This window comes from Bartonella sp. HY406 (genome assembly GCF_025449315.1).
Lineage (GTDB): Bacteria > Pseudomonadota > Alphaproteobacteria > Rhizobiales > Rhizobiaceae > HY038.
In genome coordinates, this window is sequence record NZ_CP104893.1 from 1,960,832 (window position 1) to 2,422,204 (window position 461,373).

Below are 461,373 nucleotides of genomic sequence, written 5' to 3' on the forward strand. Positions count from 1 at the left end.
TGCGTGAGAACTGGTCAAGCAACAGTAATAAGGCAAGTGAACCCTCAGCTGTTTTTTGCCAATCATCTAACTCACCATTGGCTGCCTTTTGCCAAAGATCACAAAATTTTTGACGGATCTCCTCATCAAAAGCATCACTCTTTTTAAACCATTTTTCATGGCCGGCAGTTTTCCAAAATTCGATCACTGCATGCTCATTATCAATCATAGCAATCCTCCCTATTGGCAGCCACGAACATTTAACCAAAGTGTCAACTAATCCAATCTTACGACTTTTATAATATGTAAGCAATCTTTACCAAATCAACAAGCTGCACAAATTTTAATTTAACATAATTGCTGCTTTTGAAAATGAACGGGACCAAGTACAACCACAACAAGGCCATTTTTACGAGCACATAAAATCTTCTATTGATTTACCAAAGATTCCACTTGCTAAAGCTAAAATTATTGTGCATGGTACCGAACGGTACGGTACGTTGACACTTATCGAATAAAGCAAATTTAGTATTTTATAATTATTGAGTAAGGCATTCATGCAAACGGTAGAAGCAACAGTTGAAGCGCTGACGGAACGTCAAAAAGACGTGCTTGATGCGGCTTTGCATTTACTGGTTACCGGTGACAAAGCCCTTACCATGGGGCGGATCGCTCAAGAAGCAAGTTGCTCTAAAGAAACACTTTATAAATGGTTTGGTGACCGCGATCATTTTCTTGAAGCCATGGTGCAATGGCAAGCAGCCAAAGTGCGGATTATGCCAATAAAGAAAGAAGCGCTTGATTTAGGGTCGCTTTTTTCTAGCCTTGAACATTTTGCACGTGACTGGCTGATGGTTTTATCATCACCAACATCCATTGCTTTAAATCGCTTAGCGGTAGGCTCAGCGTCACCCGACAATGCTCGACTTGGTCAAATTGTGCTTTCTAATGGACCTTTTGCAATGGCAAAGCGAGTTAAGCCCCTTTTAGAGCTTGGCCGTGACGCTGGCTTACTAGATATTGAAACCATTGATCAAGCCTTTAGAACGTTTTTTGGTCTTGTTGTGCGGGATATGCAGATAAGGCTATTATTGGGCGATGAGATTGAAATGAATGATGACATCATCATTAAGGAGGCGCGCAATGCGACCCGTCATTTCTTCCATCTATATGTAGCTGAGGAGTTTAAAACTCTTTTGTAATGAAGTTTCACAATTATTCGCTAAATACCTGATATTTGGTGAATGGTTGAAATAAATTTGAATGGGTGAAGTGTTGCCCAATCAAAACTAGTCAAAACCAAAACAAGCATTTTGTTTAAATGCTTGCAATAAACACCAAACAGACCGCAAGAGGAGAGTTCCATGCGCGTATATTATGATCGTGATGCAGACGTTAATTTAATCAAGTCAAAAAAAGTTGCCATGGTTGGTTATGGTAGCCAAGGCCGTGCCCATGCCCTTAATCTTAAGGATTCAGGCGCTAGCGAAATTCGCGTGGCTCTTCGTGAAGGTTCACCAACAGCTAAAAAAGCTGAAGCAGATGGCTTCCAGGTGATGAGCGTTGCCGATGCTGCAAAATGGGCTGACCTAATGATGATGGCAACCCCTGATGAATTACAGGCTGAAATCTATAAAGACCATATCCATGACAATTTACGCGATGGCGCAGCAATTGCTTTTGCTCATGGTCTTAACGTCCATTTTGGCCTTATTGAAGCCAAAAAAACCGTTGATGTTGTGATGATCGCCCCTAAGGGTCCTGGCCATACAGTGCGCGGCGAATATCAAAAAGGCGGCGGCGTTCCTTGCCTCATCGCAGTTCATCAAGATGCATCTGGCAATGCCCATGACCTAGCCCTTTCTTATGCTTGTGGCGTTGGCGGCGGCCGTTCAGGCGTTATTGAAACCACATTCCGCGAAGAATGTGAAACTGATTTGTTTGGTGAACAAGCCGTTCTTTGTGGTGGTTTGGTTGAACTTATCCGCGCTGGTTTTGAAACCTTGACTGAAGCCGGCTATGCACCTGAAATGGCTTATTTTGAGTGCTTGCATGAAGTAAAGCTCATTGTTGACCTTATCTATGAAGGCGGCATTGCCAATATGAACTACTCCATCTCGAATACTGCCGAATGGGGCGAATACATGTCAGGTCCACGCGTTATCACTGCCGAAAGCAAAAAGGCAATGAAAGACATTTTGACCGAAATCCAGAACGGTAAATTCACCTCTGATTGGATGCAAGAATATAAGGCCGGCGCTGCACGCTTTAAAGCAACACGTCGTCTTAATGACGAGCACCCAATTGAGCAAGTTGGTGAAAAGCTTCGTAATATGATGCCTTGGATTAAATCAAACGCATTGGTTGACAAAGACCGTAACTAATTTGCGTTTATAGCACAAAAGAAAAGGCTGCCTTAGCAATAAGGCAGCCTTTTTTTGTACATCGAAATTCTAAGACGTGCCGTTGGTCCTCGCTCCTCTAAGCAAAGCAGCTTACTCGAAAGTTACATAGCGATCTTTCGATAAAAACTCTTTTTTTATATCTTCAATGATCAAATCACGATCTTCAGCGGTTATTTCTTGGTTAGCGTGCGGTGGTTGCCATTTTATTATTGAAGATAATTGAACAGCAAAGGCAATTTTTGTTTCTTCTGGAAAATATAGTTCGCCAGCGATTTTCGCAGTTTTATTGCCAATTTTCACCCAAAGATAGCCGGTATTAAATTTTATAATCATCCCCTACCCTTTTAAAATATCAATAAGTAATCTATTGCTTTACAAAACAAGCTGAGATATTACAAAAAGAATAAAACATATAAAATACAAGAACTTGCAAACCTTCAAACCATAACTATATCAATCAATGTTTTCTTTTGATAAAAGTTTTTTCGGCGGCTAAGCCTCATCCTTATCAACTAATTTCTCGTTAGCAACATTATAAAGATGTTGGTTAATGTATTTTTTAAACAAAGCATGCGTACAACATAATTTCTTTATAAGATAAATATCAGAGTTATTATCTTTAATGATGTTATCTATCACATAATCCTCATATGGCTCCTCATGAGGATAATCGATTAAAAAGCTCATAATATCAATGCATAAACCTGGTTCAATGGATTTACCATCAAACAAAGGGCATGGGCGATTGTCGTATAAAGCCCGCATCTTACTTTTATATTTACTGTGATTTTGATGTTTATTTTTCATGAATAGCATTAAGGCTGATAAAAAGGCGACGAGCATGAACGCCTTTGGCCGCCGCCTAAGGGTAAATAAGTATTATCGGTGCGTTTATAACTTTGATACTGATTATTGCACCATTCAATATGCTTTATATCTAGCTGCCCATTAAGCTTTTGTTGGCGTGAGGGTACTTCAATCGGGCTTGGATTATAAGGTTGACGCGGTTGCCCTGTCCGATATTGCGGACTTGGCACCACCATACGTGGCGGTAGCGGTTTTACATAAGGATTATTAATATCAACCGCCCAACTATTGCCGGTGCTGCTCGCCAATATCATTGCAAGAGAAGATAATAAAAAACAAAGCTTGGTCATTATGGCCTCCTCTTTTCAATATAGTGTTGTTTAGCAAGCAATACGAGAATTTTAAAGAAAATATCAATAATTCAAAATTTCTTTTTACATAGCCATTGTCAATAACGTATTTCTTTTATATCAACAGTTTGTAAATATTGTGCAAAATTAAGTGGTGCAATCAAAATGCATTAAGGTTAAAAGATCTTATGCAGGAAAACGATTACACAGATTATATAAAAATGTTATTTGATAAAAGTTCATTTTATTTGGGTTTGACTAAAAAATGTAGTGGGGTAAAAATATGAAAAACACGCATCGTTATGAAATATTTGATGTTTTTACCAATGCCGCTTTTACAGGCAACCCTTTAGCTATTGTTTATGATGCACAAGACTTAAATGACGAGCAAATGCTCAAAATTACTCAAGAATTTAATCTTGCAGAAACAGTTTTTGTACTACCTGCAGAAAATCCTATTCACCGAGCAAAGATTCGAATTTTTAAACCAAGCGGGGAGATGCCCTTTGCAGGTCACCCCACCATTGGAGCTGCAAGCGCATTAGCCAATCTAACAACATCACAACAAACTGAAACCCTGATGATATTGGAAGAAAAAATTGGTATTGTGCGTTGCGCTGTAAAACTTTGCGGTGACACATCGTTTGTTGAGTTTGACCTACCCAAATTGCCACAGTCACTCCCCCTAACCTTAAAAAGTGAAGTTTTTGCCGTAGCCTTTGGCGTAGAAAATCGCGAAATTGGCTTTGAAAATCATCGCCCAAGCCTCTGGTCTGCCGGTGTGCCATTTTATTTTGTACCAATTGATCATTTATCAACAATTGCTGGAATTTCTGCTGACCCTTTGTTTATTGCACAAAATTTTGCTGATGAAGAAGGCAACATACCGTCATTTTACCTTTATTGCCGCGAAACACAGCGTATCGATACAGCTTTTCATGCGCGCATGTTGCGTGCTGATGGCTCAGAAGATTCAGCAACCGGCTCGGCAGCATCAGCCTTTATTGGGCTTGCCCATCATTTTGACCAATATCAAAATGGTGACCATGAATTATGGCTAGAGCAAGGGCTTGAAATGGGGCGGCCATCACGTATCAAACTTGGCTTCCACATCCATGATGATAAAATTGCCAATGCCCGTATTGGCGGAAAATCAGTAAAAATTGCACAAGGCGAAATCTTTTTCTAAGCGCTTTGATCACATATAGCCTAAATTGCCCCATTGATATTAGTGCATAATGTGAATGCGCAAATTCTACCATTAAGCGTTAAATCGTTGCATTGTTGAAATAGCAACCGCTTAGCTATTCTGTTTGACGAATTTTCCCATTTTCAATATTTAATTTCCGTTCAAAATAAAATTTATAAATTAAAACGGCTACTTCCAAGTTATTTACTTCTTCTCCCCAATTTAGACCGTAACAGAATTTTCTTATATTTGAAAATTAAGCCCAATTTTACTCTCGCTTTGATTCTTTCCGCCTTGTTGAAACGTCGTAAATATAGTATAGGGGGGTATATTATTTTACTGAAAGAGCTATTATGGCCCATACGATCAAGCAAAAAGACCGACTCATTGCTCGCATTAGGCGGATAAAGGGTCAATTAGAAGCAATAGAGCGAGCTTTGGAAAATGAAGCACCTTGCGCTGATATTTTGCGACAAACAGCATCGGTACGCGGTGCCGTTGGTGGATTAACCGCCCAATTATTAGAAGAGCATCTTATTGCCCATGTGCTTGAAGCCGATAATGAACAAGAGCGCAAACAAGGCGGCGATGAAATGATAGAAGTTATACGCACCTATATGAAATAGTAATATTTTTAATGTGTTAGATAAATAAATCACATTAAAACATTGAGATAAAGCTGCCCCCCACAAATTGTTGATTATCATCTATTGGAGCTTAAGATGACTATACAACCAATTACTGCCAATCATGACCATATTTTTTTAGGACGTGATCATAATCGCAACGAAACCAAAGTATGGCTGGTGATTGCGCTTACCGCTTCGATGATGGTTGTTGAAATCATCGCTGGCACGATATTTGGCTCAATGGCGCTTGTTGCCGATGGTTGGCATATGTCCACCCATGCTGGCGCCATGTTGGTTACCGCCCTTTCCTATTATTATGCACGCCGTTTTGTAAAAGATCGTCGTTTCACTTTTGGCACTGGGAAATTTGGCGATTTAGCTGGTTTTGCGAGCGCGATTATTCTAGCACTCGTTGCGGTAATCATTTGCTTTGAAAGTCTTTTACGCCTATTTAATCCAATAGAGATTAGTTTTGGCCAAGCGATTTTAGTAGCAGTTGTAGGATTAATTGTTAATCTCGTTTCTGCCTATTTATTAAAAGATGATCACCATCATCACCTTGGACATAGCCATCAACACAGCCATGCTCATGAACATGATCACGGGCATAGCCACGATCATGTTCATAATGATGATTATCATCAAAGCAAAAATGCAAAGGATAATAATTTACGCGCTGCCTATTTACACGTTTTGGCCGATGCCTTGACTTCAGTCCTTGCAATTATTGCTCTTATTTTTGGTTGGATTTATGGTTGGTTATGGGCTGATCCCTTAATGGGCGTTGTCGGCGCAATTGTGATTGGCCGGTGGTCTTGGGGGCTTATACGTGATACTGGCGGCGTGCTTGTTGATGCAGATCCAGAAAATAGCCAACTAACAACAGAAATAATTACTGCACTAAAAAATGAAAATGCAACAATCACCGATTTGCATATTTGGCAGTTAGGACCGGGGCACCATGGAGCGATTATCGCTTTAAATAGTGAAGTGCCGCAAACGCCCGATTATTATAAAGGGCGACTACATGGAATTCATGAATTATCGCATATCACTATTGAAGTGAACAACCATAGCGAAAACTTATTATTGGCAAAATATGTAACAAAAACGCAATAAAATAGTCACGCGGATGAAACCTCAGCTTTTTAAAGAATGCACATTCAAAATGTGCATTCAAGAGGGAAGATAAAATGATTAATCGGCGTAATCTTTTACAAACTATTTCAGCAGCGGCGGTTCTCGCCCCTTTTACCAGTATCAAACCAGTAATTGCGGCAAACAAACAAGGTTCATTTTCTTTTGGCGTATTAACCGATCCACAATATGCAGCAATCGCCTCCAACGGCCAAACACGTTTTTATGCCAATAGCCTTTGGAAATTGGAAGAATGTATCAATCATTACAATAAGGAAGAGTTGGAATTTGTTATCACCCTTGGTGATATTATTGACCGCCATTATACCAGTTTTAACGATATTTTGCCAATTTATGACCGGTTAAAACATCCAAACTTCTTTGTCTTAGGCAATCATGATTATGATGTTGCAGGCGATTATATCAGGTCTATCTCCCGCACCCTTGGACTTACCAAAAACTATTATGATTTTAGTGGTGGTGGTTATCGTTTTATCGTCATTGATGGCAATGAAATTAGCCTATTTGCTCCACCTAAAGGTAATAAATACCTCAATATTCCTGATGACCCACGGTTGGAAATTGCTCAAAAACGTTTAGACGCATTAAAAGCCAAAGGCGCTGATAATGCACAGATTTGGAATGGCTCATTATCTGACGAGCAGTTCCAATGGTTAGAAAATACGATACAAGCTGCGGAAAAAGCCAATGAACGCGTTGTCGTCTTTGGACATTACCCAATTTTTCCAGCCAATATGCATAATATGTGGGATAGCGAACGATTGCTTGATCTTTTGACAGCCCATAAAAATGTTATCGGCTATTTTTGTGGCCATAATCATCAAGGCAATTATGGCGAAAAAGGCGGCAAATATTTTGTTAATCTAAAAGGCATGGTGGAAACACCTGATACAACTGCTTATTCGATTTTTACCGTTCATGATGACCGCTTGGAAATTAAAGGTTTTGGCCGCGAAGAAAGCCGAACTTTAAAATATTAATGATAACTGCCAAGCGCATTGGCCAAGTCACCAATTTGAAAAAGTCATCAATGCGCTTGGCTTTCAGGCCTATTAATAAATTACAGTAAACTATCCGATGGCAAACCATCATCGGGCGTTTTATTATGCTTTATTTCACCCAGTTCCAAAGCCTCAATGCGGCTACCGCGCCGCAATAGTTTTGATGAAGAAATAAGAATATCATCAACATCTTTTTCGGCCATTTGAAAATGACTTTGCAATTTGCGCACCCGTTCATCAAGGCGGTTAAGATCTTGCATCAATGCCCAAACCTCTGCCTGAATTAAATGAGCCTGCTCACGCATGCGCGCATCTTTTAAGACTTGCTGCACCACATCAATGGCAAGCAATAATAATGACGGTGATACTATAATAACGCGGGCACGATTGGCTTTTTCAACAATGCTTTCAAAATTTTCATGAATGGTTGCGAAGATTGATTCTGATGGCACAAACATAAAGGCTGTGTCTTGGGTTTCGCCACTAATGAGATATTTTTGCGAAATATCACGTATATGGACATCCATATCAGTGCGAAAACGTTGCTCAGCTCTTTGGCGAAGATCATCGGTTGTTGCTTCACGCATCGCATTCCAAGCTTCCAGCGGGAACTTTGCATCAATAACCAAATGAGGCGCAGCATTGGGCAAATAAATCACGCAATCAGGCCTTGTGCCATTAGATAAAGTTGCTTGAAATTTATAACTGGTTGGCGGTAATGCATCGGATATTATAGCTTCCATCCGCCCCTGACCAAAAGCACCGCGTGTTTGTTTATTGGATAAAATCGACTGCAATTCAACAACCTGCCCCGCAAGGCTTTGAATATTGTTTTGTGCACGATCAATAACCGCAAGCCGCTCTTGCAAACGCACCAGATTTTCATGGGTTGTGCGGGTTTGTTGACCAATAGACTGCCCTAAATGCTGACTTAAACCATCTAAACGTTCGCCAATTTCATGGTTAAGTTCGGCTTGGCGTGTTCCAAATAATTCCGCCATGGTTTGCATGCGCCCTTGGATTTCCGCTTGGGCTTGCAGCAATGCATTGATATGATAATCATTATGGCGCGCGCGCTCATCGGCCTCAATCTCAATACTTAATTTTTGTCGTAGATTAAGCCTAGAGACGATAATTGCGATAATGATGACACCAATAAGCACACTGCCAAGCCCAAACATCGCCAGTTCACTTGAGGAAAAATTGCTGATTGGCATGGAGTACCAGTCTTTCAAATTGTAAAATACGAATCAAATTGTGTAACAATATTAAATAAAACAGAAACAAAAATCGATCAAAACATGAACATAGTATTTTAATTATTGTTGACAGACTTGATAACAGCTAATATCTGCTCAATCTTTACACTTGCAACATGTTGGGGTAAATTCGCCAAACTTTATATTCTGTCCATTTTTAAATTTAAGTGGCAGACTATATGGATTGCACTTAATTATTCATCTTTTTCATTTGGTTTTACGCAAAATCAAATGCGCTCACTTTAAAACATATAAAATTGCTTATTTGCAGTTGGTTAGCTGAAGGCCATGTCTATAAAACCGATTATTATTTTGCCCGATCCAATTTTGCGGGAAATATCAAAACCAGTTGAAAACATTAATGACGCGTTACGCCAACTTGCTGATGATATGCTTGAAACCATGTATGCAGCGCCAGGCATTGGGCTTGCGGCTATACAAATTGCTGAGCCTATACGCCTTTTAGTCATGGATGTTGCTGATAAAGACCAGCCTAAAGCACCAATGGTGATGTTTAATCCTAAAGTCATTTGGTCCTCGGATGAGCGTAATACTTATGAAGAAGGTTGCCTTTCCATTCCTGATTATTATGCCGAAGTGGAACGCCCTAAAATGGTGCGCGTTACCTATATTGATCTTAATGGCAAGGCACAAGAAATTGCTGCGGATGATCTTTTAGCCACCTGTGTCCAACATGAAATAGACCATTTGGATGGTAAGCTTTTCATCGACCATTTATCACGTATCAAGCGCGAAATGGTCGTAAAGAAATTTAAAAAGCGGGCAAAAGAACAAGGCGAAAAGGTATTATAATGCGGCTATGTTTTATGGGCACACCCGATTTTTCGGTGACTATTCTTGATGCTTTGGTCAAAGCTGGTCATGAAATTGTTGCAGTTTATAGCCAACCGCCGCGCCCCGCCGGTCGCCGTGGACTTGAATTTACGCCATCACCCGTACAAAATCGCGCGGAAATTTTAGGGCTTCCGGTCTTTACGCCAAAAAGCTTGAAATCTCAGGAAGAGCAACAAAAATTTGCGGCCTTAAACTTGGATGCCGCGATAGTGGTTGCCTATGGTCTTTTATTACCCAAAGCTATTTTGGATGCACCACGTCTTGGCTGTTATAATGGCCATGCGTCCCTTTTACCCCGTTGGCGAGGTGCTGCCCCAATTCAACGTGCGATTATGGCCGGTGACAGCGAAACTGGCATGATGATTATGAAAATGGATGAGGGGTTGGATACTGGACCTGTTGCCCTAACGCAATCGATTACCATTGGCGAGGAAATGACTGCCGGACAATTGCATGATGCATTATCGCAAATAGGTGCAGACTTAATGGTGAAAGCCATGGACTTGCTAGGTAAAGGTGAACTTCCCCTCACCCAACAAAGCAATGATGGCATCACTTACGCCCAAAAAATTAGCAAGCAAGAAACCCGTATTGATTGGGCGCAGCCAGCACGCAGCGTACAAAAGCAAATTTGTGGCCTGGCGCCTTTTCCAGGTAGCTGGTGCGAAATGGATATTGGTGGCCGTGTTGAGCGCGTAAAAATTCTTGGTGCTAAACTTGGTGAAAAAGCGCTAGGTGAAATTGCAAGCTTTGATCGCCAAGATTGCTCGGTTCAATGCCAAGATGGCAAAGTTATTTTGACAAGATTGCAAAAAGCTGGTGGTAAACCATTAAATAGTGATGAGTTTTTGCGCGGCAATGTTGTAACAAGCATCATTTAGCTAATAAAAATAGGATTGTGATTTGCATCGCTATAAGCTTTTAATTGAATATGATGGCACGCCTTACGCTGGTTGGCAAAGGCAGGATAATCTTGCAAGTGTCCAAGGGGCAATTGAAAGCGCTATTTTTAAATTTACAGGCGAAAATCCCACCATTACGACAGCAGGACGTACCGATGCAGGGGTGCATGCTTTGGGACAAATTGCTCATGTTGATTTGACCAAGGAATGGCGCAGTGACACGGTGCGTGATGCTTGTAATGCCCATCTCATTCAAAATCGCGACACGGTATCAATCCTTGCTGTTGAGCTTGTTGATGAAGAGTTTAATGCACGGTTTTCAGCTTTAAAGCGCCATTATCATTATCGTATTTTAAATCGCCGCTCCCATACCGCTCTTGATGCCATGCGCGTTTGGTGGGTGCCAAAACCACTTGACAGCGATAAAATGCATGAGGCAGCGCAAAGGCTTTTAGGAAGGCATGATTTTACCACTTTTCGCTCGACCCAATGTCAAGCCAAAAGTCCTATTCGAACCCTTGATCGATTAGATGTGATCCGCAATGGCGACTATATTGATATTTATGCCAGTGCGCGTGCCTTTTTGCACAATCAGATAAGATCTTTTGCTGGCACCTTAATGGATGTTGGCACATTGCGTTTTACCGCTGATGATGTTGAGGCAGCATTACTTGCTAAGGACAGGCAACGCTGCGGTGTTGTTGCCCCACCCCATGGGCTTTATTTAACCGGTGTTGATTACTGATAATTTGTGTCACCGTTAAGCATAAAGATTAAATGCTTTTGAAAAGCCAATTGGATCAGACAAAAAATCATCAATCTTGTCATTGCTATAAAGTGAAATACTCAAAGCTAATGTTCGCGCCTGACAACTAAGTGATTTTTTAGGATTAAATTCAATATCGCTAAATGCATCATAATTTTTATTAGCAAAATTGTCTTTTAGCGCAGTATTATTTTCTTCGGTAAAGAGTATTTTTGTGTAAAGCCAATCATAAAAAAGACTGGTTGGATTTAGGGGATAATCTTTACCATCATAGCTAAATTTTATCATTTTTCCTGATGTTTTTAGTCGCGGATCTTTTTTAGCCTCTCGCGGTGTTACACTCATAAGGTCTTTAAACTGAATATCTCCTTCAAAGACTTTGCTGCTTTGAAAAAGATTTTCAACTGCAATCCCCTTATCATTGCGTAAGAAAAAAGCACTTAAATCCAATCCAATAGCTTCATCTGACTTGCTTGATGCTTCCAAAACAGACCTTATACCAGCCTGCCCTGCTTTTTCATGTAGGCTGGCAATAGAGCGCTTTCTAACCGCGCTACTCATACCCATATGCCAATCAAAAGTAATTTCCTTGGTTATAACCGCAGGACTATTTCTATTAGGAATAAAAATCGGCCGCGTTGCTGAACCAATATTTTTTTGCATGACAAATCCTACTATCAAATCTATTGGAAGTTTTAATTAATGAGAATAGTCCGTTTTTTTGCTTTTATGTAAATATTTTTGCAATGGAATGCATTTTATAGATACATGGCGTAAAGTCTATTCATTTGTAAGCAAAATACTTATTTCATTATTAACAATTTAAAAAATCAATACTCGACAACTACATGCAATATGCCTAAAAGATCATCATTATCAAATGAAAGGAACTGCCATGTACACGGTCGTGTCTGGTCAGACAAAAAAGCTGTCAGCTTATCTGACTTTTTCTAAAATCATCTCAATTCTATTTCTTCTTTTAGGTGCCGCTTTTATAGCTTTTACCTATGGTTGGCGACAAGGCCTATTATTATTGGTGGGCGGTGCACTTGGCATTACACTTTATCATGCAGCCTTTGGCTTTACCTCCGCATGGCGGGTTTTTATCCGCGATGGACGTGGGCGCGGGTTAAGAGTGCAAATGCTTATGCTTGCCATTGCTGTTTGCTTATTTTTTCCAACTCTTGCAGGTGGAAGCTTTTTTGGCAATCCCGTCGTTGGAATAAGTGCACCGTTAAGCCTTACGGTTATTATCGGCGCATTTATGTTTGGTATTGGCATGCAACTTGGCGGCGGTTGTGCCTCTGGCGTTCTCTTTACCGCGGGCAGCGGTAGCGCCCGCATGTTGATTGTATTGTTTTTCTTTGTGTTGGGGGCACTTATTTCCACTGCCCATGCGCCTTTTTGGAATGCAGTTCCCACTCTTGAAGCCGTTTCGTTACTCACAAGCTTTGGCCTTTGGGCTGGCATGACAATTTCGCTTGCTTTGTTTGCTATAATATCGCTTTTGACCCTATGGGTGGAAAAGCGTAAATATGGCACAGTTCAAAAAGAAAAGCCTTCTAACAGCCACGGATTTTTACGCGGTCCTCGGTCACTTATATGGGGGGCAATTGCCCTTGCCTTACTTAATTATGTAACGCTTATTGTTTCTGGCAGGCCATGGACGGTTGCTGGTGCTTTTCCTATATGGGGCGCAAAAATTGCTACTATGTTGGGTGTTGATGTTGGCTCATGGACTTTTTGGCAAAATCCAAGCAATGCAAAAAAACTAACTTCAAGTATTTTTACCAATGTGCAAACCGTCATGGATTTTGGCATTATTGCCGGCGCAATGTTAGCTGCAAGCCTTGCAGGTCGATTTAAACCAACCCTAAAAATGTCTTTTGGGTCTTTTTGTGCCGCTATCATTGGCGGTTTATTGCTGGGCTATGGCGCAAGAATTGCCTATGGTTGTAATATTGGCGCTTATTTTTCTGGCATTGCCTCGGGCAGCCTGCATGGTTGGCTATGGCTTATTGCAGCATTTTTTGGCAATATTGTTGGCGTTTATGCCCGCCCATTATTTGGACTTGAGGCTAAGGCTGTAGCGCAAAGCTGCTAATTTAGTTTCATCCGCAATGCAAAAAAACGAGTACTTTTCTTGATAGTTAAGTGCTCGTTTTAAAATTCATTAAATTACCGTTTTATATTAATAACGTCATTTGACCTTCTGGCAAATTAATCAGCTCGTTTGGCGTTTCAATGATACGGTCAATCATTGGACGAAAAAGATCGAGTGGTGATTTTGCATAAGGCGGATTGCCAGCAAGGTGGCGATTATTGGTTGCGTCTTTCATAATGTCTTGATCTTGTGAAATGACTTTACGCATAATCGGTATGAGAAACAGTCCTTTAAGATAGCCAAGACCATGCTGTTTGGGACCACGAAAGACGGCAAAGCCCTTATATTGGTTATCAATTTCGCGGCTAAAATAAGCGGTTAAACACAAGCTTAAACCTTGCTTGCCATAATATTCAAGGCTTACCGTGCCGGGCAATTCAAAACGATTAATGGCATGGCTGCGCTGTGGCTCCAATAAGCGGGACAAAAAGCCATTTTGCTTTTCTTCACCTTGATGGCGAATAATCAAAACACTGTTTTCAACACTTGCGGTAAATGTCACCGAATTTTTGCTTGCATTGGATCCGCGCACGATACCCTTATGGACAAAAAGTGTATGGATGGGATCAAGGACATTTTCTACCACATCCGCTAAATTTGAAATGGCATCATTTTCCATAATATATTGGGCATAGGGTTGATCGTCCCAAATAATTTCAGGCAAATTACCGGCGCTTTCTTCATCTTGGGTAATGAAGATAAGCCCATTATGCTCTTTAGCGGTGAAATTGCGTAAAAAGCGGCGTGGTAATTCACCATCATAAAGCGGCACTTCTTTGCACGCACCTTTTTTATCAAAGCGCCAACCATGATATGGGCATTCTACTGTGTTATTGACAACGCGCCCTTTTGATAGTGATGCACCGCGATGCGGACACATATCTTTTAAACAGCCAATACCATCCTTGCTGCGAAACAACACTAACGCCTCGCCCTCAAACATAATACGGACGGGCTTTTTCTTTAACTTATCGGCTATATAAACGGCATGCCAAAAATGTTTTGTCATAATAGGCTCCCAATAGTTCCAACTCGGATATCATAAATAATGGCGCGATCTTTAAGGGTTAGCTCGCATGATAATTCTTCATTTATGTGGATATTTTCAAAGGGTAGTGGCAATGGATTAAGCAAAATGCGCTCACAAAATATGGCATCTTTACTCGCGCTGCTAATTACACCTTGCCAACAAGCCTTATAGGTCTCTAATGTGCAATAAGAGCCAAAATCAGAAATTGAAAAGCCATCGATTAACCCCAAATTCATTTCCGGTAATTGATGAAGTCCACCATTTACAATTTTCATTTTTGGTAAATTATCGCGCAATGATTGATAGCTATCTTTCGCCATATGATAGGGTAAACCTTGGCTAACATCATGATACCCACGCAACATTAACGAGGCAAAATCACTATCGCGAAAGAAAAATTCGCCTGCACTATTTTGAAACTTTTGTGCAAGTTGTCTTTCTACCTCTTCACGTGATGGAATAAATGCACCACCCGGTTCACCAATAATATGGGTCCAAATAAAGCGGTGGGACAAAAATTTAACACCGCTGCGCCAAATACCTTGGTTAAATTCGCGGTCCCATATCGCTTGCTGTTCTTCAAGTGTGGATGCGGCAAATAAAGCATTAACCGCCTTACCTTTCATAACGCGCAATGTTTTTGCGGTAAAATTCAAAACTTTTTCCCAAAGCCCACAATACCAAATACCATTTTTAATGAGCTTGGTATTTTTATCCCAATAGTCGCGTGCTTCAACGGTTAATTCACCTCGCAATAAATGATAAGTATTAAGGCGGTTTTTAGCTGGTAAAAGCCCGACAAAGCTTAGATAATCATCATATTCCAAGGTTTTAATTGCTAGCATTTTAAGCATAAGCATGGCATTTTGGGCAAAACTTAAATCAAGAGCAATGACTTCTTGTGCATTGGTAAAAAGCATATCAAGCGGCCGTGTACCTGAGCCAGTCAAGCATAAAAGACTTTGAGATACATCTTGCAGCGCTTGTAGCTCGCTTTGTCCATCCTCATTTGAGGAGGAGAAATTGAGGTTGTTAAAAAAACTCATATCATCCCCACTATTTCAATAATAATGCTATATTTAGTTTTGATGTTGGTTGATAATGCGCCGCAACTTCCCCTTTGGCGGCGGCGTTAATACTTGTTGTTCGATAATAAATGTTTGTGAAATATTAAATCTGTCCAATAGACCTTCAAAAGCAAGGTTCAGATCTATCAGGCTTTGCGCATCAATATGGGGCGGCATAGTTATGACAATTGCGCCATCTTTGCGGTAAATCAGCCTAAAATCTTCGATTTGTTTTGATGCATCAAGAATAGAGTTGCGCATAATATCTGGTGTTAAAGTAACAAGCCGCCCATCACGTGCGCGCAGTTTAAAAACATCATCCATACGGCCAACAACTTCGCTAATGCGCCGCATGGGTGAACCACAAGGGCATGGTCTTTCATCAAGGCGCAAAACATCATTCATGCGATAACGGGCCAGAATTTGCGTATTACGAATAAAATCTGTAATGATTGGGGTAACCAAGCCATCATCGCTAACCGCTTCGCATTCAAAATGCATGCTGTCTTCGCAAAGATGAAGATTGCCATGCTCGCACGGCGTTGCCAATAAGCCTTCCGATGCCATATAGATTTCTTGGCACTTAACACCAAAGGCGTTGTCAATAATTTTCCGGTCACATGGATCTAACACTTCTGCACCGCTAAAGACGCGTTTTAGCGGCAACTTAAAGCCATTATCCACCAAAAAACGCAAAAGATGTGGCGGTGCAATTAATGTATCAGGGGCATAGGCCGCCAATTTGTCCGTGACACAGTCCAAGCCGTCATTTAAGTTAAAAAACTGCAATTGTAACCGCCATAAATGATTGGCTGATTGATAAATTGGCGTTGCGGTGGGTAAGGCAACTGCAATTTTTGCGCCTTGGCGTGGATATCGGGGTAACAGCTTTGCAAGAATAATGCCAAGCCAAATATATTTTTCACGCTCGCTAATAATATAAAGGCTGCGATTGCCACTCGTGCCGGTACTCATACCAATGGTGTAATTTTTCGGCTGATCATTATCATGCAATTTTTGCCGCAACTCATCGCCGCTCATTTCGAGGCGATTGAAATCGGCAAAATTATCCATCATGATTTTTTTGTCGATAATCGGTAAATCCTCTAAAGCCCTAAAATTTTTGTCCTTATAAAAACCAACCTTACCAATATCTTTGCTAATTAAACGCGCTAGATTTTTGTTTTGCCATGCCGTTAATTGCTCTTCTGTCTTAAGTGCCTTTTTTAACTTTAAAACCTGATAAAAGCTTTGCAACGCAAAACGTTTGGTAAATAAATGCTCAAACATCACGCTTCCCCTTTTTCAACATAGTGATGAGTTAATGCTAGATGAGAACTGTCATAGGAGTTGGTTGAGGGATCATGGCACAAAACAAGGCTATAACCTTGTTGAGTAAAATCCTTGACGATTGCATGACTGAGCTGAGCCTCATCGCAATTAAAACTCACCATGCGCATGGCAAAACTTTGTCTTTGATCTTGTAAATTGCAAGCCAACCAATCAACATCAACCGCATAAAGCAAAGGTTGTGATAATTTTGGCCATAAAAGCCCAAAATGGCCAATATCATGCCCGGGCAAAGGCAAGGCAAGCAACGAGCCATCACCCAAAATATCATAGGTTTGATGGTTGTTTATGGTAATGATCTCGCAGTCTTCGATAAAACAAAGTCGCTTTTCAAAATCATCCGGCAATAATTCACTAAAGTGGCCATGGCGCCATTGGCTGAAATTTGACGCTCGTTTGAATTGCTCAAATCCTATGCGGCTCGCCAAAAACCGTGAATTTGGAAAATCCTTGACGGCAGCTATATGATCGGCATGAAAATGCGTTAAAATAACAAGGCTAATATCACTTTGCAGCTGACTTAAAACTATTTCACATAGTCCTAACGCATGAAGCTTAGGGCGCAAAAGAGCATTGTAAATTTTTAATGGCAATGAGCGGCTCGCACCCCGTGTAACTCGGTGGCTATAACCGGTGTCAATAACAATATTGCCATGCTTTTCCGTTTCATATAGTCCCCAGCGCACGCAAAAATGTTGTTTTTTAAAACCACCATGGCGGGCAACCAAGCCTTTCGGGGCGCTGACCCATGCGCTATTAAAAAAACGAGGCGCCTTCATTGTAAGCCCCCATTATGATGAAATGTTTTATCCAATCCTTCCGCAAAAATAATTTGCGGTTCAAAGCCTAAAATTTGTTGTGCTCTTTTGATGGATAGGGTTTGTGAACAGGCAAAAACGCCAAGGCTGTAACTGGTCAATAAGGGCTCAATATTGGGTAAAAAACTACGGTGAAATTGCTCCATCATGTAAATTAAAGGTCTTGCAACTGCTAGCGGTGTCTTTTTCCAACGCACATTGCAATCCAGCCTTTTTGCCGCTTCATTAACGATTTTGGTGATAGGCAAAGCCTCTTTGCCTGCAATATTGAATATATTTTGTGGCAATTGCCGTGGTGCTAAAAGGCTTGCCCAAATAGCGCGAGCAACATCTTCCACATGGGTAAGATTGGTAACAGCTACACCATTGCGTAATAATGGCAATGGTCGCCTTTGTGCAGCCTTGATTAAGCGTGGTAACAATGCTGTATCACCTGCACCATAAATTGCCCTTGGTCGCAAAATAATTGGTGACAAATCGGCATAGCTAAGAGTTAAACGCTCAGCCTTTACCTTTGATGCGGCGTAATCATTGATAGGCTTTGGTAACGATTTATTTTCATCAACATCAAGCTGATCTGCCCATGTAAAATAAATGCTAGGCGATGATATGAAAATGAAACGGCTAATAGCACGGGATTGAGCTATTTTTAATAAATTCTCGGTCACCTCGACATTGGCACGATAAAAATCTTCTCGCCTCCCCCAAAGCGATGAAAGGGCAGCGGCATGGACAAGACCATCAATGGTTTCATTTTGTAACCTTTGGTGCAATTCTTGCATATCTTGCAGGTTTTCAAGATTCAATCGCCAGAAAGTACAACCTAGCTGCGTTAATAGTTCGCCGCGCTTTAAATTGCGCCCAATTGCGATCACATCGCATTTTTTGTCGCGTAATAAGCGGCAGGTTTCAAGCCCAAGAAAGCCTGTTGCTCCTGTAACAATAACACGCATGGTTTCCTCGCTCACATAATCTTAATGATAAATGAAATAGTCTAGGATTAGGACCTAAAACTTTAACAAAATACCACCGATTGATAGGCCTGCAGATGTTCCAATCAGTAAGACCTTACTACCTTGTTTAATTAATCCATTTTCAAGCCCATGGTGAAAGGCAATTGGAATGGAGGCAGAGATTTGATTGCCATGATTGGCCAAGATATTTATGAATTTGGCATTTTTAAATGGCGCCATTTTTATGATATGGGCAAGACCTAAGGGGCTTGCCTGATGAGGCACCACAACGTCAATATCATCGGCATGCCAACCGGCTTTTTCTAATAGATCAGAGATAAAGCGGTTAAAATGATCACGAACTTGGCGAAAAACAGCTTTGCCTTGCATTCGGAAAAATACATTTTCATTAAATCCGCTATTTTTATCTTGCGGATTAAAGCGCGTTCCACCTGCCCCCAATTGACAATGCTCATAACCTTCTGGCCAAGTTGCCATTGATGCGGCGCTAATGCCTTGGCCTGCATCCTCTGAACTGCTTACCACCATTGCCGCCGCACCATCGCCAAAGAGCGCTGCCGTTTCAGCATCATCATGCCAAGGTAAAGCCATTGAAGCAATTTCTGATGAAACAATAAGAATAGTTTTATAACGTTTGCTATTTAAAAAACATGCAGCCATATCGAGGGCGGTTACAAAGCTAAGGCAGGTTGAGTTGACGTCAAAGGCGGCGGCTTGGCCACTTTTAATATTTAGCCCGCGCATAATAAGCGGCGCCGTTGCAGGTATTGACTGATAGCCAACGGCAGAAGCAAAAAGAATAAGGTCTATATCTAATAAAGAAATATTACTTTGTTCAATTGCATTTTTTGCAGCTTTTACGCCAAGGCTAATTTGATCCTCACCATTAGAGCGAACGGGACGCGAGATCACCCCGACTTTTTTCTCAAGCGTCCCGCCGCCTACACCGAGCTGCTGCTCGATTTTTTGTGTGCTAATTGAAATCTGCGGTAAGCACGTTCCAACCCCTAAAATTTTTAATGGTAATGTCACCTTTTCCATATCCCCACCCATACGCTGTATAACTTCACCAACAATAATGAACAACGTTCAAATAAAAGTCAATGGTATTTTTTGGACAATGTTCATTTTTTTAATTATAATTTTTAAATTCTACTAAAAGATATAATTATCAACATCATAAATAATTGCTTTTCAATTACTCCAGCGAAATGTTAAAAGGCTAGTGTTCTTAATCAAAAACACGGAGCTATATCAATGCGGGATAATAATCCTACCCCATCATCTTTTGGTCTAACAAAAATAATCCTGCTTATTTTTATAGCCTTAGCTGTATGGAGTCTATTTAGCTTCAACACGATTCCTTCAAATGAGGAAAAAGCCAAAGCAGCTTGGAGCGAAGTATTAAATCAATATCAGCGCCGCAGTGATCTTATTCCCAATCTTGTGCAAACAGTTAAAGGCTATGCAAGCCACGAGCAATCAACCCTTAATAGCGTTATTGAAGCCCGAGCTAAGGCAACCCAAACCACCATCAATGTTGATAGTCTAAATAATCCTGAAGCTATGCAGCAATTTTTGAAAAATCAAACAAACCTTACTGGCGCACTATCACGTCTAATGGCAATTAGCGAACAATATCCAGATTTAAGGGCAAATCAAAACTTTCTTGCCTTGCAGTCACAATTAGAGGGCACCGAAAACCGAATTGCAGTCGCAAGACGCGACTATATTGAAGCGGTTAGGATTAATAATACTGCTTTAAAAACAATGCCAACAATAATATGGACATGGATTTGGTACCGCGATGCAAAACCATTGCCAAGCTTTACCATTGATCCTGTAGCTCAACAGGTACCAAAGGTTGAGTTCAATTGATAAAGGTAGGCTCATTGATAAAAAGCCTTTTCTATGCATTAGTGGCACCATCCATTATGGTGGTGCGCGCTTTTATATGGACATTACTTGTCTATTTGTCCTTTTTATCTTTGAGTGCCTATAATGCGGCATTTGCACAAACCAACTTTCCACAATTAAGTGATCGTATTGTTGATAATGCCCATCTGCTTAACCAAGATACGATTAATCAGCTTTCACGCTTACTTGTTCAGCAAGAACAAAAATCCGGCGACCAAATTGTTATAGCAACCCTGCCAAACCTTGATGGCCGCGATATTGAAAGCTATAGCAATGCATTATTTCGTTATTGGAAACTTGGGCAAAAAGATCAAAATAATGGCGTTCTCTTTTTAATTGCCCCAAATGATCGCGCCGTCCGTATCGAAGTTGGTTATGGCTTAGAAGGTGTTTTGACCGATGCCGCGGCAAGCGTCATTATCAACACTATTGTTTTGCCTAAATTTAGAGCCAATAACTACCAGCAGGGAATTATTGACGGCACTACAGCGATTATCACAGTAATAAATGGTGAAGAAAGTGAATTATTAAGCCGCATTCGCGAAAATGAAGCACGGATAAAGAATGAAAAATCTATTGAAGCTCGTAATAACTTCATCATTATAACCATTATTGCGCTGTGTTTTCTGGTTTTAATTGTGTTACCGATGCTTGCATCTATATTCGGTACACAAGTCGGCCCCAAAAGATATCGCTGGCTTGGAATTGTATTTTTCCTTTGGTATCAGGAGTTATTAGAAGGCGGAGGACCAGGCAATGGCAGCGATCCTGGCGGCTTTGGTGGTGGCGGTTTTGGCGGTGGACGCGGTGGATCTAGAGGCGGCGGCTTTAGGGGCGGTGGCGGCTCATCAGGCGGTGGCGGTGCATCTGGTCGTTGGTAGTCGCCTACTAAGTTAAGCCATTACCGCACTCCATCATTGAATATTATGTAGATCGCTTAAACGACAAGAAAGCGTCATATCGCTACCCTTTTGCGGCGGTTGCAAACCATATTGGTTGATTTTGTCATAACGCAGTTCTAAATCCTGATAGCGAATATTTACCCGCAAAAACTGGCCGATAATTTGACAATCCTCAACCTTGCCGGTAAAGCTCAAAGCTGCATCAGCAATTTCACCCTCGATAAAATTGGCAGGGTGGATAAGATAAGCCCCACTGCCCTTTTGCGCAGCTTCACCGCTAATATAATTAGGCGGAATAATATTGGCATCCCCCAAAAAGCTCGCGACAAACATATTTTGCGGCCGATAAAAAATGTCTTTAGCACTACCTGTCTGTGCAATTTTGCCCTTATCTAGCACTGAAATATAGTCACCAAGCATTAACGCCTCATCCTGATCATGGGTGACAAGAATTGCGGTGACACCAAGCTGCATTTGCAGATTTTTAAGCTCAAATTGTAATTTTCGCCGAATTTGCGCATCAAGTGCCGATAATGGTTCGTCTAGCAACAATATTTTAGGCTCCAATATAACCGCACGGGCTAAGGCAACCCGCTGCCGTTGCCCACCCGACAAATTGGCAGGTAAACGATCCGCAAATTCGGTTAATGCCACCATATCAAGCATCTTATCTACGCGGCTGCTAATATCTGCCTTGCTTAACTTTTTTTGCGCTAGGCCAAAACTTAAATTTTTACGCACACTCATATTAGGAAATAGCGCATATTGTTGAAAAACCATGGCCAATTCGCGCTCGCTTGGTGGTAATTGATCTATTTGGCGTGATGCCATCAAAATACGCCCCTTTGCCACTTGGTGCAAACCAGCGATACAGCGCAACAAGGTGGTTTTACCGCAACCAGAAGGCCCTAAAAGCACATGAAATTCGCCTTGAGCAATTGACAGTGATATGCCATCAAGAATTGTCTTATCGCCATAATTTGCCTCAAGATTTTCAATCACCAAACCGGTCATTTTATACTTTCCTAATTTTGTTCCCTAGTTTTGACTTTTTGCAAGACGCGCGTTTAAAGCCAGCGTTAAGACAGTCATCACCAATAAAAATATGAGATAAATAAAGACAATAGTGCTAGCAAAGCGCCCTGTTTCATTGCGGTGCGCATAGATATAAATTTGCACAGTTTCAAACTGGCCGCCCACCAACAAATTGGCATAAACAAACTCGCCAATTAAAATGCTAAAATTTAACAATATAGCCAGCAATAAGGCGGGCGTTAGTAGCGGTATAATAACCCGCATTAAAATAGTTTCATCCTTTACACCAATAAGGCGGCCAGCATCAAGCAAATCATCAATTGCCATGCCATTAAGGCTATTTTTTAAAGCAATATAAAGCATGGGAAAACAAATAGGCACATAAGCAAAAATCAATATCCAGATTGTGCCATTAATCTGCAATGGTGGTACTGAAAAAATCTTTAAATAGCCAACCACCAAAACCACACTTGGAATAGCATAGGGCAAGACAATTAAACGTGCCATCCATTTATCAAGACTTGGCCAATAAATATGACCTACCAAAATAGCAGGCACAATAAGCAAAACGGCTAAAGCAATAGCGCAAATGGCAACAAAAACACTGCGTAAAAATGCCATTTGAAAGCGCGTATCAGCGAGTACATCACCAATTGTTACCAGAGTAAAACCGCGTGGCAAAAAGCTATTTGACCAATCAACCGCAAAAGCATTGATAATAATTGCCAAAAACGGCAAAGCCATTAGCAATGCAAAAACTATTAACAAAATGCGGGCAATAAAGGATTGTTTCATCATTACCTCTTTTTGCCAATAAGTTGATTAACCGCAATGGGAACAAGAAGCACAACGAGCAAACAGATTGATAAGGCATTGGCAAGACCGGGATTGGCAAAAACATCGCCTGCCACCAACTCACCAATACGAACGGTGACAATGCGGGCATTGGTACCAACCAGCGCATAGGCGGTTGCATAAGTGCCCATGGCATTGGCAAAAAGCAAAATGCTTATCGCAACCAATTGCCTAAAAATAATTGGTAAACCAATAAACCACCAAAATTTGTGTCTTGTTGCACCGATTAAAAAAGCCGCTTCTTCAATATCTTGTGGCACGGCAATGACCACAGGTAAAAGCAAAACAATTGCTAAAGATATTTGAAAAAAGCAATAAGTTAAAACAAGACCGGAAAAGCTATAAATATTAAGTTCACTTATAATGCCCATATCAATTAAAATTTTAGTTAAGACACCATTTGCACCAAGCAAAATGACAAAAGCCATGACCGATGGAACGCCGGCAAAATTAGAACCCAAATTTGCAAAAGCAGTTGCAAAACGCTTGGAAAGATAAGAGCTTGCCCGTAAGCTAATACAAATCGGAATGGCAAAAACCATGCCGATAAAGCTTGTAAGCAAAGATAATTCAATGGTTGCAATAAAGGAGTTAATATAAAATTTGCTGGTTAAGATTTTTTGGTAATAAAAAAGAAAATCACCAATATAATTAAACGAGCCAATAAATACACTTACCAAGGGAGCGGCAATGATAAAGCCTAAAAAAACAAGCCAAGGCAAGGCATAGAGCCGCATATATTTTGCACTTTTCATTTAGACTAATTTTCCGCTAAAGGGTGTGAGACTTGCAACATCTACACCTAAGACAGCACAGCAAAGCGCCGCAATTTCTGTTTGGCGCAAAGCCTCCACACTCAGATCAAAACCAAACCAATAAAACGGTACTTCAGATTCACTTGGTAATGGTCCACTGTGGTTGCCATCATCGCCCATTCCATGATCGGCGGTGACAATGACTTTATAGCCTTGCTCTAGCCAATTGGGCATATATTGCGCCAAAAGATCACCGGCCTTACGAGCTGTATTGCGATAAGTAACCGAATTACCACCACTTTTATGACCTGCGTCATCAATATTCATAGGATGCAATAATAAAAAGTCCGGCGCAAAGCGATCTATCAGGTTTTGTGCATCTGCAAATAAATGACTGTCAGGATAGCTATCATCCCAATAAAACATACCGTAATTAATGTCTTTAGTTTGATCAATCAAAATGCGGTCTTTTTTATAATCAAATGGTGCATTGATATAAAGCTCACTCACCCAATAATAGGCAGCTGCGGCAGTGGTTAAATTAGATTTACGACAAAGCGCAAAAATATTATCACCATTAGACCTGCGAACAATTGCATTACTTACCACGCCATGATCAGCAGGGCTGCGACCAGTTAATAAGGTTTCATATAAGGGGCGTGACATTGCAGGTAATTCACATCGCAATTTTGTAACATTACCGCGCTTTAAGTCAATTAATCCTTCCAAATAGCCTAAACATTCGCGCGCTGTATCATAACGCAGACCATCTAGCACAACCAAAATTAACTTGGACATGACGCACCTTTTAATAGCGTAATTGAAAAAATACGCCTTTGCCAAGCTATTAATTACTCGGCAAAAGCTTAATTTAATTGAGTTAACCGCGCATTACATTTCAGAAAGCACGTTTTCTTGCCAAAGTTGAGTAATGGTTGGTGCTGTGTTTTTCCAAATTTCTGAGTTAATAACGCGTGCAGCCTTATATTGTTCGGAAGGTAAAACACGGTCTGCAACATCTTGCGGCAAAGTGATATGGTCAATGCGAATTGGACGCGCATAACCACGAGCAAGGTTAATCTGCCCCTCATCAGAGAAGATATATTCACGCGTTAATTTTGCAGCATTTGGATTTTTGGCAAATTTATTAATAACTGTGGTATAACCAGAAATAACTGATGCATCGGATGGAATGAGCACGGTATATTTTCCACCGCCCACAGCATCGCGGTAATTAAGCGCGTTAAAATCCCAAATAGCTGCGACTTCAATTTCTCCGCGTTCAAGATTGGCGGGAGAAACCGAGTTAGACCGCAAGCGCCCTTCTTTAGCAAGCTTGGCAAAAAGCTCGATACCGGGCTGCAAATTTTCTTCACTTCCCCCCATAGCAATAGCAGCAGCTAAGATTGACGCATTTTCTTGCGCGCCGCTACCTGGCTTAGCGATCGAAAATTTGAAATTACCGTTTTTTAGCTCTTCCCAGCTTTTGGGTGGGTTTGGCAAATCGCTCTTGATAATGAAAGCAATGGTACCTGTATAAGCGAGCGCCCAATTACCATCCTTATCCTTAGCCCAATCAGGAATTTGCTCCCAAGTGGTTGGCTTATAAGGCTGGACAAGATCACGAGCAACCGCAATCGGACCAAATTCTAAACCGACATCACCAATATCAGCCGATGCATTAGATTTTTCATTTTCAAACTTGGAAAGCTCTTCAGCTGAACTCATATCCGTATCAAAATGGCTAAGGCCATATTTTACTTCTAAGTCCTCCCAAGTACCTTTCCAATTGGCCCAGCTATCAGGCATACCAACAGAATTAACCGTACCTTCCTTTTTAGCCGCATCAACTAGCGCAGAAATGTCTGCGGCAAAAAGCGTGTGGCAAGAAAAAAGAAGCGCTGTTGCACCCATTGATAAATGAGCAAGAGTTTTTAAAAAACGGTTATGCATTTACAACCTCGAATAAAAGCAACTAGATTCCCCATCAAAAGGGCTTGCCTATTCGGTTTTCATAATTGGGTTGCAAAAAATTGACATTTAGATGACAGTTTTATGAAATGCTTGTAATCAAGACTTTTGCAGGCAAATAATGGTAAAGTTTAAAAAAACAAGATTGTTGCGCATGCACAATAAAAATAATTCTACTAAAATTGAGAAATTTGGTGGAGCTAAGCGGGATCGAACCGCTGACCTCCTGCATGCCATGCAGGCGCTCTCCCAGCTGAGCTATAGCCCCATAATCAATGTGCATGACTTTTATAAAGCTGCCTTTTGATTTGGTAGAAGCTGTAAATTAACTTCGTGAGCGGTTCATTAAAGATAGATTCCACAAAGATCAAGCAAAAAATTGATATTTTACCAATATTTTTTACATAAGCACAAATTGCATGAGTTTTTGGAAAAAATCCGCCTATTGGCATAAATTTTACTTTACCTTCTCATATTAACAAGCATCTTCACGAAATAAGGATAATTTTACAAAAATGCACTTTTAAATCTAGAATGTATACAAATCTACTTTTTTGACAAATTGTGCTAACATACTTTAAAAATTTAATCTTATATCGATTTAGCGCTGCCCGAACAAAAGGATAAATCATGACCGAAGAAAAAATTTCAATCCATGTTAGGGGCTTAGGTGTAGAAGACAGAGAAAAAAATTACGATTTGATGCAAAAAAACATTATCAAAAATACGTTTCAAAAAAAATTAAGCTCATTATACAACTTCTAGTTTTTATACCCGTTATTGTTATCATTGGCTTAATATTTTCAAAAGAACTTGGCGTCAGCAAAATCCCTTATACAATTGAATCTTCTATTATTTATTTTCTATTTGGCATTAATATAGGTATTTTATTATATTCAATGGCATGTAAAGCTGCAGCTAACTGCCAATACAAAAATTTCTATGCAGATAATCCAGAAGCACAAAATGGCTACCAACTTATACTTGATAAAACACAATTGCAGGTAAAATCTGACTGGAACACTACAATTAATAACTATAATCATATTAGCGAATGCATCAAGCTCACTGATGAAATTTGGTTGATAAATTTTAGAAATCAAACATTCATTTGGATATATATTAACGAACTCCGCGATGAAGAAACGACAAAACAGGTAAAACAGTGGCTTGGAATTGCATAAAACAAATATTTAATACCCCAATATAGTTAAATTCAAAACACATTTGACAATGTTTAATGAAAAGCCTTGCCACTCAGGAAACGTTTCCATATATCCTAGTACACAAATGGCTAAACAAGCCGTAAAACTTTAATACTCATTTTCAATTGGAAAAATATCATGTCCGCACTCAACCAAGACATTGTTCTTTCACATTTACGCGCCGTTAAAGGGCCCGATTTTGAAAGTGATATTGTAAGCCTTGGCTTGGTATCCGAAATTTTTATTGCTGATAAAAAAGTATTTTTCTCAATTAATGTACCGGCTAACCGTGCAGAAGAGTTGGAACCCTTACGGCTTGCCGCTGAAAAAACCGTTTTAGCGATTGACGGGGTAAAATCCGCAATTGTCACCCTTACTGCTGAAAAGCGTGCGGGCGACCATTCGGGCGAAGTAAAACGCCCAACCAAGCCAATTGTGCAAAAATCCACCCCCGCAAGTAGTCACCCCCATAAAAGTTCTGATATTCCGCCGCGCACCCCCATCCCCGGCGTTAAACACGTAATTGCCGTTGCATCTGGCAAGGGCGGCGTTGGCAAGTCAACAACGGCGATTAACTTAGCCCTTGCATTAATGGAACAAGGATTAAATGTCGGCATTATGGATGGCGACATTTATGGTCCATCATTACCGCGTTTGACCGCGATATATGACAAGCCAGAAGCGGTTGAAGGTAAAAAATTGTTACCGCTTGAAAAATATAATTTAAAATTAATGTCGATGGGATTTCTTGTTAGTGAAGATACACCAATGGTTTGGCGTGGACCAATGGTCATGTCTGCTATCACCCAAATGCTGCGCGATGTGCTATGGGCACCCCTTGATGTATTGGTTGTTGATATGCCGCCAGGCACTGGTGACGCCCAACTTACCCTTGCCCAACAAGTGCAATTATCAGGTGCGGTTATTGTATCAACTCCGCAAGACCTTGCACTAATTGATGCGCGTAAGGGTATTGAAATGTTTAGTAAAGTAGGAATTCCTATTTTAGGCATCATTGAAAATATGAGTTATTTTATAGCGCCCGACACTGGTAAGCGATATGATATTTTCGGTCATGGCGGTGCAAGACAAGAAGCTGAAAAACGCAAATTGACATTTCTTGGTGAAATTCCGTTAGATCCCGACATTCGTGTCAGCGGTGATGATGGCAAACCAATTATTTTGGCAAGCCCAAATGGTGCTCATGCAGCAGCTTATCGTAACATTGCGGAAACCATATCTGCGAAACTTCAGCTTACATAGCTTTTCATTTCAAAAAAAATGTGCTAGTGAGGCATATTGTCAATTTTTATGGGTGTCGTTTATGGCTCTGGAAGATATCAAGGCAGAGATAGCAATATTGCTTCAAGATATGGTGAATCAACCTCAAGATAAGCACCAATTAGCCGAGCAATTGCAAGAAAAGCTAAATATCATGAAGGCTGAAGGCCTACCCCTTCCTGAAGATCTAGTAGCTCTTGAAGAAGAGCTTGCAAATGGAAAAAGGAACTAGGGTTAAGCCATGAAGACTAGCATCAAAACTTTTTTACCAGTTGCTTTTATTTTATCTGCTGCAGCACTTACAGGCTGTAATTCTGTTGATAAAACACTTACAAGTTCAATTACTCCACAAGCGATTGCAGCAAATTCAGTATCTCCCAAAGCGGTTTCTCGTCTTGGCACCAGTATGACACCATTAGGCTACAGCCAATTTAACCTTGTACGGTTAGATGAGCAATATCGCCAAATTGAGCAATCAAAGCAAAAAACATCATTGCTTGGTTACAGCAAGATTGAAACATCATCAAATGCAGCAAGCGCTGTTTTGACTACGCCAAAGGTAACAAGAGTTAACACGGCAAATCTTGGTCCACGGGTTAAAACCACTTACCACCTTCCTAATGCAACTGCTGAGGTTGAGCAGCTGATTGGTCAATATGCCAGTGCCTACAATGTTCCTGAGCGCCTTGTTCGCCGGGTTGTTTTACGTGAAAGTGGCGGCAATCCACAAGCAAGAAATGGCCCTTACTGGGGCTTGATGCAGATTTCGCACCCAACGGCACAAAGCATGGGCTATAGTGGTCATGCACAGGGTCTTTTAGACGCTGAGACCAATCTGCGTTATGCAGTAAAATATCTTGCCGGTGCTTATCTTGTTGCGGACGGTGATGAGTCACGCGCTGTACGTCTTTATGCACGTGGTTTTTATTATGATGCCAAAGCAAAAGGCGTATTAGAGCATACTGGCTTACGCCCTGGCCCATTATCCATTGCAACAGCTTATAGCGCGCAATAATTTTAAAAGTTTGCATTTTAAAGCCCCCTTTATGTTTTCATAAAGGGGGCTTTTTTATGGGCTAAATTAACTTTAACTATTCACTTTGCCACTCTTTAACAAAGCCTTTATATTCGCCATTATTTTTGGTAATGTGCAGCCATTGATCGACATAGTTTTTCCAAACAATATCATTTCTTGGTAGCATATAGCCCTTTTCGGCAAAGGTGAGTTGCTGTTCAGGATTTACCGGGCAAAGGGTTGGATAAAAGCGCTTTTGATATAAGATTTCCGAAATATCAGTAATCATGACATCGGCTTTATTATCAACAAGGTTTTGGAAAATAATATTATTGTCATGGAAAAGTTCAAGCCGTGCTTTTGGCATATATTTGCGAACATATTTTTCATTTGTGCCACCGGCTGGCTCAATCGCACGTATATGCGGCTGATTTAACTGCTCAACACTTGCATATTTTTCAACGTCATCACATCGCACAAAGGGTACTTTACCATCAACACCAAGAGCATCGGAAAAAGCAACTTTTTGTTGGCGTTCTAATGAAATGGAAATGCCGCCCATAGCGATATCACATTTACCAGCTAAAAAATCAGGCATGAGCTCTTTCCAAGTGGTGGGAACAAATACCACCCTGGCATCAAGACTTGCTGCCAATGAGCGTGCCATATCAACATCGATACCCGTATAATCACCATTTTCTTTTAAAAAAGTATAGGGTTTATAATCACCTGTTGTGCACACACGCAGTGTCTTATTTTCCAATACATGATCAAGGTGAGATGGGCTTTCTGCCCATGCAGACAATGGACACAAAGCAGATGCAAGTAATATTAATAATATTTTTTTCAAGGAAACCTCCTTTTTGCCGCACTTTTTAAAATAAAAGAAGCCATAATTACCATAACAATATTTATTGGCAATGTGATTTCATTTTCTAAATATCGATTTATAATCTTCCAACTGCAAATAAAATGAAAACTACCAATAATTTTACTAATCCACTCAAAAAACTATTTACATAAATTTGGCACTTTTTTGCGATTTTGCACAAATTGACTGTTAAATTTTATAATTTTATGCGTAGTATTTATAATAATTTGATATTTTTTACTAATATTTTTTATTTTATAAAAGAAGGGAAATTGATTACGACGAATGTTTTGCTAAGGGATTTCTCGTAAAGACCAAATTGGAGATTTTGCAAAACATAAGCGCCAATACCAGTAATAACACTGGCACTAAAAGATCAATAATTGGGTTTATTAAGTATCGAGGAGCTATAATGAACAAAACAACCCCTTCTACCAAAGCACTTGTTCCTTTTGTAAGCGTTGACCATATGATGCAGTTGGTGCATCACATTGGAATCGAAACATTCCTAGTAGAGTTATGCGCGGTAATTGAAGAGGACTTTAAACGCTGGGAAATTTTCGATAAAACTCCACGCATTGCAAGCCATTCGGATGAAGGTGTCATTGAGCTTATGCCTACCTCTGATGGCAATATTTATGGTTTTAAATATGTTAATGGCCACCCTAAAAATACCAAGGAAGGCTTACAAACTGTAACTGGTTTTGGTTTGCTTGCTGATGTTGCAACTGGTTATCCAGTTCTTTTCACTGAAATGACCCTTTTAACAGCATTACGCACTGCTGCAACTTCAGCTCTTGCAACACGCTACCTTGCGCCAAAAGACGCTAAAACACTGGCAATGATTGGCAATGGTGCGCAGTCAGAGTTTCAGGCCCTTGCTCTTAAAGCAATTTGCGGCATTGAAAATATTCATCTTTATGATATTGACCCCTTGGCCACTCAAAAAGCATTTAACAACTTAAAAAATAGCGGACTAAATATCATTGCCTGTGATAGCGCCCAAAAGGCAATTGAAGGCGCGGAAGTTATCACTACCTGCACGGCTGATAAGCAATATGCTACAATTCTAACCGATAATATGGTGGGTGAAGGCATTCACATTAACGCTATTGGAGGTGATTGTCCGGGTAAAACTGAATTGCATAAGGATATATTGCTGCGCGCAGATACATTTGTCGAATATCCGCCACAAACCCGGATTGAAGGTGAAATTCAACAAATGCCGGCAGACTACCCCGTAACTGAATTATGGCAGGTCCTAACCGGCCAAGCAAAAGGCCGCACAGATAAACGCCAAATTACACTTTTTGATAGTGTTGGCTTTGCAATTGAAGATTTTTCAGCACTTCGCTACATCCATGATAAAATCAAGGATACAGAATTTTTCGAAGAACTTGATATTCTTGCAGACCCAGATGATCCACGTGACCTATTTGGCATGTTACAACGCGCCCAATAGCAACTGAATATTGAATGAATTACGGCCTTATAACCTAAAAGCATAAATAATCGTGACATGGTTATAAGGCCTTAAGCTTCCATATGCCAATTGCTATTACAAATTAAATAAATTCCTAAAAATAATACATTCATTTGGAGGATGCGACATGGCTCGCAAACAATCTTTTTCTGTTCAAGCACCTGCCGCTGTTGTTATGATCCGCCCTCATCACTTCACGGTGAATACAGAAACCGCTACCGATAATAGTTTTCAGATCAATGTGCCTTTAAGCGAACAATTAGCGCCCACCGCCTATAATGAAATTACAAAGGCGGTAGAGCAATTATCGGCCGTTGGAATTGGCGTACATCTTTATGAAGATGAAAGTAAAAAAACCCCAGATTCAGTTTTTCCAAATAACTGGTTTTCGACCCATGCGGGTGGTTATATTGCTATTTATCCAATGAAAGCACCAAACCGCAGACTTGAACGCCGTTACGATATCATCGAGGATTTAAAACGCAATTTTCGTGTACAAGAAGTAATTGATTATTCTGGACTAGAACCTGATGGGCTTTTCCTTGAAGGAACCGGCGCAATGGTTCTTGATCATATCGACCGCGTTGCATATGCGGTTAAATCAGATCGTACCGATCCAATTGCACTTGAACGCTTTTGCACCCAATTTAACTTTGAACCAATGACTTTTGATGCGGTTGATAAAAACAATACACCAATTTATCATACCAATGTACTTATGTGTATTGCAACCGAATTTGTTATGATTGGTTTAGATATGATTTCAAATAAAGCGAGAGCTCAAGAAATCATTTCGCGTTTCGAACAATCTGGCCGTAAGATTATAAATCTAACTTCAGAACAAATACACCAATTTGCAGGCAATGCCATTGAGTTAAAAGGAAAAGATGGACGTTACCTTGCATTATCTGGTACCGCTTATCGCTCCTTAACGCCTGATCAAATTGCAATTATTGAAGAAAGTGCAACGCCAATTGTGTTAGAAATCCCAACAATTGAACAAGCTGGTGGTTCAGTACGCTGTACAATTGCGGGCATACACCTATCCTCACGGTCCTAATCAGTATTGCCCCAATAGATCGGGTGATTTCATGTAAAATATCGCAGTTATATTGACTGCCGACCCTAGCTTTTTGTAAAATTTTTCAGTAGATCTGAAGTGGTAAAAAACAACTACCACTTCAGCCAACAAAGCCCAGCAAAAGAACGACTTATTCATTGAAATGAAAGGTTACGACAATAGCTATCATCAACAGTGTCGTAAAGCTCAAATCGCTGTAGCCCCTTCTCGCTTACCTCCCCTTTATAAATCAAAAGTGTATATTTTTGCGATTTAATAGCCTTGTTTCTTTAACTTAATGGATTAACATTAAGCCGGGCCAAGAATGATAAATGTCTCACTTTTAGCAACACCATCGCTAGAACGTATTGTTGAAATGACGTCATTTAGTTCAACAATGTTAGATACTTCAACAATTGCAATAATATCCCATTTACCATTAGTGTTATAAACATCAAGTAAGCCTGGTGTGCGTTTTATTCGGGCGATAATATGTTTGGTTGACGGACTATTAATTTCAATGACCATAAATGCGCGAATACGTTTTTCATCGACATCATCTTTTAACTTTATTGTAAAGCCTTTGATATCGCCATTGTCTATTAAGCGGTCAAGCCGCTTTTGCGCAGTTGCGCGAGCGACACCTAACAGCTGAGCAAGCTGTGGAATTGAAGCACGTCCATTTATTTTTAACTCGGCAATTAATTTACGATCTAACTCATCCATAATGTTACTTTTTCGCCAATTTTCTACCTAAAAAGGCAGTTTATGGCAAAAATAGGCATTTTGCACTCTATTATTTTACAGAAAAATAAACCAATATATACTTTCATACTGCCAATAAAGGGACAATAATGCATTAAAATTTCGGTACTTGTTTATAAATGGAGGAAATTATGAACATAAAAAAAATTGCCGCAATGAGCTTATCTTTACTCATCCCATTCTTTAGCTTAAATGTCAGCCATGCTGACGAACTTGATAAGATCAAGTCAAATGGTGTTATGAAAATTGCCGCATCTGGCGTTTTTCCGCCATTTAGTTTTGTGGATACGAATAATAATGTAGTTGGCTTTGATATCGATATTGCCAATGAAATTGCTAAGCGCCTTGATGTAAAATCTGAAATTGTTACAACACCGTTTGATGGTATTATAGCTGGTTTGGTTACCGGCCGCTATAATGCAGTTATTGGTTCCATGGCCATAACCGAGGAACGCAAAAAGGCAGTTGATTTTGTTGGCCCCTATTACCGTTCAGGTATTGGCATTTTTGTCAAAGAGGGATCGGCTTATAAAACACTTTCATCTCTTGAAGGAAAAAATGTTGGAGCAATTTTAGGGGAAACCTCTGAAAAATGGGCGCGCGAACAAAATAAATTCAACCTTCGTACCTATAAAGGCTTGCCTGAAATGTTGATCGACCTAAACTCAGGTCGTGTCGATGCAATAATATCTGATGATATAGTTGTTTATGTCGCAATCAAGAATAATGACGCGAAAATAGTTCAGATTGAAGATGACAACCTACCAAAGTTCGATATTGGCATGGCCATCCGCAAAAAGAACCCCGATCTTGCGGCTGCCATGAAAAAGGCACTTGATGATATGATGGCCGATGGCACCTATGAAGCTATTTCAAAAAAATGGGTTGGTACTGATATCCGTTAAGCTAAGTCGCGGCAATGGTGTTTTTTCCATATTATTTAGTCGTCCAAAAGGCTACCAGATTATAGTTGGAAGCTGATTAACAACTGGTATTGACGGCTAATTTAAGCGTTTTGTAAAGCATAGCAAAGAGCACTTTTCTGTCTGAGTTTAATCTAAAGTGCTCTTATTTAAAATCTTGTAAAATATGCAATTTTGTTGCGCTTATGCGATGATGTTACAAGCTGCGCCGCTGTTTAATTTCCAATTATTTCATGTGTTAGTGAGGTGTCATGGATTTCGATCTTATTGCACAATTATTGCCATTTACCATCCAAGCCGGTTGGATAACCATACAACTTGCGTTTGTCTCTTTAGCAATTGGCCTATGTGTTGCCTTTGTTGTGGCTGCCTTGCGGTCCTCCAAACATATTTTTATTTGGCCTTTGGCAGCATTTTATGTCAGCATCATGCGCGGTACGCCACTTTTGATCCAAATTTTTCTTGTATATTATGGTGCCTTTGCTTTTGGATTTGATACTACACCGTTTTTTGCTGCAACCTTAACAATGGGTTTTAATATTGGTGCTTATATGTCTGAAGGCATCAGAGGGGCAATACAATCGGTCGATAAAGGCCAATATGAAGCGGCACGAGCACTGGGTTTTGGCAAAATACGCACTTTATTTTATTTTATCATTCCGCAAGCAGCAACAGTTATGATCCGGACGATTGAAATAAATACTATTATATTGACAAAAAGCACGGCTCTTGCCTCTACGATCGGCGTTATTGAGCTTACCTATACAGCCCAAAGATTTGTAACTTCCAATTCTGGCAATTCATTTGAAATATTTGGTTTAGCAGCAATTGCCTATATCATAATTTTAAGCGCAATTCTCCTTTTATTTCAGTTACTTATTTCTGCATTCAATAAAACCAAAATAAGTGGAGCATCCTGATGTTACAATCATTTATTGATGGATTTTGGCAACGTATTGATGAGATTCCGCTTGATTTTTCGGCTATTCCACCTTTTGGTAGTCTTCTATTAACGGGACTTTTGTGGACTGTGATTATCACTATTCTTGCCGGTCTTATTAGTTTTTTCGGCGGTATCATTATCGCTCTGATTTTAAACTATGTGCATAAAATTTATAATTGGCCATTGCGGTTTATTTCTTGGCTTTTTATGACAACACCACTTTTGCTGCAACTTTACCTTATTTATTATGGCCTTTCGCAGTTGGAAATTCTTTTACCCGCCTTTTGGACCGGTGTCATTGTTCTTGGTTTCCATTATGCAGTCTATAATGCAAATATTTTCCGGGCGGCTTTGCAATCAATCGATAATGGACAAATGGAAGCGGCAAGATCTTTGGGGTTTAGCTACTTTCAAGCCTTACGTTATTTTATCACACCACAATCAGTATTTGTAGCCTTGCCACAGGTGGGCAACAATACCATCATTCTTTTAAAAGATACCGCCATTGTTTCCTTGATCGGCATTGCCGAATTAACCCTAAATACTCAGCAAGCAATTGCTGAAACCTATAGATCTTTCGAATTTTATTTGGTTGCTGCCCTACTCTATTACATTATCAATCTAATTATGGAGTTCGGATTATATGTCACCACTCGTAAGATAGGAGCCATGCAATGAATACAAATATTATGATTGATTTGCGCAATATCCATAAATCCTATGGCGCCCATAAGGTCTTAAAGGGAATAAATTTTAGCGTAGATCGCGGTAAAATCGTTTCAATTATTGGCCCAAGCGGGTCTGGAAAGAGTACCTTATTACGCTCAGTCAATATGCTTGAAGAAATTTCACAAGGCGAAATTTGGTTTGATGGCAATCAAGTTAATCTGCCCCTTAAAGGCCGCGCCTTTGAAAAACATTTAAATTATATGCGCCAACAAATTGGCATGGTTTTTCAGCAATTCAATTTATTTCCTCATCTTAGTGTCTTGCACAATATTACCATCGGACCTCGTATATTAAAAAATATCCCCAAACATGACGCGGAAGAAATTGCCCATTCCTTATTAAAAAAAGTCGGATTAGCAGACAAAGGCGATTCTTACCCCGCGCGTTTATCGGGGGGGCAAAAGCAACGCGTTGCTATTGCTCGTGCTCTTGCTATGCAGCCAAAAGCAATGCTGTTTGATGAGGCAACCTCTGCGCTTGATCCTGAATTGGTAGAAGAGGTCAACCAAGTAATGAAACAGCTTGCCGCTGAACATATGACCATGATGATTGTTACACATGAAATGCGCTTTGCAGCTGAAGTTTCTGATTACGTTGTTTTTATGGATGGCGGCGTCATTGTAGAACAAGGGACTCCTGATGATGTCTTAAAGAACCCTAAAGAAGAGCGAACGCGCGAATTTTTACGCAAACATTTGCAAGGACATTGATCTTTGAAAACAAAAAATAATTAACGCTCTGCCTATGGGTGTTGAGAGATATAGTTAAATTAACATAAAAGTTACTCGAGGTAAAAATGCCGCAAGTTACCGATAATAATAAACGAAATAGTCCCAATCTTTATAAAAATAAATGTTCAGATTTAGCAACAAGAATGGTTGCTTTTAACAGTGAGACAGGCAGTAGAGGCGAAGCCGAATTTGCGGACAAATATATTGGGCTTTTAAAAGAAATACCCTATTTCAACCAAAATCCGCACAATATTGTTAAATCACCAAGCCATGGCGAACCGTTAACCTCGAATGTCTTAGCGCTAGCAAGAGGGAATGGTAAAAAAACGCTGATATTAGCGGGGCATTTTGATACAGTATCAATTGATAATTATCATGAATTACAAAACCTTGCTTGCGAAAGTGAAAAACTTGCCGAAGCCTTAATCGAAACCTTGGCGAATAAAGTGCGTTCTGAACAAGAAGAATGTGCCTATCAAGACTTATTAACCGGTCAATTTTTGCCCGGCCGCGGTATGCTTGACATGAAAAGTGGACTTGCCGCTGGCATCGTATGTGTTGAAGAATTTATTGCTGATACCCAACGCAAGGGTAACATTCTTCTCGTTGCTACCCCAGATGAAGAGCGTGAAAGTCGTGGCATGCGCTCACTGCGTGCTAGCCTTGCAACTTTTGTTAAAGAAAATGACCTTGAAATTGTTGGTGCCATTAATCTTGATGTAACATCCGATCAAGGCAACGGCAGTGAGGGGCGCGCAATCTATGCCGGCACAATTGGTAAATTATTACCCTTTGCATTTGTTGTTGGTTGTAGTGCCCATGCAAGCTACCCTTATGAAGGAGTAAGTGCTTTAGCAATAGGTGCTAAAATTCTTAGCCATTTCGAAGCCAATGCAGCCTTAGCCGATAAGAATGAGGATGACATTTCACCGGCCCCCATATGTCTTGAGGCAAGAGATTTGCGTGATGCTTATGAAGTAACAACGCCAGAGCGTTTTTGGTTGGCTTTCAATTGGCTTTACCATTCTATGAGAGCTGAAACATTATTTCATCATTTTAAAGAAGCCGTAGAAAAATGCGCAAACCAAGCTATTGAGCAATTTACCGAGCAAGCTAAAAACTACAGCTATATGGTTGGCAAAAAATCTGGCGCAGTGCCAGCTAAGCCAAAGATTATCGAATATGCAGAGCTACTGCAACAAGCCAAAGCGACTATAGGCGCAAATTTCGATGCACTGTATGAGCAAAAACAAAATGAACTAAACCAAACTGATAACCCGCTAACCGTAAGTCGTTTACTAACAGATTGGCTTATAAATCAAGCAAAGATAAATGGTCCTGCTATCATTATTGGTTTTGCTGGTTTACATTATCCTGCAAGCCATCTTGACCTCAAGCTCGATAAGGATAAAGCTTTCCACGCGGCAATTGATCATGCCAAGGAATCTTATCAAGACCTTGCAGATCAAGTGCTTACTTGGAAGCCTTATTTCCAAGGCATATCGGATATGAGCTTTTTGGGGCAAAAGGCCGATAAAAATAATTTAATTGCCAATAATACGCCCATTTCTCGTTTACAAGATAATCCGCCAAGCCAAAGCCTTAGCTTTCCTGTGGTTAATATTGGACCTTGGGGACGAGAATTTCATCAAAAACTTGAGCGTGTTTACGCACCTTATGCATTTGATCAATTGCCTAAGTTATTGGGCCAAATCGCTCGAGAAATTTTATAATCCCATAATATCAACATACTAATTTAGAGCACATTTAGCTTTTATTAAGCCGTTAATGTGCTCTAAATCGTTTATACGTAAAAGTGCCAATAAAATTGATACATGCAAACATGGGGTATTTAAATTTTTTGTATTTACAATATCCTTGCCAAAGCTATTGATGCTTTTTATAAAACACGCATGATAAATTTGCCGCCTTTACCCGTAACTGAAATTTTTGGATCGCTTCACGAGTGCATGAAAATGCATAATCGTGCAGTAATAGTTGCACCGCCCGGGGCAGGTAAAACGACACTTATCCCATTATTTTTACTGGATAAACTTAAAAAAAATCCTAATGGCAAAATAATACTTCTTGAACCGCGCCGCTTGGCTGCACGCGCGGCAGCAAGGCGCATGGCCGATTTACTTGGAGAGTCTCTTGGGCAACAAGTTGGCTACATCATGCGAATGGACCAAAAAATTTCTAAGGACACACGCATAATCGTTGTGACCGAAGGCGTTTTTGTTCGTATGGTGCTTGATGACCCAGAACTAAATGGCATTAGCGCCGTTATTTTTGATGAATTTCATGAGCGTAATATTGATGCCGATTTTGGTCTTGCACTAGCTATTGATGTACAAGAAGGTTTGCGTAATGATTTAAAAATCATCGTTATGTCAGCAACTCTTGATGGCGCACGCGTTGCCAGCTTGCTAGATAATGCGCAGATTATTGAAAGCAAAGGCAGAAGCTATAATGTTGATATTCGTTATAGCCCAAAAGCTAATGATGAACGCATTGAAGACGCCATGAGCCGCGCCATTATCAAAGTCTTAAAGGAAGAAGATGGCAGTATTTTAGCTTTTTTACCCGGTCGAGGCGAAATTGAGCGAACAAAGCAAAGGCTTCAAAATAGCTTAGGCGACAATCCAACCATCAACGGCAACAGCATTATTATTACTCCGCTTTTTGGAACACTCGATATAAAAGATCAAGATAATGCTATTCTACCCGCCCAAAAAGGTTCGCGTAAAGTTGTACTTGCAACCTCCATCGCCGAAAGTTCAATAACTATTGAAGATGTGCGCATTGTCATAGATAGTGGTCTTGCAAGAGTGCCAATATTTGAACCAGCAAGTGGTTTAACACGGCTTGAAACGGTGCGTGCCTCACGTGCATCCATTGATCAACGTGCTGGGCGTGCAGGACGTACCCAGACAGGCATTGCTATTCGCCTTTGGCTACAAGGGCAAAATGCCGCGCTTCCTGCCTTTGCAACGCCTGAAATACTAAATGCTGATTTATCCAACCTTGTTTTGGATTGCTTAGCCTTTGGTGTACAAGATCCCGCCAACTTGCGTTTTTTAAATCCGCCTCCCCTGCCATCGATAAAAGAAGCACGCGACTTACTTATCAAATTAGATGCAATTGACAAAAATGGCAGACTAACCCTAATGGGGCAAGCCATGCGTGCCTTGAGTTTGCCTGTACGCTATTCGCATATGGTATTAAAAGCCGCAGAAAGAGGGAAAGCTCAAACGGCGGCAGAGCTTGCACTATTGCTTGTAGAACGGGGACTTGGTGGCAATAATATTGATATTGATGAAAGACTGCGTTTTTTCCAACGTGATCGATCAAAGCGCGCCCAAGATGTGAAGCGACTTGCAAAATCCCTTGCGGATGAAGCGGCTCAATTATCAACAAAAAAGCAAAAATTGCCAAACAATAGCGATATTATACCAGCAAGCGAGTTTTTGATGGACGCGTGGCCGGATAGGATCGCCAAAGCACGCGCTAAAAAAGGAGGTTTTTTGCTATGTAATGGGCGCGGAGCCTATATGGATGCTGTTGAACCTTTAGCCAATAGTGCATTTTTAGTTATCGCCGACTTGACTGGTAGCGCTGAGCGCACACGCATATTAGCGGCGGCAAACCTTAGTGAAGATAGCCTTTATGCCCAACAGGGCAGCTCAATAAGCCAAGAAACACTGGTTTATTTTGATGAGCAAAGCCGCACTCTTCGTGCATTAGCGCGCGAAAATCTTGGCGCTATTTCTCTAAGTGAAAAGAATCTACCCAGCCCTAAAGGCGATATTGCCAACCAAAAATGGCTTGAAATAATACAACAAAAAGGTCTTAGCCTTTTAGCTTGGAGTAAAGATGCCAAGCAAATGCGGCAAAGACTATTTTGGCTATTTAAAGGATTGGGCGAGCCGTGGCCCGATGTAAATGATGACGCATTGCTTCAGCAATTAGATGAATGGCTTTTACCATTTTTAAATGGCAAGGCAGAGCTTAGCGCAATAACCAGTAAAATGCTAAGCGACGGCTTATATTCTTTGATCCCGTATCATTTGCAACGCGATTTTAACGCCCTTGCACCCACCCATTTTACCGCGCCGACTAGCTCAAAAATTGCAATTGATTATGAGGGCGAAGAACCAACTATTTCATTGCGCGTACAAGAACTATATGGCTTAATCACCCATCCAACAATTGCGGGGAATAAGATTCCCCTTATTATTGAACTCTTATCACCAGCGCATCGCCCTATCCAAATTACGCGCGATTTACCAAGCTTTTGGACTGGATCATGGAAAGATGTACGCAGTGACATGCGTGGGCGCTACCCAAAGCATTTATGGCCTGAAAACCCAGCCGAAGCTATGCCAACAACACGGGCTAAACCACGCGGCAGTTAATGTGTTTTTGCCGGTGTGAGTAAAACCTATCTAATTAAGACTTTAAGCTTTTAGGATTATATAAAAAAGAAATAAATTTCTTAAATATTTAAATGTTGGCTAAAAAGGATTTTAATGGTGTACTCGGCCTAATACTCGTTGTTTGCAGAATATATCAATTCCTATTTTAAAAATAGAAAACCAACTTCTTGATTGGTTTGAAATCGCTTAAACTTATCTCTCCAATTACCATTCAATTTAATTTTTTATTTATTTAATTCGAATATTAGTTTATCATAATTTAACTTTATAAATTTCTCATATTCTCATGTTGTGTTTTTTCGGAACAAAATATGGCTTTTATATGAATAGTTTAGTACCTGTTACTTTTATTATTTATTGAATAGCCGTCAAAATATTGACTAATTTAAATAATAACTATGTAATTAAATATAAATATAAAAATATAATAGGTTCAAGCGATGTACAAGCTGGAATCTGCGGTTGGGTCTCCTTTAATGTCGAAACATGTCTTTAAAAATCAACCATGGTTGATTAATACGCCAATTACCAAATTACTAATTTTCGGACTAACTTCGTTTTTTTTAAGTACTACCATACTATCCTCAAGCTATGCAGAGGATGTGGCTTATGATGGCACTGACAAATCAATATTACGAACAGATCCGACAGGTGGTAATTTAGGGCGCAGCCTATTTTCAGGCAACGGCACGACCACCAATCTTATTGGCAACACAATATCTGTAAATGATTTAACCACCGATGGCAGCTATGAAACACCCGGTTATATTTATGGCGGTATTAGCTATTTAACATCGGGTACTGGCAATGATGTTACCAATAATAGTGTCACTATATTTGGTAGCGCTAAAGCAGGGTCAGTTTATGGTGGTTATAGCTATTTAAGGACTGGCAATAGCGGCAATGCAACTGGCAATATTGTTACTATAAGCGACAACGCGCAAATCAGCCGAGGCGTTTATGGTGGGTATACATTTGGAAGAAATGCTGGATTTGCCAATGAAAATAAGGTTATTATATCTCACTCCGCGATAATTGGCGGTGATGTATATGGTGGCTATAGCTCAACTTTTTATGTCTCCACTGGTGAGACCTCAAGTAATGAAGTAACAATCTCGGGTAATGCAAAAATTAGTGGTATTGTTGCAGGTGGTGGGAATATTACGCAAAATGGCATCGCTAACAATGCCCTAAACAATAAAGTAACCATTTCGGATAATGCAGTTATTACAAGCTTTGTTTATGGTGGGTATAGCCAAAATACAGCTGGCGCATCGGGCAATACAAATAATAACATCGTTACGATAACCGGCAATGCACAACTCAATAAAAGCGTTTATGGGGGATATACCGAAGCCACACGTGGATTAGGAGGCGTCTCAACCAACAACACAGTAACCCTTAATGGGACCAATGCGGTTATTTCAGCTGATGTCGTGGGTGGCCGTAGCTATGGTACTATTGCTGGACAAGTCACCAATAATGAAGTTTTGATTAGCGGGCAGAATACAATTTCAGGATCTGTTTATGGGGGTAATTCATACAGCTATGCCTATAATGGAACATCAACACAGGTTGCAAGTAACAAAGTTTCTATATCCGGTGATACGGCGATAACCGGGAGCGTTTACGGTGGCATGGGGACAACTAGCCTCAATTCTAGCACCCCTACAACGACAACGGGCAGCAATATTACCAATAATAATGTTGAATTATCTGGAAAAGTTAATATTAAAGGCGATGTTTATGGTGGTTATAGCAATGCCATGAGCGGCTTTTCAGGCAATGCAACAAATAATACAATAACACTTAATGGTGAAAATCTTAACATTACAGGCCGAATTTTCGGTGGCTTTGGTAATCGCTCAAATACAAGCTCTGATTTTTTTACGGGTAACACATTAAATCTTAATGGCTATCGTGGCAGTGTTTGGGGCATTTATAATATTGAGAATTATAACTGGATTTTACCAAAAAATGTCGTCAATAACGACACCATTATCAATATTACAAGCCGGAATAATGTTGATCTTAATGGGACCAATCACACCATTGCTATGGAAAATGATGGTAATCGCCTTAATGTTGGTGATGAAGTTACATTGATCAGCAATGCGACAGGAACGCCATCCTCGGTTCCCACTCAAATAGAACAAGGGCTCTTTCTTATTTATGATGTCGAAGTAACAGTCGATGAAAATAATAAATTTGTCTTAAGAATTAAAGATGAAAATTCAGATAGTGGCGGTACAGACACTGGCGGCACCGATACCGGAGGTACTGACACTGGTGGAACCGATACCGGAGGCACTGACACTGGTGGAACCGATACTGGTGGAACCGATACCGGAGGTACTGACACGGGCGGCACAGATACTGGTGGAACCGATACCGGAGGTACTGACACTGGCGGCACCGATGCTGGTGGGACCGATACTGGAGGCACCGATACCAGCGGAACCGATACCGGAGGTACAGACACTGGCGGCTCTAGCTCCACAGAAGAGACCACAGCGCCTGAAGCTACCTTACCCAAACCCGCAGGGCACATTAATCCGCGCACTAAGGCATTTTCAGAAGGCCGCATTGCAGCAATGGCATTTTTAAACCAAGGCAGTGATCTTATTGCTGATTATGGTATACGTGCCGCACGCTCTGCTATTCGCCAAGCAGCTGAAAGCGGGCGCCCAACCAGCCTCATACCCTTTGCAATTATCAATGGTGGTTCCAGCCGATACAAAACAGGTTCCCATGTCGATATTGACGGTGTTAATGCAGCCATAGGTCTAGCAACGGGATACGAGTTTAAAAATACTAGTCTACTCACCATTGGCGGCTTTTATGAATATGGCAAAGCAAGCTATGATAGCTATAACTATTTTAGCAATTATAATGCCGTTCATGGTGATGGAAATATCAATTATAATGGTGGTGGTGTTTTATTCCGCTTAGATTTCGCCAATACTGGTTTAAACCGCGTGGCAAAGCTTGATATCAATGCCGCTGATGGGCTTTATATGGAAGGCTCATGGCGCGCCGGCACCATAAAATACGATTTTGATACGAATGATATTTTCGATGGCGAGGGCTATCGCGGCACTTATAACAGCCGTTCTAACTATCAAAGCGTTCATATTGCAACGGGTTATGTTTTTAACTTCCATGAAAAAAATAATCTTGATATTTATGGTCGTTATAGCTGGTCAAGGCTTAAAGGCGAAGACGTAAAAATTGGCAAAGATGGTTTAAATTTTAAAACGGCAGAATCTTCTCGCTTACGCGTGGGCGGCCGCTACAATTATCACTACAGCCAACAATTCCAGCCATTTGTCGGTGCTGCCTATGAATATGAATTTAAGGGAGACATTGCAGCCACAGCCTATAAGTTACAGCTAGATAGGCCAAGCCTTAAAGGTGGCACCGGTATTTTCGAATTAGGACTTAACTGGCAGCCATTACATCATAATAGAGACTTTACTATTGAATTTGTTGGTCAGGGCTTTATTGGGGAACGACGCGGCGGTAGCGGCGGCATAAAAATTAAATATGACTTTTAAAGTGATCAAGGCGATTTTAATGAAATGCAAATCATTAAAATCGCCTTTGAAAGGTTAACCTACTGATATTCTGTCTTATTTTTCATGTTTTATCGTAGCCTTACATTGAATAATTATCACTTAGCTAGGCAAGAGCCTAAAATATTAAACAGCTTTTGATTATTTGATTTAAATAATGTCAGCATAAGCTCAATGCAATAAAATGGCGAGAGAATATCTTTGCAAGAATCCAAAAAATTGCGATTAAGAACAAATCTTAAAAAATATCAATATTTTTAAGCTCATGGACTAAGGTCCAGCAAAAAATTTGGATATTCTGCAAGGGCATCAAAAATAAAGCCAACATCGCGATAAATTGACAATTGCAACAATAAACCAGTTGCAAATATAAAAGAATTTAACTATTTTTTATGGAAAATTATTTTTAGCTTTAAGCTCAAAAATGGCTGGGGTACCTGGATTCGAACCAGGGGTGCCGGTACCAAAAACCAGTGCCTTACCGCTTGGCTATACCCCAACATCATTTTTAAAGAACACTCTATCATGTCCTTGGCGCGTCTTATAGCTGCTTGATTTCATATGTGCAATATCTATTATTAAAAAAAATGCATATTTTTTGATATTTTTTTATTTTCTTTGCTAACCTATTTTATTTATTGCATAATTTTGTGCAATCCTTACAATATTTTTATTAACAACCTAAGATCAAGCCAATGAATGTGACCAAATGAGCATCGATTTCGATAAGGAATTTTCTCCAAATTACGATAAGGCAGTAAAAATCACCAATAATATACAATTACTTACCGCAAGAAATCCGAGCTCCTACACATTTCATGGCACCAATACATATATAATCGGCCAAAAAGATTTAATGATTCTAGATCCGGGACCAAATAATGACCAACATTTCGAAAATTTAATCAAAACGGTTAATGGTCGTCATGTCAGCCATATTATACTCACCCATAGCCATGCGGATCATAGTGACCTTGCCTATCGAGTAAGCCAATATTTTTCTGCCCCCATTGGCAAAGCGCCTCTTACACCCAAAAAAGATCAGCCTAACCAAGGCAAACAAAGTGGCGAAGCAACGAACAGCGATATAGAGTTTAATATCTCTCTTAATGACGACATGCTAATCAGCAATAGTGAAATAACATTGCAAAGCATTGCCACGCCCGGCCATGCTAGCGATCATATCGCTTTTGCACTCATGGGAGACGATATGTTATTTTCTGGTGATCACGTCATGGCATGGGCAACCACCGTCATCATTCCTCCTGACGGGATTATGCAAGACTATATGGCGTCACTTGAAAAATTAATGGGGCGCAGCGATAGCTATTATCTGCCCGGCCATGGCGGCGTAGTTACAAACCCTCAACAATTGATACGTGGCTTTCGTAGCCACCGAAAATTACGAGAAAACGCAATTCTTAAGCGGCTGCAACAAGGCGATACAACGGTTACAGAAATTGTTGCAGCAATTTATCGAAAGCTGGACCCAAGATTAAAAAATGCAGCCGCTCTTTCCGTTTGGGCGCATCTTATTGATTTACATCAGCGCAATCTTATCCATTGTGATACATCGCCGCTAATTAATAGCAGTTACTCTTCTCGTTGATCGCTTGGCGTCAATAGAACTTTAACATCAAGTGCTTCCATAAAGTTTAAAATGAAACGTGCATCAATGCCAAGATCATGGCTTAAATAGCGTGATGTTGCACGCATATCAACAAAGGTTGTATCACCTTCATCATTAAGACGAATTATGATATCAGACACAAAACCCAATACTGGTGTTTTGGCGGTTGCCTCAACTAATAGCATATTATCTTTGCCAACCTCTCCCGCTTGGCTAATATGCTTCCAACCCAAATCATCTATCACACTTAACACCGCAGGTAAAATCTTATCAGGCGATCCGTCATACCGCCTACCGCTAAGCTCTGGCCACATGGCAAGCTGCTCATTAGCCTGATAATAAAGGGATTGTTGCACAGGCAAAGCATCGCTTGGTCGGTTATTAGCAATAAAATGCGGCGGTGTTTCACTGTCGGTGGCAATATCGTAAAAGGGTGGAAAGACAAAATAAGCAACAGCTGCAGCAATAATCGGCAACAAGGCTAAAAAGGCCAAAATCAATCCTTTAATCGATTTACCGCCGCCTTTATCAGCCCTTTGCCAAAGGTCTAAAAAGCCCTTCAGTGCCAAAATAAATGCAACTAACCCTAAAAATGCTACACACCCAACCATAACAAAAAAATAGTCACTGGCAAGCACACCAAAGCGATGGCATATGGCAGCCAAGATTAGCAAAACAAGTGCCAGCCAACCAAAGCGCTGTGACCATCTTGCTGCCTTAGACGGCATTCTTTGAAATTTTTTACGCATATTTATTGAGTACCCTTAAAAAACTCGGCACAAGATTGTAGTGTTGGTGCACCTTGATTAACTCCAAGTCCTTGCGAAAGCGTTACAAAATGCATGCCTTGCTTTTTTAAATCTTGCAAAGCTTCGGCAACGCCTGCCCCCGAAGCGCGCGTTGGTTGATTCATATGGGCAATAGTAACATCGCCATCCTTTGCCGTTTTTAGCCGCCTTAAAACCATACTCGCTGAAAGCGATGCGCCTTGATCACCATTGATTGAAAAACCTGCAACATGAAACCCTAGATCTTCAATTAACTTTAGCGATCTTGTTGTATAGCGTGCTGCAGCTCCCCGATAAAACGGCTTAAACTGTGACATCAAACCCGATTTTTCAATGGCTTGCGCTCCACCTTCTATTTCTTCGCAAACAGCACGTAAACTGCCTGCCGTCTTTAACCCATAAATAGTCCCTGGTTCATCAATGGCTGGAATATGATTTTGCCCATGATTGCCAACTTCAAATAATTCGGGATGAGCCTTTATTTGCGCAATAACATCTGGATTTTTAACCAGCCAGCGCGCAGTTACAAATAATGTTGCAGGAATTTTTTCAGCAATCAAAACATCAAAAATACGACGATCCGTCTTTCCCATACATAAATCAAAAGTGAGTGCAATGCGTGGTGGATCAATATCCTTTTTAATGGCAAGATATGGCTCAATTGAAGATGTTTTTTCTACTGCCCAGCTTGGCATAATAACCATAGTACTGGTCATTAAAGCCACAGCTGTACTTATAAATTTATTAAAAGCTTTTTTTATCATTTTAATCAATGCGCAATCCAAAAACGCTTCACTTGTTTTAAGCCCCCCTAAGGTCAGGGTCTAGCACAGGTGAAGCGTAATTAAGCTAAAAGTCAACTTATTTAATATATCTTATGGGTCTTACCTTTTAATGCAGCTTGTGCCGCAGCTAATCGCGCTATTGGTACACGAAAGGGCGAGCATGAAACATAATCAAGCCCTTGCTTTTCGCAAAATGCAATTGATGCGGGATCCCCCCCATGTTCGCCGCAAATTCCAAGCTTGATATTAGCACGCGTTTTGCGTCCGCGTTCTGCCGCAATAGACACCAGTTCGCCGACGCCATCAATATCAATGGTGATGAATGGATCTTGTTCTAGCAAGCCTTTTTGCAAATAGGTATTAAGGAAAGGCGCAGCATCATCGCGCGAAATACCAAAGGTTGTTTGGGTTAAATCATTGGTACCGAAGGAAAAGAACTCTGCACTTTGCGCAATATCACTAGCCCGTATTGCCGCTCGCGGTAGCTCAATCATAGTACCGACCATATAGGAAAGCTGCATTTTCTGCTCACTCATCACCGCTTTGGCGACATTGTCAATTTGCGCTTTCACAAAATCTAATTCGCTCTTCAACCCCACCAAGGGCACCATAATTTCAGGCATTACCGCACTATTGGTGTTTTTAGCCGCAATAATTGCAGCTTCAAAAATTGCTCGTGCCTGCATTTGGGCAATTTCGGGATAAGTAATTGCAAGACGGCAGCCTCTAAGCCCGAGCATGGGATTAAATTCATGTAACGCATTGGCACGCTCGCTTAAATGCTTTTCATCAACTCCCATAACACTTGCAACCTCAGCAATTTCCTCTGCCGTTTTGGGCAAAAACTCATGCAATGGCGGATCAAGTAAGCGAATAGTAACAGGAAGCCCTGCCATAATTTCAAACAATTCAACAAAATCTGAACGCTGCATTGGGAGCAATTTGGCAAGAGCTGCCTTCCTACCATTTTCATTATCTGCAAGGATCATTTCACGCACCGCAATGATCCGTTCGCCTGAAAAAAACATATGCTCGGTACGGCAAAGACCAATACCTTCCGCACCAAAAGAACGTGCAGCACGTGCATCATTAGGTGTTTCGGCATTAGAGCGCACTTTCATCCGGCGCGCTTCATCAGCCCATTGCATGATAAGCGCGAAATCACCCGATAATTCAGGTTGTAGCATGGCAACGCGGCCAAGCAAAATTTGCCCACTACCGCCATCAATAGTAATAATGTCACCTTTTTTAAGTTCAACACCACCGGCAACCATTTTATTATTATGATAATCAACTTTAATACTACCAACACCACAAACACATGGTTTACCCATACCGCGTGCAACCACCGCAGCATGGCTGGTCATACCACCGCGCGTGGTTAAAATAGCTTCAGCGGCATTCATGCCATGAATATCTTCAGGACTTGTTTCAATGCGCACTAATATAACTTTACGCCCCTCAGCAGCGGCAGCTTCTGCGTCTTCTGATGAAAAAACAATTTCACCAACTGCAGCTCCGGGGGAAGCAGGCAGACCAGAGGCTAAAATTTTACGCGCGGCTTTTGGATCAATCGCAGGATGCAATAATTGGTCAAGGGATGCCGGCTCTATCCGCAATACCGCTTCTTGGCTAGTAATCAGCCCTTCTTGCGCCATTTCAGCCGCAATTTTTAAAGCAGCATTTGCTGTACGCTTACCACTACGGGTTTGCAACATCCATAACTTACCTTTTTCAATAGTAAATTCAAGATCTTGCATGTCGTGATAATGGGCTTCAAGCTTATGGGCAATATCGGTAAAATGGGCAAAAGCCTCAGGCATTAGTTTTTCAAGAGATGGCTTATCTGACCCCGCAGCAATGCGGGCAGCTTCGGTAATATTTTGCGGCGTCCGAATACCAGCAACAACATCCTCACCTTGCGCATTCACTAAAAATTCGCCATAAAGCTCATTAGCGCCGGTTGATGGATTTCTTGTAAAAGCAACACCCGTTGCAGAATCATCCCCCATATTGCCAAATACCATGGCTTGCACATTAACCGCCGTACCCCAATCTTCTGGTATAGAATGAAGTTTACGATAAATAATCGCCCGCGCAGTCATCCAACTAGAAAACACCGCGCCAATTGCACCCCATAATTGCTTTTGCGGGTCTTGCGGAAAAGGTTCACCCAATTCTTCTTCAACGGCATCCTTGTAAAGTTCGATCAAGGCTTGCCAATCAGCTGCGGTCATCTGGGTATCAGCTTCATAATTATGGGCTGCTTTTGCATGATCCAACAATTCTTCAAAAACCGAATGGTCAATATCAAGAACGACATTAGAATACATTTGGATAAAGCGACGATAACTATCATATGCAAATCGCTCACTCGCATGCTTAGCAAGTGCTTTTACCGTTTCATCATTAAGACCAAGGTTTAAAACTGTGTCCATCATACCGGGCATGGAAGCGCGCGCACCAGAGCGCACCGATAATAATAGCGGATTTTCGCGGTCACCAAATACGCGGCCAGTTAACACAGCAATTTCTGCTAAAGCCTTATCCACATCGGCTATCAACCCAGTTGGATAGCCGCGATTATTGCTATAATACCAAGTGCAAACCTCAGTTGTAATAGTAAAGCCAGGCGGTACAGGCAAACCAAGATTGCTCATTTCAGCAAGGTTTGCACCTTTACCACCAAGAAGATCACGCTGACGAACGGAACCTTCTGCCTTGCTATTACCAAAACTGTAAACCCACTTGGTCATTTTGGAAGATCCTTAAAATCGCGATAATCTATAATTGCGTAACATTATTAAAAGGCTATCAAACATAGTGAAAACTATAATTAAATACTTTTAAAAAAACAGCACTATGTCTTGGCTTTTAATAATGAAAAGAATACTTTCTATAAATAACAATGGTCAATAGCTAACTTTTAATTTATAACCATTCTATGATAAAACAGTGGGCTAAATATTAGATCCACCCATATTTTTTGGTTTAAATTGTAACAATGCAACACCAAGTAGAATAAATACCAAGGCAAAATAGGCTAAAATACTTATTTTTTCCCCAGCCAGAAACACACCAATAAAAAGCGCAATGATAGGCGGAAAATAGGTAACACTTGCAGCCGCAACCGCGCCAAGCTTTGCAACTATATAATAATAGGAAATATAAGCAAAGCCCGTTCCCAGTAACCCCAACCCCAAAACTAGCGACAACCACACTTTAGGGTATGCCCAAACAGTACCAATATTATTCATATCGGTAATAAAATATAAAAATATTGATGCAAGCCCAATTTGATAGGTGGTTAAAGCACTAGCAGGCAAGTTAAGCGGACTTAAATATTTCTTAGCATAAACGAATGATACGCCAACACTAAGCGACCCTAAAACCATCAAAAAAACGCCTTTCAAATCAACCTCTCCTTTTAACGACCAAGGCTGGGCAATAAGAACAACGCCAATAAAGCCGAAAAATACCCCTAAACATTTTAAAGCGGTGATTTTTTCTGCCTTTAAAAACAAAAAGGCACAAATAAAGGTAAAAATGGGAATCGCTCCACTTAACAACCCTGCCATACTTGAGGGTAAAAGCGCAGTACCTGCCGCATAAGCATAATAATAAAGACTTGTTGCCAAAAAAGACATAACAATAAAATGGTGAAGATAAAAAATATGATGCAATTTTATTGAACGGGTTATAAATGCAAATATAAAAACGGGAATAAATCCAAAAACGCAGCGCATGAAAACAATTTGCTGCGGATTAAGATATTGAGCCGACCATTTAACAAAAATAAAATTCGTTCCCCAAATAATCGCTATAAACACAAAGGCTAAAAGAGCTTGCTTTCTCATTATCCTACCGCCTTTGGCAACCCAGCATCATCGAAAATAGCAAACCTGCCCAATTGGCAGTTAAAAGCAATGGCAATAAATTGCGCTTCATATCAATCTGACTAAACAATAAACGAAGTATATTTTCTATTGTCATATTATTATCCTTTTGATAAAAATCGTTTTATCTCAGTTTATTAACTCGATAAACAAAGCCCAACAAATCATATTAACTCTTATCGACTGTAGATTTTCTATTGGACAGCATGAAAATTCCCTCACTTAACGGTCTTCGTGCCTTTGAAGTATCGGCGCGTCATCTCAATTTTCGGCTCGCGGCTGAAGAATTATCGGTAACTCAAGGTGCAGTTGCCCAAAAAGTGCGTGCGCTTGAAAAAGAAATCGGTATTCATCTATTTGATCGCTTGCCGCGCGGGCTTGCACTAACAAGTGCAGGAACAATTTATGCCGAAAAAATGCATGTTATTTTTTCGCAAATTAGAGAAGCAACTGAAAATATAAAACCACAGCCTATGCAGTTAACATTAAGCGTCACCCCGACATTTGCATCTAAATGGCTATTGCCGCGCCTACCAGATTTTACAAAAGCCCATCCTGATATCGACCTTATTATTCTTGCAACCGATAGATTATCCAATCTTGCAACGGATAATGTAGATATTGCTTTACGTTATAGTGCGCCGCCTTTTAGCAAAGAATTAAATGCGGTAAAATTTCTCGATCATAGTTTGGTTGCAGCGGCGAGCCCACTTTTATTAAATAAGATTGGCGATCCCCAAGTGAAGGATAACTTTGTGCAATATCAATTATTGCATGACATTCATGACGCATGGCCACAATTTATTGATACGTTTTTTGATGCACCGCGCCCGAATATAAGGCGTAATTTGCATTTTAACCAAACATCGCTTGCGATAGACGCGGCCCTTGCTGGACAAGGAATTGTGTTAACTAGCTTTGGCTTTATAAAACAAGATTTAGATGCCGGCCGGCTGGCTCTTGCATTTAACCATCAATTACTGATGGAAAAAGCTTTTTATATTGTTTACCTTAAACATAGTACCAAAAGACGTATTATTGAAAAGGTGAAAGACTGGATAATCTCGCAATAGCCGCGATAAATTGAATTAATCATAGCTATTTTCATAGATAGGAATAGAAAGCTTTTCGTGATAAAGTCTTTTTCGTTTGTAATTCTTTTACCATCCGAAACTTGTAAAGCTTGCTAAAATTCACAAAACAGGAACTCCCAGCCCATGAATTTACTAAAAATATTTGGCATTGCACTCACTTGCTGCTTAACCACGCCTGCATTGATTTCATCCGCTCTTGCCAATGATCCGCAAGCCTGTAAGACTGTACGCTTTGCTGAACCAGGCTGGACCGATATTTCTGCGACAACGGCGGTAACATCACATATTTTACAAAAACTTGGCTATGAAACCAAAACAACATTTTTGTCTGTTCCTATAACTTATGCAGCACTCTCACGCGGTGATATCGATGTATTCTTGGGCTATTGGTCTCCATCAATGGCGGCAGATTTAAAGCCTTATGCTGATAAAGGTAGCGTGGAAACTGTAAGGGTAAACCTAACTGGTGCAAAATACACCCTTGCAGTACCACAATATGCTTATGACGCCGGCCTAAAAAGCTTTGAAGATATTGCAAGATTTGGCAAAGACGTGAATTACGCAATTTACGGTATTGAACCTGGCAATGATGGCAATCGCATTATTATTTCTATGTTGGAAAAACATGCCTATGGGCTTGATCGATTTAAAATTATTGAATCATCTGAACAAGCCATGCTATCAAAAGTGCAAGGCGACATTGCTAAAAAGAAACCTATCATTTTTTTAGCTTGGGAACCCCATCCAATGAATACTCGCTTTGACATTGCCTATTTAAATGGCGGCGACGAGTATTTTGGACCAGATTTTGGCGGCGCGACAGTTAGTACCAATGTTCGCAAGAATTATACCAATGAATGCCCTAATGTTGGCCAATTATTGAACAATCTAGAATTTTCGCTTGCCATGGAAAACGAAATTATGGGCGACATTTTGGAAAAACACATAAAGCCAGAACTCGCGGCAGCAAGTTGGTTAAAAAACAACCCCAACGTTCTCGACCAATGGCTTGAAGGAGTTACCACATTTGATGGCAAAGAAAGCCTTGCATTGGTAAAAGATGCCATTAGCAAATAAAGCATCCAATAAGTCAAAATTGGTATATTTAAGGTTATTGAGATATTCTTAACATAAAAGCATTATCAGCATGTTTTAATCGCCAATTAACTATTATGTTGGTTATGGTTTTAAAAAACAAAATTTGCGGTATATAAGCCTCGATATAATTTACGTTAAATCCCGTGGATAGTTTATGACATTCACGGGAGATTGCCTATGTGTAGAAATGGAGATACCATTGGACTATTCTAATGCGGAAAAAAACCCAATTTTTGGTTTTTTTGAAATGGTTTTCACATGGCTACAAAATATTTTTGCTATAAAAATACCGATAGGTGATTATTGCGAGTGGCTATTTACTTGGCTTAAAGATAGCTTTAGCTTTCCTCTTGATTATTTTAGCACTAGCCTTGATGCAGTATTGCAATGGACATTGGAATTTTTAATGGCTCCGCCATTGCTGCTCTTATTTATAATGCTTTTTGCGTGGGTAATGGAAAAAACTTGGCGTTATAGAATTTTGCTTTTAACTGGCTTAATAGCCCTTGCAATTATTGATAGTTTTTTTACCCCCCTTTATAATACCATTCTTATTGCTGGCTTTGGCATCACGCTCGTTTTTTACCTTATAACTAGCCGCAATTTATCAAAGCAGCTACCTCGCCTATTATTGGGCGCAGTTGTTCTTGCTCTTACAATTATTACAAGATTGGTCAATATGGATTTTTGGCCACCAGAGGCTACACTTATTTTGATTTTCGCCTTATTGGGTTGGTTTATGCAAGAACGTATTAGCGTGGTTGTTCTCGTTGTTATTGCTTTGCTGTTCATTATTAATCAAGGTTATTGGCAAGATACGATGGAAACACTTTCAATCGTTTTTTGGTCTTGTCTTATTTGCATGTTTATTGGCGTCTCAATCGGCATTTATGCGGCCCACCACCGGCATTTTTATCGGTTTATCCAGCCTATTCTTGATCTGATGCAAACTATACCTTCGTTGGTTTATCTTATACCGGCTTTAATGTTTTTTGGTATCGGCATGGTACCAGGTATGATTGCAACAATTATCTTTGTTCTACCTGCCCCCATCCGTCTTACTGAAATTGGCATTAGAACCACTCCCCATATATTGCTTGAAGCTGGCCGTGCCTTTGGTGCAAGCCCTTGGCAATTATTATGGAAAGTTGAGCTTCCATCAGCTCTTCCGCAAATACGTGCAGCAATGACCCAAACAATTATGTTGGCATTATCCATGGTGGTGATTGCGGCCTTTGTTGGCGGAGGCGGTATTGGCGTTAAAGTTGTACGTGCCCTTAGCACGGCCAATCTATCCCTTGGCTTTGAAGCAGGCCTAATGATTGTAGTTATTGCCGTTCTCCTTGACCGCATGTTCCGCCCCGGCAAAACACGCTGACCATAAAAAAGCGCATTGAAAGGTAAATTTAAATGACCCGCGTTATAATCGACAATGTGTCAGTAGTTTTTGGCAAAAATAGACAGCAAGCTTTGGCTTTAGCCGATGAGGGCGCTAATAGAGGTGAGGTTGAAACAGCAACCAAAGGCATATTAGGCGTTCACAATTGTAACCTTACCATTGAGCAAGGTGAAATTTTGGTTTTAATGGGGCTTTCAGGCTCTGGAAAATCAACACTTTTGCGAACAATAAACGGGCTTATCGCTCCGGCACGCGGCCAAGTCATTATTGAAGATGAGAATAATGCTTATGATGTTGCAAAATTAAAAAAGCGTGAACTACAGTTTTTACGCACCAAGCTTGTATCTATGGTATTTCAACAATTTGCGTTACTACCATGGCGAAGCGTTGCAGAAAATGTAGGACTTGGCTTGGAAATAGCTAAAACTCCAAGACTCACCCGCGCAGAAATTGTAAAAGAACAACTTGCTCTCGTCGGTCTTGAAGAATGGGCCGACCACCCCATTAGTGCCCTTTCAGGCGGAATGCAGCAAAGAGTTGGTCTTGCGCGAGCTTTTTCCACAGGCGCACCGATTCTTTTAATGGACGAGCCATTTTCAGCTCTTGATCCGCTTATTCGCACCCACTTGCAAGACCAGTTAAAAGAAATTCAAAAGCGCTTAAATAAAGCGATTATCTTTGTCAGCCATGACCTAAATGAAGCGATGCGCATTGGCACCCGCATTGCCATTATGCGTGATGCTCGCATTGTCCAATATGGCACTCCACAGGAAATTGTCTTATCACCAATTGATAGTCATGTTGCTGAATTTGTTCAACATATTAACCCACTGACATTTTTAACAGCACGCGATATCATGCTTCCCTTCAACCGTGAAACAGCACGTGTTCGCGTCTCGGCCATGGCTAAAGCGACAACCCCTCTTAGCGAGCTTATCAATGCTTTAGCAAGAAGCCCGGGAGAGATTGGAATCGTTGAAAAAGGTCAAATCATCGGTAGTGTTTCCAACAGGGAAATCCTCACGCATCTTTCTCGGCGTTAATGTATTTTATGACTATACTTAGAAAAAAAACCCATATTTTAAGTTTAAATTTTAGCACCTATTAAATAAGAATGCCTTTTTACGCAAAAAAAATAAAATAGATGTCGGTAATTGATAAACTTCATTTGACAATAATACACGAATTAAATATCAATAAGATTAGTTAATGTTTTTTATCGGGGCAATAGGAATAGCTTATAATAAAGGCTATTTTAAAAAACATTAATTAAAATTGGCTAGCGGTGGGGTGTGCTTTTTAGTACATAAGCCTTTATTATCAATTCACTTGTTTTAGTCATCTGAATTGGGGGCTAGTTATCTTGATGGGATGTCTATGCTTGTGCATAGCCATTCATTGAAACATTCTGCTTGATGGATAACTGAATGACAAACAAACTTGCATTTAAAAATTTGGTTTTGAACACGGATAAGGCTAGCGGCCTTTTGACGGCAATGGCCAATGAAAAACGACTACAAATATTGTGCGAATTATCAGATGCGGAGCTTTCTGTTGGAATGCTTGCCGAAAAAGTGGACTTAAGTCAGTCTGCACTTTCGCAACATCTAGCTAAATTGCGTGCACTCAAACTCGTTACAACACGACGTGATGCACAAACAATTTATTACTCAGTTGCATCACCAATGATAACACCAGTATTAACGACATTGGAAACAATGTTTGCACGCAAACCATCTGTTAAAAATTAATTTTTCAAGCAAAAATATATTTTTTTAGATGACCGTTTATCCGTGTGTAAACGATAACAATATTGCCCAGCATTTTTTTGTTGGGCAATATTATTTGCCTCCACATATACTCATTACAACAATATCTATCCTTTATTTTCCTGAAAGTTAAGACAATTCATAGCCAATATCATTTATGGACCGCAAAAATGCGGTGAGGCTTTAAATGAGCATGGTTATCAGGAACCTTGGGGTGAATAAAACGCTTTTCTAATAATTCACGCATGCCCAATTTTTGCATTAACCCAAGTGAAGGCAAATTGACAGCAGCAGTAAAAGCAATAATCTCATTGACAGCAAGACGTTGAAAGCCATCATTCATGATATGTTGGGCTGCCTCAAAAGCAAAGCCTCGGCGCTGAAATTCAGGCAAAATAGGCCATGATATTTCAATTTTTCCAGCTGGTATTATTGACATTAAGTGCACCTCTTGCAATCCATATAGGTCAATAAGTCTACCAAATGCCTTGTCTTTTAAGGCATAGATCAAAAAACTAGTTTTTCATTATTTTCGCGTATTTGGTAAAATTTTTCAAATGCTTCGTGCTCATCTAACCGCTTTGGGAAAAAAACCATGACATTTGAATCATTATTTAAGCGATAAAAGGCTAAAAAATCAGCATCCTGCTAATTACGAATAATCAAGCGAGCTGTCTCCATTTATCTTATCTTTCTATTATTCTATATCTTTATCGAAATGCAAAATATTGATGAGATTGTTTTTCTACACTCTATATGGTGAAAAAAGCAGCTAATGTTTAACTACTATAAAAGCAGTGTAAGAGCGCATTTTACTACGCTCTATTTTTCAAAAATAATTAACCTTTAAAATCCACTATTCGATAACCTTGAATATATAAAAGTGCAGTTAAGTCGCTATAGTCAATTCGCATGGAAGCAGCTTCTGCAACAACGGGTTTTGCATGTAGTGCTACGCCAGAGCCTGCGGCTTGCAACATAGCAAGATCATTAGCGCCATCACCGACTGCCATTGCTTCAAGCGGGGTAATACTCAAGCGGTTACAGATTTCTAATAATTTATCAAGTTTTGCTTGTTTGCCTAAAATCGGTTCTTGTACAATACCAGTGAGATTTTCACCATCATGCAATAATTGATTAGAATTATGCTCATTAAAGCCGATTTTTTCACCAATGACAGAAGTAAACAACGTAAAACCACCCGATACCAAAGCAGTATAAGCACCATTTGCCCGCATTGTTTGTATGAGTTCGCGACCACCTGCCATGAGGCTAATGCGCTCATTAATAACTTTGTCAATGATTGTAAGCGGTAAACCTTTTAATAAAGCTACACGCTCGCGTAATGCGGGTTCAAAAGCAATCTCACCATTCATTGCACGTTTGGTAATGTCGGAAACATGATCGCGAAGCCCTGCTTCCTCTGCAAGCTCGTCAATACATTCTTGCTCAATCATGGTAGAATCCATATCAGCAAGTAACAATTTCTTGCGGCGCTTTTCTACTTTTTGCACAACTACATCGATTGGCTCCCCATCAAGACTTTCCAGTAAAGTTTGATAGGCTTCCTCTTGCGATATGCCTTGCTTTAATGGCATATCAAGAGCAATATTATCAGCAAGCCAATAAATAGCACTTGCATTAACACTTTGTGAGGCTTTTTCAGCCAATGCAGGTGTTAAAACTGGATCAACCGGATTGGCAATGAGCGTAGCAATAAGAGGTTCACTATTAGGCATGGATCAGAACTCCGCGAACACGCAAAAAAACAATATTATTTTGATAGCCGGTCCGACAGCCAGCGGCAAGTCACAATTAGCAATTGATCTAGCTTTAGCCTATGATGGTGTCATCATTAACACAGATTCCATGCAGATTTATGATGTTTTAAATCTTTTAACCGCACGCCCCTCGCCTCGCGAACTCGCGCAAGCACCTCATCATCTTTATGGACATGTTTCCCCTAAGCTATTTTTTTCTACTGGCCACTGGTTAGAAAATGTTCAACAACTTTTATACGATAATCAAATCGCCAACAAAACGCTCATTTTTGTAGGTGGTACAGGTCTTTATTTTCGCGCGCTAATCGGCGGCGTTGCACAAATGCCAGAAATACCAAATCATATTCGTGAAAAATGGCGTAATGCTTTAATTGAAAAAGGCGCTCCAACTTTACATGAAGTTTTAAGTAGGGAGGACCCAATAACCGCAGAGCGCCTTAATCCAAATGACGGACAACGCATTGCAAGGGCTTTAGAAATCGTTGAGGCGACCCAAAAATCTATAACTTGGTGGCAGGCACAAAAGACACAGCCCTTAATCAATGCTGAAAATGCGATTAAAATTGTCTTGGCACCCGAACGCCAAAGCAATAAAAGCCGCATCAGCCTACGCCTTGATCAGATGGTAAAATTCGGCGCATTGGACGAAGTAGAGGCGCTTTTAGCACTTGACCTTGAGCCCTCAATGCCAGCAATGAAAGCTATTGGCGTGCGTGAGTTTTCTAATTTTTTAAGTGGCAAAGCCCCATTGAATGAAGCGTTAGAGCGGGCAAAAATTGAAACCCACCAATATGCCAAACGACAAATGACATGGTTTCGCAATCAATTTAAAGAGGATTGGCAGCATTTTGAAAGTAGCGACAAAGCATTTATTTCTTTAAAAAATCTGATGGGTAGTTAAAGCGCTAATTATGAATGCAATCAATCTTGGCAGTGAAACAGATACCGCATTAATATTAAAAATCAAACGATATTTGCATGATAAAAATGCTACTCTTGTAAAACATGATTGGGCGCTTGCGGGATCTCAAGCAATTGAGACATGGCTATTTTGTATTGATGATCAAGAGATTAAAATAGAGTTTGAGACTTATGAAGGAATTATGGCTTATGGTACACCCCAAACTTTGAAAGCTTTACTTACCTATTTAGCAAAAGGGTAAAAAAACTTGGTTTTTAACTTAGCTTCGTAAAAAGTCGACATGGTAAGAGTACATATTGAATGTTCACTTTTTAATTATGTCGTTTATCATCAGGCAGAAATATAAACTTATTTTATGCAGAATAGATTTATCCAAATAATAAAATTACATAAAAATAGTTATTGACGAATGGAAATTACGCGAATATGCTATTTTCATGAAAAAGTTTCTTATTATTCTTGTGGTGTGGATGCGCATGGAGCTGGTGGTGTAACCACCCGGCACAAGCCTCCCATGCGCAAAACCAGGCTCCCACAAGGGGGCCTTTTTTATTTTTAATATCAGCAAAAAACGAGTAACAGCAATGATAAACGACCAAAAACCGAAAAAGACAAGAGATGGGCAGGAAATGTCAGGGGCGGAAATCGTAGTTCAGGCGCTTATTGATCAAGGTGTCGAACATATTTTCGGTTATCCGGGCGGTGCTGTACTTCCAATTTATGACGAAATTTTCCAGCAGGAAACATTCCAACATATTTTGGTTCGCCACGAACAAGCAGCAGGACATGCTGCGGAAGGCTATGCTCGCTCAACAGGTAAAGTCGGTGTCATGCTGGTAACATCGGGTCCTGGAGCAACTAACGCCGTCACACCACTACAAGATGCTTTAATGGATTCTATTCCCCTTGTTTGTATTTCAGGACAAGTTCCAACTTCATTAATTGGCACAGACGGTTTTCAAGAAGCCGATACCGTTGGCATTACCCGTCCTTGCACCAAGCATAATTGGTTGGTGAAAAATGTAAATGATCTTGCAAAAACAATCCATGAGGCATTTCACATTGCCCGCACTGGCCGCCCCGGACCTGTGCTTATTGATGTGCCAAAAGATATTCAATTTGCAACAGGTATTTACACAGCACCAAAATCTATGCCGCGCACTAGCTATCAGCCCGTGCTTGATGGCGATGCTACTGCCATTGAATATGCGGTTCAGCTTCTTGCAGAAGCAAAGAGGCCTGTAATCTATTCAGGCGGCGGCGTTGTGAATTCTGGGCCCGATGCGATTCGCCTATTGCGCGAAATGGTGGAATTTGGTGATTTTCCTATCACGTCAACCTTGATGGGGCTTGGCTCTTATCCGGCAACCGGTAAAAATTGGCTTGGCATGCTTGGTATGCATGGCACTTACGAAGCGAATATGACCATGCATGATTGTGATGTTATGGTAGCGATTGGTGCGCGTTTTGATGACCGTATCACCGGCCGGGTTGACGCTTTTGCGCCCAATGCCCGTATTATCCATATTGATATTGATGCGTCATCTATTAATAAAAATATCCGTGTTGATGTACCAATCATTGGTGATGTTGCCCGCGTATTGGAAGATTTGATGCGCCGCTATCGCGCAGTTCAACCAAAACCCGATGCACAATCACGCGCGCAATGGTGGCAAGAAATTAACAAATGGCGCCGCCGCAATTCACTTGCCTATCGCGAAAACCGCGATGTCATCATGCCGCAATATGCGATTGAGCGCCTTTATGAGCTTACCAAGGAACGCACCCCCTATATCACCACTGAAGTTGGTCAACATCAAATGTGGGCGGCGCAATATTTTGGTTTTGACAAGCCAAAGCATTGGATGACTTCAGGTGGCCTTGGCACCATGGGCTATGGTTTTCCTGCGGCAATTGGTGTGCAAATTGCCCATCCTGATGATTTGGTTATGTGTATTGCAGGTGACGCATCTATCCAGATGAACATTCAAGAATTAAGTACCGCTATCCAATATAATGCCGCAGTAAAAGTATTTATTTTGAACAATCATTATATGGGCATGGTGCGCCAATGGCAGCAATTATTGCATGGCAACCGCCTTTCCAACTCCTATACTGAGGCTATGCCAGATTTTGTGAAACTAGCTGAAGCCTATGGCGCAAAGGGCATTGAATGCAGCAAACCAAGCGAACTTGATGATAAAATCATTGAAATGATCGAGACTGATGGTCCAGTTATCTTCAATTGTAATGTGGTTGCGCTTGAAAATTGTTTCCCGATGATACCATCAGGGCGCGCGCATAATGATATGCTCTTGCCAGATGAAGCAACCGATGAAGCTGTAGCCAACGCCATTGATAGCGAAGGACGCGCACTCGTCTAATATTGAAACACAAAAGCCTTGGCGCTGATCAATTTGGCGCCAACACTGTTTTTCAAAACCTATTTATAGCATTTGCTAGAAAGAATAAGACCATGAATACCCAAAGTCTTAAATTCGGTTCAGCTTATTTCATCGAGGCTGATAATGATCCCTTGGAAAAGCACACATTAGCGGTTTTGGTTGATAATGAGCCCGGAGTTCTTGCGCGTGTCATCGGCCTATTTTCCGGTCGTGGTTATAATATTGAGAGCCTTACCGTTTCTGAAACCGAGCAAGAGCAACACCTATCGCGCATCACGGTGGTAACACGCGCAACACCGCATGTTATTGACCAAATTCGCCATCAATTAGAACGCATCGTGCCCGTTCACCGCGTCATCGACCTTGAAGAGCGCGCTAAGGAATTGCGTCAAGATGCACCGATCGAGCGCGAGCTTGCCTTGGTTAAAGTGTCTGGCAAAGGGGTAGACCGCGTTGAGGCGCTGCGGCTTGCCGATGCATTTCATGCTAAAGTGGTTGATGCCACCGTTGACCATTTTATTTTTGAAATTACCGGAAAATCGTCAAAAATCGATCAATTTATTTCGATTATGCGCCCATTGGGTTTAATTGAAATTTGTCGCACGGGTATTGTTGCGATGAATCGCGGCGTGCAAGGCATGTAGTTTTGCTTAATCAGCCTAAGATTGACATAAATATTAAAGGAGTGTTTTTTGATAAGATCAATGAGCACTCTTTTTTTATAGTGGGCGCATTTGATTTTTTAAAAATCAAATAAACAAGACGAACGATGATAAATAATGACATACCTCTCTTTCAGGCTTTCAAATGCAAGGTGTATATAAGTGAGGTTTTCAAATTTTTATAAAGGGAATAAGTGATGCTTGATGATGAAGATAAAAGTGATTTTACTGACCCATATTTTGGAACGTTTAAATATGATGAAAGCCTTGAATGTTTTGAAACTTGTCGAGCAAACGGGAAATATGGTTATGGTTTAAGTATTCCTTCTCGTGGATTTTTGGAAAAATTGCATAGCCTTGCAGGTCCCCAATCCACAAAGATAGAAAAAGCAAAGATTTTTGCCTGTAGCAAATTATTAGAGCTTGCCAATCAATGGGCACATCAGGCAGCAGAATTGGCCAAAGAAGAAGGCGATGAAGCCAATAATATACCCTTAACTATCGATCAAAAATCTTTTGTCGAAACACTCATTATAACCCAGATTTGTATTAATGAACCTGATGAGTTTGATTTTTGGTTCAATTGTAAAAATGAAATGTTCACCGATCATGGCATATTGGTAAACGGTGATATTGAAAATGGCTTTATCGATGCCACTATCGTTTAAAATTTTTATTCGTAAGCAATATTCAAGCCGCGGTCAATGATCCATTGGCCGCTACTTGTGTTGGAAACTTAAATCATCATGATTTTATTTGGTAAATAAGGCAATAAGCCCATCTGAAATAGCCCCTTGCCAAACAATATAATCATGCCCGCCTGCATATTCATGATAAAAATTTTCAATATTTTTTGCCGTTAAAACATGACGCAAATGGCGGTTTGCATCGAGTATGGATGCGGTGCCTCCACTATGTCCCCCTTCAAATAAACCCGCAGATAAAAACACCTTGATATGAGGTTTAGGATTTTTCGAAATTTGGCTCGCTATATATTCATTATCCTTAAGCGGAGCATCCTTTGGATGCCACCAATAAGAACCTGACAGACTTATAACATTGCCAAATAATTGCGGATAACGTAGCGCTGCCGACAGAGCCGCCAATCCACCATAACTTGAGCCTGCCAAAACCGTATGAGATGGCTTTATTGTAAAGCCAGTTTTTTCATGGATAAAAGGTGATAATTCTTTAGCCATAAAGTCGGCAAAATCTGGGTTAGCAGGCAATTCAATTGCTCGCGTTTCCCGATCAGGATTTTCTATAAATACCGCAATGATCGGGCCAATTGCTTTTTGTGCAATCATATTATCTAAAATTTGCGGAAGGTCTACTTTGGTTTGATATTCACGACCATCAAAAACATATAATAATAGTGGCTTACTATTTTGATTGACATTAGGCGATTGGTAAATACTAATAATGCGTTCATTTTTTAAGATATTACTTTTAAAATTATAATTGGTAATTTTCCCTTTTTTTGCACCTTGTTCATGAATAAAGGGTTGGGGTTCGGCACTCGGCAATTCAATGATAGATTCTTGACTATAGGCATCAATCGCATGTGCAGGAAAGTGCCGCAGATTATAAGGATCAGCCTTAGCAGTTGCAATAATCGCCATGCGTTGTTCACGCGCATCACTTTCAATATAAGGAACATCAGCAGCAAGCTGGTAGGTTAGGCGCGTATCGCTTGGCACTTCAAAACTTTTATACCAAAGATCACTTTGGCCAAGGCGCAATAAATCCTCATGATCGCCTGAAGGTGCACCGAATAAGCGAACATTATTTTTGGCACCATAATAAAGAAAGGTCAAAATAAATCTATCGCCTTTCCCTTTTTCAATAAGCGGTGTTCCTTTATGCTTCTGCTGCTGCCAAAATTGCAAAACACTGTCGTTTTCATCGGCAGATTTTGCCAAATTTTTAATTAAAGGACTTAAATAGGTCTCGCTGTCACTTGGTAAAACTGCCTTTGGCTGCGGCGCTAAAAATCGTGCCGTGGCTGAAAAATCTCCCTCATCTAAAATAGATAGTTCAAGCTTAGTTGCCTTATCTAAAATAAAGCGCCGTGATATAGATCCGCTTTGCGCACTGGCAAGTTGGCGCAAAATATTATGATGATCATCAATAATATTAAGCTCAAAGCGGCCTTGTTTGCTTCCAACTTCTAAAATAACGTAATCACCATTTTGAGCTGATAAAGTTAAAATACGACTTTCGCCCTTTTTTAAATATTCATGCAAAAGTAGGTCTTGGCTATGCACTAAAACCGGTAAGGATAAGACCAAAATTGCTGATAACAAAGGTAATGTAATAGCTTTGAACACCATAGCATTTACCATGTCTTTTTAAGGCTGGCGGTAATTGTTCTGCCATCGCCATAAAAACATGCGAAATTATTGGCACATGATGCAACATATTTTTTATTGCCAAGATTTTTGCCATTTATTTGCAAAGACAGTCCTTGTAATTCCGGTTTTATTTCGCCAAAATCGAAGGAAATCATTGCATCAACCAGTAAAGTTGAATCAACCTCAAAGGTGTTTTGATTATCTCCCCAGATTTTACCAATATAGCGCAATCCACCGCCAAGTTTTAAACCCTGCAATTTTGTTTTATTGAAATCATAATTTGCCCATAGGCTTGCTTGATGCTGCGGTATGCGTGATGGTGTTTTGTCAAGCTCGCTTGCTGTAATTGTTTCTTCAATAATTGACTTAACATAGGAATATGAACCAATAAGCGCGAAATTTTGCGTAACCTCACCCCGCGCTGATAATTCAAAACCCTTATTGTGAACTTTACCAATTTGTTGATAAAGAGTTTCAGCTAATTGAGAATTCCATGAGCCTTGAACAATATTTTTTTGGGTTAAATCATAATAAGCAGCTGTCAGGGCTAGTGGTAAGCTATCTGGCACATATTTTATTCCAACCTCAATTTGTCTAGCATCGACAGGATCAAAAGCTGCCTGCCCAGCTTTAGGAGTGGTCAATGATGGTTCAAATGAGGTCGAATAACTAACATAAGGCGAAATACCATTGTCAAAGGCATAAAGTGCGCCCAAACGCCATGTGAAAGCTTTGTCTTTATAGCGATAGTTTTTGTCATTTAAGTAATCATCAATATTGGTATTAGCCCAGTCATAGCGCATACCACCCATGAGATTAAGGCGTCCAAAGGCGCTTTGGTCTTGTAAATAAATTCCTGTTTGGCGTGCTGATAGGTGCTCAAAACTGCTCAAAGGCATATCAATATTATTAAAGTCATAGTCACCATAAATTGGGTCAGTTAATGAGATGGAAGGTACATTGCGATTACGTTGCCAAACGTAACTGCGCTTACGATAGCGGCTATCAATGCCAGCTAAAATTATATGCTCAAAATCACCTGTGTTGAATTTTGCTTGAAGTTGATTATCACCCGCAAATTGCTTCCACTCGTCGCGGCCAGAGGAGGCAACCCTTGATATGAGTGTATTTAATCCTGTTTGCGGATCATTCATTAATGAACCCCAAACCAATAGGTTTTGGTCCATTTTAATTTCATGGTAGCGAATTTTTTGGCGGACAGTAAATATATCATTGAACTCATGTTCAAATTCATAACCTACCCATGCTTGCTGCCTTTTAAAACGTTCAAAACTAGGATCAGATACAAAAAAATTACGCGGCACATAACCATAGCCATTAATCGGCTTTACAGTACCGGCAGCTTCTAAAAAGTTTCGAAAGCCTGCTTTGGGTTCATATTGGTAGCCAGATAAGATTGTTAAGGTCGTTTGGGCATTTGGTTCCCAGCGAAGTGAAGGTGCTATTGCAAAGCCTTTTCTTCGGGCAAATTGCTCTTGTAGATCTGTTGTAAACCCCGTGCCAACTAAGCGATAAGAAAAATGACTATCCTTAGTAACCTTATCGCTAAGGTCAAACGACAATCCATAAGCATCTCGATTGCCAATGGATAATTCCATTTCACGTAAAGGCATATCGGTTGGTTTTTTGGATATAGCATTAACGAGACCACCGGGATTGGTTTGCCCGTATAAAACGGAACTAGGCCCCGAAATTAACTCCACTCTTTCAAGTAAATATGGATTTATTTGCGCATAGGAAGAATCCCCCGATAGTAATAGCCCATCAAGATAAATTGGCACATATGAAAAACCGCGCACAAAAACTTCATCGCGCAGATTAGAGGCGCCACGATATTCGGCAAAAACGCCTGGGGAATATCTTAATGCTTCAGCAACCGATTGCACCGCTTGATCTTGCATTTGTTGATTTGTCACAATGTTGATAGTTTGTGGCGTTTTACTAATCGGCATATCGGTCTTCATGGCCGACGTGCTTTGGCGCGCCACATAGGTTTTAACACCATCATCGCTTTCGCTATTAATAACAATTGTATCAAGTGCTTGATTATTTTCTGAATTTTCTTGTGCTTTTGATATTGCCGCAAAACTACAGCTTATTGCTAGAGCGACCACTAAGGCTGACATATGTCGAAGATTTTTGACGCGATTTATATTCTGTTTCATCTTTTACCCCGATCTATTTCCTGACTTATCAGAAACTTGATCAAACTTGATTGACTTTATCAAGTATAAGCGTAAAGTTTACACCGTCACCCAAATATTATTGTTCGCAGGCGGCAAATAATTATTCAATAACGGCATTGGCTCATGAATTTTGTAAAAAAAGTGCCACAGCATATTTTTGTAGGTAGCCTTAATGGCGTTACATCGTGCAGTTCGGACGAAAATTACCATGAAATTTGGCCGAAATTCATGATAATGGTTTTCTTTACAGGAAGCCAAAAATTTGAAATCGATGGACAATTATTTTGCATTGATGCTGGCAATATTAAAAATAATTCACCAATTACCTTTATGATAAATATTGCACAGTTTAGTCAAATTCGCTTTTTTAATGATAGCCAAATTCCGTTAAAAAAAGTTTTGATCTCTGCGCCTTTACCTTGGGTTGAAACTGTTTTTGACAAAAATGCGCCTGATATGCCTTTGATTACAGATTTTTTACAAGGCCACCTTAATCATTTTTCTTTTGCGCCTAATAATAGAATTATCGCCGCCGCCGAGCAAATTATTACGCCAACCCAATGCGTGAATAGTGAATTGATGAATTTGCGCAATAATACCCTTGGTATGGATATAATTTATGAAGCGTGCACTCATTTTGTTACCAGTAAAAATAGCCAAAATGGTATAAAACCTATCAACAAGCGCGACCAAGACTTGGCAGAAAAAACCCGTGATTTTTTGCTTACACATTTGACCGATTGCTTAACCATGAACGAAATATCAAAGGCTATGGCGGCGAATATATCAAGCCTGCAGCGCTCTTTTAAAGCCCATTATCATGTGACGATTTTTGACTTTATTCGTAAAGAGCGACTGGAAAAAGCCCGAATTCTACTAGAGACCCGCGGCATTGCAGTATCGCAGGCCGCCTATCTTACTGGCTATGATAGCCCGGCAAGTTTTACCACGGCCTTTCGTAAAGAATTTGGCGTAAGCCCTAAATATCACAAATCTTAACTATAAAATAGTTCAGCAATTTTGTGACTTGGAATTGCTATTTTTTTTAAAATAAATTGACTTTTGTTTTGCAGCAAGACAAAAAATTAAATAACTTAATGAGCATAATAGTAAATGAACATCTATCATTTTATTGTTTAGTATTAATTTCAATTGATATTGCGGGAACTCTTATGAATTTTATAAAAAAATTATTTACTAAAAAGGCTTTAACGCAGAAAAATACATTAAAAATCATTGATCAATCTGCACCCAATATTTTCATATTCGATAAAGATATCAAAACAGAAGCGTTAAATATTTTAACATTTCGAGATAATTATCCTCTACTTAAAGAGCAATCCATCATTCGTATGCAGGATTTGCTTAATCAAGCTGAACTGCAAGATTTCAACCGCCAATTGACAATTTTTTGGTTGCTGCATTTGCGCGATAGTTTGGGCATTGATTATAAGCTTTATCAAAGCGATGAAGTCTTTTTACTCTCCAGTCAAAATGAGCGTATCATAAAGCTAACTATGGATTTTTTAAAAAGTGGGCGAGAGCGTGTTTTAAAAGCTTTACCGGGTCTTACAGCAGCCTTTGGCGATCTCCTTTCAATTATGATCAATGAAGGGGAGCAGTATTATAATTATACTGGCAAATATAATAGTGGCAAAGGACAAACAATTTTAAGTGCTGGCGTCTTTATAAAATCGGTGCTACCGCATTTTGTTACCAATGAAACGCAATTAACTTTAGCTGAACCAACCATTATTCACGAAATGACCCATTACCACTTAGCGCACCTTGAATTACCGCTGTGGCTTGATGAAGGGCTTGCGGTTAATGTTGAGCGCGTGATTGCAAAAAACGCGCCACCGGCTGAATATCTTGTTGAACTTTATGAAAAGCATATAGCCTATTGGGACCACCAAACCATTCAAAATTTTTGGTCTGGTGACACCTATAGTCATTCCACTAAAGCAGAACTTGCTTACGATTTGGGGCGCATGCTCGTTTATCATCTTGCAAAGCAAAAACATGCATTTAAACAATTTGTAGAAGACAGCAATCGCTTAGACAGCGGTGCTAAAGCCGCTATGACCCATCTTGACATGACGCTTGGGCAAATTGTTTGCTCATTACTAAACAAGCCCTATAATACGCGCTGGGAACCAAAAGCCTATGATCTGACAATAAGCTATCATTAGCCTTATTTTCATATATTTGTAAAAAAATGCCCCTCACAAAATAAGGGGCATATATTTTTAATTCTTAATTTTAGATTATTTCTTTTCTTCAGCTTCTAGCGCAAAGTTAACATTAATCACTTTACCTAGCCAGGAACCATCACCATCATTTTGCGCACCAATTCCAAATAATAGGCGTTCAATCTTGGCACTTCCTGAAACTTTGGCAATGCCATTATTATTAGTGAAACTAAATGGTACTTCAATTGGCTGGCTCACACCACGAATAGTAATTGTACCTTTGCCAAGGAAATTTTCCCCATTGGCACTAAATTTATCAAGTAAAACACGAATTTCGGGATATTTCGTTGGGTCAAGCCCATCAGGATCCGCAATACTACCCGACACAAAAGAATCTTCATAACTAATTGAACTTGCAACAAGAACGATTTCGGCCTTGGCGTTTTCCAGTTGGTCGGGTGCAAAAGTCACATCAGCATGCCAGTTGCCAACCTTACCTTGTTTTGCTGCGCCGGAAAAATCAAGACTATAGCCAAGTGATGATTTATCCATATTGATAACCCAATTACCAGCATTTGATTGACTGGCAATTGGTGCTGCGCTTGAAGCAGCGCTTTGATTTTCCAATTGATTAATGGTTTGACGTTGTGCAATGATAACGCTAATTAATGCAGGCACAATAACAACCAATAACATAACAGGCCAGCTAAATGCTTTAGCTTTTAAATGCGCAAGACGCTTGGTGGGCAACATACGTGAAAACTCCGCTTGACGGTCAATAAGGGAATGCTTTACTGCACCTGCAACATGTAAAAACAACAAAAAAACAAAGGCGTAGGCAAGCAGCATATGGGCATTTAATGCAAGGTGGGAAAAAGCTTCATTCCGCATAAATGGCAGGTTGGGCCAAGGTAAAGATGGGCTTAAAAATAGGAATGTTGGAATGCGTACTGTGGTTGTAGAAACAACAACCCACCCTAAAAGCGGCACTACAAGCATTAGCCCATAGAAAAAAATACTAACTGCACTTGCTGCCAATGCTTCAATTTTTAACATTGGGCCTTTTTTAGGCGGCTTATTCATCAACCGCCATGCAATACGAGCAAGGGTTAAAAATAATACTAAAAGACCTAGAGTTTTATGCCATTGGAAAACATAAAAGCGTGTACTATCTGAAATGCCGCCAAGACGTACCATTAAGAAACCACCCGCAATATTTAGTAAAATAAGCGCAGCGATAAGCCAATGCAATATCATAGCGCCAGTGCTATAGCCTAAAAGCTTAGTTTGCGAGTGATTTGACATGGTCAAAATATCCTATAGATGCAATTTTAAAAAGCCACAGATTAATTGTGGTTATTAAAATTAGGATATACCCTATTTCAAACGAATAATAAGTGCGTTTTTTGTGAACAATATGTCAACATAGCTTATATTATTTCTAAAAAAACCGAAAATAGTCAGCAATTAAATGTACAATAAAAAGGCTTGTCTTAATAAATGGTGCCATGCCACTGTTATTCACAAGCGGCATTCTTTCATAACGCTTTTTTGTAAAATATTTGAGGTAGACAATAAAAATCTAGCCTTCACTGCGCTCTTTTTCAAATTCATAAACGCGCCGATCGGTGAAGTTTTTACGTTCATCTACAATGGGTTGAATAATATCACGCAATTGCGGCTCACGAATAAGCATGTCATCCAACTCGCCCAATTCATTCATCGCAATTAAGCGCAATACATCATCACGAATTTCGCCAGTTTCACTGCGCGGTAACGTTGTAACTGGCTGCACTGCCTCAACCTTTTGGCCTTTTAAAAGATTGCGGATTTGCTTTTCGTCAAGATTATCAGTTTCGGCAAAGACATAAAGACCAACGCCCTTTGCAGGCAATGAATAGACCGAAATTGCCACGTCTTTAATGTCAGGATTATCAGCTAAAACGGCGCGAATTTCTGGCCCTTGCGATTGCAAGCGATCGCCAGTGCCTTCACCATCAGACCAGTTGAATAGCCCCTTTGTCACAAAATTATAAACTTTTTTACCCGTTGCCAACCAAAGGGCTGAAGGCCATGACCGTTTACGCAAAATGCGCCACTCGGTAGGTGTCATCAAATCTGGTGCAAAGCTGCGCTTTTGCTTGATAAGGTGGCGAAAATCTTCATAGGCCAAATAACGGTAAAACGCACCGCGCCGCTTATGAAAGCTTGCTAATTGAAAATCAATTAAGGATGCATTGCCCTCTGGCGTCATCAACCAGTTTTGCGGTTTGGCTAGATCATTATGGGTGACGCCAATGCGGCGCAAATCGCGTAATATTTTATGGCCAGTTTTATAAAAATGCTTTGTGTCAGGGCGGGCAAGATGCAATGGTGTACCTTCACTCCAAGAACGGTAAAGCCCATGCTTATCGACTGCAATAAGCTGCGGTACACCAGTAAGACCGCGTATATTATGCAATGCCTTAATTTCACGCTTTGCTAAAATCCATGCCAAAGGTCGTGACCACCATGGCGAAGCGGTAACAATACGGCGTACAATGCGTGTTTCAGGATCACCGGTAAAATAGCCAACCCGTGTTTCGGAAAAAACATCGCGCTTTAAAACAGCAGTCACATTGAAATCATTTAGCGAACTTGCATTTTTAAGCGGATTAATTGGACGGGTACTATCTTCAAAATCTTCCATAACTACTCAACAAACAACCAAATGATTCATCATATTGCGGCACTTTTTCGCTGCCACCATTTTGTAAAACAGGACATAATGATGCCTTATAATGCAAACAATGAAAATAATATAGACCAATAAAGTTTTTATAATCATAAATTCATTAAAACAAAGCTAGATATTTATTGTATAATTGGATTTATTTTTTAAAATAGCCAAAGCTACAAGACGTAAAGCCGATGATAAGTTGATATTGGTTGGCCGTTGATCATCAATTATGCGCACCATTTGGGCAAAGGGTATCTGTCTTAACCGTGCCTCACTCTTCAAAATATCTAAAAATGGATTTTCCAATGAAAAGCTGGTTGAATGGCCAGCTAAGTTTATCGATATTTTACGTAAAGTTGCATCTTGCCAATTGATAAATTCATCAAAATTTGCATCAATTGGGTTATGGCTAGCAGATTGGGCTGCCCTCTTATTATCTGGCAACATAAGCAGTTTTCACGTAATCTACGCCTCACATAAAAATTCAATTCTTACTATCATCATGGTGCAGGCGATTATTCTCCAAGAATTGATCTACCTTTTCATGACGGCGCTTATGAAAATTCTTTTCAATTTTAGTTCGCCCATGAATTTGGCGGTTTTCATCTGCTAATTGTTCTTTATTTTTACGCTCTTTTTGTTTTTTGAAAAGACGTAAATTAACAATATCACCCATAACCAATTGTCCAACTGCGATAAAACTCAATTAAACTCTATATGACCACAAAACTAATTATTTCTTACGGAAAGAATCAAGCGAAACAACATCGGCTGAAGCTTTTTCCTTACTTTCACTGGCAATATTATTTTCAGCTTTTTCTAATGTTTCAGTCGCAGGCTTTTCAGGTGCTTTAATAGTGATAACCGGAACAGTTACGCCATCTTCTGTTTCAATCATCACCTCCTCTTCATCATTATCAAGACTAGAGATAACCAATTCAGGAAGATCAAATGAGGCTTCAAATGCAGCCGCAGGATCATAAAAGCCCTGCACAGCAATAAAAGGAATTTTTATATATTCTGGCACATCGCCGAAAGATAAAGTGACGCTAAACTCTTTATCATCGACCTTTAAATCCCAAAATTGATTTTGCAAAACAATTGTCATCTGTTCGGGATAACGCTCTTTCAAGCGCTTGGAAATTTCAACGCCGGGCATATTGGTTAAAAAGGTAATGAAAAAATGGTGTTCACCTGGCAAACCAGATTTTGCCACTTCGGTCAGTACACTGCGGATAACATTGCGTAATGCATCCTGCACAAGCACTTCATAATGGATACGATCTGTTGCCATTTGCGACTCTTCTTTCAAAACTTTTCCTGCCTAGTATATAGACAGAACATTGCATAATTAAAAATTTTTTTAAAGCGACAAATTATCTTAACGCACGTTTTTGTTAGCCGAAGAAAATCAAACTTTCAACTAAAAAGTACCGATTAAAATTTAGAGGTTAACTAACTTATAGCTCTTTTTAAGGGCTATTTATAGCAAATAATAAGGATAAATTTGCAACCATCATTAAAATGAAGATTTTTAAATCATCTATAAATAGGTTTACTTACCATCAGCATGTTTAAAGTCATTGACAATACATTTTAGACATTATCTCGCAAAAAGCAATTATATCAAATCAAGCATATTGATGGATAAACAATATCTAATATTAAAAATGAAGAATTTGAAAGTGAAGGCTTCTGTTGCCAGGTGCCTCCGAACCCCGCTTATACCTGCGACGGCATAAGACTTAATTTGAAGCTATCGCACTGCATTAAGCAGCGAGACGTGCCTCCGCGTAATTGTCATTTGCAACTACTACTTTAGCCCGATAACGGTGGTACAATGCCGAGTGAAAGATCAATCTTTACGCCCTTGTCGATCCTATTTCGCCCCCATCATAAAGCGGACAACAACTAAAATGCTAATTGTCCGATTTATGGTGGAGGCGCCGGGTACCGCCCCCGGGTCCAATAGGTTTATTACAAAGCCCATTTATCACCATAGCCCCTTATAGAGGCAATCTCTATATAAGAGAAAATTTAGGCAAAGAAAAGACCAAAGACAAAATTATTTTGAAGTCCTTAAATTTAGGTCTAAACTAGCGTAAATATTGGGTAAAAGATGCTAAATCATCGCGTATTTGCGTTAAAGCAAAACCAAGCAAATTCTCACCACGCCAAAATTTAGGGTTATCGACATTTTCATCACTTTCTTGAAGCCCTATACCCCAAACCTTATCATAAGGACTTGCCTCCACCAAAATACGACTGCTTGTTGAAAGGATAAAATCTAATAAGGGCTTATTTTGCAAAAATTTATAATAATTGCCATTGCTCACAATCGAATATTTGAACCTATCCCAAACACTCTCATCAAATCCACGGACGCCACGCCCCAAAGCCTTAATTGATTTTGGATCTTTGTTCGCCATAATCAATAGTCGCATGTCTTCATCGCCAAATAGCCGCGCTTTTGCCGCCATCATATATTGCTCCATGCAGCAAAATTTTTCACCACTAATGGTAAATTCGTCAATCCACCATTGGCTAAAACAAGACTTGGTTATAAGTGCATTGGCGGCTGGGCGATGTCCCCAAAAGAATAAGAACTTTTGTTTTTTAGCACTTTGACCAATTGTTTTAACAGTCAAATGAGATTTTCGAAATTTTTGCCAATTAAAGACCCTATAGTCATTATGAATAAGATAATCCTCATCATGATTTGGGTCCCCTTGTTGATAAATATTACGCAAGGGCAAAGGCGGATAAAAACGCTTTTCATAAGCTTGCCGCTGATCTATTGGCAAGGAATTTAACCAGCCAATAAACTCAACTAATTCTGCTTTGCTGCTCTCTTGCTCAAAAGCCATGCCTTTTTTGAGTAGCCATGGCGGTTGATTTACAAATGGCGACATAATTATTCCAATCTTTTCTTCAACCCACCAAATTTTAAAAGACAAATTTATAATAATTTATATGCGATACAACTAGTTTTTTTAAGCTGATAGCTATTCTGATGGTAGCAGAATCGTATGAGAATATATAAAGTTTTGCAATCTTATAAATTAGAGTAAATGATTTCATGCAGACTTATCTTGATCTTCTTTCCCATGTCATCGATACTGGCACGGATAAATCCGACCGCACCGGAACGGGTACACGCTCAGTCTTTGGCTATCAAATGCGTTTTGATTTGAATCAGGGCTTTCCTCTTCTTACAACCAAAAAGCTGCATTTAAGATCAATAATTTATGAGCTTTTATGGTTTTTAAAAGGCGACACTAATATTGCGTGGCTTAAAGAAAACCGCGTTTCTATTTGGGATGAATGGGCTGATGAAAATGGTGATCTTGGTCCAGTTTACGGCTACCAATGGCGTTCATGGCCAGCACCCGATGGCCGCCATATAGACCAGATTAGCAATCTTATCCATATGATCAAGACCAATCCAGATTCTCGCCGGTTAATTGTTTCGGCTTGGAACCCTGCCCTAGTTGACGAAATGGCTTTGCCGCCTTGCCATTGCTTATTTCAATTTTATGTAGCAAATGGCCGTCTTTCTTGCCAGCTTTACCAACGCTCGGCCGATATTTTTCTTGGCGTTCCCTTTAATATTGCGTCCTATGCATTGCTTACCATGATGATCGCCCAGGTGACGGGGCTTCAACTGGGTGAATTTATCCATAGTTTTGGTGATGCCCATCTTTATTCCAACCATTTTGACCAAGCCAAAGAGCAATTAAGCCGCACGCCAACCGCTTTGCCGAAAATGAATATTAATAAAAATATCCATGATCTATTTGCTTTCCAATTTGAGGATTTCACGTTGGAAGATTATATTGCCCAACCAACAATCAAGGCGCCAATTGCAGTTTAAAAAGGTCATTAAATCATGGATATTAGTATTATTGTAGCAGTTGCGCAAAATGGTGTCATTGGTTTTGATAATGATATGCCATGGCGGCTATCAACTGATTTAAAGCGTTTTAAAACCCACACCCTTGGTAAACCGATCATTATGGGGCGCAAAACTTGGGACTCGATTGGCCGGCCCTTACCGGGGCGGGAAAATATTGTTATTAGCCGTGATGCCAAGTTTAAAGCAAGTGGAGCAACTAGCGTCACCAATTTTGATGACGCTAAAACTATTGCAATTAAAGCGGCAAAAGCTAGTGATATTAATGAAATTTTTGTCATTGGCGGCGGGGAGATTTTTAAAATTGCTATGCCTTTTGTCACCCGCATTTATTTGACTGAAATATTAAGCACTATTGATGGCGACACGTTTTTTGAACTTCCAGATTTAACCAATTGGCAAACTATTGAAACATTTGATGTTGCAGCAGGCGAAAAAGACAGCCACCCTACCCGCTTTACCATTTTTGAGCGATAGCTAAGCTTTTAAAACTGCTTTGATTGAGCATGAACAAAATGGCGGATTGCGGTTGTTAAAAACACTGTAAACCCGCTAGCAATTGCTTCATAACGAGCAATAAAATCAGGATGATTTTCATAACTATCGGCCAGTGCAAGATAGGCATCACAAGGCGCTTCACAACGCCATTGTTTTAAGACCCACGCCCAATGCTGAGAAATTAACTTTTGAACATTTGCGGCATCAGGCTTTTGTTTATTTTTAAAACTATTTGCAAGCGCAGTTTCAATAAACTGCAATTCTTGCATTGTTTCTTGATTAAAAATCTCGCCGTTGTTATTTTCTGGCATAGAATTTTTTATAATTTTGCTAGCCTCTTTTCCGTAGTATTCAATCAATTGGCTTTCATATTCAGCTTGTTTGTCAGGTTCAATATAACCAGAATATAAATCTATTATTTTCAAATCTTTATCTCCTTCTAGTGCTTCAAGCGTTGCGTGAACGGATTGAAGCATTTTTTGAAAAGATGCTATTTTTTCAACCAGTAACTTCTTTTGCCCTTGCAATAGTTCAACTTGGTTATTTCCATCCAAAAGCTGTTTAATGGTTGCAAGGCTGAGATCCATTTGGCGATAAATTATAATTTGTTGCAAACGCACTAATTCATATTGGGAATAGAACCGATAACCATTAGCTCCCACATGGCAAGGCTTTAACAAGCCAAAGGCATCATAATAATGTAATGTCCGTACCGACACCCCCGATAATTGCCCAATTTTTTTAACACTATAAAGCGCACAATCCCTTTTTACTTTTTTCATAAAAAGCCCCTAGATAAATAATAAAGCTAACCAAACCGATTTGGATTATATCTTGGCATAAGCTTGCTTTAATCGCTGTTTTTCACTGCATAAGCTTTTGTAAATGATTACGTAAGGTGAGAGTCAAGCATAAAAAAACACCCTTTCATAAAATGAAAAGGTGTTTTTAAATCTATTTTTAAGCTAGAATTTTATTCTAACTATTAGCGAACAAAATTGTCTACAAGTAGATCTTTAACTTCTTTTACGCGTCCTTTTAAAACGGCTTTTACACCATAAAGCGCCATGTTTTTTACTTCACTAACGGTAACTTCTGGCGGCATAACCAATTCATAGCCACTAGTTAAAACGTCAAGAAGCGCAGGCCCATCATAGGCTAAAAATTCTTTTATGGCATTTTCAAGTTGCTCTGGCTTTTCAACTCGCCAAGCACCAAAACCAATAACTTCTGCCATTTTAGCAAAATCTGGATTTTTTAAATCCGTATATTCATTAACCAGCGATTCAGCCTTTTGCTCAAGTTCAACAAAGTTAAGGGAAGCATTATTGAGCACAACAATTTTGACATTGATCTTTTCTTGCACCGCCGTCAATAATTCACCCATAAGCATTGAAAGACCACCATCACCAGAAATGGAAATGACTTGGCGATCGGGATAGGCTTTTTTAATGCCTAGTGCCTGTGGCATAGCATTTGCCATTGAACCATGTAAAAGGCTGGATAAAGTGCGCCGTTTACCATTGGTTTTAAAATGACGAAGAACCCAAACCATAGCAGTTCCGCAATCTGCTACAGCTACCGCATCATCATCAGCATGTTCGCTAATAAGGGAAACAAGACGCTGAGGATGGATAATTGACTTTGCTTCTTGAACCTCTTTTTCCTGTTCTTTTTTATGCTCCTCATTTATTTTCAAACAATGGTCAAGGAAATTAACGTCGGATTTTTCTGCAACGATTGGCAATAATGCTTCAACGCTGGCTTTAATATCGCCTACCAAACCAAGCTCGACAGGATGACGATGACCAAGACGAGATGCATCTTCATCAATCTGGATTAATGTTGCTTTATTGGGGTAAAACTGGCTAAAAGCAAAATCTGTACCAAGCAATAAGAGCGTGTCACATTCTTCCATCATGGTAAAGCAAGGCTTGCCACCTAGCATCCCTGTCATACCAATATCATAGGGATTATCATATTCGATGAAATCCTTAGCACGGGTTGAATGGCCGATTGGACTTTTTAATTTTTTGGCAAGCGCAATCACTTCATCATGGGCGCCCTTTACACCTGCGCCAACAAAAATACCAACCTTTTTACCCTTGGCCAAAAGGCTTGCAACTTCAGAAAGTTCGCTATCACTTGGCCGAATAACTGGATGGGTACGATAGGTTTTAAATTGCGTTTCATTTTTAATAAAAGCCTCAGATATATCCGATGGTAAAATGATAACCGCCACACCTTTTTTAGCAATAGCCGCTTGGCAGGCTTGCGCAGTGATACGCTGGGCATCTTCTGGATTTAATACCTGCTCACAAAATACCGAGCAATGAGAATAAAGCGCACGAAAATCCACTTCTTGTGGATAGGCTGTACCTAAAGTTCCACTTGCCAATTGGCTGGCAATCAATACCATTGGTGCGCGATTGCGATTTGCTTCAAAAATACCGTTAATAAAATGCAATGAACCTGGCCCGCAAGAACCAGCGCAAGCAGCAATTTCACCAGTAAGATAAGCATCAGCACCAGCGGCAAAAGCTCCAGCTTCCTCATGGCGCATATGCACCCAGCTTATTTGGCTTTTAGAAATCGCGGTTGTCACATAGTTTAGGGTATCGCCAACAATACCATAGCACCGCCGCACGCCTGCATCTTCCAGTGTTTTTACAACGATATCTGCAACTCTCTTGGACATAATGCAATCTCCTTAATTAGAGCGTTTTCCGAAAAGTGTGAAGCGGTTTTCGGACAAAAAACGCGATGTAAACAATGCATTAGAGCGCCGATCTGATCCAATCAGATCGAAATGCGCTCTAAATGGTGATATGCTCCACAAGCATATCGTGGCCATAGAGTGCTACAAATTTAAAAAAAGGAAACAGTAAAAATAGATTATCACGTCACTGTGAAAACCTTGCAACAAAAATGCAATATTTCAAGCAATGTTAGAATGAAAATGTTTCTAAAATCAGAAACTAATAATTTTGTTTTATTTACGGCAAATATTTGCCAATACTATGCTTGCCATTTTGCGATAAAATCTTCAATAACCATATTTTGCATATCAGGAATTGCTTCATAAAGCTTTTCCAATGGCCAATCCCACCATTGAAGTGCAAGTAAAGCTTCAACTACGGGCTTTGAAAAACGCATTTTTATGCTTTTTGCCGGCACTCCAACCACAATTTCATAATCCCCCACATCTTTGGTTACAACAGCATTGGCACCAATCACCGCACCATGACCAATTTTGATATCTGGCATAATTACCGCGCCATGACCAATCCACACATCATTGCCAATTGACACTCTTTTATTTTGTCGCCGTGCACGAAATTCACTATCGAGCGCTAAAAAACGAAAATATTCATTGGGGCGATAGCTAAATTTGTGGGTACTTAATCGCTCCATCGGATGTTCAAGGGCATTAATCCGCACATTGGCTGCAATTGAACAAAATTTGCCAATATCAGCATAGATTGCTTCACCATTGCGTTCAAAATAGCTAAAAGCACCAAGATTTACATCGGTGAGCTGCGCACGCTCGCCAATTTCACTATAGGGACCAAGTTTTGTGCCTTTTAGCCGCGCGGTGGAGTGAATGCGCGGAGCCTTATCTTGAAACCGCAAATCAGTAGTTTCAGCCCCTATATCTTTTCCGATATCTTTCATAGTGCGACTTTTTATCTTTTAAAATTGGTTGAATAGCAATCAATGCATGCTTATAGTTACGTTAATTTACTCTAACAGGCAAACAGAGCCTTTTCATCCATAAATTGATGACGTTTTTTAAATTGATTTGTTAAAAAGCAAATTACAGTATTAAAATCAAGCATCGGTTTGCCGCAATTATAACTAGGTTATTCAATGAAAGCACTAACCAAATTTGCCATAATTACCGCCCTATTTTTTGTGGCAATATTTGCGTGGGCGCATTTTACCAAACCCAAACCCTTTGGTGATGATTTTAGCCTTACCGATTCCAATGGCAAGAGCGTTACGCAAGATGATATTCGTGCGCAACCATCAGCCGTATTTTTTGGCTATACGATGTGCCCCGATGTTTGCCCAACAACACTTTTGGATATTACCGAATGGTTAGAGGCTTTGGGCCCTGATGCGGATAAAATTAAAGTTTGGTTCTTTACCGTTGACCCAGAGCGTGATACGCCACAAGTTATGCATGATTATATTTCCAATTTTTCTGATCGTATTATTGGCATATCTGGCGATCCGCAAAAGGTACATGCAGCCATAAAGAGTTTTAATATTGTGGCTGAAAAAGTACCTGGCAATGATGGTGATTATACTTATGACCACACTGCTGCGGTTATCTTGCTTAGAAAAGGTGGGCGCGTTCGCACCACTATTCCTTACCAACAAGATAAGGAAGTTGCTGTAGAATGGTTAAAAGAATTGGCAAAAAGCGCAGGAAACTAATATTTTGTCACAGATACGCCTATTTATAACCCATACAAAATCCGATGCCGAGGCAATCTATGCCAAGCTTGAGCCAGCTTTTGAAGAAGATGGCTTACCAGTTTCTATTGCAGAAATTAATGAAGATGAAGAAATTTTCGAGGTTTCGCTTTATTGTGAAGATGATGACCTTGAGGATATGCGCACGCGCTTTGCCAATATTTTAAATATTGATAAAAATAGCATCACGGTTGAAATTTTACCTGAAATTGATTGGGTTCAACACAGCCTTGAAGGGTTAAAACCTGTACGTGCCGGCCGTTTTTTTGTGCATGGTAGCCATGACAGAGAAAAAATTGCCGCTAATGATATTTCCATTGAAATTGATGCCGGTCAAGCATTTGGTACCGGTCATCACGGCACAACTGCCGGTTGCCTTGAAATGATTGGCATGGTGATGCGCAACGAGCATCCACTAAACATTCTTGACCTTGGTACAGGCAGCGGCGTGTTAGCCATTGGCATGGCTAAGCTTTACCCGGTAAAGATTGTCGCCAGTGATATTGACCCGATTGCGACCAAGGTTGCTAAGGAAAATATTAAATTAAATGGCGTTGCATCGCGCATTGATGCGGTAACAGCAGCAGGTTTCCACCATCGTGAATTATTGATGCGTGCACCATTTGACTTGATTGTTGCCAATATTCTTGCTCGGCCGTTAATGATGCTAGCGCCGCGAATGTCACGGGCATTAAAACCCAATGGCTCCATCATATTATCGGGTATTTTAGATAGCCAACGAGACCGTGTTCTTGCAGCTTATCGTGCACAGGGACTGTATCACCAATCAACATTTCACCGTAATGGTTGGGTAACACTACATTTAAAACGATAAATCAAATAATAATTAATCCAAGCGATAAAGCCAAATCTTGCAAGGTGTAAAATGTTTCAGACCTTTGATGTTGCAACCAATCCTGACAATGGCAAGCCAAGACTGGCACTATTGCGCAAAGAAATGAGCCGCTTAGGGCTTGATGGCTTTATCATACCCCGCGCCGATGAGCATCAAGGTGAATATGTACCGCCACATGCGCAACGCCTTGCTTGGCTAACCGGTTTTACCGGATCGGCCGGAAGCGCGCTTGTCTTGCAAGATAAGGCCTATATTTTTACTGATGGGCGTTATAGTTTACAGGTTCGCCAACAAACCGATAATAATGTTTTTGACTATGAAGATTTAATATCAAATCCACCATCAAAGTGGTTGAGTGAGCATGGCAAAGGTCTAACAATTGGCTTTGACCCTTGGCTCACCACTATTGCTGGTGCGCGTCAGCTGCGTGAAGCTATGGCAAAGGCTGATGGCAATTTGCATAGTTTAGATTATAATCTTGTTGATGTCATTTGGGATGACCAGCCAGAGCCACCACTTGGCCGCGTGACCATTCAACCGCTTTCCATGGCTGGTAAAGAAGCAGATATTAAACTTGTAGAAATGCAGGAAGATATTAAGCAGAAAAATTGCACCGCCACTATTTTAACCGATCCATCATCAATTGCATGGCTGTTTAATATTCGCGGAACAGATGTATCAAATACGCCATTACCATTATCTTTTGCTTTTATATCAGCATCTAGTAAGCCCTATCTATTTATTGATCCAAGAAAACTTGGGGTTGAAGAAAAAGCCTATCTAGACCCGCTATGCCATATTGTGGCTCCAAGCCATATGATTGATAAATTGAAGGAAATTATTGCCGGCAATCAAATAATATTGCTTGATGCCAATTTATGTGCTGAAAAAATCCGCACACTTATTGAAGATGCTGGTGCAAAAATTGTTGAAGGGCAAGATCCGGCAAAATTACCAAGGGCAATTAAAAACGCAGTAGAACTAGAAGGCGCAAGACGGGCGCATTTGCGTGACGGTGTTGCCTTGGTTAGATTTTTCTCATGGCTAAGTCGGCAAAGTGCAGGTACTCAAGATGAAATTTCCGCCGCTATTAAGCTTGAAGAATTTCGCGCAAAAACCGCAATTGAGCACCATTCTAAGCTTGAAGATTTATCTTTTGACACAATTTCGGGCGTGGGGAGTGATGGCGCTATTATCCATTACCGTGTTAACACCAAAACCAACCGCAAATTAGAACCGCATGAATTATACCTCGTTGATTCAGGCGCGCAATATCGCGATGGCACCACGGATGTTACCAGAACCGTTGCCATTTGTGCTAAAGGCGGCAAGCCAGATGCCGAACAAATTCGCTGTTTTACACTGGTGTTAAAAGGCATGATTAATATGTCATTGGCACGTTTTCCTGCCCATTCACGCGGTGTTGATCTTGATATTTTGGCACGTAGCGCCTTATGGAAAGCCGGCCTTGATTATAAGCATGGTACAGGGCATGGTGTTGGCTCTTTCCTATCAGTTCATGAAGGGCCGCAAAGCTTATCACGCGCTAGCACACAAGAATTAATGGCAGGCATGATTATTTCCAATGAACCCGGTTATTACCGCGAGGGAGCCTTTGGCATACGCATTGAAAACTTGCTTATTGTGCAAGATGCAGAACCAATTGATGGCGGCGAAATTGACATGCATAGTTTTGAAACCTTGACCCTATGTCCAATTGATCAAAGCTTGATTGATAACACTATGCTTACTTTAGAAGAACGCCAATGGCTCAACGCCTATCATGCAAAGGTTTATGAAAAGCTTTCACCATTTGTAAGCGGTGACGATTTAGCCTTTTTAACCAGTGCCACAGCGGAATTATCATAACAGAGTTTTTATTTTGGTGCAGCGGCGCGGTTAAGCCGGTCATTAATTGCCTCACCGAGACTCGTCAACGGTATTGGTGCAACCGCAATGGAACTTGCGCCAACAAGATCAAGGCGCTGCATATAATCAAATAAATGCACTGCCGCTTCTTTTAAATCTCCACTTTCGCTCAAATTTAAAATGGCTTTTGCATTTGCCTGTCCCTTAATTGCTGCGTCACCAAAGTGTAAAAACGCTTCCCCGTCCATGACTTCATCAATATTTAAACGCATGGTTGCATTGGGCGCATAATGAGACTTCATCATACCCGGTGCCTCAATGGCTGCACCGTGATCCAATTGTTTCAATGGCCGCTTGATGCTCGCTTCAATCGCTTCACGCTCTAAACCACCGGGGCGCAGTAAATAAACATCATCACCATCAACTTTGATAATGGTGGATTCAACCCCTACTTCACATGGACCTGCATCAACAATTAATGGCAGACGACCTTGAAAATCATTTTCAACCGCGATGGCACTTGTTGGGCTAATTCGACCAGAACGGTTAGCACTTGGCGCAACAATAGGACGATCAAGAGCTTGCACAATATCTGCAAAAATTCCTTTGGGGTTACGCAAAGCAAGGGTTGGCAAGCCAGCAGTTGCCAAAGGATGAATATTGTTGGTTTCTAACAGAGGTAGAACGAGTGTCAAAGGCCCCGGCCAAAACTCTTCCATAAGCTTAGCTGATATATCGTCAATTTCAACATAACGTGCTGCCATATCAATGGAGGCAACATGAGCAATTAAAGGATTAAAATGGGGACGACCTTTGGTAGCAAAAATTTCTGCCACAGCCTCTCCATTAGTTGCATCTGCCGCCAAACCATAAACTGTTTCTGTAGGTAGAGCCGCCAACTTGCCCTCACGCAAATGCGCAACGACTTGACTTATAATAGTGGGCGATGCTGAAACAATCATGATATTTTAAACTTTTATAATAAAAAGATGAACGATAATAATATTTTACTTAAGTTTTATTTTTAGTTTTTTTAGATTTATAGCACAAGAACAAGAAAATTTAAAAGCCTGCTATTTAATATCCATATTTTTTATCGGCGCAAAACTATAGCGATGCAATTTTTTAACTGGCCCATGACTTTCAATAGCTTGCCGATGGGTAACTGTTGCATAACCGGCATGTTTTTCAAACCCATAATGGGGATGTTGACTGGCTGCTAAAATCATCATTTTATCACGCATTTCCTTGGCAATGATCGAGGCGGCAGCAATGGACACTGAGCGTTGATCGCCTTTTACCCAAGAATCGGCAGCACAGGGCAAGCCATCAGGTATATCGCGGCCATCAATTAAAATATAATCGGGCTGCACTGCAAGGCCTTGGCATGCACGGCGCATGGCTTCAAGCGAGGCTTTACGTATATCACTAAGATCAATGGATAAAGCACTCACGCTGCAAATACTAACGCTAAAAGCGCTATCCAAAATTTGTTGATACAATTTTTCGCGCTGCTTATGCGACAATTTTTTAGAGTCATTGAGACCAATAGGGATATTATCAGGGTTTAAAATAACCGCAGCAGCAACCACTGGTCCGGCTAAAGGTCCACGTCCTGCTTCATCAGTACCCGCAACAAATTTTGCCCCATGACGCATTAAACGCTGCTCGCCAGAAAAATCTGGTTGTTTAGGGATATCAAATAAAAGCGGTATAGAATTAGATTTTTTTGCCATAAAGCCTTGTGACATTACCGGCAAATTTGTGCAAGCATTTTGAGAATATTTGCAGCATTGCCCCAATATTTATGATTACAAGATTATTTACGAGTATATGGTTTTAAATCTCTTTATCGTATCAACTTAAAAAACTCTACTCAACACCACATTCTTGGCGCTTTTTTCTCGTTAAACTTTTAACTACAATATCATAGGGACGCGCGATATAGATTTTTAATTCATCATCAGTTAGTTCTGAATTTTTATGTACGGCTGGCCAGGTGCTTGATGTATAAGGGGCACGTTTTATACCATCTTGCTCAAGCATCATAAGATAGCTTGAAGGCGCTACCTTAAAAACCAAACAATCAACCCATAAACCACCTTTAACTCCAAGCGCAGCAAAAAATTTACCACCAATCTTGGCTACCCTTGCATGCCATTGGTCGTGCAAGGTGACGGATTTTAACGAAGTTACAAATTCATCAAAGTCTTTAACATCATAAAGAGACAAGAGCATAATTCCAATTCAAAATAATTAAGGCAATTTAAACAACACTCAATGACCATGTTAACATACTAACCTAACAATAGCCGATGAGTTATTTTACGATAATTTTTGCTTAAATAGTTTATCGTATAATATCAAAGCCCCTTATGTTTTAAAACAAAGATAATTGTATGGGTGATTTTATCGGCGGCTCGAAATTTTCAAATGAAAGAGGAATACGACGCTTGCCAATTTCTAACCTTTGACATGCCATAGCAAAGCGACGGGCAACCAATTCAGCAAAGGGGCCTGTACCGCGCATCCGACTTTGCCAATCAGCATCATAATCCTTGCCGCCGCGCATAGATCGTAAAATTGAAATAATTTTACGATAGTGATTGGGATATTCGCGCAAAAGCCAATCTTTAAATAAAGGGGCAACCTCATAAGGCAAACGCAGCATGACAAAATCTGCGTCATGAACACCAGCTTCTTTTGCAACCTCTAATATATTTTCAATCTCATGATCATTTAAACCCGGAATAACCGGCGCAACCAAAGTGGAAACTGGTATATTAGCTTGATGTAATAACCTTATTGTTTCAAGCCGGCGCTTTGGCGTTGCAGCTCTTGGCTCCATTGCCCGTGAAAGCCTACTATCCAATGTGGTAAGTGAAATACAAACCCGTACTAACCGTTTTTGCGCCATTTCGCTTAAAATATCAACATCACGTAAAATCAAAGCTGATTTTGTCACAATACTTACCGGATGATTGGCCTTATTTAAAATGGTTAAGATTTCGCGCATAATAGCCCATTTTTTTTCAATCGGCTGATAGGGATCAGTATTGGTACCAATGGCAATGATTTTCGGTTTATAGCCAGCTTTTGATAATTCCTTTTCTAGTAATTTTGCTGCATCAGGTTTTGCAAAAAGCTGTGTTTCAAAATCCACCCCTGCCGACAAGCCCATATAAGAGTGGCTAGGACGGGCAAAACAATAAATACAACCATGCTCACAACCACGATAAGGATTGATAGAGCGGTCAAACCCAAGATCAGGCGAATTGTTGCTTGTAATAATATTGCGGGCTTTTTCAATTTGAACAATTGTTTTAAGCGGTGCTATTTCTTCATCATTTTGCCAGCCATCATCAAAGGAACAAACTGATTTATCTTCAAAGCGCCCTGCAGGATTAAGCCCTGCTCCACGCCCTTTTATACGCTTTGCTTGAAGCCGCATATTGCTATCTTCAATAATATCGTTAGCGTGCGCTTGGCGACCATCGCCAAAAGCTGCCTTATCAGCCTTGGCAAGATTATCAGCAAGATTATGATTAATCCGAATTTTTAACATTGCACCACTGCCAAAAACTTGCTGAAATGCCATAAAGCAAATGAGCAACCATACTTGATTGAAATAGCTTAAAAAATAAATGGCATTTACTTACCTATAGGCATAGCTAAACATCCATTCCCTGACAGAAACACAATATCAAAGATTAAAGAACATATCAAGAACATTATTGCAAAAATTATTTTCATTATTTAATTTGAGTATTTTTATCATGTTTTATTTGTCATTGTGAAATATTGCCACTATACCAATGCTGACAACAATATTTTGGGTAGGTGCAAAATGGCAAATATGGACACAAAAGCCAGTTCTAAAAATGCAAGTGAAACCGCAAAAATGTCGGGGCACAAAATCATACGTAATAGCATGACAATTACTGAGATTACAAAACCGTTTGCTTCAGTGATACGTGTAAGCGGCATTGTCAAAAATCCAAACCTAAATCAATGGTTACAGGCAAATAATGCTGTCCGAATTGAAATGGATGCCATTGGTAGTGCAAAGCCAATTACCCGTGTTTACACCATTCGTGACTATTATGCCGCAACCAATATTGCAGAAATCGATTTTGTAGTTCATCACGGCCAAAGCTTGGCTATGGACTGGTTGAGTAAGCAAAAAATTGGTGACACGATTTATCTTATGGGGCCAAAGCAGCATTATATGCCTGATTATAAAAATGGTTATGATAATATGTTTTTTGCCGACGACACGGCAATTCCTGCGCTATTTTCGATTTTTAAAAATTGGCCACAAGGTGTAAAAGCCACAGCCTATATTGATTGCGCCCATCAATCCGCAATAGACGAATTACCGAAGATCGCAGGGGTAGATTATAAAACCTTTATTCGTCAAGATGATTGTGCCGCCGGCACTTCTGGTTTTTTAGTCAAAGAAGCTCTTTCCATCAATCCAACCACCAAAGCCAATCTTTGGATCGCCTGCGAGCGTGAAGAAGCGCGACAAATACGCGACCACTTTTTAAGTGGTGGGCAAGTGGCGAAAGCCGACATAAAAGCGATTGGCTATTGGAAGCGCGGTATGACATCAAGCATTGTTGATGAAAAGCGCATGGCCCATTACATAGACCTTACTGCTCAAGGTAAAGGTATCGAACAATTTGATGAGTTCGATGTAAAAATATAAGAGACAAATACAATTTTTTGCAGCTATAATAGCGGTAAAATCAAGCAAAATAGAACAAAAATGTTTAGGAAAAGTCATGACCCAAGAAAATGATACAGCACCGCATATTGAGCGTGTACGTCACGAAACCAAACGCCGCATATTAAAAGTTGAAAAAATTGAAGATGTAACTCCCTTGATGCGCCGGGTATTCGTTGGTGGGGATGATCTTACTGGCTTTGTTTCAGCAGCTCCCGATGATCATATCAAGCTTTTTTTTGGCGAGAATGAACTAACCCAGCAAAGCCGCGAATATACACCACGTTTTTATGACGAACAGGCCAACCTATTAGCGATTGATTTTGTGTTACATGATGCAGGACCAGCAAGCACTTTTGCATTAAATGCAAAACAAGGTGATGAACTTGTCATTGGCGGTCCACGCGGTTCAGCCGTTATTGGCGGCAATATTAATGCTTGGCTATTAATCGGCGATGAAACGGCTTTGCCAGCCATTGGCAGACGGGTTGAGGAAGCCGCTGAAGGCACGGACATCACCGTTATTGCAACGGTTGCCAATGAACAGGAAGTGCAAAAATTTAACACTAAAGCCAATGTAACCTATCATTGGGTTTACCGCTCGGTTGAACTTGCTGATGAACCCAAATTTCTACTTGAAAAGGTTAAAGAACTAAGCTTGCAAGAGCGGACATTTATCTGGATTGCCGCAGAAGGAAAGGTAACCCGCCACTTACGTATGTTCTTTAATACCGAACGTCATGTGCCACTTAACTGGATTAAGGCTGCAGGTTATTGGGTAAAAGGCTTTGCCAATTCTAAAGAAAAATTCGATTAAGCCACTTTAAATGCAAAAACAAAGCTGAAAATTGATTAGACATGTAAAAAGGGCAGGAAAAGAAAATCTCTTCCTGCCCTTTTATTATACAATTTTTTGTATCTTAGCGCACGATAACTTTAGCGCCTGTACGCACACGGGCAAAAAGGTCAATCACATCTGGATTTGCCATGCGGATGCAGCCAGCAGACACCGATTTACCAATGCTTGATGGTTGGGTTGTACCGTGGATGCGATAATAGGTATCAACATTATTTTGGTAAAGATAAAGCGCGCGCGCTCCGAGTGGATTACTTGGACCACCATCAACACCATTTTCAAACTTCTTATAGCGTTCTGGTGCACGCGCAATCATATCCTTGGTTGGAATCCAACGCGGCCATTTACGTTTTACTTTAAGATCTGCTTCGCCTTGAAAACCAAGACCAGCTGCACCAACACTCACACCATAGCGAATAGCTTTGCCATTGCCAGCAATGAAATAAAGATAGTGATTGGCTGGCTCAACGATAATTGTGCCAGGCGCTTCGCGTGATGGATAAGCAACAACCGTACGCTGGAATTTTTCAGGGATAACACCGTTAGGAATTGGTTTAATTTTAAATGGTTCATCTCTATCAGGGCCATAACGCTCATCAAGCGACTTATTTCCTTCAATAAAACTTTGTGGCTTGATGGTTGTTTTAGTCGTTGGCTGTCCGTCAACTGTCGTTGTACCAGTTGTCGTACATGCCCCCAAGCCAATTGCTAATACACCTAAAAAGAGAGTGCGAAAAATCGTCGACCTGATTGGCCGTAAACCAATGCTATTATGCATTTTTTGTTCCTTGATTATAAAGTCAATTCATACGCAAAACATTTATTCGTAAATGTGCATAAAGCAGCTTTAACAAAAGATAAAGCTCAAAAAGTCATATTTATCACTATTTGTAACAAATATTAATAAAACTCTAAAAATTAGATATATTCTAATATCGTAATTTACTGATTTTTGATGAAATTAACCTTTTTGGATAGGAAAAATATCAATCACAACATAAACAATCTTGGGTTAAGCATTCAATGGTGAAATATAAAAAAGATAATTTCAATGTGACTAATATTAAAAAAAATTATCTTAGATCTATATCTGCTCTAATAAAAACTATTACGCAAAATCGACTGCTTTGCTGACGTTTTTTTACAAAATAATAAAAGACTTTTCGATAGTGCTTTAAAAGATGCAGATTGATAACGACTTTCTAAAAAATACAAAAAAAAATCAAAAAAAATTTTTGAGTCTTTTCAGAAACATGAGTCATAAAAACCGCCTTTGGCAAGCTTTGCCAAGCTAAGGGGACTTGTTTTTACAGCGCCAGTCTGATTCTTATGTTAACCATAATTACATATTTGATTCGTATCATGAATCTTTTGGTAATTGATGATTCAAAACTGTAATTTTTACTGTGCATAATCTGTAGGGGATTTAAGGTGAACAACAAACATGTTGCTGTGCTTATGGGTGGTTTTTCATCTGAGAGACCAGTTAGCCTGTCATCAGGCAATGCTTGTGCCGATGCACTTGAAGCCCTTGGTTTTCAAGTGACACGCCTTGATGTTGATACCAATGTTGCAGATCACCTTGCACAACTTCGCCCTGATGTTGCGTTTAATGCGCTTCATGGTCCTTTTGGTGAAGATGGTACAATTCAAGGTATTTTAGAGTTTTTGAGCATTCCTTATACCCATTCTGGCGTACTTGCATCAGCTCTTGCTATGGATAAAGCGCGGGCTAAAATAATTGCTAGCGCGGCAGGCGTTAAGGTTGCCCCGTCTCGGGTAATGGATCGCCATGATATTGGTACTATTCATCCTATTACCCCTCCTTATGTGGTTAAGCCCGTTAAAGAAGGTTCGAGCTTTGGTGTTGTCATCGTTTTGGAGGGACAAAATACACCACCCGCATCACTTAGCGCCCTAGAATGGCCTTATGGTGATGAAGTGATTGTCGAGCAATATATTCCAGGTCGTGAATTTACCTGCGGCGTTTTAGGCGATCGCATACTTGATGTGTGCGAAATTGTTCCTAATGCCAGCTATAAATTCTATGATTATGATGCAAAATATGCACAAGGCGGATCAATTCACGTTTGTCCTGCTGAAATTTCACCAAATATTTACCAAAATATACAAAGAATGGCACTACTAGCCCATCAGGCAATTGGTTGTCGTGGGGTCAGTCGTTCCGATTTTCGTTTTGATGAAAAAACAGATGATCTCATCTGGCTTGAAGTCAATACCCAACCTGGTATGACGCCAACCTCCCTAGTCCCTGATATGGCTAAAGTTTCCGGTCTAACATTTGGTGATCTAGTAAAATGGATCGTGGAGGATGCATCGTGCATGCGCTAAACAGCAATTTCAAGCAGAACTTGAGAACAATACTCAAAAACCGCGTGATTAAATTTTCACGGCGGATAAAAGGTATTGTCTTACGGTTTACGTCTGGACATATTGCTATACCGCGTCATAGCGGCTCTTTTGCTGTATTGGCCTTATTAAGCTCCACAATATTTTATGGCACTTATGCAGGAAACCATAGTGATGATGCAGTAAAGCTTGCGACATCATCCCTCGGCTTTGCCGTAGAAAAGGTTGACGTAAAAGGTAACTATTTTACATCAGAGATTGATGTGCTTGGCGCAATCGGCCTTGATGGCGATACATCTATTATCGGCTATGATGTCGATAAGGTGCGCGATGAGTTAAAAGCTTTACCATGGGTAAAAGCTGTCACTGTACAAAAAATTTATCCTGATCGTCTCAATATTATGCTAAGCGAACATCAACCAATGGCGCTGTGGCAGCATAATGGTGAAGTTGATATTGTTGATAAGGATGGCAATGTCATTATTCCTTATCGCGCTGGATTTAGCCGCCACTTACCCTTGATTGTTGGTACTGGCGCCGAAAATACGGCTCAAGATTTTCTTAATGCGATGGATGAATTTCCAAACATCAAAGAGCGCGTTCGCGCTTATATTCGTATCGGTGACCGCCGCTGGGACATTGTTTTAGATAATGGCGTAAGGGTTAAATTACCAGAAGAAAATTTTGGCAAACGTCTCACCCAAATTCTTGAAATGGATCAAAAGGACGGACTTTTGTCACGTGATATTTTAAGTGTTGATTTACGCCTTGATGACCGTGTCACGGTTGCGCTAACTGATGAGGCATTAAAACGACGCACCGAAACTGTAAAAGAACTAGAAAAGCGTGAAAAAGCACGCAAAGCGGGGCGAGCATGAATTTTATAGCCCACTTAAATGGTTCTTCATCACGTAAAACCCGGCTTTTGACGGTGCTAGATGTTGGCTCAAGTAAAATTGTTTGCATTATTGCTCGTTTACGCCCATTGGAACAAACAGAATATCTCCATGGTCGCACCCATAGTATGGAAGTGCTTGGTTTTGGTATTCAGCGTTCGCAGGGTGTAAAGGCCGGCATTATAGTCGATATGTCCAAAGCTGAAGCAGCCATTCGTTTAGCTGTTGACAGCGCTGAACGTATGGCCGGCCTCATTGTTGATTCAGTGATTGTCAACTTTTCTGCAGGCAAGCTTAAAAGTACACAAGTTAATTCAAAAATTGATATTAGCGGTGATAAGGTTGATATGCGCGATGTGCGCCGTGCACTTTCTGAATGTTCGAAATCAGCATTTGATCTTGATCGTTATATTATGCATTCATTACCTGGCAATTTTAGCCTTGATGGTGAAGGCGGCATTTCTGATCCGCGCGATATGATGGGGCGTGAACTTGGTGCAGAAATGCACATAGTAACGGCCGAAAGTGCGCCGTTGCGTAATTTAGAGCATTGTATCAATCGCGCGCATTTAAGTGTCGAGACAGTTGTCGCAACACCTTATGCAAGCGGCCTTTCTGTTCTTGTTGGTGATGAACCGCGCCTTGGTACCGCCTGTATTGATATCGGTGCGGGCACTACAACTATTTCGATATTTGCTGAGGGTCGTTTTGTCTTTACCGATATGCTGCCGATTGGCGCCAATCATATTACACTCGACATTGCTCGCGGCTTCACCATTCCGCTAGATGAAGCCGAACGCATCAAAGTGATGCATGGCTCAGCTCTTTCGGTTAGTGCCGATGATCGGCATATGATTTCCATGCCACCAATGCGCGATAGTAATGGGCAAGATTCAGGGCTTGCAGGTCAATATCCACGTGCCTTACTTGCACGTATTATTCGCGCTCGCGTGGAAGAAATTCTTGAAATGACAAGAGATAAGCTTACACAATCTGGCTTTGGTAGTTTGGTTGGAAAGCGCATAATTCTAACTGGTGGTGGTTCGCAACTACCTGGTATTGCCGAAGTTGGTCGTCATATTCTTAAGGGTCAATTACGCATAGGCAGACCGCTTGGTATTTCTGGATTGCCAGATATGGCAAGGGGCGCGGCGTTCTCCTCGGCTGTAGGATTATTAATCTATCCGCAAATTAGCGGAATGGAAGAATATAAAGTGCAGGGATCATCAAGCAATGCAAGTGCCAATAGCGGACATTTTTTCCGCGTTAGTCATTGGTTGCGCGGAGGACTTCGCAAAGGTTCTTAAAAAAATTAGCTTGTAAGCTTGTCTTTTAACTTAAGCTTACCGGTTTTAGATCATGGGATGTGAAATTTGGTTTTGGAATGCCTTTTTCATATCTAGAAATAGTCAGTTTACCGCATTGGGCTTGCGGTTTAAGGTGAGAAGGAATAAAATATGTCTATTACTTTACAAAGACCAGAAATAGTCGAGTTAAAGCCAAAAATTACGGTTTTTGGTGTTGGTGGTGGCGGCGGTAACGCCGTTAACAATATGATCAATGCTGGTCTTGAAGGCGTTGAATTTGTTGTGGCCAATACCGATGCTCAGGCACTTGCAATGTCACGTGCTGAAAAAGTTGTTCAACTGGGTGCTTCAGTCACTGAAGGTCTTGGTGCGGGTGCGCGCCCTGAAGTTGGACAGTCAGCAGCGGAAGAATCTCTTGATGAAATTCTAGATCACCTTAATTCTTCTCATATGGTATTTGTTACTGCCGGTATGGGTGGTGGTACGGGTACGGGCGCGGCTCCAATTATTGCACGCGCCGCCCGTGAAAAAGGTCTTTTGACGGTTGGTGTGGTAACCAAGCCTTTTTCTTTTGAAGGCCAACGCCGCATGAAGACAGCGGAAGCTGGTATTGAAGAATTACAAAAAAGCGTTGATACGCTTATCGTTATTCCAAACCAAAATCTTTTCCGCATTGCGAATGAAAAAACAACCTTTGCTGATGCCTTCGCTATGGCAGATCAGGTTCTTTATTCAGGTGTAGCTTCGATTACTGATTTGATGATCCGCAAGGGTCTTATCAATCTAGACTTTGCCGATGTGCGCTCTGTCATGCATGATATGGGCAAAGCAATGATGGGCACTGGCGAAGCATCAGGTGAAGGACGTGCATTAAAAGCTGCTGAGGCTGCAATTGCTAATCCATTGCTTGATGAAACATCAATGCGCGGTGCACGTGGCCTACTTGTTTCTGTTTCAGGTGGTAGCGATCTTACCTTGTTTGAAGTTGATGAAGCTGTTAACCGCATTAAGGAAGAAGTGGATGCTGACGCCAACATCATCTTTGGTGCTATTAATGATGAAGCACTTGAAGGCATCATCCGCGTTTCTGTTGTTGCAACCGGCATTGACCGCGCTGCACTTGAAGCTGGCTTGACAATTGAAAACTCTACTTCGGTACATGCTGTAAAAAAGCTTGAAGCGGCAGCTCCGGTCTCGACTCGACCAGTGCAGCCGCAGCCAGAATCCTTTATTGAAGTCATTGAGGCATTAGAAGAAGAAATGGCAGCGCCTATGGAAGAGCCATTTCGTCCACAAAGCCAAATTTTTGCAAGCGCGCAGCCAGCCGCACCAAATCGTGTAGTTGGTCAGCCTAATCTTGCAAAACAACCTGCTCGCACATCAGCTCCTTTGCAACCTATGGGCCAAACAGCAGCAACGCCGCCAAGTGTTGATACTGTTGCACCAAACCGCAGTGTAGCTCCAACTAGCCAAAATTTTAGCCAATCATTAAACCCGCAGCAGGGCAACATGCAGGCACAACAGGCTAATGGTCAACAGCGTGCAGTTGCGCAACAACAGCGCGCACCACAACAATCAATGCAGCAGGCTCAACAACAGCCTATGCAACAGGCCCAACAACAAGCATCGTCGCGCATTCCTGAAATTGAAGCATTTCCGCCATCTTTGCGCATTAATGCTGATCAAAAAAGTAAAGGTAGCAGCGAAAGCAATACACCTCGCAGTTTGTGGCAGCGTTTAAAACAGGGTTTTATTCATCGCGATGACGAGGAGCCAAGCGCACGTCTCGAACCTGCGGTAGCTCCAAAGCAAAGTGCTCCACAGCGTTCTAGCGGTCAAAATGCTCAACCAAATCAAATGGGACAACGGCCAAACATGGGTGACAATCGTCAGGCTCCTAATCAGGATCAGGCAATTTATACACCGCGCCGCCCAAATGAAGCGCAAATGCGTCCACAACAACAACGCGCTGAAGCGCCAAGCGAAGATGAACAGTTGGAAATTCCTGCATTCCTGCGTCGTCAGGCTAACTAATGGCATATGTCGGCCTTTAAAACTCTTTTGAAAGCCGACATATATCATAAAACGCATACAACTGATCTTTTGATCCTTACGAGAAAATGCGGATTGATAAACTCACATGCTTTTGTCTTTCGCAAGGTTTGCGAATAAAAAAGCAGCCAGCCCAAATTCCTTCTCATTAACCCACTGGTTTTCCAGTGGGTTTTTTTATGCTTTTAAAAAGCAATTTTGTATTTACTTAATGATATACGATTTTAAAGGAAACGATCAACCCGATATCAAACAAATAAAAAGCCCGTAAAGGATAAAACTCTACGGGCTTTAAATTAATGATAATCGATTTTAAGATATTCAATTATACATATGACAACTGAACATTCTCTTGCACATAGACGGTTTCATTATACGAATTATGGAATTCGTTATAAACTAAACCTGTTTGGGCATCGGTGTACTTATCTGTAGCTTTTGTCCAAAGATTATCAAAAGCAACAGTGTCATTGGCATCACCATTGATAAATAGTTTATCATTATCATAGCCATTAAAATCCAATGATGAATGGATGTTTAACTGGTTAGCGCTACCGCCAGTAAGATTGATTTTATTAATAGCAGTTTCGTCAGCTGAAGTGAAAATGCTATTTAATTCAAAAACACTACCCCATTTATCGAGATTAAGACTCATATCTATGTGAGAATCCGAATTTTGATCATTGTGATTGTTAATTAGGTTTGTAAGCCATGAAATCTGGTTCAAACTATATTTATTATTGATATTAACATCAATATTTTCAAGACTTGCCCAGCCAAAACTTGGGCTTGATACAAAATTACTTACCCAATTTTGATATCGCCCTGCAAAATCCCAACTATAATCAGCTTTTAAGGAAAGTGTATCATAACCTTCACCACCATCAAGTACGAGGCTATTTGGGAAAATGTAACCGTAAATTTCGATAAAATCGTTTCCGGCACCACCGTAAATATAGTTATTCGCGTTGGGACCTGAGGTTAGGTTACCATTGATTGATAAACGATCATCACCGTCACCGAGATCAATAATGTTATCCGCATATTGTGCATTCATAAAACCAACACGAACAGTATCATTGCCAGCGCCAGTATTAATCATGTTGGTGCCTTTATCGGCATTAATTCCCCAGTTAATATTAATAACGTCGTTGCCATCACCAGTTTGAATAAGGTTTTTTGAGAAACTAACAAGGTCACGATCAATATTAATTGTTGTTGTACCTTCGGTTACGATGGAATTATAACCACTATAATGTGACCACATATTGCCAATATGGATGTTATGAACACCTTCACCAAGTTCAATACTGTTTTCAGAATCACTCCACATGGCATTTTTGATCCATATGTTAGTGTCGCCTGATACTGTACTTAGTCTGTTGGTGGTGCTATAATAAGCGATGTAGTTACTGCCAATGACAATGTCATGCTTACCAATACCCAAATCGATTGTATTAACGCCATACCAATCTCGGGCGAAAATGTCGTTTTGGAAATTTAGGTATTTGTCACCATCGCCTAAAGAAATGCTATTTGTACCATATTTGAATGCATGCATTGCCCAAATATTCAAATAATCTGTACCCGCACCTGTTGTTATGGTGTTCAAGCCTGAATCAGCTGATCGAACATATCCCAAATTTAAAGTACGTTTATCAGTGCTTACGCCGTCAAACACGATTTCATTTTTACTATATGCCCCAGCACAGGAATCAACCCCGCCCATGATGCTGAGTACCTTATTGCCATTACCACCCTTAATAGTGTTTTGGCCGTATCCCCACATACTTTGACCGATCCAGACAGTATCGTTACCGTGACCAAGTTCAATTGTATTCTGTGAGCGCCAACCCGCTTTAACTTCACCTTTAATATTTACATAATCATCGTTATTAGTACCAAATATATAATTCGTACCAGAATTAACCACCATTGACGGTTTTGTTATACTTACGCCTCTTGCCATTTAAACACCCCATAAAGATAAAATTTAACATTAAATAAAACTATACAAATGACGTTTATATTAAATATTTTTTAAATTTCAATTTATTTTTTAAAAACCCCAATATTTAATTTAATATAGTTTATTTTAAATTAGTTATATTAAATATATTCAATAAATAAAACTTTAAGCGCCACATATAAACTAAGGGTTGCTATCATTAGCACAAAAAATATTTTCTCAAAAAAGTTCTTTTAATGCAAAATTAATGCGAATAATTCTAAAAAATCGAACCGCTTATCTCTTAACCAAAAGCACAAATTGCCCGATACTAAGGAAAATATCAAAATACTGATTTTTATTAAATAAGTTCAGAAAACTTAATTAGCAAAGAAATCGGTTACATTTGAGGGGTTTTATGATGAGCATTGACGCACAAAAACTTGCAACCTTCCCAGCATTTTTTAAAGTTGCAGGGCAAAAGATTGTCATTATCGGCAATGGCGCTGAAGCTTATGCGAAACTGCGCCTCCTACGTGAAACTTCAGCTGCATTGGTATTAATTGCTGATGCGCCCGAAGATGATCTTTTAGATTTTATCAAGCAATATAGCCTTGAAGACAATCATTTCGTCTGGCTTGCAGAAAAATTCACCTCTGAGCATCTCTATGGTGCTGTGCTAATTTTTGCCGCTAATGGCGATGTGGGGCAAGATAAGATTATTGCAGATTATGCACATCAATTAAAAATTGCCGTCAATGTGGTGGATCGTCCAGATATGTGCGATTTTTTTACCCCTGCCCTTGTCAATCGTGCACCAATATTGGTGGCGATTGGTTCAGAAGGCGCAAGCCCAGTGCTTGCACAAATGATCCGTGCTCAGATAGAGGCTTTATTAAACCCACAAATTGGCAAAGTAGCGGCCCTTGCAGCAAAACTTAGGACACTTGTTGATAATTCCATTGCCAAAGGTTTGACACGGCGTAATTTTTGGTTTCGCTTTTTTAATGGAAAAATTGTTGAGGAATTGCAACGTAATAATCCAGCCGCTGCCGAACGCGAGGCATTTGATCTTATCCACGCCTTCAAAGCAAATAAAGGGCGTTTATATTTATTAAATGCACAAAATCTTGACGCTGACCAGATTACGCTGCACAGTCAGCGCGTATTATTAATGGCCGATGGTATCATTTATGATCATAGCATTGATGAAGATCTGCTAACCATAGGCCGGCGCGATGCACAGCGGTTTGTCGCTTCTAAAAACACCTTTGACGACCTAGAGTGCACAAAGCTTCTTATCAACTTAATTGAAAGCGGCAAGCAGATTGTGCGCCTTTATGGTGATAGAGCACAAATGCTGAGGGATATAGCTTTACTGGAAATTAACCAGCAAGATTTTGCTGTTTTACCATCGCTTTCGGATACGGCATTTCAACATAATTACGCAAATATTAGCAACCAATATGCACCAAAAGCTGCATAGCAAGCGCGATATAGGCATTATTGTTTTAAAGGGTGGAGTAAAATGGCAGCGAAAATTTTGACAGCCAATAAATTAGGTGATGGGCGTGTTGTTTGGTACAGCAAGAATGGGCAATGGAGCGAGGACGCCAATAATGCTTTGCTAGCTGTTACGCCCGAAGAGACAAGCATTCTGGAAGATGCGCAAAAATTGGGGCTTGCCACCAACATCGTTATTGATGCTAATTTGATCGATGTCGATGAAAAAGATGCCCACCTGCGCCCAATCCGGCTGCGTGAGCGTATTCGGCAAAATGGTCCAACTATTGCTTATGGCGCAGCACCGCTTAACCCATAGGATTTTCAATTCTGCCTTAAAATTCAAGCTTTATCGCAATTTAAATATCCAATTCTAAATTGCCAAGAGGATAAATCCATGTATCGTTATGATGAATTTGACCGCGCTTTTGTCAAAACTCGTGTTAGCGAATTTTCAGATCAGGTGCAACGCCGCTTAAACGGGGAAATCACCGAAGAGCAATTTAGGCCGTTGCGGTTGATGAATGGTGTTTACTTGCAATTACATGCCTATATGCTGCGTGTTGCTATTCCCTATGGTACATTATCACCTCGCCAATTGCGTAAATTAGCATCAATTGCCCGCCGCTATGACAAGGGCTATGGTCATTTTACCACAAGGCAGAATATCCAATTCAATTGGCCAAAACTATCAGATATTCCGCTTATTCTTGCGGAATTGGCAGAAGTTGAAATGCATGCCATTCAAACATCTGGCAACTGCATTAGAAATGTGACATCAGATCATTTTGCTGGTGCTGCAGGTGATGAAGTTGCCGATCCGCGACCTTATGCAGAAATTTTACGGCAATGGTCATCATTGCACCCAGAATTTAGCTATTTGCCGCGTAAATTTAAATTTGCTGTTGTTGGTGCACAAACTGACCGCGCGGCTATTCAAGTTCATGATATTGGACTTTGGCTTAAACGCAATGACAAGGGGCACCTTGGTTTTGCCTTTTATGTTGGTGGCGGCCAAGGCCGCACACCGATGGTTGCCAAACTTATCAAAGATTTTGTACCTGAAGAAGATTTGCTAACCTATGCGACAGCAGCAATTCGCGTTTATAATTTACATGGGCGACGCGATAATAAATATAAAGCCCGCATTAAAATCCTTGTTCATGAAATGGGCGTTGAACAATATGCCAAGGAAGTGGAAGCAGAATTTGAACAGATTAAAAATAGTGAATTGAAGTTGCCGCAAAGCGATATTGATGCGATTAACAGCTATTTTGCCGCACCAGACCTTGCGCCACGTCCTGAGGGACATGATCTTCTTAAAAAATTACGCCAATTGGATAATGCTTTTGATATTTGGGTAAAAAACAACGTCACCGCCCATAAGAATGAAGATTATGGCATTGTTAGCATTTCCTTAAAGCCCGTTGGCGGCATACCGGGCGATGCCACTGCCGAAGATATGGAATTGGTTGCCGATCTCGCCGAGCTTTATTCTGACAAAGAACTGCGTGTTACTTATCGGCAAAACTTAGTCTTGCCCCATGTCGCCTTAGCAGATTTGCGGGCTGTATATGAAGCACTTCACCGCCGCAATCTTGCCAATGCCAATATTGGCCTTGTAACCGATATGATTGCTTGCCCGGGGCTTGATTATTGCGCCCTTGCCAATGCCCGTTCCATACCGGTTGCGCAAGCTATTTCCACTCGTCTTGGTGATAATGCACGCCAACAAAATATTGGCGAATTAAGCCTAAATATTTCGGGTTGCATCAATGCATGCGGTCATCACCATATTGGGCATATTGGTATTTTAGGCGTTGAGAAAAAGGGCGAAGAACTCTATCAGCTTACCCTTGGTGGTTGCGATGGCAACCATACATCGCTTGGCGATATAACGGGCCGTGGCTTTGAGCCCGACCGAATTGTCGATGCTGTTGAGACGGTGGTTAATACCTATCTTGATTTGCGTGAAAATAAGGATGAACGTTTTATCGACACCTATCGCCGTCTTGGCATGGAGCCGTTTAAACAAGCCCTTTATCCACCAGTTGAAAAGGCTGCTTAATATGGAGCAAGATAATGTTAATTTATGGGATCGTGCCGGCTTTCGTGAAGATCCTTTTATTCGCGCTGAAACGCTGGACGAAGCTGGCAACCACCGCGCAATTTTGCCGCTTAGCTACTGGCTGCAATTTAGAGAAGAAAATGGTGATGCAAGTGCATTGAAAGGAACGGGTGTTTTTGTTGCGGCAAGCGATGATATTGATGCCCTAACACCATTTTTTGAAGATATTGCCGTTATTGCTCTTGATTTGCCAGCCTACACAGATGGGCGCGCTTATTCCAAGGCAGCACGCTTAAAAAATCGCGGTTTTAAAGGCGAGATAAGAGCAGTCGGCGATGTGCTTATTGACCAAGTATCCAATCTCTTACGCTCTGGCTTTGATAGCCTTGAAATCACCCATGCTTTAACAAAAGAGCGATTGGAAAAAGATGAACTGATCGAATATCCAGGTTTTTACCAACCCTCAAGCGGCGTTGAGCGATTAGAAACGCAAACATTGGGAGCAGGAACACGCCGCCTTTGGCGCAACATTTAAAAAGATTATACCTACCATTAAAACCACAAAAAAGCGAAAACGCCTAAAAAATAACTTTAACGGGCTTGGCGTTCGATGTTTAAAAGAAATTAAACTTGCATTGAATGAAATAGATGAATAAAATATTAGCCGTATAAACGAGCTATAACTACTGATTTTGAGGGTTTTTAATAATGGCGAACCTCCCCTTTATAGCAACAAGAAAAGAAGGTGGACCACTCATATCAATACGACAAGAAGTGAAAACGGATATAGAGATCATTCGGCAAATAACCCAAGAAGCATTTAAAAATAATCAACATAGCAACGGCACCGAAGGCGCGATTATTGATGCGCTACGCACCGCAAACCAGCTTACACTTTCTCTTGTTGCTTTAAGTGGTGATGAAATAGTCGGGCATATCGCATTTTCACCCATAAGAATTGATGGTCATAATTTAGGTTGGTATGGACTTGGTCCAGTCGCGGTTGAACCATCAAGACATGGCCAAGGCATAGGCACAGCCTTGATCAATGAGGGGCTAGCTCGGCTTAAAGCCATGGGTGGCAAGGGATGCGTAGTTGCAGGTGATCCACATTATTATCAACGTTTTGGCTTTCAACAATGTAAAACCTTAAGATATGAAGGGCTGCCTGCAGAATATTTTATGCAATTAACGCTTAATGGTGATACGCCGACAGGCCGCGTTGACTATCATGATAGCTTTAACGCTTCTTAAAATACAGCAATTAGTATAACCCATAAACTATGCAGAAAACCGATATGGATTTTCTGCATAATAGACAAAAATTATACTGCCCAATCTTCAAGACCTGTAAAACTTACAGTTAACCAGCGGTCAGGACCAGCATCGCCAATAGCCTCGCTAATTTCTTCACGGATTGCATCAAGCTTGGCAATTGTATCAATTCGCCAATCTTGTGGCACAATAATATGAATTTCAATCATCGTTGAACGACCCACCTTAGCAACATAGGTTTGGGCGCTAATAAAGTTATGGCGTAAAACAATTTCGTCTACACTATTTGTAATATGAGCATCAAGGCTGCGCGGGGTAATTAAGAAAACTTCCTTTAAGGCTTTGAGAACCACGCGCAACGGCATTGGCGCCATTGCCAAACAAATAAGCGCAAGGATTACAGGATCAATATAAGGAATAAGCCAGATATAGCTTGTTTCGTTAATCGCAAAAGCAAACAAAAAAGCAATTAAGATTGCAAGGCTCAAGCAGCCAGAAATAATCCAACCTTTAATATCCATTGCGATAAATTCTGACTGTATTTCTTTGTTGCGTTGCGCTTCATAAAAAGCAAGGCCAAAACAAACAATCACCGCGATTAAAGCATAAAGAATTGCATAATCGAAAGACGGCACCTGCCCACCATTCCAAATGGAATTAATAGCTTCAAACAAACCATATAATACCGCAATCGACAAAGATATACCGTTGATCGCCAATACCATTGGCTCTAAATGCCAAAAACCAAATTGAAAACGCTCTGCTAATTGGTGACTTCGCTTACTAAGGCGTAAACTATCTAAATGGATTAAGCGTACCACAAGCAAAGCAGCTAGGCTAAAAAAACAATCAACACTTGAATAGACGCCATCAAAAATAATAGATGAGGAATTGGTAATAATTCCCATAATAACGCCAAAAAGCGCAACGGCCAAAGTCACAAAAACTGAAAGCTTAAGAAGCTTTTGCTCAGCTAGTTGATTTAAGGAGGATTGCTCTAAAGGGTCGATATTATCGTTTTGCGGCACATATGGCTCGTTAGTTGACATTTTAACTTTTCACCTAGGATTGATAATAAATAAGTTAACAATACTAGCGCATTTTTACAAAACTGTGAAGCCATAGCCAAAACGACGACGAAAGCAGATGATTAAACCTCCAGATTTTGCACCGACTGCACAAAAAAATAATCAACAAAATAGCGTTCAATATCCCGATAATAAAGCGAGTTTTTCTTGGATTTTTTATGAAAATAGTCTTGCCAAGGAAAAGAGGCAATTCTGGCCGCTACATCGGCTTTTGCAATACCACCTATTGTAAAATAATTTTCCATAAAAGAGACGAGTTGATCTTGGTCAAAATAATCTTCCAATGGCACAACATGCAGCTCATCCCTGCTAATAAAATCCCAATAGCTTTCTAAAAAAAAATATTCAAAAGACTTACGCGAAATTGTAACATTAACAACAGGTGGATAGCGTTTTGCTACCAGTAAATCGAATGCGATGACAATGGCAAATACCCAAGCTATTTCGCAAAAAGCCAAGCTATAACCGCCGATTAGGCCAATATAATTCAAAATAAAGGCTAATGAAATCGATAAAAATAACGGGATAAAAATTAAAAATTTTGTTGTTTTAGCAATACTAATTTCCGGCAAATATTTATCAAGAATATCACCAAGATTGCCGTAAAGTAAAAGCATGAAAGCATAGTTGGTAATTATAAAAAATACTAAAAAACCGAAACTAAAGCCAAACAACCCCTCGCTATAAAGATAACCTTTTAAAAGCCAGTAGGACATGGTGATTAAAAGCACCCATATAACACGCTGAACCATAAATTATCCCTTTATTGCTCTTATTTTTAGTTAAAGCAAAATGGAAAAAACGCGACAAAATACCATTTGGTTAAAGACGCGATAGCATTTTTGCAACAAAATCAGGCACGGTCACACTTGCCTTACCTGCAAGGCAATGATCAAAAAAACTCGATATATCATTGCCACAATCTAGATTTATCTCATAGGTTTTTGCCCCATTTTCTAATGCCATACAAACAAAGCCAGCAGCAGGATAAACCTGCCCCGATGTTCCAATTGCGGCAAATATATCGCATTGGCTTAAGGCCTGTTCTATTTTTTCCATGTGGTAAGGCATTTCACCAAACCAAACAATGTCAGGACGCAAACTTCCAATAGTGCCGCAGCTTGGGCATTGGCTTTGTTCGTCCATATTACCTTGCCACGGATTTTGACTGTGACAGGCGGTACAAAGAGCAGAATTTAACTGCCCATGCATGTGCAGTATTTTTTTGGATCCAGCTGCCTCATGCAGTGAATCAACATTTTGCGTAACCAATAAAAATTCGCCAGGCCACTTTTCTTCCAAATCAGCAAGCGCAAAATGAGCAGCATTTGGCTTGGCAAGTTGCGCATCCTGTCGTCTTTTATTGTAAAAATCATAAACAAGTTGTGGATCATCGGCAAAACCTTGCGGTGTTGCCACCTTTTCAACGGAATAGTTATTCCATGTACCGCCACTATCGCGGAAAGTAGGTATTCCCGACTCGGCCGAGACTCCAGCACCAGTTAAAATTAAAATAGCAGGTGCACTTTGTATTTTGGACGAGCGATACATATCTATAAGTCACTTTTTTAAGCAATTGAAATGATGATTTAATGCAGATAAACATATAACGCATTAAATTTGACAGGAGTATGATTATTGGCAATGGATGCAGAAGCGCAAAGCAAATTGCAAGAACGAGTTGAAGAAGCTGATAATCTTTTGGCATTGCATAATCGTGCACGAAAAACAAAACAATGGGCGGCGGCCAATTTTGAACTTGGCTCGGCTTTAGCAGCATTAGCTGCCAGTGAAGATGATCGCTTGGCATTTAGCAATTATAAAAAAGCCATAGAAACTTTTGAGCCTTCGCTTAAATTTTATGCGGAAAATGCTGAATTTAAGAGTGAATATCAAGAAGCCGTTTTGGTTCTTGCCCGTACCATTGGCGCTTATGCGCAGCGCGAAGGTGGCGATAATAGCCGTTTAATGCTAGAGCGCGCCAAAAAGCTTTTACTTGAGCTAATTGACGAGCGCTCGCTTGAAAGCGACCTGTTTGATAAAGCATTGGTACTCGTAGAACTTGGTAAACTATACCGTATCTGTGCTGACCTCTCGCTCGGGGATAAAAAGCATGAGTTCTCAAAATTGGCAATCGGTGTTTTTAAACAGGCAGCGCAAATTTTCCAAGCAAAGGAAAAGTTTGAAAACTGGGCCGATGCAGTATTGGGCGAAGCAATTGCATGGCGAGAAATTTCAACCTTAAATATCGAAGACCCATTAAAGGCCTTATTGCATTCGGTTGAGATGCTTAAAACTGTTTTGAATTATTATACACCTTCAAGCCACCCATTAGAATGGTTTTTTGGTCATTTTGAATTTGGTCGGGCTTTTTTCCGCATTGCGCTGCTCAATGAAAATGAACAACGCCGCAATGCAGCAAGTGCGGCAGTTGATGCCATGCGTATAGCACTACAAACCGCTTCAAGTGAGATTGCCCCCCAAGTTGTTTTGCGGCTACGCATCGAACTTGCTCTTGCAATTTCAACTTATGCGCAAACATTGGATGATCAACAAGCAGTTTCTAGCACATTAGAAGCAGTAATGCTCTATAAAGAGCTGATTAGCCAATTTCAGCAAAGTGATGATATTTATGGTCTTGCCGTTATGCAAAGCAATCTTGGTAAGGAATATCTAAACCTTGCGCAAATTTTTCATAATATTGGTAATGAAGATGAATGCCACAATTATTATCAGCTTGCCACGGATATATTGCGACAAAGCGATACACCAGCTTTAGCACAAAACCAAAATAATCAATGGCTTTCAAATCAGATTGAGCTTGCAAAAGTTCTTTATAATTTTGGTAATCACTTAAACGGCAAAAAGCGCAGTGATGTTCATGTTGAAGCGGCTGAAATTTATCGCAATGTACTCAAAAGCCTTGAGAATGACCGTACACCCACAACTTGGCGCTTAAAAGTAGAGCTTTCCCTTGCTCTTTCCCACTATGTCCATAGTTATGATCCTGATAATGCTATTGCTATATTGGAAGAAACCATCGCTATTTATAAGCAAGTTATCGAAGCACACAAAGACATAAGTGATAGCTTTGGTGCATTTGTTCTTGAAGCGGCATTAGGTAAGGATTTACTTGCTTTAGCAACCTTTATTGGTGGTAAAAATGGGCAAAGCTTTAGATTTCAAGCAATTGATATTTTACGTCAATGCATTTCATCAACCCTTGAAGCTAATAATCATGAACAATGGCTATCGGTTCTTGTTGATCTTGGTATGGCATTTTATGCTGCCGCCAATAATGACGATACGGTAAAACGCTTTGCTTTATATGAAGAAGCGATAGAAATTTTTAGACAAGTATTACAAAAAATTGATGGTGACGAAGCACCAGAATTTAAAGCAAAACTTCAAAACTGCATAGCATTATCGCTTGCCAATATTGGTGAAAATGACCAAAGCGAAAGTGGCTTACAGCGGTTAAAAGAGGCTGAGCTTGCATTTAGACTGGCTTTGCAATCAGCAGAAAAGCGCGAAAGTGAAATTGAGTTGATGCGCCTTGAAAGTAATATTGCAAACTTGTTCTATACTTTAGCTCGCCGCAGTGAAGGGGAAGAAGCAAAATCCTATATTCATTATGCAGCGCAAACAATAAAGAAAGCCATATCACGCATTCGTAAAGATGTATTGCCCGGAGAGTGGCTTACCAGTCAATCCAATTACGGGTTAATCCTCAAACATATGGTTGAAAACAATTATAGCGATGATCTTAATGCCGATTATGCCCGTTCAGTAGCAGCTTTTGAAGAAGCGCTTACTGCTAGCACAATGACCGATTCAGAAGTTGAATATATTGTTCACTTACAAAATCTTGTAGCAACATTGCTCAGTTGGAGCGAGCATTGTGAAGGAAATGAACGTATTATTGCACTAGAGCGTGCTTTTGCACTTTTGGGTGAGATTGAGGAATGGGCTAGTAATCATGATCAAGTAGAAATTTTTGAAGAAGCACAGCAAAGCCGGGCTCAATTAGCGGTGGTTATAAAAGACAGTAAACCTAAAAAACTTTTGCAACGGCTTTTGTCATTTTTAAAATAAATTCTAAATTATACAATGACAATAATATGAAATAAAAAGGCGCACAATAGTCAAGCAGGTCATTTGTCATTATGCTTTAGGGCAATAGTCATAATTTGAAAAAATAGGAGAAGAAAATTTTTGTAAGAACAAGGAGAAGAGCCGCAAGAAATATTAATATTTTCAAGGTTCTTCGACAAAGTTATCGCAAAAATTTACTTTTATCCCGGAAGGACAAAAAACAACCGTAATCTACTGCATCGTAAAACTCAAAGGGGTAAACAACCTATTTTTGCGTTCCTTCACCTTTATAAGTTTTAGCCTTCATCTTTTGAAAGGATATTATTGATGATCGACATTTATCCCAATTGGTTAACCAAAGAAATTGACCAGTATAAATTTCCCAAGGAGATGATATTCGATTTTTATCCAGACTTTGATAAGGTTTTTGCCGATGATACTTTAAAGGGGTTGTTTTATCCGCTTTGTACAGTATCTTCGATGCCCACTTATCCAAATACCAAATTACATTTCGTGTCATCAAATGGCGTTTGGCTTGATGAACAATATAATAATATTGAAAACAATAACGGATATGTCCGCTTCAAACTTATTGATAATTTATATGCATTTCAAGGTGATCTTCGTCTATATAGAGGTCACGATATAGCAAAAGATCTATACAAGCAGCTTGAAGCTTATTTTACACAAAATATCGATTTAATAATGCAAACGAATTTAAAAGTAGCTGATTATATAGAGCTTATGAAACAAGAAGTATTGGATATAAACTTTCCAGAAAAATTTGACCTTAATTATTACATTGAAACATTTTACGAATTTACCATTAATCGCGAAATATTTAAAATCACAGGCAAATTTAATCAATATGAGAATTTTATAAACTCCAAAAATTTTACTTGCAATAGTAAAGTTTTAAATATTGAAAAAGCGAACCCAATAAAATCAAAACTTTATAATGATTGGATTTATAGCCAATATGCCAATATCTTTGACGGTTGCATGCCAATAGGTCGCGCTGATGCCTTAACATTTTTTTCAGACGGTAATGATAGCGAACTTTTCTTTAACCAAGACCAAGAATATACTCTTTCTGTTAACTTCTATAGTTAATGGTTAGTCCACGTTAAATTATTTCCATTTGGCTAAGATTTAAGTTAATTTAATCAAATAAAACAGAGGCATATTCTAAATTGCCATATTGCTGTAGATATTGTCTATTCAACTGTTAAAAAAACGGCCTCAATGAATTGAAGCCGTTTTTTTTATTACTGATTACGGATGCGACTATCTTTAAATATCACTGCGCGCAGCACCGTAATTATATTTTGCTTTCAAAGCCGAGCGCACTCCTTGCTCAAAATCAGTATGAACCTTGGCCAAGTGTCCAAGTTGGCGCTCGATGATATAATCAGGAACACCTTTCATCGCGTCGGCGTAATTATTAAAGAGGCGGGCCTTTTCACCTTCATCAAAAATATTAAATAATGCCGTCACCTGCACATAATCATTATTACCTTCACGATGATCATAGCGTGCAGCATCACCTGAAATTTTGAGTGGTGGCTCAAGGGCAGATTTATCCTCAAATGGGCCATTAAAAGAATTTGGCTCATAATAGGCATCAGGATTACCGCTTTGTATACCGCCTACGGTGTTCATTTGGCCATCACGGTGATAATGATGAACGGGACATACTGGCTTATTAACCGGAATATGTTCATAATTGCCGCCTAAGCGATGGCGATGGGCATCGGCATAAGAAAAAATACGCGCTTGCAACATCTTGTCGGGTGAGAAACTAATGCCCGGCACGATATTTGAAGGCGAAAATGCCGCTTGCTCAATTTGGGCAAAATAATTGTCAGCATTGCGGTTTAATTCCATAATACCAAGATCAATTGGCGGATATTCTGAATGCGGCCAGACTTTCGTCAAATCAAATGGGTTATAAGATGTTTTTTCAGCATCTTCTTCCGGCATAATTTGCACTTGCAATTTCCAACGGGGAAATTCGCCGCGTTCAATCGTGCCAAATAACTCTTCTTGGTAAGATTCACGATTTTCGCCAACAACTATTTTGGCTTCATCATTGGTATAGTGACGATGACCTTGCATGGTTTTAAAGTGGAATTTCACCCAAAAACGCTCACCTTGATCATTCCATAAGGAATAAGTGTGCGAGCCGTAACCATTCATATACATGGGGGCAACTGGCAAACCACGATCCGACATCAAAATGGTAACCTGATGCAAGGATTCAGGCGATAAAGACCAAAAGTCCCACATCGCGGTATTGGAACGCATATGCGTGCGTGGATGGCGTTTTTGTGTGTGAATAAAATCAGGGAATTTATAAGCATCACGCACAAAGAAAACCGGCGTATTATTACCAACGAGATCCCAATTGCCTTCTTCTGTGTAGAATTTTAGCGAAAAACCGCGTACATCGCGCTCGGCATCGGCCGCGCCTAGTTCGCCAGCAACGGTCGAAAAACGCGCTAACATTGGTGTTTTAGCGCCGGGCTGTAAAGCCTTTGCTTTGGTATAGCGCGAAATATCACCTGTAATCGTTAGCTCACCAAATGCACCCCAACCTTTAGCATGGACTGTACGTTCTGGAATACGTTCCCGATTTTGATGCGCTAATTTTTCAAGCAATTGATAATCTTGAATGAGCACAGGACCACGGGCACCAGCGGTAATTGAGTTTTGGTTATCTGGTACAGGTGAGCCGGCGGTGGTGGTTAATTTAGGACGTTCACTCATTCTACACTCCTTTAAAACTATTCTAAACAGGGTAGATAGGGCAGTTATTGCGCAAGGAAATAGTCTCTAATCGTCAAATTTTTAGTAAATAGCAATTTATCGTCAATTTAACTTATTGTTTTAAGGCAAATAAAATAGAAAATATTAGAAAATTATAACTTACATACATATAAATTAGCTACAATCACACTATTATTTTTGCATTCTATTTTGACGATATTAAACATTCTATTCTTTTTTAAATTTAAACTATTTCCAATCTATCATAATTTTTTCTATAATTAAATTGAATTTTCGATAAAATCAAATTATATTTTTTTAGATTTCCTATAAGAAAAAATTATTAAAATTTATATTTTCTCGCAAAAACAGCACGTTATCAAAACCTCGTTTTGGTTCCACATGGGAAAAAACAAAAAAAATAGCATGACAGTAAAAAATGCTTTAAGAGTTTTAAGACAAGAAAATTAGATTCGACAGGGAAGCGGCACCATGGCACGCGATACAACAGACAATACCGAAATCCATTCACGCCAAGATCTGATCGAGCATTTGGCAGAAGGCAGCAAAAGTGCAGACCAATGGCGTATTGGTACCGAGCATGAAAAATTTGCCTTTTATATCGATGGCAATAGGCCTGTCCCTTATGCTGGTAATAAAGGTATCCGCGCATTATTAGAAGGTATGCAAGCCATGCTTGGCTGGGAACCTATAATTGATGAAGGCAATATTATTGGCCTTGTGGAACCTACTGGGCGCGGCGCTATATCCTTGGAGCCGGGCGGCCAATTCGAGCTATCAGGTGCGCCGGTGGAAACGCTGCATCAAACCTGCCGTGAAGTCAATGCCCATTTGGCGCAAGTACATGAAATTGCTAAACCTTTTGGCATTGGCTTTTTAGGTGCTGGTGGCAGCCCTAAATGGACTTTAAGTGAAACGCCAATCATGCCAAAATCACGCTATAAAATCATGAGTGATTATATGCCAAAGGTCGGCAGCCATGGCCTTGATATGATGTATCGCACATCAACCATTCAAGTGAATTTGGACTTTTCATCAGAAGCTGATATGCGCCGCAAAATGCAAATCGGCATGAAATTGCAATCCATTGCAACTGCAATTTTTGCCACATCACCGTTTACTGAAGGCAAGCCCAATGGCTTTTTGTCATGGCGGTCAGAAATTTGGCGCGACACCGACAACCAGCGCTCGGGCGTGCTGCCTTTCGTTTTTAATAAAGATTTTAGCTTTGGCGATTATGTCGATTGGGCTCTTGATATTCCGATGTATTTCGTTTTACGTGATGGTCATTACCATCAAGCTACCGATATAACCTTCCGCCAATTCATGAATGGAGGCTTCAAGGGTCGTGTTGATGACTATGCGCCCAATATGGGTGATTGGGCTAACCATCTTTCAACCCTATTTCCTGAAGTTCGTTTAAAGCGCTTTTTAGAAATGCGCGGCGCAGATGGTGGTCCATGGCGGCGGATTTGCGCTTTACCTGCTTTTTGGGTTGGACTGCTTTATGATAGCACCGCCCTTGATGCCGCCGAAGATTTAACCCGTGACTGGAACTTTGAGGAAGTATTGGCAATGCGCAATGCAGTCCCAACACAAGGCTTAAAAACAGTATTTCGTAACAAAAGCTTGTTAGATCTTGCTCGCGAGGCATTAGCTATTTCACGGATAGGGTTAAAAAATCGTGCCCAGTTCAATGATAGAGGCAATGATGAAAGTCACTTCTTAAACTCGCTTGATGAAATCATTACCCGTGGCCATAGCGATGCAACAAAAATGCTAAATGATTATAATAGTATTTGGGGCGGTTCAGTAGACCCAATCTTTAGTGAATATGCTTATTAAATAAGCATTCTTTTAAAATAGCAATGGCTGATGATAAACCAACATCAGCCACTATAATATTGTTGCATGACAGGCGATAAACAATGAGCGATCTTTTTGAAGCTGCAGAAGCAAAAAAATCCAATGCGGTTGAATTTACTGTTTCTGAAATTTCCGGCGCATTAAAGCGCAGTGTTGAAGAAAATTTCGGCAATGTGCGGGTGCGAGGTGAAATATCTGGCTATCGCGGCCCTCACTCATCAGGACACGCCTATTTCGCCCTTAAAGATGACAAAGCCCGCCTTGAAGCAGTGATTTGGCGCGGCGTAATGAGCAAGCTAAAATTCCAGCCAGAAGAAGGCATGGAAGTGATCGTTACTGGCAAGCTTACAACATTTCCTGGCTCTTCCAAATATCAAATAATGATTGATAATTTAGAGCCAGCTGGCGCCGGTGCTTTAATGGCACTTTTGGAAGAACGCAAAAGGCGCTTTGCCGCACAAGGCCTATTTAACGATGATCGCAAACGCCCCCTCCCCTTCATGCCGATGGTTATCGGGGTAATCACCTCACCAACCGGCTCAGTAATCCGCGATATTATCCACCGCATATCCGACCGCTTTCCCGTGCATTTGCTAGTTTGGCCGGTGCGCGTGCAAGGAGAAACCAGTGGGCAAGAAGTTGCCAACGGCATTAATGGCTTTAATCGGCTTGATACTAGCGGCACAATTCCTCGACCTGATGTATTAATTGTTGCACGTGGCGGTGGCAGTTTGGAAGACCTTTGGGGGTTTAATGATGAAGCTGTGGTAATGGCCGCCGCTCAATCTACCATTCCGCTTATTTCCGCCGTTGGCCATGAAACCGATTGGACTTTGATTGATTATGTGGCTGATATGCGAGCACCAACCCCTACGGGAGCCGCAGAATTTGCAGTACCGGTAAAAAGCGATCTTGAAGCGCATATTGCCACTCTTAATGCACGTCTTGAAAGCATTATGCGGCGTAATTTTGACTATCGCCGCCAAAAATTAACTGGGCTTACCCGCGCACTACCATCGGTTGACCAATTATTTGCGTTGCCACGCCGGCGTTTTGATGAAGCAGCACAGCGCCTTAACCGCGCCTTGATGAATAATCTTGCGCAAAAGCAATATCGCTTTGAAACGAGTAAAAAACGGTTTTCAGCCAATACTATATCGCGGCTTATCGATAATAAGAAACGAGAGCTTGCACTTATTAGCAAGCGCCTAAACTCTGATATTTTACACCGCCAAAGCAAAATGGGTATTGAGCGGCTTGAACGTTATCAAAAGCAAATGACTAATGCATTTAAACGAATTATTGAGCGGAAAAAACAAAGGCTCGCTGAACTTAACCGCTTAATGTTGAACCTATCTTACACCAGCATTTTACAACGCGGCTTTGTGTTGGTTGTTGATGAACATAAAATCCCTATAAAAAGGGCAACTGACACGCATGCCAATCAAGCTGTAACCTTGCGCTTTGCTGATGATGAAAGGCAAGCAACCATTGGTGGCTCCCCATGCGACAGCCATTTTAAAAATGCGAAGCTGCAAAATAGCTCACCTTCACAAGCAGAAACAATCCAGCCAGCAAAAAAACCAAAAGCCACCAAAGCGGATAAACCTACAAAAATAACCAAACCTGATAATGACACACAAGGTTCACTTTTCTAAAAGCTTAAGTCGAGGATGAATATGAGCGATAATAATGGTCTAGTTCAAGGCTTTGACGGCAAAATGCGTTGTTTTTGGGCAGGCAGCAATGAAGATTATATTGCATATCATGATCATGAATGGGGCTATCCCATGCATGACGATATTCGCTTATTTGAAAAGATCTGCTTAGAGGGCTTCCAAGCTGGACTATCATGGTACACAATTTTAAAAAAGCGTGAAAATTTTCGCCGCGCATTTGATGGTTTCGACTTTAACATTATTGCAAATTATGATGACAAAAAGGTTGAAGCGCTGTTAAGCGATAGCGGTATTGTGCGCCATCGCGGCAAGATCAATTCGGTTATCAATAATGCCAAATGCGCCTTGAAAATAGTGGAAGAAAAAGGTTCTCTTGATAGCTATTTTTGGTCATTCAAACCGCCAAAATCTGAGTTATTTGCCACATATGATCTTGCAACATTAAAAGCTAATCCCGTCAGCGAAGCATCAAAACGCCTATCAAAGGACTTAAAAAAACGCGGATTTTCCTTTGTTGGCCCCACCACAATTTATGCATTTATGCAAGCTATGGGCTTGATTAATGACCATATCGAAGGATGTTTTTGCCGACCACTATTAGCTAAGATGCAAAGTCAATAAATTTGCCTATTTTTAATGCATCAACTTTTTAACAGCATAAATTTTAAGCAAATTTTATCAACTAAATCCATGACAAAACCATAAATCATTAAAAATATTACGTTTTTTCAAACTGGCATGAAACTTGTTATAGAAAAGACAAGGGCGCATGCGTCCATTGCTTTCAATGGAGAAGTTTTATGGTGAAATTCAAACAATACATTGCCTTTGTTGCAATTGTTCTATTTTCAGGCTTTGGGCTTTCACATATTGGCCCTGCTTTTGGGCAAGAAGTTGTTGCGCAAACGACTGGGGCTGCGGCTCCCACTCTGGATACTGGTGATACAGCATGGATGTTGGTGTCAGCTGCCTTTGTGTTGCTTATGACAATACCAGGCCTTGCACTGTTTTACGGCGGCATGGTGCGCAAAAAAAACGTGCTTGCCACCATGATGCATAGCTTTGCGGTTTGTTGTTTGGTAAGCATTTTATGGTTTATCGTTGGCTATTCGCTTGCCTTTGGTGAAGGCAATGCCTATTGGGGCGATTTTAGTTACCTCTTCCTGCATGGCGTTACGATTAATTCGCTATACAATACTATTCCTGAATATTTATGGGTCGTTTTCCAAATGGCCTTTGCCATCATTACCCCTGCCCTTATGACCGGTGCCTTTGCCGAGCGCATGAAATTTTCATCTCTATTAATTTTTATGGGTGCTTGGTTACTGCTTGTTTACACACCAATTTGCCATTGGGTTTGGGGCGGCGGCTTTTTGGGACAGGATGGCGTATTGGATTTTGCCGGTGGTACAGTTATTCACGTGAACTCTGGTGTTGCAGGACTTGTTGCAGCTATTATTATTGGTAAGCGCAGTGGCTACGGTTCAACTAATATGGCACCACATAATTTAACCCTTTCGATGATTGGTGCGTCATTATTATGGATTGGCTGGTTTGGATTTAATGCCGGCTCTGCTGGCGCAGCGAATGGACTTGCGGCGGTTGCCTTTATCAATACACAAATTGCTACGGCAGCGGCTGCCCTTGCTTGGATGTTTGTTGAATGGTCAATGTCAAAGCGTCCTAGCGTTCTTGGTATTATTTCAGGCGCGGTTGCCGGTCTTGTTGCCATTACCCCAGCAGCTGGTTTTGTCAATCCAACAGGCGCGTTAATAATCGGACTTATTGGCGGCGGCGTCTGTTATTTCAGCGCCGTTTGGCTAAAGCGCCTGCTTGGCTATGACGATTCTCTTGATGCTTTTGGCGTTCATGGAGTGGGTGGTATTGTTGGCGCATTGTTAACAGGTGTTTTTGCTGATGCTGCGATTAATGAAGCAGGCAAAGATGCTAGTGTTTGGATCCAATTTGTTGGTCTTGTTGCCGCAATTGTTTATTCAGCTATTGTCACCGCAATCATTCTTTATGCGATTAAATTTACCATCGGTTTACGCCCAACCAAGCAGCAAGAAATTGAGGGGCTCGATATCTCGCTTCACGGTGAAACAATACACTAATCAAGCTTAAACTAAAGGCCGCATATGCGGCCTTTAGTTTAAATTTTCTTTACGCTAAGTTTATATAGTCAATAGGCACAAAATCGGTTAGCCAAACACCATTTTCCGCTTGCCAAAAGGCAATGCCATTTTCATGCATTTTCGCAGCATCAATATGCAAAATAACGGGTTTACCGTGGCGCTGCGCCACTTTAAAAGCAGTTATTTCATCCAAGGATAAATGTACTTTTTGACGATTACCCGGCTTGATACCCTCGTTTAAAATAGAATCGACATTCGTTTCAGCCGTGCCATGAAATAAAATTGCAGGTGGCACGGATGCTTCCAACGCCAAATCAACCGCAATGGAATGGCCTTGGGCAGCACGGATGCGCTTTTTATCATCCGATAAGGTAAAGCGTTTTTTATCACTATCACGCACCACATCAAACAAGGTTTGGCGACTAAACACCGTGCCATAAACAGCCGCTTTTTCAAGCAGTTCATTGACATTAGCCCAACCGTTTTCATCTAAGGTCAAGCCAATCTTCTGCGGCTCATGGCGCAAAATCAAACTTAAAAATTTACTTATATGTTTACTCATAGCGTGTCGATAGATTAAAAAATTGGCGTTTTTTTGATCATTTTTTGGCAAAAAATATAAATGTAAAATAAAAGGCCGCTTAAAAGCGGCCTTCAATATAATTATATGAAACTAAAATTAGCCAATAGCCATTAGTTTAGCATTACCACCGGCGGCAGCAGTATTAACTGAAATTGACAATTCTTCCACCAACCAATCAAGGCAATAGGCGCTATCTGTTGCTTCCATCTGCGCTAACGTTGCAGCTTGGGTCAAAAGCAATGGACCAGGAAGACCAGCAATGCGCTTCAAGGTTTTGGTGACAAATTCACCTTCGCCTTCAATCAAAACTCCAGCAAATGCGCCATCAGCTGCCCAATTATCACTCCACAAAATTTGTGAGAAGATTGATTGTGGTAAATTTGGCAAGCTTTTCTGCAAATTAGAACCTGCATCAATAACCACCTGATTACCTGTTGCTAGAACTGTTGCAATTTGACGATATAGCCCTGCTTCACTTTGTGGAACAATCAAAATCTTACCACGTGGATGCAAGAGATAGCGGTTTGTTTCACCAACTGGACCTGGCAATTCAATATCAAGACCAAGGCGTGATTTAACGCTAATCAAGCGGGCAAAACCTGCTTCTGCTTTTCTGTTCTGCCCATCAAGCCAAACAGCAAAATCAGTAAGAATAGCATTTGAATAGGTAGCACCGGGCAGATTTGGCTCTGGTTGATTAGCCAATAAGCGACCTAAATATAGAGCGCCACCCGCTTTTGGACCAGTGCCCGAAAGACCACGACCACCAAAAGGCTGCGAGCCAACAACCGCACCAATAATATTACGGTTAACATAAATATTGCCAACCTTAACGCGTGAGATAACATCGGCAATGGTATCATCAAGACGTGTATGTAAACCAAAGGTTAGGCCATAACCCGTTGCATTAATATCATCAATAAGCTGATGCAAATTGTCACGCTTATAACGAATAATATGCAAGACAGGACCAAAAACTTCCCGCTTTAATTCACTCATTGCGTTTAATTCAATAATGGTTGGCGCAACATAAGTACCAAACTTGGTTGCTTCTCCCAATGGCAATTGCTCAATCTTATTGCCCATAGCGCGCATGGTTTCGATATGGCGGTTAAGATTGTCTTTCGCTTCTTGGCTAATAACTGGCCCAACATCAACATTAATTGTATCGGTACGGCCAACACGCAATTCATTTAATGCACCTTTTAGCATTTCAAGAATGCGATCTGCCACATCTTCCTGCAAGCAAAGCACACGCAATGCCGAACAACGCTGACCAGCACTATCAAAAGCCGATGCAATAACATCAAACACCACTTGCTCAGCAAGGGCCGATGAATCAACGATCATAGCATTTTGACCACCAGTTTCCGCCAAAAGCGGAATTGGTTTGCCATTTGGCAATAAACGCGTTCCAAGTTCAGCCTGAATAAGGCGGGCAACTTCGGTAGAGCCGGTAAACATTACACCAGCAATCTTGTCGCTTGCAACTAAAGCTGCACCAACATTGCCTTCACCGGGCACGAGTTGAACAATATCTTGCGGAATACCAGCTTCATGCAAGATACGCACGCTTTCAGCCGCAATCAAAGGTGTTTCCTCTGCAGGCTTTGCCAAAACTGGGTTGCCAGCAACAAGAGCTGCACATACTTGACCAGTGAAAATAGCCAATGGGAAGTTCCAAGGGCTAATACAGACTACCGGACCAAGCGGAAGGTGTTTTTCACCAATGGTGGAGCGAGCCTCAGCTGCATAATAGCGCAAGAAGTCAATAGCTTCACGCACTTCAGCAATAGCATTAGGGATCGATTTACCAGCTTCACGGGCAATTAATGCAAGCAAGGTTGGCATGCGCTCCTGCAATAAGTCAGCAGCTTTTTCAAGCATGGCTGCACGCTCACTCGTTGGCACCTTATGCCAAGTGCTAACCGCATTTGCTGCACGCTCTACACTTTGTTTAACTTCATCAAGACTAGCTTCAACAACTTCACCCACAACATCGCGCTGATCAGCAGGGTTAAGCACTGGTTTTGCTTCATTGCTATGCTTATCGCCAAAAGGTGTTGCCACCCATTTTTGCGCCGTACTTACTAAAAAATCCTTGCTTAATGCGCTCAACACATCTTCATTAGAAAGATCAAACCCTGCCGAATTTTTACGGCTTGGCGCAAACATATCCTCTGGTGAGAAAAGTGCATCATTTTGACTGCCAGGGTTTGGCATCGCGCGAACGACATCAACAGGATCAGCAATCATTTCGTCAACAGTGACAGACATATCAGCAATACGATGAACGAAAGACGAATTAGCACCATTTTCAAGCAAGCGGCGAACGAGATAAGCAAGCAAGGTTTCATGGGTGCCAACTGGCGCATAAATACGGGCTGGGCGTTTTAATTTGTCATTGCCTACCACTTCTTCATAGAGTGGCTCGCCCATGCCGTGCAAGCATTGGAACTCATACTTATCGTTGGTATAATCAGGACCAGCAATATTATAAATAGTTGCCAAAGTTTGCGCATTATGGGTTGCAAATTGTGGGAATACTGCATCTGGCGCATTTAACAATTTGGTCGCACAAGCAATATAGGAAACATCGGTATAAACTTTGCGCGTATAAACTGGATAGCTTTCAAGCCCATCCAATTGCGCGCGCTTAATTTCAGAATCCCAATAAGCACCCTTAACCAAGCGCACCATCATGCGGTGGCCAGAGCGGCGCGCAAGATCAATCACATAATCAAGCACAAATGGGCAACGGCGGCCATAGGCTTGCACCACAAAGCCAATACCATTCCAACCAGCAAGATCATTATCAAAGCAAAGGCTTTCAAGCAAATCGAGCGAAATTTCCAAGCGATCTGCTTCTTCAGCGTCAATATTAAGGCCAATATTATATTGCTTGCTTAGCAAAGCTAATTTTTTAACCCGCGGCAATAATTCACCCATAACACGATCAGCTTGTGAGCGCGAATAGCGTGGATGAAGCGCAGAAAGCTTAATCGAAATACCAGGCCCTTCATAAACACCCTTGCCATTGGCAGCTTTACCGATAGCATGAATGGCAGTTTCATAATCCTTATAATAGCGCTCGGCATCATCTTCAGTAGTTGCTGCTTCACCAAGCATATCATAAGAATAGCGAAAGCCTTTTTCTTCAACAGCTTTGGCGCGCTTTACAGCTTCATCAATGGTTTGACCACGCACAAATTGTTCACCCATCATACGCATGGCCATATCAACGCCTTTACGTACCACTGGCTCACCACAACGCTGGATAAGACGGGTAAGTGATGATGATAGGGTATTTGTATCAACAGTTGAGGTAAGCTTACCTGTTACAACTAAACCCCATGTTGCTGCATTGACAAAGAGCGAACGACCACCACCAATATGGGATTTCCAATCACCACCGGTGATCTTGTCACGAATAAGCGCATCACGGGTTGCCTTATCAGGAATACGCAACAATGCTTCAGCAAGACACATAAGGGCGATACCCTCTTGGCTTGACAAAGAATATTCATGGATCAAACCTTCAACGCCGCCGCCTTTTTTCTTAGCGCGTAAGGTTTCAATCAATTTGCGAGCCGTCGTAGCGATTTTGCCTTTTGTTTCAGCATCAAAAGTTGCAGCATCCAAAAGCGGAGCCAAGCATTCTTCTTCAGCGCGGCGATAGGCGCTTGTAATATCTTCGCGCAAGCTGGTTGGCTTGGCAATTGGTGGAGCATAATCTGCAAAAACAGGCTTAAAATTATCAGCACTCATAAAAATCACCCAAAAAAGAGGTTAAACCGGGAAAACCCGTTGATATTTGGATTGGCGGCATATTTACTAAACTTATAAATGGTGCTTAGCCAAAGAATTGCAACGGCCAATAAGTTAGCTTCTAAAGGCGTTATCAACCTTTTAAACAACCATATCGACCAAAATTTGAGCATATATTTTTCTACCTAATTATTTAAAGATGCAGAGAAAAAATACCCATTTGAAAAACACTTATAGCACGAGAAAATCATTGCATTAAACTAAAGATTAGCATAATTTTAGGTAAATTCACTAATTTTACAATTTTAATTAGGAAAAATCTTGAGCAAATTCATACATAATGGTGAAATCGACCGCATCGACAATAAAATCATAGATGCTCTAGTTGAAAATGGCCGAATTTCTATAACCGACCTTGCTGAAAAAGTTGGACTTTCAAAAACTCCCTGTCAATTACGTCTTAAAAAACTGACTGATGATGGCGTTATTACTGGCTTTCGCGCTATTTTAAACCCGGAACGCATGGGACTTGACCATATTGCTTTTGCTGAAGTAAAACTAAGCGACACACGCGAAGCGGCGCTTTTACAATTTAATGAAGCGGTTAAAAAGATTCGTGAAGTTGAAGAATGCCATATGATCGCTAGCAATTTTGACTATTTATTAAAAGTGCGTACCAGCGACATTAAACGCTACCGCATTGTTCTTGGTGAGAAAATATCAACGCTGCCTTTTGTCGCTTCAACCTCTACCTTTGTTGCTATGCAAAATATTGTTGATGCTGGCTTTAAGCGATAAGCATATGAGAAGACTGAGCGCATTTAGAGGATAACCCAAATTGACTCAGCACTTTAATAAATGTAATCGCTTGCATTTTTATATATTTTTGTGAAATGAAATGGTACGGTTGATAGGAGTTGAACCTACGACCTCTGGTGCCACAAACCAGCGCTCTAACCAACTGAGCTACAACCGCACAAGAGAATATTAAATTCTGCTTGGCTGACATACGGAAATTCGAACTCATTTGCAAGGGCTTTATGCCAATTTTTTAAAATATTCTGTTAAAATACTTAGATTGGGCCGAGCGATACGCTTGATTGAGGTAGTTTCCTCACCTCAAGCGACTTAAAAACGCTTAAATCCTGATGGGCATTCTTTAAAAGAATCGAAAATTATAGATAAAAGCATCTTTATTTTTGGGAGAGCATTTTAATATTTTGATGACAAAAAAAATCCCAAAACTTATTGGTAAGTTCTGGGATTTTAAAACTTATAAAGAATTGCGTTGAATTAGATTGTAAACACGCGCTTCGGCTGGAATTTACCCTGTGCTATAGCGCCAATAGCTAGCACTTTACCTTTAAAAGTAACACAAGCTTCATCTGTTTCAAAAATTGCTTCGCGGCCACGCAAAATAATCGGATTGCCGGTGCGGATACGCTGTGCCTGGTCTTCACCAATGGCATATTGCGGCAAACAATCCAGTGCAGCGCCAGTTTCAATTAAAAGGCCATCAATGGCGGAAAAATCACGGCGCTGGAATGGTTCACCTTCTTCCCTTGGCTCCGGCTTTGGTGGGCACGCAGCCTCAAGCTCTTCCAAGGTTACAAAATCTTCATCGGTGAAAGGCGCAACTTCAATACGGCGCAATTCAGCAATATGACCATAGCAGCCAAGTTCACGCCCCATATCGCGCGCTAATGAGCGCACATAAGTACCTTTGCCGCATTCAATTTCAAACAGAGATGAACCATCTTCATTCATTTCTAAAATTGAAATAGCATCTATTTCAACTTCACGGGCGGGTATCTCGACACTTTCACCTTCTCGCGCCAAATCATAAGCGCGATTTCCATCAATTTTAATAGCCGAAAATTGTGGTGGTTTTTGCAAAATTACGCCAGTATAATGGGGTAAGATTGCTTCAATTTCTTCTCGAGTTGGGCGTTTATCACTTGTTTTAGTGACTTCGCCCTCTAGATCGTCGGTATTACGCTCGGCACCCCAAGCAACAACAAATTGGTAAACCTTGGTACCTTCCATGACATAAGGCACAGTTTTTGTCGCTTCACCCAAAGCAATTGGCAACAGACCTGATGCCAATGGATCAAGCGTACCAGCATGGCCAGCCTTTTCGGCGCTAAACAACCATTTTATTTTTGAAACCGCTTCGGTTGACCCCATACCTTTTGGCTTGTCTAAAATTATCCAACCGGAAACCGGCCGACCTTTTCTCTTACGCTGGCGTGCCATTCAATTATAATCCTATGCCAAATTTATTATTTATTATCGTCTTCGTTATCATCTTGATGTAGATCACGCATCACTTCAGGGGAACGTAATAAAGCATCAATTTTAGAAAAATTATCAAAACTTGTATCAAGTCTAAAGCGAAATTGCGGCATATATTTCATTTGACGTAAAATACGTGATAACTCGCCACGAATGAATCGCACATGTGAATTTAATTGCTTGACCACAGCTTCGCCGTCAACATCGCCAAGAGGTGCAACATAGCATGTGGCAATTTTTAAATCTGGAGACATCCGCACTTCGCAGACAGAAAGAACCACTTTTTCCAAAAATGGATCACTTAGCTCTCCACGTTGTAAAAATTGAGCTACAGCATGACGAACCTCTTCACCAACACGAAGCTGGCGCTGTGTGGGCCCAGAATGTTTCATTGCATTACCTTTCAATCAGCTCATTAACAACTACGAGCTGTAATAGCATTTTTGATATTAAATTTGCCCAAAGACGAAAGTCAGGACCTACTAATTTAAATGTAATAAAAGCGCTTCACACCATAACAAATGCAAAGCGCTCCCTATTTTAATTGTGACTTATTGCTGTTTATAAATTGTTATATATGGCAACAGGACAATATTCCAACATGCCATATATACCTTTATATCTTACAATGTACGGGTGATATGCTCTACGCGGAACGCTTCAATTGTATCACCAGCGCGAATGTCTTCATAATTTTCAAAGGCCATACCACATTCTTGACCCATATTAACTTCACTAACTTCATCTTTGAAGCGTTTAAGGGTTTTAAGCTTGCCTTCATGAATAACAACATTATCACGAATAAGGCGTACACCCGCACCACGTTCAACTTTACCATCAGTAACAAGACAGCCTGCAACCTTACCAACCTTGGTGATATTGAAGACTTCACGAATTTCAGCATTACCAATAAAGGTTTCACGGCGTTCTGGTGAAAGCATACCAGACATTGCTGACTTAACATCATCTACGAGATCGTAAATGATATTATAGTAGCGAATTTCAATGCCTTGGCTTTCAGCAGCATCTCGTGCTTGCTTATTGGCACGCACATTGAAACCAAAAATCGCTGCATTGGAAGCAACCGCAAGAGCCACATCGCTTTCAGTAATACCACCAGCACCCGAATGGACGATGCGAGCACGTACTTCATCAGTACCAAGTTTTTCAAGCGAACTCACAATAGCTTCAATCGAGCCTTGAACATCGCCCTTGATAACCAATGGGAAGTCCTTGATGCCAGTTGTTTGCAATTGGTTCATCATCTGCTCGAGGGATCCACGAGAACCAGCCTGTTTTGCAACGGCCTTATCGCGTGACAAGCGTTGACGATATTCAGAAATTTCACGCGCTTGCGCTTCATTTTGAACTACAGCAAAACGATCACCAGCTTGAGGTGTACCTTGCATGCCAAGCACTTCAACCGGAGTTGAAGGACCTGCTTCTTTCATATGTTCGCCGCGTTCGTTTACGAGCGCGCGAACGCGTCCCCAAACATCACCGGCAACAAATATATCACCTGGGTGCAATGAACCTTTTTGTACAAGAACCGTAGCAACAGGACCGCGACCACGATCAAGCTTGGCTTCAATAACCACACCTTCAGCAGTACGTTCAGGATCAGCTTTAAGATCAAGTACTTCAGCTTGTAAAAGAATGGCATCAAGTAGCTTGTCAAGATTAGTTCCAGCTTTTGCAGAAACTTCAACTTCCAAAACTTCACCGCCCAAACTTTCAACAAAGACGTCGTGTTGAAGCAATGCCATACGCACTTTTTGTACATCTGCTTCTGGCTTATCAATCTTGTTGATAGCAACAATGATTGGCACACCAGCGGCTTTAGCATGATTGATAGATTCAATCGTTTGCGGCATGACACTATCATCGGCTGCAACAACTAGAATTGCAATATCGGTGGCTTGCGCACCGCGAGCACGCATCGCTGTAAAGGCAGCGTGACCAGGTGTATCAATAAAGGTAATCTTATGACCGTTCTTTTCAACCTGATAAGCACCAATATGCTGGGTAATACCACCAGCTTCGCCTGAAACCACATTGGCATTACGAATAGCATCAAGTAGCGACGTCTTACCGTGATCAACATGCCCCATAATCGTCACAACTGGCGGCCTTGATTCAAACTTGCTTGCGTCATCAGCCATGTTGAAGATACCTTCTTCAACATCAGATTCCGACACGCGCTTAACCGTATGACCAAATTCCGATGCGATTAACTCAGCAGTATCTGCATCAATAACATCGCCCGGCTTCATCATCTGCCCTTGTTTCATCAAGAACTTGATAACATCAACTGAACGCTCTGCCATACGCTGGGCAAGCTCTTGAAGTGTAATAGTCTCTGGCAAAACAACTTCGCGTGAGATCTTTTCACGAACTTCTTGGGTTTGCGACCGCTTGAATTTTTCTTGACGACGACGCATTGCTGCCATCGAACGACCGCGTGCTTGACCAACATCTTCAAGATTGGATGTAAGAGTAAGCTTACCACGACGACGCTCATCCGCACCTTTAACAACTTTCGGTGTACGAGCAGCATCCACCTTGCTAGGTGCTGCACCACGCTTCACGCCATTACGACGATCATCTTCATCAACTTCAACACGTTTCACTGGTTGGGTACGCGCTTTTGGTGTTAGAATTGGATCAATAACGGTCGATGCATTATCATCAACTGCGCGATTACGAGCCTGCGGCGCACCTTCTTTAATACGAGCCCCATCACGACCAATACGTGCAATACCACCTTCACGTGCCTGTGGTGGCGTATGACGATTTTGGGTATTGCTACCGCGTGCATGATCGCCGCCACGCCCTTGTGAAGCATTGCCTTGCGACGCATTGCCACCACGGCGCTGCCCAGAACGATCATTATTGCGGTCACCATTACGGTCATTACCGCGATCGTTACGATCATTATTGCGCCCTTGGGCGTTTCTTGGCTGCTCATTACGCTGTGCATCATTTTTAGGCTGCGGCTTAGCAGCTTCCGCCTTAACAATAGGAGCCTTTGCTTCTTCAGCGGCCCTACGTGCGTCTTCTTCAGCTTTTTGCTTAGCTTCTTCGGCAGCTTTCAACTTTGCTTCTTCGGCAGCCTTACGCTCAAGCTCGGCATTTTCTAATGCGCGTCTTTTAGCCTCGGCCTCTGCTTGGATACGCTCTTCTTCAGCACGGATACGTGCGCCTTCTAAAGCGCGCGTACGTGCAGACATTTCAGCTGTAGAAAGCGTATTAGCTTTTTGCTTACCACGTTGTGGGGCCGCGGTTTCAATCGCTGGCTTAGGCCGTGGTGCAATATGCGGCTTAGCTACAACCTGCGTTACGCTTTCAGGGCGTTCATCAGGGCGTGTAACCTTACGCCGTTTAGTTTCAACAACAACAGCTTTGGTCCGGCCATGGCTGAAATTTTGCTTGACCGTACTATGTTCGACACCAGTACGCTTAAGCGTAAGTGTTTTTTTGTTTGAGCCACCTTGGCCCTGATCATCATCTTTTTTATCGGTCATTCCGTTTCCGCTTCCTTCGCGACATCTGCCGTTTTATCGTCCCAGTTCATCAGGCTATCGCCGCGATAAAGCAGCAATTTTCGCACTTTTTCCATGAACCCCTTCGCTGCCATGCCTTTTAAGACTGCAGCATGCATCACATTATTACCACCAAAAGCTAAACTCATTTCATCGCCGGAGAGAATATCCACTACCGGCACGGCACCCAATCCTTGTCTTTCAGCTGCAAAAATTGCCTGAGCAATTTTCCGCTTTCCATCTTCTGCTGCATCTTGTGCATGCAATATTAATGTGGCATTTCCAGAACGAATGGCACTATCGACTTTCATCGCACCACTTACAATACAACCGCCACGTCGGCTTACTGCGAAACTACCAAGAACTGCCTTTTTTAATAATTCATCTACCAAATCAGCCAAGGTTTCTTCAACCAAAACATCTTTTTTAAATGCTCTTGAAAATGCTTTGCGTCGCATTGCTTCTTCAAGAGTAGCGCGTGAAGCTAAAACCCATGCACCACGCCCTGGCAAATTGCCCTTGATATCGGGAACAACAATACCATTTAAACCGCTTACAAAGCGAATCATATTTGCGTTGGATCCGCTTTCTCTTGTAACTATACAAGTTCGGTCATTCATAAATATTATAATTTCCCTTTTTTATCGATAGGGTTTTCACCCTATCGCTTAAAACATCATTCACTCAAGCTATTCTTTATGCGCCGACTGTAACTTTTCATCGCCTTCAGCTTCATGTTCAGCTTCTTCTGAGATGGCTTCTTCGTCACCAACTTCGGCAGCAATTTCTTCTTCCGTTAGCCAACCAACCATGACGCGAGCAGCAACAATCATTTGCTCAGCCTCAGTGCGGCTTACCTCAAAATTAGAGAAAACACCTGGATAATTGACGGTTTCATTGCCCTTACGCTCACGCCAGCCAACAAGATCGTCTGCCGCATAACCAGCAAAATCTTCAACAGTTTTTACACCATCTTCACCAACAGCAACCATCATTGCGGTTGTCATATTCGGAATTTCGCGTAAATCATCGCTAACGCCAAGCTCTTGACGTTTTGCATCAAGCTCTGCCTCAATACGCTCAAGATAATCACGTGCACGTTGTTGAATTTCAACTGCAGTATCTTCGTCAAAACCTTCAATTGAGCTTACCTCATCAGCATCAACATAAGCAATTTCTTCTATTGACTCAAAGCCTTCAGAAGCAAGAACCTGTGCAACCATCTCATCAACATCAAGCGCTTCCATAAACAGATTGGAGCGCGTGTTAAATTCTTTTTGGCGCCGTTCAGACTCTTCTTTTTCCGTTAGGATATCGATATCCCAACCGGTAAGCTGCGAGGCAAGACGTACATTTTGACCACGACGACCAATTGCAAGACTAAGCTGATCGCTTGGCACCACAACTTCAATGCGTTCAGATTCTTCATCAAGCACAACTTTTGCAACTTCTGCTGGCTGCAATGCGTTAACGATAAAAGAAGCTGGCTCTGGTGACCAAGGGATAATGTCAACTTTTTCACCTTGCAACTCAGTAACAACCGCTTGCACACGACTACCACGCATACCAACGCAAGCACCGACTGGATCAATCGAAGCATCACGAGACACAACGGCAATTTTAGCGCGCGAACCTGGATCACGAGCAACCGATTTAATCTCGATAATACCATCGTAAATTTCAGGCACTTCCATGGTGAATAATTTGGCCATGAATTGTGGATGTGTACGAGATAAAAATACCTGCGGACCACGCTGCTCGCGGCGAACATCATGCACAAATGCACGAATACGATCACCATAACGGAAAGATTCACGCGGAATAAGCTCATCACGACGCAAAATAGCTTCGCCACGACCAAGATCAACAATCACATTGCCATATTCAACGCGCTTAACCGAACCAGAAATAATCTCGCCGATTTTATCCTTATATTCTTCATATTGATGATCGCGCTCAGCTTCACGTACCTTTTGCACGATAACTTGTTTCGCAGACTGCGCTGCAATACGACCAAAATCCATGGGAGGTAAAGGATCAGATAAAAATTCGCCAAGCTTTGCATCAGCCTTAACTTTTTGCGCATCTTTCAATGAAATTTGCGTCACAAAATCATCAACCTTATCAACAACTTCAAGCAAACGCTGCAACTTGATTTCACCCGATTTCGAGTTAATCTCGGCGCGAATATTTGTTTCTTGCCCGAACCGTGAACGCGCAGCCTTTTGAATAGCATCGGCCATAGCAGCAATAACAATTTCACGATCGATAGACTTTTCACGAGCGACAGCATCCGCAATTTGCAGAAGTTCAAGTCTGTTAGCACTCACAGCCATCGGGTTCTCTCCTTATTTGGTTGTCGCAACGCCCCAACAAAGCAAGGCAATTTACGTCATTTTGCTTTTTAAGACTGCTTGGAAACATCCTTGCCGTCAGCATTTTCATTATCTTGCACATCATCGCCACCCAACTCATCTTCAGGAATAAGCGATTGACGCAAAGCCTTATCTTTACGCAAAGCATCGCGAATAAGATCATCTGTCAATATAAGCCTTGCATCACTTAAAAGATTAAAACCAATTTTAACTGACAATGCTTCACCATAGGCGGCCTTATCTGTCCTTATAGTAAAACCATCACCATCCACTGATTCGATATGACCGCGGAACTTACGGCGACCATCAACCATTTCACTGGTTTCGACCTTAGCAATATGTCCACGCCAATTAACAAAATCAGATTTACGCACGAGCGCACGATCAATACCAGGAGATGAAACCTCCAAATGGTATTTACGTTCAATAACATCTTCAACGTCAAGCACAGGAGAAACCGTACGGCTAACAATTTCGCAATCATCAATGGTCATCGTGCCATCGGCGCGCTCTGCCATAATCTGCAAGGTAAGACCATTAAGACCCGAAAGATTAATGCGAACGATACGATAGCCAAGCGGCTTCAAAACTGGTGCAATAACAGCATTAACACGTGCTTCAACCCCAATTTCTTCGAATAAACGAGGTTCATTTATATCACTGACAGGCACATTAACTTCCTGTTCGTCACTGTGATCATTTACCGTGTCACTGGTATTTTTTGTCATCAATAGGTCCTGTATCAAGATGTTTTTGTAAAAAGCTTAAAGCTTTTTAAAACAGTAATATTTCAAAAATATAAGATTTCATTCATCAAGCTTGAGATTCACAAAATTAATAATTCAAAAGCCGATTAAAATACTCTCTTACCTTGATTTAGGTAACAAAAAAGAGCGGGTCCAAGATGGCCCACCCTTGTCAACGTGATCAAGAATTTATCCTTATGTACTCTATTTCCCCTGCTATTTCAAGGGGGGATAGTTGATAAGCGTAAAACACCACATGTTTCTTCCGTATCAAAGGGATTTTTTATTTCGATTAATTGCAAAATAGCTTGATAGGTTAATTACTTTGTCTTAGAATTTTACCAATCAATTTAGTTTAGGTTTTGCTATGCGTTTATCAAATGACGACATCATACACATGATCAACAAACGCCTTGCCAAAGAGCGAGAACTTGAAAAATATGAGCCTCAAAGCCTTAAACTTACCCCAAAAGATCACCTGCGCCAGATAAACACAATAGTGAAAGGTAAGGCAGTCACATTTTCTATTGTTGAAACTAACAAAAAATAAATTTTTAATACGACCGTACTCGCTGTCGCCTACTTCAAGACAGCGACTAGTCAGTAGTTGAAGCTGCAACAATTGTAAAAACTTTCGTCAAAGGATCATAAACAGTCCAATAAAAACAACCCCACCATTCTTTACCATTACTAAAATAAAATTCTTGCCAATCATCATTCCAAGAATAGATTTCTAACCCTTCACGATTAGGAAAGAGTTCACGATTAACAGCCCGCCAATCTTCATCAGATGGATTTGTTGGACAGTGAGGCGTTAAGCAAAATGCATAAATATATTGCTCATAGTCACAATTAGGATATGACCAACATGTTGGTCGCCCATACTCATTTAAGTGTTCAAATACCAACTGGTCGGGTTGCGAAAAAAAACGTTCAACAGAATAAGGCGCACCAATAAGCTTTGTTTCATCAATTCTATCATCAAAACGAAAGTCGTGATCCATATACAAGGGATGATGTATAAATTGTTCAAAATAACGCGTTTGACGTTTGAGTATCTCCTCCATAGCATGTAAGGCAGCAGCCCGATGACTTACCTCCCCTTCATAATCGCCTTTTAAGTGCAAATGCACATAATCAACCTCGCAATAGGTGTACTTTTTATGCAGGCGTTTCGTAAAGTCGGGGTCTAATAATTCAAACAAATCATACCGTAAAAAACTCATGCTTTCTCCATCATAGAAAATTAAATTTCCAAACCGATCGGCGGACCATCCCCCCAAAAAATGGTTTCATTACGGAACACCTATAGCGAATAATTTAAATATTTAAGCCACACAAATAGCAATATTAAAATCTAATCATCAAAGACTAACGCATTTTTCTAAAATAAAGCATTATGGCGCTGCTTCAACAATAAATTGGCCGCTCTAAATCTTGCGGAACTTTCGCTCAACATATTCTTCTCAGAATTTAAACGTTAAAAATAAAAAAGCGCGGCCAATATTTCACAGCCGCGCTTCATTAATAAAAAACTACGGATATATCCTAGTTTTGTGGTTTTACAACACCAGTTGGGTTGCGCATAAGATCAAAAAATGACCAATCTGGCGTAATAACCATTGGTGTATCTTTGATACTCTGATACTTATCCATCGATAGCCAAAACTGGTAAAAATTTGGATTTGACTCTACCGCATCATTCATCAAACGTGCGGCCTCAGCTTGTCCTTCACCTTTTAAGACTTCGGCATCGCGAGCTGCGATAGCAACGCTTTCTACATAGCTTCTATCAGCCTTCGCGATAATGCTGATGCGTTCAGCATTACCAAGAGACAAAATACTTTCAGCTGCTGCTCGGCGTTCTTGATTCATACGTTCATAAATACCATTCGACAAATCTGTCGGCAGGTCAGTTTTGCGGATACGCACATCAACAATATCGATACCTAAAGGCTTTGCTTCTTCAACCATCTGCCGTTGGATATCGCGCATCATTTCAATTCGTTGATCTGATAGGGCGGCATTAAAATCACGAACACCATAAACCGCACCAAGAGCACTACGAAAACGTTGATCAAGATTGCGCTCTTCCGCAGTTTCTGGACGGCCATCACCAATTTGCTTAATGAACATTTCAGCATCAACAATGCGGTAAATTAAGAACGCATCAACTTCATAATAGCGCCCATTTTTTACCTGCACTGAATAGGTTGGCAGGTCGTAACGCAATAAGCGATTATCAACCCGAACAACATCTTCAACCAATGGCATTTTAAAATAAAGCCCAGGAGCCTTTTCTGTCCGCACAATTTGGCTAACTCGTTTTACAACAACTTGTTCATTGGGATAAACAATATAGACGGACATTGATATGCCAACAACAATAACAACTAAGGCAATTAGAATTGCAATCAGAGAACCCTGCTTCATGATTATTTCGCTCCCCCAATGCTTGGATTAGTTGTCGTCGTTGAGGTTGCGCTATTTGCTGTAGGTGCCCGCAACATATTATTTAGCGGCAAATAAGGTACAACGCCGCTATTACCCTTATCAATCACCAACTTATTAGGTGATGATAAAACCTGCTCCATCGTATCAACGTAAATACGATAACGTGTTGCGTCAGGTGCATTCTTTTCTTCTTGTGCAATAGCTCTAAAGCGTTGGGCGCGACCATCCGCTTCTGCAATTACGCGGGCTTTATATGCGCTTGCAGCTTCAACTAGGCGAGATACTTCACCCTGTGCTTCACCCTCTTTTTTATTCCGATACTGATCTGCGGTACTAACCATTTGGTTTCGCTGCTGTTCAGCCTGTTGGACAAGATTAAAGGCCTCCATCACCTTTTTAGGAGGCGCTGCATCATTAATTGCTACCTCTTTAAGGGTTACACCAACTTTATATTGATTAAGTGTATTTGCAATAATGGCCACAACTTCACGGGCGATTTCTGGACGCTTATCACGCAGAACATCATTCATCGGACGACGCCCCACTACTTCGCGCATGGCACTTTCTGCCACCTGCTTGATTGTTTCAATCGGTTGAGAAACGTTAAACAAGAATTCTTCCGGATGGGTAACATTAAAGTAAAGGGCAAATTTTACATTAACAATATTTTGATCGCTTGTTAGCATAAGGCCAGAAACTTCATCATTTCCTATGCTAATGTTGCGTTCAGCTGTGCCAGTTTTTACATAATCTTCAATCGGCCATAAGCGAAAATGCATGCCATCGGATAAAATTTGTTGTTGAGGCACACCAAAGCGTAGTTTAATGGCCTTTTCGTTTGGCTGCACAAAGAAAATAGACTTATAGGCAACGAAAATAACAGCAAGGACTATGATAATAAAAACAATCATTCCACCGCCAAATTGTTGCAATTTTTGCTGGCCCTTGCGTAATAAATCGTCCATATCTGGCGGTGTTGGTCCATTTTTGCCGCCGCCGTTATTGCCGCCGCTGCCACCGTTACTACTGCCATTATTACCATTATTGCCGCTGCCATTGGGACGACCCCAAGGGCTTTTATTGCCATCATTATTACTTCCACCGCCCCATGGGCCGCTTTTACTTTCGCTGCCTCCCAATGGGCCGCTGCCTCCGCTTTGATTACTCCAGGGCATCTCTACCTCATTTTTTGCATGAAATTCACGCTTAATTGATCGTGCATTGGTTATAGGGATCAAAATGGTGGCTTTCAACGCAAGACACCATTTTTTTCTGATTTTTTTAGTCTTTTATTAAAAAATTCGCCGATTATTAGATAAAATGTCTATTTATGATAAAATTTAAAGTTTTTTTACAAAACTATCAACAACGCGCTTTTGTCCCGCCTTGTCAAAATCAATGGTTAATTTAGTTCCCTCAATATTTGCAACATCACCATTGCCAAATTTCATATGGAAAACACGATCGCCAATCTTAAAATCCGATGCTACATCAGAAACAGATTTTGCAACTAATTCCCCATTAATTGTTTTGCCGTTAAACTTATTTGCGCCAAATCCTGCTTGCGCCTCACCATAGCCAACGCGCTCAACATTAGCACCAGAACGGTTCCCCCAATTGTCGCGCGTTGCCTTATTTTTATGCTGCTGGGCACGTTGCCAACCGGGTGTTGCATAGGTGTTTTCAAATGGATCATGGCGATCAAAGCGCGATTGACCATAGCCTCCATAGCTAGTGTCTACAGCACCAACTTCTACATGACCTTCCGGTAATTCATCCAGGAAGCGTGAGGGAATTGTTGTTTGCCAAAGGCCATGAATACGGCGGTTGGAAACAAACCAAATATGAAGATTCTTTTTAGCCCGCGTTACACCAACATAAGCAAGGCGGCGCTCTTCCTCAAGACCAGATCGCCCCCCTTCATCTAGGGAACGTTGATGGGGAAATAACCCTTCCTCCCAACCTGGTAAGAACACCGTATCAAATTCTAAGCCCTTAGCGGAATGCAAGGTCATAATATTAACCGCATCAGTCGCCTCATTTTGCTCGGCATCCATGACCAATGAGACATGTTCTAAAAAGCCGCGCAGGCTTTCAAACTCTTCCATTGAGCGGATAAGCTCTTTCAAGTTTTCAAGCCGCCCCGGAGCTTCTGCCGAGCGATCATTTTGCCACATTGCCGTATAGCCAGACTCGTCAAGTATTGCTTCAGCAAGTTCAGTATGGGGGGTATTATTGAGCCTATCTTGCCAACGGCGGAAATTCTCCACCACTTCACGCAAGGCACTGCGCGGCTTTGGCTTTAATTCATCGGTCTCAATCAGTTCTGCACTTGCGGCAAACATCGAAATATTACGCGCCCGCGCCGCATCATGGATTTGCCTAATAGTAGCATCACCAAGACCGCGCTTTGGCGTATTAACAATACGCTCAAAAGCAAGATCATCCAAAGGTTGCGCAACAACCCGAAAATAAGCCATAGCATCGCGAATTTCCATCCGCTCGTAAAAGCGCGGACCGCCAATCACCCGATAATTTAAACCAAGCGTTACAAAGCGATCTTCAAATTCGCGCATTTGAAATGACGCACGCACCAAAATAGCCATGTCATTAAGCGCGTGGCCTTGGCGTTGCAATTGTTCAATCTCTTCGCCAACGGCGCGGGCTTCTTCTTCAGAATCCCAAGCCGCATGCACTTGCACTTTTTGTGCGTCGCTGTGATCTAACTCGGTAAATAGAGTTTTACCAAGCCGCCCCTCATTATAAGAAATAAGGTGCGATGCGGTTGCCAAAATATGGGTAGTTGAGCGATAATTACGCTCAAGCCGTACAACGACAGCACCGGGAAAATCTTTTTCAAAGCGTAAAATATTATCAACTTCAGCGCCGCGCCAACCATAAATAGACTGGTCATCATCGCCCACACAGCACAAATTAACCGTTTCACCATTTGGTCGTTGCGCTAAAAGGCGTAACCACAAATATTGCGCTGTATTGGTATCTTGATATTCGTCAACTAAAATATACCGGAATTTTTTATGATACTCACGCAAAACATCGGGATTGTTTTGAAAAATACGAATTGGATGTAACAGCAAATCGCCAAAATCACAGCAATTCAAAACTTTCAGGCGATCTTGATAAGCGCGGTAAAGTTCACGGCCCTTACCATTACCAAACGAGCGTGCATCACCTTCAGAAATTTTTTCAGGCGATAGGCCACGATTTTTCCAGCCATCAATCATTTGCGCAAAAGCGCGAGCTGGCCAACGCTTATCATCAAGCCCTTCAGCCTGAATAAGCTGTTTGATTAGACGAATAACATCATCAGTATCAAGAATTGTAAAATCACTGCGTAAACCAGCAAGCTCGGCATGGCGGCGCAATAATTTAACACCAATTGAATGGAAGGTACCAAGCCAAGGCATGCCTTCAACCGCTCTGCCAACAAGATCGCCAATACGGTGTTTCATTTCACGGGCAGCTTTATTGGTAAAGGTAACGGCTAAAATTTGGCTAGGATAGGCAAGGCCTAAGGATAAAATATGGCCAATACGGGTGGTTAAAACACGGGTTTTACCCGTTCCTGCACCTGCAAGCACAAGCACCGGTCCTTCCGTGGTGACAACAGCTAAACGTTGCTCAGGGTTTAGCCCATCAAGATAGGCGGCCTCCGCTGGCTTTAATTGCCGCGCGGCCATAGCCCTTGCCGCAATGCCACCAGTTCTTACTGGTGGAACATCTTCACGTTGTGGCTTTTCATCATCGTCAAAAAACGGTATATCATCTGGAAAATCGCTCATAGTTTATATTTAGTGCATTATGAACTAAACTGCCAGTTCCGCGATTAAAAATTTAAAAGTTTTCCTAGGGAATTTAAACAAAGACATCATTTTTGTTTTAAGCCTCAAATAATATTCTGCAAAACTGCGGTACAATTTCTAACGATTTGCAAAAAACATTGGCGAGGCTTCACCTATTATATCAGAGCTCTGACTTTTAACGCCTTGACTTAATTAATGAAATATTGCTTTTATTAGCATTGATAATTTCGATGAAATTATCAATTAAAGCAAAGGAAATGAATATGTTAAAAGTCATTGCTGAATTTTTCATAAAAGAAGATGCTATTGATGTGGTTTTGCCATATTTTAAACAGCTCGTTGATGAAACTCGTAAAGAGCCACTTTGTATTTCGTATAATCTTTGCATAGACCAAGAAGATAAAAGCCATTTTATTTTCATCGAACAATGGCCAGATAAAAATGCATTGGATATTCATAGTGCAAGCGAGCATTTTCAAAAATTAGTACCGCTTATCGATATGCATAAGAAGCAAGATGCACGGATCATCTTAATGGATGAGCTTAATCTGTAACAACTTATTCCTAAAGCTAAAACATGGAGAAACTAAATAATTTTATTGCTTTTAGCTCATACCCTTCAACTTTTGGGTGGGAATGAATAAATTTAAAGAATGCGCTCTGCATTTGAGTGGATTTCAAAGCTTTGTCCACGCGCTCTTGCGATAACTGTAAGATTAGCAGCCTTGCCTATGCGCAAGGCTTCAGCCGTTGGCGCTGAAATGCCAATAACAACACCGCTACCAGCAATTGCAGCTTTTTGAATAATCTCAACAGACAAACGGCTAGTGACAACAATTGCCCCAGCGCCAATATCAACTCCCTGCAGAAGCAAAGTGCCTATAAGCTTATCAACGGCATTATGGCGGCCAATATCTTCACAAATTTCCAGTAATCCCTGCCCTGCAACATAAAAACCGGCAGCATGGGCACAGCGGGTGAGTTGATTTAATTTTTGCCCCAAATTCAAAAGTCCAACAGCGTCACAAATATCACTTGCTGTAAGCGAAATATCACCTTTATACTGAGGTACAATGCGCATTGCAGCTTGAATAGATTCAACACCGCATAGGCCACAACCAACAGGGCCTGCCATATGGCGACGACGTTTTAAAAAAGCAGTTCGCGGCCGCTCATCTAATCGCAATTGAATATCAACACCATCATCAAGTTGGATAATATTAATTTCATCAATTTCATCAATATGCGAAATAATGTTTTCAGTTAAACTAAAACCAACAGCAAATTCTGCCAAATCATCGGGGGTTGCCATCATTACTGCATGGGTCGTGCCGTCATAACTTACAGCTACGGCTATTTCTTCGGCAATGGCAACCTCAATTGGCTGTTTCACGCCATTTTCCACCCGTGTGACACAGTCCATACGGTTAACCGGCGCGCCCACCAGCTCGGAAAAAATGGGGATTTTCTTCTTCAATTTATTAAATCCAAATTATCTTTTGGCCAACATAGCAAAATAGCTATTTGAAAACAAACAGCTATTTAAATCAAATGCATATGACTAAACAGTAGCCTTTGTCAATTTACTTTTTCCGCCTTAAAGGACGGATCACAATCTGGACAACAAGCAGCATAAAAACGCGTTTTGTCTGTTTTACCAATGCCGGGATTAAAACTATTGGTTGGATCAAGCCTCATGTAATGATTGGCAAGGGCTGGCTTTGCCTTATAAAGATGGCCAACATTATGCTCTGCTGGATATTCCGCGCCGCGTTTATCAAGCACTTCCAGCATTTTTGCCTTTAATGCTTTAACATCAACACCTTTTTTGACCACATAATCTTGATGCAGCACATGGCAGAAAAAATGGCCGTAATAAGCCTTTTGCTCAATTTGCGCATCAATTTCTGGAGGCAAGCGCTCAAACCAATCATCATCATTGCGCCGCAAGGCGATATCAAGTGCTAAGACATCTTCTGATGTTTTGGGGTGAACCAGCGCATATCGAATAACAGCGCCAGCTGCAACAAAGCGATTAAGCATTGCCTTTTTACCTTCATCGGCATCGCATAAAAACCAACCAGATCCAACAGTTTCATTGAGCAAAGCTTCAGTCTGCTCCGACAATTTGCTCGAAACTTTCAAAATAAGATGATGTTCATATTGATTGCGATAATCAAGCATACGCTTTGGCATAACATCTGGCACAAGCTGCGTCGCTAATTGAATCATACGGTCTGATAGATTTACCGGCAAAAACGATAAATGCTCAAGTCTTGTATCAAGTGATTTTTTAAAGGCAAAAAAGCCCGGCAAGCGTTTAGTGCCAAGCTTATGAATCATAAGCAATGTATCTTTGCCATATTTATGCGAGATATCAAAACAATCTCGATGCATATATTCACCGCTTATCGGCAATTCATCAAATTCACTTAGCATACGGCGGCGCAAAACGGTTAAATCATTGGTATCATTGGTACCAATATAATAGATTTTACTGTTTTCCTCTTTCGCAAAACTATCAAGGCGTACAGCAAAAACCGCTATTTTACCTGCAGAGCCTGCAGCTTCAAAAAGCCCTGAGGGGTCAGCATTAAACCTTGCAGGGGTTGCCGCATCCACCTCACGCACTTTTTGGCTATATTCATGATTGGAAGCCGCGCCAACATCATAGCTAACCCATGCTGGATCGATCACCTTATTATCAAGATTGGTCAAGATTTCTTCTGCAGTTTCACCAAGATCAATGCCTAAATGATTAACAAGTTGTAACTCGCCTTTTTCATCAATTTGCGCAAATAGCGATAATTCCGTATAAGCTGGCCCTCTTTTTACCAAAGCACCGCCAGAATTATTACAAATACCACCAATGATAGATGCACCTATACAAGACGAGCCAATAACCGAATGGGGCTCACGATTAAAGCTGCTTAAAATATCCTCAAGTTTATAAAGAGTGCCACCTGGTTGACTGATAATTTGCTTGCCCTCATCCAACACATAAATATGATCAAGGCGAAGGGTGGAAATAATTGCGACATCGCGCTCATAACTGCCTTTAGGGGTTGATCCTTCCGTAAGGCCCGTATTAGATGCCTGCATAATGATAATGAAATCATTGGTAACCAATATTTTTAAACACTGCCACAATTCTGTTAATGAGCCAGGGATAATGACTAGCTTTGCATCGCCCTCGCCTGAGCGGAAGCCCTTACGATAACGCTCGGTTTGATTTGCATCGGTTAAGCAATGCTTTTCACCAACAATACCTTTAATACTAGCAATAACAGAATTATCGGTCATGTTGAGCCTCCCTAAATCAAGTAAACCATTTTCTTTCAGCTCTAATGCATTTTTCATTATAAGTAAAACATTTAAAACTAAGCCGTTATATTAAAACGATTAATATGATAAAACCCATAAGACTTGTTTGTTGGATAATGGCATGCCTTGGCTAACTTTAATAAAAACGCTATAGATGTATTTAGAACGAAGCTAAATAGCCTGTAAAGGAAAAGACAATGGCAAAATTCGTCCATAGCATGATCCGCGTCCTTGAAGAAAAGCGATCAGTTGATTTTTACCAAAAAGCATTCAATTTAAAGGTTGCAGAAAAAATAGAATTTGACGACTTTACGTTAATTTACTTGAGCAATGAAGAAAATAGTTTTGAATTGGAATTAACAGTCAATAAAGGCCGAACCGAGCCTTATAATCTTGGTGATGGCTATGGCCATGCAGCTTTTGTCGTTGATGATATTGATGTTACCCATGCCCAATTTGAACGTGATGGCTTTGCCCCACGTAAATTGGTGCAATTAGATCAACAGGGTAAAAAAGTTGCACGTTTTTTCTTCGTGGCCGACCCTGATGGCTACCAAATTGAAGTTATTGAAAAAGGTGGTCGCTTTGGTTAGTTTTTTTAATATTTTGCATTATAATTTGCCAAATCACGAACAAAGTTCTTTTAGCTATTTCAGTTGAAATCTATTTTATAATAAAACCGCAATATTGGTGACTTATAATAGTTTAACTTTCGCGATGAATTAAAGGAAAAACTATGTTTAAAGTTGGCGATATTGTAAAGCTTAAATCAGGTGGCCCTGCCATGACCGCCCAAAAGGTTGATGGCGGCAAGGCAACCTGTATCTGGTTTAAAGATGATAGACTTAAAACGGCAGTTTTTCGCAAAGATACTATTGAATTAGTCAATCCTATTGAAAAGACAGACAAAGTAAAAGCTGACCTTTTACCTGTTTTCAAAACACCACCAATTATTGCAAAGGGCGATGAAACAAACAAAAAGGCTGTAAAGTCTAAAACTGCCAAGCCCAAAACAGCCGCAGCAGGTGCTATGTCTGCTGACAGCAAAGATGAAGGTAATTAAAATAAAAGGTGCAGTTTATAAGATTGCACCTTTTATTTTTTTGCTACGCGAATGGGGCGCAATATTTCGATTTAAAGCTCAGCCTCAAAAGACATCACTTGTCTATCGGGTAAAAATTGGCCAATGCGTTTAATTTCCCAATGCAGGTCAATACCGCAATTGGCAAATACTTTTTGGCGTACTGTTTCACCCAATAATTCAAGGTCATAGGCGGTTGCATTGCCAACATTAATCATAAAGTTGCAATGCATGGGCGACATTTGTGCGCCGCCAATTTGTAAACCACGGCACCCTGCCTCATCAATAACTTTCCAAGCTGACGTGCCATCAGGATTACGAAATGTTGAGCCACCAGTTTTTTCTCGCACCGGCTGCACATTTTCGCGATGTTGAATAACCTCGTCACGCGCCGCCATAATATCAGCTTCATTGGCTTGATAACCCGAAAATACCGCAGAGGTAAAAATAAGATCATCGGCAATAGCAATATGACGATAAGAAAAGCCCATATCAGCCGCTTTAATAATATGCTTATTACCTTGCCGATCTAGTGCATGGGCTTCCACCAAACGCTCTGCCGTCTCAATACCATTGGCACCGGCATTCATCCGTAAAGCGCCGCCAATGCTGCCGGGGATACCAAAATAAAAATGAAAGCCCCCTATTTTCGCGTTAAGTGCAGCAGTAGCCAAGCTTTTATCCGACGCCGCCGACCCCGCAACCAATTGTCCAACATCATTCATGACAACATTGCCAAAACCTTTGGCGGAAAGGCGAACAACAACGCCTTTTATACCACCATCACGCACCATCAAATTAGAGCCAATACCAACGATGGTTAATGGAATATGTTCTGGCAATGATTGTAGTAAAACTGCCAAATCGTCTTCATCTGCCGGTTGAAAAAATACCTCAGCAGGGCCACCGGTGCGAAACCATGTAACTTTGCTCATATCAGCATTGGCCTGCAAACGACCCCGCAATTGGTCAATTGGCAATTGTTTTAAAAGTGCTTCACCATCAATTGCTTGATATATTGTCATTTATATAACCAATCAACAAATGTTTTAAGCCAATTTTTGCAATTCTTGCGGCACTTGATAAGCCCATTGCGTAATATTACCAGCACCCAAAAACACCACAAAATCACCGGGCTTGGCAATATCTTTGATCATAGCTGGTAAATCTTCAATACCGCTCACAAAGCGTGCATCACGGTGACCTGCGGTTTTAATTCGCTCAACAAGGCTTTGCGCCGATACACCTTCGATTGGTTCTTCGCCTGCGGCATAAACTGGTGCCACAACAACACGGTCGGCATCATTAAAACCAGTGGCAAAATCATCGAACAAATCATTCAGACGCGAAAAACGATGCGGTTGTACAATCGCAATGACATTACCTTTAGTTGCCTCACGCGCGGCTTTTAACACCGCTTTAATTTCCACTGGATGGTGACCATAATCATCAAAAAATTCAATTCCATTCCAGCTTCCGCTATGGGTAAAGCGGCGCTTTACTCCACCAAAAGCAGCCAATCCTTTAGCAATTGCTGTATCCGTCACGCCAAGCTCATGGGCAACAGCAATAGCCGCAGTCGCATTTGATACATTATGAAGCCCTGGCATTGGCAAAACAAGATCCTTCATCTCAACCGTTTCGCCCGTTTTACGGTTACGAATAATCACATCAAAATGCGAATTTGCACCTTCCATATGATGATTAAGAAAGCGCACATCTGCCTGCGGATTGTTGCCGTAAGTAATAATGCGGCGATCATCAATGCGGCTAACCATAGCTTGAACTTCAGGATGGTCAAGACACATAACACCAAAGCCATAAAATGGTACATTTTCAACAAATTGGCGGAAGGCTTCGCGCACCGCATCAAAACTGCCATAATGGTCAAGATGTTCTGGGTCAATATTGGTAACAACCGCAATATCAGCTGGCAATTTTAAAAATGTGCCATCACTTTCGTCGGCTTCCACCACCATCCAATCACCTTCACCCATGCGGGCATTAGTGCCATAGGCATTGATGATACCACCATTGATTACGGTTGGATCATAACCACCAGCGTCAAGCAATGTCGCAACCATTGACGTGGTTGTAGTTTTGCCATGGGTACCACCAATCGCGACAGCTTGGCGAAAACGCATGAGTTCGGCCAGCATTTCTGCACGGCGCACTATTGGTAATAGGCGTTCACGTGCTGCCATATATTCAGGGTTGGTCTTTTTAATCGCGGTGGAAACAACGACAACTTCCGCATCACCAAGATTTTTTCCATCATGGCCGATGAAAACCTTAATGCCTTTTTCACGCAAACGTATAACATTGGCATTATCACTTTGGTCCGAACCCTGCACTTGATAGCCGAGATTATGCAACACCTCGGCAATGCCACTCATACCTATACCGCCAATACCGATAAAATGAATAAGGCCAATATTAAGCGGCATTTTCATGCTTGTTCTCCAATTTGCTTGTCTGTTGTTCAATTTCTTTTTGTTTTATCTCAGCGATTGTCTTTTTTGCAATTAAGCCTTCAGCCAAATCAGCTAAACTTTGCGTTGCCTGTACACGTCCTGCTTGATGTGCTGCAGCTGCCATCGTTACCATTAGCTTTGGATCATCAAGTGCGCCCGTTATAATTTCAGCCATAACATCTGCATCAATATTCTTTTGCGCTAATACCTTAACGCCGCCAGATGTTGCAAGGGATGCGGCATTTTCTGCCTGATCATGATCAAGTGCATAAGGATAAGGCACCAATAAAGCTGGCCTGCCGATAGCGGCAATTTCTGCAACTGTCGATGCGCCAGAACGTGCGATTATGAACTGAGCATTAGCAATACGCTCTGCCATATTATTAAAAAAGCTAGCAATTTCAGCTTTTATGCCCAAATCAGCATATGCTTGCGTTACCGCTTCAATATCTTGTGGTCGCGCTTGTTGCGTCACTAAAATAGAATTACGCTTGGTTTCATCAATAAGCTTTAAGGCTTGCGGCAAAATTTCAGAAAAAAAGCTTGCACCTTGACTACCACCAAAAACAAGTAAATTAAAAGGCGCACCAGCTTCAACTGCTTTATAAGGTAGTTTAGCAGCATCTATCACCGCTGGCCGCACGGGATTACCAGTTACAATAATCTTTGAAGCAAATTCACCTTCTTGGGGTAAAAAACCACCGGCAATTGCCGTGACCTTGCCAGCTAAAAAGCGATTTGCTCGCCCCATGACCGCGTTTTGCTCATGAATAAGAGTTGGAATTCCCATGGAGGATGCAGCATAAAGTGGAGGAAGTGTTGGATAACCGCCAAAACCACAAACCAAAACCGGCTTTAAGCTATGTAATAATTTACGCGATTGCCGCACGCCCTTGAGCAATTGCCAAAGCGTTTTAATAATGGCAATTGGATTTTTACCCTTGATAGTAGCAGAATTAATAACATGGACATGATCTGCATCAAAAAAACTAACAAAGCGTTGTGCGCGACCATCAGTTAAAAGATGCACGTCATAGCCACGCAATTGTAGCTCTGCCCCTAAAGCTTCAGCCGGAAATAAATGGCCACCAGTGCCCCCTGCTGCTAAAACAATTTTGCCTTTTGTCATCTTATCATGTTACCGTTTTTGATAAATTCATTCGTGAGTAATATTGTGACATACGCGCTTCCGGACGCTTTCTGGTTAATGCCAATAAAAAGCCCATAGTAATACCAATCGCTACAAGAGACGAACCACCATAAGAAATAAATGGCAAGGTCATACCTTTGGGTGGCATAAGATGCAAATTCACCGCAATATTAATAATCGATTGCACGCCAAACAACATTGCTATACCAGCAATTGCAAAGCAAGTGAATTTATCTTGTTCTTTTGAAGCAATATAAAGTGAACGGATTACGATAAAGCCAAATAATGCAACAATAAGAACACACAGAATAATTCCGTATTCTTCCGCGGCAACAGAAAAAACAAAGTCCGTATGCGCATCAGGCACAATCCGCTTTACTGTACCTTCGCCAGGTCCCTGCCCAAACCAACCACCATTAATAATTGCTTCGCGCCCCACATCAACCTGAAAAGTATCACCTTCGCCATGCAAAAAAGCATCAATTCGCTCACGTACGTGATGAAGAAGCATATAAGCACCAAAACCACCGAAAATAGCAAGGGCAATAAAGAAAAGTACCACGATCCATGGAATACCGGCAAGGAAGAACAATCCTCCCCATGCGGCAGTAATAAGAATCGTTTGGCCAACATCGGGCTCACGCACTAATAATGTCGCAGTTATAATAAAAAGCGCAATTGCTGATGTATAACCAGGTATTTTATTTTTTTCACCATGCTGAGCAAAAAGCCAAGCTGAAACAACAACAAAGGCTGGCTTCATAAATTCTGATGGCTGAATGGTCACACCAAGCATTGAAATCCAACGCTTCGAACCTTTGATCTCTATACCTATAACCAACACAGCCACCAATAGCACCAATGAGACACCAAGCAAAACAATCGCTGCACGGCGTACATTATAGGGCGAGAAAAAGGATATGGTGATCATCACAACAAAAGCGGGGACGATATATTTTATATGCAATTTCACAAAATGAAAACTGTCGGCAATACCGATGCGGCTTGCAATTGCTGGACTTGCGGCAAAGGATAAGAACACGCCAAGTCCCATCAACATCAGACAGGCGGCAAGAATTGAGCGGTCAATGGTCCACCACCAATTTGCAACTGCTCCACGATCAACGCGACTGACCATGCTATTGCTTCCTTTTACTTTGCGTCTTTTGTTGCTTTATATTACAAAACAACAAAAATTAGATTGCCACTTTTTCCTGAAATTTTTAAAATTAGGAAATTTTATTGCAGCATAAACGCAAAGAAATAGAGAATAGTTAATATTTTTAAAAATTTTGGTTAAGCACAATTATTTTTAAATTAGCGCAATATTGTATTTTGCACTAAATCCCTAAAAGCATCACCCCGTGCACTATAATTGGCAAATTGGTCAAAGCTTGCACAAGCAGGTGACAATAAAACAGCTGCAATTGCATCTGAGCCACTTTGCGCCTCTATTTCAGCTTTAGCAAGTGAAGCATCAAGGGAGGCCTGCTCTATAGCTTTTTCAAGGGTTTTGCTCATTACCACATCTATGTTATCGCCAATAGTTTGCGCAAATCCTGTTGCCGCTTCGCCGATTAAATAGACTTTGCGAATTTTCGGGAAAAATTCCTTTAAGGATGAAATTCCACCTTCTTTAGCAACGCCCCCTGCAATCCAATAAATATGATCAAAGGTTGATAGGGCTGGTGCTGTCGCCTCGGCATTGGTTGCCTTGCTATCATTGATAAAGACAACATGATCTTTACGGCCCACCTCTTCCATACGATTGGCAAGCCCTTTAAAAGTTGAAATGGCAGCTGCCAATTTTTTTTCGTCAACACCGATTGCTACACATGTAGCCAAAGCAGCAAGGGCATTTTGCGCATTATGAACGCCGCGCAAAGAAACAATGCCGATCAGATTGGTAATTTTTTGTTGTTCTTTATGGCCAGCTCTAAATATATTGCCATTTTCTGCAAACCAACCATTGTCAATGTGCCGCTTGGTTGAAAATGGTATTAACTTATTTTGACGCTCCAAAACGCGAATAGCGATTTTTTCGCAAAAAATATCATCGATTGAAACAACGGCAATATTTGAACCTTTTATCAATCGTTCTTTAACTGCAGCGTAATGCTCAAAAGTACCATGACGATCAATATGATCTGGAGTGAGATTTAACAAAATACCAATGGTGGGATTAATTGAGGGCGTAAGATCTATTTGATATGATGAACACTCAATGACATAGCAACGCTTTTTTTCAAAAGGCTCAAGCGATAAAATTGCCGTACCTATATTACCACCCATTTGCACATCATAGCCAGCTTCTTGAAGCAGATGGGCAATAAGTGCCGTTGTGGTTGATTTACCATTAGTACCAGTAATGGCAATAAACGGACAATCTTGCGATGATAAATGATTGCGCAATAAAAATGCATTGCGCTCGCGCACAAATAATTCAATATCGCCAATAATTTCAATATTGTTTGCTTTAGCTATTTGCGCGGACCAATGGGGCTGAGGATGGGTTAGTGGTACACCGGGCGCGAGAATAAGTGCTTTTATCTCACTCCAATCAATGAAATGTAAGTCAGCTGTTGTAATACCCTCTTGTTTTGCCCGTTCAACACTTGCAAGATTGTCATCAAAAGCAATAACCTTGCTGCCGCCAGCAATCAAAGCTTTAGCAGTTGCAATACCAGAGCCACCAAGACCGAAAAGGGCTACTTTTTCACCTTTAAAACTAGAAACCGTAATCATGAAAACCCCATTTGATATGATTTTGATTAAACTACGCTTATCGCAATTTTAATGTAGCAAGGCCAATTAAGGCAAGAACAATAGATATTATCCAAAAACGGATAACCACTTGGCTTTCAGTCCAACCCTTTTTTTCAAAATGGTGATGGATAGGTGCCATCAAGAAAACCCGCTTGCCGGTTAGTTTAAATGAGCCAACCTGAATAATAACCGATAGAGCTTCCATAACAAACACACCACCAATAATCACCAAGACAATTTCATGCTTTGTGGCAACCGCAATGGCACCAAGCATACCGCCAAGCGCAAGCGAGCCAGTATCCCCCATAAAAATGGCAGCAGGTGGCGCATTAAACCACAAGAATCCAAGACCTGCGCCGATCACCGCCCCTAACAGCACTGCAAGTTCGCCAGTACCTGGCACATAATGAATTTGCAAATAACTAGCAAAGCCAGCATTACCAGATAAATAAGCAATCAAAGCAAAGGATGCGGCTGCAACCATCACTGGTACGGTAGCAAGCCCATCTAACCCATCAGTAAAATTGACGGCATTGCCCGTGCCCACCATGACAAGGGCTGCAAAAGGAATAAAGAACCAACCAAGATTGAGCATGTAACTAACAAAAGGAAAGGCAAGACCACTGCTACCCGCACGCATAATGACATAGGCAGCAATTGCGGCAATCAACGCTTCGAGACTCAACCGCGCTTTGCCAGAAAATCCTTTATCGGTTTGCTTGGTAACTTTTAAATAATCATCATAAAAGCCAATCAATCCAAAAGATAACATGACAAGCAATACTGTCCAGAAATAAACATTGTGTAAGTTACCCCATAATAGGGATGATACGACAACACCAGTCAATATCATCAAACCGCCCATGGTAGGGGTACCTGCTTTTTTAAAGTGAGTTTGCGGTCCATCAGCACGAATAGGCTGACCGCGCCCTTGTCGCAGACGCAAGGCTGCAATAATGCTAGGGCCAAATAAAAATACGATCATTGCCGATGTTAAGGTGGCCGCACCCGTTCTAAACGAAATATACCGGAAGACGCCAAGACCTGGAATTCTACGCAATCCTTCTGGAAGCCAATCAGGCAAATTCATCAAAAAATCAGGCAAATACATAAACATGGCGGCGGCCTTTATTAAACAACCGATTGAATGCAAACGGCAATAATATGGTTATAAATCTTGTGACGAATGAAAAAACTCATTCGTCTTTGACAATGTCATATAATAAAAGTGGTTAATTTTTATTATCAAAAGCATTTTTAATTAAGGGATAGCAATGCTTGAACGATTTTTGCAGAACCAATGCCGTTAGATGATTTTATCATAATGACATCATCTCCCTGAAGCTCGGCTAAAACAAGCGGCTGTAATTGTGCAATAGTTTCTTGCCAAATAACTTTTTGAGATGGCGCGCCACTTACCTCACCATTATTTTCATGTTCGAACTTCTCGGCTAAGGCTTTCATCTCGTTACCAACCAGAAAAACCACATCAACCTTGGCATCTTTAATCGGCACGATTAAATCTTCATGAGATTTCTGCGAAAAACGCCCTAATTCCAACATATCGCCAAGCACGGCAATGCGTCTGCCCTGATTTTTAGATTGGCAATTTTTGAGCAATAATAATGCTGCCCGCATCGAGGTAGGGTTAGCATTATAGCTTTCATCAATAAGGGTAATTAAATCACCATTGGCATTTTTTAAAATATGCCGCGCACCGCGCCCACTCTCAGCTTGTAATGAGCTAAGCGATTGACCAACCTTTATAAGATCAAGCTTCAAAAGATCACATATTGCAATCACTGCCAGTATATTTTGTACAATATGACGACCGGGTACGCCAATAGTAAGCGATAAGCTTGTCTTTGGTGTCTTTATAGTAATATCAGAATTTTGGGCGTTTAAAGTGACTTCACGCAATTGGTAATCAGCTTTTTTATTTTCGCCAAAACTTAAAATTGAGCTAATGCCAATTTGTTTCGCTTTATCAACAAGATACTCGCCAAGATCATCATCAATATTAATAAGTGCATTACCACCTTGAATAATGCCTTCAAAGATTTCCGCTTTAGCATCAGCAATTGCTTCAAGGGAAGGAAAATACCCCATATGGGCCGCACCAATTCGCGTAATTAATGCAATATGCGGCTTTACCAATTTTACCAAAGGCCTAATTTCATTTTCATGATTCATGCCAATTTCAAAAATGCCAAAATCAATATTTTGCGGCATTCTTGCTAAGGTTAGCGGCACCCCCCAATGATTATTAAAAGATGCAGGATTGGCGTGAACATTACCAAAACGACTTAACACATGACGCAAAGCTTCTTTGGTGGTGGTTTTCCCAACCGACCCAGTAATAGCAATAATTTTAGCCTTACTGCGCAAACGGGCAGCCTCGCCTAATCGCTCCAAGGCTTTTAAAACATCGTCAACAATTAAAAGCGGTTTTTGAAATTCTTTGGCCAATAATTGCATATCTTGGCTATGCGGTTCATCAACTACTAAAATCGTTGCACCATTTTCAAATGCGCCTTTGGCAAAATCATGACCATCAAACTTATCGCCCGCAATAGCGAAAAAAGCATCACCCTTTTGCAAACTGCGGCTATCAATGGAAATACCAAAAATATCATTTGAAAATTCGCCAAAAACGCTGCCGCCAATCGCTTCATAAAAAGCTTCTTTACTCCAAAGCGGTGCATTCAATTCTTGCGTGCCATTCGATTCTTGCGGTAATTTGGAATTCATCGGCTACGAGCCTCCAATGCGGCATGGACTTCGGCATGATCTGAAAAAGGCAATACCTTACTGCCAATAATTTGCCCCTCTTCATGCCCCTTACCCGCAATGATCAGTGTGTCCCCTGCCCCCATAAGAGCCACCCCTTCACGAATAGCTGCACGACGATCACCAATTTCAATGGCATTGATTGCGCCTTTCAATATTTGCCGACGAATATCATCGGGATTCTCCGAGCGCGGATTATCATCGGTAACAATGACAATATCAGCGAGATTGCTGGCAATTTCACCCATAATCGCTCTTTTACCCTTATCGCGATCACCACCACAGCCAAAAACAACAATCACTTTACCTTTGGTAAAAGGACGCACAGATTTTAAAACATTTTCCATAGCATCTGGCTTATGGGCGTAATCAACATAAACCGCGCCACCATCGCTGGTTGTACCGACAAGATCAAGCCGACCCGGTGCGCCTTTAACACGCTCCAATGCACGAAAAACTGCCGCACCCGGTACACCCGTCGCAATGGCGATACCTGCCGCAACAAGGGCATTGGCTATCTGGAAGTCACCCGCTAATGGCAATAAAATTTCATAAATTTCATTGTCATATTCAATTTCGGCATATTGGCGATAACGTTCATGTTCTACTCGCTTAATGCGGATGAATGAACCTTTGCGCCCAACGGTTAAAACCTTGCGTTTGGCGCGAACCACATGTTCAATAGCTTTTTCGGAATATTTATTGTCGGCATAGATAATGGCTGGTGCATCCATGGGGAGTAACGTATTAAACAACCGCATTTTTGCGTTAAAATACTCTTCTAAATTGGCATGATAATCCAAATGATCGCGGCCAAGATTGGTAAAAGCTGCGGCACTTAAACGAACGCCATCCAAACGCCTTTGATCAATACCGTGCGAAGATGCCTCCATCGCAAGATGCGTTACGCCTTTGTCATTAAGCTCTTGTAAAACACGGTGCAATTCAACCGGCCCCGGTGTAGTAAGAGCTGCATAGCGGCTAATTTTAGGAGAGAATACGCCAACAGTGCCAATGCTTGCACCGGCAAAACCTGTATCCCACCAAATTTGTCGCAACAGCGAAACAACGGAAGTCTTACCACTCGTACCGGTTACTGCAGTAATAACTTCCGGTTGGCGTGGATAAAAACGCGAAGCAGCCATGGCCAATGCATGGCGCACATCGTCAACTTCAAAAAAAGGAATGGGAATTTTAGCACTTTGGCTACGCTTTTCACTAATAACCGCGCTAGCACCATGCTTAATGGCATCACTAATAAATTGCTGGCCATCTCCTGCATTGCCTTTTAAAGCAAAAAACACATAACCTGGCAAAACTTCGCGAGAGTCAGCTGTAAGGCCAGTGATATTAATTGTTGGAGAAATATCTCTACTGCCTAACAAATCTGCGAGCTTCATATTCTGCCCTTTCCCAAAATGGCTTCTGCATAAAGCAGGATTTAGTTATCCTATAGTGCTTATATCTTAAAATCAAAAAACTGCACCTTATAAGCACTTTAAATCACTATTTTTACCTAGCCAATCTTTATATTATTGCTCAGAACTACCCAAAATACGCCCAAAAGGCATAATTCCATTACCATTATCTGTCAGTTTATATTATCAATATAAACATATAGCAGCATTTCATTACTATAATCTAGTGCATTTTTCACTAATGTTTAATTGTAAAAACACTCTAGATATTTGGTTTTTGTATCTTTACCATTCACCATCAGTATTACTTGAATATTGGCAATCAGCGGATCTAACCAACTGCTTTTATTATCATTTCTATAAATACATTTAATGTTTTTTGTGTCTTAGTCAGGTAAATTGCCTGAAACATCACCTGCCGCGAGGATCGGCGCGCTTTCTTCCATAAAATCTGGCGAAATTCCTAAAAACGAAGCTGATCGTGTAATAATATTTGCCGCCATTGGTCCAGCATTTAGACCAGCAGTCGCGGTAAATTTACCTTCTTCTGGTTGCGGTTCGTCAATAATTGTTAGCACCATATAGGTTGGATCATCCATTGGAAAAGCAGCAAGGAAAGAATTGAAGCGCTTATTTTTGGAATATTTACCGTTTACAACCTTTTCAGCCGTGCCCGTTTTGCCGCCAACACGATAGCCTTTTACGGCTGCTCGGCGTCCCGAACCAATGTCGGCATTCAGCTTATAAAGGTAACGCATATCACGGCTTGTTTCATCGCTAACCACTTTGGTCGAATGCTCAAGCGCCTCTGCTTGGTTGCGCCTCAAGAAGGTTGGCTCAATCAAATGGCCACCATTCATTAAAGCTGAAGCACCGACTGCAGTTTGCAGGGGCGTCGTCATCATGCCATGTCCAAAAGCAATGGTCATAGAATGAACTTTTTTCCAAGTGCGTGGTTCAACAGGACGCGCCACTTCTGGTAATTCGGTTGTCATGCGATCTAAAAGACCTAAACGCTTCAAGAATGCACGGTGCCCCTCGATACCAACCGTATCGGCTTCACGACCTGAACCAATATTGGACGAATAGATAAATACTTCCCATAAAGCGAGTGGGCGATATTTACCGTGGAAATCGCGAATGGTTTGGTGACCAAAACGCAAAGGCTTTGATGCATCAATCATCGAATTTAAACGAAACTTGCCTGAATCAAGCGCCATAGCAGTGGTGAAACTTTTAATGGTTGACCCCATTTCAAAGGTACCGGCGGTCATGCGATTAAGCCGATCTTTTTCCAAAGCATTGACTGGATTATTCGGATCAAAATCAGGCATAGAGGCTAAAGCAATAACCTCGCCCGTTTTAACGTTTAATACAACCGCACCTGCGGCAATCGCCTTATATCGTTCCATCGCCTGTACGAGTTCATCGCGCACAATTGATTGTACGCGAATATCAATTGAAAGCTTAACCGGCTCCAATGACGATGGATCAGCAAGCCCAGCCGCACGCAAATCACTAAGACCAGCATTGTCGATATATTTTTCCATACCGGCAATACCCTGATTGTCGATATTAACTAAGCCTAAAATATGCGATGCAGCAGGTCCTGATGGATAAAAGCGCCGCGTTTCCATTCTAAAGCCTACACCAGGAATGCCAAGCGCCATAATGTCTGATTTTTGCCGCGGCGTTAATCCACGTTCAATCCAAGCAAAACCAGTATCACGACGCAATTTCTTATAGGTAGTTTCCCAATTAAGATTTGGCAAAACCGTTGATAAAAGTTCAATCGTTTCATTGGCATCAATTATGCGACGTGGCTCAGCAAAAAGCGAATAGGTTTTAATGTCAGTGGCGAGCAACACCCCATTACGATCTACAATATCAGGCCGCGATGTCATATCAAGCTGGGCAGGACCACGCGCTTCTTCGATCTCACCACCTTGTTGACCATAAAGGTAAAGCTTCCCACCAATAACCGCATAGACCCCCATAAAACAGGCAGCAACAAAAAACATGCGACGACTGGTGCGCTTCGCATCAGATGCATGTTTTTCTAAAACTTCAAACTTAGTTAAAGGAGCTTTTTTCCGAAAAAAGAAATTAGTTAATTTCATGGCTTTACACTCCCGGTCTTTATCGTGTCGCTGTTTTGACCAAGTTCCCCAGCTAGTAATTCTTCACTATTCATGATGAGCTTTTCAATTTCGTCAGGCAAGCGTTCTGGAATATCATTTGGCTTAACGATCTGGCGCGGTTCGATTGTTGATAAATTTAGTCCATCCTTATATTGCTCGGCAAGACGCATCATACGAGTAGGCGTTGTCATCATTGCCCATTCTGCTTTTAACAAAGCAAGCGTATCTTTTTCAGCACTAATTTGTCGCTCGATACGACGCACTTCAGCATAGCGCTTTAACGCATCATATTTTACCTTATAAGTTATGGCTGCAGCCAAGACCATAATAGCAACCATTATAATATGAGATGTGCGAAAAACAGTCATCGCGAATGTCCTTTTAGTGGCGCAAGATCTGCAAGCTGAAAAATGGCCATATCGTTATCATAGGCAGGATTATCGGTGCGCACCCCGACCCGTAATTTTGCTGATCTCGAACGCGGATTTATATCAATTTCCGCTTCACTTGCTGCCATTGCACCTTTAAACAACGGTTCAAATGAGGGCAAAAGATCCAAACTATTAGGCATATGGCGCGACTGCGGCCGTTTACCTGAACGATCGGCAAAGAAGCGCTTTACCATACGATCTTCTAGCGAATGGAAAGTAACGACAGCCAACTTGCCACCTGGCTTTAAGATTTGCTCTGCCCCCAATAAGGCTTTTGCAAGTTCACCAAGTTCATCATTAACATAAATACGAAGGGCCTGAAAAACACGAGTAGCTGGATGAATGGCATTAGGTTTACGTCCAATTGACGCTTCAATCGCCTTTGCCAAATCACCCGTGCGCGTAAAAGGCGTTGTCTCGCGCCTTGCCTCGATCATACGCGCAATCCGGCCTGCTTGGCGTTCTTCTCCCAAAAATCCAAAAATACGCGCAAGATCACCGGCCTTTAAACGATTAACCACATCAGCAGCACTTACGCCTTTTTGTGACATACGCATATCAAGCGGCCCATCTTTTTGAAAAGAAAATCCGCGTTCGGCTTCGTCTATCTGCATCGATGAAACACCAATATCAAGAACGACCGCATCGACCTTTTTGTCAACAACTTGTGCGATATTAGAAAAAGCCGTTTCAATCAACGTAAGCCGTCCATTATATTGATCTAGCAATGTTTTTGCACCAGCAATGGCATTTGGATCACGGTCAAGCGCTATGACATTTGCGCCTTTTTCTAAAAAGCCACGCGAATAGCCTCCTGCTCCAAAGGTACCATCAACAATAGTCGTTCCTTCAAGTGGGGCTACACTATCGCAAACTTCCTTTAGCATTACAGGTATGTGACGCTCATAACCTTCAGTCATCTTTTGCCTTCATTGCTTTTTAAACCCATACAACCATGAGGAGACCTCTCCAAGCTGATTTGGTTACATTTTGCGCCATTATGCTTAACGAATTATTAGAAAGACCGTGAAAAATATTAATTTAAAAAATTAATTAGTGAATTCTTTATCATTCATGACATCATTCACGTGCATCATTAAACACTGAGATTAATGCACAAGGATTATTAAGGTCGGGACTTAAAAGTATATTATCAAGACCATTGTATAGGGCATAGCCAACCTTTTAATAAATTTCTTATAGTCGGATGGAAATTTTATATATGTTTCCATCTCATACTGCTTAATTAAATTGTCATCCGGTATAGGCGATACAATCGGTGTTTTAATATTTTTTTGTTTAATTTATCTAATTATTTATCTAAATCATATGACATATTTTTACCTCAAAAATCTTTTGCTCTATTCTTCCAGGATTAATGAGTTTTGAGTCTAGGACATTCGAGCACAAGCATTATAGAACAAGTCTATGCAAGATTTTTACCAGATTATTTAAGATCCGCTGAAAATACATTGAAAAAAAGCGGTTTGGATCTTAACAGGTTCAGTGAACCTTAAGAGAAATTCTTTTAAAAGTTAAGTAATTGATTTTATGGTGCTGTGAGGGAGGATTGAACTCCCGACCTCTCCCTTACCAAGGGAGTGCTCTACCACTGAGCTACCACAGCATTTTGTTGTGGGCGGTTCTTGCCATATCAAAACAATTTGTGCAAGCTTATATTATCATTTTTTCTAATTTTTTTAATTTTTTTAAGTTTATTGCTAAAATTATACACAAGCTAGGCATTTGCTGACAGCTTATTTGGGAACTAAAATTAAATTATTGGTTAAGTGTGGAATCACTAAACCAAAATTAAGGTTGAATTGAAAACAGAATAAACAGAAATATTGTTTTCTGCCAATATAAAGCCTAGCTGCCTTGGACTTTAGTGAAATTAGTTTGGTTTAAGTGCCAAGAATCAGCAAGGCTAGAAAAAAGGCTATTCAAAATACATGATAGGCAACATGCTTTTATTTTCCAAAATCTAAAAATCATTCTTTTAAGCCTTTCTTATCATTTTTTGAAGTGATTTATAAATTTTCAACATAGATTCAATAGGTTAACTTATGTTTTTGTTAATAAATAAAATGCTTTAACTCATTTGATAACCTTGAATTTCAAGAACAGATTTTGAGAGTGTGGCGCATAATTAAAGCAGCCATTAATTATTAAAATAACAAGTTATCAAAATGAGTGTGGATTACGAATAATATTTGCAGCAAGTTGATAACTAACGCGTCTGCCCATAGCATCAAATTGGCTGGTAATAAAATAGACTTCTATTTTAATAATGGTTTATAAGAAAAAAAATATAGAAAATAACAGCCAATTTTAATCAGAATTGATTGCTCTCAAAAACGTTGGTTCGTCTCCAACAATGACTTGAGCATCATACTCCGTATCTTCAGGAAATTGTAATATAGAATTTAAAAAATCTTCCGGTGGGTAGTATTGGTGCACATCAATATAGTGGTATATTAAACCCGGAGAAATATAAAAACAATTTTTATCAATTGTCGATGGTATCAATATTTCTACATGTGATAGGTTTATATCACCCAATATAATTGGTTTACCCCAAGGATCACTCGGTGTTCGTTTACATAGAGGACATAAATTTAAGCCTCGCGTAACAAAAGCGATTATATTAATATTATTAAATTCACCTCTTATCAATTTTTCTAATTTCCGTTTCACTTCAATGTGAACATTATCTTTTTGAAATGAATTATCATTTAGCCAACCGATATTTAATATTATATTTCCATCATCACTTTGAAATCTATATGCTGATAAGTCTTTATATTCCATTGTAGCATCCTATTTTGCCTTATCTAAAACTTCGGTACACGCTACCCATACATAACGGCCAGGGCCATTTTCTTTTATGATATCACTTAGCCACTTTGGTTGAGATGTCGTTATAAAATTATCACCACTATAAACCAGCTTGTCTCCGGGAAATAGCCTATAATCGTATATTTCTTTTCCCTGTAAATGAGTAACTAAGCCATCAACATCTTGTGCAATACGCGTGCCCAAAGATTTTCCTTCTTTTATTAATTCCAATAATCCAGCTGTATCCCCTTGTTCTAAAAATCGACCAGTAGAATTAATTATTTTAGTATTATCCTTCGCCATTGTAATAACTGTATTCGGAGGTACTGTTAATTTTTTTGGGTTAAGTTCTGACCTAGCACCATGACCAGCTATTACTTTTGCCGATAGTCCCCACGGATCTATCCACACATTAGGGTTATGAACATATGCATTGGGGCGCAGACCACCTGCCAAACCAATTGGATCGGGTGAGATATATTGTGCAGCGAGTGGATCATAATATCTGTAGCGGTTATAGTAAAGGCCATTCTCCGCATTTTCCCATTGGCCTTGGAAACGAATGGGGCAGTTTTGCGCGGCTTATGCTTCAACCGTATCATATTTAAATGCTAAGTTGCCGCGTATTGGTGGTGGATATGGGCTGCGAATATCATTGTCATTATCAGCCTGCCAGATTTTATGAACTGCGCGCCAAGGAATTAAAAAGGTGCGGTATTGTGCTGCCCAAACAAGCTTGCGGTCCTCGCTAAATATTTTACGTGGTGTGCCAAGATGGTCGTTGACAATGTACAACAATTCACCGTCTGCTGTTACTTTAGCAATTGGCCTAAATGTATCAGGCTCATAATGCTTGTTTGTCGCCTTATTCCAATCAGCCTCACCACGTGCTTTTAACGGTGCTTCCTCGGCAATGGTATCACCATCCCATAGATAGGCTGTACCGACGATTGTGTCGTTTGATAGTTCGCCACTGCCGCGTTGTTGGCTATCTTCGTGATAAGCACCACGGTTCTTCTCAATTTCAGTAATTTCGGGCGATTGTGCTAATAGCGTCTTTTGCGCAATGCTGGCATTGATTTTAAAGATACGCCGGCCAAAGGGATCATAACGATATGTCCAACGTTCCCCCGTTGGGGTTGAGCAACCAATCAGTCTATCTTTAGCATCCCATTGATATTTCCAAATTTTAGGGCGAAAGCCATTGCGTGTAACAATGCGTTTGATAATACGGTTACACTCATCATATTCAAGGGCAATATGTTCACCATTGGCGCCTTTGGCATCGGTAATGCGCCCGCCTTTCGCTTGTTGCCAATGGCTTAGAATATTATTTTCATCACTAAAGCCAGTAATATTACGTGCAGGGTCATAGTTAAATTGTTCAACCCTACCATCGCTAGAATTTACCTTGGTAATTTGGCCATTATCATCATAAGAATAATTGGTTTCACCCCAACGTTGATCTTTAATGCTTAGGGGTTCAAAACTCTTGTTCCAATTAAAATGGCGTTCAGCTTGTGAAGTCGCTTTGGATGGATCAATACCTTGTTGCTGTGCTGTCATTGCCCCTTCAAGACCACGGCTTAATGAGGCAATGGTAAAACCACCAATCTGACTTTTTAACTGGCTAGCAAAACTATGTAGTTAATTTATAGATTAAAATTTAAAACTATATTTTTGAAATATCGGCGTAATATTCTGCAACACAAGGTTCAATATATTGCCAGCTATCAGGGTTAAGTTCAGTAGCATAAGTAAAAAACTCACAAATAGTTTCATATATAGAATGGTCTGAACACTCTTCTCCTAACTTAATAGTAGCTTCTTGACTATATACTACGTATAAAACAATCCTTCCCTCATTATAAAATCTACTTTCAGAATAAGGTCCTAATTCCTTCCATAAAGCAATTCTTTTTTCTTCAAGAAACTTTTCATCACCTATATGCTTGCCGTAATAAAACTCTTTCGCAATATCAACATACTTAAAAATTTTAGGATCCAGCTGATCTTTTATTCTTTCTAAATATTTAATAAAAATTTTCATTATATCCACATAACTGATTTCGTCAGCCTTAGTATTATAATACTCAAAAATATCGAAAAATTTTTCATTATTATTGATAAAGTCATTTTCTTTGAAGTGCCTTTTCATTACATTAGTTTCCTTTCAAAAAAGCATCTAATATTGCGCTATCAAGCATCTGATTAACATTATTACATACAGGACAGAAGGGTTTTCCGAAACCATGATATTTACCACCTAGAGTAACTACAGCATGAGCGAAGCCTTGAAGTAATTTAACAAAATTTGTGATTTCATCTGCTGTATAAGTTCCTGCTGCTTTTATGGGAATACCAACGCTATTAGCAAATTGAGATAGAGTAACAGGTTCGCAACACTTCATATAAGTTTTCCCACGAATATCCTCAGGAACGCTATCATAGAGCTACTGAATTAAAGGATGAATGGTTCTATTTGAATTTACCGAAGCACTGACAGCTGTAAATACTGACCCTGTACCGGTAACCAGTGCACCGGCGGCACCTGATTTACCGCCCCGCATTGAATCTGCAAAGAGGCGTGCCAAAGTTCTTGCATTTTTTTCATCAGTCAATCCAAAGGGATCAATCCATACAATAGGATTAAATACATAACCATTAGGCCTTAATCCACCAGCTAAATCGAGAGGATCGGATGAAACGTATTGTGCCGCAAGTGGATCATAATAACGAAAGCGGTTGTAGTACAGGCCGGTTTCACTATCTTCCCATTGGCCTTGGAAGCGGATGGGGCAGTTTTGCGCGGCCTGTGCTTCAACCGTATCATATTAAATACTAAGTTGCCGCGTATTGGTGGTGGATATGGGCTGCGAATATCATTGTCATTATCTGCCTGCCAGATTTTATAAACTGCGCCCCCAAGGAATTAAAAAGGTGCGGTATTGTGCTGCCCAAACAAGCTTGCCGTCCTTGCTAAACATTTCAGGTGGTGTGCCAAGATGGTCGTTGACAATGTACAACAATTCACCGTCTGCTGTTACTTTAGCAATTGCCTAAACGTATTAAGCTCATAATGCTTGTTTGTCGCCTTATTTCAATCAGCCTCACCACGTGCTTTTAACAGTGTTTCCTAAGTAATCTAACTAGTAATGGCTAGTCTTATCAGGCATATTTTAAAAATTAAATTTAATTCAGGAATGCTAAACTCGTATATCAATATTCAAGGAAATTTTCCAACATTATTTTTATGATCTGGATTGGCTCAAAATTTTAACTTTTTTCCATAACTTTTAGTTCAATTTCATTTTACATGCAAGCTGTCCACAAAGGTCGATTTCCATTTTGAACATAAAACCCAATTTCTCGTAATGGTAAGTCACAAGACGCGCTTCGCCACCATCGACCAGCCATTTGACCGATCTACGTTGCCCAGCTTCATAATTTTCAAACTTTAATGAAAACCATCCGAATGCTGAACCTTAAGCAATAGGCCTTTGCTTATTGTTTTATATGCTTTTTAATTTTGACAATCATGTAAACTTATCAATGCTATATGGCATTATCTAAACACTATATTATCTGTCTTATCTCCAAGGTATCGCTACTCGGCGAGTTAATGGACGTAATTTATCAATATCATCCCAAAGGCCAGGAAAAACAAAAAACTTCAGGTCATCTCGGTTAATACCAGTGTCAAAATACCGAACAAGACGATCTTGTAAACTCTGACTTGACCACATATTAATCATTTCCGTTTTTTCAATAACCTCACGATCTTCTGGAAGTTTTAAATTCCAGTTAATAACTTCGCGCTTATCAAAATTGCTATCCATTTGTAATAATTTACCACCAAGCCAAAACTTATCATAAAATGTTCCATCATAGTCTGGATTATAGTAATAAATATATGGATCAATCCATCTATAATCTTCAAATGCTTTAACTGCAGCTTGGTCATAATCTAATTTAAGTCTTTCAACACCTAAATGATTGAAGATAAGTTTTGTTACAGCAAAAACCCTAAGCAAGGGTTTTACATTTTTAAGACTATCTTTGTGCCATTGACCATCTTTGCTTTTTATATCAAACACCAAAAAGCCAGCAGTTTTTAGCGTCATACCAATAGTATAAAGATCGTCACGCAATTTCATCGATATGATAACACCTTCTTTATTAATTGTTCTCATATTGTCACCCTGATTTACTCGCCTTTGCTTGGTTTAATAGGTGTTGTTCAGCTTTACTTAAATAAGCAGCCCTGTTTTTATTGTTTTTGCCAACTGGATTTTGTTTATTTGCAGTTCCTTTTAAACCACCGTTTTTTTCAAATTCTATCTGTTCTAATCCTCGGGCAATTTGTTTTCCCTCCCATCCATAGCCTTGATAAATAGCTGTTGGAGGCTCACCGCCGAAACGAGAGTAATTACCGCTATACCTATATTTTATAACCTCTTCAGCCGAATGGTGGCCTGGCATACTGGCATATCCGATATATGGCTTACCTGTAGCAATGTCTATACCTGTATAAGTAACATGGGTTGCTGTGGCTACGTTACCTGCCAACCCCCACGGATCTATCCATGTGTTTGGATTATGGACGTATCCATTGGGGCGCAACCCACCTGCCAACCCTATTGGATCAGGTGAGATATATTGTGCGGCGAGTGGATCATAATATCTGTAGCGGTTATAGTAAAGCCCATTCTCCACATCTTCCCATTGGCCTTGGAAACGGATTGGGCAGGCTTGCGCAGCTTGTGCTTCAACCGTATCGTATTTGAATGCTAAATTACCGCGCATTGGTGGCGGGTATGGGCCGCGGATATCATTGTCATTATCTGCCTGCCAGATTTTATGAACAGCACCCCATGTGCGATATTGCGCCGCCCAAACAAGCTTGCCATCTTCGCTAAACATCTCGCGCGGTGTGCCAAGGTGGTCGTTGACGATGTAGAACAGTTCACCATTTGCTGTTTCTTTAGCAATTGGTCTAAATGTATCAGGCTCATAATGCCATTTGGTTGCCTTATCCCAATCCGCTTCACCACTTGCTTTTAATGGTGCTTCCTCGGCTATTCTATTGGCATTCCATAGATAGGCTGTGCCGACGATCGTGTCATTTGATAGTTCGCCACTGCTGCGTTGATGGCTATCTTCATGATAAGCCCCGCGGGTTTTCTCAATCTCAGTGATTTGGGGCGATTGTGCTAATAATGCCTTTTGTGCAATGCTAGCATTGATTTTAAAGATACGCCGCCCGAACGGATCATAATGATAAGTCCAGCGTTCGCCCGTTGGGGTTGAGCAACCAATCAGCCTATCTTTTGCATCCCATTGATAGTGCCAAATTTTAGGGCGAAAGCCATTGCGTGTAACAATGCGTTTGATAATACGGTTACACGCATCATATTCAAGGGCAATATGTTCACCATTGGCGCCTTTGGCATCGGTAATGCGCCCGCCTTTCGCTTGTTGCCAATGGCTTAGAATATTATTTTCATCACTAAAGCCAGTAATATTACGTGCAGGGTCACAGTTAAATTGTTCAACTCTGCCATCGCTAGAACTTGCTTTGGTAATTTGGCCATTATCATCATAGGAATAATGGGTTTCACCCCAACGTTGATCTTTAATGCTTAAAGGTTCAAAAGCTTTGTTCCAGCTATAATCACGCTTGACTTGAGCGGCGGCCTTAACTGCATCAAACCCACGCAATTGTGCCGCCCTTGCTCCCTCCAGCCGACGACCAAGGGTGGAAAGGGCAAAACCTGCCTCTTGGTTGGTTAATAGCCCTAATGCATCATAGCTTTGATTTAAAGAAAAACCACTGTGAGACTGCCTTTGTGTCTCACGCCCCATAATATTATATTGGAAATCCATTGGCTTATGGTTGCCAATGACCAGTTGCGTTAAAGAGCCAAGAGGATCATGATAAAATTTAGTAAAGTTTTGACCAATTTGATAACTAACGCGCCTGCCCATAGCATCAAATTGGCTGGTAATTTTACGGCCATTACAGCCTTCTTGTATTATGCGGCCATTTTTATCACGGGTAATGCCAATAACGCTTGAGCCGTTTTCTGCCCGTTTTAATAATTGCCGGCCATCATAATCAAATGAAGTGGTCTCTTGAAGATCACCTTGCGCTGAAAAAGCCTTTTCCAATAATAAAAGGCCGGTTTTATCATAACTATATTCAATAAAACTATTATCGGCATTAATCCGTTTAATAACATTGCCAACATCGTCATAATGATAATAGAAGTTCTGACCGGCAAAATCACAGTCATGAATAATGCGCCCTGCAACATCGCGCTCTAAATGCCATTGGCGTTGCAGCGCATCTTTAACGCAGGTTAAACGCTTTAAAACATCATATTCAAAAGAAAGCTGGCCACCGCCAGGTTCTTGCATACCTAAAAGCAGATCAAATGGCCCATAGTGATAGGTCCATTGCCGCCCTTGCGCATCTTTTACATGAGATACTTGCCCCTCTGCATCGAATTTTCGTTCAATGACTGATCCATCAGGCCGCTCAATCCGCGTTGGTTGATAAAATTCTTTGCCTTTTGAGTGGTCATAAAAAACTCGTGTTAAGCTGCCATCAGGGCTCTGTTCACTAATAACGCGGCCAAAAATATCGCGTTCAAGCCTAACCTTACCGCCATTTGCTAAAATAATTTCAATAAGACGGTGATGTTGATCATAAAAACGCTGTTCTTTGCCGCCATCCGCAAAATGAATAATTGACGGCTGCCCAGCTTCTGTCCATTCTATTCGCGTTTCATGCCCTTCAGCATCAATAGCGCTAATGACATTGCCTGCACCATCATGATCATATTTCCAAGAATTCCCTTCACCATCAACCACCACATTGGGCGATCCAAAATTATTCCAAGCATAATGCGCCCAACACCCTTCAGCATCGGTAAAATTGATGATATTGCCAGCATTATCATATTGCCATTTGCTGGTATTTCCCGCTTCATCCTGTTGAGATGTTTTAAAGCCTGCCCCATCATATTCAAAAGACTTAATTGCGCCAATTGGCGTTTGTTCTTTAAGAATATTTTTATTTTCATCATACCAAAAGCGTTCGTTTTTATTTTATCTTAGTTAAGATAATTTTACTTAAATAATGGCTTATATACAATATAATTGTTATAATCTTGGCCATCATTACGTGAGCCTGAACACATTATAAAACTTTTTTCGCTATAAATTTCCGATGATTCATCAGCCCATTTTACTTCCCCGTCAAATGTCACATTTTCAGCGAAGGACCAAAAAGTCATACGATTTTTAGGAAAATAAATATCTTGTTCATTGATTAATGGATATTCTTCTAAATTTGTACAAAATAAATTGATAATATCTTGAGGGTCCTCTTTAAAAATGTAAAGATTATTGAAATTTAGATGCTCACACTCTTTGTCAGCTGCAATTTCAACTAATTTTTTATTTTCATAAATTAAACTAATACCACTTTTATAAAAATTTTGTTAAAGATAATTTTTTTATTATTTAAATAAGAATCTTTTACTTCATCTATTTCTTTAGTATCTAATGCATATTCAGAGTATGCTTTTTTAAGTGTATCAAATGCTTCAGAAGAGGCACCTAAAACTCCTTCATATGTAATATTTCCATACAAATTTTCTAAATGCTGATTATCATGTATAGATGAGTTTAATACGAATAAACCGATTTATTTTTTTAGGTATAATTTGATATTTTTCCATAAACTTTATCACTCTTTATAAATCAATTTGGAACTAAACCATGAAGTTTTAAACATATTAAATATTTTGTTGCTTGAATAACAGCACCAATATATTTTTTTGAAATACCGACCGAGATTATAGCATCTAATATAAACGCATTGGTAAATTGTCCTTTATTTAAAAATGCTATTTGACGACCATAGTATTCATCTTTTAGAGACCTTGCTCTTCCAGCGTAAGATGGAGTTTTCGCATGATCCTCGTGAGTCATTTGTATGGCTGGCCCCATATCGTGTGGAAGAGGAGCAATGTATGCTTTTACTGGCATATGATGAGACTCAACTCCCGGGCTTTGCATACACAAATGAGCACCACCTTTATATTTATCCAGGTTCAGGTGCAACTGGGCATGCCAAAGCAGCACAAACAAGGGGAATACCAGCTGCTTTAGTTTTTTTCTCTACCTGGCTAGTAATACGAACATTTGCATCTGTAATTGCATAAGCACCTGAACCTAGAGCACCTTCGATATCTTGGATTAACTTTTCAAGTTCTTCCTTTGATAAATCACCTGAACCTAGAATACCTTCCTCGGCTGTAATATATAACCGTGTGCGTCTGCTGTTTTCATGATTTCATCAAGCATGACATGTTATCACTTTCCAAGTTTGCTTTAGGCTTATATAAAAGTTTATCAAGCAGTTGTGCCGCAAGAAGCCCCCCTTAAATTTCCAGTTAATATGTGCCTACGATGCAATGTCATGTGATAACCATGTTTATTCTTGCGGTCCTAGACGACGAATGGGTGTAATTGTGCCATAACCAGCTTCACCTTCAGCAGGGGGGATATAGCTTTCATAAATTGGGCGTTCAAATTCGGTTAAAAAACTTAAATAAGATAAAATTGGCATACGTTGTATATTATTTATACTCATGCTCCCACCTAATGATAGGGCTGGAACAAAACCATAAACCTCCCCCGGCTCAAGCTCGCCATAACGTTTGATCAACTCTGGCATAAAATTTTCATATTTATGGTTATTTAAAAAATCACCAAAGTTATTTGTATTTGATAAATTTCCATAAAAACAATATATAAAATTTTCAGAAAGTGTGAAGGTTTGATGCGGTTCTTGCCCCCATTCTTTCAAGTAGTCCTTAGATCCAGAATTAAATAGAGTTTTATAATGAAATTGCTTGCCAGAACCTAAATAAATATACAGATCACCAAAACCATCATAAGCATAAGGTGTTACCGTTTCAGGATCAAATTCGGGGTCGCCATCAAAAAGTGCGTGCATGATGGGACGTAAAAATTCTGGATCGCACATCCATAAAACACCATTGCTCCAACTGCCCCAACCATAATCTTGCCAAATGCGTAAAAGTGAATCTGGTACCCGCCCGCGATAGCGTTCAATAGTGGCTAAGTCAGGCTTTACAACATGTTTAGGCGGGCCATAACGTAAGAAAGCTTCTTCATAACGCTCCTCGGCCGTAATATAACCGCGTGCTTCTGCCGTTTTCATGATTTCATCAAGGCGTGACATATTATTGCTTTCCAAGTTTGCTTTAGGCTTTGATAAAAGTTTATCACGCGGTTGTGCCGCAAGAAGGCCCCCTAAAATTCCAGTTAATACGTGCCTGCGATGCAATGTCATGTGATAACCATACTTATTCTTGCGGTCCTAGACGGCGAATGGGTGTAATTGTGCCATAACCTGCTTCACCTTCAGCAGGGGGGGTATAGCTTTCATACATTGGGCGTTCAAATTCGATTAAAAAACTTAAATAAGATAAAATTGGCATACGTTGTATATTATTAATGCTCATGCTCCCACCTAATGGTAGGGCTGGAACAAAGCCATAAACCTCCCCCGGCTCAAGCTCGCCATAACGTTTGATCAACTCTGGCATCATACTTTTACGCTTATAATTATTTAAAAAATCACCAAAGACCCTTGTCTTTGATAAAAGAGTATGAAAAAAATAAATAAAATTTTCAGAAACTGTGAAGCTTTTCTGTACTTCCTCATTCCATGATTGAAATTCATCTACCGAGCCTGAATTGAATAAAACCTTATATTCAAACTGCTTGTTATCACTAATCCAAATATGTAATCCACCAAAACCGTCATAAACATAAGGTGTTACCGTTTCAGGATTAAATTGGGGATCGCCATCAAAAAGTGCGTGCATGATTGGACGTAAAAATTCGGGATCGCACATCCATAAAACGCCATTACTCCAACTGCCCCAACCATAATCTTGCCAAATGCGTAAAAGTGAATCTGGTACTCGCCCGCGATAGCGTTCAATAGTGGCTAAATCAGGCTTTACAACATGTTTCGGCGGGCCATAAAGTAAAAAAGCTTCTTCATAACGCTCCTCTGGCGTAATATAACCACCACGGGCATTAGACGCTTTCATAATTTCATCAAGACGTGACATATATTCGAACTCCTAACAAAAGCAGAATATTTTAATTTATATTAAATTAATTGAAAGCAGACCAATAACCTTTATTACCAGCTAAACGTTGACCGGGCATATCAGGCTCGCTAGGACAATAGGCTAAAGTAACTTTTGGTCTTTTGCAATTGGCTGCTTTTAGTCGCTCCATATATTCTTTATAGCGAGTTTTTCGGCTTTTCCAATGTGAACCAATAGAAGAATTGATTGTTCCCCAACCAAAACGATCTAAAATATTAATAGTCTGATCTGCCACAGAATCCATTTTGCCTCCGGCAATCATATCAGGCGCGTGCAACGCAACATCACGGGCAAGCACTTCATCAATTAATCTATCTTTATCATTCTTTGCATTAAACCTACTACTAAGAGATTTTTCATAATCTTCACGTGCCTTTTTTTGATAAACTTCCGCTTGAGCGCGTATACCAGTTGGATTTTTTTCATAAGCATTCATATTGTCAACGATTTCTGCCGGCGACATTTTATTAATACCTCTATGCTGTATTTCTAATTGCCGGCGGTATTCTAACTCATATGCCTTACGGTTTTGCGGATCAACAGAATTCTTTGCTGCATCACCGGGCGCGAAACAAAGCTCTAATTTTTCATCGCAAGGATCTGAACTAACACGAACAATATTACCAGTTCCACCGTTATTGGGACGGTTTTTATCATCAAATCCATAGCGATTTTTTCCGCCCTGCAATTGCATGTTTTCAATTGCTTGCATTTGCCCATGCGCAGCACTACCGATATTAGCAAATGCATATTGTTGCCCAAGCTTAAAATGCAATTCTGTGTTGGCATCATTTAATATTTGCGGACTGTCAGACCAAGCACCAATTGGCGATGAAGGTTCTTTATCAATCGGATTATATGTATTTTGAAGATTAGTTGATTTGTGTAAAAATGGTGAGGTAGGATCATAAGTTCTAACATCTTTTACATAATTCATTTTACCGCTGGTATTTTTATTATTCATCCACCATTCGTCATTATGGCGAACAGCATTAGCACCTTCAAAGCGCACCGTTTTTGACCATGTTTTAGGTTGGCAAATACTACCACGTGTTCCAGATTCAACCCCTAGGCCAATACCTGCTTCATCACCATGGCTGCATGTCATAATAGATTTTGTTGTGTGACTACGTTTTGATGTTTGGCGCACCGTTGGTGTTGTATTGGCATCTTCATATTGTTTGGCATGAAGTGGAAATGGACAAGGTTTATCTGGCACTTTACACCAATCAGGATAGCTGGAAATAAGAATACCTTTATCAATATCACGGCTTCCTTCACGAGGTATACTCATTGCCTTCCCCTTCGTTCTTTACTATTAGTTCACACAGTCCTTGCTCATTTGCTCCTAGAAAATTATTCAGTTCAAGATCATTCAATGTTGTTGCAAAAAGATCAATCTTAAAGAACTCCGGGCAAATAGCTGCCCAAGCGCGCCACGTAAGGTGCACCTGCCAAGGAGCTGCTTGTGAGCGCATATCAATATGAACACCATCAAGATTTAAAACTGCGATGGCTTGGCGATCATCAATCCAATCAAACACCGCATAAGGTTGAATTGAAGGAAGATTAAACGAAAGTGTTTTTTGTCCAAGGGTTAAGCCATGGAGAGAAATTGTTTCGTCCCCTTTCATAAAACCACGCCATATCATTCCTGCGCTTGCACTTTGATAATGAAGATAATTAAAGTCAACAGGTAACTGCGGAAACCTATTTTTTCGCCAAGCATCATCGGTTGTACCAACAAATTGCATTCGCTGTTGCCAAAAGGGCGGTATTGGTCCAAAGCCTTGCGCTTGCACCATTTTACATGGATCAACAATAGGTGCAGTATCACTATCAATCATTGCAACAGGGATAATGCTATCTTCTGGCGTATAATCAGGATGGGGTAGCTTTGCTCCAATTGGATTAAACCCATTAGGATCATGATTAGGCGCATCAAAATATGAGCTGCCAGCCGCATATCTATAATCAATGGGTACCAAATCAACGGGTGTTGTATCGCTAATGCGCCAAGATGGTTTTCCGTCTTTTTGCCCGTCAGGAAGCCAATTTCGTAAACCATGAGCTTTTAAAAAGCGTTTATTGGAGCCAACCTCAATACCAAAATCCCATTCCGCCACATTTTCACCTAAAGGCGCATAGGTATTGCCGATAATTGTAATATCAGTATTAGGCTTAAACGGTGTAAGGTCAGACGCTTTAAGTAATGATGTTTTAAGTGGGTCTCCTTGATATTCGTCGGCTAAGACAAGCTCTTGCTTATCTGCTAATTCTAACGTGCCATCTTGCATGAGGTTATAGGTCGCACGACAAGTTATAACCCCCATTGGTGGTCCATCACGATGATATTGCTCAAAAGCAATAGCAGCAAAAGGCGTTTCATTTTTCGCGAGCATATCTAACCTCAGTTTAAGTCAATAACTTTACCATTAATATTGACAGCACCTGTGGCTGAAAAATTAAACCGCGTGCCTGTAATCGTTACATTGCCTTCCTTATCCATGATAAAGCGTGAATTACCGACTTTGATGATAAACTCTTCACCTATATTGAGCGTCATTGTATGGCCAACGGAAGTATTTTTATAAGAGCCAATTTGCTCTGTTCTTGCTATTCCAATCGTATCGGATTGGAATTTTTCAACCATTGTATTGGCAATACCAGATAGCGGCATGATTTGTGACAAAACACTGCTTAAACCACTGCCCTTTGTTGCCATATCAAAACCAGCTTTGACAAAATGTCCCGCTGCCGCATTAAACGCACCAGATGAAAGCAAGGATGTGGCTTCACCAGCTAAGGTTGCTGCCGCATGCCCCTTAGCAAATTCCTTCAGAAACGGATTATCAATCGCTTCAGAACCGATCTCGGTGTCTTTTGCCCCTGCGGCTAGAATTGGTCCAAGCATTGCAGTAAGGCTACCTAAACCAGAACCAATAAAACGATTAACCGAACCGCCTATTTTTTCTTGATGATTATTAGCAACCTCAACCGATTTATTAGCACCAATACTTTCTAACTCATTGGCTTCAACTCGTTTAGCACGGTTATTTAAAACCTTAATCGATTGATCCTTTTGAGCATGGACAAACATATTTTCTTGTCCACCTTCATCTTCAAACGATATTTCATTAAAACCATCTGCCTTATGAGAATTGGAACGGATAACCATTTTGGTTTTATCTTCAGGCAGATTATAAGGAGGTTGGTTACTAGCATGATACGTCCGCCCGATAATGATCGGCTGATCGGGATCACCTTCCAAAAAGTCAACAATTACCTCATGGCCTATGCGTGGTAAGGCGACATGCCCATATTTACCACCGCCCCAATTCATCGACACCCTTATCCAGCAAGATGAATCTTCTGCTTTTGGGTCTTTGTGGCGGTCCCATGGGAAATGAACCTTAACGCGGCCATATTGGTCGGTGTGGATTTCTTCACCCTCTGGCCCCACCACTGTGGCTATTTGCGGGCCATCAATCAGCGGCTTGTTGGTCTGCGGTGCGCGATAGGGCAAATGCGATGGCTGTACGGCAAAGGCATTGGCATAGACGGTGGCGTTATCGCTTGCGTTATTGTTACCTGCAACGGCTAGCCCCATGCGGCGGTTTAGGCTCTGGGTGAGCAAGTTAGGGCTATGCGATGATGTCGTACCAAAGCTTAAACCCGACAGTGTTGTACCATGCAAGCCAGGCGCAACAATGCCCGTGTCTGCCATGCCTATCCCTTGTGCATCCTCTCCCCATGCTTGCGGCTGCACGCCCTCATGACGAATGGTGAGGAGCCGCCATTTCTGGTTTAAACGATCATCTGGATGCTCAAACAAGGTAATTGCATGACCGGTAAGCAAATGCGGTGCATTGGATACACCATAGCCAAGGGATGCATCCACACGGGTTGCTTCTAGCTTATAACGAGTAAAGGCTTTACCTGCGCTATCCTTCTTATAGCGACCTGGATAATCATAAAGCTCATAGTCATGCTTTTCGCCATTAGGATTAGCGGTGCGCTCCTTATGCTCCTGATTATAGACAGGGTTCTTGAAGGTGTAATCGCGCTGCACAACCGTTGTGGCGCGCAATTTCTCACGATAAGAAAGCGATGAGCAAAATAGCCCCTTTACTGAGCCTGATGACAGAGAATTATATTCAATCTCTTTTAAGCCTGGGCAATCATGCAAGACATTGGGCTTATCGGAGATAATGAGCTTTAACAGGCCTTCCTTGTCATGCTCAAAGTAATAGAAAATACCTTCTTCAGCCAAAATACGCTCAACAAAACCAAGATGGCTTTCACGATATTGCACGCAATATTCACGTGCATCGTGGCTACCTTCATCAATATCCCATGTAACATTTTCAATGCCATGCTCTGAGAAGAGTTCCTTAACAATATCGCCAACTTTTTTGGTCTGGAACACACGGCAATCAGAACCATGATCCAAACGATAAAGGCTTGGCATTAAAACAAGACGATAGGCGGTACGGTGATGACCTCTGTCACCGCGTTCAGCTTCCACCACAACGCCGGAGAAGTGACGTAAGGTCTCCATATATTTATGATGGATGGTTAAGGTGCCCGGACTATCAAGCAAGGCTTGCAGATCAATATTATCATCACTGCTTGACAGCATGACTTCTATTCTGGTCATGCCAAAGATTGCTTCATCTACCGCAAAGGCAGTGACGACAAAAGTATCATTAGGCGCTTCCTTCATCCAATAGCTAAAGGCAATATCCTGCTCTTGGAATTGTTTTGGAAGTTGCATTATTGGATTCATCACAAAAGCCCCATTGTCTTTATTTAAAAAGTATTATTTAATTTTAATAAGCCTTAAGCACATATCCTAAGGGCTGAAAGTTCATCGGTATGACTATGCCCCGCAAAGCCATACCGATGCTTGTTCCCTCATTCATAGCTCTGATCTTATCAATGAGGGAAATGAGCAAAAGTGAAGCGTTTATTTTTTAACCCCATATAAACGCTTCATCCCTTGCCTGATGGCTTAAACCTTAGGCGCGCGCCAATCATCAGCACCTGATGTGCCAGCAACTGCATGTTCCCATTCAATCTTACGATAGCTTAATGACACTGTTACCAATTGGGTAAAGTCTGCATTTTTTGGGTCTTGGCAATGAGGCATGTTGCAATCAATATCAACAATGATTGCATCCGTAAGCTTGGTGGTGAAGAAATGCTCTTGCTTACCTGATGTGCTGGTGCGATACCATTTAACTTCACAAGTGCTGAGCATTTCGCCAGAAGTAAGCGCATTATAAAGCAAAGGTGTTGCTTTGCTCAAAGATGCGGTGAACTTGAAAGGCTTATGGACGCGCTGACCTGAAGGCTGACCTGACTGTGGGTCACGAGGAATGGTTACAACATGGTCAATGGCCTGAACGAGGATTTCGTCTTCATGGCCTTCTTGCCAGATATTGCCGATTGAATCTTCAGAAGCTGCACCTTGAGTGATTGGGCCCTGTGTTGTACCTTCGATTTTAATATAGGCTGGTGTTGGCATTTCTTTATCCTTTTATATAAACAAACAAACTTACATTTTAAAAACTGACGGCACTTAAATCCCCCTCAATTGAGAGCTTAAAATGATGGTAGCCAACAGTCCTGTGAGCAAAGAAAGTTCAAAGGAGAAATGAAAACCCTTGCCCACAGTAAATACTAAGCAAGTTTCATGCCAACTTGATGCAACAACAAAAATAAAATGACACGCAATTGAAAATAAAGGAAAAATTAAATTATAGTGGCTGAATATGTAATATTTAGCAGATACTAATAACTGCAAAAAATTGCAGTCCAAATTCACCAAAAATAGCTAAAAACGCACCTAACCATAAGAAAAAAATAGAAAAACACCTGACTGCAAAAAATTGCAGTCGGCTGCAATTTTTTGCAGTAATTAGAATATTATTAATACTCTAATATAAAAAATCCTTGATATTTATTAAATGAATTTTCAGTAGCTCAAAGATAATAAAAACGAATAAAATATTTCGTCTGTCAACAATGGATTGACACAAATATTGTCTTTAAATTGCATTATTGAAATACGAAGTTTTCTAACATAATCCTTGGCCACGCGATTTTAGGAATGACAGCTCCTAAAAAATACAAAATTCAAGCTGTAACTAAACGACAATTATTCGTCATAACGATACGCGGAATATAAAAAAGGAGCTGTACCATTTAATTTGAACGCAATGGTATGAGGAAATTTTGTAAGAACCCAAAGATTAAATGTGAGAAGAGCCGCCTCAAATATGAATATTTTCAAGGCTCTTCGACAAAGTTACCGTGTAAATTCGCCATATTCTGAAAGGACGCAAAAACATCCGCAATCTATAGCGTGGTAAAACTCAAATGTGTATACCATCCACTTTTCGCCTTCATCCGCTTAAGTCAAAATTGTATATTTTTACAGTTTATTGTACTTGTTTTTTAAATTAATGAGTCCTGCCCCTAGCTCAACGCCAATTAATATTCATAAAATAATTGGTGATCACGAATTATTATTTTGATTTTTGCTTTAAAATTATCTTTTATGAGACAAATCGAACCCCGATAATAATCAAAAATGCAAAAAATAAAACATGAACAATTTAACGACACCTAAAAATGACGACGGCGTACTGCCAACGACAAAAGCTTTTCATCGCATTAGTCTTGCCATGTTTTTTGCAGGCTTTGTTACCTTTTCACTGCTTTATTGCGTGCAACCTTTATTACCATCATTTGCCAATCATTTTAATGTGACACCTGCTGAAAGTTCACTTGCTTTATCACTTTCAACCGGTTTTTTAGCAATTTCAATTTTGCTATCAAGTGCTTTTTCCGAAGCTTTAGGGCGACGAGGCCTTATGGCATGTTCAATGCTTGGCGCAGCCTTATGTAATCTTGCTGCAGCATTTGCACCAAGCTGGCACTGGCTACTTACCGCCCGCGCTTTAGAAGGTATTATGCTAGGCGGTGTCCCTGCCGTTGCCATGGCTTATTTGGCTGAAGAAATCTCGCCCAAAGGCCTTGGTAAAATCATGGGGCTTTATGTTGGCGGCACAGCCTTTGGCGGCATGATGGGTCGGGTGGGCATGGGCATTTTGATTGAATGGTTTGATTGGCATGGCGCGCTTGCAATTATCGGTATTATTGATTTTCTTGCTGCCCTTGCCTTTTACATCTTATTGCCAGTTCCCCACCGCTTTATCCGCCATAAGGGCTTTGACGTTCGCCATCATGTCCATGCTTGGTTTGGTCATATTGGCTCCAAGCGGCTTTTATTAATTTTTTGCTATATATTTTTGATTTTTGGTGTTTTTGTTGCCATTTTGAATTATGCTAATTTTCGTCTATCAACTCCACCATTTAACCTTAGCCCTACACAAATTGGATTTATTTTTTTAAGCTTTATTGCTGGTATGATAGTATCACCTATCGCTGGTAGCCTTACTGAAAAATATCCACGTAGCAATTTACTCATTGCAGCAGTTTTTATATTATTTTTAGGGCTAATTTGTACCTTAAGCACATCGCTTAATATATTCATTTTGGGCATCACCTTGATAACGATCGGCTTTTTTATGGCACATACGGTTGCAAGTACTTGGGTTGGGCGCATAGCTATAGGTGCTAAAGGACACGCATCTGCGCTTTACCTTTTGTTTTATTATATGGGTTCAAGCTTTATCGGTGCTTTTGGCGGTTGGTTTTGGTTTAAAGGTGGCTGGACAACGGTAATAATCTTTACAAGCTGTTTGCTTTTTCTTGCTTTAATTTTGTGCTATTACTTAAAAAAGGAGGCTGAGGGAGAAAGTAAAACTTAAAATTTGCAACATGCAATAGAGCTTGCGCCTCGAACCGCTCAGCAAATAAAAAATGCTATTGATCAGCTTTAAGCACAAGAAGAGTTTCTGGACGATTAATCAATAAGGGCAATTATTTGACAATATTTTTTAAATCCAGATACTCGAAATTTATAAAGGCAGCGCATTTGCGCTACAAATACATTACCTTAAAATTTGCGATAAAATTTTTGTATAACTAAAGATATCCTTTGGTATTTTAGCTAATATACTCAGTTTCAGGCGCCATTAATTTGAACGAAATGATATGAAGAATTTTCATAATAACCCAAAGATTGAATGCGAGAATAGCCGCTGAGAAATATGAATATTTTCAAGGCTCTTCGACAAAGTTATCGTGAAAATTTACTTCTATCCTGAAAGGACATAGAAACAAATTAAATCTACTATCTCATAGAACTTCAATGCGCATATTACCTTACTTTCGCCTATCGCCAACATCGCACATATTACTGACTACAGAAATTATGAGCAGGACCAAATGTGTCACACCGCAACCATAACAATAAAAGATCGTCTGTTGGGTTGGTTAGATAAAAGCAATATAATTGTTTTAACATTAAAGCAGGGCAATTAGTTTAAAATCATGTTTGCTATAGGCGTCAAACCAAAAGCTGCACCTCACTAAAGGCATAACCTGCAATGATAAAACCTATTTGCCCTTATATTGCGTTGTATTTTACCTTTTTAAAAATTTTACTGTTAAAATTGGCAAAATTCTTGTATGGGTCTTTTCAAATTAGAAAAATTCAAAACTTATAATAATATTTCTTGAATAAAGAGTTTGGATAACAACCAAGCCATATAAACCCATCAAAGTTTTTCATTAAACCATGATGTATCCCTTTAGGAATGAAAATAAGGACTATATGATGAGTGAGCTTCCAGCATGCCCACAATGCAATTCAACCTACACTTATGAAGACGGGAGCAACTATATTTGCCCCGAATGTGGTAATGAGTGGAATGCATCCACCCAAAGTGGCGATAAAATTGTTGTTCGTGATGCCAATGGTACTGAGCTTAATGATGGCGACACTGTAAGTGTTATCAAAGATCTTAAAGTTAAAGGATCGTCTTCAGTGGTTAAAGTTGGCACCAAGGTAAAAAACATTCGCCTTGTTGATGGAGATCACGACATTGACTGTAAAATTCCTGGCATTGGTCAAATGGGACTAAAGTCTGAATTCGTCAAAAAAGTGCAAGACTAATTGCAATTTATTGGGGCATTTGATGCAATAATGTCTATGCCCCAATCTCTATATTTGCAAAACTTTGCCTGATTACGGCTGTTAGTTATGCAGCCACTAAGCGTTACAGCTTTAGATGCCAACTAACTAACACCTTCATAGGCAAAAAACATCACAAAACGTCTTGCCTTCTGCAAAAACAAAAGAAAACTTCAATCAACAGCATTGTAAAGGTCAAATGGGCAAGGTGCCAACCATACCGCATTAATAATGCGGTTAATATTCAAGTCTCGTTTAAATGCCTCTGGCGATTATATCGATGCGTTAGGACTACATCTCTACGCAACAGCTTTGCCTATGTGGAGAAGATGCATAGCTAAGTAGCGGTCTCAATTCACTTTTTCTTCATCTCAGCAATAGCAATAGTAAAGAGCTGACAATCATGCTATTATAAGCAATGAAGGCTATCGCAGTTTGAATTGAATTTGTCTTTTTATAATATTACATAATCATCAAATAAGATATTTCTACTGATTTAATTCTTATAGCTAAAGTTTGTTTTCGTCATGGAAAGCTATTAAATATAATAGTAGTAAATCATATTACATTTACGTATTATTATAGTATATTATTATATTGATTTATATTTTTTCGATATCTTGTTAAACTAGCACAACCTATCAGCATTTTAAAATATCTTTTTAAGACCCAGATACTGGCATAATTGATATATAAATTATGAGAATCATAAAAACAGCCAATTAGGAAAAAACTAATCAACAAAAAAGCTAATAAGAATAAATCAAACTATACTTGTATCATAACTGGATAAATTATGGTAAAATGAATGGAAACTGAACAAATATTCAAATTATCTTTCATTTTGTTTTTAAACTTCAATTAAAATTGGTAATTTATTAAAAATACTATTGGATTATTCTTTCGATATGGCTTATATATAAGCTATAAATAATACAAAAAGGAGTTATTATGATTAAGAAACTTATCCTTGGCTGTTCATTGCTTTTACTCGTTCCTGCTGCTGCAAGCGCTCAAAGCGCCACTGGCGAATGTGCTATAGAAAAAGCAAACATCCAAAAGCAAATTGATTATGCCCGTCAACATGGCCATACCCATAAAATTGCAGGCCTAGAAAAGGCTTTAAGTGAAGTAAACCAGCATTGCACCGATGCAGGTCGCCGTGCAAGCAATTTACAAAAGGTTGCTGAAAAAGAACACAAAGTAGCTCAGCGCAAGGCAGAACTAGAAGATGCCAAAATGGGCGGTGATGCCAAGAAAATTGCTAAGAAGACCAAAAAGCTTGACGAAGCTGTCCGCGAACTTGAAGAAGCTCGCAGCAACGTTCGATAATTTATTAAAATCATAAAACAGTTGAGACCCCTGCATAAATTTTTATGCAGGGTTTTTTATATCAATAAACTATTTGATTGAAACGTTTTCAATCACAGGTAAGCCATCAATATGAAGGCTAATTTTATTGACATTTGATGGCGGAGCTATAAATTTTCCTTTCCACTGGCCAATACGCGGTGTTTTTGTCATATCATAACTAAAGTTCAATTTAAGATCTTGAGGCGCGGCATTTTCTGCGGCATCAAGCGGCCATTTTTCGTCACCACTGCTGATAAAAACTAGATCGCGATTGAGCTTTTCATAAATAATCGCACCACTGAATGGTTCAACCAACGTATTAAAGCGCACCTCAATTTCAACAATATCACCTTTGCGCTTAGCGCGAATAACTTCAGCCTTAGCCGTATCTTTTATAATGCTAACGCTTGGCTTTTCAGCAGCCAACACTATGCTTATGTTGGTGCCCAATAATCCCATGATAGCTATCATAGACAACGTGAATTTACTTAACAATTTCATAATCTGCTTCCCACCTTAAGCTATAAAATAATATAGATCTGATGTTTCCCATTTATTGCCTTCAAACGCCATTTAATCATTTTTTAGCGATAGAGGCTTTCATACTTTTTTAAACCAATTAACCCGCCAAAGCCGGTAAAGCTTGGGCGGGCATTTCAAATATTAATGCTAGTTTAAACTATTAGGATTTACTTCCCCTGTGCTAGCGGCGTTTCTTTTAAGCCAAACGCAGCAAGAGAAGCACGAAACACATCTGTATTATCAACGTAAATCTGATTTTCTTCTGCTGCATGATAAGCAGCAAGACCAGCATCTTTTTTAGCTACATCACGGAAGAATTCTGCGCCTTTACCATGAGCATAAAGCGGAACCAATTCACGTGTGTGGGTATCTGTATGCCAACGAACAAGCGGCAAAGCACCAGCGCCTTGATTGATAAGGTCCGAATAGGCATTGCTATTGCTATCTGGTCCTTGCAACAAACCGTTACCATGATCAGTCGTTACGATGATTAGGGTTTCATCCCATGATGAATTGGCCTCAACCCACTCTGCAACCGCTTCAACCGCAAGGTTAAAATCAATTTGCTCTTCAATTAAACGCGGTAGATTATTAGCATGTGCGGCCCAATCAACCGCACCACCTTCAACCATCAAGAAAAAGCCTTTTTCATTTTTTGAAAGCACATTAAGTGCGCCTTTGGTCATGGTTGCAAGGCTTGGTTGGTTTTCAAGAGGCTGCCCCATAGCAACGCCTGGACGATTAAACTGGGTTGTTAAGTGATTTTGAACTGTACCAAGAAGCTTCGTTTTATTACCAAGATCAAACTTACCTGCAGCAAGTTTTTCGAAATCCTCTTTGGTTTCGATGAGAACATAATCTGTTTCGCCGTTTTTAAGCTTATCCCAAGTGTCCTTACCACCTACATAACGATAGGCTTTATCATCCTTGGCCTCAACGGGCTTGCCTTCCTTATCGAAGTTTGGATGTCCTGCCCCCATGACAACGCTTGCCATACCAGAGTTAACGATATCTTGCGCCATCGCGCTATATTCATTACGACTAGCATTATGCGAGAGAAAGCCAGCCGGTGTCGCATGAGTCCACTGCACAGTCGAAATCGAGCCCAATGAGCGACCACTTTCAACTGCGTATTCACCAATATGTTTTAGCTTGGTATCATTATTTGACCAATTGATGGCATTATTATAAGTCTTTTGTCCTGTTGCCAAAGCTGTTGCTGCAGCAGCACTATCGGTGTAGTCAGCACGTGTATAGTCATAGCCTTTGAAATAACCAGGATAATTACCAAGCGATCCCTTGAATACTTCATTACTTGGTGCCGCATCCCAAAGCTCAGATGCATTGAAAGTAACTGAACCATCATTAGTTTTGGTTGGCGTATTAGATGTGTTGAGTGGATAAGTTGACATAAATACCTTAACATCAAAATCATCATAGACCTCATGGCCAAGAGCACCATGGCGATAATAGCTAGCTGCACGCCATGTATTGATACCCGCACCATCAGTTATTAATAAGATAACGTTTTTTGCAGGTGCATCTTGCGCCATTGACGGAGAAACAGCACCGCCAAAGACAGTTGTAAGGCCAAGAGCCAAAAGTACAAGTTTATGAAGTTTCATGGAGTATCCCTTTTTGCCAGAATGTAGAATGCGGATACTGCACCTATATTTCAGTGATATGACACGTCGCTATTTTCGGACAAAAACGAGCTAATACATTAAGGAAAATAAAAATCCCAACTTTTTTATAAGAAGTGGGCGGTTTTCTGCCAATTCATTTTATCAAAAAGCATTCTTGAAATAAAATTCATTTTTTATTCAAAAATTGTTTTATGATAAGATACCTACAACGACGCTTTTTATATGGATATAAGCTAAGCGAAGAAAAAGGTCATCAACCCGTTATTTTTGGCCAAGCTTATAATATGCCAACAATGATGAGACGTAAAATGGTGGATCTTGTTGTTGCCGATGGAAAGCCGGTTTCAGATCACCCAAGTCTTGAAATTACCAAGCTATCTAATTTGATTTTTGTGCCAACTGGTTTACCAATTGACGACCTTGAACCGCAACTCATCTTTGCCAATGAACTTGTCGAAAAGGGCATTGATCTTGATCGCATCATATTGGTGCTCAACAAAGTTACTGAAAGCAAAGTAGCTGTGCGTGAAACAAGACAATATTTGCAAAACGGCGTTAAATTCCATGTGGCCAAACAAGACATAGTAGCCGAAACCGCTTATCAACGCGCCCCAAATTATGCCTTCGCATTATCAGAAGTAGGATCAAATGTTGGTTTATTAAAAACAGTGATTTTTTAAGCGCTATTGGTTTACCAGTCGTCCATGCAATTTTAACCATGGCAAGCTTGGTAAAAATGGATTATGCGCCAGGTATTGTGGCCTTACTGTTTCTCATTGCTTTTTTATTATAAAGTGTTTTTTTCTCTATATAATTTATCATCGACAACAGGCAATCTATTGGTTGAAGCTGTATCGCCGGTGCGTATTGTAGTTGAGCGTTTGGATAATTCCATGCGGAGTTTAACCAATACAACGCAAAATGTTGCCACCACCATTACCAAATCAAGTGAAAAGACGGCACTTTCTGCCGCAAATAGTTTAGCTGCATCGATGCATATTGCTGAGAAGAAAGTATGAGCCAACTTTCGTTGGGCACATCTTGTTGCGATACGCCGCCAACGTTTAAGTTTTGCAAACAAGTTTTCAATCTTTTGAGGTAATTCGTGAATTGTTTTGTCAAAGCATATGGTTGTGGTTCTACAAATTAGGGAAGGAAAGATCAAACAACGCTTGCCTTAACCAGTCTGTGTCAATACCTCTGTCAACAATGAGTTTCTGCACATCAAGCAGAACTGGTAACAGAAGAACCGCGCCTTTATAGTCACCCATTTGTCCTTCCCACAATAATAGACATATTGGCTTGCCGCCTTGATCGCAGACTAAATAAATTTTGAATTTGGTGAGCCTTTTGTGCCTCCGACAGTGTGCCATAAGACGATTGTTCAATTACCTAGAAAGCCATTCAATAAATCTCTTGGTATATCGCTTCTATAAAAAAGCCCCGCCCAAAAGCAGGGCTACTGATAATGCTTTTTAATAACATAAATGATTAAAAATATTTGCGACAACACTCAATTTTTTGTAAAAGGCTTGTGACCGCAAAGCATCTGTTCTTCAGCACTAATGCTTGCCATTAAGGCACCATGCTTTTCACTAAAGCATTCAGTATCTTTTCACGGCTTTTTGACGGCTCTTTATCCTTCAGATACGAAACCACAAAAAATGCAAAGTTTTTTCCTATGTTTAATTGCGAAATTTCATAACAACTAATGTTATTTTTTAGACAACCTTTCACAATCTCAATTTGTTGTCCGGCGATTGTTTGCTTTGTTTTCTTAATATCGTAAATCCTACTTAAATATTGTGCAACCATTTCATCTCTTGCTAGCTTGAGAGTTTCATTAAAAGCCATAAAAATTATTGACTCCCACATGCCGTTATTATACGAGACCGCTGTGCCTTGATCACTCTCGATCAATTCTCCAGTCTCTGGATGCTTTATTTCAATACCCTCCCAATCAGAAGGCAACGTTACAGTTTTACCTGTTAATTTATTTTTCCACTCACCATGAATGGGAAATGCGATGGCAGGGGCATCACTGACACAACTCAATAGCATCTTATCAAATAGTGGAGCCAGTTCCTTCGACTCAGCATTGTTTAAAATTTCGGTTGGCTCTTGATTAGGGCTTACTTCGAGTTGGCGATTGATCAAACAGTAACGATCTTGTTGTGCTAAGAGAAGGGTTTCTGTTATTTTGTGTTCAGAAACAAAAAAATCCTCAATGGACACCATCCGATAGGCTTCATTCCCATCAATTTTGAACCCAGTCCAATCCTCTATGATTTTGAAATTTTTTACACTGCGCGATCTATCTTCTGTAAGCTGTTTTTGAAACTCTTTAATGTTATCAATTGCAAAACGCCTTACTGTTACTGTTGCTACTTGCTGATAGGTGGTCCCTTTCAAAAGATAGTATGATTGCCCCGGTAAAATTTCTAACAAGCTCTGGCCTTCCAATAGATCTACCGTCTTACCGGTGCGCTCATTTTTCCACTGCGTGGCCGAGGCTTGCATCAGTCCTCCCCAAAAGAACAACAATACCAAAGCGATTGAATTAAAAACAAACTTCATTAGAGCCTCACTCAATTTATGATCAGATGATCTTATACGGCCTTGTCGCAAATATCATTCGTAATCTACACTCATTTTGTTAATTTGTTATTTTGATAATTACGGCAGGCTTTAATTACGCACTACATTCTCAAAATCTGTGCTTGAAATTCAATTACTATTGAAAAGGTTTCTAGATGTTTTAATAAAAAATGGAATTAAAGCCCCTTTATTTTTATTTTGTTTTGTGCATTTCTTATTTGCATCATTGCTTTGAAATATTAAAGAGGGCCAGAAATGTTTAGAATTTTATTGTTAAGTTTATTGCTAATCACCCAACCGCTAATTTTATCATCATTTGCAAATGCGCAATCCAACAATTTCAGTGCAGATAAAGCCGAAAGAACGCGTCAAATTAACAAAGCTAAGTGTGAGCAATATGTTAAAGTAGCATCCTCGTCCATGAGCCAAAGACAAATGGGCGAGCCCTTAAATAATCTGCTTGAGGGAGTGAGTAGAACCAAAGTAAGTGAAGAAGCAAGGAAAAATCTAAGAACGATTATGTCTGGTGCCTATTCACACCCAATAGCTAAAACTAAAGAAGGAAAACAAAAAGCAGTTAGAGATTATACGAAGACTATTGCTTCAAAATGTGTAAATGGAACATTAAAATAATTTAAAAAAAAGCATTAAGCCCCTTTCATCAATGTTTTACGCAACTTTGCCAAGTCCAGCATCTGTACTAAAGTTTACAAAGCTATGAGAGCAGCAATAAAAAAAACTTGCAACAATAGTTTTAGCCGTTGTGGATTATCCATTTGCTTTATTGGCATTATCAATTTTTATTTTTGATGACCCCATCCGCCAGTGTAAATTATTGGCTTATTTGTTTTGCTATCCCATCAATTGCAATATATTCCGCATTTATAAAACCTCGTAAGGCTTAACAAGTAGATGGGATTGCAACACAGCAACTTTCATAAACCAAGCAAGCAATTTTTACGGAATTAGAAGATTTTGATTTTAAAAGCTTCGCAGGCATTCTAGCTGCTAGGAACAATGATTGATTTCTATATGGCGAGAAGCTTTTAGGCTTGTAAAATAGATTAGCCGTATCGAACTATAAAGCACGGACAATCATAAAAGCCGTGGAACCTCGATTTCGATTTTTAAAGGTTTTCGTGCCCCTAGTAGCAGCGGTGCAATTGCCCCAGAAAAGAATAGTAACAGCATATGGCCGGCTAATTGTGCCAACCGCTCCACTTGCCTTTGAAGGAAATAACCAAAGCGAGGCATCAATTGGCCACCAATAGCCGATGTAGAAATATTTGAAGATGGTATCAAAATCCAAAAACGCACAGACCCCGCACGTATTTATTCCATTTTAAATTTAACCCTGCCTTTGCTGCGATGACAACAAGGTTATTGCAAAGTAATTAAAAACAGAAAGTTGATTAATGAACGACAACAAATTAAAAAAAGAAGATTATTGTGATGCGGTTTTTAAGCTTCTTATTCTAAACGGAAAGTTTATAATTTTTGCCTTGATATTTATAGCCACAGCAGGTTTTGCATTACTTTCGGGGTGGGTATGGGAGTATTTTTGCCCATTAAATCCAACAAATTTTGATATGCTACATCTAGAACGAAACACTCTTTGGTATAAATACATAGAATTTATTTTTGATGCCAAAACTCTTTATATAAATATTTGTATAGCGGGTTCAGCATACTGGTGGATAATTTTATTTAAACTATGTAACCTAAAAAAATCTATTTCATTCTTAAAAGAAAAACAAGATTTTATATCTCCTATTATGGGTTACTTTTATGCTGTGGTTTTTATCACAATAACCTTCTCATTTTTTAGCGGAGATAAAGCCAAACTCAATGCATATTTATTATTTATTCCATTCTCAGTTATTTTATTTAACCTGATAATTTATATAATTTTACTCTCGCTAACTGATCGTGATATTAGAATGTCCGCTTGCTGTAGATTTTTTGGTATTTCTATTTCTTTTATATTATTTTTATTATTAATTGGATTTACACTAAAAAGCGGTTTTCAAATCTAAACTAACTTTATCAGGCAAATAGCACTTCAACGCGCTACGTCATCTGCACTATTTGCAATAGCCTTGTTAATTTCACAATATAGCACACCACTTACCTTTATCGCCGCATCATTGGCTGCGGCCTCTGTGTCCATTGTATTATTAATGATAATGTTAGCCGCGACAACACTTACATTCACATCTTTTTTAACTTCCGATTTTTGCGCTAAATTAGCAGGGATTGTCGTTGTAACTCGTGCCTTGATTTGATTTGGACTAGTTGCCCTATGCTTGGTGCAACGGGGTTTAAGTCCGGCACAACATCATTATCAACACGCTGAACACGGTACTTTGGAAGTGAATGATCATAGGTAATTGTTTAACCTTGGTTATTGGTTGAAACTCCAATACGCCTAGTGGTTCATTCTTTAGTTGGTGCAATTCAATACTGCTGGTACTTTATTGTGCTTGGTTTATACGTTGTTGAATAACATCATTTGCCAACCATTGTTCGCGCGATTCCTCATCGCCGCCCCAATCAAGACTTTCCCTCTTCCATTGCGGGGTCATATTAGTTAGCTTTACCCTTTTTATGTAATAGTATTAATAATATCGGTCAAGCGATCAAGATTACCGTTCCAGGCGGAAACAACCGCCGCCCAAACAGATTTTAAGAGTTCCGTAACTGCTTGGCAATATTTTTAGAAATTTCTAGACATCACCAACAAGCTTCATAACCCTAGCAACTAATGGATATTTTGCCGCAAGATCACCAATTAAAATGGTTGAACGTTAAGGCAAGTTAAAACATCTTCAAGCACCAAGGCAAAAGCTGCATAGGCAACAATGATTACAGGTATAGACCAAGTTGCAGCGAATACTCCTGTCGCAGCAACAACCATAACACGTAAATAGACAGGTGTGACAATTAAGGTGACAGCTAAACAAAAACCAACGACAAGAAGCATTATGTCAGGTAAATCCAGATTGCAAGCGTTGGCCGCTTCAGTATCCACTCTGGCACTTTAAAAATTTTAACACACATTCACCATTTTTCAATTTAGATATGCCGAATTTATACGCACCTAGCCATAGCAATTTACGACAATATAAATTACTTGTTCATTACCAAATTTGAAATGAACAAGTAATAACATAAAGTCTAACCTATTTAGCTTCCGGTGTGGTGGAGTTTTCCGGTAACTCGGCAGGAATATGGCTTAAATCACCGTTAAAATTAGTAATTTGTTCCTTTCCCGGCTTTGATGTATCAACATGCACCATAACCGACATGCCGGGCGCTAAACGGTCAATACCCTTTTGGTCTGGATCAATTTCGATACGCACAGGAATGCGCTGTGCGACTTTGGTGAAATTACCCGTTGCATTATCTGGTTTTAAAACTGAAAATTCAGAACCAGCAGCCGGTGAAAAACGTGTGACAACACCTTTCATTTCCATATTATTCAAAGCATCAACGGTAAAACTTGCCGGTTGTCCCACCTTCATATTAGCAAGTTGAGTTTCCTTATAATTAGCAACCACCCAAACATCATCTGGTACAACCGCCAATAATTGCGTACCAATAGCAACATATTGGCCAAGCTTTGCCCCAACCTCGCCAACGCGGCCATTGCGTGGCGAGTAAATATTGGTGTGGTCAAGGTCGATCTGCGCTAGCGCCACTGCGGCTTCAGCGCCATTAACATCAGCTTCAAGCCCTTTGCGGGCAACAATAATGGTTTGCAAATCTTGTTTTGCAACGTCAAGCCCTGCATCTGCCTGCTCCTTGGCGGCAGTTGCTTGGTCAAGTGCTGCACGCGCGCTATCTGCATCACTTTGGGTAGAAACACCGCGCTGTGTCAAAGGCTCAATACGTTGCCAATTTAACTCTGCCTTATGAAGACCAGCTTTCGCACTTGCAATTTGCGCCTCAGCCGATAAAATTTTGGCATTAGCCGATTTTTCTTGTTGGAAAGAATTGGCAAGGGCTGCCTTTTTTGATGCTAAACTTGCCTCTGCCTGCTCTAATTTTTGTTTATAAATGCGGTCATCAATACGGATTAGCAGTTGCCCTTGAGCAACTTTTTCATAATCCTTAACTGCAACTTCAGCAATATTGCCTGTCACTTGCGGACTTAAAACGGTTACAAAACCACGCACATAAGCATTATCCGTGGTTTGCACCGCAGACGCAAAAGGCGGCAATTGCCAAGCATAAAGAATCCCGAGGCCGCCTGCGACACCGGCAACAATTGCAACGATCGATGCTTTTGATCTAAGAAAGGTAATCATATTTCAATCTCTAATTTTGCCTATCGTCTTTCGATATTTTATAAATTAAGCCTTTATTCTGCACAGATTAAAAGCCGTTTGTTAATTTGTGGGAACTTGTAGTTCACCATTTTTTTCAATCTTTTGCTGTTCTCGCTTTTCAGCCAACCGCCGTGAAACATTATTCCAGACGATCCGGCAAAGTAAAAATGCCAATAAAGCCAGTGCAATGCATGAATAAATGCGAAAAACATCATTATAAGCCAAAATATTCGCTTCTAATGTGGCTTGTTTGGCAAGGGTTGCCAAGCCTTCTGCATTTAACAATGTTGGGTCGGTTAAAACTTGCGCATAAGGCGCAGATAATTGTTGTACACGCCCAGCCACCATAGGATTACTCAAAATAATTTGCTGATTGATCATATTGGAATGATATTTTTCAAACATAATTTGCAAACTACCAAAAAATGCCGAACTCATTAAACCGCCCGTACTTTGCGTAAATAAAAATACTGCAATAAAGCTCAAAATATATTTGGGTCCACGGGCAAGAGCCGATGCCAAGCCCTTATACATTGATGGCGGCAAAAATAAGCCAGCCCCCATGCCGATCATTGCTTGGCTCCAATACATTTCCTCTGGTCGTGTTAGGTTAGTTGCATGGCTATCAAGCCATGAGCCATAGGCCAGAAGAATGAGCGCAGCGATGTGGAAAATGTCTTCACGCCCTGGCTTTAGGAAAAATGCGCATAACAAACCGCCAACAATAGTACCAGCGATGACATGCAAATAAAGCGGTACAAGCTCCCGATTCAACAAACCAAACAGATTAAAGAAATTGGCTGCTATAGTTGATTGCTCGGAAAGCAAGACACGAAAAATCAATAAAATAATCGCTAAATGCAACATATCGCGCGAAAATAACCAACGCAGATCAATAAGTGGATTTTTACGGTTAAGTTCGATAATTGCCCCAATAACGATGAATATACCTGCAAAAAACAAACACCAACCCATCCATGGTGCTTCACGCCACCAATAAAGCCGACCAACCGGCATAATTGCTGCATTAATACCAAGCCCTAAAGCGAAAAAAGAATAGCTTACGACATCTAGCTTTTCTAAAACTTTGGCGCGAGGCATTGGCGTTAAGGGTAAATAAAAGATAAGACCAACACCAATAAGTGCAAGGCTTATTTCCAGCATATAAAGCCCATGTAAACCGCCATTATCCATCAAAAATGGTGAAACAATACGCGACAACGGCATGTTCAGTGATACATTTAACAGATTGAGGCTTAGACCAATAGTTTGTTTTTTAGCAGGCGCAAAAGCTTCAATCATATACATGAACGCAATAGACGACATGGGAGCTGCAGCAACGCCGCCAAAAAAGCGAACAATCAACGCGCTATTAAAGTCTGATACAAATAATTGCATCACTGACACGAGAACTAAGCAAATAATCGATAATTCGGCAAAATTGCGCAAACCATATTGGGTCCGAATTTTAATCAATAATATCGCAAAGCTAACATTAGGTGCCATATAGGCGCCCATAAGCCAAGCGGTTTCAATCGGTGTTGTATGAAAATAGCCTTGTAATTGTGGAATATTAGCCTGAATAACATTCATGCCAAAGCCTTGCGCCCATGAAAGAATGGTTGCGGCAAAAATATAAAGCAGCGAGCGCGGCCAAGCAAAAGCAAATATCTTGCCAACCTTATAGGGAGGCATAGGCTGATCTTGGGGAACAGGTGGGACATTCACAGCTTTCGCTTCATTATTTGCTGTTTTAGCCTCACCACTCATGGCATACACCGCTTTTCGCCAATATGGGCTGCCATATGTTTTAAAATTTCAATCCCCTCATCCAGTTTGTCTGGCATGATGCCAAACAACAATTCATTGCGTAAAGCTGCACTATGGCTTTCCAACTCCTCAACAATTGCCTTACCACCAACAGTTAAATGAATAGTATTTGCACGCCGATTACCTTGCGCAACCGCTCTTGCGACCAATCCTTGCTCTTCTAACGCATCGATTAATCGCACCATACTAGCATTTTCAATGTCTAACTTTTCAGCAAGCTCCTTTTGATAAACACCATCGCTTCGACTCAAAGCAAGCAAAGTGCGGGCGCGCGCAAGAGTTAAACCACGAGTTCGGGCATAACTATCAAAAAGAACAGGGATTTTTCGGCTGACTTTCAAAAGCAAATCAATGAATTCAGCCTGTTTTTCAGGTGTAGTTGTCATATTGCTATATTCATGTAGGAGGCTAACTATTACCGTGCTTATATATTTATCCTTTGCTATTTTCAATAATCAAACATGCTCCTCACATAAGAGTGACCTTACCATAATTTAGCGATTACTAAATTTTATATTCCTTAGCGCTTAGGACGTCTGCAAATCTGCTTGGCTGCATTTATTTAACCTCTGTAATTTTATTCTATTTGAGTAAACGACCACCCTATGACAATTATGTTATTTTGAAACGGTTTTAATAGACAAGCTGTGACAATTTTGCTTAAAACAATTTTGCAATAATGCATGTTTCTCAGGGCGGGGTGTAATTCCCCACCGGCGGTATGGGGTAAAACCTGAGCCCGCGAGCGCTTTTGTTTTCAAAACAAAAGGTCAGCAGATCTGGTGAGATGCCAGAGCCGACGGTATAGTCCGGATGGAAGAGAATCGCAGTGGCCGCAGTAGTAGCTGCTGCTGTTTGCCCTGTTTCAATTGGAGTTGTCCTATGAATCAGAGTAATGAAACACAAAAAGCTTTAAAAATCGCCTTTATTGCGGCTCGTTGGCACGCTAATATTGTTGATGAAGCCTATAAGGGGTTTGCAAGCCGCATCGCTGAAAACGCGCCAGAATTAAACCAGATTGAAAAATTTGATGTACCCGGTGCTTTTGAAATACCGTTACTTGCCCAAAAGCTCGCTCGCACAGGGCAATATCATGCAATTGTAGCATCAGGTTTTGTGGTTGACGGTGGTATTTACCGACATGACTTTGTAGCAAGCGCCGTTATTGATGGCTTGATGCGCGTCCAACTTGATGAAAATGTTCCCGTCTTTAGTGTTGTTTTAACACCTCACCAGTTTCACGAAACGGCCTTTCATGAAAAAATCTTCTTTGACCATTTCACCCAAAAAGGACAAGAAGCTGCCGATGCTTTAATTACGTTACATCAAACCAATAAGAAAATTCCTGCATAATGCAAAAAAATGCTAGAGCGCGTCTGTTTTAAGTATAATATTACCGTGCTCTAGCGTAATAGACATATTGTGCCTTAAGAGGCTAAATCACAAAACAATTGCCAGCCTTTCTAAATACAACGTTATTTTAAAACAAAAATAACAAATAAACTGAAAGGCTAGCGAATTTTGGCTATAATGGTTCTATCATATAGTATTTATATAGCTATTTAAAACGCTTATTTAACCAAGGCTTCATCAATCGCCCTTGCCCGTTTATAGGCTGGGCGTTCGCTAAGGCGTAGACAATAATCCTTCAATATCTCATTTTCTAAGCCACCCTTAAAAATGGCAAAAGCGCAAAAAGCACCGACAAGACAATCTGCAGCAGTAAATTTATCACCTGCAACAAATTCACGATTTTTAAGGTGATTGGCAAGAATTGTCATCATTTCTTCAATTGTACCATAACCAAGCATGATCCGCTCTTCTGGTTTTATCTCCAATTTGCGAAAGCCATCAATAAAGGCTGCCTCAAACGGACCGGCAATAAAAAAGCTCCAACGATAATAATCGGCACGATCGCTCAAAGCTGGCGCTAAGCCCTTGTCAAAAAAGGCATCAGCAAGATAAAGACAAATTGCCGATGTTTCGGTTACAACTTTACCATTATGGACAATAGCTGGAACTTTCCCCATAGGATTAATATCAAGATAGGATTGTTCTTTCATAGTTGTGCCATAATCTAAAATATGAGCATCATAGGCAATGCCAAGCTCTTCCAAAAACCAACGTACAGTACAACCGCGTGATTGGGGATGGGTATAAAATTGGATATTTGTCATTTCAACTTTCCTCTTTTTTGGTCGTTATGAAATGTCTATATCCATCACTTGTGTCAGTTTTTGTCAGCAGTGTTGAGTGGGCAACGAAAAACGATATTAAAAATCAAATGGTGAAAAAGTTGGGGATTAATTTGGGTTGCAGTTTACCACGCGGTCAAAGAATTTTGTTTTTTTTATCTTTGCCCCTGTAAAAATGGATGAGCCACTATAGTTACATTATTATCAGTATTTTTTAAATACACTATAAACATTGGAAATAAAAATGAACAGCGAGACGGTACCTGCTGTATCTTCCCCAGCAGGTACCACATTTTTAAATAGATAGGTAGCTTCTTTTAATGTCAGAAAAGCAAGCTCTAGCCTCAAAAACTAAACTACTATTGCAATTGCTCTTTAATAATCGCGCTTGCGGCTGAAAAATCCATTTGCCCCATATATTGCTCTTTTAATTGCGCCATTACCTTACCCATATCACGCAAGCTTTCAGCGCCCGTTGCAGCAATTGCCGTTTTGATAGCTGCTTGCATTTCTGCACTGTCAAGCTGACGGGGTAAAAATTCACGGATAATGGCAATTTCATTACGCTCAATCTCTGCAAGCTCTGGACGGCTACCTTGATCATAAAGCTTTGCCGATTCGTCACGCTGTTTAATCATTTTAGCAAGCAAGGCCTGCACATCACTATCTTCGGCGGCAGGTTTACCATCGCCACGTCTTGCAATATCAAGATCTTGTATGGCAGCATTTACCAAGCGCAAGGTCGATAGACGCACTTTGTCCTTTTCGATCATTGCTTTTTTAAGTGCAACAGCAATATCTTCACGCAACATCAGCCTAATCTCCGCTTTAAATTCAATATAGCGACTTCTATAACAGTTTCACAGCAAGTTTGAAGCCATAATATAAACACATAGCATATTTGATGTGAAATTTATGCAATTCAAGGGAAAACCATTTATTATAGGCAATGACAGCAAATCATTGCTATTTAAATCTAATTAGTCCTAAAAAAGTGGGTAAAGATTAAAAGAATGGGCAAAAGACGTAATCTTCACTTTATTTTTTGAAATTAACCGATATAATACCAATCTTAGCCAGACATGATATTATATTTTAAGGTGGATGACCGCATCCGCCCTTTTGACATGCGCAAATATAAATAACTTAGCATGATAATGGCACTATTTTTAGTATCCGTGCCCTTAGTATCTTTGCCCACGGAATATAGAAAGAGACCGATAATGACCCAAAATATCAGCACTTTAGCAGCCACTCCATGGGAAAAGTCAATATCAACTGCCGTATTGGTACTTGCAGATGGAACAGTGATTGAGGGAAAAGGCCTTGGCGCAACGGGCGCAATCGAAGCTGAAGTATGTTTTAACACTGCCCTTACTGGTTATGAAGAAATCCTGACAGACCCTTCCTATACTGGACAAATTGTTACGTTCACTTTTCCCCATATCGGCAATGTTGGTACCAACCAAGAAGATATTGAAGATTTAACCCCTGCCAATCATTTTGGTGCAGTTGGTGCTGTTTTAAAAGCCGATATCACTGATCCATCTAATTATCGTGCTGCGCAAGGTCTAGACCAATGGTTAAAATCACGCGGCGTTATTGCTCTTTGCGGTATTGATACTCGCGCCCTCACCGCTCTTATCCGTGAAAAAGGCGCACCTAATGGCGTTATCGCCCATAGTCCTGATGGTAAATTTGACATTGCTGCGTTAAAGCAGCGCGCTGCAAGCTGGTCTGGTCTTGAAGGGCTTGATCTTGCAAAAGATGTCACCATCGGTCAATCAATGCCGTGGAGTGAAACGCCTTGGGTTTGGAATGAAGGCTATAGCGAAGAAACCGAACCTAAATATCATATTGTTGCTATTGATTATGGTATTAAAAGAAATATCTTACGTTTGCTTGCAGGGCGTGATGCTAAAGTGACAATCGTACCAGCTACAGCAAGCGCAGAAGATGTACTTGCTATGCAACCAGATGGTATTTTCCTTTCAAACGGCCCTGGCGACCCAGCCGCTACGGCAGCATATTCCGTGCCCGTTATTCGCACTTTGGTTGATAGTGGTATTCCAATTTTTGGTATCTGTCTTGGCCACCAAATGCTTGCGCTTGCCATGGGCGGCAAAACCATAAAAATGCATCAAGGCCACCATGGTGCCAACCATCCGGTTAAGGATTTCACCACCGATAAGGTTGAAATTGTTTCAATGAATCATGGTTTTGCGGTCGATTCAAAAAGCCTGCCTGAAGGTGTTGAAGAAACCCATATTTCACTTTTTGATGGCACAAATTGCGGCATCAGTTTGGTTGGAAAACCAGTATTTTCAGTGCAGCACCATCCTGAAGCATCACCTGGCCCACAAGATAGCCATTATCTTTTTGACCGCTTTATGGATCTTGTCAAAAAACATAAAGCTTAAATTTTGATTTTTAAACACCCATCACCATAATTAAATGCTGATGGGTGTTTTTGCACTTTTAACTAGAAATTTGCGGTTTATAAATAACGCTTTCGTCAAGATCTGTTACTTTTTGTTTGCCGCAAAGTGCCATGGTGATATCAAGCTCTTTAGCAATAATATCCAAGACTTGGCGCACGCCTTGCTTACCGTTTGCACCTAGCCCATAAAGAAATGGCCTACCAATATAGGTGCCTTTTGCACCCAAAGCTAAAGCCTTTAGAACATCTTGCCCAGAGCGGATGCCGCCATCTAAATGCACTTCAATCTTGCTGCCGACTGCATTAATAATTTCTGGCAAAATGCTAATTGTTGAGGATGCGCCGTCAAGCTGGCGGCCACCGTGGTTAGAAACAATTAAAGCGTCAGCACCGCTCTCAGCCGCTTTATGGGCGTCGTCTGCGTCAAGAATGCCTTTTAGAATGAGTGGGCCACCCCATTTATTCTTGATCCATTCCACATCTTGCCAATTTAATTTGGGGTCAAATTGTTCTGCCGTCCAAGCAGATAACGAGCTTAAATCACTGACGCCTTTAGCATGGCCATCAATATTGCGAAAAGTGCGCCTTTGAGTTTTAAGCATGTCAAAACACCATTTCGGGCGCATTGCCATTTGCATGATATGTTTTGGTGTAAAGCGCGGTGGTGCGGAAAGCCCATTGCGCAAATCCTTATGGCGTTGCCCTAATATCTGTAAATCTAATGTAAGCACCAAGGCGCTGCAATTGGCAGCTTTAGCGCGGTCAATTAAATTGGTAACAAAATCACGATCGCGCATAACATAAAGCTGAAACCAAAAGGGTTTTGTTGTGGAAGATCGCACATCCTCAATCGAACAAATACTCATAGTTGATAGGGTAAAAGGTACGCCAAATTCTTCAGCCGCTTGTGCAGCAAGAATCTCACCATCGGCATGCTGCATGCCACAAAGACCCGTTGGCGCGAGGGCAACCGGCATGGCCACCTTTTGGCCAATCATTTCACTTTGCAAACTGCGACCTGTCATATCAACGAGAACTTTTTGGCGCAGTTTAATTTGTTTAAAATCATCTTCATTGGCGCGATAGGTACTTTCTGTCCATGCACCTGAATCGGCATAATCAAAAAACATTTTTGGAACGCGGCGCTTTGCTGCCTTTTTAAAATCAGCAATATCGAGCAATTGTTTCATCATCGGCCTTCCATAAAAAACTGTCTAAGTTGTACCTAAAATCGCATAGTTTACATAAAAAATAGCCAAAATATAAAATAATTAATCCAATTGCTTAGGTGAAGCACAGCAATGGCTATTTGGGGTGCTTCCTGCCAAGGTCTCAATAATGGCGCAATCAGGATCATCATTGCCATTACATTGGTTAATCAATAGCCGCAATTTATCGCTCATTTCGCGCAAAGCAGCCATCTTTTCTTCAAGTTCTGCAAGGTGCTGAGCGGCTAGTTTTTTTACTTCAGCAGAGCTGCGCGATTGTTCACGCCAAAGTGACAAAAGCGTGTTAATTTGATCAAGCGAAAAGCCTAAATCGCGAGAGCGGCGAATAAAGCGTAAAGTATCAAGATCCTGCATTGCGTAATGGCGGTAGCCTGCATCACTACGATGGGCTGCCTTAATAAGACCAATGCTCTCGTAATGGCGGATCATCTTGGCAGAAACGCCGCTTTCCTTGGCTGCTTCTCCTATATTCATACAATTCTCCCACAAAAAATGGAGCTAAATAATAGCTCCATGTAAAGTTAGGTATTTTGCTAAAAAATGCAATCATAATTGCTAAGATAATACTATTTGGTAAAAGCTCGCCCATTGATAAATAGTGCTTCCAGTGCTGCCACATAGGGAGCAATATCAAGGTTCTTTTTGGCGAGCCAATTATCATCAAGATAGGTAGAACGGTAACGTTCGCCGCTATCACAAATCAGGGTGACAATGCTGCCGGTTTGATTGTTTTTAATCATGTCAGAAACAATTTTTCCAACCGCCCAAAGATTAGTACCCGTGGAACCACCACAACTACGACCAATAAGTTTGCTGATAACGCGCATGGCGGCAAGGCTTGCTTCATCTGGTACTGCAAACATGCGATCAATAACATCAGGTAAAAATGACGGCTCTACCCTTGCGCGGCCAATACCTTCAATGACCGAATTACAACCGTCAATTTCTCGGATAGTGCGATCCATATAATGCTTATGAAACACCGAACCTTCAGGATCTGCAACGCAAAGACGAGTAGAATAACAACCATAGCGGATATAGCGGCCAAGGGTCGCCGATGTACCACCTGTACCAGCGCTTGCAACAATCCAATCAGGAATAGGATTTTTTTCGCGGCTTAATTGCGAGAAAATCGAATTGGCAATATTATTATTGCCACGCCAATCCGTTGCGCGCTCGGCATAAGTAAACTGGTCAATATAATAGCCATTTAGTCTATCAGCTAGATCTTGAGCTGTTTTATAAACACTCTTTGGATCATCAATGAAATGAACTTCCCCGCCATAAAACTCAATTGCAGCAATCTTTTCAACCGATGTGGTGCGCGGCACAACGGTAATGAATCGCAGACCTAGCAATTTAGCAAAATAGGCTTCTGATACAGCGGTTGAACCGCTTGATGCTTCAATAATGGTGGTTTGTGGCCCTACCTTGCCATTGCATAAAGCATAGAGAAACAGCGAACGCGCTAAACGATGTTTCAAGCTACCGGTTGAATGGCTTGATTCATCTTTTAAATAAAGGGTAATGCCATTACAGCGTGGCAAATCTAAACGTAGCAAATGAGTATCAGCTGAGCGACTGGCTTCGGCTTCAAGACATTCAATTGCTTCCACCAACCAATGGCGTGTACAAAGACTTGGGGCATCAAGGGAGGGAAAGGTCATATGGTTGTTCATATCTATTTACCGAATAATTGTTTATGCTGACTTCGTCATAATAAAATATATTTTTTAAAATTAAAGCAATTAATATTCGTAAATTTTTAAAATTTTTTCAAAAAATAGCATAAAATTCTATTTTTATATATTTTATTAGATTACTAATTTTATCATATTTTACCTATTTAATGAAATTGACTTGCAGCGCTTAAGGCAATTTTGCCTGATTTATATCGCTTTTTTATTTCAAAGCGCCCATTGAAAGGATAAAACGACTCTTAAAACTAGAATTGACAAATTGAAATATTTTTTATAAACGAATGGTTGGAAATATATAAATCACCAATATAGAAAAAAATTTATGTAAGCTTATAGGTCGAAAAGAATGGGTCGTAAACGCAGTATAGATCAAAACCAGATCTTAGATGCTGTTGAAGCGGTTGTGATAGAAAGCGGCGTTGCTAAGCTAACGGTTGAAGCCGTTGCCAATAAGGCTGGGGTTAGTAAGGCGACTGTGCTTTATGATTATAAATCCAAAGAGGCTTTGATTAGCGCGCTCATCAAACGGCATTTTTCATGCTATGATCAAATCGTCGCCGATGAACAATCCAAAGGCATGTCGCTGATGTCGGCTAACATTGAAGTGATTAGGCGACATTGTGGCGATAATGAACGCGCCGTTAGTCTTGCTATTTGTGCAAGCATGGCAAACAATCAAGCTATCCGCGAACAAATTATCCAATATATTTGGAAAGACATAAAAGATCTCAATATAGAAAACTTAGATAAACCCAATGCTTCCCTAGCTTATTTAGCTATGCATGGTTTATGCAGTCTTGAAATGCTTGGTGTTTTTCCTTGGAATGAAGACCAGCGTCAAAGAATACTGGATCATATTGATAATTTAGCAAAAAATAATGGTCAAGATGCAGAAATTTGATTTTATTCCATTATATTCGATTAAGTTATAAAATACTAATTAACTTAAATTTTAATTTCACTTTTACCATATATTTACTTGAGTAAAAGTATCATCTTTACTAATCTCCCAAAAGTAATAGGTATATCCTCATGCGTCCCCCAGCTTTTTTAACCAAAATCATCCTACCATTTTTGCTTTTAAGCGCATCATCTTATGGGCTTTACGCGCAAGAACAAGGTGGTGAAGCTCCCCCTCCCCCTGCCGTTAACATTGTCGTTGCCACCCCGCAATCGGTTCCTGTTGTCACTGAATTACCCGGCCGGGTTGCACCAACACGAGTTGCCGAAGTGCGGCCGCGCATTTCTGGTATTGTTGTTGAGCGTGTTTTTACCCAAGGTAGCACAGTAAAAGAAGGCGAAGTGCTTTATCGTATTGATCCCATGCCATTTCGCGTACGCGTTGCTAGCGCCGAGGCTTCCCTTGCCCGCGCTAAGGCTGTTGAATTAAATGCTAAGCAACTTGCCGAGCGCCAATCGCAATTGCGCGAGCGTGAGGTTACCTCGACAACCAATTACGATAATGCGGTTGCAGCTTTAGCACAAGCTGAGGCGGATGTAGCCCTAGCACAAGCATCACTTGATGCAGCAAAATTGGATCTTGGCTATACTGAAGTGCGTGCACCAATATCCGGCCGCATTGGTCGCGCGCTGGTAACGGAAGGCGCTTTGGTTAGCCCAAGCGATGCTAATCACCTTGCTTTGGTTCAACAGCTAGACCCTGTTTATGTCGATTTTACCCAGTCTTCCAATGCCGTGCGTGAACTTCGGCGCAGCTTAGATGCTGGTGATCTTGAAAGCCCAGCCCCAGGGGAAGCAAGTGTACAACTGGTTTTTGATGATGGCACACCTTACAGTGAAAAAGGCCGCCTGTTGTTTTCGGAAGCGTCAGTCGATTCAACCACCGGTCAAATCACCTTACGTGCTGAGTTTCCAAACCCAAAGGACGAGCTTTTAGCTGGCCTTTATGTGCGGGTGCGTATTGAACAGGCAGTTGATAGTTCTGCAATTCTTGTGCCGCAACGAGCCATTATTCGTGATAATAGCGGTGGTGCGCAGGTCTATGTTGTTGATGAAATGAATATCGCGCATTTGCGTAATATTACCCTTGGGCAAGCTATTGATAATAATTGGATTGTGCGCACTGGTATCAAAAGTGGCGATAAGGTCATTATCGATGGCGGTGCCAAAGTTCAAGACGGCACTAGTGTCGCGATTAGCCAATAACAATGTCGATGAGCAGTTTAAACCTATTTAAATCTGCAGCATTATAAAATGCTGATAATAGATCGCATTTATAATGTTTGTGAAATATTTAAAATAAGCCCCCGATGAAACGAGACCATTATGGCCCAGTTTTTTATTAAAAGACCTATTTTTGCCTTTGTTATAGCGATATTCATAACATTGGCTGGTATTATTGCATTGCCTTATCTACCTATAATGCAATATCCAAAAATTGCTCCGCCGCAATTAACAATCCGGACGTCTTACCCTGGTGCGTCACCGCAGGAAGTTTATGCCAGTGTTACCCGCCAGATTGAAGAAGAATTAAATGGCGTAGAAAATATTGCCTATTTTGAATCAAGCACGGATTCAAATGGTGGCCTTGAAATTACGGCAACATTTAATACAGGTTCAGATATCGCCAAGGCACAGGTTGATGTGCAAAACAAAATTCGCGGTGTTGAGTCACGTTTGCCGCGATCAGTTGTTGATCAAGGTATTCAGGTTGAAGAAGCTGGCAACGGCTTTATGATGTTTATCAGCCTTATTTCACCAGATGGTTCGTATGATAGTGTGGCCCTTGGCGATTATATGAGCCGTAATATCCTTGGTGAGTTGCGCCGTATTGACGGGGTTGGACGCGTACAACTATTTGCATCAGAGCGCGCATTGCGCGTTTGGCTGGATCCAGACCGTATGGTGGGACTAAATCTATCGGTTGACGATGTAACCGCTGCTATTCGTGCGCAAAATGCGCAGGTAGCTGCAGGCCGTGTTGGTGCAGATCCCAATCCGTTAACCCAAGAACTCACGGCAACAGTGTTGGTTAAGGGGCAGCTTGCAACACCTGAAGAATTCTCATCTATTATTTTACGTGCAAATCCTGATGGCTCAACCGTACGGCTATCGGATGTTGCCCGTGTAGAGCTTGGCGCAGAAGACTATAATTTTTCTACCACACTTGATGGCAAGCAATCTGCTGCTGCAGCCATTCAATTATCCAATTCCGGTAATGCCCTTGCTACATCAAAGCTTATTCATGCCAAAATGGCAGAGCTAGGAGCATTTCTTCCCAAAGGCGTAAGCTATCTTATCCCTTACGATACGACACCCTTTGTGTCCGCATCGATTGAAAAAGTTTTTCATACCTTAATTGAAGCCGTCATTTTGGTTTTCTTGGTGATGTTTCTCTTTTTACAAAATTTCCGCTATACGCTTATTCCCATCATTGTCGTTCCGGTGGCCTTGCTTGGTACTTGTGCCATTATGTTAGCGGCAGGATTTTCCATCAATGTGCTAACAATGTTTGCTATGGTGCTTGCCATTGGTATTCTGGTTGATGATGCGATTGTGGTGGTTGAAAATGTTGAGCGCATCATGGCAGAGGAAGGGTTGCCACCCAAACAGGCAACCCAAAAGGCGATGCATCAAATAACCGGCGCGATTATTGGTATTACACTTGTTCTCTCAGCCGTGTTTGTACCTATGGCATTTTTCCCAGGTGCAACGGGTGTAATCTACCGCCAATTCTCGCTTACCATGGTAGTGTCTATTTTATTCTCGGCTCTTTTGGCGCTTACTTTAACACCCGCTCTTTGTTCAACATTCTTGAAGCCTGTTCCCAAAGGGCATCACGATAAGCGCGGTTTCTTTGGTTGGTTTAACCGCAACTTTAATAGTTTGACCAATCATTATCAAGGTGGTGTGCGTTTCGCATTAGCTAAAAGCCGTCGTGTTATGGTCATTTATGTGGCTATCCTTTTAGGGCTCGGCTATACTTATATGAAATTGCCAACAGGCTTTGCCCCAAATGAAGATCAGGGATATCTTATTGTCAGTGCATTATTACCACCAGAAGCTAGCTCCAATCGAACCAATGAAGTTCTATCACAAATTGATAAAATTTTTGCCGGAAATGATGCCGTTGATCATGTTATTGGCGTACGTGGTTTTAGCTTCTCAGGATCAGGTGCCAATGCAGCAATCGTCTTTGTAACCTTAAAAGACTGGAGCGAACGCGGCAAAGGGCAATCAGCCCAAGATATTGTTAACTGGACGAATGGACAATTGGCATCAATTAAGGATGTTAGTCAAATATTTGCAGTTCTACCCCCAGCAATTGACGGCTTTGGTTCAACTGATGGCTTTAGTTTCCGCCTGCAAGATCGTGGCGGTTCAGAGAACATGTCGCTTAATGCAGCTACGGGACAATTGCTTGCCATGGCAAGTCAAAGTCCAATTCTAGCCGGTGTGCGCCCCGAAGGATTGCCTGAATCGGCACAGGTCAATCTTGAAATTGATCGTGAAAAGGCAAATGCTTTTGGTGTGACATTTGCTGATATTAATACAGCTATTTCAGCCAATCTTGGTTCGGCCTATGTTAACGACTTTCCAAATGTAGGTAGGCTGCAACGTGTTGTTGTTCAAGCATTGGATACCAAGCGGCTTGATGCGGTCCAGTTATTAAGCATTCACGTCAAAAATACCCATGGCGGAATGGTGCCTTTATCAGCCTTTGCTCATGTTAATTGGCAAAAAGGACCTGCGCAGGTTATTGGTTATAATGCCTATCCATCAATGCGTATCACTGGTTCACCAGCCCCGGGTTATTCAACCGGTGATGCAATTGCTGAAATGGAGCGTATTGCTAAAGCACTCCCAGAAGGCTATGGTTTTGAATGGTCAGGACAAACGGCAGAAGAGATTAAATCTGGTTCGCAATCTACCCTTTTATTTGCGCTATCTATTCTCTTTGTATTCCTATTGTTAGCAGCACTTTATGAAAGTTGGTCAATTCCGGTATCGGTGATGTTGGTGGTGCCACTTGGTATTATTGGCTGTGTTCTTGCGGTGATGATGCGTGATATGGCAAATGACCTTTATTTTAAAATTGGTCTTATTACCATTATTGGGCTATCGGCGAAAAATGCTATTTTGATTGTGGAATTTGCGCGTGAGCTTTATGGTCAGGGTATGTCTCTTTCTAGTGCAGCACTGGAAGCGGCAAAATTACGCTTTAGACCAATTTTGATGACATCATTGGCATTTTCGCTTGGCGTATTACCCCTTGCAATTGCTAATGGTCCTGGCGCGGGCAGTCAAAATGCAATTGGTACAGGCGTACTTGGCGGCATGATAACCGCGACAGTTCTTGCTGTTATGTTTGTGCCAGTTTTCTTCCTCATTATCCTGCGCTTCTTTAAAGTAAAGCCACAAGTTCAGGAAAAAGACGAAGTCGCTTAATATTTTATACCTTAAATAATAAAAGGCCATCAGTTGAACTGATGGCCTTTTATATTAAGCATATCCTACTTACTCTTATCTACCACCATGACAGCAGGCGAATAAACACAATCCTTATATCATACGTTGTTTCCAACTACTCCTCGATATCAACACCGTCAAAAGCGTGCGACCCCATAGGATCCATGATATAGTTTTTAACCTTGTTGGACATTGGCATAAATACGGTTGAATTGGCAATAACTAGCCATGGAGCCTCTTTATTAAAGAGTTCTTGCGCTTCTTCATAAATTTTAACACGCTCATCATGATCCGTAGTCGTGCGACCACGTTGTATCAGATCATCAAAATCCTTATTACACCAACGCGCATAATTATTAGTGCCAACACCAGCACAGGAGTTTAATACTCCCATAAAATTATCAGGGTCACCATTATCACCGATCCAACCCATCATAAAAGCACCATCGCGCCCCTTATCATTGCCCGCCTTTAGGTATTCCCCCCATTCCATCGAAACAATTTCACTTTTGATACCAACCTTAGCATAATCTGCCTGAATAAGCTCAGCAGTTCTACGACCATTTGGCATATAAGGACGCGATATTGGCATTGCCCAAATCTTCATTGAAAGATCCTTGACGCCGGCTTTATCAAGCATCTTTTTTGCTTCTTCGGGATTATATTCATCCGGCCTAATATTTTTGTTAAAACCCCACATTGTTGGTGGAATTGGATTTTGTGCAACTTGACCTGCACCACCAAACACAGCATCAACAATAGCTTGCTTATTGACTGCTTTATTCAAAGCTTGGCGCACCTCTATTTTATTAAAAGGTGCTTCTTCAGTATTATAGGCAAGATAGGCAATATTAAGCCCAGCTTGTTCTTGTACAATTAGATTTTTATCAGCCTTTAAATCAGGCAAATCATTAGGATTGGGATAAGAGGCAATTTGGCATTCATTTGCCTTAAGCTTTTGCATACGAACAGATGGATCAAGAGTGATTGCAAATACCAAATTATCAATAGGTTGTTTGCCTTGGAAATAGTCAGGATTTGCTTTAAAGCGGATAACAGCATCCTTTTGATAGCCAACAAAGATAAATGGCCCTGTACCAACCGGTTGTTGATTCATCAATTCCATTTTACCTTCTTTTTCAAGCTTATCACCATATTCCTTGGAATAAATAACTGCGAAGGGCATGGCCATATTAGCAAGAAATGGGGCTTCAGGCCTGTTTAAAGTAAAACGCACCGTATAATCATCAATTTTGTCGATGGATTTGAACAATGTGTTCATTTCCATACTTTCAAAATATTGCCACGATACGCCAGGGGTATAATTATGCCATGGATTATCCTTCTTCCATTGCCTCTCAAAAGAGAAAATAACATCATCGGCATTAAAGTTACGGCTTGGGGTAAAATAGCTGGTTGTATGAAACTTAACACCCTTAGTTAGATGAAATGTATAGGTTAATCCGTCATCAGAAATGTCCCATCTTTCCGCAAGGCCAGATTTGATATTGCTAGTGCCTTTAACAAAATCAACTAATTTATTAAAAACTGGTCGACTACTTGCATCAAAAGTTGTACCAGATGTATAAAGCGCTGGATCAAAACCTTCAGGCGAAGCTTCAGAGCAATAAACCAAGGTTTTAGCTGACACAGTGGTGGCTAACCCACAAAAAGCTGTGGCAATAATAGCGGTGCGAATAAGTTTATTTATCATCATTGCGCATTCCTTCCCAAAAACTGCGGTCTCAACGATTATCACGCTGCAAAATTACAAAAACAGCAAGCAAATTTTTTGCGTTTAAACATCAAATAGCGAATATTTTTATGAATGATAGAAGTATCTAAATTAAAAAAAGCGGGTGAAAATCACCCGCTTTAACAATTTTAAATTACCAATATCATTCTTCAATATCAACATTTTCAAAACGATGAAGCCCTAGCGGGTCCATAACATAGTTTTTAACATTTTTGGACATTGGCATAAAGACAGTAGAATTAGCAATGACGAGCCATGGTGCCTCTCTATTAAACACCTCTTGTGCTTCTTCATAAAGCTTTATCCGCTCATCATGATTATTACTGATGCGAGCTTTTAAAATGATATCTTCAAACTCCTTATTGCACCAACGCGCATAATTATTGGTACCAATACCGACACAAGAATTAAGCACCCCCATGAAATTATCAGGATCGCCATTGTCGCCTGTCCAGCCCATAATCATGGCACCATCGCGCCCCTTATCATTGCCCGCTTTTAGATATTCCCCCCATTCCATCGACACAATATCAGCTTTTACACCAATATGAGCAAAATCTGACTGAATGAGTTCGGCGGCGCGCCGAGCATTAGGCATATAAGGGCGCGAAACTGGCATCGCCCAGATTTTCATTGAAAGATCTTTTACCCCGGCTTCTGCAAGCACTTTTTTGGCTTCATCAGGATTATATTGGTCTGGTTTAATAGCTTTATTATACCCCCACATTGTTGGCGGGATTGGATTTTGTGCAACCTGCCCTGCACCACCAAAAACTGCATTAACAATACTTTGCTTATTAACTGCCATGTTTAAAGCGCGGCGCACTTCCGCTTTATCAAAAGGCGCTTCTTCAGTATTATAGGCAAGATAAGCAACGTTAAGACCCGCTTGCTCTTGTACATTGAGATTTTTATCTGCTTTTAATTCAGCAACATCATTGGGGTTGGGATATGATGCAATATGACATTCACCAGCTTTTAATTTTTGCATACGAACTGATGGATCAAGAGTGATCGCAAAAACTAAATTATCAACGGCTGGTTTACCACGATAATAATCAGGGTTTGCCTTATAGCGAATAACCGCATCTTTTTGATAGCCAACAAAAATAAATGGCCCTGTGCCAACCGGTTGCTGGTTCATCAGCTCCATCTTACCATCTTTTTGCAATTTATCGGCATATTCTTTTGAAACAATCGACGCAAAATCCATAGCCATATTAGCAAGGAATGGTGCTTCAGGTCGCGTTAAAGTAATTTTTACAGTATAATCATCAACCTTTTCAACTGATTTTAAAAGTTTGCCCATATCCATACTATCAAAATATTGCCAAAGGATACCCGGCGTATAACTAAACCAAGGGTTATCTGTTTTCCATTGCCTTTCAAAAGAAAACACCACATCGTCAGCATTCATATCGCGACTAGGGGTAAAATATTTGGTCGTTTGGAACTTTACACCTTTACGCAGATGAAATGTATAAGTTAAGCCGTCATCCGAAATATCCCAGCTTTCAGCCAAACCAGCCTCAGTATTGCTAGTGCCAACCACAAATTCAAGCAAACGACTATAGGATGCACGTCCTGCAGCATCAAATGTTGTACCAGATGTATAGGCGGAAGGATCAAAGCCTTCAGGCGATGCCTCTGAGCAATAAACAAGAGTTTTAGCTGAAGCACCGACAATGCCAGCTAATACCGATGCAGCTAAAGCCGTTGCCATTAAAGTAGATTTCAAAATTTTCATAATATACCTCCCTGCGCGGTCAGTTGGGAATAACATGGCTTATTAACGTTATTTTATATGGTTCCAAAACTTGGAACCCAATGTAAATATATAGGTATCTTAAGGTAAATGAATTTTAGGTAACTTGTAAAGCGTTCATTTTATATATTAAGGGGGCGCTTTTGCTCAGCATTTTCGTTAAAGTTTTCTGCCATGAGCCATTTTAAATATTTTTGTCGCAAATCAGACCAATCCCGATCTATAATGGAAAACCAAGCGGTATCGCGATTTTGTCCCTTAACGACCATATGTTGGCGAAACAAGCCTTCATATTGAAAACCAAAGCGGAGGGCTGCCTTTTTAGAAGGCTCGTTATTATTGTTACACTTCCATTCTAAACGTCTAAAATTTAATGCAAAAACATAATCAGCAACTAGAAAAAATGCCTCGGTAGCTATGCGGCTGCGTTTTATAGCATCGCCCCAAAGGATATGGCCGATTTCAATAATGCCATTATCCAAATCCATGCGCATAAGGGCAAAGCGCCCTTCTGCACGATTGGTTCTTTTATCAATCACCGCAAAAAATTGGAGATTAACATTATTTATGGCATTTGCCATCCAGCACTTAAATTCTTCAATATCAATAGGTGGAAGTTCTGCTAAATATAAGAAACGCTCTTCAGCCAACCCATTTTTTGAAGCCGCAAATAAATCACTCAAGTGCGCAGCTATTGAAAGCGGGACCAAGCGGACATATTGCCCTTCGATTATCTTTTGCTCAGGAGCTGTACAGCCATTCCACGCCAATTTTTCAACCATCACACCCCCGCTTAGCAGCCAATAGTAAAAAAGCTATTTTCCGTTGATATATTGATCTATTTAAATCGATATTAAGATTTAGCGCACCAAAATAGGCGTACCAACAGGAACACGAGCATAAAGATCAATAATATCTTGATTAATTAAGCGAATACAACCTGATGACATAGATTTACCAATAGACCACCATTCTGGCGAACCATGAATACGATAGCCAGTATCGTTGCCATTTTGGTAAATATATAATGCGCGCGCTCCCAATGGGTTAGTTGGCCCCGGCTGCATACCATTTCTATATTGCACAAGCTCCGGTTGGCGTTTTATCATTTCGGCAGGTGGTGTCCAAACAGGCCATTCGCGCTTATATTGTACTTTAGCACGCCCTGACCAACTAAAGCCAGCACGCCCAACACCAACGCCATAACGGATAGCATCACCGCCATTTTGAGTAAAATAAAGAAAATAGTTTTTTGCATCAACAACAATCGTCCCGGGTCCCTCACCCGTTGTATTAGGGACAATTTGGCGACGGTATTGGCGAGGTATTTGGTCATAAGGGATGGCTTGCAACTGGAAACCACGTTCGTTAACGGCTGCATACATAGTATCAGAAGATGTTACCCTAGCATCAACGCTAATTGGTGGCCTCATGGCATTGCCACCATTAGGGCCAATGATTGCACTCGTCGTAGTTGTATCAATGGCGGGCAAAAAGCGGTCCATTGTACATCCAGCAAGACCACTCATCATAAAAAGACCGGTGCCTTTTAACATTAGTCGTCGATTTTGTAACGAACGTTCATTGGTCATGATACAACCTTCAAGTAATAAAACCTATTTGAGAAAAATAAAATGACAAGACAACCCATCCTACCAATGTATTTTCTCCCAAAACTTAAGACCTTATTTAACGCTAGCAATATTGAAAAAACGTTAACCCCAAAAACTCATTTACAAAGCGCAATATTGTAAAGATAGAAATAACAATATTAAAACATAAGCCAAACACATCAATGTGGCATCATCATTTTTGTAGTTTTCAAAAAAAATACAAAAAGGCGCTGTAAATCACCTAGATTTACAGCGCCTTTAAAAAACAGCAAAGTAGCGGTATTTATCCCCTGATTGCCCGACCAAAAGCAATAAGGACACATGCACCAACAAAACCAGCGATAAGATAGCCAAGCCAGCCATAAAAGCTAACACCAAACCAACCAAGTACAAGGCTTGCAAGTGCGGCACCGACTATACCTAAAATGATATTGAGAATAATACCGCCGCCACTATTCATGAACATTTGCGCGAACCAGCCCGCAAGACCACCAACAATTATGCTTGCAAAAAAACCTAAGCCCATGAGTTCATCTCCTTTATGAATGACGATTAAAAAAATTCTTTGTAATATTGCAGTCAGAAACTTTGAAAACAAATCTCTCTTATTATAAATGGCGAGAACTCAAAAAAGTTCCTCCAATAATTATTATATAAGATTCAAAACATGAAAAACAAATTTTTAAAATAATTTTCAAAGCATTTCGTGTAAATTTTTGTAAACTACCAACCTAATAATGTTATTATAAGATAGCATCACCATCAGTTAAAATAAACAATAAACACCTAGCAATATTAATACGAATTTAATTCAGATACAAATACTAGAAGGATAAAATAGCACTTTCAAACGTATCAATGTTAAATGGCTTTTTAAATTTTTGTTATAACAAAATTAGCTTATTTCTAAACATAACAAGAACCCAAACGGTTCATCAATTACATTAATAAGGAATTGCCGGCATTTGATTATATATACTTTAAACATAAAATTCACTTTACACATTATTGTAAAAATGCCTTAAATTATAAGAATGCCTTAAATTTCATTTAAAAGGATAGTGCAATGGTAGTCGACCTTACCCCTTCCCCAATCAGAAAAATCAAAACAGATAATCCTATAACCTTAGCACTTGCTATCAAAGGTTCACTTAACGATGCTGATATTGAAAATCTCTATGGCCTCATGGAAGCTAAAGCGACATTGCATGAAAAATTCAATATAATCGTTATTTTTTATGGAACTGATGAGGTTGAATGGTCGGCTTTATTTAAACCCGATGCACTTTCCATGAACAAGGAATTGCATGATAAAATCGATCGATACGCTGTAGTTGGTGGACCAAGCTATATGTCTTTTACAACCAAATTTTTAAGTCCATTTTTGGCTCCCAATTTTCGTTGGTTTGCGGCAGATGATGTTAACGCTGCATGGGATTTTGTTAAAAGCAAACCGGTAGAGAATGAAGAATAAAATGTAAAATCCACCTTAAACCAATGCAAGCAATTGTGCATAAAGAAAATCTTTCGCACTGCCAATTGCTTGCGAAAGACTGTCTCCTGATGCCATATAACAGGCAATAGCTGTTGACAAAGTGCAGCCGGTACCACGCCTTAGCACCGCTAAACGTGGTTGTGAAAACGTGATAACATCTTCGTTTGTAACAAGGTAATCTCTTGCTTCCAAACCATCAAGGTGGCCACCCTTTACTAAAATTGCTTTAACGCCTTTATGCAAAAGTTGTTTTGCTTGCTTAATAGCATAGTCATCACTTGGTGCCGGCTTGTCACCTAACAAAGTTGCGAGTTCACTTATATTTGGAGTTAAAATATCGATGTAAGGCAAAAGCCTTGCGGTTATCGCCTCAACAAGGTTTTCTCTGCTTAAGGGGCCACCAGAGCTTGCAACCAAAACAGGGTCAAAAATAATTGGCGTTTTAGCTATACAAGCAAGCTGATTTTGTAAAACAACACTGTTTTCAACTGTCGCTACCATGCCAATTTTTACTGCAGCTATTGGATTCGCAATCTTTGCAGCTTCAATCTGCTGCTCCAATAGTAAAGATTGCATTGGTTCAAAAGCAATAACACCTTGATTGGTTTGAGCTGTAACTGCGGTTATTGCCACCGATGATTTACACAATAAATGGTTTGCTGTCTCTATATCACGAACAACCCCTGCACCGCCCGATGAATCGCTACCAGCGATAATAAGTACATTAGGCAAAGTCATGCACGCCACTTGGCTGTATGGCTTAACCACTCCTGTACCCGCGTTTCAGGTGAAGGGTTTAAAGTGATATCAGTTACCACTGCTGCACTGTCACAGCCTGCTGCAAAAACACCACTAAGCCGATCAACATTTAAACCACCAATAGCAACAAGTGGCAATTGACCTATTATTTGCCGCCATTTACCCAATTTTTCAAGACCTTGCGGTGCCCATTTCATTTTTTTCAATATAGTTGGATAAATTGGCCCCAAAGCAATATAATCGGGCTTTTGCGCAAGTGCAGTGGCAAGTTCATCCTCATCATGGGTCGATAAACCTAATTTTAAACCATGGCTGCGAATAGCATCGACATTAGCAACGCTTAAATCTTCTTGCCCTAAATGCACAAAATCGCATTGTTCTTCAATTGCTAATTGCCAATAATCATTAATAATAAGTTGGCAATCATGCTTTTGGCAAATCACCTTTGACCTTTGAATATGTCGGCGAATAACATCATCGGGTTGATTTTTCATGCGCAATTGAACCACTTTAATACCAAGCGGAACAACGCGCTCTAACCAATCGGCACTGTCAAAAATGGGATAAAAAGGATCTAATCTCATGAAAATACCGCCTGTCCGATAACTGGTGTTGAGGGGGCTGCGAAATCACGCGGCTCTAAAAATTGTGCTTCAAAGGCTTGTTTTCCAGCTTCAATAGCAAGCTTAAACGCATAAGCCATTTTAACTGGATCACCGGCTTTAGCGACAGCCGTATTGAGCAATACCGCATCAAAGCCAAGTTCCATAACAATGGCCGCATGAGATGGCCTGCCAATGCCTGCATCAACAATCAACGGAACATCATTAAAATGTGCCCGCATAGCGCGTAAACCATCACAATCGCGCGGTCCTTTTGCCGAACCAATGGGTGCGCACCAAGGCATAAGCACCTTACAGCCAGCTTCAAGCAGCTTTTCACCAACAATGAGATCATCGGTTGTATAAGGAAAGACCTTAAAACCATCATCACTTAAAATTTGTGCTGCTTCTACAAGAGCGAAAACATTAGGCTGCAAAGTGTCTTGATTGCCGATAACTTCAAGCTTCACCCAATCTGTTTTAAACAAATCTCGTGCCATTTTTGCTGTAGTTACAGCCTCTTTTACCGAATAACAACCCGCAGTATTTGGTAAAACCTTAACACCAAGATCGCGAATTAACTGCCAAAACTGACCGCCTTGACTACCACCAGCTGTTTCTCGGCGAAGCGAAACAGTGACAATATCTGTTTGTGACTGGCGCACTGCTTCAGCCAAGATAGTAGGTGATGGATATTGTGCGCTACCCAAAAGCAAATGCGACGTTACATCTTCTCCATAAAGCGTTAACATATCAACCTCCCTGCATAGGACTTAAGACTTCAATACGGTCGTTTTCGTTAATGAGACATAAAGCACGTTCATTTGCGCTTACAAACTCACTATTTTGGGCAGTCGCTAACCACTCGCCCTCGAAACCTTGTTCATTCAAAAGCTCTGCTAGATATTGCACTTTTGTTTCAACTCTATTGCCATTGATAAAAACTTGCATGAACTACTCCAATTAAATCAGCGACGCGTTAAAATATTTGTGATAAATGTCTACCAAGCCCTATAGAGGACTTTAAATATAAAATAATCAATCAGGGCAAAGCTTATCGGTAACGCGGCGCGCCATTTCAGGTGATAATAAAAATCCGTGACGATAAAAGCCATTTATATAAAAATGGCGATTACCCTCTTGTGTCATTCGTGGAAAATTATCGGCATAGGCTGGCCGCACGCCAACTCCGGTTTCAATTATTTCCGCTTCTGCAAAGGCAGGATGCAATGTGTAGGCAGCATTCAAAAGCTCCATCATTGAGCGAGCGCTGATTGGACCATCATAATCGCTTTCAATCATTGTTGCACCAATCATGAAAGTATGGTCACTACGTGGTACAATATACAGCGGAATGCGCGGATGTAATAGTCTAACGGGTCTTGTTATATGGACATCTGGGCAGCGCACTAAAAGCATCTCACCACGAACACCGCGTAAATCCTTATCGACACCTAAGCGCGCAATGCCAGTTGCATCGATAATGACATCATAATCCTCAGTTTCTTCTTCATTTTGCAAAGGAGCAATAAAGGAAGCCCCTCCTTGAATTAGTTTATCTTGCAAACCTTGCAACGCTTTACGTGGGTCTATGTCTGCTTCTTCAGCAAAAAATAAAGCTTTTTTAAACCGTCCTGCAAGATCTGGTTCAAGCTCAGCGATCATAGCTTCATCAACCAAAACATGACGGGTGGTGCGCTGTGCAAAACGATTAAGTTCGCCTTGATCGCGTTGTGGTGCCAAGACAAGTGTACCATTATGTTGCACTAAATCAGGAAGGCTTTCAGCCCACCAACCCATTGCTTGCCGCCCTAAATCCTCAACTATTTGCTCCGCACTTTCGCGCTCGCAATAAGGTGCCAACATGCCGCCGGCATACCAACTTGCCGAATGGGAGAAACTATCAAGAGGCGCAGAAACTGTGATATCAGCGCCTTTTAAGAAGAGTTGATAAGCTGCAACCAATCCGCCAACGCCAGCACCTTTAATAAGCACTTTCATACTGGTTCCTTTCTATTTCTAAACCGCTTTATGCTGATATAAACACCCAACGCACAAAACACAGAGCCAGTGTTTTGATGACAAAACGAAAGATAGAAAAATAGAATTGGAAACACAAAGTTTAAAGGAGCTACTGCTCATTCTACCATCCCTCCGCCAGCATAATCTGGATCAGGTTCTATGGGTCATTGCGCCGCTTTAAATAAACCAGCAATATCTCAGCTCCTTGACAGAGCTCCCCAGGTGAAATTATTCAATATTTAAAAGATATATCAATTAACCCAACATAAAACAAGTTTTATGTTGAGCTTTCTTTTGCTGGACCAGGCAAGAATGCCATAAGGCAAAAAAACAACCAACCAAAAATCATCGTCATACCGCCAATAGGCGCTGCATAGGAAAACAAACGAATACCCCATGTTTGACGAAATAATAAATCCCCCACAAAAAGCGTGACACCAAGCACAATAAGTGCGCCACTAAGACGCGTAAACATTGATCTTTTATCAGCTAAAGCCAAAGCCACTAATAAAATACCGTGACCAAGCAAAATAGGCGCGACAGTCCCATAATTGCTTTGCGAAACATGGGAGGCCGCCGCGTAAGAAGCCATACCAGCTGCCCCAAAAACACCACCGGCAAAACAAAATATCCGGTTTGAGATACGTACCATCATAGGCATTCACCTTTTTCACAAGCTTTTATTGCTGGCCTTAAAGCCTCTACGAAAATATCGATAATATGATCGGGAGCCGTACTTACTCTAATCAAATGATCAAGCCCAGGCACTGCAGGCTTGCGAATAAACACGCCACGATTTTGCAACTCAATCAAAAGATTATTCGCAAACACATTTCCCCTTTGGCAATCCATTGTAACGAAATTAGTCGCTGAAGCCAAAGGAATAAAGCCAACCTCCAAAGCAATAGCATGCAAACGGCGACGTGAAGCAATGATATTACTTATAGCGCTATGTAAATAGACTTGATCTTCTAATGCAGCAACAGCGGCTTTTTGGGTTAAAATAGATAATGAAAAATGATCACGGATTTTGTCAAAACCACTCAATAAATGTTTATCACCGATGACATAGCCGCAACGCATTCCCGCGAGGCCATAAGCTTTTGAAAAAGTTCGGACCCGCAAAACATTAGGCCGTAATGGAAGCATAGGAGGTAACGTACCGTGAGGCACAGTTTCCCCATATGCTTCATCAAGCACTAAAAGAATGTTTTCAGGTATTGCTGCCATAAACTGCTCTAACTCACAACTCTCATGCCATGAGCCAAGAGGATTATCGGGATTAGCAAGATAGATTATTTTTGCGTTATTTGCTTTGGCAGCCTCTAGTAGCGCATGCAAGTCAGAATGATAGTCGCGGTATGGTACACTAATAACTAAACCGCCATAAGCAGTCACATGGTAATTAAAAGTTGGGTAACCACCAAGACAGTTAATTACTTTATCACCCTTGCCGACAAATTGACGAACAATAAGTCCCAACAGGGTATCCGCACCCGCATCAATTGCAATATTTTCAAGTTCAACATCATAGAAATTAGCTAATTTTTGCCGAATTTCATAATTAGTAGGATCACTATAATGCCAAATATCAGCAATCCCATTGGCAATGGCATTTAAAACAGATGGAGCCGGCCCGAATCCATTTTCATTTGCGCCAATGCGTGCCAAAAAATTATGACCACTCTGGCGTTCTAGTGTTTCAGGCCCAACAAAAGGCACAGCAAGGGGAATATTATCAATCTGCGGCAATATTTTGGGATAAGACATATTGGTAAAAACCCGTTTAAAAGAATATTGGATCAATATCATGAAAACCAATTTTTCAAAATATTATTGACTTCACGTCTCGTTGATCAAGAACAAAAGATATTTATAAATGAAAGTTTATTTGAAGCATATCGACAAAACAACAAAAACCTTCAAAACTGCGAGTGTTCTAGGCACCCAACTTAACCAACCGAACAAAATTGTATGTGCAATTAGTCCAGTGCAATAACTAACAATAAAACCAAGCCAATACCAATAGACATGAAAAAACCCGGCAGCGAAGCTACCGGGTTAATTCTAACCAATCCTAAATTAGGATTAGAATGAACGCTGAAGGCGAACCATACCTTGGAATGCACTCTGGCCTTTCATGCTGTCACGAACGCCGAGAGAAGTTACATTGTTATTAATGTCATACATTGTTGCATAACCGTAGTTATTGTCCCACTTGATGTATGTAATTTCAGGAGTAATTGTTAAACCTGGAACGATCTGATGAGAAATATTTGCAGTCGCAGAGAATGTACGTGCTGCTTCATAAGCAACCTGGAAGTTGAAGCTAGTTGCAGGGGTGAACTTGTATGAACCACCGCCCCAAACAGCCCAATCGCCACCCCAATCACCATAGATTGAGTTAACTTGACGATAAACACCAAGATGATCAAGCTGAGCAATACCAGCGTTGTTCAAAGAAGCGCGGTAACCAGTACCAACGAGACCATAAGTATTGTCATCGTAGTAATAGTCATCCATTGACTTGTAGCCGCCCATTACCCACAATGAGAACTGATCGGTTACATTGATATCGGCGCGGATTTTACCTGCCCACTCTTCGTTGCGTGCGTCATATGCAGCAACAGCTGAAAGAGAACCCCAACCCTGAGCGAATTTCAAGCCACCTACAACGTGTGGTGCGTAATCATCAATCTGCTGACCAAGCACGCGCTCACGATACCAAATATCATAATCAGCTACGCCAGCTGTATTGTAATGACGACGGTAACGTTCGCCATAATTATCGCCATCAGAATTACCTTGCTCAACACCCAAAATAGCTGAGAAGCCATTGCCTGCATTGAAAGTATAGCTGATTACGTTAGTACGGCTATATGCAAGTGGATTCAATACGTCATCATTGATAACCTTACCGAAGTAACCTGTCCAATGATTGAAAATTGATTCATCCATACCTACGCGGAGACCACCAAGTTCGATATAAGCGAAACGAAGTTGTGTTTGATCTTTTGCATTGGCATATTCAGCGCCACCCTGCCATTGTGAGCGAAGCTCAACAAATGTGCGAAGTGTACCAAGTTCAGTTTCTGAAGCTGTGTGGAAACGAAGAGTTGCACGTGTACGCCATGCATAAGTATCACGATCGATACCACCGCGTTGACGAGCATAAACGTTGTCACCGCCCTTGATGTCAGCGCGAACATAACCTGAAATACGCATGCAAGTTTCTGTACCAGGAATGTAATAGTAGCCTGCGCCATAAGTGTCGCAAACGCGTACATATTCTACTGGCTCTGGATCTGCAACAACGGCTACAACTGCGTCAGCTGCTTTTGCACCAGATACTGCAACAAGTGCTGCAGCGGAGCCGAGAAGAAGGCTCTTAATGTTCATAGTATGACCTCCAGTCAAAGTTTCACATAGGTCGGGGCAATTTAAAAATTGTGAGAGTAGGCTCCCGATCCCCTTAACCGAAAAAGTCGCCCCGAAGCGCTCCTTCTTCTTAGCTTGAACATACAGCCTAGATTTTTTGTTACAACCAATAATTGCTATTTGGAACGGTTGTTAAAACAGTAAAGGTCAGCTTGTTGCAAAAAAGTCACGAAATTGTCATGAAAGCGGAAATTTGCTCTTATTTTGTTAGGAAAGGATTAATATTTAGCCGAACTTATTGGGGATAGCACTTTTCATAAGGACTAATTGCCCAGTAAGCGACTCGAATTTGATAAAGACTTTTTGAAAGCCTGCAGCCAATACGCCTTGATTATAGATCAATTAAATTTAAAATGATTCTAGATAAAACTAGCGTCAAATATACTTAAATTAAAAAAAATGTGATTTTTGTTAAATAGTGCTTGCACTCATATAAAATAATGTTTATTGCAACCACATCTCACGGAGAGATGGCCGAGTGGTCGAAGGCGCTCCCCTGCTAAGGGAGTAGGGCTCAAAAGGCTCTCATGGGTTCGAATCCCATTCTCTCCGCCAGATACTTTCCAATTTTAATAAAAAACATTCCCCTTTATTTTATGACATGAATTTTCTAGCTAAAAATCATTTTGGGCAATTTATTTGCTGTCATGTTGATATTTTTCAAGATAAATCCTGCTAAATCTGACTATTAAAATGCCAATCTCAGATTTGGCCTTGCACATTATTTCTAATGCAAGGGATAGCGAGACCAAACAGAATTGGGATCATGAAGCATATTATCGCAGTTTTTGATATATTCTTCAATTCCCCATAGATTTCGGGCATAGTTTCATCATCAAAATCAAACCAAAAAGCCCGACCAAATAAAAAAGCATCGGCAAACTCTTTCCAATTGCTATAATGATAGCGTGTCATAGATAATGCTGTACTACAACTTTCCCAAGCTTTATCCTCATCCACATATTCTAATGCTAAAGCATTGCGGGTAATACCAAAAAGGCGAGCCATATCCCATGCCATAATTGATTTAACCGGCGGCAACTGCAACCGTCTTAAAAGATCACTTTCTAAAAGTGTAATTAGCTTTTCATAATATGCCACAAGCCTTCACTATTTTCGAGCTTTGAAAAATATTCCACATCCTCGTTCATTCTTTCTATGGTAGGATTTTTATTCATCGCAATGGCGCGCTCAGTTACCATATCAAAATAATATCGATGACCGTCATGTAACAACCAACCAGAAATATCCTCAAAGCTTTCGCCATCAACTATGCCCCAAGCTGATTTCAAAGCGCTTTTTAGTCTTCTTTTTAATTCTATTGCGGCCAGTTACTGGCGCTCCTCAACACGACCTTCACTATAAGGCGCATTAACCGCCATGGTTGTTATTTGGTCCTTTGTTAAAGGAGGTTTATCTCGCCTAGCATGTGAAAAGAATATTTTTTAAAAAAAGACGATAATATTCTCTAGCCTTCAAAGACGGAACTAAACCAAAATGTTAAATACCAGATAATATACTCCGTTCATTTTAAACCTAAAACTCACGGAGTATATTACGACGACTATCGTTCGCCTTTTTACGAATGCAAAAGGCAAATGAAATTATAAAATTAAGGATTAATCACGTAAAAGATCGTTGATTGATGTTTTAGAACGGGTTTTTTCATCAACACGTTTAACAATGACCGCACAATAAAGGCTTGGCACTGGTTTACCATCGCCAAGATCTTTACCTGGTAAGCTACCCGAAACAACAACCGAATAAGGTGGCACTTCACCATAGAAAATTTCACCTGTTGCGCGATCAACAATTTTAGTGGATTTGCCGATATAAACGCCCATACCAAGAACGGCACCTTCGCGGATGATACAGCCTTCAACCACTTCAGAGCGCGCGCCAATAAAGCAATTATCTTCAATAATTGTTGGACCTGCCTGCAATGGCTCCAATACACCGCCAATACCAACACCGCCAGAAAGGTGGACATTTTTACCAATTTGCGCGCATGAACCAACGGTTGCCCAAGTATCAACCATGGTACCTTCACCAACATGAGCGCCAAGATTGACAAAGGATGGCATTAAAATAACATTAGGTGCAATATAAGCAGAATGACGCACGATCGCATTAGGAACAGCGCGGAAGGCTGCTTGTTTAAACTGTTCTTCGCCCCAACCATGAAATTTTGATGGCACCTTATCCCACCATGATGAACCATCAGGGCCACCTTTAATAAGTGCCATAGGGTTTAACCGGAAAGAAAGTAAAACAGCCTTTTTAGCCCATTGATTAACATGCCATTTGCCATTATCACGGCGTTCTGCCACCCGTAACTCACCCTTGTCCAAAAGGCTAAGCACATGCTCGACGCTATCACGCACTTCACCTTTTGTATCGGTTGAAATAGAATCGCGTGTATCAAAGGCTTGCTCAATAAGTACTTCCAACGCATGATAATTTGCTTGCGTCATAAAAATCTCCATTACTGATGTTAAAAAACTTTAAACCCATTAAGCATATTATTTGCAAAACGTATAGGCAGCAACTACGGGCAATACGTATTGATACGATAAAATGTTACTTGAACCTAAAAATAAGAATGAAAGACAAGCAATGCTTCCTGAAGAAAAAGAAGGTTGGACCCCGTTTCCCCATTCGAATGATGATGCCGCAGTTATCCATAAAGTTCCGATCACACCGCAAACACAATCACCCGCTTATCGCCTTGCCTATACGGATGAAGACTTTTTAATGCGCCGCGAAATGCGATCCGTGCGCTTAGGCCTTGAAATGATGAAGCCGGAAATCACTTTAAGTGAGCGCGGCATTCGCTCAACGGTTGTGCTTTTTGGAGGTGCGCGTATTCCAGCACCCGGCCAAGATGCATGGGCGGCTAAAAACGACATTCAGCGGAAAAATCTTGAACTTGCCTCCCGCTATTATGACGAAGCCCGGCATTTCGCCCGCCTTTGCTCGCAATATTCGGCCACGACTTACCACCGCGAATTTGTCATTGTGACCGGTGGCGGACCGGGTGTGATGGAAGCGGGCAACCGCGGTGCAGATGATGTAGGTGCACCAAGTATTGGCCTAAATATTGTTTTACCTCATGAGCAAGCACCAAATCCTTATGTAACGCCCGATCTTTGTTTTAATTTCCATTATTTTGCCATTCGCAAAATGCATTTTTTGATTCGTGCCAAGGCTTTGACAATTTTTCCAGGCGGCTTTGGAACTCTCGACGAATTATTCGAAACCCTAACTCTTATTCAAACTGGGCGAATGGAACGCGTGCCTGTGATCTTATTTGGCAAAGAGTTTTGGCAAAAATCCATCAATGTTGAATTTTTAGCCGAACAAGGTACGATTTCACCGGATGATTTAAATCTCTTAACCTATGTTGACACCGCGCAAGAAGGCTGGGATAAAATCCGCAGTTTTTATGATTTAAAAAGCCCTGTTTAAACAATGATAAGAATTCTAATTCAAATCATAATATTAAAAAGGCTTTGCTAGAAAAACGAGCAAAGCCTTTATTTTTAAATTTTTGTTTGCAAGGCAAAATATTAAACATTGACTGCGGTTGTTACGCTACTCTTAATGGGTCTCATAAACAAACCGAGACACATAATAGATACAGCGCTCCCACCTATTAAAGCAGCAAAATAACCAAAATAATTTGTAACTACATTGGGAATAAGCACAAGTAGAATACCGCCATGAGGGGCACTCAAACTTGTACCCAAGCCATAAGCAAGTGCACCAGCGAATGCAGAACCTAACATAAGGGATGGTATAACCCGAAACGGATCGCGAGCAGCAGTCGGTATTGCGGCCTCACTGATAAAGACCAACCCTAAAATAAACGTTGCAACTCGTGAATTTTGCTCTTCATCGGTAAAGCGATTTGGAAAAATAATTGATGCACAAGCTAATGCTATCGGCGGTGTCATACCTGCAATCATTGCCGCAGCAATAGGCCCACCAATCCCTTGAGCTATTAAAGCGACCGACGACGCATAAGCCGCTTTATTAACTGGACCACCAAAGTCAAACGCCATCATAGCACCAATAATAAGTCCTACCAATGCAGCATTTGCTCCACCTAAACTTTTTAGCCAAGCTTCAAGCCCATGATTAATTTGTGCAACTGGATCACCTGCTACATAAATCATGATTAGGGCGACAAAGGCGGTTGCTATCGGCGGGATAATTAAAACTGGCATTAATCCAGATAGACTAAGCGGCAATTTAATAAATTTGATCATTGCCAATACAAAATAGCCAGCTAAAAATCCTGCAATAATTCCTCCTAAAAAGCCCGCGCCAATTTCTTGAGCGAAAAGACCGCCGATTAATCCAGGTGCAAGACCTGGTCTATCAGCGATAGAAAAGGCTATATAGCCGGCAAGAATAGGAACCATGAGAGCAAAGGCTTTTTGCGCACCAATAATAAAAATTGTATGCGCAAAACCACTACTTTCTTTATCAACACCAATACCGCCAATAGCAAAGGCGAATGCTATAAGTAACCCACCTGCCACCACAAAAGGCAACATGAAAGAAACACCTGTCATCAAATGCTTATAAACACCTGCACCTTTAGCATTTTGTTGCGTATTATCTTCTTCTGCAGCTTGATTGGATTGAAGCTTAGCTTTGTTAGCTGCTTCCTTGATATAATCAGTTCCTTTATTAATGGCTACTTTTGTACCGCTTGCATAGACAGGTTTGCCAGCAAAGCGCGAACGATCAACCTCTCGATCAGCTGCAATAATAACAAGATCAGCATCTTTAATTTCGTCTGCCGTTAAGGGAGTACCAGCACCAACAGAACCTTGTGTTTCAACTCGGATGTTAATACCAAGTTCTTTACCACTATCAAGCAAAGCATCGGCTGCCATAAAAGTATGGGCAATACCAGTTGGACATGACGTGATGGCTACAATATTTTTTATTCCACCAAGATTGTCTTTGCCTGCGTCATCACTCTCTTTTTTATCTGACTTCTCTATTTTTGAAGCGCCTTTGCCATTAGCAAACCGCGCTAATATTGCAGATGCATCATTTAAGACATCATCAAGCTCAATATTATAAACATCCCCACCATTAAAACGTGCGGCATAGTCACTATTATCAAGCGGTTCAGCGGTATCGCTCACAACCAACAAAATATCATCTTTGTCACGAGCAACGGGGATACGCAAAGCCTGTCCTTTAGGACTGATTGATATCTCGACCTCCAATTTTGCTGCAAGTGCGGCAGCAGATAAGGCTTCCCGCGCCAAGACATCAAGGACCTGATTGCCCTGTTCTTCAATTACTATAAAGAGTTTCATCTTATCCCTCCCGCCATTTTAACGGCAGTTAATATTCTTTATGACGGAGCGTGGTCAGATTAAAGATACAAATAATATTGCAACACGGCACCAATATTCTTGCTTCTTCATATTAAATCCCACACTTTTACAAAATCCGACAAGTAACCTCACGAGAAAACTGCGAAATCACCGAGCGTTCAGGTAAATCAGCACCAGTAAGCATTAATTTGCCTGCTGCGAAAGCTGTAGCAAGGCGTGCAGTTGCCTCTAAATCAGCATGGTCGACTAAACTTGCAACAATACCCGCCACCATAGCGTCACCTGCACCTACGGTGCTTGCTATATTTTCTATTTTGATTGATGCGTGAATTGCACCATGGCGCGAAATAAATAACGCACCTTCACTGCCCATGGATATCACAACCAAACTAACACCACTTTGCTGTAATTTAAATCCTTCAGCCAGAATTTCATCCATGCTACTTAATTTATATCCAGCCCATTCACTCAACTCAGCAATATTGGGCTTTACAACCATTGGTAAATATGGAGCAGACAAAACAGCATTGAGAGCCGCGCCTGAACAATCAACAATACTAAAATGATGACGAGCATGCTGTGCCGCGACAAGGTCTGCATAAATATCTTGCGGGCAACTTGGCGGCAAACTACCGGCTAGCACAAGATAACCAGTATTTTCTTCGTGAAGTTTTGTATTAAGCTGATTTAACTCGAGCTTACCGGGAGCAAGTCCTGGTAAATTAATATCGGTTGTTTCATTTGGCGTTAAAATTTTGACATTTGTGCGTGTTGCACCTTTAAGCCGAATAAACCGATCATCAACATGACGTGCTGCGAAAAAATTTTCAAAAATGGTAAGGTTTTCATCGCCTAAAAATCCTGTCGCAGCAACGGGAATGCTATAAGCACCAAGGCATGCAGCAACATTAATACCTTTGCCACCTGCATCATAACGCACTGAAGTTGCACGATGAACATTACCAATTGTCAGATCATCAAGATAGACAGTTTCATCGATTGCTGGATTTAAAGTAAGGGTCATTATGGAACTGGTCATTATTTATTATCCTGCACAGTTTTTTTATCTAATGCGCGCACTTCTTTTGCGGTTTTAAGTTGAAGAGCATTTTGGGCGCGTTGGCGCATTTGTGTTAGGCTTTCTGTTCGAAAGCGTGCTTTAACCGCGGGAATATCACGCGGTGTCATCGAAAGTTCGGTAACGCCAAGTCCTGCGAGCAATGTTGCCCCATAAGCATCGCCTGCAATACCGCCACATACTCCCACCCAACGATCATATTTTTTCGCGCCCTTAACTGTTAGATCAATCATGCGTAAAACCGATGGATGCAAACTATCTGCCGAGGCTGCAAGATCAGGATTTTGCCGATCCACCGCCAATGTATATTGGGTAAGATCATTTGTTCCAATGGAAAAGAAATCTACATGCTCGGCAAGAACATCTGCCATAATAGCTGCAGCTGGAACTTCAATCATAATCCCAAGAGGCACACTAGGTGCGCCAATAGATTGACGAATTTCTTCTGCCCGTTCTTTTAAAGCCAAAACTTCATCAAGCGACATAATCATTGGAAACATTATGGATAAATTGCCACCATCTTTAGCTGCCCGATATAATGCTCGCAGTTGCGGATAAAGAAGATCTGGCCGTCGCAATAATAAACGTGCGCCGCGCACGCCTAAAAACGGATTTTCTTCATGGGGTAAATCGAGATGCGCCACCTGTTTATCGCCGCCAATATCTAGCGCACGGACAATAAGTGGCTTATCGCCTAAAGCATCAAGCATAGCCCGATAGGTTGCATATTGCTCATCCTCATCAGGAGTATCACCGCGCTCTAAAAATAAAAATTCTGTTCGCATAAGTCCAACGCCTTCGGCGCCTTGCGAAAGAGCAAGCGGTACTTGCTCAGGCTGATTAATATTAGCAGCAATATCAATTGTATAATCATCAAGCGTTGTCGCTGGAAGTCCCCGCTCGGCCTTTTGCTTTTCCTGCTCTTTTGCAATTTTTTCAATTTCAGCTTTTGCGGCATTTTGATCAACACTATCAGGATCGAACCAAACACCGCCGCCATTGCCATCAATAATTGCAAATTGCCCATCTCGTGCATCAAGCAGCGAGGGACCAGCTGCAACAACAGCAGGCAAGCCAAGCGTACGTGCAAGAATTGCAGTGTGAGACGTTGGACCACCTAAAGCTGTTGCTATTGCAATGACACGGCCGGGGACAAGCCCTGCAGTGTCTGACGGCGACAAATCATCAGCAATGATAATCACGCCACCTTCTGGAAGATCACTTAATGAGCCGGTGGCAAGAGCTGGATCGATTTGCCCAAGCACACGGCGACCAACATCTAACAAATCAGCTGAACGCGCGGCAAGCAATGGATTGCTAGAGGACTTCAGGCGTTCGGCCGTTTCATGGATAGCCTTTGACCAAGACCAAGCAACGCCATGCCCTTCAACCATATGACGGCACGTTGCAGCAATTAGGCTTTCATCATCAAGCAATTCACTTTGTGCTGAAAAAATTGCAGCATCATTGGCACCCAAACGCCTCGTTACATCATCAACCAGCGCTTTCATTTGAGCGCGCGTTGTTTCAATTGCATGTTGAAGGATTGGACCGCCTTGCGCTATACTTACTGGAATATCTGCAACCTCAACATTTTGGCTACTTACTTTATAAACCGCACCTATTGCCAAGCCCGGACTAGCGCTAACACCAATTATCGGAGTTTTTCCTGATGGCGGCACCCAGTTGGTCATTGCCTGTTCAGCTTTTTTAAGTGCTGCTTTTTCTGCGGCTTGCTTTTCTGAGGCAGTTAAACCTTTTACCGCCTTGATAAAGGTTTGCAAATCTTGGCGTGCATTATCTGCTCCATCATCATCGGCTGCTGAAAAAACAACTATATCACCAGCTTTGGCATTGAGTTCAAGTAAGGACACCAAGCTTTTAATATCTGAAATGACATTGCCATTGCGTGCCTGCAATTTTGTTTTAGATGCTCGTGCCGCATCAATCCAAACTGATGCTGGCCGCGCATGAAGACCGTTTGGATAATCAACCGACCATTCTTCACAAATGGCATAATCTTTAACTGGGGCAAGATTTGCAGCAGCTTCATCTTGTGCGCCATCATTACCGTTAAAAACTGCCTCAACAACATCATGCTTATCATTGGTTTTGATAAGCTTTTCTAAAACGATCGGCTTTCGCAACAATTTTGTCAATTGGCGTAATGTATTGAGGTGGCCTTCCCCTTTAGCCGCGATGCCAAAAATAAGATAGGCCACCTCACCATTTCCCCAATCAACCCCCTTGGGAACTTGTAAAACAGCAACCGCGTCCTCTTTAACCAGATCCTTATCCTCAACCATGCCATGAGGAATTGCAACGCCGGAACCTAGCCAGGTATTAGCAACGTTTTCACGTCCCAACATAGAGTTGACATATCCCTCATCCACTGCGCCAGCATCAATCAATAATTTGCCGACCGCTTCAATTGCCGAATTTTTGTCAATGACATCGCTACCAAGTTGAATGAGTTTTTCTTTTGAGGAAGTGCTGTTTAAAGCCATTGCATAATCCTAAATTAAAATTTAAGGTGCATTGAGTGAAAACGTTTTCTTACCTAATGTCAAGTCGATTATATTTCAGGTAATAAAAAACGAATAAATTGCAAATTAATAAACATATTATTCCAAAATCCTTAGAATAGCCTTATATAGACGATCCTACTAAAGTTCTTTCTGCTTTAACTAGAAATTTGAATATAAAATATGATGGAATATCAGTGGTAAAATCTTGCTCTAAAACAATTAGCATCAAAGATGTAGCTAAAGCTGCTGGCGTTTCAACGGCAACCGTTTCGCGCACCCTTGCCAATGGCAAGGTCAGTGATGATATGCGCGAAAAGGTTGAAACTGCCATTTTGAAAACTGGCTATCGGCCTAATTTGGCGGCACGGCGATTACGCTCGCGGCAAAACAAAACAATAGGATTGATTGTTGCCGATATTCGCAACCCTTTTTTTACCAATATTGCTCGCTTTATTGAAAAGGCAGTAGAAAAAGAGGGCTTTCGTATTATTTTATGTAATACGGATGAAAATACTGAGCGTGAAAAAGAACATTTATCGCAAATGATTGAAGAACGGGTTGCAGGTGTTATCCTTGCTTCAACACCTGAAGGCCTTAGCAATCTTGATAATTGGCCAACCTCTATTCCCTTAGTCTTGATTGACCGAACCCTCCCACATGCTAAATTTGACCAAGTAAAAATCGACAATGAAAATGCAAGCCATGAAATGATTCGACATATGGTTAAAAATGGCAGAAAAAAAATTCTTTGTCTTTATAGCGAAAATAGCATTACTGGTCTTGCCCGCAAAAACGGCTATGAAATAGCGATTCAAGAGATGGGGTTGGCTGCCAGTAGCCAAGCCATTGCCCATGGCTCATCCCTTTCCCAGATTGCAGCTATTTTTGAAAAGTTCACTGATATTGACGGCGTGTTTATCAGCAATGGTGTTTTAGCCTTGCGCGTTTGCACAGCCTTGTTGCAAGCAAAAATTTCTATTCCACAACAATTATCCGTTGCAACATTTGATGATGAGCCATGGGCAGCTCTCATCGCTGGCGGACTTAGCGTTATCGACCAACCCAAAGAAGCTATTGCTCAACAAGCGGTACGGCTATTATTTCAGCGCATGGAAAAACCTGAAATAGATCCTGAATTGGTAGTATTAGCTGGTCAGCCAATTTTTAGGAACTCTACTCAAAATTATTAAAGATTAATGAGGTTCCCATATAAGCGCCAAATGGAGATTTATCATGCCTTCACGTCGTAATTTTATTGCGCTTGCACCGGCTATTCTTGGTGCGATGACTATCTTACCCAAAATTTCAAAGGCTCAATCAAGCGCCACACCAAGCGGCGCTCAAGCAATCAATGCATCCGTATTTTATAGCGACCATATTAAATCTGTCACTGCTGTTACGGAAGTATTTGGGCGCAGCCAACGCACAACTGCGGCAATCATTGAATATGACCAAGCAATCCAGCATGAAAATATATCAAATACTCAATGGAGTGTTGCTGGTCGCACCATATTGAAAGCCTATGCAAGCAATAACGCTAAAAAAACGCCAAATGCGAGCAATGGTGTCTTTATTATCCTTGAGCTTGATCCAAATGACGAGGGGGCAGAAACATATTCGCCTAAAATTGAAACGCCTGCAACGGTTATGGTCTCACAAGTTAAACCATTACAAACAGTATCGGGAAACATCTACGCACCAACGAACAAAGCCATTATCAATACAAGACAAGTAAACCTTATTGTTGATGATTTTTTGCAATTTAGATATGTCGATCCTTTAACTGGTCTACTGCTCAATTATAATTTATATATTCCTAAAAATTACGATAAAGCCAAGTCTTATCCATTAGTCTTATTTATGCATGATGCTGGTGTTACTGGAACCAATCCACTTAGGACCTTACAACAAGGATTGGGAGCCGTTTCCTTTGCAAGTCCGCTAGATCAAGAAGTCAATCCCGCTTTTGTCCTTGCCCCTCAATATCCAACCGCCATTGCAAATGATGCTTCGCAAATTAGCGATTACGCAGATGTTACCATTCGTCTTATCAAAAGCCTATTAGGCGATTATAACATTGATAGCAAACGCCTTTACACAACAGGCCAGTCGGGTGGTTGCATGACGTCCATTGCGTTGAATATTAAATATCCTGATTTCTTTGCAGCCTCATTTTTAGTTGCCGGTCAATGGGATCCCACACAGGTTGCGCCATTAGCCAAGCATAAAATTTGGATTATCGTCTCACAAGATGATGATAAGGCATATCCTGGCATGAATGCGATCACCGATAAACTGGAACAAAATGGTGCTAAAATAACCCGTGCTATATGGGATGGCAAGTCAAGTCCATCTGAGTTTCAAGCAGCACAGGAAAAAATGATCAATGAAGGGCCAGATAGCAACATATATTATGTTGCCTTTCGTGCAGGCACGGTCATTCCAGTTGGTGAAAGTGGGCGCGGCGGCGGTCATGTCTGGACGTGGCCAATAGCTTATGCAATCCCTAGTGTACGCCGCTGGCTGCTAAGTCAGCAGAAAACATAAATTAAACAACGGATAAAACGGTTTTAATATTTAAAACCGCTTTATTGTATCGCATACAACTGTTTATTCAAAATATCGCTGAGACCAGATGATTGCTACACAATCAGAGCAGCACCAACAGGTGCTATTGCTGCCGCTTCCTCATAGCATGTTTCAAGGCGTTTAAAGGTTAATGGTTTGCAATGAACAATGCCGTCAGCAACAAATTGGCTAGGCTTTTGATCATAAATACCACAAACTGGCAACTCATTTTGCAACCGCGCTTTGGTCACGCCCAAAATAGTGCGTTCACCTTTCAAGAATGCGGTGGTGCGTAAATCACGAGCTTCTTCAAAACGCAATTCAAGACTACCATCAATCAAAGTTTCTAAAATACCGCCCGCACGTTCAAAGCGCTGATATTCTTCCCATGCAGCATCAACAAGCATATCCGCAGGCGCGCTATTTTCGCTATTTTCACTTGCATCGAAAGCAGATGTTGCGGCATTTTCTTCGGCCAATATAAGCTGGCTTAACAAGGCTTGCCGGCGTGCAAATGAATCCGCAAGCCCAAGTGGCATTGAAAAAGGTAAGACATTGAGTGACACAACACCCGATGAAATAGCCGCATAGCTTGCAAGATTGCAGCGGGAAATATTCAATAATGGGTCATGGGCGCTCATCATCCGCATTGATGTTTCGACATGAATGATGGCAGGAAATGGATTTTCGACACCAAGACCCTTTTGAATTCTATGCCATAAAAGTCTCAATGCGCGCAATTTTGCCTTGCCAAGAACGGGATCTTGATCAAGGGATGTTGCAAAACCAATATGAGGCAGCGCATATAGGATATGATGTCTACCATCTTCAATCATCTTCAAGTGACTAACCGCAACCGACAACATTGCGCCAATTTCCTGCGCCTCAGTTGCTCCTGCATTGTGATAAGGACGACCATCCGCTTCAAGCACGACACCTGGAAGCCCAGATGAGAAAAAAGCCGACATAGACTGGGGTAAAGACGCTTTTAATGCTGCAATAGACATTTTAAGACGACCTGTCGTTGCAAGACTTGCTGTTGGGTCAGTGCCAAAAGTAATTTGCGTGCGATTGAGGTCAATACGGCTTTTTTGCAAATAGGTAATAAATGTATCCGTAATCGAACGACCATGGGAATGGTTTTCTAACCGCAGATGCAAACCATCAAGAGCAACGCCGTCAAACAATTTTTCAATTGTATCAGGCTCCGGCGGCAATCCAAATCCATAAGCGTTATGGGCGCCAGCAAAAACAATAGCAACACCATTGGCGCCATTGGCAATATCTTGCTTCAACTGTTTATTTGCACGATTAACGTCAGGATCATCAGCCCGTTGCATTGCCGACCAACCAAATTGACGTTGATTAGACATACCACCAGCGTTTTGTTGAGTTTTTACGCTTTCAACAGATAATTTGTTATCCATAACTTGCAGCGTCTCCATTATATTTACACACATTAAAGCATCACGTCTTATAAACATAAAGCATTTTTCTGCACCGACGAAAACACCTAAAAGCTCAAGATCGCATTTTTTTTACCAATATAACCCAATCCGGCAAAAAACATTGATTTTTCTTTCTAAAAACTAACGCATTTTTACAAAGGCCAATCTTTCATAACAGCGCACAATTACTACCTTTGGACCACATATTTTATTTGAATAAAAATTGTGCTTAACCCAACTGTTCTTAAACCATGAAAAGCTAGCACTTTTTTTAAAATTAAATCTATTCTAGTTCTATTGCGCTTATGATTGATAGCAAGTTTATAACGCTTTCACGATCTCTTCATAAAAAATTGAACGTTTTACCAGAGCAAACTTCTCGCAATGGCTTGATTTTTTAAACCGCTTACCCAACCAAGGTATCTCACAAAGAACTGAAATTTCAAATAAGCATCTGATTCGCGTCTAAATGCTCGGTTGAAAATATTGAAAGGAATGAAATGTCTGGTTATTCAAATGCCCAACGCAGCAAAGCGTGGAGCATATATTTGGGGGTGTCCTTAATTCTTGTTGCCTTAAATCTAAGACCGGTTTTTTCAAGCCTTTCGATTTTACTTTCTCCCGACATTTCCAATTCAACCGGCATAAGTGGCTTTCAGGCAGGGTTATTAACAACATTGCCAGTTGTTTGCCTTGGCATTTTTGCCCCACTAGCACCGTGGGGTGCATCTAAAATTGGCGCAGAACGCACCATGTTCTTAGCATTAATCGTACTGGCTATTGGAACTGCTTTACGCGGGTTTGGACCATTATCAACGCTTTATATAGGTTCCATTTTGGCTGGCGCTGCCATTGCTCTTGGTAATGTATTGATGCCGTCTTTGGTTAAACGAGATTTCCCCCATCATATTCCGTTAATGACGGGACTATTTTCCATGGCGCTTTGCGGCGGCGCTGCCATTGCTGTTGGCTTTACCGTTCCTTTAAAACACATTTTAAATGGCTCATGGCAGCTCACTCTCGCGGCTTGGGCGATCCCAGTATTGTTAGCCATTATTTTATGGCTACCACAATTAAAAAGCCATTCAGGACAAGGCGCGCAAGGTCGCTACCAAGTTAAAGGTCTATTGAGGCAGCCAATTGCTTGGCAAGTAACTTTATTTATGGGATTACAATCAGCCCTTGCCTATTCAGTTTTTGGTTGGCTTGCCCAAATAATAGTCGAACGGGGTATTAAACCTGAACAGGCAGGAATTATCACCTCGGTTTCAATTCTTATTCAAGTGGTTGCAAGTCTTATTATGCCACTTATTGCTGGCCGTCGAAGCAGCCAAAGCGGCATATGCGTCTTTTTAACATCTATTGCGGGCATTGGACTTGTTGGCTTTATTTTGGCACCTATCTCAACAATCTGGATTTGGGTGGTTTTACAAGGTCTTGGACAAGGCGGCCTAATCGCAGTTGCAATGGTGATTATTGCTTTGCGCTCCCACGATGCGCCAGTTGCATCCCACCTTTCTGGCATGGCGCAAGGCATTGGCTATTGCATTGCTGCCATTGGTCCATTTCTTGTCGGCATTATTCATGAAGCAAGTGGTGGTTTTGATGCCACAGCTGGTCTATTTGTTGCCCTTTGCCTTGGTGCGGCATTTACTGGCTATCTTGCAGGCCGCCCCAAAACAATTCCGATAAAAGCAGAACGGATTGATTAAGCCTAATCACCAAACATTGCCCCTTTGCATGCAAAGGGGCAAATAAAAACAAGCAAATATTTTGCTAAGTTTTACTGCAAAAACTTTGCCATTACTTTGTTGGCTTGGACATTGCCGAAAGACTATCGCTGTTACCATTACCGAGCCAAGCGGTAATTTGCTTTTTATCAAGCTCTCCAATCATATGATCAGCAGCAATCATATGGCTCTCAACCTTCGCACCATTATTTTTCAGCAAGGACGACAATACCGGCGCAAAAGGAGAGTAAAGCCGATCCTTTTGTCCTGATAGGGTCAAGATACTTGTCTTATGAAGATTCGCACGCGGCATTGTATCAAGCACTGGCATAGAACGCATCAACACCGCACGGCGCACAAGATCAGGTTGTTGTAAAAGTACAACGGCGAGCAAATTTGCACCATTGGAATAACCAATAAAGGTGGAGCGACTAATATCCAACTCATTTTCATCAGCAAGTTTGGTTAAAAAGCTTACAAAAGCTTCAGCTTCGCGGCTTACATCTTTTTGATCAAAACGCGTTGCAGTTATTTTGGTGTACCAACGTCTTTGACCCTTTTGCACAACACGACCACGAATACCCACCAAAGTTGCTCGTGGCCAGATCGAGCGAGCAAAAGGCATAAGGCTTTTTTCATTACCACCAGAACCATGCATTAATACAACAACATCGCCAGATGCGTTTTGGGGCCGATCAATCTGATAAATAAATTCACTATTGCGGCTTATAGCTTGCACATCATTGTTATGCGACTTAGCTTTGATAGCATTGGCGTCAACAGCCACTGCGCGACTATCGGTCGCAACAGTATTTTGCCTATCGGTCTTATCTGTTGTTTGCAAATTATCCAAACAAGATGCCGAAGCTTGTGAGAGACAATCATTGTCGTTAGCCCAAACGGGGCTGCAAACTGCAGATAGAATGAAGAGTGTCAAGTAAAAACGTTTCATCATATCTTTGCTATGCCATATATTGGTTTAGGAAATATGAATTTGAACTGGTAAAATAATTTTTCATATTTAAAATAGCAAGCACCTTGTTCGCTCATATCTTTCCTAAGTGAATTTCTTAAACCAAATTTTTTAAAATATAAACAACGGCACTTACACATGTTTCACGAGAAAATTAGCCGTCTATCAAATCACATAATTACATATTCATATTTCAGATAGATGACTAATAGCGCAATTTACAGACAACAAATAATATACAGATAAAAATTGGCTAAATTAAAACGATCCCATACTCCACCGCCGACTTGTAGAAAAGTGACTAAAAAGTGTTTAATTAGGCTAATAATTTCAAATTATCGTCGACTCAATAAAAAGCGAAAAACCTAGCATGCGAAAATTTTTAAAGATTTTGTTTCATCTCATATGGACCTTAGTTTTACTGCTTGGCTTTTTGTGGTGTGGGCTTGGTTTTTTCTATCAGCTCAATAGCATTGCTTTTTCAATCATTGGCTTGATTTGGCTTATTCTTGCAGGTTTTGTACTTTATAGCGAATGGCAATGGAAACCACGCGCCGCGCGAATAATAGCAATTATCGCCTTTATTGTCTTTGGAATTTGGTGGTCAACGATTAAGCCATCCTTGAATGGAGATTGGGATCCAGCTTTACAATATGGTGTCACCGCTAATTTAACCGGCAGCACTGTCCATGTTTCTCATATTCGCGATTTTGATTGGCAAACACCTGAGCAAGGCATCCCCCGTTGGTTTGATGCAAGTTTTGATCTTACTCATTTAAAAAGCATGAATATTTATCTGTCTTATTGGATGGGGCCTTACATTGCCCATACTTTGGTTGGATTTGAATTTGACAATGGACAGGAGCTAATTTTTTCTTCGGAAATTCGCCGTAAAAAAGGCCAAGAATTTTCAGCAATTGGTGGTTTTTTCAAGGAATTTGAACTCATCACCATTGCCGCAACCAAAGAAGATATTATTCGTTTACGCACCGATATCCGCAAAGAACAAGTTTATCGTTATCCGCTTAATACATCTTCTGGTCAAACACAGGCGCTGTTTTTAACCTATATTGAAAAGGCAAATGCTTTATCTAAAACACCGCGTTTTTATAATACGGCAACGGCCAATTGCACGACGGTCGTTTTTGATATGGCTCGTATATTAGAGCCCTCTATCCCCAAAGATTGGCGAATTTTGTTTTCAGGGCAATTACCATCCTATCTTTATGATCATGGTTTTATTGATACATCGGTAAGTTTGGAACAAGTGATAAAAAACGCACATTTGCCCCCAGAAACTCCATAAGCAAAGAAATTCTACTTACTAAAATATAAAAATACCCCCAATAACCGCTTAAGATACCCCTTCATCAACATCTGTTCACAGAATATATATTTATGACATTTTTTGAGAATAATTTTGCCATTATTCTTGTGTTACTTAACTGAACACAGTTCAGGTCTATAGGGGAAATAGATAGTGAAACAAGTAACTAAGATTATATTTAAAATTATCTTATCCTTGCTATTAATCCTTTTCTTTATATGGACAGGGCTTGCCTTTTATTATCAAGCGCCCTTTGGTAAAGCTATCGGCTATATTTTTCTTGCGCTTTGGCTGTTATTTTCCTTTTGGGTTATATGGACGCAATGGAGCAAAAGGCCTTGGCGAGGACGCATTGCGGTTTTACTAAGTTTTATATGCGTATTTGCTTGGTGGCACACGATTATTCCTTCCAATGACCGCCTTTGGTACCCAACCCTTACCCATGGTGTTACCGCCGATTTTGATGGTCAAACAGCTCATATCCATAATATCCGCAATTTTGATTGGAGCGATCCTACATATACCTATACCTCATGGATTGATGGCGAATATGACATGAATAGCGTTGTTGGTGTTGATCTTTACCTATCCTATTGGATGGGACCATATCTTGCGCATTCCTTAGTTGGCTTTAACTTTGCTGATGGTAGACAAATTATATTTTCGTCAGAATTGCGCATTGAACGAGATGAAGAATATTCCAATATCGCCGGATTTTTTAAAAAATATGAGTTGATCATGCTAGCCGGTACTGCAGAAGATATTATTTATCAACGTGCAAACAGCCCATATGAAAGTGTTTTTCGCTATCCCCTTAAAGTCAGCAAGGAAGACGCAAAAAATCTTTTATTAATTTATCTAACTGCAGCCAATGACCTTGCACATAATGCCCGTTTTTATAATACATTTTCTACCAATTGCACCACTGTCATATTTGAATTGGCTAAAAAGCACTTTCCTGACTTACCAAGCGATTACCGTGTGATACTTTCTGGGCTCCTTCCCTATTATCTTTATGAAAATGGTTTCATCGACACCACATTACCGCTCCATGACACTATGACTAAGGCTTATATAAGCACTGCCCAACCAGTGCCACCCGATCTTGTTGCTGCCAAACAATGATCGCTTAGGCTAAGCAGTGGCTGAAAATGCCATCTTTCTTTTAAGTAAAAAAATAATATTCTATTGTTGGTAACCAAGCGATAAGCCTTTTAAAGCCACTTGTTGATTGACTTTCCCCCCTCTAATCCGTATAAGCGCGACAACTGTCTGGTTAAAAGCCGGGCAGTTTAACAATTGTTCCAAGTCAAACTGCACCTTATAAAAAAGCAGTTTTAGAACCAAGAAGGGCCGCACACCGCGGTATTAAAATAAATGAAACGTACATACCAACCATCTAAACTTGTTCGCAAGCGCCGCCACGGTTTCCGTGCGCGTATGGCTACTGCTGGTGGCCGCAAGGTTATTGCTGCTCGCCGTGCACGCGGTCGTAAGCGTCTTTCAGCTTAATATTGGGTGTGATAGCCGGTCGTGCTTTCCCCTGATAAGAAAAAGCCACTCCGCCTTCGTAAGAGGGCAGAGTTTTTGGCTTTAAGAAATGGTGAAAAGCGGCGTGGTCCGCTTTTTCTACTGGAAATGAAAGAACAAAATGCGGACGCCCAAGATAAGAATCACGGCGCAGCTCGCATTGGTTTTACGGTTAGCAAAAAAAACGGCAATGCCGTAAAGCGAAACCGCATTAAAAGACGCCTAAGGGAAGCTGTACGCATCAGCATCGAGCAGGACTTGGCGCAAGCAACCGATTACGTTTTTGTTGCCCGACCTGATATTTTACACGTCCCCTTTGAACAATTAGTCAATGAGCTTAAGCGTCGTATTAGGCGTAAGGCACAAAACATAAAGCCGCAACTGGATTCAGCTGATGGAATATAATCGCAATTTTTTTATCGCTATCGCCCTATCAATGGCTATCATGCTAGGTTGGAGCTATTTTTTTGTTAACCCACAAAATGAAGTGGAGCAAAATGTCGCCAACCAAGCCCAAAAGATTGAACAGGAAATAGCGCAAAATCCAGTAGGAACGCTTCCTACTGACAATAATGCTGATAGCACGACCACAACAGCTCCAGCCGGCACCAACCAGGCGCCTGGTAGTGTTGAAATGACCCCGCAAGCACGCGAAGCTGTTATTGCTAGCCAAAAGCGCGTAGCAATTGACACGCCTAATCTTAAAGGTTCGATCAATCTTTATGGCGCTAAGCTTGATGATCTTTTATTAAAAAAATATCAAATGACGGTTGATAAAGATTCGCCGCTAATTGCTTTGCTCAACCCAAGCAATTTTAAGCAAGGATATATGGCTGAATTTGGCTTCGTCACCCCAGACTCTTCAAATAAGATCGTCACAAACACCAGCCTATGGAAGGTTGAGGGGGAAAACCAATCTTTGACCCCACAAACACCTGTTACCTTGAGCTATGACAATGGTGAAGGACTTATATTCTATCGCACGATTTCAGTTGACGATGAATTCATGTTTACATTTGAAGACAAAGTTACAAATAATAGCGATAAAGCCGTTACTCTTGGCTCTTATGGTCGCGTTGTACGCGTATCGCCGCCAAGTGAATCCAACGCAAATTATCTCCTCCACGAAGGGTTAATCGGCGTATTGGGCCAGCTCAATAGCCAACACCAAACTTATGCTGATTTGGCCAAAGCGCAAGGCGATGATCGCATTGTTAAATTTGGCGCACAGACTGGTGGTTGGATTGGTATTACTGACAAATATTGGGCAGTCACCGTTATTCCTGACCAAACCACACCTTTTACCGCCAGTTTTTCTTATCGCGATGACAATAGTACCCGCTATCAGTCGGACTTTAATCGTAGCGGCGTAAGCATTGCGCCTGGTACAACGCAATCCTTTAAAAACCATGCCTTTGCAGGTGCAAAGCAAGTTGCAATTCTTGATCGCTATGAATCACAATTGCATATTGACCGCTTTGGTTTGCTGATTGACTGGGGTATGCTTGGTCTTATCGTTAAGCCAATGTTTACACTTATTGACTGGCTTTATAAAATGGTTGGTAATTTTGGTATTGCTATTTTGCTTGCCACCGTTATCTTAAAAACCATTCTCTTCCCGCTTGCGAATAAATCCTATAAATCTATGGCTCGCATGAAAGCTGTACAACCTGCAATGGTTGAAATCCGCGAAAAATATGCCGAAGATAAAACCAAACAACAGCAAGCAATTATGGAGCTTTATCGCAAGGAAAAGATTAATCCGCTTGCAGGTTGTTGGCCAATTCTTATCCAAATCCCTATTTTCTTCGCTCTTTATAAGGTTCTTTATATCACCATTGAAATGCGTCACGCGCCATTCTTCGGTTGGATTCAAGATTTGGCCGCAAGAGACCCAACATCGCTCTTCAATTTATTTGGACTATTGCCTTATCATGTGCCTGATTTCATGCTTATTGGTGTTTGGCCAATTATTATGGGTATTACCATGTTCATTCAAATGCGCATGAACCCGACCCCACCAGATCCAACTCAAGCGATGATCTTCACTTGGATGCCTTTAGTATTTACCTATATGTTGGCAGCATTCCCAGCCGGTTTGGTTATTTACTGGGCATGGAACAACACGCTTTCAGTTATCCAACAGGGTATCATTATGAAGCGTCAAGGCGTGAAAATTGAGCTCTTTGATAATTTGAAAAGTGTGTTTAAAAAGAAGCCGGCAACGGCGTCTGTGACCAACCAAAATAAAAGTGGCAATCAAAACAAAAATGCCAGTCAAAATAATAAAACCAACAAGACAAAGAAGTAGGGACAATACCTGTGAACGATAAACCAAATAGAGCCCCACTTTTTGCTGGTAACTGGGTTTTCATTCGAAGCGTGCCTTCAATGAAATTCCTCCCACCTGAAGGACCACCAGAGGTTGCCTTTGCTGGTCGCTCCAATGTTGGTAAGTCATCACTCATCAATGCCCTTGTTGGCCGCAAAGGCTTGGCGCGTACATCTAACACGCCAGGCCGCACACAAGAACTAAATTATTTCGTTCCAGATGGCTATAGCGGGGTGGACGGTGATTTGCCGCCCATGGCTTTGGTCGATATGCCGGGCTACGGCTTTGCAGAAGCACCAAAAGCGCAAGTCGAACAATGGACACGCTTGGTGTTTGATTATTTACGTGGCCGCACAACCTTAAAGCGTGTCTATGTGTTGATCGATTCACGCCATGGCATCAAAAAGAATGATGCAGATGTTTTGGACTTGTTGGACAAAGCTGCGGTTTCTTACCAAATCGTTCTTACCAAAACTGATAAAATTAAAAAGTCAGACTTTGACAAACTCTTTACAGCGACACAAGCCGCCATTGCCAAGCGCCCTGCCGCCTTCCCTATCCTACTTGCTACATCTTCAGAAAAAGGTGAAGGCATTGACGATGTACAGGCTGCCATTATGGAGGCCATTTCGTAAGGTTCTTATCAATGATGAGTAATCAAGCTCCAATCATCATTATTACCTACTGCTCGCAATGTAATTGGATGTTGCGAGCATCTTGGCTGGCTCAAGAAATTTTACAAACCTTCGGGACTGATATTGGCGAAATTATTCTGCGACCACGCACCGGCGGTATTTTTACCATTCACGTCTATGATAATCTTATTTGGGATCGCAAGCGTGATAATGGCTTTCCAGAAGCTAAAATATTAAAGCAATTACTACGGGATGTTGTTTGGCCAGACCGCAACCTTGGTCATATTGATAGACATACCGCAACAAAAGGCGATTAAAAATCTATCGACTTTACTGGTGATTTTATGTGGATCATAGCTTAAATGACATAGCCAAAAAAGCATTTACGTTTAAGCTTTCAACACCTTGTTACTATTTTCTTTAGGCTTATAATATAGAACAACAAGCCTTTGCCCCCTAAAGTTGATTACACAATAAATTTTAACAAAAACGCTTGGCCCCGGGCAAAGCCACCCCAATATTCACTCTTTTGAAGATTGCATTTATATTTGTTTGATAATGCTTTGTTCCTTTTAGATGGCAATGTGATCCTGCCCCAATACCCCAATATTTTTCAATTATGCATTCAGCATTTTAAATTGGCTTTATTTGCGAAAAAACTCTAAGCAGTTCGCTCGCCTTAACTTCACTTCACTCAATATAACACCTATAAAACACAAAAAACCTATGAACCAATTAGGTTCATAGGTTTTTCTCAATTGTTAAAATTTGCAATACAATAAATATTTAAAGAACTACTACAATAAATTTTTACTGGAGTTCATCAATATTATTTACTAAGCTAAAACTACTGGCGTTGAATAGGACGCACACGCACAATCAAATCAACATTGACGACTTCCATACCCTCAGGTGGAATTGGCAAATTGGTAATAACGGGCTGCCCTTGTGGGCCTTCAGGAATATCAATAACCCGTGCTTCATTTTCTAGATAAAAATGATGGTGGTCCGAAATATTTGTATCAAACCAAGTCTTTGAGCCTTCAACAGCGATAATTCGTAAAAGACCAGCTTCGGTAAATTGATGCAAAGTATTATAAACGGTGGCAAGTGAAATTGGCACGGCAGCAGTTACTGCTTCTTCATGCAATTCCTCAGCGGCAATATGACGATGACCTTTAGCAAAAATCATTTTTGCAAGTGCTAGGCGTTGTTTGGTCGGCCGTAAGCCACTTGCCCGCAATCTGTCTTCAAGTCCATAAATAGGTTCAATATACATCGGCTTATCTCAAAATCCCAAGTTTAACCCAAATTCATAACTTTTGCAAAACTTATCAAATATTTATAGAAACTACGTAGTTTCAAACAAATTTATAAGCCTGCCCTAAAATTCAGATTAGACGCTTCCATCAGGTTTCCCTGTCCGTAATATAAACAATAAGCCTAAAAACATGCGCAATCAACCGCTTTTGTAAACTTTGCCAATAAAACTTGTCAAAAAAGGTATAGTTTTAATTCAGCTTGTGGATAAACTCTTCCTCAAAATAGATATAGCCAGCAAAAAAAGCTAATAAACCATTGTGACTTGTCAAAAATACGCCCTTTTTAGCTCTATTTTGATTTTACTTGCAGTGGTTGTCTGTGTTAGGAGAGTGCAAATGTTAAAAAGGCAGCAACCTAAATATCATATATATCTGCCTTGATAAATGGAGATAACATGGCTGAGCAAAAGTCTAGCTATACATTCGAAGAATTGCTTTCCTGCGCCCGTGGGGAAATGTTTGGTGAAGGAAACGCACAGCTTCCTGCCCCGCCAATGTTGATGTTTGACAGAATCACCGCGATCTCGGATCAAGGCGGCGATTTCGGTAAAGGCATGATTCGCGCTGAATTAGATATTAAGCCAGATTTATGGTTTTTCCCTTGCCATTTCATTGGCGATCCAGTTATGCCAGGCTGTCTTGGTCTTGATGCGTTGTGGCAACTTACCGGATTTTTCCTCGGTTGGCTTGGCGAACCTGGCAAGGGCCGCGCCATTTCAACTGGAGAGGTCAAGTTTACTGGCATGGTAACACCGCAAACCAAACTCGTTGAATATGGCATAGATTTCAAGCGCGTATTACGCGGTCGTCTAGTACTTGGCATTGCTGATGGCTGGGTCAAGGCTGATGGTGAAATTATCTATCGTGCTAGCGATTTGCGCGTTGGGCTATTTAAATCAAAAGAATAGCATTATCAACAATCAGCTATGGTTAGTTGCACTTTAGATTATGCCATTATCAATCACGGCTTCATGGTCGTGGTTGATTGGATTATTGTAATTTAGCCAAAATTTGATTTATTTACAAATATGTCTTAATTTTCATGTTGGCATGAATGCAGATTAAAATTTGCATAAATTGCAAAGACTTTGTCTGCTTTTGATGTATAAACACCAGCATGTCTTTAATAGGACATATTGCACCCTATTTAATGGGTGCAAACAGAATTACAGGGATAACTACGTGAGTATTATCCCGTTCTACCCAAGGAGAAATTGATGCGTCGAGTTGTTGTAACCGGCATGGGGATTGTTTCGTCAATCGGAAATAACCCTGACGAAGTGCTTGCTTCCTTAAAAGAAGCAAAATCGGGCATCTCATTTTCGCAAGAATATGCGGATCTAGGATTTAGGGCGCAAGCCTTTGGTATGCCCACTGTTGATATTGAAGCATTGGTTGATAGGCGCGCCATGCGTTTTCATGGCCGCGGCACCGCATGGAACCACATCGCTATGGATCAGGCCATTGCTGATGCGGGCTTAAGCCCTCTTGAAGTATCTAACGAACGCACTGGCATTATTATGGGCTCAGGTGGTCCATCCACTCGTGCAATTGTGGATTCAGCTGATATTGCGCGCGAAAAAGGTCCTAAACGCGTAGGCCCTTTTGCCGTTCCCAAAGCCATGAGCTCAACCGCTTCAGCAACACTCGCCACATTTTTCAAAATTAAAGGCGTTAATTATAGTATTTCATCTGCTTGTGCGACATCAAACCATTGTATCGGCAATGCTTTTGAAACCATTCAATACGGCAAGCAAGACCGCGTTTTTGCCGGTGGTTGTGAAGATTTGGATTGGACGCTGTCGGTATTATTTGACGCCATGGGTGCCATGTCCTCAAAATATAATGATACACCATCACGTGCTTCGCGCTCTTATGATGCTAATCGTGACGGTTTTGTCATTGCTGGTGGTGCTGGCGTCTTGGTTCTTGAAGAACTTGAAATTGCTAAGGCTCGCGGCGCAAAAATTTATGGCGAAATCATCGGCTATGGTGCAACCTCTGATGGTCATGACATGGTTGCCCCTTCAGGTGAGGGAGCCGAGCGTTGTATGCGTATGGCTCTTGCCAATGTCAATAATCCAATTGACTATATCAACCCACATGCAACGTCAACACCGGTTGGTGATCCACCAGAAATAGAAGCTATTCGCCGCGTTTTTGGCGGTGCTGATAAGAGCCCACCAATTTCAGCAACCAAATCCTTAACCGGTCACTCACTTGGTGCAGCTGGTGTACAAGAAGCGATTTATACGTTGCTGATGATGCAAAATAACTTTATCTGCGAAAGCGCCCATATTGATGAGCTTGACCCACAATTTGCTGATATGCCAATTGTGCGCCAACGTCGCGATAATGTTGAACTTAATACAGTGCTATCCAACACCTTTGGCTTTGGCGGCACCAATGCATCGCTGGTTTTTCAAAAATACCGCTAAGTGCTCTTAGCGCATAATAAAGAATTTAAATTGAACAAAACGGTAAATACTAACGAGATCACTATTCAGGTACATGCGACCGGGATAAGATCCATGGTCGATGGAGAATAAAATGCAGGGATTGATGAAGGGTAAGCGCGGCCTGATTATGGGTGTTGCTAACGACCATTCCATCGCCTGGGGGATTGCTTGCGCACTTGCTGATGCGGGTGCTGAATTGGCCTTTACCTATCAAGGTGATGCTTTTGGTAAACGAGTAAAACCGCTTGCTGAAAAGCTAGAATCAAAACTTTTACTGCCCTGTGATGTGGAAGATATTGCATCGGTTGATGCAGTATTTGAAACTTTAGAAAAGGAATGGGGAACCATTGACTTTATCGTTCATGCCATTGGCTTTTCCGATAAATCACAGCTAAAGGGGCGCTATGTCGATGTGACAACGCGTGAAAACTTTAGCCGTACTATGGTTATTTCGGCATTTTCCTTTACAGAAGTTGTACAACGCGCGCAAAAATTAATGCCTAATGGTGGCTCTATCATAACACTTACCTATGGGGCGTCACAACGCGTTGTGCCAAATTATAATGTGATGGGTGTTGCTAAAGCAGCGCTTGAAACAATGGTACGCTATTGTGCTGCTGATTGCGGCCCACAAAATATTCGCGTTAATGCAATTTCAGCCGGTCCCGTACGCACATTGGCAGGTAATGGAATTGGCGCAGCACGCGCCATTTTCTCCTATCAACGCCGTAATGCGCCACTGCGCAGAACCGTATCAATTGATGAAATTGGTCAATCTGCCCTTTATTTATTATCAGATATGTCAAGCGGTGTAACGGGTGAAATTCATTATGTCGATTCTGGTTATAATATTTTATCTACACCATCCTTGGAAGAATTGACCCAAAGTGAAGAAGCTTTGGGCGAATAGTACCACATAAATTCGCATGAATTTTTATGAAAAGGAAAGGCCATAAAACCTTTCCTTTTTTTATGCCTAAATAGCTGATACAGGATGCTAATCAATATTGTAATTTTTTTTAAATAACCTACTGCGACTTTTCGCGCGATAAATTATAATAATTCAAACTTGGCGCAGAGAAACGAGCGTGCTAAGGAAAAATAGTATAAAATAGGTCGGTTATTTTGGGCTTTTGACCTAGAAATTTACCCATATTAAAAGACCTTAAATATAATTGAAATTATGTCGATCATGACTTTAACAAAGACAATGATAATTGGATTAGCATTCGCTATAGACCCTATATGAGCAAGCAGATAAGACGCGATTTTTTGTTTTTAGCAACTGGTGTTGCAGGTAGTATCGGTATTGCCGCCGTTGGTTGGCCATTTATTGACCAGATGCGGCCTGATGAAGCAACGCTTGCAGCTGGCTCGATAGAAGTGGATATATCTGGCATTGAAGAAGGCATGTCCATTATCGTTAAATGGCGTGGTCAGCCAGTGGTTATCCGCAATCGCACTCCAAAAGAAATCAAGGAATCGCAAGAAACGCCGCTTGATGCCTTAAAGGATCAAAATGCCCGCAATAATAATATGGAAGCAAGCGCAACAGCCACTGATATAAACCGCAGTGCTGGCGAAGGGCGACAAAACTGGATAATCATGGTGGATTTATGCACCCATCTTGGCTGTGTGCCGCTTGGTCAATCTGGGCGTTATGGCGGATGGTTCTGCCCTTGCCATGGCTCAAGCTACGACACAGCAGGACGAGTGCGCAATGGTCCAGCCAACAAAAATCTTGCTATCCCGACTTATGAGTTTATTTCTGATACCATTGTGCGGATTGGTTAGGCTATGAAAAAATCAAGCTATACCCCCAAAACCAAATTAGGCCAGTTTATAGATGAGCGCTTGCCTGTAATGCGCATGATGCATGATCTAGCCGTCTCTTTTCCTGTACCACGCAATTTGAATTATTTTTACACCTTTGGCGGCATTTTAAGCCTAATGCTCGTTTCGCAAATATTAACCGGCATTGTCATGGCTATGCACTATGTGCCAGATGTGGCTATTGCCTTTGAATCGCGTGAGCGTTTCATGCGTGATGGGCAATTTGGTTGGCTATTTGGTCCTTGGCATGGGGTTGGCGCATCATTTTTCTTTATTGCCGCCTATATCCATCTTGCTCGCGGTCTTTATTATGGTTCGCATAAACGGCCGCGTGAAATTGTTTGGATTTTGGGTGTGCTGATCTATTTTGTGATGATGGCGACTGCCTTTCTCGGCTATGTGCTAGTTTGGGGCCAAATGTCGGTTTCAGCTGCAAGCGTCATAACCAATTTTTTCAAAGCAATACCTTTTATTGGGGATTGGCTTTATGAAACCATTTTGGGCGGCTATAGTCTTGGGCAACCAACATTAAACCGTTTTTACGCTTTGCATTATCTTTTTCCGTTTATTTTGCTTTTGTTAGTTGGTCTTCATGTTTGGGCTATCCATGTTGTTGGGCAAAATAACCCGACGGGTGTTGAGGTTCAAAAACCTGATGAAACCGTGCCTTTTACTCCCTTTGCAATGATAAAAGATATTTTTGCGATTAGCGTATTTTTAATATTTTTTGCATGGTTTCTTTTTTATATGCCGGATTATCTTGGCCACCCTGATAATTTTATTGAAGCCGATCCGCTTAAAAGCTCGCCACATATTCAGCCTGAATGGTATTTTTTGCCTTTTTATGCGATGCTACGCGCCATAACTTTTGATTTTGGTCCAATAAACTCAACCCTTGGCGGCGTTTTAGTGTTATTTGGCTCAGTTGGCGTATTAATATTTGTGCCATGGCTTGATCGCTCTAAAATACGCTCATGTCGCTATCGCCCTATTTTCAAATTGTTCTTTTGGCTATTTATTGCTGATGTCATTATGCTTGGCTGGCTTGGTACGCGATCTGTTGAAGATATTTATATTTTATGGGCGCAAATTGGTACTGCCTATTATTTTGTTTTCTTTTTAATTATTATGCCATTTTTACCGCGTTTTGAAAAAACTTTACCGCTTCCAGCCTCTATCACGGCTGATCTTGCTGTGCGTAAAGAACGGGGGAAAAGCCTATGGTAAAATTATCAATCAAGAAAACTATTGCCCTTGCCTTTGCTATTCTTGGCCTATCTCTCAATGCAGCCATAAGTCACAGTTCAGATAATGAGGCTGTCCCCCACTATCCGATAGAGCAACCAGTAAAACAAGAGTGGAGCTTTTCCGGCCCCTTTGGTGTTTATGACAAAAATCAGTTACAACGCGGCTTTAAGGTCTATCAAGAAGTTTGCTCGGTTTGCCATTCTTTAAAATTTGTGTCTTTCCGTCATTTAAAAGGCATTGGTCTTGATGATGAAAAAATTAAAGCATTAGCAGCAGGCTATGAAGTACCTAGCGAACCCGATGAGGAAGGCGAGATTAAAATGCGCCCTGCCCAACCGGTTGATTATTTCCCCAAACCATTCGCCAATGATAAGCTAGCCGCTTTTGCCAATAATGGAGCAGTACCGGCTGATTTATCGTTAATGGCACGGGCAAGAGCCGTACCTGCCCCCTTCCCCGGCTTTATCGGCGATGTTTTTACCAATTACACCTCTGCCGGTCCTGATTATATTTACGCGCTTCTTACTGGCTATAGCGATGCGCCTAGCGGCCATGAGATTACTGAGGGCACCTATTATAATCCCTATTTTAATGCAAGCGATGCCATCGCCATGTCGCAGCCGCTTTATGATGATAGTGTTGTTTATGAAGATGGCAGCCCACAAACCCTTGATCAATATGCCAAGGATGTTTCAGCTTTTTTGATGTGGGCATCTGACCCGCATATGGAACAACGCAAGAAAACTGGCTTTCGCGTCATTGTCTTTCTAATCATGTTTGCTGGACTTGCTTATTATAGCAAGAGACGTATTTGGGCTGAGAAAAAATAGCATTTTATTGAATTGGATTGTAACTTTGCGGCCGGTCTTGCTAAATTCGATAACTATGCTTTAACTTGATAAAATGCATAAATAATATTTACAAATTCTAGTTTTAAAGGGCGGAAAACCGTGAGCGATCATCCTTTTGATTTAAATAATGCCAATTTGACTGAAGTTTTGCGCCCTTCCATTCGCGCAATTAGAGACTATCCAAAGCCCGGCGTTGTCTTTCGTGATATTACGACCCTTTTAGGTGATGCGCGTGCCTTTCGCCTTGCCATGGATGCGATGGTTTATCCATTTGTTGGTACAAAAATTGACAAGGTTGCTGGCATTGAAGCCCGTGGCTTTATTATCGGCGGGGCTATGGCTTACCAATTATCGGCGGGTTTTGTACCTATTCGCAAAAAAGGAAAACTTCCCTTTAATAAAGTGCACATCGCCTATAGTCTTGAATATGGTGTTGATGAAATGGAAATGCACCGCGATGCGATACGCCCCGGTGAAAAAGTGGTTTTGGTTGATGATTTAATCGCCACTGGCGGCACAGCCGTTGCAGCCGTACATTTATTGCACCAATTGGAGGCGGAAGTGGTAGCAGCTTGTTTCGTTATTGATTTACCAGAACTTGGCGGCGCAGAAAAATTGCGCAATCTTGGTGTTGATGTCTGCACCTTGATGAGCTTTGATGATGCTTAAATCGAAATTGAATAGTCTATCCCTATCAACAGCACAATTCATCTTATAATTTCATTTGCAATCAAACAAAATAAAAATGGCAATAAAGGTTATAGCTTTATTGCCATTAAAATTGACGATGATGTGGTTTACTTTCAATGCAGCATAAATGATCTACATTGAAGACAACGTCACCATAGTGTTATAAGTAGTTGTAAGCATTTGCAGTGCTTGCGGTACGCCGCCTTTACGACCATCGCCTTTATTTTTTGCCAACACTTCTTGCACAGTGCGTAGGCTGCCAAGTAATTGGCTTGGGAATACTTCAAACCCCATCAATGCGCTTGGATTTTCGGCGGTGTAATCATCCATATCTTTAACTGCGGTGCCATATTTTTCCATTGCAGCATTAAATTCTTTCATATCGACAATCGGTGTCTCATTGCTTGGCAATAAATCCATAACATGATGCGCACGCAACATGACATTTTGCTTATGCCAAGCGTCTTTTTTGCCTTCTTGCTTTTCAATCTGGTCTAATAGCGCAAGGTCAAGCTTATCCTTTTCAACATTCAATGCCTTTTCAAAATCACTCAAGGTTTGTGTATAAAGAGGATCTAGCTCAGCAATTACCTTATGATATTCTTTACCGCCGGCCATTTTATCTGACTTATAATCTTGGCGCTCATAATATTTATAGGCTTTGTTAAGAACAGGCGCTAATTTTTCATAAACCTCGATATAAGCTGCAACGGCTTTATCAAGTTCAGGCATTGCAGGTTCTGCATCAATCTTAGCACGCGCAGACTCGATGAGGCTCTTCACATCATAGGTTGGATAATTACCATAAATATGACGCTCTTTCCCCGTAGGCCCAACTTTCATATCAACCCAACTTTTGTAAAAATTAAGCGATTCATTGGCGCGCAAAGTGCGGTTAAGCAACGAAACATAGGCATTTGTTTTGGCAACTGCTGCGCGGTCAACACCCTCACTTGCTTCCTCTTGCGTTTGTGCAAAAACGCTACCGACAAAGCTACAGCTTAATGCGCCAGTAAAACACAAAGCGACAAAAACTTGGCGTATAAATTTTCTCATATTTAGGTCCTATGCTCAATTGTTACTTCAAAAAAATTTAGATTGCGTCAGTTAGCATTAAATATTTTTATAATAAAATATCAATAGAAAATGGTAAGCTATAAAATTTACCCACGATTTTATACAAATTACAAATTTTTATACAACTTCAATACTATTTATATTGATCAGTAATATTATTTATAGCTAATATAAATTGATCTATCTCACGATTTGTAGTATAGAGTGCAGGTGCAACGCGGATACAATCCCCCTTAGCAACACCGCCGCGCCGCACGGTTAAAACTGAAAATTCATCCCGCAATTGCTTAACAATTGCATTATTATCTTCCTTGGATGTTTTTCCTTTGATGCGAAACGAAGTGATACCACCATAAAGGCGCGGATCATTGGGGGTTAAAATTTCTATGAACTTATTTTCCTGTAAAGCATCGACCCAGCGATTTCGCATCTTTTGCAAATGCGCTTGCTTTTTTACGACACCAATTTTTTTATGAAGATCAACAGCTGTCGGTACAGTTAATATAGTTGCAAAATTCAGCGTGCCGGTGTGAATACGAGATCTGATATTGTCACTTGGCCAATCACCATCCGCAAGATGAGTATCAATTGCATCTAATCGTGAGCGGCGTACATAGAAAAATCCTACCCCAACCGGGCTGCCAATCCATTTATGTAAATTACAGCCAACAAAATCAGCACCAAGATCATCAATATTAAAATTAAGTTGTCCCCATGAGTGAGCAGCATCAACAATGACATCAACATTTTTGGCCCTTGCCATCTCAACGATTTCCCGAACGGGCATAACAAGACCAGTACGATGAGATAAATGGGTTAATAGTAATAGCTTTGCCTTGGGGCTATTTTCCAAAATATTTCTATAGGTATCAAGAATTAACTCATAGCTTGCAGGTTCTGGAATAGCAAAGCGTTTAACACTAACGCCGCGCCTTTGTTGAAGCCAGTTAAAAGCATATTGCATAGAGTCATAATCAAGATCGCTATAAAGCACCTCGTCGCCTGGCTCTAACTTATTATAGCCCGAAATTAAAATTTGCAGCGCCTCTGTTGCGCCGCGTGTAAAAGCAATCTCATCAGCGCCAACACCTGCTAATTCTGCAACCGATTGTAATGATGCTTTCATATCCGCACCAAAGCTTGAGCGGGCATAGATTGTATTTTGAAAATTAACCCGTTTTGTTTCCTCAATGTAGCGTTCAAGCACCGGCTTTGCCATAATGCCCCAATAGGCATTTTCCAAATTGGCAAGAGAACGATCTACATCATAAAGATCAACCCAATCGGGCGCTGAAGACGAGCTACTACTTTCGGGAATATTTGGCTTATTTTGTGCAAGGCTAACCTTTGAAACAAAGTTGCTTGCTAAGGTTGAACCAAGAACTGATCCAATTAAAAATTGCCGTCTTTTTATTGTCATTGCTGCCTCTTTATCTTTCATATTTAAGCCAGCTGCAATTAAAAAATGCAAAAAGGCTTAGTGCTATTTGATAAAAGGCAGTGCCATTGTTTTATGTCATTGGCATTAAAGACTTATGACCTTTATTTGACAATACAACACGCCTTTGATTTCATCAAAGGCGTGTTGGTTGAAAGTATTTAAGTATTATGGCGGAACAGCATGACATCGCCGTCCTGTACCACATATTCCTTACCCTCATCACGCGCTTTACCAGCTTCTTTTGCTGGTACTTCACCACCAAGGGTTACATAATCATTAAAGGCAATGGTTTGCGCACGAATGAAGCCGCGTTCAAAATCACTATGGATAACACCAGCTGCTTGCGGTGCTTTAGTACCACGTTTAATTGTCCAAGCACGGGTTTCTTTTGGGCCACAAGTAAAATAGGTGATAAGATCCAGTAGTTGATAACCAGCACGGATAAGGCGATCAAGCCCTGGCTCGGTCAAACCCATAGCATCCAAATATTCACCAGCTTCTTCATCAGGCAATTGGGCAACTTCGGCTTCAATCGCCGCAGAAATAATCACCGATTCCGCCCCTTGCTCCTTAGCCATTTCATCAACGGCTTTAGAAAACTCATTACCTGTCGCAGCATCGCTTTCTGCAACATTGCAGACATAAAGCACTGGTTTTGAAGTTAAAAGATTAAGGCTATCAAGAATTGCGCGATCATCAGCAGCAATCCCCTTCAACAGCAAGCGAACAGGCTTACCCTCTTGTAAAAGCGTTAATGCTTCTTCCATCATAGGCAAAACGCTTAATGCTTCTTTATCTTTGCTTGCTGCTTTTTTGCGCATAGCCGCGACACGGCGCTCTAGGCTTTCAAGATCTGAAAGCATTAGTTCTGTTTCAACCGTTGCCGCATCAGACACAGGATCAATACGCCCTTCAACATGGGTAATATCATCATCTTCAAAGCAGCGCAGCACATGAACAATCGCATCGACTTCACGAATATTGGCAAGAAACTGGTTACCAAGACCTTCGCCCTTGGATGCACCGCGCACAAGGCCCGCAATATCTACGAAATTAATCCGAGTTGGAATGATTTCCTTTGAACCAGCAATAGCAGCAATTTGGCGCATCCGTGGATCTGGCACAGCAACTTCGCCAGTGTTTGGCTCAATGGTGCAAAAAGGATAATTGGCGGCCTGAGCCGCTGCTGTTTTGGTTAAAGCATTGAAAAGGGTTGATTTGCCAACATTTGGCAAGCCAACAATACCACATTTGAAACCCATGGTTTGCGCTAATCCTGTTTTTTTGAAAATTATTTCTTGCCTATAGCATATTTTTCAATTTTTACCACCAAGAAAAATTTTAGCTTTTAGGCTTGAAAAAACGACTACGAATTTAAAAAGTTAAAATGATAACGTAAATGATTATCCATAAAAGTTGAAATGAAGAAATATGAATGGTCATAGCCTTCACGCATGTTTAAAGTAAGTGGCATATTTGCCTTTTCACATGCTTCAACCAATAATTTCGGCTTCAAACCTTTTTCAAGAAAGCTATCATTACTGCCTTGATCGATCAGTAAATTATCGAGCCGCGCGCCATCTTCAATCAAGCATACACTATCATAGCTTCGCCATTTTGCACTATCCTCACCAAGGTATTTTTTAAAAGCGCCAATAGACCAATCAGAGGTTGACGGGTTAACAATCGGCGCAAAAGCTGAAACCGACTTAAAACGCAAAGGGTTTTTAAGTGCAATCATCATCGCGCCATGGCCACCCATTGAGTGTCCCATAATTGATTGATGATGCATATCAATAGCAAAATTTTCTGCAATCAATGCAGGCAATTCCTCGACAATATAGGAATACATATTATAGTTTTTGGTAAAAGGCGTCTCTAGTGCATCAACATAAAAACCAGCGCCCTTACCAAATTGCCAATTATCAGGTTCATCGGGCACATCATCACCACGCGGACTGGTATCAGGGCAAATTATTGCCATCCCAAGCTCGGCGGCCAAACGGCGATATTCGCCCTTATCCATAACATTTTGGTGGCTGCAGGTAAGCCCTGATAGAAACCACAACAAAGGCACCTTGACTTTAGAATTTTTAGTTTGTGGCGGCATGAATAAAGCAAAAGTCATATCGCAATGATTAACCAAAGACTTATGCCGATAGACGCCTTGAATACCACCAAAGCTAAGGGCTTGTGAAACTATTTCCATCTGGCTTACCTTTTTATATTTTGGGCAATAGAGTTTTTAATAAAGAATAACCGAGCGGATTGATTTTCCTTCATCCATCAAGTCAAAAGCAGTATTAATCTCATCAAGCGGCATGGTATGCGTGATAAGACTGTCAATATCAATCTTGCCTTCCATATACCAATCAACAATCTTTGGCACATCGGTGCGCCCTCTTGCACCACCAAAGGCTGAACCTTTCCACACGCGCCCCGTCACTAATTGGAAAGGACGGGTTGAAATTTCAGCTCCTGATGGCGCAACGCCGATAATAATAGCTTCACCCCAGCCGCGATGGCAACATTCCAACGCTTGGCGCATAGTGTGAACATTGCCGATACACTCAAAAGAAAAATCTGCGCCACCGCCGGTAATATCTTGAATAGCCTCAACCACCTTATCGCGGCCAACATCATTAGGGTTGATAAAATGGGTCATGCCAAATTTTTTAGCAAGCTCAACTTTTGATGGATTTAAATCAACACCAATAATTTTATCGGCGCCAACCATACGCGCACCTTGAATGACGTTAAGACCAATGCCGCCAAGCCCAAAGACCACAACATTGGCTCCTGGCCAAACCTTACCTGTATAAACAACCGCGCCAATACCAGTGGTAACGCCGCAACCAATATAGCAAATCTTGTCAAAAGGCGCATCTTCACGCACTTTTGCAACGGCTATTTCTGGCAAAACGGTAAAATTAGAAAAAGTTGAGCATCCCATATAATGAAAAATTTCACCGCCATCACAAGAAAAGCGCGATGTTTCATCAGGCATTAGCCCCAAACCTTGGGTAGAGCGAATTGATGTGCAAAGGTTGGAGCGTTGCGAAAGGCAAGTTTTACAACCTCGACATTCTGGCGTATAAAGTGGAATAACATGATCGCCCACTTTTACCGATGTGACACCCGCACCAATTTCGCGCACAATGCCAGCACCTTCATGACCAAGAATGGCTGGGAACCGCCCTTCAGAATCAAGCCCAGAAAGTGTATAAGCATCGGTATGGCAAACGCCTGTTGCCATAATCTCGACAAGAACCTCACCAGCCTTTGGCCCACCAATTTCAATGGTTTCAATGGTAAGGGGTTTTTTAGCTTCCCAAGCAACTGCCGCACGTGTTTTCATTGTCTACTCCAATTTGATATTTGCGCTTCAGCTTGCACTTTAGATTTGAAGCTAGTGGGTTTACGAATACCTTGTTAAAATGTACCAACCCAATAATTTATAATAATTCAAGATTATGCGATTCCTTAGCCTTATGAAATGCTCTCTTTATAATTTATTTTCCATGCCTAATTTATTCGGCGTTTTTTAGTAGAAAATTCGACCATATTTGATAGCGGCTTAGCTACTCTCTTGACAAAGGCAGATAGAATACCGTCTATGAACATATTCATGTTAGGGGTTAAGGCAGCCATGTATAGTCATTATTTTGAACGCGCATCCAATCATTCTCGCCTTTTACGCCTTGTTACTCTTGTCCGCATAAGATGGCTTGCTATCATTTGCCAAACATCTTCAGTGTTGTTTGTTGCCCTTTATTTTGGCTTTCCCCTACCCTTAAGGGCCGCAATGGTGACAATCGCTTTTTCGGCATTGGTCAATATTTTTCTCAATTTTTATTATCCACCCAATCATCGTTTATCTCCAATAGGCACGACCTTATTATTAGGACTTGATATTGCATTATTATCGATTTTATTATTTTTTACTGGCGGTTTGCAAAATCCATTTTCTGTATTGATGATCGCCCCTGCAGCTCTTGCTGCAACTTCTCTTGAAGTGCGCTTTATCGTTTTACTCAACCTTTTTGTCATAGGCTGCGCAACGCTTTTAGCTGTCAAATACTTACCCTTACCTTGGTACCAAGGAACAGCATTAGAATTACCACCATTGTTCATTGTGGGCGTTTGGGCAGCTATCATATCATCATTAACTTTTACCACTTTTTACTCCTTCCGCGTTGCCGAAGAAGCGCGCAAACTTGCCGATGCATTGACGGATACAGAGCTAATTTTATTACAAGAAAAGCACCTTTCAGCTTTAGATGGCATTGCGGCGGCGGCGGCCCATGAGCTTGGCACACCGCTTGCAACCATTCAGCTCGTCGCCAAAGAATTAAGTATTCAATTAAAAAATGATGCAACAGTGCAAGAAGATGTTGCACTACTTATTAGCCAAAGCCAAAGATGCCGTGAAATATTGCAGCGCCTTACTAGCCTCTCAACTGAAACCCCAGATCATTTTGCTGTATTAAAACTTACCTCAGCAATTGAGGAAGCTGTAGCACCGCTGCGTGACTTTGACATTGATATTATAGTAACCAATATTGGTTCTAACGATAAGGAGCCTGAAATTGCCCGCAACCCTGGTATTTTATATGGTATTGGCAACTTAGTTGAAAATGCGGTGGATTTTGCCCGCAGCAGAGTTATCATCAATTATAAATGGACTAATAAAGACGTAGAGATCATTATTACCGATGACGGCATGGGCTTTCCACCTCATATTATTGACCGTATTGGCGAGCCATATACCACCAGCCGCGAAACTGATAGCCATGGTGGAGGCCTTGGTCTTGGTTTATTTATTGCCAAAACCTTGCTTGAACGCTCGGGCGCTATGCTTGAATTTCGAAATAATCCAGACTCTGCACTTGGTGCCGAAATCAAAATTTTATGGCCACGATCAGCATTGAGTTGATCGGCTATATGATTGAACCATTTAAATCATCAATGATCGATATTATTGATGATAATATTAAAATGCACAGACTAAAAAACATTAATCAACATTTTATAACATTTAAAAGCTTTAACTAAAGCAGTTTTAATTTTAAGGTTTGACACAGAAACAAGTCTTGGCGATAAAGGGGCATAGGCAACAACTTTTTTAGCTTGTGCATAAAACGACACAAGTTTTATTGGGTAAGAGATGGATATAAATATGCAGGAAGACCAAGAAGAAGAAAACTTGGTTGCTGGAAAAACACTCCTCTTAGTAGATGATGATCGTCCTTTTTTACAAAGATTGGCACGAGCCATGGAAGCCCGTGGTTTTATCGTTACCGCAGTTGAAACTGTTCGTGACGCCATTACCATGCTTCACGCCAATGCGGCACCAGATTTTGCAGTTATCGATCTCAAGTTAACTGACGGTAACGGTATGGACGTTATCGAGGAAATGCGCAATTACAGCGCCCAAACACGGGTTATTGTTTTAACCGGCTTTGGCAATATTGCTTCTGCAGTTAATGCAGTTAAACTGGGGGCAATTGATTATTTGGCTAAGCCCGCTGATGCTGATGAAGTTTTTGAAGCCTTGACCCGATTGCCGGGACAAAAGGCAACCATTCCAGAAAATCCAATGTCAGCAGATCGTGTGCGCTGGGAACATATTCAACGGGTTTATGAAATGTGCGACCGCAATGTATCTGAAACCGCACGCCGCCTTAATATGCATCGGCGGACATTGCAGCGTATTTTAGCCAAACATGCACCCAAATAGGCAAATAAATTAAAACATAATAAAGCGGATACTACTATTCAAAAACCATTATCCGCTTTATTTGAAACTAATTGCTGAAAAAAGCGTTGCATCTTTAACATGCAGTGAAAGGCACTTTTACATTTCATTAAAACTACATAATTATGCAAGTGGTGATTGTTTTCCCAAGGAATATAATTAATTACTGGATTGATGAGTAAGTTTGGCACAGTTTCATATGTGAGATTGGCCGATGTCGGGAAACTATTTGCCCCATCATAATTTAACTGCAAATTAAAAGACCTTTTTCATCAATCTGATATGCACAGATCCTCTATATCGACCATTTGCCCCCAATCGCTATAAATTCTTTCATTAAGGCAATAAATGCCAATAAATAATTCTCCATCAATGATGCATGGTTGATAGGAATTATCAATACGATAATGATAACTTCAAATTTATAGCCAACTATTAACCAAGGGATAATTTATCACTGGCATTTAAATTGACACGGACACTACCAGCCAAATCCTTATAATATGCTTCATTGCCTACAACAGCAAATAAGCCGCGCCAACCCTACTGATATTTTTCGCCTACCAGAATGAAGGACATATAATCCTTTATCTTGCTATCAAGTGTGTAAGTCTTAAGATTGTTAATGCCATAGCCAATACCTAAAGAGGATAAAGTTGAAACCGCCATAATAAAGGGCAGAAGGCTTAAATATTTTACCTTCATATAAATTCTCCTACCTTTTAGACCAATGCTTGCGCTTTCGTCTTAATCGCCACTAGCGCGTTTAAGAAACCCCGATCTTCGTCTTCTTGATTATTAGGTGTTGTCAAAAGTTTCTCGCCATAAAAAAGCGAATTTGCACCAGCAAGAAAACACAAGATTTGTGCCTCTTTATTAAGTAACGAGCGACCTGCCGCTAGACGAATGATAGACTTTGGCATAATGATCCGCGCCGTTGCAATCATGCGAATATGCTCAAGCGGATCGACTGTCTTTTGATTTTGCAAAGGCGTGCCGATAATAGGCACTAAAGCATTTATCGGCACGCTTTCAGGGTGCGGATGAAGCCGCGCTAATACTTGCAACATCGAAGAGCGATCTTTTATAGTTTCCCCGAGACCAATAATCCCACCGCAGCAAAGTTCAATTTGTTCATCACGTAAATATTGTAAGGTTTTCAAACGGTCGTCAAATGTTCTGGTGGTAATAATATTGCTATAAAATTGCGGACTTGTATCAATATTATGATTATAAGCAGTAAGGCCAGCCTGTTTCAATTTTCTTGCTTGATGGGGCTTTAACATACCAAGCGTGACGCACGCCTCCATGCCCAAATGCCGAATGCCTCGCACCATTTCAAGCACCGCGTCAAATTCAGGACCATCTTTGACTTGCCGCCAAGCTGCCGCTAAGCAAAATCGCGATGCGCCTGCTTGTTTGGCTAACAGTGCGAGCTCTATTACTTTTTGTGGCTGCATTAGCTTATCACGAGTAAGTTCGGTTTCCTTGTGATGTGCAGATTGCGAACAATAAGCGCAATTTTCAGGACAACCGCCGGTTTTAATCGACAAAAGGCTCGCCATCTGTATTTCGGCTTTTGGATGATATTGGCGGTGTACATCATTTGCCTTACTCAAAAGCTCCAGTAAAGGCAGGCAATAAAGTGCTTCAATTTCTGCTATTGTCCAATCATAGCGCAAACTTGCAGTATAGTTGCTCATTTGCTTCGCACCTTAATATTTTTTACACCATACCAAAGCCCAATAGCCAAAGTAAGCTTTAAAAAATCACTCAAAACAAAAGGAAATACACCAACATATAGCAATTGGTTAGCCGGCACATAAAGAGAAAGCCATAAGGTGCCCAAAAAATAGATAAGCAATAATAGTGCAATTGCACCTAATATGACTTTGTATAGGGACAAGTTACGCATATAGCCGATAAGCGTACTAGCAATAACAAAACCAATAAGATAACCACCGCTTGGACCAAGAATATAGGCAAGACCTAGCCCTCGCTCTGGTGAATTGGCAAAGACTGGAAATCCAGCCGCACCAATAGTTAAAAATGCCATTAATGTCAAAAATGCATAACGCCCACCCCTTAACAAACCCAATGAAAAGACGACAGCTACCTGCATAGACATTGGAATTGGCCAAAATGGAATTTGAATTTTTGATGAAATAATAAGTGCCGCCAAACCAGCAACAAAAGCCACAACATGTTTAAAGCTAATTTGGGTGAGCGATAGTGTAGAAAGCGCTGTTTTCATATTAATCTCAATTTTATCTATAATTTTGCATGATTCTCACTTACATCTTACACTTATCAGACAAATTAAATCAATATAGTATATTTATTTTAATTTTATCTATAATTTTATTCAATATAAAAAAATGGCGGAATGAGTTTTTATTCCGCCACGTCAAGTCATTATTTATAAAGATAAAACTAATTAGTTTTCATCAACCTTACGATCATGCAAAGGTTGAATAGGACGATTATTATGATGCTTTAAGATTTTGGCTAAAGCTTCAACCTGGTCTTTTCCTATTGTTTTAGTATCTTTAAGCACGATCCAAGTTACACCTTCACTGCAAGGAGGTGTCGTTAAAGAACCATCGAAATGATAATAATGTTCCGTATTTGGGATCATATCATCCAAATCAATTTCTTCACCAACATCAACCGTTTTGTCATGCTCTTCAGGAATGCTAGCTAAAATTTTCTTGAATGACTTGCTTTCTTCACCTTCATTGAACATTACGGCAAGAACAAGCAATTTACCTTCTTTCGTAGCATGCACAAAATGTGCTTCCAATGGGAAGGAACGCTTCAAAATTGTATTTTCACTTGGTACGTGGAAATGGAACTGCTTGAGGAAGTATTTTTCACCCTTGAAAGTCAAATAATCATCAGCATTTTTTGGGGAAACTTGAATTGTATGACCATTATTTACCAATTCATCAGCAGTAATTTCATAATGGATCTTAATTGGGTTTTTTTCGCTACTTTCATGAATTTCTTGAATATCAATCGGCGACTGATTTTTACCAATCTTACATTGTGCGTATTCTGGCGCCAAATCACCCCAATATTCAGGTCCCTCGGCTCCTTCATAGCCCCAATGCACGCCAGCAGAAGCTACACAAACCAATGAGAGAGAGAAAACACTGGAAAGAATGAGAGTTTTAATTTTTTTCATAATAACGCCCTTATGCATATAAATATGAATTTGAATTTTTACATCACACCAAAATGCTAATTATTTCAGATTAGATGTTTATTATTGTTACCTAGCGCAACGCTTACAAAAAACAATTTGCCCGAATTCGCTAGCGATTAAAATGCACATCACTTTTATGTTAAACCAAACCCGTTAGACATTTTTTCAAGCAATCAGCAGCCTATATTAATTTATTTTCGCTCAACTACCATCAAGCCCAAACAAAAAACATAACTATATTTGACAAGTTTAATTTAAAATACCTATGACAAGTAAAACACTTTAATGAGTACTGGTTAATCTCAAAAAAAAATAAATTGCAAATAACAATGTTTAACAAATTGAAAGTAAAAACCTGCAAAAAATGCTTTACTAATTTTAGCCATATTTTAAGCAAATTTTAGGAATCCAAATAAAAAAAATAGCAGTAAACCTTTTTAAAATATTATTCATTAAATAAAATCAATAATATGTCTATAACTATCACAAACGAGCCCCAATTAAAATAAGAACACAATTTGAGCATATTGCTTAAAAAGCAAGACAAAGCTCTGCAATTTTAGCAGGAAATTGGTTCACATTTAATCATTCTAATATGCAAGTAATCACAAATATATTACTGAATATGCAAACAGAAATTTTTATTTTAAGCATTTAAGCGCAAAGCTATATAGTTTTTGTAAAAACATCGGCGAGATTTAAGAATCTTAAACATATCACACATTGCAAACAAATCAGTATATTTGAAAAAGTGATGGATAGTACCAGGTGATCACCCAAAACGCTCCCCCTGTCTAATCCCAGCAACTTGATCCATTAAAACTTACATATTAGGGTAGACTGGCCCTTCGCCGCCTTGCGGACATGTCCAGTTAATATTTTGATTTGGATCCTTGATATCACAAGTTTTACAATGCACACAATTTTGGGCATTAATGACATAGGTTTCCTTACCATCTTTTTCCACCCATTCATAAACACCTGCAGGACAATAGCGCGCCGATGGGCCTCCATATTCGCTCAATTCAGATGCTTCTTGCACCTCCAATGATGCCAATTTTAAATGGCAAGGCTGATCTTCCTCATGATTGGTATTGGACAAAAAGACTGAAGACAAGCGATCAAAAGTCAACACATTATCAGGCTTTGGATAGTCGATTTTTTGGTGCTTTTCGGCAGGCTCTAAACAAGCATAATCAGCCTTGCCGTGTGACAGCGTGCCAAAAATTGAAAATTTTAATAATTGCTGGCACCACAAATCAAAACCACCCAGCGCAACCCCAAGCTTGCTACCAAATTTTGACCAAAGCGGCTTAAAATTTCGCACAGGATAAAGATCCTTACCTATTGCACTTTGCCGCCATTCATTTTCAATTTCTACAACTTCGTCTTGTGCCCTACCTTCAGCTATTGCTTGTGCAATATGATTAGCAGCATAAAGCCCCGATAATACAGCATTATGCGAACCTTTAATGCGCGGCACATTTACAAATCCGGCAGAACAGCCAATAAGTGCGCCTCCCGCAAAAGTCAGCTTTGGCACGGATTGCCAGCCACCTTCGGTAATAACGCGTGCGCCATAAGCAATACGCTTAGCACCTTCAAAAAGTGGTGCAATGGCTGGGTGGGTTTTAAAACGCTGGAATTCTTCAAAGGGTGACAAATAAGGGTTTTTATAATTAAGGTGGACGACAAAGCCAACTGCCACCTGATTATCTTCCAAATGATACAGAAAAGATCCGCCACCGGTTTGATTATCCAATGGCCACCCAGCACTATGCTGCACGAGCCCTGCCTTATGCTTTTCAGGAGCAACTTCCCAAAGCTCTTTAATGCCAATGCCAAATTTTTGCGGATCACGCCCCTGCTGAAGATCAAAATGACTAATCAATTGCTTAGCTAAAGAGCCGCGCGCGCCTTCGCCAATTAATACATATTTGCCGAGCAATGCCATGCCAGGCGTATAATTAGGTCCTTGAGTACCATCGCGCTCAATTCCCATATCACCAGTAATTACACCTTTGACGGCGCCATTATCATCAAAAACAACATCAACAGCAGCAAAGCCTGGATAAATATCAACGCCTAGTGCTTCAGCCTGCTCAGCAAGCCAGCGACAAACATTACCTAGCGATACGATATAATTACCGTGATTGGAAGTTAGCTTTGGCAACATAAATGCTGGGACTGTCTTTGCCTTAGTTGCGGTTAAATCAAAAAACACATCATCAGTTACCGCAGTTTTAAAAGGGTGGCTCGCATCTTCACGCCAATTGGGCAGCAGCGCATCGATACCAATAGGATCAACTACCGCGCCAGAAAGAATATGGGCACCAACTTCAGCGCCTTTTTCAAGAACAACAATATTAAGATCAGGATTGATTTGTTTTAAACGTATTGATGCCGCAAGACCAGCTGGCCCTGCCCCAACAATGACAACATCAAATTCCATACTTTCCCGCTCTTGCGCGTCCATATTACGTCCAACCCATACCACTGAAATTTAATTTATATTTATTCTAATAACTTCCTGCCTCTCTAATATCAAGCAAAGATTATCACGCTCTTACTTAAAAAACTCCAAAGCGGTTACAAATATTAAGCCCCGAATACAGTGGCTAAAGAACCCTAGCCATTTTTTACAACATGATATTTCTATTATTTAAGCTAATAACCTAAGCATTGGCTATTTCAAAGCAGTCACTTGATAACCCATTTTTCGAAAAGCTTCCACCAATCCTGTATCTCCAATAAGATGCATAGCTCCAACAGCAATAAAGCTATTACCCTTTTTAAGCAGAGGTTCGGCGCGTTCTGCCATCACAACATTGCGCTTATCGATCAAAATAGCTTCATATTCGTGCATATTGGCAACCGTTAGCCCCTCTTCATCCAAATAGTCTGATAGAGAATTGATCATCGATATTTTCCCCTCAACATAAAGCTCACCCATCGTGGTAAAAATATCTTTTAAGAGATCTTTATTTTCAATAGCTTCTATAATTGCTGCAATAGATACGCGCTCCGGCAAGGATGACAAAGCTACCAATTGCTCTTCTATCGTTTCAAGGCCAAGTAATTCTTTACCAGCATGTTGCGCATTTAGTTCAATTTGCGCATCGAAAGCCACACCACCTGTTTGCGGACAGTCAGGCAAGATAAAAAGCATGGTAAAAAACCAAGGCCGCATATGATTGACTGTAGAATAGGCAATACCGCGTTGCCTTAAGGCGGCATCAAACTTTTGAAATTGCTCCTCTGTCATTTGCGCCTTAACACTATTATCTCCCTCATACATTAGCAACTTACTATTTGCCAGAATAGTATTAAGCAGATTACCGCCGGTTTCATCGCCTATATCAATCAACTCCAAAGCTACCCGCGATGATTTATCAAAGGCTGCCTGTTCAGCAGACGTCATCTTGACAATTCTGGCATCACCGGCATGCATTGTTCCCATTAAATAGGATGGCTCAATACCCTCTTTTTCAATTTTCCAAAAACGGCTATCGCCATTTTTAATTTTGCTAGCGGCTTCTTCTATCTGTTGCAAGGTTTGCGCATCAAACGTATCACGCAAATCTTTGCCGCACATCATATTTTGAGCGAAAGCAAAATTGCTAAATCCAAATAGGGCGAATAAAGTGACCAATGCCAATAATTTTCTAAACATTTTAGTCAAAACCTTTTACTTCTTAAGCACAATAAAAAAGCGAGGAAAGCGCAGTAAGATCTTGCCATCCTTTTGCACAGGATAGGATTTTTTTATCCGATCAAGATAAAAAATTAAAAATATTTCTTTTTCAGTATCATTCAATGGCGCTAAGAAAGGGCGCAGGGCTGCACCCTTTACCCAATCAACAATTGCTTGGTGTCCGTGCATAACATGATTGTAAATACTATGCCAAAGATCAATGTGACATGCTAAAGGCGCCAAAGCATCATAATAAACACCAGTATCTTCTAATTTGTCGCGCGCAATATTACCAATGCGACTACACCAACGCGGATCTTGCGCAACATCAATCATCGCCTGATGGATTGGTTCATTTAAGTTATCGGGCATTTGAATGGCAAGAATGGCACCATTTTTCATTTCACCAAATAGGCGTTGTAATTCAACCACATGATTAGGCAACCACTGAAATACAGCATTGGAAAAAAGCAGATCCACATCTTGCGGCACATTCCAGCTTTCAATATCGCCTATTTCAAAATGCATTTGAGGCAGCCGACTTTTGGCCTTGGCAATCATATCAGGCGAATTATCAAACCCCGATATTCTCGCCTTTGGCCAATAATACTGCAATAGCTCGGTAGAATTGCCCGGCCCGCAACCAATATCTATAATATTCTTAATTGCTATTTCGTCATATCTAGAAATCGCATTGATGAGATCGCGCGCTGGCCGGCTTCGCTCATCGTTAAACATTAAATATTGATCGGCTGACCAGTCTTTCATATTTTACCCTTTTTTAAAAAAACACACTGCCACCGCTAAATCAAAAAACTTATGGAATATAAAAGTACCTAAATATTTTGAACTGATCGGGATGACCTTTATAGGCGATTTTAATCGTCTTAGCTTTAAGACCCCCTTTATAGGTTAAATGATAAATATATTCCCCCAAAGAACCTTTAAAAGCTTCGCCATAATCGGCTGGATTTTTCAGTTTATCTGCATCTGTATCATCAAGTATTAATAGAGGATATTTTAAGCGCTGAATAGCATTCACCGTCTCATTGTGAACCACTTTCATGTCGGGATTATAAAGTCGTAAATTGCCTGCATATTTCGTATTGGGCGACACAATCGTTGCAATTGGGCCTTCTTTTTCAATTGCCTCATATAATTGATTATAGTCAAGCAAACCTAGTGGCAAATGTCGACCGCTTCCCATATGAAGAGCAAAAAACAAAACCACCGGCACTATAAGTGCTACAATGCCGCCGCAAACCCCATATGATATTAAGGCACGATTTTTCCGAGTATAATAAAAAAGCACAAGAGCGAAATAAGCCGGGCAAAGAATGAGAACTGGCTGCATCCACCGATCTTTAACCTGTGTAGCGCCACTTAAAATTATTGAAATGAAGACAATAAGCAATGCAAAAAGTAAAATTCTAGCAACAAGTTTTAATGCGAATTCTTCTGCTTTTGTATAATTAAGCCCTTTTTGTGTGGGCCTATTAAAAAGATAAACAACTAGCGCAACGATAAAAGCCAACCCGCCAAAGGCAAGAACGGCATGGATGAGCTCCTCTGCACCTAAAAAGCGCTTCACAATAAAACTATGTTGACTAACTACGCCAAATTTATTTGAACGTTCTAACGTTGCATGAAAATTGTTTAAAATCCAGCTTAAAGGCTTAAATAATAATATTGCTGCAGTCATAAAAATTAAAAACGTTTTTAGCTGAAAAAGGTATTTCCTACCCTGTTCGAAGCTTAAAAAAGCCATCAAAATTGCAACAATAAAGATAATATCATTGAATTTACCAAGGACTGATATAGCAATACAACAACCAACTAAAATTGCATTAATAATGCTTTGGCGCTGAAAATATCGCGTCATCGCCCAAAACACCCAACCACAGCTTGCGGTGCCAAGCACTGAATGAGACAAAGCACGCTGTGATTCCCAAGCAATTTGCGGCAATAAAAATATACCAAGCATTGCACTTGCAGCAACTAATGGCTGCACTTTTAAATTGCGCAACCCAAAATAGACGGATAAAAAAAGGCTAGCAAGAATAGTAAATTTAACGAATTGCAGAACAATAAAATGCGTGCCGAAAACTGATGTGAGACCAATTAAAAGCCATGTATAAAGCGGCGGCTGTGAACCACCATAACCCCAATCAAAAAAACTGATATTGGCTAATTGCTCTGCATCATCAAGACCTGCACCATTTGAAATAAAGCTTACAAATAGCGCTTCAAATAAGAAATACCCAATAATGAAAATCAGCGCCAAAAATGCGAACCTATTTCCACAAAATTCAGCCTCTTGTGGCTTTTGGTGATCATCCACAATGATGCTATCCTTACTCATCACATACGCCTTTTTCATTTTCAAAAAAATTACCTTTGCCAATACGCGATATCATATTCAACAAAAATGACACTTATAATAAACCACTTAATCAATAAATTTTAAACTATCAAATAAGTTAAGATAGTTACCAAAGAGTTGGCGATGCTAAAAAACAATATTCAAATCACTTAATATACTAAATCATTGAAAATACGCTTTATTTTTTCGCCTCCCTTACAATTAAATCTGCCTACACCTATGTCTATTATAAGGTTTTTCAGTTTTGCTGTTCAATTGTATGAATAATGCAATGAATGAGCGAATAATATGGTGTTTTCATGGGGAGTAAAGAACTTTAAAATTTTGCACCATAAGCGTCACTTAAAAATTAGATCTATTCATTTCAACAACAGTAAAGGGAAATAACATGTCAGATAAATCGAAAGTTGCATTTGTTACTGGTGCAGGTCAAGGAATTGGCCGAGCGATTGCTTTACGCTTAGCAAAAGATGGCTTTAATCTCGCCCTTGTTGATCTAAAGGCCGACAAAATTGCTGAAGTCGCTAAGGAAGTTGAAGCATTAGGTAAAAAGGCCATTGCGATAACGGTTGATGTTTCTAATCGTGATAACATTTATGCAGCAATAGACAAAGCGGAAAGCGAACTTGGTGGCTTTGATGTTATTGTCAATAATGCCGGCATCGCGCAAGTAACCCCAATTGCTGATATCACTGAACAAGAAGTTGAGCGCATCCTACGCATTAATGTCGAAGGTGTATTATGGGGCATTCAAGCTGCTGCAAAAAAATTCATTTCCCGTAAACAAAAGGGTAAAATCATTAATGCCTCCTCTATTGCTGGCCATGATGGATTTGAAATGCTTGGGGCATATTCTGCAACCAAATTTGCTGTTCGCGCGCTGACCCAATCTGCCGCCAAAGAATATGCGCGATCTGGCATTACCGTAAACTCCTATTGCCCTGGCATTGTAGGCACCGATATGTGGGTAGAGATAGACCAACGCTTTGCCGACCTTACTGGCGCACCGGTTGGCGCCACTTATAAAAAATATGTCGAAGGCATCGCCTTGGGGCGGGCTCAAACTCCTGATGATGTGGCGAATCTCGTATCATTTTTAGCAAGTAGCGATTCAGATTATATCACTGGCCAATCCATACTAACCGATGGTGGCATTGTTTATCGCTAAAGCTTAGCCAATAGTATATAATTTTTTAAAAAAACAATAAAGCATCTATATGTATATTTTTATAGGTGCTTTAATTGGGAGCTAGGAACATAAATTTAATTATTTTTACATTTTAAGCTTTTACTAATAAATACAAAAACAAAATTAAAACTATAGTAATATTTTTAAAATTATTTTTATAGATTATATAATATATTTAATTTGATATTAAATAAATATCTTGTTTGACAATGATTTGAATTTCAATTATTGTGCAACACAACGAACTTTTTATATGAGCTATAATTTCTGCGCCTAAAACTATGCCTTTAATTCTCCCTCTCAAAAACTTCGCCAAAACATGCGGTTTCCGCAATATCTTCTATTGCTATGAAAGGGTTTATTATGACCACAGGCACAGTTAAATGGTTTAATTCAACCAAGGGTTTCGGCTTCATTCAACCAGATGATGGTGGCGCAGACGTATTTGTTCACATTTCAGCTGTTGAACAATCAGGTCTTCGTAAGCTTGATGAAGGCCAGAAAATTGGCTTCGAATTACAGCGCGACAAGCGTTCAGGCAAAATGTCAGCTTGTAACCTTACAGCTGCTTAATCTTTTAAAAGATTAATTGCTTTTTTAGAAAGGTCGGATTTATCCGGCCTTTTTTATTTGTCTGTCGCGCAATGCAATAGTTCTAAGCTTGATTGCAAACACCATTTACCCATTAAACAATTACTTCCCCTCAAGCAAAAGCAGCTTTCACTATACAAGGAAGCAGTATCAAATCTGTAACCTTCCGCACTGCTTTTAACATAAGATACGTCCAACATACTCTTTATATCTTCCCCCGTTTTACCAAAAGAGCTACCCCAAGTTCATTTCAGTCATTTTAAGCTTAGATATAAGAACAAAATCATAGAACTAAATGGTTTACCTACCACATGACCTACAAAAAATTTTCGTAAAATAAATAATAATTATTGTTTATCGATAAAAATATGATATTCTACTAGATGAGGGCATCCATAGGAGAATATCATGTCTTTCCAGACCCAACCAAACAAGAATGCGATTAATACCAAACCAAGCCGACTTACGTTCGACATCATGTTAGTCTTATTTATTTTGTTCATGGTGTATTATTGGGTTTTTACGCCCTTTTCTCAAATTGCTCAAGATTGGCTTTCTACCACGAATAGCATCAATACGGGATTACCAAATTCTAGTGAAATCATCATTAGCGGCCCTGAATTTACGGTAAGATTAATGGCGCTCGTCGTAAACCTTTTATTTTCCGCCCCAATCTTTTATGGTTTTTGGTTGCTACGCAAACTTTTAAAGCTTTATGCACAAGGGTTATTATTTACCAAAGCACATGTTCAAATATTTAAACATGTTGCCTTCGCATTTATTGCCTATGGCATTTGCTTATTTTTAAGTGAGCCTATCATGGCCCTAGCTTTGACTGCTCTCAACAATAATGGCGATAGACTAATTGTCGTCGGCTTTGGCTCAAGCAATCTTTTTCCAATTCTAACAGGCATTGTTATGTTGCCACTGGTTCACGTCATGCAGCTCGCTGAAAAAATGGCCGATGAACAACAGCATACAGTTTAACCATGGCGATTATTGTTAGACTAGATGTCATGCTTGCTAAACGCAAAATGCGCTCCAATGAACTCGCGCAAGCAATAGGCATTACGGAAGCCAACTTGTCCTTGCTGAAATCTGGCAAGGTGAAAGCCATTCGTTTCTCCACGCTTGAAGCAATTTGCATGGTCTTGCAATGTCAGCCAGCAGACTTGCTTGAATATGCAAGCGAAGAACTATAAATTTATAAAAGGCGTGTTTTAAACTCGCCTTTTTTATACGCTATTTTATGTAGATATTAGTTTTGATTTCACCTATTACCTAACTGATAATAGCGCAATTTACCAAAAATGAGCCAATCATGTTAAAGACAACACCAACGCCCAATGATGATAATAGCTGCGGATGGTTTCACTTGAGCGCACCACGCGCTGCAAAGCCTAGCCATCAAGGTACATCGCTAACCCGCTTTGCTATTATTGGTGCAGGTGTTGCTGGACTTGCCATAGCCCGCCAACTTGCCATGCATTTTCCAAATGATGAAATTTTACTCCTCGACGCGCAAAGCGTTAGTTTCGGCTCATCTGGCCGCAATTCTGGCTTTATGATTGATTTACCCCATGACGTTACAGCACCTGACTATATTGGTGATTTGACCGTTGCCAAGATCAATCAAAAAATTAATCTTCTTGCCATTAATGTGTTAGAAAACATTATTAAAGACAATGACATTGCCTGCGACTTGCGCCATGCCGGCAAGTATCAAGCAGCGGTGGAGCCAAAAGGCATTAATATTCTTGAATCTTATAGCCGCGGCCTTGAAAAAATGGGCGAAGAATTTGAAATTATTGAAGGATCGCAGCTTCAAGATCATATTGGCACGGGTTTTTATAAAAAGGCAATTTACACCAAGGGCACGCGCTTGGTGCAGCCTGCTGCCCTTGTAAAAGGCTTAGCCAACTCCTTACCAAATAATATCAAGCTTTTTGAAAATACGCCAATTACTGGTTTTGAAAAAGGTGCCCAAATAACCCTTCATCATGCCAATGGCAAAATTATTACTGATAATCTTATTTTAGCCAATAATTGTTTTGTTCCGCAATTTGGTTTTTTAAAAAACCGCATTTTACCGATGTTTACCTATGCCGGCCTAACGCGCCCATTAACCACACATGAGCAAGAATTGCTTGGCGGCAAGGATTATTGGGGAATTATTCCAGCTGACCCAAGCGGTACAACGCTGCGGCGCACTGTAGATAATCGTCTATTGCTGCGCAATACGGTTACATTTAACCCAAAAGCCTTGCCACGTAATAACATGCTTGAAAAAGCAAAGATAAATATTCAACAATCCTTTAAAAATCGCTTTGCAATGCTGGGGAATGTGGAATTTGAATATTTTTGGGGTGGCGGCATTGCCATAACGCGCAATCAAAAAAGCTTCTTTGGCAATTTGGATAATAATATTTTTGCAATTTCAGGCTGTAATGGTTTAGGGCTTACCAAATCTACGGGGCTTGGCACTTTGCTCGCTGACCATATTAAAGGTGAAAAAAACGAGCTCATTGATTTCTTGTTAAATTCTGATGGGCCATCAAGCAATCCACCGGAGCCGTTTTTAAGCCTTGGCGCTGATCTTACTTTATGGTGGGCGCGAAAATCAGCCAGGCTTGAATGTTAACTTTGCCCCCTATTTTAACTTATTCACTCTAAATCTATGCGGGAAAAAGTAAATTCAACCATTTCACCGTGGCAGATATCCTTGGGAATATCTGCGTCAGATAGATCAAATATAATATCTCCCACTTTTACCATGATAGTTTTTTTGCTTATTAAAATAATTCCATCAATATCATGGAAATAGGAATGGGGATTTTGCCATACTGCTTTATACAAAAGTCTTTATCACGCGCACGCATTAAGCCTATCACATCAAGCGGTAGGAGTGGCGTTGATATGGCATCGCCCAAATTCTGGTTGAAAGGATGAGCAAAGGCACAGCAAGAAAAATTTCCATCACTGATTATTACGTCTGCTTCATCTTCACCCAAATACTCTATCGCCACTATTTTCATCTTCAATTATCGCGCTTCATTGCCAACAATGAATAAATGTCGGTTTTTATAATCAAAGCTTTCAATATCTATTTGATAAGCGTTTGAAAGATTTTCGTTGGTCATAACCTCTTGTGCAGTACCATAAAAATGGTGATCATTTGGTTGCAATAAAAGCACTTTATCAGCAACACAATAGGCATGGTCTGGTATATGGGTTGAAAAAATAAGCGCAATACCATTTTTTGACAAATGCGATACAAGGGTTAAAAATCGCGCTTGATTGGCAAAATCAAGATGGGCTGTTGGCTCATCCATGATGATAAATTGTGTTTTTTGCAACAAAGCGCGCGCTATATAGACAAGTTGCTGCTCACCGCCACTAATCTCATTAATCGGCTTATCAAGTAAGTGGCTAATTTTTAACAGCCGTGCTGCATTTTCAACCTCCTCACCGGTACTTGCATCAGGTGTTTCAAAAGTTGATAAATGCGGCGAAATACCCATTTCAATGATTGTTCGCACTAAAAATGCAAAAGATACATTGCTTTGTTGGGGTATATAAGCAATTTTTTGCGCTATATCCTTATAGCTTAAACGCCCTAAGGCATTGCCGCCAAGATAAGAGCCACCAGCGGCGGCCTTTTCATAGCCAATGAGCGTACGTAGAAAGGTTGATTTTCCAACACCATTAGGGCCAAGAACAGCTAAAACTTCTGCTGGCTTAACGGTAATAGAAATATCGGAAAAAATATTTTGTTTTTGCCCTTGATAGCAAAATGAAAGATGACGAGTTTCCAACATTTAAGAATTCCACCCCAAGCTATTACGTCGCAATAAAATAAGAAAAATTGGCGCACCAACCAGTGCTGTTAAAATGCCTAATGGAATTTCAATCGAAGTGAGCGAGCGCGATAGGCTATCAATAATTAACAAAAAGCATGCGCCAATTGCAATTGATGCGGGGATAAGCTTTCTAAAATCTGGGCCAATAATAATACGGGTAATATGAGGAATAACCAAACCAACCCAGCCAATAATACCGCTTACAGAAACAGCCGCAGCGGCAATAAGAGTCGCAGCAGCAATATAGATAAAACGATAAAGTGCCGGATTAATGCCCAATTGGCGTGCTGTTTCATCACCCATAGCTAAAATATTTAATCGCCAACGCAACAATATTAAAATAAATGCGGCTGGGATCATCATTATTGCAATAATGATTACATCGCTATTGCCAATGGAAGCAAGCGAACCAAGCAACCAATATTCAATCACTGGTAATTTTGAAAATGGGTCGGCGGTGTATTTTACTAAAGCTAATAAAGCCGTAAACACTGAACCAACAATAATGCCGCTTAAAATCAAAATCAAAATATTATATGAACGGTAAAGGCGACTTATACCAAAGCAACAAAGAACCGCAAGCGAGGCAAAGGCGAAGGCACTAAGCGGCACCATCCAATTATTGGCAAAAAGTAAAATGGCAAGAGCTGCACCAAAGCCAGCACCAGCAGATACGCCCAATGTGAAAGAAGATACCAAGGGATTGCGAAACACGCCCTGATAGCAACTACCTGAAAGAGCAAGGGCTGCACCAACTAGCATTGCGCCAAATATGCGCGGCAAGCGCGTATCAATAATAATCGATTGCACGCGGGCGGGAACATCAACCTCAAACCCAAAAATATGGGCAGCAAAGGTCTTTACAATAGCTTCAGGGGCGATAAAAAATCGCCCCATCATCAATGCTATGATAAATAATGATAGAGGTAGAATGGCGTAAATAAGCCAATTTATAAAAATTTTCACGACAATTTAAACCTTACCATTTTAACATTTTTGCATTTCTTGTAATTTAAATTCTAGTTTTCACCATCATAGGAATGGCGATAGAATTTTTGATAATATTCCTGCACAACCTCATTCATATCAATATCTGCGAATTTTTCAGGATAAAGCTTTTTTGCCATCCAAAGTTCGCCAAGCGCCAAAGCTTCTGGTAAAGGATAACCCCAAGGCTTTACATATTCCGGCGTGATGTAGATTTTATTGTTTTTCACCGCTGAAATTTCTTTCCACTGCGGATTATTGCGAATATCATCAGCGACACTTGCATAACGATCTTGAACAAAGATCACTTGCGGATCCCACAAAACCACTTGCTCAATTGATACTTGTGCCGCACCTTTGACGCCTTCAGCAACATTAGTGCCGCCCGAACGCTTCATTATAACGCCAGTATATTTTCCGCTGCCGTAGGTATGAAGATCCGGATTAGCCATATAAAGGCGCACGCGGTCTTTATCCGCAATATTAGCAACGCGATCCTCAACAATTTTACGCTTATCAAATGCATATTGAATAAGCTCATCAGCCTGTTTATCGCGATCGACAATAGCACCAATTAACTTAATACCTTCACGCAACCCTTCTGAATAAGCCGCATCATCATCGGCAAAGGTCGGGTTTAATTTGGGCGCTTCAATCCCCTCGCCTTTTGATAGGGAAATAGCAACAACTGGAATACCCACCTTGGTGATTTGATCAATCATTGCTTGTGGTGCATAATTGGTAACAAAAACCACATCAGGGTTAAGGCCAACAACTTCCTCAATATTAACACTGGTTAAATCACCCACTTTTGGAAGTTTATCCAATTCAGGGGCATATGCATTAAGACCCGGGATAAGCTTTGGCCAACGATCTAAAACACCAACAATTTTCTTATCTGCATCAAGCTCAACTAAAATATCTAGAGTTTGGTGCTGCAAAACCACCACACGCTCAACCTTGTCAGGTAGCGTTACACTACGATTAAGCTGATCTGTAAATTGTCGCTCTGCAAGAGCTGGCGTTAAAGAAAATGCAACAAGTGCAAAAGCACTTAAAGTAAGCGACTTTAAGCGCGTGCTAAAATGGAAAGTTTTGTAAATTTTATTCATAAATAGACATTCCTATCGTTATATAGTAAGACTATATAACAATTTAATTTATATACAAGGGTGCAATCATGCAAAAGCAACAACTTGAAATTTATGCAGCTGGCAGCCTCCATAGCTGCTTTAATGCAATAAAAGACAAATGGCAGCAACAGCTTGATAATGCCCAGCTTGCATTTCGCTTTGGCCCCGCTGGTCTTCTTTACCAAGAAATTATAAATGGCGAGCGACCCCATATTTTTTGTTCTGCCAACAAGGGCTGGCCGCAAAGCCTATTTGAAGCAGGCTTAACCAACGAGCCATCGCACTTTATTAACAATCGCCTATGCTGCACTGTGCTTAAGGACAGCACTATTGATAAAAATAATCTTATTGAAAGTTTTATGCAGCCAGACTTGAAAATTGGCATATCAACACCAAAGGCTGATCCCGGTGGTGATTATGCCTTAGAAGTTTTTAAAAATTTTGAAAAGCTATATAAAGGCGCATTTGAGCGGTTGTTGCAGCAAGCCCAAATGTTGGTTGGCGGCGCACTTATCAATGATGCCAATATTGGTTTAAAAAAGACCTTATTTGATAGCCTCATTCATCGTCAAAGCGATATTATTATTGGCTATTATAGCAATGCAAAACAACAATGTGAACTTAACACTGCATTTAGATTAATTGAACTGCCCGATGCGCTTGCCGTTAATGCCCACTATTATATGGCGATGATGAATCCAACTACAAAAGCTGCACAACAGTTTAGCAATTATTTATTGGCATCAGAAACGCGTAAGATTTTTAAAGATTTTGGATTTTCTATTGTATAAAGTATTATTTAGCGCAACAAAATAATTTAGGCATTATTTTAGATAGTATTAGACTTACTACTTTAGCAAAATGATGAGTCATTTGACGGGGATATTATGGCGCGTATATTAAGCTTTACTCTAGTTGCCATTTTACTATTCTTAACAGGAAATACTGCTTTTAGTGGCGCACTCTTATATCGTCATTGGGATCTTTATAAATTTTGTACAAGTTTAAACACAGAAAGCCAACTTATTGGTCTTTTAGGTAAGCCTTCAAAAACTGAATCTATAAAAGACAGCTTCTATCAAATTGACCCAACAACGAATAAGGCCAATAAAATAAAACTTCCTGCTAAAAAAATTACATGGTATCAACCGCAAATATTGGTTTTACAACCACCTAAAGTAAAAAATACAATTGCAGATTACTTATGGGATAGCCCAAGGGAAAAACAATACTATTGCCTTTTGTCTCTGACCGTTCGAGAAGACAATTTTTCAATAAATTCTCAACAAATCCGCGGCCTAAATGGGCGACTTTTAAAAAAAGCAGAAGAACATTTGAACGATTATTGTCCGCACTCAAAAGCACTTACGGAGTTCATGGAAAATAATCAAAATGGGCAACAACAAATGATAGGTTATGATTGCGAAAATAGGCGTCAATGAAAGCTTTGGACCATAAGCTGACATTGATAAATATTGTCCACGAGCAGCGCTTATTTAGCAATATGTAAATGCTTACAAAAATGGTTTTATAACCTTGAAACAATTGAGCTACAAGAAAGCTTAATATAAAAGCGAACACAACAAAAAAGGTGGGAAAACCCACCTTTATTTAATCAAAATTATGCTTAAGCTATAGAGCTACAATTATTTATGAATCCAAGAAAGAACGCAATTTGCGCGAACGGCTAGGATGCTTCAACTTACGCAATGCCTTAGCTTCAATCTGGCGGATACGTTCGCGCGTAACCGAGAATTGTTGCCCGACTTCTTCCAAGGTATGATCGGTATTCATGCCAATACCAAAACGCATGCGCAATACACGCTCTTCACGTGGGGTTAAGGATGCCAAAACGCGCGTGGTTGTATCGCGCAAATTGGCTTGAATAGCCGCATCAATTGGTAAGAGCGCATTTTTATCTTCAATGAAATCGCCAAGATGTGAATCATCTTCATCACCAACGGGGGTTTCAAGTGAAATTGGTTCCTTGGCAATTTTGAGCACTTTGCGTACTTTTTCAAGCGGCATTGCCAATTTTTCTGACAATTCTTCCGGTGTTGGCTCACGGCCAATTTCGTGTAGCATTTGCCGTGAAGTGCGTACAATTTTATTAATTGTTTCAATCATATGCACTGGAATACGGATGGTGCGGGCTTGGTCGGCGATAGAGCGAGTAATTGCCTGTCTAATCCACCAAGTCGCATAGGTCGAGAATTTGTAACCACGGCGATATTCAAACTTATCAACCGCCTTCATCAAGCCGATATTACCTTCTTGAATAAGGTCTAGGAATTGCAAACCACGATTAGTGTATTTTTTAGCAATTGAAATCACAAGGCGCAAATTGGCTTCGACCATTTCCTTTTTAGCAATGGTTGCTTCGCGCTCGCCTTTTTGTACCTGATTGACAATGCGGCGGAATTCGCCAATTGAAATACCCGTTTCTTGAGCAAGTTCTTGAATTTCACCACGAATTTCAAGAATATGACGCTCTTCTCGGCTAGCAAATTCTACCCAACCACGCGCTTTCAAAGTAAGCACATAATTTAGCCAATCTGGATCAAGCTCACGGCCCTGATAGGCTTTCAAAAATTCTTCATGCCGAACACCATGAGAATCGGCAAGACGCTTTAAACGACCTTCATTTTGCACAAGACGCTTATTGATGTCATAAAGCTGCTCGACCAGTGCCTCGATACGGTTTTGGTTAAGCGACAAGGATTTAACTGCTTTGATAAGCTGATCTTTAAGCTCTTTTAAGCGACGCTTTTGAGTTGGCGACAAAGCTTCATTTTCAGAAGTTAAGCTGTTTTCAACCTGTTGATCTTGCAATTTACGCAATTTCAAATAGGTGTCATAGATAAGATCAAGAGTTTCCATCACTTGCGGGCGCAGTTCTGCTTCCATTGCAGCAAGCGACAAGTTTACTTCATCCTCGTCCTCGTCCTCGTCATCAATACCCAATTCACCGCCAACATTAGTGATATCATCTTCATCATCACGCGATGGACGGCGCGGCGCTGGCTCGGCTTTTTCTTCCAGATCAAAACGCTGTACGATTGGCGCTTGGCGCGCTTCTGGACCGGCATAAGTCGTTTCAAGATCAATAATTTCACGCAATAAAATACGAGAGTCGTTTAATTCATCACGCCAGATAATCAAAGCTTGGAAAGTAAGCGGGCTTTCGCAAAGCCCAGCAATCATTGTTTCGCGACCAGCTTCAATACGCTTAGCGATGGCAATCTCACCTTCACGCGATAAAAGCTCAACTGCGCCCATTTCGCGCAAATACATGCGTACCGGATCATCTGTGCGGTCGGTTGGTTCTTTTTTAGTAGCAACAGCAAGCGCGGTCGATCCAGCTTCTACAAGTTCACCGCCGCCTTCAACTTCCGCAACCTCAGGGTCACCTTCTTGCTCGTCATCCTCAACAACATTGATGCCCATATCAGAAAGCATCGCCATGGTGTCTTCAATTTGTTCAGACGTTACTTCTTCAGAAGGCAACACTGCATTGAGTTCATCCATAGTGACATAACCGCGCTTCTTGGCGATTTTAATCATCTTTTTGACAGCGTCATCGGAAAGGTCGAGAAGTGGGCCATCCGCATTAACTTCGCGTTCAGCTTCATTTTCCTCGTTGTGCTTAACCTTGCTTGCCATACCGTCGTCACTCCAGACATTCACTTGCCTAAGGCCATTATCAATCGACCCATAGACTATAAACCTTATAAATACCTTTGCTGGCGCAAAAGTTCCAATAAAAGCTAAATTCTCTATAAAGCGTGTCTACACTATATAATTTACCAATATATAAATGTTACTTCCTTTGAACATCTTGCATTATAAATACTTATTGTGGCTTTTATAGTATTTCCTATAAAATAACCAAACATTAACATTCAAGCAAGACATTGTAAAAATTACAAAATTTTAGCTTTTTTAAAAATAATCTCATTTTAGATTGGTATAGCTCAATCATAAAGCCATACGAATAGACAACCAAAAGCAACGCCAACACCCAAGAGATCTGCGGTGGCGCTCATGACAATCCTAATCTAACGAGATTAATTGTCTGATTCGCAAGAAAAAAGCGAATCATTTTACAAAAAAGTGATTCTAACCTTTTTCTTTTTCCCATGCACCAAAGCCTTCAATCAGCGCTTCAGTGGCATTACTACGTTCTAACTCTGCCCTCACATCCATTAGCAAAGCCAGTTTTTCTTCAGTAGGATTTGCTAAAAGATCAACTTCTATTTCTCTTAATCGTTTATGTAGGTTGCGTGCACTAGAATACAAGTACAATGCTTGCTTTAATGCCTCACGCGCATCTTCAATCGGCGCTTCTAACGTACAAGAGCGGGTATTTAAATTGCGCATCATCATACTGATGCGATCTAATATTGCTTTTTGGCCGCGTTTTATTAACAATTCATGCATAGCAGAACCATCATCGGGGCACCACTCAGCCAAAATATTAAGCATAGCCCGGTGAAAATCTTGTAAACCATCGTGAGCAAATTCTAAAGCCGCAAGCGCTTCAAAATTTTCATGCCAAAGGGCGGGATGATTGGCAAGAGTTAGCAAAATAGCCGCATCACGCGATGCCATTGGCGTTCTTGATGACCAAGCAAGATCGGAATTATTGAGATTTTGTGATGGCCCTGCTGCAATCGTCTCGAGTGTCTTTTTACCAAAATTACCTTGCTGGCCCTTTTGCCCTTTTTGAAAAGGTTGAAATTTAGGGCGGAAAAAATCGCGAAGTCGATTACGAATATCCTGCAAATAATAATGGCGCAGGCTTTCATCCTTAATCAAAAAAGCAGCTGTCGTTAATCGCTTTTCAAGAGCCGCGCGCTGTTCAGGCGTTTCAGTTAAGCCGTCATTTACTTCACGTTGCCAAAGCATTTCAATCAACGGCTGCGCTTCACTCACTAAACCCAAAAATGCTTCGCCACCGTTATCGCGAATAATATCATCGGGGTCTTTACCATTAGGTAATGTCACAAAACGCAAAGACACACCGGCTTTCAACAAAGGTAAGGCACGATCAATGGCACGGTAAGCTGCACTAATGCCAGCGCCATCGCCATCAAAACACAAAACTGGCTCATTTGACATGCGCCATAAAAGTTGTAATTGCTCGTCGGTTAGTGCAGTACCAAGCGGTGCCACAGCATTATCAATGCCGGCTTTAGCAAGGGCAATGACATCCATATAACCTTCAACAACCAATATAGGCTTTGCTGCTTCACCGCCTTTAGCTTGTGCTGCTCGTCGTGCTTCGCCGCCATTATAAAGCAAATTGCCCTTATGGAATAATTCGGTTTCTGGCGAATTTAAATATTTCGCCCGCACTTCAGTTGATAAAGCACGACCACCAAAAGCAACAATTCGCCCCTTTAAGTCCGCAATTGGAAATATAACACGATGACGGAAACGATCATATGGACTTGGAATATCTGCTCCTGTCACGATAAGACCAGCGGCGTCCATTTGTTTGACGCTTACACCTTTGGCTAGGAGGTGATCTTTTAATGCAGTTTTACTATTCGGCGCAAAACCAAGGCGGAAACGTTTTTGTATTGCTTGCGGCAATTGACGATTTTGTAAATATTGGCGCGCTTCATTGCCTTGGCTATTTTGCAATTGCGCTTCAAAAAATTGTGTAGCCATTTCCATAACATCATAAAGCGTGGCTTTACGCGCTTCGCGCTGCTCCATCTGCGGATCAGCTTTTGGCATTGGCACACCAGCCATATCCGCTACCCGTTCCACTGCTTCCGTAAAACCTAAGCCATCAAGTGTCATTAAAAAACGAAAATGATCACCGCTTTCACCGCAGCCAAAACAATGATAGCGCCCACGGCCATCATCACAATGAAAGCTTGGCGTCTTTTCACCATGAAATGGACAACACCCCCAATAATCTCCGCGGGATGCATTGCTTTTTTTACTGTCAAATGTAACGCGCGTTGCGACCACCGTTGAAATAGGGACACGGCCTCGAATATCGTCCAGAAAATCCGGTGAAAAACGCATTAATAAAACCTGATATTGATCATAAAACGAGCAAAGGAACTTTAATGTTAAAAGCCCAACAGCACAACCATATTGCCATAACCCAAGCCATAGTTTTCAGCAAGCTTTTAAGCAATGGATAATTTTATAGACATTAAATCGCATAGACATTCAATAGCTATGTGACTTAACGCCTATATAATTATTATTTTTATGGAGTGAAAGCCCAAGCACAGATTTTTATTCTGGCAAATGCTTTTAAACACTGCTACCCATGGCAAAAGATTAAAATAACTTTGCTATTCAGCATTACCAATTTCAATAACCAACGCTGAAAGTCCATCAATACCGCCAGTTATGATATCGCCAGACTTTACCGCACCAACACCTGCTGGTGTACCTGTATAGATAAGATCACCAGCAGTTAAGTGATAATAATGCGATAAATGGCTAATAATTTCCTCAACACTCCAAATTTGGGCATTTAAATGAGAACTTTGCTTGGTTTCATTATTAAGCTTGAGCCATATATGCTGATCATTAACCGCACCAAATTCTTCAACTGGCGTTATTGGCGTTATAATCGCTGAATTTTCAAACGCCTTAGCAATATCCCACGGATAGCGTCTATCCTTAGCATATTGTTGCAAATCACGCCGTGTCATATCAAGACCGCAGGCGTAACCAAACACGCTATTAAGCGCCTCATCAACACCAACTCTAAAAGCTGGCTTATCAATTGCGACAACCAATTCCATTTCATAATGAAAATTTGTCGTACCAGGAGGATAAGGAATAGTGCCGCCAGACAAAACAACCGCCGAGGCGGGTTTGGTAAAATAAACAGGCGCTTCACGATCAACTGCTGCGCCCATTTCCTTGGCGTGATCTTCATAGTTACGACCTACACAAAAAATACGATTTACCGGAAAAAGATCCCCGCTACCTGCAACTGGAACTAAAGGTGTTGCTGGAAGGTCAAACAAAATTTTACCCATAACGATCTCCTAATCATCAATTAACAGTACTATAATCAATCACATCGCAAAGTGTAAGCATAAACTTAAAAAACATCTTCACGGTGCTTTTACGAACCAGTGAGAGCTTATAGCAATCTTATGAAATGATCTTTGAATGTGAAATTAGCAACGATCTTATAATAATTGTCTCGACTTAATATGATATAGCGCTTTATAAAATAATTATGATCTTATTGCCCTATTTTTTCGATAATATACCGCTAAACCTAACCAAATGAAAAGCTGTTTCTATGAACAGTAAAAGCAATAGGTACCATTTAAAGGAGAGTATGGTGGGCTCGAACCTAGAACAAGGAGTGCAACAAGTGGATGAAACAATGCAGCAATTATTAGGCCAGCACGCTTGGCTTCAAACTTTAATTTGGCTAGCTATTCTGATTGTCGCTTCTTTTGTTGTGCATTTTTTGGTCCGCGCTTTGCTATTGCGTGGCTCTTATCGGCTGCTTAATATGGTAAAAGGTGGCGATAATGATTTTATTCGCTCTGCCATTTCGCGCCTTGCCAATATTGCGCCGGCATTAGTATTTTCGGTTGGAGTTGGCGTTGTACCTGGACTACCAGGGGCTGCCACCAAAATTATTGAAAATGTCGCCAATGCCTTTATCATTCTTACCATCGCCCTAGCCATTTCTTCCATGCTCAGCGCATTTGAAGATATTTATCACCGCCGCCAACATTTAAAAATGCGCTCCATCAAAGGGCTAATTCAGATTGTAAAGGTTGCACTTTTTGCCGTTGCCACCATTTTGATCCTTGCCACCTTAATTGATCGCTCGCCGCTTATTCTTCTGTCAGGCCTTGGTGCCATGGCTGCGGTTTTAATGCTGGTCTTTCAAGATACATTGCTATCACTGGTTGCCAGTGTGCAAATTGCTTCTACCGATATGATACGGGTGGGCGACTGGATTACCGTATCAAATCTAGGTGCTGACGGTACGGTTATCGAGCTTGCCCTTTATACGGTTAAGGTGCAAAATTTTGATAATACTATTACCACTGTTCCCATCCGAAAATTGGTGAGCGATCCATTTATCAATTGGCGCGGCATGCAAGAATCTGGTGGTCGCCGAATTAAACGCGCGCTTTTTATCGACCAAAGCAGTATTCGCTTTTTAACTGAAGAAGATAAGCAACATTTATCGCAATATGTACTGCTGCGCGATTATCTTGACAGCAAAACCAAAGAGATAACCGAGTGGAATGGCAAGCTTGGAGACAAGGCGGCTATTGCAGCCAACACAAGACGCATGACCAATATCGGCACATTTAGAGCTTATATTACCGCCTATTTGAAAAGCCATCCCGGTATTCATCAAAAAATGACCTTGATGGTTCGCCAATTAGCACCCGATGCTAATGGGCTACCGTTAGAGATTTATTGCTTTACCAATACTGTCGTCTGGGCAGAATATGAAAATACTATGTCGAATATTTTTGACCATTTATATTCAATCATACCAGAATTTAGCTTGCAAATTTTCCAATCACCAAGCGGTAAGGATTGGATGCATATTGTCATGGAACGCAATACTAGAAACATCGATCATGTAAACACTGCTAAAGATAATAGCGATACTGCTCAATAATCATCAACTGCCCGTTATTTAATTCTATTTAGTCGCCCAAATCTTTTCAGGGTTTGGGCAATTTTTATAAGCCGCAACTTCGATATAATATTATAAAAAAAGCGGCTCAATGAGCCGCTTTTCTCTATTTTTAAAGGGGTTTGAACTATTAGAAGTCCATACCGCCCATACCACCCATGCCGCCACCTGGCATTGCAGGCATTGCAGATTCTTTCTTAGGAAGTTCTGCAATCATGGCTTCAGTGGTAACAAGAAGACCAGCAACTGATGCTGCGTTCTGCAAGGCAGAACGAACAACTTTAACTGGATCAACAATACCAAGAGCGATAAGATCGCCATATTCACCAGTTGCAGTGTTGTAGCCAAATGTATCAGCGCTGTTTTCAAGGATCTTGCCAACAACGATTGAAGCTTCATCACCAGCATTGGTTGCGATCTGACGAGCAGGAGCTTGTAGAGCGCGACGAACAAGGTTGATACCAGCGTCTTGGTCAGCATTGATACCCTTAACGGTGATGCCGTTAGCAGCGCGAAGAAGTGCGGTACCACCACCAGGAACAATACCTTCTTCAACAGCAGCGCGAGTTGCATTCAATGCATCGTCAACGCGGTCTTTCTTTTCCTTAACTTCAACTTCAGTTGCACCGCCAACGCGGATAACTGCAACGCCACCAGCAAGCTTAGCAAGACGTTCTTGAAGTTTTTCACGATCATAATCAGAAGTTGTTTCTTCGATCTGAGCCTTAATCTGGCTAACGCGTGCATTGATTTCAGCTTTTTCACCAGCACCATCAACGATTGTGGTGGTTTCTTTAGTGATAGCAACTTTCTTCGCACGGCCAAGCATGTCAAGAGTTACGTTTTCAAGCTTGATGCCGATATCTTCAGAGATAACCTGACCTGCTGTAAGAACAGCGATATCTTCAAGCATTGCCTTACGACGGTCGCCAAAGCCAGGAGCCTTAACAGCAGCGATTTTCAAACCACCGCGAAGCTTGTTAACAACGAGAGTTGCCAATGCTTCACCTTCTACATCTTCAGCGATGATGAGAAGTGGCTTACCGGTTTGAACGATAGCTTCAAGAACAGGAAGAAGAGCTTGCAAGTTTGAAAGCTTCTTTTCATGGATAAGGATGTAAGGATCATCAAGATCTGCCACCATCTTTTCAGCATTGGTGACGAAATATGGTGAAAGGTAACCGCGGTCGAACTGCATACCTTCTACAACTTCAAGCTCTGTTTCAGCAGTTTTAGCTTCTTCAACAGTGATAACGCCTTCATTGCCAACTTTTTGCATAGCTTCAGCAATCATCTTGCCGATTTCTGCTTCACCATTAGCTGAAATTGTACCAACTTGAGCAACTTCATCAGATGTGTTGATTTTCTTTGCTTTTTTAAGCAATACGCCAACAACTTCAGCAACAGCTGCATCAATACCGCGCTTTACATCCATTGGGTTCATGCCGGCAGCAACAGCTTTTGCGCCTTCTTGAACGATAGCTTGTGCAAGAACGGTTGCAGTTGTTGTACCATCACCAGCGATATCGTTGGTTTTAGAAGCAACTTCACGCACCATTTGTGCGCCCATATTTTCGAACTTATCTTCAAGTTCGATTTCTTTAGCAACTGAAACACCATCTTTAGTGATGCGTGGTGCACCAAATGACTTTTCAATAACAACGTTACGGCCTTTTGGACCAAGTGTTACCTTAACAGCATTGGCAAGGATATCAACACCGCGCAACATGCGCTCACGTGCTTCACGGCCAAATTTGACTTCTTTAGCAGCCATTTATTTAACTCCTTTTAGGGAAATTTCCCGAATTTTTAAAAATAGGCGGATAGGTACAGGCTCAAAAGCTAATAATTAGCCGAGAATACCCATAATGTCAGATTCTTTCATGATCAAAAGATCTTCGCCGCCAAGCTTGACTTCAGTGCCAGACCATTTGCCGAAAAGAACGCGATCGCCAGCCTTAACATCAAGAGCTGCAACCTTGCCGTTTTCATCACGTACGCCTGCGCCAACAGCAACAACTTCGCCTTCTTGTGGCTTTTCTTTGGCGCTATCAGGAATAATGATGCCACCAGCAGTCTTTTCTTCTGATTCAACGCGGCGAACCACAACACGGTCGTGGAGCGGGCGGAAATTTGGTGTAGCCATGGTTTTTACCCTTAGTAAAAATGTTAACCTAATAATTGAATAAGGCTTTATGCCTCTATTGTTAGCACTCGATAGTTGAGAGTGCTAACGATGCATTAGAGATAAAAATTGAAAAGGCATTTGTCAAGGAATGAGCAAAAATATTTTTTATTTTTTTATGTACCAAACGCATATTATGGTCATTTAGATAGATTCACATCTAAGCATCATGCCTATGAATAAAATATAGGCATGTAATATGTCAGTGATGTGACTAAAGAAACTTTTTTAAATGAGCTATATCACAATAAGTTTAGATAAGCTGTTGTTCTTCATCATCTTCTAAATAGCGGCTTGAACGCCATATCGTCAAAGTTTCATTGATACTATCGCGCACAAAATGCAACGCACTATCACGATCATAGCCATCATCACGCAATTGGTCATAATCTGTATAACTATGGCGGATATAGGCAATAGCAGCCAACCAAATAGCGATTGAAGGAGGAAATTTGCGCAAATGCTTAGCCGTTACGGCCTCTTTTATCGCCTCTGCATCAATAAAGGGAATCGCGGGGAAAAGCTTAGTTAAAATTTTGCTATGCGTCTCGTTTCTTTTTGTTGTCATTTGTTGATATCCACCTATCAAAATCGACACAAAGATATTGATACAATAATATATTTATTTAAACAAATTATCGCCTTGCTCATCAATAATTTGACGGGCTTTAATTGTAATCATATCAAACGCCACATCGGTACTTGCAAATTTATCAGCGCGGATAAAACGATGCTCGCACACTTCACCATTAATAGTTTTGCTAATAACACCGCAAGATTGGTACTGACCATCGGCAGCAAAAGGCGTGGCTTTGATTGTAAAACCATTATAGTCAATTGGATCCGAGGAGATTTCCTTAGGAGTTTTATCGCCGCCGCCAAAAAGTTTTTTAAAAAATGACATAGTCTGCTCCGTCTTCGCCTTGATAACCTGCTTTAGATGTTTTCACACATAATTATAAATTAGCATATTATTGGGGTATTTTCGATAGCTCACAAAGCCCTCTTTCATCCAATATCCCAATTCACAACTTAGGCATAACCATTATTGTGACAATTATAAAGCGATTTTTCACCCATCATTTAAAACCGCGTATGTTATTCGCCATGATTATTAATCATGCAAAATTATCAAAATGGCTTAATCGGCAAAATCAGCACATTAATATGCTGCATCATAAAAACATCTCGCAACATTGGTAAGAAAACACTCAACACTCAATACAATAAACCAATTGCGAACGATTTGGACTAGAACTCATTGTAAAATCCAGTATAGCTAATAATAAACATATCATGCGATTTTAAGTGGAGGATTAATCGGTGGCGCAAAAAATCAAACTATCTACCATTGCAGAAGCTCTTGACGTTTCAACGGCGACCGTATCACTTGCCCTACGCGATAGCCCTTTAGTTGCCGAGGAAACGCGCAATCGCATCAAAACCTTTGCTCGAGATATTGGCTATATTTACAACCGCCGGGCTGCAAGTTTGCGCACCTCCCGCTCTGGAATTATCGGCGTTGTTGTGCATGACATTATGAATCCGTTTTTCGCTGAAATCTTACGCTCCATCGAAACCGAGCTTGACCGCTCGGGGCAGACCTTTATTCTTTCCAACCATTATGACCAAGTAGAAAAGCAACGCAACTTTATTGAAACATTGTTACAATTAGGTGCTGATGGCGTTATAATGTCTCCGGCAATTGGTACTCCTTTAAAAGACATCCTCATTGCCCAAGAGAACGGATTGCCAATAGTTTTTGTTGCACGCCGTATTGATGGCATTGAAGCACCGGTTTTTACGGGTGATGACACATTTGGTATTGCCCTTGCAACCAACCATTTAATTTCTTTAGGGCACGAAAAAATTGCTATGATTGGTGGCACAGATTTCACCTCTACTGGGCGTGATCGCTATCAAGGTTATCTCAATGCCATGCAAAAAGCAGGGCTTGAAGCAAAGCCCGAATGGCGTATTTCTGGACCACGCACCAAACAAGCAGGCTTTGAAGCAGCCCCACAATTCTTAGCCTTAAAGGATAAACCAACTGCTGCTGTTTGTTGGAATGACCTTGTTGCCATTGGACTAATGAATGGCATTGCCCGTGCTGGATTGCAAGTTGGTGAAGATATTTCTGTTACCGGCTATGATGATTTGGAAGAAGCTGCCATTGCCACCCCTGCCCTTACCACTGTTTGGAACGGTCAACGCGAAGTTGGCAGACGTGCGGCTCTTGCGCTGCTTGATCTTCTAAATGGCAAGGAAGTACTTGACGGGCATGAGCTGATTAAGCCTGAACTCCATATAAGACAATCAACGGGTAAGGTTAAGCCGCGCTAATTATCGATATAGCTCATTGCTGTATGGGACATTTCAAAAGGGAAATTTAATGGAAGAATTTTTATTAAAATTTGATCTTTGGAATGCTGATATAGCGGTAAAAAATAAGGAATTTTTACTGAACCATTGTGCTTATTTTAAAGATGCAGTCTATTCGCGAGCTGAATTTGATAGTGATATTTTCTTTATTGATCTAACCTTTTCAAATAAGTTGCGTGAACTATCAATGTGTATAGCGCCGATGTTTGATGATGTTAGTTTATCCATTACAACAGCAAGAGGAGTTAAAGTTTCCATTTGGATGAATTATATCAAATATATTGAGATTTATAAAAACAAGGCACTATTTTTTGAAGGAATTCATCGCGCTAACGATAATGTTAAAGATGAGCAAATAAGCGTTATAGAATGCGATTTGATTAATCTTACAATCAAGTCGCGACTAGATCTTGCAAGCTATAACACCAAAAGAACTGGATTAAGTACATCATGAGCAATGATTTTGACATCTTATTTGATCTCAATCTTCCCATTGATCCGCAACTTGCCAAGCATGATATTTTCAATAGAAACGTTAGCAATCTTTTAGCTTTTGACGAATGCTTTACACCAAATGGCGCGGCACTGTTCATTCATTTTTCTAACAATGACGCAGATATTTCTATAACGATTAATCTCCATGACGATTTTTTCGCTAAAGCAATTGTTAAAGACCAGACAGAAGTTGTACTTGATGCTGAATTCATCGGCTTTACGCTGATCCGATTTTATCAAAATAAAGTCTATTTTTATATTAACAAGGATGACCTTGCCATGAATGCAGATTCAGGTTGGATTGACCATAATTCCATGGAATATCACCTTAGTTACTTCTTTTTAAAGCCTAAATTATATGCTGACTCTTTGCGGTAATTGAATTTTTTTTAAAATTTACCCAAGATTTTAAATAATTAAAAATAAAAAGGCATTTTTACAATTGCTTAAAAATGCCGTTTTAGCCAAACTATTATTGCCAGTTTTCAATGACTAATTTTCCCTTCACATTACTAGCCTCAAGCCGAGAATGCGCTTCTTTCAAATTATGCACATTGATTGGTGACAATAACTGAGTGAGCGTTGTTTTAATTTCACCCTTATCAATCCAGCAATTTTTTTTAACAATAAATGCGATGGCACCATGTCACGGGTTTTGAATAATGAGCGCGTAAACATAAATTCCCAATGAACTGCGATAGATTTTGCTTTAAAACTGCGCACATCAAGGGATTGAGGATCATCGATTAGCTCAAGATGGCTTTGCGGCGCCATTATCAATGGTAACTGCGATAAATATTGTTCTGTTGCATTGGTGGATAATACATAACCAACTTCATCTATGACCAATCTTTTAAGCTGAGACACCAAATCTTCATGATGATTAATAATGTAATCTGCCCCCATTTGGTGTGTCCAAGCGCGGCTTTCATCTCTTGAAGCGGTTGCAATCACGGTTAAATTGCTTAAAGCATGCGTCCATTCTATTGCCCTATAACCAACATCACCGGCACCGCCAATAATAAGAATATTTTTATTACCCGATATCTTGCCTTTTGAATTTGCAATCAATCAAACAGCGCTTTTCATGCAGTGATAGCAGTCAAAGGTAATGCCGCGGCTTCGGTTAAGCTTAAACTTATTGGCTTATGGCCTACGATACGTTCATCGACCAAATGAAATTGTGCGTTAGTACCATTACGATCAATCGCGCCAGCATAAAAACCTCATCATCTTCCTTAAATAAAGTTACACCGTCACCGACAGCTTTGACTCTAAGCGCTGCATCAAAGCCAAGTACGCGATAGTCTTCTTTGGAACTAGTATTTGCTAGTAGCTCAACATCAACGGGATTAACTGCAACCGCCTTCATTTCCACCCAAATATCGTGCCCTTTGCCTGCGGGGTAGTACTTTCTAAACTAAGAGACTATCATCAGCCTGAATGTCTTTTGGTTTCCTATAAGCACTCATGCTCATTTTTCTTACCCTTTCATTATTCTGATTGATTTTCCTTTCAAGATAATGAAAATTAGAAAATAAGCACAAGTATCGCCAAAGGTTGAATATAACCTATCATCACGTGGATTAACCTTGGCCCCGTTTATTTATAGCTTGAAAAATTGGGGCATAGATTAGTTTTTCTCATAAGGATAATAACACCACAATTGTCCCCTTATCAGTTTAAACATGCCGTAAAAATTTCATAAGAATGTATTTTTCATATTGGTGAAATATCACTCAATGAAACAAATAAAAATAGTAAATTATTATAATATAATAATAAAGATAATATTAATAATTCAATAATATTGAATAAAGGTAATAAATATACTTGTAATGTATTTAAATAACAATTATTATTCGATATTTATTATAGATAACGGGGATTTATAATGGATATGCACATGCTTAATTCAGAAATATCGACAAAATTAAGGCTTCTAGACGAAAAAATTGAAGTACTTCGTCAAAACTCTATTTATCAACAATGCCAAATTAATGTACACTCAGCCATCAGTAAAACACTTTTTATTATGCTTCTGGCACAGGATGCATCACCCACAGCACGTGAAACAACCGTAAAAAATATATTTGAAGCAATTCGTGCAACGGTTGGCTATATAACCTATTCAGGAATACCGCAGGATTTAGCTGATTATATTAGTGAGCAATCAAAAATAGTTTTAGAAAATGAACTATCATCGGTGTTGAGTGAATATGATGCTCTTTGCGCCGCTAAAAATGAAAGCACTGCATTAAAAAGCTGAGTTTTGATTACTTCCAATGGTGCAAGGAATACGACCTTTATTTAATCGATGGAATTTGTAAAACATTTAAAGTTGCAAAGAGAATTGCACAACATGCTAGAACAAGCACACATAAAACTTGATAAATAACCGGTTGATATTGTACATGAACCAACAGGATATCTAGCTGTTCGGGGTAACAATGCCAAATATCCTGTGCTGTTCCTGTGCTTAAGAACTAGTAGCCATTTTACCACCAAATCTAATCCACGTATTTTGAATTAAATTGGCTAAGTAAAACGAGGAGCAAGGTATCCAGCTTCAAGCGGGGGGCGATAAGCCAGACACCTTGCTATTGCAGATTTTTATCTCTGCAACACTTGAATACTTATATAAATTTTTGATATGCTGCATATCAAAATTAAATTATAAAAATATACAACTTCCACCTAATAATAGATATATATAAAATTTGCATATTAATATATACTTAATATGACATTTACACTAATTTTGTTTATTTAATGGCATAATTAAAGCAAAGGAGGGTTAGAATATCTTCAGATTCTATCTGAAATTTTAATATATTATGATATTAAAATATCATAATATTCATCCTCTCTATAAAATCAATTTTCTATATTTTATATATAACAAGTATTTCTTACAAAAAATTCAATATTTAGTTACAAAAAATTAAAATTTCTCTCAAAAAACCATTTATAAGTTGCGTTTTAAAATAATATTTAAATATTAAAGCATAAAAAATCATGTTAATTTTTTTTCAGATAAGAACACCAGCACTTTAATTTTATAAAGCGCTATGGAACCAAATAATGCTTATCCCAATCCTTACGCGGCACAAGATCTCCTATCTTATACTCAAAAGTATTAATGGTTACAAAATCATCTTGGGTCTTGCAAATATAGGATAAACGATACCAATTACCGTTCGATCTGAAGGCCGCACCCTTAGCTTTCACTGTATGTGCACTCATAACAGGATCTGAAAATGCATAAGCCAAAACCTTGTCAGGTCGCCAACGCTTTTCCTTACCAAGGCGGCTCATAGCTTCGATATCGCAACGTTGTTCAATACGTGTTTGCGGGTCAAGCTTATTAAGCTGCATTATCTCTGAAGCGGTTAATGCATGAGCATTATTTATCAAAACAAGCATTACTATAGCCACTAATGATAGAGCTATTTTTCGATAAAAATAATAGTATTTTAAAAAATGTACCGACAAACCAGATGCAGAAAATATTTGCTGCATTATGGATTTTTTATTTATTGGAAAACTATCCTCTATGATAGCATTTTTCCTATTGGCTCGCATTCTTATAAACCCTATTAAATTTTTGACTTTGAAAACCAAAGGCGATGAATCGATGCATATTTCAACACCGCATCCTTTTTAACCTTCAAATCTTAACGAAATTCTTGATGAAACTTTATATCTTAAAAACCTAAAATAAGATCACAACATGTTGCCCATCACCATAATCATAAGACAATTTCATTATTTTAGAAATTTTCGCAATTACGGGTTAACAAAAGCTTAATATCACTTTAATAAGATAGGGAATAAACCCAATAGTTGAGGATAAATTATGAAGCCGATTTTCATGCAACTGCAATGTGTACCTGGCAAAACCTACGAGGTTGCCGATATACTCTATACAAGAGAAATTGTTTCTGAACTTTATTCTACCAGTGGTGAATTTGATCTTCTTCTCAAAATTTATGTAGCAGAAGACAAGGATATTGGTAAATTCCTTAGTGAGAATGTTTTAGATATCCCAGGTATTGTACGTTCATTGACCACCATGACATTTACCGCTTTTTAAAATTCATTTTCATTGGTAAGTTAATCAATGAATATTATCGCAGATGAGACTTTGCGTCGCTTCAAACATAAAGTGTGCGAAGTTTATTGCACATCATCACAAACAGTTTTAAACATTTCTTGTCTTTTCATCTAAAAGCTTTAAAAGGGCTGATTGAAAAAAATTAAAGCTATTACGGCATTGTGCCAGATAATATGCTAATTGTGTGTGAAATTTTAATGAAAGATATATCCATGGCACCCAATAGTGGCCTTACCAAAGAACAAAAATCATCAAAAGCCGTAAGCGATCAAGAAGCCCTCAATTATCACTTTGAAGGCCGCCCTGGTAAGTTAGAAATTATTCCAACCAAGCCAATGGCAACTCAGCGTGATTTGTCATTAGCCTATTCTCCAGGCGTTGCGGTTCCAGTTGAGGTTATTGCCAAAAATCCTGCTGCCGCCTATGACTATACGGCAAAGGGCAATCTTGTTGCAGTTATTTCTAATGGTACCGCTATTTTGGGGCTTGGTAATCTTGGTGCATTAGCTTCAAAGCCGGTCATGGAAGGTAAGGCGGTATTATTTAAGCGCTTTGCTGATGTCGACTCTATTGATTTGGAAGTTGATACAACTGATATTGAGGCCTTTATTAATTCTGTACGCTATTTAGGCCCAAGCTTTGGCGGCATTAATCTTGAAGATATTAAAGCGCCAGATTGCTTTATTATTGAAAGCCGTTTGCGTGAAATGATGGACATTCCTGTTTTTCATGACGACCAGCATGGAACAGCAATTATCGCCGTTGCCGGCCTTATTAACGCGCTTTATTTAACCAAGCGTGATATGAAAACAACCAAGCTTGTTTGTAATGGCGCCGGTTCTGCTGGCATTGCCTGTATTGAACTTGCAAAGGCTGTCGGCTTTGCTTCTGAAAACATTACTCTTTGTGACACCAAAGGCGTTGTCTATGAGGGCCGCCAAGAAAATATGAACCAGTGGAAATCGGCTCATGCTGTGAAAACTGATGCTCGTAGCCTTGCTGATGCGGTAAAAGATGCCGATGTGTTCTTTGGTGTTTCTGCCAAGGGCGCCCTTACTGCCGATATGGTCAAATCAATGGCAGCCAATCCAATTATTTTTGCGATGGCCAATCCTGATCCTGAAATTACCCCAGAAGAAGTGGCGGCAATTCGCTCCGATGCTATTGTTGCAACGGGTCGCTCTGACTATCCAAATCAGGTTAACAATGTTCTTTGTTTCCCTTACATGTTCCGTGGTGCTCTTGACGTGCGTGCGTCAACTATTAACGATAAAATGAAAGAAGCAGCAGCTTACGCTTTAGCAAATCTTGCTCGTGAAGAAGTGCCAGATGATGTTGCCGCTGCCTATCAGGGCAATCGTCCACGTTTTGGCCCCAACTATATTATTCCTGTGCCTTTTGATCCACGTCTTCTTGCCGCAATTCCTGTAGCTGTTGCAAAAGCGGCGATGGAAAGCGGCGTTGCGCGTAAACCAATTGAAGATTTGGACGCTTATGCAAATGAATTAGCAGCTCGCCGTGATCCAATTGCATCCACCATGGGTGATATTTATAAGCGTGTGCGCAATGAACCTCAGCGCATGGTCTTTGCCGAGGGTGAAGAAGAACAAGTCATGCGGGCGGCGCTTTCCTACGTTAATCAAAAGCTAGGTAGTGCAGTATTGGTTGGGCGTGAAGAAAAAATTCATGAAACAGCAAAGCAGGCCGGTATTGATCTTGATCGTGAAGGCGTTACCATTGCCAATGCATCATCTAATGCCCGACGCGACGACTATGCCGATTTTATCTATCAGCGTTTACAGCGTCAAGGTTGGTTAAGACGCGATTGCCACCGCTTTATCAATAATGACCGTAATTTCTTTGCTGCAACCATGGTCGCCATGGGCGATGCCGATGCCATGGTAACTGGCGTAACCCGCAATTATGAAACTGCTTTTTCTGATGTGCGCCGGGTTATTTCGATTAAAGAAAATGCAAGATTAATGGGCGTTTCCATTGCCCTTTGTCGCGGTCGCACCGTATTTATTAGCGATACAGCAGTGCATGAACATCCAGACGCGACCGCCCTTGCCGATATTGCAGAACAGTCAGCGCATTTGGCTAGCCGCATGGGCTATACTCCACGCGTTGCATTCCTTGCTTTTTCAACCTTTGGTCACATGAAAGGCGAAGGCGCCCAGCGCATTCAAGAAGCAGTGGCGATTTTAAAAGAACGCAAGGTTGACTTTGAATTTGATGGCGAGATGAGTGCCGATGTCGCATTAAATCCCAAGCTTATGGAACAATATCCATTTATGGGTTTTAAGGCACCAGCTAACGTCCTTATTATGCCTGGCTATCACTCGGCATCAATTGCTAGCAAAATGCTCCAAGAATTAGGAGGAGCCACCATTATTGGCCCTATTCTAGTAGGTCTTGAAAAATCAGTGCAAATTGTGCCTTTAGGTGCAAAAGACAGCGAAATTTTAAATATGGCCGCACTTGCAGCCTATGGTGCAGTTCGTTAAAAATAGATATGCTGATAAACTAGCATCCAAAATTAAAACTATAAAAAAAGCCTCGTTGAAAAACGGGGCATTTTTTATGCGCCGCAAAAACCAAATATTCCACCATAGTGGATTGCAATTCAATGTTTGACACAACGCTTTTTATCAAGCAATAATTGCCTCAATCATCTTCGATGCTACAATAAATAAAGGGGCAAAAAATGCTTGTTGGCGATAATCATCGGGTAAATGGTGAAAGACTTTGGGACAGTTTAATGGAAATGGCCTTAATTGGCCCCGGTATAAAGGGCGGTAATAATCGCCAAACTCTTACCGATGAAGACCGCGAGGGGCGGTTATTATTTACCAAATGGTGTAAGGATACTGGCCTTACCATGAAAATTGATACTATGGGCAATATGTTTGCCCGCCTTGATGGCACTGAAAATCATCTCCCACCGGTTGTCATGGGTAGCCATCTTGATACACAACCAACCGGCGGCAAATATGATGGTGTTTTAGGGGTATTGGCTGGTTTGGAAGTTATCCGTACCATTCGTGATCTTGGCATAAAAACGCGCCACCCTATCGAAATTGCCAATTGGACCAATGAAGAAGGTGCACGCTTTGCACCTGCTATGGTTGCTTCAGGTGTTTTTGCCGGTGTAATTGAGGAAAGCTGGGCAAAACAACAAACCGATAGTGAAGGTAAAAAATTCGGCCTTGAGTTAGAGCGCATTGGTTTTGTTGGTGATGAGCCTTGCGGAAAACATCCAATTAAAGCCTATTATGAACTTCACATCGAGCAAGGTCCAATTTTAGAAGATGAAGCAATTGATATTGGCGTTGTTACTCACGGCCAAGGTTTAAAATGGATCGAAATTACCCTTTTGGGCAAAGAAGCTCATACGGGATCAACACCAATGGTGAAGCGCATTGATGCAGGCCTTGGCATGGCGCGCATTATCGACCGTGTCAATGATATTGCTTGGCGCTACCCTCCCCATGCAGTGGGAGCCGTGGGCATGGCCAATATCTATCCTAATTCACGCAATATTATTCCTGGTAAAGCCGTTTTTACCATCGATTTTCGCCATCCTGATAAAACAATAATTCAAGCTATGGTTGATGCTCTCATTCTTGAGGGTAAAAAAATTGCCACGGATTTGGGATTGGAGTTTAGTTGGCAAGAAGTAGGCGGTTTTGATCCAGTAACCTTTGATAAGACCTGCGTTGAAAAAGTGCGCTCCGCTGCAAAACAACTAGGTTATTCCTATTGTGATATCGTATCTGGCGCAGGCCATGATGCATGCTGGATTAGCCATGTTGCTCCAAGCGCAATGATTATGTGTCCTTGTGTTGATGGATTAAGCCATAATGAAGATGAAACGATTACGCCGCAATGGGCAAAATCCGGTAGTGATGTATTGCTAAACGCCGTATTAGCAACGGCAGAAATTATTGATTAATATAGATTAAAGCATTTCTAGCAAGATTTATTGCAAGTTTTGTATTGAGGAAATGCGATAGTATAAAGGGTTTTGAGCACGTTAAGTATAAATAAACGTGCTCAAAAGCGTAACCATTTTAAAATTAAGGGCTTTTGGGTAATGATTTAAAACCTGCAAAATGGGAGGGGAATATGCCAACAAAACTTATAAAAAACGGTATTATCGTTACAGCAGATCGTAGCTATAAGGCTAATATTTTAATCAAAGACCAAAAAATCGCGGCAATCGGTGATAATTTACAAGGCGATAGTATTATTGATGCCAAAGGTTGTTATATCATTCCCGGCGGCATTGATCCCCATACACATTTAGAATTTCCCTTCATGGGAACTCATTCTGCCGATGACTTTGACACTGGTACTAAGGCGGCAATAGCAGGTGGCACCACTATGGTGGTTGACTTTGCCCTACCCGATGAAAATGGTAGTCTACTTGGCGGCTTACAATCTTGGTTTCAAAAGGCGGGCAAAGCACGTTGTGATTATTCATTTCATATGGCAATTACCGGTTGGAATGAGCAAATATTTAATGAAATGCATGAAGTGGTTAAGCGCGGCGTTAACACATTCAAGCATTTCATGGCCTATAAGGGCTCAATCATGGTCAATGATGATGAGATGTTTGCTTCATTTTCACGCTGCGCGGAATTGGGAGCCTTGACCCTAGTTCATGCTGAAAATGGCGACATCATAGCGCAACTACAACAAAAGTTGACCAAAGAAGGTAAAGTTGGCCCTGAAGCCCATGCATGGTCAAGACCCCCTGAAGTTGAGGGAGAAGCAACTAATCGGGCGATTATGATAGCTGACCAAGTTGGCGTTCCACTTTACGTGGTACATGTATCATGCGAAGAAAGCCATGAAGCAATCCGGCGGGCAAGGCAAAAGGGCATGCGAGTTTACGGCGAACCACTAATCCAACACCTTACCTTAGATGAAAGTGAATATATGGATAAGGACTGGGATCATGCAGCAAGGCGCGTGATGTCTCCACCCTTTCGCAACAAGGAACATCAAAACAGTCTTTGGGCGGGTTTAACTTCAGGTTCGCTACAAGTGGTTGCAACAGATCATTGCGCATTTACAACAGCGCAAAAACGCCGTGGGTTAAATGATTTTACTGCCATTCCCAATGGTACTGGCGGATTGGAGGAGCGGCTTGCCTTGCTTTGGACCCATGGGGTGCGCACTGGGCGCTTAACGATGAATGAATTTGTTGCAGTTACCTCTACCAATATTGCAAAAATTTTAAATATTTATCCGCAAAAGGGTGCAATTATCGAAGGTGCTGATGCTGATCTTGTCATATGGGACCCAGAAGCCAAAAAGACCTATTCAGCTAAGCAACAAAATTCAGCCATCGATTATAGCGTATTTGAAGGAATGGAAGTTGTAGGTTTGCCAAAAACTGTGCTAACGCGCGGCAAAATTGCTTATGACAATGGCGAAGTTATAGCGCAAGCTGGGGATGGAAAGTTTATAGAACGCCAACCATGGAATGTGGCGAATGAAGCACTTTCCAAGTGGAAAGAATTGGCAACGCCTCAGCCCGTAAAACGCAACGCGCTACCAATAACGACTGGGATATAAATAGAGCCTTAACTGCACGATGCAAGAGTATTTTGTTGAAATAAAACCAATAAATACTCCTGCATTGTAGATTGGAGAAAATCATTAATCTTTAGTGCGCACCTTATAGGTAAATACAGTTTGTCCTTTAGCCTCTACGTTGACTTTCCAACGTGCATAATTTGCATTTAGTTTTTCATGGACAATATCTTCTTCCAAAATTTGCCATTCTTTTGGAAAGAAAATACGAACATCCACTACTATGGCTTCATCCTTGGCATTTTTAACTGTTATTAAGCTAGTCTTTTCATAGGATGGGCTATCACCCAAACCTACCTTTTTGGCATCTGTGACCTTACCATATACATTAATGTCAAAAGGGTTACCTGGTGTAAAGGATACCCACTCATTTTCTGCTGTATGCTTAATAGAATCTTCGCCAATAAGCTGTGGATCTCCCTGCTTGTCAGGCTTATAAGCGCGTAAAATACCTTTAGGCAATGGCACACCTAAATTAGACTGTTTATCATTGAAAAATGAAAAATAGACATTAACATTAAAAGGCTCACCTTCATTATTGGAATTCGTATTACTCGTTAAATACGAGCCAAATAGATGTGGCTCGGCTTTATAGAATTTTTGAACTGGAATATCATAAGCGGCCATTAAGGCAATCTGCTTTACCTGTTTATTTTTAAGTGTCGTTGAATAAGGTAACGTGTAAAGATGATAGTCAAATAAACTTTCGTGTCCAGAGAATGCCTTACCTGTTCCCGCGCCGTCGTGAACTACACCAGATTGTGTTACCATCCAGTCTAATTTTACAATATTGATTTTCCCAGCAACAAGTTTAACCGTCGCATCATGATAATCTGTGCCGCTATTATTGGTAAGCGTAACCCAACCTTTAAGGGAAATGCAATTTTCTTGTTGGTTAAGCTCGGCAACATAATCGGCAATCCAACTAAAGCCGCTTGAAAGATAAGAAATTTCCACTTGCCGCGTACCAGCTTTGCTACACATAATATCGGTTGCTAAGGTTGGGCGATCGCGTAAATTTTGTGGCAATGCGTCAAATTTTATTCGCGCATATTTGGGTAAACCAATTTCAATACGGTCACAATATTGTAAAACAAGACCAGAATTATTGGAAAGAATAGTTGCCTTTTCTTCATACTCATCGCCAGCACTATTGCGCATGACGATTGTCACTTCTTTGCCAACATATTTTTCGGTTAGGGCATCCGGTGTTAAGAGATCAAAATTAAAATTTTGCTCAATCACGTTCAACTCAGAACCATCTGTAGCAATCATAATTGCGGTTTCCGGTCGTATTTTTCCAGAAACATCACGCAAGGCAATGCGGTTCATACCACTATTCAAATTAAGGTCGCGCACTTCACGCACAAGAGCTAAATGTTCATTATAAATTGTAACCGCAATTTCTTTACGCGCATTGCTAAAACTCACCTGTTCATCAATAGGGCGCATTTCTATTTGGTGGTTTACGTTTTTATTTTCATCTCTTTCCATAAATTACCCTCACGCTAAAAACCTTATACCAACCGTATCAAAATACCTTACCATGGTTATGTGCAACTAAAATTTGGTGCTTACTCCAAAGTTGAAATCTCTCCTACAGATACTGCCATCTTTGATAAATTGCGAACGGAGTTTATAATTGAAAACATTTTGCTCATTTGGCTTTAGCTTTACTTTCCAAAATACTTTACAAGCATCAATTTTTTTATGAGGCAAATCTTCTTCGACGATCTCCCAATCATCTTTAAACATAAAAGAAACCCACACCTCTACAGCCTGATTTTGTGTATTTTTTATTGTAATTTTATGATTTGCTTCCGAAATGGTGCCATTTTCAATTTCGGTTTTAGACAACCCTGTTATATCTTCATAAGCCTTTATATCATCAGTAGTAACCGATTTTAAAGCTACGCGTTCGCCCTCCATCGTGTGATTTATAAATTTTTCATTTAAAAGCAGCATGTCACCTTTATTATCTGCTTTATAGCTACGCAAAGTTCCCTTTGGCATTGGTATTCCCAAATTGGAGTGCTTATCATTTAAAAAATAATAATTGGCGCTAGCACTAAGTTTTTCACGACGATCCCAATCTTTAGATTGCGTATCATATCGCCGTTGGGTTAAGTCTGAGTACGACAGCTCATAATATTTATAAACTGGTATGTTCTCAATGTTCATCAACGCGACTTGCTTTACCTGTTTATCCTTAAGGGCCGTTGGTTGTGGTAGCGTATAAAGATGATAATCAAGTATGGGGGCTTCTAATTTTACAGAAACACCAAAATTAAAATTTTGTACCCGATCTTCCTTTTCTGCTAAGTTTTTTCGTTCTTCAGGAACCAAGTTAAGCTCACCTGCGACAAGCTGAATTTTGGCGTTTTCAAAACTCGTACCACTATTATTTTTTAATGTTACCCAGCCCTTTAAAGACATTTTGTCATTGTCTTTGTTTAATTGTGCAACATAATCTGCCTCCCAATGTAAACCACTGGAAAGATAGGCTATATCTACGTGGCGTGTGCCCGCAGTATCGCTTATTATGTCGGTCACGAGCGTTGGCCGATCACGTAAATTTTGCGGCAGGCTATCAAATTTTATCCGTGCATCTTTTGGCAAACCAATTTCAATGCGGTCAGCATATTTGAAAATAAGACCATTATTGGCTGAAAGAAGAAATGCTTTTTCTTCAGTAATGCTGCCATCTTGGTTACGGCGAATAATAGTTAATTCCTTGCCAACATTTTTTTCACTCAAAGAATTAGGGGTTAAAAGATCAAAATTAAAATTTTGTTCAAGAACATGAATTATTGCATTGTCTTTAAACTTCATAATTGCTGTTTCTGGTCTGATTTTGCCTGAAACATCACGCAGTGCTATGTGATTTAACCCCTTTTTAAAATCAAGTTCGCGTACCTCACGCACCAAGGCCAGATCATCATTATAGATTGTCAGCGCAATTTCTTTGCGGGCATCGCCAAAACTTATTACTTCCATCACGTCTTCTGCTAAGACCTGTAGTGTACTGCCAAGTAAAAGACTTGCGCAGCACGCAACTAATTGAGTGGTCTTTTTCATTATTACCCCTTATGGAAAAAATGGCCTATTCAATGTTTTTATGGGCTTAAAGCGCTTGATGCGAAAATCCATCAATGGTTTTCTTTTAAAAAAACGCAATGCAATTAGCAACTTAAAGCATGTATTATCTTCCTAATAAAGCGGACATGCTTTTTGGTTAAACGCTATTTTATTCGCTTACACGAACTGTATAGGTGAGCGTGGCTTCGCTTTTTGGATCAACTTTAACCTTCCAAACAACATGTTTATCATCGCGCTTTTCATGGGCAATGTTTTCTTCCAAAACTTCCCATTCGCCATAAAAACGCCTTGGTACTTCGACAATAACCGCCTCATCTTTGGTATTTTTAAAGGTAATTTCATTGGTGTTTTCAAAGGTCGAACCAGATTTTATGCTTAAGCCAAATTTTTTGCTTTCTGTACTTTTCATTTGTGCAGAAATATCAGGTGCATTGCCAAACTTTAACCGCACCTTGGCATTGGGATCAACATGGTCAATAATATTTTGACTTAAGAATACTGGACTGCCATTTTTATCCAAAGCAAAGCTTCTAATATTGCCACTTGGCAAAGGCATACCAAGATTGGATTGTTTATCATTGGCAAAATCAAAATAAACGCCAATAGTGGCTTTTTGCTCGCCAAAAGAGCTCGACTTGCTATAGCTATAATCATTAGAATTGCTGCCTTCGCCGTCAAAAATATAATGCTTGACGACCGGTACTTCGACGCCATTTACCAAAGCTGCTTGCGTGTCAACTTCATGATTAAGGGTGACCGGCTGCGATATGGTATAGGAATTGTAATTGAAGGCAGCGCGATCTTCAAAAGATTGGTCGGCTAGCGTAATGCCGGGCTCTTCAATATCTATCCTTGTTTTACCCTTTTTTTCATAAGAACCAAAAACATCAGCTTTGCCCGCAATTAGGGTTAATTTTGCATTTTGATAACTGGTATCCGTGTTATTTTTAATTGTTACCCAACCCGTAAAAAGCATTTTGTCTTCGCTAGCATTAAGCTTTACCGCATATTCTGCAACCCAATCAAATCCTTTAGAAAGATAAGAAAGGTCAACGGTCTTTTTGCCCTCTTCACTGCTCATCACCTTGGCTAGCAAAGTTGGCTGGTCATATAGGTTTTGCGGTAAGCTGCCAAAATCAACGCGCACATCGGCAGGAAGACCGGCGGTAATTCTATCGGCATATTGCAAAATAAGGCCTGAATCATTTGATAGAATGGTTGCCTTTTCAGAGCGTTCTTCGCCATTTTTGTCGCGGCTAACAATGGTGACTTGTTGGCCAACATATTTTGCCGTTAAATTGGCTGGAGTTAACTGATCAAAATGAAAGCTTTGTTGCAACATCTGGAGTTGTGTTTGCGCAGAACTCAAAAAGGCTGTTTCCGGTCGTATCATGCGCGAAACATTACGAAAAGCAATGCTGTTGATACCTTCGCTAAGGTTAACATCGCGCTGCTCACGCACTAATGCGAGACTATCTTTATAAAGGGTAATTGCTATCTCTTTACTTGAATCAGCAGAAATTATTTGTTGATCCACCGTTTGTGCTGATGATTGGGTGATTGATGCCACCAATAATGATGCACAACTAGCAAGAAGTATTTTTGACTGTTTCATGAAATAATCCTCAACGTAAAAAGGCTTAAATTATGATTAATTACTCGTGCGTACCTTATAGGTGAGTACAGCTTCACTTTTGGGATCTACTTTTACGCGCCATATAACAGTATTGGCGCTGCGTTTTTGATGAGGAATATTTTCATTTAATATTTCCCAGTTTTTATAAAAATTAGTTGGAATTTCAACTACAACGGGCTCATCCTTAACGTTTTTAACCGTAATTTGATTTGTTGTTTCATAACCTTTTCTTGAATTTAAACTCAAGCTAACCTTTTCGTGCTCTAAGGTTTTTGCATAGACTTTAACATCAAATGCATCGCCAAATTTCACCCGCACATTTTCTTTGTCAGCAGTGTGATCAATGCTATCTTCGCCGATAAAAAGTACATTGCCTTTGCTATCAGGCTTATAGGCTCTCAATACGCCTTTGGGTAAAGGCACACCCAAATTGGATTCCTTATCATTTACAAAGTTAAAATAGACCCCAACTTTAAGTGGCACTCCTTCTTCATCCATATTATAGTGAGAATATATGCGCCTAGTCTCCTCAAGGCTATAATGTTTTTCGACTGGCACATTATCTGCGCTCATTAAAGCCACTTGTTTAATTTGATTATTATTTAATGTGGTTGGATGTGGCAAAGTATAAAGATGATAGTCAAGCAGCGCTTCCTGCTGCATAGGTGTGAACATTACCATTACCTTATCCTGACTTCTTGCTCCAGCCCACTTATCTTTGTGAGCATTAAGATCAACTTGATTAATATCACCAGCCACCAACTGTAATTTCGCGTCCTTATAAGATGTGCCACTATTATTTTGGAGTGTTACCCAACCTTTTAGGGAAATTCTATTTTCGTCATTGTTAAGCTCAGCGACATAGTCGGCTTTCCAGTTAAAGCCACCTGAAAGATAGGCAATATTAACTTCTTTATTGCCTGTTTCTTCACTCATAATATCGGTGATGAGTGTTGGGCGATCGCGAAGATTGTGCGGCAAGGTATCAAATTTTATCCGCGCATCTTTTGGTAAACCAATTTCAATTCGGTCATTATATTTTAAAACAAGGCCGGAATTATTGGAAAGAAGGACTGCTTTTTCTGAATTTTCACTGCCGTCTTGGTTGAGCCTAACAATGGTAACTTCCTTACCTACATATTTTGCAGTTAAAGCATCTGGTGTTAAGAGGTCAAAATTAAAATTTTGCTCAATTACATAAAGATTGGCATTGTCCTTAGTAGTCATAATCGTCGTTTCAGGCTTAATCATGCCGGAGACATCACGCAATGCAAAATGATTAACGCCCTTTTGCAAATCAAGATCTCGAACTTCACGCACCAATGCCAAGTCATCATTATAAATGGTAACCGCAACTTCTTTGCCAGCATCACTGATACTTACTTGCGCGTTTTGGTCTTGCGCAAAAGATTGAGTAATTGAGGTAAAGCAAAAGATTAAACTGCTCAAAAACAGCCAAGCTGCTTTTTTCATAAGCCCCCCTTTAAAATGTCTTTATCGCAGGTTTCAAACGGTTTTATAACTGTGAGTTGTTATTTCGTTTTGTTGCCCCGCATTTAGCGGGGCAACGAAAAGCTAATTGCTGGTGCGCACCCTATAGGTAAGTACACTCGAGCTCTTAGGGTCAACCTTTACTCTCCATACGGCAGAATAGGCACTGCGTTTTTCATGCGGAATATTCTCTTGCAGCACTTCCCAATTACTATAAAAATTTGCTGGAATTTCAACCACAACCGGCTCATCCTTAGCATTTTTTACCGTGAGTTCATTTGTAATTTCATAAATTGGGTTTGAATTTAAACTCAAGCCAACCTTTTTATGCTCCAAGGTTTTGCCGTAAACCTTAACATCGAAGGCATTGCCAAATTTCACCCGCACGGTTTCTTTATCAGCAGTGTGAGCAATGCTATCTTCACCGATAAAAAGCACATTGCCCTTACTATCAGGCTTATAGGCACGCAATACGCCTTCGGGTAAAGGCACGCCTAAATTGGATTCCTTATCATTTACAAAATTAAAATAGACACCAACAGTAAGTGCTTGCCCTTCTTCATCGCTGTTATAGGTAGAAAAGGAACTGCTTGTAGCCGCAGCAATATAGCGCTTTTCGACCGGCACATTGTCTGCGCCCATCAAGGCCACTTGTTTGATTTGATTATTATTGAGCGTAGTTGGTTGCGGTAAACTATAAAGATGGTAGTCAAGAAAAGGTTCTTCAGCCATTTCCTCCTTAAATGCAGAGCTACGGGCTTGAACGTCATCTCCCCCACGAATTTCCGCACGTACATAGCCACGTGCTCTATTAATTTCACCTGCAACCAGTTGTAATTTGGCATCCTTAAAAGATGTGCCACTATTATTTTGTAAGGTAACCCAACCTTTTAACGAAATTCTATTTTCATCTTTGTTAAGTTCAGCAACATAGTCGGCTTTCCAGCTAAAGCCACCTGAAAGATAGGCGATATTAACTTCCTTAGCTCCTTCGTCATCACTCATAATATCAGTGACCAGTGTTGGACGATCGCGAAGATTTTGCGGCAAGGCATCAAATTTTATTCGCGCATCCTTTGGCAAACCAATTTCAATACGGTCACTATATTTTAAAACAAGGCCAGAATTATTGGAAAGAATGGTGGCTTTTTCTGAATTTTCGCTACCATCTTGGTTGCGGCTAACAATGGTAACTTCCTTACCGACATATTTTTCGGTCAAAGCTTCTGGTGTTAAAAGGTCAAAATTGAAATTTTGCTCAATCACATAAAGCTTAGCATTATCCTTAGTGGTCATAATGGCAGTTTCTGGCTTAATCATGCCAGAAACATCACGCAACGCAAAATGATTAACGCCTTTTTGTAAATCAAGGTCGCGCACTTCACGCACCAATGCCAAATTTTCATTATAAATGGTAACTGCAACTTCTTTACGCGCATCGCCCGAACTTACTTTTTCAGCGCTTGTTTGAGCCGAAGATTGGGCAATGCCTGCAATGAGCAAAGTTGCACAGCTTGCAAGTAGCATATTAGCCTTTTTCATAAAGTCTCCTTAATAAAACAAAAATATCAATGTTTGATTTTTGTCATTAAAGGGAATGAATAAGACTTTTTTTCTACATTTTTGCAGCAAAAATAAATTAATTTTAATAATTCAATAGATTTTTTTGCCATATTTTCTTAAAAATTAGCTGATATGTGCAGAATACTTCAATATCTGACATAGTCTTCTAAAATAAAAGGTGAGATAACATTTTGCCATCTCACCTTAATAAAATAGTAATTTATCACTAACTATTTTTCACTGCCTATTTTTCACTGACTGGCACATCTTTCGGTCCGCCGGTTGTTACGCCAACTAATGCCGGGCGCAATACACGTTCACCAATCACATAACCATCTTGAATGATTTGAGCAATGGTATTTGCTGGCTGTGATGGATCTGGCACTTCAAACATTGCTTGATGAAAGTTTGGATCAAATCGATCACCAATTTCACCAGCTTTGGTAATACCATAACGCTCCATAGTGGTCTGCATCAAGCGTTCCGTCATTTCAACGCCTTCTGCAAGATTGCTCAAATTAGCATCGCCTTCGCGGGCATCAGCTGGAATAGCAGTTAATGCACGACCAAGATTATCGGACACGGCAAGCATATCACGCGCAAAATTTGCAACCGCATAGGTTTTTGCATCATTTACATCGCGCGCAGTGCGGCGGCGCAAATTTTCCATTTCAGCAGCAACACGCAATAATTGGTCTTTTAAAGATGCGTTCTCATCTTGCAGCAAATCAATATTGCGTGCAGTGATAACACCTTCTTCATCTTCAATTTCCATGCGTTCTTCAGCCTTGCGTGTCTTTAAAAAGTCATCGGCAGCTTGCCTAAGCTCATCGCGATCCTTTGGATTTCTTAAATCACGAGCGTTTTCAATGTTCTCGTCAACGTATTTTTCGTCAGACATGTCAATTCCATTGTTTACAAATTTCTCTTACCCTCGATATCGATTTTTATAGCGCGAAAATCAAGGGCAAAACTATAAATTATATGCCGTTATAACAAATTTTACAGAAAATCCTATAAATTTGGTGATAATAACGTTTTTTTATGAAAAATATTGCACCACTTGGCTAAAAAGCTTATCCATATTACCATATTATTTTGACCAATTAAAATCTACCACGCATATATTAGACGTTAATTCACAATGTAACCCTAACAAAATTTTAATAAAAAATCCGCTATATTTAAGCCAAGAATAATGCCTAATATATAGCGAAATTAATTATAGGTTAGATATGAAAAAAATCCGTATTGTTAAGACAGTTGACGGCATTGAAAAGGAAAATTACACAATACCTTTGTTTTTTGTTAATTTGTTAAGCAAAATTTTGCCCTCTAGTGGTATTGAAGGTATGCAAGAAAAAGGATTGGATATTTCAGCTTTAATAGAAGCTGCAAAAAACCAACAAGATTATAAAACAAAGCTTACTGTGATTGAAGGCAAAGACAAAACAATTATTGATCTAAGTTTAGAACCTTAGAAAGTAAAGCAAAGACATTAAAACAAATTTTAATATAAAATTGCTTATGCGCTTTATTAAATATTTATGAGTGATGCAAGTGCATGATGCCTTGCGCAAATTGCCTAAAAGGAAAACCTATGGGCCTATTGACCAGAATGCGTTCTTTCATCGCCGTTGTTGAAGCTGAAGGGTTTTCAGCCGCAGGACGCAAAAGCGGTCGCTCCAAGGCGTTATTGTCAAAGCAAGTACGCGAGCTTGAAGATATGCTTGGCGTTTTATTGCTTAACCGTACCACAAGGCAATTATCCTTAACCGAAGCTGGACAATTATATTACCTTCGCGCCCATGATATTGTCCGCGAAATAGAAGACCTTGGCAATAGCGTTGCGGAGGCCACGGCAATCGTGCAAGGTAAGATCAAATTATCGGCGCCACATCCTTTTGCCGCATCACCGATAGGGCGATCATTAATTGATTTTTGCGAAGCAAATCCTAAAATAAATCTTGATATTCACGTTGAAGATCGTTTCATTGATTTGATTGATGAAGGTTTTGATGTTGCCATCCGCATCACACGTCTTGATGATTCCTCGTTAGTTGCGCGTAAATTAATGGATGTTTCGTCGATTGTATGTGCTTCACCTGCCTTATTAGAACGTCACGGCATACCAGAAACGCCAGAAGAGCTGACCAATTTGCCCTGTCTTGTGGATAGAAATAATCGCGGATTTAACAATTGGTTCTTTACCGACCTTAATGGCCATGAATATTCAATCCCCATTCATGGGCCTATAGAGGTTAATAGCCCCTTTTTAACCCGAACAGCAGCTGTTACTGGACTTGGTCTTGCTCGCATGCCAGATTTTGTTGCGGAGGAAGAGATTAAGCGTGGTAATTTGCAAGAGGTGCTTGCTGATTATCGTTTGGGTGGTATCGGCATTTATGTCGTTTATCCCGATAGGCGTTATTTACCCACCCGCGTTCGGTTGTTTTTGGATTTTATGGCAAAATGGTTTCGCGATTATAAAAACGCTAAGGATGACGAAGTTATAGAAAGCTAGATAAGATATAAAGGGGGGCGGTTATGTCAAAAATTATTTATGGCTTATTAGTTGTACTGTTTGGCTTAACCGTGTTTTTAAGCTCTAAAAGTGCCCATGCTGATGCGCTTTATGACAAATGCCTAGATGATAAGGCAGATGGAACCAATTTTGATTGGAGAAATTGCGGTGTTGAATATTTTGAGCGTATAGATAGTGATTTGAATATTACATGGCGTGAAGTAATTGATAGCTATCAAAGTCACCCCAATGGCGAAACAATCAAAAAGCAGCTCATAGATCAACAACGCTTGTGGATTACGTTTAAAGAGCAGTCCTGCCAGCCTTTTTTTGACAGCTTTCGTGGTCGTGAAGGACAGGTAATGCATTTTTTTGGTTGCCGCGGCGCTATTGTTGAGGATCGCATAGCGCAATTAAAGCAATTTTATTGCAATGATGATGCAACGTGCCATTTTTCTGACTATGAACTTGATGACCTTCTATCCGACATTGAAATATCCGATCGCGAGCTTAATAAGGCCTATCAATTTATTAGAAAACGGCTAGAAGATATTTTTTCAGACACAGAAAATGATGAGTATTACAAGCAGTTTAATCCACCTGCCATATCATTGCGCAATGAGCAGCGCGCTTGGGTAAATTTTAAAGACAAAGCCTGTCTTTTCATGAATGAGCTTAATCCGGATGCAGCAAGTCTCAAGCCAGTTTTTCGTATCAACCAGTGTAAAGATTTGGTAACCCGTCATCGGCAAGAGGAACTGAGTTTTTATTGTGATATGGCCGATTGTTTTTTACCCAATAAGCCAGCCATTAAAGATAACCAATGGGAAATTGGCTGCGATCAAAGCTATAGTTGCACTGCAGTTGGACATGGTAGTGAAAGCTTTTCAAGCCTACCCAACTACATTGTTATAAAATGGCAATATCATAGTACAAAGCCGGCTGAAATACGCTTTATGCTTTACTTAAGTGAGGCTCAACACAATGATGAGCCTAAAAAAGATAAAATTGAAATGCAATATCAAGCCTATGCTTATTTTGATGATAAGAAAAAGGGCGATATTTCAGCTTTTTTACAAAACCAACCCACGGCGGAGGATAATCAAGGATCATTCAATATTAATGTAAAAAATGACCATATCGAAAATATAATGCATCATCTACTGCATGACAAAGTGCTTAATTTTGGTATAAATAAAGCTAAAGACAGCAAAATTACGTTAAACTTAGCAAGCTTTCAAAATTTTTATCAAGATACTAAGGATTACGTCGATTTTTTCTATCCCAATCAAGTGGTAAGCCTGCCAAAGGTAAAGGCCTATCGTCTCTTTATTGATGATATTAATGTTAAAACGCCTGAATCCTTATTGCCACCTCCTGACGAAGACGCCTGCAACCGCAATATATGGTCAGATGTTATTTTTCATGCGAGCAATGGCGATCACTTTTATGCAATGTGCGACAATACGGGTGCATATAATGGCTCTTACACAATTTTGCAGCCTAAAGATAATTATAAACCCTATCCTACGGAAAAAATAGATAATCAAGATAGGCGGAATGAATTTTATAATTCTTTTGGGTTAGAAAAACCAACCATGACCTTTACCGACTTTCCAAAAGGCAGAGCACTTGGAGATTGTGGTATAATCACTGACTATAGCTATACGCCCGATGGATTTCGCCGAACAAAAGTAACGCGTATGGACACTTGCGCAGGTATTGATTGGCAAGATTGGCCGGTTGTTTATAATCTTGATGTCGAGGAGATAAGGCCATAGGCTTTTAAACGTCAGCACCGATAACTTAAAGATTGCATCCTTAGTTAGTTAATTGATCTTACTATCAACCAAAATGATATTTAATATAGTGGTGTTTTCTTAAATTTTTACCCATAGATTTTATATGAGGAGTTAAGCAAAAAATTTGCCAACTCAAATTGCTGACCCTAGAGAACTTTCAACTAATTTGGGGGAACAAAAAGCCATAGACTTTCCCTAATGATAAAAGCCTATGTTTTTTAATGTTTGCCAACTATTTAACTAAAACGGTTTTCAATATATTCAGACACCATTTTTTCAAAGTCTGCCGCGATGTTTTCACCGCGCAAGGTCGCAACTTTTTTGCCATCTACGAAAACCGGTGCTGCCGGTGTTTCGCCAGTACCAGGCAGTGAAATACCAATATCAGCGTGCTTTGATTCACCTGGTCCATTAACGATACAGCCCATAACCGCAACATTTAAAGATTCAACACCTGGATATTGCTCGCGCCAAATTGGCATATTGCGGCGAATATCGGCTTGGATTTTTTCCGCCAATTCTTGAAAGACGGTTGAGGTTGTGCGCCCACAGCCAGGACAGGCGGCAACAATTGGAATAAATTGGCGAAAGCCCATAACTTGCAAAAGCTCTTGGCTCACTTGCACTTCACGGGTGCGATCACCGCCCGGTTTTGGCGTTAATGAAATACGGATAGTATCACCAATGCCTTGTTGCAACAAAATTCCCATTGAAGCAGATGAGGCAACAATGCCCTTAGTGTCCATGCCAGCTTCGGTCAAACCAAGGTGCAAAGCATAATCACAACGTGCTGCAAGCATCGTATAAACGGCGACCAAATCTTGCACTTGGCTTACTTTTGCCGATAAAATAATCTTGTCGCGGCTAAGTCCTACTTCTTCGGCGAGAGCACCATTTAACAGTGCCGATTGCACCACAGTTTCGCGCATCACTTGCTGGGTTGTGAGTTTTCCACCTTGAGCTGCATTTTCATCCATAAGGCGGGTTAATAATTCTTGATCTAATGAGCCCCAATTAACGCCAATGCGCACGGGCTTGTTGTGTTTAATAGCAATTTCAACAATATCAGCAAATTGCTTATCTTTTTTATCTTTAAAACCGACATTGCCGGGGTTAATACGATATTTTGCCAAGGCTTCGGCGCAAGCAGGATGATCGGTTAAAAGCTTATGGCCGATATAATGAAAATCGCCAATTAAGGGTACAAAAATATTAAGCCGCTCTAACCGTTCGCGGATGTGAGGAACTGCGGCGGCTGATTCATCACGGTCAACGGTGAGGCGCACCATTTCAGAACCGGCAAGAGCAAGCGCGGCAACCTGCGCAACGGTCTGATCAATATCAGCAGTATCAGTATTGGTCATTGATTGTACAACAACCGGCGCATCGCCGCCAACTGTTACACCACCAACCCTTACAGCAACCGATTTACGGCGAGGAAAAGGCGCAGAAAAATAGCTTTGTGAGGTCATATTCGAACTATACTCTGTTAACGTCAAAACCCAAATCTATGAGTTCTATAATATCTATCAAAATCGTCTTTTCCATTTGAATTTTGTACAACCAAATGTGTTAGCCGTTTATCACTTATAATCATTCAAGACTGCTTTGTCTTGCTTTTTTATAAGCCATAATTGTGACATATGGTTTCCATTTCGTCATCAATCAAGCATTATTTTTCAGTTCTAATGAGTTTTGCTTTCTTTTCCGCCAAAGCATGTCCTGCGTCCTTAGGTAATGTGCGGAAGATAAAGAAAGAAATTGCGCTAATTGCTACGACAATAAAGAACGCGATATGAAAATCCGTTAATCCTAAACCACCATCATGCATGGAAAGGCTCACCTCAAGAACGGTACCTGCAATAGCAACACCAAGAGCCACCGATGATTGCTGCGCAACAGATGCAATAGGTGCGGCTTGGCTAACTTTATCTTGGGCAATATCGGCATAGGATAATGAATTGACCCCTGAAAAAATCAATGATCGCAAAAAGCCACCGACAAGCAAAATTCCAAGCATCAACAAATATGGTGTTTGTGGTGTAAAAAGCCCATTAATTGCTATTGTTGCGGCTGAAAAAATAGAGCCAAACATTAAGACCTTGCGAAAGCCAAAGCGCCGATAGGTACTTGTTGCACCAAGTTTCATACCGAGCGCACCAATTGCGCCAACAAAGGTAATAAGCCCCGATTGCAAAGGCGAAAGACCAAAGGCAATTTGTAGCATCATCGGCAATAAAAATGGCGAGGCGCCAAGCCCAATGCGGAAAAAACTGCCGCCCGTGATCGATTTGCGAAAAATGGGATCTTTAAAAAGGCTCAAATCTAACAAAGGATGCTTGGCAGTTTTTGCGTGGCACAAATAAAAATAGGACGTAATAAGCCCAATCAAAATTGTCACAAAAGCCAACCACATTGGCAATGCTGGCAAACTGACCATAGAAAGACCAAAAATTATACCAGCAAGACCAATACCGGAAAGGAAAAAGCCCGGCCAATCAAGCGGAGGCAATATCGGCACTTCATCGCGTGGCAAATAAAGCGTTGCAAAAAACATGCCTAAAAGTCCAATGGGCACATTGATTAAAAAGATCCAATGCCAAGAAAAATAGGTGGTAATAAAACCGCCAAGCGGCGGGCCAACTAATGGGCCAATAAGAGCTGGCATGGTAAGCCAAGCAAGAGCATTGATAAGATCAGCTTTGGGCGTAGAGCGAATAAGGAGGACGCGGCCAACCGGTGACATCATGGCGCCGCCAATGCCTTGCAAAAAACGCGCACAAACAAAACCGGTGAGGGAATTGGATATTGCACACAAGATTGAGCCAAAAATAAAAACCGCCATAGCAATACGAAAAATATGGCGCGCGGTGAAGCGGTCTGCCATCCAGCCACTTACCGGAATAAAAATAGCAAGCGACACAAGATAAGAGGTAAGCGCCAATTTTAATGCAATTGGGCTGGTATCTAAATCACGCGCAATCGCTGGCAAGGAGGTAGATATGACATTGGCATCCATATTTTCCATGAATAAAGCAACTGCTAGTACAAGTGGCAAAATACGGATCACAATAATTTCCTTACCGAAAATAATGATGTTTTTCTGTCGATAACTTAAATTTGCATTTTTTTAAATAAACTTGTTATGAACAATCATTGTTACAAAGCCACAAACAATTCGTAGATTTTGGTCGCGCCTGTTTTAACCAACTTTAGCAATTTAATCATCAATTCCCAAGAGCTAAAAAGTAACGTATATTTCATATCACTTTTGAAGTTGATGTGATATCAAGCGTGCAACGAAATTTTGTTTTTAAATTTTAAATACGCCTTTTATTTAATTTTGCTTCATTGTAGGAAGTTATCTTATGCCAACAGCCAATGCCACCAAGTCAAGAGATTTAACCCAAGGTCCGATTTTTAAAACCTTGGCTATTTTTGCCTTGCCAACATTGCTTTCTAATATATTGCAATCACTTAATGCATCTATCAATACTGTATGGGTTGGTAAATTTTTAGGTGAAACGGCCTTGGCAGCAACGGCAAATGCCAGCATCATCATGTTTTTAGTGTTTTCGGCTGTGTTTGGTTTTGGCATGGCAGCAACGGTCATGGTAGGCCAATATTTTGGTCGCCATGACATTGATGCGGCGCGGCGTATTTTTGGTTCGGCAATTGGGTTTTGTTTAATATTATCAATCTTAGTTGGCGTTTTAGGTTGGACATTTTCCGACTGGATATTAACCCATCTTAACACCCCACAAGATGCTTTTACTCAGGCGCATGCCTATTTACGGGTAATTTTCATAGCCCTGCCATCAACCATGATGTCAGTGATTGTTATGATGGGCATGCGTGGTTCGGGCGATTCGATGACTCCTATGTGGTTTATGGGTCTAAATGTCGTACTAGATATTATACTTAATCCCTTGCTGATTTTAGGTGTTGGACCTTTTCCCCAATTAGGCATTGTTGGGTCTGCGGTCGCGACTATTATTGCTGGCTATGGTTCATTAATTGCCATGATAATTACAATGTATTGGCGTAAATTACCGCTACGCTTGGTTGGACGAGAACTCAATTATCTTATCCCGCGCATAAAATTATTAAAAATAATTATTGGCAAAGGTGTGCCTATGGGGTTGCAAATGGTGGTGATGGCAACCGCTGCTCTTGTCATGATTAGCCTCGTCAACCGTGAAGGCTTGATGACGACTGCCGCCTATAGTGCTATGCAACAACTATGGACCTATGTGCAAATGCCCTCCATGGCGGTGGGTGCCGCAGTAAGCGCAATGGTTGCACAAAATATCGGTGCTGGAAAGTGGGAGCGCGTTAACAAGGTTAATACTGCAGGACTTCTATCAACGCTTTTATTAACGGGCTCAATCATTGCCATTTTATTGATTTTTGATCGCCCCGTCCTTGGGCTTTTCTTGGGAAAAGAAAGTGGCGCAATGGCTATTGCCGACCACATGCAATACCGTGCAACATGGAGCTATATGCTGTTTGGTATGGCCATGGTGATATTTGCAACCATGCGTGCAAATGGTGTTGTTATCATACCATTGTTAATTATCTTTGTTTCTCTTTATCCTGTACGCCTTGGGTTTTATTATCTTACCTATAATATCCTTGGTGCTGATGCGATTTGGATCAGCTTCCCAGTTGGTGCCTTCACCTGCCTCATCCTCGCCTTTATCTATTATAAAACCGGCTTATGGCGTAAAAATTCCATGACTCAACCATCGGAAAAAACGCAAAAAAATGCGTAAATCCGACGCGAAAGAAACTTGGCATTATTCATCAAAAATTATTTTTGGTAATAATGTTGCGCAAAATGCATATTTTTCTTTCCAAAAATAACAACAATGTGATAAAGCGGATTTTCATTTTGTTGCAGATAAGAATCTTATCAATAATAAATGATTAATTCATTGATTTTTAAAAGATTTTTTTTAAGACTTACGCTATGCCTCCGTTTAGGCGGCTTTTGAGTGGTCTTTTATGACCGACTTTTCTTACTGGATTGACGCTTGTTGAGTAAATAAGGCTTGCGAAAATTTTTAGTCTGCGGCAAAACCATTATGAATTTAAGAATAGTTTTAAAGTAGCAATTGTGCTATAAATTGCTGCTTAATCGATAAATCAAAAAGAGGTTACAATGCCTGCCTATCGTTCGCGTACTTCCACCCATGGCCGTAATATGGCCGGCGCTCGCGGCCTGTGGCGTGCCACAGGTATGAAAGACAATGATTTTGGCAAACCAATTATTGCGGTTGTCAATTCTTTCACGCAATTTGTGCCAGGTCACGTGCATCTGAAAGATCTTGGGCAGCTTGTGGCGCGCGAAATTGAAAAAGCTGGCGGTGTTGCTAAGGAATTCAATACCATTGCGATTGATGATGGTATTGCAATGGGGCATGACGGCATGCTCTATTCACTGCCATCACGCGAAATCATTGCCGACTCTGTTGAATATATGGTCAATGGCCATTGCGCTGATGCAATGGTTTGCATTTCCAATTGTGACAAAATTACACCGGGCATGTTAATGGCTTCACTTCGCCTTAATATACCAACAATCTTTGTGTCTGGCGGTCCAATGGAAGCTGGCAAGGTTGTTTTAAACGGCAGAGAAATTGCCCTTGACCTTGTTGATGCCATGGTTGCAGCAGCAGATGACAGCCATAGCGATGAAGAAGTAAACGCCATTGAGCGTGCTGCCTGCCCAACTTGTGGCTCATGCTCTGGTATGTTTACCGCCAATTCAATGAATTGCTTGACTGAAGCGCTTGGTCTATCTTTGCCCGGCAACGGGTCAACCCTTGCTACCCACTTAGATCGCAAACGCTTATTTGAAGAAGCAGGTCACCGCATTGTCGAACTTGCCAAGCGCTATTATGAGGGCGACGATGAAACGGTTTTGCCACGCTCTATCGCGACATTGCCAGCCTTTGAAAACGCCATGACCCTAGATATTGCCATGGGCGGCTCAACCAATACGGTTCTTCACCTTTTAGCTGCAGCGCAAGAGGGCGAAGTTGATTTTACTATGGCTGATATTGATCGCTTATCACGCAAAGTTCCAGTTTTATGTAAGGTAGCACCTGCGGTTGCCCATGTTCACATGGAAGATGTTCATCGCGCTGGCGGCATTATGGGCATTTTGGGTGAGCTTGACCGTGCTGGCCTTATCAATAACACAACTTATACTGTCCATTCGCCTACTATGCGCGATGCATTACGCAATTATGACGTAAAGCAAACCAATGATCCGGCTGTGCATGATTTTTTCCGTGCAGCACCGGGCGGCGTTCCAACCCAGACGGCCTTTAGCCAGTCGCGTCGTTATGAAAGCGTTGATCTTGACCGTGAAAAGGGCGTTATCCGTACCAAAGAACATGCCTATTCACAAGATGGCGGCCTTGCCGTACTTTATGGTAATTTGGCGGAAGATGGTTGTATTGTTAAAACCGCTGGTGTTGATGATTCAATCTTGGTATTTAAAGGCCCTGCGCGTATTTTTGAAAGCCAAGATACAGCTGTTCTTGGCATTTTGAACAATAAGGTCAAGGCCGGCGACATTGTACTTATTCGCTATGAAGGCCCACGCGGTGGCCCCGGTATGCAGGAAATGCTTTATCCAACCAGTTACTTAAAGTCCAAGGGGCTTGGTAAAGCTTGTGCCTTGATTACTGATGGTCGTTTTTCAGGTGGTTCATCAGGTCTTTCTATTGGCCATGTTTCGCCAGAAGCAGCGGAAGGTGGTACAATTGGTTTGGTGGAAGAAGGTGATATCATTGAAATTGATATTCCAAACCGCAAAATCCATTTAGCCGTTGATGATGCTGTTCTTGCCCACCGCCGTGAAAAAATGCAAGAAAAAGGCACGGACGCTTGGAAGCCATTGGAAATACGCAAGCGGAAAATCACCAAGGCTTTAAAAGCCTATGCCGCAATGACCACATCAGCTGCCAAGGGTGCTGTGCGCGAAATTTAAATAGTTTTTGGGCATTAGGCAATTATATATTAAAGCCTGCGCTTTTTATGAAGCGTGGGCTTTTTGCTGAAATTAAGCCACAATTTGTTTTGGTTTAATTATGTTAATCACTAAATCAAGAGTCGCAACTTTTGTAAAGTTTGGTTATAAAAGCTAGGTTTGATTGACATATGGCGATTCTTATAAGCCTTGCAGTTTTAACTGATAATATTTGTGCGCGTGTTACCGCTTTTAAACGCTGCACCTTGGATAAAATATGTTTAAAAGCATGAGACCAAGTCATATTATTCAGATAAATTTCTATGCTTTAAAGCTTTTAGAATAGACAAAATTTAAAATTATCATCATGGACTTTCTTAAAATTTAAGAATGGCATGATACATCAGAATATATAACGCATAGAACCAAAGCGGAGTTTATAAATGGCCAATGTAGTCGTTGTCGGTGCCCAATGGGGTGATGAAGGCAAGGGTAAAATTGTTGACTGGTTATCAGAGCGTGCTGATATTGTTGTGCGCTATCAAGGTGGCCACAATGCTGGGCATACGCTGGTTATTGAGGGTGTAAGCTATAAGTTGTCACTTTTGCCGTCTGGTCTTGTACGGGGCAAATCATCCGTTATTGGCAATGGCGTTGTGGTTGACCCACATCACTTTGTTCAGGAAGTAAAAAAATTGCGCGATCAAGGCGTAAAAATTACCCCTGAAATATTGCGTATTGCTGAAAATGCACCGCTTATTCTTTCACTTCATCGCGACCTTGATGCAGCACGTGAAAACGCCACTACTGGCTTGAAAATTGGCACAACCAAGCGCGGCATTGGCCCAGCTTACGAAGATAAGGTTGGTCGTCGTTCTATCCGCCTTACCGATTTGGCTGAGCCTGAAACTTTGATGGCAAAAATCGAGCGCGTTTTAACCCATCACAATGCGCTGCGTCGTGGCATGGGTGAGCCTGAAATTCAGGCACAAGGCTTGTTTGATGAATTGATGGAAGTTGCTGGCGAAATCCTACCCTTTATGGATCGCACTTGGAAATATCTTGATGAGCAACGCCGCAGTGGTGCGCGTATTCTTTTTGAAGGCGCGCAAGGCGCATTGCTTGATAATGATTTTGGTACCTATCCATTTGTTACCTCGTCTAATACCATTGCCGGTCAAGCTGCAACAGGTTCAGGCATGGGGCCAGCATCAATCGATTATGTTTTGGGCATTGCAAAAGCCTATACAACCCGTGTTGGCGAAGGCCCATTCCCAACCGAGCAAATGAATGAAGTTGGTGAATTCCTTGGCACACGCGGCCATGAATTTGGTGTGGTTACTGGTCGTAAGCGCCGTTGTGGTTGGTTTGACGCGGTATTAGTGCGCCAAATGATCGCTGTTTGTGGCATTACCGGCATTGCCCTTACCAAGCTTGATGTGCTTGATGGCCTTGATGAAATCAAAGTATGCGTTGCTTATGAATTAGATGGTGAAGTGATTGATTATTTGCCAGCTTCAATGGGTGCGCAAGCGCGCGTTAAGCCAATTTATGAAACTCTTGAAGGTTGGAAAGAAAATACTGCTGGCGCTCGCAAATGGGCAGATCTTCCAGCACAAGCAATTAAATATGTTCGCCATTTGGAAGAATTGATTGGCGCGCCGGTTGCTCTGCTTTCAACCAGTCCAGAGCGTGAAGACACCATTCTTGTGACTGATCCTTTCGAGGATTAATAACAAGCGTTTTTAAAAGCAAAAGGTTGTCATAGAAATATGGCAACCTTTTTTGTTGGGCAATAAGCTAACAACCAATATCAAATCGTGAAAAACTGCGTACGCTTAATGATAACGCTGCCTTGTTGTTTTTCATCAATGATCGTTTCCGCTGGCACATCCAGTTCCAAAACATGGTGATCATTGGTTTTAACCACCAAACGCCGACGGCCCGGCCTATCCATAATTTTCGTGACTGTAACTGGCAAAGCATCATCCCTCTGCCCTACTTCACTACACCAACTAAGATCATCAGGACGAATAAATAATTGCGCGTCACCATTTGGCAAGCCACTTGCATCGAGATTTAAATTATCAAGCTTTGCATAACCATTATTAATTTTAACCGGTAAAATATGGGTGTCGCCTAAGAACTTCATCACAAAGGCCGATTGTGGATTATTACAAACGTCATAAGGCGTACCAAGCTGCTCAATATTACCTTGCTTCAAGATAACCACACGGTCAGCAAGATCCAGAGCTTCTTCCTGATCATGGGTTACAAATAATGTTGTTATACCAAGTTCATCATGGATTTCACGCAGCCAGCGGCGCAAATCTTTACGCACATTGGCATCTAATGCCCCAAAAGGCTCATCAAGCAATAAAACCTTAGGGTCAACCGCCAAAGCACGCGCTAGAGCCACACGCTGTTTTTGCCCGCCTGATAATTGTGCTGGAAAACGGTTCGCTAAGCCTTCCAATTGGATAAGCTGCAATAATTCCTTGGCCCGTTGTTCTATTTCAGGTTGGCTACGTTTTTTCGCGCGTTTGGTTTTCATACCAAAGGCAATATTTTCCAAAATTGTCATATGGGGAAAAAGTGCGTAGTGCTGGAAAACAAAACCAACACCGCGATCGCGCACTGGTATATTGGTGGCATCGTGTTCGCCAAAATAGATCTGGCCATTATCTGCAAATTCTAAACCAGCAACCATGCGCAATAAAGTAGTTTTCCCTGAACCTGAGGGCCCAAGCAGAGCAATCAACTCGCCACTTTTAATATCTAATGAAAGATTATGCACCGCATGAAAATTATCGAATTTTTTTTCTATATTTTTTAGGGTAATTTTCATTTTAACCTCAATGTACCGCTTTGGCTTTTTGTGATGTGATATTTTTTGGCTGGTTAAGATGTTTGCGCCCTGCACCAAGCCGCTCGACGGTAATTTTGGCAATGATGGTAATAACTGCAAGCAAAGTCAAAATCGATGCAGCCGCAAAAGCACCAACTGTTTGATAATCATGGTATAATAGCTCAACATGTAGCGGTAATGTATTGGTTTGGCCGCGAATATTGCCCGATACAATTGATACAGCACCAAATTCTCCCATGACACGGGCATTACATAAAATAACGCCATAAAGCAGTGCCCATTTAATATTAGGCAATGTCACGCTAAAAAAAGTCCGCAAACCACCCGCGCCTAGCGATGTAGCTGCCTCTTCTAGATCCCTGCCCTGCACTCGCATTAATGGAATAAGTTCACGCGCAACAAAGGGCGCAGTCACAAACATCGAGGCAAGCACGATGCCGGGCAATGCAAACATGATTTTCAAATCATGAACTTGTAACCATTCACCAAAAAAGCCTTGCAACCCATAGACAAAAAGATAAGCGGTACCCGCAACAATCGGTGAAATTGAAAACGGCACTTCAATCAAGACAATAAGGGCGCGCCGCCCCGGAAAGGTGAATTTGGTTAAAGCCCACGCTGCCATAATACCAAAGACCATATTGATAGGCACAACAATCAACGCAGTTATCAAAGTGAGAAAAATTGCATGCAAAGTATCGGCATTACTTAAAGCCGCAAGATAAGTGCTTAAGCCGGCAGAAAAAGCCTCATGCATAATAACAAATAGCGGCGCAATAAGAAAAATGGCTGTGATAATAAACACTATAGCCAGTAAGCCATAGCGAATAAGCGGTGCTTCACCAATACGTGCATGATGCTTATGTTTAGATTGTGCCATATTTAGCTCCTAACCAAATAGCGCGATGCACGACTTTGCAATATATTGGTGATGACCAACATGACTAAAGCGGTGATGAGCAAAACAGAAGCGATGGCAGCCGCCGCACCATATTCATATTCATCAAGACGAATAGTGATAAGCAGAGCTGTAATTTCGGTTTTAAACGGTTGATTGCTTGAAATGAAGATAATGGCGCCATATTCACCAAGGCCCCGCGCAAAGGAAAGTGCCATACCGGTCAATAAGGCGGGATATAGCTGCGGCAACAAAACACGAAAAAATACCTCAAAATCACTACCGCTTAAAGATTGCCCAGCCTCTTCCAAGGCTGGATCAAGTTCTTCAAGCACGGGTTGCACAGTACGCACAATGAAAGGCAAGCTGGTGAAAGCCATAGCAATAATAATACCCAATTGGGTATAGGCAATTTGCCAATTTAGCGGCTTTAAAAGCCCTTCATAAAACCAGCCCTTGGTTAGAAAAGTCGTGATGGCAATACCTGCAACGGCGGTTGGCAAAGCAAAAGGCAAATCAACAATAGCATCAAGCAAGCGGCGGCCAGGAAATTCATAACGCACCAAGACCCAAGCCAGAGCCAAACCAAAAAACACATTAAAAATTGTTGCAGCCAGTGCACAAAGCGCCGTTACCATATAGCTTGCGACCGCACGCGGCGCTGAAATAATCGCCCAATAATCCGCCAAACCTAAACCTGCTGCCTTCATAACCAGGGCAACCAAAGGCAAGGCGATAATAAATGCAACATAAATGAGCGTAATACCAAGCGAGAGTTTTAATCCGGGTAGAACCTGCTTTTTCACATTTCATTCCTTTATTTTATTTTTGTAGAAAAAGCTTACCAAAAGGCAATTCATTCGCCTTTTGGTTAAACAGAAAACCATGTGGTTTAAAGCACATGGTTTATAAGCCAATATAGGATAGATTAAACTTAGCGTTGCTCATAAAGCTGATCGAGAATTTGACCTGAAGCAAAATGCTCTTTTTGAATTTTATCCCAAGAGCCAAAAACATCACTCACGGTTAAAAGACGAATTTTTGGAAATCTATCCTCAAACTCGGCTTTGACCTTTGGGTCATTAACGCGGTTACCGTTTTCAGCAAGAATTTTTTGTCCTTCTGCTGAGTATAAAAAATTCAAATAAGCTTCTGCCGTTTTACGAGTACCACGCTTATCAGCAACACGATCAACGACCGCGACAGGAAATTCTGCCAAAAGGCTTACTTCCGGCGTTACAACTTCAGCCTTTTTTGCACCAAACTCACGCGCAATATTTATTGTTTCCGTTTCAAAGGTAATCAGCACATCACCAATATTACGTTCAATAAAGGTGGTGGTTGCGGCGCGTCCGCCCGTATCAAAAACCGGTACATTGGCAAATAGTTTTTTCACAAATTCTTTAGCTTTTTCATCACTATTATCTTCTTTGGCAAATTTTTCTTTGGCAAAAGCATAGGCTGCAAGATAGGTATAACGCGCATTGCCCGATGTCTTTGGATTTGGGAATACAACTTTCACATCATCACGCACCAAATCATCCCAATTTTTGATATTCTTTGGGTTGCCTGCACGCACTAAGAAAGAGGGAAAAGAATAATAGGGCGAAGCGTTATTGGGAAATTTATTCTGCCAATCCTTATCAACAAAACCACCCTTTGCCAAAATATCAATATCAGTTACCTGATTAAAGGTTACAACATCAGCTTCCAAGCCTTCTAATATAGATCTTGCCTGTTTTGATGACCCAGCATGAGATTGATCAATGGTGAGATCAATGCCAGTTTCTTTTTTATAAAGCGGAATAAAAGCTTCATTAACTTTGCCATAAAGCTCACGGGAAATATCATAAGAAGCATTGAGAATTTTTTGGTCTTCGGCCTTGAGCGGTGTTGCCCAAAATGCAGTTACAATAGCAGCTAATGTCAAAATCTTTCGCATAATTACCCTCACTATAAAACTTAATTTATTTGTGACGGTAATTGAAAAATTTTCAAAGAACAGACTTTGTTTTTATTAGTAGCTAATTAGAATATTTTGCTCACTAAATTATCTTTATAAAAAATAAATGCGATAATGACCTGTTTTTAGTAAAGGCTGCGTCATTTATCTTAAATTGCATCATTAAAAAGATCATCTAAATAAGTTTTAAAAAAATGTTGGATGTTGGCTTTTTCATATTCGGGAAAGTGTAGTTTTACAAAATCCACCTGCTTGCCAATTCGGCTTGCCTTATCAAAATCTATCCGCAAATCTGTATTGGTTAAACCAATGGATGCTATAGCGCCATATTGCCCCAGTTGCGTTTCAATAAGCTTTAATTGTTCCAAAATTTGACTATGGATTTCAATATAATAACCATCCATGCCAAGCTGTAGGTCTTGGCTTGTGGGGTTGGTAATAATATCAATTATCAAATATTGCTTTGGATCAAGATCATTATCACTTGCCGCGAATCTAACATTATCATTGCTATGATCAATATGAATATTTTGGCATGAAAATTCTATGTGGTTTTGCATTATCCCTCGCAATATTCTTATTATTTTAGAATTAAAACATATACAACTTCAAATGTGGCTATTTGCATGAAAATATTAAACTATATTAATCCATCCTTGGTGGAAAAGCTTGCTTTTTTGCCCTTCTGCAATAATTATTACCCTTAATGGTTCCATATTCTTTTTAAACCATATAAGACTGCGCTAGATTTTTTATAAAGTGCAAATTTTCGGTATTTTCATATGTCTGCAATTATAGCCTATTTCCCCCAATTAATGCAGGGGCTTATAGTAACCCTGCAAATCTCGATAGGTGGTTTTTTTCTTGGACTTTTATTAGCAACTTTTATCACCTTTATTTGGAATAGTGTACCTGCACCGTTACGATTTTTATTTATTATTTATATTGGTTTTATTAGGGGTATCCCTGAAATTTTAATTATTTTCTTATTTTATTATGGCGGCACATTTTTATTAACGAATATATTTAGCACTTATATTGAAGTTAATGGGTTAATTGCTGGAATTTTGGCCCTTGGAGCGGTCTCATCGGCCTATTTTGTTGAAATATTGCGCGGTGCCTTGAATACCATTCCATCCGGACAAAAGGAAGCCGCAACTAGCCTTGGCCTTAGCCGTGCAACAACCTTCATCCAAATTATTATACCACAAATTTTTATGTTTGCTTGGCCAGCAATTGGCAACCAATGGCTTATTATATTAAAGGACAGCGCGCTCGTTTCAGCTATTGGCTATGAAGAATTATTGCGCAAAGCTACTGTTGGCGGCAGTGCTGTACGTTCGCAGATGGAGTTTTATATTGCTGCTGCATTGATTTACATCGCTGTTACCACTCTCTCGACTATTCTTTTCAAGTCGGGCGATAAATATATGTCGCAAAGGAGATAGCCGCTATGTCACTTGATGTCTTTTTACAATCTTTCGCGGCAATTTTACCAAGCTTACAGTTAACAATTGTAATCACCCTTAGTGCTTTTTTCATTGGACAATTATTAGCTTTGCCTTTTGCCCTAGCGCTTTATTCTAAGTCATCGGTTTTTTATTGGCCAGTTGCCATTTACACTTTCATGACACGCGGTAGCCCCTTACTCGTACAATTATTCATCTTTTATAATCTGTTTGGCAAAATAAGCACTGGGCTTGCAATTGAGCGCGGTAGCTTATTATGGTTCATTTTAAATGATGCTAAATATTGTGCTATGTTTGTTATTGGTCTTAACTCAGCATCTTATATGGCAGAAATTTTACTAGGTGCTTTACGGCAAATTCCAACTGGCCAAGGCGAAGCAGCTATTTCTCTTGGCCTAAAAAAACGCTTTCGACTTTTCGATATTTTATTGCCGCAAGCTTATCGCAATGTACTACCAACAATTGGCAATGAAATGGTAATCGTTTTAAAAGGTAGCTCGCTAGCCAGTGTTATTACTGTTATGGACGTATTTGGCACTGCAAAAACATTTATGTCAAATAGTTCATCCGCTTTCGAAGCATTTTTATCCGCAGCAATATTATATTTGTGTATTGGCTTTGTCATTGCAATGATATTTAGAGTGTTGGAATATTATTTTTTACCAGCATCGATAACAGGTCAGAGAACGAAATAAATTTTTCATTTTTAAAACGCCTAATTTAAAACAAATTAAAAACAAGACTGATAATATAATCAGCAAGGAAATGAAGGTTTCTAAATGATTAAGGTTGAAAACCTAGTTAAATTTTTCGGCAAAACGCAAATTTTGCATGATATAAACCTAACGGTAAAATCGGGCGAGCGTATTGTTTTATGCGGGCCATCGGGCTCGGGTAAATCAACATTATTACGCTGCCTTAATGGCCTTGAACAACGCAAAAGTGGCACAGTTGAAATCGCCGGTCATCATCTAGCACCAGATTGTAAAAATGTTTTAGAGCTTGGCGGTGATGTAGGTATGGTGTTTCAACAATTTAACCTATTTCCCCATATGAGCGTATTGCATAATCTAACCCTTGCTATGCGCCGTGTGCGTAAAACCTCCAAGACTGACGCGGAAAGCTATGCACGCTCACTTTTAACCCGCATGCAGCTTGAAGATAAGGCCGATGCCTATCCAAGGCAATTAAGCGGCGGCCAGCAACAGCGTGTTGCCATCGCTCGTGCTTTATGCATGAAACCCAAAGTCATGCTTTTTGATGAGCCGACCTCCGCTCTTGATCCTGAAATGGTGAAAGAAGTGCTTGATGTAATGACAGGACTATCCAAGGAAGGTCTCACAATGATTGTGGTTACCCATGAGATGGAATTTGCCCGCAATGTTGCAGACCGGATAATTTTTATGGATAAGGGTATAATCTTGGAAGATGCAGAGCCGCCGCAGTTTTTTGATGCACCGCGCCATCAACGTATAAAAGATTTTTTGGCTGATATGCGGCCAACAAACGCTTAACCACCCAATACTCATATAAAACGCAATTAAACAATGTAATGCTAGTATTTTGCCAAAAAAACAGCGCATAAACCGCAAATGGACATGCGCAGTTAGAATCAAACTAATAACTAGATGGGCATAAATAATAACCTAAAAGAGCACTTTTTTCTGATTTTTTTGTCACAAAAAACAGTGATCATTGCTTATAAAAATTCATGCATTTTTTGCTTTTAATAGTTTTAAAAATATGCAAAAACAAACTCATGAAGAGGAGTTAATAATGACGCAGGATATGCGCGATCGCCTTATTGTAGGCCTTGATGTTGCAACCGTTAGTGAAGCCAATGCTATTATCAAGACCCTTGGCGATAATGCCACCTTCTATAAAATCGGCCATCAACTTGCTTTTACTGGTGGTTTGGATTTTGCCAAAGAACTCATCCAAGATGGCAAAAAAATCTTTCTTGATATGAAATTACTTGATATCGATAATACCATTGCTGGTGGCGTTTCAAGTATTTTAAACCTTGGCGTTTCGATGCTAACCCTTCATGCTTACCCAAAAGCTATGCAAGCAGCGGTCGAAGCGGCAAAGGGAAGTGATTTATGCCTGCTTGGCGTTACCGTCTTAACCTCGATGGATGCACAAGACTTAAAAGATGCAGGCTACAATGATACACCGCAAGATCTTGTGTTAAAACGGGCAAAACAAGCACGTGATATTGGTATGGGTGGTATTGTCGCATCAGCCAATGAGGCTATGGCTTTACGCCAAGTAATCGGTAATACTATGGCACTCGTTACTCCGGGCATTCGCCTAAGTGGCACAGACCATGGCGACCAAAAGCGGGTTATGACACCATTTGACGCCATTCGTGCCGGTGCAAGCCATTTGGTGGTAGCGCGTCCTATTATCAAAGCCGAAGATCCGGTTTTGGTGACACAGTCTATCCTTGAGGAGATGGAAAAGGCTGCTGTCTAACTCGCAAGAGTTATAATAATACAAATGGGAGGAAATTTCGCCCACTGCTTTCTTAAAAAGAGCAGTGTCCTTGTAATGCTTCGTGCTAATTTTAGAGATAATATCATGTATGACCAACGTATCCGCAGTGCAGCTTTAAGACAGAAAATTGTGTCAAGTGAAGAAGCGGCAAGCCTTATTCAAAATGGCATGACAATTGGCATGAGCGGTTTTACAAGAGCGGGCGACGCAAAATGTGTGCCGCTTGCTATGGTAAAGCGTGCTGAGCAAGATCCATTCAAAATAACGCTTTTAACTGGTGCTTCCCTTGGTCATGATATTGATGGGCTGCTTTGCAATGCTGGGATTACTGCACGCCGCATGCCTTTTCAGGTAGATTCAACCCTGCGCCATGCGATAAATCGCGGCGAAGTTATGTTTATTGACCAGCACCTTTCCGAAACGGTTGAGCAATTGCGTGCCGGCCAATTAGCACCTGTTGATATTGCCGTTGTTGAAGCCGTAGCTATTCGTGAAGATGGTGGCATCATTCCAACCACATCCGTTGGCAATTCGGCAAGCTTTGTGGAGCAAGCTAAAAAAGTTATTGTTGAAATTAATATGACCTGCAATCCAGCATTGGAAGGATTGCATGATATATATATTCCACAATTAATTCCTGGACGCACACAAATTCCGATTGTCAAACCAGAGGACCGTATTGGCACCAATTATATTAAGGTTGATCCCGCAAAAATTGCTGCGATTGTCATTAGTAATCTGCCTGATAGTCCATCAAATATATTGCCAGCTGATACCGAAACCGCAGCTATCGCAAATCACTTGATTGAATTTTTTATTCATGAGATGAAAAAGGGACGCTACACACAGTCACTGCGGCCTCTACAGGCCGGCATTGGCACTATTGCAAATGCTGTTTTAAGCGGCTTTTTACAAAGCCCGTTTGAAGACCTAAAAATGTATAGCGAAGTTTTGCAAGACTCAACCTTTGACTTAATGGATTCTGGCAAACTGGTTTTTGCATCTGCCTCATCAATTACCTTAAGCCAAGCCTGCGGTCAGCGCGTTTTTGATAATATTGAAAAATATAAAGACCGCTTGATATTGCGTCCTCAAGAAATCAGCAATATGCCCGGCGTTATTCGCCGCCTTGGTCTTATCGCTATTAACACCGCCTTGGAATTTGATATTTATGGTAATGTCAATTCAACCCATGTCAATGGCACTCATATGATGAATGGTATTGGCGGCTCTGGTGATTTTGCTCGCAATGCCTCTCTTTCTATCTTTGTCACTAAATCCTTGGCAAAGGGGGGAAAAATATCATCGGTTGTACCAATGGTAACCCACATAGACCATACTGAACATGATGTTGATATTCTTGTTACCGATCAAGGGCTTGCCGACTTACGTGGCCTTGCACCGCGCGAGCGCGCCGCCACCATCATCAAAAACTGTATTGCCCCAAGCTATCGCGATAAAATGCAGGATTATTTTGACCGTGCGGTAAAACGCGGCGGCCACACACCGCATATGCTTGAAGAAGCCTTTTCATGGCACACAAAAATGCAACAAGAAGGCAGCATGCTTTAAATTTATAAAAATTTTTAGATCATTTTTGCATTCGAAGCTGGCTATTCAAGTACTATAGCCAGCACCTTAAATTGAAATGCCCAACTTTTAATTTTTCTCAACCGCAGGGGGTTAAAAATCCTTTGCGGTTTTGTCTTTTATACAAAGATTGGCGTTATTTGTTCCCGATAATAGCTTATGGATAGTTTATATTTTTCCGATACCCTCATAATAACCATGATGGTTTACACCTAAGCAATCATTTGCATCCTTTCAAAGTTACTAAGGTTTGGAATATTTGTTCTAATCGCGTCAATATTAGGTATGTGATTCTATGCCAATTGCTTTCCCGCTCAAGGTTTAGTATTTTCTAACAAAAATATGTTGCAATAATAACACATAAAGCAATGCATCACTTATACTAAAGCACTGATCCAATGGTTTCATATTATTGTAACACTCATAACACGGCACTGTAATATTGTTTTTCTAATCCTTGCCAAGAAATAAATTTGGCAGTGGAGAAATAAATGTCAATTCTTAAAACCTTACCGCTAGTGCCGCTCGCATTACTCGCTGGATATAGCGCAGCAAATGCAGCAGATGCTGTTGTCGTTCCCGTTGAACCTGAACCGGTTGAATATGTTCGCGTTTGCGACGCATATGGTGCTGGTTACTACTATATTCCAGGCACTGAAACCTGCATGCGTATTTCAGGCTATGTTCGCGCCGAAATAAAAGGCGGCGACGACGTATATGCGACCTCGCGTGATGGCATTGAACGCGATACTTACGCATGGCGTTCGCGTGCGACACTACGCTTCCATACAGCAGCTGAAACTGAACTTGGAACACTACGCACTTATATTGACCTACGTTCAGAGTGGCAAGGTGGCGCTAACTGGGGTGCAGCCGGCGATAAGACATCATTGCGTTTTGCATATATTGAACTTGGCGGTCTTCGCGTTGGTATGGACGAGTCAATCTTTGCACATTGGACTGGCTACCTAGGTAAAGTCATGAACGATGACGTGTTATCACCTAAAGGTTCTACACGCACAAATATGATTAGCTATACTTATAATTCTGGTAACGGCTTTTCTGCAATTATTGGTGTTGAGCAAGGTTCTGGAAGTGATATTAATGGTACCCGTTATAATCGCTATTATGACAGTGTTGCTAATCAATACATCGCTGAACGGAGCTATAAACTTGTGGGTCAGCAAATTGATGATTATGCACCGCATGTTTTGGGTGGCTTGAAGTTTAAACAAGGTTGGGGTGCGGTCTCTGCCGTTGCTGCCTATGATGCCCGCAATGAGGAATGGGCTGGTAAGCTTCGCCTTGATCTTAATGTAACAGATCAGTTCTCAGTTTGGGTTATGGGTGGCTATAAATCCATGGACGACTACTACAAAGTTGATACATCTGTTAAAGCGTTCAAAAAAGACTATATCAGTGTAGTACGCATTTATAACTCAAACATCGGTGACTGGGGCGGCGATTGGGTTGTTTGGGGTGGTGGAAGCTACAAATTTACCAAAAATACAAGCTTCAATTTCCAAGCTGGCTATGATGATGAGCGTACTTTTTCAGCCGCTGCTAATATTTCACACCAAATCGTCCCTGGCTTAACAATTACCCCTGAAATTGCTTACACAAAATGGGATAGCAATTACGGTTATAAGGCAATTTACAGCGATGCTGGTGCATTGTTAAGCTCTGGCGTTCGCAATAGCATGAAAGGCGAAAATGCATTCCAAGGCATGCTTCGTTTACAACGCTCATTCTAATCTTAAATATTAGAAATTCTATTTAAAAAGCCGGCTTGGATAATTCCAAGCCGGCTTTTTTTCGACCGCTAAAACCGATTTTTGCCAACTTCTACAGCATAAGTCTTTCCTTTAAGAAATCATGCTCCAATTCTCATAAACAGGATAACCAACAGATCGCAACAGTTCTGCTGTTTCAGCCAATGGCAAGCCAACTACTGCGCTATAAGAACCAACAATGCGTAATACAAAACTACCGGCTAGACCTTGAATAGCATAGCCGCCAGCTTTACCGCGCCAATCACCCGATAAAACATATGCATCAATCACAGATTTTGGTAAACGATTAAAACGCACGCGGGTTTCGACAACCCGGTGATGCAGATGACCCTTGGCACATAATACACAAACTGCGGTAAAAACCTTATGGCTACGCCCTGATAATAGGCGCAAGCATTCGCGAGCTTCATCCTCGCTATCAGGCTTAGGCAAGATGGTTCGCCCAACTGCTACAACCGTATCGGCGCTAATAATTGGCGCTTTTTCATATTGTGGTATTAACCGTATGACTTGCGCCGCCTTTTGAGCTTTTTCTAATGCAAGGCGTCTTGCCAAATAAAATGGGTGTTCACCACGCTTTGGTGTTTCATCAATATCAGCTGCATGTAAATGATCTGGTTCAATACCTATTTGTTTCAATAATGCCATACGGCGTGGTGACGCTGACGCCAATATTAAAGGCATTTCATTTTTAATCACTTCATCATGCTGCATTTTTGTCCGCCATATAGTCAATAAACAATTTTCCTGCTGCTTTAATAGCAACCAGACTGCAAAATAGACCAACTATTTTAACATCAAGTAAAATCAAATTATAAAATGGAAAATAACTAGCGGCTATATGAAAAAGCCAAATGCTTGCTTGAAAAAAGCAACACCAAAACAAAGCCTGATTTTTATAAAAGACATAAAAATAAGAGATCTATAAATAGACCTCTATTATTCATCTTTATACCATATTAATCTAGAGTTTTTATCTTGAACCATAGTATGAATTAAAAGCTGCTATGGTAAATAAAAATAGACTATTTATAACGATAGGTAATACGACCCTTAGACAGATCATAAGGGGTCATTTCGACCATGACCTTATCGCCTGCAAGCACGCGGATACGGTTCTTACGCATTCTTCCGGCTGTATGGGCAATAATTTCGTGCTCATTATCAAGTTTTACCCGAAACATTGCATTTGGTAGAAGCTCAGTAACAATACCTGAGAACTCCAAAACTTCTTCTTTAGCCATTGAAACCCTATTCTATTGAATAAAAAAATAATAAACCCATTTACGGGCCGGCCCTCGCCACCTTGGCGCGAAACCTATATGATAATTGTCACCTTGTGAATAATAAAGCATACTTGCCACATAATTTTTACATGAAAAGCACATTTATCTGCATCAAATTCAATGAAAACAGCCATAATCAGCAACACTTAGCGGCTCTATAACAGAAAAACATCAAGATTTCAAGACCAACTTATAAAAGCCCAAAGCAATATAGAATCACTTATCAATTTGAATACTTAAAAAGCAATTTTTTGAAAATTTAAAATTCCATATATCTAAATTAGGATTAACAAAATGAAACGCTTTTTATAAATATATCTATATTTATAAAAATTTACTTTTTGTAAACTTTTTCTGGAACCTTTTGCCGGCTAAGTCGTTTTTGTTGTATGGACGCTGACAAATGGTAATTGAGCCAAGCAGCTAAGAGAATTAATCGAACAACCCAGAAGAATTTAACAACAGGAAGCCAAAAGCGCTTCCCGTTAACAGTCTAACCTTGTCAAAATTTGAAGCAAATAAGCGCGAAACGAGTTTTCGCGAATAGAGAAACTTTGCTAAAAATAACGGGTTTTGCGGTTCTTCCATAAAAATTAAAGGACTAAGATCATGAACCGTTTTGCAAAATCAATCATCGCTGCTTCAACTCTAGCAATTGCTGTAATTGGCAGCGCACTTACTGCACAAGCAACCACAATTTCAGCCCCTGCCTTATCATTGCATAATGCACCTGCAACAAGTGCGGCCGTAACCAGCAATATTGCTAAGGGTACTCAAGTTAATGTTGGTGTTTGCAATTCAGCTTGGTGCTATGTAACTGCAGGAAACCAAAAAGGTTGGGTTGAAACCAATAAGCTTTCAACACAATTGGCTGCTGCAAATAGCCGTGCTCGTTCAATGGCAGTTAGCGGTGGTGCAGGCGGCTCTGCAGCAACTGGTGGCCGTACAGCATCTGCTGGCTTAAATATTTCAATTACCATTGTTCCTGAAAAGTCAGAAGCAAAGGCTGCAAACCAAAGCCGCATTAATGTTGCTAAAATTGCACTACAAAACTTGCGTTAAGAATTTCACAAATCCCCGTTAGCTAAAATCAAGCTAACCAATTGGCCTATCTGATTTCATGATCGATCAGATAGGTCTTTTTATTTTGTCTTTTGTTATTTGATGCCGAATAAAATTCTAAGAAAAAAATCGAACAAAAAAACAATCGATTAAAGGTTGCGACCAATAGCTAAATATTTTTCACGCCGTTCATCACGTAAAGTAATACCATCCTTATCGGCCATGCTTTTAAGCGCAGCAGCAATAATATTTCCAGTTGCATCCATCACTGCTTCACGATCACGATGAGCACCGCCCAAAGGCTCTGGAATAATACCATCAATAATCTTTAACTCATAAAGATCTTGCGCTGTAATGCGCATATTGGTCGCTGCATCTTTTGCGCGGGTGGCATCGCGCCAAAGAATAGAAGCCGCACCTTCTGGTGAGATAACTGAATAAATCGAATGCTCGAGCATGTAAACGCGATTAGCAGCGGCTATAGCAATAGCACCGCCAGAACCGCCCTCGCCGATAACGATAGCAACAACAGGAACTTTAAGATTTAGCATTTCAGCCGTTGACCGAGCAATGGCTTCCGCTTGACCGCGCTCTTCAGCACTAACACCAGGATAAGCTCCGGCTGTATCAATGATTGACACCACAGGAAGATTGAAGCGTTCAGCCATTTCCATGATGCGAACGGCTTTGCGATAGCCTTCAGGACGGGCGGAGCCAAAATTATGTTTCAAGCGTGTTTGCGTATCATGACCTTTTTCAAGACCAAGATAGGCAATAGCTTCCCCTTGAAAGCGAGCAAAGCCAGCTTGCAAAGCCTCATCTTCACCAAATTTACGATCTCCAGCTAATGGAGTGATATCGCTAAATAGGTGGTTGGCATAATCTAAAAAATGCGGACGATCCGGATGACGCGCAATTTGCGTCTTTTGCCATGGGGTCAATTTTTTATAAAGATCACGCAATGCCTGCGCAGAGCGCTTTTCAAGACGGTCAATCTCATCACTCATATTGACACTGTCTTTTTCTTGGCTAAGCTTTTTAAGCTCAAAAATTTGGGCATCGAGATCTGCAACAGGTTTTTCAAAATCAAGGTAATTATACATCAACTATTTAATCCACACGAGTAATTTTGGAGCTATCTTCTATGCACTTTTCATGAAGCAAGCGTTAAAGACCAAAGTATTTGGGACAATTTTACTTTCTTTAACAATGATTGCGCTTAAAAGAAAACAAAAAAACGCCCTTTCCATGGCAAATTTTATTTTTTTACCCTTTATTAGCATTTTCAGCAAGGGGATGAAAGCTATTGACCAGCTTTTGCAGCCTTTCTTCTAACACATGGGTATAAATCTGCGTAGTCGAAATATCGGCATGACCTAATAATTGTTGTACGGCGCGTAAATCTGCACCATTTTGCAATAGATGGCTTGCAAAAGCATGGCGCAATACATGAGGCGATAATTTTTCAGCGTCAATTTGCGCGCGGCTAGCAAGTGCTTTTAACTCACGCGCCACCACTTGCCGCGCAATGTAGCCACTATCTGACTGCGCAGGAAATAGAAAAGGGCTTTTATCTGAGGCTTTATTTTTCCTTATTAAAAGCCACGTTTCGACCGCTTGGCGAGCTTTATTGGAAAGCGGCACAAGTCGTTCTTTTGCACCTTTACCTTTGACAAGAATAAATTGCGGATTTCCCTCTACTGCCCTCAAGGTAAGGCTTATGAGTTCTGATATGCGAAGTCCACTTGCATAAAGCATCTCGATTAAAACATATAACCGATAGTTACGATAACGCGCCACATCGCTCAGATCACTCAAATTTGCTTCACTCTCTGCAAAATCAAGTAACAATCCAACTTCTGCTTCACTCATGATCTTCGGCAAAGTTTTAGCTTTGCTTGGGGCATCAATTTGGGCGGTAGGATCGTCTTGCCGGACATTTTCAGCATAAAGAAATTGATAAAATTGCCGCAAAGTCGAGAGGCGACGCGCTTGCGAGCTTTGGCTAAAACCTTCCACCGCCATGCTTTGCAAGATTTTTTCAATATCGCTTTCCATAGCATTGGATAATTGTTTATTAGTTTTAGCAAGCAATTCATCAGCCCATTCAAGATCACGATTATAGGCTTCAAGCGTATTGTCGGCAGCGCCGCGCTCCGCACTCATCATTTCTAAAAAGCGATCAATCAACCGCGAAGATTGCTTAGTTGCCATAATGCTACCCAATTCTTATTGTGAAGGCTCATTAAGGCGATCTGCATCTAATGCTTGCTCATCTTGTACTGGCTCTACCGGTTGTATAGGCCATGCCCGCAAATTTAGCTTGTCATTTGGTATTGTAATCGTCAGCTCTGCAGTTTTAGGCTTTACCATATAGGCCAGTGCATAAATTGCACCGCAAAACAATGCGGCAATTGTCAAAAGAATCAAAAAAATGCGGCGTATGGTTGGCATGCTAACCTTTATTAGAACTAGAATGAATATTTGCATCTTTCCTACGGGAAAGGTTCTAAAACGCATTATTGATTTAAATTGTTGTTTATTTGCTAACGGCAGCAATTTTATTGAATAAATATCATCAATGTCACTCATTTTAACAAATATCATTAAACTCAACGAAAATCAGAAGCTTCACAGAGCAGGCGAATTGTTTTAAGGTTAGAATAATTTTGATTTGACTGTTGGAGATAAGAGATGAGCACCACCGTTAGAGTTAATTTGGATGAACGTAGCTACGATATTTTGATCGGCTCTAATCTTCTTAATTCTTGCGGTGCACTGATTGCATCTCGCTTTAAAGGCGTTAGAACAGCCATTGTAACCGATAGTAATGTGGCTCAATTCCATCTAAAAACGGTAGAAGAAAGCTTAAAGCAGGCTGGCATTGACAATACATCAATCATTGTTGATGCGGGAGAAAAATCAAAATCCTTTCCTGTCTTGGAAAGAGTCGTAAGTGATATTCTCGATGCAAGATTAGAGCGTGGTGATATGGTTTTAGCGCTTGGCGGCGGCGTTGTTGGTGATTTAACTGGTTTTGCCGCCGGCATTGTTCGCCGTGGTATGGGCTTTATCCAATTGCCAACTTCGCTTTTGGCGCAGGTTGATTCTTCAGTCGGTGGTAAAACTGGCATTAACACAGCACATGGAAAAAACTTGGTTGGCGTCTTTTATCAACCAGAACTCGTGCTTGCCGACACCGAGGCGCTTGACACATTAAGTAAGCGCGAGTTTCGTGCCGGCTATGCGGAAGTTGCTAAATATGGGCTTATTAACCAACCAGATTTTTTTGAATGGCTTGAAAAAAATTGGCAGGGCGTATTTGCAGGCGGCGGCGAAAGGGTTAGTGCAATTGCCCGTTCATGCCAATCAAAGGCCGATGTTGTTGCCCGTGACGAACGCGAGTCGGGCGAGCGTGCTTTGCTTAATTTGGGCCATACATTTGGCCATGCTTTGGAAACTGCTACCCATTATGATAGTCGCCGCCTTGTTCACGGTGAAGGTGTGGCGATTGGCATGGTGCTTGCTCATGAATTTTCAGCAAAATTAAATCTTTGTGCGCCCGAAGTGGCTTTACGCGTGCGTGCGCACTTAAAAGAGGTTGGTCTGCCAACAGATCTTGGTGATGTGCCAGGCGGCTTGCCAAATGCTGAAACCTTAATGGGCTTTATCGCACAAGATAAAAAAGTTGAACGTGGCGCCTTAACATTTATCCTCACACGAGGGCTTGGCCAGTCTTTTGTGGCAAAAAATATCGCAACTTCTGATGTTTTAGCCTTTTTACAAGAAAAACTTGCCAAAATTTAACAATCGCTAGTTGATCCTTTAATCGTTATTGGTTAAGAGAAAGGCATCAATGTCCACGTAGCTCAGTAGGATAGAGCACAGGATTCCTAAAAATTGGGCGTTGCAGCTGGGAAACCCTGCAACGGATCTGCTCAAATTCGGGGAAAGCTTTATTGTTGCGATTTATCCAACAATATGCCAATCCCGAGCCAAGCTTTCAATATTTTAGCGCAAGCTATCAATTATTGAAAGAAGGTGTAGAGACTGGACGGGCAGCACCTAAAGGTTAAATGTAATGTTTACCAATGGTGAAGGGACAGTCCAGACCACAAACATAGATGATCCATCTATGGCGATGAAAATCGTAGTGGTATGAATCCTGGGGTCGGGGGTTCGAATCCCTTCGTGGACACCATAACCTCTTTTTATTATGCAACTTATTGTTTTTACTTATTTTTTAAGTTTATGGCAAAAAAGAAAATAAAAGGTTAGGGCATAATTTAAATTTTCCTTATAGGCATTTGATGGACGCATTTTTTTATGGCCTTGCAAATGGGCTTAGCTTTTTAGTGGTGATTGGTGCGCAAAATGCCTTTATTTTGAAGCAAGGGCTAAAGCGCGAGCATGTTTTTATTTTGTGCTTAACCTGCGCCTTATCCGATGCTTTATTGATTGCCTTTGGTGTAACTGGCTTTCATATAGTTTTGCAAAGCCAACCTTGGATTGAACCTTTAATGCGGTGGGGTGGTGGTTTGTTTTTGCTGTGGTATGGCGGCAAAAGTGCGCTTGCCGCTTACCGAGCGAATGGAAATATGGAACTTGGCAGCACACAAAAAATATCCCTTACAAGTGCTGTTTTAACCTGCCTTGCTTTAACATGGCTTAATCCGCATGTTTATCTTGATACTGTGGTTTTGCTTGGCACGGTCTCTACTCAATTTACCCCTCATCAATATTTATTTGGGCTTGGTGCGGTGATGGGTTCATTTTTATTCTTTTTTTGTCTTGGGTTTGGCGCTCGTTTTTTAAGGCCAATTTTTAACAATTCTCGTTCATGGCAAATACTTGATAGCATTATTGCGCTTATCATGTGGGCTATCGCGATAAAGCTTTTATTTTTTTAAATTAAATGCTTGCCTATCGTTAAAAACATCATTTTTAAATTGATGAGATAGCGGAAAAATATGAGTTGGTTTAAAAAACTTTTTGCAAATAAAAATATTCAATCAGGTAAAAAAACGTGGCAAGTCGAGTACATACCCCATTGGGACAAACACCTGAAACAATACAGACATATTGGCAACATCGTTGGCATGAAATAATGGATCGCACCAATCCGGAGCCAAAAGATGAAGCCATGCCAATTCCTGATAATGTAAGTTCTGATAATCGTCTTAATTTTTTTACGGAATTTGCATTCACCGATCAATTGCCCCATGCTGCCATTGAAGAAATGATGTTGCTTTTGCCGCGTGGCGACGCAATATTTAAACGCTTTTTATCGTGGTGGAATGAACCTCTACATAAAATAAGCGAGCAGGAAGCCTCAAACTTTTTGCGCACACAGCTAAGTCTTGGCCAGAAGCTCGGCTTTGATGTAAGTTCTCCCGATCAACCGATTGAGATTATACGAGGGAGTGATGTCGAAATTTCCGAAGCATTTAAAAATTCCTATGATCCTTTTGATAACATAACCGATGAAACTTATCATCGAATATTACAATCTAGCGGTGAATTTGGCAGGCTAGCCCATAGTTTTTTAAGTGAACCTCTTCATATGGCTGCAGGTTGTCATTACTCCATTGGTCATTGGATATGCCAACCATTACAAGCAAACGAAAGTGATATTGATATAACCGAAGCCCCCTATCGCCTCGCACGCGGTGGTTGGATGTGCGGACAAAGCCAAGATGGTATTTTTCTATATGATACACGCCTAGGACAACAAAGCAATAATGGCTAATTTAGAGCACATTCAAAGGCTCGTATGACTTTGACTGTGCTTTAAATTATACAGACTAAATAATCTATTTACTGCAAAAATTCCTCAACCAAATGCACCCAAAAGCTTGCACCAACTTCAATTATTTCATCATTGAAGTTATAGTGATCATTGTGTAAATTAGCGGAATTCCCATTGCCAATAAAGAGATAACAGCCGGGACATTGCTCCAACATATAAGCAAAATCTTCACTAAATGAAAATGGCTCATTTTGTTGGAAAAGCTTCTCTGGACCAAAATTTTTAACGGCAACCTTTTGCGCAAGTTGCGTTAATTTTTCATCATTATAAACCGAAGGCGTAACTGCGCGATATTCAACATCAATAGTTGCACCGTAAGCTGCCCCATAACCTTGCACCAGTTCTTTTATCCGCGTTTCAAGCAAGGCGCGAATATTGGCGTCGTAACTACGAACCGTTAACCGCAATTCTGCAGTTTCTGGAATAATGTTAAAAGCATCACCTGCAATAAAGCTACCAACTGTAATAACTGCGGCATCATTGGGGGCAATATTACGAGAAATAATCGATTGGAGGCCAGAAACAATGGCGCTACCAATTAAAATTGGGTCAATGGCTTTTTGCGGTTGCGCACCATGCCCACTACGACCATGTATGGTAATTCGCACGCGATCTGAGCCAGCTGTTGCTATTGCGGGAATAAAGCAAAATTGCCCCAACGCTATACCAGGAACATTGTGATAGCCAAAAACAGCATCACAAGGAAATTTGGTAAATAGCCCCTCCTCAATCATTTTTTTAGCGCCGCCCAAACCTTCTTCGGCAGGTTGAAATATCAACCGAACAGTGCCCGAAAAATCTTTTCGTTCCGAAATACAGCGTGCGGCTGTAAGAAGTGTCGTCGTGTGCCCATCATGACCGCAAGCATGCATAACACCGTCATTCTTACTAGCATAAGCAAGGTCAGTATTTTCAACAATGGGTAAAGCATCCATATCAGCTCTAATTGCCAATATTTTTTTACCTGTCCCTTGCTGCAGCGTTGCAACGATTCCTGTGCCCGCTATACCTTCGACAACATCATAGCCCCAAGATTTTAGCTTTTCAGCAACGGTTTTTGAGGTTTGAGTTTCATAAAACCCTAATTCGGGGAGCTGATGTAGATGATGACGCAATTTTATCATTTCAGGCAAAAAATTGCTGATATGTTGGCGAATAGTATTTACAGGCGACGCCAATTTATTCTCCACTTATCTCATAATTTCAGCTACAGCCTATCAAATTGATGGCAATAAAATAACCAAAATTATCTCACTGTTAATGTAATTAATTTTATAGGTAAACTTATATTTATGATAAAAAATCTAACTAAAGATCTCATTGCATTTTATGAAAAGTCATTAGGGGGAACTTTATTGCCCCCTAATATTTATACCTTAAGCCTTAGAAGGTTTTGAGAAATTGGCGGCACAAAGTGCTATGATGCTCACCAATGCTGCAAACATAATATAATAAGCAATGGCGCGGTTATCACCGGTAAAGCCGATAAGTGCGGTAGAAATGACTGGCGAAAATCCACCAAAAATAGTAACCGCAATATTATAGGATAAAGAAATTCCTGATGATCTAAACGCTGTTGGGTATAATTCTGAAAGTGCAGCAGACGCTGGCGCTGTATAAAACACCATTAAAACTGCATAGAAAAATTGCTGCGCTATCAATACCCACACAGTTGGATAGGCTGATAATATCCAAAATGCTGGATAAGCACTTACAAAAATAGCAGCAGCCGCACCAATCATAATAGGTTTACGACCAATACGATCAGACCATGCACCGACGAATGGACAAAATAGCAATACAATACCAACAACAATCATACCAAGATAAGGCGAAGATAGCTCCATCTTTAAATTAGTAATCGCATAAGTTGGCATAAATGAGCTAGCTGTTTTACTTGTGACGGTCCAAATAATCACAATACCAATACCAATTAGTAGCGCTTTACCGTTGTTTTTTGCAAGCACTGCAAATGGGACATGTTCTTTTGGCCCTTTTGCATTCTGAGCTAAGAATTCTGGAGACTCATCAATCTGCTTTCTAATATAGAAGCCGACAGGCGCAACAAGCATACCAAATGCAAAAGCAACACGCCACCCCCAACTAGCTACCTGATCAGCATCTAAAAGAGATGTAATACTCCAACCAACAAGGCCAGCCACTAAAAAGGCGCCCGTTTGGCTAACTTGTTGCCAAGCAGCATATTGACCTCTTTTATGCTTTGGGGCAGTTTCAACGAGAATAGATAAGGCACTACCTATTTCCCCCCCCGCAGAAATCCCCTGAATAAGACGTGCAATCACAATAATGATCGGTGCAAAAATACCAATTTGTGCATAGGTTGGACAAAATGCGATAATTGCCATGCCTAGTGCCATTAGCAACATTGTTAATGAAAGGGCTGACTTACGTCCAACGCGATCAGAATAAGCACCTAATACAATAGCCCCTAAAGGACGTGTTACAAAACCAACTGCAAATGTAATAAAGGTTAAAAGCAGTGATACGACTTCATTTTCTGCTGGAAAAAACTGCTTTGAAATTACAAATGCGAATAAAGCATAAGCACCAAAATCATACCACTCCAATGCACCGCCCAAGACGGCAGCTGTAATGACTTTTCGTGATACAGCTTTATTTTCAGGTGCCTGCGAAACGTCTCCCATAACTTTACCTCCAATGATTGTTACGACAGAACTATCAAAAATCTTCAATTTTAAAGACTGTTAATTGATGATAAGAGTCATAACAAAAAAGTATGGGTAGATTTTCAAAGAATAATGTGAAATTGCATATTCTAAAATATTTTGTTGGTTCTTATATGATTGATGTGAAAAAAATTCGTTATTTTTCGGCGGTTGCCCAATATGGCAGCATTTCTGAAGCTGCGCGCCATCTTTTTATTGTGCAGCCAGCATTAAGCCGACAAATTGCCGAATTAGAATATTCTCTCGGCGTTAGCCTTTTTTTACGCCGGCAAAAAGGCATAGAATTAACTGCAGCAGGCGAGCAATTACTCAAAGACTGCACTTTTGTTCTACAAGCCCTTGACCAAGCAACAACCAATGTTAAGCGCATCGGCAATCAGCAAGAAACCCTCCATATTGGCAGTGCACCCAGCTATACATGGAACCCATTTTTTATTGAGCTCATAAAAGAATTTCAGGAAGAACACCCGGGAATTAAGCTTATTTTAGAACCGACCCTTGCTATTGGCCAAACAGAACGGTTACAACTTGGAACTCTTGATGCTGGATTTATGGCCTGGCGGCAAAAGGCCGATACTACCAAAGCAGCAATACCAGCTATGCGCTGTCACCTACTCATTGCTTGCAGCAAAGACAGTCCTTTGAACCAAATGTCAAGAACCAGTTTAAAGCAGCTAGAAAATGAACCTTGCTTATTTTTTCCACGCGAGATGTCGCCAGAATTTTATGATTTTACTTTGACCGAATGTCGCAAAGCCAAGTTTAAACCCAATATAGTTGAAGCAGCTACTGATTTTAATTCGTGCCTTGGTCTTGCTTCAAGTGGACTTGGCTATACAATTATATCAAGTGCATCACGCTATAATTGTCCTTCAAACATCAATTTGATAAAGCATAAAATGTTTAAAGGTAGTTATGATTTAGAATTTGTATACCGCATCCCTGTGGTAAAAGAGGCCTTACAACAACTCATTGATTTTTCAAGAAAAAAGTTGCAGCCCATATACCAAATAAAACTATAAAAATAGCAAATAATAACTCATTAAGAACGATTACCCTAAAGCTTTAATCTGCATTTACTTACGATGCAATAAGGTTGGCAATCCCCAAATAATCAGTGCAACAATAATCATTAATATTAAAGCTGTTGCCATGCGGATAAAATCAAAATTAACCGCATCGCTTGGGAAAAAGAAACTAGCCACAGTCCCAGCAAAATCTAATATTATTTGAGCAAGTTCACGTAACATGGCCACCTCCATCATATTTAAATTATAATACGCCTTTTAAATCATTCTAACAAGATGTTAAATTAGCATCGAATATCAAAGAAAAGTCTGCAAAGTTGATTGAATCGCAACAATTTTACCAAGCCTCATCTTATTCAATTAGCTTATTTGTAAAAGAATAGCTTACCTCTTTCGATTTTTAAAACCATTTTGTAATTATTATAATTAAGTTGGGGCAATCTGTCTTATTTACACAATTAGCCTCTAGAAATGTTTTAAAAGATATGCCATCCTCATCGTTAAGCAGGAAAAAGCATTTTTCCATCTTGCTGCGGGAGAGAATTTTTCAATAAATCGCCGAAGGGGAAAACCGCCCGTAATCTCTCAGGCAAAAGGACCGCAGCTAAGATAAAGCAACTCTGGAAAGTCGGGGGAAGCCCCGCGCCGAAGGTGTAAGTGGATTCTTCCACGAGTCTCTCAGGCTTTCGACAGAAGGGCACAATAGTAATCTGCCTATCATGAAGATAGCGCGGATATTGTGTTTTGGTATGCGGGCAAGAAGATAAAAACTCTTTCCCAAATGCTAGCCTTTTATGGGAGAGATTATGGGTGACATCGATAGCAATCTAAAAGAATTACCCCTCAAAGCCATGCATGAAGCAGCAGGTGCAAAATTTGGTGGCTTTGCCGGTTGGCATATGCCAATTACCTATCCGCTTGGGGTGATGAAAGAACATTTGCATACGCGATCAGCAGTTGGTCTTTTTGATATTTCACATATGAAGCTTATTTTGGTTGAGGGGACGGACGCAGCCCGTTTTTTAAATCATGCAGTACCACTTGATGCAGATGCGCTTAAGCTTGGCCAGTCGCGCTATAATTATCTTTTAAATGATAAGGCTGGCATTCTTGATGATCTTATCATCACACGCCTTGGTGACACGCGCTTTATAGTGGTTGCCAATGCTGGTAACGCCGATGCAGATATTGCAGAATTGCAAAAACGTCAAAGTGGTTTTAATTGCACAATTACTCCGCTTGACCGCGTATTCCTAGCATTGCAGGGACCGCAAGCAGCTAATGTTATGAATGATTTGGGCTTGCCTGGTACAGATCTTACTTTCATGCATGGTTTGTTAACCGATAATAATTGGTTCATTACCCGCTCTGGTTATACGGGTGAAGATGGTTTTGAACTTGCTATACCGCTTGACGACGCAAAAGCTATTGCTGAAAAACTGATTAATGATCCACGCGTTGAGTGGATTGGCCTTGCTGCACGCGATAGTTTACGACTTGAAGCAGGTCTTTGCTTGCATGGACAAGATATTACCCCCGAGCTAAATCCAATTGAAGCCGCTATCACTTGGGCGGTTACCAAAGCTGTGCGCGAAAAGGCTGATTTCATCGGTGCTAAGGCATTTCTTGAGCTTCTTGCCCAAGGTCCTGCCAAAAAACGCGTTGGCCTTGCACCACAAAGCCGCCAACCAGTACGCGCCGGCGCCGAACTTTTTGAGCAAGATGGGACAAAAATTGGCATTGTGACTTCTGGTGGCTTTGGCCCATCTTTTGATGCCCCCGTTGCAATGGGTTATGTACCAACGCAGTTTGCCACTATTGGCACAGAAATTTATACCGATGTTCGGGGTAAAAAAATCCCTGTCCTCGTTCATGCCCTTCCCTTTGTTCCGCAAAATTACTTTAAAGGATAAATCAATGTCTACACTTTATTATACCGAAGATCACGAATGGATGAGCGTAGAAGGCGATATCGCTACTGTGGGCATTACCATCCATGCACAAGAGCAATTGGGTGATCTTGTTTTTGTTGAATTGCCAGATGTTGGTAAAACTGTTGCCAAGGGCGATGCTATTGTGGTGGTTGAATCAGTTAAAGCTGCATCAGACGTTTATGCGCCTGTTGATGGAGAAGTGATTGAAATCAACGAAGCTCTTTCCAGTGATCCATCGCTTGTCAATCAAAGTGCTGAAGATGCAGGCTGGTTATGGCGCATGAAACTGAGTGATAAAAGCCAACTTGATAGCCTGCTTGATAAAGCTGCCTATGACGCATTGGTCGGCTAGAGGTGATGTATGAGTGAACATTTATTTAAAGATCGCCATATAGGGCCAGACGCCAATGATGTCAGCACCATGCTTGATGTGCTTGGTCTTGATAATTTAGACCAACTGGTAGAGGAGGCAGTGCCGGCCTCTATCCGTCTAAAAGGTTTGCTGGATTTGCCCAAGGCAGCAAGCGAAGCGGAAGCATTAAATGAATTGCAAGGCATTATGGAACAAAATGCCTTGCATAAAAGCTTTATTGGTCAAGGTTATCACGGCACATTTGTGCCACCTGTTATCTTGCGAAATTTATTTGAAAATCCGGCATGGTATACTGCCTACACGCCATATCAAGCTGAAATTAGTCAAGGCCGCCTTGAACTTTTGTTCAACTTTCAAACCTTGGTAGCAGAATTAACTGGCTTACCGATTGCTGCCGCATCATTGCTTGATGAAGCAACCGCACTAGCCGAAGCAAACGCTCTTGCTATCCGTTCCTTTAAAGATAATCGCGAAAAAATTGTAGTTTGTGGTGATTTACATCCGCAAACCCTTGATGTTGCCAAGACCCGCGCTATCACTCAAGGCTATAGCGTTGAAGAAAACGGCACAATTGATGAAAAAACCGCGGCAATTATTGTGCCTTGGCCTGATACTTATGGCGTTTTCAACGATTATTCCGTTGTTATTCGCCAAGCAAAGGCAGCAGGCGCACGTGTTATCACCGTTGCTGACCCACTTGCCCTTACGCTACTTGCTTCCCCTGCAAGTTGGGGCGCGGATATTGCCGTTGGCTCCATGCAGCGTTTTGGCGTTCCTATGGGCTTTGGCGGCCCACATGCTGGTTATCTTGCTGTAGCGAGTGACTTAACCCGTATTATCCCTGGGCGTATTGTTGGTCAATCAATTGATACCAAGGGGCGTGTTGGCTTCCGTCTTGCTTTGCAAACACGCGAGCAGCATATTCGCCGTGACAAAGCCACATCTAATATTTGTACGGCGCAAGCATTGCTTGCTAATATGGCAGCATCTTATGCGATTTGGCATGGCCCTAAGGGTTTACAAGCCATTGCTAAGCGTATTCATGAGCTTGCAGCCCGCTTTAAAGCTGCGCTTAACGGCGTTAATATTGAAACTTTAGGCGAATATTTCTTTGATTGCGTCACCGTAAAAGTCAAAGGTGAAGCGGAAGAAATCGCCTTTGCCGCTCGCGAAAAAGGCTATTTACTGCGCATTATTGATGGCGATCATTTGTCGATTAATTTTGATGAAGTGTCAACCGAGGATGATCTTTACGCCCTTTGCCAATTATTTGGTGCCAAGGTTGGTGAAGCCATTGAAAGTCAATTGCCGGAAGCAAAGCGTTTTGGTCCTTTCATGACGCAACCAGCCTTTCATGGTGTAAAATCTGAAACAGACATGATGCGTTATTTACGCCGCTTGGCCGATAAGGATCTTGCCCTTGACCGCGCAATGATTCCACTTGGCTCTTGTACCATGAAGCTTAATGCGGCAGCAGAAATGTTACCAGTAAGTTGGCCAAAAGTTGCCAATATTCATCCTTTCGCACCGCAAAGTGATACGGTTGGCTATCGCCAAATGATTAAGCAGCTTGAAGATTATTTAAGCGCAATTACCGGCTTTCCCGGCGTATCCGTTCAGCCAAATTCTGGTGCGCAAGGCGAATATGCTGGTCTTTTAGCCATTCGCCGTTATCATGAATCACGCGGCGATCATAATCGCAATATCTGCCTCATTCCAGCATCGGCCCATGGTACCAACCCAGCCTCTGCCCATATGGCAGGCATGGATGTGGTTGTGGTCAAGTGCCTCAATGATGGTGACGTCGATATTGATGATCTGCGCTTCAAGGCAGAACAATATAGCGAAAAGCTTGGTGCCTTGATGATTACCTATCCATCAACCCATGGCGTTTATGAAGAAGGCATTGTCGAAATTTGCGACATTATTCATAAAAATGGTGGTCAGGTTTATTTTGATGGGGCTAATCTTAATGCATTGGTTGGGCTTGCTCGCCCAGCGGATGTTGGCGCCGATGTTTGCCATATGAATTTGCATAAAACCTTTGCAATTCCTCATGGCGGCGGTGGCCCAGGTGTTGGCCCCATTGGAGTCGCAAATCACTTGAAGCCATTTTTACCCGGTCATGAAGAGTTTGGCAGTGATTATGCGGTATCTAGTGCGCCTTTTGGCAGTGCGTCGATTTTGGTGATTACTTGGATGTATATTCGCATGATGGGGCCGGATGGTTTGCGTGATGCAACCAAGGTTGCCATTTTAAACGCCAATTACATCGCAACACGAGTAAGCAGCGCCTATCCTATCCTTTATAAGGGTAAAAAGGGTCGTGTTGCCCATGAATGTATTGTTGATACACGGGTATTAAAAGATCAATATGGCATCACCGTTGATGATGTTGCCAAGCGGTTAATTGATTATGGCTTCCATGCTCCAACCATGTCATTTCCCGTTGCTGGCACATTGATGATTGAACCAACCGAGTCTGAACCAAAGGGCGAAATTGATCGTCTTTGTGATGCATTGATTGCCATTGCTGGTGAAGCGAAAAAGGTTGGTGAAGGCGTTTGGCCAAAGGATGATAATCCACTCTTCAATGCGCCGCATGCCTTAGCTGAAACTTTGGACGATAATTGGGCGCATGCCTATAGCCGCAAAATTGCTGCTTTCCCTGATGAAAACCGCGATCCAACCCAAAAATATTGGCCTCCGGTTTCACGCATTGATAATGTGGCAGGTGACCGCAATCTCATTTGCTCTTGCCCACCGCTTAGCAATTATAGCTAAAATTTAAAAGGCTGGTGTAACAACCAGCCTTTTTATTGAAACCTGCGTTAGCTTTAATGGCTCATGGTTAAGCCACTGCTATCTGCTACTCGTAACCTTTGCCGGCAACAATAAACTGATAAAATCTTTGCCAATCAATATCATCAATATTTTTAATGACATTTTGTGGAAAAACCGCATTTTCTTCCGTCAATTGAGCCATATCTTCAATATAGCGCGCTATCGCATGCAAAAAGCTTTGCACATCAAAATTAACCCAATCATTTGCCTTATCAGCCCATGCATTGGTTTTTAACTTTTCGGCTAATTGCTCTTTAGCCAAAACAAACTCATCGCCTAATTCATATAATTTTTTACAAAAATCTTGGTGCGTTTTAATTTCCAAAGTTTAACACCTTATAAGCAGTTACAATCTAATAATTAAAAAATCACGTTTGTTGCAATTCAAGATTATGCGTCTTTGCCAATTTCACAATGCATTCTTCACAACCATGCTGTAATTCATCATCAACGAGAACACGCAACCCAATCCCCCGCAACTCATCAACAAAGCTTGCAATATCTTCATCACGATAATCGCCAATCACATGGTTAGCAATTAAACCATAAAGGCTTTCCATATGCTGTTTCATTGCAATGCGAAGATGCGGTTCATAATTAATTTCAAGCAAAATCGTTAGAAAAAAACGCATCCGCTCACGATTGAAGAAAAAACTGCTTAAAATTGCAATGATGTTCTTATTCCCATCATCAGAGTTTTGCTCTTGCCGTTGATGGGATGCATCGAGAAGCGCAAGAAAAAGATCCGATTTTTTGGGAAAGTAGTAAGTTAAGTGAGATTGGCGCAGACCAGCCTTTTTGACAATATAAGGTTGGGTTAATTGCCTTACGCCTTCGCTTTCAACAATATCCAAAGCAATATCAAGAATTTTTTGCTTTAGGTCGTTTTCTGGTGTTTTAAGCTTTGGCATTATGCTCTTTCTATCCGCATTCATAAGTTTTATTAAAATAAACGAGATTAAATCCTCGTCAACCATTTGCTAAAAACTAAAACAAACTAGCGCAATGAATTCCCCCTATTTTTATGATATTGCCTTAAAAGCAAGAGATAGATGGAAACAACAGGCTTGAAAAAACACCGACGGCTTAGTAAAAGCCGTTTCATGGAATAAATCTTCCATGTCCCCTTGCGAAAGGCGTACCCATTTGGTTTGGATCCGCTCCATAATGCTATTGACTGCATTTTTATCATGATGGCAAGCCAACCACATTGCTAACAGATCATCATTATCATCAAGCCTTGCGTCAAACATGATGAAATAGCCACCTGCGGTTAATTTGTTTGATAGTTTTTGCAAAAATGCTCTTTTCTCGGCCTGTGCTATAAAATGCAACACCAAAGAAAGGCTTATGGCATCAAAATTGCATTCCTCGCAATCATCAATCAAACCATGGATTAAAGTAACACGGTGGGCAAGGTTGGCAGCTTTTATCCGTTTTTGCGCCATATCAATCATACCCTTTGATGGATCTACCCCATAAAAATGAGCGTTTGGCAGCAATGGAGCTATCGCCAAGATTTCACTTCCTGTGCCGCAACCAACACTTAAAATACGCATCTGCTTTTCACTATTTTGCGCGGCATTGGCAATCTGCAAAAATTTTAGCCCCATAAGCGATAATGCAAGACTATAGCCGGGAATGAGCGTTTGAATACGGCGATCATAATCGAGTGCCGCACTATCTGGAAAAGCTGCCATTATAAAGCCCCCTTATTTTAATCACAATGAAAACAAAAACAAATAAAGCAAAAGTAAGCGCAAGGATGTTTGGCGCGATAGCGCAGAGTTGATAAAGCACTGCCCCGCCAAAAGGCCCAAGTGCCATGCCTAAACCTTGCGCTGCACTATTAAGCCCAGCTACTTTACCTTGCGCACCAAGATTTGTTATAAGGCCTAAAAAGGCAAGATTGCCGGGCAGTATCAAGCCAAGTGCAATACCCATAAATTGTAAGGCAATAATAAGTTGATAGGCTTGGTTAGCAATTGTTACCCCCACCATAGCAAAGCATAAAAGCAAAGCGCCGATAACAAGCAAATGAAATGCCCTACCCTTTAAAAACTTAACCCCCAATGTTTGGCTAAAGATCATTAGTAAAGAGGCACCAGTCATAGTTGCACCCGCAAGGCTAAGCGCATCACCACGCATCATCGCAAAGCTGTCTTCAAACCGCAAAGCCGTAATATGCTGCATAAAGCCAAAAATGGTGATGCAAAAAAATGTAATTAAAAATGCTGGATAGGCTTTTTGAAGATTAATAGCTGCCTTAGCAACACCGATATGATTGCCTCTGCCAAGGGATGACATTTTTAGCCAAAAATATATAATACCAAGACAAAGCAAAAAGCTTAAGAAAAGCAACCCCAATAAGGGCGCTTTACCCCCCAATATAAAGAGCAAAAAGGCACCAATAATCGCCCCAGAACCAAAGGCTGCCCCTAATAGGCCCATTGCTTGCGCCCGCATAGCAACCGAGGAATTATCAACCATCCAGGCTTGGGCAGCTGGTAAAATGCCGCCGGCCAACAAGGACTGCACAAGCCGTACACTTAAAAGTGCGGTAAAAAGCAGTGATATAGGCCACTTATTCATTAAGGCCGAAGCCATAATCATCATGATAATAATTGTACCACAAGCGGCCGCTAAAAAGCCGATAAGCAAAACTTTTTCGCGACCAAAACGATCACTGAAGAAGCCCCATATCGGAGCAGTGATGACGGCTAATAATGCTGCTATACCCAAAATTGCCCCTGTTTGTATAGGTAATAACCCCATATCGCGCCCTAGTGAAGGCAGCGCCAGCAAAAAGAATACTTGAATTGCCGCATTGCACATAAGTAAAAATAAAAGTGCAGCCGCCTTGCTAATAAATTTTTGTTCTTCCTCCATTAAAACTTCACTTTCATCCCAACAGAGAAACTGCGACCAATACCGGGAATGCCAGCGAAAACCGGTTGTGCCATTCTATTTTGGCCAGCCTGATAGGCTGAACTTACATAAGTTTTGTTAAAAATATTTTCGATATCACCAAATATTTCCCATGTTTCATTTTGCCAGCCAAGATTAAGATTAATTAGGCCATAAGCATCTAATTGGCGGCTATTAGCAGGATCGATCATACGTTTGCCTGTATAGCTATATTCTAATCGGGCAAATGCCTCACCTTGCGCAAAAAGGTTAAAGTCCCTTTTATATTCACCATAAATAAGCGTGCTAAGTTTAGGAGAATAAGGCACTTCATTCCCGCGAATAAGGCTATGACCACTGGTGATTTTTGTTTGCAATAGCGCAAGATTTAAGCCAAATTTTAAATTATCGGTTGGATGTATAACGGATTCCATTTCGCCGCCATAGCTATGCGTATTGGCATTTTCGACAAAAACACGACCAAAAAACGGGTTAAATGTAAAGAGTTGTTCATCTTTAGTGTCATTATAAAAAGCTACAGTGGAAATATCAAAAAATCCCGCAATATTTTTTGCTTTAATACCTGCTTCATACGTCCATGTTGTTGAATTTTTATAGGGAGAAAGCGGAACACCAAAAGCGGCAAATTGATTGTAAAACAAATAGCCGCCCGTTTTTTCCCCTCGTGCGAGCGATGAATAAATTATCGCATTGTCACTAATGTTAAATGTTAGCCCAGTGCGGCCGGTTAAAAACGTATCATTTTCTTTGCCGTGATCATAAAATTCTGACCTTGTAGCTTTACGCCCGATAAAACGACCATCAAAATCTTTGATTTCATTGGTAAGACGTAAACCCATTATCCAGTTTAAGCGCGAAAATATTTCTATTTTCGTTTCGCCAAAAACAGCTAGATGGGTTGTATTGGTAATTCCCTTATAGCCACCATTGGGCAAGGATTGACTAACTATATCCGTGGTTGATTGAAAGCGAGACCAAAGCGCCATTGTGCCAACTTGCCATTCAATATTATTATCGGTTAGCCCTTCTAAACGCATTTCATGGCTAGCTTGTAAATTATCTTCATTAATCCGCCTTACATTAACATCGGGTGCTTGAAACAAAAAACCTGGTAAATTGGTTTGGGCATTGCCAATAAAACCATCAATGATATCGGCTTTCATTTTGGTATCGTAATAATATAGACTGCTGATTGTCGTAAGATCGGCTGAGCCAATATTTTGCTCATATTTCGCCGATATATAAGCTGTTTGGGATTCGAGTTTTGGGCGTGGATTAAATGCATTGCGCGGATATTGCGGATTGTCTAACCATAAGCCAGTGGTTGGTCTTTGGCGATCTTTTTGCCAAGCGGTGTTTATGGTCAAAATGCCGGCATTTTCAGTCTCAAAAATAAGCTTGCCATTCAAAGTGCCATAAAAACGCGACCGCAAATTTCTTTCATTTGATGAAACAACATTGGGAGCCGACCAAGAAATATTGCGTATATCACCATCATAATCATAGATTTTTGCTGCAAATAGACCTCTTATTTGCTGATTAATACTGCCCTCAACCGATAACTCCGTTTGCTTTTGTCCGTAAGAGCCTATGGTTGCGCCCCATGATCGCACCAGATTACGTGATGGATCCTTGGTGGTTATATTGATAGCACCGGCTTGCGCATTAAGCCCGCCATTATTGCCTTGCGGGCCACGCAATACCTCAATTTTTTCAATATAGCCAAAGGGCATATCAAACATGCGAGCCGGCAGCGGAACACCATCGACATAATATTTCACCGATGGTGCAATCAAGGCTGATGAGGAACCAACCCCGCGCATATTGATGGTATTGGCAAAGGAAAGCCCAGAATCAGAAAAATTTAAATTTGGTACATGCTGAACTAGCGATTTGGTATCGGATATATGCGCTTTTTGTAATTCTTGATCATTAATGATGGTGCGTGCAAGCGGTTGGGTAAAATCCGAACCTTCAGCACTATCTGCTGATATGGTGATTGTCTCAAGTTCGCTTTCATTTTGATTTTGCGAACTTTCTTGCGCCAATCCAGATAAGGTGCTGGCCAAAACACTAGCCACTATTAGGCTATTTCGTATTGATAACCTCATCAAATTACTGCCACAAAATTTAAGAAATAACATCACATCTGATCCTTTGGTTGGCAGCCTACCAAATAACTATATAACATGATGCAATTGGTCAAGTATAATTATTTTTATAGGTTGCCTATATGATGTGGCGTTTTAAATCCCCAAACCAAGCCGCATAGTTCTTACCAATGCAAAAGACATAAAGAGGTGTGCAAATAGCTATAAGCATGGCAAAGATGATTAGGGTCAGGACCTATTAATTTAAATGAAATGGCACAATAAACAGCAAAAATATACAAGGAGGAAAGCGAAAAGTGGGTGGTATACCCATTTGAGCTTTATGACGCAGTAGATTACAGCTGTTTTTGTGTCCTTTCAGGATATGAGAAATTTTCGCGATAACTTTGTCGAAGCCCCTTGAAAATATTTATATTTCCTGCGGTTCTTCTCCTTGTTCTCACAAAAATTTCTTCATACCATTTCGTTCAAATTAATAGGTCCTGACCCTAAACATAACAGCCATTTAAACATTATAAGAAAGGACTTTAATTAGGTCTAAATTTTAATCAGGGCTTTTCAAAATAGCTTTTACCTATCGGATTATCAGCACATCATTTTTCTAAGATGCAACAATTGCGAGTAATAAAAAAGTGCCCATTTATGCAATGGGCACCTCAATCAAACATTTTATATTAATTGCGCTAGGATTTTAAAAATTTAGTTTTATTGCTTTATTCTTCTGACTTATCAGGAAAAATGATGCTAGCAATAATGCCCAAAGCAAGAACGCCCAACACAACATAAAGGCTCATACTTGCCGAAAGACTATAGCCGTGATGCCAAATATGGTCACTAGCGTTTAGTCCAAGCTTGATGGCAATGAAAAATAACAAAACAATAACTGCCTTTTCCAATTGCGACAGATATTTTTTGAGGGCTTCAAGAACAAAATAAAGCGTACGAAGTCCTAAAATAGCAAACATCATCGCACTATAGACAATAAGTGGCTCGCGGCTAACGGCAATAATAGCCGGCACAGAATCAAAGGCAAACATGACATCAGATAATTCGACAACGGCAACACATAGCATAAGCGGGGTAGCATATAGCATTGCTTTGGCACCACGACCAATTGTGATATCTTTATTTTCAGGCTTTTGTAATTCCGCATCGACTTCTTTTTGTGTCAAAAGAAAAGCATGCCCTGAAAGCTTAGGCCAAATAGGGAAGAAGCGTTTAACCAAACGATAGGCAAGATGCTGAGAATAATCTTCGATTTCATCTTCATCGCCATTACTTTTAAGCATCATAACAGCGGTCCAAGCAACGACCAAAGCAAATATTAACTCAACATAAGGCCCCAAACTCAATAAGCCGGTACCAATTGCGACAAATATTGCCCTAAAAACAATGGCCCCGATAATACCCCAATATAAAACTCTGTGCCTATAGCGATCAGGGATAGAGAACCAAGAAAAAATAGCCATCATGACAAACAAATTATCGACTGATAATACTTTTTCAAGGGCATAACCAGTAACAAATAGGCTGGCAACTTCAGCACCGTGATGAACATATAGGAAAGCCGCAAATGCCATTGCGACAATCACCCAAAACACCGACCAAAGCGCAGCACTTTTTAACGAAACCGCCTCATCCTTACGGTGCATAAATAAGTCTATAAAAATAGCACCTATAGACAGAATAAGAAAAACAATAACTGTCTCAGTTGGAAAACCAATATGTGTTGAGGGCATAATTAATCCTTAAGGGATATAAATAAGAAAAAACTTAACTAAGTTAATCTTAGTCGAAATTATCATTACGTTATGCTATAGTCTTTATTATGTCCAGTTTTTTATAAATGGAATAAATTACAATAAATTGATTTACTTTATAAAAACAATAGATTGATCAACAAAAAAGCTCTTAACCTAAGTTGCAAGATACAAATACAGCGATAATTATTAAAAAAACATTGATGCACCTATCAAAGATATATCAATGTGAAGATGATCCTATTCTTAAATGATGAATATGACAAAAAGAATAAACCACCTTTATTCTATAGACGGCTTGATGTAAATTTCAAATAAATATTTTCATAATAAAGATAAAGGCACATGGGTCTTATTATAATAACCTTGAGTTTTTGATGATATTTCGTATTACCGTTTATCAAAAAATTTAATTTGATCCATGAGCTAAAAATGTAAAAAATCACATGGTCTTTCGGTTCTTGTTAGGAAAAAATATGACAATGCTGTTTGAGAAAATTGATACTACTATTAGAAGAGGTAGTTCTTTTTTACGTGTGCAAATATCAACAATAGATAATGATTTGTACCAAAAAATACATGGTCGTTTTACCGAAATAGGTTATGAAAAATATCACTATTTAATTGATGAGTATAATTGTGATAGTATAGAATTGTGTCATTTAGAGAACCCGTTTATTAAAAATTATAAATCTGATATTAATTTAAATCTTATAAGTAATAAAGAAAATATAAGAGCCTTTTATCTTACTGGAGATGGAAGTTTCTCAAAGGATTTTGATGAAAAAATATTTCATGATTTTTTTAATGTAAAGGCATTTTATCCGAGTTTTAAATTCGGTAAAAATATGACGTCTTTTTTTCCCAATTTGGAGGCTCTTCATGTTTGGCCTTGGCGGTTTAATAAAATTAAAAATTTAGGGAATGCTTGGCCAAAATTAAGATATTTAGGGTTAAATGGCTTTAATGACGACTTACATATTTTTGAAGGACGTGATTTAAAGCGTATTTTTACGCAATCTTCAACCGTTTCGAATTTTGATAATCTTCTTATTTTCCCCAATTTAGAAGCTTTATCATTGACCTTTCCTCGTGGTGAAGGGGATGTCTCCAAATTATCCAATTTAAAATCACTGGTGGCGCTTAATATTGAAGGGGGAAAAAAATTTACGGGTTGGGAGGATTTTTATAGTACATCCCTAATTCAGCTTGAGGCTAGTTATTGCCCGCTCATCGATTTAAAGGCCCATTTTCCTAATCTTGAACGCTATGTTATTAATCATCGTGAAGATAACATTAAAATTAATCCTGTTAATAAACAAGTTCGTGGTAGCAATGAAATGGCTTACAAAGGGCTTACTTGGACTGCAAATTAGATATGAGATCCTTCCCCTAATATATCTTTGCAAAAAAGCGTATAAACTGCATATTATATTGCAAATATTCTTTTGTTATATAGATTTTTAAAGAAAATCAAATGAGCAAATATATTCTATAGACGGCTTGATAAAAATATGGAATGAATGGAATTATAAATAAATATAAGGGAACATGGGTGTTTTATAATCACCTTGAGTTTTTGAAGATATATCGCATTGTTGTTTTATGACATCCTATAATTTATGCACGTACTAAAAATGCAAAAATATAGGATATAATCATTGCATTGGTAATGAAGTGCATAGGCTATTTTGCTATAAACACCTAGTGTCAATATGCTCGCTACATTATCAATTCAAGCATAGCCATCTAACGGGTTGATAATAATATTTAAAAAAATTTAAATACCCTTTTGATGGTTGCAATCATGCAACTTCAAACAGCTTTTGATTTATAAATACATCTATGGATAATGGGGTATCCAAATGAATGATATTAGTAAATCATCTCTTCATCGTGTGCTAGGTGTGCCGTCCTTGGTTTTATTCGGCCTTGCTTATATGGTGCCGCTTACAATTTTTACCACCTATGGGGTTGTTACAACTATAACAAAAGGTCACCTGCCTGTTGCTTATATTGTAACACTATTTGCCATGTTTTTTACGGCGTTAAGCTATGGTAGCATGGTAAATAAACAACCAACCGCAGGGTCAGCCTATAGTTATGCAAGTAAGGCATTTGGTTCTTCGGTAGGCTTTATGGTCGGTTGGACATTGCTGCTAGACTATATATTTCTACCACTCATCAATTTTTTACTTATCGGAATATTTCTCCATGAATATTTTCCGGCAATTTCTGCTCATATATGGATTATTGCATCTATTGCGTTAGCAACAATTTTTAATATTTTAGGCATTAAACTTGTAGCAAAAATGAACTTTATCATTGTTGGTGCTCAAGCTATTTTTCTCATTGTATTTTTTGCACTTACCTTTGCAATGGTGTTAAAAGGCGATGCCCCTTCTATCATTAGCCCCTTTATAGGTGATGATTTAAAATTAAATTCAATTGTTGCTGGCGCCGCGATTCTTTGCCTGTCCTTTTTGGGTTTTGACGCTATTTCAACCCTATCAGAAGAAGCCCATAATCCGCGACGCAGCGTGCCAATAGCGATCATTTTTTGCACACTTATTGCTGGATTACTGTTTATTATCACCGCATGGGCAGGGCATTTGGTTTTTCCAAACTGGCAAGATTTCAAAAATGAAGATACCGCCGCAACCGATGTTATGGCAAGATTGGGTGGCCATTTTTTGGTTACTTTTTTTACTGCAGCCTATATTGCAGGTGCCTTCGCATCGGCGATGGCATCACAGGTAAGCGTCGTTCGCATCCTTTATTCAATGGGGCGAGACAACATGCTGCCCAATCGGATATTTGGTGTTATTAGCAAAAAATTTGGAACCCCAATCGGCGCAACGCTTGTGGTAAGCTTAGTGTCATTATTGGCATTGGTAATGAGTGTAACATTTGCCGTTAACATGATTAGCTTTGGCGCATTAGCGGCATTTTCGTTTGTTAATCTATCGGTTATAAAAGTCTTATTTATCGATCAAAAGCAGAATAAGGGCAGCAAACTCATTATTTATGGTGTTTTACCATTCATCGGCTTTTTATTTACACTTTGGCTTTGGACATCGCTTTCTTCTATCACTTTTATAATTGGTATGATTTGGTTTGCGATAGGATTTATCTATTTACTGTACCTAACCCGCTTTTTCAAAATAAAACCTAAAGAATTTAACATGGAAGATGAGTGAATATGCTGGGACCAATTGACACAATAAATAAATCTGCCACATTGTCTTTGATAGCATCTTGGTTTTCCATGCTAACATTGCAGCATTTACATCAGAAGCTGAAACAACTTTTGCAGGAAATGCGCTAAAATATAAATTTAAAAGCACGTTACTGCTAAAGCAATAAATAGATGTGCTCTAACATGCTCGACATAAATGGTTATGTCTTTGTTTTTAACTATGGAGGAGAGTTTTATGAACTCGCATAATGATATGAAGAATACTGTTGACCCATTATTATATCCATTTACTGATCCTGAAAATTTAAAAAAATTTCCACCCATTGTTATTACCGGTGGCAAAGGTGTCTATGTCACCGATAATCACGGAAAAAGCTACATTGACGGGCAAGCTGGCCTTTGGAATGTTAATGTCGGCCATGGACGCGAGGAAATAAAAGAAGCAATTCGCCAACAATTGGATAAGTTAAGCTATTATTCGCTTTTTGCCGGTTCAAGCAATCAACCATCTTTGGATCTATCTAATCGCCTTGTTGAGATGACAGCACAAGAAGATATGGGTGCCTGTTTTTTCTCATCTGGTGGCTCGGAAGCAAATGAAGCCGCATTTAAATTGGTGCGCCAATATTGGCGCTTAAAGGGCGAGCCAAAGCGCACCCATATTATATCGCTTAAAAATGCCTATCATGGTGTTACACTTGGCGCACTTTCGGCTATTGGCAGCCGATATTATCGCGAAAATTTTGAACCACTCTTATCTTGGTTTAGTCAAGTTGAAACGCCCCATCTTTATCGCAATCCCTTTGGCATCAAAAACCACGAAGAATTAGGCACACTTTGCCTTGATTTAATGGAGCGTGAGATCCTTTATAAGGGGCCTGCCAATGTGGCGGCAATCATTGCCGAACCGGTACAAGGTGCAGGTGGTATTATTGTTCCACCTAAAAACTACTGGCCAGGCTTGCGCCAACTATGTGATAAATACGGTATTTTACTAATATCGGACGAAGTTGTCACTGGTTTTGGGCGTTTGGGTTCGATGCTAGGCTGCCGTCATTGGGGCGTGCGTCCAGATATTATGTCTTTTGCAAAAGGCATTAATAGCGGTTATGTTCCACTTGGTGTTACAATGATGAGCCGTGAAATTGCCCATACATTTGAAACAATCGACACACCCAATCCTTCAATTCATGGTTTTGTCCATGGTAACACCTATTCTGGCCATCCTTTGGCTTGCGCTTCAGCCCTTGCCAACTTAAAAATTATCGAAGATGAAAATCTTACTCAAAAAGCTGGCGATGTTGGACAATATTTTATCGACCGATTAAAAGACCTACAAACCAGACATGAAAATATTGGCGATGTCCGAGGGTGTGGCTTGATGATTGGCGTTGAAATGGTCGCGGATCGCGAGCATAAAACACCTTTCCAACCATCTGATTATTTTGGCGCAAGAATTGCCGATTATTGCCGCGATCATGGTGTTTTGATTAGAAATCTTGCTGATACCTTCATTATATCACCACCCTTTATCCTAGAAAAAGAGCATGTTGATATTATGGTCGATACATTTGATGCCGGCATTAAAAGTGTAGCCAAGTAAAGGCTGCTCATTATAATCGTTGAGGTCGCATAGAATTATCAAATTCAGTGCGGCCTTACTTTTTAGATGATGGCTTTAAAAAAAAGAAAATCTTAGCAAAATTATCCAGTATTTTCGCGATTAACAACAACAACCAAAACGATCGCAGGCTAAATTTTTATAAAATAAATCATCAAAAGCAATAACATAATTTTTATGATAGCCTTGCTTATGTCGGAGGAGAACCCATGCAAATTACCCAATTATCAGCAGAAAGCCTATCTGCACTTATTCATCGGCGCGAAATTTCATGCCGCGAGGTTATGGAAGCCTATCTTAACCGCATAGATGCACTCAATCCCTTAATAAACGCTATCATATTGCGGCGTGATAGAGAGATAGTCTTAAAAGAAGCTGATAGTGCCGATGCTGCTCTAAAAGCTGGTATATCTTATGGTTGGATGCATGGCTTTCCGCAAGCAATAAAAGATCTATCGCAAGTGGCGGGTTTAAAAACAACACGTGGCTCGCTTGCTTATCAAGATAATGTTGCAACCATAGATGACACTCATGTCGCCAGAATTAGATCAGCCGGTGCAATTATTATTGGTAAAACCAATACGCCTGAATTTGGGTTAGGATCACACACCTATAATACGTTGCATGGCCGCACCCGCAACCCCTATAATCTTGATAAAAGTGCGGGTGGTTCAAGCGGTGGTGCCGCCGCAGCCTTAGCTGCCCATATGCTACCAGTTGCAGATGGGTCTGACATGATGGGATCACTGCGCAATCCAGCAGGCTTTTGTAATATTGTTGGCTTTCGTCCAAGTTTTGGCCGTGTGCCAAGTGGCCCGCAAATATCTTATAATAATATGCTATCGGCTTATGGGCCAATGGGACGCAACGTTAATGATACGGCACGTTTGCTCGCCATACAATCAGGCTTTTCAGCCAATGATCCTAATTCTCTTGCGAATGAAGATCTTAGTCTGACGGATCAATATAATGCGAATAAAACATTGGTTGGATTTTTAGGCGACATGAATGGTCATCTTGCAATGGAAAATGGCATGATGGATATTTTACAATCTTCCCTTACTGTCATGACAAAAATGGGCTGCGACGTTGAAGCTGTTGATATGCATTTTGATCTTGAAAACCTATGGACAGGCTGGATAAATTTGCGCAGTTGGTCAGTAGCAACCGCTAATGCCGCGCTTTATGAAAATGAAGAAAAACGAAAACTGCTCAAGCCGGAAGCAATTTGGGAAATTGAACGCGGGCTCAAAATGAGCGGTAGCACAGTTGCCAATGCAATTAATACCCGCAATCAATGGCTAACTTATTTACTATCCCTATTCGAGCGTTACCACTATTTGGTATTGCCAACCGCGCAGGTTTTTCCATTTGATGTAAATATAAATTGGCCCGCTAAAATTGCAGAGCGTGATATGGATACTTATCACCGTTGGATGGAAGTGGTTATTCCAACAAGCATGGCAGGTTTACCAGCAATTTCGCTACCTGCCGGCTTCTCGGCGGATGGGCTACCTGCAGGTGTCCAAATTATTGGCTGCCCACGAGGTGACCGTGAGCTAATGCAATTTGCTAAAGCATTCGAGACCGCTAGAGGCCCCATTGACAGACCTCTTGACCAAAGGTTAGGCGCATTATAGCGTTTAAGACTTAAAAATTGAGCATTTTCAAAAAATTTATTACATTGAAAATGCTCAACTATTTTTGATAAATAATTATTGTTCTTTCTTCATATTCCAGAAAACTGGTGAAGCGGTCGGCAGCATATCTTTAATATTTGTATGGCGTGCCTGTGGAATTTGGAATTCACCCAGTGGCACATAAAGCACAAAATCAATCACATGCTGCTGAATTTTTTTTGCAACTTCCTTGCGCTCATCATCATTATCTGCTGCGATAAATTCTTGCTTTAACGCCTCTATTTTTTCATCAACCGGCCAACCAAACCAAGCCTTATCTCCACGTCCATTCAACATTTGCGAATTTAGCGGTGTGGATACTTCAGGTATGATCCATGTGGTAAAGAACATATTCCAACCACCATCCTTGGGGGCTGCCATTGACGCTCTGCGACCAACAAGCGTTTGCCAATCCATAGGTTGCAAATCAACATTAAAACCAGCCGCACGTAATTGCTGAGCTGCAACAATCGGTTGCGGCGCTAAAGTTGCAACATCAGTTGGCTGCATAATAACAATTGGCGTACCATCATAACCTGCCTCGGTTAGCAAAGCCTTTGCTTTATCAACATCACCCTTATGGGTTAATGATTGCGTACCGCTTTCATCAGCTAATAATGTACCACAACCAAAGATCGCACCACAAACCTGATAATAGTCTGGCGAAGCCATAAGATTGGCAAGACTTGGTTCTTGTGACAGTGCATATAAGGCTGCTTGGCGAATTTTTTGGTTATCAAAAGGCGGATATTTAAAATTCATGCGGGCAATTGATTGCGATCCAAGCTTATCGCGCTTTTCAACAACAATATGATCATCGCCTTCAATAAGCGGAATAAGATCGACTGAGATTTCTTCAAGGTAGTCAATTTCATCATTAGCAAGGGCATTTATCGCGGTTTGGCTATCTGGCATGCTGATCCATTGCACCTTGTCCACATAGACAACTTTACCCCCTGCCATGCCGTCGGCCGGCTCATCACGCGGAATGTAATCGGTGAATTTTTCATAAGTTACACCAATACCCGGCTTAAAATCGGCAACAACCATTTTAAATGGACCTGAGCCTACAAATTCTTTTATCGCTTGATCGGGCGGCGTATTTGCCACAGCTTCTGGCATGATAAAGGCAGGAACTGCTGACTCTTTTGACAAAACATCAAGTAAAGGGCGAAAAGGCTTCTTTAATGTCCAGACAATTGTTTTGTCATCCACGGCTTCTAATTTTTCTGTTGCATCAAAGAGTAATTGCCCACCACTATCACGCGCGCCCCAACGCTTTAATGAAGCTACAACGTCCTTACCAGTAACGGGCGAACCATCATGGAATTTTAAACCATCACGCAAAGTAAAACTATAGGTTTTGCCATCTTCTGACACAGTCCAATCCGCCATTTGCGGGCGTGGATTTGAATGGGAATCTTGCGCTATCAAAACATCATAGATCATATAACCATGATTACGCGTAATATGCGCAGTTGTTAGAATTGGATCAGTAACACGCAAGTCCGAATGCATAACCGCCTTTATAATAGTTTCGGCAAAAGCGGTTGTTGACGCTAAGGACATAGATAAAGCGATAAAGCCAATCTTCAGGACAGAGCGTATTTTAAAGAGATTTTTCTTATATAACATGTTCACCTCTATTTTATTGTTTTAAATTACTGATGGTAAAGGTTAGAGATGTTTTAGCCTTGATGAAAAACATCTCTAACCGATTGTTTACTATTGATAGCTAATCGGATTTTTTAATATTCCAAAAAACTGGTATCGAAGTGGGTAACATATCGGTGACGTTTTTATGTCGCCCTTGCGGCATTTGATATTCACCCAAAGGTATATAGATAACAAAATCCAAAACATGTTTTTGAATCTTTTCCGCAACTATTTTACGTTCATCATCATTATTGGCAGCGATAAATTCTTGCTTAAGCTGTTCAAGAGCGTCATCTACAGGCCATCCAAACCACCCCTTGTCACCACGACCATTAAGCATAGGCGAGATTAAAGGGCTGGAAATTTCAGGTACACCCCAATTGGTAAAGAATAAATTCCAACCACCATCTTTAGGTGCGACCATCGATGCACGGCGGCCAACGAGCGTTTGCCAATCCATCGGTTGCAAATCCACATTAAAGCCAACGGCTCGCAATTGCTGGGCGGCAACAATAGGCTGTGCCAAAAGGCTAGCCGTATCGGTGGGCTGCATAATTACAACTGGTGTTCCATCATAGCCAGCTTCTTTTAAAAGCGCTTTGGCCTTTTCAATATCACCATTATGAGTAAGGGTCGAAGCACCATCTTCAGAGGCAAGTAAAGTACCACACCCAAAAATAGCACCGCAAACCTTATAATATTCCGGTGATGCCATAAGATTAGCAAGTATAGGCTCTTGGGACAGTGCATATAAAGCAGCTTGGCGAATTTTTTGGTTGTCAAAGGGCGGATATTTAAAATTCATACGTCCCATAGTTTGAAAACCATATTTATCACGCTTTTCGACAATGATGTCTTCATCACCCTCAATCAATGGAATAAGATCAACCGTCACCTGCTCGAGATAATCAACTTCACCATTAGCAAGCGCATTGATTGATGTTTGGCGGTCTGGCATGCTGATCCATTGCACCTTATCCACATAGACTACTTTGCCCCCTGCTAAGCCATCTGGTGGCTCATCACGCGGGATGTAATCGGCAAATTTTTCATAAGTAACACCAAGCCCTGGTTTGAACTCGGATACAACCATTTTAAAAGGACCAGAGCCAATAAATTCACTGATCGCTTGATCTGCTGGCGTATTGGCTATTCGTTCAGGCATGATAAAGGCTGGCACGCTCGATTCCTTAGACAAAACAGATAATAATGGATTAAATGGCTTTTTTAATTTCCATAAAATTGTTTTGTCATCAGGGGCGGTAAATTCTTCCGTTGCATCAAGCAATAATTGCCCCCCGCTATCACGCACGCCCCAGCGCTTTAAAGACGCAATAACGTCTTTACTGGTGACAGGTGAACCATCGTGAAATTGTAAACCATCGCGCAAGGTGAATTGGTAAGTTTTACCATCTTCTGAAATGGTCCAATCTGCCATTTGCGGACGTGGCTGCAAATTAGAATCTTGCGCAATCAAAACATCATAGATCATATAACCATGATTGCGCGTGATATGAGCGGTTGTTAAAATAGGATCGGTTATCCGTAGGTCCGAATGCATCACCGCTTTAATCACTGTTTCGGCAAAAGCAGTTGTTGACGTGAATGACATTGGCACCGACATTGATAACGCCATAAGCCCCATTTTAACGATAGAGCCAATTTTTTTGCTATTTTTGTAAAACATGTCCACCTCTTGGCTTTTTGATTGATAATTTACTTGGGCTTGAATAAATACTGAACCTTTGCTGCCTTTTTTATAGCTTCACTTGAATATAGTAATTGTCGATATTGGCCGCTTTGCCAATCATCTTTTAAATCTTGATAATGCTCATTATCAGGATTGCCAGATTGACCAGGGGTATTGATAAAAAGGCTATTATCCCATTGCCCGACATCAATAATCATGCGCACAGAAGGGCCGGTTGTAACCTGATAATTTTGCACATTATATGCCGCCATATTGGGCGATGTTGCGGAGCCGCCAAGCTCGATATCTGCTATCGACCAATCATCATCAACAAAGTGCTGTAAAGGATGTTGCAACCGTAATTGATGTAGCTCGCCCCATTGCCACGCCTTATAATCTGCTCCAAGCCTGTTTGTTGCTTCCTCAAAGGCAGTTTTTAGCGTCTCATCAAGCACAAGCACTAGATAATGAATGTTATTTTTGGCAATTTTTGCAAGCTCTAATCGCAAGGATGCAGTGTCAAAAGGCATAGCAAGATTGATCAAACTTTGATCTGCACCCTTCGCCTTAGTAAGATATGCCCCAAGATGATTATTAAACCAAATTTCAAATAATGCCGCAGCATTTGATGATTTACTCAAATCACCATTCCACTGGCAAAGAATATCAAATGCCAAACGGCTTTCTCGCTTGGTTAACTGCTCAACCTTAATAGACTGAATGAGGCTTTGAACGGTTGTTACTGTGTAAGAAAGGGTTGAGTTTTGCAACTTAGCGCAATCATCCAAACCTATTTTGTCTTTTTCTTCTAAAAATTGATGAATGACTTTAGATCGACTAACATCTAACCATTCAAATCCGATTGCTGAATGATTTTTTAGCCATGTCTCATTAATATTCATAGCATTTGCCGTAGCTAAAAAGCCCGATGGCGGATTTTGTCTCATAGGCGTTGTTGATGGATCAGCATAGCCGCTCCACTCAAACATACCATTGCCTGATATCGGCAAAAGCCCTGCCCAATTATGCCTTATGGGAAATGCTCCTGCTGGTTTCCAAATAATATTGTCATTACAATCAGCATAAATATGATTGACGCTTGGCGTACCCCATTTTTTTAGACCATTAAGATAGTCATCTGGTGTTTTTGCATTCATAACAGCAAGGCTTGCCATATAAGGCGCCATACCGGCATCAAGCCAAACGGTTTTAATGGCATAGACTTTTTTATGCTCGCTATTTTGGAAGATTACCGGCCCATGCTTTGTAAATTGCAAAAATAGTTTTTGTGCAGGGTAATTTTTAACCTCGATCGTTTCTTCAATATTAATGAGGGCTTCTTCTTGCCCCTGATATATATAATGCGTAGATTTTGATGGAGCCATATCATAACAATAAATATCTTCTTGATCGGCATAAAATATCGTTAAGGCAAAAGACGCAAAACCATTATGCCCCATGCTAATACCAGGGACACAAGGCTCTCCTGCACCAATAATATCAAGCTGTGGCATGGTAAGATGAACAACATAGCGAACTGAGGGTAAATTATGGGTTCGGTGTGGATCAAGGGCAAGAATAGGCCGCCTTATTGCCGATTTTTTACTGGCAATTGCCCAATTATTTGATCCCTCAAGACTAGAGCCTGTACCAATCACTTCACTATCAGCCTGATTACCCGTGAGCTTAATCCCCTTATCACCGCCAATTTTCCCTGCTGATGTTATATGCCCCCAATCATCGGCTTCGTCCAATCTGGCATTCATACGCTTTCTGTCAAAGCTTACTGGTGCTAAAGCTAGAAAAAAATCATTCAGAATGTGGTTATTAGCAAAATCGTCTAAATAGACGTCACTATCTTCATTTGAAATAGAAATAGCCGGCTCAAGATTTTGCCTTAACATATCGACATATTCACCTATTTCTATATCTGTTGCGAGAGATAAAATCTTGGCGCGCAAAGTTTCTGACGATGCGTTGCGGGTAAGTGAATGGCTGCGAATACGCACAACATCTTCTGCTTGCCAAAAATCTGGAAATGTATCAAAGACCAAAAATTCTGGTGGCAATTTAAATGATCCAGCTTTAATGCCGTTAATATAGCTATTGATCCCCTTTACAAAAGCTTGGCATATTTCATGTGCGTGATCCCCATAACAGGCAAATTCTTCTGCCATATTGCCACGATAAAGGAAAAGGCGTGCGGCGCGATCCTGTTTTAAATATCCTGCGCCAAAATCACGTGCAAGCAAGCCTAACCCGCGTTTGCGCCATAAATCGATCTGCCATAAGCGATCACGGGCGGCATTCCAACCTTGTAGAAAGAATAAATCATCACGATTTTGAGCATTAATATGGGCAACCCCACTATCATCTACGGTGATTGAAGCGTCGGCATGAATGTCTTGAAGTTCTATCGGTGTAATCAATGAGGATACCCCTAATCAACAAAGAAATGAATGCTAAAATTATTCAAGTCGTGTAAATAATCCTGCCATTAGTTTTGCCCGCTCAAGCAAGGACGAAACAAATATATGCTCATTTAAAGTGTGCAGCCCGGCTCCCAGAACACCAACCCCGCATAGACTAGCTATCCGCAAAGCGCCGGTAAAATTGGCGTCAGATCCACCACCTTGGCTGCTTGAACTCATGGGAAAACCAATTTGCGCCGCTATATCCTTTGCAACATTATAAAGTGCCATTGTTTCTGGAAGCTCTGGCGACCAGACTGGCCGTGTAACGCCGCATTTCACCTCAAATTTAACGCCATTGAAATCACCTGTTAAAGCACGCATCTTGGCGTTACCCGCATCAAGATCCTCTTGGGTTTTTGCCATGCTCAAAACTTCGGCGTCACAGGTAGATGACACGCAATTAACCCATTGCCCGCCACGAATGACACCAACACTAAAAGTGCAATCTTCGCTGGTCATGGCTTCAATTTCACCAATTTTTTCAGCCATTAAGGCGATGGCCGAGCGTCCCTCTTTAAGCCGCCAACCAGCATGAGAGGGAACACCGCTTGTTCTAATATTATAACGTGCAATGGCATAGCGGCCGGTCGTTGCACCTTGATTTTCTTGCGCAGGTTCAGGGCACAAAACATATTTATTACGCAATGCCTCTTGTTCAATCAGCGTGCGTGTTGATGGAGTTCCCACTTCCTCATCGGGCGTAAATAAAAACGTAACTGGCAATGATGTTTCTAGGCCGTGTTGGCGAAGCATTCGCATTGCTTCAAGTGCAACAAAATTGCCGCCCTTCATATCCTGAATACCCGGTCCATATAATTTGCCATCCTGCAACCGAAATGGGTTTTGTTGTAATGTACCAATTGGATGAACTGTATCAAAGTGTCCAGAAACTAAAATTCCCGGTTGCCCAGCATTTTTATGTGGGAATGTAGCCCGTATGGAATCACCAAAGCCCATTCTCCCAGGAATTCGTTCAATCATCGCACCGGCAAGCACAAGGTCATAAGAAACCAAGTCCATCATTCTATTAACTGCCGCCGCATCATAGGTTGGACTTTCACATTTAACCCATGTGCCAAGTCGCTCTATCATGTCACTTTCATCAAATGGTAGATCAAGAAAACCCATTATATCTTCTCCCAAAATACTTATGCTTTTATCTATCGCTCACATTTGCCCATTCTGCGTCTATGCATGGCTTGTTTAAGCTAACCGCATTTCAATAAGGCGTGCATAAATCGATGCACCAATCGGCAGCAAATCTGGATCAAATATAAAACCCGGATTATGAACCGCTTGCGGACCAGGGTGATTAATATTGATGTAAGCACCCGGCACTTGGCGCAGCATGAAAGAAAAATCTTCACTGCCCATCATGGGCGGCGCATCTATATTGATATTTTCCATTCCTAAAATTTCGGCTGTAGCTGCTATATAAACGTTAGTGCAGCCTGCATCATTGAACAGAACATCGAAAATTTCTTTAAACTCAATTGTGATTTTTATATCATGCGCCAAGGCCAATCCTTGGCAAATTGCCGTCATGCGTGTCTGCATCAAATCACGTATTTCAAGATCAAAAAACCTTAAAGTACCGCCAATTTCTGCAGTTTCAGGAATAATATTATAGGCGCTCCCTGTATGGAATTTGGTACATGACAATACCGCCGTGCTGGTTGCAACAATATTACGCGAAACAATCGACTGTAATTGTTGCACCAAAGCGCTACCGATAAAAAGTGCATCCTTAGAGTCTTGTGGTTGCGCGCCATGACTACCCTTACCATGGATGACAATATCAAAAAAACTTGCGCCAGCCATAGCATTCCCTTTACGGATTGCTGCTGTCCCAAGCTTTGCCTGCGGTTTATTATGCATGCCATAAATTTCATCACAAGGAAAACGCTGAAATAGATCATCAGCAAGCATTGCCTTTGCACCGCCCAATCCTTCTTCTGCTGGTTGAAAAATAAAAACCGCAGTTCCTTTAAAATCTCGGCTCTGAGCCAAATATTGCGCCGCGCCTAGCAACATGGTGGTGTGGCCATCATGGCCGCAAGCATGCATTTTATTGGCAACTTTAGAGCTATAAGCAAGTTCACTTTGCTCTTCAATTGGCAAAGCATCCATATCAGCTCGAAGACCAATGGTGCGATTGCCATTAATTTTACCATGTAAAATACCAACGACCCCAGTTTTACCAACATTGGTATGAACTTCATCAAAGGCAAATTCTTGCAGTTTTTTGGCTACGATTGCCGCGGTACGGGTCTCCTCGAAGCCAATTTCGGGATGCTGATGCAAATCTTCAAATAATGCCCGCATTTCTTGTTCATGTTCAGAAATAAAAGGAATAATATTCGCCATAATAACCCCCTTAAGATGCAGAAAGCGTGATTGGTTGCCGGCGTTGGAAATCCCAAAACCGGCTTGGCGCAGCATCAATTAACGATTTCGTATAGTCATGCTGGGGCGTGCCTAAAACATCAACAGCGCGCCCTTGTTCAACCACATGCCCCTTTTGCATTACAATGACATCATCACAAATTTGGGCTGCGACACGCAAATCATGGGTGATAAAGATAATTGTAATGCCTGTTTCTTTTTGCAAATCATCTAAAAGTTGTAAAACTTGCGCCTGCACAGAAACATCAAGAGCCGAAACAGCCTCATCGGCAACCAAAATATCAGGTTTAAGGGCGACAGCACGCGCAATCGCTATGCGTTGACGCTGACCACCTGAAAACTGATGCGGATAACGATTTAAACAATCTTCGGGCAGCGACACAATATTTAACAAGCGTTGCGCTTCACTTATGGCCTGATCACGGCTAACCCCATAATTAAGCGGTCCTTCAATCAAGCTACGTTGAATTGTCCAACGCGGATTTAACGAGCGAAACGGATCTTGAAAAACCACTTGTAACTTTTTGCGATAAGGTTTCATTTGGTGACCAGATAGGCCCGCGATATCATCCTTGCCTAAATATATGCTTCCCTCTGTTGGCTTTATAAGCCGCATGATTGAGCGTGCGACCGTTGTTTTTCCCGATCCAGATTCGCCAACAATGCCCAATGTTCGCCCCGGCGAAATCGAAAAATTGACATTAGTCGCCGCTTTGACAATATTTTTTTTAACAAAAAAGCCCTTGGAAAAATATTCCATGCCCAAATCTACAACATTTATAACCGAAGATTCATCGCTATTTGGGCGCGGTTGGCGTGGAATAAGACTTGGCACAGAATTTAAAAGCTCTTTACAATAATCAGTCTGCGGATTTGTAAAGATATCTTCAACACTGCCCTGCTCAACAATAGAACCTGTACGCATAACACAAACGCGATCAGAAATTTCTGCAACAACGCCCATATCATGAGTGATAAACAAAACCGCTGTGCCATGGCTTTTTTGCATTTCATCAATAAGTGATAGGATCTGCTTTTGGGTTGTCACATCAAGCGCTGTGGTTGGTTCATCGGCAATAAGAAGCGCCGGCTCCATAATCAGAGCCATTGCAATCATAATACGTTGGCGTTGTCCACCCGACAATTGATGGGGATAAGAATTAAAAATACGTTGTACATCAGGTAAGTGGACTTGTTCCAACATATGAATAACGCGCTTGCGCTTTTCATCCTTTGGTAGTTTTGTATGTAAATCAAGAACCTCCATAACTTGATCGCCAACTCGCATCACCGGATTAAGCGCCGTCATTGGCTCTTGAAAAATCATCGATAATTTGGTGGCACGCAGCTCACGCATTTGTATCGCAGATAAATCAAGAAGCGCCCGACCTTGCAAGTTGATCGAACCCGATTTAACTGATAATGCGCCTTTGGGTAAAAGCCCCATTGTTGCAAGCGAGGTTACCGATTTGCCGGAGCCGGATTCGCCCACAAGACAAACGGTTTCCCCTTTGCGAATTTCAAAAGAAACCTGTTTTAACACGGGTGGCAAATGGTCAAGATGATCAAGCTGGACGACAAGATCTTTTACCTTGAAAACGACATCTTGGTCTGAAAAGTCACGTTTTTTAAAAAACAATTTCTAACTCTCCCGTTTTTTCTGTCTAGGGTCAAGGTTGTCACGAGCAGTATCACCCAAAAGGTTGATACTAAGAACGCAAAGAGCGAGCATAAGACCAGGCCAAAGAATTAAAGAGGGTTTAATACGAAAGAACACCCGTCCTTCAGCCATAACATTACCCCATGTTGGAATCTCGGTGCTAATACCTGCACCTAAAAATGATAAAATTGCTTCCAAAAGAATGGCTGATGCCAAGACATAAGTGCCCTGCACAATAATAGGTGGGATAGTATTGGGTAACAAATGCTGGAAAAGTATCTTTGATGTGCTACTTCCCAAAGTCGTTGCCGCCTCAATATAAGGTTCTTCACGCGCTGTTAATACGACAGATCGCACAAGTCTTACCACACGCGGCACTTCTGGAACGGTGATTGCGATAATAACCGATGCAATTGATGGACCGTTTAAAGCAACCAATGCAATGGCAATCAATATTGACGGCATGGCCATTAATGCATCCATGGCGCGCATAATAAAGCCATCCGCTACCCGAAAAAAGCCGGCAAGAAGCCCAAAAACAATGCCAACAGCCACCGAGAATAATGCCGCAAAAATTCCGATAACCAGTGAAATACGCCCACCTAAAATCATGCGTGAAAATAAGTCGCGGCCATAATTATCAGTACCAAGAAAATGTTCCTTACTTGGCGGCTGTAATCTTGCCATTGCATTAATCTGCAATGGATCATGGGTTGCAATATAGGGTGCAGCTAGTGTGATTATTATAATAATCAACAAAATAACAAGCGCGATAATTGGTCCAAAGCCTAGACGCATCCAGTTTGGAAACGAAATGATACGCAATAGCCAAAGATTTTTTGAAGGAGTTGAAGGTACATTCATCAGTAACGTATCCTTGGATCAAAAATTACATAAGAAATATCGATTAACAAGTTGATGAAAATATAAACACCACTCGTCAACAAGATCATCGCCTGAATAATTGGATAATCGCGTGCCAAAACAGCATCTACCGTCAACCGCCCAATCCCAGGAATGTTAAAGATGCTTTCAGTCACGACAACGCCCGAAATCAATAAAGCAAAGCCGGTGCCAACAATCGTTGCAATGGGTACGGCAGCATTGCGAAGAGCATGAACAAATAAAATGCGGCTTTCCCCCACGCCTTTAGCGCGAGCTGTGCGAATAAAATCCTCGTTCAAAATATCAAGCATGGCTGCGCGCGTCATTCGGGCAATCAAAGCAATATAAATGGTTGCCAAAGTGACGGCCGGCAAAAATGCTTTTTGTAAAAATGGTAAAAGCCCTTGCGAAATTGGCGTGAAGCCCTGCACAGGAAACCATTTCAATTGAACTGCAAATATTAAAATCAAGACATAACCAACTAGGAACACCGGCACTGAAAAGCCCAAAACGGAAAAGCTCATCGTAAAATGGTCAATCCATGAGCGGTGTTTCCAAGCAGCAAGAACACCCATTGGAATTGCAATAAGCACCGAAAGTATAATGGTAAAAATCGCGATTGAAATAGTAGCAGAAAGCCGATCAGCAATCATATCACTAACTGGGACGCCTGAGATAAGCGAATTTCCTAAATTACCGCGCAAAAGATCCATTGACCAATGATAAAATTGGACAATCAATGGCTCGTTAAGCCCCATGGCAGTACGGATTTTATCCAGTTGCTCTGGCGTTGCCGCATCACCTGCAATAATTGCAGCAGGATCTCCCGGGGTTAGTCGCAATAATAAAAATACAAAAATAGCCACCAAGAATAAAACCGGAATAATGGAAACTATACGTTTAAGGGTGTATTTAAGCATTAAGAACACCTTTAGAAAGAATAATAATCAAGTGGTTAGGACATATGCCTAAACATTGGATAATTGCGAAAACATGAGTCCATCGGGCTCAACTCTTAAGTCTGCCCGTAGTTTCTTCCAAGGAAGCGATGCCGGTGATAGCGGCATACTGCCTGGCGCAGTAGCAACGATAATGTCCTGCGCTATTTGGGTAAAATCAGCCCTAAAATGCACCGAACTTTTCACCACTAAAATATCTTGTTCTTCTGGGATAATTCCAGCCATTTGAAAAAATGCCCGATCCGCCATTTGCGCCGCATGGGTTGTAACAACAATACGTACATCATCAATGCGCAGGCAAACTGCTGGCCCAAGATCCATCTCAGTGCCACCGAAATAAGCTCCTGTTGCCTTCACCTTGGCGTCAAACAGCCGCTCAATAGTAAAATCTGCCTCAAAAGGTTGATCGCCTCGGATGCCAGATTTTCCACCAAGTTTACAATGGAAGCGATCGCCTTCGTGTAATTGATGGGCACTGGCTACCGCTTGCGCATCCACAATAAGACCAATAGCAGCTTTGGTGGCACCACAATTAACCAAGGCGGCAATCATGCCCGTGGTATCAGAGGAACCACCTGCACCTGGATTATCTTGAGTATCAGCAATTATGATCGGAAGATCCGACGTTAAAGCAAGCGACATTGCCTCATTCACCGCGTCGCTGGGTAACCAAGCTTTGCCTTTAAATGCGCTTTCGCGATCATTTAATTCTTCAAGTAAGCTGTCAGCATGCGCTTCAATAGTGTTTATATCATCCCCATAAACAAAAATAGTAGCGCCACATTCATCAAAATCAGCCGCAGGAAACCCCATGAAAAGTGAAATTGACGAAATATGTGGACTATCTTCGGCTTTTTCTACGAGCTTATAAAGACTGGCCGCAGGTTCTAGGCTTGTACATTGCCAAGCAATTGGCGTTAAAAAATCAGCGCGTCGCATTGCTTTATGCCAGTTTTCTTGGCTTTGCATAAGATGATCAAGAACTTTAGCAGCGCGATAACCTGTCTCTTTCATATCAATATGGGGGTAAGTTCGAAAGCCAATAAGTGCATCAGCTAATGCAAACATTCTTTTGGTAATATTGCCATGAAGATCAAGCGCGCATACGACGGGAATGTCGTATCCAACAACTTTACGTAATCGCTCAAGCAACTCACCCTCGCCATCATCCACGTGCTCGGCCATCATTGCGCCGTGAAGATCCAAAAAAATGCCATCAATAGCATCAAGAGAAGCTATGCGATCAATAATTTCAGATGTTAAGCTTTCATAAGCCTCATAGGTAAGTGGAGCTGATGGAATTGCTCCCGCCCAAAGTGTTGGTAATAAAGTCCAATTTTTCTGGATCCCATATTGTAAACCACCTGAAATCGCGAGATTAACATTTGCAGCATTGGTTAAAATCTCGTCCCCACGAGATAATGGAATATAACCGCCACCTTGCACAAAATCGTCTAAATCAGCTGAATAAGGCGCAAAAGAATTGGACTCGTGCAGAAACCCTGCATAAGCAATTTTTTTCACAACTTGTTCCCTTTATCCTTATTGGATATATCTTTTATACGCTCAGCCTATAGGGAAATGGAAAGTTGTCAATTGCCTTTTTAAAATTTCAATATAATTTTAAGTAAGCCATATTGAGGATATAAAATTAGTACCGTCAGATTTTAATCTTTAATAAGTTTGATAATTTTTTGCAAAAAATAATTAAATATTACAAATTATGAAATTTTCCTAATGATAGGAATCAGCAGCAGCAAAAATTTTCAATAAATATTGAATATAAATTGGGAACTTAATCAAAAATAAGGGCTACCATTATTTTTAAAAATAATGGTAGCGGAGGAGGGATTCGAACCCCCGACACAAGGATTATGATTCCTCTGCTCTAACCTACTGAGCTACTCCGCCAAATCAACAAATAATCAATTCTGCAAATCAATATTGTTGCCGATTTCGCTGTCGGTGGCGTGGATATAAAGGGCTAAAATTAATCTGTCAAGCATTGTTTATCGCTTTATCTCTTGTCATATGACGATAAGGCGGATATTGAAACAATATTATTAAAGGAATGGATTGAAATGTCGCCACGCGTAGCAGTTTTAGGATGCGGTTATTGGGGGAGTAACCATATTCGCACTTTAAAAGGCCTTGGAGCATTGGCCGCGGTTTCTGACGCTAATACCGACCGCGCCGAGGGCTTTGCAGCTGAACATGATGTCGAGGCAATTGCTATTGATGATTTGTTCACTCGTCCAGATATTGATGCAATTGTCATGGCTTTGCCACCCCAGTTTCATGCTCAAAATGCGATTCGCGCTGTAGAAAACGGCAAAGATGTTCTTGTGGAAAAGCCAATCGCCCTCAATGTTGAAGATGCTGAACGAGAAGTTAGAATTGCTGAAGAAAATAAACGCATTTTTATGGTTGGCCATGTTTTGCGCTTTCACCCAGCTTTTGAAAAACTCATGGAGCTCGTCAATTCTGGTGAATTGGGTGAGATAAAATATATTCATAGCCACCGTATGGGGCTTGGTAAATTCCATACTGAAAGCGATGCATTATGGGATCTTGCCCCCCACGATCTTTCAATGATTCTTGCTTTAACTGGCTGCGAACCATCAGAAATTCGCGGCGAAGGTGCGGCGATTATTGACCAATTATCTGATTTTGCCCATGTCCATATGGTATTTCCCAATGGTTTACGCAGCCATTTGGTAGCATCGCGCCTTAATCCCTATCGTGAGCGGCGTTTAACTGTCGTCGGCACGAAAGCTATGGCGGTGTTTGATGATGTTGAGCCATGGGAGCGTAAACTTGGTATTTATCGCTTTGCGGTTTGGCAGGATAATGGCCAATGGGCATTTACTGCCAATGAGCCTGAATATCTTGCCGTAAACGAAGGCATGCCTTTGACACGCGAATTGCAGCATTTCTTACATTGTATAGAAACGCGTAGCGAGCCGCGCACCAATGGCCATGAGGCGATTGCGGTCTTGAAAATTCTAACCGCTGGCAGTGTTAATCATAGTGGTGCAAGAACTATGCGTGACTTGCTTTAAAGCGTTATTGGCTTATTATAAGTCATGCGTTCAACAGCTGTTACAGTTGTTATCAATCTTGTGAACGCTTACCTGTAGCCATTCACAAAAATCAGGATTAAAACAGATTATGTTTTGATTCGGTGGTTATAGACCATCATTTTTAAGAAGCGGAGCCGCCCTTATGCAATTTATAGATCTTGGCGCCCAGCGCGCGCGCATTGAAGATAAAATCAACGCTGCAGTTTTAAAAGTTATTGCTGATGGGCGTTATATTTTAGGGCCGGAAGTAGCGCAGTTTGAAAAAGAACTTGCAGATTATATTGGTGTAAAGCATGTCATTGCCTGCGCCAATGGCACAGATGCTTTAGTTATGCCATTAATGGCGAAAGGAATTGGTCCAGGGGACGCAGTTTTTTGCCCAAGCTTTACCTTTGCGGCAACGGCTGAAGTCATTGCCCTTGTAGGTGCTGAGCCTGTATTTATCGATGTTTTACCCGATACTTATAATATCGACACAAAGCAACTTAAAGAAGCAATCCAAATGATTAAAAAGGAAGGTCGCCTTACGCCAAAGGCGATTATTCCAGTTGATATATTTGGTCTTCCAGCTGATTATAAGGCAATTAATGCCATTGCTGGCGAAGAGGGTTTATTTGTCATTGAAGATGCCGCGCAATCAATCGGCGGTAAAAGCGATAATACTATGTGTGGTGCTTATGGTGATGTTGCATCGACTAGCTTCTACCCAGCCAAACCTTTAGGTTGCTATGGTGATGGCGGCGCTATGTTTACTGATAGTGACGAACTAGCCGATATTTTACGCTCAATCCTTTTCCACGGTAAAGGCGAAACCCAATATGACAATGTTCGCATTGGTTTAAATTCACGTCTTGATACTATCCAAGCTGCTATTTTGATTGAAAAATTAGCCATCTTTGAAGACGAAATGCAAAAGCGTGAAATTATTGGTAAACGTTACAATGATGGCTTAAAAGATGTTGTCAAAACACCTGTTATCCCTGCAAATACGCGTTCTGCCTATGCGCAATATACAATTGAAGCAGAAAACCGCGATGGTTTGCGCGCCCATTTGCAAGAAAAGGCCATTCCATCAGTAATTTACTATGTGAAGCCTTTACACCTGCAAACAGCCTATAAGGACTTTGCCCGCGCGCAAGACAGCTTGCCCGTATCTGAAGGTCTTGCAGAAAGAGTGTTAAGCCTTCCAATGCATCCTTATTTAAGCGAAAGCGACCAAGATAAGATAATAGAGGAAATCAGAGCTTTTTATAAAAAATAAATAAAATTTTTGATCCTCCCAATGACAAGCCCTTGATGTTTTAGCGCATCAAGGGCTTTAAATTATCTACCATATAAAAACGATAGCCGATTTATCTTGGAGCAGAACTTATTAATCCGGCCATTTCCAGCCAACGCGATTGATAAGATTGTTATCTTTAAACGTTGTTTCGCTAAATTCTTTATAAAGATTCAATATGGTGCCATGGCCTTGTTTTTCCAATAAATCAACCAATGGCTGTGCATGCGATACAACAATGAGCTGCATGTTTTTGGAAGCAGCACAGATAAGCTTAGCCAAGGCCGGCAATAAATCTGGGTGTAGACTTGTTTCAGGCTCATTTAAAACCATCAAGCTTGGTGGCCGTGGGGTTAATAAAGCGGCGAGCAACATAATATAGCGCATGGTTCCATCGGATAATTCCGCAGCTTTTAAAGGGCGTAATATTCCATTTTGACGCATTTGCAGACCAAACCAACCTTCATGGTGGGTAATATCAATTTCAGCCTCTGGAAAAGCAAGGTCGATCATCTCAGCCAACAAATTATAATCACCAATTTGCAGAATAGTTTGAAGGGCAGCGGCAACGTCGCTACCATCATTGGCCATAATAGGTGTATAAGTGCCAATTTGTGGCTTCCTTGACGGTGCATCGCTATCGGTACGCAGATGATCATAAAACCGCCATGTAAGCAGCGTTTCGCGTAGTTCTAACAATTGTGGTGAAGCCTGCGGATCGCCAGCAATAAGGCACATGCTCTCATAATCAGAAAGTTCCAAACGCGATGGAGTAAGTTCGCCCTCTAAGTCACGCAACGACAATAAAGCGCCCTTGCGCAAGGCATGAATGCTTGATTGGCGTAAAGCACCACTCCATAAGGTTTCCCGTTTAAAAAGTGGATCATATCGAAAGGGCCCCATGCTTTCTAAAGAGCTATTTAACGCCCCACTTGTAGGAAAACCAAGTTCCACTGCATAACTCATGTTACGGCTTGAAAATCCAAGCTTTAAACGCTTTTTTTGACTTGATACAGTACCTTGTATAGCGGCGCGCCCTGATCGCATATCTCTGGTAATTTTTTCAGGACCAGCCCAAAATACTGATTGAATTCCTCCTTCTTTTGCTAAATTACCAACAAGCTCACCATTTGCTGCTGAAGCCAAAAGGCGTAATGAGCGGTAAAGATTAGATTTGCCCACGCCATTAGCGCCGGTTATAATGGTAAGATTGTCTAGTGGCACAATGAGATCGCGTATTGAGCGATAGCCAAAAATTGCTAATGTATCAATCACTTATCGCCCTTCCGATACTAACCACCATAAATCTGCTTTTGAAAAGCAATATCCTTTTGATAATTTTTATGGAAACCATAAATATTTGCGCTATCGGCATTTTTTAAAATTAAAACATTATTATCCAACACAAAAAATTCACTATCAAAATCTTTTAAATGAAGAATAATTTTATGTGAGCCAATACTGCCTCCGTTTTCATCATATTGATCTTGAAAGACCGCATCGATAGGAACAACTATTTTAATGCAATTACATATATCTTCTTCAAAAAAGACATAATAGGTCTTATTTGTCCCTTCAAATCTTCCGATTAAATGTGCATTACGGGCAAAATCCACGCAATTATTCTCTTTAATAAATTTAAGTAGATCTTTATCGCAGTGCACAAAGGGATTATTATTACCATAATCAATAAAATCTAACGCAGACCACTTTAACATATTATTTATAATATTTGCAATATTTTCCTTCAAGACAACCAACCCCAATGATCTCAATACAACTCAATGTCGCTATTTTAAAAGCATTTTTCTATTTATTAAACTCTAAAATTCAGTCCCAAATAAACTTAATTTAGCTAAAATATACTTAGCATTTTTATGATTTTTAAACCTTACTACCGCACTCGCATAGCGTATTTTTAAAAATAAAATCATTAAAACTAGGGGTGTGGGTAAGTTTATGGTTAATTGGTTTATATACATCTTATTAATAAAATTGGTTTTATGCTTTTACCTCAATTAGAGGTATTAACATGTCGCGCATTTTGTTTTTTTTAACGCTAGTGGCGTTATTGGCTGGGTGTGCAAGCGCTCCCAACCATACAACCAATGCTTGTGCTGTTCTTGACCAAAAGAACGGCTTTTTTACCAATTGGGAACGCTCTGTTAAAAAAGCCGAGCGCGAATATGGTATTCCAACACCGGTCATTTTGGCAACCATGTATGCAGAATCAAATTTCAAGCACAATGCCCGCCCACCGCGAACCAAATTATTAGGGTTCATCCCTTGGAAACGACAATCAACTGCTTATGGCTATGCGCAAGCACTTGATGGTACTTGGGATCGCTATCGCCGTGAAACGGGACGCACTGGCGCAAGGCGTAATAATTTTGAAGATGCCGCTCGCTTTATCGCATGGTACCACCGCCAAAGTGTCCAAAAAAACGGTGTCGCACCCCATGATGCTTATAATCTTTATCTCAATTATTATCTTGGCCATACAGGCTATGCACGCGGCAATGGACGCGGTGGCATTGCCGGGCGCGGTGCGCAGCGCGCGCAAACAATGAGCCGCCAATATGATATGCAATTGCGCCAATGCGGCCGCCGATAAAATTATAAACATATTAAACCAATAGAGCCTAATTGGCCCTATTGGTTGGGCATAGTCCAAAAATGTTTGTCATTTTAATTTCATCATTTCCATCAAAAATGTCTTAATAATAAAAAATTCTATTGCGCTTGACGCATGTTTGGTTAAAAAATCAAAATATTGATTTTAGGGAGATATCCATGAGCGATAATTTTGATAGCCAGCAAGAAATTTTTGAAAAGCAGGCCGCACTGCTTTCTGCCGCCCTTCCCTATATGCAACGCTATGAAAACAAAACTGTCGTTGTAAAATATGGTGGCCACGCCATGGGTGATCCTGAACTTGGACGCGCTTTTGCTCGTGACATCGCATTGTTAAAACAATCTGGCATTAATCCTATTGTTGTTCATGGTGGCGGTCCACAAATTGCCACCATGTTGCAAAAATTGGGTCTTGAATCAAAATTTGAAGGTGGCTTACGCGTCACCGATGCAAAAACCGTTGAAATAGTTGAAATGGTTCTTGCAGGCTCAATTAACAAAGAAATCGTTGCTATGATCAATGCTGAAGGTGAATGGGCGATTGGTCTTTGCGGTAAAGACGGCAATATGGTTTTTGCCGAGAAAGCACGAAAAACCGTTATTGACCCTGATTCCAATATTGAGCGTGTGCTTGATCTTGGCTTTGTTGGCGAGCCAGTGGAAGTTGATCGCACATTATTAGATTTACTCGCCCGCTCGGAAATGATTCCAGTTATTGCACCAGTTGCACCGGGGCGCGATGGTCATACCTATAATATCAATGCTGATACATTTGCTGGCGCTATTGCTGGTGCATTAACTGCAAAGCGGCTTTTATTCTTGACGGACGTTCCGGGCGTTCTTGATGAAAATGGTAAATTGCTCAAAGAATTAACGGTAAGCGAAGCGCGCCGTATGATTGAAAAAGGCACAATTAGCGGTGGCATGATTCCCAAGGTAGAGACCTGCATTGAAGCCATTCAGCGCGGGGTTGAAGGTGTGGTTATTCTTAATGGTAAAACCGCCCATTCTGTCTTGCTTGAGCTGTTTACCGAGCGCGGTGCTGGCACTTTGATTGTGCGCGGATAAGTATTTTTATGGGCGCGCAAAACTTTCCAACGGAAAAAATAGATTATTGGGTGTTTGATCTTGATAACACCCTTTATCCACCAGGTGACCATCTTTTTTCGCAAGTGGATATTAAAATGACTGACTATGTCAGCAACTTGCTAAACATGGATAGGACAAGTGCACGCCAATTACAAAAAGACCTTTATCGTGATTATGGCACCACCCTATCTGGCTTAATGCATCTTCATGACATTGATCCAGAAGATTTTTTAAATAAAGTCCATGATATCGATTATAGTTGGCTAAGCCCAGCGCCAATTCTTAGGCAAAATTTGCAAAGGCTTACGGGCAAAAAATACATCTTTACCAATGGTGATCACAATCATGCTATAAGTGTATTAACAAGGCTTGGCATTGAAAACGTGTTTGATGGCATATTTGACATTAAGGCGGCTCGATATATTCCAAAGCCCAAGCAAGAGGCCTATGATATTTTTATAAAGAAATTTGCCATAGATCCAAGCCGCGCGGTTATGTTTGAAGATCTTGTCCGCAATTTGAAAGTGCCAAAATCTTTACAAATGCAAACAGTATTAATAGAACCTATACTACAAGCAGCTCAAACCCATGATACACCACAAGGTGATGATAGCGACCAAAGTCATATTGATTTTAAAACCAATGACCTTGGTGCTTTTTTAGAAAAGATATTGATTTAACTGCATTGCAGTCTAATTCATCATTTTCAACAATCATTGACTATCAAACTAATCTAAAACCTACCCTTTAATAGCTTGATTTTTTTAACCGCTTTGCAATTATAAGAAATTGCTTCGAGAGCGCGCCAACCAAAATACCAAGCCCACCAAAACAAGTATGGACCAATGAAATCTTTTACTTTTTTACGCCCGCAAGAACTTATTCTCATTGGTGTAACCATTCTGTGGGGTGGTACATTTTTGATTATTAAACAGGCCGTGCACCAGAGCGGGCCGCTATTCTTTGTAGGGTTCCGCTTTTTTGTGGCTGCCGTAATTGTCGCAATTGTATTTCATAAAGCGTTAAAAGGCCTTAGCAAAAAAGAAATTATTGGTGGCACCGCTATCGGTCTATCTATTTATTTAGGCTATGGCTTGCAAACTATGGGGCTCGAAAGCATCAATAGCAGCCAATCAGCCTTTATTACTGCCCTTTATGTGCCATTTGTACCGCTATTGCAATGGGGCGTATTAAAACGCCGTCCTAGTCTTGGTAGTTGGATTGGCGCTGCCCTTTGCTTTATTGGCCTTATTTTAATCAAAGATCCGCAAAATATAGGTTTTAGTTTTTCTTTTGGTGAAATTATCACCATCATTGCGGCTTTCTTTATTGCGATTGAAATTATTCTTATCGGCAAATTTGCACCTGAAGTTGATAGCCGCCGCCTCACTTTAGTGCAACTAATTGTGGCATCGATCGCCGCTTTTATTACCATGCCAATCCTTGGTGAACCTATCCCTCAATTTTCACCAATCTGGTTTTGGGCAGCAGTTGCACTTGGCACAATGACAGCGCTTATCCAATTAGCAATGAACTGGGCGCAAAAATCAGTATCCCCAACCAAAGCTACCATCATTTATGCCGGTGAGCCAATATGGGCTGGTCTTTTCGGCCGGATGGCCGGGGAGCGTTTTGGTCCCTTTGCGCTACTTGGTGCAGCGTTAATTATTGCTGGTATTCTCATATCACAATTATTACCAACATCATTACGCAATAAACTATCGGCGCCAAGCAATAATAAATCAAAAGACAACTCATCCAATAGTTAAAGCCCAATGCAAAGTAACAAGAATCGTGAGTCGGCATAGGAGATTGCGATTTTTAAAATATTGGTAAATTTACATTAATTTCTTTTGAAAACATGAGTAAATCGCCGTTTTTTGCTTCTGCGCGTTGGAAAATCTCATTGACCTTTGCCCCTTAATCCAGTATAAGCGCGGAAAGTTATACGGTCGAAGTGCCGTTATTTAATTTTCGTGCCATTATTTTTGATGGTCGTTATCGAGAAAAGAGAGAGATAAATGGCTAATACAGCTTCGGCCAAAAAAGCGGTGCGCAAAATTGCAGCTCGCACAGAGGTCAATAAATCACGTCGTTCACGCGTTCGCACTTTCATCCGTAAGTTTGAAGATGCTATTGTTGCTGGCAACAAAGAAGAAGCACAAGTTGCTTTCAAAACTGTTGAGCCTGAAATCATGCGCGCTGTAACTAAGGGCGTTATCCAAAAAAATACAGCAGCTCGCAAGGTTTCTCGTCTTGCACAGCGCTTGAAAAGCCTCAACGCTTAAGTTTTAAAACTTTACTAGTTTTTAAAACCCTCGAAGATTTTCTTCGGGGGTTTTTATTTTAATGGCTGCTAAAAATTTAAATAACAACGCTTGGAAGCATTAGCAACATATGCGATAGAACCTTAAAAGAAATATGACTTATTTACTCATAATTGTTGGCTTTTGGTGTATTTTGAATTAGATTGGTGAGATCACATCAAGGAATGCTATCATGTCCTCTATCGATCAAACAACCCAAGCAATTGCTCCGTCCCTCAATCAAAATCAAGCCAATATTTTACAACAGACAATCAAAGCTGAGGTTATTGTGGTTGGTGCAGGCCCTGCCGGCCTAATGGCTGCTTATCTACTGGCGCGGCAAGGACGACAAGTCGTTTTACTTGAAAAGCATAGTGATTTTTTGCGCGATTTTCGCGGCGACACCATTCACCCCTCAACCCTTGATCTCATTGACCAGTTGGGATTTTTGGACGAGTTTTTAAAAATTTCCCACACAAGAGCAGAAAAATTAAATGCTGAAATTAATGGCAAAGATATCACCATTGCCGATTTTTCCAAACTATCCACCAAATGCAAATTTATAGCTTTCATGCCGCAATGGGAATTTTTAAATTTCCTATGCGACAAAGCCAAACAGTTTGATAATTTTTCGATTATCATGGATTGCCAAAGCCACAAACTTTTATACGAGCATGATAAGGTCGTTGGTGTTGAGGCAACAACCTCGCAAGGCGATATTCGTGTTGAAGCGCCCTTAACCATTGCCGCTGATGGACGCAATTCAATCTTAAGGCAACAATCTGGTCTTGATTTGGAAGAGTTTGGCGTGGCTAGCAATGTTTTATGGATGAAGCTATCACACCAGAAGGAAGATCCACCCTATACAATGGGGCATGGCGGCCCAAGGCAGGGCTTTATCCTTATTGATCGGGGCGATTATTGGCAATGTGGCTTTGTTATCCCTAAGGGTAGCTTTGAAGAGCTAAAAGCCAAGGGCTTAGAAAATTTTCGCGAGGAAGTTGCACGCTTTTCCCCGCTGCCCGCAAGCCGCATGGATGAAATTACCTCATGGGATGCTGTCCATCTTTTATCCATCCGCATTAACCGCCTTAAGCAGTGGTGGCAGCCGGGGCTTCTTTTCATTGGTGACGCTGCCCATGCCATGTCACCGATTGGGGGCGTTGGTGTTAATCTTGCTATACAAGATGCTGTTGCCGCAACCAATATATTAAATGCGCCATTGCGGAATAAAAATGTTAGCACAAAGGATTTGGCAAAGGTACAAAAACGCCGTTCATTCCCCACCAAAGCCACGCAAAGATTGCAACTCATGATGCAAAAAAGTAGCCAAAAGCGCAATCTTGATCCAGAAAAGAAGAAAGCGCCACCAAGCTTCATGCGCTATATTGCAAAATGGCCACCGCTTGCGCATTTTGCTGGCCGGATTGTTGGCATGGGATTTAGATCAGAGAAAATCAAATTTTAAACGCGATAAAAATATCAAAATCCTTATAAAAAAGGCCGATACAAATTTGTATCGGCCTTTTTTATTTCAGCTAAATATCTACCAACCTAAAGACGCTCAATTAAGCAGTTTCAGTGAGGCGATTTGCTACCATTTTTTTCTAAAACCAATACGGCCACTTACTCCATAACTATCGCCAAAACCGCTGAGGCTAGTCTTGACGAGAGCTTCGCCATAAATTGAATAATTATCATCATTCCAATTATATGAACCACCAGCTCCCACACTGCCCCATAAGCGTTGTTGTTGATTTGAGACATCAACTCCGGAAACATCGACACTGGTGCCGCTACGTAAAGCATAATAAAGGTTGCCAACGCCATAAATATGAGTGCGATTTAATGAGCCCTGATCATTTTTCCAGCTGGTTTCGTAATCAACAGCAAAGCCCAAACGAGCCTCTAAACTATCGCCACGCTTTAAACTTACATCTGCATTGAAGATATCGTGAAAACTATCAAAATCAATATTAGAATAAACAAGCTGTGTTTGCGGGGTAATAGACCATTTCTCATCAAGTTTAAAGCGCTTACCTGCCTCGGCTGATAAAGCATAACCAAAGCCATCATTGCTACTTACTAAGTTGCGATTGGCTAAATTGGATTTTAGATCACTGTTATATAGGGTGACCTGTGCTTGGCCATCGACATAGAAACCATCATTGCCATACCACGTGAGAGTTCCGCCCAAACCATAACCATCAGTGGTGATTTCACCATCGCCATAAAATGATTTGGTCTTGGTTTTACCAGTAGTATAAAATCCATTGATACCGCTAATTAAGCTGCCATGGTCATTTGAATACAGTTTTCCATCAATACCGATTTGCGCTTTAAAAATATTTTGATTAAAATCCACTCCTGAGGTTGATTTTTGGGATTCAAAATGGCTGTGATTGCCAACTATACGAGACCAAAGCCCAGTATTCTCGACATTTATTTCAACAGGTGAGCCATTGCTCGCACTGATCCAAATGCGATTGCCAACACGCTGTTGTAACGTTGGTAAGCTGTTTAAATTAAGCAGTGCTTGCGGATAAGCCTCATAGGTGGGGACGCCGGCTTGAAAAACGGGTGGAGCCGGTAAAATTGGAGGTTCTACTGGATCTACTGGAGGCTTTACAGGTGGCTCTTCCGGTTTTACGGGAGGCTTTACAGGTGGTTGTACTGGTGGCTCTTCCGGTTTCACGGGAGGCTTAACTGGCGGCTCGACAGGAGGCTCAACTGGCTTTAATTGCGAACGCAAGTACCAGTCATTTTGAAGTTCTGTTTCACCATATTCATCTTCTGTTACCGTAGATGATTGAGCACCTTTGAATAAACCATAGGCATAGGCACCAGCACCAACCATGGTTTGTCCTTGCAATGTATAGGCATTGGATGCCGTTGCATCCAATGCAAAAGCATCATCGGTGGTTGTACCGCCATTTATGGCACGGACAATTTTAATGCCCTGACCAGGCTCGGTATTGCCTCCTGCATTGGTTGCATCAACATTATTCACGCGAACCAGAGTATTACCATCAATTTGACCACCATCAATCACTAGGCGATCGGATAAAGCGCCACTTTCACCAAGAAAAGTATCTATTGATAAAAGCGCATTATTACGGCCGGTATAATTGCCCTTAATTGTTAAACTATCACCCGCAACGCCACTGTTTAGATTTAAAACACCAGCGTCACTTAGCACATTTCCTTGCAAGGTGAAATTTGCACTACCATCAGATGCTCCATATGCAATAATTTGAGCACCACTTGTAAGATTTAACTGGTCAAATGTTGCAGTTGTGGATGGTGTAGTACCATTTTTGGCGGCAAGTATCCATTGGGCATTATTTGAAACATTAAGATCTAGTGTTGTATTTGCGCCCTTATTAACAAGGCCGGTCATTTTACCGTCAGCAAAATTAAAAACAGTGGTGCTTGGCTGGGTTACGCTACCACCAGTCATATTTAAAATATAACCTTCATCCGCAGCTGTAAGATTACTGTTAGTGCCGCGAACACTTAGCAAATAATCAACATTAGCACCCATGACGTCAATCAAATTAGCTGTTGCGGAGCTTGTCGTTGCAACCAAATTGTTGAAACTCGTTTGACTTTGTACACTGGCAATGTCTGTACTTGCGCTAACGGTAATTGCTTGCCCGCCAGCTTTAATTGTGGTTGATGCTGTATCAGCATCCGCATTCAAAGCGCCACCTTGCCAAACAACGGCAATGGCCGAAGAATTAGGTGCATTTAATGTATCAAGAACCATATTGCCGGTGGAAGTAATAAGTCCTTCGCCAGTACCTGCCACAGTTAACTCTTTACCAATGCGTAGCGCATTGGCGCGAGTGGATGTACTCGTAATAGTAATATTACTATTATGAATACGCACTTCTGGGCGGACACCATCTTTTTCCGTACCAGACACATAAATGCCAATAGCATCATTGCCTTGGGCTGTAAGATTAATATTCAAATCATTCTTAACTTCAACATAACCTGCAGCACCGTTACCCGAACTTTGGCCAGCACCTTGAATGACACGAATGCCTGCCAATAATGGATAACGAGTGAAAAGCCAACCACCTTGCTCAGACTGCATGGTAATATTTAAATTGTCAAAAACCGCCTTTGATTGCATCCCATTAAAAGCTGCTGGCTCACCCGCATTAACTGTAGAGCCAGCCAATACACCATAATGCTCATAACGGTCACCTACTCCCCAAGTGCCACCACCAGAACCAGAGGGTAAATTAAGCATGCTAAGATTAAGAGTGCCTATGGTTGCCATTCCACCATGGGACACGCCAAGGCCAACCTTTGCAATTCGGTCCCCTGCACCAGTCTGCGGGTTTGCAGTCAGATTTTCAAGGGTTAAATTGATTGTTTTACCCGTTGCATCAAAAACCGATTGAGTTGCAGTAGTGCCACCACCACCATAAACTATGATGCCGGCGCTACCTTTAACAGTGGTAGAAAAATCATTTTCAATAGTCATAGTGTTGCTTGTGCGACCACTATAAACACCAAAACCACCTGCCCAAATACTATCATTTCCAATAGTTGAATTAACCGAACTAATTGAACAGCTGTTTTGATTGGGAGCACCATTTGTGCCAATTGCGAAAGTACCATTAGAGGCTGTTAAACATTCTGCCGCTTGCACATTTGTAGCGAACAAAAAGGCTCCAGTTAATACCGTACTAGCTAATAAAAACTTTTTCATACAAACTCACAGATATTATAATAAATATATTTATTTAATATATAATATAAAATATAAGTGAAATATATATTTAATTACACCTCACGCCTTCAAAACCATTCACCAACAAGATATAATTCACACCATCAACGTAAATAATTGTTTTATTTATATATTTTTTATAATAAATATTTTTAGAAAAAATTAACTATAAAAAAATTACCAATTGTTGCAATTATATCATAATAACATCAAAACATTATATAATGAAATTCTAAAATACATTAATCTCAAGCTTTAAATATGCATCAAGTTATTTTACAAAGATGCAATTAACGATGCTAATCGGCAAATATTAGAGTAAAAATATTTTTATACTGAAAAAATCATAATAAAATTTTCTATATTGAATAAAACGGCACTTAAATAATATCTGATTTGGATTTTGATAAAAATTTAAGACTATTATACGAATTTAGGAATGACTTTCCGCAAATTTAATACGTATATTATGACGATAAATTTTAACAATTAGCCCCAGACCAAAAGTGTTTCTTCACTTTTCATCAGGGGCTAAACTTAAAACGCGTTATACTTACAATATATTTAAAACGAGATCACAAAATCCAATTTTGGAAATTCTACTAGTGATCTGATGCTTTCGAAGCACCAAAACCCGTTTCTGAGCGAATTTCTTGAGCTCTAAAACCTGCCTTATCAATTTTCGCACGGGCGCTTTTATCAATTATAGAGAAGAACCACACACTAAAGAATGCGATTGGAATAGAAATAATTGCTGGCGACGCAAAAGGAAACAACACAGATTCTTTTGAAAGATGCAGCGTATTGACCCAAACAGCCGGCGAAACAATCGTTAGACCAACAGAAAGAGCAAGACCAATGAAGCCACCAATTACCGCACCGCGCGTTGTACACCCCTTCCACAGGATGGAAAGTAGTAATACTGGAAAGTTAGCAGATGCCGCAATAGCAAAAGCAAGCCCAACCATGAAGGCAACATTTTGCTGCTCAAAAGCAATACCAAGAAGCACTGCAACAATGCCAATGCAAATTGTAGCAATACGTGACACGCGCAATTCTTCATCATTTGTTGCCATACCTTTTCTCGATATCATGTTGAAAATATCATGAGAAATAGCGGTTGCACCAGACAATGTTAGACCTGCAACCACAGCCAAAATAGTAGCAAAAGCAACTGCTGAAATAAAGCCATAGAACATATTGCCGCCAACAGCCTTACCAACCATAACCGCCGCCATATTGGATGCACCCGCACCAGAGGTTAACGGCGCGGCAAGTTCGGGATTGGATAATACAAGAGCAATAGCACCAAAGCCAATAATGAAGATAACAATGTAGAAATAGCCACTCCAGACGGTTGCCCATAACACGGATTTACGTGCTTCACGTGCATTTGGCACGGTAAAAAAACGCATCAAAACATGTGGCAAACCGGCAGTACCAAACATAAGCGCCATGCCAAGCGAAATGGCTGAGATTGCATCATAGCCACCAGGCGCCATAATTCTTAAGCCTGCCGCCGCAGCTTCCTCTGGTGTTTTACCATCAGCAAGCGCCATTTGGGTTTTAACATCAACGGCTGCTTGGAAGAAGCTGTTGAAATTGAAATTAAAGTGCAGCAATACCATAAATGCCATAAAGGTGACACCAAACAGCAAAAGGCATGCTTTAATAATTTGCACCCATGTTGTTGCTTTCATACCACCAAATAACACATAGGTGATCATCAGCACACCAACGATAAGCACTGCCCAAATATAATTGATACCAAAAAGCAACTTAATAAGCTGCCCTGCCCCAACCATTTGCGCAATAAGATAAAATGCCACCACAATCAACGTACCACAGGCAGAAAAAATGCGGATAGGCTTGGTGTCAAAGCGAAATCCAGACACATCAGCGAAATTGAAACGACCAAGATTACGCATGCGCTCGGCAAGAAGGAACATCACAATTGGCCAACCAACGAGAAAGCCAACCGCATAAATAAGCCCATCATAGCCTTGGTTCATCACCATAGCCGAAATACCAAGGAAAGAGGCTGCAGACATATAGTCACCAGCAATAGCAAGCCCATTTTTAAAGCCTGAAATACCACCACCAGCGGTATAAAAATCGGCTCGCGACTTTGTGCGCATAGCGGCCCATGCGGTAATTCCTAAGGTGAACAGTACAAAAAGGGCAAACATGCCGATAGCTGTTAGATTTAATGGCTGTTTTGCCATTTCACCACTAATTGCATCTGCAAAAGCATTTGACTGAAAGATAAAAGCAAAAATGGCAGATAAAAACAATAAGTTATAATTTTTAATCGATTTCATTTGCCCACCTCTTTTTCAAGACGACTAATTAGATCATCATAAATCTTATTGGCACGCACGACATAAAATGCGGTTAGTGCAACCATCAATACAATCACACCAATACCTATTGGGATTGCAATGGTTGTTACACCGGCGCCAAGTTTTGTCGCGAGAAATTGGGGGTTAAATGCAATAACGAAAATCCAACCGTAATAAACAATCAATACAACAAAAGTAAGCGACCAACCAAGAATGTTGCGCTTTTTTTTCAATTCGATGTAATCGGGATTTGCCTCAATGCGGGCTACCATCTGTTCATCCATAATGGGTTCCTCCTTCCCTGTGGACTTAAGATTAGATGTAAAATGACCAAAAAGGCCTTATACATGTTGTCAAATGCTACTTAATTGAAATGATTAACAACTATCTAAGCCATCAATTATTTTAATAAGAAGCACCTGTCATTTTTTGAAAAGCTCAAATTCCTCCAAATTGGAGCTAAACTTTTTAGTTAGATAATAACTAGATGTAAATTAGTCCTCCACGACTACTTGTCTATACTAGCTCACAAATTCTTTTCAAGAATATACAGCTCCTCAACTGTTTAACGTTTTTGAAAATAGAATCTTTATAAACTAAAAAAATAATATTCCTCCAAGTTCCATTGGGGGTAATAATCATAAAAATTACCAATCACGTTTTCGTGAACAAAAAATCCATCACTCTAAGACCACCAATAATATAATGTTTTTATGCGCTAAAATTATTTAAAACCTTTTGAAGAGTTCTAAATTATTTAAAATCAGCCGATGACTGACTTTTGTAAAAGCGCCAATTATTTACCTCAATATCGTGATAGAAGTGATTTAACCTCTATCAGTTTGCTTACGTTTGTCTAGGATTCCAGCGCAACAAATGGTGGCAAATTCACCCCTTTAATGAAATTCATGATCGAAGCGAACCATGGCTGACCAAAATTTGGTTTTACTTAATCAACCATGATTTGCTTTGCTAATGGAAAGGACCTTGAAAATAGGTAAAAGTCGCTAACGATAAAGAATAGCTTGCGTCAAGATTTGCATTCCAAGTTTATTATCTGATTGACCGTCATAACATCTCCAAAAGCATCATTCAGTGTAACCAATGATGCTTTATGCAAAGTGGTATAATCGATTGTATCCTCATTATTAAAATCTATAGAGCGCGTAGCGCATGCATCTTCAGCCACGACAATATTGTATCCCAAAGGGATAGCCTCGCGTGCAGCAGCACTTACACACATATGGGTCATTAAACCGCAAATGATCAATGTATTTATACCCGATGCTTTAAGCTGCATATCAATATCGCTTGACGCAAAAACACTTGGCATGTTTTTTTGTACTATCTTATGATGGGGTGCGGGCAAAATATCGCTATGAAATGCAGACATTGCGCTATCTTGCGCAAATGTTGCACTTCCTTGTGGTGCTATATGCTGCACATGGAATACGGCGATTGCATTTTTATCGGCATATTCTATCAAATTCTTTGCATTTTTTAAGGCCGCCATAGCATCGGGAATTGGCAATAAGCCATCAAAATATTCATTTTGAAAATCAATAACAAGTAATGCAGTTTGTTCAAATTGCAGATTTTCAATAATAGCCGCACCAGCTATTGTACGAAGTGTCGGATGTTTCATAATTTTCTCCTGTTTTAAACAAGGACAATTAATGAATAAGAATATAGAACTTCGCTACTATCATAAAAGACAACATATGATGAAATTAAGCCAAGTTACAGTCTCATTAAGGTAAATGCTTTTTAAATTGACTACGATAAACTCCCGGCGGAATAGAAAAAACGCGGGAAAAATGTTGGCGAAAAGTAACGGATGACGAAAAACCACATTGCTGTGCAATATCCTCAAGTGAGGCTTTGCTTGTTTCTAAGAGGTTTTGCGCCCTATAAAGTCTCTGCATCAAAAGCCAACGATTAAAACTTATTCCGGTTTTTTTATTAAAATGTCTGGTAAAGCTTCTGACGCTCATAAAAGCATGCTCAGCAACGACTTTAAGATTAAGTGGTTGGTCAAGACAGCTAAGGGCCCACTCCAAAGCCTCACTCAATCTATCTCTTTGCGCAATGGTTGCTATGGGGCGGTCAATATATTGCGATTGGTCACCGGAGCGATGTGGCGAGACAACTAATTTTCGCGCTAATCGGTTCGCTATATCGGCACCATGGTCTTGACGGATAATATGCAAGCAACAATCTATGGCTGCCGCTGTTCCTGCTGAGGTTATAATATTATTATGGTCAATGTATAAAGCTTTTGTTTTTAATATGATGTTAGGGTAGCGATTGGTAAAATCATCGGCCCAAGCCCAATGGGTTGACACCTCACGTCCATCTAATAATCCTGCCTCTGCTAATACAAATGTACCAAGACAAAGCCCTATAAGACGTTTTCCATCTTTGAATGCTTTTTGTAAAGCAGCAATAAGACCAGGAGACGGAATTGTAGTTGCATCAATCCAAGCGGGAATGATTACCGTATCAGCCTCTTCAATCATTTCAAAATTATGCTCTACATAAATATCAAAATCAGAAAGTGTACTAAGCCTTCCTGCTTTTTCAGCACAAACCTTTACCTCATAGTTGGTATTTTCAGCCTTGAACAAGTCATCACCAAACACAGTACATGGCACAGAAAGATGAAATGCACTAATACCCTCATAGGCAATTACCGCTATTTTATGGGTCATAATAATTTTTCATGTCGTTATGGCGTAATTAGATTATTTTCTTAACCGAACATAACTAACCTTGGCACTAATATTATTTTCATGCTGTTTTAAAAAAATTGAACCCGATAATTATCAACAATCACACTTACATTGGCCTATGAGCGTTTTTTATTATCGAACTTTTCTAGAGCAAAATTTTCATTTTTTAGATTTAAAGATTAATGGCCACATTTTTTCGTCATAAGGTGTAACTTGATATGTAAGATTACCGGCAATGAAATAAACTTCTGTATCCTTGAAAATATCAATTGTCTCAATTTCATCGACCTCATCATTAACCGTAATCGTTAAACAATGAAATCCACCCATTTCTTTATATTTAATTCCATCGGTTAGCCATGAGAAATTGTTGCCATTCACTTGCGACAGCTTGCACTCTTTTATATCGCTTAAAAAAATATCGAGGACGATCCTATTACCAATTTCATCTTGTACAAATGTGGTCAATTTTATATCGCGTAAATCATTGGTAAAATGAACCTCATATAGAACTCCATCATAGCCATAATTAATTTTATCTAAAAAAGCACTCAAACTCACAGCAATTCCTGATAGTCTATTTTCATGTTTTTTATCAATCCGTTATAATTGCAATACAGCATCTATTGCCGCAAGATATCAAAATAACAATTTTATGCCTTTATAGTTGTTTATGACTATTCAATAAAAACTTGAGCTTACAAATACATAATTTATGTTATTATAGCCAATCACCAAGTGTAGCACCAATTAACGCAAGGGCAGCGACAGCTGCGGTATCAGCCCTTAAAATACGTGGTCCAAGGGGGATGGCGTGGGCAAAAGAGCAGCTACGGATTAATTTTCTCTCACTATCACTAAATCCACCTTCAGGACCAATAATAACCCCTAACGGCCCGCGCGATAATTTTTGTAATATTGGCAAGGGATTATCGCCTTCTGCAGCCTCATCACAAAAAATCAAATGTCGTTTTTCATCCCAATTGGCTAAAAGCCGATCTAAACTTATAGGTTCTAAACAAGGGGGTATAGCAAGAATGCCGCATTGCTCGGCAGCTTCGATAATATTGGCTTGCATACGCTCAATATTCAACCGATTGACCTGAGTATGCTGGGTTAAAACTGGCTGAAGGCTGCTTGCGCCCATTTCGACTGCCTTTTGCATCATATAATCAAGGCGCGCATGCTTTAACGGCGCAAAATAATAAGTAAGATCAATTGGCTTTGGCTGCTGTCTTTCAAGTGTTTGCAATTCAAGCACAAGCGCTTTTTTCGAAATATCGATAATTTTGGCTCGCCATTCACCATCACGGCCGTTAAAAACCAAAACCTCATCTCCCAAAACCATCCTTAAAACATGGACAAGATAATGGGTTTGTTCCTTGGCCAAAGCGAGCTTCACACCCGTAGCCGATAAGGAATCATTTAAAAAGGTTTGATCGACAAAAAGCCGTTGCATTTTATAATTTGCGCGCATTTTTTAGTAAATATACCTTGCTGTTTTCAAGGTCAAGCAAGCTTATATCATGTCAACAACAAGGGAAGCGTTGCAGTAAGGACACAGCAGCTTGAAAACCAATATTTCGTTAGCATTTAGGTAAGAATTTTAATGACTAATGATTGTCGCCAGCAAAACTTCACGCTAAAGAAACAACATGTAATGACCAACCGATTTTGACCATTCAAATCTTTAAATCATACCATTTTAAAACAAGGGAATTTCGCTATGACCGTTAGTAAGGCAGCTTTTGTTACAGTCGCAATGCTGTTCACAATGATTATTATTTCAACTGTCATTAGCGCAAATAGCTCAAGCTCAAATGATACAGCCTTTGATGGTTATGGCGTTTCAATTTCTGAACAGTAAATACTAATTTACTTTTTATTATAGCCGATAAAATATATCAAATTCTACATGCTCCATATAGATTAAAATTCAAAATTAAGGCATTGGATATATTGCCCAACACCTTAATTATTAGTAATTTTTCACCATCTTATGTTGCTACAGAATAGAATATATTCATTTTCTATGAGCAAATATTATCCAACAAATGTATCAGGATCTGGTCCAGTGCGACCATCAGCTCTATCAAGGCTAACAATTCTTTCATGATCGCCTTTGGTTAAACTAAAATCAAAAATATTGAAATTTTCCGCCATACGCTGCGGTGATATAGATTTTGGTATGATGACATTACCAATTTCAATATGCCAACGTAAAATAACTTGCGCAACAGTGCGGTTATGATTTTTGGCAATGTCAATAAGAATTGGATTATCTAAAAGGCTTCCACGCGCCAAAGGTGCCCAAGCTTCTGTAACAATATTGTTTTTTTCATGAAATATCCGCAATTCATTTTGCTGAAATTCAGGGTGCAATTCTATCTGATTAACCGATGGCACAACGCCGGTATCTTGGATTAACCGCTCAAGATCGCTAATTCTAAAATTACAAACACCGATGGATTTAACGCGTTTTTCCTTTTTCAATTGAATGAGCGCTTTCCACGTATCAACAAATAGATCTTTTGATGGCATCGGCCAATGGATAAGGTAAAGGTCGATATAATCCATGTTGAGGCGTTGCAAGCTTTCATCAAAGGCCCGCAGCGTAGCATCATAACCCTGTGCATCATTCCAAATTTTGGTCGCAATAAAAACATCGCCACGACTTACACCGCTATTGCTTATGCCGCGCCCAACACCTTCTTCATTATGGTATATTTTTGCTGTATCAATATGACGATAACCGGTATTTATTGCGTTTATTACAGCTTGATCGGTGTCCTTGTCATCAATCTTCCAGACACCGAACCCTAGCTGCGGGATAGAATTTTGGTCATTTAAACGAATATTGGGTACTGGCATTTTAAATCCCTTTTACAATTTTAAAAATAGATTTTATTTGGATTGCCATTAGTTAATTATAATTTATTATGTGGATTTCAACTAAACAGCCATTGTTAATGACTAGGGGCAAGACCTGTTAATTTAAAGCAATAATTGGATAGGTAGATAAGCTTGAGCCTATATCATTTAAAACACAAACTTAGAGCCATGTAGTTAGAGATTGTTATGATTTAATTTAAAACCTGCAAACCAAATTACAAAAATATTAATATAAAAACCAAAAATCAAAATTGTCAAGCAAGTATAAACTTTTAAGATATTATGATAATTATAGCTTTATTTATTAATTATAATAGACATTTGTATCATGAATTGGTCATTTAATATCAATGTATTATTCGACTACATTAGTCTATTCACTATCCATTACCAGTTTTTTAACTTGCAGTAAGTTCCATGCGCCATTAACTTCAAACCGTTGCAAAGGTTTTAAGCTCAACTGGACACATTCAACGTCAATGCAATGTCCATTAACCCGCCTTGGACGATCAACAACGCCGGTAAAATCAACATCACCATTTTGCAATGAAGCATGCCCCGAAAATTCAATCAAATGATTATCAAAAGCCAAACCGGCAATATCCGTGTTGATAGCACCATTTTCAATGCTTCCCTTGGCAATAAGTCGGAGAAAGTTTAACATCTCCTCATTGCCGTTCCAAAAGGGAAGGCTCGTTTCGCTCATTATCCCATCTAAAAACCGCGAAAAACTAAACCCAACAATTGAACCATTATTGCAATTCATATCAAATGCGCCTTTGGCATTTAAGAATGCCTTAGACCAATGGGTAAAATCAGAGGTCGCATTCATAGTTAAATTGATTGGGCATTTTAGTTTTGCTTCCGAGCCCATGGCTAATTGTAATTGTTCCAAACTAACATTAGTGGTTGAAAGACGCGTTTCCAATTGGGTGACGTTGCCAAGTAGACCAATGATAATATTGCTTTGTAGCGTCCCATCAAAAACGTTAACATTGCCAATGTCAAAGCTTAACCTACCATTACGCAATTGGGTTGATGCTGCAAAATTGGTTAGGGCAATAGATCCAATTTGCCCCTGAGGTGCTGAAACCCGTAAATCAAGTGAAAAGCGATTAAGAAATGACAAATCCGGAATAACATCACCAGCAGACATGAAGGCGGGTACAATCTGAGTAAAATCAAGTGATTGAAATGCCAACGATCCAGAAGTTGACGGCAAATCACCAATAAATACTGTTTCTAAAGCGCCGCGTGCTTTATCATTGCCAAGGGTTAGATTTATATCATTCAATTCAAGTTTTTCAGGCGTTGCATTAAGGTTTGATTCCCAAACAACCGGCGATTGAATAGCAGCACCAAAACTTTTTGCCTGCCCAAGCCAATCCATGGTAACATTTAAGGCAGGTAAACGCGCAGCAACTTTACCACTTAAAGCAAAACGTTGCGCAAATTGGGCATCCCCCGTATAAGTCACACCACCACGATTAGAATTAACCGATATTCGCACCGTGCTCTTACCACTGGCCATTAGCATTAATGCTTGATCAGCACGCAAAGTCACTTCTGTATAAGCGCCATTCCAGCGACCATTGGCTTTAACCGATGCCGCAGAGGTGGAGGTTGGCCATGTAACCGTTGCATTGATTTCTTTGATTTCGCCACGCGCGTCTTCGCTTGGCTTTTTGTCGGCACTGTGATTATCAATGGGATAGGATAATGTGCCATCTTGGATAAAAATACGGCCAAAAGGCTGGGTAAGCAAACTAGACAAATCAGCATTATTTAGATTTTGCGCAACAATTTCACGCGCTTGGCGAATAGCATTACCAAGACTACCATCGGAGCGAGCCAATGAAGCAAAAAAACCAGCAACAGTTTTTACCGGTTCGTCAACCGCAAAATGCGGACGGATAATACGGGTTTCAGAAAAACTGACCTTGCCTTGCAAAGCATCAAATAATGACAAATCAACTTCTATACATTCTGCCTCCATAAGCGGACGGCTATCATCACTGGCATCACTTAAGCTAATGCCTTGTAGGGCGGCTTGCAATTTGGGGAAAAATGAAATTTTCGGTGGCTCACGCAATTGAACATTATAGCCCGTCCAAGTACTTAAGTCCTGTGCTAGGCGTATGCGTATTGCGTCCGTTGATATGAGATAAGGAATTGCAATAATTGCCCCAATAACCAGCACCGCCAAAATAGCCACTGTAAAAAACAGATATTTTAATATCCGGCGAATGCTCATGTAAAATGGTCCTGTCACAGCATAAGCGGCATTCACTCAATTGTGCGAATCCGCTGTGCATTTCGTTATAATTTTATTCATCACAATAAAACACACAATAAAACATTTGTAATTAAAGAAGAATAAAAATCCTTAGCTGCGCAAGAATAAATTTAAATTTTAAAACATAAACCCACAATTTAAAAAAGCATTTATTTCACCAAGGAGCTTCCCAAATATTAAAAAAAAATTATCTGCTATCTCTTGCTGTCATTTAAAATCATTCCCATATCAGATTAGGAAAACAAGCTTGCCATAATGGGAGCTTTCAATTTCCACCAACCGTAATGCTGCATTGTTAAACCAGAGCATATTTGAAATCTTCTCAAATATGTTTTCAGGTTGCGGGAAAGGGAAAATAAAATGAATTTAGAAAAATATACAGAACGAGTTCGCGGTTTTATTCAAGCCGCTCAAAATGCTGCACTTTCTGCTGATAATCAGCAATTTTTGCCAGAGCATCTTCTTAAAGTGTTGATTGATGATAATGAAGGTTTTTGCGCCTCACTGATTGAAAAGGCTGGCGGCAATCTTTCTGCAATTAAAACAGCACTTGATGCGGCTCTTAGTGCCATACCCAAAATTACTGGCGGCAATGGTCAGCTTTATCTTGCCCAACCACTAGCAAAAGTTTTCACCACAGCTGAAGAGTTAGCCAATAAGGCTGGCGATAGCTTTGTAACCGTTGAGCGTTTATTGCAAGCTTTGGCTATGGAAAAAACTGCTAAAACCCATGAAATTATTGCCAAAGGCGGCGTAACGCCTAATGCTCTTAATAAGGTAATTAATGATATGAGAAAAGGGCGCACTGCCGATTCTGCCTCTGCTGAAAACCAATATGATGCTTTAAAAAAATACGCTCGTGATCTTACTGAAGATGCGCGTAATGGCAAACTTGACCCTGTTATTGGCCGCGATGAGGAAATTCGCCGTACAATTCAGGTATTGTCACGCCGCACTAAGAATAACCCTGTATTGATTGGTGAGCCGGGCGTTGGTAAAACCGCAGTTGTTGAAGGTTTGGCATTGCGTATCGTCAATGAAGATGTGCCTGAATCTTTGCGTGATAAGTCTTTGCTTGCCCTTGATCTTGGTGCGATGATTGCTGGTGCGAAATATCGCGGTGAGTTTGAAGAGCGTTTGAAAGGCGTGTTGTCAGAAGTGCAAGCTGCTGCTGGGCAAGTCATTTTATTTATTGACGAAATGCACACCCTTGTTGGCGCAGGCAAGACTGATGGTGCAATGGATGCTTCCAACCTTTTAAAACCAGCCCTTGCACGCGGTGAATTACATTGCGTTGGTGCAACAACTTTGGAAGAATATCGCAAATATGTGGAAAAAGATGCTGCGCTTGCTCGCCGCTTCCAGCCAATCTTTGTTGATGAGCCAACGGTTGAAGACACGATCTCAATTTTGCGCGGCATTAAGGAAAAATACGAACAACATCATAAGGTGCGTGTATCGGATTCGGCTCTTGTTGCTGCGGCAACCTTGTCAAACCGTTACATAACCGATCGCTTCTTGCCTGATAAAGCAATTGACCTTGTTGACGAGGCAGCATCGCGCCTAAGAATGCAGGTTGATTCCAAGCCAGAAGAACTTGATGAGATTGACCGCCGCGTTATGCAGCTCAAAATCGAACGAGAAGCGCTTAAGGTTGAAAAAGACACCGCATCACGTGATCGTTTAGAGCGGCTTGAAAATGACCTTGTTGAGCTTGAGGAATTATCCAATGAGATCACAGCAAAATGGCAGGCAGAAAAGCAAAAGCTTGGCCATGCAGCCGACCTCAAGCGTCAGCTTGATGAAGCACGCAATGCTTTGGCTATTGCCCAGCGCAATGGCGAATTTCAAAAAGCTGGTGAACTTGCTTATGGCAAGATACCAGAACTTGAAAAGCAATTGCATGATGCTGAAAGCCAAGAGGGGCGCACCTCAATGGTTGAAGAAACTGTGACATCAGAACATGTGGCACAGGTGGTTTCGCGTTGGACAGGTATTCCGGTCGATTCCATGTTAGAGGGCGAGCGCGAACGCTTGCTTCGTATGGAAGATGAAATTGGTAAACGTGTTGTTGGTCAAGGTGAGGCCGTGCAAGCTGTATCGCGTGCGGTTCGCCGCGCTCGCGCTGGCTTGCAAGATCCTAATCGGCCAATTGGTTCGTTTATTTTCTTGGGGCCAACAGGCGTTGGTAAAACTGAGCTCACCAAAGCGCTTGCTTCATTCCTCTTTCAAGATGAAACAGCAATGGTGCGTCTTGATATGTCGGAATATATGGAAAAGCATTCCGTATCACGCCTAATTGGTGCGCCTCCCGGCTATGTCGGCTATGAAGAAGGTGGTGCATTGACTGAGGCCGTGCGGCGGCGTCCCTATCAAGTTGTTCTTTTCGATGAAATTGAAAAGGCTCACCCTGACGTATTTAATGTGTTGTTGCAAGTATTGGATGATGGACGATTAACTGATGGACAAGGGCGAACAGTTGATTTTCGCAATACCTTAATCATCATGACGTCCAATCTTGGGGCAGAATATTTGACCCAGCTTGGCGATGATGAAGAAGCAGAAAAAGCTCGTGAACAGGTAATGAGTGTGGTTCGTGCAGCATTCCGTCCAGAATTTTTGAACCGTGTCGATGAAGTTATTCTTTTCCATCGCTTGCATCGTTCAGAAATGGGGGCAATTGTAAATATTCAGTTGCAAAGATTACAGTCCTTGCTTGATGATCGCAAGATCACTTTGGATATTGATGAGGATGCTCGTGAATGGCTTGCTGAAAAAGGTTATGACCCAGTTTATGGTGCGCGCCCACTTAAGCGCGTCATCCAGCGCGAAGTGCAAGATCCATTGTCTGAGCGCATCTTGATGGGCGATGTCTTGGACGGCTCTAATGTTCATATATTGCGCGGCTCAGATAGGCTTAATTTTAAGCCAAGCCCTGTTTTTGCTGAAAAAGCCGAATAAAACAAAAAACCGCCTCGAAAGAGGCGGTTTTTATTTATTCTTTAAAAATAATTAACCCTTCAATTAATGGGAAATCCATTCAGGAATAAAATATACTGTCCCATTAAAAGGTACTGTGGTTTGCCCCGTGCTAGTAGTGATGGGTACTTCTACGCAATTTTCATTTTCTAGCTTAGCAACTTTATCATTAATATCAGTATTTATTTCAAGGGCACGAAAACCATTGGAATAGCTACCAAGGCTAATTTTACGCTTTAACACCATTTGATAGCTATAGCATTGTTCATTTTGTTTAACATGGGTAACGGTTCTATCCATTACCAATTTGGTCAATTCTGAATCATCGGGGCTTGCAACATTGCCAAGGCCAGCCTTAAATTCATTGTCACGCTCTATCAACAAATAAAGATCGCGTCTTGCTTCTTTAAGGTCTGGTGTTGTTCTTTCAAAATTCATCTGTACGGCGGTTGCACGCTGATCAGGACTTAGCTGATAAAGCGTATCATCAATTGCAATGCTAGATAATTTGGCATCACCTTCAATGATTGCATCTCTTTGAATAAGCTGCTTGGTTACTTTACCGGTTTTAGTGCCAGCTAAGATAAAGGCAATGTCATATTGACAATTTTTTTCGCATTTTTCCTGCCCTTGTGAGGGACGCAGCAAAGTAATATAAGTCATGTCAATATGGTTTGGCGAGGGACGACAAGAGGCAAAGGCTAAAGTGTCAAACTTTAACGCCTTGGCAATATCTTGCACAAATGGCAAATTGCCATCTTGACCATTATTTTGGCAAACCAAGCTATCTGCCTTGGCAAGCCCGATACCACTTAAACCCATAACACTTAGAGATAGCAATGCAGCAAAGGCTGCTTTTTTCATACCATTTTTAATCATTTAAAATGCCATTTATAAAAGAAAGACTCAATCCAACGCCAGTCCAAACCAAGAAATAATACCGATATTATAAAGGGTTGAAAGAAGATAAATGCGTGTATTGGTTTATCCCTACCGTAGACTTTGCACGCATTATAACCACTAATGATTAACATTCCTATCTTTAATGAAAAATAAGCTGAAAAACCACTTCACATTTAATTCATAGCATTAACAAGCTGTTTCTTACATATATTTGGGTATTTGATAGCTAAACGCTCAAAAGGCAGTTGATTAATACAATAAAACATCGCTAAATCACCATCTCATTGGTTTAAATATTTACAAGACATTGACCTCTAAACATAAGATGAAGTGCAAAACATGCTTTATATTTTTACATTAATTAATATTCTTATATTTGCGCGCCAAGCCTTAACCTGCAGACGAGGTGACGCGATTTATAGCGTTATCGGTTTTATATTAAGCGGCACAATCATTTTTCTTTTTGCATATTTTGCAAAAATGCCTATCTGGAATGAATTTAACCAAAAGATTATCAACTTTAAACTATATTTTGCTCTTTTTTGTTTTGTATTCGGCTTCATTTGCATTGTCGGCAAAATGGCATCGCTCAACCGAATTAATGACCAACCAATGTGGGCAATAAAACCACTAAATTTTATTCTTGGTATTATACTTGGTTTCAATGTTAGCTTTCTGTTTGCGTTACATGATAGCGAAATACTACTTATTGAAAATTTGAATAGCATTCCAAATGGTCTTATTATCCATAATATGGTTGTGTTGTTTATCTGCGCGATAATTGCGCTAAGTCTTATTTTAGTTTTAACGTCAAAACCTGTTTATCGTAGCCTAAGGCGTTACCAAGATGTGATTGATCCGGTATTTGGTACTTTATTTGCAGGATTTGGCATCTGGATTGTCTTGGCTGTCGCGCCCTTACGCTTGTATGGTTAGCGTAAAATAATACTATTCTCTTCTTTATCTGACTTGACAGCTTCACCATATTCAATAGCTTCACCTTTGCAACCAGCATGTTCATAATTTTCCAACTTACCATAAACTAGCTTAACCATTTGTGTTCTCATATGGTACACTGTCCGTACCGCAAATATTAAATGAATTACTTCAGCACGTAAGAAGTGATTGCGCAAAGAATGATTTTAAAGCCAATTTTATATTTCGGCACTTTGATGCAATCATCTGCATTCAGACCAAAAAAGTTCGCTATTGTTTAAGTTGTTGGAATATTAAAAAGCGGTTTTTGGAGCGCCGCTTCAAAGGTGATTATAGTACAATCAACCGTTAGCTTATTTCACCTTGAGCAAACTACGCTCAAGCCTTTACTCCTTGGATGAATTAACTTCCCCTTCAAACACAATACGCGGATCAGTAACTGGCACAAGATCAGCTAATTCATAGACATTGGTATAACCATAGCCATATAGATTTATGTAGGTTTGCAAATTAAGGGCCAACATAATCGGCAAACTTGATCCTATAGCCTGCTGATTTATTGCAACCTTTGATGGGAAAGCGCTTGCCAACAAAAGATTATTTTCCTGCCCACTAAAATTATTGTTGCAGTAAATTAAAATAGTGGTGTTTTTATCCGGAATGATCCTTTGCAAAGCCGCTTGAGAAAAATCTGTAAAGTCAAGGTTAATTGCACCTTTTAAATGGGCAATACTAAATGCTCGCGCGGAACGGGCATCCAGCAAAATAACATTATCTTTACGCGAGAGCTCTAAAAATTCATCAAGATGTAAAAGCCGTGTGCTACGATGAGGTTGAACCTTTTTGGCAAGCACAAGAAAATTATCCAAATCAACTAAGGATGGGGGAAGTTGCTCTACACTTACTGAAAGCTTAGAGGTTGTTTCACCTGCAAAAGCTACCGAAAAGCCAAACATAAATATAAATAAACTCGCCATTATATTTTTCATATTTACATCCTAATATAAATATTTCGCTTAATCATATGTTGCCGTATGATAATTTAAAAACCACTATGTAACACAAAGGCCTATATTTATAAAGCATTTAAAAACATGCAGATATTTATTCTAATTATAGAATTTTGATCAAAAATTACTTTATCTTACTAATTATAGCGTTTTTATGACCATCACTTAGGCAAAAGCATTGGCTTAAAATAAATATTGCCAAATTTATAATTAATTGGGATATAACAAGATAAACCAATTTTTAAAGACATGGATATTTCATGCATTTTTTCATATTACAATTTTTGGGTAGTTTCGCTATTTTTATGGCTCTTACCCAGTTTGTTATGTGCGTACAACCGCTATTTTTTATCCGTCAAGCAGTGCTTGGCGGGCGTTATGCAAGCATTATTTCTGTTGCAGGCTTTTTCATAAGCGGCATGATTGCTAGCTGTTTTCTTGGCATGTTCCCTAATATCTATCTTGATTTCATTGAACCTTATCGAACTTATTTCATTCTTGCGCTTTTAGCCTTTTGTTTTTTTTATTGCTTTATCTGTCTAACTGGCCGTTTTACACGATTTGATCAAAATAGATTGCCACTATTTTTTGTTGGTGCATTTCTTGGTATAATTAATTTTGTTTTTTGTACCACATTTCTTATCATGTTTTCAATTTCATTAGGTCGTATCGGCGTTACGTCTTATATTTTTGAAAATTTTGCCATAAGCATTGGTGGTGTTTTCTTAATTCTTACCTTAGCTTATTATTATCTGATTTTACTTTTAACCCTTGCACCAATCGAAAACAAATTAAGCCAAAAGACGCAATATTTAGACCCATTTTTTGCAGTTGGTTTTGCACTTATAGGGTTTTGGTTGCTTCCTTAGATGTTTACAGTGATATGATCCCATACAATTCTTTTTCAAATTTGATAATATGTAAAAAGACATTGTCTTTAAGTATTAAAATCGGTTAAGATTTAAACAATGATTTTTCGAGTTCTATTGCCTGCACATCAGCAATAGCTTGTTAAAGCAAATATATGTTCAACCATTAACAATAAGCCAGGCCTTTTGAAATGAACAAATTCAAAGATGTAAAAAAAGTCGTTCTCGCCTATTCTGGCGGTCTTGATACTTCGATCATCCTAAAATGGTTACAAACCGAATTAGGTGCAGAAGTTGTCACCTTTACCGCTGATCTTGGCCAAGGTGAAGAGCTGGAGCCAGCACGCCGCAAAGCTGAAATGATGGGTATTAAAGAGATCTATATCGAAGATTTGCGCGAAGAATTTGTTCGTGATTTCGTTTTCCCCATGTTCCGTGCCAATGCCGTCTATGAAGGTGTTTATTTGCTTGGCACATCAATTGCCCGCCCGCTTATTTCACAACGTCTCATTGAGATTGCCCGCGATACAGGGGCTGACGCTATTGCCCATGGCGCAACAGGTAAAGGCAATGATCAGGTGCGGTTTGAACTATCGGCCTATGCACTTAATCCAGACATTAAAATCATTGCTCCTTGGCGCGATTGGGCTTTCAAAAGCCGTACAGATTTGATTGAATTTGCTGAAGCTCATCAAATTCCAGTTACCAAAGACAAGCAAGGCGAAGCGCCATTTTCGGTTGATGCTAATCTTTTGCACTCTTCATCAGAGGGCAAAGTATTGGAAGATCCGGCAAAACCAGCACCTGAATATGTGCATATGCGCACCGTTTCACCTGAATCAGCCCCTGATAAAGCCACAACCATTACTATCGGTTTTGAAAAGGGCGATGCTGTTTCCATTAATGGTACACGTCTTTCCCCTGCGACACTTTTGGCAAAGCTTAATGACTATGGTCGTGAAAATGGCATTGGTAGACTTGATCTTGTCGAAAACCGTTTTGTTGGCATGAAATCGCGCGGCATTTATGAAACGCCAGGCGGCACAATTCTTCTTACCGCCCACCGTGCAATTGAATCAATTACTCTTGATCGCGGTGCCGCCCATTTAAAAGATGAGTTAATGCCGCGCTATGCCGAACTTATCTATTATGGTTTCTGGTTCTCACCAGAGCGTAAAATGTTGCAAGCAGCGATTGATCTTAGCCAAGAACATGTTGAAGGTGAAGTAACCTTGAAGCTATATAAAGGCAATGTCATGGTTGAAGGCCGCAACAGCAATAAGTCACTTTACTCAGACAAATTGGTAACCTTTGAAGACGATCAAGGTGCTTATGACCAAAAAGACGCTGCTGGTTTTATTAAGCTTAATGCTTTGCGTTTACGCACCCTTGCGGCCCGTAACCAAAAATAAAGCTTAACCGCTTAAATTTTTATAATAATTCTTAGAGCGCCGATCTGATTGGATCAGATCGGCGCTCTAATCCATTGCTTATAGCACGTTTTTGTCCGAAAACCGCTTCACACTTTTCGGAAAACGCTTTAAAAGCAGCCTACAAAATAGGCTGCTTTTATTTTAAGCATAAAAATATCGCGTTAAATGAAAAAATATCGGTGCGGCAAAAACAAGACTATCGGCACGATCCATCATACCACCATGACCATGAATGATATTGCCCCAATCCTTAACGCCCTTATCACGCTTTATAGCAGAAGCAACAAGCCCACCTAAAAAGCCCATAAGTGCACATAAGCACGCCATAAGTGCTGCAATAAGCGGTGAAAAAGGCGTTAACCAGAATAATGCTGCACCAAGAATTGAGGTTGTGGCAACACCGCCAATAAAACCCGCCCATGTCTTGGATGGCGAAACATGAGGTGCGATGGCTTTATTGCCAAATAATTTACCAAAAACATATTGTAACACATCACTGCCTTGCACAGTGATTAGCAAAAACGCAATTAATAATAGTGGATTTTTATCGTAATCTATAATCAATAGCGTCGCTAATGCCGGTACGTAACTAAGACAATAGGTTGAAAGCATCAAACCCCATTGCAGTTCAGAAACCCGTTCCAAATATCGTTTAGTATCGCCTTTTATCGCCATCCAAGCAGCAGCGGCCAAAAAGCAATAAACGGGAATAAAAATAGTAAAAACACCATACCACTCATACCAAAGTAGAAAATATTGCAGTGGTATAACAATCAAAAATACGCCAACCAATAAACGATGATCGCTACGCGCAGTATAGACAATGGTCAAAAACTCGCGAAATGCAGCAAGCGATGCCAATAAAAACAAAATAATGACACCTTTTTTACCAAATGCAAAGGCGATACCAATAACCAGCACCATAACCCACCAAGCATTGATCCGAGCATTAAGATTGATAAGACCAGAAGAAAGCATACCCTCATGGTGCTGTTTATAAAGCGCCATTAAAATAAGTGAGATCGTACTAGCAATTGCCAAAACGATGAATAGCAAGACAAACAACCATGTCATTTCAGTCATTAATTTTTACCTCTTGCAGCACATCGACATTATTTACGTTTGCCAAAGCCAATAACTCATTTTGCGCGCGATTTAAAAAATCAAGCTTCATTTCACCGTCCTTGATATAAATAGGCGCGCCAAATTGTACACGACATAAGAGTGGAACTGGTATCAGCGCACCTTTTGGCAAAATGCGGGTCATATTGTCAATCCAGCACGGCACTAATCGAATAGTGGGATGCGCTTTTGCTAATTGATAAAGACCGGAGCGGAAGGGCAATAGGCTATTGCCCGACATATTGCGGGTACCTTCGGGGAATATTAATAAGGAACACCCCTTATCAAGCGCACCATCCAAGGCATGCAAAGGATTATTATGGCGGTTAATTTTTTGCCGTTCTATCGTCACGACATTTAAAACATATTGCGCAATATAACGCTTAAAAAATCCGCTATTCCAATAATCTGCGGCGGCTACCGCCCGCAAATTAGGACGCAAATGGCGTGGTAATGCCGCCATAACAACAATAAGATCACCATGGCTTGCATGGTTGGCATAATAAATGGTTTGATCGCCATCAGGTTCAGTTACAAAAAAGCCCTTTACACCAGTAATCACTTTCGCAAGCCCAACAAAAACGACCGCTACCATAAGATCAAAGCTATGCTTCACATAAGCCATAGGAAAGCCTTTATTAAACTGCGATAAAACATCAAACCAGCAATGCCAATAAAGCCAATAGAAACACTAACCCAAAGGCTTTTTGTCATGAGATAAATATTGTTCATTCGCTGTAATACATCATTTGATGGCGGTGCAGCGCGCAATGCTGTACGCAATAAAAAGCGATCTATATTTTGGAGACCTTTAGCAATTGTTGCAGCATGTCGTTGTTTAAAAAACAACCAAGCATCAAACACAAGACGCATAATTAGAAAAAAAGCATAGCCATAAATCATCAGTAAGAGAAAAAATTCCATGCCATAAAGCTGGTCAAAAACATAAGTATAATTAACCATATAATCATAGAGAGGCCAGATAAATAAAGCGACCAAAATAATATTAAAAAAGCAATAAAAAGCAGCTGCAGCAAAAGAAAACCCGCTATCACGCCGTTCATTTGTTTCAAAAACAACCGGGCGATGTTTTTGCAATAATATTTTTGCGCTTGCCATGTCATCGGTGTATTTTTTTGCACATAAATATTTGCCAAGTACAACGGCACTGCGCTGCATACCCAAAGCACAACAAACAAGAACAGGTTCTTGCAGATTGTCGCCAATGGCGGCAACGGCTTTACTCGCTATTTTAATATCTGGCTCAACAAGGTCTAGCATCGGAAAACTATACCAATGTTTTGCCCCCATTGGTTTTTGAAACTCGCCTGTTAGATCAATAATTTTCGAAAATCGTTTCACTTGCTTGAAACTAGGAAAGCGCCCTAAATAAATATTGCCCGCAATTTCATTATATGGAGCAATATTGCGTGTCCATAACCTACTATTTATCAAAGCGCAGAGTCGATAAGGTGCAAAGATCACTAAGGATGCAAAACTAACATTGCCGTCTTGGCTCTTTTGAAAGACTTTTACGCCGGCCCCAATATAGCCAAAACCTAAAAGCGCAAAACAAACCATTGGCCAAAGTGCCAACAAGCCCCAACCATCGGCAAACAACCAATAAGCAATATTACCACAGACGAGAGAAAGACCAAAATAAACCAACGCAATATTTTTTTGGCGAAGATTATCAATCCGCTTAAAATTGCTAAATGGCAATGCGCCCTTTTCAGGGAAAAGCCAAAGGCAAAAAACACCCAATAAAAACCCCGTTGGTATATCAATAAAATGATGTTGATAGGTTGTAAGCACGGAAATTGCGATAAGGGCGCAAAAAATATGCAATAAAACAAGCCAGATGCCGGTTAAGCGCTTACGCCACAAATCCCAAACAATGGTTAACAGTGCAATATGCAATGAGGGCGCTTGGTTATAAGGCTTATCAAAGGCCGCGAGATGATCAAAAAGCTGACCAAATAGGCCAACCGTTTCAGGCTTTATGAGACTTATTTTTAGCGGAAAGAGAATGAAGCAAGCAACAGCGATAAGCTGCGCGGTTAAATAACGCTCGGCAAGTCGGCTTACACCACCTTTATTTTTTTGAATAAACAGCGATAGACCATAAAAAATATTAAGACACCAATAAGGAATAATCGTCCAAGCTAAAAAGGGAATAGCTTTTTCCCACTGATAATAAATTTCACCGATGCCCAAATAATTATCTGCGATTAAATTGGCAAAGCCATAAGAAATATAAAAAAACGGTGCTAAAAATAACAACCACCAAAAGGCATATTTAAAAACCCGTTTTTTAAAATGAATCATATAGCTTTCCCCATCAATGTTTTACCGCCGCTTTGCAATTGAAACGGTAAAGATTCCCCACTTATCGATAAGTTGCGCTTGTTTGTCAAATCCAGCATTTGCAACCAATTGATCCATTTCCGCTTGGCTGCGCCGGCGCATGACCCAAGCTTGTCCCTCCCCATTTTTTTGGCGGTGCGAGGTTAATGCGCGTGCAATCATTTCAAGCTGCGGATGATAAGGTTGATTGGTATAGATAAGATAACCATCCTTATCCATTGCCTTTGCAAGCCCATGCAAAGATTTTGTAATAAGATCATTATCTGCAAATAATTCATAAAGACCTGATACCACCGCAATATTGGGGCGTGGTTCTATCGAGCTTAAACTTGCCTCGTCAAAAGCATCACCTTTTTCAAAACGGGCAAAGCTTTCAAAATTGCGGTCTTTGATGGCTTTACGCCCTGCTTCAATGTTAATGTCGGAATAATCGCGCAATAAAAGGGACGTCGGCTTAATCGCCAAAGTTTTAAGGCTATCCAACACATAACGTCCATGCCCCGCAGCAATATCAACCATATGGATCGGCTTATCTTCCTTGCTCAAATCACCCATTGCTTGCTTTATAAACTGCTCAATATGGATTTTGCGTTGGCGGATACCGCGCCAACCAATAGCATTTAAAAAGGTTTTATCAACCATGCGACCTAAAATACCTTTGCCGCGTGGCAAATCTTCATAAACATAATCAAGGGTCGATCCGGAGTCAAAACCGGTTTTTTGACCAATACCAATGCCTTTTGACAATACACCACCAAGAACAAGATTAGCGCGATAGGCAGCATAATAAAGCCCCTTTGGCTCAAATGAGCCAAGTGGCCGCGCTAATTGATCGGCTTCGCAGCGGGTGTGACCTGTTAAATGACTTTTGGTTAAATCTGCTTTTTGATAGGGCGCACTAAACCGCTCTTCAATAAAGCGCCGCATGTCAATTAAGGCCATATCCCTATTTTTTTCACCTAATGTATCATGATAAAAACCATCAAGAACATGGCGCTCTTTTATCGAACTGCCCAAATTTTCATAAAAAATATGTTGCGGCTTATGATGCACCACCCAATCAGCACCCGATATAAATAATTGCGTTGGTACGTGTATAGCGCCAGCATCACTAACCACGCGATCTGCAACTTCATAAAGCTCTAACAAAATATTGGAAGCAATAACCCGTGAAATGAGCGGATCTTCATCAAATGATTTGATACGAGTTGGATCATGAGAAAGAAATTTAGCTTTAACATAGGAATTAACAAAAAACTGTCCCTTTATTTTTTGCCACACCTTAATACCAGTGCGAGCAAAAGGCACATAAAGCTTTACCTTAAAAGCTGGAGACGCCAAAATCATGGCGCGAATATTGGGTGCATAATCATGAACCCAAGCCGATGCAGTAACAGCGCCTACGCTTTGTGCAATAATTGCAACATCCTCAATTGCAATGTTTTCCTTCTTTATAGTAAAGCGAATAAAATCATCCATATCACGGATCATAGTTGCAAAATCAGGAGCAAAGCCTCGCTTACCTGTAGAATTTCCATGCCCACGCGCATCCCAAGCATAAAAATTATAATCAGGAAGCTCTAACTCATCAACCAAATGGGCCATACGTCCGCTATGCTCATGACCACGATGAAAAAGAAAAATTGCACCTTTTGGTTTTTTATCTTTTACTGGCCAAGCAAGGTAATGTATTGTTTCGCCATCAAAAGTTGTAAATTCGCATTTTTCTACCGTTCTTTTTAACATATCATCTAGAGCCATGCTTGTTACCTTGCTTTTTATTGTGAATTGCATCATGAACTAAATATCTAAACTATTGTCAAACCTTTATAAACAAATAGGGCAGTTTTTGTGTCAATTTATGCTTTAAAGTCTCGTTTTCAAAATTTATTGCGCCCGAGCGTCATTTTTTTGGCAAAAAAGGGTATAACCGCAAATCAAGTGACCATAGCCGCATGCGCGCTTTCAGTTATACTTGGACTTTTTTTAAGCTGGCGCGGCCCCTCACTTTGGTTTTGCCTTTTACCGCTCTGGTTGTTCATTCGTATGGCGTTAAATGCCATTGATGGTATGCTGGCACGCGAGCATAATCAACAAAGCAAACTTGGTGGCTTTTTAAATGAATTATGCGATGTTATTGCCGATAGCGCACTCTATTTGCCCTTTTGTTTTGTTGGCGCCTTTGGACAAATTGTAATGCCACTTATTATCTTTTTAGCCATTCTATCGGAATATGCTGGTGTTATGGGTCCACTTATTGGTGGTACTCGCCGCTATGATGGGCCGATGGGCAAAAGTGACCGCGCTTTTGTTTTTGGTGCATTAGGGCTGTGGGTTGGCTTAGCTGTCAACCTGCCGAGTTGGAGCATATTTATTGCTTGGCTAATAATCGCACTACTCATTGTTACAATTATAAAGCGCGTCATCAATAATCTATAATGGCGCTATTTTCGTCCAGAAGCTTATTTTCATAAAATCTAATATATTCAGTCAATAAATATTTCTATATTTATAAAAAATCTTGAAACCTTTTTTAAGCTGCGCCGTTATGTAGGTACAAAGGCTGACAAATGGCAAATAAGCCAATCTTTACTAAAAGGCAGCTTCAACAATTAATCGAATAAACCGGAAGAATTTAACAACAGGAAGCCAATAACGCTTCCCGTTAACAGTCTAACCTTGTCAAAATTTGAAGCAAATAAGCGCGAAACGAGTTTTCGCCAATGGAGAAGCTTTGCTTAAAATTATGGGTTTGTGCGGTTCTTCCATAAAAATTAAAGGATTAAGATCATGAACCGTTTTGTAAAATCAATTATCGTTGCTTCAACTCTAGCAATTGCTGCAATCGGTAGCACTTTTACAGCACAAGCAACCACAATTTCAGCCCCTGCCTTATCATTGCATAATGCACCTGCAAATGGTGCCGCAATAACAAGCACAATTGCTAAGGGGACTGAAGTTAATGTTGGTGTTTGTAATTCAGCTTGGTGCTATGTGACTGCAGGAAACCAAAAAGGTTGGGTTGAAACCAATAAGCTTTCAACACAATTGGCTGCTGCAAATAGCCGTGCTCGCTCAATGGCAGTTAGCGGTGGTGTAGGTGGTAGTGCTGGCGCAACAGGTGGCCGTACCGCATCTGCTGGCTTAAATATTTCAATTACTATTGTTCCTGAAAAGTCAGAAGCAAAGGCCGCAAACCAAAGCCGCATTAATGTTGCTAAAATTGCACCACAGCATTTGCGTTAAAAATTTCAAAAATCCCCGTTAGCTAAAATCAAGCTAACCAATTGGCCTATCTGATTTCATGATCGATCAGATAGGTCTTTTTTGTTTCAAAATTGACTAGCCAATAGCTTTTTCGTGCAGCACTCAAAAATAATCAATCCATCAAAATTTGCTCGAAAGTAACCATAAATTCGTAAACGAAACTTAAATAACCAACTAGTCTTTTGCAATGTTCACTCAAAATAAAAGCCATATACCACTAAGAAACATATCTTTAAGGTATATGGCTCTATTTTAATCATATGGGTTTAGGGGCAAGACCTATTAATTTAAAGAAACAAGCCCAATAAACATCAAAATATACAATTTTTAATGTAAAGAGGAGATAAGCGAAAAATGAGTGGTATACCCATTTGAGCTTTACGACACAGTAGAGTGCAGCAGTTTTTGTAGCCTTTTAAGATACAAGAAAATTTTCGCGATAACTTTATCAAAGAGCCTGGAAAATACTTATATTTCTCAGCAGCTCTTCTCTTGTTCTCTCAAAAATTTCCTTATACTATTTCATTTAAATTAACGGGTCCTGCCCCTAATTTCAAGTAAGAATTATCAGCTTAGTTTTGGATGTTGATCGATCAATTCCTGACGCTTTTCTTCCAATTCTGCGATTTTATCATCAATTGCACTGATGCTCTCTTCAACTTTGTCAAAGTGCTCTTGTTTTTTATCCTCAAGACCAGATATTTTGTCATCAATAGCATTGATATTTTCCTCGGCCTTTTCAAAATGTTCTTGCTTTTTATCTTCAAGACCAGAAATCTTATTCTCAATCGCATTCACATTTTCTTCAATGCGATCAAAATGCTCGGCCAAAACTTGTTTAGCTTCAGAACGGGACGAGGCGACTGGTATCGCATCCATCAATGGTTGATTAGCTGTTTCATGCACTTTCATGCCAACCACCAAGCCGATTACGGCAACAACCATTAGATAGAATGCGGGCATATAAAGATTGCCTGTTTGAGCAACAAGATAAGCTGCTAAAGGCGGTGTAATACCAGCAACCATAACGGAAATATTAAACGATATAGCTAGCGTCCTAAACCGTACTTCGGTTGGAAATAATGCGGGCAAAACAGATGCCATGACACCAATAAAACAACAAAGAATAAGCGCGAGAATAGTAAAGCCCAATGCGATAAATAATACATTATGATGTTGGATTAGCCAAAAACTTGGCACAGCTAGCATAAGCAATGCTAAAGCACCACCAACGAGAAAAGGCTTACGTCCAATTTTATCGCTTAAGAACCCTACCAATGGCTGAATAAACAACATAAAAGCCATTACAATTATAATAATCAACATGCTATGATCGTAATTATAATGCAAACTTACCTCAAGATAATTGGGCATATAGGTAAGCAACATATAATAAGTAGTATTGGTAACAATCACAATGCCACAGCTCAAAACGATGTTGAGCCAATTATCCATAAAAATCTTTTTGACTGATGTTGAATTATCGCGGTCAGATTCTTCCAAATTTTGGAAAGTTGGGCTTTCATCAAGAGATTTACGTAAATAAAGACCGATAAAACCCAAAGGTAAAGACAATAGAAATGGAATGCGCCAACCCCAGCTTTCCAAGTTTTCAGTGCCTAGCACTGCCGACAAGAGTGAAACGGTACCAGCCCCAGCCAAAAAGCCAACAATTGAACCAAAATCCAACCAACTTGCTAAAAAACCGCGCTTTTTATCGGGAGAATATTCAGAAACGAACACAACCGCACCTGAATATTCACCGCCAACTGAAAGCCCTTGAATAATCTTTGCAAGTAGTAAAAAAAACGGCGCAAATAGGCCAATTTTTTCATAAGATGGTATGATGCCAATACAAAAAGTACTAGCCGACATCATGATAATAGTAAAAGAAAGAATAGATTTGCGGCCAATCTTATCGCCCAAAATACCGAAAATTGCGCCACCTAATGGTCGAAACAAGAAAGGCACAGAAAAGAGCATTAAAGTAAAAATTAGCTGCATGGTGGGCGATGCGTCGGCAAAGAACACCTTACCAATAATAACGGTTAAAAACCCATAAACACTAAAATCAAACCACTCAACTGCATTGCCAAGTCCTGTCGCCGAAATAACCTTTTTCAATTCACTATTACTAACAATAGGAATATCATCAACCTTTAACGGTTGTTGCTCTGCTTGAGACATATCTTACTCTCTATTTTTAATTACATTAAAGTGGAGTTAAAGGGAGACGCAAAAATGCAAAGTATAAGAATATAAATTCTTAAAAATGCCTACAAAATGACAAGTATTGTCAAATAGACAAATTCCCTAAGTTTCACAAATAAGCCATCTTTATAACACATTAATTTCAAAATTTCAAGTTTTTTAATTTTTTTATAAAATTATACGAAAACAGGGCTACAAGTCAGTTTCCAATATTAATTTTAATATAATTATTAAAACTCTAGCAAATTTTTAATCCGCCATATATTTATGCCGTTATAAAAAATAAAACGCCATATATTGCATTTTCAAAGATATTTATTTTCGATTAGTTTAATATTTTCAATTCGTTTGATATCTTCAATTAGTGTGAAAAATGCAAAAGTCTAGGGACACTGCAAATAAATCCAATAATAATGTCAGAATAACATATTTGATAAATATCAAAGCGTTGCAATAATAAATCACAATATTTACTTATTTTAATATAATACTAAACTTATTTATATTTACTTTAACTTCAATAATGCGTGCTTATTTTAATATCTCAATGAGAAAGTTAATTTTAAGTCTTAGCAACTTTACCATTAAATAGATTTTTAATAACGGATATAAATACATTTATATATTCGCGCGTGCCTTTGATATAAATTCTAGCAAACTTTGTGACTATTAATGCTTCAAAACTAAGCATAAAAGCACCAACCCAATTCCTATTTAATAATTGTGAAAAAACACAAAAGTAATGAAAAATTCCACTTACTTTTGTGTTTTACTTGGGGCATGCAAATTAATCTTCGTTGGTTAGTTGTCCGCCGTGATTATTATGCATCAAGGTAATCATATCAAACGCAATTTTCTGTAATTCGGTGTCAGACAAGGAAATTTGCGACCGAAGCTCCAATAGATGGTCTTTTTCGTCTGATGACGATGTTAGCAAACTAGAAAAATAAGCTTTTGTGTAATAGGAGTTAGCTTTTGCTTCATCAATTACCGCATCAAGATTGATAGGGCTTTCTAAATGATCTATCAGCGATTTTTTGTAATAATCACCAAGATCCGAATTATAGATCAAATCTACAATTTCTTCTTTTTGTTCACTGCTTATGTGATGAGAGCTTTTAGCTTCATGAATTTTTGAACGCAACAAAGGAATTATAAAAAAGGCGGAGTCGAAGTTATAAGTGTCTATATCTTTCGCGTAATCTATAAGACCATTATTTGTCTCATTCACGCTAACACCATCTGACGAAGCAATATGTTGCTCCCAAAAATCCTTGCTTTGCTGCGAAGTTATATTTTTGAAAATCGATATACCCATGATCTGTATCCACCCTATTAGCTAAACAGCAATAAATAATTTGCAAAATGCTAAATTAGAACGATCGACACCGATTTGAGTTCCATAAAAAAATTATTTTATTTATTATATTTGTATTAAAAAATAAAAATTCGATGCCGCGATTTACCCTGTACCTTTTCGTAAAATATGAATAAGCAGCATAGAAACTAAAATGGGCGCTGCCTACAGGTAACGCCCATTTTAAAATTCTCAACAAAGTAGTTTTTCAAACCCATAAATGAAATAGATTTGAAGATTAGCGAAAAAATTAACTCTTCAAAAAATCTGCAGGATCAAAATCATAATGGGTAGAGCAAAACTCGCAGGTGACGGATATTTTACCATCTTCGGTGCTATCGGCAATTTCTTCCGCACTCAAAGTACTTAATACATCATAAATCTTCTCGCGTGAGCATGAGCAATCATCAATAATAGTTGTTGCCTCAAATACGCGCACTCCTTGTTCATGGAACAAGCGATACAGCAAACGCTCTGAAGGAACATCAGGATCGGTCAATTCATCACTTTCAACCGTATTGACCAAAGCTTCCACTTCTTCCCAATGGGCTTCTTGATGCTTCTTTTGTTCTCCTGCATCTTCCCCCATCTGCAAAGTAGATTGCGGCAAGAACTGCACCAACAAACCACCAGCGCGCAATGACACACGTGCTTTACCATTGCTGTCACGGTCGTGCAACTCGGCAACGGCAAGGCGCACTTGCGTTGGAATTTGCTCTGATTGCCTAAAATAATTCACTGCAATTTCTTGCAAATTAGAACCATCAAGCGCAACAATACCTTGATAAAGCTGCATATTTGCACCTTGATCAACAGTTAGAGCCATGGTGCCCTGCCCCAACAGCTCTTCAGGCGAGGTTTTATTTGCGGCAATTGCATCATTTAGCGCATCTTCATCAAAGCGGGCATAGGCTCGCAAATTAGCTGGCGTTGTATAATCGCAGACCAAAAGGTTAACAGGCCCGTTAGAGCTTGTCTGCACAATTAACTTACCTTGAAATTTTAGTGAGCTACCAAGTAAAATAGTAAGCACCATAACTTCGGCCAATAGTTTTGAAACTACTGAAGGGTAGTTATGACGATCAAGAATGGAATTAAGCGAGGCGCCCAGTTGCACAGCCCGACCGCGTGCATCAAGGCGTTCAACCTCAAAAGGCACGACTGCATCATCGCCGGCAAAAACATAATCGCCTATTCTTACTTCTTCATCTCTAAATTCTGACTTTTGTGTCAACTTATGACTCCATACACCATTTTATAATGGCTTTTTGTGCGTGCAAACGGTTTTCTGCTTCGTCAAAAACAACAGAATGAGGACCGTCAATCACACCATCAACGACTTCTTCACCACGATGGGCTGGCAAACAATGCATAAATAATGCATCAGGTTTGGCAAGCGCCATCAAAGCTTCATTGACTTGATAAGGCATGAAGATTTCATTTTCACGAGCACGAAATTCTTGCCCCATGGAAACCCAAGTATCGGTTACGATGCAATCTGCATCTGTTGCCGCTTTTTGTGCATCTCTTGTCAACTCAATATCGCAGCCGCGCTCCAAGGCCCAATCCACAAATTTTTGCTGTGGTTCGCTTCCCTCTGGCGTTGCTATGCGCAGCTTGAATTTAAGAAGTGTTGCCGCTTCAATCAAGGAGTGAAGAACATTATTACCATCGCCCATCCAAGCAAAGGTCTTCCCTTCTACTGGGCCACGATGTTCTTCAAAGGTCATGATATCAGCCAGAATCTGGCAAGGATGGGTATCATCAGTCAAGCCATTAATAACCGGAACGCCTGCATATTGAGCCATTTCCAGCATACGATCATGTGTCGTTGTGCGGATCATGATGATATCAACAAAACGTGAAATAACTTGCGCTGTATCTGCAATGGTTTCACTATGGCCTAACTGCATTTCAGAACCGGTTAACATCAAAGTCTCACCGCCCAATTGCCGCATGCCAACATCAAAAGAAATTCGGGTACGCGTTGACGGCTTTTCAAAAATCATTGCCAAAACTTTTTCTGCTAAAGGTTTTGTACGGCGGCCTGCCTTTAATTCAGCCTTCATAAATTTGGCATCATCTAAAATAGCGCGTAAACCCTCCCCGGAAAAAGCGGAAAGATCGGTAAAGCTACGAGTATTATCAACCATTTTTTATTAATTTCCCTGAATTTTTGATTATTTTAGATGATTAAGGGCTGCTTCAACCCGTTGTAACGCATCGCGTATTTCTTCAGCCGTAACATTTAGTGGTGGCAAGAAACGTACAATATTACCACCAGCACCAACGGTTAATAATTTTTCTTGGCGTAATGCAGCAATAAGATCCGTATTAGGGATCACGCAATGTAAACCAGTCAATAGACCTTTACCACGCACATCATCAACAATATGAGGATAGGTATCAATTATGGCAACTAGACCTTGCTTCAATTCATTAGCCATAAGATTAACATGATCAAGAAAGCCCGGACTCAATATAATATCAAGCACTGCATTGCCGGCCGCCATAGCGAGTGGATTACCACCAAAGGTCGAGCCGTGACTACCTGCTGTCATTCCCTTTGCCGCTTCGCTAGTTGCAAGACAAGCCCCAACCGGAAAACCACCACCAATACCTTTGGCAATTGCCATAATATCAGGTGTAACACCTGTCCACTCATAAGCAAATAATTTGCCCGTTCGACCAATGCCACATTGCACTTCATCAAAGATAAGCATTAAACCGTGTTCATCACATAATGCCCGCAACATCTGCATTGTTTCATTGGGCACAGGACGCACACCGCCCTCACCCTGCACCGGCTCAATTAAAATAGCGGCGGTTTCATGATTGATAGCAGCTTTAAGTGCGTCATTATCACCAAATGGCACTTGATCAAAACCCTGCGCCTTTGGCCCAAAACCTTCAAGATATTTTTCTTGCCCGCCAGCAGCTAGGGTTGCTAGGGTGCGGCCATGAAAAGCCCCTTCAAAAGTAATAATGCGATAACGCTCTGGATTACCGTTAACGTAATGATAGCGCCGTGCAGTTTTAATCGCACATTCAATCGCTTCAGCTCCAGAATTGGCAAAAAATACCTTTTCAGCAAAGCTTGCATCGCAAAGACGCTGTGCTAATTTTTCCTGCAATGGATTTTCAAACAAATTGGAAAGATGCCAAACCTTTTCAATCTGCCGTTTCATAGTTTCAACCAAGTGGGGATGATTATGACCAAGGGCGTTAACCGCCACACCAGACGTAAAGTCTAAATATCGATCGCCTTCTTGCGTATAGAGCCATGGCCCTTCTCCTCGCTCAAAGCGCAAATTGATACGAGCAAATGTATCATAGAGCGGTGAGGCATCAGGCGTTTTCATATTTTTTAGTCTCCAACTGTTTAAAATTAATTATAATAGCGGTCTTGATCTTGACCTAGAAGAAAACTGACACATGTTAATAGATTGATAAATTGGGCAATCAATATCCATGTAATCGAGCGTTAAAATCACTATTGTGCCCGATAGATAAAATGTCAATCAGGCATTAAAAAAAGGAGGAGAGAAGTTAGAACTTTTTTGATTTTTCCATAAAATATGACCAAGATGCACCTTACAGAACACAAATTTTAGTAAACATCATAGGTTGCGTGCTAAAATATAATTGATAAATTTTCATCTAATCAGTTTTATTTTTGGGAACATATCAAAACTCAGTTAATTATAAAAAGGGCTACAGCCGCAATAATATCTAATATCGCAATATAGATATGATGATTTTATTGATGCGATACGCCTAATTTTTTATAAATCAACTTCATAATTTTACAGAGATTTTATGCTGTAGCGCTAATTTAAATCCTGTAAATGCAAATTGACGATTGCAAAATAAGGGATGAACCCCTATTTAAAGTTCACTTAGTAAACAAAAAGCACTTTTTCAATTTCAAAAACTAAAAAGTTTTGATAGTGAGGGAGCAAATATTTGTTTTAAGATGTTTTTAAACAGCTAATTTTGGGTAAAGATGCAAATGTATAATCAATTTGTTATGTTTTGCGCATTTGATATGTATCAACATGACAATAATTTGTGGCAAAATTTATCAAACTTGACCAAAACCAAATGAAAGCTGTGAGATATAAACAAGACATCTTGCCTTGAAGTCCTACAATATGTAGCTTAAGATTAATATAACCACATATAGTGGTGCATTTGGATTACTTACATAACATATGGTTAGCACGATAAATCAAACTTGGAGCAATGCCCAATTTGGGGTTTTATTTTGTTTAACATTCAATATGCGGATAAGTTTAATTGAAAATGCACGAAAGAGATAATGGAGTCCTGGTATGAACTGGACAGATGAGCGTGTCGAGCTTTTAACTAAGCTTTGGGCCGAAGGTTTGAGCGCAAGCCAAATTGCTGCGCAACTTGGTGGCGTAAGCCGTAATGCTGTTATTGGTAAGGTACACCGCCTGAAATTGTCGGGCAGAGGTAAAACGACCAAGGCGCAACCACGGGCACCTAAGGCTACAACACAAACCAGTGCACCAGCCGTTGAAGAAACAGTAAAGCAAACAGCTGCAAATTCTGCACCGCGCGTTGCTCGCCCTGTGGCTGAAAAGTCAACGCCGCGTGTTGAACCAATCTCAAGCGATACACGCCCTCGCAAAATGGAAGCTGCATCAACAATGCGTGCGGCGCCACAAGCTGAGCGCGAACCACGTCCTCAAACGACGTTCTCAACAAGTAGCGTCAAGGTTGATTTTGCTGCTAATGCTGCCGCCGATTTTGATGCGTCATTAACTGACAGCAAAGTTGTGCCCATGAAGCGCAATTTAACGCTTTTGCAATTGACTGAAAGCACATGTAAATGGCCAATTGGCGATCCGCTTAATGAAGACTTCCATTTTTGTGGTGCAGATTCTGGTGAATCTAGTCCTTATTGCAGCTTTCATTCTAAAATTGCTTTTCAACCAATTTCGGACCGCCGCCGCGTTCGCGCATAGCGTCAGACCGTAGTAATTTAGAACATAAAGAAATAATTTAAATGAAAGCGAAGGGTTGCAATGCACCTTTCGCTTTTTGCTTTTGTTCTTTTACCTAAGATTTAAAACAACATTTTATTGCCAATAACTAAATTAAAAGCGGTTTGACAGTTTATCCTTGTAGCAATTATGATAAACGCCATATTTAAGGGAATAGAGTCAAATAGGATTGCAAAACAATGATGGTGAATAAATCATGTCAAAAATAAAGGCTTTCATCATTCATTTAGAACGCGCCAAAGATCGTCAAGCCCAGGTTGAAGCATTAATCGCTTCTTTGCCTTTTACCGGTGAAACCACTGCTGCAATTGACGCCAATGCACTTAATCAAAGCGTGATTGATAGTCATTACAAGGCGAAGATCCACCAACCCTTTTATCCATTTACTTTATCACGCACTGAAATTGCATGCTTTTTATCACATCGTAAAGCATGGCAAGAAATCGTTGACCAAGATATAAACGGCGCTTTTATTTTTGAAGATGACGTCACTTTAACCAAGGACTTTGAATTAAGCTTTGCAACCGCTTTACCTTTTATGAATGACGATACTTATATCCGCTTTCCCTTTCGTGAACGCGAAACCGGCAAAATACTTGCACAAAATCAAAATCACCGTTTGATTGAACCCTGCCCTGTTGGGCTTGGTCAGGTTGCGCAATATATCGGCCGCAATTGCGCTCAAAAACTTTTAGACGCAACAATGCAATTTGATCGCCCCGTTGATACAACTATCCAAATGTTTTGGCTAACAAATGTTAGGCCATTATCAATTTTGCCAGGAGGCGTTAGCGAAATTTCTGCCTCGCTTGGTGGGTCAACAGTGCAAAAGAAACCACGGTTTCTAGATAAATTACGCCGTGAAATCTTGCGCCCTCTTTACCGCAAGCGCATAGCACGCCTATCTCGGCAAAGGAGTTTATAGATGGCCGTTCCTATTTTATTATATCATCATATAGATGAGCCTCCACCATCAGGTACACCATCGCGCAGCAATTATGTTAGCCCAAAAAACTTTGCGAAACAAATGGCTTGGCTTAATCGTCTTGGCATCAAAGGGCTATCGCTTAAGGATGCAATGCCTTATATCCTTGAGCAGAAAAAAGGCCGCATCGCCGTAATTACTTTTGATGATGGTTTTCTTTCAGTTTTTGAAAACGCTATGCCTATTCTTAATCAACATGGCTTTACTGCTACCAACTATTTTGTTGCAGATGAGATAGCCGGCCAAAATAATTGGGATAATCCAAAAGCCAAACGCGCAGCATGCATGGATATTGGTCAGGTAAAGCAATGGTTAAGCCATGGTCATGAAGTTGGCAGCCACACCTTAACCCATCCGCATTTGAGCCAATTATCAAGCGACATGGCTTTTACTGAAATTAATCAATCAAAACAAAATCTGGAAACAGCCTTGAATATTAAACTATCAAGCTTCGCCTATCCTTATGGCGATGAAAATGACGAGATTCGCCACATTGTGCAGCAAGCCGGCTATAGCAATGCCGTTACGACACGGCGCGGACGCGCAAAAAGCCAAGATAATGCTTTTGAATTACCGCGCCACAGCGTGCGGCGTAATGATAGCGCTTTTCATTTCTTACTAAAATGCTTAATCCGTTAATTAAATTTTGTAAAAAGGTTAAGAATATCGCCAGTAGAATTATCTAGCCGCAAGGCTAAAAATAATATAGCCCTATTTAAAGTTTTATAAGCCCCAAACTTACACGCTAACTATTTTACAGAAGGCACGTCATGAATCTTGAAAACCCAGTAGATATTTTGCAAAAGCTAATTCGATGCCCATCTATTACCCCAAATGAGGGCGGTGCTTTATCACTTTTGCAAAATATCGGTGAAGATCTTGGTTTTAAAGTAGAGCGACCAATTTTTAAGGCAGAAAATACACCTGATATTGAAAATCTTTATGCCCGCTTTGGAACAGGCGGACGACATTTAATGTTTGCAGGACACACCGATGTTGTGCCAACGGGCGATGAACAATCATGGAGCCACCCACCTTTTGCTGCCGACATTGCTAATGACCTTCTTTATGGCCGTGGCGCGGTAGATATGAAAGGTGGCATTGCTTGTTTTCTTGCGGCTTTCGCACGGTTTTCAAACAAACAACCAGTGGACAAGCCTTTCAATAATAGTGTCTCCTTGGTGATTACCGGTGATGAAGAAGGGCCTGCAATTAATGGCACAGTAAAACTGTTAGAATGGGCCAAAATAAAAGGAGAAACTTGGGATAGCGCGCTTGTTGGTGAACCAACAAACCCAAATTTTCTTGGTGAAATGATTAAAAATGGCCGGCGCGGTTCACTGTCTGGGGTTGTTAGCATTAATGGTCAGCAAGGCCATGTTGCCTATCCCCACCTTGCTAATAATCCACTACCTTATCTGTTACAACTTGCCCATAGCCTAATTGCAACCCCACTAGATCAAGGCACTGCGCAATTTCAGCCAAGCAATTTAGAACTAACCACTATTGATACTGGTAATAATGCAACCAATATCATACCCGGTAAAGCAAGCTTCCGCTTTAATATACGTTATAATGATTGTTGGAATGTAGATAGCTTACAGGCAGAAATAATTAAGCGTCTAGAAAAAGCTGCAAGCCAATTTGAAAAAGAAGAAAAACAAAACACTATAGCTTATAGTGTTAACTGGCTTGCTAATCCCGCCGATGTCTTTGTAACCCATGATGAAACACTAATCCATTCTTTAAACAAGGCCATTAAGGAAGTAACTGGAAGTGAAGCCAAACTTTCCACGTCTGGTGGCACATCAGATGCCCGCTTCATTAAAAATTATTGTCCAGTCGTTGAATTTGGTTTGGTTGGACAAACAATGCATAAAATTGATGAATGTGTAAGCATCCATGACCTTGAAAAGCTAACCCAAATTTATGAAAAATTTTTAGATGCATTTTTCGCATAGTAATGAGTAACGACGGCATGCTTTAGCATTCCTAAAAAATACATCATTGCTTAAAACCAAAGGATAGCCAATAAAAATGCTTGATATTGAAACTCTTAAAAAGCGCTTAATCAGCATTTTTAAAATTGGTATCGGCCAATATGAAAGACTTGACGAGCTTGACCTGACATCAGGCGGGTTTTGGTTATCCTTCAAAGCTATTCTAGTTGCAATTCCTATTTTAATTATAGATGCAGCTATGAGCGCTCATTTTGACAAAAAGGGGCATGGTCTTGCTGAGTTTATTTTTGGTCAAAGTCTGATTTTGTTAACGTCTTGGTTTTTGCCACTGCTCGTTATTTTTGCTTTAGCTAACATGTTAAACTTTAAAAGCAAGCTTATTATATTCACTATTGCGTATAATTGGTTACAGGCATTTATTAATCTTTGTTCACTGCCTGTCTCAATTCTGCTTTTACTTATTCCTGAGGGGGCAGATATTCTGCTATTCCCTATCCTTTTCTTATTGATTTTTTTAATTTATATCAGCTTTCGTGTTTTCGATGCCGTATTACAAGAAAGCTTTGGCTTTACCATTGGCTTGTTTTTACTTTATTTTCTCACATCGGTTCTTGCTGAAATGATGATTATCCAATTATTCGGCTGGAATTCTTGAATTTTAATATCTGTCTCATCAATATAGTCTAAAATTAGGGTAGAACCACAATGGGATTTTTTTGAAATTTCGCAATCGTTTTTCAAGTTTTGCAACATATTTCAATAGCCGTTTATTATCTTTGGTGCGTGCACTGATAGACCATCATGCTGGCTTTATTAAACGTTCTTCAATATCTAGGTAACTTAAACAATAGCTAAGAGCCTTGTTTGTAGCTGGCAAGATAGTCACAGCGGTAATGTATTCAACTCATACAATTGGCCTTAAAATTATTCTTTGCCCAACCGCCTTTTCTATACTGAAATAATTTGCTCTTTAATCTTGCTAGCATTTATGGCTTTATAAAATAGTTAGATCCTAAAGAGCAAAAATAGCTCAAATTAACATATTATTTTTGTTAATCCAGAATAAAAATAATATTTGCGACAAGGCCTTTTAAAGTAAAAATTGCCTAGTAATACTAGAGGTTGAATTATGGATATCTTTTAAGGCGCCGCTATAAATAATTTTGCCGCCTTTAGCGCCAGCCTCTGGGCCTAATTCAATAAGCCAGTCCGCTTGCTTGATAACACTTAAATTGTGCTCAGCAATAATCACTGAGTTACCGTCTTCGACAAGTTGATTAAACAGCTTGATCAGCTTTTTGACATCCTCCATATGCAGCCCTACGGTCGGTTCGTCAAGCACAAATAATGTGCCTTTTTTATTTAAATAGGAAGCCAATTTTAAACGCTGTAGCTCACCACCCGATAAGGTTGATAAAGCTTGATTTAAACGTATATAATCCAAACCAACTTTTTCTAATGCTTGTAACAAAACCACAAAAGGTTCATCACTAAAAAAGGCGATGCTTTCAGTCACGGACATGGCAATAACTTCGGCAATATTTTTACCTCTATATTGATATTTCAAGACCTTATCATTGTAACGGGCTCCATGACAACTTTCACAGACGGTTTTAATATCATCCATAAAAGACATATCCGTTACAATCACGCCCTTTCCCTTACAGATCGGGCAAGCACCTTTTGAATTGTAACTAAAATAGGCAAGGTCAACATCATTGGCCTGCGCAAAAAGTTTTCGAATATGGTCATTAATATCCATGTATGTAGATAAGGTCGAGCGAATGCTAATACCAATGTGTTTTTGCGAAATAGCAATAACGGGCTGTGTAATATTGCGCAATAAAACATCCATTAATGAACTTTTTCCCGAACCTGCTACCCCGCAGATAACTGTCAAAACACCAAGAGGCATATCAACAGATAGGCCTTGAATATTATGAAAATTAATGTCTTTAAGCTCAATCCATTTTGTTGGTGTACGCGCATTGGTTTTTATAGGCATGGTTTGCCGCAGCTCTTTACCCGTATAGGTATCAGCTTTCATTAAACCATCAATTGAGCCTTGATAGACAATTTGTCCGCCATTTTCCCCAGCACCTGGCCCCATATCAATAATATGTTCAGCAATTCGAATTAATGCGGGATTATGTTCGACCATCAAAATCGAATTACCACGTGATTTTAAATGAAACAACGATTTAGTAAGATTTTCAATGTCTTTTGGGTGTAAGCCAATGCTCGGTTCATCAAGGACATATAAAATATCTGATAAAGCGCTATTAATATGACGCGCAATTTTAACACGTTGTCCTTCCCCACCTGATAATGTGCCCGTCGCACGGCTAAGCGTTAAATAGCCCAAACCAATGTTGATCAATGCTGATAAACGGTTACGAATTTCAATTTTAATATCACCGGCAAGTGGGTGTTTAATTTCTTCGATGAAATCCAATAATTCAGTTAAAGGTAGCAAGCACATATCAGAAATACTAAGGCCGTTGATTTTACAACTTTGAATTTTTTCATTGACCCGCGTGCCGTGACATGCAGGGCACGTCTCTTCAACGACAAATTCATCAACACGTTTAGCGTGCCTTTTTCCTTCATCACTATTAATAATACTGCGCTCCATACGCGGTACAATCCCCTCAAATTTAGCTGTTACCGGCCATATTTCAGGAGGATTTTTTAGTTTAATTTGTGGTGAATACAAAAAAAGCTTTAACTCTTCGGGTGAATAATCACTGATCTTTTTATCTAGATCAAATAAACCACTATAGGCATAGCGTTTCCAACGCCATGCACCAGGGTGAAAGGTTGGGAAGTCTATTGCATCATCATTTAAAGATTTGTCGAAATCTACCAATTTATTAAGAATGATATTGCGATAGACGCCCAAACCATCACATTTTACGCACTTACCTTTTGGATGGTTAAAAGAAAATACATCAGAATAGCCTACAAATGGTTGCCCAATGCGAGAAAATAGCAACCGTAAAAACGTGTAAATATCAGTGTAGGTCCCTAAGGTGGAACGCGCATTATCACCCAATCTTTTTTGGTTAATAATAATAGTTACAGGTAAATTTTCAATGATATCAACATGAGGCCGTTCATATCGTGGTAAATACCGTTGCACAAAGCTTGGAAATGTCTCATTTAATTCACGCCTTGATTCAGCACCAATAGTATCAAAAACAAGCGATGATTTACCAGACCCTGACACACCAGTTATCACTGTTATCACATTTTTGGGTATTGTAACCGATACACCTTTTAGGTTGTTTTCTGTTGCGTTGACAACATTTATCAATCTTTTATCCATTTAAAATACCTTCAAGAATAACATTAACCAAAACAATGGGCCTTGCCGCAAATGTTATTCGTAATCTGTGTTAACGTAAAAAATATGAAAGCTTAAGACTATGCTTGCCTATTTTAAGGAGCCATAGTTGTTCACAAGATTAAAGATTTTTTTGATACGCCCTTACTGATAAAATTGTAAGCTGTAATTTGCAATGAAATGCTTAGTTTGTATAAAAAATCATCTCAAAAATATACATTTTTAAGAAGAACTTATTTTGATAATCAATGACTGATTTTGTTTAGTTTGATTTCATCAAAAAACATTTTTAAAATGACTATGTTTTTTCATGAATTTTATAGGTTTTGAAATTAATACAAAATTATAGCACAATAATTATTCATAATAGGGCTGCCGTTAGAAATTTCCATGGCAGCCTCTATATTTCAATGCCTAATATTCTTTAATTTGGCTTAAAGCTAAAGAACAGTGTTTCACCTGAGGCGTCTTTTAATCCATCATTATCCGTTACAGCAAAAGCATTACCATCAACATCAAAAGCGACCCCCTCAATCTTATCAAGAATATAGCCGTGATTTAACTGGGCTAGGTCATTTAAGAAATCATAGCTTAATTTTTTGCTTAAAACTGGCGGCGTTTCACCAAGCGGCACTGTTTTTAGTGATGCAATATCAGTTTTATAAAGCCTTTTGATCAGAGCATTTTCACCTATTTGATTATCACGCTCCAATATATAAAGCTGCCTTGATTGAATGGCGAGTTCTGAAACTCCAACCCAACCTTTTTCCGCCTTTTCAAGTGGATAATGAGCGACCTGCCATGTTTTTTGCGATGGCGAATAGGCTAAAATCTTACTCATATTTTCGGGGTCATCTTTCCATGGCCGCTGGATAGCAAGCCAAATCCTCCGCCTTTCCCCCTCGCCCTCTACAGCGATACCTTCAAAACCATAACGGGTTGCATGCTCGACTAATTCCTTTGGTAGAGTTACTTTTTCTAAAATTTCACCCTTTGCGTTAACATGTAATAACGCATTATCAATTTCTTTTTCAGGATTACCTTCAGAGGCAAGATAAAAGCCCCCTTCACCATCTAGCGCAATCGCTTCCAAATCAAGTTTTGCAGCAGGTTTGCCATTTTCATTAACAATAACCGCATCAATAATTGTTGCAGGCTTAGTGGTTGCGTCTATGGTATAAATTGTCGGAGCGGCATTATAAAAAGAGTCACTTACCGCATATAAAAAGCCGTTTTTTTCGCTTGAAGCCGCAAGCCCTGACAAAGCACCCCAACCGATAATATCTTTACCTTTGTCTTTGGAAACAAGCGTTGGATAGTTGGCTTTTGCTTGTTGAAGTTCATAAATCATCACATGAGAGCGCGGCCCACCATCTTCACCAAGATCAGCCTCATTTGCAGTTACCAATAATTTACGAGACGGTATTGCAACTGCCGATTCAGGTGCAATGCCCGAAGGCAAAACTTGTACAAACTCAGGTTCGGCACCTGTATCTTTATAGACACCAACTGCATTGCCACGCTCTGCCAAAACAAATATATAATTAACATCGCCAAAGCGGGCAACTTCAAGGCCTTCTGGTTCTACCCCTTTTTTATCAGCACGACTTTCTGGAAAATGCCCTGCACGGGCTAAAATATGCTCATAGGAAGAACCACTTTCAAACAAAAGCTTGCCACTTTTATCAAAAACAGTAAAACCGCGTGAACCGCCCTTATAGTCGCCCTCATTGGCGATAATGATACGATCATCGTCCAGCCATTTTACCGCATCTGGTTCACGTAAAATTCCTGTCGCATTTTGAGAATAATCAAGACGACTATCTTTTTTCATATCAATATTCTCAAGATCTGCATTACCAGCCGAGAAATGCGAAAGAATTTTTCCACTTACGCCATCAACAATCACAATATGATTATTTTCCTGCAAGGTTACTGCCACTTCATTTTTGCTATTAAAGCTAACAAATTCGGGCTCCGGATCCTCTGGAGCAATGGTGGCAAGGCCGGTTAAGTCAATTCTTTTTAAACTAGAACAATCAACCACGCCATTTTTAATGCTACCAAGAATTAGAAAACCCGCGGGCATCTGCGGCAAAGCTCCATCATTTAAATCTTCGTCACGTTCATTTTCAATAGCAATAGCGAGTAGAGTTTTATCATGATTAACCGCGATTGAATCTGGTTGCCCACCAAGATCACATTTCGCCTCTATCGACTTTTTTTCGAAATCAATTGTCAATAATTCGCCTGACGGATCTTTAAAAGATTTTGAAGTATTGATTGCCGCAAGCACATTTTTACCGGCAAAAACAACAGATGTCGGCTCACCATCGGTTTTAACCAATCCTAAGGGCTGCGGTTTGTGGGGATCGGCTATATCGATAAACCCAATCGCACCTGATGGGCTATCCGAATAGACCAATACATTACCGTCTTCACTTGCCGATATAATCTCAGCTGAAGTCTTGGTGGCTTTATCAGCCTGATTGTGATGAACCGGAAAACTTGCAATCCGATTAAACACTTCTTCACTTTGGGCATAGCTTGTAGCCAAAAGCAAGGCAATGGCAGTAAATGATAAACGAAAACAAAACATGACTAACCCTTGATAACGTGGCTTTAGGAAATAAAACAATTGAAAAATCATTATTATTTCTATCAACAATTTTACTTATTTTATGCATCAACCATTGATGTTACATGCGCATGACAATGTCGCGAAGTTTTATTCCATAGAACTCGTTGTCGATAAAAGCACTTATTGTAAGCGCCAACTGCAATTGCTTATCTAACAACCCAACAGGATAGATTTTGCCAAAATATCGCTAAAATTTAATCATTTTAACGTCACGCTTTGTGTTTACCCTTGACTTTATTAGAATAACTCCAATAAAATCGGGTATAAGGACATATGCGACAAAAAAACACCTGTTTTATTGCTGCTATTGATGCCAAAGCACTAACACAATAAGCAATGTATGTTTGCTTTTATTAATCTATAATGACAACGCTATCATTGACGACCAAATTGTAGAAGATTTTCTCGCCGATTGCCGGGAGCTTTAAAAGATGGACTATAATAAGTTTTTCCAAGACTCAATTGACCAATTACATCAGGAAAAACGCTATCGTGTGTTTGCCGATATTGAAAGAATTGTTGGCGCATTTCCACGTGCACTCTGGCGCAATGGCGGCCAAAAGCGCGAAATTACAATTTGGTGTTCTAATGATTATCTAGGTATGGGGCAACACCCTAAAGTCATTGAAGCTATGTGTGCAACCGCCAGTAATACTGGCGCCGGCGCAGGTGGCACACGCAATATTTCTGGCAATAACCACCCTTTGGTAGAACTTGAAAACGAGCTTGCCGACCTTCACAATAAAGAAGCGGGTCTTGTCTTTACCTCAGGCTTTGTATCCAATGAAGCCGCTATTTCTACTATAGGGCGCCTTCTTCCCGATTGCCTTATCCTTTCTGACGAGCTTAACCATGCCTCGATGATTGAAGGGGTGCGTCGCTCAGGTGCAGAGAAAAAGATTTTTCGCCATAATGATTTAGAACATTTGGAAAGCTTGTTAAAAGCTGCAGGCAATGAACGTGCGAAACTTATTGCCTTTGAGTCGGTTTACTCCATGGATGGCGACATTGCACCAATTGAAGCAATTGCTGATCTTGCAGACAAATATAATGCGATGACCTATATTGATGAAGTTCATGCTGTTGGCATGTATGGCAAGCGCGGCGGCGGTATTACTGACCGAGACAATCTTTGCAACCGCATAGATATTATTGAAGGCACCTTAGCAAAAGCCTTTGGTGCGCTAGGTGGTTACATTACTGGTAATAAAGCAATTATTGATGCCGTTCGCTCTTATGCTCCAGGCTTTATTTTCACGACAGCTCTACCACCAGCAATTGCGGCAGCAGCAACGGCGGCTATTCGTCATTTAAAAACATCACAAGTTGAGCGTGACATGCAACAACGCCAAGCGCAGCAAGCTAAGGATGTTTTGGGCGAAGCTGGCTTTCCTGTTATGCCATCAGAAACCCACATAGTGCCAATTTTGGTTGGCAATCCTGATCTTTGCAAAAAGGCAACTGACCGCTTGTTAGAAAAGCACAATATTTATATTCAGCCAATCAATTACCCAACAGTACCTCGCGGCACTGAGCGTTTACGCATTACGCCAACACCTTATCATAGCGATGCATTGATTGAGGACCTAAAGGAAGCTTTAATTGAGACTTGGACTGCGCTGGGCATTCCATTTAAGGCGGTAGATGCACCACAAAATAGTGACGAGCAAACAAAAAATGCCCGTATTATTCCGCTCGCTTTATCACAAGCTGGCGGTTAAAATATTTTAAATTTCTTTTATCCATAAATGCCTAGATATAAAATCTAGGCATTTTAATAGATTGGAAAAAGCATATTTTGAATACCACAAGCCTTAAAGTTAGCATTCCAAACACTGAGCTGTTGGTTTTACAACACCAAGCAATGCAGCATTCATTCAAAAATTGCTTGTCTATAAATCAATAAAAATCTTAGATAATTTGGATCAACTCATCCAAATTATTTAAGACAACAATTATCTAAGGATAATTTTTATTTAGTTTTTAACACCAAAAGCCTGCTCAAGACGGATCAACTGCGATTTTATCACATCAGCGCTTTCATTTTTCTGCTCAAAAATATCATCTTCATTGTTGAGATGACGCACACGTTCAAGCAATTGTATGGACTCAGTTACTAAATCACGAAATTTTTCTGGTAATTCGTTCCATGCTTCATGATCAAAATTCGGATATTCTAAATTTAGTTTGATTTTTTTCTTTTCTTTGGCAACGTAATCTGGCTTCATATCGCGATCACGCAAAGCACGCTCTAGCAATAGCCATGAAGCAACCTGCATCAAACGTGAACCTAAATGGATAGCTTCCGTTGAATATAGAGCTGCAGCATCATCTGGCAAACAACACATAGCCGCGCGACCATCTTCATTAATATAATGACCAACTTCTTCAATTAATTGCATGCCACGCTGATAAAGTGCTTTGAATGTTGTATTAAAAGCCTCATGCTCCATTAATACAACCATGTTGCCTGATCTATCTGCGCGGTTTGACGGATGCGATCCCACCTGTTGACTATCCTTAGGCCATGCGGCTACCATATTCATATTAAAGACCTTTATTGAAGCAAAAAAGTCAAGCATATTTAAGGCAAATTGCTTTTAAAACAATTGCATCAACTATTCTTGGTTGAAAACAGGTTATATCGCTATTGGCATTTAAAAAAACACCACATGCAGAACTATCAATCAACTGAGTAATACAAAAGTATTTGCATTATTGATGATATTCAAAACAACCCAATTATTGCATATTCAACGCAAGCTGCCCGAAATTGGTTCCTTCATTTTTGAATTTTATTTATAAAATAACACGTAAATCAAATAGTAATTATAATTTAACCACCAACAAAGCCCCAAACTCTGGATGGCAAAACAATCTTTCTAGCGATTCCATGCATCAATTATCGCCTTTTATAATAGCATTTCACCTTGAAAGGCATATTAGAAAACAATTGCACACAATTAAGCAAAATGAAGGTTAATAAAGATTAACTGGCTTTAAGGACATTGGCGATAGGTTGTGGTAGTGAAATTTCGCCATCGGTTGTTGTTGCACCAACTGGTACAACTTCCACCTGCTTTTGTTTTGCTGCAAGCTTAATCATTGCAAGCCATTCAAAATAATAAGCAATAGTAAATTGCACAACAATACCTGTTGCAATGAGCAAACTATCAAAAACCAAACCGCCTGGATTAACTTGCTTCAACACCTGTGCTGCCATAGCCAAAATAGTACCAGTAACAAATACGGCAAGACTATATTTACCCAAAATGGCTAATGGATTAGTTGGCAAACAGCGGAAAAAGTTAGAAATGCGTGGGAAAATTGCAATAACATAGGCAAGCACTAAAACATGTAAAAGACGTGGTAAAGATTCATATGTCTTATCAAAACCAGTTAAACGGTGCGGTAATCCCATTGTTGGGTCAATCCACCAAAGGCTAGCCTTTACCCAAAAAAATGAAAGAAGCAAATAACCAATTGCAGATAAGACAAGCATAGGGTGAGCTGGTAATTTGCCGCCATTTTTGATATGCATAGTTACAACAACGCCAATAACAAACAAGAATTGCCAAGAGAGCGGATTTAAAAACCAAACACCGGCATTAGGATAGTTAATTGGCGCAACACCATAAAGCGCAGAAAATAAGTAGAGGCTTCCAGAAACCACTAAAAGTAAAGCAAGGCTTTTACGTGCTAAAAACAGCATCAAAGGTGCGGCGAGCATCAACAGCAGATAAAGCGACAAAATATTATTATATCCCAATTGATGACCAAGCGTTACAATGCCAAAAATTGCTTTTGCAGGCTCTTTCATCAAAGGTGCAATATTGATTTGGGTTAACAAATTGGGATGATGCATAAATAAGGCTGCACCACAAAAAATTGCAATAGTGACAAGCGTGGTTAAAATATGTGCCGAATAAAGTGTAAAACTACGTTTCCACATTTTCAAAGTCAGCAACAAGCGATTACCAGGTACAAATTTTTTACCATAAGCAAGACCAACCGCAATACCAGACATTAAAACAAAAGCCTCTGCCGAATCAGAAAAGCCAAAATTCTTATGGGTAAATATTTCGTAAATATTGCCAGGAACATGGTTGATAAAAATGGTCAAAAGCGCCAAAGCCCGCAATACATCAATACGAGTATCGCGTTTTACAGCTGGTTTTTGAGAAAAATTAGGCGCCTTATTCAAATCAATCACTCCATACAACACATGCAATTTGTGCTCGTGTTATAATTAGAACTATGGATTGACAAAATGTAGTCCTAAAATGTGCTTTACCCATCAATTTTCATTATCATTTGAAATCTTAGTTAAAATGCACCGTTTAAACTTACCAAACACTTGAAGATGGATTGTAGATCACTTGCCCTTATTAAACTTCGCGAAATGGAATAAACTTAGTAAAATGCAATTGTCTTATATATTTAAATGGCAATTCGTTCGGTTAAAACCACTACATCGGTTAAAACAACAATTTGCTTTATAATCTTGGAAAAGGAACACTTTTAAGCGAGCTCAAACGCTAAATATGAAGCTAAATCACGCATTATCATTAAATTCTTATTATCAATAACTATCTCTTGCATATGTTTTATTTGCAAGATTAAAATAAACGACTATAAAGGCAATATTTAACATCGGCAGGAGAATAAAATATGTCCGTCAACAAGTCACATGAACGCTGCCGCATTGTTTTAGCCCTTTCAACGACACGCAATATATCACCACAACAAATGACTGATATTTTAAAGGCTGGCGATGTTGCCTCGCTTATTCTTTATAGCGAAGACGAAAATGAAACTGCGTTTCAAAAATATGCTGAAGCTTTGGTTCCAATCATACAAAATGCTGGCGTTGCGGCAATTATCGCCGGTGATAGCCGTATTGCTGGGCGTGTCAAAGCAGATGGTCTACATATTGAAACCAGTATAGAAGATCTAAAAGATGCAATTGATAAGCATCAATCATCAATGATGGTTGGCTTTGCTAATTTGCGTGACCGCCATAGCGCCATGCAAATTGGCGAATTAGAGCCCGATTATATGATGTTTGGCAAGCTTGGCGCTGATAAAAAGCCTGAAGCTCATTCACGTAACATCAATCTTGGTGAATGGTGGGCATCAATGATGGAAGTGCCTGCGCTTATTCAAGCGGGTAATAGCTTGGCAAGTATTGAAACAATTGCTAAAACAGGAGCAGAATTTATTGTTTTAGAAGAGGCTATCTTTGGAACAAGTGATATGGTGGAAAATATTATTGCAGCCAATAAGCTGCTTGATGAACATGCACCAAAATTAGGGGATAATGACGAGTGATGCGGGTATTCGGCTTTCTGGTAGTATCAACAGCTTTCCTTTTAAGCGGAACAGCATTTGGTTTTGCACAAAATACGCCCAATGTAATGGTGATGGAAACAGTTCCAGCTAGCGCCAATGATATTCATGGCCCTATTCATAGTGGCACACCAACAGGGCAGTCACGCCAACCAGCATCCAATACCCTATCAAGCAATTCATCTACAAATGAAAATCAAGGATCAGAAAATCAGGCAATAACTGATGCCCCCTTGCACATTCTTAAAGCTGGTGACTATGATGCAGCCTATAGCGCCTATGATGTAGGACAATATAAGAAAGCTTTAGAGGAAGCCAAAAAACGCGCTGAAATAGGCGACCCTGCTGCAATGACACTTATAGGCATGCTATATTTGGAAGGCAAAGTGGTTGAAAGGGATTCAGATATAGCTGCGGATTGGTTTAAACGCGCCGCTGACTTGGGCGACCCCCATGCCGCCCTATATTATGGCGTTAACTTATTTAACGACTCAAAAGATGAAGCTCAAAAAGAAATTGGCGCGCAATATATTGAAAAATCTGCAAAGGCTGGCGTGCCTCGTGCTAGCTACTATTATGCACAAATCTTGATGAGTTTAGCTCCCGAAAAAGATAAGCTTGATATTGGCCTTATCTGGTTTTTAAAAGGCGCAGTTGCCAAAGATGCGTATAGCCTTTACTCCGCAGCAGAGATTCTTGCTGTGGGAACTGAAACAGTTAAGCCCGATGAATATGCCGCCCGTGCATTGCTTGAAAGTGCCGCTAACTTAGGAAGTGTCTCAGCCCAATTGGAACTTGCAAAATGGAAGATTGACGGACGCGGTGGACCAGTTGACCAAAAGGGCGCATTTATATTGGTTAAGTTGGTTGCAGTTAATAATGTACCTGTAGCCCAAGTTCACCTTGCTCGTTTTTATTTTAACGGTGTTGGCACTGAAAAAAATCCGGTAATGGGTGCAAGTTGGTATCTCCTAGCTCAGCAAGGAAACCAAGGTGCTACCGACCTTGACGCAATCATGAAAAAGCTTTCACCACAACAATTAAATGAGGCAAAAGCTCGTATTGATACGCTTTTATTCAACCCGTAAGGGTTTTCAAATAATTATTTCAAACTATCATCTGCGACAGTCTAGTTATTAGAGGACTATGATGGCTTAGAGCATTTCCGCAAATTGATAAATTTTCTAAATATCGACCCTTAGCATCGAAAGTCATCATTATTGCAGCTCAATGAGCGAATTATCGCTATCAAGGCGAAATACCATGGTGGAGTAATTCCAGATATCAAACTTTTTCTCACCCTTAACATATATCGTACCAGTCCCTTTAGAACCTTTAATCGAAATGGCAATATCAGCGCTGCCATTTGAATTGTGAACGGTAATAGAGCCTGTAAAATAGCCGGCAGGCTCCATTGGTTCACCAATTAAATTAATAACTGTAATATTTTTCTGGGCTGCTGCCACACCTGCTTGATACGCATCGGCAGATTGCATAAAGCTCATAATGGTGAAAAAGAACCCAATAACAATAAATAAAGTGCTACCGAGAATTATTATTGGTAACAACCATTTTAACTTGAACTGCAACGAACTGTTCATTGTTTGTATATTAATATTTTCGGCCGCCATCTTGCTCTTTCAAACTTCTATTTAAAATATATAAATAATGTCAAAGTAGCCTATTGTATATTATCTAGGGTCAGGACCTATACATTTATCGTGATATACATATTTCGTCGCTCAGCAATGCCACTATATACAATAATCAAGGAAGATTTTAGGGCAATCCATTTCCGCCTCATCAATTTTATGCAAAAGGAAATTGCTCGCCTACAGATGGTAATTGAATTTTTAAATTTGGCGATGGTAAATTATTCCCAATAAGGCTTTTGCTGCAGATCAACCGCAAGAGATCATTTCAATTAATATTTTTTTCATGGAAAAAATTATTATATTGTATTATCAAAAATAATATTAAGTTACTAGAAGTAAACGGACTACCAGTTTTTAGAAAATATGGAAATTATATTTACTTTCCACTTATAATCTTAGATAAAAGTAATAATAGCATTATAAGTTATACAATTGCAATATTTAATCTGAGCAATGAAGAGCAAGATCACGCTTTTTCAAATATTTATATATTAAATTTTAGAAATAAAGAGGAAATTTATAAAGAAGTACTACAATATGAAAATATAAATTTAGCTGTTGAATAAAAATTTTCCTAAACACATATATGGAATGGATTTAAATAGCACATGTATTTTTTATTTTAGAAATACAATTTGCTATAATGGAAAAGATATTTATACAGAATTGGAATAAGTTATGAAAAGGCTTAGTTTTAGCTTTATAATAGTTTTTCTAATATTTTTATTGCCCAATTTAGCACATTCATATTGTATTAATAGGTTGGAAATGCATAAAAATGATTAAAGCCATTTCCCTATTAACAATAATTGAAATTGATGAAAAAGAAAAAAAGTTTGTGAAAATTTGGAAATAAAAGATAAATATTTATTTTTCCAATATGGCTATATGGTGTTAATACCAATATTAAATGAAAATAAAGATAAAATATATTTTTCTAAATTTAGCATAGAAAGCAATGATATTAATCAAAATATATTCTTATCATTTATCGTTTCCAAATATTCAACCTCTTTTAATGATAAAGAATTTAAAGATAGTAGTGGTAAATATTTTTATCTTTTATCAAAAATAACAGATACGTCGATAAATTACTTTTATGATAGATTTGATTTCGATATTGTAAACGGAATATGCGCTCATGCAGATATAGATGATTGAAAAGTGAATGATAGCAGCGCGTGTTCAAAAAGGCAGTATAGGTTCAAGTCATAGCTGCCATTACCCACCAACCAATGCTGAAGGCGGTATTCTATCCATATTAGTAAGTGCCGCCTACTAAAGACAATTAAACATTTACCGCATTACAATTGCGAAAGCCTGACATATTGCAAATAGTCGCGTCCTTTTTACATTGATGATTTATACCACAACAAACTCTATCCCCCTCTGACCGAAGTACATCGTCAATCCCCCCAAATGACCAATATGCAATCGATATAACCACGCAAACCATAAAAACACTCAAAACATAAAAGCGGTTTTTAAAAAGCATATAGCAAAAGGGTGTGTACTATTTTGACAAAGACAAAAAAAAAACTGATTTTACAAAACTTAACCTTAAAAATGTGGCATTTTCCTTGCTTTCATTACAATTTTATGGTTTTGGAAGATGGAATATAAATGCTATGTCGATAGTGAAACGATATTTAAAAAGTTCGCTCGCTGTCTTTGATATGGTTTTTAAAACACAGGATTTATTGGTGCTACCAAACAGTAATAATCATGAAAATGAGACTGATAGGTAAGCTTGCATTAATCAGAAGCAAGCTTATGCCAATATGAGTGGAATTTTTTATAATATGTGTTATTTAGCCTCTTAACACATGAATATAGCAAAAATTATAAGACATTTGATATAAGTGGATAGATAAATGAAAATTAACGGCAATGAAATTCGCCCAGGCAATGTGATCGAGCATGATGGCAGCCTTTGGGTTGCAGTAAAATGCAATGCAGTAAAGCCTGGCAAGGGTGGCGCATTTAATCAGGTTGAACTTAAAAACCTTCTTAATGGCACCAAGCTTAATGAACGTTTCCGCTCGGCTGAGACTGTTGAAAAAGTGCGCCTTGAGCAAAAAGATTTCACATTTCTTTATGAACAAGGCGAAGCTTTGATTTTCATGGATTCTGAAAGCTATGAACAGCTTGAATTGCAAAAAGATTTTGTTGGCGATCGCGCTGCATTTTTGCAAGATGGCATGACTGTTACTGTTGAACTTTATGAAGACAGACCAATTGGTATCTCCTTGCCTGATCAAGTAACATTGACAATTTCTGAAGCTGATCCTGTTGTTAAGGGCCAAACCGCTGCTTCTTCCTATAAGCCGGCAATCCTTGAAAATGGTATTCGCGTATTGGTACCGCCTTTCATTGCATCAGGTGAGCGCATTATCGTTGATACCAACGAAATTACTTATCTTCGCCGCGCTGACTAATGTTTTACTTGGATGGCATTTTAAAATGCCATCCATGCATTTACACGTTTTACACGAATAAAATTCACCATAGATAAAATGGTATGCGCCGAATAAATGGCAGCAAACGAAATGTTTTTTACTGTTTAGATTGTATCTGAGCAAATTAGACAGGATCTTTTTGGTTTTGGAATGACCAATATTATTGTTCATAGGCACCATCATTACACTTGCGTCAAAATACATATTTGATCGGCGAGCGCTTTAATGCTTGATAAAACGATAATAAAATCATTCCCATTGTTTTGTCTTGGCAAGCAGCTAAGATTTTCATAAAGTTGACGATATTATAGATCACCCTTAGGTGACACAGCTAAAGTGATAGGAAAAGATAATGGCCCTTTCGGCTATAATGCATGTGATGGTACAAGCGACAGTTAAAGCTGGCCGCTCGCTGGTTCGTGATTTTGGTGAAGTGCAAAATTTGCAAGTCTCCCTTAAAGGCCCTGGTGATTATGTCAGCCAAGCTGATAAAAAAGCAGAAAGTATTCTTTACAATGAATTAAGTCGTGCCCGTCCCGACTATGGTTTTTTAATGGAAGAAAGCGGCGAAGTTATCGGCAATGATGCCCAGCATCGCTTTATTATTGATCCACTTGATGGCACTACCAATTTTCTACATGGTATTCCACTCTTTGCAATTTCAGTAGCTTTAGAACGCCAAGGACAAATTGTTGCCGGTGTTATTTTCAACCCCGTATTAGATGAGCTTTACACCACGGAACGCGGTGGTGGTGCGTTTTTAAATGATCGTCGTTTGCGTGTTGCAGCACGCCGCAAACTTGAAGATGCAGTTATCGGCACAGGTATTCCACATTTAGGTCGCGGTCATCATGGTAATTATCTTGTTGAATTGCGCAACGTCATGGGTGAAGTTGCCGGTATTCGCCGCATGGGTGCAGCATCATTAGATCTTACCGCAGTTGCTGCAGGTCGTCTTGACGCCTTTTGGGAAGATGGTTTGCAACCTTGGGATATGGCAGCTGGCATGCTTATGGTACGTGAAGCTGGTGGCTATGTTTCCGACAAAGATGGCGGTCAAAATATGTTTGACACAAAAAATATTGTCGTTGGTAATGAACTAATGCATGGCGCTTTGATGAAAGTGCTTAAACGCCCAATCTAATAGTCAGCGAAATATTTTGATGTTAATTTAAGGCTATTATTATTAATAGCCTTTTTTATTGATCTTTTTAGCACTTTTGTAAAAAGAGTTTTTCTCGTATTTATTTTAAACTAAACGCGCTTTAACCATTGCTATTTTCTTCATATTTTTCATAAACTATGCAATATTTAGCTTAGATCTTAATGGTGGGAAAGCAATTTTATGAAACGATTTATCAAAGCAGTATCTGCCTATAATGCCAAAGATTTTAGCAAGGCAGAAGAATTGCTTGACCAATTCTTAAGTAAAAAACCAAAGGACATTGAAGGACTTTATCTTAGAGCTTCCTGCTATCTTAAACGTCAAGCCTACCAACAAGCCGAAGCAGATCTTATAAAGCTTTTGCAAATAAAAAAAGATGTGCGCGCTTATGACTTATTGATACGTCTTTTTTGGGAAGTGAAAAGACAAGAAGAGGCTTTAACTTTTGCCGAAGATTTTGCTAAAGCTTTCAATCAAAATGCCAATGCCCATTATTATTTAGGCATGATTGAGCAAGGGCTTGAACGCTATGAGAATGCGCGCATGCATTATGAAGATGCTCTGCAGCGTGATAATAACCATCTGGCAAGCCTCGTCAATTCTGCTTTTTTGGCGGTAAAAAAACAAGATTATGCAAATGCGGAAAGTCAATTATTAAAGGCAAAGACACTTGCCCCCAACTTACCGCAAATTTATGCAGGCCTTGCCGAAATTGCCGAAAAAACTAGCCGCTATAATGAAGCTGCACAAAATTTTAATGCCGCAAAAGATTGGGGCGGTTTGCAACGGGTCATGCGCCGTGGTGCAATTTGGAATGACTTAGGTAAGGTTGATGCACTTTACCGCCAATTATGTGAAAATAATGAGCTTAATGGTGGCAATGTTGGTGACGCATTATCCATTTTAAATATGCCAATCCTTACACCGCTAAACTTGCGTAAAGCTGCCCATGCCTATGCACTTAGCCGTTATGGTTCTATTTTTAGCCGCCCTGCTCTCATTAGTCCAATAAGCCAAAATGCGCCTTTAAAAAAGCGATTAAAAATTGGCTATCTCTCATCGGATTTTTATGACCATGCCACGATGCGGTTGATGATTGGTGTGATGGAAGCCCATAATAAATCAGACTTTGATTTTCATATCCTTGCCTATAATGAACCAAAGCAAGATAGTTATACAGCGCGCTTAGCGCAATTGGGTTGGCCGCAACATAATTTATATGACAAAGGCGATTTTAGCGCAGCGCAATGGATTGCTGACAATGGGTTTGATATTATTGTTGACCTTAAGGGTTATACGGGTGAACACCGCCTTGGTATCACCGCTTATCATCCTGCTCCAATCATTGTAAGCTGGCTTGGCTTTCCTGGCACTTTGGGGCATGAGCGCCTTGCTGATTATATTATTGGTGATGCTATTGTTACCCCATTAAATGATGCAGACGGCTTTAGTGAAAAATTGGCGTTAATGCCTCATTGCTACCAACCCAATGACCGCACGCGTCCTTTTACGACCAATGTAACAAGAGCCGACATGGGATTGCCGGATAATGCGCTTGTGCTTTGCAATTTTAATCAGATTATTAAATTCAATCCAGAAACGATTGATTTATGGCAAAAGATCCTTGCCAATATTGATAATGCCCATTTATGGCTGATTAAACCAAAAGAACAAGACGTTTACGATAATTTATTAAAAGAGTTTACAAAACGCAATATTGATATTAGCCGTATCACCTTTGCTAGCCCTTTAAGCACTGATCTGCATCTTCAGCGTCTTGGTCTTGCTGATATCGCCATTGATACATTTCCCTACACCTCTCATACCACTGCAAGCGATGCCTTATGGGCTGGGGTTCCAATAATCACCAAACGTGGTGCAAGTTTTGCCGCACGTGTGGCAAGTAGCTTGCTAACCACCCATGACTTTAGCGATCTTATTTGCGATTGCGATGATGACTATTTGACTAAAATTATCGCCTTGGCAAAAAGCCCTGAGCAACGGCAAAAATTACGCCAAACACTTGCGGAAAAACGGATGACTTCACCGCTGTTTGACACCCAGCTTTTTGCAGCCAACCTTGAAAAGCTTTATGGAAAAATGTGGCAAAACCATGCCCTAAACCAAAACAGCGCTATTACCTGCGATTAATTAAACCGGTAATAATTTTATAGTGCTTTCTATTCAAGTTAATTAGTTAATTTTAAAAGTGAAACATCTGTAAGCATAAAAAAGCCCCGCATTTTGCGGGGCTTTTTATTTTTGTAAAGCTATTTAATGACTTTCTAGTTGTGGAGCATTACCACCATTATTGGTTCCATTGTCAGTGCTGCGAGTTGCTTTACCTCTGCCGCCAATCAAACGATAGAACATTGGAATAAAGAAAGTTGCAACACATGTTGCCGCCAACATACCACCAATAACACCAGTACCAATTGCATGGCGGCTTGCAGATCCTGCACCTGTCGAAGTTGCCAATGGCAACACGCCAAGAATGAAAGCAAGAGACGTCATAACAATCGGACGGAAGCGCATTTTTGCCGCCGATAATGCTGCATCCACCGCTGACTTACCATTTTCACGCTCAAGCACCGCAAACTCTACAATCAAAATAGCGTTCTTGGCGGCAAGGCCAATAAGCGTGACAAGCCCAATTTGGAAGTACACATCATTGGCAAGCCCACGTACCAAAGTAAGCAGCAGGGCTCCTGCAACGGCAAAAGGTACGGCTGTGATAACAGCAAGTGGCAAACTCCATTTTTCAAACTGGGCAGCAAGAATAAGAAATACCATTATGATACCGTAAATAAGCGCGGTACTTCCCTGCCCTGAATTTGTTACTTCCTGATAAGAAGTCCCTGTCCAGGCGAACTGATAACCTTGCGGTAATACTTCTGCAGCAACTTCTCTCATAGCATTAATTACATCACCTGTCGTATAGCCTGGAGCTGCTGAACCCATTACTTTAGTTGCATAATAGGCATTATACCGCTCTAACTGATCGGGACCAACAACGCGAGTTGCTGTAATTAAGGCATCAAGTGGTACCATTTTCCCAGTATTTGACCTAACGAAAACTTGCTTTAAGTCCTCAGGAGTACGGCGAAATTCAGCCTCAGATTGCAATTTAACCTGATAATTGCGACCATAAAGCGTAAAATCATTGATATAGACGTTACCAAAGGTTGATGAAAGCGCATCATAAATAGTGCTAATCGGCACATCCATTGTTAAAGCTTCATCACGTTTGACCTCTAAATCATATTGAGGCACATTTGGATCAAAAGTCGTACGAACTGTTTGAGGATCTAACTCCGGACGCATCCGTGCGGCTTGCACAACCTTTTGCGTCACGTCATTAAGTTTTTTCAACGTTTCTTCAATTGTTTGCGCTGTACCGGTACTACGATCTTGAATATAAAGCTCAAAACCACTGGAGATTGAAAGCCCCATAATTGGTGGTGGATTGACTGGGTAAACCGAACCACCTTGAATTCCAAATGTTGCCCCCATAATTGGACCTGGCATTTGACGAGGATCCTGCGTTGGATCACTACCACGAACACTCCAATCTTTCAGTGTTAGGAACATAGCCCCAGCACTGGTTTTAAGACCACTTGATGGCAAATCAAAACCGGCAATAGAAACAATTGAATCAACCGCCTTATTTTGACTTAATATCGCCTCGGCCTGCGTCATAACTTTCGAGGTGCGGTCAAGCGACGCGCCTGATGGAAGCGTCACGAATACCATTAAGACGCCCTGATCTTCAGCTGGAACAAGTGAGCTTGGAACTTTTTCAAATAGGTAGAAAACAGATCCGCAAACAAAAATGAAGATCGCAATACCAATTGCGACATAACGAATGAAAAATTTGACGCCATGCATATAAAGATCAGTAATTGCATCAAATAATTTATTAAACGCTCTGAAAGGTGCAATCGGCTCCTTATGGGTTGGCTTTAAAAGCAAGCTACATAAAGCAGGTGTCAGCGTTAGAGCAACAAGCCCTGAAATTACCACCGAAATTGCAACCGTAATCGCAAATTGCTGATACATGATACCAGCAAGACCACCCATGAAGGACACTGGAATAAACACAGCACAAAGCACCAGAACAATAGCGATAATAGGCGAAGTCACCTCAGCCATAGATTTAACCGCTGCATCATGGGGCGATAGCTTTTCCTCACTCATCAAGCGTTCAACGTTTTCAAGCACAACAATAGCATCATCGACGACGATACCGATAGCCAGCACCAAACCAAAAAGCGTTAGCATATTGATCGAGAAGCCAAGAACATACATACCCGCAAATGTACCAATGATTGATATTGGCACCGCGATAAGCGGAATAAGAGTTGCTCGCCAATTTTGTAGGAAAATGAAAACAACAATAATAACCAACAAAATCGCTTCGATGAAGGTATGAATAACTTCTTCCACTGAAACAACAATGAATTTAGTAGTATCATAAGGAACATCAAAAGTTATGCCGGCAGGAAAATTCTGTGAAAGTTCCTCCATCGTTGACTTAACGCTTTCCATAGTTGCTAACGCATTAGCACCTGGTTGCAAATAAATCATAATCGGCACCATCGGCGTACCATTAAGCTTGGTATCAACGACATATTGTTGTGTGCCAAGCTCAATGCGTGCAACATCCTTTAAGCGTAAAGCCGAGCCATTTTCATCAGAGTTTAAAATGATATTGCCAAACTCTTCTACCGAAATCAAACGGCCTTGCGTCGTCGCAGAATAGGTATAAGCCCCTGATTGACTATCTGGGCTATCACCGAAACGGCCAACAGCATATTGGGCATTTTGTTGTTGAACAGCTGTTATAACATCTGATGGAATAAGCTTATATTGCGCCAATTTATCAGGACGCAACCAAATACGCATGGAATAATCGATGCTACCCAGAACTTGCGCATCGCCAACACCTGAAATACGTTTAATATCATCCACTACATTGAGCAATGCATAATTGCCAACATAAGTACGATCATAGGATGCTGTATCTGACTGCATCGACACAATACCAAGAGTGGACGATGAACGTTTCACCACCGAAACACCCAAACGCTGAACTTCTTGTGGTAGTGTCGTCAACGCACGTTGCACGCGGTTATTCACATTAATCGTTGCTTGGTCTGCATCAGTCCCTTGCTTAAAAGTCACGGTGATTTGCAAAGTACCTTGCGCATTAGATACCGTGTTCATGTAAATCATGTCTTCAACGCCATTAATTTGCTGCTCAAGAGGAACAGCAACAGTCTGCGCAAGCGTTTGCGCACTGGCTCCTGGATATTGCGCCGAAATTGTAACCTGAGGCGGCAACAAATCTGGATATTGTTCCACGGGCAAATTAGGAATAGATAAAATACCAGCAAGAACAATTACAATTGATAAAACGGCAGATAGAACTGGCCTATTGATGAAAAAACCATAATTCATTGTTTTTCACCCGTTTTAGGGGTTTTATCATCATTAGGAGCTTGGGTTTTTGCAGATGGGTCTTTTGTTGGTTGCCCTTGCTCTGTTTGCCCTTGCACTGGCTGAGGCAATGCCTTTCCATCAAGGGTTGTTAAATTGCCGATTGCATCACTACCCGGTTTTTTCCGAGCCATGGCGGATTGAACCCCAACAATACCATCGCTAATAACACGTTCGCCACCAATAAGGCCAATAGTTTCCTCTATTTTTTGTGGTGTAACCGGTTGTGTTTCACCAGCCTTAACTTGCTTATCTGCTTTGGTTTGGCTTTCTTCCTTTTGCCCCGCTGCAGCAGCTGGAGCTGCTTGAGCTGCCGGTGCGTCAACCATTACCTTGGTTGCAGGCTCTAACAACCAATTACGTCCCTCAACCTCGCGCGCGACTTTAACAACGCGTTTTTGCAATTTCATATTTTCGTCAATAATATAAACATACTGATTGGTTGCATCTTGCAATAGCGAGGCTTCAGGAATGACGATGGCATTATCCTGTTTAAGTCCAAGTACAGTAACGCGTACAAATTGTCCTGCAACCAATTGCCGTTTATCATTGTTAAAGACCGCACGTACACCCAATGTACCTGTAGTCGCATCTAGAGTTGGCGAGGTAAAATCAATTGTTCCAAGCTCTGGATATTCACTGCCATCACCAAAGGTAATTCTTACCTGTAATTTATCAATTTTTTCGCCGCGGGCATTCATGTCAGCCATTAATTTTTGAATGGCCTTGGCTTCACTATCTGTATAGGAAAAATTAACATAAATTGGATTACTTTGAGTAATACTCGTTAGCAAGCCATTAGCACTAATAAGACTACCTTCAGGAACTTGTTCCCTAGAGGTAACACCACTTATAGGCGCTGTAACCTTCGTATATTGCAGGTTTAGTTCTGCTGTTTTTAGCATCGCTTGCGCCTGCTGCAAACTTGCGGCATTGGCATCGCGCGTTGCAAAAGCTTGATCACGCTGCGCCGTACTATAAACACGTTGTTTTAATAATTCTTCCGCACGTTTTGCATCGCGCAATGATTGATCATAAGTCGCCTGAGCCTGAGCGACCGCTGCCTTTTGACGAGCAACTTCGGCATCATATGTATCAGGGTCTATTTCAAATAAAACATCGCCCTCTTTTACCTCATTGCCTTCAATAAAGTTGCGGCGCAATAAAATGCCACCAACACGCGCTCTCACTTCAGTTTCGCGATAGGCAGCTACACGACCAGCATATTCATAGGTGATAGGAACTTCACGCTTATCAATGGTCACAGCGGAAACATTAGGAGGGGGCATTTGTTGTTGGGCTTTTTGTTCCTGACCGCATGCCACTAAACTCAAACCGGTAGCACTGATTGCAATGCCCATCGTTAATTTCTTTAAAAAATTCATGTCTGATCAGACCTCTATATCATGATATGCCTAAAATATACCGACACCAATGTTTGTAAATAGGTGAAATCGAAGGTAAATTGAATATTTTGTTAAATTTACCTTGTTATACCCTACAATCAAGCGTTAAAATACTAATAATATGGCCTATACATGCTTCAAGTAAATAATTGAACTTATATTGTAATTATCCCATTGCCTAGGTAAAAGTCGATAGTTATTATCTCCTACTAATGCTCACAAAAAAATGATCTTAGAAACACAAAAGCTGTAAAAACGCTGATTCTTGATGCTACTACAAAACTGCCCCTTCATTATCGTATAAAAACATCTGATGCTTAGCACAATAATGATTCACCAACAAATCGTAATTGCCTAAACAATATAAGCAAGCATTTGATATATATTGATTAACTTGGAACATAGATGCGACGTACAAAAGCTGAGGCGGCAGCAACCCGCGATTCTATCATTACTGCAGCGCAATTTCTTTTCCTTGAACAGGGTGTTTCACAAACCACCCTTGCGCAGATAGCAAAACGTGCCAACGTCACACGCGGTGCTATTTATTTCCATTTTGCCGATAAAGCAGAAATATTTCGTGCCATGATTCAAAAAGTCCGCTTCCCGCAAGAAAGCCTCATTGAAGAAGCACAGCAAAGTGATTCTATTAATCCTCTTAACATTCTTGAAAAATCAGCAGCACGTGCATTCAAAATTTTTAGCGAGGATGAGCAACAGCAACGGATTGTCACTATTATCACCCAACGCTGCGAATATGTTGGCGCTTTTTCTGAAATGGTGGAGCGTCTGCGCCAAGCGCAAAATAGCATGCTAGACCTTTTCATACGTCTTTTACAGGTCGCACAAGATAGACAGATGCTTAACCAAGATTTTTCGCCCCAAGACGCAGCCCGCATGCTCGTGGCCATTATTGGCGGAATTATCAGTGAATGGCTCCATTCTGGAAAAGCTTTTAATTTACAAAAAATTGGGCACCAAGCCATAAAAACTCAAATATCAGCTCTGCATATTTAACCATAAGTATAAAACATCTTTGGTTAATTTGTATTTTTTATACCTTATATAAGTTTGCAGTTTATAAAAAACGTTTCTAGTATATAACGTTTAAAAACGCTAATCGTAAAATGTCATATCGCCAAAAATGTGCCGTAAAACGCCAATTAGAGCATATAACAGGAGAATGCCATGACGGGAAAAATTATCAGCTTTATTATGAGTGGCGGCATTGGGTCTCGTCTTTGGCCTTTGTCGCGTGAAGATTTCCCCAAGCAGTTTCATGATTTTTCCGGCCATGGCTCTATGCTATCACAAACGGTAAGCCGTCTTAATCATCATGGCGATACACCGATTTACCTTATTGGGTCTGAAGCCCATGCAAGCCGACTTGGTCAAGATATTGCAGGTCTCCCCTTAAATGGTGGCCGCCCAATATTTGAACCAATTGGTCGTAATACTGCCGCAGCCGTCGCGCTTGCTAGCCAAATTGCGCTTAATGAGCAAGGCGAAGATGCGCTTGTTCTTGTTGTGCCAAGTGATCATGAAATATCCACGAATGATGATTTTTGGACGACAATCGATGAAGGCAAACTTGCCGCGCAAAATGGCAAAATAGTTGTTTTTGGTATTGCGCCCGATAAGCCTGAAACTGGCTATGGTTACATTGAAACAGCCAAAGATAATAATAAAGCTCTAGGCAATCATGTATTTGATGTTGAGCGCTTTGTTGAAAAACCCGACCTTGAAACCGCACAAAACTATTTTGCATCGGGTAATTTCCTTTGGAATTCTGGTATTTTTCTATTTAGTGCCAAAACCATGCAAGAAAGTTTTTTAAAACTATCTGCTGATATATGGCATAAGACCGCAAAAGCCTTAAACGCCGCCAAAACCGATATTTCTGGCACGTGGCTTCCCTTTGATGATTATGCAGATATTCCGTCAACTTCAGTTGATTACGCTATTATGGAACATGCAGACAATATCGCTCTTGTCCGCGCTAAATTTCACTGGAATGATTTAGGCTCATGGCAATCCTTGCTCGACGCGCAAGGCGAAAACAATAATCGAGATGAATTTGGCAATGTCATCATTGGCGATGTTGTAGCGATTGATTGTGAGCGCTCATATTTACGCTCGCAAGGGGGGCTTTTATCGGCGGTTGGCCTACGCAACATGGCAGTAGTTGCCACCAGTGATGCAACCTTTGTTGCCCCCGTTAGCCAAAGCCAAAATGTACGCGAAGTTGTGGCTGCTTTAGAAAAGTCCGGTCGCTTGGAAGCCAAATTTACCCCCGCGCCGGATCGCATGCCGATTGCTGGTAGTTATAATGCTAGGGTAGAGCATTGGCTATTTGACGAAACCTTGCCACTTTGGTCAACGCGCGGCGTTGATGACAAGGGCGGGTTTTATGAAGCATTGGGGCTTGATGGCCTGCCGATTATTGGCGAGCGGCGGATGCGCACCATGGCGCGACAAATCTATGCCTTTGCTATTGCCGGTGAAATGGGATGGGATGGGCCTGCGCAGCAGCTTATCGACCATGGGCTTGATTTTATTTTAAAACACGGACAAACGGCAAATGGCGGTTGGGCTTCCAGTTTTGACGCAAATGGCGAAATATTAAATCCAGTTGAAGATCTTTATGACCAAGCTTTTGTTTTGTTGGCGCTTGCCCATGCCCATAAAGCCGGCCATAAAAAAGCTTTGCCTGCTGCCATTAATAGTTTTGCATTTTTGGATGACCATTTAAGCGATAAAGGCGGCAAAGGCTTTTTTGAAACACCCAATGGCGAGCGACAATGGCGGCGCTCTAACCCCCATATGCATTTATTAGAGACATTTCTTGCATGGTATGATGTGACTGGAAACATCGACTATTTACAACGGGCATCGCGTATTGTGGATTTGTTTAAAAGCCATTTCTTTGATCGAGATAGCTGGACATTAGGCGAATTTTTTGATGATGAATGGCGTATAGCAACCGGCGAATCTGGTGACATTTGCGAGCCCGGCCACCATTTTGAATGGGCTTCATTGCTTATTAGCTACCAAAATCTTTGCGCCAAGGCCAAAAAATCTTGCGAGAACCTAGTGCCTTTCGCACGCAAACTTTACGCTTTTGGCATTGCCAATGGTTTAAATCGTGCAACTGGCCTTGCCTATAATTCTGTTTCACGTTCTGGCTTACCGATTGATCGCAATTCGCGCAGTTGGCCACAAACCGAAGTAATTAAAGCTGCTATTGCCCTTGATGGCAATCAGGGACCCGACTTAAAGCCAGAAATTGAAGCGCGGGTCGGGCGGTTATTCCGTTGGCATATAGATGCTGCGCCCAAAGGTCTTTGGATTGACATGATTGACGAAGATGGCCGCGGCCGCTCCAATCAGGTGCCTGCCTCCATATTTTATCACCTGGTTTGCGCCCTCACCCAATATCGCTCGTTTGCCCAGCAAATTAATCCAAAACATAGTAATTGAATATACACAATGTGTTAAAAGATCTACCAATCGAATTCTATAACAATTAAATAGGCCCAGCATGACATCGCCCCAAGAAGCGCCCTCAACCATACCCAACAATAGTGAACTTATTTATGGCATGGATGCTCATCCAAAGCCGCACATTGCCTTTTTTGCTGCCTTTCAGCATTTGCTTGCGATTATTGTACCAATTATCACACCAGGCTTTTTAATCTGTAATGCAGTTGGACTTAATCCACGCGATACATCAATGATCTTATCAATGTCATTAGTGATTTCAGGCATTGCTACCTTTGTACAATGTCGCAAATTTGGCCCGCTTGGCGCCGGTCTTTTAATTGTACAAGGAACAAGCTTCAACTTTGTTGGCCCACTTATTGCCGGCGGCGTTTTTATGGTAGAACAAGGCGTTCCAGCTGAGCAAGTTATGGCAACCATTTTTGGTGTGGTTATAGCAGGTTCTTTCATCGAAATGGGCGTTTCGCGCATTTTACCCTTTGTGCGGCGCATGGTAACACCCTTGGTGACGGGCATTGTTGTTTTAATTATCGGCCTTTCCCTCATTAAGGAAGGTTTGATAAGCATGGGTGGCGGTTACGCAGCCATGAAAAACGGTACTTTTGCCAACCCTGATAATCTCATACTTTCATTAACCGTGTTTATTCTTATTATCATTTTTAATCGTATGAATTACATCTGGCTTCGCTCTAGTGCGATTATGCTCGCTTTGGTGGTTGGTTATATTCTAGCAGCACTCATGCGTGATTTAAATCTTGTCCCCTTAGCACAAGCACCAATTTTTGAAATACCGCGCCCTATGCATTTTGGCATTTCATTTTCTTGGTCGCTATTTATTCCAATGATTGTTATCTATCTTGTTACATCGCTTGAAGCGGTTGGCGACATTACTGCAACCAGTAAAATCTCCAAAGAACCAGTTGAAGGTCCTAAATGGATGGAACGCATTAAGGGCGGCGTTTTAGTCAATGGCGCCAATTCGTTGCTTGCTGGCTTTTTCAACACTTTCCCAAGCTCCGTCTTTGCGCAAAATAACGGCATTATTCAATTAACTGGTGTTGCTAGCCGCTATGTTGGCCTTTGGATTGCTGCAATTTTGGTGATTCTTGGTCTATTCCCAATCTTTTCAGCTGTTATCCAGTCCTTGCCAGAAGCAGCCCTTGGCGGTGCAACTTTAATCATGTTTGGCTCGGTTGCCGCGTCGGGCATCAATATCCTGTCAAGCATTAATCTTGATCGCCGCGCTTTACTGATTATTGCTGTATCTTTGTCATTAGGCCTTGGCATCGCACAAGTACCACAATTTATAGAAGCTTTCCCAATATCAGTAAATTTAATGATTTCCCATTTATTTTCATGGGTTGGCATTGAAACTGTACCAAGCTTTATTAGCGCTATGCCTGTTGTCATTGCCGATCTTATGCGCTCACCACTTGCCATGGGCGGCGTTACAGCAATTTTGCTTAATCTATTTATTCCAGAGAGCGAAGAAACAAAAGCGGCTTAAAAGCCGCTTTTAACCAGTTTTTCTTTTGATGCCTTTAAGCAATAAAGTTTATTGATTTGGCAAAATTGCTTTTACTGCAGATGAATCATTATTAGATTTGATTGATCCAGTAATTGTCCGATCTGGTAAATTTGGGTAAAGATTACCAGACCATTGGTGATCTGCACGCTGCATTAAAAGAGGCACTAAAATAAGCCCTAACATTACAGCAGCCATGCCAAATAATAGAACAACGCGTAAAAAACCAACACCAGCTTTCATGGAATATTCGCCAGCCATGGAGCCAATATTTTCAAATTCTACGTTCTTTGCATGACGCATGATTAACTCCAAACTCGCTATTTAAGAAGTCTTACTTTTCTTAAAAGCTCTGCAGCTACGGAACAATTAAGGCGGAAACGCCAAATTTGCTCTAATATGACACCCAGATTATTTTGTATGGCATTTGCAACAAAATAATCGCATGTTGGCATTATGCATTGATTCACCGCAAAAAGCCTGTCAAAAGCGAAAACATTCTTTATTAAAACGTGAGCAGACGCAAAAAAAATAATGTTGAATTAAATAAAATTATTTAAAAACAATAATATAAACACAAAGAAAACCTTTAATTCAAAGTTTGATAGCAAAATAAAATATAAATTTTGGTTAAAAAAGCGTTACTTTTATATTTTGGAGCAAAAATAAAATAAAATAAAAACAATGACCTAGAAACACTTAAAGCCTTGCATTCTTATGAATTATTATTCCAACAGAAAGATGCAAGACTAGAAACGGGGATTATCAACCGTCAATTTGTAGTTTCAAATCAAAATCTAATATTCATCCCAAAAGGTCACGTAAAACTGGAATAAGCGGCAGGTCTGCAGGTGGCATAGGATAATCTTGTAACTTATCCGCCCGCACCCATTTTAACGCTTGCCCCTCGCGTCCGCTCGCAATCCCCTCAAAACGCCGACAAATATAGAGTGGCATCAATAAATGAAAATCATCATAAGTGTGGCTCGCAAAACTTAATGGCGCTAAGCAATCAATCTTAGTGGTAATGCCAAGTTCTTCATGAAGCTCGCGGATGAGAGCTGCTTCTGGCTCCTCGCCCTGTTCAACCTTTCCGCCTGGAAATTCCCAAAGCCCTGCAAGGTTTTTACCTTCTGGTCGCTGTGCCAATAAAATACGATTATCGGCATCAATAAGTGCGCAAGCGACAACCAATAATAATTTTTTCATATAATTTCCAATATCACGGTGATGTGGGATTTCACGTTTAAATTTTTAATCGACTATATAGTAATCATAAGCATAGATTTTTTTAAAACCAAAGCTTTTATAAAGATGCAAAGCTGTTGCATTTGTGCTTTCAATTTGTAGCCAAACAAAGCGGATAGCATCAAAAAGCCGTAAATATTCCAAAACAGCATTAAAACTTTGTCTTCCCAAACCTTGCCCACGCATATTGGGGGCAAGTGCAAAATCAAACATTCCGATCATGCCATTGTCTTCCACCAAAAATATATTGGCAAAAATTTTGCCATTTATTTTAAGAATAAGCGGATATGGTTTTGCTTCACAGCGCTGCACCAATTGATTTAGCGGCTCAACTTCGTTTGGCTTTGCTTGATGATGGGCAATCGAAATCTCAGCATAAAGCTGTGGGTCAATAAGTTCTATCGATATATCGCCAATTGTAACACTTTCAGCAAATAGGTTAAGATCAGCAATAGGGCAATTGTCAAAGGTTGCAAGCACATCCCTCCCCTTTAAATCCAACACATAAACCCCAACACTTGCCAAAGCTTTCCACTGGTGGCGTTCGACATAATTTAAAATCTTTGGCGCACTTAATGGAATAAGCCGCATGGCCAAAGGCTTTTTTAAATGGCTTCCACAATGGGTAAGCACTCGCTGCTCAATATTATGATCATCAGCCATATTAAGCGGCGTCACATTATTTAAGCGTTTAAATGGGCTGTCTGGCGTTTTACGCACCAGCCAACCACCGTCATAATAAGATATTTCTGCAACCCAACTACGATAATAACTATCTTCAAGCTGTTGGATAAGATTAGCTACGGTAGTCGCCATTGATTGCCACATATTCCTTAGTTAAATCACAAGTCCAAACCGTTGCCTCGCCATCGCCAAGCCCGATATCGACGCCAATCAATACTTCACTATTTTTCATATAATTTGATGTCGCTTCTTCGCTATAATCGGGGTCACGTTCACCATCAACTGCAACGCGAATATCACCAAACCAAATTGCTAAGCGGTCACGATCTGCTTCTTCCCCTGCTTTACCAACGGCCATAACCACCCGCCCCCAATTGGCGTCTTCACCGGCAACAGCAGTTTTGACCAATGGCGAATTAGCAATCGACATAGCAATTTTTTTGGCAGCCTTATTATCCGTGGCTCCACGCACATTAATTTTTATCAGCTTTCTTGCCCCTTCCCCATCGCTTGCCACTTGCACGGCAAGATCTTGCAACACATCATTAAGGGCTGCTTTAAACACAGCAAAACGCAGATCAGCTTCATCGCTTATTGGCTTGACGCCTTGTTCCAAAGCCGTGCCGGTTGCAAATAGCAGCAAAGTATCAGATGTTGATGTATCGCTATCAACGGTAATTGAGTTAAAGCTGATTTCTGTGCCAGTGCTCAACGCCTTTTGTAATAATATGCTTTCAATTGGCGCATCAGTCACGACGAAAGACAACATGGTCGCCATATCAGGCGCAATCATGCCTGCGCCTTTCGCCATGCCATTAATGGTGAGCTTAATGCCATCAATCTCAAAGCTACGCGTTGCCACTTTAGGAAATGTGTCAGTCGTCATAATCGCACGCGCCGCATCAAGCCAATAATCTTCGCGCATTGTTTCAACCATGCCATCCAAAACATTGGTAATGCGGCTTGCATCCAATGGTTCGCCAATAACACCCGTAGAAGCAAGATAAATTTCATCCTCACGGCATGATAAAATAGCTGCTGCTGCTTCTGCCGTTTTTGTAGTGGTGACCTTACCCTTTTTGCCCGTAAATGCATTGGCATTACCGGAGTTAACCACAACAGCTTTTGCTTTACCGTGAGCAAGCGACGCGCGGCAATGATCGACAGTTGCCGAAGGGCAGCGCGAACGCGTAAACACACCTGCAACATCAGCAGGTTGATCAAAAACGAGAAATAATAAATCAGTACGGTTTTTATATTTAATGCCAGCCTGTGCTGTTGCCATGCGCACGCCTTTTAGGCTTGGCATATCAGGATAGGATTGTGGCGCAAGAGGCGAAATAGCTGTCATAATATAGCTTTCCTTATAAAAACTTAAAACCGTAAAACAAAAATGATAGGCGAAATAGCAAAGCAAGTGTAGAGCATTTTATACGAAAGTGAAGAAATTTTTAAACCAAAAATCACTGCACAAACACTTTTATCTAAGGCCTTTTTCTATAAATTCATCAGTGAGAATCACCTTGAAAGCTAATCTATACCACTCTCTTATTACTTTATATGAACCGTCGTTTTGCGTTAACTAATAGGCCGTTGAAAAATACGAAATATGCATATCTACTAATGTTTATACCGAACCCAACCACCTTGATAAAATTTAAGGTGTGGATGATGCTTATACTCTGTTCAACAACTCTTGATTAAAGCTGTAACAATTATTGCAAAACTCATCAAGTAATTGATTTACAATAACTTTATTTATTAACCATTTTTTAATAATTATGCAATTGTGGCTTTTGTGCCATTGACAGCCCCCCCTTAAGCAGTGTTAACCTTTTGTTAATAATTCGCCAAAGACATGCCATAAAGACTAAAATCCATTGTTACAAAGTGGTTTTACCCCCAAATGGTTTTGTTAAAGTGATTTAAATTTTAAAACAGGTTAAGTTGTAATGCGTAAAATCTGCCAAATTGCTCTGCTTGCCACTAGCTTTTGCCTAACATCAGGTAGCCTTGCGCTTGCCAGTAGTCCATTCATGAAAACTGGTTTCATTACATCTCAACCAATTGGCCATTATGAATTTTGCCAAAGATTGCCGAAAGAGTGCAATCAAAAAGACCGCAATCCTGTTGCCATCAAACTGACCCAAGAAATTTGGGATAATATTTTGTTTGTGAATTATGATGTCAATACGCGTATCCGTCCAGCGACAGACATGGAACTTTACGGCAAGGAAGAATATTGGGCTTATCCTGTTGATGCAGGTGATTGTGAAGATTATGTGCTTTTGAAGCGCCGCGAGCTAAACCAACGCGGCATACCCCTATCAAGCCTACTTATCACCGTTGTACGTAAACCTGATGGCGAAGGCCATTCAGTTCTCACTATTCGGACTGACCGTGGTGATTTTATTTTAGACAATTTGCGCGATAAGGTCTTGAATTGGAAAGATACTGAATATCTTTATCTTAAACGCCAATCAACCCAAAATACCGGTCAGTGGGTATCAATCGAACAACCAGAAGATTTGCTTGTTGGTGCGGTTAAATAGGGGTAATTTGCAATTATTGCCGCATTAAATTTTGCCCAAACCATCTTATAAATGGCAGATAAAGAGCTTGCTTATGAATAATAATATTATTATTCAAAAATTGCGTAAACCTGTTGATGATCTAACGCAAGAATTATCACAGTTTGATGGCGATTTATGGAAAAAATCATCCCTTTCCTTGCATTATGATTTTAGTGAAATCGTCATTCATATTTTGATGCAAAAGGATGAAGATTTAGAGCAATGCTACCAAAAGGTTCGTGAACTATATCTTAACAAAGACCCAATTCTCTATTCCTTTGAAATCGATGCTTATTTCTTGGCCAAAGCCAATGATAATTGCTACCATCAATTTTCATTCATGTCATTTACCAATTTTTTAGCTGGTGAAACATTAGATGGGCCCTTAGACCCTAATAATTATGATGTTAGACTGATCGACTATATTTCTAGCATGTTTTAATACTGCTATTCTGTCAAAATATATAAAGCATAATTTTAGAGAACGCGCGCTATAAAGGATTAAAGCACTTTAACTCTGAGAGAGCCAAAGTGCTTTAAATTAACTTATTTCTTTGTCGTTTTGTTTTGCTCTTCCGGTTCTTTGATAAGATCCTTATTGGCAATAATAGCACGGTACCATTTACGGTGGTGTTGCCAAGCAAAACCGCCAGTTACCTTGCCCTTTATCATCGCTCCTAATGACCCACGAATCCAGTAAACCGCATACATGTGGAAAATCCAGATTGCGATAATAATAACCGCCATCAGCGAGTGAGCAAGCAAGGCATAGCGCTGCAATTCAATGCTGAAATATTGCGCAAAATAAGCTTGCCATACCATAAAGCCCGAAACGATAAGAATAATCAACCCCATAGACATTGCCCAGAAAATACATTTCTGACCAAAATTATATTTGCCAATTTCAGGTAGATTTTCTTCATGATTGCCGAGCACATCATGGACCTGCATAGCCCATTTTAAATCGGAATTTTCCCAAATGTTTAAACGCCAAAAACGGAAAAATAAGCCAGCGAAACTCAAAACCATCACAACGCCAATAAAGGGGTGAATGGCGCGTATAACCTGACCGCCGCCAAAAAGATGGGCAATAAAGAACAAAGGCGGCCAATACATAGCAAGGCCGGTTAAAGCAAGTAAAATCATTGAACCAGCAGCGATCCAATGATTAATCCGCGCGCCAACGGTATAACGGTTGACAATAACCGGTTCGCCATCGGTGACGATATCGCCTTTTTCGTAATATTTATGCTTCATCTTCGGCCTCCTTCAAGGCTTCTTTAGCCTCGATCTCTTCCTTTTTCTTAACGCGGCTTGCACCAAACATCATAGCATGGGCAGCAGTGGCAACAATAGCACCAGTAATCGCGCTAATACCGACATATTTGGAAATGCCTTTCCATGTTTTAACAATCGGCGAGATTTTTGGTTCATCGGGCAAGTTAGCATAAATATGGGGTTGATCATTGTGATGTAAAATATACATCACATGAGTACCACCAACGCCTTGCGGATCATAAAGACCAGCCTTTTCATAGCCACGAGACTTTAAATCCTTAATTCGATCTTGCGCATGGGCTTTCATATCGTCTTTGCTACCAAACATAATAGCTTCAGTTGGACAAGATTTTGCACAAGCGGGCGCTTGACCAACTGCCAAACGATCAGAGCAAAGAGTGCATTTATAAGCCTTATGGTCAACTTTTGAAATGCGCGGAATATTAAATGGACAGCCTTTAACGCAATAGCCGCAGCCAATGCACTTATCATGGACAAAATCAACGACACCATTTGAGTATTGTACGATAGCCCCGGGAGATGGGCAAGCCGCAAGACAACCAGGCTCTGAGCAATGCATGCAACCATCCTTGCGGATAAGCCACTCAAATTGATCAGTTTCTGGATTAATCCATTCCGAAAAACGCATTAAAGTGAAAGCATCAGGCGAAAGATCATGAGGATTTTGGTACGACCCGACATTTTCTTCAATTGGCGGCGTTAACTCATTCCATTCTGTACAGGCTGATTGGCAGGCTTTGCAGCCAATGCAGCGTGACACGTCAATGAGCTTTGCAATTTCTTCAAGCTTTCGGCTAGGCTCCGGCAAATTAGATGCCGAAGCCTTGATGTAATCATCAGGACCAAATTTAGGTTTTATCTGTCCCTCGCTGGGAGGATTAATATTGACCATTTTCTTCCTCCTTAACTTACATCGACTGGCGCGCGTGATGGCTCGATATTGACAAGAAATGCCTTAAACTCCGGTGTATTGGAATTGGCGTCGCCAACAAATGGTGTCAACGAATTTGGACCAAAGCCCTTTTTCGCTGCGCCAACAAAGCCCCAATGCAATGGAATACCAATGACATGCACTTTTTGACCATCACAATCGAGTGGACGGATACGCTTGGTTACCAAGGCTTTAGCAAAGACACTGCCGCGCTTATTCCAAACACGCACCCAACCGCCGCGCTCAATTTTCTTTTCTTCCGCCAATTCTTCCGAAATCTCGACAAAGAATTGCGGCTGCAAGGCAGCATTGACTGGATTATTCTTAGTCCAATAATGGAAATGCTCGGTCAAGCGATAAGATGTCGCCGCATAAGGGAATTCAGAACGATCTCCCAATTGTGCTAAATCTTTCTCAAAGATACGCGCCACCGGATTGCCGCGAATATGCGGAGCAATCAAATTGGTCATTGGTGATTCAAATGGCTCATAATGAACAGGGAATGGCCCATCACGCAAACCTGCCAATGAGAATAACCGCGCACTACCTTCGGCATTCATAATGAATGGGCCGACACTGCGTGGATCAGAGGTTGGTGTAGTGTCTGGAACGTCAAAACCGCCCCATTTCTCACCATCCCACTCAATAATCTTACGATCCTTATCCCAAGGCTTACCATCAAGATCGGCAGAAGCGCGATTATAAATAATACGCCGATTAGCTGGCCATGCAAAAGTCCATTTTTGATAAAGACCGGCATTGTCATAGTCGGTATTATCGCGCCGTGCCATGATATTGCCGTCCTCGGTATAAGAACCGGCATAAATCCAGCAACCACTTGCGGTTGTACCATCATTCCGCAATGCGGCGAAACCACCAATCTGCTTGCCTTTTTCAAGGATTTTCTTGGTTGGATCCTTGTCATCATAAACGTCTTCAAGGACATAACCATTCATTTCCTTGGCAAGTTCATGAGGCGATGGATCTTCCGGATCTTCATAAGGCCAATGAAGATTGACGATAGGATCTGGGAACACACCGCCTTCTTCTTGGTAAAGCTTTTTCAAGCGCAAGCCAATTTGCGCCATAATCCAAGTATCAAACTTTGCTTCACCAGGAGGATTTTGCCCTGCCCAATGCCATTGCAACCAACGACCAGAATTCACCACTGCGCCTTCATCTTCGGCAAAGCAGCTAGTTGGGAATTGGAATACTTCAGTTTGAATATCTTTGGGATCATAATTGTTAAAATCACCATGATTTTCCCAAAAACGTGCTGTTTCCGTTTCTAACGGATCCATCACCACCAAATATTTCAACTTAGACAAGGCACGCTGTACCTTAGCGCGGTTGGGGAATGATAAAACCGCATTAAAGCCTTGACAGAAATAGCCCGTCATCTGGCCGTTATCCATCATTTCAAAAGCTTTTAGAATGTCATAATTGGCAATATCTAGCTTTGGCAGATAGTCATAGGCCCAATCATTTTCTTTTGTTGCAGCTTTGCCCCACATTGACTTTTGGAAGGAAACAAAGAATTTGTCATAATTCTTCCAATAGCTTACTTGATTTGGTCGTAAAGGTTTAAACTGGCGGGTTGAAAGATAGGTCTTTAAATCAACCTCTTTTTCATTAGGAATATTCATATAGCCCGGCAATAGATTGGACATCAAGCCAACATCAGTAAGACCTTGAATATTTGAGTGACCACGCAAGGCATTCATGCCGCCACCACGCACACCAATATTGCCAAGGATAAGCTGAAGCATCGCCATGGTACGAATATTTTGCGAGCCTTTAGAATGCTGTGTCCAACCAAGCGCATACATGGAGGTCATGTTTTTGGTTGGGCTTGAACATTCGGCAATCATTTTGCAAATTATACGATATTTGTCTATAGGTGTACCACAAATGCGGTTTACCAATTCAGGCGTATATTGTGCGACATGTTTGCGCAAAAGCTGCCAGACACAGCGAGGGTGCTGCAATGTCTCGTCAATTTTTGCAAAGCCATCATCGCCCATTTCATAGGCCCAACTGGATGTATCATAACTGCGGCTTTCTTCATCATAACCGCTAAACAGACCATCCTTATACTCAAACGTATCCTTAATAATAAAGGCAGCATTGGTATAATGGCGCACATATTCCAACTGAACTTTATCGTTTTCCATGCAGTAGCGGATAACACCAAGCAAGAATGCAATGTCACTGCCCTGACGGATAGGCGCATAATAATCTGCCACCGATGCCGAGCGGGTAAAACGCGGATCAACAACAATGAGCTTGGCACCCCGATGCTCTTTAGCATGAGTTACCCATTTGAAGCCGCAAGGATGCGCTTCAGCAGCGTTGCCGCCCATAATAATGGCAAGATCAGTTGCACGGATATCTGTCCATGCATTCGTCATTGCACCACGACCAAATGTTGGGCCCAGACTGGACACCGTTGGGCCGTGTCAAACGCGTGCCTGATTATCAAAAACCAGCATGCCTGACGAGCGCACTACCTTATAGGTAAGAAAAGCCGTTTCATTGGTTGTTGCAGAAGCTGCAAGAAAACCAGTTGAAATCCAACGATTAACCGTTTGACCTTTTTCATTTTTCTCGACAAAATTTTTGTCGCGATCATCTTTCATATAGCGAGCAATTTTATCAAGAGCCTCGCCCCAGCTAATATTCTCAAAATGATCTGAACCGGGCTTACGAACTTTTGGTTTGGTTAAACGCGTTGGCGCATTAACCGTATTGAAAAGCGCTGCACCCTTTGGACATAAAGTACCACGATTGGTTGGATGATCAACATCGCCTTCAATGTGAACAATTTTAGCATCACCCTTTTCCATAGTACCCTTAGCATAAAGGATAATACCACAGGCGACAGAACAATAGGTACAGGTATTGCGGGTTTGCTGAGTGGCGGCTAGACGGTAAGGACGAATGGCACTATGCACAGCAGCTTCTGCCTCATCAAAACCTAGCGCGCCAAGCGCTGTTACAGCAACCCCCGCGCCTGCACCCTTTAAAAAGGCGCGCCGCGAGATCTCAAAATTCATGGCGGGTATCCTCCATCTCTATCAACATATTGGTGAATTATTGTTTTTTTAGCTTCACCAACCTGCTGTTAAAACATTGCTTTATTTTGCGGCGCTCAGCTTTGCATCCTTGAACCTTAGTTCTCTAACCATAGATTCCAGCAAGGCAAGTACCTATTTAAAGGCGCATGCATAGAATTATTCTAACACAATGTCAAAGAATTAGAACGGTTAAAAGTCAATTCTAGGTGAGAATATCAATTTACACTGATTTTCTTGTGTAACAGCCTCTAATGAGATGAAGAATGTTTCAATTTGAAGCAGTTATCGCTTTAATGAAATCACAGCCTTTAGAACCAATAAGTGATTATTGAACATTTTTTACAGGCTTTTAAAAGCACTGGTTGCTTTTAAAACATTGGTTACCAGAAAACCATTTGCAAAACGAACAAATTATTCTATTGATAATACAAAATGATAGCATAAAAACTGCGCCTAAAAGGATTTTAACATGGATATGAACAATTTACGCGGCAATGAAGCTAAGCTTCAATATAAGGGTGGCGATTACGTTATTGAAATTCCAGGAACCTATGTTTTATGCGCTGTCAGCCGCGAGAAAATTCCTCTTGACGACTTACGTTATTGGAATGTTGAACGGCAAGAAGCCTATGCAAGCTGTCAAATTTCCTATGAGCGTGAATTGGAATGTAATCCGCATTTGCGTGATGTGCTCACCAATACTTAAGCCGACAATTTTGGCGGCGACTGCAAACCCCTTGGATTATCCATTTAAACTTGCGTATTAAAGCATGGCTTTTATTTCTTGGCATATTTTAAAGCAAGACCTTTTCATCTTTGGTTAAAATTGCTTTCAGCACAGCCAAGCAATCAAATTCAAACCTTTGCCTGCCTACTATAAAAAGCCACGCAGCTGCTTTTTTAACAGATGCGTGGTAAAATATTAGGAGTTTTCAGGGTAGTAATTTAGTCAATTTTATACAGCACAATGCTGTTAATTTTCATTATGGGCGCGGTTTATGCTGACCTTCTGGATGTGAAGGCTTACCATGATCTGGCTTTGCATGTGCCTTATGCTCGCCATCAGGCTTAACATGAGAAGGCTTCTTATCACCAACATGCTCTGCTCGCATTTCACGAGCTAAATTATTTAAGCGCGCTAATTGTTCAGGTGTAAGTTTTTCACGAAGCTCTTCGGCGGCTTTTTTAAATGCCTTAGCCTTTTCGGCTTGTTCAATCATGCGATCGGCCATACGCTCACCTAGAATAAGCTCTTTGGGTCCGTCAGCAGTTTCACCATCGCGAGGCGCCTTATCCGCGTGTGGCGGCTCCGGCATTAAACCAACAAGTGCGGCAGTATAAGCACGCCAGCTATCCAACTGGTCAGATTTAATACCAATTGCTGTTTCAATTGCGGAAAGACGTTCAGCCATACGCAAAGCATGACGTTCTTCTCCTGCATGTCCACGCGGGCCGTTACCTACTGGCGCTTGCTCTGCATGAGGAGCTGTAGGCTTTGGAGCATCTGGCGCTGCGAATGCCAAACCTGGCAAAGCAAGAGCACCAACCATCATCGTAGAAAATAACACTTTTTTCATTTTTTACTCCATTACAATAATATTAATAATAATATAAAACCTAGTGTCCCAACCGGTGGCCCAACACCATTTGTTGAAGCTATTCTTAAATTTAATCATGTCTAAAATTAGCTTTAATTAAGTCAAAAATGTGTTTTGCCGTAAAATTAAGATTAATTATTTGCAATAATTCCATTAAATAAGATTAAAATTTTGTAATATTTTAATATTTTTTGAAAAAACCAGCTATAAATTTATAAAAATCATTAATATAAACTTTTTTAATATTATAATTTATTAAAAATAATTAATTTATGACTATTTATAAATAATTTTTATATAAATAAATTACATATATTATTTAATTATTATCAAAATAGACATAACCCTATAGATGTCACGTAAACAGCTCATAAAAAATACCAACTCTATGACACACAAGAACTCTATTTGATCTTGTTCTTTAGGGCTATTATTATTCCATTTTACTTAAAGTCCTGACCCTAATTTCTAACGGTGCCAATATGGGATTTATGAACTATTCAATAATACTGCAACTTGATGAATCACGCTCGAAGCTTTTAACTTATATTGGAGATCTTGAAAATTATGGGTGGTCTTTGCAAGATACCAATGGTTATGCATGTTATAAGGATGAAAATGAAGACTGGCAGCAAGAAAAATATGACGCATCATTAAAAACCAAGATTGCATCATTCATCACCGACAAGAACTGCAATGATATAGCGTTTGAACTCTATTATAAAGATGCCAATGTCTGCGTAAGTTGCTACAAAGAGGATCACATCGCGTTTTTCTGTTTTCGCGATCGTATAGAGCGGCAATCAGATCGACACAAATCTATGCCAATTTGGGATGCAGCTTGGTATTTTGACCATCTCATCATGCCTATTTATGCGGCTCATCAATTATCCTATATTGGATATCAAATCTTGCAAAACGCTAATTATTAATAAGCTTGAAGTTGCTCGCAAGCGACATACAATATTAATGGGCAAGGCCAACCCTATGTCATTGCTTTGACAATTTTTTTAAAATTTAAATGCCATTTAATATGATCTCACCCTTAAATTATTTATAATTATATTTATTTGTTTAAAAATAAACAAAGTATATCAAGGTTAATTCTATATTAATCATTATATCACCAAATTAGCTTAAATATTTAATCATATCAAATCATTATTCTGCATGCTCTTACTAATACAGCCAACAGAGTTCAATCACGGATAGTCTTGGCATAAATTTTGGGAGGCTGCATAATACATAAAGCATGATTTAAGTTAACATGGGATAATATAATGAAACTGAAACGAGTATTCAGCGGCTTAGCATTATTAGGAGCAGTGGCTACGTCAGCTTGTGTAACCAGTGAAGGCCCCACTAGCTTTACATCAACCTATCCACTTGTGCGCGATGCGGGCTATACGATTCCAGCCATTGATCAAAGCAAAATAAAGCCAGAATTTCGCCGCCAAGTG

Annotated in this window: 402 protein-coding genes, 6 tRNA genes, 1 other RNA gene, 3 pseudogenes and 3 riboswitches (2 of these 415 only partly in view); of the genes and pseudogenes, 177 read left to right on the forward strand and 235 right to left on the reverse strand. The window is 40.5% G+C overall.

What is annotated here, in order from left to right; all coding sequences use genetic code 11:
• Positions 1–208: the 5' end (the start) of a DUF924 family protein gene (locus tag N6B01_RS08255; RefSeq protein ID WP_262078246.1), read on the reverse strand. Its footprint begins 335 nt before the window's first position; only the first 208 of its 543 coding nucleotides appear in the window; its start codon is at positions 206–208; its stop codon lies off the left edge, out of view.
• Positions 209–536: 328 nt separating this feature from the next.
• On the opposite strand from N6B01_RS08255, the gene N6B01_RS08260 reads away from it, so the two are divergent.
• Positions 537–1,181, forward strand: a complete 645-nt coding sequence (locus N6B01_RS08260; RefSeq protein ID WP_182417313.1) for a TetR/AcrR family transcriptional regulator — start codon at positions 537–539, stop codon at positions 1,179–1,181.
• Positions 1,182–1,343: 162 nt separating this feature from the next.
• Positions 1,344–2,363, forward strand: a complete 1,020-nt coding sequence (gene ilvC / locus N6B01_RS08265) for a ketol-acid reductoisomerase (protein ID WP_182417314.1) — start codon at positions 1,344–1,346, stop codon at positions 2,361–2,363.
• A gap of 111 nt (positions 2,364–2,474) precedes the next feature.
• Here ilvC and N6B01_RS08270 read toward each other — a convergent pair whose 3' ends face one another.
• From N6B01_RS08270 to N6B01_RS08280, 3 genes are all read right to left on the reverse strand, one after another.
• Complete coding sequence (locus N6B01_RS08270; protein ID WP_262078247.1) at positions 2,475–2,717, reverse strand: Imm74 family immunity protein; 243 nt, start codon at positions 2,715–2,717, stop codon at positions 2,475–2,477.
• Between the two features lie 159 nt (positions 2,718–2,876).
• The gene (locus tag N6B01_RS08275) at positions 2,877–3,191 is read right to left on the reverse strand and encodes a hypothetical protein (protein WP_182417316.1); all 315 of its coding nucleotides are present in this window, start codon (positions 3,189–3,191) and stop codon (positions 2,877–2,879) included.
• 8 nt (positions 3,192–3,199) lie between these two features.
• Entirely contained in the window at positions 3,200–3,541 is a 342-nt protein-coding gene (locus N6B01_RS08280; protein WP_262078248.1) for a BA14K family protein, read from the reverse strand.
• A gap of 283 nt (positions 3,542–3,824) precedes the next feature.
• Here N6B01_RS08280 and N6B01_RS08285 point away from each other — a divergent pair, with 283 nt between their 5' ends.
• The 4 genes from N6B01_RS08285 to N6B01_RS08300 all read left to right on the forward strand — a co-directional run bounded on the left by N6B01_RS08285 (position 3,825) and on the right by N6B01_RS08300 (position 7,497).
• On the forward strand, positions 3,825–4,730 hold the full coding sequence (locus N6B01_RS08285; RefSeq protein WP_262078249.1) for a PhzF family protein: 906 nt from the start codon (positions 3,825–3,827) through the stop codon (positions 4,728–4,730).
• 353 nt (positions 4,731–5,083) lie between these two features.
• Positions 5,084–5,356: a metal/formaldehyde-sensitive transcriptional repressor gene (locus tag N6B01_RS08290; protein ID WP_182417319.1), complete on the forward strand. Its 273-nt coding sequence runs from the start codon at positions 5,084–5,086 to the stop codon at positions 5,354–5,356.
• A 96-nt stretch (positions 5,357–5,452) separates the two neighbouring features.
• Positions 5,453–6,478 (forward strand): CDF family Co(II)/Ni(II) efflux transporter DmeF, encoded by a 1,026-nt coding sequence (dmeF, locus tag N6B01_RS08295; protein ID WP_262078250.1) that lies wholly within the window; start codon positions 5,453–5,455, stop codon positions 6,476–6,478.
• Positions 6,479–6,552: 74 nt separating this feature from the next.
• Positions 6,553–7,497: a metallophosphoesterase gene (locus N6B01_RS08300; protein WP_262078251.1), complete on the forward strand. Its 945-nt coding sequence runs from the start codon at positions 6,553–6,555 to the stop codon at positions 7,495–7,497.
• An 80-nt stretch (positions 7,498–7,577) separates the two neighbouring features.
• On the opposite strand, the gene N6B01_RS08305 is transcribed toward N6B01_RS08300, so the two are convergent.
• The gene (locus N6B01_RS08305) at positions 7,578–8,735 is read right to left on the reverse strand and encodes a DNA recombination protein RmuC (protein ID WP_262078252.1); all 1,158 of its coding nucleotides are present in this window, start codon (positions 8,733–8,735) and stop codon (positions 7,578–7,580) included.
• Positions 8,736–9,065: 330 nt separating this feature from the next.
• On the opposite strand from N6B01_RS08305, the gene def reads away from it, so the two are divergent.
• Genes def through truA form a run of 3 tightly spaced genes read left to right on the forward strand, consistent with a single transcriptional unit; the run spans position 9,066 to position 11,279 of the window.
• Positions 9,066–9,590, forward strand: a complete 525-nt coding sequence (gene def, locus N6B01_RS08310) for a peptide deformylase (RefSeq protein WP_182417323.1) — start codon at positions 9,066–9,068, stop codon at positions 9,588–9,590.
• A complete protein-coding gene (gene fmt, locus N6B01_RS08315) occupies positions 9,590–10,513 on the forward strand; it encodes a methionyl-tRNA formyltransferase (RefSeq protein ID WP_262078253.1) in 924 nt (307 codons plus the stop codon). The genes def and fmt overlap by 1 nt, the downstream gene beginning before the upstream one ends.
• Positions 10,514–10,535: 22 nt before the next feature.
• Positions 10,536–11,279 (forward strand): tRNA pseudouridine(38-40) synthase TruA, encoded by a 744-nt coding sequence (gene truA / locus N6B01_RS08320; protein WP_262078254.1) that lies wholly within the window; start codon positions 10,536–10,538, stop codon positions 11,277–11,279.
• Positions 11,280–11,294: 15 nt separating this feature from the next.
• Here the strand turns inward: truA and N6B01_RS08325 are convergent, their stop codons facing one another.
• Positions 11,295–11,963, reverse strand: a complete 669-nt coding sequence (locus tag N6B01_RS08325; RefSeq protein WP_262078255.1) for a DarT1-associated NADAR antitoxin family protein — start codon at positions 11,961–11,963, stop codon at positions 11,295–11,297.
• A gap of 232 nt (positions 11,964–12,195) precedes the next feature.
• Here N6B01_RS08325 and N6B01_RS08330 point away from each other — a divergent pair, with 232 nt between their 5' ends.
• On the forward strand, positions 12,196–13,404 hold the full coding sequence (locus N6B01_RS08330) for a YeeE/YedE family protein (RefSeq protein ID WP_262078256.1): 1,209 nt from the start codon (positions 12,196–12,198) through the stop codon (positions 13,402–13,404).
• An 82-nt stretch (positions 13,405–13,486) separates the two neighbouring features.
• On the opposite strand, the gene N6B01_RS08335 is transcribed toward N6B01_RS08330, so the two are convergent.
• From N6B01_RS08335 to N6B01_RS08360, 6 genes are read right to left on the reverse strand one after another with little or no spacing between them, the layout of a single operon-like run.
• On the reverse strand, positions 13,487–14,473 hold the full coding sequence (locus tag N6B01_RS08335) for a Rieske 2Fe-2S domain-containing protein (RefSeq protein ID WP_262078257.1): 987 nt from the start codon (positions 14,471–14,473) through the stop codon (positions 13,487–13,489).
• Positions 14,470–15,540, reverse strand: a complete 1,071-nt coding sequence (locus N6B01_RS08340) for a DUF3419 family protein (RefSeq protein WP_262078258.1) — start codon at positions 15,538–15,540, stop codon at positions 14,470–14,472. The genes N6B01_RS08335 and N6B01_RS08340 overlap by 4 nt, the downstream gene beginning before the upstream one ends.
• 33 nt (positions 15,541–15,573) lie before the next feature.
• The gene (locus N6B01_RS08345) at positions 15,574–16,851 is read right to left on the reverse strand and encodes a F390 synthetase-related protein (RefSeq protein WP_262078259.1); all 1,278 of its coding nucleotides are present in this window, start codon (positions 16,849–16,851) and stop codon (positions 15,574–15,576) included.
• On the reverse strand, positions 16,851–17,690 hold the full coding sequence (locus tag N6B01_RS08350; protein ID WP_262078260.1) for an MBL fold metallo-hydrolase: 840 nt from the start codon (positions 17,688–17,690) through the stop codon (positions 16,851–16,853). Before N6B01_RS08350 ends, N6B01_RS08345 begins: the two co-directional genes overlap by 1 nt.
• Positions 17,687–18,682 carry an NAD-dependent epimerase/dehydratase family protein gene (locus tag N6B01_RS08355; protein WP_262078261.1) on the reverse strand — a complete coding sequence of 332 codons (996 nt, stop codon included), beginning with the start codon at positions 18,680–18,682 and terminating at the stop codon, positions 17,687–17,689. The genes N6B01_RS08350 and N6B01_RS08355 overlap by 4 nt, the downstream gene beginning before the upstream one ends.
• A gap of 54 nt (positions 18,683–18,736) precedes the next feature.
• Positions 18,737–19,744, reverse strand: a complete 1,008-nt coding sequence (locus tag N6B01_RS08360) for a 3-oxoacyl-[acyl-carrier-protein] synthase III C-terminal domain-containing protein (RefSeq protein WP_262078262.1) — start codon at positions 19,742–19,744, stop codon at positions 18,737–18,739.
• Between the two features lie 216 nt (positions 19,745–19,960).
• Here N6B01_RS08360 and N6B01_RS08365 point away from each other — a divergent pair, with 216 nt between their 5' ends.
• Both N6B01_RS08365 and N6B01_RS08370 read left to right on the forward strand, forming a co-directional pair.
• Entirely contained in the window at positions 19,961–20,581 is a 621-nt protein-coding gene (locus N6B01_RS08365) for a LemA family protein (RefSeq protein ID WP_262078263.1), read from the forward strand.
• Positions 20,582–20,595: 14 nt separating this feature from the next.
• Positions 20,596–21,501, forward strand: a complete 906-nt coding sequence (locus N6B01_RS08370) for a TPM domain-containing protein (RefSeq protein WP_262078264.1) — start codon at positions 20,596–20,598, stop codon at positions 21,499–21,501.
• Between the two features lie 33 nt (positions 21,502–21,534).
• Here N6B01_RS08370 and N6B01_RS08375 read toward each other — a convergent pair whose 3' ends face one another.
• The 6 genes from N6B01_RS08375 to N6B01_RS08400 form a co-directional block, all read right to left on the reverse strand.
• Positions 21,535–22,536, reverse strand: a complete 1,002-nt coding sequence (locus N6B01_RS08375) for an ABC transporter ATP-binding protein (protein ID WP_262078265.1) — start codon at positions 22,534–22,536, stop codon at positions 21,535–21,537.
• A 24-nt stretch (positions 22,537–22,560) separates the two neighbouring features.
• Positions 22,561–23,352, reverse strand: coding sequence for an ABC transporter permease (locus tag N6B01_RS08380; RefSeq protein WP_262078266.1), 792 nt, complete (start codon positions 23,350–23,352; stop codon positions 22,561–22,563).
• A 2-nt stretch (positions 23,353–23,354) separates the two neighbouring features.
• Positions 23,355–24,167 carry an ABC transporter permease gene (locus N6B01_RS08385; protein WP_262078267.1) on the reverse strand — a complete coding sequence of 271 codons (813 nt, stop codon included), beginning with the start codon at positions 24,165–24,167 and terminating at the stop codon, positions 23,355–23,357.
• Positions 24,168–24,965 (reverse strand): alkaline phosphatase family protein, encoded by a 798-nt coding sequence (locus N6B01_RS08390; RefSeq protein ID WP_262078268.1) that lies wholly within the window; start codon positions 24,963–24,965, stop codon positions 24,168–24,170.
• 93 nt (positions 24,966–25,058) lie between these two features.
• Entirely contained in the window at positions 25,059–26,120 is a 1,062-nt protein-coding gene (locus N6B01_RS08395) for an ABC transporter substrate-binding protein (protein ID WP_262078269.1), read from the reverse strand.
• A 210-nt stretch (positions 26,121–26,330) separates the two neighbouring features.
• Positions 26,331–26,406, reverse strand: a tRNA-Ala gene (locus N6B01_RS08400).
• A 362-nt stretch (positions 26,407–26,768) separates the two neighbouring features.
• On the opposite strand from N6B01_RS08400, the gene N6B01_RS08405 reads away from it, so the two are divergent.
• The 5 genes from N6B01_RS08405 to N6B01_RS15185 all read left to right on the forward strand — a co-directional run bounded on the left by N6B01_RS08405 (position 26,769) and on the right by N6B01_RS15185 (position 29,639).
• The gene (locus N6B01_RS08405) at positions 26,769–26,903 is read left to right on the forward strand and encodes a hypothetical protein (RefSeq protein WP_262078270.1); all 135 of its coding nucleotides are present in this window, start codon (positions 26,769–26,771) and stop codon (positions 26,901–26,903) included.
• 134 nt (positions 26,904–27,037) lie between these two features.
• Positions 27,038–27,322 (forward strand): hypothetical protein, encoded by a 285-nt coding sequence (locus N6B01_RS08410; RefSeq protein WP_262078271.1) that lies wholly within the window; start codon positions 27,038–27,040, stop codon positions 27,320–27,322.
• A gap of 159 nt (positions 27,323–27,481) precedes the next feature.
• A complete protein-coding gene (locus N6B01_RS08415) occupies positions 27,482–28,606 on the forward strand; it encodes an Mrp/NBP35 family ATP-binding protein (protein WP_262078272.1) in 1,125 nt (374 codons plus the stop codon).
• A 61-nt stretch (positions 28,607–28,667) separates the two neighbouring features.
• The gene (locus N6B01_RS08420; RefSeq protein ID WP_182417341.1) at positions 28,668–28,856 is read left to right on the forward strand and encodes a hypothetical protein; all 189 of its coding nucleotides are present in this window, start codon (positions 28,668–28,670) and stop codon (positions 28,854–28,856) included.
• 9 nt (positions 28,857–28,865) lie between these two features.
• Positions 28,866–29,639, forward strand: coding sequence for a transglycosylase SLT domain-containing protein (locus tag N6B01_RS15185; RefSeq protein ID WP_315973308.1), 774 nt, complete (start codon positions 28,866–28,868; stop codon positions 29,637–29,639).
• 76 nt (positions 29,640–29,715) lie between these two features.
• Here N6B01_RS15185 and N6B01_RS08430 read toward each other — a convergent pair whose 3' ends face one another.
• Positions 29,716–30,489 carry a transporter substrate-binding domain-containing protein gene (locus N6B01_RS08430; RefSeq protein WP_262078273.1) on the reverse strand — a complete coding sequence of 258 codons (774 nt, stop codon included), beginning with the start codon at positions 30,487–30,489 and terminating at the stop codon, positions 29,716–29,718.
• 433 nt (positions 30,490–30,922) lie between these two features.
• Here N6B01_RS08430 and N6B01_RS08435 point away from each other — a divergent pair, with 433 nt between their 5' ends.
• Entirely contained in the window at positions 30,923–31,972 is a 1,050-nt protein-coding gene (locus tag N6B01_RS08435) for an ornithine cyclodeaminase (RefSeq protein ID WP_262078274.1), read from the forward strand.
• A gap of 148 nt (positions 31,973–32,120) precedes the next feature.
• Positions 32,121–33,053: a citrulline utilization hydrolase CtlX gene (gene ctlX, locus N6B01_RS08440; RefSeq protein ID WP_262078275.1), complete on the forward strand. Its 933-nt coding sequence runs from the start codon at positions 32,121–32,123 to the stop codon at positions 33,051–33,053.
• Between the two features lie 309 nt (positions 33,054–33,362).
• Here ctlX and N6B01_RS08445 read toward each other — a convergent pair whose 3' ends face one another.
• Positions 33,363–33,779 (reverse strand): Lrp/AsnC family transcriptional regulator, encoded by a 417-nt coding sequence (locus N6B01_RS08445; RefSeq protein ID WP_262078276.1) that lies wholly within the window; start codon positions 33,777–33,779, stop codon positions 33,363–33,365.
• Positions 33,780–33,949: 170 nt separating this feature from the next.
• On the opposite strand from N6B01_RS08445, the gene N6B01_RS08450 reads away from it, so the two are divergent.
• The 7 genes from N6B01_RS08450 to N6B01_RS08480 all read left to right on the forward strand — a co-directional run bounded on the left by N6B01_RS08450 (position 33,950) and on the right by N6B01_RS08480 (position 45,140).
• Complete coding sequence (locus tag N6B01_RS08450) at positions 33,950–34,723, forward strand: transporter substrate-binding domain-containing protein (protein ID WP_262078277.1); 774 nt, start codon at positions 33,950–33,952, stop codon at positions 34,721–34,723.
• A 269-nt stretch (positions 34,724–34,992) separates the two neighbouring features.
• The gene (locus N6B01_RS08455; protein WP_262078278.1) at positions 34,993–35,661 is read left to right on the forward strand and encodes an amino acid ABC transporter permease; all 669 of its coding nucleotides are present in this window, start codon (positions 34,993–34,995) and stop codon (positions 35,659–35,661) included.
• Positions 35,661–36,362 carry an amino acid ABC transporter permease gene (locus N6B01_RS08460; RefSeq protein ID WP_262078279.1) on the forward strand — a complete coding sequence of 234 codons (702 nt, stop codon included), beginning with the start codon at positions 35,661–35,663 and terminating at the stop codon, positions 36,360–36,362. The genes N6B01_RS08455 and N6B01_RS08460 overlap by 1 nt, the downstream gene beginning before the upstream one ends.
• A complete protein-coding gene (locus N6B01_RS08465) occupies positions 36,359–37,123 on the forward strand; it encodes an amino acid ABC transporter ATP-binding protein (RefSeq protein ID WP_410007207.1) in 765 nt (254 codons plus the stop codon). Before N6B01_RS08460 ends, N6B01_RS08465 begins: the two co-directional genes overlap by 4 nt.
• Positions 37,124–37,209: 86 nt before the next feature.
• Positions 37,210–38,877, forward strand: a complete 1,668-nt coding sequence (locus N6B01_RS08470) for a M20/M25/M40 family metallo-hydrolase (protein WP_262078280.1) — start codon at positions 37,210–37,212, stop codon at positions 38,875–38,877.
• A 180-nt stretch (positions 38,878–39,057) separates the two neighbouring features.
• Positions 39,058–41,562, forward strand: coding sequence for an ATP-dependent helicase HrpB (gene hrpB, locus N6B01_RS08475; RefSeq protein WP_262078281.1), 2,505 nt, complete (start codon positions 39,058–39,060; stop codon positions 41,560–41,562).
• Positions 41,563–42,023: 461 nt separating this feature from the next.
• The gene (locus tag N6B01_RS08480) at positions 42,024–45,140 is read left to right on the forward strand and encodes a hypothetical protein (protein ID WP_262078282.1); all 3,117 of its coding nucleotides are present in this window, start codon (positions 42,024–42,026) and stop codon (positions 45,138–45,140) included.
• 443 nt (positions 45,141–45,583) lie between these two features.
• Here N6B01_RS08480 and N6B01_RS08485 read toward each other — a convergent pair.
• Positions 45,584–45,657, reverse strand: a tRNA-Gln gene (locus tag N6B01_RS08485).
• A gap of 210 nt (positions 45,658–45,867) precedes the next feature.
• On the opposite strand from N6B01_RS08485, the gene N6B01_RS08490 reads away from it, so the two are divergent.
• Complete coding sequence (locus tag N6B01_RS08490; RefSeq protein ID WP_262078283.1) at positions 45,868–46,767, forward strand: MBL fold metallo-hydrolase; 900 nt, start codon at positions 45,868–45,870, stop codon at positions 46,765–46,767.
• Here N6B01_RS08490 and N6B01_RS08495 read toward each other — a convergent pair.
• The 5 genes from N6B01_RS08495 to N6B01_RS08515 all read right to left on the reverse strand — a co-directional run bounded on the left by N6B01_RS08495 (position 46,752) and on the right by N6B01_RS08515 (position 52,354).
• Complete coding sequence (locus tag N6B01_RS08495) at positions 46,752–47,537, reverse strand: DUF1499 domain-containing protein (protein WP_262078284.1); 786 nt, start codon at positions 47,535–47,537, stop codon at positions 46,752–46,754. The two genes, N6B01_RS08490 and N6B01_RS08495, sit on opposite strands and share 16 nt — an antisense overlap.
• A 2-nt stretch (positions 47,538–47,539) precedes the next feature.
• Positions 47,540–48,292: a polysaccharide deacetylase family protein gene (locus tag N6B01_RS08500; protein ID WP_262078285.1), complete on the reverse strand. Its 753-nt coding sequence runs from the start codon at positions 48,290–48,292 to the stop codon at positions 47,540–47,542.
• A gap of 149 nt (positions 48,293–48,441) precedes the next feature.
• Positions 48,442–51,117 carry a pyruvate, phosphate dikinase gene (gene ppdK, locus N6B01_RS08505; protein ID WP_262078286.1) on the reverse strand — a complete coding sequence of 892 codons (2,676 nt, stop codon included), beginning with the start codon at positions 51,115–51,117 and terminating at the stop codon, positions 48,442–48,444.
• Between the two features lie 204 nt (positions 51,118–51,321).
• Complete coding sequence (locus N6B01_RS08510; RefSeq protein WP_262078287.1) at positions 51,322–52,218, reverse strand: DMT family transporter; 897 nt, start codon at positions 52,216–52,218, stop codon at positions 51,322–51,324.
• A 4-nt stretch (positions 52,219–52,222) separates the two neighbouring features.
• Positions 52,223–52,354, reverse strand: coding sequence for a hypothetical protein (locus N6B01_RS08515; protein ID WP_256434226.1), 132 nt, complete (start codon positions 52,352–52,354; stop codon positions 52,223–52,225).
• A gap of 109 nt (positions 52,355–52,463) precedes the next feature.
• Between N6B01_RS08515 and N6B01_RS08520 the strand changes: the two genes are divergently transcribed.
• The 5 genes from N6B01_RS08520 (at position 52,464) to N6B01_RS08540 (ending at position 57,599) form a co-directional block, all read left to right on the forward strand.
• A complete protein-coding gene (locus N6B01_RS08520; RefSeq protein WP_262078288.1) occupies positions 52,464–53,330 on the forward strand; it encodes a LysR substrate-binding domain-containing protein in 867 nt (288 codons plus the stop codon).
• A gap of 144 nt (positions 53,331–53,474) precedes the next feature.
• On the forward strand, positions 53,475–54,428 hold the full coding sequence (locus N6B01_RS08525; protein ID WP_262078289.1) for a choline ABC transporter substrate-binding protein: 954 nt from the start codon (positions 53,475–53,477) through the stop codon (positions 54,426–54,428).
• Positions 54,429–55,080: 652 nt separating this feature from the next.
• Complete coding sequence (locus N6B01_RS08530; protein ID WP_262080623.1) at positions 55,081–55,827, forward strand: ABC transporter permease; 747 nt, start codon at positions 55,081–55,083, stop codon at positions 55,825–55,827.
• 32 nt (positions 55,828–55,859) lie between these two features.
• A complete protein-coding gene (locus N6B01_RS08535; protein ID WP_262078290.1) occupies positions 55,860–56,891 on the forward strand; it encodes a quaternary amine ABC transporter ATP-binding protein in 1,032 nt (343 codons plus the stop codon).
• A gap of 384 nt (positions 56,892–57,275) precedes the next feature.
• Complete coding sequence (locus N6B01_RS08540) at positions 57,276–57,599, forward strand: ArsR/SmtB family transcription factor (RefSeq protein WP_182417357.1); 324 nt, start codon at positions 57,276–57,278, stop codon at positions 57,597–57,599.
• 169 nt (positions 57,600–57,768) lie between these two features.
• On the opposite strand, the gene N6B01_RS08545 is transcribed toward N6B01_RS08540, so the two are convergent.
• Together N6B01_RS08545 and serB are read right to left on the reverse strand one after the other, a co-directional pair.
• Positions 57,769–58,056, reverse strand: a complete 288-nt coding sequence (locus N6B01_RS08545; protein WP_262078291.1) for a GNAT family N-acetyltransferase — start codon at positions 58,054–58,056, stop codon at positions 57,769–57,771.
• Between the two features lie 400 nt (positions 58,057–58,456).
• The gene (serB, locus tag N6B01_RS08550) at positions 58,457–59,356 is read right to left on the reverse strand and encodes a phosphoserine phosphatase SerB (RefSeq protein WP_262078292.1); all 900 of its coding nucleotides are present in this window, start codon (positions 59,354–59,356) and stop codon (positions 58,457–58,459) included.
• On the opposite strand from serB, the gene miaA reads away from it, so the two are divergent.
• From miaA to N6B01_RS08575, 5 genes are all read left to right on the forward strand, one after another.
• On the forward strand, positions 59,355–60,299 hold the full coding sequence (miaA, locus tag N6B01_RS08555; protein ID WP_262078293.1) for a tRNA (adenosine(37)-N6)-dimethylallyltransferase MiaA: 945 nt from the start codon (positions 59,355–59,357) through the stop codon (positions 60,297–60,299). The two genes, serB and miaA, sit on opposite strands and share 2 nt — an antisense overlap.
• 10 nt (positions 60,300–60,309) lie before the next feature.
• Positions 60,310–60,561, forward strand: a complete 252-nt coding sequence (locus N6B01_RS08560; RefSeq protein WP_262078294.1) for a hypothetical protein — start codon at positions 60,310–60,312, stop codon at positions 60,559–60,561.
• Positions 60,562–60,904: 343 nt separating this feature from the next.
• A complete protein-coding gene (locus tag N6B01_RS08565) occupies positions 60,905–62,704 on the forward strand; it encodes an acetolactate synthase 3 large subunit (protein ID WP_262078295.1) in 1,800 nt (599 codons plus the stop codon).
• Positions 62,705–62,796: 92 nt separating this feature from the next.
• Complete coding sequence (gene ilvN / locus N6B01_RS08570; protein WP_182417364.1) at positions 62,797–63,369, forward strand: acetolactate synthase small subunit; 573 nt, start codon at positions 62,797–62,799, stop codon at positions 63,367–63,369.
• Positions 63,370–63,584: 215 nt separating this feature from the next.
• A complete protein-coding gene (locus tag N6B01_RS08575) occupies positions 63,585–64,055 on the forward strand; it encodes a DUF2262 domain-containing protein (RefSeq protein ID WP_262078296.1) in 471 nt (156 codons plus the stop codon).
• A gap of 84 nt (positions 64,056–64,139) precedes the next feature.
• Here N6B01_RS08575 and N6B01_RS08580 read toward each other — a convergent pair whose 3' ends face one another.
• Both N6B01_RS08580 and N6B01_RS08585 read right to left on the reverse strand, forming a co-directional pair.
• A complete protein-coding gene (locus N6B01_RS08580) occupies positions 64,140–65,720 on the reverse strand; it encodes an alpha/beta hydrolase-fold protein (protein ID WP_262078297.1) in 1,581 nt (526 codons plus the stop codon).
• Between the two features lie 5 nt (positions 65,721–65,725).
• Entirely contained in the window at positions 65,726–67,927 is a 2,202-nt protein-coding gene (locus N6B01_RS08585) for a TonB-dependent siderophore receptor (protein ID WP_262078298.1), read from the reverse strand.
• A 144-nt stretch (positions 67,928–68,071) separates the two neighbouring features.
• On the opposite strand from N6B01_RS08585, the gene N6B01_RS08590 reads away from it, so the two are divergent.
• Positions 68,072–68,947, forward strand: coding sequence for a helix-turn-helix transcriptional regulator (locus N6B01_RS08590; protein ID WP_262078299.1), 876 nt, complete (start codon positions 68,072–68,074; stop codon positions 68,945–68,947).
• A 173-nt stretch (positions 68,948–69,120) separates the two neighbouring features.
• A complete protein-coding gene (locus N6B01_RS08595; protein WP_262078300.1) occupies positions 69,121–70,140 on the forward strand; it encodes a hypothetical protein in 1,020 nt (339 codons plus the stop codon).
• A 75-nt stretch (positions 70,141–70,215) separates the two neighbouring features.
• On the opposite strand, the gene N6B01_RS08600 is transcribed toward N6B01_RS08595, so the two are convergent.
• The 7 genes from N6B01_RS08600 to N6B01_RS08630 form a co-directional block, all read right to left on the reverse strand.
• The gene (locus N6B01_RS08600; protein ID WP_262078301.1) at positions 70,216–71,445 is read right to left on the reverse strand and encodes a cytochrome b/b6 domain-containing protein; all 1,230 of its coding nucleotides are present in this window, start codon (positions 71,443–71,445) and stop codon (positions 70,216–70,218) included.
• A gap of 277 nt (positions 71,446–71,722) precedes the next feature.
• Positions 71,723–72,829: a serine/threonine protein kinase gene (locus N6B01_RS08605; protein WP_262078302.1), complete on the reverse strand. Its 1,107-nt coding sequence runs from the start codon at positions 72,827–72,829 to the stop codon at positions 71,723–71,725.
• 156 nt (positions 72,830–72,985) lie between these two features.
• A complete protein-coding gene (locus N6B01_RS08610) occupies positions 72,986–73,306 on the reverse strand; it encodes a ribbon-helix-helix domain-containing protein (protein ID WP_315973309.1) in 321 nt (106 codons plus the stop codon).
• Positions 73,307–73,343: 37 nt separating this feature from the next.
• Positions 73,344–73,535 (reverse strand): DUF4169 family protein, encoded by a 192-nt coding sequence (locus tag N6B01_RS08615; protein ID WP_262080625.1) that lies wholly within the window; start codon positions 73,533–73,535, stop codon positions 73,344–73,346.
• 57 nt (positions 73,536–73,592) lie between these two features.
• Entirely contained in the window at positions 73,593–74,153 is a 561-nt protein-coding gene (locus N6B01_RS08620) for an SspB family protein (protein ID WP_262078303.1), read from the reverse strand.
• 390 nt (positions 74,154–74,543) lie between these two features.
• Positions 74,544–74,914: a transfer-messenger RNA gene (ssrA, locus tag N6B01_RS08625) on the reverse strand.
• A gap of 41 nt (positions 74,915–74,955) precedes the next feature.
• Positions 74,956–75,771 carry a riboflavin biosynthesis intermediates N-glycosidase gene (locus N6B01_RS08630; RefSeq protein ID WP_262078304.1) on the reverse strand — a complete coding sequence of 272 codons (816 nt, stop codon included), beginning with the start codon at positions 75,769–75,771 and terminating at the stop codon, positions 74,956–74,958.
• A gap of 167 nt (positions 75,772–75,938) precedes the next feature.
• On the opposite strand from N6B01_RS08630, the gene N6B01_RS08635 reads away from it, so the two are divergent.
• Both N6B01_RS08635 and N6B01_RS08640 read left to right on the forward strand, forming a co-directional pair.
• The gene (locus N6B01_RS08635; RefSeq protein ID WP_262078305.1) at positions 75,939–76,733 is read left to right on the forward strand and encodes a thymidylate synthase; all 795 of its coding nucleotides are present in this window, start codon (positions 75,939–75,941) and stop codon (positions 76,731–76,733) included.
• A gap of 15 nt (positions 76,734–76,748) precedes the next feature.
• A complete protein-coding gene (locus tag N6B01_RS08640; RefSeq protein ID WP_262078306.1) occupies positions 76,749–77,249 on the forward strand; it encodes a dihydrofolate reductase in 501 nt (166 codons plus the stop codon).
• Between the two features lie 8 nt (positions 77,250–77,257).
• Here the strand turns inward: N6B01_RS08640 and N6B01_RS08645 are convergent, their stop codons facing one another.
• The 3 genes from N6B01_RS08645 to N6B01_RS08655 form a co-directional block, all read right to left on the reverse strand.
• On the reverse strand, positions 77,258–78,052 hold the full coding sequence (locus tag N6B01_RS08645) for a MerR family transcriptional regulator (RefSeq protein WP_262078307.1): 795 nt from the start codon (positions 78,050–78,052) through the stop codon (positions 77,258–77,260).
• 203 nt (positions 78,053–78,255) lie between these two features.
• Positions 78,256–79,968 carry a thiamine pyrophosphate-dependent enzyme gene (locus N6B01_RS08650; RefSeq protein ID WP_262078308.1) on the reverse strand — a complete coding sequence of 571 codons (1,713 nt, stop codon included), beginning with the start codon at positions 79,966–79,968 and terminating at the stop codon, positions 78,256–78,258.
• A 320-nt stretch (positions 79,969–80,288) separates the two neighbouring features.
• Complete coding sequence (locus N6B01_RS08655) at positions 80,289–80,945, reverse strand: DapH/DapD/GlmU-related protein (RefSeq protein WP_262078309.1); 657 nt, start codon at positions 80,943–80,945, stop codon at positions 80,289–80,291.
• A 195-nt stretch (positions 80,946–81,140) separates the two neighbouring features.
• Between N6B01_RS08655 and N6B01_RS08660 the strand changes: the two genes are divergently transcribed.
• Genes N6B01_RS08660 through N6B01_RS08670 form a run of 3 tightly spaced genes read left to right on the forward strand, consistent with a single transcriptional unit; the run spans position 81,141 to position 84,477 of the window.
• Positions 81,141–81,713 carry an SCO family protein gene (locus N6B01_RS08660; protein ID WP_182417380.1) on the forward strand — a complete coding sequence of 191 codons (573 nt, stop codon included), beginning with the start codon at positions 81,141–81,143 and terminating at the stop codon, positions 81,711–81,713.
• Positions 81,714–81,717: 4 nt separating this feature from the next.
• Positions 81,718–82,587 carry a 50S ribosomal protein L11 methyltransferase gene (locus N6B01_RS08665; protein ID WP_262078310.1) on the forward strand — a complete coding sequence of 290 codons (870 nt, stop codon included), beginning with the start codon at positions 81,718–81,720 and terminating at the stop codon, positions 82,585–82,587.
• Between the two features lie 51 nt (positions 82,588–82,638).
• On the forward strand, positions 82,639–84,477 hold the full coding sequence (locus N6B01_RS08670) for an aminopeptidase P family protein (protein WP_262078311.1): 1,839 nt from the start codon (positions 82,639–82,641) through the stop codon (positions 84,475–84,477).
• 8 nt (positions 84,478–84,485) lie between these two features.
• Here the strand turns inward: N6B01_RS08670 and N6B01_RS08675 are convergent, their stop codons facing one another.
• The 4 genes from N6B01_RS08675 to N6B01_RS08690 form a co-directional block, all read right to left on the reverse strand.
• The gene (locus N6B01_RS08675) at positions 84,486–85,439 is read right to left on the reverse strand and encodes an L-threonylcarbamoyladenylate synthase (protein WP_262078312.1); all 954 of its coding nucleotides are present in this window, start codon (positions 85,437–85,439) and stop codon (positions 84,486–84,488) included.
• 111 nt (positions 85,440–85,550) lie between these two features.
• Positions 85,551–86,213 carry a ribonuclease HII gene (locus N6B01_RS08680; RefSeq protein WP_262078313.1) on the reverse strand — a complete coding sequence of 221 codons (663 nt, stop codon included), beginning with the start codon at positions 86,211–86,213 and terminating at the stop codon, positions 85,551–85,553.
• 136 nt (positions 86,214–86,349) lie between these two features.
• Positions 86,350–86,709, reverse strand: coding sequence for an MmcQ/YjbR family DNA-binding protein (locus N6B01_RS08685; protein ID WP_262078314.1), 360 nt, complete (start codon positions 86,707–86,709; stop codon positions 86,350–86,352).
• Between the two features lie 148 nt (positions 86,710–86,857).
• Positions 86,858–88,042 (reverse strand): PA0069 family radical SAM protein, encoded by a 1,185-nt coding sequence (locus tag N6B01_RS08690; RefSeq protein ID WP_262080626.1) that lies wholly within the window; start codon positions 88,040–88,042, stop codon positions 86,858–86,860.
• A 282-nt stretch (positions 88,043–88,324) separates the two neighbouring features.
• On the opposite strand from N6B01_RS08690, the gene N6B01_RS08695 reads away from it, so the two are divergent.
• Positions 88,325–89,188, forward strand: coding sequence for a siderophore-interacting protein (locus N6B01_RS08695; protein ID WP_262078315.1), 864 nt, complete (start codon positions 88,325–88,327; stop codon positions 89,186–89,188).
• 76 nt (positions 89,189–89,264) lie between these two features.
• Complete coding sequence (locus N6B01_RS08700) at positions 89,265–90,023, forward strand: siderophore-interacting protein (RefSeq protein ID WP_182417387.1); 759 nt, start codon at positions 89,265–89,267, stop codon at positions 90,021–90,023.
• A gap of 103 nt (positions 90,024–90,126) precedes the next feature.
• On the opposite strand, the gene N6B01_RS08705 is transcribed toward N6B01_RS08700, so the two are convergent.
• The gene (locus tag N6B01_RS08705; protein ID WP_182417388.1) at positions 90,127–90,840 is read right to left on the reverse strand and encodes a L,D-transpeptidase; all 714 of its coding nucleotides are present in this window, start codon (positions 90,838–90,840) and stop codon (positions 90,127–90,129) included.
• A gap of 653 nt (positions 90,841–91,493) precedes the next feature.
• Between N6B01_RS08705 and N6B01_RS08710 the strand changes: the two genes are divergently transcribed.
• The 4 genes from N6B01_RS08710 to ftsZ all read left to right on the forward strand — a co-directional run bounded on the left by N6B01_RS08710 (position 91,494) and on the right by ftsZ (position 96,669).
• A complete protein-coding gene (locus tag N6B01_RS08710; RefSeq protein ID WP_262078316.1) occupies positions 91,494–92,414 on the forward strand; it encodes a D-alanine--D-alanine ligase in 921 nt (306 codons plus the stop codon).
• A gap of 20 nt (positions 92,415–92,434) precedes the next feature.
• Positions 92,435–93,310 carry a cell division protein FtsQ/DivIB gene (locus N6B01_RS08715; RefSeq protein WP_262078317.1) on the forward strand — a complete coding sequence of 292 codons (876 nt, stop codon included), beginning with the start codon at positions 92,435–92,437 and terminating at the stop codon, positions 93,308–93,310.
• Positions 93,307–94,635, forward strand: a complete 1,329-nt coding sequence (gene ftsA / locus N6B01_RS08720) for a cell division protein FtsA (protein ID WP_262078318.1) — start codon at positions 93,307–93,309, stop codon at positions 94,633–94,635. The genes N6B01_RS08715 and ftsA overlap by 4 nt, the downstream gene beginning before the upstream one ends.
• A gap of 150 nt (positions 94,636–94,785) precedes the next feature.
• Positions 94,786–96,669 (forward strand): cell division protein FtsZ, encoded by a 1,884-nt coding sequence (gene ftsZ / locus N6B01_RS08725; RefSeq protein ID WP_262078319.1) that lies wholly within the window; start codon positions 94,786–94,788, stop codon positions 96,667–96,669.
• A 343-nt stretch (positions 96,670–97,012) separates the two neighbouring features.
• Here ftsZ and N6B01_RS08730 read toward each other — a convergent pair whose 3' ends face one another.
• Positions 97,013–98,656, reverse strand: coding sequence for an autotransporter outer membrane beta-barrel domain-containing protein (locus N6B01_RS08730; protein ID WP_262078320.1), 1,644 nt, complete (start codon positions 98,654–98,656; stop codon positions 97,013–97,015).
• Positions 98,657–99,053: 397 nt separating this feature from the next.
• Between N6B01_RS08730 and N6B01_RS08735 the strand changes: the two genes are divergently transcribed.
• The 5 genes from N6B01_RS08735 to N6B01_RS08755 all read left to right on the forward strand — a co-directional run bounded on the left by N6B01_RS08735 (position 99,054) and on the right by N6B01_RS08755 (position 103,460).
• Positions 99,054–100,121, forward strand: a complete 1,068-nt coding sequence (locus N6B01_RS08735; protein ID WP_262078321.1) for a siroheme synthase domain-containing protein — start codon at positions 99,054–99,056, stop codon at positions 100,119–100,121.
• Positions 100,122–100,163: 42 nt separating this feature from the next.
• A complete protein-coding gene (locus N6B01_RS08740; protein WP_262078322.1) occupies positions 100,164–100,457 on the forward strand; it encodes a DUF2849 domain-containing protein in 294 nt (97 codons plus the stop codon).
• A 78-nt stretch (positions 100,458–100,535) separates the two neighbouring features.
• Positions 100,536–102,206 (forward strand): nitrite/sulfite reductase, encoded by a 1,671-nt coding sequence (locus N6B01_RS08745; protein WP_262078323.1) that lies wholly within the window; start codon positions 100,536–100,538, stop codon positions 102,204–102,206.
• A gap of 1 nt (position 102,207) precedes the next feature.
• Positions 102,208–102,741: a DUF934 domain-containing protein gene (locus tag N6B01_RS08750; RefSeq protein ID WP_262078324.1), complete on the forward strand. Its 534-nt coding sequence runs from the start codon at positions 102,208–102,210 to the stop codon at positions 102,739–102,741.
• Between the two features lie 173 nt (positions 102,742–102,914).
• Positions 102,915–103,460 (forward strand): GNAT family N-acetyltransferase, encoded by a 546-nt coding sequence (locus tag N6B01_RS08755; RefSeq protein WP_262078325.1) that lies wholly within the window; start codon positions 102,915–102,917, stop codon positions 103,458–103,460.
• A gap of 71 nt (positions 103,461–103,531) precedes the next feature.
• Here N6B01_RS08755 and N6B01_RS08760 read toward each other — a convergent pair whose 3' ends face one another.
• The 3 genes from N6B01_RS08760 to N6B01_RS08770 all read right to left on the reverse strand — a co-directional run bounded on the left by N6B01_RS08760 (position 103,532) and on the right by N6B01_RS08770 (position 106,120).
• Complete coding sequence (locus N6B01_RS08760; protein ID WP_262078326.1) at positions 103,532–104,530, reverse strand: cation diffusion facilitator family transporter; 999 nt, start codon at positions 104,528–104,530, stop codon at positions 103,532–103,534.
• A 101-nt stretch (positions 104,531–104,631) separates the two neighbouring features.
• Complete coding sequence (locus tag N6B01_RS08765) at positions 104,632–105,321, reverse strand: hypothetical protein (RefSeq protein ID WP_262078327.1); 690 nt, start codon at positions 105,319–105,321, stop codon at positions 104,632–104,634.
• A gap of 70 nt (positions 105,322–105,391) precedes the next feature.
• Entirely contained in the window at positions 105,392–106,120 is a 729-nt protein-coding gene (locus N6B01_RS08770; protein ID WP_262078328.1) for an NAD-dependent deacylase, read from the reverse strand.
• A gap of 87 nt (positions 106,121–106,207) precedes the next feature.
• On the opposite strand from N6B01_RS08770, the gene N6B01_RS08775 reads away from it, so the two are divergent.
• Both N6B01_RS08775 and N6B01_RS08780 read left to right on the forward strand, forming a co-directional pair.
• Positions 106,208–108,664 carry a hypothetical protein gene (locus N6B01_RS08775; RefSeq protein WP_262078329.1) on the forward strand — a complete coding sequence of 819 codons (2,457 nt, stop codon included), beginning with the start codon at positions 106,208–106,210 and terminating at the stop codon, positions 108,662–108,664.
• Between the two features lie 327 nt (positions 108,665–108,991).
• On the forward strand, positions 108,992–109,777 hold the full coding sequence (locus N6B01_RS08780) for a hypothetical protein (protein WP_262078330.1): 786 nt from the start codon (positions 108,992–108,994) through the stop codon (positions 109,775–109,777).
• Between the two features lie 180 nt (positions 109,778–109,957).
• On the opposite strand, the gene N6B01_RS08785 is transcribed toward N6B01_RS08780, so the two are convergent.
• Complete coding sequence (locus N6B01_RS08785) at positions 109,958–111,433, reverse strand: catalase (RefSeq protein ID WP_182417403.1); 1,476 nt, start codon at positions 111,431–111,433, stop codon at positions 109,958–109,960.
• A gap of 492 nt (positions 111,434–111,925) precedes the next feature.
• Here N6B01_RS08785 and N6B01_RS08790 point away from each other — a divergent pair, with 492 nt between their 5' ends.
• The 4 genes from N6B01_RS08790 to N6B01_RS08805 all read left to right on the forward strand — a co-directional run bounded on the left by N6B01_RS08790 (position 111,926) and on the right by N6B01_RS08805 (position 117,113).
• A complete protein-coding gene (locus N6B01_RS08790) occupies positions 111,926–113,299 on the forward strand; it encodes a glutamate--cysteine ligase (protein ID WP_262078331.1) in 1,374 nt (457 codons plus the stop codon).
• An 83-nt stretch (positions 113,300–113,382) separates the two neighbouring features.
• On the forward strand, positions 113,383–114,978 hold the full coding sequence (gene xseA / locus N6B01_RS08795; RefSeq protein ID WP_262078332.1) for an exodeoxyribonuclease VII large subunit: 1,596 nt from the start codon (positions 113,383–113,385) through the stop codon (positions 114,976–114,978).
• 21 nt (positions 114,979–114,999) lie between these two features.
• Positions 115,000–115,620 (forward strand): DNA-3-methyladenine glycosylase I, encoded by a 621-nt coding sequence (locus N6B01_RS08800; RefSeq protein WP_262078333.1) that lies wholly within the window; start codon positions 115,000–115,002, stop codon positions 115,618–115,620.
• A 332-nt stretch (positions 115,621–115,952) separates the two neighbouring features.
• Positions 115,953–117,113, forward strand: a complete 1,161-nt coding sequence (locus N6B01_RS08805) for an ammonium transporter (protein WP_410007260.1) — start codon at positions 115,953–115,955, stop codon at positions 117,111–117,113.
• A gap of 49 nt (positions 117,114–117,162) precedes the next feature.
• Here the strand turns inward: N6B01_RS08805 and N6B01_RS08810 are convergent, their stop codons facing one another.
• Entirely contained in the window at positions 117,163–117,696 is a 534-nt protein-coding gene (locus N6B01_RS08810) for an RNA 2'-phosphotransferase (RefSeq protein WP_262078335.1), read from the reverse strand.
• Positions 117,697–117,813: 117 nt separating this feature from the next.
• Positions 117,814–121,485, reverse strand: a complete 3,672-nt coding sequence (putA, locus tag N6B01_RS08815) for a trifunctional transcriptional regulator/proline dehydrogenase/L-glutamate gamma-semialdehyde dehydrogenase (protein ID WP_262078336.1) — start codon at positions 121,483–121,485, stop codon at positions 117,814–117,816.
• A gap of 321 nt (positions 121,486–121,806) precedes the next feature.
• On the opposite strand from putA, the gene N6B01_RS08820 reads away from it, so the two are divergent.
• The gene (locus N6B01_RS08820) at positions 121,807–122,283 is read left to right on the forward strand and encodes an Lrp/AsnC family transcriptional regulator (RefSeq protein WP_262078337.1); all 477 of its coding nucleotides are present in this window, start codon (positions 121,807–121,809) and stop codon (positions 122,281–122,283) included.
• Between the two features lie 101 nt (positions 122,284–122,384).
• On the opposite strand, the gene N6B01_RS08825 is transcribed toward N6B01_RS08820, so the two are convergent.
• The 7 genes from N6B01_RS08825 to rimP form a co-directional block, all read right to left on the reverse strand.
• A tRNA-His gene (locus tag N6B01_RS08825) sits at positions 122,385–122,461 on the reverse strand.
• A 317-nt stretch (positions 122,462–122,778) separates the two neighbouring features.
• Positions 122,779–123,741 (reverse strand): tRNA pseudouridine(55) synthase TruB, encoded by a 963-nt coding sequence (truB, locus tag N6B01_RS08830; RefSeq protein ID WP_262078338.1) that lies wholly within the window; start codon positions 123,739–123,741, stop codon positions 122,779–122,781.
• Positions 123,742–123,767: 26 nt separating this feature from the next.
• Complete coding sequence (gene rbfA / locus N6B01_RS08835; protein WP_182417411.1) at positions 123,768–124,172, reverse strand: 30S ribosome-binding factor RbfA; 405 nt, start codon at positions 124,170–124,172, stop codon at positions 123,768–123,770.
• Positions 124,173–124,403: 231 nt separating this feature from the next.
• Complete coding sequence (gene infB, locus N6B01_RS08840) at positions 124,404–127,304, reverse strand: translation initiation factor IF-2 (RefSeq protein WP_262078339.1); 2,901 nt, start codon at positions 127,302–127,304, stop codon at positions 124,404–124,406.
• Positions 127,301–127,942, reverse strand: a complete 642-nt coding sequence (locus tag N6B01_RS08845; protein ID WP_182417413.1) for an RNA-binding protein — start codon at positions 127,940–127,942, stop codon at positions 127,301–127,303. Before N6B01_RS08845 ends, infB begins: the two co-directional genes overlap by 4 nt.
• A 69-nt stretch (positions 127,943–128,011) precedes the next feature.
• Positions 128,012–129,658: a transcription termination factor NusA gene (nusA, locus tag N6B01_RS08850; RefSeq protein WP_262078340.1), complete on the reverse strand. Its 1,647-nt coding sequence runs from the start codon at positions 129,656–129,658 to the stop codon at positions 128,012–128,014.
• 68 nt (positions 129,659–129,726) lie between these two features.
• Entirely contained in the window at positions 129,727–130,425 is a 699-nt protein-coding gene (gene rimP, locus N6B01_RS08855; RefSeq protein WP_182417415.1) for a ribosome maturation factor RimP, read from the reverse strand.
• Between the two features lie 385 nt (positions 130,426–130,810).
• On the opposite strand from rimP, the gene N6B01_RS08860 reads away from it, so the two are divergent.
• Entirely contained in the window at positions 130,811–130,993 is a 183-nt protein-coding gene (locus tag N6B01_RS08860) for a hypothetical protein (protein ID WP_182417416.1), read from the forward strand.
• A 46-nt stretch (positions 130,994–131,039) separates the two neighbouring features.
• On the opposite strand, the gene N6B01_RS08865 is transcribed toward N6B01_RS08860, so the two are convergent.
• From N6B01_RS08865 to N6B01_RS08880, 4 genes are all read right to left on the reverse strand, one after another.
• On the reverse strand, positions 131,040–131,669 hold the full coding sequence (locus tag N6B01_RS08865; protein ID WP_262078341.1) for a hypothetical protein: 630 nt from the start codon (positions 131,667–131,669) through the stop codon (positions 131,040–131,042).
• A gap of 322 nt (positions 131,670–131,991) precedes the next feature.
• Entirely contained in the window at positions 131,992–132,876 is an 885-nt protein-coding gene (gene hflC / locus N6B01_RS08870) for a protease modulator HflC (RefSeq protein WP_182417418.1), read from the reverse strand.
• A gap of 2 nt (positions 132,877–132,878) precedes the next feature.
• Positions 132,879–134,072 carry an FtsH protease activity modulator HflK gene (hflK, locus tag N6B01_RS08875; RefSeq protein WP_262078342.1) on the reverse strand — a complete coding sequence of 398 codons (1,194 nt, stop codon included), beginning with the start codon at positions 134,070–134,072 and terminating at the stop codon, positions 132,879–132,881.
• A 165-nt stretch (positions 134,073–134,237) separates the two neighbouring features.
• Positions 134,238–136,700, reverse strand: a complete 2,463-nt coding sequence (locus N6B01_RS08880; RefSeq protein ID WP_262078343.1) for an ATP-dependent helicase — start codon at positions 136,698–136,700, stop codon at positions 134,238–134,240.
• Positions 136,701–136,984: 284 nt separating this feature from the next.
• Between N6B01_RS08880 and N6B01_RS08885 the strand changes: the two genes are divergently transcribed.
• Positions 136,985–137,275, forward strand: a complete 291-nt coding sequence (locus tag N6B01_RS08885) for a putative quinol monooxygenase (RefSeq protein ID WP_182417421.1) — start codon at positions 136,985–136,987, stop codon at positions 137,273–137,275.
• 92 nt (positions 137,276–137,367) lie between these two features.
• Here N6B01_RS08885 and fdhD read toward each other — a convergent pair whose 3' ends face one another.
• Entirely contained in the window at positions 137,368–138,198 is an 831-nt protein-coding gene (gene fdhD, locus N6B01_RS08890) for a formate dehydrogenase accessory sulfurtransferase FdhD (protein ID WP_262078344.1), read from the reverse strand.
• A 101-nt stretch (positions 138,199–138,299) separates the two neighbouring features.
• On the reverse strand, positions 138,300–140,024 hold the full coding sequence (gene dld / locus N6B01_RS08895) for a D-lactate dehydrogenase (RefSeq protein WP_262078345.1): 1,725 nt from the start codon (positions 140,022–140,024) through the stop codon (positions 138,300–138,302).
• Between the two features lie 218 nt (positions 140,025–140,242).
• Between dld and N6B01_RS08900 the strand changes: the two genes are divergently transcribed.
• Complete coding sequence (locus N6B01_RS08900; RefSeq protein WP_262078346.1) at positions 140,243–140,638, forward strand: VOC family protein; 396 nt, start codon at positions 140,243–140,245, stop codon at positions 140,636–140,638.
• A 143-nt stretch (positions 140,639–140,781) separates the two neighbouring features.
• Entirely contained in the window at positions 140,782–141,108 is a 327-nt protein-coding gene (locus N6B01_RS08905) for a YodC family protein (protein WP_262078347.1), read from the forward strand.
• 71 nt (positions 141,109–141,179) lie between these two features.
• Here N6B01_RS08905 and murB read toward each other — a convergent pair whose 3' ends face one another.
• The 18 genes from murB to N6B01_RS08990 form a co-directional block, all read right to left on the reverse strand.
• Positions 141,180–142,151 carry a UDP-N-acetylmuramate dehydrogenase gene (gene murB / locus N6B01_RS08910; protein ID WP_262078348.1) on the reverse strand — a complete coding sequence of 324 codons (972 nt, stop codon included), beginning with the start codon at positions 142,149–142,151 and terminating at the stop codon, positions 141,180–141,182.
• A gap of 24 nt (positions 142,152–142,175) precedes the next feature.
• On the reverse strand, positions 142,176–143,579 hold the full coding sequence (murC, locus tag N6B01_RS08915) for a UDP-N-acetylmuramate--L-alanine ligase (RefSeq protein WP_262078349.1): 1,404 nt from the start codon (positions 143,577–143,579) through the stop codon (positions 142,176–142,178).
• Positions 143,563–144,729, reverse strand: a complete 1,167-nt coding sequence (gene murG, locus N6B01_RS08920; protein WP_262078350.1) for an undecaprenyldiphospho-muramoylpentapeptide beta-N-acetylglucosaminyltransferase — start codon at positions 144,727–144,729, stop codon at positions 143,563–143,565. Before murG ends, murC begins: the two co-directional genes overlap by 17 nt.
• A gap of 4 nt (positions 144,730–144,733) precedes the next feature.
• Positions 144,734–145,888, reverse strand: coding sequence for a putative lipid II flippase FtsW (gene ftsW / locus N6B01_RS08925; protein WP_262078351.1), 1,155 nt, complete (start codon positions 145,886–145,888; stop codon positions 144,734–144,736).
• A 179-nt stretch (positions 145,889–146,067) separates the two neighbouring features.
• Positions 146,068–147,495 carry a UDP-N-acetylmuramoyl-L-alanine--D-glutamate ligase gene (gene murD / locus N6B01_RS08930; RefSeq protein ID WP_262078352.1) on the reverse strand — a complete coding sequence of 476 codons (1,428 nt, stop codon included), beginning with the start codon at positions 147,493–147,495 and terminating at the stop codon, positions 146,068–146,070.
• 37 nt (positions 147,496–147,532) lie between these two features.
• Positions 147,533–148,606 carry a phospho-N-acetylmuramoyl-pentapeptide-transferase gene (gene mraY, locus N6B01_RS08935; RefSeq protein ID WP_262080627.1) on the reverse strand — a complete coding sequence of 358 codons (1,074 nt, stop codon included), beginning with the start codon at positions 148,604–148,606 and terminating at the stop codon, positions 147,533–147,535.
• Positions 148,607–148,773: 167 nt separating this feature from the next.
• Entirely contained in the window at positions 148,774–150,267 is a 1,494-nt protein-coding gene (gene murF, locus N6B01_RS08940) for a UDP-N-acetylmuramoyl-tripeptide--D-alanyl-D-alanine ligase (RefSeq protein ID WP_262078353.1), read from the reverse strand.
• The gene (locus N6B01_RS08945; protein WP_262078354.1) at positions 150,264–151,706 is read right to left on the reverse strand and encodes a UDP-N-acetylmuramoyl-L-alanyl-D-glutamate--2,6-diaminopimelate ligase; all 1,443 of its coding nucleotides are present in this window, start codon (positions 151,704–151,706) and stop codon (positions 150,264–150,266) included. The genes murF and N6B01_RS08945 overlap by 4 nt, the downstream gene beginning before the upstream one ends.
• 404 nt (positions 151,707–152,110) lie before the next feature.
• Positions 152,111–153,844: a peptidoglycan D,D-transpeptidase FtsI family protein gene (locus N6B01_RS08950; protein WP_262078355.1), complete on the reverse strand. Its 1,734-nt coding sequence runs from the start codon at positions 153,842–153,844 to the stop codon at positions 152,111–152,113.
• Positions 153,841–154,233 (reverse strand): cell division protein FtsL, encoded by a 393-nt coding sequence (locus N6B01_RS08955; protein WP_262078356.1) that lies wholly within the window; start codon positions 154,231–154,233, stop codon positions 153,841–153,843. Before N6B01_RS08955 ends, N6B01_RS08950 begins: the two co-directional genes overlap by 4 nt.
• The gene (gene rsmH, locus N6B01_RS08960) at positions 154,230–155,216 is read right to left on the reverse strand and encodes a 16S rRNA (cytosine(1402)-N(4))-methyltransferase RsmH (RefSeq protein WP_262078357.1); all 987 of its coding nucleotides are present in this window, start codon (positions 155,214–155,216) and stop codon (positions 154,230–154,232) included. The genes N6B01_RS08955 and rsmH overlap by 4 nt, the downstream gene beginning before the upstream one ends.
• Positions 155,217–155,435: 219 nt before the next feature.
• Positions 155,436–155,600: an SMI1/KNR4 family protein gene (locus N6B01_RS15245; RefSeq protein WP_410007261.1), complete on the reverse strand. Its 165-nt coding sequence runs from the start codon at positions 155,598–155,600 to the stop codon at positions 155,436–155,438.
• Between the two features lie 248 nt (positions 155,601–155,848).
• Positions 155,849–155,923 (reverse strand) — tRNA-Thr (locus N6B01_RS08965).
• 704 nt (positions 155,924–156,627) lie between these two features.
• Entirely contained in the window at positions 156,628–157,107 is a 480-nt protein-coding gene (locus N6B01_RS08970; RefSeq protein ID WP_262078358.1) for a DUF7919 family protein, read from the reverse strand.
• 9 nt (positions 157,108–157,116) lie between these two features.
• A complete protein-coding gene (locus tag N6B01_RS15190) occupies positions 157,117–157,698 on the reverse strand; it encodes an RHS repeat-associated core domain-containing protein (RefSeq protein ID WP_315973335.1) in 582 nt (193 codons plus the stop codon).
• 18 nt (positions 157,699–157,716) lie between these two features.
• Positions 157,717–158,700 carry an RHS domain-containing protein gene (locus tag N6B01_RS08980; protein WP_262078359.1) on the reverse strand — a complete coding sequence of 328 codons (984 nt, stop codon included), beginning with the start codon at positions 158,698–158,700 and terminating at the stop codon, positions 157,717–157,719.
• Between the two features lie 106 nt (positions 158,701–158,806).
• Positions 158,807–159,292, reverse strand: a complete 486-nt coding sequence (locus tag N6B01_RS08985; protein WP_262078360.1) for a hypothetical protein — start codon at positions 159,290–159,292, stop codon at positions 158,807–158,809.
• 4 nt (positions 159,293–159,296) lie between these two features.
• On the reverse strand, positions 159,297–159,545 hold the full coding sequence (locus tag N6B01_RS08990) for a hypothetical protein (RefSeq protein WP_262078361.1): 249 nt from the start codon (positions 159,543–159,545) through the stop codon (positions 159,297–159,299).
• 61 nt (positions 159,546–159,606) lie between these two features.
• On the opposite strand from N6B01_RS08990, the gene N6B01_RS08995 reads away from it, so the two are divergent.
• Positions 159,607–159,795 (forward strand): hypothetical protein, encoded by a 189-nt coding sequence (locus N6B01_RS08995; RefSeq protein WP_262078362.1) that lies wholly within the window; start codon positions 159,607–159,609, stop codon positions 159,793–159,795.
• Positions 159,796–159,812: 17 nt separating this feature from the next.
• Here N6B01_RS08995 and N6B01_RS15250 read toward each other — a convergent pair.
• From N6B01_RS15250 to N6B01_RS09060, 13 genes and pseudogenes are all read right to left on the reverse strand, one after another.
• Positions 159,813–159,929: pseudogene (locus N6B01_RS15250) on the reverse strand (RHS repeat-associated core domain-containing protein); the annotation flags it as partial.
• Positions 159,930–160,043: 114 nt separating this feature from the next.
• Complete coding sequence (locus N6B01_RS09005; RefSeq protein ID WP_262078363.1) at positions 160,044–160,160, reverse strand: RHS domain-containing protein; 117 nt, start codon at positions 160,158–160,160, stop codon at positions 160,044–160,046.
• Between the two features lie 564 nt (positions 160,161–160,724).
• A complete protein-coding gene (locus N6B01_RS09010; protein WP_262078364.1) occupies positions 160,725–161,327 on the reverse strand; it encodes a DUF8309 domain-containing protein in 603 nt (200 codons plus the stop codon).
• A gap of 4 nt (positions 161,328–161,331) precedes the next feature.
• Positions 161,332–164,013, reverse strand: coding sequence for an RHS repeat-associated core domain-containing protein (locus N6B01_RS09015; RefSeq protein WP_262078365.1), 2,682 nt, complete (start codon positions 164,011–164,013; stop codon positions 161,332–161,334).
• Positions 163,914–164,225 carry a hypothetical protein gene (locus tag N6B01_RS09020; RefSeq protein WP_262078366.1) on the reverse strand — a complete coding sequence of 104 codons (312 nt, stop codon included), beginning with the start codon at positions 164,223–164,225 and terminating at the stop codon, positions 163,914–163,916. The genes N6B01_RS09015 and N6B01_RS09020 overlap by 100 nt, the downstream gene beginning before the upstream one ends.
• Before the next feature lie 386 nt (positions 164,226–164,611).
• A complete protein-coding gene (locus N6B01_RS09025) occupies positions 164,612–164,794 on the reverse strand; it encodes a hypothetical protein (RefSeq protein ID WP_262078367.1) in 183 nt (60 codons plus the stop codon).
• A gap of 110 nt (positions 164,795–164,904) precedes the next feature.
• Entirely contained in the window at positions 164,905–165,294 is a 390-nt protein-coding gene (locus N6B01_RS09030) for a hypothetical protein (protein WP_262078368.1), read from the reverse strand.
• A 346-nt stretch (positions 165,295–165,640) separates the two neighbouring features.
• Positions 165,641–166,525, reverse strand: a complete 885-nt coding sequence (locus tag N6B01_RS09035; RefSeq protein ID WP_262078369.1) for a GAD-like domain-containing protein — start codon at positions 166,523–166,525, stop codon at positions 165,641–165,643.
• A 13-nt stretch (positions 166,526–166,538) separates the two neighbouring features.
• Complete coding sequence (locus N6B01_RS09040; RefSeq protein WP_262078370.1) at positions 166,539–167,315, reverse strand: GAD-like domain-containing protein; 777 nt, start codon at positions 167,313–167,315, stop codon at positions 166,539–166,541.
• A 46-nt stretch (positions 167,316–167,361) separates the two neighbouring features.
• On the reverse strand, positions 167,362–168,651 hold the full coding sequence (locus N6B01_RS09045) for a polymorphic toxin type 15 domain-containing protein (protein WP_262078371.1): 1,290 nt from the start codon (positions 168,649–168,651) through the stop codon (positions 167,362–167,364).
• Entirely contained in the window at positions 168,635–169,759 is a 1,125-nt protein-coding gene (locus N6B01_RS09050; protein WP_262078372.1) for a DUF2169 family type VI secretion system accessory protein, read from the reverse strand. Before N6B01_RS09050 ends, N6B01_RS09045 begins: the two co-directional genes overlap by 17 nt.
• 8 nt (positions 169,760–169,767) lie before the next feature.
• Complete coding sequence (locus N6B01_RS09055; protein ID WP_262080628.1) at positions 169,768–172,146, reverse strand: type VI secretion system Vgr family protein; 2,379 nt, start codon at positions 172,144–172,146, stop codon at positions 169,768–169,770.
• Between the two features lie 225 nt (positions 172,147–172,371).
• Positions 172,372–172,887: an Hcp family type VI secretion system effector gene (locus N6B01_RS09060; RefSeq protein ID WP_262078373.1), complete on the reverse strand. Its 516-nt coding sequence runs from the start codon at positions 172,885–172,887 to the stop codon at positions 172,372–172,374.
• A 1,084-nt stretch (positions 172,888–173,971) separates the two neighbouring features.
• Between N6B01_RS09060 and N6B01_RS09065 the strand changes: the two genes are divergently transcribed.
• From N6B01_RS09065 to N6B01_RS09075, 3 genes are all read left to right on the forward strand, one after another.
• Complete coding sequence (locus N6B01_RS09065) at positions 173,972–175,198, forward strand: MFS transporter (protein WP_262078374.1); 1,227 nt, start codon at positions 173,972–173,974, stop codon at positions 175,196–175,198.
• A 911-nt stretch (positions 175,199–176,109) separates the two neighbouring features.
• Positions 176,110–176,448 carry a zinc ribbon domain-containing protein YjdM gene (locus tag N6B01_RS09070; RefSeq protein ID WP_182419727.1) on the forward strand — a complete coding sequence of 113 codons (339 nt, stop codon included), beginning with the start codon at positions 176,110–176,112 and terminating at the stop codon, positions 176,446–176,448.
• Between the two features lie 969 nt (positions 176,449–177,417).
• Positions 177,418–177,798, forward strand: coding sequence for a DUF1090 domain-containing protein (locus tag N6B01_RS09075; protein WP_182417470.1), 381 nt, complete (start codon positions 177,418–177,420; stop codon positions 177,796–177,798).
• 69 nt (positions 177,799–177,867) lie between these two features.
• On the opposite strand, the gene N6B01_RS09080 is transcribed toward N6B01_RS09075, so the two are convergent.
• Both N6B01_RS09080 and N6B01_RS09085 read right to left on the reverse strand, forming a co-directional pair.
• The gene (locus tag N6B01_RS09080) at positions 177,868–178,320 is read right to left on the reverse strand and encodes a hypothetical protein (RefSeq protein WP_262078375.1); all 453 of its coding nucleotides are present in this window, start codon (positions 178,318–178,320) and stop codon (positions 177,868–177,870) included.
• 188 nt (positions 178,321–178,508) lie between these two features.
• Positions 178,509–179,966: an alkaline phosphatase gene (locus N6B01_RS09085; RefSeq protein WP_262078376.1), complete on the reverse strand. Its 1,458-nt coding sequence runs from the start codon at positions 179,964–179,966 to the stop codon at positions 178,509–178,511.
• 212 nt (positions 179,967–180,178) lie between these two features.
• On the opposite strand from N6B01_RS09085, the gene N6B01_RS09090 reads away from it, so the two are divergent.
• A complete protein-coding gene (locus N6B01_RS09090; protein ID WP_262078377.1) occupies positions 180,179–180,667 on the forward strand; it encodes a hypothetical protein in 489 nt (162 codons plus the stop codon).
• 159 nt (positions 180,668–180,826) lie between these two features.
• Positions 180,827–181,006: a hypothetical protein gene (locus tag N6B01_RS09095; RefSeq protein ID WP_262078378.1), complete on the forward strand. Its 180-nt coding sequence runs from the start codon at positions 180,827–180,829 to the stop codon at positions 181,004–181,006.
• A 120-nt stretch (positions 181,007–181,126) separates the two neighbouring features.
• Here the strand turns inward: N6B01_RS09095 and N6B01_RS09100 are convergent, their stop codons facing one another.
• A complete protein-coding gene (locus N6B01_RS09100) occupies positions 181,127–181,258 on the reverse strand; it encodes a hypothetical protein (RefSeq protein WP_262078379.1) in 132 nt (43 codons plus the stop codon).
• Positions 181,259–181,562: 304 nt separating this feature from the next.
• Positions 181,563–182,564 carry a hypothetical protein gene (locus N6B01_RS09105; protein ID WP_262078380.1) on the reverse strand — a complete coding sequence of 334 codons (1,002 nt, stop codon included), beginning with the start codon at positions 182,562–182,564 and terminating at the stop codon, positions 181,563–181,565.
• A gap of 276 nt (positions 182,565–182,840) precedes the next feature.
• Here N6B01_RS09105 and N6B01_RS09110 point away from each other — a divergent pair, with 276 nt between their 5' ends.
• Positions 182,841–183,218 (forward strand): hypothetical protein, encoded by a 378-nt coding sequence (locus N6B01_RS09110; RefSeq protein WP_262078381.1) that lies wholly within the window; start codon positions 182,841–182,843, stop codon positions 183,216–183,218.
• Between the two features lie 462 nt (positions 183,219–183,680).
• Here N6B01_RS09110 and N6B01_RS09115 read toward each other — a convergent pair whose 3' ends face one another.
• Positions 183,681–183,902 carry a hypothetical protein gene (locus N6B01_RS09115; protein WP_262078382.1) on the reverse strand — a complete coding sequence of 74 codons (222 nt, stop codon included), beginning with the start codon at positions 183,900–183,902 and terminating at the stop codon, positions 183,681–183,683.
• Between the two features lie 98 nt (positions 183,903–184,000).
• Between N6B01_RS09115 and N6B01_RS09120 the strand changes: the two genes are divergently transcribed.
• A complete protein-coding gene (locus tag N6B01_RS09120) occupies positions 184,001–184,621 on the forward strand; it encodes a hypothetical protein (RefSeq protein ID WP_262078383.1) in 621 nt (206 codons plus the stop codon).
• Positions 184,622–184,647: 26 nt separating this feature from the next.
• Here the strand turns inward: N6B01_RS09120 and N6B01_RS09125 are convergent, their stop codons facing one another.
• The 5 genes from N6B01_RS09125 to N6B01_RS09145 all read right to left on the reverse strand — a co-directional run bounded on the left by N6B01_RS09125 (position 184,648) and on the right by N6B01_RS09145 (position 189,132).
• On the reverse strand, positions 184,648–184,800 hold the full coding sequence (locus tag N6B01_RS09125) for a hypothetical protein (RefSeq protein ID WP_262078384.1): 153 nt from the start codon (positions 184,798–184,800) through the stop codon (positions 184,648–184,650).
• A 576-nt stretch (positions 184,801–185,376) separates the two neighbouring features.
• Positions 185,377–185,616 carry a hypothetical protein gene (locus N6B01_RS09130; protein WP_262078385.1) on the reverse strand — a complete coding sequence of 80 codons (240 nt, stop codon included), beginning with the start codon at positions 185,614–185,616 and terminating at the stop codon, positions 185,377–185,379.
• A 151-nt stretch (positions 185,617–185,767) separates the two neighbouring features.
• Positions 185,768–186,895, reverse strand: coding sequence for an HlyD family secretion protein (locus N6B01_RS09135; RefSeq protein ID WP_262078386.1), 1,128 nt, complete (start codon positions 186,893–186,895; stop codon positions 185,768–185,770).
• 81 nt (positions 186,896–186,976) lie between these two features.
• Positions 186,977–188,686: an MFS transporter gene (locus N6B01_RS09140; RefSeq protein WP_262078387.1), complete on the reverse strand. Its 1,710-nt coding sequence runs from the start codon at positions 188,684–188,686 to the stop codon at positions 186,977–186,979.
• Positions 188,683–189,132 (reverse strand): MarR family winged helix-turn-helix transcriptional regulator, encoded by a 450-nt coding sequence (locus N6B01_RS09145; protein ID WP_262078388.1) that lies wholly within the window; start codon positions 189,130–189,132, stop codon positions 188,683–188,685. The genes N6B01_RS09140 and N6B01_RS09145 overlap by 4 nt, the downstream gene beginning before the upstream one ends.
• A gap of 296 nt (positions 189,133–189,428) precedes the next feature.
• Positions 189,429–189,575, forward strand: a riboswitch (FMN riboswitch).
• 53 nt (positions 189,576–189,628) lie between these two features.
• On the opposite strand from N6B01_RS09145, the gene N6B01_RS09150 reads away from it, so the two are divergent.
• Positions 189,629–190,099 carry a 6,7-dimethyl-8-ribityllumazine synthase gene (locus N6B01_RS09150; RefSeq protein ID WP_262078389.1) on the forward strand — a complete coding sequence of 157 codons (471 nt, stop codon included), beginning with the start codon at positions 189,629–189,631 and terminating at the stop codon, positions 190,097–190,099.
• 218 nt (positions 190,100–190,317) lie between these two features.
• Here N6B01_RS09150 and N6B01_RS09155 read toward each other — a convergent pair whose 3' ends face one another.
• Both N6B01_RS09155 and N6B01_RS09160 read right to left on the reverse strand, forming a co-directional pair.
• Positions 190,318–190,923 (reverse strand): glutathione S-transferase family protein, encoded by a 606-nt coding sequence (locus tag N6B01_RS09155; RefSeq protein WP_182417471.1) that lies wholly within the window; start codon positions 190,921–190,923, stop codon positions 190,318–190,320.
• 377 nt (positions 190,924–191,300) lie between these two features.
• Positions 191,301–191,753, reverse strand: coding sequence for a GatB/YqeY domain-containing protein (locus tag N6B01_RS09160; RefSeq protein ID WP_182417472.1), 453 nt, complete (start codon positions 191,751–191,753; stop codon positions 191,301–191,303).
• Positions 191,754–192,164: 411 nt separating this feature from the next.
• Here N6B01_RS09160 and carA point away from each other — a divergent pair, with 411 nt between their 5' ends.
• A complete protein-coding gene (gene carA, locus N6B01_RS09165; RefSeq protein ID WP_262078390.1) occupies positions 192,165–193,361 on the forward strand; it encodes a glutamine-hydrolyzing carbamoyl-phosphate synthase small subunit in 1,197 nt (398 codons plus the stop codon).
• Between the two features lie 58 nt (positions 193,362–193,419).
• Here carA and N6B01_RS09170 read toward each other — a convergent pair whose 3' ends face one another.
• The 3 genes from N6B01_RS09170 to N6B01_RS09180 form a co-directional block, all read right to left on the reverse strand.
• Complete coding sequence (locus tag N6B01_RS09170; protein ID WP_262080630.1) at positions 193,420–194,571, reverse strand: alpha-hydroxy acid oxidase; 1,152 nt, start codon at positions 194,569–194,571, stop codon at positions 193,420–193,422.
• 81 nt (positions 194,572–194,652) lie between these two features.
• Positions 194,653–195,084, reverse strand: a complete 432-nt coding sequence (cueR, locus tag N6B01_RS09175; RefSeq protein ID WP_262078391.1) for a Cu(I)-responsive transcriptional regulator — start codon at positions 195,082–195,084, stop codon at positions 194,653–194,655.
• A 92-nt stretch (positions 195,085–195,176) separates the two neighbouring features.
• On the reverse strand, positions 195,177–196,289 hold the full coding sequence (locus tag N6B01_RS09180) for a PLP-dependent cysteine synthase family protein (RefSeq protein WP_262078392.1): 1,113 nt from the start codon (positions 196,287–196,289) through the stop codon (positions 195,177–195,179).
• A gap of 367 nt (positions 196,290–196,656) precedes the next feature.
• On the opposite strand from N6B01_RS09180, the gene N6B01_RS09185 reads away from it, so the two are divergent.
• From N6B01_RS09185 to N6B01_RS09195, 3 genes are all read left to right on the forward strand, one after another.
• Complete coding sequence (locus N6B01_RS09185; RefSeq protein WP_262078393.1) at positions 196,657–197,211, forward strand: TetR/AcrR family transcriptional regulator; 555 nt, start codon at positions 196,657–196,659, stop codon at positions 197,209–197,211.
• A gap of 131 nt (positions 197,212–197,342) precedes the next feature.
• Entirely contained in the window at positions 197,343–198,476 is a 1,134-nt protein-coding gene (locus N6B01_RS09190) for an efflux RND transporter periplasmic adaptor subunit (protein ID WP_262078394.1), read from the forward strand.
• A gap of 120 nt (positions 198,477–198,596) precedes the next feature.
• Positions 198,597–201,719, forward strand: a complete 3,123-nt coding sequence (locus N6B01_RS09195) for a multidrug efflux RND transporter permease subunit (protein WP_262078395.1) — start codon at positions 198,597–198,599, stop codon at positions 201,717–201,719.
• Positions 201,720–201,855: 136 nt separating this feature from the next.
• Here N6B01_RS09195 and N6B01_RS09200 read toward each other — a convergent pair whose 3' ends face one another.
• The 5 genes from N6B01_RS09200 to N6B01_RS09220 all read right to left on the reverse strand — a co-directional run bounded on the left by N6B01_RS09200 (position 201,856) and on the right by N6B01_RS09220 (position 207,400).
• Positions 201,856–203,457, reverse strand: coding sequence for an ABC transporter substrate-binding protein (locus N6B01_RS09200; RefSeq protein ID WP_262078396.1), 1,602 nt, complete (start codon positions 203,455–203,457; stop codon positions 201,856–201,858).
• Between the two features lie 181 nt (positions 203,458–203,638).
• Positions 203,639–205,243, reverse strand: a complete 1,605-nt coding sequence (locus N6B01_RS09205) for an ABC transporter substrate-binding protein (protein WP_262078397.1) — start codon at positions 205,241–205,243, stop codon at positions 203,639–203,641.
• A 140-nt stretch (positions 205,244–205,383) separates the two neighbouring features.
• Entirely contained in the window at positions 205,384–206,043 is a 660-nt protein-coding gene (locus N6B01_RS09210) for a GNAT family N-acetyltransferase (protein ID WP_262078398.1), read from the reverse strand.
• 78 nt (positions 206,044–206,121) lie between these two features.
• Positions 206,122–206,853 carry a L,D-transpeptidase gene (locus tag N6B01_RS09215; protein WP_182417481.1) on the reverse strand — a complete coding sequence of 244 codons (732 nt, stop codon included), beginning with the start codon at positions 206,851–206,853 and terminating at the stop codon, positions 206,122–206,124.
• 304 nt (positions 206,854–207,157) lie between these two features.
• Positions 207,158–207,400 carry a GlsB/YeaQ/YmgE family stress response membrane protein gene (locus tag N6B01_RS09220; RefSeq protein ID WP_182417482.1) on the reverse strand — a complete coding sequence of 81 codons (243 nt, stop codon included), beginning with the start codon at positions 207,398–207,400 and terminating at the stop codon, positions 207,158–207,160.
• A 540-nt stretch (positions 207,401–207,940) separates the two neighbouring features.
• On the opposite strand from N6B01_RS09220, the gene N6B01_RS09225 reads away from it, so the two are divergent.
• Complete coding sequence (locus N6B01_RS09225; RefSeq protein WP_262078399.1) at positions 207,941–208,348, forward strand: SpoIIAA family protein; 408 nt, start codon at positions 207,941–207,943, stop codon at positions 208,346–208,348.
• 15 nt (positions 208,349–208,363) lie between these two features.
• Here the strand turns inward: N6B01_RS09225 and N6B01_RS09230 are convergent, their stop codons facing one another.
• The 8 genes from N6B01_RS09230 to N6B01_RS09265 all read right to left on the reverse strand — a co-directional run bounded on the left by N6B01_RS09230 (position 208,364) and on the right by N6B01_RS09265 (position 215,151).
• Entirely contained in the window at positions 208,364–209,107 is a 744-nt protein-coding gene (locus tag N6B01_RS09230) for a hydroxymethylpyrimidine/phosphomethylpyrimidine kinase (RefSeq protein WP_262078400.1), read from the reverse strand.
• Positions 209,104–209,712, reverse strand: a complete 609-nt coding sequence (locus N6B01_RS09235) for a thiamine phosphate synthase (RefSeq protein WP_262078401.1) — start codon at positions 209,710–209,712, stop codon at positions 209,104–209,106. The genes N6B01_RS09230 and N6B01_RS09235 overlap by 4 nt, the downstream gene beginning before the upstream one ends.
• Entirely contained in the window at positions 209,709–210,482 is a 774-nt protein-coding gene (locus tag N6B01_RS09240; protein ID WP_262078402.1) for a thiazole synthase, read from the reverse strand. Before N6B01_RS09240 ends, N6B01_RS09235 begins: the two co-directional genes overlap by 4 nt.
• A gap of 1 nt (position 210,483) precedes the next feature.
• The gene (gene thiS, locus N6B01_RS09245; RefSeq protein WP_262078403.1) at positions 210,484–210,681 is read right to left on the reverse strand and encodes a sulfur carrier protein ThiS; all 198 of its coding nucleotides are present in this window, start codon (positions 210,679–210,681) and stop codon (positions 210,484–210,486) included.
• An 87-nt stretch (positions 210,682–210,768) separates the two neighbouring features.
• Positions 210,769–211,731 carry a glycine oxidase ThiO gene (gene thiO, locus N6B01_RS09250; protein WP_262078404.1) on the reverse strand — a complete coding sequence of 321 codons (963 nt, stop codon included), beginning with the start codon at positions 211,729–211,731 and terminating at the stop codon, positions 210,769–210,771.
• Positions 211,732–211,861: 130 nt separating this feature from the next.
• Positions 211,862–211,983: riboswitch (TPP riboswitch) on the reverse strand.
• A gap of 46 nt (positions 211,984–212,029) precedes the next feature.
• On the reverse strand, positions 212,030–212,407 hold the full coding sequence (locus N6B01_RS09255) for a DUF423 domain-containing protein (protein ID WP_262078405.1): 378 nt from the start codon (positions 212,405–212,407) through the stop codon (positions 212,030–212,032).
• A complete protein-coding gene (locus N6B01_RS09260; RefSeq protein WP_262078406.1) occupies positions 212,404–213,522 on the reverse strand; it encodes an aminotransferase class I/II-fold pyridoxal phosphate-dependent enzyme in 1,119 nt (372 codons plus the stop codon). The genes N6B01_RS09255 and N6B01_RS09260 overlap by 4 nt, the downstream gene beginning before the upstream one ends.
• A 318-nt stretch (positions 213,523–213,840) precedes the next feature.
• Positions 213,841–215,151 carry a porin gene (locus N6B01_RS09265; protein ID WP_262078407.1) on the reverse strand — a complete coding sequence of 437 codons (1,311 nt, stop codon included), beginning with the start codon at positions 215,149–215,151 and terminating at the stop codon, positions 213,841–213,843.
• Between the two features lie 503 nt (positions 215,152–215,654).
• On the opposite strand from N6B01_RS09265, the gene N6B01_RS09270 reads away from it, so the two are divergent.
• Positions 215,655–215,745: transfer RNA gene (locus N6B01_RS09270), tRNA-Ser, on the forward strand.
• 147 nt (positions 215,746–215,892) lie between these two features.
• On the opposite strand, the gene N6B01_RS09275 is transcribed toward N6B01_RS09270, so the two are convergent.
• The 3 genes from N6B01_RS09275 to dapD all read right to left on the reverse strand — a co-directional run bounded on the left by N6B01_RS09275 (position 215,893) and on the right by dapD (position 217,664).
• The gene (locus N6B01_RS09275) at positions 215,893–216,291 is read right to left on the reverse strand and encodes a DUF1266 domain-containing protein (protein ID WP_262078408.1); all 399 of its coding nucleotides are present in this window, start codon (positions 216,289–216,291) and stop codon (positions 215,893–215,895) included.
• The gene (locus N6B01_RS09280; protein ID WP_262078409.1) at positions 216,270–216,482 is read right to left on the reverse strand and encodes a DUF1266 domain-containing protein; all 213 of its coding nucleotides are present in this window, start codon (positions 216,480–216,482) and stop codon (positions 216,270–216,272) included. The genes N6B01_RS09275 and N6B01_RS09280 overlap by 22 nt, the downstream gene beginning before the upstream one ends.
• A 327-nt stretch (positions 216,483–216,809) precedes the next feature.
• Entirely contained in the window at positions 216,810–217,664 is an 855-nt protein-coding gene (gene dapD / locus N6B01_RS09285) for a 2,3,4,5-tetrahydropyridine-2,6-dicarboxylate N-succinyltransferase (protein WP_262078410.1), read from the reverse strand.
• Positions 217,665–217,806: 142 nt separating this feature from the next.
• Here dapD and N6B01_RS09290 point away from each other — a divergent pair, with 142 nt between their 5' ends.
• Complete coding sequence (locus N6B01_RS09290; RefSeq protein WP_262080632.1) at positions 217,807–218,658, forward strand: LOG family protein; 852 nt, start codon at positions 217,807–217,809, stop codon at positions 218,656–218,658.
• Positions 218,659–218,759: 101 nt separating this feature from the next.
• Here N6B01_RS09290 and N6B01_RS09295 read toward each other — a convergent pair whose 3' ends face one another.
• The 3 genes from N6B01_RS09295 to ptsP all read right to left on the reverse strand — a co-directional run bounded on the left by N6B01_RS09295 (position 218,760) and on the right by ptsP (position 224,138).
• Positions 218,760–220,532: a PTS fructose transporter subunit IIC gene (locus N6B01_RS09295; protein WP_262078411.1), complete on the reverse strand. Its 1,773-nt coding sequence runs from the start codon at positions 220,530–220,532 to the stop codon at positions 218,760–218,762.
• 127 nt (positions 220,533–220,659) lie between these two features.
• Positions 220,660–221,592, reverse strand: a complete 933-nt coding sequence (locus N6B01_RS09300) for a 1-phosphofructokinase family hexose kinase (RefSeq protein ID WP_262078412.1) — start codon at positions 221,590–221,592, stop codon at positions 220,660–220,662.
• Positions 221,592–224,138 carry a phosphoenolpyruvate--protein phosphotransferase gene (ptsP, locus tag N6B01_RS09305; RefSeq protein WP_262078413.1) on the reverse strand — a complete coding sequence of 849 codons (2,547 nt, stop codon included), beginning with the start codon at positions 224,136–224,138 and terminating at the stop codon, positions 221,592–221,594. Before ptsP ends, N6B01_RS09300 begins: the two co-directional genes overlap by 1 nt.
• Positions 224,139–224,353: 215 nt before the next feature.
• On the opposite strand from ptsP, the gene N6B01_RS09310 reads away from it, so the two are divergent.
• Positions 224,354–225,349, forward strand: coding sequence for a LacI family DNA-binding transcriptional regulator (locus tag N6B01_RS09310; RefSeq protein WP_262078414.1), 996 nt, complete (start codon positions 224,354–224,356; stop codon positions 225,347–225,349).
• 43 nt (positions 225,350–225,392) lie between these two features.
• Positions 225,393–226,706 carry an alpha/beta hydrolase family protein gene (locus tag N6B01_RS09315; protein WP_262078415.1) on the forward strand — a complete coding sequence of 438 codons (1,314 nt, stop codon included), beginning with the start codon at positions 225,393–225,395 and terminating at the stop codon, positions 226,704–226,706.
• 95 nt (positions 226,707–226,801) lie between these two features.
• On the opposite strand, the gene N6B01_RS09320 is transcribed toward N6B01_RS09315, so the two are convergent.
• Complete coding sequence (locus N6B01_RS09320) at positions 226,802–228,154, reverse strand: methylmalonyl-CoA mutase family protein (RefSeq protein ID WP_262078416.1); 1,353 nt, start codon at positions 228,152–228,154, stop codon at positions 226,802–226,804.
• A gap of 521 nt (positions 228,155–228,675) precedes the next feature.
• Between N6B01_RS09320 and N6B01_RS09325 the strand changes: the two genes are divergently transcribed.
• Positions 228,676–229,887: a CynX/NimT family MFS transporter gene (locus N6B01_RS09325; RefSeq protein ID WP_262078417.1), complete on the forward strand. Its 1,212-nt coding sequence runs from the start codon at positions 228,676–228,678 to the stop codon at positions 229,885–229,887.
• 91 nt (positions 229,888–229,978) lie between these two features.
• On the opposite strand, the gene N6B01_RS09330 is transcribed toward N6B01_RS09325, so the two are convergent.
• On the reverse strand, positions 229,979–230,860 hold the full coding sequence (locus N6B01_RS09330) for an alpha/beta hydrolase (protein WP_262078418.1): 882 nt from the start codon (positions 230,858–230,860) through the stop codon (positions 229,979–229,981).
• 388 nt (positions 230,861–231,248) lie between these two features.
• Between N6B01_RS09330 and N6B01_RS09335 the strand changes: the two genes are divergently transcribed.
• From N6B01_RS09335 to N6B01_RS09365, 7 genes and pseudogenes are all read left to right on the forward strand, one after another.
• Positions 231,249–232,184: an Lnb N-terminal periplasmic domain-containing protein gene (locus N6B01_RS09335; protein ID WP_262078419.1), complete on the forward strand. Its 936-nt coding sequence runs from the start codon at positions 231,249–231,251 to the stop codon at positions 232,182–232,184.
• A gap of 174 nt (positions 232,185–232,358) precedes the next feature.
• Positions 232,359–233,330: an Lnb N-terminal periplasmic domain-containing protein gene (locus tag N6B01_RS09340; RefSeq protein WP_262078420.1), complete on the forward strand. Its 972-nt coding sequence runs from the start codon at positions 232,359–232,361 to the stop codon at positions 233,328–233,330.
• A gap of 252 nt (positions 233,331–233,582) precedes the next feature.
• Complete coding sequence (gene rpmH / locus N6B01_RS09345) at positions 233,583–233,717, forward strand: 50S ribosomal protein L34 (RefSeq protein ID WP_005864709.1); 135 nt, start codon at positions 233,583–233,585, stop codon at positions 233,715–233,717.
• 21 nt (positions 233,718–233,738) lie between these two features.
• A complete protein-coding gene (rnpA, locus tag N6B01_RS09350; protein WP_182417505.1) occupies positions 233,739–234,140 on the forward strand; it encodes a ribonuclease P protein component in 402 nt (133 codons plus the stop codon).
• A pseudogene (gene yidC / locus N6B01_RS09355) lies at positions 234,130–235,968 on the forward strand (membrane protein insertase YidC); the annotation flags it as partial. The gene rnpA and the pseudogene yidC, both read left to right, overlap by 11 nt.
• An 83-nt stretch (positions 235,969–236,051) precedes the next feature.
• Positions 236,052–236,702 (forward strand): ribosome biogenesis GTP-binding protein YihA/YsxC, encoded by a 651-nt coding sequence (gene yihA / locus N6B01_RS09360; RefSeq protein WP_410004262.1) that lies wholly within the window; start codon positions 236,052–236,054, stop codon positions 236,700–236,702.
• Positions 236,703–236,713: 11 nt separating this feature from the next.
• Positions 236,714–237,019 (forward strand): Rdx family protein, encoded by a 306-nt coding sequence (locus tag N6B01_RS09365; RefSeq protein WP_262078428.1) that lies wholly within the window; start codon positions 236,714–236,716, stop codon positions 237,017–237,019.
• Between the two features lie 530 nt (positions 237,020–237,549).
• On the opposite strand, the gene irrA is transcribed toward N6B01_RS09365, so the two are convergent.
• Complete coding sequence (irrA, locus tag N6B01_RS09370) at positions 237,550–237,981, reverse strand: iron response transcriptional regulator IrrA (protein ID WP_182417508.1); 432 nt, start codon at positions 237,979–237,981, stop codon at positions 237,550–237,552.
• Between the two features lie 438 nt (positions 237,982–238,419).
• Between irrA and fabA the strand changes: the two genes are divergently transcribed.
• From fabA to N6B01_RS09405, 7 genes are all read left to right on the forward strand, one after another.
• Positions 238,420–238,932, forward strand: coding sequence for a 3-hydroxyacyl-[acyl-carrier-protein] dehydratase FabA (fabA, locus tag N6B01_RS09375; RefSeq protein WP_182417509.1), 513 nt, complete (start codon positions 238,420–238,422; stop codon positions 238,930–238,932).
• Between the two features lie 309 nt (positions 238,933–239,241).
• On the forward strand, positions 239,242–240,462 hold the full coding sequence (gene fabB, locus N6B01_RS09380) for a beta-ketoacyl-ACP synthase I (RefSeq protein WP_262078432.1): 1,221 nt from the start codon (positions 239,242–239,244) through the stop codon (positions 240,460–240,462).
• A 112-nt stretch (positions 240,463–240,574) separates the two neighbouring features.
• Positions 240,575–241,393, forward strand: coding sequence for an enoyl-ACP reductase FabI (gene fabI, locus N6B01_RS09385; RefSeq protein ID WP_182417511.1), 819 nt, complete (start codon positions 240,575–240,577; stop codon positions 241,391–241,393).
• Positions 241,394–241,728: 335 nt separating this feature from the next.
• Positions 241,729–242,277, forward strand: a complete 549-nt coding sequence (petA, locus tag N6B01_RS09390) for a ubiquinol-cytochrome c reductase iron-sulfur subunit (protein WP_262078435.1) — start codon at positions 241,729–241,731, stop codon at positions 242,275–242,277.
• Positions 242,278–242,280: 3 nt separating this feature from the next.
• On the forward strand, positions 242,281–243,543 hold the full coding sequence (locus tag N6B01_RS09395) for a cytochrome b (RefSeq protein WP_262078436.1): 1,263 nt from the start codon (positions 242,281–242,283) through the stop codon (positions 243,541–243,543).
• On the forward strand, positions 243,537–244,394 hold the full coding sequence (locus tag N6B01_RS09400) for a cytochrome c1 (RefSeq protein WP_262078437.1): 858 nt from the start codon (positions 243,537–243,539) through the stop codon (positions 244,392–244,394). Before N6B01_RS09395 ends, N6B01_RS09400 begins: the two co-directional genes overlap by 7 nt.
• Before the next feature lie 120 nt (positions 244,395–244,514).
• Positions 244,515–245,084, forward strand: a complete 570-nt coding sequence (locus N6B01_RS09405; RefSeq protein ID WP_262078439.1) for an adenine phosphoribosyltransferase — start codon at positions 244,515–244,517, stop codon at positions 245,082–245,084.
• A 153-nt stretch (positions 245,085–245,237) separates the two neighbouring features.
• Here the strand turns inward: N6B01_RS09405 and N6B01_RS09410 are convergent, their stop codons facing one another.
• The 5 genes from N6B01_RS09410 to N6B01_RS09430 all read right to left on the reverse strand — a co-directional run bounded on the left by N6B01_RS09410 (position 245,238) and on the right by N6B01_RS09430 (position 250,981).
• On the reverse strand, positions 245,238–246,161 hold the full coding sequence (locus N6B01_RS09410) for a YiiG family protein (RefSeq protein ID WP_262078441.1): 924 nt from the start codon (positions 246,159–246,161) through the stop codon (positions 245,238–245,240).
• 154 nt (positions 246,162–246,315) lie between these two features.
• Complete coding sequence (locus N6B01_RS09415) at positions 246,316–247,623, reverse strand: aminotransferase class V-fold PLP-dependent enzyme (RefSeq protein WP_262078442.1); 1,308 nt, start codon at positions 247,621–247,623, stop codon at positions 246,316–246,318.
• A gap of 158 nt (positions 247,624–247,781) precedes the next feature.
• The gene (gene ychF / locus N6B01_RS09420; protein WP_262078444.1) at positions 247,782–248,885 is read right to left on the reverse strand and encodes a redox-regulated ATPase YchF; all 1,104 of its coding nucleotides are present in this window, start codon (positions 248,883–248,885) and stop codon (positions 247,782–247,784) included.
• A 104-nt stretch (positions 248,886–248,989) separates the two neighbouring features.
• Positions 248,990–249,832 carry an S-formylglutathione hydrolase gene (gene fghA, locus N6B01_RS09425; RefSeq protein ID WP_262078446.1) on the reverse strand — a complete coding sequence of 281 codons (843 nt, stop codon included), beginning with the start codon at positions 249,830–249,832 and terminating at the stop codon, positions 248,990–248,992.
• Between the two features lie 36 nt (positions 249,833–249,868).
• Positions 249,869–250,981 (reverse strand): S-(hydroxymethyl)glutathione dehydrogenase/class III alcohol dehydrogenase, encoded by a 1,113-nt coding sequence (locus N6B01_RS09430; protein ID WP_262078447.1) that lies wholly within the window; start codon positions 250,979–250,981, stop codon positions 249,869–249,871.
• A gap of 291 nt (positions 250,982–251,272) precedes the next feature.
• On the opposite strand from N6B01_RS09430, the gene N6B01_RS09435 reads away from it, so the two are divergent.
• On the forward strand, positions 251,273–252,559 hold the full coding sequence (locus N6B01_RS09435; protein WP_262080633.1) for an ActS/PrrB/RegB family redox-sensitive histidine kinase: 1,287 nt from the start codon (positions 251,273–251,275) through the stop codon (positions 252,557–252,559).
• A gap of 243 nt (positions 252,560–252,802) precedes the next feature.
• Positions 252,803–253,363 (forward strand): ActR/PrrA/RegA family redox response regulator transcription factor, encoded by a 561-nt coding sequence (locus N6B01_RS09440; RefSeq protein WP_262078448.1) that lies wholly within the window; start codon positions 252,803–252,805, stop codon positions 253,361–253,363.
• Positions 253,364–253,924: 561 nt separating this feature from the next.
• Here N6B01_RS09440 and N6B01_RS09445 read toward each other — a convergent pair.
• The 8 genes from N6B01_RS09445 to N6B01_RS09480 form a co-directional block, all read right to left on the reverse strand.
• Positions 253,925–254,086, reverse strand: coding sequence for a hypothetical protein (locus N6B01_RS09445; protein ID WP_262078450.1), 162 nt, complete (start codon positions 254,084–254,086; stop codon positions 253,925–253,927).
• 17 nt (positions 254,087–254,103) lie between these two features.
• The gene (gene bioB / locus N6B01_RS09450) at positions 254,104–255,084 is read right to left on the reverse strand and encodes a biotin synthase BioB (RefSeq protein ID WP_262078452.1); all 981 of its coding nucleotides are present in this window, start codon (positions 255,082–255,084) and stop codon (positions 254,104–254,106) included.
• Positions 255,081–255,635 carry a biotin transporter BioY gene (locus tag N6B01_RS09455; RefSeq protein WP_262078454.1) on the reverse strand — a complete coding sequence of 185 codons (555 nt, stop codon included), beginning with the start codon at positions 255,633–255,635 and terminating at the stop codon, positions 255,081–255,083. Before N6B01_RS09455 ends, bioB begins: the two co-directional genes overlap by 4 nt.
• Positions 255,636–255,818: 183 nt before the next feature.
• Entirely contained in the window at positions 255,819–256,568 is a 750-nt protein-coding gene (locus N6B01_RS09460; protein WP_262078456.1) for a carbonic anhydrase, read from the reverse strand.
• Positions 256,569–257,412: 844 nt separating this feature from the next.
• Positions 257,413–259,065 (reverse strand): electron transfer flavoprotein-ubiquinone oxidoreductase, encoded by a 1,653-nt coding sequence (locus N6B01_RS09465; protein ID WP_262078458.1) that lies wholly within the window; start codon positions 259,063–259,065, stop codon positions 257,413–257,415.
• A gap of 210 nt (positions 259,066–259,275) precedes the next feature.
• Positions 259,276–260,262, reverse strand: a complete 987-nt coding sequence (locus N6B01_RS09470) for a TraB/GumN family protein (RefSeq protein WP_262078460.1) — start codon at positions 260,260–260,262, stop codon at positions 259,276–259,278.
• A gap of 15 nt (positions 260,263–260,277) precedes the next feature.
• The gene (tam, locus tag N6B01_RS09475) at positions 260,278–261,051 is read right to left on the reverse strand and encodes a trans-aconitate 2-methyltransferase (protein ID WP_262078461.1); all 774 of its coding nucleotides are present in this window, start codon (positions 261,049–261,051) and stop codon (positions 260,278–260,280) included.
• A gap of 49 nt (positions 261,052–261,100) precedes the next feature.
• Entirely contained in the window at positions 261,101–262,645 is a 1,545-nt protein-coding gene (locus N6B01_RS09480) for an ArnT family glycosyltransferase (RefSeq protein ID WP_262078462.1), read from the reverse strand.
• 409 nt (positions 262,646–263,054) lie between these two features.
• Between N6B01_RS09480 and N6B01_RS09485 the strand changes: the two genes are divergently transcribed.
• The 5 genes from N6B01_RS09485 to N6B01_RS09505 all read left to right on the forward strand — a co-directional run bounded on the left by N6B01_RS09485 (position 263,055) and on the right by N6B01_RS09505 (position 267,087).
• Positions 263,055–263,834, forward strand: a complete 780-nt coding sequence (locus N6B01_RS09485; RefSeq protein ID WP_262078463.1) for an acetoin reductase — start codon at positions 263,055–263,057, stop codon at positions 263,832–263,834.
• A gap of 384 nt (positions 263,835–264,218) precedes the next feature.
• Positions 264,219–264,428, forward strand: a complete 210-nt coding sequence (locus tag N6B01_RS09490; RefSeq protein WP_182417530.1) for a cold-shock protein — start codon at positions 264,219–264,221, stop codon at positions 264,426–264,428.
• 426 nt (positions 264,429–264,854) lie between these two features.
• Positions 264,855–265,433, forward strand: a complete 579-nt coding sequence (locus tag N6B01_RS09495; protein ID WP_262078464.1) for a DUF2975 domain-containing protein — start codon at positions 264,855–264,857, stop codon at positions 265,431–265,433.
• Between the two features lie 2 nt (positions 265,434–265,435).
• On the forward strand, positions 265,436–265,648 hold the full coding sequence (locus tag N6B01_RS09500) for a helix-turn-helix domain-containing protein (RefSeq protein ID WP_182417532.1): 213 nt from the start codon (positions 265,436–265,438) through the stop codon (positions 265,646–265,648).
• A gap of 119 nt (positions 265,649–265,767) precedes the next feature.
• Positions 265,768–267,087, forward strand: a complete 1,320-nt coding sequence (locus N6B01_RS09505; RefSeq protein ID WP_262078465.1) for an NAD(P)/FAD-dependent oxidoreductase — start codon at positions 265,768–265,770, stop codon at positions 267,085–267,087.
• Between the two features lie 151 nt (positions 267,088–267,238).
• Here N6B01_RS09505 and N6B01_RS09510 read toward each other — a convergent pair whose 3' ends face one another.
• Genes N6B01_RS09510 through N6B01_RS09525 form a run of 4 tightly spaced genes read right to left on the reverse strand, consistent with a single transcriptional unit; the run spans position 267,239 to position 270,405 of the window.
• A complete protein-coding gene (locus tag N6B01_RS09510; RefSeq protein ID WP_262078466.1) occupies positions 267,239–267,487 on the reverse strand; it encodes a hypothetical protein in 249 nt (82 codons plus the stop codon).
• Positions 267,488–268,264 carry an ABC transporter ATP-binding protein gene (locus N6B01_RS09515; RefSeq protein WP_262078468.1) on the reverse strand — a complete coding sequence of 259 codons (777 nt, stop codon included), beginning with the start codon at positions 268,262–268,264 and terminating at the stop codon, positions 267,488–267,490.
• Positions 268,265–269,272: a FecCD family ABC transporter permease gene (locus tag N6B01_RS09520; RefSeq protein ID WP_262078470.1), complete on the reverse strand. Its 1,008-nt coding sequence runs from the start codon at positions 269,270–269,272 to the stop codon at positions 268,265–268,267.
• 53 nt (positions 269,273–269,325) lie between these two features.
• On the reverse strand, positions 269,326–270,405 hold the full coding sequence (locus N6B01_RS09525) for an ABC transporter substrate-binding protein (protein ID WP_262078471.1): 1,080 nt from the start codon (positions 270,403–270,405) through the stop codon (positions 269,326–269,328).
• 68 nt (positions 270,406–270,473) lie between these two features.
• Here N6B01_RS09525 and modA point away from each other — a divergent pair, with 68 nt between their 5' ends.
• Both modA and N6B01_RS09535 read left to right on the forward strand, forming a co-directional pair.
• Positions 270,474–271,217, forward strand: a complete 744-nt coding sequence (modA, locus tag N6B01_RS09530; RefSeq protein WP_262078473.1) for a molybdate ABC transporter substrate-binding protein — start codon at positions 270,474–270,476, stop codon at positions 271,215–271,217.
• A gap of 96 nt (positions 271,218–271,313) precedes the next feature.
• Positions 271,314–271,868 (forward strand): hypothetical protein, encoded by a 555-nt coding sequence (locus tag N6B01_RS09535; RefSeq protein WP_262078475.1) that lies wholly within the window; start codon positions 271,314–271,316, stop codon positions 271,866–271,868.
• 208 nt (positions 271,869–272,076) lie between these two features.
• On the opposite strand, the gene rpoD is transcribed toward N6B01_RS09535, so the two are convergent.
• From rpoD to N6B01_RS09550, 3 genes are all read right to left on the reverse strand, one after another.
• Entirely contained in the window at positions 272,077–274,089 is a 2,013-nt protein-coding gene (gene rpoD, locus N6B01_RS09540) for an RNA polymerase sigma factor RpoD (RefSeq protein WP_182417539.1), read from the reverse strand.
• Between the two features lie 456 nt (positions 274,090–274,545).
• Complete coding sequence (dnaG, locus tag N6B01_RS09545) at positions 274,546–276,468, reverse strand: DNA primase (protein ID WP_262078477.1); 1,923 nt, start codon at positions 276,466–276,468, stop codon at positions 274,546–274,548.
• Between the two features lie 278 nt (positions 276,469–276,746).
• Positions 276,747–277,445 (reverse strand): fumarylacetoacetate hydrolase family protein, encoded by a 699-nt coding sequence (locus N6B01_RS09550; RefSeq protein WP_262078479.1) that lies wholly within the window; start codon positions 277,443–277,445, stop codon positions 276,747–276,749.
• Between the two features lie 359 nt (positions 277,446–277,804).
• Between N6B01_RS09550 and N6B01_RS09555 the strand changes: the two genes are divergently transcribed.
• Positions 277,805–279,073 carry a mechanosensitive ion channel family protein gene (locus N6B01_RS09555; protein WP_262080634.1) on the forward strand — a complete coding sequence of 423 codons (1,269 nt, stop codon included), beginning with the start codon at positions 277,805–277,807 and terminating at the stop codon, positions 279,071–279,073.
• Positions 279,074–279,221: 148 nt separating this feature from the next.
• Here the strand turns inward: N6B01_RS09555 and groL are convergent, their stop codons facing one another.
• The 4 genes from groL to N6B01_RS09575 all read right to left on the reverse strand — a co-directional run bounded on the left by groL (position 279,222) and on the right by N6B01_RS09575 (position 282,180).
• Positions 279,222–280,865, reverse strand: a complete 1,644-nt coding sequence (gene groL / locus N6B01_RS09560; RefSeq protein ID WP_182417542.1) for a chaperonin GroEL — start codon at positions 280,863–280,865, stop codon at positions 279,222–279,224.
• 75 nt (positions 280,866–280,940) lie between these two features.
• Positions 280,941–281,237, reverse strand: a complete 297-nt coding sequence (gene groES / locus N6B01_RS09565; RefSeq protein ID WP_182417543.1) for a co-chaperone GroES — start codon at positions 281,235–281,237, stop codon at positions 280,941–280,943.
• A 292-nt stretch (positions 281,238–281,529) separates the two neighbouring features.
• Positions 281,530–281,844 carry a DUF2293 domain-containing protein gene (locus N6B01_RS09570; protein WP_262078480.1) on the reverse strand — a complete coding sequence of 105 codons (315 nt, stop codon included), beginning with the start codon at positions 281,842–281,844 and terminating at the stop codon, positions 281,530–281,532.
• 54 nt (positions 281,845–281,898) lie between these two features.
• Positions 281,899–282,180 carry an HlyU family transcriptional regulator gene (locus N6B01_RS09575; RefSeq protein ID WP_262078481.1) on the reverse strand — a complete coding sequence of 94 codons (282 nt, stop codon included), beginning with the start codon at positions 282,178–282,180 and terminating at the stop codon, positions 281,899–281,901.
• Positions 282,181–282,599: 419 nt separating this feature from the next.
• On the opposite strand from N6B01_RS09575, the gene N6B01_RS09580 reads away from it, so the two are divergent.
• Genes N6B01_RS09580 through N6B01_RS09590 form a run of 3 tightly spaced genes read left to right on the forward strand, consistent with a single transcriptional unit; the run spans position 282,600 to position 284,531 of the window.
• Positions 282,600–283,619, forward strand: coding sequence for a LacI family DNA-binding transcriptional regulator (locus N6B01_RS09580; protein WP_262078482.1), 1,020 nt, complete (start codon positions 282,600–282,602; stop codon positions 283,617–283,619).
• Positions 283,620–283,668: 49 nt separating this feature from the next.
• Positions 283,669–284,112, forward strand: a complete 444-nt coding sequence (locus N6B01_RS09585) for a hypothetical protein (protein ID WP_262078483.1) — start codon at positions 283,669–283,671, stop codon at positions 284,110–284,112.
• Positions 284,109–284,531, forward strand: a complete 423-nt coding sequence (locus N6B01_RS09590; protein ID WP_262078484.1) for a hypothetical protein — start codon at positions 284,109–284,111, stop codon at positions 284,529–284,531. The genes N6B01_RS09585 and N6B01_RS09590 overlap by 4 nt, the downstream gene beginning before the upstream one ends.
• Before the next feature lie 162 nt (positions 284,532–284,693).
• On the opposite strand, the gene N6B01_RS09595 is transcribed toward N6B01_RS09590, so the two are convergent.
• Positions 284,694–285,224, reverse strand: coding sequence for a zinc-binding dehydrogenase (locus N6B01_RS09595; RefSeq protein ID WP_262078485.1), 531 nt, complete (start codon positions 285,222–285,224; stop codon positions 284,694–284,696).
• Positions 285,225–285,306: 82 nt separating this feature from the next.
• Complete coding sequence (locus N6B01_RS09600) at positions 285,307–285,525, reverse strand: alcohol dehydrogenase catalytic domain-containing protein (RefSeq protein ID WP_262078486.1); 219 nt, start codon at positions 285,523–285,525, stop codon at positions 285,307–285,309.
• 184 nt (positions 285,526–285,709) lie between these two features.
• Between N6B01_RS09600 and N6B01_RS15255 the strand changes: the two are divergent.
• Together N6B01_RS15255 and N6B01_RS09605 are read left to right on the forward strand one after the other, a co-directional pair.
• Positions 285,710–285,790 (forward strand): annotated as a pseudogene (locus N6B01_RS15255) (transcriptional regulator); the annotation flags it as partial.
• 269 nt (positions 285,791–286,059) lie between these two features.
• Entirely contained in the window at positions 286,060–286,422 is a 363-nt protein-coding gene (locus N6B01_RS09605) for a hypothetical protein (protein WP_262078487.1), read from the forward strand.
• Positions 286,423–287,222: 800 nt separating this feature from the next.
• Here N6B01_RS09605 and N6B01_RS09610 read toward each other — a convergent pair.
• A complete protein-coding gene (locus tag N6B01_RS09610; RefSeq protein ID WP_262078488.1) occupies positions 287,223–287,579 on the reverse strand; it encodes a DUF930 domain-containing protein in 357 nt (118 codons plus the stop codon).
• Between the two features lie 433 nt (positions 287,580–288,012).
• Between N6B01_RS09610 and N6B01_RS09615 the strand changes: the two genes are divergently transcribed.
• From N6B01_RS09615 to hydA, 4 genes are all read left to right on the forward strand, one after another.
• A complete protein-coding gene (locus tag N6B01_RS09615; protein ID WP_262078489.1) occupies positions 288,013–288,249 on the forward strand; it encodes an Lrp/AsnC ligand binding domain-containing protein in 237 nt (78 codons plus the stop codon).
• A 233-nt stretch (positions 288,250–288,482) separates the two neighbouring features.
• Positions 288,483–290,777 (forward strand): NADP-dependent malic enzyme, encoded by a 2,295-nt coding sequence (locus N6B01_RS09620; protein WP_262080635.1) that lies wholly within the window; start codon positions 288,483–288,485, stop codon positions 290,775–290,777.
• A 200-nt stretch (positions 290,778–290,977) separates the two neighbouring features.
• Positions 290,978–292,225, forward strand: a complete 1,248-nt coding sequence (locus N6B01_RS09625) for a Zn-dependent hydrolase (RefSeq protein ID WP_262078490.1) — start codon at positions 290,978–290,980, stop codon at positions 292,223–292,225.
• Positions 292,226–292,398: 173 nt separating this feature from the next.
• The gene (gene hydA / locus N6B01_RS09630) at positions 292,399–293,856 is read left to right on the forward strand and encodes a dihydropyrimidinase (RefSeq protein ID WP_262078491.1); all 1,458 of its coding nucleotides are present in this window, start codon (positions 292,399–292,401) and stop codon (positions 293,854–293,856) included.
• A gap of 84 nt (positions 293,857–293,940) precedes the next feature.
• Here the strand turns inward: hydA and N6B01_RS09635 are convergent, their stop codons facing one another.
• The 6 genes from N6B01_RS09635 to grpE form a co-directional block, all read right to left on the reverse strand.
• Positions 293,941–295,368 carry a DUF4139 domain-containing protein gene (locus tag N6B01_RS09635; protein ID WP_262078492.1) on the reverse strand — a complete coding sequence of 476 codons (1,428 nt, stop codon included), beginning with the start codon at positions 295,366–295,368 and terminating at the stop codon, positions 293,941–293,943.
• 66 nt (positions 295,369–295,434) lie between these two features.
• Positions 295,435–296,952: a DUF4139 domain-containing protein gene (locus tag N6B01_RS09640; protein WP_262078493.1), complete on the reverse strand. Its 1,518-nt coding sequence runs from the start codon at positions 296,950–296,952 to the stop codon at positions 295,435–295,437.
• A gap of 169 nt (positions 296,953–297,121) precedes the next feature.
• Positions 297,122–298,588, reverse strand: coding sequence for a DUF4139 domain-containing protein (locus tag N6B01_RS09645; protein WP_262078495.1), 1,467 nt, complete (start codon positions 298,586–298,588; stop codon positions 297,122–297,124).
• Positions 298,589–298,624: 36 nt separating this feature from the next.
• On the reverse strand, positions 298,625–300,082 hold the full coding sequence (locus N6B01_RS09650; protein WP_262078496.1) for a DUF4139 domain-containing protein: 1,458 nt from the start codon (positions 300,080–300,082) through the stop codon (positions 298,625–298,627).
• A 102-nt stretch (positions 300,083–300,184) separates the two neighbouring features.
• Positions 300,185–301,642, reverse strand: coding sequence for a DUF4139 domain-containing protein (locus N6B01_RS09655; protein WP_262078497.1), 1,458 nt, complete (start codon positions 301,640–301,642; stop codon positions 300,185–300,187).
• Between the two features lie 265 nt (positions 301,643–301,907).
• Complete coding sequence (gene grpE, locus N6B01_RS09660; protein ID WP_182417561.1) at positions 301,908–302,564, reverse strand: nucleotide exchange factor GrpE; 657 nt, start codon at positions 302,562–302,564, stop codon at positions 301,908–301,910.
• 334 nt (positions 302,565–302,898) lie between these two features.
• On the opposite strand from grpE, the gene N6B01_RS09665 reads away from it, so the two are divergent.
• The 3 genes from N6B01_RS09665 (at position 302,899) to N6B01_RS09675 (ending at position 305,968) form a co-directional block, all read left to right on the forward strand.
• Positions 302,899–303,144 (forward strand): hypothetical protein, encoded by a 246-nt coding sequence (locus N6B01_RS09665; RefSeq protein WP_182417562.1) that lies wholly within the window; start codon positions 302,899–302,901, stop codon positions 303,142–303,144.
• Positions 303,145–303,263: 119 nt separating this feature from the next.
• Positions 303,264–304,187, forward strand: a complete 924-nt coding sequence (locus N6B01_RS09670) for a LysR family transcriptional regulator (protein WP_262078498.1) — start codon at positions 303,264–303,266, stop codon at positions 304,185–304,187.
• A 23-nt stretch (positions 304,188–304,210) separates the two neighbouring features.
• The gene (locus N6B01_RS09675; RefSeq protein ID WP_262078499.1) at positions 304,211–305,968 is read left to right on the forward strand and encodes a lysozyme inhibitor LprI family protein; all 1,758 of its coding nucleotides are present in this window, start codon (positions 304,211–304,213) and stop codon (positions 305,966–305,968) included.
• Between the two features lie 257 nt (positions 305,969–306,225).
• Here the strand turns inward: N6B01_RS09675 and ispG are convergent, their stop codons facing one another.
• Complete coding sequence (gene ispG, locus N6B01_RS09680; RefSeq protein ID WP_262078500.1) at positions 306,226–307,461, reverse strand: flavodoxin-dependent (E)-4-hydroxy-3-methylbut-2-enyl-diphosphate synthase; 1,236 nt, start codon at positions 307,459–307,461, stop codon at positions 306,226–306,228.
• 200 nt (positions 307,462–307,661) lie between these two features.
• Positions 307,662–309,059, reverse strand: coding sequence for a DHA2 family efflux MFS transporter permease subunit (locus N6B01_RS09685; RefSeq protein WP_262078501.1), 1,398 nt, complete (start codon positions 309,057–309,059; stop codon positions 307,662–307,664).
• Between the two features lie 298 nt (positions 309,060–309,357).
• Here N6B01_RS09685 and N6B01_RS09690 point away from each other — a divergent pair, with 298 nt between their 5' ends.
• The 3 genes from N6B01_RS09690 (at position 309,358) to N6B01_RS09700 (ending at position 314,704) form a co-directional block, all read left to right on the forward strand.
• Positions 309,358–310,764, forward strand: coding sequence for an MATE family efflux transporter (locus N6B01_RS09690; protein WP_262078503.1), 1,407 nt, complete (start codon positions 309,358–309,360; stop codon positions 310,762–310,764).
• 389 nt (positions 310,765–311,153) lie between these two features.
• Positions 311,154–312,992 carry a dihydroxy-acid dehydratase gene (gene ilvD, locus N6B01_RS09695; protein WP_262078504.1) on the forward strand — a complete coding sequence of 613 codons (1,839 nt, stop codon included), beginning with the start codon at positions 311,154–311,156 and terminating at the stop codon, positions 312,990–312,992.
• 422 nt (positions 312,993–313,414) lie between these two features.
• A complete protein-coding gene (locus N6B01_RS09700; protein ID WP_262078505.1) occupies positions 313,415–314,704 on the forward strand; it encodes an adenylosuccinate synthase in 1,290 nt (429 codons plus the stop codon).
• A gap of 80 nt (positions 314,705–314,784) precedes the next feature.
• Here the strand turns inward: N6B01_RS09700 and N6B01_RS09705 are convergent, their stop codons facing one another.
• The 5 genes from N6B01_RS09705 to N6B01_RS09725 form a co-directional block, all read right to left on the reverse strand.
• On the reverse strand, positions 314,785–315,819 hold the full coding sequence (locus N6B01_RS09705) for a sulfate/molybdate ABC transporter ATP-binding protein (protein WP_262078507.1): 1,035 nt from the start codon (positions 315,817–315,819) through the stop codon (positions 314,785–314,787).
• Positions 315,820–315,826: 7 nt separating this feature from the next.
• On the reverse strand, positions 315,827–316,720 hold the full coding sequence (gene cysW, locus N6B01_RS09710) for a sulfate ABC transporter permease subunit CysW (RefSeq protein WP_262078509.1): 894 nt from the start codon (positions 316,718–316,720) through the stop codon (positions 315,827–315,829).
• Between the two features lie 2 nt (positions 316,721–316,722).
• On the reverse strand, positions 316,723–317,544 hold the full coding sequence (gene cysT, locus N6B01_RS09715; protein WP_262078511.1) for a sulfate ABC transporter permease subunit CysT: 822 nt from the start codon (positions 317,542–317,544) through the stop codon (positions 316,723–316,725).
• 128 nt (positions 317,545–317,672) lie between these two features.
• Complete coding sequence (locus tag N6B01_RS09720) at positions 317,673–318,680, reverse strand: sulfate ABC transporter substrate-binding protein (protein WP_262078513.1); 1,008 nt, start codon at positions 318,678–318,680, stop codon at positions 317,673–317,675.
• Between the two features lie 170 nt (positions 318,681–318,850).
• Positions 318,851–319,261: an Imm10 family immunity protein gene (locus N6B01_RS09725; protein ID WP_262078515.1), complete on the reverse strand. Its 411-nt coding sequence runs from the start codon at positions 319,259–319,261 to the stop codon at positions 318,851–318,853.
• A gap of 222 nt (positions 319,262–319,483) precedes the next feature.
• Between N6B01_RS09725 and N6B01_RS09730 the strand changes: the two genes are divergently transcribed.
• The 6 genes from N6B01_RS09730 to N6B01_RS09755 all read left to right on the forward strand — a co-directional run bounded on the left by N6B01_RS09730 (position 319,484) and on the right by N6B01_RS09755 (position 326,013).
• Positions 319,484–320,149 carry an amino acid ABC transporter permease gene (locus N6B01_RS09730; protein ID WP_262078516.1) on the forward strand — a complete coding sequence of 222 codons (666 nt, stop codon included), beginning with the start codon at positions 319,484–319,486 and terminating at the stop codon, positions 320,147–320,149.
• A gap of 5 nt (positions 320,150–320,154) precedes the next feature.
• Positions 320,155–320,865 carry an ABC transporter permease subunit gene (locus N6B01_RS09735; RefSeq protein ID WP_262078517.1) on the forward strand — a complete coding sequence of 237 codons (711 nt, stop codon included), beginning with the start codon at positions 320,155–320,157 and terminating at the stop codon, positions 320,863–320,865.
• A gap of 84 nt (positions 320,866–320,949) precedes the next feature.
• The gene (locus N6B01_RS09740) at positions 320,950–321,684 is read left to right on the forward strand and encodes an amino acid ABC transporter ATP-binding protein (protein ID WP_262078518.1); all 735 of its coding nucleotides are present in this window, start codon (positions 320,950–320,952) and stop codon (positions 321,682–321,684) included.
• Positions 321,685–321,946: 262 nt separating this feature from the next.
• Complete coding sequence (gene pyrF, locus N6B01_RS09745) at positions 321,947–322,648, forward strand: orotidine-5'-phosphate decarboxylase (protein WP_182417577.1); 702 nt, start codon at positions 321,947–321,949, stop codon at positions 322,646–322,648.
• A gap of 105 nt (positions 322,649–322,753) precedes the next feature.
• Complete coding sequence (locus N6B01_RS09750; protein ID WP_262078519.1) at positions 322,754–324,241, forward strand: succinyl-CoA:acetate CoA-transferase ScpC; 1,488 nt, start codon at positions 322,754–322,756, stop codon at positions 324,239–324,241.
• A 509-nt stretch (positions 324,242–324,750) separates the two neighbouring features.
• A complete protein-coding gene (locus N6B01_RS09755; protein WP_262078520.1) occupies positions 324,751–326,013 on the forward strand; it encodes a porin in 1,263 nt (420 codons plus the stop codon).
• A gap of 111 nt (positions 326,014–326,124) precedes the next feature.
• Here N6B01_RS09755 and N6B01_RS09760 read toward each other — a convergent pair whose 3' ends face one another.
• Entirely contained in the window at positions 326,125–326,748 is a 624-nt protein-coding gene (locus N6B01_RS09760; RefSeq protein WP_410007262.1) for a Maf family nucleotide pyrophosphatase, read from the reverse strand.
• Positions 326,749–327,077: 329 nt separating this feature from the next.
• Complete coding sequence (gene infA, locus N6B01_RS09765) at positions 327,078–327,296, reverse strand: translation initiation factor IF-1 (protein WP_182417578.1); 219 nt, start codon at positions 327,294–327,296, stop codon at positions 327,078–327,080.
• A 651-nt stretch (positions 327,297–327,947) separates the two neighbouring features.
• Here infA and N6B01_RS09770 point away from each other — a divergent pair.
• Positions 327,948–328,400, forward strand: coding sequence for an SH3 domain-containing protein (locus tag N6B01_RS09770; RefSeq protein WP_262078522.1), 453 nt, complete (start codon positions 327,948–327,950; stop codon positions 328,398–328,400).
• A 149-nt stretch (positions 328,401–328,549) separates the two neighbouring features.
• On the opposite strand, the gene N6B01_RS09775 is transcribed toward N6B01_RS09770, so the two are convergent.
• The 3 genes from N6B01_RS09775 to N6B01_RS09785 all read right to left on the reverse strand — a co-directional run bounded on the left by N6B01_RS09775 (position 328,550) and on the right by N6B01_RS09785 (position 330,854).
• The gene (locus N6B01_RS09775) at positions 328,550–329,503 is read right to left on the reverse strand and encodes an acetyl-CoA carboxylase carboxyltransferase subunit alpha (RefSeq protein ID WP_182417580.1); all 954 of its coding nucleotides are present in this window, start codon (positions 329,501–329,503) and stop codon (positions 328,550–328,552) included.
• Positions 329,504–329,666: 163 nt separating this feature from the next.
• Positions 329,667–330,614 carry a site-specific tyrosine recombinase XerD gene (locus N6B01_RS09780; protein ID WP_262078523.1) on the reverse strand — a complete coding sequence of 316 codons (948 nt, stop codon included), beginning with the start codon at positions 330,612–330,614 and terminating at the stop codon, positions 329,667–329,669.
• Positions 330,615–330,629: 15 nt separating this feature from the next.
• A complete protein-coding gene (locus N6B01_RS09785) occupies positions 330,630–330,854 on the reverse strand; it encodes a hypothetical protein (protein WP_262078524.1) in 225 nt (74 codons plus the stop codon).
• A 240-nt stretch (positions 330,855–331,094) separates the two neighbouring features.
• Between N6B01_RS09785 and aroB the strand changes: the two genes are divergently transcribed.
• From aroB to N6B01_RS09800, 3 genes are all read left to right on the forward strand, one after another.
• Complete coding sequence (gene aroB / locus N6B01_RS09790) at positions 331,095–332,207, forward strand: 3-dehydroquinate synthase (protein WP_262078525.1); 1,113 nt, start codon at positions 331,095–331,097, stop codon at positions 332,205–332,207.
• A gap of 503 nt (positions 332,208–332,710) precedes the next feature.
• Entirely contained in the window at positions 332,711–333,310 is a 600-nt protein-coding gene (locus N6B01_RS09795; RefSeq protein WP_262078526.1) for a LysE/ArgO family amino acid transporter, read from the forward strand.
• Positions 333,311–333,426: 116 nt separating this feature from the next.
• The gene (locus N6B01_RS09800; RefSeq protein WP_262078527.1) at positions 333,427–334,149 is read left to right on the forward strand and encodes a hypothetical protein; all 723 of its coding nucleotides are present in this window, start codon (positions 333,427–333,429) and stop codon (positions 334,147–334,149) included.
• A gap of 68 nt (positions 334,150–334,217) precedes the next feature.
• On the opposite strand, the gene N6B01_RS09805 is transcribed toward N6B01_RS09800, so the two are convergent.
• Together N6B01_RS09805 and N6B01_RS09810 are read right to left on the reverse strand one after the other, a co-directional pair.
• Positions 334,218–335,333: a M20 aminoacylase family protein gene (locus N6B01_RS09805; protein WP_262080636.1), complete on the reverse strand. Its 1,116-nt coding sequence runs from the start codon at positions 335,331–335,333 to the stop codon at positions 334,218–334,220.
• Positions 335,334–335,585: 252 nt separating this feature from the next.
• Positions 335,586–336,875 (reverse strand): MFS transporter, encoded by a 1,290-nt coding sequence (locus N6B01_RS09810; RefSeq protein WP_262078529.1) that lies wholly within the window; start codon positions 336,873–336,875, stop codon positions 335,586–335,588.
• Between the two features lie 155 nt (positions 336,876–337,030).
• Between N6B01_RS09810 and N6B01_RS09815 the strand changes: the two genes are divergently transcribed.
• Positions 337,031–337,939: a LysR family transcriptional regulator gene (locus N6B01_RS09815; RefSeq protein WP_182417588.1), complete on the forward strand. Its 909-nt coding sequence runs from the start codon at positions 337,031–337,033 to the stop codon at positions 337,937–337,939.
• Between the two features lie 54 nt (positions 337,940–337,993).
• On the opposite strand, the gene N6B01_RS09820 is transcribed toward N6B01_RS09815, so the two are convergent.
• On the reverse strand, positions 337,994–338,167 hold the full coding sequence (locus N6B01_RS09820; RefSeq protein WP_182417589.1) for a hypothetical protein: 174 nt from the start codon (positions 338,165–338,167) through the stop codon (positions 337,994–337,996).
• Between the two features lie 301 nt (positions 338,168–338,468).
• Positions 338,469–338,556: riboswitch (glycine riboswitch) on the forward strand.
• Between the two features lie 195 nt (positions 338,557–338,751).
• Here N6B01_RS09820 and gcvT point away from each other — a divergent pair.
• Genes gcvT through gcvP form a run of 3 tightly spaced genes read left to right on the forward strand, consistent with a single transcriptional unit; the run spans position 338,752 to position 343,036 of the window.
• Positions 338,752–339,858, forward strand: a complete 1,107-nt coding sequence (gene gcvT / locus N6B01_RS09825) for a glycine cleavage system aminomethyltransferase GcvT (protein ID WP_262078530.1) — start codon at positions 338,752–338,754, stop codon at positions 339,856–339,858.
• A 4-nt stretch (positions 339,859–339,862) separates the two neighbouring features.
• Entirely contained in the window at positions 339,863–340,231 is a 369-nt protein-coding gene (gene gcvH, locus N6B01_RS09830; protein WP_262078532.1) for a glycine cleavage system protein GcvH, read from the forward strand.
• Positions 340,232–340,240: 9 nt separating this feature from the next.
• Positions 340,241–343,036 (forward strand): aminomethyl-transferring glycine dehydrogenase, encoded by a 2,796-nt coding sequence (gene gcvP / locus N6B01_RS09835; protein ID WP_262078533.1) that lies wholly within the window; start codon positions 340,241–340,243, stop codon positions 343,034–343,036.
• 85 nt (positions 343,037–343,121) lie between these two features.
• On the opposite strand, the gene N6B01_RS09840 is transcribed toward gcvP, so the two are convergent.
• The 6 genes from N6B01_RS09840 to N6B01_RS09865 form a co-directional block, all read right to left on the reverse strand.
• Complete coding sequence (locus N6B01_RS09840) at positions 343,122–343,421, reverse strand: DUF7660 family protein (RefSeq protein ID WP_262078534.1); 300 nt, start codon at positions 343,419–343,421, stop codon at positions 343,122–343,124.
• A gap of 43 nt (positions 343,422–343,464) precedes the next feature.
• The gene (locus N6B01_RS09845; protein ID WP_262078536.1) at positions 343,465–344,007 is read right to left on the reverse strand and encodes a TetR/AcrR family transcriptional regulator; all 543 of its coding nucleotides are present in this window, start codon (positions 344,005–344,007) and stop codon (positions 343,465–343,467) included.
• 111 nt (positions 344,008–344,118) lie between these two features.
• The gene (locus N6B01_RS09850; protein ID WP_262078538.1) at positions 344,119–344,796 is read right to left on the reverse strand and encodes a class I SAM-dependent methyltransferase; all 678 of its coding nucleotides are present in this window, start codon (positions 344,794–344,796) and stop codon (positions 344,119–344,121) included.
• Positions 344,777–345,985 (reverse strand): MFS transporter, encoded by a 1,209-nt coding sequence (locus N6B01_RS09855; RefSeq protein ID WP_262078540.1) that lies wholly within the window; start codon positions 345,983–345,985, stop codon positions 344,777–344,779. The genes N6B01_RS09850 and N6B01_RS09855 overlap by 20 nt, the downstream gene beginning before the upstream one ends.
• On the reverse strand, positions 345,985–348,093 hold the full coding sequence (locus tag N6B01_RS09860) for a TonB-dependent receptor (protein ID WP_262078542.1): 2,109 nt from the start codon (positions 348,091–348,093) through the stop codon (positions 345,985–345,987). Before N6B01_RS09860 ends, N6B01_RS09855 begins: the two co-directional genes overlap by 1 nt.
• A 755-nt stretch (positions 348,094–348,848) precedes the next feature.
• Positions 348,849–349,874, reverse strand: a complete 1,026-nt coding sequence (locus N6B01_RS09865; RefSeq protein ID WP_182417598.1) for a TerC/Alx family metal homeostasis membrane protein — start codon at positions 349,872–349,874, stop codon at positions 348,849–348,851.
• Between the two features lie 497 nt (positions 349,875–350,371).
• On the opposite strand from N6B01_RS09865, the gene N6B01_RS09870 reads away from it, so the two are divergent.
• From N6B01_RS09870 to N6B01_RS09885, 4 genes are all read left to right on the forward strand, one after another.
• Positions 350,372–351,271: a hypothetical protein gene (locus N6B01_RS09870; protein ID WP_262078543.1), complete on the forward strand. Its 900-nt coding sequence runs from the start codon at positions 350,372–350,374 to the stop codon at positions 351,269–351,271.
• Positions 351,272–351,760: 489 nt separating this feature from the next.
• On the forward strand, positions 351,761–353,095 hold the full coding sequence (locus tag N6B01_RS09875; protein ID WP_262078545.1) for an APC family permease: 1,335 nt from the start codon (positions 351,761–351,763) through the stop codon (positions 353,093–353,095).
• 234 nt (positions 353,096–353,329) lie between these two features.
• Complete coding sequence (locus N6B01_RS09880) at positions 353,330–354,697, forward strand: aminotransferase class III-fold pyridoxal phosphate-dependent enzyme (protein ID WP_262078546.1); 1,368 nt, start codon at positions 353,330–353,332, stop codon at positions 354,695–354,697.
• Between the two features lie 227 nt (positions 354,698–354,924).
• Complete coding sequence (locus tag N6B01_RS09885) at positions 354,925–356,355, forward strand: amidase (RefSeq protein WP_262078547.1); 1,431 nt, start codon at positions 354,925–354,927, stop codon at positions 356,353–356,355.
• Positions 356,356–356,430: 75 nt separating this feature from the next.
• Here N6B01_RS09885 and N6B01_RS09890 read toward each other — a convergent pair whose 3' ends face one another.
• The 10 genes from N6B01_RS09890 to N6B01_RS09935 form a co-directional block, all read right to left on the reverse strand.
• Positions 356,431–358,029 (reverse strand): ABC transporter substrate-binding protein, encoded by a 1,599-nt coding sequence (locus N6B01_RS09890; protein ID WP_262078548.1) that lies wholly within the window; start codon positions 358,027–358,029, stop codon positions 356,431–356,433.
• A gap of 100 nt (positions 358,030–358,129) precedes the next feature.
• Positions 358,130–359,737 carry an ABC transporter substrate-binding protein gene (locus tag N6B01_RS09895; protein ID WP_262078549.1) on the reverse strand — a complete coding sequence of 536 codons (1,608 nt, stop codon included), beginning with the start codon at positions 359,735–359,737 and terminating at the stop codon, positions 358,130–358,132.
• A gap of 29 nt (positions 359,738–359,766) precedes the next feature.
• Positions 359,767–362,169, reverse strand: coding sequence for a penicillin acylase family protein (locus tag N6B01_RS09900; protein ID WP_262078551.1), 2,403 nt, complete (start codon positions 362,167–362,169; stop codon positions 359,767–359,769).
• 39 nt (positions 362,170–362,208) lie between these two features.
• Positions 362,209–363,342: a M20/M25/M40 family metallo-hydrolase gene (locus N6B01_RS09905; RefSeq protein WP_262078552.1), complete on the reverse strand. Its 1,134-nt coding sequence runs from the start codon at positions 363,340–363,342 to the stop codon at positions 362,209–362,211.
• A gap of 75 nt (positions 363,343–363,417) precedes the next feature.
• Positions 363,418–364,581 carry a M20 aminoacylase family protein gene (locus tag N6B01_RS09910; RefSeq protein ID WP_262078553.1) on the reverse strand — a complete coding sequence of 388 codons (1,164 nt, stop codon included), beginning with the start codon at positions 364,579–364,581 and terminating at the stop codon, positions 363,418–363,420.
• Between the two features lie 10 nt (positions 364,582–364,591).
• Positions 364,592–366,259: an ABC transporter ATP-binding protein gene (locus tag N6B01_RS09915; protein ID WP_262078554.1), complete on the reverse strand. Its 1,668-nt coding sequence runs from the start codon at positions 366,257–366,259 to the stop codon at positions 364,592–364,594.
• A gap of 3 nt (positions 366,260–366,262) precedes the next feature.
• A complete protein-coding gene (locus N6B01_RS09920) occupies positions 366,263–367,144 on the reverse strand; it encodes an ABC transporter permease (RefSeq protein WP_410007208.1) in 882 nt (293 codons plus the stop codon).
• Positions 367,144–368,085, reverse strand: coding sequence for an ABC transporter permease (locus N6B01_RS09925; RefSeq protein WP_182417609.1), 942 nt, complete (start codon positions 368,083–368,085; stop codon positions 367,144–367,146). The genes N6B01_RS09920 and N6B01_RS09925 overlap by 1 nt, the downstream gene beginning before the upstream one ends.
• A 48-nt stretch (positions 368,086–368,133) precedes the next feature.
• On the reverse strand, positions 368,134–369,648 hold the full coding sequence (locus tag N6B01_RS09930) for a M81 family metallopeptidase (protein ID WP_262078555.1): 1,515 nt from the start codon (positions 369,646–369,648) through the stop codon (positions 368,134–368,136).
• Positions 369,649–369,958: 310 nt separating this feature from the next.
• A tRNA-Met gene (locus N6B01_RS09935) sits at positions 369,959–370,035 on the reverse strand.
• Positions 370,036–370,205: 170 nt separating this feature from the next.
• Between N6B01_RS09935 and N6B01_RS09940 the strand changes: the two genes are divergently transcribed.
• Positions 370,206–371,186 (forward strand): Gfo/Idh/MocA family protein, encoded by a 981-nt coding sequence (locus N6B01_RS09940; protein ID WP_182417611.1) that lies wholly within the window; start codon positions 370,206–370,208, stop codon positions 371,184–371,186.
• A gap of 163 nt (positions 371,187–371,349) precedes the next feature.
• Positions 371,350–372,468, forward strand: coding sequence for a DegT/DnrJ/EryC1/StrS family aminotransferase (locus N6B01_RS09945; RefSeq protein WP_262078556.1), 1,119 nt, complete (start codon positions 371,350–371,352; stop codon positions 372,466–372,468).
• 111 nt (positions 372,469–372,579) lie between these two features.
• Here the strand turns inward: N6B01_RS09945 and N6B01_RS09950 are convergent, their stop codons facing one another.
• Together N6B01_RS09950 and N6B01_RS09955 are read right to left on the reverse strand one after the other, a co-directional pair.
• Positions 372,580–373,761 (reverse strand): AAA family ATPase, encoded by a 1,182-nt coding sequence (locus N6B01_RS09950; RefSeq protein WP_262078557.1) that lies wholly within the window; start codon positions 373,759–373,761, stop codon positions 372,580–372,582.
• Between the two features lie 17 nt (positions 373,762–373,778).
• Positions 373,779–374,237 (reverse strand): hypothetical protein, encoded by a 459-nt coding sequence (locus tag N6B01_RS09955; protein WP_262078558.1) that lies wholly within the window; start codon positions 374,235–374,237, stop codon positions 373,779–373,781.
• A 281-nt stretch (positions 374,238–374,518) separates the two neighbouring features.
• Here N6B01_RS09955 and N6B01_RS09960 point away from each other — a divergent pair, with 281 nt between their 5' ends.
• From N6B01_RS09960 to N6B01_RS09985, 6 genes are all read left to right on the forward strand, one after another.
• The gene (locus tag N6B01_RS09960; protein WP_262078560.1) at positions 374,519–375,100 is read left to right on the forward strand and encodes a transglycosylase SLT domain-containing protein; all 582 of its coding nucleotides are present in this window, start codon (positions 374,519–374,521) and stop codon (positions 375,098–375,100) included.
• Positions 375,101–375,279: 179 nt separating this feature from the next.
• Entirely contained in the window at positions 375,280–376,188 is a 909-nt protein-coding gene (gene argB / locus N6B01_RS09965; RefSeq protein WP_182417615.1) for an acetylglutamate kinase, read from the forward strand.
• 8 nt (positions 376,189–376,196) lie between these two features.
• Entirely contained in the window at positions 376,197–376,889 is a 693-nt protein-coding gene (locus tag N6B01_RS09970) for a pyrimidine 5'-nucleotidase (protein WP_262078563.1), read from the forward strand.
• Positions 376,890–377,054: 165 nt separating this feature from the next.
• The gene (locus N6B01_RS09975) at positions 377,055–377,978 is read left to right on the forward strand and encodes a DMT family transporter (protein WP_262078565.1); all 924 of its coding nucleotides are present in this window, start codon (positions 377,055–377,057) and stop codon (positions 377,976–377,978) included.
• A gap of 252 nt (positions 377,979–378,230) precedes the next feature.
• Positions 378,231–378,497: a 30S ribosomal protein S20 gene (rpsT, locus tag N6B01_RS09980; RefSeq protein ID WP_182417618.1), complete on the forward strand. Its 267-nt coding sequence runs from the start codon at positions 378,231–378,233 to the stop codon at positions 378,495–378,497.
• Positions 378,498–378,708: 211 nt separating this feature from the next.
• Positions 378,709–379,983, forward strand: coding sequence for an FAD-dependent oxidoreductase (locus tag N6B01_RS09985; RefSeq protein ID WP_262078566.1), 1,275 nt, complete (start codon positions 378,709–378,711; stop codon positions 379,981–379,983).
• Between the two features lie 126 nt (positions 379,984–380,109).
• Here the strand turns inward: N6B01_RS09985 and N6B01_RS09990 are convergent, their stop codons facing one another.
• From N6B01_RS09990 to N6B01_RS10020, 7 genes are all read right to left on the reverse strand, one after another.
• Positions 380,110–383,241, reverse strand: a complete 3,132-nt coding sequence (locus N6B01_RS09990; protein WP_262078567.1) for an autotransporter family protein — start codon at positions 383,239–383,241, stop codon at positions 380,110–380,112.
• Between the two features lie 623 nt (positions 383,242–383,864).
• The gene (locus tag N6B01_RS09995; protein WP_182417621.1) at positions 383,865–385,583 is read right to left on the reverse strand and encodes a cation acetate symporter; all 1,719 of its coding nucleotides are present in this window, start codon (positions 385,581–385,583) and stop codon (positions 383,865–383,867) included.
• Complete coding sequence (locus N6B01_RS10000) at positions 385,580–385,888, reverse strand: DUF485 domain-containing protein (protein ID WP_182417622.1); 309 nt, start codon at positions 385,886–385,888, stop codon at positions 385,580–385,582. The genes N6B01_RS09995 and N6B01_RS10000 overlap by 4 nt, the downstream gene beginning before the upstream one ends.
• A gap of 746 nt (positions 385,889–386,634) precedes the next feature.
• Positions 386,635–387,249 (reverse strand): cysteine hydrolase family protein, encoded by a 615-nt coding sequence (locus N6B01_RS10005; RefSeq protein ID WP_262078569.1) that lies wholly within the window; start codon positions 387,247–387,249, stop codon positions 386,635–386,637.
• A gap of 106 nt (positions 387,250–387,355) precedes the next feature.
• Entirely contained in the window at positions 387,356–388,315 is a 960-nt protein-coding gene (locus N6B01_RS10010) for a GlxA family transcriptional regulator (RefSeq protein ID WP_262078570.1), read from the reverse strand.
• A 180-nt stretch (positions 388,316–388,495) separates the two neighbouring features.
• Positions 388,496–388,897, reverse strand: coding sequence for a hypothetical protein (locus tag N6B01_RS10015; RefSeq protein ID WP_262078572.1), 402 nt, complete (start codon positions 388,895–388,897; stop codon positions 388,496–388,498).
• A 160-nt stretch (positions 388,898–389,057) separates the two neighbouring features.
• Positions 389,058–389,813, reverse strand: a complete 756-nt coding sequence (locus N6B01_RS10020) for a 16S rRNA (uracil(1498)-N(3))-methyltransferase (protein WP_262078573.1) — start codon at positions 389,811–389,813, stop codon at positions 389,058–389,060.
• Positions 389,814–390,062: 249 nt separating this feature from the next.
• Here N6B01_RS10020 and N6B01_RS10025 point away from each other — a divergent pair, with 249 nt between their 5' ends.
• Positions 390,063–390,203 carry a hypothetical protein gene (locus N6B01_RS10025; RefSeq protein WP_182417627.1) on the forward strand — a complete coding sequence of 47 codons (141 nt, stop codon included), beginning with the start codon at positions 390,063–390,065 and terminating at the stop codon, positions 390,201–390,203.
• A gap of 176 nt (positions 390,204–390,379) precedes the next feature.
• Here the strand turns inward: N6B01_RS10025 and N6B01_RS10030 are convergent, their stop codons facing one another.
• Entirely contained in the window at positions 390,380–391,207 is an 828-nt protein-coding gene (locus N6B01_RS10030; protein WP_262078574.1) for an aldo/keto reductase, read from the reverse strand.
• 394 nt (positions 391,208–391,601) lie between these two features.
• Positions 391,602–393,482 carry an AsmA family protein gene (locus N6B01_RS10035; protein WP_262078575.1) on the reverse strand — a complete coding sequence of 627 codons (1,881 nt, stop codon included), beginning with the start codon at positions 393,480–393,482 and terminating at the stop codon, positions 391,602–391,604.
• A 402-nt stretch (positions 393,483–393,884) separates the two neighbouring features.
• Between N6B01_RS10035 and clpB the strand changes: the two genes are divergently transcribed.
• Positions 393,885–396,485 carry an ATP-dependent chaperone ClpB gene (gene clpB, locus N6B01_RS10040; protein WP_182417630.1) on the forward strand — a complete coding sequence of 867 codons (2,601 nt, stop codon included), beginning with the start codon at positions 393,885–393,887 and terminating at the stop codon, positions 396,483–396,485.
• A 63-nt stretch (positions 396,486–396,548) separates the two neighbouring features.
• Here clpB and N6B01_RS10045 read toward each other — a convergent pair whose 3' ends face one another.
• The gene (locus N6B01_RS10045) at positions 396,549–397,382 is read right to left on the reverse strand and encodes a hypothetical protein (RefSeq protein ID WP_262078576.1); all 834 of its coding nucleotides are present in this window, start codon (positions 397,380–397,382) and stop codon (positions 396,549–396,551) included.
• 363 nt (positions 397,383–397,745) lie between these two features.
• Between N6B01_RS10045 and N6B01_RS10050 the strand changes: the two genes are divergently transcribed.
• Positions 397,746–398,342, forward strand: a complete 597-nt coding sequence (locus tag N6B01_RS10050; protein ID WP_262078577.1) for a hypothetical protein — start codon at positions 397,746–397,748, stop codon at positions 398,340–398,342.
• On the opposite strand, the gene N6B01_RS10055 is transcribed toward N6B01_RS10050, so the two are convergent.
• A complete protein-coding gene (locus tag N6B01_RS10055; protein ID WP_262078578.1) occupies positions 398,339–398,461 on the reverse strand; it encodes a hypothetical protein in 123 nt (40 codons plus the stop codon). The genes N6B01_RS10050 and N6B01_RS10055 overlap by 4 nt on opposite strands.
• 267 nt (positions 398,462–398,728) lie before the next feature.
• Positions 398,729–399,331, reverse strand: a complete 603-nt coding sequence (locus N6B01_RS10060; RefSeq protein ID WP_262078579.1) for a rhodanese-like domain-containing protein — start codon at positions 399,329–399,331, stop codon at positions 398,729–398,731.
• 281 nt (positions 399,332–399,612) lie between these two features.
• Between N6B01_RS10060 and N6B01_RS10065 the strand changes: the two genes are divergently transcribed.
• The gene (locus tag N6B01_RS10065) at positions 399,613–400,221 is read left to right on the forward strand and encodes a hypothetical protein (protein ID WP_262078580.1); all 609 of its coding nucleotides are present in this window, start codon (positions 399,613–399,615) and stop codon (positions 400,219–400,221) included.
• A gap of 191 nt (positions 400,222–400,412) precedes the next feature.
• The gene (locus tag N6B01_RS10070; protein ID WP_262078581.1) at positions 400,413–401,633 is read left to right on the forward strand and encodes an argininosuccinate synthase; all 1,221 of its coding nucleotides are present in this window, start codon (positions 400,413–400,415) and stop codon (positions 401,631–401,633) included.
• 162 nt (positions 401,634–401,795) lie between these two features.
• On the opposite strand, the gene N6B01_RS10075 is transcribed toward N6B01_RS10070, so the two are convergent.
• The 4 genes from N6B01_RS10075 to N6B01_RS10090 are packed head-to-tail and all read right to left on the reverse strand — an operon-like array spanning position 401,796 to position 406,904.
• Positions 401,796–402,737: a phosphatidate cytidylyltransferase gene (locus N6B01_RS10075; protein WP_262078582.1), complete on the reverse strand. Its 942-nt coding sequence runs from the start codon at positions 402,735–402,737 to the stop codon at positions 401,796–401,798.
• Entirely contained in the window at positions 402,730–403,401 is a 672-nt protein-coding gene (locus N6B01_RS10080) for a lysophospholipid acyltransferase family protein (RefSeq protein WP_182417637.1), read from the reverse strand. Before N6B01_RS10080 ends, N6B01_RS10075 begins: the two co-directional genes overlap by 8 nt.
• Positions 403,389–405,104 carry a phosphatase PAP2/dual specificity phosphatase family protein gene (locus N6B01_RS10085; protein WP_262078583.1) on the reverse strand — a complete coding sequence of 572 codons (1,716 nt, stop codon included), beginning with the start codon at positions 405,102–405,104 and terminating at the stop codon, positions 403,389–403,391. Before N6B01_RS10085 ends, N6B01_RS10080 begins: the two co-directional genes overlap by 13 nt.
• A gap of 21 nt (positions 405,105–405,125) precedes the next feature.
• Positions 405,126–406,904 (reverse strand): bifunctional alpha/beta hydrolase/class I SAM-dependent methyltransferase, encoded by a 1,779-nt coding sequence (locus tag N6B01_RS10090; protein WP_262078585.1) that lies wholly within the window; start codon positions 406,902–406,904, stop codon positions 405,126–405,128.
• A gap of 90 nt (positions 406,905–406,994) precedes the next feature.
• Between N6B01_RS10090 and N6B01_RS10095 the strand changes: the two genes are divergently transcribed.
• Complete coding sequence (locus tag N6B01_RS10095) at positions 406,995–407,582, forward strand: CDP-alcohol phosphatidyltransferase family protein (RefSeq protein ID WP_262078586.1); 588 nt, start codon at positions 406,995–406,997, stop codon at positions 407,580–407,582.
• Positions 407,583–407,933: 351 nt separating this feature from the next.
• Positions 407,934–408,389, forward strand: coding sequence for an SH3 domain-containing protein (locus N6B01_RS10100; RefSeq protein WP_262078588.1), 456 nt, complete (start codon positions 407,934–407,936; stop codon positions 408,387–408,389).
• Between the two features lie 588 nt (positions 408,390–408,977).
• Here the strand turns inward: N6B01_RS10100 and proP are convergent.
• The 5 genes from proP to N6B01_RS10125 all read right to left on the reverse strand — a co-directional run bounded on the left by proP (position 408,978) and on the right by N6B01_RS10125 (position 415,340).
• Positions 408,978–410,597 (reverse strand): glycine betaine/L-proline transporter ProP, encoded by a 1,620-nt coding sequence (proP, locus tag N6B01_RS10105; protein WP_262078589.1) that lies wholly within the window; start codon positions 410,595–410,597, stop codon positions 408,978–408,980.
• Positions 410,598–411,408: 811 nt separating this feature from the next.
• Positions 411,409–411,939, reverse strand: coding sequence for a DUF533 domain-containing protein (locus N6B01_RS10110; protein ID WP_182417643.1), 531 nt, complete (start codon positions 411,937–411,939; stop codon positions 411,409–411,411).
• A 289-nt stretch (positions 411,940–412,228) separates the two neighbouring features.
• Entirely contained in the window at positions 412,229–413,212 is a 984-nt protein-coding gene (locus N6B01_RS10115) for an Hsp33 family molecular chaperone (protein WP_182417644.1), read from the reverse strand.
• 1 nt (position 413,213) lies between these two features.
• On the reverse strand, positions 413,214–414,131 hold the full coding sequence (argF, locus tag N6B01_RS10120) for an ornithine carbamoyltransferase (protein WP_262078590.1): 918 nt from the start codon (positions 414,129–414,131) through the stop codon (positions 413,214–413,216).
• 27 nt (positions 414,132–414,158) lie between these two features.
• The gene (locus N6B01_RS10125) at positions 414,159–415,340 is read right to left on the reverse strand and encodes an aspartate aminotransferase family protein (RefSeq protein WP_262078592.1); all 1,182 of its coding nucleotides are present in this window, start codon (positions 415,338–415,340) and stop codon (positions 414,159–414,161) included.
• Between the two features lie 972 nt (positions 415,341–416,312).
• Between N6B01_RS10125 and N6B01_RS10130 the strand changes: the two genes are divergently transcribed.
• The 5 genes from N6B01_RS10130 (at position 416,313) to N6B01_RS10150 (ending at position 420,612) form a co-directional block, all read left to right on the forward strand.
• Positions 416,313–416,972, forward strand: a complete 660-nt coding sequence (locus N6B01_RS10130) for a GcrA family cell cycle regulator (protein WP_262078594.1) — start codon at positions 416,313–416,315, stop codon at positions 416,970–416,972.
• A gap of 235 nt (positions 416,973–417,207) precedes the next feature.
• Positions 417,208–417,936: a glycosyltransferase family 25 protein gene (locus N6B01_RS10135; RefSeq protein ID WP_262078596.1), complete on the forward strand. Its 729-nt coding sequence runs from the start codon at positions 417,208–417,210 to the stop codon at positions 417,934–417,936.
• The gene (locus N6B01_RS10140) at positions 417,937–418,635 is read left to right on the forward strand and encodes a polysaccharide deacetylase family protein (RefSeq protein WP_262078598.1); all 699 of its coding nucleotides are present in this window, start codon (positions 417,937–417,939) and stop codon (positions 418,633–418,635) included.
• Positions 418,636–418,766: 131 nt separating this feature from the next.
• The gene (dapE, locus tag N6B01_RS10145; protein WP_262078600.1) at positions 418,767–419,957 is read left to right on the forward strand and encodes a succinyl-diaminopimelate desuccinylase; all 1,191 of its coding nucleotides are present in this window, start codon (positions 418,767–418,769) and stop codon (positions 419,955–419,957) included.
• 76 nt (positions 419,958–420,033) lie between these two features.
• Complete coding sequence (locus N6B01_RS10150) at positions 420,034–420,612, forward strand: hypothetical protein (protein WP_182417651.1); 579 nt, start codon at positions 420,034–420,036, stop codon at positions 420,610–420,612.
• Between the two features lie 435 nt (positions 420,613–421,047).
• On the opposite strand, the gene N6B01_RS10155 is transcribed toward N6B01_RS10150, so the two are convergent.
• Positions 421,048–423,285 carry an ATP-binding cassette domain-containing protein gene (locus tag N6B01_RS10155; RefSeq protein WP_262078602.1) on the reverse strand — a complete coding sequence of 746 codons (2,238 nt, stop codon included), beginning with the start codon at positions 423,283–423,285 and terminating at the stop codon, positions 421,048–421,050.
• Positions 423,286–423,727: 442 nt separating this feature from the next.
• The gene (locus N6B01_RS10160; protein WP_262078604.1) at positions 423,728–425,902 is read right to left on the reverse strand and encodes an esterase-like activity of phytase family protein; all 2,175 of its coding nucleotides are present in this window, start codon (positions 425,900–425,902) and stop codon (positions 423,728–423,730) included.
• A gap of 473 nt (positions 425,903–426,375) precedes the next feature.
• Here N6B01_RS10160 and hemA point away from each other — a divergent pair, with 473 nt between their 5' ends.
• Positions 426,376–427,665 carry a 5-aminolevulinate synthase gene (gene hemA / locus N6B01_RS10165; protein ID WP_262078605.1) on the forward strand — a complete coding sequence of 430 codons (1,290 nt, stop codon included), beginning with the start codon at positions 426,376–426,378 and terminating at the stop codon, positions 427,663–427,665.
• Positions 427,666–427,920: 255 nt separating this feature from the next.
• Here hemA and N6B01_RS10170 read toward each other — a convergent pair whose 3' ends face one another.
• Positions 427,921–428,490, reverse strand: coding sequence for a DUF1465 family protein (locus tag N6B01_RS10170; RefSeq protein WP_182417658.1), 570 nt, complete (start codon positions 428,488–428,490; stop codon positions 427,921–427,923).
• A gap of 443 nt (positions 428,491–428,933) precedes the next feature.
• Positions 428,934–430,148, reverse strand: coding sequence for an OpgC family protein (locus N6B01_RS10175; RefSeq protein ID WP_262078606.1), 1,215 nt, complete (start codon positions 430,146–430,148; stop codon positions 428,934–428,936).
• A 467-nt stretch (positions 430,149–430,615) separates the two neighbouring features.
• On the opposite strand from N6B01_RS10175, the gene N6B01_RS10180 reads away from it, so the two are divergent.
• Together N6B01_RS10180 and N6B01_RS10185 are read left to right on the forward strand one after the other, a co-directional pair.
• Complete coding sequence (locus N6B01_RS10180; RefSeq protein WP_262078607.1) at positions 430,616–431,275, forward strand: thiamine phosphate synthase; 660 nt, start codon at positions 430,616–430,618, stop codon at positions 431,273–431,275.
• A complete protein-coding gene (locus N6B01_RS10185) occupies positions 431,275–432,381 on the forward strand; it encodes a tetratricopeptide repeat protein (protein WP_262080639.1) in 1,107 nt (368 codons plus the stop codon). Before N6B01_RS10180 ends, N6B01_RS10185 begins: the two co-directional genes overlap by 1 nt.
• 129 nt (positions 432,382–432,510) lie before the next feature.
• Here the strand turns inward: N6B01_RS10185 and N6B01_RS10190 are convergent, their stop codons facing one another.
• Positions 432,511–432,924, reverse strand: a complete 414-nt coding sequence (locus N6B01_RS10190; RefSeq protein WP_315973311.1) for a cytochrome c oxidase assembly factor Coa1 family protein — start codon at positions 432,922–432,924, stop codon at positions 432,511–432,513.
• A gap of 870 nt (positions 432,925–433,794) precedes the next feature.
• Between N6B01_RS10190 and N6B01_RS10195 the strand changes: the two genes are divergently transcribed.
• The 4 genes from N6B01_RS10195 (at position 433,795) to N6B01_RS10210 (ending at position 438,723) form a co-directional block, all read left to right on the forward strand.
• A complete protein-coding gene (locus N6B01_RS10195) occupies positions 433,795–434,109 on the forward strand; it encodes a hypothetical protein (RefSeq protein ID WP_262078609.1) in 315 nt (104 codons plus the stop codon).
• Between the two features lie 713 nt (positions 434,110–434,822).
• A complete protein-coding gene (gene efp / locus N6B01_RS10200; protein WP_182417664.1) occupies positions 434,823–435,386 on the forward strand; it encodes an elongation factor P in 564 nt (187 codons plus the stop codon).
• Positions 435,387–435,759: 373 nt separating this feature from the next.
• Entirely contained in the window at positions 435,760–436,551 is a 792-nt protein-coding gene (locus N6B01_RS10205) for an inositol monophosphatase family protein (protein ID WP_262078610.1), read from the forward strand.
• 201 nt (positions 436,552–436,752) lie between these two features.
• Entirely contained in the window at positions 436,753–438,723 is a 1,971-nt protein-coding gene (locus tag N6B01_RS10210; protein ID WP_262078612.1) for an O-linked N-acetylglucosamine transferase, SPINDLY family protein, read from the forward strand.
• Between the two features lie 123 nt (positions 438,724–438,846).
• Here the strand turns inward: N6B01_RS10210 and N6B01_RS10215 are convergent, their stop codons facing one another.
• Both N6B01_RS10215 and N6B01_RS10220 read right to left on the reverse strand, forming a co-directional pair.
• Positions 438,847–442,032 (reverse strand): efflux RND transporter permease subunit, encoded by a 3,186-nt coding sequence (locus tag N6B01_RS10215; protein ID WP_262078613.1) that lies wholly within the window; start codon positions 442,030–442,032, stop codon positions 438,847–438,849.
• Positions 442,029–443,456 (reverse strand): efflux RND transporter periplasmic adaptor subunit, encoded by a 1,428-nt coding sequence (locus N6B01_RS10220; protein ID WP_262078615.1) that lies wholly within the window; start codon positions 443,454–443,456, stop codon positions 442,029–442,031. The genes N6B01_RS10215 and N6B01_RS10220 overlap by 4 nt, the downstream gene beginning before the upstream one ends.
• A gap of 426 nt (positions 443,457–443,882) precedes the next feature.
• Between N6B01_RS10220 and N6B01_RS10230 the strand changes: the two genes are divergently transcribed.
• The 3 genes from N6B01_RS10230 to N6B01_RS10240 all read left to right on the forward strand — a co-directional run bounded on the left by N6B01_RS10230 (position 443,883) and on the right by N6B01_RS10240 (position 448,485).
• Positions 443,883–444,494: a TetR family transcriptional regulator gene (locus tag N6B01_RS10230; protein WP_315973312.1), complete on the forward strand. Its 612-nt coding sequence runs from the start codon at positions 443,883–443,885 to the stop codon at positions 444,492–444,494.
• Positions 444,495–444,665: 171 nt separating this feature from the next.
• Positions 444,666–446,957: an AGE family epimerase/isomerase gene (locus N6B01_RS10235; RefSeq protein ID WP_262078617.1), complete on the forward strand. Its 2,292-nt coding sequence runs from the start codon at positions 444,666–444,668 to the stop codon at positions 446,955–446,957.
• 61 nt (positions 446,958–447,018) lie between these two features.
• On the forward strand, positions 447,019–448,485 hold the full coding sequence (locus N6B01_RS10240; protein ID WP_262078619.1) for a nucleobase:cation symporter-2 family protein: 1,467 nt from the start codon (positions 447,019–447,021) through the stop codon (positions 448,483–448,485).
• Between the two features lie 48 nt (positions 448,486–448,533).
• Here the strand turns inward: N6B01_RS10240 and N6B01_RS10245 are convergent, their stop codons facing one another.
• The 4 genes from N6B01_RS10245 to argJ form a co-directional block, all read right to left on the reverse strand.
• Positions 448,534–448,806 carry a hypothetical protein gene (locus N6B01_RS10245; protein ID WP_262078620.1) on the reverse strand — a complete coding sequence of 91 codons (273 nt, stop codon included), beginning with the start codon at positions 448,804–448,806 and terminating at the stop codon, positions 448,534–448,536.
• A gap of 501 nt (positions 448,807–449,307) precedes the next feature.
• On the reverse strand, positions 449,308–449,712 hold the full coding sequence (locus N6B01_RS10250; RefSeq protein WP_182417675.1) for a (deoxy)nucleoside triphosphate pyrophosphohydrolase: 405 nt from the start codon (positions 449,710–449,712) through the stop codon (positions 449,308–449,310).
• A gap of 45 nt (positions 449,713–449,757) precedes the next feature.
• Positions 449,758–450,567 carry a GNAT family N-acetyltransferase gene (locus N6B01_RS10255; RefSeq protein ID WP_262078622.1) on the reverse strand — a complete coding sequence of 270 codons (810 nt, stop codon included), beginning with the start codon at positions 450,565–450,567 and terminating at the stop codon, positions 449,758–449,760.
• Positions 450,548–451,789 (reverse strand): bifunctional glutamate N-acetyltransferase/amino-acid acetyltransferase ArgJ, encoded by a 1,242-nt coding sequence (gene argJ / locus N6B01_RS10260; protein ID WP_262080644.1) that lies wholly within the window; start codon positions 451,787–451,789, stop codon positions 450,548–450,550. The genes N6B01_RS10255 and argJ overlap by 20 nt, the downstream gene beginning before the upstream one ends.
• A 598-nt stretch (positions 451,790–452,387) precedes the next feature.
• Between argJ and N6B01_RS10265 the strand changes: the two genes are divergently transcribed.
• Positions 452,388–452,987 (forward strand): transglutaminase-like cysteine peptidase, encoded by a 600-nt coding sequence (locus tag N6B01_RS10265; protein WP_182417677.1) that lies wholly within the window; start codon positions 452,388–452,390, stop codon positions 452,985–452,987.
• 73 nt (positions 452,988–453,060) lie between these two features.
• The gene (locus N6B01_RS10270) at positions 453,061–453,450 is read left to right on the forward strand and encodes a hypothetical protein (protein ID WP_262078623.1); all 390 of its coding nucleotides are present in this window, start codon (positions 453,061–453,063) and stop codon (positions 453,448–453,450) included.
• 104 nt (positions 453,451–453,554) lie between these two features.
• Here the strand turns inward: N6B01_RS10270 and N6B01_RS10275 are convergent, their stop codons facing one another.
• From N6B01_RS10275 to fdnG, 3 genes are read right to left on the reverse strand one after another with little or no spacing between them, the layout of a single operon-like run.
• Positions 453,555–454,265: a formate dehydrogenase subunit gamma gene (locus N6B01_RS10275; protein WP_262078624.1), complete on the reverse strand. Its 711-nt coding sequence runs from the start codon at positions 454,263–454,265 to the stop codon at positions 453,555–453,557.
• Positions 454,255–455,199 carry a formate dehydrogenase subunit beta gene (gene fdxH, locus N6B01_RS10280; RefSeq protein ID WP_262078625.1) on the reverse strand — a complete coding sequence of 315 codons (945 nt, stop codon included), beginning with the start codon at positions 455,197–455,199 and terminating at the stop codon, positions 454,255–454,257. Before fdxH ends, N6B01_RS10275 begins: the two co-directional genes overlap by 11 nt.
• 11 nt (positions 455,200–455,210) lie before the next feature.
• Positions 455,211–458,294 (reverse strand): formate dehydrogenase-N subunit alpha, encoded by a 3,084-nt coding sequence (fdnG, locus tag N6B01_RS10285; protein ID WP_262078626.1) that lies wholly within the window; start codon positions 458,292–458,294, stop codon positions 455,211–455,213.
• 496 nt (positions 458,295–458,790) lie between these two features.
• Here fdnG and N6B01_RS10290 point away from each other — a divergent pair, with 496 nt between their 5' ends.
• Positions 458,791–459,021: a DUF2093 domain-containing protein gene (locus N6B01_RS10290; RefSeq protein WP_410007263.1), complete on the forward strand. Its 231-nt coding sequence runs from the start codon at positions 458,791–458,793 to the stop codon at positions 459,019–459,021.
• Positions 459,022–459,298: 277 nt separating this feature from the next.
• Here the strand turns inward: N6B01_RS10290 and N6B01_RS10295 are convergent, their stop codons facing one another.
• Positions 459,299–459,892, reverse strand: coding sequence for a Spy/CpxP family protein refolding chaperone (locus N6B01_RS10295; protein WP_262078628.1), 594 nt, complete (start codon positions 459,890–459,892; stop codon positions 459,299–459,301).
• A 512-nt stretch (positions 459,893–460,404) separates the two neighbouring features.
• On the opposite strand from N6B01_RS10295, the gene N6B01_RS10300 reads away from it, so the two are divergent.
• Both N6B01_RS10300 and N6B01_RS10305 read left to right on the forward strand, forming a co-directional pair.
• Positions 460,405–460,845 (forward strand): hypothetical protein, encoded by a 441-nt coding sequence (locus tag N6B01_RS10300; RefSeq protein WP_262078629.1) that lies wholly within the window; start codon positions 460,405–460,407, stop codon positions 460,843–460,845.
• A 348-nt stretch (positions 460,846–461,193) separates the two neighbouring features.
• Positions 461,194–461,373 carry the start of a L,D-transpeptidase gene (locus N6B01_RS10305; RefSeq protein WP_262078630.1) on the forward strand. Its footprint extends 441 nt past the window's final position, so the window shows 180 of its 621 coding nt (coding positions 1–180); the start codon lies at positions 461,194–461,196; its stop codon lies off the right edge, out of view.

What these genes read in the sequence shown, in the direction of transcription:
- mraY (WP_262080627.1), bottom strand. Translation starts at nt 148,606, where the DNA reads ATGAATTTGCCTGATTGGCTTCCAGAAGGATTGCGTAGAATTCCAGGT.
- efp (WP_182417664.1), top strand. Translation starts at nt 434,823, where the DNA reads ATGAAAATTAACGGCAATGAAATTCGCCCAGGCAATGTGATCGAGCAT.
- N6B01_RS09490 (WP_182417530.1), top strand. Translation starts at nt 264,219, where the DNA reads ATGACCACAGGCACAGTTAAATGGTTTAATTCAACCAAGGGTTTCGGC.
- N6B01_RS10265 (WP_182417677.1), top strand. Translation starts at nt 452,388, where the DNA reads ATGCGTAAAATCTGCCAAATTGCTCTGCTTGCCACTAGCTTTTGCCTA.
- N6B01_RS10110 (WP_182417643.1), bottom strand. Translation starts at nt 411,939, where the DNA reads ATGGGTATATCGATTTTCAAAAATATAACTTCGCAGCAAAGCAAGGAT.
- N6B01_RS09440 (WP_262078448.1), top strand. Translation starts at nt 252,803, where the DNA reads ATGCAGGAAGACCAAGAAGAAGAAAACTTGGTTGCTGGAAAAACACTC.
- N6B01_RS09325 (WP_262078417.1), top strand. Translation starts at nt 228,676, where the DNA reads ATGTCTGGTTATTCAAATGCCCAACGCAGCAAAGCGTGGAGCATATAT.
- N6B01_RS08365 (WP_262078263.1), top strand. Translation starts at nt 19,961, where the DNA reads ATGCGGGATAATAATCCTACCCCATCATCTTTTGGTCTAACAAAAATA.
- N6B01_RS09460 (WP_262078456.1), bottom strand. Translation starts at nt 256,568, where the DNA reads ATGAAAAAAATTAAAACTCTCATTCTTTCCAGTGTTTTCTCTCTCTCA.
- N6B01_RS09065 (WP_262078374.1), top strand. Translation starts at nt 173,972, where the DNA reads ATGAACAATTTAACGACACCTAAAAATGACGACGGCGTACTGCCAACG.
- N6B01_RS09485 (WP_262078463.1), top strand. Translation starts at nt 263,055, where the DNA reads ATGTCAGATAAATCGAAAGTTGCATTTGTTACTGGTGCAGGTCAAGGA.
- N6B01_RS09220 (WP_182417482.1), bottom strand. Translation starts at nt 207,400, where the DNA reads ATGGGCTTAGGTTTTTTTGCAAGCATAATTGTTGGTGGTCTTGCGGGC.
- argF (WP_262078590.1), bottom strand. Translation starts at nt 414,131, where the DNA reads ATGGTTGATAATACTCGTAGCTTTACCGATCTTTCCGCTTTTTCCGGG.
- N6B01_RS10255 (WP_262078622.1), bottom strand. Translation starts at nt 450,567, where the DNA reads ATGGCGACTACCGTAGCTAATCTTATCCAACAGCTTGAAGATAGTTAT.
- N6B01_RS09235 (WP_262078401.1), bottom strand. Translation starts at nt 209,712, where the DNA reads ATGAGATTAGATCCTTTTTATCCCATTTTTGACAGTGCCGATTGGTTA.
- N6B01_RS08335 (WP_262078257.1), bottom strand. Translation starts at nt 14,473, where the DNA reads ATGACAAAACATTTTTGGCATGCCGTTTATATAGCCGATAAGTTAAAG.
- N6B01_RS09970 (WP_262078563.1), top strand. Translation starts at nt 376,197, where the DNA reads ATGGGCGCGCAAAACTTTCCAACGGAAAAAATAGATTATTGGGTGTTT.
- N6B01_RS09230 (WP_262078400.1), bottom strand. Translation starts at nt 209,107, where the DNA reads ATGACTTTGCCTAATGTACTTATTATCGCTGGTAGCGATTCATCGGGC.
- N6B01_RS10125 (WP_262078592.1), bottom strand. Translation starts at nt 415,340, where the DNA reads ATGAAAACGCCTGATGCCTCACCGCTCTATGATACATTTGCTCGTATC.
- def (WP_182417323.1), top strand. Translation starts at nt 9,066, where the DNA reads ATGTCTATAAAACCGATTATTATTTTGCCCGATCCAATTTTGCGGGAA.
- N6B01_RS10070 (WP_262078581.1), top strand. Translation starts at nt 400,413, where the DNA reads ATGAACAAATTCAAAGATGTAAAAAAAGTCGTTCTCGCCTATTCTGGC.
- murC (WP_262078349.1), bottom strand. Translation starts at nt 143,579, where the DNA reads ATGAAAATGCCGCTTAATATTGGCCTTATTCATTTTATCGGTATTGGC.
- N6B01_RS10155 (WP_262078602.1), bottom strand. Translation starts at nt 423,285, where the DNA reads ATGGATAAAAGATTGATAAATGTTGTCAACGCAACAGAAAACAACCTA.
- N6B01_RS09875 (WP_262078545.1), top strand. Translation starts at nt 351,761, where the DNA reads ATGAATGATATTAGTAAATCATCTCTTCATCGTGTGCTAGGTGTGCCG.
- N6B01_RS08605 (WP_262078302.1), bottom strand. Translation starts at nt 72,829, where the DNA reads ATGGAAGATTTTGAAGATAGTACCCGTCCAATTAATCCGCTTAAAAAT.
- N6B01_RS08455 (WP_262078278.1), top strand. Translation starts at nt 34,993, where the DNA reads ATGGATTTCGATCTTATTGCACAATTATTGCCATTTACCATCCAAGCC.
- N6B01_RS10215 (WP_262078613.1), bottom strand. Translation starts at nt 442,032, where the DNA reads ATGAATTATGGTTTTTTCATCAATAGGCCAGTTCTATCTGCCGTTTTA.
- N6B01_RS09555 (WP_262080634.1), top strand. Translation starts at nt 277,805, where the DNA reads ATGCAGCAATTATTAGGCCAGCACGCTTGGCTTCAAACTTTAATTTGG.
- N6B01_RS09500 (WP_182417532.1), top strand. Translation starts at nt 265,436, where the DNA reads ATGGCGATTATTGTTAGACTAGATGTCATGCTTGCTAAACGCAAAATG.
- N6B01_RS09200 (WP_262078396.1), bottom strand. Translation starts at nt 203,457, where the DNA reads ATGATGATAAATAAACTTATTCGCACCGCTATTATTGCCACAGCTTTT.
- N6B01_RS08515 (WP_256434226.1), bottom strand. Translation starts at nt 52,354, where the DNA reads ATGACAATAGAAAATATACTTCGTTTATTGTTTAGTCAGATTGATATG.
- ilvC (WP_182417314.1), top strand. Translation starts at nt 1,344, where the DNA reads ATGCGCGTATATTATGATCGTGATGCAGACGTTAATTTAATCAAGTCA.
- fdxH (WP_262078625.1), bottom strand. Translation starts at nt 455,199, where the DNA reads ATGGTCAATATTAATCCTCCCAGCGAGGGACAGATAAAACCTAAATTT.
- N6B01_RS09315 (WP_262078415.1), top strand. Translation starts at nt 225,393, where the DNA reads ATGCCTTCACGTCGTAATTTTATTGCGCTTGCACCGGCTATTCTTGGT.
- N6B01_RS09150 (WP_262078389.1), top strand. Translation starts at nt 189,629, where the DNA reads ATGAATCAGAGTAATGAAACACAAAAAGCTTTAAAAATCGCCTTTATT.
- N6B01_RS10130 (WP_262078594.1), top strand. Translation starts at nt 416,313, where the DNA reads ATGAACTGGACAGATGAGCGTGTCGAGCTTTTAACTAAGCTTTGGGCC.
- N6B01_RS09865 (WP_182417598.1), bottom strand. Translation starts at nt 349,874, where the DNA reads ATGCCCTCAACACATATTGGTTTTCCAACTGAGACAGTTATTGTTTTT.
- N6B01_RS09615 (WP_262078489.1), top strand. Translation starts at nt 288,013, where the DNA reads ATGAAGCCGATTTTCATGCAACTGCAATGTGTACCTGGCAAAACCTAC.
- N6B01_RS08535 (WP_262078290.1), top strand. Translation starts at nt 55,860, where the DNA reads ATGACCCGCGTTATAATCGACAATGTGTCAGTAGTTTTTGGCAAAAAT.
- N6B01_RS09960 (WP_262078560.1), top strand. Translation starts at nt 374,519, where the DNA reads ATGTCGCGCATTTTGTTTTTTTTAACGCTAGTGGCGTTATTGGCTGGG.
- N6B01_RS09570 (WP_262078480.1), bottom strand. Translation starts at nt 281,844, where the DNA reads ATGACAACAAAAAGAAACGAGACGCATAGCAAAATTTTAACTAAGCTT.
- N6B01_RS08500 (WP_262078285.1), bottom strand. Translation starts at nt 48,292, where the DNA reads ATGACCAGTACTATGGTTATTATGCCAAGCTGGGCAGTAGAAAAAACA.
- N6B01_RS09920 (WP_410007208.1), bottom strand. Translation starts at nt 367,144, where the DNA reads ATGAATGTACCTTCAACTCCTTCAAAAAATCTTTGGCTATTGCGTATC.
- murG (WP_262078350.1), bottom strand. Translation starts at nt 144,729, where the DNA reads ATGACAAAAGGCAAAATTGTTTTAGCAGCAGGGGGCACTGGTGGCCAT.
- N6B01_RS09995 (WP_182417621.1), bottom strand. Translation starts at nt 385,583, where the DNA reads ATGAAATCGATTAAAAATTATAACTTATTGTTTTTATCTGCCATTTTT.
- N6B01_RS08765 (WP_262078327.1), bottom strand. Translation starts at nt 105,321, where the DNA reads ATGGTTCAGCGTGTTATATGGGTGCTTTTAATCACCATGTCCTACTGG.
- murF (WP_262078353.1), bottom strand. Translation starts at nt 150,267, where the DNA reads ATGAATTCCAAATTACCGCAAGAATCGAATGGCACGCAAGAATTGAAT.
- N6B01_RS09620 (WP_262080635.1), top strand. Translation starts at nt 288,483, where the DNA reads ATGGCACCCAATAGTGGCCTTACCAAAGAACAAAAATCATCAAAAGCC.
- N6B01_RS09395 (WP_262078436.1), top strand. Translation starts at nt 242,281, where the DNA reads ATGAAAAAATCAAGCTATACCCCCAAAACCAAATTAGGCCAGTTTATA.
- N6B01_RS10055 (WP_262078578.1), bottom strand. Translation starts at nt 398,461, where the DNA reads ATGGTTAAGCTAGTTTATGGTAAGTTGGAAAATTATGAACATGCTGGT.
- N6B01_RS09185 (WP_262078393.1), top strand. Translation starts at nt 196,657, where the DNA reads ATGGGTCGTAAACGCAGTATAGATCAAAACCAGATCTTAGATGCTGTT.
- N6B01_RS09780 (WP_262078523.1), bottom strand. Translation starts at nt 330,614, where the DNA reads ATGGCAACTAAGCAATCTTCGCGGTTGATTGATCGCTTTTTAGAAATG.
- N6B01_RS08885 (WP_182417421.1), top strand. Translation starts at nt 136,985, where the DNA reads ATGTTAAAAGTCATTGCTGAATTTTTCATAAAAGAAGATGCTATTGAT.
- N6B01_RS10190 (WP_315973311.1), bottom strand. Translation starts at nt 432,924, where the DNA reads ATGGCGGCCGAAAATATTAATATACAAACAATGAACAGTTCGTTGCAG.
- N6B01_RS10075 (WP_262078582.1), bottom strand. Translation starts at nt 402,737, where the DNA reads ATGACTGAAATGACATGGTTGTTTGTCTTGCTATTCATCGTTTTGGCA.
- N6B01_RS08660 (WP_182417380.1), top strand. Translation starts at nt 81,141, where the DNA reads ATGAAAGCACTAACCAAATTTGCCATAATTACCGCCCTATTTTTTGTG.
- N6B01_RS08990 (WP_262078361.1), bottom strand. Translation starts at nt 159,545, where the DNA reads ATGAAGTGTTGCGAACCTGTTACTCTATCTCAATTTGCTAATAGCGTT.
- N6B01_RS08950 (WP_262078355.1), bottom strand. Translation starts at nt 153,844, where the DNA reads ATGAAATTAACTAATTTCTTTTTTCGGAAAAAAGCTCCTTTAACTAAG.
- N6B01_RS09720 (WP_262078513.1), bottom strand. Translation starts at nt 318,680, where the DNA reads ATGCGAAAGATTTTGACATTAGCTGCTATTGTAACTGCATTTTGGGCA.
- N6B01_RS08905 (WP_262078347.1), top strand. Translation starts at nt 140,782, where the DNA reads ATGTTTAAAGTTGGCGATATTGTAAAGCTTAAATCAGGTGGCCCTGCC.
- N6B01_RS10240 (WP_262078619.1), top strand. Translation starts at nt 447,019, where the DNA reads ATGACATCGCCCCAAGAAGCGCCCTCAACCATACCCAACAATAGTGAA.
- N6B01_RS10140 (WP_262078598.1), top strand. Translation starts at nt 417,937, where the DNA reads ATGGCCGTTCCTATTTTATTATATCATCATATAGATGAGCCTCCACCA.
- argB (WP_182417615.1), top strand. Translation starts at nt 375,280, where the DNA reads ATGAGCGATAATTTTGATAGCCAGCAAGAAATTTTTGAAAAGCAGGCC.
- rpoD (WP_182417539.1), bottom strand. Translation starts at nt 274,089, where the DNA reads ATGGCAAGCAAGGTTAAGCACAACGAGGAAAATGAAGCTGAACGCGAA.
- N6B01_RS10050 (WP_262078577.1), top strand. Translation starts at nt 397,746, where the DNA reads ATGCTTTATATTTTTACATTAATTAATATTCTTATATTTGCGCGCCAA.
- N6B01_RS08285 (WP_262078249.1), top strand. Translation starts at nt 3,825, where the DNA reads ATGAAAAACACGCATCGTTATGAAATATTTGATGTTTTTACCAATGCC.
- N6B01_RS09335 (WP_262078419.1), top strand. Translation starts at nt 231,249, where the DNA reads ATGCGAAAATTTTTAAAGATTTTGTTTCATCTCATATGGACCTTAGTT.
- N6B01_RS09085 (WP_262078376.1), bottom strand. Translation starts at nt 179,966, where the DNA reads ATGAAACTTCATAAACTTGTACTTTTGGCTCTTGGCCTTACAACTGTC.
- N6B01_RS08620 (WP_262078303.1), bottom strand. Translation starts at nt 74,153, where the DNA reads ATGGCAACAGATCGTATCCATTATGAAGTGCTTGTGCAGGATGCATTA.
- N6B01_RS08805 (WP_410007260.1), top strand. Translation starts at nt 115,953, where the DNA reads ATGTTGGTGTCAGCTGCCTTTGTGTTGCTTATGACAATACCAGGCCTT.
- N6B01_RS09240 (WP_262078402.1), bottom strand. Translation starts at nt 210,482, where the DNA reads ATGTTAACGCTTTATGGAGAAGATGTAACGTCGCATTTGCTTTTGGGT.
- N6B01_RS10030 (WP_262078574.1), bottom strand. Translation starts at nt 391,207, where the DNA reads ATGCCAGTACCCAATATTCGTTTAAATGACCAAAATTCTATCCCGCAG.
- N6B01_RS09535 (WP_262078475.1), top strand. Translation starts at nt 271,314, where the DNA reads ATGGCGCGTATATTAAGCTTTACTCTAGTTGCCATTTTACTATTCTTA.
- N6B01_RS09145 (WP_262078388.1), bottom strand. Translation starts at nt 189,132, where the DNA reads ATGACAACTACACCTGAAAAACAGGCTGAATTCATTGATTTGCTTTTG.
- N6B01_RS09775 (WP_182417580.1), bottom strand. Translation starts at nt 329,503, where the DNA reads ATGTATAATTACCTTGATTTTGAAAAACCTGTTGCAGATCTCGATGCC.
- bioB (WP_262078452.1), bottom strand. Translation starts at nt 255,084, where the DNA reads ATGAGCAACTATACTGCAAGTTTGCGCTATGATTGGACAATAGCAGAA.
- ilvD (WP_262078504.1), top strand. Translation starts at nt 311,154, where the DNA reads ATGCCTGCCTATCGTTCGCGTACTTCCACCCATGGCCGTAATATGGCC.
- N6B01_RS09455 (WP_262078454.1), bottom strand. Translation starts at nt 255,635, where the DNA reads ATGAAAACAGCGCTTTCTACACTATCGCTCACCCAAATTAGCTTTAAA.
- N6B01_RS08700 (WP_182417387.1), top strand. Translation starts at nt 89,265, where the DNA reads ATGACCCAAGAAAATGATACAGCACCGCATATTGAGCGTGTACGTCAC.
- N6B01_RS08760 (WP_262078326.1), bottom strand. Translation starts at nt 104,530, where the DNA reads ATGTCAACTAACGAGCCATATGTGCCGCAAAACGATAATATCGACCCT.
- N6B01_RS08375 (WP_262078265.1), bottom strand. Translation starts at nt 22,536, where the DNA reads ATGACCGGTTTGGTGATTGAAAATCTTGAGGCAAATTATGGCGATAAG.
- N6B01_RS08300 (WP_262078251.1), top strand. Translation starts at nt 6,553, where the DNA reads ATGATTAATCGGCGTAATCTTTTACAAACTATTTCAGCAGCGGCGGTT.
- aroB (WP_262078525.1), top strand. Translation starts at nt 331,095, where the DNA reads ATGAGCACCACCGTTAGAGTTAATTTGGATGAACGTAGCTACGATATT.
- N6B01_RS09410 (WP_262078441.1), bottom strand. Translation starts at nt 246,161, where the DNA reads ATGAGAAAATTTATACGCCAAGTTTTTGTCGCTTTGTGTTTTACTGGC.
- N6B01_RS09810 (WP_262078529.1), bottom strand. Translation starts at nt 336,875, where the DNA reads ATGGGAGACGTTTCGCAGGCACCTGAAAATAAAGCTGTATCACGAAAA.
- gcvT (WP_262078530.1), top strand. Translation starts at nt 338,752, where the DNA reads ATGGGTGACATCGATAGCAATCTAAAAGAATTACCCCTCAAAGCCATG.
- N6B01_RS09705 (WP_262078507.1), bottom strand. Translation starts at nt 315,819, where the DNA reads ATGAAAATTACCCTAAAAAATATAGAAAAAAAATTCGATAATTTTCAT.
- N6B01_RS09430 (WP_262078447.1), bottom strand. Translation starts at nt 250,981, where the DNA reads ATGAAAACACGTGCGGCAGTTGCTTGGGAAGCTAAAAAACCCCTTACC.
- fmt (WP_262078253.1), top strand. Translation starts at nt 9,590, where the DNA reads ATGCGGCTATGTTTTATGGGCACACCCGATTTTTCGGTGACTATTCTT.
- N6B01_RS08390 (WP_262078268.1), bottom strand. Translation starts at nt 24,965, where the DNA reads ATGTCCAAGTTAATTTTGGTTGTGCTAGATGGTCTGCGTTATGATACA.
- N6B01_RS08420 (WP_182417341.1), top strand. Translation starts at nt 28,668, where the DNA reads ATGGCTCTGGAAGATATCAAGGCAGAGATAGCAATATTGCTTCAAGAT.
- putA (WP_262078336.1), bottom strand. Translation starts at nt 121,485, where the DNA reads ATGAGTGCTGATAATTTTAAGCCTGTTTTTGCAGATTATGCTCCACCA.
- N6B01_RS08590 (WP_262078299.1), top strand. Translation starts at nt 68,072, where the DNA reads ATGAATTTTGTAAAAAAAGTGCCACAGCATATTTTTGTAGGTAGCCTT.
- N6B01_RS08600 (WP_262078301.1), bottom strand. Translation starts at nt 71,445, where the DNA reads ATGTCAAATCACTCGCAAACTAAGCTTTTAGGCTATAGCACTGGCGCT.
- N6B01_RS09495 (WP_262078464.1), top strand. Translation starts at nt 264,855, where the DNA reads ATGTCTTTCCAGACCCAACCAAACAAGAATGCGATTAATACCAAACCA.
- N6B01_RS10080 (WP_182417637.1), bottom strand. Translation starts at nt 403,401, where the DNA reads ATGGCTTATGTGAAGCATAGCTTTGATCTTATGGTAGCGGTCGTTTTT.
- N6B01_RS08495 (WP_262078284.1), bottom strand. Translation starts at nt 47,537, where the DNA reads ATGCGTAAAAAATTTCAAAGAATGCCGTCTAAGGCAGCAAGATGGTCA.
- N6B01_RS09740 (WP_262078518.1), top strand. Translation starts at nt 320,950, where the DNA reads ATGATTAAGGTTGAAAACCTAGTTAAATTTTTCGGCAAAACGCAAATT.
- N6B01_RS09210 (WP_262078398.1), bottom strand. Translation starts at nt 206,043, where the DNA reads ATGGTTGAAAAATTGGCGTGGAATGGCTGTACAGCTCCTGAGCAAAAG.
- N6B01_RS08740 (WP_262078322.1), top strand. Translation starts at nt 100,164, where the DNA reads ATGGCAGCGAAAATTTTGACAGCCAATAAATTAGGTGATGGGCGTGTT.
- N6B01_RS09690 (WP_262078503.1), top strand. Translation starts at nt 309,358, where the DNA reads ATGCCAACAGCCAATGCCACCAAGTCAAGAGATTTAACCCAAGGTCCG.
- truB (WP_262078338.1), bottom strand. Translation starts at nt 123,741, where the DNA reads ATGGCACGCCAGCGTAAGAGAAAAGGTCGGCCGGTTTCCGGTTGGATA.
- N6B01_RS08450 (WP_262078277.1), top strand. Translation starts at nt 33,950, where the DNA reads ATGAACATAAAAAAAATTGCCGCAATGAGCTTATCTTTACTCATCCCA.
- N6B01_RS09910 (WP_262078553.1), bottom strand. Translation starts at nt 364,581, where the DNA reads ATGGCGAATATTATTCCTTTTATTTCTGAACATGAACAAGAAATGCGG.
- N6B01_RS08380 (WP_262078266.1), bottom strand. Translation starts at nt 23,352, where the DNA reads ATGAAACAATCCTTTATTGCCCGCATTTTGTTAATAGTTTTTGCATTG.
- N6B01_RS10035 (WP_262078575.1), bottom strand. Translation starts at nt 393,482, where the DNA reads ATGAGCATTCGCCGGATATTAAAATATCTGTTTTTTACAGTGGCTATT.
- N6B01_RS09755 (WP_262078520.1), top strand. Translation starts at nt 324,751, where the DNA reads ATGTCAATTCTTAAAACCTTACCGCTAGTGCCGCTCGCATTACTCGCT.
- infA (WP_182417578.1), bottom strand. Translation starts at nt 327,296, where the DNA reads ATGGCTAAAGAAGAAGTTTTGGAGTTCTCAGGTATTGTTACTGAGCTT.
- N6B01_RS08480 (WP_262078282.1), top strand. Translation starts at nt 42,024, where the DNA reads ATGTACAAGCTGGAATCTGCGGTTGGGTCTCCTTTAATGTCGAAACAT.
- gcvP (WP_262078533.1), top strand. Translation starts at nt 340,241, where the DNA reads ATGAGTGAACATTTATTTAAAGATCGCCATATAGGGCCAGACGCCAAT.
- N6B01_RS09070 (WP_182419727.1), top strand. Translation starts at nt 176,110, where the DNA reads ATGAGTGAGCTTCCAGCATGCCCACAATGCAATTCAACCTACACTTAT.
- dmeF (WP_262078250.1), top strand. Translation starts at nt 5,453, where the DNA reads ATGACTATACAACCAATTACTGCCAATCATGACCATATTTTTTTAGGA.
- N6B01_RS09650 (WP_262078496.1), bottom strand. Translation starts at nt 300,082, where the DNA reads ATGAAAAAAGCAGCTTGGCTGTTTTTGAGCAGTTTAATCTTTTGCTTT.
- N6B01_RS09725 (WP_262078515.1), bottom strand. Translation starts at nt 319,261, where the DNA reads ATGCAAAACCACATAGAATTTTCATGCCAAAATATTCATATTGATCAT.
- N6B01_RS10170 (WP_182417658.1), bottom strand. Translation starts at nt 428,490, where the DNA reads ATGAATATGGTAGCCGCATGGCCTAAGGATAGTCAACAGGTGGGATCG.
- N6B01_RS08445 (WP_262078276.1), bottom strand. Translation starts at nt 33,779, where the DNA reads ATGGATGAGTTAGATCGTAAATTAATTGCCGAGTTAAAAATAAATGGA.
- N6B01_RS08510 (WP_262078287.1), bottom strand. Translation starts at nt 52,218, where the DNA reads ATGAGAAAGCAAGCTCTTTTAGCCTTTGTGTTTATAGCGATTATTTGG.
- ftsA (WP_262078318.1), top strand. Translation starts at nt 93,307, where the DNA reads ATGAATTTTATAGCCCACTTAAATGGTTCTTCATCACGTAAAACCCGG.
- N6B01_RS08465 (WP_410007207.1), top strand. Translation starts at nt 36,359, where the DNA reads ATGAATACAAATATTATGATTGATTTGCGCAATATCCATAAATCCTAT.
- N6B01_RS10000 (WP_182417622.1), bottom strand. Translation starts at nt 385,888, where the DNA reads ATGGATGAACAGATGGTAGCCCGCATTGAGGCAAATCCCGATTACATC.
- hrpB (WP_262078281.1), top strand. Translation starts at nt 39,058, where the DNA reads ATGATAAATTTGCCGCCTTTACCCGTAACTGAAATTTTTGGATCGCTT.
- N6B01_RS08705 (WP_182417388.1), bottom strand. Translation starts at nt 90,840, where the DNA reads ATGCATAATAGCATTGGTTTACGGCCAATCAGGTCGACGATTTTTCGC.
- N6B01_RS08585 (WP_262078298.1), bottom strand. Translation starts at nt 67,927, where the DNA reads ATGAAACAGAATATAAATCGCGTCAAAAATCTTCGACATATGTCAGCC.
- N6B01_RS09605 (WP_262078487.1), top strand. Translation starts at nt 286,060, where the DNA reads ATGCTTAATTCAGAAATATCGACAAAATTAAGGCTTCTAGACGAAAAA.
- N6B01_RS10235 (WP_262078617.1), top strand. Translation starts at nt 444,666, where the DNA reads ATGACGGGAAAAATTATCAGCTTTATTATGAGTGGCGGCATTGGGTCT.
- N6B01_RS08490 (WP_262078283.1), top strand. Translation starts at nt 45,868, where the DNA reads ATGAGCATCGATTTCGATAAGGAATTTTCTCCAAATTACGATAAGGCA.
- hflK (WP_262078342.1), bottom strand. Translation starts at nt 134,072, where the DNA reads ATGCCCTGGAGTAATCAAAGCGGAGGCAGCGGCCCATTGGGAGGCAGC.
- N6B01_RS08525 (WP_262078289.1), top strand. Translation starts at nt 53,475, where the DNA reads ATGAATTTACTAAAAATATTTGGCATTGCACTCACTTGCTGCTTAACC.
- N6B01_RS08865 (WP_262078341.1), bottom strand. Translation starts at nt 131,669, where the DNA reads ATGAGTTTTTTACGGTATGATTTGTTTGAATTATTAGACCCCGACTTT.
- cysW (WP_262078509.1), bottom strand. Translation starts at nt 316,720, where the DNA reads ATGGCACAATCTAAACATAAGCATCATGCACGTATTGGTGAAGCACCG.
- N6B01_RS10020 (WP_262078573.1), bottom strand. Translation starts at nt 389,813, where the DNA reads ATGCGCGCAAATTATAAAATGCAACGGCTTTTTGTCGATCAAACCTTT.
- N6B01_RS10210 (WP_262078612.1), top strand. Translation starts at nt 436,753, where the DNA reads ATGAAACGATTTATCAAAGCAGTATCTGCCTATAATGCCAAAGATTTT.
- rpsT (WP_182417618.1), top strand. Translation starts at nt 378,231, where the DNA reads ATGGCTAATACAGCTTCGGCCAAAAAAGCGGTGCGCAAAATTGCAGCT.
- ftsZ (WP_262078319.1), top strand. Translation starts at nt 94,786, where the DNA reads ATGTCTATTACTTTACAAAGACCAGAAATAGTCGAGTTAAAGCCAAAA.
- rimP (WP_182417415.1), bottom strand. Translation starts at nt 130,425, where the DNA reads ATGACAAAAAATACCAGTGACACGGTAAATGATCACAGTGACGAACAG.
- N6B01_RS10135 (WP_262078596.1), top strand. Translation starts at nt 417,208, where the DNA reads ATGTCAAAAATAAAGGCTTTCATCATTCATTTAGAACGCGCCAAAGAT.
- N6B01_RS08655 (WP_262078309.1), bottom strand. Translation starts at nt 80,945, where the DNA reads ATGAAAGATATCGGAAAAGATATAGGGGCTGAAACTACTGATTTGCGG.
- N6B01_RS09445 (WP_262078450.1), bottom strand. Translation starts at nt 254,086, where the DNA reads ATGAAGGTAAAATATTTAAGCCTTCTGCCCTTTATTATGGCGGTTTCA.
- hflC (WP_182417418.1), bottom strand. Translation starts at nt 132,876, where the DNA reads ATGAAGCAGGGTTCTCTGATTGCAATTCTAATTGCCTTAGTTGTTATT.
- N6B01_RS08800 (WP_262078333.1), top strand. Translation starts at nt 115,000, where the DNA reads ATGAGCGATAATAATGGTCTAGTTCAAGGCTTTGACGGCAAAATGCGT.
- N6B01_RS09470 (WP_262078460.1), bottom strand. Translation starts at nt 260,262, where the DNA reads ATGTTTAGAAAATTATTGGCATTGGTCACTTTATTCGCCCTATTTGGA.
- N6B01_RS09515 (WP_262078468.1), bottom strand. Translation starts at nt 268,264, where the DNA reads ATGTTGGAAACTCGTCATCTTTCATTTTGCTATCAAGGGCAAAAACAA.
- N6B01_RS08270 (WP_262078247.1), bottom strand. Translation starts at nt 2,717, where the DNA reads ATGATTATAAAATTTAATACCGGCTATCTTTGGGTGAAAATTGGCAAT.
- fabA (WP_182417509.1), top strand. Translation starts at nt 238,420, where the DNA reads ATGGCTGAGCAAAAGTCTAGCTATACATTCGAAGAATTGCTTTCCTGC.
- N6B01_RS09670 (WP_262078498.1), top strand. Translation starts at nt 303,264, where the DNA reads ATGGGCCTATTGACCAGAATGCGTTCTTTCATCGCCGTTGTTGAAGCT.
- N6B01_RS09055 (WP_262080628.1), bottom strand. Translation starts at nt 172,146, where the DNA reads ATGAATCCAATAATGCAACTTCCAAAACAATTCCAAGAGCAGGATATT.
- N6B01_RS09815 (WP_182417588.1), top strand. Translation starts at nt 337,031, where the DNA reads ATGATTGATGTGAAAAAAATTCGTTATTTTTCGGCGGTTGCCCAATAT.
- N6B01_RS09505 (WP_262078465.1), top strand. Translation starts at nt 265,768, where the DNA reads ATGTTAAAGACAACACCAACGCCCAATGATGATAATAGCTGCGGATGG.
- N6B01_RS09925 (WP_182417609.1), bottom strand. Translation starts at nt 368,085, where the DNA reads ATGCTTAAATACACCCTTAAACGTATAGTTTCCATTATTCCGGTTTTA.
- N6B01_RS09550 (WP_262078479.1), bottom strand. Translation starts at nt 277,445, where the DNA reads ATGGGTAAAATTTTGTTTGACCTTCCAGCAACACCTTTAGTTCCAGTT.
- N6B01_RS08595 (WP_262078300.1), top strand. Translation starts at nt 69,121, where the DNA reads ATGAATTTTATAAAAAAATTATTTACTAAAAAGGCTTTAACGCAGAAA.
- N6B01_RS10090 (WP_262078585.1), bottom strand. Translation starts at nt 406,904, where the DNA reads ATGGCTCTAGATGATATGTTAAAAAGAACGGTAGAAAAATGCGAATTT.
- N6B01_RS09140 (WP_262078387.1), bottom strand. Translation starts at nt 188,686, where the DNA reads ATGAGTGGTGAGGCTAAAACAGCAAATAATGAAGCGAAAGCTGTGAAT.
- N6B01_RS09770 (WP_262078522.1), top strand. Translation starts at nt 327,948, where the DNA reads ATGAACCGTTTTGCAAAATCAATCATCGCTGCTTCAACTCTAGCAATT.
- N6B01_RS08770 (WP_262078328.1), bottom strand. Translation starts at nt 106,120, where the DNA reads ATGTATCGCTCGTCCAAAATACAAAGTGCACCTGCTATTTTAATTTTA.
- N6B01_RS08995 (WP_262078362.1), top strand. Translation starts at nt 159,607, where the DNA reads ATGGTTCTATTTGAATTTACCGAAGCACTGACAGCTGTAAATACTGAC.
- N6B01_RS09600 (WP_262078486.1), bottom strand. Translation starts at nt 285,525, where the DNA reads ATGAAGGCGGTTGCAGTTAATCCCGTTGATGTTGAGCTACTAGCAAAT.
- N6B01_RS08985 (WP_262078360.1), bottom strand. Translation starts at nt 159,292, where the DNA reads ATGAAAAGGCACTTCAAAGAAAATGACTTTATCAATAATAATGAAAAA.
- N6B01_RS09260 (WP_262078406.1), bottom strand. Translation starts at nt 213,522, where the DNA reads ATGTCTTATCCCAAAATATTGCCGCAGATTGATAATATTCCCCTTGCT.
- N6B01_RS10230 (WP_315973312.1), top strand. Translation starts at nt 443,883, where the DNA reads ATGCGACGTACAAAAGCTGAGGCGGCAGCAACCCGCGATTCTATCATT.
- N6B01_RS08900 (WP_262078346.1), top strand. Translation starts at nt 140,243, where the DNA reads ATGGCAAAATTCGTCCATAGCATGATCCGCGTCCTTGAAGAAAAGCGA.
- nusA (WP_262078340.1), bottom strand. Translation starts at nt 129,658, where the DNA reads ATGGCTGTGAGTGCTAACAGACTTGAACTTCTGCAAATTGCGGATGCT.
- N6B01_RS09300 (WP_262078412.1), bottom strand. Translation starts at nt 221,592, where the DNA reads ATGACCAGTTCCATAATGACCCTTACTTTAAATCCAGCAATCGATGAA.
- carA (WP_262078390.1), top strand. Translation starts at nt 192,165, where the DNA reads ATGACCCAAAATATCAGCACTTTAGCAGCCACTCCATGGGAAAAGTCA.
- N6B01_RS09525 (WP_262078471.1), bottom strand. Translation starts at nt 270,405, where the DNA reads ATGAATAAAATTTACAAAACTTTCCATTTTAGCACGCGCTTAAAGTCG.
- N6B01_RS10025 (WP_182417627.1), top strand. Translation starts at nt 390,063, where the DNA reads ATGACCGTTAGTAAGGCAGCTTTTGTTACAGTCGCAATGCTGTTCACA.
- N6B01_RS08945 (WP_262078354.1), bottom strand. Translation starts at nt 151,706, where the DNA reads ATGAAGCTCGCAGATTTGTTAGGCAGTAGAGATATTTCTCCAACAATT.
- N6B01_RS09050 (WP_262078372.1), bottom strand. Translation starts at nt 169,759, where the DNA reads ATGCTCGCGAAAAATGAAACGCCTTTTGCTGCTATTGCTTTTGAGCAA.
- N6B01_RS09785 (WP_262078524.1), bottom strand. Translation starts at nt 330,854, where the DNA reads ATGCCAACCATACGCCGCATTTTTTTGATTCTTTTGACAATTGCCGCA.
- N6B01_RS09160 (WP_182417472.1), bottom strand. Translation starts at nt 191,753, where the DNA reads ATGTTGCGTGAAGATATTGCTGTTGCACTTAAAAAAGCAATGATCGAA.
- N6B01_RS08635 (WP_262078305.1), top strand. Translation starts at nt 75,939, where the DNA reads ATGCAGACTTATCTTGATCTTCTTTCCCATGTCATCGATACTGGCACG.
- N6B01_RS09940 (WP_182417611.1), top strand. Translation starts at nt 370,206, where the DNA reads ATGTCGCCACGCGTAGCAGTTTTAGGATGCGGTTATTGGGGGAGTAAC.
- N6B01_RS09635 (WP_262078492.1), bottom strand. Translation starts at nt 295,368, where the DNA reads ATGGAAAGAGATGAAAATAAAAACGTAAACCACCAAATAGAAATGCGC.
- N6B01_RS08415 (WP_262078272.1), top strand. Translation starts at nt 27,482, where the DNA reads ATGTCCGCACTCAACCAAGACATTGTTCTTTCACATTTACGCGCCGTT.
- N6B01_RS09805 (WP_262080636.1), bottom strand. Translation starts at nt 335,333, where the DNA reads ATGATAAAATTGCGTCATCATCTACATCAGCTCCCCGAATTAGGGTTT.
- N6B01_RS08275 (WP_182417316.1), bottom strand. Translation starts at nt 3,191, where the DNA reads ATGAAAAATAAACATCAAAATCACAGTAAATATAAAAGTAAGATGCGG.
- N6B01_RS09735 (WP_262078517.1), top strand. Translation starts at nt 320,155, where the DNA reads ATGTCACTTGATGTCTTTTTACAATCTTTCGCGGCAATTTTACCAAGC.
- N6B01_RS08460 (WP_262078279.1), top strand. Translation starts at nt 35,661, where the DNA reads ATGTTACAATCATTTATTGATGGATTTTGGCAACGTATTGATGAGATT.
- N6B01_RS08695 (WP_262078315.1), top strand. Translation starts at nt 88,325, where the DNA reads ATGGCAAATATGGACACAAAAGCCAGTTCTAAAAATGCAAGTGAAACC.
- dapE (WP_262078600.1), top strand. Translation starts at nt 418,767, where the DNA reads ATGAATCTTGAAAACCCAGTAGATATTTTGCAAAAGCTAATTCGATGC.
- N6B01_RS10045 (WP_262078576.1), bottom strand. Translation starts at nt 397,382, where the DNA reads ATGATTAAAAATGGTATGAAAAAAGCAGCCTTTGCTGCATTGCTATCT.
- N6B01_RS09060 (WP_262078373.1), bottom strand. Translation starts at nt 172,887, where the DNA reads ATGCCAACACCAGCCTATATTAAAATCGAAGGTACAACACAGGGCCCA.
- N6B01_RS08845 (WP_182417413.1), bottom strand. Translation starts at nt 127,942, where the DNA reads ATGAATGACCGAACTTGTATAGTTACAAGAGAAAGCGGATCCAACGCA.
- N6B01_RS09035 (WP_262078369.1), bottom strand. Translation starts at nt 166,525, where the DNA reads ATGACATTGCATCGCAGGCACGTATTAACTGGAATTTTAGGGGGCCTT.
- N6B01_RS08385 (WP_262078267.1), bottom strand. Translation starts at nt 24,167, where the DNA reads ATGAAAAGTGCAAAATATATGCGGCTCTATGCCTTGCCTTGGCTTGTT.
- groES (WP_182417543.1), bottom strand. Translation starts at nt 281,237, where the DNA reads ATGGCTACACCAAATTTCCGCCCGCTCCACGACCGTGTTGTGGTTCGC.
- N6B01_RS08330 (WP_262078256.1), top strand. Translation starts at nt 12,196, where the DNA reads ATGTACACGGTCGTGTCTGGTCAGACAAAAAAGCTGTCAGCTTATCTG.
- N6B01_RS09215 (WP_182417481.1), bottom strand. Translation starts at nt 206,853, where the DNA reads ATGACCAATGAACGTTCGTTACAAAATCGACGACTAATGTTAAAAGGC.
- N6B01_RS08340 (WP_262078258.1), bottom strand. Translation starts at nt 15,540, where the DNA reads ATGAGTTTTTTTAACAACCTCAATTTCTCCTCCTCAAATGAGGATGGA.
- N6B01_RS09290 (WP_262080632.1), top strand. Translation starts at nt 217,807, where the DNA reads ATGCTTCCTGAAGAAAAAGAAGGTTGGACCCCGTTTCCCCATTCGAAT.
- groL (WP_182417542.1), bottom strand. Translation starts at nt 280,865, where the DNA reads ATGGCTGCTAAAGAAGTCAAATTTGGCCGTGAAGCACGTGAGCGCATG.
- irrA (WP_182417508.1), bottom strand. Translation starts at nt 237,981, where the DNA reads ATGTATATTGAACCTATTTATGGACTTGAAGACAGATTGCGGGCAAGT.
- N6B01_RS09610 (WP_262078488.1), bottom strand. Translation starts at nt 287,579, where the DNA reads ATGCTTGTTTTGATAAATAATGCTCATGCATTAACCGCTTCAGAGATA.
- N6B01_RS10185 (WP_262080639.1), top strand. Translation starts at nt 431,275, where the DNA reads ATGCGGGTATTCGGCTTTCTGGTAGTATCAACAGCTTTCCTTTTAAGC.
- N6B01_RS09190 (WP_262078394.1), top strand. Translation starts at nt 197,343, where the DNA reads ATGCGTCCCCCAGCTTTTTTAACCAAAATCATCCTACCATTTTTGCTT.
- N6B01_RS09400 (WP_262078437.1), top strand. Translation starts at nt 243,537, where the DNA reads ATGGTAAAATTATCAATCAAGAAAACTATTGCCCTTGCCTTTGCTATT.
- N6B01_RS08630 (WP_262078304.1), bottom strand. Translation starts at nt 75,771, where the DNA reads ATGTCGCCATTTGTAAATCAACCGCCATGGCTACTCAAAAAAGGCATG.
- N6B01_RS09320 (WP_262078416.1), bottom strand. Translation starts at nt 228,154, where the DNA reads ATGGATAACAAATTATCTGTTGAAAGCGTAAAAACTCAACAAAACGCT.
- N6B01_RS09855 (WP_262078540.1), bottom strand. Translation starts at nt 345,985, where the DNA reads ATGGAGGAAGAACAAAAATTTATTAGCAAGGCGGCTGCACTTTTATTT.
- N6B01_RS10290 (WP_410007263.1), top strand. Translation starts at nt 458,791, where the DNA reads ATGAACAATTTACGCGGCAATGAAGCTAAGCTTCAATATAAGGGTGGC.
- ptsP (WP_262078413.1), bottom strand. Translation starts at nt 224,138, where the DNA reads ATGGCTTTAAACAGCACTTCCTCAAAAGAAAAACTCATTCAACTTGGT.
- infB (WP_262078339.1), bottom strand. Translation starts at nt 127,304, where the DNA reads ATGACCGATAAAAAAGATGATGATCAGGGCCAAGGTGGCTCAAACAAA.
- N6B01_RS08575 (WP_262078296.1), top strand. Translation starts at nt 63,585, where the DNA reads ATGCTTGATGATGAAGATAAAAGTGATTTTACTGACCCATATTTTGGA.
- N6B01_RS09665 (WP_182417562.1), top strand. Translation starts at nt 302,899, where the DNA reads ATGAAAAAAATCCGTATTGTTAAGACAGTTGACGGCATTGAAAAGGAA.
- N6B01_RS08615 (WP_262080625.1), bottom strand. Translation starts at nt 73,535, where the DNA reads ATGGGTGATATTGTTAATTTACGTCTTTTCAAAAAACAAAAAGAGCGT.
- ctlX (WP_262078275.1), top strand. Translation starts at nt 32,121, where the DNA reads ATGGCTCGCAAACAATCTTTTTCTGTTCAAGCACCTGCCGCTGTTGTT.
- N6B01_RS09675 (WP_262078499.1), top strand. Translation starts at nt 304,211, where the DNA reads ATGTCAAAAATTATTTATGGCTTATTAGTTGTACTGTTTGGCTTAACC.
- N6B01_RS09265 (WP_262078407.1), bottom strand. Translation starts at nt 215,151, where the DNA reads ATGAACATTAAGAGCCTTCTTCTCGGCTCCGCTGCAGCACTTGTTGCA.
- N6B01_RS09975 (WP_262078565.1), top strand. Translation starts at nt 377,055, where the DNA reads ATGAAATCTTTTACTTTTTTACGCCCGCAAGAACTTATTCTCATTGGT.
- N6B01_RS08645 (WP_262078307.1), bottom strand. Translation starts at nt 78,052, where the DNA reads ATGAAAAAAGTAAAAAGGGATTGTGCGCTTTATAGTGTTAAAAAAATT.
- N6B01_RS10250 (WP_182417675.1), bottom strand. Translation starts at nt 449,712, where the DNA reads ATGAAAAAATTATTATTGGTTGTCGCTTGCGCACTTATTGATGCCGAT.
- N6B01_RS08750 (WP_262078324.1), top strand. Translation starts at nt 102,208, where the DNA reads ATGGAGCAAGATAATGTTAATTTATGGGATCGTGCCGGCTTTCGTGAA.
- cueR (WP_262078391.1), bottom strand. Translation starts at nt 195,084, where the DNA reads ATGAATATAGGAGAAGCAGCCAAGGAAAGCGGCGTTTCTGCCAAGATG.
- N6B01_RS10245 (WP_262078620.1), bottom strand. Translation starts at nt 448,806, where the DNA reads ATGCGTCATGCAAAGAACGTAGAATTTGAAAATATTGGCTCCATGGCT.
- N6B01_RS08670 (WP_262078311.1), top strand. Translation starts at nt 82,639, where the DNA reads ATGTTTCAGACCTTTGATGTTGCAACCAATCCTGACAATGGCAAGCCA.
- N6B01_RS09625 (WP_262078490.1), top strand. Translation starts at nt 290,978, where the DNA reads ATGCTTGTTGGCGATAATCATCGGGTAAATGGTGAAAGACTTTGGGAC.
- N6B01_RS08405 (WP_262078270.1), top strand. Translation starts at nt 26,769, where the DNA reads ATGACCGAAGAAAAAATTTCAATCCATGTTAGGGGCTTAGGTGTAGAA.
- N6B01_RS08470 (WP_262078280.1), top strand. Translation starts at nt 37,210, where the DNA reads ATGCCGCAAGTTACCGATAATAATAAACGAAATAGTCCCAATCTTTAT.
- N6B01_RS08680 (WP_262078313.1), bottom strand. Translation starts at nt 86,213, where the DNA reads ATGGCAAAAAAATCTAATTCTATACCGCTTTTATTTGATATCCCTAAA.
- fghA (WP_262078446.1), bottom strand. Translation starts at nt 249,832, where the DNA reads ATGGAAATAGTTTCACAAGCCCTTAGCTTTGGTGGTATTCAAGGCGTC.
- N6B01_RS08860 (WP_182417416.1), top strand. Translation starts at nt 130,811, where the DNA reads ATGCGTTTATCAAATGACGACATCATACACATGATCAACAAACGCCTT.
- N6B01_RS09080 (WP_262078375.1), bottom strand. Translation starts at nt 178,320, where the DNA reads ATGAAATTGTTAAGTAAATTCACGTTGTCTATGATAGCTATCATGGGA.
- N6B01_RS08290 (WP_182417319.1), top strand. Translation starts at nt 5,084, where the DNA reads ATGGCCCATACGATCAAGCAAAAAGACCGACTCATTGCTCGCATTAGG.
- N6B01_RS09850 (WP_262078538.1), bottom strand. Translation starts at nt 344,796, where the DNA reads ATGGCAGCTTTTCCAGATAGTGCGGCACTCGATTATGATCGCCGTATT.
- N6B01_RS10065 (WP_262078580.1), top strand. Translation starts at nt 399,613, where the DNA reads ATGCATTTTTTCATATTACAATTTTTGGGTAGTTTCGCTATTTTTATG.
- N6B01_RS09700 (WP_262078505.1), top strand. Translation starts at nt 313,415, where the DNA reads ATGGCCAATGTAGTCGTTGTCGGTGCCCAATGGGGTGATGAAGGCAAG.
- N6B01_RS08520 (WP_262078288.1), top strand. Translation starts at nt 52,464, where the DNA reads ATGAAAATTCCCTCACTTAACGGTCTTCGTGCCTTTGAAGTATCGGCG.
- N6B01_RS08780 (WP_262078330.1), top strand. Translation starts at nt 108,992, where the DNA reads ATGATCGACATTTATCCCAATTGGTTAACCAAAGAAATTGACCAGTAT.
- N6B01_RS08755 (WP_262078325.1), top strand. Translation starts at nt 102,915, where the DNA reads ATGGCGAACCTCCCCTTTATAGCAACAAGAAAAGAAGGTGGACCACTC.
- N6B01_RS08810 (WP_262078335.1), bottom strand. Translation starts at nt 117,696, where the DNA reads ATGAGTAAACATATAAGTAAATTTTTAAGTTTGATTTTGCGCCATGAG.
- N6B01_RS09890 (WP_262078548.1), bottom strand. Translation starts at nt 358,029, where the DNA reads ATGTTATATAAGAAAAATCTCTTTAAAATACGCTCTGTCCTGAAGATT.
- N6B01_RS10005 (WP_262078569.1), bottom strand. Translation starts at nt 387,249, where the DNA reads ATGAAACATCCGACACTTCGTACAATAGCTGGTGCGGCTATTATTGAA.
- N6B01_RS08790 (WP_262078331.1), top strand. Translation starts at nt 111,926, where the DNA reads ATGGCACGCGATACAACAGACAATACCGAAATCCATTCACGCCAAGAT.
- N6B01_RS09135 (WP_262078386.1), bottom strand. Translation starts at nt 186,895, where the DNA reads ATGATTACCTTTCTTAGATCAAAAGCATCGATCGTTGCAATTGTTGCC.
- N6B01_RS08650 (WP_262078308.1), bottom strand. Translation starts at nt 79,968, where the DNA reads ATGTCCAAGAGAGTTGCAGATATCGTTGTAAAAACACTGGAAGATGCA.
- thiO (WP_262078404.1), bottom strand. Translation starts at nt 211,731, where the DNA reads ATGAAAGTGCTTATTAAAGGTGCTGGCGTTGGCGGATTGGTTGCAGCT.
- N6B01_RS08545 (WP_262078291.1), bottom strand. Translation starts at nt 58,056, where the DNA reads ATGTCAATAATACCAGCTGGAAAAATTGAAATATCATGGCCTATTTTG.
- N6B01_RS08260 (WP_182417313.1), top strand. Translation starts at nt 537, where the DNA reads ATGCAAACGGTAGAAGCAACAGTTGAAGCGCTGACGGAACGTCAAAAA.
- N6B01_RS08565 (WP_262078295.1), top strand. Translation starts at nt 60,905, where the DNA reads ATGATAAACGACCAAAAACCGAAAAAGACAAGAGATGGGCAGGAAATG.
- hydA (WP_262078491.1), top strand. Translation starts at nt 292,399, where the DNA reads ATGCCAACAAAACTTATAAAAAACGGTATTATCGTTACAGCAGATCGT.
- N6B01_RS09170 (WP_262080630.1), bottom strand. Translation starts at nt 194,571, where the DNA reads ATGAAACAATTGCTCGATATTGCTGATTTTAAAAAGGCAGCAAAGCGC.
- N6B01_RS09155 (WP_182417471.1), bottom strand. Translation starts at nt 190,923, where the DNA reads ATGACAAATATCCAATTTTATACCCATCCCCAATCACGCGGTTGTACT.
- rbfA (WP_182417411.1), bottom strand. Translation starts at nt 124,172, where the DNA reads ATGAAACATTCTGGGCCCACACAGCGCCAGCTTCGTGTTGGTGAAGAG.
- N6B01_RS09820 (WP_182417589.1), bottom strand. Translation starts at nt 338,167, where the DNA reads ATGTTACGTGAACTTGCTCAAATAATATTAGATTTTGCTGGGACTGTG.
- clpB (WP_182417630.1), top strand. Translation starts at nt 393,885, where the DNA reads ATGAATTTAGAAAAATATACAGAACGAGTTCGCGGTTTTATTCAAGCC.
- petA (WP_262078435.1), top strand. Translation starts at nt 241,729, where the DNA reads ATGAGCAAGCAGATAAGACGCGATTTTTTGTTTTTAGCAACTGGTGTT.
- N6B01_RS09255 (WP_262078405.1), bottom strand. Translation starts at nt 212,407, where the DNA reads ATGATGGTACGTATCTCAAACCGGATATTTTGTTTTGCCGGTGGTGTT.
- N6B01_RS09480 (WP_262078462.1), bottom strand. Translation starts at nt 262,645, where the DNA reads ATGAGTAAGGATAGCATCATTGTGGATGATCACCAAAAGCCACAAGAG.
- N6B01_RS09090 (WP_262078377.1), top strand. Translation starts at nt 180,179, where the DNA reads ATGATAAGATACCTACAACGACGCTTTTTATATGGATATAAGCTAAGC.
- N6B01_RS09010 (WP_262078364.1), bottom strand. Translation starts at nt 161,327, where the DNA reads ATGAGAACAATTAATAAAGAAGGTGTTATCATATCGATGAAATTGCGT.
- N6B01_RS08690 (WP_262080626.1), bottom strand. Translation starts at nt 88,042, where the DNA reads ATGTTAAAAATTCGGATTAATCATAATCTTGCTGATAATCTTGCCAAG.
- ispG (WP_262078500.1), bottom strand. Translation starts at nt 307,461, where the DNA reads ATGACCTCACAAAGCTATTTTTCTGCGCCTTTTCCTCGCCGTAAATCG.
- N6B01_RS09465 (WP_262078458.1), bottom strand. Translation starts at nt 259,065, where the DNA reads ATGGACGCGCAAGAGCGGGAAAGTATGGAATTTGATGTTGTCATTGTT.
- N6B01_RS09205 (WP_262078397.1), bottom strand. Translation starts at nt 205,243, where the DNA reads ATGAAAATTTTGAAATCTACTTTAATGGCAACGGCTTTAGCTGCATCG.
- dapD (WP_262078410.1), bottom strand. Translation starts at nt 217,664, where the DNA reads ATGACGCAAGCAAATTATCATGCGTTGGAAGTACTTATTGAGCAAGCC.
- N6B01_RS10220 (WP_262078615.1), bottom strand. Translation starts at nt 443,456, where the DNA reads ATGAATTTTTTAAAGAAATTAACGATGGGCATTGCAATCAGTGCTACC.
- N6B01_RS10160 (WP_262078604.1), bottom strand. Translation starts at nt 425,902, where the DNA reads ATGTTTTGTTTTCGTTTATCATTTACTGCCATTGCCTTGCTTTTGGCT.
- N6B01_RS09655 (WP_262078497.1), bottom strand. Translation starts at nt 301,642, where the DNA reads ATGAAAAAGGCTAATATGCTACTTGCAAGCTGTGCAACTTTGCTCATT.
- N6B01_RS08280 (WP_262078248.1), bottom strand. Translation starts at nt 3,541, where the DNA reads ATGACCAAGCTTTGTTTTTTATTATCTTCTCTTGCAATGATATTGGCG.
- N6B01_RS09795 (WP_262078526.1), top strand. Translation starts at nt 332,711, where the DNA reads ATGGACGCATTTTTTTATGGCCTTGCAAATGGGCTTAGCTTTTTAGTG.
- N6B01_RS08435 (WP_262078274.1), top strand. Translation starts at nt 30,923, where the DNA reads ATGAACAAAACAACCCCTTCTACCAAAGCACTTGTTCCTTTTGTAAGC.
- N6B01_RS09040 (WP_262078370.1), bottom strand. Translation starts at nt 167,315, where the DNA reads ATGTCACGTCTTGATGAAATTATGAAAGCGTCTAATGCCCGTGGTGGT.
- N6B01_RS10295 (WP_262078628.1), bottom strand. Translation starts at nt 459,892, where the DNA reads ATGAAAAAAGTGTTATTTTCTACGATGATGGTTGGTGCTCTTGCTTTG.
- N6B01_RS09590 (WP_262078484.1), top strand. Translation starts at nt 284,109, where the DNA reads ATGAGCAATGATTTTGACATCTTATTTGATCTCAATCTTCCCATTGAT.
- N6B01_RS08735 (WP_262078321.1), top strand. Translation starts at nt 99,054, where the DNA reads ATGATGAGCATTGACGCACAAAAACTTGCAACCTTCCCAGCATTTTTT.
- N6B01_RS10205 (WP_262078610.1), top strand. Translation starts at nt 435,760, where the DNA reads ATGGCCCTTTCGGCTATAATGCATGTGATGGTACAAGCGACAGTTAAA.
- N6B01_RS09845 (WP_262078536.1), bottom strand. Translation starts at nt 344,007, where the DNA reads ATGCCAAAGCTTAAAACACCAGAAAACGACCTAAAGCAAAAAATTCTT.
- N6B01_RS10270 (WP_262078623.1), top strand. Translation starts at nt 453,061, where the DNA reads ATGAATAATAATATTATTATTCAAAAATTGCGTAAACCTGTTGATGAT.
- rsmH (WP_262078357.1), bottom strand. Translation starts at nt 155,216, where the DNA reads ATGACTGAAGGTTATGAGCGTCACATACCTGTAATGCTAAAGGAAGTT.
- pyrF (WP_182417577.1), top strand. Translation starts at nt 321,947, where the DNA reads ATGACGCAGGATATGCGCGATCGCCTTATTGTAGGCCTTGATGTTGCA.
- N6B01_RS10180 (WP_262078607.1), top strand. Translation starts at nt 430,616, where the DNA reads ATGTCCGTCAACAAGTCACATGAACGCTGCCGCATTGTTTTAGCCCTT.
- N6B01_RS09585 (WP_262078483.1), top strand. Translation starts at nt 283,669, where the DNA reads ATGGAAGAATTTTTATTAAAATTTGATCTTTGGAATGCTGATATAGCG.
- N6B01_RS09575 (WP_262078481.1), bottom strand. Translation starts at nt 282,180, where the DNA reads ATGTCATTTTTTAAAAAACTTTTTGGCGGCGGCGATAAAACTCCTAAG.
- gcvH (WP_262078532.1), top strand. Translation starts at nt 339,863, where the DNA reads ATGTCTACACTTTATTATACCGAAGATCACGAATGGATGAGCGTAGAA.
- N6B01_RS09195 (WP_262078395.1), top strand. Translation starts at nt 198,597, where the DNA reads ATGGCCCAGTTTTTTATTAAAAGACCTATTTTTGCCTTTGTTATAGCG.
- N6B01_RS08410 (WP_262078271.1), top strand. Translation starts at nt 27,038, where the DNA reads ATGGCATGTAAAGCTGCAGCTAACTGCCAATACAAAAATTTCTATGCA.
- N6B01_RS09895 (WP_262078549.1), bottom strand. Translation starts at nt 359,737, where the DNA reads ATGTTTTACAAAAATAGCAAAAAAATTGGCTCTATCGTTAAAATGGGG.
- N6B01_RS10300 (WP_262078629.1), top strand. Translation starts at nt 460,405, where the DNA reads ATGAACTATTCAATAATACTGCAACTTGATGAATCACGCTCGAAGCTT.
- N6B01_RS08325 (WP_262078255.1), bottom strand. Translation starts at nt 11,963, where the DNA reads ATGCAAAAAAATATTGGTTCAGCAACGCGGCCGATTTTTATTCCTAAT.
- N6B01_RS09945 (WP_262078556.1), top strand. Translation starts at nt 371,350, where the DNA reads ATGCAATTTATAGATCTTGGCGCCCAGCGCGCGCGCATTGAAGATAAA.
- dld (WP_262078345.1), bottom strand. Translation starts at nt 140,024, where the DNA reads ATGACCGATAATTCTGTTATTGCTAGTATTAAAGGTATTGTTGGTGAA.
- proP (WP_262078589.1), bottom strand. Translation starts at nt 410,597, where the DNA reads ATGTCTCAAGCAGAGCAACAACCGTTAAAGGTTGATGATATTCCTATT.
- N6B01_RS10010 (WP_262078570.1), bottom strand. Translation starts at nt 388,315, where the DNA reads ATGACCCATAAAATAGCGGTAATTGCCTATGAGGGTATTAGTGCATTT.
- N6B01_RS09180 (WP_262078392.1), bottom strand. Translation starts at nt 196,289, where the DNA reads ATGAACAACCATATGACCTTTCCCTCCCTTGATGCCCCAAGTCTTTGT.
- N6B01_RS08305 (WP_262078252.1), bottom strand. Translation starts at nt 8,735, where the DNA reads ATGCCAATCAGCAATTTTTCCTCAAGTGAACTGGCGATGTTTGGGCTT.
- thiS (WP_262078403.1), bottom strand. Translation starts at nt 210,681, where the DNA reads ATGCAAGTTTTTATCAATGGCAATAGAGTTGAAACAAAAGTGCAATAT.
- N6B01_RS08730 (WP_262078320.1), bottom strand. Translation starts at nt 98,656, where the DNA reads ATGGCAAGAGGCGTAAGTATAACAAAACCGTCAATGGTGGTTAATTCT.
- ppdK (WP_262078286.1), bottom strand. Translation starts at nt 51,117, where the DNA reads ATGACCAAGTGGGTTTACAGTTTTGGTAATAGCAAGGCAGAAGGTTCC.
- N6B01_RS10150 (WP_182417651.1), top strand. Translation starts at nt 420,034, where the DNA reads ATGCTTGATATTGAAACTCTTAAAAAGCGCTTAATCAGCATTTTTAAA.
- N6B01_RS09415 (WP_262078442.1), bottom strand. Translation starts at nt 247,623, where the DNA reads ATGAAAGATAAAGAGGCAGCAATGACAATAAAAAGACGGCAATTTTTA.
- ilvN (WP_182417364.1), top strand. Translation starts at nt 62,797, where the DNA reads ATGAATACCCAAAGTCTTAAATTCGGTTCAGCTTATTTCATCGAGGCT.
- N6B01_RS09645 (WP_262078495.1), bottom strand. Translation starts at nt 298,588, where the DNA reads ATGAAACAGTCAAAAATACTTCTTGCTAGTTGTGCATCATTATTGGTG.
- N6B01_RS08395 (WP_262078269.1), bottom strand. Translation starts at nt 26,120, where the DNA reads ATGCATAACCGTTTTTTAAAAACTCTTGCTCATTTATCAATGGGTGCA.
- N6B01_RS09100 (WP_262078379.1), bottom strand. Translation starts at nt 181,258, where the DNA reads ATGGGTGACTATAAAGGCGCGGTTCTTCTGTTACCAGTTCTGCTTGAT.
- tam (WP_262078461.1), bottom strand. Translation starts at nt 261,051, where the DNA reads ATGAAAGACTGGTCAGCCGATCAATATTTAATGTTTAACGATGAGCGA.
- xseA (WP_262078332.1), top strand. Translation starts at nt 113,383, where the DNA reads ATGAGCGATCTTTTTGAAGCTGCAGAAGCAAAAAAATCCAATGCGGTT.
- grpE (WP_182417561.1), bottom strand. Translation starts at nt 302,564, where the DNA reads ATGTCTGACGAAAAATACGTTGACGAGAACATTGAAAACGCTCGTGAT.
- miaA (WP_262078293.1), top strand. Translation starts at nt 59,355, where the DNA reads ATGGATCAGAACTCCGCGAACACGCAAAAAAACAATATTATTTTGATA.
- murD (WP_262078352.1), bottom strand. Translation starts at nt 147,495, where the DNA reads ATGATTACGGTTTCTAGTTTTAAAGGTGAAAAAGTAGCCCTTTTCGGT.
- N6B01_RS09075 (WP_182417470.1), top strand. Translation starts at nt 177,418, where the DNA reads ATGATTAAGAAACTTATCCTTGGCTGTTCATTGCTTTTACTCGTTCCT.
- N6B01_RS08345 (WP_262078259.1), bottom strand. Translation starts at nt 16,851, where the DNA reads ATGTTTGAGCATTTATTTACCAAACGTTTTGCGTTGCAAAGCTTTTAT.
- N6B01_RS09105 (WP_262078380.1), bottom strand. Translation starts at nt 182,564, where the DNA reads ATGAAGTTTGTTTTTAATTCAATCGCTTTGGTATTGTTGTTCTTTTGG.
- N6B01_RS08540 (WP_182417357.1), top strand. Translation starts at nt 57,276, where the DNA reads ATGACAAACAAACTTGCATTTAAAAATTTGGTTTTGAACACGGATAAG.
- N6B01_RS08560 (WP_262078294.1), top strand. Translation starts at nt 60,310, where the DNA reads ATGAATGCAATCAATCTTGGCAGTGAAACAGATACCGCATTAATATTA.
- N6B01_RS08350 (WP_262078260.1), bottom strand. Translation starts at nt 17,690, where the DNA reads ATGAAGGCGCCTCGTTTTTTTAATAGCGCATGGGTCAGCGCCCCGAAA.
- N6B01_RS10085 (WP_262078583.1), bottom strand. Translation starts at nt 405,104, where the DNA reads ATGATTCATTTTAAAAAACGGGTTTTTAAATATGCCTTTTGGTGGTTG.
- serB (WP_262078292.1), bottom strand. Translation starts at nt 59,356, where the DNA reads ATGCCTAATAGTGAACCTCTTATTGCTACGCTCATTGCCAATCCGGTT.
- N6B01_RS08745 (WP_262078323.1), top strand. Translation starts at nt 100,536, where the DNA reads ATGTATCGTTATGATGAATTTGACCGCGCTTTTGTCAAAACTCGTGTT.
- N6B01_RS08640 (WP_262078306.1), top strand. Translation starts at nt 76,749, where the DNA reads ATGGATATTAGTATTATTGTAGCAGTTGCGCAAAATGGTGTCATTGGT.
- ychF (WP_262078444.1), bottom strand. Translation starts at nt 248,885, where the DNA reads ATGGGTTTCAAATGTGGTATTGTTGGCTTGCCAAATGTTGGCAAATCA.
- N6B01_RS09045 (WP_262078371.1), bottom strand. Translation starts at nt 168,651, where the DNA reads ATGAGTATACCTCGTGAAGGAAGCCGTGATATTGATAAAGGTATTCTT.
- N6B01_RS09985 (WP_262078566.1), top strand. Translation starts at nt 378,709, where the DNA reads ATGTCCTCTATCGATCAAACAACCCAAGCAATTGCTCCGTCCCTCAAT.
- fabB (WP_262078432.1), top strand. Translation starts at nt 239,242, where the DNA reads ATGCGTCGAGTTGTTGTAACCGGCATGGGGATTGTTTCGTCAATCGGA.
- modA (WP_262078473.1), top strand. Translation starts at nt 270,474, where the DNA reads ATGCAAAAGCAACAACTTGAAATTTATGCAGCTGGCAGCCTCCATAGC.
- N6B01_RS09295 (WP_262078411.1), bottom strand. Translation starts at nt 220,532, where the DNA reads ATGAAACTCTTTATAGTAATTGAAGAACAGGGCAATCAGGTCCTTGAT.
- N6B01_RS09110 (WP_262078381.1), top strand. Translation starts at nt 182,841, where the DNA reads ATGTTTAGAATTTTATTGTTAAGTTTATTGCTAATCACCCAACCGCTA.
- N6B01_RS08580 (WP_262078297.1), bottom strand. Translation starts at nt 65,720, where the DNA reads ATGGTGTTCAAAGCTATTACATTACCTTTGTTATCAGCAATTTTGGTC.
- N6B01_RS09730 (WP_262078516.1), top strand. Translation starts at nt 319,484, where the DNA reads ATGTCTGCAATTATAGCCTATTTCCCCCAATTAATGCAGGGGCTTATA.
- hemA (WP_262078605.1), top strand. Translation starts at nt 426,376, where the DNA reads ATGGACTATAATAAGTTTTTCCAAGACTCAATTGACCAATTACATCAG.
- N6B01_RS09750 (WP_262078519.1), top strand. Translation starts at nt 322,754, where the DNA reads ATGTATGACCAACGTATCCGCAGTGCAGCTTTAAGACAGAAAATTGTG.
- N6B01_RS15185 (WP_315973308.1), top strand. Translation starts at nt 28,866, where the DNA reads ATGAAGACTAGCATCAAAACTTTTTTACCAGTTGCTTTTATTTTATCT.
- N6B01_RS10275 (WP_262078624.1), bottom strand. Translation starts at nt 454,265, where the DNA reads ATGAAGCATAAATATTACGAAAAAGGCGATATCGTCACCGATGGCGAA.
- N6B01_RS08955 (WP_262078356.1), bottom strand. Translation starts at nt 154,233, where the DNA reads ATGACTGTTTTTCGCACATCTCATATTATAATGGTTGCTATTATGGTC.
- fabI (WP_182417511.1), top strand. Translation starts at nt 240,575, where the DNA reads ATGCAGGGATTGATGAAGGGTAAGCGCGGCCTGATTATGGGTGTTGCT.
- N6B01_RS09330 (WP_262078418.1), bottom strand. Translation starts at nt 230,860, where the DNA reads ATGATGAAACGTTTTTACTTGACACTCTTCATTCTATCTGCAGTTTGC.
- dnaG (WP_262078477.1), bottom strand. Translation starts at nt 276,468, where the DNA reads ATGCGTTTTTCACCGGATTTTCTGGACGATATTCGAGGCCGTGTCCCT.
- N6B01_RS08675 (WP_262078312.1), bottom strand. Translation starts at nt 85,439, where the DNA reads ATGATTGTTTCAGCATCGCCCACTATTATAAGTCAAGTCGTTGCGCAT.
- N6B01_RS08360 (WP_262078262.1), bottom strand. Translation starts at nt 19,744, where the DNA reads ATGGAAAAGGTGACATTACCATTAAAAATTTTAGGGGTTGGAACGTGC.
- N6B01_RS08785 (WP_182417403.1), bottom strand. Translation starts at nt 111,433, where the DNA reads ATGAGTGAACGTCCTAAATTAACCACCACCGCCGGCTCACCTGTACCA.
- N6B01_RS09120 (WP_262078383.1), top strand. Translation starts at nt 184,001, where the DNA reads ATGAACGACAACAAATTAAAAAAAGAAGATTATTGTGATGCGGTTTTT.
- N6B01_RS08355 (WP_262078261.1), bottom strand. Translation starts at nt 18,682, where the DNA reads ATGCGTGTTATTGTTACAGGAGCAACAGGCTTTCTTGGGCTTGAAACC.
- N6B01_RS10060 (WP_262078579.1), bottom strand. Translation starts at nt 399,331, where the DNA reads ATGAAAAATATAATGGCGAGTTTATTTATATTTATGTTTGGCTTTTCG.
- N6B01_RS09225 (WP_262078399.1), top strand. Translation starts at nt 207,941, where the DNA reads ATGGTAGTCGACCTTACCCCTTCCCCAATCAGAAAAATCAAAACAGAT.
- N6B01_RS09990 (WP_262078567.1), bottom strand. Translation starts at nt 383,241, where the DNA reads ATGAAAAAGTTTTTATTAGCTAGTACGGTATTAACTGGAGCCTTTTTG.
- N6B01_RS09365 (WP_262078428.1), top strand. Translation starts at nt 236,714, where the DNA reads ATGATGAGTAATCAAGCTCCAATCATCATTATTACCTACTGCTCGCAA.
- N6B01_RS09640 (WP_262078493.1), bottom strand. Translation starts at nt 296,952, where the DNA reads ATGAAAAAGACCACTCAATTAGTTGCGTGCTGCGCAAGTCTTTTACTT.
- N6B01_RS08980 (WP_262078359.1), bottom strand. Translation starts at nt 158,700, where the DNA reads ATGACAGCACAGCAACAAGGTATTGATCCATCCAAAGCGACTTCACAA.
- N6B01_RS08610 (WP_315973309.1), bottom strand. Translation starts at nt 73,306, where the DNA reads ATGTTGCCAGATAATAAGAGGGCAGCCCAATCTGCTAGCCATAACCCA.
- ftsW (WP_262078351.1), bottom strand. Translation starts at nt 145,888, where the DNA reads ATGGTCAGTCGCGTTGATCGTGGAGCAGTTGCAAATTGGTGGTGGACC.
- N6B01_RS09870 (WP_262078543.1), top strand. Translation starts at nt 350,372, where the DNA reads ATGACAATGCTGTTTGAGAAAATTGATACTACTATTAGAAGAGGTAGT.
- murB (WP_262078348.1), bottom strand. Translation starts at nt 142,151, where the DNA reads ATGACAATATATCAAGCAATTGATGGTGAAGCACTTTTAAAACAATTG.
- N6B01_RS09905 (WP_262078552.1), bottom strand. Translation starts at nt 363,342, where the DNA reads ATGGGTTTTCTTGATCTACCATTTGATGAAAGTGACATGATAGAGCGA.
- N6B01_RS09880 (WP_262078546.1), top strand. Translation starts at nt 353,330, where the DNA reads ATGAACTCGCATAATGATATGAAGAATACTGTTGACCCATTATTATAT.
- N6B01_RS10100 (WP_262078588.1), top strand. Translation starts at nt 407,934, where the DNA reads ATGAACCGTTTTGTAAAATCAATTATCGTTGCTTCAACTCTAGCAATT.
- N6B01_RS08970 (WP_262078358.1), bottom strand. Translation starts at nt 157,107, where the DNA reads ATGGAATATAAAGACTTATCAGCATATAGATTTCAAAGTGATGATGGA.
- N6B01_RS09435 (WP_262080633.1), top strand. Translation starts at nt 251,273, where the DNA reads ATGTATAGTCATTATTTTGAACGCGCATCCAATCATTCTCGCCTTTTA.
- N6B01_RS09020 (WP_262078366.1), bottom strand. Translation starts at nt 164,225, where the DNA reads ATGATGAAAATAAAAATATTCTTAAAGAACAAACGCCAATTGGCGCAA.
- N6B01_RS08880 (WP_262078343.1), bottom strand. Translation starts at nt 136,700, where the DNA reads ATGAGCGATTTTCCAGATGATATACCGTTTTTTGACGATGATGAAAAG.
- N6B01_RS09885 (WP_262078547.1), top strand. Translation starts at nt 354,925, where the DNA reads ATGCAAATTACCCAATTATCAGCAGAAAGCCTATCTGCACTTATTCAT.
- rpmH (WP_005864709.1), top strand. Translation starts at nt 233,583, where the DNA reads ATGAAACGTACATACCAACCATCTAAACTTGTTCGCAAGCGCCGCCAC.